The organism is Oxalobacteraceae bacterium OTU3CINTB1 (assembly GCA_024123955.1).
Lineage (GTDB): Bacteria > Pseudomonadota > Gammaproteobacteria > Burkholderiales > Burkholderiaceae_D > Rugamonas.
Genome location: CP099652.1, coordinates 403,700 through 865,072 on the forward strand (window position 1 = coordinate 403,700; position 461,373 = coordinate 865,072).

395 protein-coding genes, 7 tRNA genes, 6 pseudogenes and 2 riboswitches are annotated in these 461,373 nt (G+C 63.1%); of the genes and pseudogenes, 252 read left to right on the forward strand and 156 right to left on the reverse strand.

Annotated features, from left to right (window positions below):
• Window positions 1–28: 28 nt before the first annotated feature.
• Entirely contained in the window at window positions 29–997 is a 969-nt protein-coding gene (locus tag NHH73_01665) for a LysR family transcriptional regulator (GenBank protein USX27035.1), read from the forward strand.
• On the opposite strand, the gene NHH73_01670 is transcribed toward NHH73_01665, so the two are convergent.
• Window positions 994–1,902, reverse strand: a complete 909-nt coding sequence (locus NHH73_01670; protein USX27036.1) for an SDR family oxidoreductase — start codon at window positions 1,900–1,902, stop codon at window positions 994–996. The two genes, NHH73_01665 and NHH73_01670, sit on opposite strands and share 4 nt — an antisense overlap.
• Window positions 1,903–2,001: 99 nt before the next feature.
• Between NHH73_01670 and NHH73_01675 the strand changes: the two genes are divergently transcribed.
• Window positions 2,002–2,928: an AraC family transcriptional regulator gene (locus NHH73_01675; protein USX27037.1), complete on the forward strand. Its 927-nt coding sequence runs from the start codon at window positions 2,002–2,004 to the stop codon at window positions 2,926–2,928.
• A 106-nt stretch (window positions 2,929–3,034) separates the two neighbouring features.
• On the opposite strand, the gene NHH73_01680 is transcribed toward NHH73_01675, so the two are convergent.
• A complete protein-coding gene (locus NHH73_01680) occupies window positions 3,035–4,603 on the reverse strand; it encodes a methyl-accepting chemotaxis protein (GenBank protein USX27038.1) in 1,569 nt (522 codons plus the stop codon).
• Window positions 4,604–4,661: 58 nt separating this feature from the next.
• A complete protein-coding gene (locus NHH73_01685) occupies window positions 4,662–5,117 on the reverse strand; it encodes an Lrp/AsnC ligand binding domain-containing protein (protein ID USX27039.1) in 456 nt (151 codons plus the stop codon).
• Window positions 5,118–5,351: 234 nt separating this feature from the next.
• Here NHH73_01685 and putA point away from each other — a divergent pair, with 234 nt between their 5' ends.
• Entirely contained in the window at window positions 5,352–9,014 is a 3,663-nt protein-coding gene (gene putA, locus NHH73_01690; protein USX27040.1) for a trifunctional transcriptional regulator/proline dehydrogenase/L-glutamate gamma-semialdehyde dehydrogenase, read from the forward strand.
• 185 nt (window positions 9,015–9,199) lie between these two features.
• On the opposite strand, the gene NHH73_01695 is transcribed toward putA, so the two are convergent.
• Window positions 9,200–9,886, reverse strand: a complete 687-nt coding sequence (locus NHH73_01695; GenBank protein ID USX27041.1) for a 5'-methylthioadenosine/adenosylhomocysteine nucleosidase — start codon at window positions 9,884–9,886, stop codon at window positions 9,200–9,202.
• Between the two features lie 933 nt (window positions 9,887–10,819).
• Here NHH73_01695 and NHH73_01700 point away from each other — a divergent pair.
• The 8 genes from NHH73_01700 to NHH73_01735 all read left to right on the forward strand — a co-directional run bounded on the left by NHH73_01700 (window position 10,820) and on the right by NHH73_01735 (window position 20,623).
• The gene (locus NHH73_01700; protein ID USX29762.1) at window positions 10,820–11,857 is read left to right on the forward strand and encodes a nitronate monooxygenase; all 1,038 of its coding nucleotides are present in this window, start codon (window positions 10,820–10,822) and stop codon (window positions 11,855–11,857) included.
• A 66-nt stretch (window positions 11,858–11,923) separates the two neighbouring features.
• Window positions 11,924–13,552 carry a GMC family oxidoreductase N-terminal domain-containing protein gene (locus NHH73_01705; protein USX27042.1) on the forward strand — a complete coding sequence of 543 codons (1,629 nt, stop codon included), beginning with the start codon at window positions 11,924–11,926 and terminating at the stop codon, window positions 13,550–13,552.
• 124 nt (window positions 13,553–13,676) lie between these two features.
• Complete coding sequence (locus NHH73_01710; GenBank protein USX29763.1) at window positions 13,677–14,447, forward strand: ABC transporter ATP-binding protein; 771 nt, start codon at window positions 13,677–13,679, stop codon at window positions 14,445–14,447.
• Entirely contained in the window at window positions 14,447–15,154 is a 708-nt protein-coding gene (locus tag NHH73_01715; protein USX27043.1) for an ABC transporter ATP-binding protein, read from the forward strand. The genes NHH73_01710 and NHH73_01715 overlap by 1 nt, the downstream gene beginning before the upstream one ends.
• A 63-nt stretch (window positions 15,155–15,217) precedes the next feature.
• A complete protein-coding gene (locus NHH73_01720; GenBank protein USX27044.1) occupies window positions 15,218–16,426 on the forward strand; it encodes an ABC transporter substrate-binding protein in 1,209 nt (402 codons plus the stop codon).
• Window positions 16,427–16,566: 140 nt separating this feature from the next.
• Window positions 16,567–17,451, forward strand: coding sequence for a branched-chain amino acid ABC transporter permease (locus NHH73_01725; protein USX27045.1), 885 nt, complete (start codon window positions 16,567–16,569; stop codon window positions 17,449–17,451).
• 9 nt (window positions 17,452–17,460) lie between these two features.
• Window positions 17,461–18,435, forward strand: coding sequence for a branched-chain amino acid ABC transporter permease (locus NHH73_01730; GenBank protein USX27046.1), 975 nt, complete (start codon window positions 17,461–17,463; stop codon window positions 18,433–18,435).
• Window positions 18,436–18,565: 130 nt separating this feature from the next.
• Window positions 18,566–20,623, forward strand: coding sequence for a D-(-)-3-hydroxybutyrate oligomer hydrolase (locus NHH73_01735; GenBank protein ID USX27047.1), 2,058 nt, complete (start codon window positions 18,566–18,568; stop codon window positions 20,621–20,623).
• Between the two features lie 24 nt (window positions 20,624–20,647).
• Here the strand turns inward: NHH73_01735 and NHH73_01740 are convergent, their stop codons facing one another.
• Window positions 20,648–21,814 carry an iron-containing alcohol dehydrogenase gene (locus NHH73_01740; protein USX27048.1) on the reverse strand — a complete coding sequence of 389 codons (1,167 nt, stop codon included), beginning with the start codon at window positions 21,812–21,814 and terminating at the stop codon, window positions 20,648–20,650.
• Between the two features lie 122 nt (window positions 21,815–21,936).
• On the opposite strand from NHH73_01740, the gene NHH73_01745 reads away from it, so the two are divergent.
• The 14 genes from NHH73_01745 to NHH73_01810 all read left to right on the forward strand — a co-directional run bounded on the left by NHH73_01745 (window position 21,937) and on the right by NHH73_01810 (window position 34,605).
• Window positions 21,937–22,701, forward strand: coding sequence for a TSUP family transporter (locus tag NHH73_01745; protein USX27049.1), 765 nt, complete (start codon window positions 21,937–21,939; stop codon window positions 22,699–22,701).
• Window positions 22,702–22,866: 165 nt separating this feature from the next.
• Window positions 22,867–24,810 (forward strand): tRNA uridine-5-carboxymethylaminomethyl(34) synthesis enzyme MnmG, encoded by a 1,944-nt coding sequence (gene mnmG / locus NHH73_01750; GenBank protein USX27050.1) that lies wholly within the window; start codon window positions 22,867–22,869, stop codon window positions 24,808–24,810.
• Window positions 24,807–25,457, forward strand: a complete 651-nt coding sequence (rsmG, locus tag NHH73_01755; GenBank protein USX27051.1) for a 16S rRNA (guanine(527)-N(7))-methyltransferase RsmG — start codon at window positions 24,807–24,809, stop codon at window positions 25,455–25,457. The genes mnmG and rsmG overlap by 4 nt, the downstream gene beginning before the upstream one ends.
• Before the next feature lie 142 nt (window positions 25,458–25,599).
• Window positions 25,600–26,370 carry an AAA family ATPase gene (locus NHH73_01760; GenBank protein USX27052.1) on the forward strand — a complete coding sequence of 257 codons (771 nt, stop codon included), beginning with the start codon at window positions 25,600–25,602 and terminating at the stop codon, window positions 26,368–26,370.
• 18 nt (window positions 26,371–26,388) lie between these two features.
• Window positions 26,389–27,276: a ParB/RepB/Spo0J family partition protein gene (locus NHH73_01765; protein USX27053.1), complete on the forward strand. Its 888-nt coding sequence runs from the start codon at window positions 26,389–26,391 to the stop codon at window positions 27,274–27,276.
• A gap of 270 nt (window positions 27,277–27,546) precedes the next feature.
• Complete coding sequence (locus tag NHH73_01770; GenBank protein USX27054.1) at window positions 27,547–27,912, forward strand: ATP synthase subunit I; 366 nt, start codon at window positions 27,547–27,549, stop codon at window positions 27,910–27,912.
• 20 nt (window positions 27,913–27,932) lie between these two features.
• Complete coding sequence (gene atpB, locus NHH73_01775; protein USX27055.1) at window positions 27,933–28,739, forward strand: F0F1 ATP synthase subunit A; 807 nt, start codon at window positions 27,933–27,935, stop codon at window positions 28,737–28,739.
• 63 nt (window positions 28,740–28,802) lie between these two features.
• Window positions 28,803–29,081 (forward strand): F0F1 ATP synthase subunit C, encoded by a 279-nt coding sequence (gene atpE, locus NHH73_01780; GenBank protein USX27056.1) that lies wholly within the window; start codon window positions 28,803–28,805, stop codon window positions 29,079–29,081.
• 42 nt (window positions 29,082–29,123) lie between these two features.
• The gene (locus NHH73_01785) at window positions 29,124–29,594 is read left to right on the forward strand and encodes a F0F1 ATP synthase subunit B (protein USX27057.1); all 471 of its coding nucleotides are present in this window, start codon (window positions 29,124–29,126) and stop codon (window positions 29,592–29,594) included.
• Between the two features lie 2 nt (window positions 29,595–29,596).
• Entirely contained in the window at window positions 29,597–30,142 is a 546-nt protein-coding gene (locus NHH73_01790; protein ID USX27058.1) for a F0F1 ATP synthase subunit delta, read from the forward strand.
• A 76-nt stretch (window positions 30,143–30,218) separates the two neighbouring features.
• The gene (atpA, locus tag NHH73_01795; protein ID USX27059.1) at window positions 30,219–31,760 is read left to right on the forward strand and encodes a F0F1 ATP synthase subunit alpha; all 1,542 of its coding nucleotides are present in this window, start codon (window positions 30,219–30,221) and stop codon (window positions 31,758–31,760) included.
• 62 nt (window positions 31,761–31,822) lie between these two features.
• Window positions 31,823–32,698 carry a F0F1 ATP synthase subunit gamma gene (gene atpG, locus NHH73_01800; protein ID USX27060.1) on the forward strand — a complete coding sequence of 292 codons (876 nt, stop codon included), beginning with the start codon at window positions 31,823–31,825 and terminating at the stop codon, window positions 32,696–32,698.
• Between the two features lie 29 nt (window positions 32,699–32,727).
• Window positions 32,728–34,128, forward strand: a complete 1,401-nt coding sequence (atpD, locus tag NHH73_01805; protein USX27061.1) for a F0F1 ATP synthase subunit beta — start codon at window positions 32,728–32,730, stop codon at window positions 34,126–34,128.
• A gap of 54 nt (window positions 34,129–34,182) precedes the next feature.
• Window positions 34,183–34,605, forward strand: coding sequence for a F0F1 ATP synthase subunit epsilon (locus tag NHH73_01810; GenBank protein ID USX27062.1), 423 nt, complete (start codon window positions 34,183–34,185; stop codon window positions 34,603–34,605).
• Window positions 34,606–34,666: 61 nt separating this feature from the next.
• Here the strand turns inward: NHH73_01810 and NHH73_01815 are convergent, their stop codons facing one another.
• Window positions 34,667–35,005, reverse strand: coding sequence for a helix-turn-helix domain-containing protein (locus NHH73_01815; GenBank protein ID USX27063.1), 339 nt, complete (start codon window positions 35,003–35,005; stop codon window positions 34,667–34,669).
• A gap of 154 nt (window positions 35,006–35,159) precedes the next feature.
• Between NHH73_01815 and NHH73_01820 the strand changes: the two genes are divergently transcribed.
• Both NHH73_01820 and NHH73_01825 read left to right on the forward strand, forming a co-directional pair.
• Complete coding sequence (locus NHH73_01820; GenBank protein USX27064.1) at window positions 35,160–36,023, forward strand: alpha/beta fold hydrolase; 864 nt, start codon at window positions 35,160–35,162, stop codon at window positions 36,021–36,023.
• Entirely contained in the window at window positions 36,020–36,469 is a 450-nt protein-coding gene (locus NHH73_01825; protein USX27065.1) for a MarR family winged helix-turn-helix transcriptional regulator, read from the forward strand. The genes NHH73_01820 and NHH73_01825 overlap by 4 nt, the downstream gene beginning before the upstream one ends.
• Window positions 36,470–36,499: 30 nt before the next feature.
• Here NHH73_01825 and NHH73_01830 read toward each other — a convergent pair whose 3' ends face one another.
• From NHH73_01830 to NHH73_01840, 3 genes are all read right to left on the reverse strand, one after another.
• Window positions 36,500–37,630 (reverse strand): sensor histidine kinase, encoded by a 1,131-nt coding sequence (locus NHH73_01830; protein ID USX27066.1) that lies wholly within the window; start codon window positions 37,628–37,630, stop codon window positions 36,500–36,502.
• A gap of 171 nt (window positions 37,631–37,801) precedes the next feature.
• Complete coding sequence (gene rsgA / locus NHH73_01835) at window positions 37,802–38,839, reverse strand: ribosome small subunit-dependent GTPase A (protein USX27067.1); 1,038 nt, start codon at window positions 38,837–38,839, stop codon at window positions 37,802–37,804.
• Window positions 38,840–39,121: 282 nt separating this feature from the next.
• Window positions 39,122–39,943 carry a helix-turn-helix domain-containing protein gene (locus NHH73_01840; GenBank protein USX27068.1) on the reverse strand — a complete coding sequence of 274 codons (822 nt, stop codon included), beginning with the start codon at window positions 39,941–39,943 and terminating at the stop codon, window positions 39,122–39,124.
• A gap of 81 nt (window positions 39,944–40,024) precedes the next feature.
• On the opposite strand from NHH73_01840, the gene NHH73_01845 reads away from it, so the two are divergent.
• Both NHH73_01845 and NHH73_01850 read left to right on the forward strand, forming a co-directional pair.
• Complete coding sequence (locus NHH73_01845; protein ID USX27069.1) at window positions 40,025–40,651, forward strand: glutathione S-transferase family protein; 627 nt, start codon at window positions 40,025–40,027, stop codon at window positions 40,649–40,651.
• Between the two features lie 157 nt (window positions 40,652–40,808).
• A complete protein-coding gene (locus NHH73_01850; GenBank protein USX27070.1) occupies window positions 40,809–41,000 on the forward strand; it encodes a hypothetical protein in 192 nt (63 codons plus the stop codon).
• On the opposite strand, the gene speD is transcribed toward NHH73_01850, so the two are convergent.
• Entirely contained in the window at window positions 41,001–41,405 is a 405-nt protein-coding gene (gene speD / locus NHH73_01855) for an adenosylmethionine decarboxylase (protein USX27071.1), read from the reverse strand.
• Window positions 41,406–41,411: 6 nt separating this feature from the next.
• Here speD and NHH73_01860 point away from each other — a divergent pair.
• Window positions 41,412–41,518, forward strand: a pseudogene (locus NHH73_01860) (energy transducer TonB).
• Between the two features lie 53 nt (window positions 41,519–41,571).
• On the opposite strand, the gene NHH73_01865 reads toward NHH73_01860, so the two are convergent.
• Genes NHH73_01865 through NHH73_01875 form a run of 3 tightly spaced genes read right to left on the reverse strand, consistent with a single transcriptional unit; the run spans window position 41,572 to window position 44,523 of the window.
• The gene (locus NHH73_01865; protein ID USX27072.1) at window positions 41,572–43,065 is read right to left on the reverse strand and encodes a DUF4178 domain-containing protein; all 1,494 of its coding nucleotides are present in this window, start codon (window positions 43,063–43,065) and stop codon (window positions 41,572–41,574) included.
• Window positions 43,066–43,074: 9 nt separating this feature from the next.
• The gene (locus tag NHH73_01870; GenBank protein USX27073.1) at window positions 43,075–44,109 is read right to left on the reverse strand and encodes an SPFH domain-containing protein; all 1,035 of its coding nucleotides are present in this window, start codon (window positions 44,107–44,109) and stop codon (window positions 43,075–43,077) included.
• Between the two features lie 27 nt (window positions 44,110–44,136).
• Entirely contained in the window at window positions 44,137–44,523 is a 387-nt protein-coding gene (locus tag NHH73_01875) for a DUF350 domain-containing protein (protein USX27074.1), read from the reverse strand.
• Between the two features lie 79 nt (window positions 44,524–44,602).
• Between NHH73_01875 and NHH73_01880 the strand changes: the two genes are divergently transcribed.
• The 5 genes from NHH73_01880 to NHH73_01900 all read left to right on the forward strand — a co-directional run bounded on the left by NHH73_01880 (window position 44,603) and on the right by NHH73_01900 (window position 50,837).
• Entirely contained in the window at window positions 44,603–46,114 is a 1,512-nt protein-coding gene (locus tag NHH73_01880) for a polyamine aminopropyltransferase (protein ID USX27075.1), read from the forward strand.
• Window positions 46,114–47,748, forward strand: coding sequence for an NAD(P)-binding protein (locus NHH73_01885; protein USX27076.1), 1,635 nt, complete (start codon window positions 46,114–46,116; stop codon window positions 47,746–47,748). The genes NHH73_01880 and NHH73_01885 overlap by 1 nt, the downstream gene beginning before the upstream one ends.
• Before the next feature lie 36 nt (window positions 47,749–47,784).
• Window positions 47,785–48,627 (forward strand): polyphosphate kinase 2 family protein, encoded by an 843-nt coding sequence (locus tag NHH73_01890; protein USX27077.1) that lies wholly within the window; start codon window positions 47,785–47,787, stop codon window positions 48,625–48,627.
• Between the two features lie 55 nt (window positions 48,628–48,682).
• The gene (gene gabD, locus NHH73_01895) at window positions 48,683–50,137 is read left to right on the forward strand and encodes an NADP-dependent succinate-semialdehyde dehydrogenase (GenBank protein ID USX27078.1); all 1,455 of its coding nucleotides are present in this window, start codon (window positions 48,683–48,685) and stop codon (window positions 50,135–50,137) included.
• A gap of 91 nt (window positions 50,138–50,228) precedes the next feature.
• Entirely contained in the window at window positions 50,229–50,837 is a 609-nt protein-coding gene (locus NHH73_01900; GenBank protein USX27079.1) for a glutathione peroxidase, read from the forward strand.
• Here the strand turns inward: NHH73_01900 and NHH73_01905 are convergent, their stop codons facing one another.
• Window positions 50,838–51,263, reverse strand: a complete 426-nt coding sequence (locus tag NHH73_01905) for a rhodanese-like domain-containing protein (GenBank protein USX27080.1) — start codon at window positions 51,261–51,263, stop codon at window positions 50,838–50,840.
• 207 nt (window positions 51,264–51,470) lie between these two features.
• Here NHH73_01905 and ftrA point away from each other — a divergent pair, with 207 nt between their 5' ends.
• On the forward strand, window positions 51,471–52,427 hold the full coding sequence (ftrA, locus tag NHH73_01910; GenBank protein ID USX27081.1) for a transcriptional regulator FtrA: 957 nt from the start codon (window positions 51,471–51,473) through the stop codon (window positions 52,425–52,427).
• 97 nt (window positions 52,428–52,524) lie between these two features.
• Entirely contained in the window at window positions 52,525–52,884 is a 360-nt protein-coding gene (locus NHH73_01915; protein ID USX27082.1) for a DUF1428 domain-containing protein, read from the forward strand.
• Here NHH73_01915 and NHH73_01920 read toward each other — a convergent pair.
• From NHH73_01920 to NHH73_01930, 3 genes are read right to left on the reverse strand one after another with little or no spacing between them, the layout of a single operon-like run.
• Window positions 52,881–54,839 (reverse strand): chorismate-binding protein, encoded by a 1,959-nt coding sequence (locus NHH73_01920; protein ID USX27083.1) that lies wholly within the window; start codon window positions 54,837–54,839, stop codon window positions 52,881–52,883. The two genes, NHH73_01915 and NHH73_01920, sit on opposite strands and share 4 nt — an antisense overlap.
• Window positions 54,840–55,415: a nucleoid occlusion factor SlmA gene (slmA, locus tag NHH73_01925; protein USX27084.1), complete on the reverse strand. Its 576-nt coding sequence runs from the start codon at window positions 55,413–55,415 to the stop codon at window positions 54,840–54,842.
• A 35-nt stretch (window positions 55,416–55,450) separates the two neighbouring features.
• Window positions 55,451–56,203, reverse strand: coding sequence for an HAD-IA family hydrolase (locus tag NHH73_01930; GenBank protein USX27085.1), 753 nt, complete (start codon window positions 56,201–56,203; stop codon window positions 55,451–55,453).
• Here NHH73_01930 and NHH73_01935 point away from each other — a divergent pair.
• Window positions 56,202–57,107, forward strand: coding sequence for a TraB/GumN family protein (locus tag NHH73_01935; protein USX27086.1), 906 nt, complete (start codon window positions 56,202–56,204; stop codon window positions 57,105–57,107). The genes NHH73_01930 and NHH73_01935 overlap by 2 nt on opposite strands.
• A 51-nt stretch (window positions 57,108–57,158) precedes the next feature.
• On the opposite strand, the gene NHH73_01940 is transcribed toward NHH73_01935, so the two are convergent.
• Together NHH73_01940 and argB are read right to left on the reverse strand one after the other, a co-directional pair.
• A tRNA-Thr gene (locus tag NHH73_01940) sits at window positions 57,159–57,233 on the reverse strand.
• 54 nt (window positions 57,234–57,287) lie between these two features.
• Window positions 57,288–58,181, reverse strand: a complete 894-nt coding sequence (gene argB, locus NHH73_01945; GenBank protein USX29764.1) for an acetylglutamate kinase — start codon at window positions 58,179–58,181, stop codon at window positions 57,288–57,290.
• A gap of 174 nt (window positions 58,182–58,355) precedes the next feature.
• Here argB and NHH73_01950 point away from each other — a divergent pair, with 174 nt between their 5' ends.
• Window positions 58,356–58,571 carry a cysteine-rich CWC family protein gene (locus tag NHH73_01950; GenBank protein ID USX27087.1) on the forward strand — a complete coding sequence of 72 codons (216 nt, stop codon included), beginning with the start codon at window positions 58,356–58,358 and terminating at the stop codon, window positions 58,569–58,571.
• A gap of 102 nt (window positions 58,572–58,673) precedes the next feature.
• Here NHH73_01950 and NHH73_01955 read toward each other — a convergent pair whose 3' ends face one another.
• Together NHH73_01955 and NHH73_01960 are read right to left on the reverse strand one after the other, a co-directional pair.
• Window positions 58,674–60,002 (reverse strand): PHB depolymerase family esterase, encoded by a 1,329-nt coding sequence (locus NHH73_01955; protein ID USX27088.1) that lies wholly within the window; start codon window positions 60,000–60,002, stop codon window positions 58,674–58,676.
• 9 nt (window positions 60,003–60,011) lie between these two features.
• Window positions 60,012–60,425 carry a CopG family transcriptional regulator gene (locus NHH73_01960; GenBank protein ID USX27089.1) on the reverse strand — a complete coding sequence of 138 codons (414 nt, stop codon included), beginning with the start codon at window positions 60,423–60,425 and terminating at the stop codon, window positions 60,012–60,014.
• Window positions 60,426–60,511: 86 nt separating this feature from the next.
• On the opposite strand from NHH73_01960, the gene NHH73_01965 reads away from it, so the two are divergent.
• From NHH73_01965 to NHH73_01980, 4 genes are all read left to right on the forward strand, one after another.
• On the forward strand, window positions 60,512–60,754 hold the full coding sequence (locus tag NHH73_01965) for a DUF1289 domain-containing protein (GenBank protein ID USX27090.1): 243 nt from the start codon (window positions 60,512–60,514) through the stop codon (window positions 60,752–60,754).
• Entirely contained in the window at window positions 60,751–61,659 is a 909-nt protein-coding gene (locus NHH73_01970) for an MBL fold metallo-hydrolase (GenBank protein USX27091.1), read from the forward strand. Before NHH73_01965 ends, NHH73_01970 begins: the two co-directional genes overlap by 4 nt.
• A gap of 132 nt (window positions 61,660–61,791) precedes the next feature.
• A complete protein-coding gene (locus tag NHH73_01975; GenBank protein ID USX27092.1) occupies window positions 61,792–62,745 on the forward strand; it encodes a nitronate monooxygenase family protein in 954 nt (317 codons plus the stop codon).
• Between the two features lie 197 nt (window positions 62,746–62,942).
• Window positions 62,943–64,160, forward strand: coding sequence for a tetratricopeptide repeat protein (locus NHH73_01980; protein ID USX27093.1), 1,218 nt, complete (start codon window positions 62,943–62,945; stop codon window positions 64,158–64,160).
• Here NHH73_01980 and NHH73_01985 read toward each other — a convergent pair whose 3' ends face one another.
• The 8 genes from NHH73_01985 to NHH73_02020 all read right to left on the reverse strand — a co-directional run bounded on the left by NHH73_01985 (window position 64,161) and on the right by NHH73_02020 (window position 73,074).
• The gene (locus NHH73_01985) at window positions 64,161–64,733 is read right to left on the reverse strand and encodes a hypoxanthine-guanine phosphoribosyltransferase (GenBank protein USX27094.1); all 573 of its coding nucleotides are present in this window, start codon (window positions 64,731–64,733) and stop codon (window positions 64,161–64,163) included.
• Between the two features lie 102 nt (window positions 64,734–64,835).
• Window positions 64,836–66,089, reverse strand: coding sequence for an AMP-binding protein (locus NHH73_01990; protein ID USX27095.1), 1,254 nt, complete (start codon window positions 66,087–66,089; stop codon window positions 64,836–64,838).
• Window positions 66,090–66,136: 47 nt separating this feature from the next.
• Window positions 66,137–66,940, reverse strand: coding sequence for an ABC transporter ATP-binding protein (locus NHH73_01995; protein ID USX27096.1), 804 nt, complete (start codon window positions 66,938–66,940; stop codon window positions 66,137–66,139).
• Window positions 66,937–68,247, reverse strand: a complete 1,311-nt coding sequence (locus NHH73_02000) for an ABC transporter substrate-binding protein (protein ID USX27097.1) — start codon at window positions 68,245–68,247, stop codon at window positions 66,937–66,939. The genes NHH73_01995 and NHH73_02000 overlap by 4 nt, the downstream gene beginning before the upstream one ends.
• A 51-nt stretch (window positions 68,248–68,298) precedes the next feature.
• On the reverse strand, window positions 68,299–69,357 hold the full coding sequence (locus NHH73_02005; GenBank protein ID USX27098.1) for a branched-chain amino acid ABC transporter permease: 1,059 nt from the start codon (window positions 69,355–69,357) through the stop codon (window positions 68,299–68,301).
• A 23-nt stretch (window positions 69,358–69,380) separates the two neighbouring features.
• The gene (locus tag NHH73_02010; protein ID USX29765.1) at window positions 69,381–70,277 is read right to left on the reverse strand and encodes a branched-chain amino acid ABC transporter permease; all 897 of its coding nucleotides are present in this window, start codon (window positions 70,275–70,277) and stop codon (window positions 69,381–69,383) included.
• A 2-nt stretch (window positions 70,278–70,279) separates the two neighbouring features.
• Entirely contained in the window at window positions 70,280–71,107 is an 828-nt protein-coding gene (locus NHH73_02015) for an ABC transporter ATP-binding protein (GenBank protein USX29766.1), read from the reverse strand.
• Between the two features lie 20 nt (window positions 71,108–71,127).
• The gene (locus tag NHH73_02020; protein USX29767.1) at window positions 71,128–73,074 is read right to left on the reverse strand and encodes an AMP-binding protein; all 1,947 of its coding nucleotides are present in this window, start codon (window positions 73,072–73,074) and stop codon (window positions 71,128–71,130) included.
• A 199-nt stretch (window positions 73,075–73,273) separates the two neighbouring features.
• Between NHH73_02020 and NHH73_02025 the strand changes: the two genes are divergently transcribed.
• The 7 genes from NHH73_02025 (at window position 73,274) to NHH73_02055 (ending at window position 79,399) form a co-directional block, all read left to right on the forward strand.
• On the forward strand, window positions 73,274–73,885 hold the full coding sequence (locus NHH73_02025; GenBank protein ID USX29768.1) for a Crp/Fnr family transcriptional regulator: 612 nt from the start codon (window positions 73,274–73,276) through the stop codon (window positions 73,883–73,885).
• Between the two features lie 597 nt (window positions 73,886–74,482).
• Window positions 74,483–76,297 carry an aminopeptidase P family protein gene (locus NHH73_02030; protein ID USX27099.1) on the forward strand — a complete coding sequence of 605 codons (1,815 nt, stop codon included), beginning with the start codon at window positions 74,483–74,485 and terminating at the stop codon, window positions 76,295–76,297.
• Complete coding sequence (locus NHH73_02035; GenBank protein ID USX27100.1) at window positions 76,294–76,557, forward strand: hypothetical protein; 264 nt, start codon at window positions 76,294–76,296, stop codon at window positions 76,555–76,557. The genes NHH73_02030 and NHH73_02035 overlap by 4 nt, the downstream gene beginning before the upstream one ends.
• Window positions 76,558–76,566: 9 nt before the next feature.
• On the forward strand, window positions 76,567–77,313 hold the full coding sequence (locus NHH73_02040; protein ID USX27101.1) for an MgtC/SapB family protein: 747 nt from the start codon (window positions 76,567–76,569) through the stop codon (window positions 77,311–77,313).
• Window positions 77,314–77,317: 4 nt separating this feature from the next.
• Window positions 77,318–77,929, forward strand: a complete 612-nt coding sequence (locus NHH73_02045) for a DUF924 domain-containing protein (GenBank protein ID USX27102.1) — start codon at window positions 77,318–77,320, stop codon at window positions 77,927–77,929.
• Entirely contained in the window at window positions 77,929–78,762 is an 834-nt protein-coding gene (locus NHH73_02050) for a DUF2520 domain-containing protein (protein USX27103.1), read from the forward strand. The genes NHH73_02045 and NHH73_02050 overlap by 1 nt, the downstream gene beginning before the upstream one ends.
• 274 nt (window positions 78,763–79,036) lie before the next feature.
• Window positions 79,037–79,399, forward strand: coding sequence for a hypothetical protein (locus NHH73_02055; protein ID USX27104.1), 363 nt, complete (start codon window positions 79,037–79,039; stop codon window positions 79,397–79,399).
• Between the two features lie 16 nt (window positions 79,400–79,415).
• Here NHH73_02055 and NHH73_02060 read toward each other — a convergent pair whose 3' ends face one another.
• Entirely contained in the window at window positions 79,416–80,012 is a 597-nt protein-coding gene (locus tag NHH73_02060) for a molybdopterin-dependent oxidoreductase (protein ID USX27105.1), read from the reverse strand.
• 42 nt (window positions 80,013–80,054) lie between these two features.
• Here NHH73_02060 and NHH73_02065 point away from each other — a divergent pair, with 42 nt between their 5' ends.
• The 4 genes and pseudogenes from NHH73_02065 (at window position 80,055) to NHH73_02080 (ending at window position 83,378) form a co-directional block, all read left to right on the forward strand.
• The gene (locus NHH73_02065; protein ID USX27106.1) at window positions 80,055–80,651 is read left to right on the forward strand and encodes an alpha-ketoglutarate-dependent dioxygenase AlkB; all 597 of its coding nucleotides are present in this window, start codon (window positions 80,055–80,057) and stop codon (window positions 80,649–80,651) included.
• 243 nt (window positions 80,652–80,894) lie between these two features.
• A pseudogene (locus tag NHH73_02070) lies at window positions 80,895–81,377 on the forward strand (MCP four helix bundle domain-containing protein).
• Between the two features lie 291 nt (window positions 81,378–81,668).
• Window positions 81,669–82,598 (forward strand): annotated as a pseudogene (locus NHH73_02075) (methyl-accepting chemotaxis protein).
• A 195-nt stretch (window positions 82,599–82,793) separates the two neighbouring features.
• Window positions 82,794–83,378: an outer membrane beta-barrel protein gene (locus NHH73_02080; GenBank protein ID USX27107.1), complete on the forward strand. Its 585-nt coding sequence runs from the start codon at window positions 82,794–82,796 to the stop codon at window positions 83,376–83,378.
• Window positions 83,379–83,455: 77 nt separating this feature from the next.
• On the opposite strand, the gene NHH73_02085 is transcribed toward NHH73_02080, so the two are convergent.
• Entirely contained in the window at window positions 83,456–83,875 is a 420-nt protein-coding gene (locus tag NHH73_02085) for a helix-turn-helix transcriptional regulator (GenBank protein USX27108.1), read from the reverse strand.
• Window positions 83,876–83,998: 123 nt separating this feature from the next.
• Between NHH73_02085 and NHH73_02090 the strand changes: the two genes are divergently transcribed.
• The 4 genes from NHH73_02090 to NHH73_02105 all read left to right on the forward strand — a co-directional run bounded on the left by NHH73_02090 (window position 83,999) and on the right by NHH73_02105 (window position 86,469).
• A complete protein-coding gene (locus tag NHH73_02090) occupies window positions 83,999–84,733 on the forward strand; it encodes an SDR family oxidoreductase (protein USX27109.1) in 735 nt (244 codons plus the stop codon).
• 31 nt (window positions 84,734–84,764) lie between these two features.
• Complete coding sequence (locus NHH73_02095; GenBank protein ID USX27110.1) at window positions 84,765–85,364, forward strand: NAD(P)-binding domain-containing protein; 600 nt, start codon at window positions 84,765–84,767, stop codon at window positions 85,362–85,364.
• An 80-nt stretch (window positions 85,365–85,444) separates the two neighbouring features.
• On the forward strand, window positions 85,445–85,867 hold the full coding sequence (locus tag NHH73_02100) for a nuclear transport factor 2 family protein (protein ID USX27111.1): 423 nt from the start codon (window positions 85,445–85,447) through the stop codon (window positions 85,865–85,867).
• Between the two features lie 2 nt (window positions 85,868–85,869).
• Complete coding sequence (locus NHH73_02105; GenBank protein USX27112.1) at window positions 85,870–86,469, forward strand: NAD(P)/FAD-dependent oxidoreductase; 600 nt, start codon at window positions 85,870–85,872, stop codon at window positions 86,467–86,469.
• On the opposite strand, the gene ettA is transcribed toward NHH73_02105, so the two are convergent.
• A complete protein-coding gene (gene ettA / locus NHH73_02110; protein USX27113.1) occupies window positions 86,459–88,126 on the reverse strand; it encodes an energy-dependent translational throttle protein EttA in 1,668 nt (555 codons plus the stop codon). The two genes, NHH73_02105 and ettA, sit on opposite strands and share 11 nt — an antisense overlap.
• Before the next feature lie 174 nt (window positions 88,127–88,300).
• On the opposite strand from ettA, the gene NHH73_02115 reads away from it, so the two are divergent.
• Window positions 88,301–90,193, forward strand: a complete 1,893-nt coding sequence (locus tag NHH73_02115) for a peptidase M61 (GenBank protein ID USX27114.1) — start codon at window positions 88,301–88,303, stop codon at window positions 90,191–90,193.
• 69 nt (window positions 90,194–90,262) lie between these two features.
• Window positions 90,263–90,862 (forward strand): PEP-CTERM sorting domain-containing protein, encoded by a 600-nt coding sequence (locus NHH73_02120; protein ID USX27115.1) that lies wholly within the window; start codon window positions 90,263–90,265, stop codon window positions 90,860–90,862.
• A gap of 22 nt (window positions 90,863–90,884) precedes the next feature.
• Here the strand turns inward: NHH73_02120 and rarD are convergent, their stop codons facing one another.
• Window positions 90,885–91,766 (reverse strand): EamA family transporter RarD, encoded by an 882-nt coding sequence (rarD, locus tag NHH73_02125; protein USX27116.1) that lies wholly within the window; start codon window positions 91,764–91,766, stop codon window positions 90,885–90,887.
• A gap of 232 nt (window positions 91,767–91,998) precedes the next feature.
• On the opposite strand from rarD, the gene NHH73_02130 reads away from it, so the two are divergent.
• Window positions 91,999–93,879, forward strand: coding sequence for a potassium transporter Kup (locus tag NHH73_02130; GenBank protein USX27117.1), 1,881 nt, complete (start codon window positions 91,999–92,001; stop codon window positions 93,877–93,879).
• A 120-nt stretch (window positions 93,880–93,999) separates the two neighbouring features.
• Window positions 94,000–94,872: an FKBP-type peptidyl-prolyl cis-trans isomerase gene (locus tag NHH73_02135; protein ID USX27118.1), complete on the forward strand. Its 873-nt coding sequence runs from the start codon at window positions 94,000–94,002 to the stop codon at window positions 94,870–94,872.
• 64 nt (window positions 94,873–94,936) lie between these two features.
• Here NHH73_02135 and NHH73_02140 read toward each other — a convergent pair whose 3' ends face one another.
• Genes NHH73_02140 through NHH73_02155 form a run of 4 tightly spaced genes read right to left on the reverse strand, consistent with a single transcriptional unit; the run spans window position 94,937 to window position 101,818 of the window.
• Window positions 94,937–97,375 carry an ABC transporter permease gene (locus NHH73_02140; protein USX27119.1) on the reverse strand — a complete coding sequence of 813 codons (2,439 nt, stop codon included), beginning with the start codon at window positions 97,373–97,375 and terminating at the stop codon, window positions 94,937–94,939.
• A gap of 13 nt (window positions 97,376–97,388) precedes the next feature.
• A complete protein-coding gene (locus NHH73_02145) occupies window positions 97,389–99,782 on the reverse strand; it encodes an ABC transporter permease (protein ID USX27120.1) in 2,394 nt (797 codons plus the stop codon).
• A 17-nt stretch (window positions 99,783–99,799) separates the two neighbouring features.
• Window positions 99,800–100,480 (reverse strand): ABC transporter ATP-binding protein, encoded by a 681-nt coding sequence (locus NHH73_02150; GenBank protein ID USX27121.1) that lies wholly within the window; start codon window positions 100,478–100,480, stop codon window positions 99,800–99,802.
• A gap of 33 nt (window positions 100,481–100,513) precedes the next feature.
• Entirely contained in the window at window positions 100,514–101,818 is a 1,305-nt protein-coding gene (locus NHH73_02155) for an efflux RND transporter periplasmic adaptor subunit (GenBank protein ID USX27122.1), read from the reverse strand.
• Between the two features lie 191 nt (window positions 101,819–102,009).
• Here NHH73_02155 and NHH73_02160 point away from each other — a divergent pair, with 191 nt between their 5' ends.
• Window positions 102,010–103,359 (forward strand): sigma-54 dependent transcriptional regulator, encoded by a 1,350-nt coding sequence (locus NHH73_02160; protein USX27123.1) that lies wholly within the window; start codon window positions 102,010–102,012, stop codon window positions 103,357–103,359.
• Window positions 103,349–104,602: a sensor histidine kinase gene (locus tag NHH73_02165; GenBank protein ID USX27124.1), complete on the forward strand. Its 1,254-nt coding sequence runs from the start codon at window positions 103,349–103,351 to the stop codon at window positions 104,600–104,602. Before NHH73_02160 ends, NHH73_02165 begins: the two co-directional genes overlap by 11 nt.
• 19 nt (window positions 104,603–104,621) lie before the next feature.
• Here the strand turns inward: NHH73_02165 and NHH73_02170 are convergent, their stop codons facing one another.
• Both NHH73_02170 and NHH73_02175 read right to left on the reverse strand, forming a co-directional pair.
• Complete coding sequence (locus NHH73_02170) at window positions 104,622–105,074, reverse strand: GNAT family N-acetyltransferase (protein ID USX27125.1); 453 nt, start codon at window positions 105,072–105,074, stop codon at window positions 104,622–104,624.
• 95 nt (window positions 105,075–105,169) lie between these two features.
• Complete coding sequence (locus NHH73_02175; GenBank protein USX27126.1) at window positions 105,170–105,595, reverse strand: organic hydroperoxide resistance protein; 426 nt, start codon at window positions 105,593–105,595, stop codon at window positions 105,170–105,172.
• Window positions 105,596–105,857: 262 nt separating this feature from the next.
• On the opposite strand from NHH73_02175, the gene NHH73_02180 reads away from it, so the two are divergent.
• The 5 genes from NHH73_02180 (at window position 105,858) to NHH73_02200 (ending at window position 113,545) form a co-directional block, all read left to right on the forward strand.
• Window positions 105,858–106,241: a BlaI/MecI/CopY family transcriptional regulator gene (locus NHH73_02180; GenBank protein ID USX27127.1), complete on the forward strand. Its 384-nt coding sequence runs from the start codon at window positions 105,858–105,860 to the stop codon at window positions 106,239–106,241.
• Window positions 106,238–108,031: a class D beta-lactamase gene (gene blaOXA / locus NHH73_02185; GenBank protein ID USX27128.1), complete on the forward strand. Its 1,794-nt coding sequence runs from the start codon at window positions 106,238–106,240 to the stop codon at window positions 108,029–108,031. Before NHH73_02180 ends, blaOXA begins: the two co-directional genes overlap by 4 nt.
• Window positions 108,032–108,033: 2 nt before the next feature.
• Window positions 108,034–108,915 carry a subclass B3 metallo-beta-lactamase gene (gene bla / locus NHH73_02190; protein ID USX27129.1) on the forward strand — a complete coding sequence of 294 codons (882 nt, stop codon included), beginning with the start codon at window positions 108,034–108,036 and terminating at the stop codon, window positions 108,913–108,915.
• Window positions 108,916–109,001: 86 nt separating this feature from the next.
• A complete protein-coding gene (locus NHH73_02195) occupies window positions 109,002–111,107 on the forward strand; it encodes a TonB-dependent siderophore receptor (protein ID USX27130.1) in 2,106 nt (701 codons plus the stop codon).
• Window positions 111,104–113,545: a sulfite reductase flavoprotein subunit alpha gene (locus NHH73_02200; GenBank protein USX27131.1), complete on the forward strand. Its 2,442-nt coding sequence runs from the start codon at window positions 111,104–111,106 to the stop codon at window positions 113,543–113,545. Before NHH73_02195 ends, NHH73_02200 begins: the two co-directional genes overlap by 4 nt.
• On the opposite strand, the gene NHH73_02205 is transcribed toward NHH73_02200, so the two are convergent.
• The 7 genes from NHH73_02205 to NHH73_02235 form a co-directional block, all read right to left on the reverse strand.
• Window positions 113,546–114,589 (reverse strand): histone deacetylase family protein, encoded by a 1,044-nt coding sequence (locus NHH73_02205; GenBank protein ID USX27132.1) that lies wholly within the window; start codon window positions 114,587–114,589, stop codon window positions 113,546–113,548. It abuts the gene before it with no gap.
• A gap of 21 nt (window positions 114,590–114,610) precedes the next feature.
• Window positions 114,611–116,209, reverse strand: coding sequence for a glutamate--cysteine ligase (gene gshA / locus NHH73_02210; protein ID USX27133.1), 1,599 nt, complete (start codon window positions 116,207–116,209; stop codon window positions 114,611–114,613).
• Window positions 116,210–116,382: 173 nt separating this feature from the next.
• Window positions 116,383–117,222, reverse strand: coding sequence for a peptide chain release factor N(5)-glutamine methyltransferase (gene prmC / locus NHH73_02215; GenBank protein ID USX27134.1), 840 nt, complete (start codon window positions 117,220–117,222; stop codon window positions 116,383–116,385).
• On the reverse strand, window positions 117,219–117,692 hold the full coding sequence (locus NHH73_02220; GenBank protein USX27135.1) for a disulfide bond formation protein B: 474 nt from the start codon (window positions 117,690–117,692) through the stop codon (window positions 117,219–117,221). Before NHH73_02220 ends, prmC begins: the two co-directional genes overlap by 4 nt.
• Before the next feature lie 65 nt (window positions 117,693–117,757).
• Window positions 117,758–118,834: a peptide chain release factor 1 gene (gene prfA, locus NHH73_02225; protein ID USX27136.1), complete on the reverse strand. Its 1,077-nt coding sequence runs from the start codon at window positions 118,832–118,834 to the stop codon at window positions 117,758–117,760.
• A 105-nt stretch (window positions 118,835–118,939) separates the two neighbouring features.
• On the reverse strand, window positions 118,940–120,214 hold the full coding sequence (hemA, locus tag NHH73_02230; protein ID USX27137.1) for a glutamyl-tRNA reductase: 1,275 nt from the start codon (window positions 120,212–120,214) through the stop codon (window positions 118,940–118,942).
• A 129-nt stretch (window positions 120,215–120,343) separates the two neighbouring features.
• On the reverse strand, window positions 120,344–121,036 hold the full coding sequence (locus NHH73_02235; GenBank protein ID USX27138.1) for a response regulator transcription factor: 693 nt from the start codon (window positions 121,034–121,036) through the stop codon (window positions 120,344–120,346).
• Between the two features lie 248 nt (window positions 121,037–121,284).
• Here NHH73_02235 and NHH73_02240 point away from each other — a divergent pair, with 248 nt between their 5' ends.
• A complete protein-coding gene (locus tag NHH73_02240; protein USX27139.1) occupies window positions 121,285–121,815 on the forward strand; it encodes a hypothetical protein in 531 nt (176 codons plus the stop codon).
• A gap of 47 nt (window positions 121,816–121,862) precedes the next feature.
• On the opposite strand, the gene minE is transcribed toward NHH73_02240, so the two are convergent.
• The 4 genes from minE to metE all read right to left on the reverse strand — a co-directional run bounded on the left by minE (window position 121,863) and on the right by metE (window position 126,534).
• Window positions 121,863–122,114, reverse strand: a complete 252-nt coding sequence (gene minE / locus NHH73_02245) for a cell division topological specificity factor MinE (GenBank protein ID USX27140.1) — start codon at window positions 122,112–122,114, stop codon at window positions 121,863–121,865.
• Window positions 122,115–122,116: 2 nt separating this feature from the next.
• Window positions 122,117–122,932: a septum site-determining protein MinD gene (minD, locus tag NHH73_02250; protein USX27141.1), complete on the reverse strand. Its 816-nt coding sequence runs from the start codon at window positions 122,930–122,932 to the stop codon at window positions 122,117–122,119.
• A gap of 36 nt (window positions 122,933–122,968) precedes the next feature.
• Window positions 122,969–123,790 carry a septum site-determining protein MinC gene (minC, locus tag NHH73_02255; GenBank protein ID USX27142.1) on the reverse strand — a complete coding sequence of 274 codons (822 nt, stop codon included), beginning with the start codon at window positions 123,788–123,790 and terminating at the stop codon, window positions 122,969–122,971.
• Window positions 123,791–124,143: 353 nt separating this feature from the next.
• Complete coding sequence (metE, locus tag NHH73_02260; GenBank protein USX27143.1) at window positions 124,144–126,534, reverse strand: 5-methyltetrahydropteroyltriglutamate--homocysteine S-methyltransferase; 2,391 nt, start codon at window positions 126,532–126,534, stop codon at window positions 124,144–124,146.
• Between the two features lie 107 nt (window positions 126,535–126,641).
• On the opposite strand from metE, the gene NHH73_02265 reads away from it, so the two are divergent.
• The 6 genes from NHH73_02265 to NHH73_02290 all read left to right on the forward strand — a co-directional run bounded on the left by NHH73_02265 (window position 126,642) and on the right by NHH73_02290 (window position 131,954).
• On the forward strand, window positions 126,642–127,550 hold the full coding sequence (locus NHH73_02265) for a LysR substrate-binding domain-containing protein (GenBank protein USX27144.1): 909 nt from the start codon (window positions 126,642–126,644) through the stop codon (window positions 127,548–127,550).
• A gap of 277 nt (window positions 127,551–127,827) precedes the next feature.
• Window positions 127,828–129,006 (forward strand): acetyl-CoA C-acetyltransferase, encoded by a 1,179-nt coding sequence (locus NHH73_02270; protein ID USX27145.1) that lies wholly within the window; start codon window positions 127,828–127,830, stop codon window positions 129,004–129,006.
• Between the two features lie 97 nt (window positions 129,007–129,103).
• Complete coding sequence (gene phbB / locus NHH73_02275) at window positions 129,104–129,844, forward strand: acetoacetyl-CoA reductase (protein USX27146.1); 741 nt, start codon at window positions 129,104–129,106, stop codon at window positions 129,842–129,844.
• Between the two features lie 101 nt (window positions 129,845–129,945).
• Entirely contained in the window at window positions 129,946–130,902 is a 957-nt protein-coding gene (gene pip / locus NHH73_02280; protein USX27147.1) for a prolyl aminopeptidase, read from the forward strand.
• Window positions 130,903–131,031: 129 nt separating this feature from the next.
• Window positions 131,032–131,478, forward strand: a complete 447-nt coding sequence (locus NHH73_02285) for a DUF2721 domain-containing protein (protein USX27148.1) — start codon at window positions 131,032–131,034, stop codon at window positions 131,476–131,478.
• Between the two features lie 23 nt (window positions 131,479–131,501).
• Window positions 131,502–131,954, forward strand: a complete 453-nt coding sequence (locus NHH73_02290) for a hypothetical protein (GenBank protein USX27149.1) — start codon at window positions 131,502–131,504, stop codon at window positions 131,952–131,954.
• Window position 131,955: 1 nt separating this feature from the next.
• Here the strand turns inward: NHH73_02290 and NHH73_02295 are convergent, their stop codons facing one another.
• A complete protein-coding gene (locus tag NHH73_02295; GenBank protein ID USX27150.1) occupies window positions 131,956–132,573 on the reverse strand; it encodes an SRPBCC family protein in 618 nt (205 codons plus the stop codon).
• A gap of 206 nt (window positions 132,574–132,779) precedes the next feature.
• Between NHH73_02295 and NHH73_02300 the strand changes: the two genes are divergently transcribed.
• Complete coding sequence (locus tag NHH73_02300) at window positions 132,780–134,825, forward strand: NADPH-dependent 2,4-dienoyl-CoA reductase (protein USX27151.1); 2,046 nt, start codon at window positions 132,780–132,782, stop codon at window positions 134,823–134,825.
• Between the two features lie 170 nt (window positions 134,826–134,995).
• On the opposite strand, the gene NHH73_02305 is transcribed toward NHH73_02300, so the two are convergent.
• From NHH73_02305 to NHH73_02325, 5 genes are all read right to left on the reverse strand, one after another.
• Window positions 134,996–136,720: a Kef family K(+) transporter gene (locus NHH73_02305; protein USX27152.1), complete on the reverse strand. Its 1,725-nt coding sequence runs from the start codon at window positions 136,718–136,720 to the stop codon at window positions 134,996–134,998.
• Window positions 136,721–136,810: 90 nt separating this feature from the next.
• Window positions 136,811–137,263: a carboxymuconolactone decarboxylase family protein gene (locus NHH73_02310; GenBank protein ID USX27153.1), complete on the reverse strand. Its 453-nt coding sequence runs from the start codon at window positions 137,261–137,263 to the stop codon at window positions 136,811–136,813.
• Between the two features lie 73 nt (window positions 137,264–137,336).
• Complete coding sequence (locus NHH73_02315) at window positions 137,337–138,755, reverse strand: PLP-dependent aminotransferase family protein (protein ID USX27154.1); 1,419 nt, start codon at window positions 138,753–138,755, stop codon at window positions 137,337–137,339.
• Between the two features lie 23 nt (window positions 138,756–138,778).
• Window positions 138,779–139,900: a beta-ketoacyl-ACP synthase III gene (locus NHH73_02320; GenBank protein USX27155.1), complete on the reverse strand. Its 1,122-nt coding sequence runs from the start codon at window positions 139,898–139,900 to the stop codon at window positions 138,779–138,781.
• A gap of 187 nt (window positions 139,901–140,087) precedes the next feature.
• A complete protein-coding gene (locus NHH73_02325; protein USX27156.1) occupies window positions 140,088–140,477 on the reverse strand; it encodes a nuclear transport factor 2 family protein in 390 nt (129 codons plus the stop codon).
• Window positions 140,478–140,551: 74 nt separating this feature from the next.
• Here NHH73_02325 and NHH73_02330 point away from each other — a divergent pair, with 74 nt between their 5' ends.
• Window positions 140,552–141,457: a helix-turn-helix transcriptional regulator gene (locus NHH73_02330; protein ID USX27157.1), complete on the forward strand. Its 906-nt coding sequence runs from the start codon at window positions 140,552–140,554 to the stop codon at window positions 141,455–141,457.
• A gap of 6 nt (window positions 141,458–141,463) precedes the next feature.
• Here NHH73_02330 and NHH73_02335 read toward each other — a convergent pair whose 3' ends face one another.
• A complete protein-coding gene (locus NHH73_02335; GenBank protein ID USX27158.1) occupies window positions 141,464–142,888 on the reverse strand; it encodes a S41 family peptidase in 1,425 nt (474 codons plus the stop codon).
• 365 nt (window positions 142,889–143,253) lie between these two features.
• Here NHH73_02335 and NHH73_02340 point away from each other — a divergent pair, with 365 nt between their 5' ends.
• From NHH73_02340 to NHH73_02355, 4 genes are all read left to right on the forward strand, one after another.
• Complete coding sequence (locus tag NHH73_02340; GenBank protein USX27159.1) at window positions 143,254–143,859, forward strand: hypothetical protein; 606 nt, start codon at window positions 143,254–143,256, stop codon at window positions 143,857–143,859.
• 140 nt (window positions 143,860–143,999) lie between these two features.
• On the forward strand, window positions 144,000–146,048 hold the full coding sequence (locus NHH73_02345; GenBank protein USX27160.1) for a M13 family peptidase: 2,049 nt from the start codon (window positions 144,000–144,002) through the stop codon (window positions 146,046–146,048).
• Between the two features lie 134 nt (window positions 146,049–146,182).
• Window positions 146,183–148,147: a M13 family peptidase gene (locus NHH73_02350; protein USX29769.1), complete on the forward strand. Its 1,965-nt coding sequence runs from the start codon at window positions 146,183–146,185 to the stop codon at window positions 148,145–148,147.
• 184 nt (window positions 148,148–148,331) lie between these two features.
• Complete coding sequence (locus NHH73_02355; protein ID USX29770.1) at window positions 148,332–150,290, forward strand: M13 family peptidase; 1,959 nt, start codon at window positions 148,332–148,334, stop codon at window positions 150,288–150,290.
• A 55-nt stretch (window positions 150,291–150,345) separates the two neighbouring features.
• Here NHH73_02355 and NHH73_02360 read toward each other — a convergent pair whose 3' ends face one another.
• Window positions 150,346–151,491: an ABC transporter substrate-binding protein gene (locus tag NHH73_02360; GenBank protein USX27161.1), complete on the reverse strand. Its 1,146-nt coding sequence runs from the start codon at window positions 151,489–151,491 to the stop codon at window positions 150,346–150,348.
• Between the two features lie 200 nt (window positions 151,492–151,691).
• Here NHH73_02360 and NHH73_02365 point away from each other — a divergent pair, with 200 nt between their 5' ends.
• Window positions 151,692–152,249: a hypothetical protein gene (locus tag NHH73_02365; GenBank protein ID USX27162.1), complete on the forward strand. Its 558-nt coding sequence runs from the start codon at window positions 151,692–151,694 to the stop codon at window positions 152,247–152,249.
• A 6-nt stretch (window positions 152,250–152,255) separates the two neighbouring features.
• Here the strand turns inward: NHH73_02365 and NHH73_02370 are convergent, their stop codons facing one another.
• Window positions 152,256–152,645 (reverse strand): transcriptional regulator, encoded by a 390-nt coding sequence (locus NHH73_02370; GenBank protein ID USX27163.1) that lies wholly within the window; start codon window positions 152,643–152,645, stop codon window positions 152,256–152,258.
• A complete protein-coding gene (locus tag NHH73_02375; protein ID USX27164.1) occupies window positions 152,642–153,931 on the reverse strand; it encodes a type II toxin-antitoxin system HipA family toxin in 1,290 nt (429 codons plus the stop codon). Before NHH73_02375 ends, NHH73_02370 begins: the two co-directional genes overlap by 4 nt.
• A 266-nt stretch (window positions 153,932–154,197) precedes the next feature.
• On the opposite strand from NHH73_02375, the gene NHH73_02380 reads away from it, so the two are divergent.
• From NHH73_02380 to NHH73_02400, 5 genes are all read left to right on the forward strand, one after another.
• Window positions 154,198–155,178, forward strand: coding sequence for an ABC transporter substrate-binding protein (locus tag NHH73_02380; protein USX27165.1), 981 nt, complete (start codon window positions 154,198–154,200; stop codon window positions 155,176–155,178).
• Window positions 155,179–155,211: 33 nt separating this feature from the next.
• Entirely contained in the window at window positions 155,212–156,033 is an 822-nt protein-coding gene (locus tag NHH73_02385; GenBank protein USX27166.1) for an ABC transporter permease, read from the forward strand.
• A 1-nt stretch (window position 156,034) separates the two neighbouring features.
• Window positions 156,035–156,832 carry an ABC transporter ATP-binding protein gene (locus tag NHH73_02390; GenBank protein USX27167.1) on the forward strand — a complete coding sequence of 266 codons (798 nt, stop codon included), beginning with the start codon at window positions 156,035–156,037 and terminating at the stop codon, window positions 156,830–156,832.
• A gap of 158 nt (window positions 156,833–156,990) precedes the next feature.
• A complete protein-coding gene (locus NHH73_02395; protein ID USX27168.1) occupies window positions 156,991–158,772 on the forward strand; it encodes an ATP-binding protein in 1,782 nt (593 codons plus the stop codon).
• A 1-nt stretch (window position 158,773) separates the two neighbouring features.
• Entirely contained in the window at window positions 158,774–160,096 is a 1,323-nt protein-coding gene (locus tag NHH73_02400) for a sigma-54 dependent transcriptional regulator (protein USX27169.1), read from the forward strand.
• Between the two features lie 67 nt (window positions 160,097–160,163).
• Here NHH73_02400 and NHH73_02405 read toward each other — a convergent pair whose 3' ends face one another.
• Window positions 160,164–160,730, reverse strand: a complete 567-nt coding sequence (locus NHH73_02405) for a c-type cytochrome (GenBank protein ID USX27170.1) — start codon at window positions 160,728–160,730, stop codon at window positions 160,164–160,166.
• 203 nt (window positions 160,731–160,933) lie between these two features.
• Between NHH73_02405 and NHH73_02410 the strand changes: the two genes are divergently transcribed.
• The 4 genes from NHH73_02410 to NHH73_02425 all read left to right on the forward strand — a co-directional run bounded on the left by NHH73_02410 (window position 160,934) and on the right by NHH73_02425 (window position 164,113).
• Window positions 160,934–161,009 (forward strand) — tRNA-Arg (locus tag NHH73_02410).
• Between the two features lie 513 nt (window positions 161,010–161,522).
• Window positions 161,523–163,052, forward strand: coding sequence for an FAD-dependent monooxygenase (locus NHH73_02415; protein ID USX27171.1), 1,530 nt, complete (start codon window positions 161,523–161,525; stop codon window positions 163,050–163,052).
• A 216-nt stretch (window positions 163,053–163,268) separates the two neighbouring features.
• Complete coding sequence (locus NHH73_02420) at window positions 163,269–163,646, forward strand: putative porin (GenBank protein ID USX27172.1); 378 nt, start codon at window positions 163,269–163,271, stop codon at window positions 163,644–163,646.
• Window positions 163,647–163,741: 95 nt separating this feature from the next.
• The gene (locus NHH73_02425; protein ID USX27173.1) at window positions 163,742–164,113 is read left to right on the forward strand and encodes a DUF4148 domain-containing protein; all 372 of its coding nucleotides are present in this window, start codon (window positions 163,742–163,744) and stop codon (window positions 164,111–164,113) included.
• Between the two features lie 24 nt (window positions 164,114–164,137).
• Here NHH73_02425 and NHH73_02430 read toward each other — a convergent pair whose 3' ends face one another.
• Window positions 164,138–164,872, reverse strand: coding sequence for a transporter substrate-binding domain-containing protein (locus NHH73_02430; protein ID USX27174.1), 735 nt, complete (start codon window positions 164,870–164,872; stop codon window positions 164,138–164,140).
• 175 nt (window positions 164,873–165,047) lie between these two features.
• Between NHH73_02430 and NHH73_02435 the strand changes: the two genes are divergently transcribed.
• From NHH73_02435 to NHH73_02450, 4 genes are all read left to right on the forward strand, one after another.
• Window positions 165,048–167,693 (forward strand): molybdopterin-dependent oxidoreductase, encoded by a 2,646-nt coding sequence (locus NHH73_02435; protein USX27175.1) that lies wholly within the window; start codon window positions 165,048–165,050, stop codon window positions 167,691–167,693.
• On the forward strand, window positions 167,690–168,217 hold the full coding sequence (locus NHH73_02440; GenBank protein ID USX27176.1) for a 2Fe-2S iron-sulfur cluster-binding protein: 528 nt from the start codon (window positions 167,690–167,692) through the stop codon (window positions 168,215–168,217). Before NHH73_02435 ends, NHH73_02440 begins: the two co-directional genes overlap by 4 nt.
• On the forward strand, window positions 168,214–169,233 hold the full coding sequence (locus NHH73_02445; GenBank protein USX27177.1) for a hypothetical protein: 1,020 nt from the start codon (window positions 168,214–168,216) through the stop codon (window positions 169,231–169,233). The genes NHH73_02440 and NHH73_02445 overlap by 4 nt, the downstream gene beginning before the upstream one ends.
• Before the next feature lie 130 nt (window positions 169,234–169,363).
• Window positions 169,364–170,323 (forward strand): thioredoxin fold domain-containing protein, encoded by a 960-nt coding sequence (locus tag NHH73_02450; protein USX27178.1) that lies wholly within the window; start codon window positions 169,364–169,366, stop codon window positions 170,321–170,323.
• Here the strand turns inward: NHH73_02450 and NHH73_02455 are convergent.
• Window positions 170,316–171,227, reverse strand: coding sequence for a LysR family transcriptional regulator (locus NHH73_02455; GenBank protein ID USX27179.1), 912 nt, complete (start codon window positions 171,225–171,227; stop codon window positions 170,316–170,318). The genes NHH73_02450 and NHH73_02455 overlap by 8 nt on opposite strands.
• 105 nt (window positions 171,228–171,332) lie before the next feature.
• Here NHH73_02455 and NHH73_02460 point away from each other — a divergent pair, with 105 nt between their 5' ends.
• Complete coding sequence (locus NHH73_02460) at window positions 171,333–172,118, forward strand: TauD/TfdA family dioxygenase (protein ID USX27180.1); 786 nt, start codon at window positions 171,333–171,335, stop codon at window positions 172,116–172,118.
• 53 nt (window positions 172,119–172,171) lie between these two features.
• Here the strand turns inward: NHH73_02460 and NHH73_02465 are convergent, their stop codons facing one another.
• Complete coding sequence (locus NHH73_02465; protein USX27181.1) at window positions 172,172–173,587, reverse strand: Atrophin-1 multi-domain protein; 1,416 nt, start codon at window positions 173,585–173,587, stop codon at window positions 172,172–172,174.
• 229 nt (window positions 173,588–173,816) lie between these two features.
• On the opposite strand from NHH73_02465, the gene NHH73_02470 reads away from it, so the two are divergent.
• From NHH73_02470 to NHH73_02485, 4 genes are read left to right on the forward strand one after another with little or no spacing between them, the layout of a single operon-like run.
• Window positions 173,817–177,362, forward strand: coding sequence for a response regulator (locus NHH73_02470; GenBank protein USX27182.1), 3,546 nt, complete (start codon window positions 173,817–173,819; stop codon window positions 177,360–177,362).
• Window positions 177,363–177,376: 14 nt separating this feature from the next.
• Entirely contained in the window at window positions 177,377–178,195 is an 819-nt protein-coding gene (locus NHH73_02475; protein USX27183.1) for a protein-glutamate O-methyltransferase CheR, read from the forward strand.
• Window positions 178,196–178,197: 2 nt separating this feature from the next.
• Window positions 178,198–178,839, forward strand: coding sequence for a chemotaxis protein CheB (locus NHH73_02480; GenBank protein USX27184.1), 642 nt, complete (start codon window positions 178,198–178,200; stop codon window positions 178,837–178,839).
• Window positions 178,839–180,038: a hybrid sensor histidine kinase/response regulator gene (locus NHH73_02485; GenBank protein ID USX27185.1), complete on the forward strand. Its 1,200-nt coding sequence runs from the start codon at window positions 178,839–178,841 to the stop codon at window positions 180,036–180,038. The genes NHH73_02480 and NHH73_02485 overlap by 1 nt, the downstream gene beginning before the upstream one ends.
• A 16-nt stretch (window positions 180,039–180,054) precedes the next feature.
• Here the strand turns inward: NHH73_02485 and NHH73_02490 are convergent, their stop codons facing one another.
• From NHH73_02490 to NHH73_02500, 3 genes are all read right to left on the reverse strand, one after another.
• On the reverse strand, window positions 180,055–180,459 hold the full coding sequence (locus NHH73_02490) for an EF-hand domain-containing protein (GenBank protein ID USX27186.1): 405 nt from the start codon (window positions 180,457–180,459) through the stop codon (window positions 180,055–180,057).
• A gap of 253 nt (window positions 180,460–180,712) precedes the next feature.
• Window positions 180,713–181,294, reverse strand: coding sequence for a hypothetical protein (locus NHH73_02495; GenBank protein ID USX27187.1), 582 nt, complete (start codon window positions 181,292–181,294; stop codon window positions 180,713–180,715).
• Window positions 181,295–181,434: 140 nt separating this feature from the next.
• Window positions 181,435–181,914: a nucleoside deaminase gene (locus NHH73_02500; protein ID USX27188.1), complete on the reverse strand. Its 480-nt coding sequence runs from the start codon at window positions 181,912–181,914 to the stop codon at window positions 181,435–181,437.
• A 129-nt stretch (window positions 181,915–182,043) separates the two neighbouring features.
• Here NHH73_02500 and NHH73_02505 point away from each other — a divergent pair, with 129 nt between their 5' ends.
• From NHH73_02505 to NHH73_02530, 6 genes are read left to right on the forward strand one after another with little or no spacing between them, the layout of a single operon-like run.
• On the forward strand, window positions 182,044–182,646 hold the full coding sequence (locus tag NHH73_02505; protein USX27189.1) for a PEP-CTERM sorting domain-containing protein: 603 nt from the start codon (window positions 182,044–182,046) through the stop codon (window positions 182,644–182,646).
• 21 nt (window positions 182,647–182,667) lie between these two features.
• Window positions 182,668–183,180, forward strand: a complete 513-nt coding sequence (locus NHH73_02510; protein ID USX27190.1) for a tail fiber protein — start codon at window positions 182,668–182,670, stop codon at window positions 183,178–183,180.
• Between the two features lie 18 nt (window positions 183,181–183,198).
• A complete protein-coding gene (locus NHH73_02515) occupies window positions 183,199–183,735 on the forward strand; it encodes a tail fiber protein (protein USX27191.1) in 537 nt (178 codons plus the stop codon).
• A gap of 8 nt (window positions 183,736–183,743) precedes the next feature.
• On the forward strand, window positions 183,744–184,265 hold the full coding sequence (locus NHH73_02520) for a tail fiber protein (protein USX27192.1): 522 nt from the start codon (window positions 183,744–183,746) through the stop codon (window positions 184,263–184,265).
• A 4-nt stretch (window positions 184,266–184,269) separates the two neighbouring features.
• Complete coding sequence (locus NHH73_02525) at window positions 184,270–184,752, forward strand: GNAT family N-acetyltransferase (protein USX27193.1); 483 nt, start codon at window positions 184,270–184,272, stop codon at window positions 184,750–184,752.
• A gap of 13 nt (window positions 184,753–184,765) precedes the next feature.
• A complete protein-coding gene (locus tag NHH73_02530) occupies window positions 184,766–185,149 on the forward strand; it encodes a hypothetical protein (protein USX27194.1) in 384 nt (127 codons plus the stop codon).
• Window positions 185,150–185,170: 21 nt separating this feature from the next.
• On the opposite strand, the gene NHH73_02535 is transcribed toward NHH73_02530, so the two are convergent.
• From NHH73_02535 to NHH73_02550, 4 genes are all read right to left on the reverse strand, one after another.
• Window positions 185,171–186,187 carry an aromatic ring-hydroxylating dioxygenase subunit alpha gene (locus NHH73_02535; GenBank protein ID USX27195.1) on the reverse strand — a complete coding sequence of 339 codons (1,017 nt, stop codon included), beginning with the start codon at window positions 186,185–186,187 and terminating at the stop codon, window positions 185,171–185,173.
• Between the two features lie 44 nt (window positions 186,188–186,231).
• A complete protein-coding gene (locus NHH73_02540) occupies window positions 186,232–187,314 on the reverse strand; it encodes a BMP family ABC transporter substrate-binding protein (GenBank protein ID USX27196.1) in 1,083 nt (360 codons plus the stop codon).
• 30 nt (window positions 187,315–187,344) lie between these two features.
• Window positions 187,345–188,202, reverse strand: coding sequence for an outer envelope protein (locus NHH73_02545; protein ID USX29771.1), 858 nt, complete (start codon window positions 188,200–188,202; stop codon window positions 187,345–187,347).
• A 131-nt stretch (window positions 188,203–188,333) separates the two neighbouring features.
• Entirely contained in the window at window positions 188,334–189,107 is a 774-nt protein-coding gene (locus tag NHH73_02550; GenBank protein ID USX27197.1) for a GntR family transcriptional regulator, read from the reverse strand.
• 248 nt (window positions 189,108–189,355) lie between these two features.
• Between NHH73_02550 and NHH73_02555 the strand changes: the two genes are divergently transcribed.
• The 5 genes from NHH73_02555 (at window position 189,356) to NHH73_02575 (ending at window position 195,151) form a co-directional block, all read left to right on the forward strand.
• On the forward strand, window positions 189,356–190,900 hold the full coding sequence (locus NHH73_02555; protein ID USX27198.1) for an ABC transporter ATP-binding protein: 1,545 nt from the start codon (window positions 189,356–189,358) through the stop codon (window positions 190,898–190,900).
• On the forward strand, window positions 190,887–191,975 hold the full coding sequence (locus NHH73_02560) for an ABC transporter permease (protein USX27199.1): 1,089 nt from the start codon (window positions 190,887–190,889) through the stop codon (window positions 191,973–191,975). Before NHH73_02555 ends, NHH73_02560 begins: the two co-directional genes overlap by 14 nt.
• Window positions 191,972–192,898, forward strand: a complete 927-nt coding sequence (locus NHH73_02565; GenBank protein USX27200.1) for an ABC transporter permease — start codon at window positions 191,972–191,974, stop codon at window positions 192,896–192,898. The genes NHH73_02560 and NHH73_02565 overlap by 4 nt, the downstream gene beginning before the upstream one ends.
• A gap of 217 nt (window positions 192,899–193,115) precedes the next feature.
• Window positions 193,116–194,774: a methyl-accepting chemotaxis protein gene (locus NHH73_02570; protein USX27201.1), complete on the forward strand. Its 1,659-nt coding sequence runs from the start codon at window positions 193,116–193,118 to the stop codon at window positions 194,772–194,774.
• A 47-nt stretch (window positions 194,775–194,821) separates the two neighbouring features.
• Window positions 194,822–195,151, forward strand: coding sequence for a 2Fe-2S iron-sulfur cluster-binding protein (locus NHH73_02575; GenBank protein USX27202.1), 330 nt, complete (start codon window positions 194,822–194,824; stop codon window positions 195,149–195,151).
• A 104-nt stretch (window positions 195,152–195,255) separates the two neighbouring features.
• On the opposite strand, the gene NHH73_02580 is transcribed toward NHH73_02575, so the two are convergent.
• The gene (locus NHH73_02580; GenBank protein ID USX27203.1) at window positions 195,256–195,561 is read right to left on the reverse strand and encodes a hypothetical protein; all 306 of its coding nucleotides are present in this window, start codon (window positions 195,559–195,561) and stop codon (window positions 195,256–195,258) included.
• A gap of 99 nt (window positions 195,562–195,660) precedes the next feature.
• Between NHH73_02580 and NHH73_02585 the strand changes: the two genes are divergently transcribed.
• Together NHH73_02585 and NHH73_02590 are read left to right on the forward strand one after the other, a co-directional pair.
• Complete coding sequence (locus tag NHH73_02585) at window positions 195,661–195,930, forward strand: MoaD/ThiS family protein (protein ID USX27204.1); 270 nt, start codon at window positions 195,661–195,663, stop codon at window positions 195,928–195,930.
• A gap of 1 nt (window position 195,931) precedes the next feature.
• Window positions 195,932–197,020 carry an exo-alpha-sialidase gene (locus tag NHH73_02590; protein USX27205.1) on the forward strand — a complete coding sequence of 363 codons (1,089 nt, stop codon included), beginning with the start codon at window positions 195,932–195,934 and terminating at the stop codon, window positions 197,018–197,020.
• Here the strand turns inward: NHH73_02590 and NHH73_02595 are convergent.
• Window positions 197,017–197,643: a TetR/AcrR family transcriptional regulator gene (locus NHH73_02595; GenBank protein ID USX27206.1), complete on the reverse strand. Its 627-nt coding sequence runs from the start codon at window positions 197,641–197,643 to the stop codon at window positions 197,017–197,019. The two genes, NHH73_02590 and NHH73_02595, sit on opposite strands and share 4 nt — an antisense overlap.
• Before the next feature lie 86 nt (window positions 197,644–197,729).
• On the opposite strand from NHH73_02595, the gene NHH73_02600 reads away from it, so the two are divergent.
• Entirely contained in the window at window positions 197,730–198,824 is a 1,095-nt protein-coding gene (locus tag NHH73_02600) for an MBL fold metallo-hydrolase (protein USX27207.1), read from the forward strand.
• Between the two features lie 9 nt (window positions 198,825–198,833).
• Here NHH73_02600 and NHH73_02605 read toward each other — a convergent pair whose 3' ends face one another.
• On the reverse strand, window positions 198,834–199,127 hold the full coding sequence (locus tag NHH73_02605; GenBank protein USX27208.1) for a hypothetical protein: 294 nt from the start codon (window positions 199,125–199,127) through the stop codon (window positions 198,834–198,836).
• Window positions 199,128–199,376: 249 nt separating this feature from the next.
• Here NHH73_02605 and NHH73_02610 point away from each other — a divergent pair, with 249 nt between their 5' ends.
• Window positions 199,377–200,390 (forward strand): substrate-binding domain-containing protein, encoded by a 1,014-nt coding sequence (locus NHH73_02610; protein ID USX27209.1) that lies wholly within the window; start codon window positions 199,377–199,379, stop codon window positions 200,388–200,390.
• A 76-nt stretch (window positions 200,391–200,466) separates the two neighbouring features.
• Here NHH73_02610 and NHH73_02615 read toward each other — a convergent pair whose 3' ends face one another.
• Window positions 200,467–200,892, reverse strand: a complete 426-nt coding sequence (locus NHH73_02615) for a RidA family protein (GenBank protein ID USX27210.1) — start codon at window positions 200,890–200,892, stop codon at window positions 200,467–200,469.
• A gap of 70 nt (window positions 200,893–200,962) precedes the next feature.
• Here NHH73_02615 and soxR point away from each other — a divergent pair, with 70 nt between their 5' ends.
• Window positions 200,963–201,403: a redox-sensitive transcriptional activator SoxR gene (gene soxR, locus NHH73_02620; protein USX27211.1), complete on the forward strand. Its 441-nt coding sequence runs from the start codon at window positions 200,963–200,965 to the stop codon at window positions 201,401–201,403.
• Between the two features lie 45 nt (window positions 201,404–201,448).
• Here the strand turns inward: soxR and NHH73_02625 are convergent, their stop codons facing one another.
• Window positions 201,449–201,973: a hypothetical protein gene (locus tag NHH73_02625; GenBank protein ID USX27212.1), complete on the reverse strand. Its 525-nt coding sequence runs from the start codon at window positions 201,971–201,973 to the stop codon at window positions 201,449–201,451.
• 100 nt (window positions 201,974–202,073) lie between these two features.
• Here NHH73_02625 and NHH73_02630 point away from each other — a divergent pair, with 100 nt between their 5' ends.
• The gene (locus NHH73_02630; GenBank protein ID USX27213.1) at window positions 202,074–202,406 is read left to right on the forward strand and encodes a hypothetical protein; all 333 of its coding nucleotides are present in this window, start codon (window positions 202,074–202,076) and stop codon (window positions 202,404–202,406) included.
• A 42-nt stretch (window positions 202,407–202,448) separates the two neighbouring features.
• On the opposite strand, the gene NHH73_02635 is transcribed toward NHH73_02630, so the two are convergent.
• From NHH73_02635 to NHH73_02650, 4 genes are all read right to left on the reverse strand, one after another.
• Window positions 202,449–202,844: a TraR/DksA family transcriptional regulator gene (locus NHH73_02635; GenBank protein USX27214.1), complete on the reverse strand. Its 396-nt coding sequence runs from the start codon at window positions 202,842–202,844 to the stop codon at window positions 202,449–202,451.
• A 41-nt stretch (window positions 202,845–202,885) separates the two neighbouring features.
• Window positions 202,886–206,173, reverse strand: coding sequence for a methylmalonyl-CoA mutase family protein (locus NHH73_02640; GenBank protein USX27215.1), 3,288 nt, complete (start codon window positions 206,171–206,173; stop codon window positions 202,886–202,888).
• An 89-nt stretch (window positions 206,174–206,262) separates the two neighbouring features.
• On the reverse strand, window positions 206,263–209,835 hold the full coding sequence (locus NHH73_02645) for an indolepyruvate ferredoxin oxidoreductase family protein (protein USX27216.1): 3,573 nt from the start codon (window positions 209,833–209,835) through the stop codon (window positions 206,263–206,265).
• Between the two features lie 296 nt (window positions 209,836–210,131).
• Window positions 210,132–211,064 (reverse strand): LysR substrate-binding domain-containing protein, encoded by a 933-nt coding sequence (locus NHH73_02650; GenBank protein USX27217.1) that lies wholly within the window; start codon window positions 211,062–211,064, stop codon window positions 210,132–210,134.
• Between the two features lie 136 nt (window positions 211,065–211,200).
• Between NHH73_02650 and NHH73_02655 the strand changes: the two genes are divergently transcribed.
• Entirely contained in the window at window positions 211,201–212,421 is a 1,221-nt protein-coding gene (locus tag NHH73_02655) for an HD-GYP domain-containing protein (protein USX27218.1), read from the forward strand.
• Between the two features lie 17 nt (window positions 212,422–212,438).
• Here NHH73_02655 and NHH73_02660 read toward each other — a convergent pair whose 3' ends face one another.
• Window positions 212,439–213,482: a GGDEF domain-containing protein gene (locus tag NHH73_02660; protein ID USX27219.1), complete on the reverse strand. Its 1,044-nt coding sequence runs from the start codon at window positions 213,480–213,482 to the stop codon at window positions 212,439–212,441.
• A gap of 485 nt (window positions 213,483–213,967) precedes the next feature.
• On the opposite strand from NHH73_02660, the gene NHH73_02665 reads away from it, so the two are divergent.
• From NHH73_02665 to NHH73_02715, 11 genes are all read left to right on the forward strand, one after another.
• A complete protein-coding gene (locus NHH73_02665) occupies window positions 213,968–214,153 on the forward strand; it encodes a Flp family type IVb pilin (protein USX27220.1) in 186 nt (61 codons plus the stop codon).
• A gap of 61 nt (window positions 214,154–214,214) precedes the next feature.
• On the forward strand, window positions 214,215–214,745 hold the full coding sequence (locus tag NHH73_02670) for a prepilin peptidase (GenBank protein ID USX27221.1): 531 nt from the start codon (window positions 214,215–214,217) through the stop codon (window positions 214,743–214,745).
• Between the two features lie 100 nt (window positions 214,746–214,845).
• Window positions 214,846–216,219 carry an ATP-binding protein gene (locus NHH73_02675; GenBank protein USX27222.1) on the forward strand — a complete coding sequence of 458 codons (1,374 nt, stop codon included), beginning with the start codon at window positions 214,846–214,848 and terminating at the stop codon, window positions 216,217–216,219.
• On the forward strand, window positions 216,216–217,046 hold the full coding sequence (gene cpaB / locus NHH73_02680; protein ID USX27223.1) for a Flp pilus assembly protein CpaB: 831 nt from the start codon (window positions 216,216–216,218) through the stop codon (window positions 217,044–217,046). The genes NHH73_02675 and cpaB overlap by 4 nt, the downstream gene beginning before the upstream one ends.
• Window positions 217,047–217,053: 7 nt before the next feature.
• Window positions 217,054–218,511, forward strand: a complete 1,458-nt coding sequence (locus NHH73_02685; protein ID USX27224.1) for a type II and III secretion system protein family protein — start codon at window positions 217,054–217,056, stop codon at window positions 218,509–218,511.
• A gap of 19 nt (window positions 218,512–218,530) precedes the next feature.
• The gene (locus NHH73_02690; GenBank protein USX27225.1) at window positions 218,531–218,809 is read left to right on the forward strand and encodes a hypothetical protein; all 279 of its coding nucleotides are present in this window, start codon (window positions 218,531–218,533) and stop codon (window positions 218,807–218,809) included.
• Between the two features lie 9 nt (window positions 218,810–218,818).
• Window positions 218,819–219,991, forward strand: coding sequence for an AAA family ATPase (locus NHH73_02695; GenBank protein ID USX27226.1), 1,173 nt, complete (start codon window positions 218,819–218,821; stop codon window positions 219,989–219,991).
• Window positions 219,992–220,007: 16 nt separating this feature from the next.
• On the forward strand, window positions 220,008–221,354 hold the full coding sequence (locus tag NHH73_02700) for a CpaF family protein (GenBank protein ID USX27227.1): 1,347 nt from the start codon (window positions 220,008–220,010) through the stop codon (window positions 221,352–221,354).
• Window positions 221,355–221,359: 5 nt separating this feature from the next.
• Entirely contained in the window at window positions 221,360–222,337 is a 978-nt protein-coding gene (locus NHH73_02705) for a type II secretion system F family protein (GenBank protein ID USX27228.1), read from the forward strand.
• Window positions 222,338–222,347: 10 nt separating this feature from the next.
• Window positions 222,348–223,283: a type II secretion system F family protein gene (locus tag NHH73_02710; GenBank protein USX27229.1), complete on the forward strand. Its 936-nt coding sequence runs from the start codon at window positions 222,348–222,350 to the stop codon at window positions 223,281–223,283.
• A 13-nt stretch (window positions 223,284–223,296) separates the two neighbouring features.
• Entirely contained in the window at window positions 223,297–224,067 is a 771-nt protein-coding gene (locus NHH73_02715) for a LytR C-terminal domain-containing protein (GenBank protein ID USX27230.1), read from the forward strand.
• A 99-nt stretch (window positions 224,068–224,166) separates the two neighbouring features.
• Here the strand turns inward: NHH73_02715 and NHH73_02720 are convergent, their stop codons facing one another.
• From NHH73_02720 to NHH73_02730, 3 genes are all read right to left on the reverse strand, one after another.
• Entirely contained in the window at window positions 224,167–224,934 is a 768-nt protein-coding gene (locus tag NHH73_02720) for a DUF2807 domain-containing protein (protein ID USX27231.1), read from the reverse strand.
• Between the two features lie 37 nt (window positions 224,935–224,971).
• Window positions 224,972–225,187 (reverse strand): hypothetical protein, encoded by a 216-nt coding sequence (locus NHH73_02725; GenBank protein ID USX27232.1) that lies wholly within the window; start codon window positions 225,185–225,187, stop codon window positions 224,972–224,974.
• A 157-nt stretch (window positions 225,188–225,344) separates the two neighbouring features.
• Window positions 225,345–226,250: a LysR family transcriptional regulator gene (locus NHH73_02730; GenBank protein USX27233.1), complete on the reverse strand. Its 906-nt coding sequence runs from the start codon at window positions 226,248–226,250 to the stop codon at window positions 225,345–225,347.
• Window positions 226,251–226,429: 179 nt separating this feature from the next.
• Here NHH73_02730 and NHH73_02735 point away from each other — a divergent pair, with 179 nt between their 5' ends.
• The 6 genes from NHH73_02735 (at window position 226,430) to NHH73_02760 (ending at window position 233,351) form a co-directional block, all read left to right on the forward strand.
• Complete coding sequence (locus NHH73_02735) at window positions 226,430–227,431, forward strand: alpha/beta hydrolase (protein ID USX27234.1); 1,002 nt, start codon at window positions 226,430–226,432, stop codon at window positions 227,429–227,431.
• 187 nt (window positions 227,432–227,618) lie between these two features.
• Complete coding sequence (locus tag NHH73_02740) at window positions 227,619–228,620, forward strand: alpha/beta hydrolase (GenBank protein USX27235.1); 1,002 nt, start codon at window positions 227,619–227,621, stop codon at window positions 228,618–228,620.
• Window positions 228,621–228,708: 88 nt separating this feature from the next.
• Window positions 228,709–229,389 (forward strand): hypothetical protein, encoded by a 681-nt coding sequence (locus NHH73_02745; protein ID USX27236.1) that lies wholly within the window; start codon window positions 228,709–228,711, stop codon window positions 229,387–229,389.
• A gap of 292 nt (window positions 229,390–229,681) precedes the next feature.
• Window positions 229,682–231,217 carry a nucleotidyltransferase gene (locus NHH73_02750; GenBank protein USX27237.1) on the forward strand — a complete coding sequence of 512 codons (1,536 nt, stop codon included), beginning with the start codon at window positions 229,682–229,684 and terminating at the stop codon, window positions 231,215–231,217.
• 9 nt (window positions 231,218–231,226) lie between these two features.
• Window positions 231,227–232,345: an SAVED domain-containing protein gene (locus NHH73_02755; protein ID USX27238.1), complete on the forward strand. Its 1,119-nt coding sequence runs from the start codon at window positions 231,227–231,229 to the stop codon at window positions 232,343–232,345.
• Window positions 232,332–233,351, forward strand: a complete 1,020-nt coding sequence (locus NHH73_02760; GenBank protein USX27239.1) for a hypothetical protein — start codon at window positions 232,332–232,334, stop codon at window positions 233,349–233,351. Before NHH73_02755 ends, NHH73_02760 begins: the two co-directional genes overlap by 14 nt.
• Window positions 233,352–233,410: 59 nt before the next feature.
• Here NHH73_02760 and NHH73_02765 read toward each other — a convergent pair whose 3' ends face one another.
• Window positions 233,411–234,817 (reverse strand): hypothetical protein, encoded by a 1,407-nt coding sequence (locus tag NHH73_02765; protein USX27240.1) that lies wholly within the window; start codon window positions 234,815–234,817, stop codon window positions 233,411–233,413.
• A gap of 170 nt (window positions 234,818–234,987) precedes the next feature.
• Complete coding sequence (locus NHH73_02770) at window positions 234,988–236,076, reverse strand: hypothetical protein (protein USX27241.1); 1,089 nt, start codon at window positions 236,074–236,076, stop codon at window positions 234,988–234,990.
• Window positions 236,077–236,271: 195 nt separating this feature from the next.
• Here NHH73_02770 and NHH73_02775 point away from each other — a divergent pair, with 195 nt between their 5' ends.
• The 6 genes from NHH73_02775 (at window position 236,272) to NHH73_02800 (ending at window position 245,133) form a co-directional block, all read left to right on the forward strand.
• Window positions 236,272–238,002, forward strand: coding sequence for an AAA family ATPase (locus NHH73_02775; GenBank protein ID USX27242.1), 1,731 nt, complete (start codon window positions 236,272–236,274; stop codon window positions 238,000–238,002).
• Entirely contained in the window at window positions 237,992–238,939 is a 948-nt protein-coding gene (locus NHH73_02780) for a UvrD-helicase domain-containing protein (GenBank protein USX27243.1), read from the forward strand. The genes NHH73_02775 and NHH73_02780 overlap by 11 nt, the downstream gene beginning before the upstream one ends.
• Entirely contained in the window at window positions 238,939–239,406 is a 468-nt protein-coding gene (locus NHH73_02785) for a hypothetical protein (GenBank protein USX27244.1), read from the forward strand. The genes NHH73_02780 and NHH73_02785 overlap by 1 nt, the downstream gene beginning before the upstream one ends.
• 194 nt (window positions 239,407–239,600) lie before the next feature.
• Window positions 239,601–243,368, forward strand: coding sequence for an ATP-dependent RecD-like DNA helicase (locus NHH73_02790; protein ID USX27245.1), 3,768 nt, complete (start codon window positions 239,601–239,603; stop codon window positions 243,366–243,368).
• 56 nt (window positions 243,369–243,424) lie between these two features.
• Complete coding sequence (locus NHH73_02795) at window positions 243,425–243,892, forward strand: hypothetical protein (GenBank protein USX27246.1); 468 nt, start codon at window positions 243,425–243,427, stop codon at window positions 243,890–243,892.
• A 74-nt stretch (window positions 243,893–243,966) separates the two neighbouring features.
• Window positions 243,967–245,133, forward strand: a complete 1,167-nt coding sequence (locus tag NHH73_02800; GenBank protein ID USX27247.1) for an ATP-binding protein — start codon at window positions 243,967–243,969, stop codon at window positions 245,131–245,133.
• A gap of 37 nt (window positions 245,134–245,170) precedes the next feature.
• Here NHH73_02800 and NHH73_02805 read toward each other — a convergent pair whose 3' ends face one another.
• The 5 genes from NHH73_02805 to NHH73_02825 form a co-directional block, all read right to left on the reverse strand.
• Complete coding sequence (locus NHH73_02805; protein USX27248.1) at window positions 245,171–245,908, reverse strand: hypothetical protein; 738 nt, start codon at window positions 245,906–245,908, stop codon at window positions 245,171–245,173.
• A 453-nt stretch (window positions 245,909–246,361) separates the two neighbouring features.
• A complete protein-coding gene (locus NHH73_02810) occupies window positions 246,362–247,894 on the reverse strand; it encodes a TniB family NTP-binding protein (GenBank protein USX27249.1) in 1,533 nt (510 codons plus the stop codon).
• Between the two features lie 109 nt (window positions 247,895–248,003).
• Window positions 248,004–249,494: a Mu transposase C-terminal domain-containing protein gene (locus tag NHH73_02815; protein USX27250.1), complete on the reverse strand. Its 1,491-nt coding sequence runs from the start codon at window positions 249,492–249,494 to the stop codon at window positions 248,004–248,006.
• 98 nt (window positions 249,495–249,592) lie between these two features.
• Window positions 249,593–250,138, reverse strand: a complete 546-nt coding sequence (locus NHH73_02820) for a hypothetical protein (GenBank protein ID USX27251.1) — start codon at window positions 250,136–250,138, stop codon at window positions 249,593–249,595.
• A gap of 136 nt (window positions 250,139–250,274) precedes the next feature.
• Window positions 250,275–250,988, reverse strand: coding sequence for a TnsA endonuclease N-terminal domain-containing protein (locus NHH73_02825; protein ID USX27252.1), 714 nt, complete (start codon window positions 250,986–250,988; stop codon window positions 250,275–250,277).
• Window positions 250,989–251,266: 278 nt separating this feature from the next.
• Between NHH73_02825 and NHH73_02830 the strand changes: the two genes are divergently transcribed.
• Window positions 251,267–251,512 carry a DUF6471 domain-containing protein gene (locus tag NHH73_02830; GenBank protein USX27253.1) on the forward strand — a complete coding sequence of 82 codons (246 nt, stop codon included), beginning with the start codon at window positions 251,267–251,269 and terminating at the stop codon, window positions 251,510–251,512.
• 440 nt (window positions 251,513–251,952) lie between these two features.
• Here NHH73_02830 and NHH73_02835 read toward each other — a convergent pair whose 3' ends face one another.
• On the reverse strand, window positions 251,953–252,780 hold the full coding sequence (locus NHH73_02835; GenBank protein ID USX27254.1) for a WYL domain-containing protein: 828 nt from the start codon (window positions 252,778–252,780) through the stop codon (window positions 251,953–251,955).
• Between the two features lie 187 nt (window positions 252,781–252,967).
• Between NHH73_02835 and NHH73_02840 the strand changes: the two genes are divergently transcribed.
• The 7 genes from NHH73_02840 (at window position 252,968) to NHH73_02870 (ending at window position 265,258) form a co-directional block, all read left to right on the forward strand.
• Complete coding sequence (locus NHH73_02840) at window positions 252,968–254,464, forward strand: hypothetical protein (protein ID USX27255.1); 1,497 nt, start codon at window positions 252,968–252,970, stop codon at window positions 254,462–254,464.
• Window positions 254,457–255,191: a hypothetical protein gene (locus tag NHH73_02845; protein USX27256.1), complete on the forward strand. Its 735-nt coding sequence runs from the start codon at window positions 254,457–254,459 to the stop codon at window positions 255,189–255,191. Before NHH73_02840 ends, NHH73_02845 begins: the two co-directional genes overlap by 8 nt.
• A gap of 1 nt (window position 255,192) precedes the next feature.
• Entirely contained in the window at window positions 255,193–259,509 is a 4,317-nt protein-coding gene (locus NHH73_02850; GenBank protein ID USX27257.1) for a hypothetical protein, read from the forward strand.
• Window positions 259,510–259,559: 50 nt separating this feature from the next.
• The gene (locus NHH73_02855) at window positions 259,560–260,591 is read left to right on the forward strand and encodes a DUF2220 family protein (GenBank protein ID USX27258.1); all 1,032 of its coding nucleotides are present in this window, start codon (window positions 259,560–259,562) and stop codon (window positions 260,589–260,591) included.
• A gap of 176 nt (window positions 260,592–260,767) precedes the next feature.
• Window positions 260,768–261,295: a hypothetical protein gene (locus tag NHH73_02860; protein ID USX27259.1), complete on the forward strand. Its 528-nt coding sequence runs from the start codon at window positions 260,768–260,770 to the stop codon at window positions 261,293–261,295.
• Between the two features lie 25 nt (window positions 261,296–261,320).
• Complete coding sequence (locus tag NHH73_02865; GenBank protein USX27260.1) at window positions 261,321–263,231, forward strand: protein kinase; 1,911 nt, start codon at window positions 261,321–261,323, stop codon at window positions 263,229–263,231.
• Window positions 263,232–264,250: 1,019 nt separating this feature from the next.
• Window positions 264,251–265,258 carry a hypothetical protein gene (locus tag NHH73_02870; protein USX27261.1) on the forward strand — a complete coding sequence of 336 codons (1,008 nt, stop codon included), beginning with the start codon at window positions 264,251–264,253 and terminating at the stop codon, window positions 265,256–265,258.
• Here the strand turns inward: NHH73_02870 and NHH73_02875 are convergent.
• The gene (locus NHH73_02875) at window positions 265,251–265,619 is read right to left on the reverse strand and encodes a hypothetical protein (GenBank protein ID USX27262.1); all 369 of its coding nucleotides are present in this window, start codon (window positions 265,617–265,619) and stop codon (window positions 265,251–265,253) included. The genes NHH73_02870 and NHH73_02875 overlap by 8 nt on opposite strands.
• Before the next feature lie 891 nt (window positions 265,620–266,510).
• Between NHH73_02875 and NHH73_02880 the strand changes: the two genes are divergently transcribed.
• Genes NHH73_02880 through NHH73_02895 form a run of 4 tightly spaced genes read left to right on the forward strand, consistent with a single transcriptional unit; the run spans window position 266,511 to window position 270,820 of the window.
• Entirely contained in the window at window positions 266,511–267,518 is a 1,008-nt protein-coding gene (locus NHH73_02880; protein ID USX27263.1) for a nucleotidyltransferase, read from the forward strand.
• A complete protein-coding gene (locus NHH73_02885) occupies window positions 267,518–269,227 on the forward strand; it encodes a ThiF family adenylyltransferase (protein USX27264.1) in 1,710 nt (569 codons plus the stop codon). The genes NHH73_02880 and NHH73_02885 overlap by 1 nt, the downstream gene beginning before the upstream one ends.
• Complete coding sequence (locus NHH73_02890) at window positions 269,224–269,706, forward strand: Mov34/MPN/PAD-1 family protein (GenBank protein ID USX27265.1); 483 nt, start codon at window positions 269,224–269,226, stop codon at window positions 269,704–269,706. Before NHH73_02885 ends, NHH73_02890 begins: the two co-directional genes overlap by 4 nt.
• Complete coding sequence (locus tag NHH73_02895) at window positions 269,699–270,820, forward strand: SAVED domain-containing protein (GenBank protein ID USX27266.1); 1,122 nt, start codon at window positions 269,699–269,701, stop codon at window positions 270,818–270,820. Before NHH73_02890 ends, NHH73_02895 begins: the two co-directional genes overlap by 8 nt.
• A 158-nt stretch (window positions 270,821–270,978) precedes the next feature.
• On the opposite strand, the gene NHH73_02900 is transcribed toward NHH73_02895, so the two are convergent.
• Complete coding sequence (locus tag NHH73_02900; GenBank protein USX27267.1) at window positions 270,979–271,515, reverse strand: hypothetical protein; 537 nt, start codon at window positions 271,513–271,515, stop codon at window positions 270,979–270,981.
• Between the two features lie 1,612 nt (window positions 271,516–273,127).
• Between NHH73_02900 and NHH73_02905 the strand changes: the two genes are divergently transcribed.
• Complete coding sequence (locus NHH73_02905; protein ID USX27268.1) at window positions 273,128–273,925, forward strand: hypothetical protein; 798 nt, start codon at window positions 273,128–273,130, stop codon at window positions 273,923–273,925.
• Between the two features lie 61 nt (window positions 273,926–273,986).
• Here NHH73_02905 and NHH73_02910 read toward each other — a convergent pair whose 3' ends face one another.
• Window positions 273,987–274,265 carry a hypothetical protein gene (locus tag NHH73_02910; protein USX27269.1) on the reverse strand — a complete coding sequence of 93 codons (279 nt, stop codon included), beginning with the start codon at window positions 274,263–274,265 and terminating at the stop codon, window positions 273,987–273,989.
• Window positions 274,266–274,962: 697 nt separating this feature from the next.
• Here NHH73_02910 and NHH73_02915 point away from each other — a divergent pair.
• The 3 genes from NHH73_02915 (at window position 274,963) to NHH73_02925 (ending at window position 279,394) form a co-directional block, all read left to right on the forward strand.
• Window positions 274,963–275,109, forward strand: a complete 147-nt coding sequence (locus NHH73_02915; GenBank protein USX27270.1) for a hypothetical protein — start codon at window positions 274,963–274,965, stop codon at window positions 275,107–275,109.
• A 129-nt stretch (window positions 275,110–275,238) separates the two neighbouring features.
• The gene (locus tag NHH73_02920) at window positions 275,239–278,295 is read left to right on the forward strand and encodes a histidine kinase (protein USX27271.1); all 3,057 of its coding nucleotides are present in this window, start codon (window positions 275,239–275,241) and stop codon (window positions 278,293–278,295) included.
• Window positions 278,296–278,419: 124 nt separating this feature from the next.
• Complete coding sequence (locus NHH73_02925) at window positions 278,420–279,394, forward strand: alpha/beta hydrolase (GenBank protein USX27272.1); 975 nt, start codon at window positions 278,420–278,422, stop codon at window positions 279,392–279,394.
• A gap of 22 nt (window positions 279,395–279,416) precedes the next feature.
• Here NHH73_02925 and NHH73_02930 read toward each other — a convergent pair whose 3' ends face one another.
• Complete coding sequence (locus tag NHH73_02930; GenBank protein ID USX27273.1) at window positions 279,417–280,061, reverse strand: response regulator transcription factor; 645 nt, start codon at window positions 280,059–280,061, stop codon at window positions 279,417–279,419.
• 144 nt (window positions 280,062–280,205) lie between these two features.
• On the opposite strand from NHH73_02930, the gene NHH73_02935 reads away from it, so the two are divergent.
• The gene (locus NHH73_02935; GenBank protein ID USX27274.1) at window positions 280,206–280,655 is read left to right on the forward strand and encodes a cupin domain-containing protein; all 450 of its coding nucleotides are present in this window, start codon (window positions 280,206–280,208) and stop codon (window positions 280,653–280,655) included.
• 102 nt (window positions 280,656–280,757) lie between these two features.
• Complete coding sequence (locus tag NHH73_02940) at window positions 280,758–283,034, forward strand: ATP-binding protein (GenBank protein USX27275.1); 2,277 nt, start codon at window positions 280,758–280,760, stop codon at window positions 283,032–283,034.
• Window positions 283,035–283,285: 251 nt separating this feature from the next.
• Here the strand turns inward: NHH73_02940 and NHH73_02945 are convergent, their stop codons facing one another.
• On the reverse strand, window positions 283,286–283,552 hold the full coding sequence (locus NHH73_02945; protein ID USX27276.1) for a hypothetical protein: 267 nt from the start codon (window positions 283,550–283,552) through the stop codon (window positions 283,286–283,288).
• A gap of 481 nt (window positions 283,553–284,033) precedes the next feature.
• Here NHH73_02945 and NHH73_02950 point away from each other — a divergent pair, with 481 nt between their 5' ends.
• The 3 genes from NHH73_02950 to NHH73_02960 are packed head-to-tail and all read left to right on the forward strand — an operon-like array spanning window position 284,034 to window position 285,382.
• Window positions 284,034–284,525 carry a type VI secretion system tube protein Hcp gene (locus tag NHH73_02950; GenBank protein USX27277.1) on the forward strand — a complete coding sequence of 164 codons (492 nt, stop codon included), beginning with the start codon at window positions 284,034–284,036 and terminating at the stop codon, window positions 284,523–284,525.
• 8 nt (window positions 284,526–284,533) lie between these two features.
• Complete coding sequence (locus NHH73_02955) at window positions 284,534–285,004, forward strand: penicillin-insensitive murein endopeptidase (GenBank protein ID USX27278.1); 471 nt, start codon at window positions 284,534–284,536, stop codon at window positions 285,002–285,004.
• Between the two features lie 9 nt (window positions 285,005–285,013).
• The gene (locus NHH73_02960; protein ID USX27279.1) at window positions 285,014–285,382 is read left to right on the forward strand and encodes a hypothetical protein; all 369 of its coding nucleotides are present in this window, start codon (window positions 285,014–285,016) and stop codon (window positions 285,380–285,382) included.
• 172 nt (window positions 285,383–285,554) lie between these two features.
• Here the strand turns inward: NHH73_02960 and NHH73_02965 are convergent.
• The 6 genes from NHH73_02965 to petA all read right to left on the reverse strand — a co-directional run bounded on the left by NHH73_02965 (window position 285,555) and on the right by petA (window position 289,786).
• Window positions 285,555–285,630 (reverse strand) — tRNA-Thr (locus NHH73_02965).
• Between the two features lie 26 nt (window positions 285,631–285,656).
• Window positions 285,657–286,139: a ClpXP protease specificity-enhancing factor gene (locus NHH73_02970; protein ID USX27280.1), complete on the reverse strand. Its 483-nt coding sequence runs from the start codon at window positions 286,137–286,139 to the stop codon at window positions 285,657–285,659.
• Window positions 286,140–286,239: 100 nt separating this feature from the next.
• Window positions 286,240–286,851 carry a glutathione S-transferase N-terminal domain-containing protein gene (locus NHH73_02975; protein USX27281.1) on the reverse strand — a complete coding sequence of 204 codons (612 nt, stop codon included), beginning with the start codon at window positions 286,849–286,851 and terminating at the stop codon, window positions 286,240–286,242.
• Between the two features lie 115 nt (window positions 286,852–286,966).
• The gene (locus tag NHH73_02980; protein USX27282.1) at window positions 286,967–287,731 is read right to left on the reverse strand and encodes a cytochrome c1; all 765 of its coding nucleotides are present in this window, start codon (window positions 287,729–287,731) and stop codon (window positions 286,967–286,969) included.
• Window positions 287,732–287,761: 30 nt separating this feature from the next.
• Window positions 287,762–289,174 carry a cytochrome bc complex cytochrome b subunit gene (locus tag NHH73_02985; protein ID USX27283.1) on the reverse strand — a complete coding sequence of 471 codons (1,413 nt, stop codon included), beginning with the start codon at window positions 289,172–289,174 and terminating at the stop codon, window positions 287,762–287,764.
• Window positions 289,175–289,177: 3 nt separating this feature from the next.
• Window positions 289,178–289,786, reverse strand: coding sequence for a ubiquinol-cytochrome c reductase iron-sulfur subunit (gene petA, locus NHH73_02990; protein ID USX27284.1), 609 nt, complete (start codon window positions 289,784–289,786; stop codon window positions 289,178–289,180).
• A 369-nt stretch (window positions 289,787–290,155) separates the two neighbouring features.
• Here petA and mscL point away from each other — a divergent pair, with 369 nt between their 5' ends.
• The 3 genes from mscL to NHH73_03005 are packed head-to-tail and all read left to right on the forward strand — an operon-like array spanning window position 290,156 to window position 292,500.
• On the forward strand, window positions 290,156–290,581 hold the full coding sequence (gene mscL / locus NHH73_02995; GenBank protein ID USX27285.1) for a large conductance mechanosensitive channel protein MscL: 426 nt from the start codon (window positions 290,156–290,158) through the stop codon (window positions 290,579–290,581).
• Window positions 290,582–290,627: 46 nt separating this feature from the next.
• Entirely contained in the window at window positions 290,628–291,797 is a 1,170-nt protein-coding gene (locus NHH73_03000) for a Do family serine endopeptidase (GenBank protein ID USX27286.1), read from the forward strand.
• A 10-nt stretch (window positions 291,798–291,807) separates the two neighbouring features.
• Window positions 291,808–292,500: a DUF2461 domain-containing protein gene (locus tag NHH73_03005; GenBank protein USX27287.1), complete on the forward strand. Its 693-nt coding sequence runs from the start codon at window positions 291,808–291,810 to the stop codon at window positions 292,498–292,500.
• 131 nt (window positions 292,501–292,631) lie between these two features.
• Here NHH73_03005 and NHH73_03010 read toward each other — a convergent pair whose 3' ends face one another.
• The 5 genes from NHH73_03010 to NHH73_03030 all read right to left on the reverse strand — a co-directional run bounded on the left by NHH73_03010 (window position 292,632) and on the right by NHH73_03030 (window position 295,636).
• On the reverse strand, window positions 292,632–293,675 hold the full coding sequence (locus NHH73_03010; GenBank protein ID USX27288.1) for an NAD(P)-dependent glycerol-3-phosphate dehydrogenase: 1,044 nt from the start codon (window positions 293,673–293,675) through the stop codon (window positions 292,632–292,634).
• A 30-nt stretch (window positions 293,676–293,705) separates the two neighbouring features.
• Window positions 293,706–294,149 carry an SH3 domain-containing protein gene (locus NHH73_03015; protein ID USX27289.1) on the reverse strand — a complete coding sequence of 148 codons (444 nt, stop codon included), beginning with the start codon at window positions 294,147–294,149 and terminating at the stop codon, window positions 293,706–293,708.
• 117 nt (window positions 294,150–294,266) lie between these two features.
• Complete coding sequence (gene secB, locus NHH73_03020) at window positions 294,267–294,746, reverse strand: protein-export chaperone SecB (protein USX27290.1); 480 nt, start codon at window positions 294,744–294,746, stop codon at window positions 294,267–294,269.
• Between the two features lie 158 nt (window positions 294,747–294,904).
• Window positions 294,905–295,165, reverse strand: a complete 261-nt coding sequence (grxC, locus tag NHH73_03025) for a glutaredoxin 3 (protein ID USX27291.1) — start codon at window positions 295,163–295,165, stop codon at window positions 294,905–294,907.
• Window positions 295,166–295,180: 15 nt separating this feature from the next.
• Window positions 295,181–295,636 (reverse strand): rhodanese-like domain-containing protein, encoded by a 456-nt coding sequence (locus tag NHH73_03030; GenBank protein USX27292.1) that lies wholly within the window; start codon window positions 295,634–295,636, stop codon window positions 295,181–295,183.
• A gap of 108 nt (window positions 295,637–295,744) precedes the next feature.
• Between NHH73_03030 and gpmA the strand changes: the two genes are divergently transcribed.
• From gpmA to NHH73_03120, 18 genes are all read left to right on the forward strand, one after another.
• A complete protein-coding gene (gene gpmA, locus NHH73_03035) occupies window positions 295,745–296,491 on the forward strand; it encodes a 2,3-diphosphoglycerate-dependent phosphoglycerate mutase (GenBank protein USX27293.1) in 747 nt (248 codons plus the stop codon).
• Between the two features lie 67 nt (window positions 296,492–296,558).
• Window positions 296,559–298,082: a peptidoglycan DD-metalloendopeptidase family protein gene (locus tag NHH73_03040; protein ID USX29772.1), complete on the forward strand. Its 1,524-nt coding sequence runs from the start codon at window positions 296,559–296,561 to the stop codon at window positions 298,080–298,082.
• A 14-nt stretch (window positions 298,083–298,096) separates the two neighbouring features.
• Window positions 298,097–299,731 (forward strand): S41 family peptidase, encoded by a 1,635-nt coding sequence (locus tag NHH73_03045; GenBank protein ID USX27294.1) that lies wholly within the window; start codon window positions 298,097–298,099, stop codon window positions 299,729–299,731.
• A gap of 38 nt (window positions 299,732–299,769) precedes the next feature.
• A complete protein-coding gene (locus NHH73_03050; GenBank protein ID USX27295.1) occupies window positions 299,770–300,543 on the forward strand; it encodes a HesA/MoeB/ThiF family protein in 774 nt (257 codons plus the stop codon).
• Between the two features lie 47 nt (window positions 300,544–300,590).
• Window positions 300,591–302,723, forward strand: a complete 2,133-nt coding sequence (locus tag NHH73_03055; GenBank protein USX27296.1) for an amidohydrolase family protein — start codon at window positions 300,591–300,593, stop codon at window positions 302,721–302,723.
• A gap of 211 nt (window positions 302,724–302,934) precedes the next feature.
• Window positions 302,935–303,378: a type II secretion system major pseudopilin GspG gene (gene gspG, locus NHH73_03060; GenBank protein ID USX27297.1), complete on the forward strand. Its 444-nt coding sequence runs from the start codon at window positions 302,935–302,937 to the stop codon at window positions 303,376–303,378.
• Window positions 303,379–303,398: 20 nt separating this feature from the next.
• Window positions 303,399–303,890: a type II secretion system minor pseudopilin GspH gene (gene gspH / locus NHH73_03065; GenBank protein USX27298.1), complete on the forward strand. Its 492-nt coding sequence runs from the start codon at window positions 303,399–303,401 to the stop codon at window positions 303,888–303,890.
• A gap of 11 nt (window positions 303,891–303,901) precedes the next feature.
• The gene (gene gspI, locus NHH73_03070) at window positions 303,902–304,279 is read left to right on the forward strand and encodes a type II secretion system minor pseudopilin GspI (protein USX27299.1); all 378 of its coding nucleotides are present in this window, start codon (window positions 303,902–303,904) and stop codon (window positions 304,277–304,279) included.
• On the forward strand, window positions 304,276–304,893 hold the full coding sequence (locus NHH73_03075; protein USX27300.1) for a prepilin-type N-terminal cleavage/methylation domain-containing protein: 618 nt from the start codon (window positions 304,276–304,278) through the stop codon (window positions 304,891–304,893). Before gspI ends, NHH73_03075 begins: the two co-directional genes overlap by 4 nt.
• Window positions 304,893–305,969, forward strand: coding sequence for a type II secretion system minor pseudopilin GspK (gene gspK, locus NHH73_03080; GenBank protein USX27301.1), 1,077 nt, complete (start codon window positions 304,893–304,895; stop codon window positions 305,967–305,969). The genes NHH73_03075 and gspK overlap by 1 nt, the downstream gene beginning before the upstream one ends.
• Window positions 305,970–306,006: 37 nt before the next feature.
• Window positions 306,007–307,257: a type II secretion system protein GspL gene (gspL, locus tag NHH73_03085; GenBank protein USX27302.1), complete on the forward strand. Its 1,251-nt coding sequence runs from the start codon at window positions 306,007–306,009 to the stop codon at window positions 307,255–307,257.
• A gap of 58 nt (window positions 307,258–307,315) precedes the next feature.
• On the forward strand, window positions 307,316–307,828 hold the full coding sequence (locus tag NHH73_03090; protein USX27303.1) for a type II secretion system protein M: 513 nt from the start codon (window positions 307,316–307,318) through the stop codon (window positions 307,826–307,828).
• A gap of 28 nt (window positions 307,829–307,856) precedes the next feature.
• The gene (locus tag NHH73_03095) at window positions 307,857–308,630 is read left to right on the forward strand and encodes a type II secretion system protein N (protein USX27304.1); all 774 of its coding nucleotides are present in this window, start codon (window positions 307,857–307,859) and stop codon (window positions 308,628–308,630) included.
• A 112-nt stretch (window positions 308,631–308,742) separates the two neighbouring features.
• Window positions 308,743–311,043 carry a type II secretion system secretin GspD gene (gene gspD / locus NHH73_03100; protein USX27305.1) on the forward strand — a complete coding sequence of 767 codons (2,301 nt, stop codon included), beginning with the start codon at window positions 308,743–308,745 and terminating at the stop codon, window positions 311,041–311,043.
• 14 nt (window positions 311,044–311,057) lie between these two features.
• Entirely contained in the window at window positions 311,058–312,479 is a 1,422-nt protein-coding gene (gene gspE, locus NHH73_03105; GenBank protein ID USX27306.1) for a type II secretion system ATPase GspE, read from the forward strand.
• Between the two features lie 10 nt (window positions 312,480–312,489).
• A complete protein-coding gene (gene gspF, locus NHH73_03110; GenBank protein ID USX27307.1) occupies window positions 312,490–313,710 on the forward strand; it encodes a type II secretion system inner membrane protein GspF in 1,221 nt (406 codons plus the stop codon).
• A gap of 26 nt (window positions 313,711–313,736) precedes the next feature.
• A complete protein-coding gene (locus tag NHH73_03115; protein USX27308.1) occupies window positions 313,737–314,393 on the forward strand; it encodes a hypothetical protein in 657 nt (218 codons plus the stop codon).
• Window positions 314,394–314,402: 9 nt separating this feature from the next.
• Window positions 314,403–316,679, forward strand: coding sequence for a patatin-like phospholipase family protein (locus NHH73_03120; protein ID USX27309.1), 2,277 nt, complete (start codon window positions 314,403–314,405; stop codon window positions 316,677–316,679).
• A gap of 40 nt (window positions 316,680–316,719) precedes the next feature.
• Here NHH73_03120 and NHH73_03125 read toward each other — a convergent pair.
• From NHH73_03125 to NHH73_03185, 13 genes and pseudogenes are all read right to left on the reverse strand, one after another.
• Window positions 316,720–317,685: pseudogene (locus NHH73_03125) on the reverse strand (methyl-accepting chemotaxis protein).
• A 195-nt stretch (window positions 317,686–317,880) separates the two neighbouring features.
• A pseudogene (locus tag NHH73_03130) lies at window positions 317,881–318,324 on the reverse strand (MCP four helix bundle domain-containing protein).
• Window positions 318,325–318,406: 82 nt separating this feature from the next.
• Window positions 318,407–319,168, reverse strand: a complete 762-nt coding sequence (locus NHH73_03135) for a hypothetical protein (GenBank protein USX27310.1) — start codon at window positions 319,166–319,168, stop codon at window positions 318,407–318,409.
• Window positions 319,169–319,409: 241 nt separating this feature from the next.
• The gene (locus tag NHH73_03140; GenBank protein USX27311.1) at window positions 319,410–320,156 is read right to left on the reverse strand and encodes a helix-turn-helix transcriptional regulator; all 747 of its coding nucleotides are present in this window, start codon (window positions 320,154–320,156) and stop codon (window positions 319,410–319,412) included.
• Window positions 320,157–320,349: 193 nt separating this feature from the next.
• Complete coding sequence (locus tag NHH73_03145) at window positions 320,350–320,556, reverse strand: hypothetical protein (GenBank protein ID USX27312.1); 207 nt, start codon at window positions 320,554–320,556, stop codon at window positions 320,350–320,352.
• Between the two features lie 14 nt (window positions 320,557–320,570).
• Entirely contained in the window at window positions 320,571–321,911 is a 1,341-nt protein-coding gene (gene hslU / locus NHH73_03150) for an ATP-dependent protease ATPase subunit HslU (GenBank protein USX27313.1), read from the reverse strand.
• Complete coding sequence (hslV, locus tag NHH73_03155) at window positions 321,908–322,450, reverse strand: ATP-dependent protease subunit HslV (GenBank protein USX27314.1); 543 nt, start codon at window positions 322,448–322,450, stop codon at window positions 321,908–321,910. The genes hslU and hslV overlap by 4 nt, the downstream gene beginning before the upstream one ends.
• 93 nt (window positions 322,451–322,543) lie before the next feature.
• A complete protein-coding gene (locus tag NHH73_03160; GenBank protein USX27315.1) occupies window positions 322,544–323,896 on the reverse strand; it encodes a hypothetical protein in 1,353 nt (450 codons plus the stop codon).
• Between the two features lie 182 nt (window positions 323,897–324,078).
• Complete coding sequence (gene dksA, locus NHH73_03165) at window positions 324,079–324,525, reverse strand: RNA polymerase-binding protein DksA (GenBank protein USX27316.1); 447 nt, start codon at window positions 324,523–324,525, stop codon at window positions 324,079–324,081.
• A gap of 112 nt (window positions 324,526–324,637) precedes the next feature.
• Complete coding sequence (locus NHH73_03170) at window positions 324,638–325,702, reverse strand: GTP-binding protein (protein USX27317.1); 1,065 nt, start codon at window positions 325,700–325,702, stop codon at window positions 324,638–324,640.
• A 152-nt stretch (window positions 325,703–325,854) separates the two neighbouring features.
• Window positions 325,855–326,790, reverse strand: a complete 936-nt coding sequence (locus NHH73_03175) for a tyrosine recombinase XerC (GenBank protein USX27318.1) — start codon at window positions 326,788–326,790, stop codon at window positions 325,855–325,857.
• 11 nt (window positions 326,791–326,801) lie between these two features.
• A complete protein-coding gene (locus tag NHH73_03180; protein ID USX27319.1) occupies window positions 326,802–327,470 on the reverse strand; it encodes a DUF484 family protein in 669 nt (222 codons plus the stop codon).
• A gap of 150 nt (window positions 327,471–327,620) precedes the next feature.
• Window positions 327,621–328,679: a porin gene (locus tag NHH73_03185; GenBank protein USX29773.1), complete on the reverse strand. Its 1,059-nt coding sequence runs from the start codon at window positions 328,677–328,679 to the stop codon at window positions 327,621–327,623.
• 460 nt (window positions 328,680–329,139) lie between these two features.
• On the opposite strand from NHH73_03185, the gene NHH73_03190 reads away from it, so the two are divergent.
• The gene (locus tag NHH73_03190; GenBank protein USX27320.1) at window positions 329,140–330,765 is read left to right on the forward strand and encodes a hypothetical protein; all 1,626 of its coding nucleotides are present in this window, start codon (window positions 329,140–329,142) and stop codon (window positions 330,763–330,765) included.
• On the opposite strand, the gene dapF is transcribed toward NHH73_03190, so the two are convergent.
• From dapF to NHH73_03205, 3 genes are read right to left on the reverse strand one after another with little or no spacing between them, the layout of a single operon-like run.
• The gene (dapF, locus tag NHH73_03195; protein USX27321.1) at window positions 330,766–331,629 is read right to left on the reverse strand and encodes a diaminopimelate epimerase; all 864 of its coding nucleotides are present in this window, start codon (window positions 331,627–331,629) and stop codon (window positions 330,766–330,768) included. It lies immediately after the preceding gene.
• Between the two features lie 10 nt (window positions 331,630–331,639).
• Entirely contained in the window at window positions 331,640–332,518 is an 879-nt protein-coding gene (locus NHH73_03200; protein USX27322.1) for a lipid A biosynthesis acyltransferase, read from the reverse strand.
• Window positions 332,515–333,369, reverse strand: coding sequence for a lysophospholipid acyltransferase family protein (locus NHH73_03205; protein USX27323.1), 855 nt, complete (start codon window positions 333,367–333,369; stop codon window positions 332,515–332,517). Before NHH73_03205 ends, NHH73_03200 begins: the two co-directional genes overlap by 4 nt.
• 199 nt (window positions 333,370–333,568) lie before the next feature.
• Between NHH73_03205 and metK the strand changes: the two genes are divergently transcribed.
• The 4 genes from metK (at window position 333,569) to metF (ending at window position 337,704) form a co-directional block, all read left to right on the forward strand.
• Complete coding sequence (metK, locus tag NHH73_03210; protein ID USX27324.1) at window positions 333,569–334,735, forward strand: methionine adenosyltransferase; 1,167 nt, start codon at window positions 333,569–333,571, stop codon at window positions 334,733–334,735.
• Between the two features lie 200 nt (window positions 334,736–334,935).
• Window positions 334,936–335,003, forward strand: a riboswitch (S-adenosyl-L-homocysteine riboswitch).
• A 26-nt stretch (window positions 335,004–335,029) separates the two neighbouring features.
• Window positions 335,030–336,457, forward strand: a complete 1,428-nt coding sequence (gene ahcY, locus NHH73_03215; protein ID USX27325.1) for an adenosylhomocysteinase — start codon at window positions 335,030–335,032, stop codon at window positions 336,455–336,457.
• A 76-nt stretch (window positions 336,458–336,533) separates the two neighbouring features.
• A complete protein-coding gene (locus NHH73_03220; GenBank protein ID USX27326.1) occupies window positions 336,534–336,884 on the forward strand; it encodes a phage holin family protein in 351 nt (116 codons plus the stop codon).
• Entirely contained in the window at window positions 336,877–337,704 is an 828-nt protein-coding gene (gene metF, locus NHH73_03225; GenBank protein ID USX27327.1) for a methylenetetrahydrofolate reductase [NAD(P)H], read from the forward strand. Before NHH73_03220 ends, metF begins: the two co-directional genes overlap by 8 nt.
• 127 nt (window positions 337,705–337,831) lie before the next feature.
• Here metF and NHH73_03230 read toward each other — a convergent pair whose 3' ends face one another.
• Window positions 337,832–338,449: a 5-formyltetrahydrofolate cyclo-ligase gene (locus NHH73_03230; protein USX27328.1), complete on the reverse strand. Its 618-nt coding sequence runs from the start codon at window positions 338,447–338,449 to the stop codon at window positions 337,832–337,834.
• A 44-nt stretch (window positions 338,450–338,493) separates the two neighbouring features.
• On the opposite strand from NHH73_03230, the gene NHH73_03235 reads away from it, so the two are divergent.
• The 11 genes from NHH73_03235 (at window position 338,494) to dsbD (ending at window position 350,647) form a co-directional block, all read left to right on the forward strand.
• Window positions 338,494–340,485 carry a lytic transglycosylase domain-containing protein gene (locus NHH73_03235; protein USX27329.1) on the forward strand — a complete coding sequence of 664 codons (1,992 nt, stop codon included), beginning with the start codon at window positions 338,494–338,496 and terminating at the stop codon, window positions 340,483–340,485.
• Window positions 340,486–340,520: 35 nt separating this feature from the next.
• Window positions 340,521–341,237: a glutathione S-transferase family protein gene (locus NHH73_03240; protein ID USX27330.1), complete on the forward strand. Its 717-nt coding sequence runs from the start codon at window positions 340,521–340,523 to the stop codon at window positions 341,235–341,237.
• 5 nt (window positions 341,238–341,242) lie between these two features.
• On the forward strand, window positions 341,243–342,541 hold the full coding sequence (locus NHH73_03245) for a multifunctional CCA addition/repair protein (protein USX29774.1): 1,299 nt from the start codon (window positions 341,243–341,245) through the stop codon (window positions 342,539–342,541).
• Between the two features lie 65 nt (window positions 342,542–342,606).
• Complete coding sequence (locus NHH73_03250; GenBank protein ID USX27331.1) at window positions 342,607–343,284, forward strand: GNAT family N-acetyltransferase; 678 nt, start codon at window positions 342,607–342,609, stop codon at window positions 343,282–343,284.
• A 122-nt stretch (window positions 343,285–343,406) separates the two neighbouring features.
• Window positions 343,407–343,772 (forward strand): JDVT-CTERM system glutamic-type intramembrane protease, encoded by a 366-nt coding sequence (gene mrtJ, locus NHH73_03255; protein USX27332.1) that lies wholly within the window; start codon window positions 343,407–343,409, stop codon window positions 343,770–343,772.
• Between the two features lie 43 nt (window positions 343,773–343,815).
• Window positions 343,816–345,954: a choice-of-anchor D domain-containing protein gene (locus NHH73_03260; GenBank protein ID USX27333.1), complete on the forward strand. Its 2,139-nt coding sequence runs from the start codon at window positions 343,816–343,818 to the stop codon at window positions 345,952–345,954.
• Between the two features lie 12 nt (window positions 345,955–345,966).
• Window positions 345,967–346,461 (forward strand): TlpA family protein disulfide reductase, encoded by a 495-nt coding sequence (locus NHH73_03265; protein USX27334.1) that lies wholly within the window; start codon window positions 345,967–345,969, stop codon window positions 346,459–346,461.
• Window positions 346,458–346,673 (forward strand): DUF4266 domain-containing protein, encoded by a 216-nt coding sequence (locus NHH73_03270; protein USX27335.1) that lies wholly within the window; start codon window positions 346,458–346,460, stop codon window positions 346,671–346,673. The genes NHH73_03265 and NHH73_03270 overlap by 4 nt, the downstream gene beginning before the upstream one ends.
• Before the next feature lie 13 nt (window positions 346,674–346,686).
• Entirely contained in the window at window positions 346,687–347,880 is a 1,194-nt protein-coding gene (locus NHH73_03275; GenBank protein USX27336.1) for a DUF3570 domain-containing protein, read from the forward strand.
• Entirely contained in the window at window positions 347,874–348,779 is a 906-nt protein-coding gene (locus NHH73_03280) for an FAD:protein FMN transferase (GenBank protein USX27337.1), read from the forward strand. Before NHH73_03275 ends, NHH73_03280 begins: the two co-directional genes overlap by 7 nt.
• The gene (gene dsbD, locus NHH73_03285; GenBank protein USX27338.1) at window positions 348,776–350,647 is read left to right on the forward strand and encodes a protein-disulfide reductase DsbD; all 1,872 of its coding nucleotides are present in this window, start codon (window positions 348,776–348,778) and stop codon (window positions 350,645–350,647) included. The genes NHH73_03280 and dsbD overlap by 4 nt, the downstream gene beginning before the upstream one ends.
• On the opposite strand, the gene NHH73_03290 is transcribed toward dsbD, so the two are convergent.
• From NHH73_03290 to NHH73_03310, 5 genes are all read right to left on the reverse strand, one after another.
• Entirely contained in the window at window positions 350,637–350,936 is a 300-nt protein-coding gene (locus tag NHH73_03290; GenBank protein USX27339.1) for a hypothetical protein, read from the reverse strand. The genes dsbD and NHH73_03290 overlap by 11 nt on opposite strands.
• 55 nt (window positions 350,937–350,991) lie before the next feature.
• Window positions 350,992–351,225 carry a hypothetical protein gene (locus NHH73_03295; GenBank protein ID USX27340.1) on the reverse strand — a complete coding sequence of 78 codons (234 nt, stop codon included), beginning with the start codon at window positions 351,223–351,225 and terminating at the stop codon, window positions 350,992–350,994.
• Between the two features lie 123 nt (window positions 351,226–351,348).
• A complete protein-coding gene (locus NHH73_03300) occupies window positions 351,349–351,588 on the reverse strand; it encodes a hypothetical protein (protein USX27341.1) in 240 nt (79 codons plus the stop codon).
• On the reverse strand, window positions 351,585–352,040 hold the full coding sequence (locus NHH73_03305; GenBank protein USX27342.1) for a hypothetical protein: 456 nt from the start codon (window positions 352,038–352,040) through the stop codon (window positions 351,585–351,587). Before NHH73_03305 ends, NHH73_03300 begins: the two co-directional genes overlap by 4 nt.
• A gap of 157 nt (window positions 352,041–352,197) precedes the next feature.
• Window positions 352,198–352,719 (reverse strand): Lrp/AsnC family transcriptional regulator, encoded by a 522-nt coding sequence (locus tag NHH73_03310; GenBank protein ID USX27343.1) that lies wholly within the window; start codon window positions 352,717–352,719, stop codon window positions 352,198–352,200.
• Between the two features lie 125 nt (window positions 352,720–352,844).
• Between NHH73_03310 and hppD the strand changes: the two genes are divergently transcribed.
• The 3 genes from hppD to NHH73_03325 all read left to right on the forward strand — a co-directional run bounded on the left by hppD (window position 352,845) and on the right by NHH73_03325 (window position 358,845).
• The gene (gene hppD, locus NHH73_03315) at window positions 352,845–353,963 is read left to right on the forward strand and encodes a 4-hydroxyphenylpyruvate dioxygenase (protein USX27344.1); all 1,119 of its coding nucleotides are present in this window, start codon (window positions 352,845–352,847) and stop codon (window positions 353,961–353,963) included.
• 129 nt (window positions 353,964–354,092) lie between these two features.
• Window positions 354,093–357,668, forward strand: a complete 3,576-nt coding sequence (locus NHH73_03320) for an indolepyruvate ferredoxin oxidoreductase family protein (GenBank protein ID USX27345.1) — start codon at window positions 354,093–354,095, stop codon at window positions 357,666–357,668.
• 211 nt (window positions 357,669–357,879) lie between these two features.
• Window positions 357,880–358,845, forward strand: a complete 966-nt coding sequence (locus NHH73_03325; protein USX27346.1) for a UPF0149 family protein — start codon at window positions 357,880–357,882, stop codon at window positions 358,843–358,845.
• Window positions 358,846–358,894: 49 nt separating this feature from the next.
• On the opposite strand, the gene NHH73_03330 is transcribed toward NHH73_03325, so the two are convergent.
• A complete protein-coding gene (locus tag NHH73_03330; protein USX27347.1) occupies window positions 358,895–361,528 on the reverse strand; it encodes a molybdopterin-dependent oxidoreductase in 2,634 nt (877 codons plus the stop codon).
• A 1-nt stretch (window position 361,529) separates the two neighbouring features.
• On the reverse strand, window positions 361,530–362,261 hold the full coding sequence (locus NHH73_03335) for a 4Fe-4S dicluster domain-containing protein (GenBank protein USX27348.1): 732 nt from the start codon (window positions 362,259–362,261) through the stop codon (window positions 361,530–361,532).
• Window positions 362,262–362,422: 161 nt separating this feature from the next.
• Here NHH73_03335 and NHH73_03340 point away from each other — a divergent pair, with 161 nt between their 5' ends.
• On the forward strand, window positions 362,423–365,116 hold the full coding sequence (locus NHH73_03340; GenBank protein ID USX27349.1) for a TonB-dependent receptor: 2,694 nt from the start codon (window positions 362,423–362,425) through the stop codon (window positions 365,114–365,116).
• A 12-nt stretch (window positions 365,117–365,128) separates the two neighbouring features.
• On the opposite strand, the gene NHH73_03345 is transcribed toward NHH73_03340, so the two are convergent.
• On the reverse strand, window positions 365,129–366,337 hold the full coding sequence (locus NHH73_03345; protein ID USX27350.1) for an MFS transporter: 1,209 nt from the start codon (window positions 366,335–366,337) through the stop codon (window positions 365,129–365,131).
• Window positions 366,338–366,441: 104 nt separating this feature from the next.
• Between NHH73_03345 and NHH73_03350 the strand changes: the two genes are divergently transcribed.
• The 3 genes from NHH73_03350 to NHH73_03360 all read left to right on the forward strand — a co-directional run bounded on the left by NHH73_03350 (window position 366,442) and on the right by NHH73_03360 (window position 370,878).
• Window positions 366,442–367,353, forward strand: a complete 912-nt coding sequence (locus NHH73_03350) for a LysR family transcriptional regulator (protein ID USX27351.1) — start codon at window positions 366,442–366,444, stop codon at window positions 367,351–367,353.
• Window positions 367,354–367,412: 59 nt separating this feature from the next.
• The gene (locus NHH73_03355) at window positions 367,413–369,005 is read left to right on the forward strand and encodes a S41 family peptidase (protein USX27352.1); all 1,593 of its coding nucleotides are present in this window, start codon (window positions 367,413–367,415) and stop codon (window positions 369,003–369,005) included.
• Between the two features lie 82 nt (window positions 369,006–369,087).
• The gene (locus NHH73_03360) at window positions 369,088–370,878 is read left to right on the forward strand and encodes a M14 family metallopeptidase (GenBank protein ID USX27353.1); all 1,791 of its coding nucleotides are present in this window, start codon (window positions 369,088–369,090) and stop codon (window positions 370,876–370,878) included.
• Window positions 370,879–371,189: 311 nt separating this feature from the next.
• Here the strand turns inward: NHH73_03360 and NHH73_03365 are convergent, their stop codons facing one another.
• Genes NHH73_03365 through NHH73_03380 form a run of 4 tightly spaced genes read right to left on the reverse strand, consistent with a single transcriptional unit; the run spans window position 371,190 to window position 373,682 of the window.
• Entirely contained in the window at window positions 371,190–371,429 is a 240-nt protein-coding gene (locus NHH73_03365) for a hypothetical protein (protein ID USX27354.1), read from the reverse strand.
• Window positions 371,430–371,469: 40 nt separating this feature from the next.
• Window positions 371,470–372,429, reverse strand: coding sequence for a tRNA 2-thiocytidine(32) synthetase TtcA (gene ttcA / locus NHH73_03370; protein ID USX27355.1), 960 nt, complete (start codon window positions 372,427–372,429; stop codon window positions 371,470–371,472).
• Between the two features lies 1 nt (window position 372,430).
• On the reverse strand, window positions 372,431–372,829 hold the full coding sequence (locus tag NHH73_03375) for a dihydroneopterin aldolase (protein USX27356.1): 399 nt from the start codon (window positions 372,827–372,829) through the stop codon (window positions 372,431–372,433).
• Window positions 372,830–372,872: 43 nt separating this feature from the next.
• The gene (locus NHH73_03380) at window positions 372,873–373,682 is read right to left on the reverse strand and encodes an SDR family oxidoreductase (GenBank protein ID USX27357.1); all 810 of its coding nucleotides are present in this window, start codon (window positions 373,680–373,682) and stop codon (window positions 372,873–372,875) included.
• A 72-nt stretch (window positions 373,683–373,754) separates the two neighbouring features.
• On the opposite strand from NHH73_03380, the gene NHH73_03385 reads away from it, so the two are divergent.
• Window positions 373,755–374,906, forward strand: a complete 1,152-nt coding sequence (locus NHH73_03385) for an SAM-dependent methyltransferase (GenBank protein USX27358.1) — start codon at window positions 373,755–373,757, stop codon at window positions 374,904–374,906.
• A 160-nt stretch (window positions 374,907–375,066) separates the two neighbouring features.
• Window positions 375,067–376,041: a J domain-containing protein gene (locus NHH73_03390; protein USX27359.1), complete on the forward strand. Its 975-nt coding sequence runs from the start codon at window positions 375,067–375,069 to the stop codon at window positions 376,039–376,041.
• On the opposite strand, the gene NHH73_03395 is transcribed toward NHH73_03390, so the two are convergent.
• Window positions 376,038–376,514, reverse strand: coding sequence for a chemotaxis protein CheW (locus NHH73_03395; protein USX29775.1), 477 nt, complete (start codon window positions 376,512–376,514; stop codon window positions 376,038–376,040). The two genes, NHH73_03390 and NHH73_03395, sit on opposite strands and share 4 nt — an antisense overlap.
• A 289-nt stretch (window positions 376,515–376,803) precedes the next feature.
• Between NHH73_03395 and NHH73_03400 the strand changes: the two genes are divergently transcribed.
• Window positions 376,804–378,387, forward strand: coding sequence for a DUF3369 domain-containing protein (locus tag NHH73_03400; GenBank protein ID USX27360.1), 1,584 nt, complete (start codon window positions 376,804–376,806; stop codon window positions 378,385–378,387).
• A 55-nt stretch (window positions 378,388–378,442) separates the two neighbouring features.
• Here NHH73_03400 and NHH73_03405 read toward each other — a convergent pair whose 3' ends face one another.
• Entirely contained in the window at window positions 378,443–381,751 is a 3,309-nt protein-coding gene (locus NHH73_03405; protein USX27361.1) for an EAL domain-containing protein, read from the reverse strand.
• A 229-nt stretch (window positions 381,752–381,980) separates the two neighbouring features.
• Here NHH73_03405 and NHH73_03410 point away from each other — a divergent pair.
• The 14 genes from NHH73_03410 to NHH73_03475 all read left to right on the forward strand — a co-directional run bounded on the left by NHH73_03410 (window position 381,981) and on the right by NHH73_03475 (window position 397,011).
• Window positions 381,981–382,065 (forward strand) — tRNA-Tyr (locus NHH73_03410).
• Window positions 382,066–382,113: 48 nt separating this feature from the next.
• Window positions 382,114–382,187: transfer RNA gene (locus tag NHH73_03415), tRNA-Gly, on the forward strand.
• Between the two features lie 54 nt (window positions 382,188–382,241).
• Window positions 382,242–382,316: transfer RNA gene (locus tag NHH73_03420), tRNA-Thr, on the forward strand.
• Window positions 382,317–382,451: 135 nt separating this feature from the next.
• Window positions 382,452–383,642, forward strand: a complete 1,191-nt coding sequence (gene tuf / locus NHH73_03425; GenBank protein ID USX27362.1) for an elongation factor Tu — start codon at window positions 382,452–382,454, stop codon at window positions 383,640–383,642.
• A gap of 67 nt (window positions 383,643–383,709) precedes the next feature.
• Window positions 383,710–383,785, forward strand: a tRNA-Trp gene (locus NHH73_03430).
• A 35-nt stretch (window positions 383,786–383,820) separates the two neighbouring features.
• Entirely contained in the window at window positions 383,821–384,204 is a 384-nt protein-coding gene (gene secE, locus NHH73_03435; protein ID USX27363.1) for a preprotein translocase subunit SecE, read from the forward strand.
• A complete protein-coding gene (gene nusG, locus NHH73_03440) occupies window positions 384,204–384,833 on the forward strand; it encodes a transcription termination/antitermination protein NusG (protein USX27364.1) in 630 nt (209 codons plus the stop codon). The genes secE and nusG overlap by 1 nt, the downstream gene beginning before the upstream one ends.
• 121 nt (window positions 384,834–384,954) lie before the next feature.
• Window positions 384,955–385,386 (forward strand): 50S ribosomal protein L11, encoded by a 432-nt coding sequence (gene rplK / locus NHH73_03445; protein USX27365.1) that lies wholly within the window; start codon window positions 384,955–384,957, stop codon window positions 385,384–385,386.
• A gap of 2 nt (window positions 385,387–385,388) precedes the next feature.
• Window positions 385,389–386,084, forward strand: a complete 696-nt coding sequence (gene rplA / locus NHH73_03450; GenBank protein ID USX27366.1) for a 50S ribosomal protein L1 — start codon at window positions 385,389–385,391, stop codon at window positions 386,082–386,084.
• A gap of 259 nt (window positions 386,085–386,343) precedes the next feature.
• Window positions 386,344–386,883: a 50S ribosomal protein L10 gene (gene rplJ / locus NHH73_03455; GenBank protein USX27367.1), complete on the forward strand. Its 540-nt coding sequence runs from the start codon at window positions 386,344–386,346 to the stop codon at window positions 386,881–386,883.
• A 70-nt stretch (window positions 386,884–386,953) separates the two neighbouring features.
• Entirely contained in the window at window positions 386,954–387,331 is a 378-nt protein-coding gene (gene rplL, locus NHH73_03460) for a 50S ribosomal protein L7/L12 (GenBank protein ID USX27368.1), read from the forward strand.
• A gap of 298 nt (window positions 387,332–387,629) precedes the next feature.
• On the forward strand, window positions 387,630–391,736 hold the full coding sequence (gene rpoB, locus NHH73_03465; protein USX27369.1) for a DNA-directed RNA polymerase subunit beta: 4,107 nt from the start codon (window positions 387,630–387,632) through the stop codon (window positions 391,734–391,736).
• A gap of 119 nt (window positions 391,737–391,855) precedes the next feature.
• A complete protein-coding gene (gene rpoC / locus NHH73_03470) occupies window positions 391,856–396,088 on the forward strand; it encodes a DNA-directed RNA polymerase subunit beta' (GenBank protein ID USX27370.1) in 4,233 nt (1,410 codons plus the stop codon).
• Between the two features lie 317 nt (window positions 396,089–396,405).
• Window positions 396,406–397,011, forward strand: a complete 606-nt coding sequence (locus NHH73_03475) for an ArsR family transcriptional regulator (protein ID USX27371.1) — start codon at window positions 396,406–396,408, stop codon at window positions 397,009–397,011.
• A gap of 23 nt (window positions 397,012–397,034) precedes the next feature.
• On the opposite strand, the gene NHH73_03480 is transcribed toward NHH73_03475, so the two are convergent.
• From NHH73_03480 to NHH73_03495, 4 genes are all read right to left on the reverse strand, one after another.
• Entirely contained in the window at window positions 397,035–398,453 is a 1,419-nt protein-coding gene (locus NHH73_03480) for a HAMP domain-containing histidine kinase (protein USX27372.1), read from the reverse strand.
• Between the two features lie 193 nt (window positions 398,454–398,646).
• A complete protein-coding gene (locus tag NHH73_03485; GenBank protein ID USX27373.1) occupies window positions 398,647–400,452 on the reverse strand; it encodes a DUF885 family protein in 1,806 nt (601 codons plus the stop codon).
• Window positions 400,453–400,542: 90 nt separating this feature from the next.
• Window positions 400,543–401,727, reverse strand: a complete 1,185-nt coding sequence (locus tag NHH73_03490; GenBank protein USX27374.1) for an HPP family protein — start codon at window positions 401,725–401,727, stop codon at window positions 400,543–400,545.
• A gap of 67 nt (window positions 401,728–401,794) precedes the next feature.
• Window positions 401,795–402,283: an Lrp/AsnC family transcriptional regulator gene (locus tag NHH73_03495; GenBank protein USX27375.1), complete on the reverse strand. Its 489-nt coding sequence runs from the start codon at window positions 402,281–402,283 to the stop codon at window positions 401,795–401,797.
• A gap of 156 nt (window positions 402,284–402,439) precedes the next feature.
• On the opposite strand from NHH73_03495, the gene NHH73_03500 reads away from it, so the two are divergent.
• On the forward strand, window positions 402,440–404,551 hold the full coding sequence (locus NHH73_03500; GenBank protein ID USX27376.1) for an aminotransferase class V-fold PLP-dependent enzyme: 2,112 nt from the start codon (window positions 402,440–402,442) through the stop codon (window positions 404,549–404,551).
• Between the two features lie 256 nt (window positions 404,552–404,807).
• The gene (locus tag NHH73_03505) at window positions 404,808–413,594 is read left to right on the forward strand and encodes a cyclic beta 1-2 glucan synthetase (protein USX27377.1); all 8,787 of its coding nucleotides are present in this window, start codon (window positions 404,808–404,810) and stop codon (window positions 413,592–413,594) included.
• A 131-nt stretch (window positions 413,595–413,725) separates the two neighbouring features.
• Here the strand turns inward: NHH73_03505 and NHH73_03510 are convergent, their stop codons facing one another.
• Window positions 413,726–414,301: a TMEM165/GDT1 family protein gene (locus tag NHH73_03510; GenBank protein ID USX27378.1), complete on the reverse strand. Its 576-nt coding sequence runs from the start codon at window positions 414,299–414,301 to the stop codon at window positions 413,726–413,728.
• A gap of 11 nt (window positions 414,302–414,312) precedes the next feature.
• Window positions 414,313–414,497, reverse strand: a riboswitch (yybP-ykoY riboswitch).
• Between the two features lie 119 nt (window positions 414,498–414,616).
• Here NHH73_03510 and NHH73_03515 point away from each other — a divergent pair.
• The 3 genes from NHH73_03515 (at window position 414,617) to NHH73_03525 (ending at window position 418,578) form a co-directional block, all read left to right on the forward strand.
• On the forward strand, window positions 414,617–416,464 hold the full coding sequence (locus tag NHH73_03515) for a M1 family metallopeptidase (protein ID USX27379.1): 1,848 nt from the start codon (window positions 414,617–414,619) through the stop codon (window positions 416,462–416,464).
• The gene (locus NHH73_03520; GenBank protein USX27380.1) at window positions 416,464–418,095 is read left to right on the forward strand and encodes a serine hydrolase; all 1,632 of its coding nucleotides are present in this window, start codon (window positions 416,464–416,466) and stop codon (window positions 418,093–418,095) included. The genes NHH73_03515 and NHH73_03520 overlap by 1 nt, the downstream gene beginning before the upstream one ends.
• Window positions 418,096–418,218: 123 nt before the next feature.
• Entirely contained in the window at window positions 418,219–418,578 is a 360-nt protein-coding gene (locus NHH73_03525; protein ID USX27381.1) for an aspartate 1-decarboxylase, read from the forward strand.
• A gap of 75 nt (window positions 418,579–418,653) precedes the next feature.
• Here NHH73_03525 and NHH73_03530 read toward each other — a convergent pair whose 3' ends face one another.
• A complete protein-coding gene (locus tag NHH73_03530; protein USX27382.1) occupies window positions 418,654–419,283 on the reverse strand; it encodes a Crp/Fnr family transcriptional regulator in 630 nt (209 codons plus the stop codon).
• Between the two features lie 191 nt (window positions 419,284–419,474).
• Window positions 419,475–420,197: an aquaporin Z gene (aqpZ, locus tag NHH73_03535; GenBank protein USX27383.1), complete on the reverse strand. Its 723-nt coding sequence runs from the start codon at window positions 420,195–420,197 to the stop codon at window positions 419,475–419,477.
• 805 nt (window positions 420,198–421,002) lie between these two features.
• Between aqpZ and NHH73_03540 the strand changes: the two are divergent.
• From NHH73_03540 to NHH73_03590, 11 genes and pseudogenes are all read left to right on the forward strand, one after another.
• Window positions 421,003–421,665: pseudogene (locus NHH73_03540) on the forward strand (methyl-accepting chemotaxis protein).
• Between the two features lie 29 nt (window positions 421,666–421,694).
• Window positions 421,695–422,063, forward strand: coding sequence for a response regulator (locus NHH73_03545; protein USX27384.1), 369 nt, complete (start codon window positions 421,695–421,697; stop codon window positions 422,061–422,063).
• A complete protein-coding gene (locus tag NHH73_03550) occupies window positions 422,060–422,368 on the forward strand; it encodes an STAS domain-containing protein (GenBank protein ID USX27385.1) in 309 nt (102 codons plus the stop codon). Before NHH73_03545 ends, NHH73_03550 begins: the two co-directional genes overlap by 4 nt.
• A 19-nt stretch (window positions 422,369–422,387) precedes the next feature.
• Window positions 422,388–424,595, forward strand: coding sequence for a chemotaxis protein CheA (locus tag NHH73_03555; GenBank protein USX27386.1), 2,208 nt, complete (start codon window positions 422,388–422,390; stop codon window positions 424,593–424,595).
• Between the two features lie 21 nt (window positions 424,596–424,616).
• The gene (locus NHH73_03560) at window positions 424,617–425,210 is read left to right on the forward strand and encodes a chemotaxis protein CheW (protein USX27387.1); all 594 of its coding nucleotides are present in this window, start codon (window positions 424,617–424,619) and stop codon (window positions 425,208–425,210) included.
• A 32-nt stretch (window positions 425,211–425,242) separates the two neighbouring features.
• Window positions 425,243–426,049 carry a protein-glutamate O-methyltransferase CheR gene (locus NHH73_03565; GenBank protein USX27388.1) on the forward strand — a complete coding sequence of 269 codons (807 nt, stop codon included), beginning with the start codon at window positions 425,243–425,245 and terminating at the stop codon, window positions 426,047–426,049.
• Window positions 426,050–426,056: 7 nt separating this feature from the next.
• Window positions 426,057–426,563 (forward strand): chemotaxis protein CheD, encoded by a 507-nt coding sequence (locus NHH73_03570; GenBank protein ID USX27389.1) that lies wholly within the window; start codon window positions 426,057–426,059, stop codon window positions 426,561–426,563.
• Window positions 426,560–427,633: a chemotaxis response regulator protein-glutamate methylesterase gene (locus NHH73_03575; GenBank protein USX27390.1), complete on the forward strand. Its 1,074-nt coding sequence runs from the start codon at window positions 426,560–426,562 to the stop codon at window positions 427,631–427,633. The genes NHH73_03570 and NHH73_03575 overlap by 4 nt, the downstream gene beginning before the upstream one ends.
• Window positions 427,634–427,669: 36 nt before the next feature.
• Window positions 427,670–429,358: a methyl-accepting chemotaxis protein gene (locus NHH73_03580; GenBank protein ID USX27391.1), complete on the forward strand. Its 1,689-nt coding sequence runs from the start codon at window positions 427,670–427,672 to the stop codon at window positions 429,356–429,358.
• Between the two features lie 13 nt (window positions 429,359–429,371).
• Complete coding sequence (locus NHH73_03585; GenBank protein USX27392.1) at window positions 429,372–429,869, forward strand: chemotaxis protein CheW; 498 nt, start codon at window positions 429,372–429,374, stop codon at window positions 429,867–429,869.
• A gap of 43 nt (window positions 429,870–429,912) precedes the next feature.
• Window positions 429,913–431,388 carry a methyl-accepting chemotaxis protein gene (locus NHH73_03590; protein USX27393.1) on the forward strand — a complete coding sequence of 492 codons (1,476 nt, stop codon included), beginning with the start codon at window positions 429,913–429,915 and terminating at the stop codon, window positions 431,386–431,388.
• 14 nt (window positions 431,389–431,402) lie between these two features.
• Here the strand turns inward: NHH73_03590 and NHH73_03595 are convergent, their stop codons facing one another.
• Window positions 431,403–432,224, reverse strand: coding sequence for a methyltransferase (locus tag NHH73_03595; GenBank protein ID USX27394.1), 822 nt, complete (start codon window positions 432,222–432,224; stop codon window positions 431,403–431,405).
• A 453-nt stretch (window positions 432,225–432,677) separates the two neighbouring features.
• Here NHH73_03595 and NHH73_03600 point away from each other — a divergent pair, with 453 nt between their 5' ends.
• The 10 genes from NHH73_03600 (at window position 432,678) to NHH73_03645 (ending at window position 446,255) form a co-directional block, all read left to right on the forward strand.
• Entirely contained in the window at window positions 432,678–434,315 is a 1,638-nt protein-coding gene (locus NHH73_03600) for a TldD/PmbA family protein (protein ID USX27395.1), read from the forward strand.
• 18 nt (window positions 434,316–434,333) lie between these two features.
• Entirely contained in the window at window positions 434,334–435,671 is a 1,338-nt protein-coding gene (locus NHH73_03605; protein USX27396.1) for a TldD/PmbA family protein, read from the forward strand.
• 171 nt (window positions 435,672–435,842) lie between these two features.
• On the forward strand, window positions 435,843–437,480 hold the full coding sequence (locus NHH73_03610) for a TldD/PmbA family protein (GenBank protein ID USX27397.1): 1,638 nt from the start codon (window positions 435,843–435,845) through the stop codon (window positions 437,478–437,480).
• Between the two features lie 3 nt (window positions 437,481–437,483).
• Entirely contained in the window at window positions 437,484–438,821 is a 1,338-nt protein-coding gene (locus tag NHH73_03615; GenBank protein ID USX27398.1) for a TldD/PmbA family protein, read from the forward strand.
• Window positions 438,822–438,837: 16 nt separating this feature from the next.
• Window positions 438,838–439,458: a DUF4159 domain-containing protein gene (locus NHH73_03620; protein ID USX27399.1), complete on the forward strand. Its 621-nt coding sequence runs from the start codon at window positions 438,838–438,840 to the stop codon at window positions 439,456–439,458.
• 2 nt (window positions 439,459–439,460) lie between these two features.
• Complete coding sequence (locus tag NHH73_03625; GenBank protein USX27400.1) at window positions 439,461–440,456, forward strand: MoxR family ATPase; 996 nt, start codon at window positions 439,461–439,463, stop codon at window positions 440,454–440,456.
• The gene (locus NHH73_03630) at window positions 440,456–441,370 is read left to right on the forward strand and encodes a DUF58 domain-containing protein (GenBank protein USX27401.1); all 915 of its coding nucleotides are present in this window, start codon (window positions 440,456–440,458) and stop codon (window positions 441,368–441,370) included. The genes NHH73_03625 and NHH73_03630 overlap by 1 nt, the downstream gene beginning before the upstream one ends.
• 25 nt (window positions 441,371–441,395) lie before the next feature.
• The gene (locus NHH73_03635) at window positions 441,396–442,457 is read left to right on the forward strand and encodes a hypothetical protein (protein USX27402.1); all 1,062 of its coding nucleotides are present in this window, start codon (window positions 441,396–441,398) and stop codon (window positions 442,455–442,457) included.
• The gene (locus NHH73_03640; protein ID USX27403.1) at window positions 442,441–444,552 is read left to right on the forward strand and encodes a DUF4175 family protein; all 2,112 of its coding nucleotides are present in this window, start codon (window positions 442,441–442,443) and stop codon (window positions 444,550–444,552) included. Before NHH73_03635 ends, NHH73_03640 begins: the two co-directional genes overlap by 17 nt.
• A complete protein-coding gene (locus tag NHH73_03645) occupies window positions 444,549–446,255 on the forward strand; it encodes a hypothetical protein (protein USX27404.1) in 1,707 nt (568 codons plus the stop codon). The genes NHH73_03640 and NHH73_03645 overlap by 4 nt, the downstream gene beginning before the upstream one ends.
• 92 nt (window positions 446,256–446,347) lie before the next feature.
• Here NHH73_03645 and NHH73_03650 read toward each other — a convergent pair whose 3' ends face one another.
• Entirely contained in the window at window positions 446,348–447,040 is a 693-nt protein-coding gene (locus NHH73_03650) for a pyridoxamine 5'-phosphate oxidase family protein (protein ID USX27405.1), read from the reverse strand.
• 92 nt (window positions 447,041–447,132) lie between these two features.
• Between NHH73_03650 and NHH73_03655 the strand changes: the two genes are divergently transcribed.
• A complete protein-coding gene (locus tag NHH73_03655) occupies window positions 447,133–448,620 on the forward strand; it encodes a PLP-dependent aminotransferase family protein (protein ID USX27406.1) in 1,488 nt (495 codons plus the stop codon).
• A 4-nt stretch (window positions 448,621–448,624) separates the two neighbouring features.
• On the opposite strand, the gene NHH73_03660 is transcribed toward NHH73_03655, so the two are convergent.
• From NHH73_03660 to NHH73_03695, 8 genes are all read right to left on the reverse strand, one after another.
• On the reverse strand, window positions 448,625–451,072 hold the full coding sequence (locus NHH73_03660; protein ID USX27407.1) for a TonB-dependent receptor: 2,448 nt from the start codon (window positions 451,070–451,072) through the stop codon (window positions 448,625–448,627).
• Window positions 451,073–451,370: 298 nt separating this feature from the next.
• Window positions 451,371–452,159, reverse strand: coding sequence for a methyltransferase domain-containing protein (locus NHH73_03665; GenBank protein ID USX27408.1), 789 nt, complete (start codon window positions 452,157–452,159; stop codon window positions 451,371–451,373).
• Between the two features lie 33 nt (window positions 452,160–452,192).
• A complete protein-coding gene (locus NHH73_03670) occupies window positions 452,193–453,536 on the reverse strand; it encodes an ATP-binding protein (protein ID USX27409.1) in 1,344 nt (447 codons plus the stop codon).
• 26 nt (window positions 453,537–453,562) lie between these two features.
• Window positions 453,563–454,909, reverse strand: coding sequence for a sigma-54 dependent transcriptional regulator (locus NHH73_03675; GenBank protein ID USX27410.1), 1,347 nt, complete (start codon window positions 454,907–454,909; stop codon window positions 453,563–453,565).
• 61 nt (window positions 454,910–454,970) lie between these two features.
• The gene (locus tag NHH73_03680; protein USX27411.1) at window positions 454,971–456,209 is read right to left on the reverse strand and encodes an FtsX-like permease family protein; all 1,239 of its coding nucleotides are present in this window, start codon (window positions 456,207–456,209) and stop codon (window positions 454,971–454,973) included.
• A 20-nt stretch (window positions 456,210–456,229) separates the two neighbouring features.
• Entirely contained in the window at window positions 456,230–457,546 is a 1,317-nt protein-coding gene (locus NHH73_03685) for an ABC transporter permease (GenBank protein USX27412.1), read from the reverse strand.
• A gap of 10 nt (window positions 457,547–457,556) precedes the next feature.
• Entirely contained in the window at window positions 457,557–458,297 is a 741-nt protein-coding gene (locus NHH73_03690; protein USX27413.1) for an ABC transporter ATP-binding protein, read from the reverse strand.
• A gap of 21 nt (window positions 458,298–458,318) precedes the next feature.
• Window positions 458,319–459,587, reverse strand: a complete 1,269-nt coding sequence (locus NHH73_03695; GenBank protein USX27414.1) for an efflux RND transporter periplasmic adaptor subunit — start codon at window positions 459,585–459,587, stop codon at window positions 458,319–458,321.
• Window positions 459,588–459,878: 291 nt separating this feature from the next.
• Between NHH73_03695 and NHH73_03700 the strand changes: the two genes are divergently transcribed.
• Complete coding sequence (locus NHH73_03700; GenBank protein ID USX27415.1) at window positions 459,879–461,354, forward strand: DNA mismatch repair protein MutS; 1,476 nt, start codon at window positions 459,879–459,881, stop codon at window positions 461,352–461,354.
• Window positions 461,355–461,373 lie beyond the last annotated feature (19 nt).

Below are 461,373 nucleotides of genomic sequence, written 5' to 3' on the forward strand. Positions count from 1 at the left end.
ATCCTATTTTCATACTACCTGAGCCAACATGAGCTTTTTGACGCTGGACTTGAATTTGTTACGCGTCTTCGACGCCGTGATGACAGAACAAAATCTGACACGCGCGGCCGGCCATCTGGCCATGACCCAGCCCGCCGTCTCGAACGCGATCAAGCGTCTGCGCGAGAGCCTGGGCGACGAATTGCTGATACGCACCGCCTACGGCGTCAAGCCGACGCCGCGCGCCGAATCGCTGTGGCCGTCCGTGCGCAGCGCGCTGGCCAGCCTGGAAGCGGCCGTGGCGCCGGAAACCTTCGACGTCTCCGCCGCCCACGCGACGTTCCGCATGGCGATGGCCGACGCCACCGCAGCCTTCTGGCTGCCGTCGCTGATGCGTTCGATCGAAGTGGAAGCGCCCGGCGTAAACGTGCGCATGGTGCCGCTGACCACCCGTGAACCGCGGCCGATGCTGCTGCGGGGCGACATCGACCTGGCGGTTGGCTTCTTCCCTGGCGTGGCGGCGCAGCTGTCGTACGAGACGGGGTCGCCGATCCGCCACGAACGGCTGTATTCCGGCCACTATGTTTGCGTGATGCGGCGCGACCATCCGCTGGCCAAGGTCGAGCTGAACCTGGACAACTATTGCAAGGCCAATCACCTGCTGGTGAGTTTCTCGGGCCGCGCGCATGGGCTAGTCGACGAGGCGCTGGCGCAGATCCAGCGCGAGCGGCGGATTTTGCTGACGGTGAACCAGTTCTTCACGGCAGGGCGGGTGGTGGCGAACTCGGATCTGATCACGGTGTTGCCGCGTCACTTGATCGCCTCGACGGGCATGACGGACGCGCTGATCGCCAAGGAATTGCCGTTCCAGCTGCCGGCGGTCCACCTGGACATGCTGTGGCACGAACGCGATGCGCGCAGCCCGGCGCACAAGTGGCTGCGGATGCATCTGGAAGGCATGAACCAGGTGGCGGCGCGCACCGCGCCCGGCAGCGCCCCAAAGAAAGATACCGCTTAAGGGTTCAATTCCCCGGCGAAGTACGCCTCCCGATCCATGTCTTCGAGCAAACCCGGATGCGTTGGCCGCCAGCCCAGCTGCCGCCGCGTCTGCTCGCTCGACGCGGGGCAATCCATGCCGAAGAAGCGCCCTATAAAGCCGAAGTGCCCGGCGGCCTGATCGCCCGACATTCCCACCACCTGCAGGTTCAAGCGCCGGCCGATCACCCCGGCGATCTCGCGTGTCGCCACGCCTTCCTCCGCCACCGCGTGGTACACCGACCCCGCCACGCCGCTCTCCAGCGCCAGCCTGTACAACCGCGCCGCGTCATGCCGGTGCACCGCCGGCCAGCGAGTCATGCCGTCATCGATGTACGCCGAACTTCCCTGCTTGCGCGCGATTCCGATCAGCGCCGGAACGAAGCCATGGTCGCCGTCGCCATGCACCGACGGCGGCAAACGCACCACCGAAGCGCGCACGCCTTGTCCGCCCAGCGCCAGCGCGGCCAGTTCCGACGGGATACGATACGACCCGGCCGAAGCGGCCATCGGCGCATCGCTTTCCACGGAAATCCGGCCGGGCTGCAATATCCCAATGGCCGACGTCACCACGAACGGCTTGCCCGAACCCGCCAACGCCGCCCCCATCGCCTCGATCGCCGCCAGATCGGTTTTGGCCGATTCGGGCATGTTCGAGAAGTCATGGATGAAGGCGGTGTGGATCACGCCATCGCAAGCCTTCGCGGCCGTCACCAGGCTGTCGATATCCAACAGGCTGCCGCGCTGGACCTCGGCGCCCAGCCCCGTCAACGTCGCGGCGGCCTCGTCGCTGCGAGCCAGTCCCAGCACCCGATGGCCGGCTTGCATCAAATCCTCTACAACTGCGGAGCCGACAAAACCTGTCGCTCCCGTCACGAATACACGCATGGTCATTTCCTTGGCTGATTAAAAAGCCAATGATAAAAGCGGAATGTCATCCGATCCATGCTATAAAGTCTGCATTATCTTCGCGTTCGTCCAAAACTCATGGATCCACTCTCCGATGTCCTGGCGCTGCTCAAGCCGCGCAGCTATGTATCGGCCGGCTTCGACGCCGGCGGTGACTGGGCGGTCCGTTATCCGCCCAACATCGGCATCAAATGCTATTCGATCGTCTCCGGACAATGCTGGCTGGCGGTCGACGGCGTCAGCGAACCGACGTTGTTGAAGGCCGGCGATTGTTTCCTGCTGCCGGGCGGGCGACCGTTTGTGATGGGCAGCGACCTGTCGCTGCCGGCGGCCGACTCGGCCGAAGTATTCGCGGCCCCGCGCGTCGCCGGCGTCATCGTGCATAACGGCGGCGGTGCTTGCCTGATGGTCGGCAGCCGCTTTTTCCTCGGCCACAGCCACGGCGAGATCCTGCTGGCCATGCTGCCGCCAATCGTGCACCTGCGGCAGGAGACGGATCAGGCGGCGCTGCTGTGGTCGGTCAAACGCATGATCCAGGAGCTGCATGAACAGCGGCCCGGCAGCTCGCTGATGGCCGAGCACCTGGCGCACATGATGCTGATACTGGCGCTGCGGTTGCACATGGAGGAGAGCGCCAAAGACAAGGGCGCGGACCCGGGCGTGGGCTGGCTGTTCGCGCTGGCCGATCGTCAGATGGGGTTGGCGCTCAGCGCCATGCATGCGGAGCCGGCGCATCGCTGGACATTGGAAGCGTTGGCGCGCCGCGCGGGGATGTCGCGCTCGGCGTTCGCGCTCAAGTTCAAGACGATGGTGGGGGCGTCGGCGATGGACTATCTGACGCGCTGGCGCATGCTGCTGGCCGGAGACAAGTTGCTCAATTCGAGCGCGCCGATTTCGGTGATCGCGCCGTCGCTGGGCTACGAATCGGAAAGCGCCTTCAGCACGGCCTTCAAGCGCGTGATGGGCTGTTCGCCACGGAATTACGTGACTCGTAGGGCGGATTAGCGCGCAGCGCGTAATCCGCCATGGGCCGCCGACGGCGCGTGCATTGGCGGATTACGGCGTTCCGCCTAATCCGCCCTACGTGGATCCACGTTTATTTTGGTGCAGCTCAATGCTTCGTGCTCGAGCGGTAACCGATGCGGAAACCACCCCAATGCTTGCCGTTGACATAAATCGGCGCCGACAGGTCGTGCATCACTTCGCCCGTATCGCGCTTATACGTCTGCAACAGGAACGGCTTGGTATTCGAGCCGCAACGCTTGCCCGTGCGATCGCTGAAAATCCGCTTGGTGCGGTTGTTGACGATGTCGACGTCGTAGTTCCCCGTCAACGGCTGCGAAAACTTTTTGTTATGGGTGGGGAAATAGCCGTTGTTATCCACAGCACCGGCGTAAGCCAGTTGCGGCATGGCCACCAACAGCGCCTCCTGCAATGAAGGCAGCACGCGATCCGTAAAATCATCGAACCTCGTCTTGTGCTTGGGCGGATCGGTATTCGGAATCGGGCTATAAGTCCGGTCGAACAAAGCGTCGCGCGTGATCTTGCCCGACGACAGCGCCGCCTCGAAAATCCGGCCCACTTCCAGCGCCGCCTGCTGCGCGGCATGCCGGATCGCGTCGTGCGACGTGGCGATCGACGACTCGCCCAGCGCACCGGTGATCACCTCGGCCCGCTCAGCCAACGCCATCGCCGAACTGGCGGCGCGCGGCAATTCCTTCTCTGTGGATAACAAGCTGTCGCGGATGCTGGCGATCGCGGCGGCGATTTCCTCGGTGGTGGCGACATGCTCGCGCGAGGCCCGGGCGATCTGGCCGATCTCGTCTTCCGACACGCCGGAGGAACGCTCGATATTACCCAGCAAACCGTGCACCTTCTCCACATTGCCGGCCGCTTCGCTGACCTGCACCGCCAGCGACGTCATGCCGGTGGCGGCCTGTTCCGCCTGCTGATTGATCTCGCGCACCATGGTGCTGATTTCATCGGTCGCTTCCTTGGTGCGCAAGGCCAACTGGCGCACCTCGCTGGCGACGACGGCGAAGCCACGCCCTTGTTCGCCGGCGCGCGCCGCCTCGATGGCGGCATTCAGCGCCAGCAGGTTGGTGCGGGCGGAAATCTCGCTGATGGCCTCGGTGAAGCCGTAGATTTTGCGGGAATTGGTTTGCAGGCTCGTCATGACGGACGCCGCTGTCTGGGCATCCTGGCGCGCGGTGCGGATGCGTTGCAGGCCGTTATCGGCCTCGGTGCGACCGGCAACCGTTTCGCCACGCACCTGGGCGGCGATCTTGGCGGCGCGCTCGGCATTGGCCGCGATGCGCTCTGTGGTCGCGGCGTTCTGCGCCGAACTGTGGACTATGCCGCCGGCGGTGCCGACGTCTAGCTCGATTTTCTTTTTAACGGAATCGACGAAGTACGACGTTTCGGCCGCGCCGATCATGATGGCATCGATTTCGGCGCCCACGGTCTGGGCGAAGTGGCGCACGCCGCCCTCGTCATTGCCCTGGCGCGCCGCCCACCAGGAGATCAGCGCGCCGGCCAACGCCGCCGGCGCGGCCGTATACATCAACGAGGCCTTGTCGCCGGCCGCCAGATTGAACAAGTACGCCAGGCACGTTCCGCCCGCCGTAGCCCCCAACAACCATAATCCACGTTGCACCAACTTCTGCTGCAAAAGCTTCATTTGTCCCCCGTTGACCCCGGCGCTTTGGCGCGTAGCAGGTAATTTTATTTCCTACATACTACTTTATAGGTAACTTGGTGGTATTCTTGACTTCTTCCATCACGGCATAAGTGTGTGTTTCACGCACACCTTTTTGGAGCAGGGTTTTACCCAGGAATTCGCGGTAGGCGGCCATGTCCTTGACCCGGGCCTTGACCAGGTAGTCGAAACCGCCGGCGACCATGTGGCATTCCAGCACTTCCGGAATGACCTGGACGCTGTGTTTGAAGGCGTCGAAGACTTCGGGCGTCGTGCGATCGAGCACGACTTCGATGAAGACGAGCAGGGAAACGTCGAGCAGCTGGGGATTCAGTTGCGCGGTGTAGCCCATGATGTACCCGGACTCGTGCAACTTGCGCACGCGCTCCAGGCAAGCGGCGGGCGACAGGTTCACCCGCGCCGCCAGCTCCACGTTGCTGATGCGGCCGTCGCTCTGCAACTCCATCAAGATTTTTTTGCTGATCTTGTCTAACATTTCCGGGGACTCCCAAATAAATATTATTTGGTTAAATTGTCTCACTAAAAACAATCTATTGCTAGCCCCCTGTAATACCAGAATTAATCCAGAAGAATTCACTTTACAATCGAATCATCAGCAGTTCACGATTCGAGACCACGATTCAACCTCAATTCACGCTCTCAAGCTACCCGCTTGCAGAGCGTGTTTTTGTAAGTGGACGCTCCTACATTTCTATTCCGAGAGCCATTCATGCAAGCAGCAGATCCGACCATTTTTACCCCCTTCGCAGCGTTACAAGCAGAAATCCTGCGCGACCCGATTCCATTGCGCGCAGCAGTGACGGCGGCCTACCGGCGCGACGAAGTGAGCGCGGTTCAGTGGTTGTTGGATCAGATCAAAAAGAACGACGCCGACAGTCTGCAAAAAGCCCAGCAACTGGCGCATAAACTGGTCAGCTCGGTGCGCGAACAGCGCACCCGCGCCTCCGGTGTCGATGCGCTGATGCACGAGTTTTCGCTGTCGTCGGAAGAAGGCGTGGCGCTGATGTGCCTGGCCGAAGCACTGTTGCGTATTCCCGACAATGCCACCGCCGACCGCCTGATCGCCGACAAAATCAGCAAAGGCGACTGGCGCAAGCACCTGGGCGAGTCGCCCTCGCTGTTCGTCAACGCTGCCACGTGGGGCCTGCTGATCACCGGCAAACTGGTCAGCACCAACAGCGAAACCGGCCTCGGTTCGGCGCTGACCAAGCTCATTTCCAAGGGCGGCGAGCCGCTGATCCGCAAAGGCGTCGATCTGGCGATGCGCATGCTGGGCAATCAATTCGTCACCGGCCAGACCATCGACGAGGCCATCAAGAACGGCCAGGGCAACGAAGCGCGCGGCTACCGTTATTCCTATGACATGCTGGGCGAGGCGGCGCTGACCGAAGCCGACGCCAAGAACTACTATGCCTCGTACGAGACGGCGATCCACGCGATCGGCAAGGCTTCGAACGGCCGCGGCATCAAAAACGGTCCCGGCATTTCGGTCAAACTGTCGGCGCTGCACCCGCGTTACAGCAGAGCGCAGCGCGCCCGCGTGATGGAGGAATTGCTGCCGCGTATGCGTCAACTGGTACTGCTGGCCAAGCACTACAACATCGGCCTGAACATCGATGCGGAAGAGGCCGATCGCCTGGAGTTGTCGCTGGACCTGATGGAGGCGCTGGCTTACGACCCGGAACTGGCCGGATTCGAAGGCATCGGCTTCGTCGTGCAGGCGTATCAGAAGCGCTGCCCGTTCGCGATCGATTTCCTGATCGACCTGGCCAAGCGCAGCGGCCGCAAATTCATGGTTCGCCTGGTCAAGGGCGCTTATTGGGATGCCGAGATCAAGCGCGCCCAGGTGGACGGCATGAGCGGCTACCCGGTCTACACACGCAAGGTCTACACCGACGTTTCCTATCTGGTGTGCGCACAAAAGCTGCTGGCCGCGACCGACGTGATCTATCCACAGTTCGCCACGCACAACGCGCAAACCTTGTCGACCATCTACACCTGGGCCAAGCGCGACGGCGTGACCGACTACGAATTCCAGTGCCTGCACGGCATGGGCGAATCGCTGTACGACCAGGTTGTGGGCAAGGACAATTTGGACAAGCCGTGCCGCATTTATGCGCCGGTCGGCACCCATGAAACCTTGCTGGCTTACCTGGTGCGCCGCCTGCTCGAGAACGGTGCCAACTCGTCGTTCGTCAACCAGATCGTCGACGAGGCGATTCCGATCGAATCGCTGATCAAGGACCCGATCGCCATGGCGCGCGAGCAGGGCGGTCAACCGCACGCCGGTATTCCGCTGCCGCAAGCCATGTTTGGCGCGGAACGCAAGAACTCGGCCGGCTTCGACCTGGCCAACGAGGACGTGTTGCGCAATATTTCAGCAGCCTTGGCTGAGCCTCGGACCTGGTACGCATCGCCGCTGCTGGCGGGCGGCGTCAGCGTCGGCCAGCCGGTGCAGGATGTCAGCAACCCGGCCCAACACAGCGATGTTGTCGGCAAGCTGGTCGAAGCAACCACCACCGACGTCGACAGCGCGCTGATCAGCGCCAGCAATTTCGCGATGGACTGGCAGACCACCGAACCTTCGCAACGCGCCGCAGCGCTGAACCGCGCCGCCGACCTGTTCGAAGCGAATGCCATGGAGCTGATGACCCTGGCCATCCGCGAAGCCGGTAAATCGCTGCCGAACGCCATCGCAGAACTGCGCGAAGCGGTCGATTTCCTGCGTTATTACGCGGCCGAGGTCGCCGGTTCGACGAATACCCTGGCGCTGGGTCCGGTCACGTGCATCAGCCCGTGGAACTTCCCGCTGGCCATTTTCACCGGCCAGGTCGCCGCCTCGCTGGCTGCCGGCAATGTGGTGCTGGCCAAACCGGCCGAGCAAACGCCGCTGATCGCGCACCGCGCGGTCGAGTTATTGCACGAAGCGGGCATTCCGCGCGCCGCGCTGCAATTCCTCCCGGGCCGCGGCGAAGTGGTCGGCGCCGCGCTGACCGCCGATCCGCGTGTCAAAGGCGTGATTTTCACCGGCTCGACGGAAGTTGCCCAGCTGATCAACCGCACCCTGGCCAAACGTGCGGCCGCCGAAAACATCGAGATTCCGCTGATCGCCGAGACCGGTGGCCAGAACGCGATGATCGTCGACTCGTCGGCGTTGCCGGAACAAGTAGTGCAGGATGCGATTTCGTCCGCCTTCGACAGCGCCGGCCAGCGTTGCTCGGCGCTGCGCGTACTGTTCCTGCAGGAAGATATCGCCGACAAGACCATCAAAATGCTCAAAGGCGCGATGCTGGAGTTGAAAGTTGGCTGCCCGGACCGCCTGGTCACCGATATCGGCCCCGTCATCGATGCCGAAGCGCAGCAAAACCTGCTGGCGCACATCAACAAGCTCAAGGGCACGGCGTTGAACTACTTCTCGCTGGATCTGCCATCGAGCGTGATTACCGCCGGCACTTTTGTTCCGCCGACGGTGCTGGAGATCCGTTCGCTGTCGGAATTGACGCAAGAAGTCTTCGGCCCGGTGCTGCACGTGATCCGCTACAAGCGCGCCGATCTGCCGAAACTGGTCCAGCAAATCAACGACAGCGGCTTTGGCCTGACCCTGGGCGTGCACTCGCGCATCGATGAAACGATCGACTACATCAGCTCGAATGCGCATGTCGGCAATATCTACGTGAACCGCAACATCGTCGGCGCGGTTGTCGGTGTGCAGCCCTTCGGTGGCGAAGGCAAATCCGGCACCGGCCCGAAAGCGGGCGGACCTCTATACCTGAAACGCCTGCAGCGCGGCGAAACTGCCACGCCGCAGCACCGCCACGACCGCCAAGCGACGCCGGCACTTGACGCCCTGACCGCCTGGGCGCAAAAGCACGGCCGCGACGGCATCGCCAAGCTGGCCGATCAGTACAGCCGCACGACCATGCTGGGCAGCCTGACCGCCTTGCCAGGTCCGACCGGCGAGCGCAACACGCTGGCGCTGGTGCCGCGTGGCGCGGTGGTGTGCGCCGCAGGCACCCAGGACGGCCTGCTGAACCAGCTGGCCGCAGTCCTCGCCACGGGAAATATCGCCTTGCTCGCCGGCGACACGGCCAAGCTGGTGCCAGCCGATCTGCCGGCCACGGTGAGGGACCGGATCAAGCCAGTTGCCGATTTAAACGGTTTCGAAGGCGATTTCCAGATCGCCCTGGTTGAATCGATGCTGGCCGGCAGCCTGTACAGCCCATTGGCGGCCCGTAGCGGCGCCCTGGTGAGCCTGATCGACACCAACGAGGACGGGGCTATCCCACTGTGGCGTTTGCTTGCTGAGCGCGCTCTGTGCGTCAACACGACCGCTGCGGGCGGCAACGCCAGCCTGATGACGCTCGAAGCGTAAGAAAAACCAGCTGTCAACGCCAAGGGCCGGGATCAAACCCGGCCCTTTTTACATCCGGGGTCATACATCCGGGGTCAGGTCCACCATTTCTACACGAGCTCAGGTTTAAGTGGCCCAAATGGCCGCTCCAGGGCAGCTACGGCTAAGTCCGTGTAGAAATGGTGGACCTGACCCCGGAGTTGCTTTTACTGCTTGCAGAAGTTGTGGATAACCTCGAACGCGTAGCGCGATGCTACCGTTTTGATGAAATGCATGAAGTCGACGGCGGCGTCGTCGTTGGCGTTGTCGGAGATCGTTCGGATCACCGCGAACGGAATGCCAAGCTCGAAACACACTTGCGCGACAGCTGCGCCTTCCATTTCCACTGCCAGTAATTCAGGCAACGCCGCTTTGATGGCTTGGATTTGCGCCAGTTTTCCGATGAACTGGTCGCCACTGGCGATCAATCCGCGATGCACACGCGTGGTTTTGGCCGCTGCGATTGCCAATCTTTCCGTCAATGCGACGTCGGTGGCGAAGTGCGATAGTCCTGTCAGCGGTATTTCAAATTTTGGAAACAGCGGGCTGGCGTCGAAATCATGCTGAACCAGCGCTTCCGCGACGACGATATCGCCCACCTTGACGTTTTTATCCCCGCTTCCGGCGACGCCGGTGAAGACGATGTGGGTAACTCCGAACTTTTCCACAAGGATTGCGGCTGTCATTGCTGCTGCAACCTTGCCTATACGCGACAGAACGCACACAGCGTCGATTTCCCAGAGTGTCCCTGTCGTGTACTCCCTCATACCATGGACGTGCTTGTAGGGGCTCTGAAGGGCTTCTATCAGCCCATGCTGTTCTTCAGCCAACGCACTAATGATGCCTAGACGCATATCTTTTTCCTGTTTTTCGAGGGTGGGCTGTGGACTTCCAGCGAGTTCTCCACAGTGCGAAGCTAAAAACGATCGATTTTAAGGCGTTTTTTGCCGTGTAAACGGGTCTTTGCCCACGAAGAGGGCCTCAGATTTCGTCGGAAATCTGCGGTTTTTTCGGTTTTCGGAGTGTTTTTCGCTTTTCATGGTTTAGTAGTTTACAAAGATATATATAAAAAATAGTAGTAGTAGTAAACGGACATTTAGCTGTGGATAAGTTCTGTATACGTTTACGAATCATTGGTTTACGCGAAAGATAAGCACTTGCATAAGCGCTGTAACATTTACGGAGCAATTCTGTATAAAATGTCGGCCCTTGGATAACTTCGTGCTTACTCACAACTCATCCTGTGGATATCCAGTAAGTTATGCACAGGCAGCACGGTTTTGCAGGGTTTCCTGAGCTTTTCAGCAACATCAACGACGGTCACCGCGCCAAAGGCATCGACGGCGCATCGATGGCGGATTACGACCTTCGGTCTAATCCGCCCTACGTGTCTACAGAGCAATCTTTTGTTTTGCATGTCTTCAGCTACATGCAATCACTTTTCCCATTTTTGCGACTTCTTTTTTGACCCATGGTCTTCAGGCGCTTGCGCCTTGGTTCTTGGGTTTTCTTCGAGCCGCGTGAACTATGGTTTACTCTAAAGATGTATATATAAAAATAGTAGTAGTTGTTAACGTAGACACTTTTCTGTGGATAAGTCCTCATTTTGGATTAGAATCAGGCGTTTACGAACTTCATAAGCAGGCTCGTAAGCCGTGTATGACAAAAGAACTGTTTTGGGATAAGAAAACAGCTCCTCAGAAATTTTTTGTTTACTCACATATCGTGCCTGTGGATATCCATAGACTTATCCACAGGGGTAAGTGGGCCTTTAAGTGAGAAATATGATGAATCTGACATCCGTCTTCCCCCATCCAATCGTTCAGGGGCCGACCGCTGGCGGTCCCAACACCCCGGCCCAAGTCGCCGCTGTCTCCAATGCCGGTGCACTCGGTTCGATGGCGTGCTCCTTACTTTCTCCAGCCGCGATCCGCGAACAAACCGCGCAAATCCGTGCGTTGACGAACAAGCCCTTTTGCCTCAACTTCTTTGTCCTGGAGACTCCACAGCCTGACCCGGCCGAGATCGCCCAAGCCACAGAATGGCTGAAACCACTCTGGTCTTCGCTGGGTTGGACCGAGTTACCCACGCCGAGCAAGTGGTGCGAAGACTTCACGGCCCAGTTTGAGGCGCTGATCGAATTGCGCCCGGCTGTCGCCAGCTTCACTTTCGGCATCTTGAGCGCTGACCAAATCCAGCGTTTGCACGACGCAGGCATTCTCGCGATCGGCACAATCACCCATGCCCAGGAAGCCATCGAATGGCAGAGCAGGGGCGCCGATGCGGTGATCGCTTCCGGCACCGAGTCGGGCGGCCATCGCGGCACCTTCATCGGCGCGCAGGAAGACGCGACATTGAAAACGTTCGAGCTGCTGCCGAAAATAGTGGCAGCGGTGGATATTCCGGTCATCGCCGCCGGCGGCATCATGGACGGCGCCGACATCAAGCGGGCGCTGGACGCGGGCGCGCAGGCGGTACAGATGGGCACCGCGTTCCTGGTAACCGACGAATCGGCAATTAATCCACACTACAAACAACGCCTGTTAACCGCCGGCGACCATCCGACACGCCTGACGCGCACTTTTTCCGGCCGCTACGCGCGCGGATTGGTGAACCGCCTGATGCGTGAGCTGGAGCCCGTGGAAGCCCAATTGCCTGCATATCCCGTACAAAACGCGCTAACCTCGCCGATCCGCGCGGAAGCGGCCAAGCGCGGCGATACTGAATTGATGTCGCTGTGGTGCGGCACCGGTGTCGCCCGCGCCAGGCCGATGCCTGCCGCCAAGCTTGTTGAAACATTGCTATCGGAGATGAACGCAGCGTAGACTAAGGGACCGCCGAGAGAGCGTAAAACGCCCCGGCATACCGAGTCATCCTTGGAGGAGCAGTTTTTGGAATCAGCAGGCGACTACGATTACATCATCATTGGGGCAGGCTCGGCTGGCTGCGTTTTGGCAAACCGTTTAAGCGCGGATAGAAACGTCGATGTCCTGCTGATCGAGGCCGGCGGCAGGGACGATTATGTATGGATACACATCCCGGTTGGCTATCTGCATTGCATCGACAATCCCCGTACCGACTGGATGTTCCGCACCGAGGCCGACGCCGGCCTCAACGGACGCAGCCTGCTTTACCCGCGCGGCAAAGTACTCGGTGGAAGTTCCTCCATCAACGGCATGATTTACATGCGCGGCCAGGCGCAAGACTACGACCGCTGGGCCGAGCTGACCGGCGACACCAGCTGGCGCTGGGACGCGGTGCTGCCGCTATTTAAAAAGAGCGAGGATTATCACGGTGGCGCGTCCGAAGATCACGGCGCCGGCGGTCCGTGGCGCGTGGAAAAGCAGCGCCTGTCCTGGCAGATACTGGACGCATTCCGCGACGCGGCCGAACAAACCGGCATCGCCAAGGTCGACGATTTCAATCGCGGCGACAACGCCGGCTGCGGCTATTTCGACGTCAATCAAAAACGCGGCATCCGCTGGAACACGGCGAAAGCTTTTCTGAAGCCGGTGTCCGGCCGCCCGAATCTGACCGTCATGACCGGCTGCCACGTGGAACGCTTGCAGATCGAAATGACCGACCAGGGACCCGTGTGCAAAGGCGTGATTTTCACCGGCGGCGGCGCCAAATATCAAGCGATGGCCGCGAAAGAAACCATTCTGGCCGCTGGCGCCGTTGGTTCGCCGCAGATTTTGCAGTGCTCCGGAATCGGCTCGGCCGCGAAGCTGCTTCATCACGGTATCGCGCCGCTGGCCGATCTGCCGGGCGTCGGAGAAAACCTGCAGGACCATCTGCAACTGCGCATGATCTACAAGCTCGGCGGCGGCGCCCGCACCTTGAACACGATGGCCTCCAACTGGTTCGGCAAAATGAAAATCGGCCTGGAGTATGCGATGTTCCAGAGTGGGCCGATGTCGATGGCGCCGTCGCAGCTGGGCGCGTTCGCGCGCTCCGATGCCAATCAGCCGACTCCCAATCTTCAGTACCATGTGCAGCCTTTGTCGCTGGAAAAATTCGGCGACCCTTTGCACGCCTTCCCCGCGTTCACCGCCAGCGTGTGCAACCTGCGTCCGACATCGCGCGGCCACGTGCACATCGCCGGCGCCGATTCGTACGCCCCTCCCAAGATTTCGCCGATGTATTTGAGCACCGCCGAGGACCGCAAGGTGGCGGCGGCGGCGCTGACGTTGACGCGCCAGATCGTCGCGTCGCCCGCGCTGAACAAGTTCGCGCCCGAGGAATACAAGCCCGGCATCCACTACCGCACCGAGGAAGAGCTCGCGGAGGCGGCGGGCCATATCGGCACCACCATCTTCCATCCGGTCGGCACCTGCAAGATGGGTCGCGCCGACGATCCCACCGCTGTCGTCGATAGCGAATTGCGTGTCATCGGCGTCGCCGGTCTGCGCGTTGTGGACGCATCCATCATGCCCTTTATCACATCCGGAAATACTAATTCTCCCACCATCATGATCGCCGAAAAAGCTTCAGAAATGATCCGTTCAGCCTGGAAATGATGAGACCGCTAGTTAGCGTTAGATCAAAAGTAAGTAGTAGTTATACTGTATTGTTAGCTAATTTTTTACTCTGTATGATCTAAAAAAAATTTGTACCTTGAACCATAAAAGCAAGGGAGACAGGATGTCCGGTGTTATCTTGGAAACGAAGAACTTGACCAAGCAGTTCAGAGGTTTTACTGCGGTCAACGATGTCAATTTGAAAGTCCAGCGCGGTCATATCCACGCGCTGATCGGCCCCAACGGCGCCGGTAAAACCACATGTTTTAATTTGCTTACCAAATTTCTGGTGCCGACTTCGGGCCAGATTCTGTTCAACGAAAAAGACATTACCTCCGCCAAGCCGGCCCAGATCGCCCGCATGGGTGTGATTCGTTCGTTTCAGATTTCGGCGGTGTTTCCGCATCTGACGGTGCTGCAGAATGTCCGCATCGGATTGCAGCGCCAGCTTGGGACCAGCTTCCATTTCTGGCAAAGTGAACGCGCGTTAAACAAGCTCAACGATCGCGCGATGCAGTTGCTGGCCGAGGTCGATCTGACCGAGTTCGCCGACACCGTCACCGTCGATATGCCTTACGGGCGCAAGCGCGCTTTGGAGATCGCCACCACGTTGGCGATGGAGCCGGAGCTGATGCTGCTCGATGAACCGACGCAGGGCATGGGCCACGAGGACGTGCACCGCGTAACCGACCTCATCAAAAAAGTGTCGGCCGGCCGCACCATTTTGATGGTCGAACACAACATGAAAGTCGTGTCCGGCATCTGCGACAAGATCTCCGTGTTGCAGCGCGGCGCCATGCTGGCCGAGGGCACCTACGCCGAGGTCTCGCGCAACGCGCAAGTAATGGAAGCGTACATGGGCACCGAAGCCGCCGAGCTGGAAGGAGCCCATTGATGACGGCCGCCCTGCAAATCTCCAACCTGCAAACCTGGTACGGCGAATCGCACATCCTGCACGACGTCAACCTGACGGTGCAGCCTGGCGAAGTGGTCACACTGCTGGGCCGCAACGGCGCCGGCCGCACCACCACCTTGCGCGCCGTGATGGGACTGACCGGCGCGCGCAAGGGCTCGATCAAGATCAACGGTGTCGAGGCGATCGGTTTGCCGACGCACAAAATCGCCCACCTTGGCGTTGGTTACTGCCCCGAGGAGCGTGGCATTTTCGCCTCGCTGTCGACCGAGGAAAACCTGCTGCTGCCGCCGCAGTTGTCGACCGGCGAGAAGGGGATGTCGATCAAGGAAATCTACACGATGTTTCCCAACCTGGAAGAGCGCAAGCACAGCCAGGGAACCCGCCTGTCGGGAGGCGAGCAGCAGATGCTGGCGGTGGCGCGCATCCTGCGCACCGGCGCGCGCCTGTTGCTGCTCGATGAAATTTCGGAGGGCCTGGCGCCCGTCATCGTGCAAGGCCTGGCGCGCATGATCACCACCCTGAAATCGAAGGGCTACACCATCGTCATGGTGGAACAGAATTTCCGGTTCGCCGCGCCGCTGGCGGATCGGTTTTATGTGATGGAACACGGGCAGATCGTCGAGACCTTTGTTTCATCGGAACTGAGCGACAAGATGCCGGTGCTGACCGAGCTGCTTGGCGTGTAGATATTTACTTCATCGTTCTGTGACCATACAAATCTAAATCACGACTATTCGAACGGAGACAAAATGAAACTCAAAGCTATCACCATTGCCGCCACTGCCATCTGCGCGCTGGGGCTGTCCTTCGCCGCGCAAGCGCAAGTGTCCGGCGACACCATCAAGATCGGCATGATCACCGACATGTCCGGCCTGTACACGGATATCGACGGCGCCGGCGGCGCCGAGGCGATCAAAATGGCGATCGCGGACGCCGGCGTTGTCATCGCCGGCAAGAAGGTGGAGTTCATCTCCGCCGACCACCAGAACAAGGCCGACATCGCCGCCTCCAAGGCGCGCGAATGGTTCGACCAGCAGGGCGTCGACATGCTGATCGGCGGCACCAACTCCGGCGCCAACCTGGCCATGGCCAAGGTCGCCGCGGAAAAGAAAAAGGTCTTTATCTCGATCGGCGCCGGCTCGGCCCGCCTGACCAACGAGGAGTGCACGCCTTACACCGTGCACTACGCCTACGACACCATCGCGCTGGCGCGCGGCACCGGCGGGGCCATCGTCAAGCAGGGCGGCAAGAGCTGGTACTTCATGACCGCCGACTATGCGTTCGGCCAGTCGCTGGAGAAGGACACGGCCGATGTGGTCAAGGCCGCCGGCGGCAAGGTGATGGGTTCGGTCAAACATCCATTGTCGGCGTCGGACTTCTCGTCCTTCCTGCTGCAGGCGCAGTCGTCGGGCGCGCAGATCCTCGGCCTGGCCAACGCCGGCGGCGACGCGATCAACTCGATCAAGGCCGCCAACGAGTTCGGCATCACCAAGAAGATGAAACTGGCCGGCTTGCTGATCTTCATTAACGACATCCACTCGCTGGGCCTGAACCTGACGCAGGGCATGTACCTGACCGACGGCTGGTACTGGGACCAGAACCAGGAAACGCGCGATTGGTCGAAGCGCTACTTCGCCAAGATGAAGAAGTCGCCGTCGATGCTGCAGGCGGCCGACTACTCGGCCGCCGCCAACTACCTGAAAGCGGTCAAGGCCGTGGGTACCGACGACGCCGACAAAGTCATGGCCCATCTGAAGGCCAACAAGATCAACGACATGTTCACCAAAAACGGCGTGATCCGTCCGGACGGCCGGATGGTCCACGACATGTACCTGATGGAAGTGAAGAAGCCTTCGGAATCGAAATATCCTTGGGATTACTACAAGGTCGTGGCCACCATTCCGGGCGACCAGGCGTACGCCACCAAGGCCGAAACCAAATGCAGCCTGTGGAAATAAGCTGAGTTGTGCACAGGGCCGGCGCGGCGCCACTCCGCGTGGCGTGGCGCCGGTCCGTTCCTTGTGTTTGCCTTTGTTCTTGTCTTTGTCCTCTTATTCCGCCTCGCCGTCCGGCCAGGTGCTCTTTAGACTGTGATCTCATGGAAATTTTCGGCTATCCCTTGAGCGTATGGATGAGCCAGCTGCTGCTGGGGCTGGTGAACGGCTCGTTCTACGCGATGCTGTCACTCGGCCTGGCCGTCATCTTTGGCCTTCTCAACGTGATTAACTTTTCCCACGGCGCCCTGTACATGATGGGCGCGTTCGTGGCTTGGATGGGGATGACTTATTTTGGTCTGAACTACTGGACCATGCTGCTGCTGGCGCCGCTGATCATCGGCGTGTTCGGCATCGTTATCGAAAAAACCATGCTGCGCCATCTGTACAAGCTCGACCATCTGTATGGCTTGCTGCTGACCTTCGGCATCACCTTGCTGGTGGAAGGCGTGTTCCGCTCCTTCTACGGCGTCTCGGGCCAACCGTTCCAGGTGCCCGATGCGCTGGCCGGCGCGACCGATCTCGGTTTTATGGTGATGCCGAATTACCGCGCCTGGGTGGTGGTGGCGTCCGTAGTGGTCTGCCTGGCCACCTGGTACGTCATCGAAAAGACCAAACTTGGCGCCTATTTGCGCGCCGGCACCGAGAATCCGAAGCTGGTGGAGGCGTTCGGCATCAACGTTCCGCTGATGGTCACGCTCACCTATGGCTTCGGCGTCGCTTTGGCGGGCTTTGCAGGGGTGCTGGCGGCCCCGATCATCCAGGTGCAGCCCCTGATGGGTCAGAACCTGATTATCGTCGTATTCGCCGTTGTGGTGATCGGGGGCATGGGGTCGATCATGGGTTCGATCCTCACCGGCCTGGGCCTGGGGGTGATCGAGGGCTTGACCAAGGTTGTGTACGCGCCGTTTTCATCGACGGTGGTGTTTCTCGTGATGGTCGTCGTGCTGCTGATCCGTCCCGCTGGCTTGTTCGGTAAAGAAAAATAGGAGGGGACGATGGACAAGAAAATTGGTTATACGATCGCATTGGCGATCGCCCTCGCGGCGCCGTTTGTCGGCTACCCGGTGTTCCTCGCAAAACTGCTGTGCTTTGTGCTGTTCGCCTGCGCCTTTAACTTGCTGATCGGCTTCACCGGCCTGCTGTCGTTCGGCCATGCGGCCTTCTTCGGCGGCGCCGGCTATGTGGCCGGCAACGCGCTCAAGGTCTGGGGTTTGCCGACCGAGCTCGGCATCCTGGCCGGCGTCGTCGGCGCCGCCTTGCTGGGCTTGGTGATGGGCGGGCTGGCGATCCGCCGCCAGGGCATCTACTTCTCGATGATCACCCTGGCGCTGGCGCAGATGGTGTTCTTCGGCGCCCTCAGCGCCGGCGAGTTCACCGGCGGCGAGGACGGCCTGCAAGGTGTTCCACGTGGAAAGCTGCTCGGCGTGGTCGACCTGTCCAACGACACCGCGCTGTACTTCTTCGTGCTGGCCATCGCCGTGCTGGCGTTCGCGCTGATCGTACGCATCGTCCACTCGCCGTTCGGCCAGGTGCTCAAGGCGATCAAGGAGAACGAACCGCGCGCCGTCTCGCTGGGCTACGACGTCGACAAGTACAAGCTGCTGGCCTTCGTGCTGTCGGCCGCGCTGGCGGGCTTGGCGGGCTCCACCAAGGTGCTGGTGCAGGGCTTCGAGACCCTGACCGACGTCCACTGGACCATGTCGGGCCTGGTGATCCTGATGACCCTGGTGGGCGGCATGGGCACCCTGGCCGGTCCGATCCTCGGCGCGGTGATCATTATCATGCTGGAGAACAAACTGGGCGACTGGGGCATCTACCTGACCCGGGTCACCGGCATCGAATGGTTCAACACCATCGGCGAAGCCGTCACCATGGTGATCGGCCTGATCTTCATCGTTTGCGTGTTGTTATTCCGCCGCGGAATCATCGGCGAAATCGTCGCCAAGCTCGGCAATAAGAAGCCTGCATGATCTAGCACAGACGCCGGGCGTTCTGCCCGGCGTCCTTTTCAAATCGAGAGTAAATTTTTTTATCCGGCCTTGGGCTGGATTGGGGGTAGTCCGTCTGTTGCTTTGAGTCTTACTGGAAGAAGAGGATGACATGCATACCAAGAAAATCACGCTGGCGCTGGCCGGCATCGCACTGACCGCTTGTGGCCATCACCACGATGAGCCCGAAATCATCAATGAACGTCCGAGTTTTCTCGGCACCATCACCGCCAAAACCTACGACGGCGTCAGCGACGATTTGCTGACCGCCGGCCTGGGGGCGACCGGTCTTGCCGGCGCGCTGTCAGCTTACGCCGACCCCTTGAACCCGACCCCGGCGGAATTGCGCCGCAATGCCATCTACGCCAATTACAGGGCCATCCAGGACATCAGCTCGGCCGCCGGTTACGGCAGGCTGTACGGCCCGAATGTCGACGTCAGCGGCAACCCGACGACGGGCGAGGGCAAGATCGCCGGCAGCGAGTTCATCGCCTACGCGGACGACGGCACCGGCAGCAAGAATGTCACGCTGATGGTGCAAATACCGGCCAGCTTCGACGCCAACAATCCCTGCATCATCACGGGCGCGTCGAGCGGCTCGCGCGGCGTCTACGGCGCCATCGGCACGTCCGGCGAGTGGGGCCTGAAGAACAAGTGCGCGGTCGCCTATAGCGACAAGGGGTCCGGCACCGGCCTCTACACCTTCGATGACGACAGCGTGAACCTGCAGAACGGCGCGCGGGCGCCGCGCACGGCCGCCGCCAGGAACTCCAACTTCACGCCGATATTGAGTGACGCGGACCGCGCCGCCTTTGCCGCTTCCAAGCCCGGCCGCATCGCCTTCAAGCACGCCCACTCGCAACAGAATCCGGAAAAGGATTGGGGCAACCACACGTTGCAGGCAGTCGAATTCGCGTTCTACATGCTCAACGAGCAATACGGCCGCTACGCGCGGGACAACACGCACCACGTGGTGCGCTTCACGCCGACCAACACCATTACGATCGGCTCCAGCATCTCCAATGGGGCCGCCTCGGCCTTGCTGGCGGCCGAGCAGGATACGAAGGGCCTGATCGACGGCGTGGCCGCCAACGAGCCGCAAATCCAGCCGCGCACCGCCACCGGGTACTCGATCCGCCAGAACGGCGTGCCGGTGGCGGGGCAGGGCAAGTGGCTGATCGATTACTCCACCTACGCCGCGCTGTACCAGCCGTGCATCGCCTCCACGGCGGCGGCGCCCGGCCGCTGCACGGCGCTGGTGGCCAAGGGCTTGCTGACCGGAGCGGATCTCGCTGCGCAGCAAGAGGATGCGCGCGCGCGGTTGAGGGCATACGGCTGGCTGCCGGATTCCGACGTGCTGCAGGCCTCGCACGCGCTGACCACGGTGCTGGTCGCCGTGACCTACGCCAATGCCTACGGCCGCTTCTCGGTGACCGACCAGCTGTGCGGATTTACGTTTGCCCCGACCGATGCGGCCGGCTCGCCGGTGCCGTTCACGCCGGCGCAGCGCGCCGCCAGCTTCGCCACGCAGAACGGCATCATCGGCACGCCGGTCTACGAGGCGTCGGTGGGCGGACCGAAGGCGTACAACGTCGGCGTCTCGCCAAGCACCAATCTGGCCGACCAGTCGCTTGACGGTTTCCTGTGCCTGCGCGCATTGGCGACCGGCATCGATCCTGTCAACGGCAACGCGCTGACCGGCACCTTGGCCGAGCAGAGCGCGCGCGTGCGCTCAGGCGCCGCCGAGGTGCTGGCGACCGGCAATCTGCATGGCAAGCCGGCGATCATCGCGGCGGGCCGTAGCGACACGCTGATGGTGGTGAACTTCAACTCTCGCGCGTATCTGGGCTTGAATGCGCTGACCGAGGGGCCCGCCAGCAAACTACGCTACATCGAGGTGTTGAACGCCAACCACTTCGACACCTTCACCAGCGTCTTCCCGCAGAACATCGTGCCGTTGCATATCTACCTGTTCCGCGCGCTGGACGCGATGATGGCCCACCTGCGCAACCCGAACGTACCTTTGCCGCCGTCGCAGGTGGTGCGCACGGTGACGCGGCCGGACGCGGCGACGCCGATGACCGTGGCCAATCTGCCGCCCTTCGTGCAAGCGCCCGCGCCGGGCAACCTGATCAACGTGAGCGGCACGACGGTGGATGTCCCGCAGTAAGGTTGATGTTGAAAGCGGCGGCGTTCACAACGCTGCCGCGTAAATCGCCCTCGCGTCGTCGCGCGTGACGGTGCGGGGGTTGTTCCCCAGAAGACGGGTCTGGAGCATGGCGTCATCCGCCAATTGATCCAGATCCGTTTCTTTTATGCCGACCTGCTGCAAGGTCCGCTCTATCCCCGTGATGGTCGCTATTTGTTGCATGGCAACAACCAGGGCTTCCGCGCGCGCCTCGACACCGCCGCTTGCTTCCGGCACGACGATCTCCGCCAACTCCGCATACAGGCCGGCCGCCGCCGGCAGGTTGAAGCGCAGCACGTGCGGTAGCACCAGCGAATTCGACAAGCCATGTGGCACGTGGAACGTGCCGCCGATCGGGTAGGCGAGGGCATGCACCGCCGCCACCGGGGCATTGGAGAAGGCCTGTCCCGCCAGCATCGCGCCGAGCAGCATGGCCTGACGCGCGGCCAGGTTGCGGCCGTTCTCGCACGCGGGGATCAGGTTGGCCGACAGCAGACCCAGCGCCTTGCGCGCCAGGATGTCGGACAGCGGATTCTTTTTTTGGCGGCTGGTGTAGGCCTCGATCGCGTGGACCATGGCGTCGATGCCTGTCGCGGCTGTGACCTGCGGCGGCAAGCCGAGGGTCAGCTCGGCGTCCAGCAACGCCATGTCCGCGTACAGCTGTGGCGCGACCACGCCCATCTTGGTGGTCGCGCCGGTCGTGACGATGGCGATGTTGGTGACCTCGGAACCGGTGCCTGCGGTGGTGGGGATTTGCACCAGCGGCAGCCGATTGCCCTTGACGTTGCCGATTCCGTAGATGGCGCCGATCTGCTGCTCGCTGCTGGCCAGTACGGCGATCAGTTTGGCGACGTCCATCGAGCTGCCACCTCCCAGGCCGATGACGATGTCGCTACGGTGTTGGCGTGCTGCGGCCACCGCTTCCAGCACGATCTGCTCCGGCGGATCGGCGACGACGTTGGAGTAGATGCTGACGTCGATGCCGGCGGTTCGCATGCTGGCGGCCGGTGCGTCGACCAATCCCGTCTTGAGGAAGCCGGGATCGGTGACGAGCAGGGCGCGTCGGACGTTCGGGAAGCGTTGGGCGATGTGCTCGCCCAGTCTGTTTGCGGCGCCCAGTTCGGAGACGATGTGGGCGACGGTGCTGAAGGTGAATGATGGGAAATCGTTCATGGCTGTGGTCCGTGATGTCGTGGATTTCACGTGAAAGCTTACAGGAAGGCGGAAGGGGAGCGTCAGGTGCCCTGCTAATTTCTTCCGTACAATATGGCTTTTGCCAGTCGGGGTAGCGGGTCATGGTCGAGTATGCAGTGTTGGGTGTGGCGGCGTTCAGCGCCGGTTTGGTGGATGCGGTGGTCGGGGGCGGGGGACTGATACAGCTGCCGGCGATGTTTTCGATATTTCCCAACATGGCGCCGGCCACGATCATCGGTACCAACAAGCTGGCCAGCATTGCCGGCACCAGCGTCGCGGCGGTCAGCTACGCGCGCCGTGTCGCCATCGCCTGGACGGTCGCCGCCCCGGCCGCTTTCGCCGCGTTGATCTTCTCCTTCTTCGGCGCCTACACCGTCACCAAGGTTTCGCCCGACTTTTTCCGGACTGTCCTGCCGATCGTGCTGGTCGCTGTGGCCATCTACACCTTCGCCAAAAAGGACTTCGGCAGCGTACACGCCCCACTTCACACCGGTCGAAAGGAGCAGACGCTGGCGCTGCTCATCGGTTCGGGCATCGGCTTCTACGACGGCTTCTTCGGGCCCGGCACGGGCAGCTTCCTGGTGTTCCTGTTCGTGCGGATATTCGGCTTCGACTTCTTGGGCGCGTCGGCCGTAGCCAAGGTTGTCAACGTTGCCTGCAACCTGTCGGCGCTGGTCTGGTTCGGCTACAGCGGCCACCTGATTTGGCAGCTCGGCGCCATGATGGCTGTCTGCCAGATCGCCGGCTCGATCATCGGCACGGCACTGGCGATGAAACATGGCAGTGGCTTTGTACGCAAATTGTTCCTGGTTGTAGTGTCCATATTGATCGTCAAGACGGGATATGACGCCTGGATCCGTTGGTAGATTGTTTCACGTGGAACCAAAAAGGGACGCTTCGGCGTCCTTTTTCCATTGTTTCACGTGGAACAATGAAGCCGACAACACTAAAATATTTTGCCTAAAAAAGTCGCAGCTCGCAAAAGACTTTATAATCGATGCTTAATCCCTTCGCATTTACCCAATTCCATCATGTTATTTCCAACTAATTTCGACGTCATCGTCGTCGGCGGTGGTCACGCCGGTACCGAGGCGGCCCTTGCTTCCGCCCGCATGGGGCAGAAGACTTTGCTCTTGACGCACAACATCGAGACCCTGGGCCAGATGTCGTGCAACCCTTCCATCGGCGGTATCGGCAAAGGCCATCTGGTCAAAGAGGTCGATGCCATGGGCGGCGCGATGGCGATCGCCACCGATGAATCGGGCATCCAGTTCCGCATCCTGAACTCGTCCAAAGGCCCTGCGGTACGCGCCACGCGCGCCCAGGCCGACCGCATTTTGTACAAGGCCGCGATCCGTTCGCGTCTGGAAAACCAACCCAACCTGTGGCTGTTCCAGCAGGCCGTCGACGACCTGATGGTGGAGGGCGACCGTGTCGTCGGTGCCGTCACCCAGATTGGCCTGAAATTCCTGGCGCCGGCCGTCGTGCTGACCGCCGGAACCTTCCTCGACGGGAAGATCCATGTGGGCCTTCAGAACTACTCAGCGGGCCGTGCAGGCGATCCGCCGGCGATCTCGCTGTCTGCCCGCCTGAAGGAATTAAAGCTGCCACAGGGCCGTTTAAAGACCGGCACGCCGCCTCGCATCGACGGCCGCAGCATCGACTTTTCGCTGATGACCGAGCAGCCTGGCGACCTCGATCCGGTGCCGGTGTTCTCGGTGATGGGCAACGCCGCCATGCATCCCGCGCAAATGCCGTGCTGGGTTACGCACACTAACAACAAAACCCACGACATTATCCGTGCCGGTTTGGACCGCAGCCCGATGTACACCGGCGTGATCGAAGGCGTCGGCCCGCGTTATTGCCCGTCGATCGAAGACAAGATCCACCGTTTTTCGGCCAAGGAATCGCACCAGATTTTCCTGGAACCGGAGGGCCTGACGACCAACGAATTCTATCCAAACGGCATCTCGACCAGCCTGCCGTTCGACGTGCAGATCGAGCTGGTACGGTCGATGAAGGGCATGGAAAACGCCCACATCCTGCGTCCGGGCTACGCCATCGAATACGATTATTTCGACCCGCGCGGCCTCAAGGCATCGCTGGAAACCAAGGCCGTCAGCGGCCTGTACTTTGCCGGCCAGATCAACGGCACCACCGGTTACGAGGAAGCGGCGGCGCAAGGCATGCTGGCCGGCCTCAACGCTGCGCTGCAAACCCAAGGCAAGGAAGCCTGGACGCCGGCCCGTTCCGAGGCCTATCTGGGCGTGCTGGTCGACGATCTGGTCACGCAAGGCGTGCTGGAACCGTACCGCATGTTCACCAGCCGCGCCGAGTATCGCCTGAGCCTGCGCGAGGATAACGCCGACATGCGCCTGACCGAAATCGGCCGCAAACTGGGCTGCGTCGGTGACGCGCAGTGGGAAGCGTTCGAGAAAAAACGCGAAGCGGTGGCGCTGGAACTGGAGCGTCTGCGTTCCACGTGGGTGAATCCACGCATCCTGGAAGCGGCTGAATCGGAGCGCGTTATCGGCCAGCCGATCGAGCGCGAGTACTCGCTGGCGGACCTGTTGCGCCGTCCCGGCGTCGAGTACGAGAAGCTGATGAGCCTGTCCGGCATCGACGGCAAGGATCTCGCCGGACCCGGCGTGAGCGACGAAGCGGTGCGCGAACAGGTCGAAATCCAGCTCAAATATTCGGGCTATATCGACCGCCAGACCAAGGAAGTGGAGCGCCACGAGCACTACGAAAACCTGAAATTGCCGGAAGGTTTCAGCTATCTGGACATCACCGCGCTGTCGGTGGAAGTGCGCCAGAAGCTGCATGCGCAGCGTCCCGAGACCCTGGGCCAGGCGTCGCGTATCTCCGGCGTGACGCCGGCGGCGATCTCGCTGCTGCTGGTGCACCTGAAAAAGGCCGGTTTCGGCGGCTTCCTGAATGACAAAAATGCGCAGAAAGACGAGGCAGTTCAATGAAGGTGTTTGACCGTGTAGTTGTCGCGGATGTTTTAAAACAAGGCATCAAGGATCTGAATCTGGACCTGGCCGACGATCAGGTAGAGAAGCTGCTGGACTATCTGGCGCTGCTGAACAAGTGGAATTCGGTCTACAACCTGACGTCGGTGCGCGATCCGATGCAGATGGTGACCTTGCATTTGCTCGATTCGCTGGCCGCCGTACCGGCGTTCGCAGGCGCGAAAAATGTGCTGGACGTGGGCGCGGGCGGTGGCTTGCCGGGCATGGTGCTGGCCATCAGCCGTCCCGACATGATGGTGTCGATGATCGATACGGTGCACAAGAAGACCGCGTTTTTGAACCAGGTGAAGGCGGAGCTGGGCCTGTCCAACGTGACGGTGTACACCAAGCGCGTGGAGCAGCTGGAAGTGAAGACCAAGTTCGATGTCATCACCTCGCGGGCCTTTGCAGACCTGTCGGACTTCGTCAACTGGTCGGGCCATTTGCTGGAAGAGGGCGGACGATTCATCGCCCTGAAAGGCACCGCTCCAGAAGACGAACGGGAGCGGCTTCCGGAGCCATGGAAAGTACAGAAACTGGAGCCTTTGACGGTGCCTGGACTGGAGGCGGAACGCCATCTTGTGTTCATCGAGGCAGAAACCGTATAAACGGTTTATACCGTATAAATTGTTTATACCTTATAAACAGTATAAATCGTTTATATCGTATATATCGTATAAACAGTATAAATAAATAATTTGAAAACGAGACCTCGTCGTCCGAAACCAAAAAGAGATCGATAAGAACTACATGGCAAAAATTTTCTGCGTAGCGAATCAAAAAGGTGGAGTTGGTAAAACAACAACAACCGTCAACCTGGCCGCCGGCCTGGCAAAACTGAACCAGCGCGTGCTGCTGGTGGACCTGGACCCGCAGGGCAACGCCACGATGGGCGCGGGCATCAACAAGGCGGGCCTGCCCGCGTCGACCTATGAGGTCATGCTGGGCGAGTCCGACGTCGCCACCGCGCGCCAGCGTTCGGAGCCGGGCAAGTTCGACGTGCTGCCGTCCAACCGCGAGCTGGCCGGCGCGGAAGTGGAGATGGTCTCGCTGGACAACCGCGAGCGCCGTCTGAAGGATGCGCTGGCCGCCGTCGACAAGGAGTACGACTTCATCCTGATCGACTGCCCGCCGGCGTTGTCGATGCTGACCCTGAACGGCCTGTGCGCCGCGCACGGCGTCATCATCCCGATGCAGTGCGAGTACTACGCGCTGGAAGGCTTGTCCGACCTGGTCAACACCATCAAGAAGGTGCACGCCAACCTGAATCCCGATCTGAAGATCATCGGCCTGCTGCGCGTGATGTTCGATCCGCGCATGACGCTATCGCAGCAGGTGTCGGCACAGCTCGAGCAGCACTTCGGCGACAAGGTCTTCAAAACCATCATCCCGCGCAACGTGCGTCTGGCCGAAGCGCCGTCGTATGGCCTGCCTGGCGTCACGTTCGATCCATCCTCCAAGGGTGCGCAGGCGTATATCGCCTTTGGCGCCGAGATGGTCGCGCGCATTAAAAAAATGTAACGTAGAGATTCCCACATCATGGCAACCAAAAAACTCAAGGGCCTCGGTCGCGGCCTCGAAGCGCTGCTCGGCGGCGACGGCGATCTGACCACCGCGGACGCCAACACCCCGTCCCAACTGAACGTGACGCAGATGCAGGCCGGTAAATATCAACCGCGTACCCGCATGGACGAGGGCGGCCTGCAGGAGCTGGCCGCGTCGATCAAGAGCCAGGGCATCATGCAGCCGATCCTGGTGCGCCCGGTCGGCACCAATAAACTGACCGGCGAGATCACCTACGAGATCATCGCCGGCGAACGCCGTTTCCGCGCCGCGCAAATCGCCGGCCTGGAAGTGCTCCCCGTTTTGGTGCGCGACGTGGACGACCAGGCCGCCGCCGCGATGGCGCTGATCGAGAACATGCAGCGCGAGGATTTGAATCCGCTGGAAGAGGCGCAGGGCATCCATCGCCTGATCACCGATTTCAGTTTCACGCACGAGCAGGCGGCCAGCGCCGTCGGCCGTTCGCGCAGCGCGGTGTCGAACCTGTTGCGCCTGATGAATCTGGCGTCGGCGGTGCAAACCATGCTGATGGCCGGCGATATCGACATGGGCCATGCCCGCGCGCTGCTGGCGGTCGACGCGGCCACGCAGATCAATCTTGCCAATATGGTCATCGCCAAACGGCTGTCGGTGCGCGAGACCGAAAAATTAGTGACCAAGACCTTGGAAGAACAGAAGGCGTCTCCAACTGAGGCGCGGCAGAAGGAAAAGTCCGGCGACATCGTCCGGCTGGAGGAAGAGCTGTCCGACAAGCTGGCCACGCCGGTGGTGTTCAAGATGGGGACGAAGGGACGCGGCCAGATGATCATCGATTTTGCCGACCTTGACATTTTGGATGGCGTGCTAGCGAGATTGCGCGCCTGACGAAGACCCGTCGCGGAACCACGTAGGGTGGATTAGCGAAGCGTAATCCGCCTAGCGCCGCCCGCGCCCAGGATTTTTGCCGCGAACTCAACAAAACGCCAAACATACAACTGGTTCCAAAGTGGTGCAAAGCGTTTGGAAATGTTTATAAAAGCGTCTCATTCGCGCACAAAATGCTCTGCTGCGGTGCAGCAATGTTTGACGTGATACAGTAAAGACACATATAATCACGCGTCTTTGGGTTTTATCGGCTTTTTTTGGAGCTCGGCAGTGAGTAAATCAACGAGTCATTCCAAGCCGATGTTTAAAGTCGTCGCCCTCCAGTTGGCTATCGTCACTGGATTCGCCTTGCTCGCCTGGAACTGGGGTGGAGTACTCAAAGCTTGGTCGGCCGCCTATGGCGGAGCAATCGCAGTCATCGGGAGTCTGATGTACGCGATGATTGTTGCGGGCGGAACAAATGACCCCAAAAAAGTTTTCCGGTCGCATGTATGGGCTGAAGTAACGAAGATATTTATCACGGTAGTGCTGTTTATTGTGGCACTGGCGCTGTTTCAGTCGGCCTCTTGGTTATGGCTGATCTTGGGTTTCGCGGTGGCAACCTTGGCATACTGGTTCTCACTGCTAGCAATTTAATCACCAAAATCTAAACTTTTATGACCACAGAAAACGCTGCAGGGGCGCATACACAAGCTGCGCCGACCTCAATCGAGTATATCCAGCATCACCTGACCCACCTGAAAAGTGCCGATGGCATGTACAACCTGGACACGTTCTGGGTTTCGGCCATTCTGGGACTGATTTTCCTGGGCGTGTTTTACATGGCGTCGCGTAAAGCGACCGCCGGCGTGCCGGGCAAGCTGCAAAACTTCGTCGAAGCCGTCATGGAGCTGGTCAACGAAGTGGTCAATTCGGCCTTCCACGCCAAGAGCAAGGTCATCGCCCCGCTGGCGATCACCATTTTCTGCTGGGTTTGGCTGATGAACGCCATGGACTTCCTGCCGGTCGACCTGCTGCCTAAGCTGCTGGGCTACGCTGGCGTCCACTACCTGCGCGTCGTGCCTACCGCCGACGTCAACCACACTTTCGGCATGTCGTTCGGCGTCATGCTGTGCATTATTGGTTTCTCGATCAAAGCCAAGGGTTTGGGCGGCTGGGGTAAAGAGTTGCTGACCGCCCCGTTCCATGCGCATGGCTTCATGGCCATCGTGCTGGCGCCGGTCAACTTCATCTTCCAGATGATCGAGTTGCTGGCCAAGCCACTGTCGCTGTCGCTGCGACTCTTCGGCAATATGTACGCCGGCGAGCTGCTGTTCATTCTGATCGCTCTGCTGCCATGGTGGGCGCAGTGGCTGCTGGGTGGTCCTTGGGTTATCTTCCACATCCTGGTGGTGACCCTGCAAGCGTTTGTGTTTATGGCGTTGACGGTTGTCTATCTGAGCCTTGCGGTTGAGAAGCACTAACAACAAATCGTTTTATCTTTTTTAGTATCTGTAGTCTTTTTTAAAATCTTAGGAGAAATTTCAATGCAAGCTCTGATCGCACAAGTACAAAGCATGACCGTTCTGGCCGCAGCAATCATCATCGGTCTGGCCGCTATCGGCACCGCACTCGGTTTCGCAATTCTGGGCGGCAAATTCCTGGAAGCGTCGGCCCGTCAACCAGAACTGATGCCACAACTGCAAACCAAGCTGTTCGTTATCGCTGGTCTGCTGGATGCGATCTCGATGATCGGCGTCGGCGTTGCCCTGCTGTACACCTTCAGCAACCCGTTCCTGGCTGCCGTTATCTCCGCTGCTCAGTAATCCGCTCCACCCTAGGAGAAACTTTTAGTTAGGAGCAAAGGTATGGACATCAATATGTCTCTCATCGGCCAGATGATCACCTTCGCGGTGTTGGTCTGGGTATCGATGAAGTTCGTATTTCCATCGCTGAACGCAGCGTTGGATGAGCGTGCCAAGCGTATCGCTGATGGTCTGGCTGCGGCCGACCAGGGCCAGGCTGCGATGGTTGTCGCTGAAAAGCGCGCCGCCGAAGCACTGACCAGTGCACGCGAAGAAGCTTCGCAACGTGTTGCCGACGCCGAAAAGCGCGCGCAACTGGTGGCTGAAGAAATCAAAGCGAATGCACAAGCCGAAGCCGACCGCATCATTGCGCAAGCCAAGGCAGACGCCGATCAGCAACTGGCCAAGGCGCGCGACACGCTGCGCGCTCAGGTGGCTGACCTGGCTGTGAAGGGCGCCGAGCAAATCTTGAAGCGCGAAGTCAACGCCTCGGCTCACGCCGATCTGTTGTCGCGCCTGTCTGTCGAGCTGTAATCATGGCAGAAAACGCAACCGTCGCCCGTCCCTACGCGGAAGCTTTGTTCCGCGTAGCCCAAGCAGGTAAGGAATCGTTCAACCTCGCGGCGTGGTCCGAACTGGTGGCCGAACTGGCCCAGATCGGCGCCCACCCCGAGGTGCAAGCATTCGCCCGCAACCCGAAGACCTCGGCAAGCGACGTGAGCGCCGCCATTACGGCCCTGGTGAAGTCGCCTTTGACCCCGGAAGCGAAAAACTTCCTGGCGATGCTGGTCGACAACGGCCGTATCAGTCTGCTGCCGGAAATCGGCGCGCAATTCCAAGCGTTGAAAAACGCCACGGAAGGCGCCGCGGACGCCGAGATCACCAGCGCCTTCGAGCTGAACGCCGCTCAAGTCGCCGAACTGATCGCGACACTGGAAAAGAAATTCAGCCGCAAGCTGAACCCGGTCGTGACCGTGGATCCGGCGTTGATCGGTGGCGTGCGCGTGGTGGTTGGCGATGAAGTGCTGGACACTTCGGTCCGCGCCAAGCTGTCGCAGATGCGTATGGCACTGGCCGCCTAAGGCGCAAGCCGGCGGACCCGCTTAGAACAGATTCTTCCCCTCGCGCAAGCTGAGAGAAACACTTTTAGGAGTTAGTATGCAACTCAACCCATCTGAAATCAGCGAGCTGATCAAGAGCCGTATCCAAGGCCTTGATGGCGGCGCTGAAGTACGCAACCAAGGCACGGTTATTTCCGTCGCCGACGGTATCGTCCGCATCCACGGCCTGTCGGAAGTGATGCAGGGCGAAATGCTGGAATTCCCAGGTAACACCTTCGGTCTGGCGATGAACCTGGAGCGTGACTCCGTGGGCGCCGTGATTCTGGGTGCTTACGAGCACATCTCCGAAGGCGACACGGTCAAGTGCACCGGCCGCATTCTGGAAGTGCCGGTCGGTCCTGAACTGCGCGGCCGTGTGGTCAACGCGCTGGGCCAGCCGATCGACGGCAAGGGCGCCATCGAAGCCAAGCTGACTTCGCCCATCGAAAAGATCGCACCGGGCGTTATCGCCCGTGAGTCCGTGTCGCAGCCGATGCAGACCGGTCTGAAATCGATCGACGCGATGGTACCGATTGGCCGTGGCCAGCGCGAGCTGATCATTGGCGACCGTCAAACCGGGAAATCGGCCGTGGCCGTTGATGCGATCATCAACCAAAAAGGCCAGGGCGTGACGTGTATCTACGTCGCCATCGGTCAAAAAGCCTCGACCATCAAAAACATCGTTCGCTCGCTGGAAACGCACGGCGCGCTCGAGTACACCATCGTGGTCGCAGCGACCGCGTCGGAATCGGCAGCGATGCAATACATCTCGGCCTACTCGGGCTGCACGATGGGCGAATACTTCCGCGACCGCGGCGAAGACGCACTGATCGTCTACGATGACTTGTCGAAGCAAGCTGTCGCTTATCGTCAAATTTCGCTGCTGCTGCGCCGCCCACCAGGCCGCGAAGCGTACCCAGGCGACGTGTTCTACCTGCACTCGCGTCTGCTGGAACGCGCAGCCCGCGTGAACGCCGACTACGTGTCCGCCTTCACCAACGGCGCCGTCACCGGCAAGACCGGTTCGCTGACCGCATTGCCGATCATCGAAACCCAGGCTGGCGACGTTTCGGCGTTCGTGCCAACCAACGTGATTTCGATCACCGACGGTCAGATCTTCCTGGAAACTTCGCTGTTCAACTCGGGTATCCGCCCTGCGATTAACGCCGGTATTTCGGTGTCGCGCGTCGGTGGCGCCGCTCAGACCAAGGTCATCAAAAACCTGTCCGGCGGTATCCGTACCGACTTGGCGCAGTACCGTGAGCTGGCCGCGTTCGCGCAGTTCGCCTCGGACCTGGACGAATCGACCCGCAAACAGCTGGACCGTGGCGCGCGCGTCACCGAACTGCTGAAGCAAGCCCAGTACTCGCCACTGTCGATCTCGCTGATGGCCGCTTCGCTGTTCGCAGTGAACAAGGGCTACCTGGATGACGTGCCAGTCAAGAAGGTGCTGTCGTTCGAAGCCGGTCTGCACGCCTACCTGAAGACTAAGCAAGCTGATCTGCTGTCGAAGATTGAATCGTCGAAGCAACTGGACAAAGACGGCGAAGCAACGCTGTCGGCCGCTGTTGCCGACTTCAAGAAATCCGGCGCATTTTAAGCGGCACGGGCGGCACGGGATCAAACCCGGTGCCGCCTTCAGCGCAGAAGGAGTAAGGACTCATGGCAGCAGGCAAAGAGATACGAGGCAAGATCAAGAGCGTAGAGAATACGAAGAAGATCACCAAGGCGATGGAAATGGTTGCCGCATCGAAAATGCGCAAAGCGCAGGACCGTATGCGCGCCGCCCGTCCCTACAGTGAGAAGATTCGCAATATCGCCGCTAATCTGGCTACCGCTAATCCGGAATACACGCACCCGTTCCTGGCAACAGAGCAACAGGACACGGCCAAGAAGGTTGGTTTCATCATCGTCACCACGGACAAAGGTCTGTGCGGCGGTATGAACACCAACATCTTGCGCATGGTGACGTCGAAAACCCGTGAGCTGGAAACAGCCGGCAACAAAATTGCCGCGGTGGCCATCGGTAACAAAGGGTTGGGCTTTTTGAATCGCGTAGGCGTTCCTGTCGTTGCGCAAGTAACGCAGATCGGCGATACGCCGCACCTGGAAAAACTGATCGGACCGGTCAAGGTCATGCTCGAGAAATTCCAGAACGGCGAGGTCGACGCAGTCTACCTGTGCTACACCAAGTTTATCAACACGATGAAGCAAGAGCCGGTGGTGGAGCAGTTGCTGCCATTGCCAGCCGCTAAGATGCAAGCCGACGCGGGTAATCACAACTGGGATTACATCTACGAGCCGGACGCAGCAAGCGTGATCGATGAACTTCTGGAGCGCTATATTGAAGCGCTGGTGTACCAGTCGGTGGCGGAAAACCTGGCGTCCGAGCAATCGGCGCGTATGGTGGCGATGAAGTCGGCAAGCGACAACGCCGGCAGTGTGATCGGCGAATTGAAGCTGATCTACAACAAGACCCGCCAAGCTGCGATTACCAAAGAACTCTCCGAAATCGTCGCCGGTGCGGCTGCGGTTTAAACGAATTAAACTATATAGAAGGAACGAACATGGCTGATGGCAAAATCGTTCAGTGTATCGGCGCTGTGGTGGACGTTGAGTTTCCCCGCAACGCGATGCCTAAGGTATTCGATGCCTTGAAAATGGAAGGCTCCGAGCTGACCCTGGAAGTACAACAACAGCTGGGCGACGGCGTGGTCCGTACCATTGCTCTGGGTTCGTCCGACGGCCTGCGCCGCGGCATGATGATCCAGAACACCGGCAAGCCAATCATGGTGCCAGTGGGCAAAGCGACCCTGGGTCGCATCATGGACGTGCTGGGCAACCCGATCGACGAATGCGGTCCGGTCGCTCACGACCAGATCGCCTCGATCCACCGCACGCCTCCTGCATACGACGAACTGTCGCCGTCGCAGGACCTGCTGGAAACCGGTATTAAAGTTATTGACCTGGTCTGCCCGTTCGCCAAAGGCGGTAAGGTCGGTCTGTTCGGTGGCGCCGGCGTCGGCAAGACCGTGAACATGATGGAACTGATCAACAACATCGCTAAAGCGCACTCGGGTCTGTCCGTGTTCGCCGGTGTGGGTGAGCGTACCCGCGAAGGTAACGACTTCTACCACGAGATGGCCGATGCCAAAGTGGTCGATCTGGAAAATCCAGAGAACTCCAAAGTGGCGATGGTTTACGGTCAGATGAACGAACCACCAGGCAACCGTCTGCGCGTCGCGCTGACCGGCCTGACCATGGCCGAAGCGTTCCGTGATGAAGGCAAGGACGTTCTGTTCTTCGTCGACAACATCTACCGCTTCACGCTGGCCGGTACCGAAGTATCCGCACTGCTGGGCCGTATGCCATCGGCGGTGGGTTACCAGCCTACGCTGGCCGAAGAGATGGGCCGTCTGCAAGAGCGCATCACCTCGACCAAGACCGGTTCGATCACCTCGATCCAGGCCGTGTACGTTCCAGCGGATGACTTGACCGACCCGTCGCCAGCGACCACCTTCGGTCACCTGGATTCGACCGTCGTTCTGTCGCGTGACATCGCCTCGCTGGGTATCTACCCTGCGGTCGATCCACTGGACTCGACCTCGCGCCAGCTGGACCCGCTGGTCGTCGGTCAAGAGCACTACGACACCGCGCGCGCTGTTCAGGGCACCCTGCAGCGCTACAAGGAACTGCGTGACATTATCGCGATTCTGGGTATGGACGAACTGGCGCCGGAAGACAAACTGCTGGTCGCCCGCGCCCGTAAGATGCAGCGTTTCCTGTCGCAGCCGTTCCACGTTGCTGAAGTGTTTACCGGCGCGCCTGGTAAATACGTCTCGCTGAAGGACACGATCAAGGGCTTCAAAATGATCGCTTCGGGCGAGCTCGATCACCTGCCGGAACAAGCGTTCTACATGGTCGGCACGATCGAAGAAGCAATCGAAAAAGCCAAGAAACTCAACTAATCGTTGAGCGCGGTCCCGCCCCGGCGGGACCGCAGCTAACCCGACAGGACACACATGGCAAATACTATTCACGTTGACGTGGTTTCCGCCGAGGAGTTGATCTACTCCGGCGAAGCCGAATTCGTCGCGTTGCCGGGCGAACAGGGCGAGCTGGGGATCTATCCCAAGCACACGCCGCTGATCACCCGCATCCGTCCGGGCGCGGTCCGCATCCAGGTACCAGGTCAAGCTGAGGAAGAATTTGTCTTCGTCGCCGGCGGCCTGCTGGAAGTGCAGCCGGGCGCCGTGACGGTGCTGGCTGACACCGCGATCCGCGGCAAGGATCTGGACGAGGCCAAAGCGACGGCCTCCAAGAAACGTGCCGAGGAAGCGCTGGCGAACAACACCTCCGGTATCGACTACGCGAAAGCGCAAGCCGAACTGGCGGCAGCGATCGGCCAGCTGGCGGCGATCGCCAAACTGCGCGCCAAGCACTAAGCAACGCAAACCATCGGCTGCACAGCAGCACAGCAAAAAAGGCAGCCTCGGCTGCCTTTTTTTATGGCACTAGTGTTTCTTGAGTCCGGTTCGCTACGGCGACCAATGCTTCGGGATGGTTGAGGGCGATGGCGATCAGGGTGCGTACGGCGCCGTCCGGTTGTTGACGCTCTTGTTCCAGCTCCGTGAGCTCACCTGGGGTGATTCCCAACAAAGCTGAGAATTGTTCCCGTGTGAGACCGGTATTTTCACGGGCCGCAATCAGCGGTGAGTACACGACCCGTCCCAGACCCGCCTTCATTTCCTTGCCCGCCTGTAGCAGCTCGGCGCCCAAGTTACGGGTCGCTTCGAAGACTTCCAACTCTTCGTCGCTGAGAGGCAATTTTCTATTCGTAGACACGGCGAATTTCCTTAAGTATCGCGGCTATCTTGAAGAAGTATAGTCGTTTTAGGGCGGTATCAAAGATCCACCATCTTTTGCGCGTGATGCATGTGCTTGCGGCAGCATGGCTTGGATGCTATATTCGTTAACACGTTAACTATCTCCAGCCATCGTGGACAGCGAAAATATCATCATTAACGTGCCTGATGCGGGCACCATCTCCGGAACCCACTGGCCGGCTGACAATCCACGCGCACTGGTGCTGCTGCATCCGGCTACCGGCGTGCCGCAGGGCTACTACCAAAGTTTTGCCCGCTATCTGGCTAACCTGGGAATGAGCGTGCTGACCTACGACTATCGCGGCATCGGACGTTCGCGTCCGGCCTCCTTGCGCGGTTATGACGTCAGCATGTCGGACTGGATCGATCACGACGTCCCGGCCGTCACGACGTGGGCGCAGGGGCGGTTTCCGCAGTTGCCTCTGCTGGCCATCGGCCACAGCATCGGTGGCCACGCGATCGCCTTGTCGCCGTCGAGCGGGGCGCTGCGCGCGGCTGTGATGGTGGCGTCTCATGCAGGTGCCTCGCACACCATCAAGGGCTGGGCCGAGCGGCAACGCGTGCGTTTCATCATGCGCGTGCTCGCGCCAATACTGGTCGCCTTGACAGGGTACATGCCCAACAAGCGACTGGGCTTCGGCGAAGACCTGCCCGGGACCGCGATGACGCAATGGCGCCGATGGACCACCTTGCCGCGTTACTTTTTCGACGATCCGGCGATGGCGGCCGAATCGCGCATGGCGCAATTGCGCATACCGCTGCTGGTGGTAAGCTTTGAGGACGACCCATGGGCCAACGCCCGCGCCGTCCAGATGCTGATATCTCCGCTGAAAAACGCGCAAATGGAGCGCTGGCACCTCGATCCGCGCGTAGCAGGCATGCCGCCGGTCGGGCATATGGGCTTCTTCAAAAAACGCTTCGAGCAAGAGTTGTGGGGCAAGGTGGCGAATTGGCTACTGGCGGCGGTGCCCAAATGAGCGCGCCGTCGAAGCCGCCCCGGCTGGTCTTCCTGCTGAACCGCGCCCAGCGCGCGATCCAGAAGTGGATCGAAGGCAGCCCCGATTCCTGGGAGGGCATTTCCTCGGCGCAGGTGGGGCTATTGTTTCTGCTGACGTCGAAGGATGAGGCTTCGGTCGGCGAAATCGCCGAGGCCTTGCGGGTGGCGCCGGCGGCGGTCACCAACCTGTCCAAGCGTATGCAGGGCGCCGGCCTGATCGAGCGCGTCGCAGACGCCGCCGATGGCCGCCTGACGCGTTTGCGGTTGACCTCTGCCGGAAAAGCCGCGAGTACGCAGTCGAGTATGGTCTTACAAGGCCTGAACGGTCAATTGACGAGCGGATTCTCGCAGGAGGAATTGGTCATCGTCGCGCGCTGGCTGGATCACGCCGCGAAATTGTCCGGGGACGACGTGCCGGGGGTTTGAGGACTCAGGCCGCCGGTGCAGCGAGCCTTATCAGCGATCACGGGGAAAGCGCACGGTGAACACCGTGCCGTCGGTCTCGTTCGACGTCACGCTGATCGTGCCGCCGTGCGCGGCGGTGATTTCCTGCGCGATGAACAAGCCCAGACCCAGGCTGGTCTTGGGACGCGCATCGGGGCCGCCGGCCGGCTCGAGCTGCACCAGCGGCTGAAAGATCGTTTGCAGCGACTCGGCCGGGATCACCGGTCCGATGTTGGCCACCTTCAACGTAATGGCGTCGGCGTCGCCGTGCGCGGACAACCTCACCGGCGTGCCCTTGTCGCTATGCTGCGCGGCGTTGATCAACAGGTTGGTGACCAGCTGCAGCAAACGAATATCGTCGAACTCGCCTTGCAGGTCGCCGTCCGCATGGAAGACGATATCGGCGTTCGGGAACATGGCTTGCGCATCGGCCACGGCCGTCTTGCAGACCTCGGCGGTTTGCAGCGGCGTGCGCGTGGTCGGCATGCCGGCGGCCATCTGCAGCCGGGCGAATCCCAGCAAGTCCTTCACCATCGCGCTCATCAACATGGCGCTGCGCTTGGTGCGCTCGGCCAAGGTGGCGATTTGTTCCGGCGAGGCGTCCTGCCGTGCGAGCAGCTCGCCCACCAGTGAAATGGTGGCCAGCGGCGCCCGCAGGTCGTGGCCCAGCACGGCCAGGAACAAGTCCCGCGTGCGGTCGGCCCGCTCCGAATAGGTGACGATGGATTCGGCCAGCGCCTGGTCGATCGCCTCGTTGAAGCGCACCATGTCGTTGATGGTCTGGTCCGACATCTGCGTCACCCGCGGCAACCACAGCCGCAAAACGGTCGCCCGCAACGCCCGGAATTCGGAACTGAGCTGAAGCAGCGAGAAGTTGCTGGCGTGGCGCAGCCGTCCGTGGATGGCGGCCGCACTTTCCTCGGGGCCCAGATCGATGTCCTCGCCCTGGGATTTGTCGTACTGCTGCTGATCGCTCTGATGCGTGTCTATATCGAGCGCGATTGCGGTCAGGATCTGCTGGGCATGGTCGGTGAGCGCCAGCTTGGTCATCTCGCCCTCGGGTGGCGCGGTCTTCTCCGCGAAGGCGGTCCATTCGGCGAGGATCTCCGTCATGTTGGTGCGTATAAAGGCGGAGATGCTCATATCACGATTGCTTTCCAGGGTGGCGCGAGGCGCGTCGTGCAATGCAGCGCCTCGAAATTTGGACGCGGCATGGCCGCGTGGCTGTGATTAACTTTCAGTGTAACTGAATCCAGGCACCCGGTCTGTCCGCATCGGCGGCGCGCCGCGCTGGGCAGGCGCACCGCCGCGTGCTCAACCGCGCCGGGCTTTCGATCTGGCCTGGGCGGCGCGTTGCATGACTTTCCACTTGGCGACATCGGCGATGCGATCGAGCGGCGTCTGCTGGCCGCGCCGCGCCTCGCGCAACAGCTTGTGATAGTTGCGCAGCCGGTCGGCGTCGATCACGCCCTGCACGGCGCAGCCCGGTTCTCCGTTGTGCCGGCAGTCGCGGAACTGGCAATGGGCCGCCAAAGCGTCGATATCCTCGAACGCCGCCGCCAGGCCGGCTTCATCGGTATCGGGTTGCCAGCTGCGCAGCCCGGGCGTGTCGATGATGCAGGCGCCGCCGGCGCACCGGTGCAGCGAGCGCGACGTGGTCGTATGGCGGCCACGTCCGTCGCCCTTGCGCACGCCGCCGGTCGATTGGCCTGCCTGTGCGAGCGTGTTGGTCAACGTGGATTTGCCGGCGCCGGAGGTGCCCAGCATCACCAGCGTCTGTCCCTCACCCAGCCACGGTGCCAGCTGCCGTGCGGCATCGTCGCTGGTGCCGTCGATGGCCAGCAGCGGAATGCCTGTCGGCAGTCGCTGGCGCAATTGCTCCACGCGTTGCGCCACGTCGTCGCCGATGTCGGCCTTGCTCAGCACCACCACCGGCTGCACGCCGGCGGTCTGTACGATCGCCAGGTAGCGTTCCAGCCGGCGCGGATTGAAGTCGTGGTCGAGTCCCATCACCAGCAGCGCCGTGTCGACGTTGCTGACCAGGCGATGATGGCGGCCATCGTTGCCGCGCCGGCCGATGTGGGTGGTGGGCGGCACCAGCGCGCTCAGCCAGCGCTCGTCATGGTCGCGCACCGTGCTGAGCACCCAGTCGCCGACGGCCAGGTGTTCGTCGTGCAGCGCCGGCAGCGCGCGGGCGCGAAATTCCTCCTCTCCGTCATGGACGGTGATCCGGTCGCGCTGGATCTCGGTGATACGCGCAAGGTGCGTGTCGTCGGGATATTGGTGAAGTTGGGCCGCGATGGTTTGCGTCAAGCCGATGCGGCGCAGTAAGGCGAAGTCGATCTCTATCATTGTGTGTGTTTTCCGGTAAGCGAGCAGAATCCTTCGCGCGGGCGCGACAGGAACGGATACGGGAAGTCAGCTGCGCGTTGCCGCGCGGATCAACACATTGACAGGGAAGTCCGGGGAATCAGGCAGCCGACAGGAGGGCAATATCAACGGTGCGCATGAAGTTTCTCCTGTGGCTTGATAGCGGGACTTGATTTTCTCATAACTCCGGGGTCAGGTCCACCATTGCTACACGAGCTCTTGTGTCGTGGGCGTCGCCACGTGGTTTAGAGCATTTTTGCGGTCTCAGGCCGTTGGTGCCTTGCAACTACGGCGGTAGTCGGCTGGCGGTTTGCCGACCAGCTTTTCAAAGTCCGTCGTGAAGTGCGCCTGGTCATAGTAGCCCAGCGACTGCGCCAAGGTGGCGAGGTCGACGTCGGTGCCGTTGGCCAACTGGTCGGCCGCGTCGAGCAGGCGGTTGCGGCGGATGACCCACTTCGGACTGGCCCCGACATATTCCTTGAACAGCAGTTGCAGCCGGCGCACACTGATTCCCAGCTGATCGGCAAGTTGCTGTACCTGCGTGATGTCGGGATGATCTTTGATCGTCTGCAATATCGCGCCGATGCGGTCGATTTGCGGATCGTGAGGCGGCAGGGCGCCGCGCAGGATGGCGCTGGCGGCGGCCACCATGCCCGCATCGTCGGGCGCGTCGAGCACTTTGCGTTCTGCCTCGGCGTCATCGCAGCGGAACACCGACGACAGCGGCAGTTCCTGGTCGGTGATGGATTGCACCGGCCGCCCAAGAAAACCGCGAAACGCCCCCGGCCGGAACCGTGTGCCCAGCACGCGGCCGCTATCGCGCAGCGTGTATTCGAACGCGCCCGTCATCACGCCGAACACGCCGCTCCGGCCCCTGTCAAACACCACATGGATGCACGGCGAGGGCAGGGTGCGCTGTACGTGGACCACGCCTAGCGGCAACTGCCAGGCGACCAGCCAAAAGTACTCGACAAACGGCGCCAGGTCCGGCTCGGGCAGGTAGCGCTCAAGCCGAAAGACCTTGCCCACCGCCGCCGGATGCACCACACCTTTGTAGTGACCATCGGCCATCAGCTTATTGGTCATGATCGGGTTCGCGTTTTTACAAGACCGCCATGATAGCAGCGGCTATCGTGGCATTTTCCTCACCACCGACAGGAGACGTCCATGGCATCGCAAATCACTTTATATCACTGCCCGCATTCCCGCTCCACCGGCGTCATCACATTGCTGGAGGAACTCAAGGCGCCATACCAATTACATGTCATGAACATGAAGAAGGGCGAGAACCGCGAGGCCGCCTATCTTTCGATCAATCCGATGGGCAAGGTGCCGGCCATCCGCCACGGCGACGCCATCGTCACTGAACAGGTGGCGATCTACCCGTATCTGGCGGACCTGTTCCCCGAGGCGAAGCTGGCGCCGCCGATCGGCGATCCACAGCGCGGCCCGTATCTGCGCTGGATGGCGTTCTACGGCAGCTGCTTCGAGCCGGCGCTGGTCGACCGCTGGCTCAAGCGCGAAGTCGAGGACAAGGCGACCACCGGTTACGGCAATTTCGACGACGTCTTCACCACGCTGGTCGGCCAGTTGTCCAAGGGGCCTTATATGCTGGGCGAGCAGTTCACCGCGCTCGATGTGCTGTGGGGCGGGGCGCTGGGATGGATGACCGCCTTCGACCTGCTGCCCACGCGTCAGGAAATCACCGACTACGTCGCCCGCGTGCAGGGCCGGCCTGCCGCCGTCGAGGTGCAGCGCCGGGATGACGAAATGGCCGCCGCGCAAGCAGCCTGACGAAGACCTGCCACCCCGGAATTGGCATTGGTACAACACCGTTGCTAATTTCCAATTTATTTTTCATTTTGAACCGTTTACCAGTGGTTCCCGTCGCGCTTTGAGGTATTGTTACTTCAGTTATGCGAGTAGGCAAAATAGCAAAACGGGGACAAATATGAAAAAGGCATTCTTTTTGGTTGGGGTGGTGGCGCTGGCTGGCTGCGCGTCGAATGTTCGGCATCAATCGCTGACGGCGGAGTCGGTCGCGGGTAACAGGACAGCCGCTGTCACGCCCAAAGACACTATCTTTCGCGACGTTCCGCTCAAACCGATGACGGCCAGCCAAAGCGCGGCCAGGATGAACTGATCAGTCGAAGCCCGGCGGCGCTCGCCGAACTGTATTGATGTGGCTGGACGCAGGCGCCAAGGCCTGTTCGATGATAGTGAGCGCCAACTCAGGCTGCGCGCTGCCGCACATAAAGATGTCGGCGGCCGCAAAACCACACTCCGGCCACGTATGGATCGAGATATGCGACTCGGCCAGCAACACCACCCCGGTCACACCCTGGCCTTCGCCAAATCCGTGAAAATGGCTATGCAGGACATGCGCGTGCGCCGCCTCGGCCGCCGCCCGCAGTAACTTTTCCAGCGCCTCGCAGCTGCTTAATTTTTCAGCATCGATTCCGTTCAGATCGGCCAGCACATGAATGCCGACCGGTTGGTGAACGGCCGGCAAAGCCACGCCGGCCTCCTGTAGCGTTTCGCGTTTCACTTGTGGCCTCCGCCGCCGGAGCCGCCGCCAAAACTGCCGCCGCCGCCGCCCGTGTGCGAACTCCAGGTGCTGCCACGAGAGGCCGCACCGCCACCGCCGACGAGCCGCCCCCAGCTGTTGCAGGAGGTCAGGACGGTAACAACGACCGCATAAATGAAAAATTTCGTCATGATTTGTCGTTGCTATCTAAAAATGTCGCCGGCAGGTAGATCGCCAGGGCGCCGATCGCGCTCATGAACCAGGTGCCGGAAAAATTCGTCAGCAGCGGTATCGCATTGATTACCAGCATGAATCCGATGATGTATTTGGCGGCGTTGCGGTAGCGGTTTTTGACCGTCAGCGTGCCGCCGGCTGCTTTCGCGGGCATCGCGCTGCCATGGAATTGGGCGCCGAACCAGGCCTTCAGCTGGTCGACCGCGACCGGCGCGGAGCGCGACCACGTCATTTCCTGTTCGCTGGTCTCGCATGCCAGCCGGATCTGGCCGGCCTGGAATTCCTCGACCTGCGTATGGTCGCCAACGGCCACGCGCCAGTTGAAGGCGCCGGCGGCGAAGGTGACTTCCGAACCGTAGGCGTACAGCAGCTGGTACTGCGCTTTTTCCACCACCACGTTTTGCTGTCCCGGCGTGTAGACGACCGGCCACTCCGACATCACCGTGGCGCCGGACCAGCCCTCGTCCGTCTCCACCAGCCATGAGAAGCCGGCGCGCGCGCCGTACATCAGGTACTCGGTCCACTCGGTGCCCTCGTCGTCCATGCGCCGCATCATGCCGATGATGGTGAAATCCTGTTTGTTGATGTTGGCCGTGGCGCCCAGATCGAGCGTCGGCCGCGCCGCGGTCACGCGTTCGCCGGCCGCCAGCACCGTCGCCTCGGTGCCCGCCGCGTCGATTTGCGTCTGGCACGCCGGGCACACCAGCGTCGTCGTCACACCAGGCAGATATTTGATGCCGCTGCCGCAGGACGGGCAATCGAGCGCATCGAGCTTGCCGCGATAACGCCCAGCGGAGCGATGGATGGTCTCGTCGTCGCGCAATAGCTGCATGCGCAGGCTGTCGAGCGTGACCGCCATGCCGGTGTAGATGATCGGGCGTGGCGAATCCGAGCAATCGAGGGTGATGAACTCCGTGCCGCGCCGGAAGTCGGCGACCTTGCTCTGATAGCCTTCGCCCACCTTGAACGGCAACTCGCCCTGGCCGCCAATGCAATCGGCCAAGCGGATCTCGGCGGCGATATACGGCGCGCCGTTGATGCCATAGCTGGCGCCGGGGCGCAGCTGTTCGAACGCCGGCACGTTGATCTCGTGCGGCGTGATGCCGTTGCCCTTGTATTCTGCGGTGACGGTGTACATGCCGGACGAATCGCCCAGCCACGAGGTGGCGCCGTCGTCGAACAGCAGATACCACTCGTTCCACATGCCGGCCGAATAGCGCAACTGGATGCGGCCGACGACCGTGAATTGCCGCTTACCGAGCACGCCGGAGGCGCCGATCTGGATCGGCGAATAGTCCTCCAGCACGGAGGACATCTTGCCCAGGTCTTTGACCGAGTCGGCGTCTTTGAGCACGCTGGTGCCGCAATATTCGCAGACGGCCATGACCGAGGCGTGCGAGCGGAATTTGACTTCCGCGCCGCAGCTGGGACAGGAAACGATTTGCATGTGTCCTTATCAGCCGATCAGTTTTTTGAGCAGTTCGGCCTTGGTGCTGTCGTAGTCGGCGGCCGAGATCAGGCCTTTGTCGAGCAGTCCCTTGAGCTTTTCCAGGCGGTTTTCGATCGAGTCCTCGGCCGGCGCGGCCGGTGCGACAGGCGCCGCGGCCGCAGGCGCCGCCGCGCCGGCCATGGCCTGCCCCATCATCTGGCCGACCGTCATGCCGGCGCCTAGGCCGGCGCCGATGCCCGCCAGGCCGCCTTCGTTCGACGCGGCCATCGGGATCGCGCTGGCCACCTGGTAGCGGGTGAAGCCGGCCATTTTGTCGGCGCTCATGCCGCCCTTCATGCCGGCGGAGATGCGCTCGTCCAGCGCGGCCTGCAGTTCCTCCGGCAGGCTGACGCTGGCGACGTTGAATTCATCGAGTCCGATGCCATAGCGGCCGAACGCGGTGGACAGGTCGCCCTTGACCTGCTGCGCCATCAGCGCCTGGTTGGCCGCCATATCGAGGAACGGCACCTGCGCGCTACCCAGGGAGCTGGCCATGGTCGCCATCAGGATGCCGCGCAGCTGCTCCTCCACCTCGTCGCGGGTGTAGACCTCGCGCGTGCCGCTGATCTCCTTGAAGAACAGGCGCGGATCGGCCACACGGTACGAATACATGCCGAAGGCGCGCACGCGCACCATGTCGAAGTCCTTGTCGCGGATCGTGATCGGCTGCGGCGTGCCCCATTTACGGCCGGTCTGCACGCGGGTGCTGAAAAAATAGACATCCGACTTGAACGGCGAGTCGAACAGCTTGTCCCAGTTTTTCAGGTTGGTCAGGATCGGCAGGGTTTGCGTGGTCAGCTTGTGGGTGCCGGGGCCGAAGACGTCGGCGACCTGGCCCTCGTTGACGAACACCGCCATCTGCGACTCGCGCACCACCAGCACGCCGCCGTTCTGGATCTCGAAATCCTGCATCGGATAGCGCCAGGCCAGTACGCCGTCGACTTCCTCGTTCCACTGCAGTACGTCGATAAACTGCTTCTTGATAAAGCTGCCGATGCCCATGATGGTCCTCGCTTTGGTTTGGCTAAATTAGGAAATGCAGGCGCCGTTGATGACGCCGATGGAAATGGAGATCGCGCCCAGCAGGCCGCCGAATGCGGTGTTGTTCGCCTCGATCTGGTCCTTCGACATGTTCAGCACCCGCGTCGTGATCGCATACGCCAGCACCTGCACCAGCATCGCGCCGAAGGCCCAGGCGAAGAACTCCTGGTAATTCGCAGTATGCATCAGCGCCGAACCGACGGTGATTGAAAAACCGATCAACGCGCCGCCCAGCGATAGCGCCGCCGCCTGGTTGCCCTGGCGGATCAGCAGCACCTCGTTGGCCGGCGTCGTGCGCGTGTAGACGACGAAAAAGACGGCCAGCAGCACGGCGGCCAGTAAAAGGTGAATCAGATAGTTTAGGATGGCGGGCACGGCGCGCTCTCAGTGGGGTAAAGTGTTGAACCTGTGGTTAAGTTACTAACGCTGAAGCATATTAGTGCAAAAGAGCCAAATGAACAAAAAGATTCTTATATTGTCGGTGTTTGTGGTCGCTTCCTGCGGCCTGGCGTACGAATTAATCGCTGGCGCGCTGTCCAGCTACCTGCTGGGCGACTCCATCCTGCAGTTCTCCACCGTGATCGGCTGCTACCTGTTCGCGATGGGCGTCGGCGCCCACTTTTCCAAGTATGTGCTTGACGAGGATGTGCTGGCGCGCTTTGTCGATATCGAACTGGCGGTCGGCCTGGTGGGCGGGCTGTCGGCGGCGATCCTGTTCCTGACGTTTTCGTGGATGGCGGCGCCGTTCCGCACCATGCTGTACGTGATGGTGTTCCTGATCGGCGCCTTCGTCGGCATGGAGGTGCCGCTGGTGATGCGCGCGCTGAACGCGCGCCAGACCGGCTTCAGTGAAATCGTCAGCAAGGTGCTGACCTTCGATTACCTGGGCGCGCTGGCGGTGTCGCTCTTGTTCCCGCTGGTGCTGGCGCCGACCCTGGGCCTGGTGCGCACCGGTTTCCTGTTCGGGATGCTCAACGTCGGCGTCGCCCTGTGGACAATTCGCGTGTTCCGCACAGAGCTTAAAAACGTCACCGGCCGCATGCTGCGCGCGTCGGCGGTGATGTTCGTGCTGGTGGCCGGCTTCGCGTCGGCCGACAAGCTCACTTACTGGGGCGAGCATGGCCTGTTCGGCGATGAAATCGTCTTCGCCACCACCACGCCTTATCAGCGACTGGTCGTCACGCGCTGGAAGGACGATCTGCGCCTGTACATCAACGGTAACCTGCAGTTCTCGTCGCGCGACGAGTACCGCTATCACGAGGCGCTGGTGCATCCGGTGCTGCAGCCCTTGCCGTGGGCGAAGCGGGTGCTGGTGCTGGGCGGCGGCGACGGTCTGGCGCTGCGCGAGATCCTGCGCTACAAGAATATCGAGCATGTCACGCTGGTCGACCTGGACCCGGCCATGACCGGCGCCTTCACCAACCGTCCGGAGCTGGTCAAGCTGAATGGCGGCTCGTTCAGCGACAAGCGCGTACGCGTGATCAACGCCGACGCGGCCCTCTGGCTGCGCGAGAACGACGACATGTTCGACGCCATCATCGTCGACTTCCCCGATCCGTCCAGTTTCGCGCTCGGCAAGCTGTACTCGGTGCCCTTCTACGGCATGGTGCGCAAACACCTCGCCGCCAACGGCTTGATGACGGTGCAATCGACGTCGCCGTTCTTCGCCCCGCACGCCTACTGGACCATCGACGCCACCTTGCGCGAAGTCGGCATGAAGACCTATCCTTATCATGCCTATGTGCCGTCGTTCGGCGAATGGGGCTTCATACTCGCCACGCCCCAGGCGCAGTACACGCCGCCCGCCGAATACCGTTTGCCGATGCGCTACCTGAACGCCGACACCACGCGCGAGATGTTCATCTTCCCGCCGGATATGAAGCGGCTGCCGATGGAGCCCAACCGGCTCAATACACAATCGCTGGTGCACGAGTTCGAGCAGGACTGGCGGCGGGTGATACGCTGATGCTGCGCCGATCCTTTCTTGTGTGGGCCGGCGCCACCGGCCTGGCGGCGGCGGGTACCGTCGCGGCGTTCCAGCGCTGGCAGGAGATCACGCCCACGCTGCACTATCCGGGCCGCGACGAGGGCCACTTCCTGCGCGACCTGCGTGGCAAGCCGCTGCCGCTGCCGCCGCCGTCGCAGGTGCTGCAAACCGATATCGCCATCCTCGGTTCCGGCATCGCCGGCCTGACCGCCGCGTGGAAGCTCAAAAAGCTCGGCAAGACCGACATGCTGATGGTGGACGGCCCGCAACCGCACGGCAACGCCGCCGGCGGCGCCTTCGGCGAGTACGAGTATCCGACCGGCGCCCACTATCTGCCGCTGCCGTCGCCGGAATCGGTGCACGTGCGCGAGATCCTGGCCGACCTGGGCATCATCCAGAAAGACCCGATGGGCGAAAAGCCCTACTACGACGAGCTCTTCATCCTGCATGCGCCGGAGGAGCGGCTGCTGTACAACGGCCAGTGGCAGGAAGGTTTCATGCCGACCGAGGGCGTGCCGCAATGGGAGATCGACGAGCACACGCGCTTTTTCGCAGAGGTGGAACGGCTGCGGCAAACCCACGGCGCGGACGGCCGGCGCGTGTTCGTGTTCCCGACCGTGATGTCGTCGGAAGACCCGCAGTGGCAGGCGCTGGACCGCATCACCCTCAAGCAGTGGCTGGAGCAAAGCGGCTACCGCTCGCCTACCCTGCACTGGTATCTGAACTACTGCTGCCGCGACGACTACGGCACCCGCTACGACAAGGTTTCGGCCTGGGCCGGCCTGCACTACTACTGCAGCCGCTGGGGACAGGCCGCCAACGCTGGCAACGGCACCTGGCTGACGTGGCCGGGCGGCCTGCAACCGCTGGCCACCGGCATGGAGCGCGCCTCGGGCATCAAGCGCTTGGCCGGCACGGTGGTGTCGCTGAAAAAAACGGCGGACGGCGTCGAAGCCTTGTGCTTCCAGCTCGAAAACGGCAAACCGGCCACTTATCTGGTGCGCGCGCGCAAAGCCATCTGCGCGATGCCGGTGTATGTGGCCGCGCGGGTTGTGGATAACATCGCCGCCTACGGTTTCGATCCGGCCAAACATATCCCGGAATACGCGCCGTGGATGGTGGCCAATTTCCTGCTCAAGCGTTTTCCGGAGGAGTTGCAGGAGGGCGCGCATTCGCCGCCGCTGTCGTGGGACAACGTCGTCTACAGCGAGCCGGGATTGGGTTATGTCGTCTCCACCCACCAGGATATCCGCGTGCGGCCGCCGGAAAAGACCGTTTTCAGCGCCTATATCGCGCTGTCCGACCGCAAGCCGAGCAGCGCCCGGCACTGGATGGCAGCCGCCAAGCCGGAGGAGTTGCTGGCGCTGGCCAGCGCCGACCTTAAAACCGCTTACGGCGCGCAGTTCGCGTCCTGCGTCGAGCGGGTCGACATCACCCTGCGCGGCCACGCGATGGCAGCCCCATGGCCCAACTTCCGCGCCAACGCCGGCATGAAGGCCTTGCGCGAGGTGGACGGGCCGATTCTGTTCGCGCACGCCGACCTGTCGGGCTTCTCGGTGTTCGAGGAAGCGGCTTGGTGGGGCTACCGGGCAGCCGGACTGGCGGCGAAATGATATTCTAGCTAAACCATATAAATCGAATCGACCGCCATGACCCATAACGCCCGCCAACGCTTCCGCGCCGCCGACAAACAGAAGCTGCGCGACGAGGACGCCGACGACAGCGCCTTCTCCAGCCGCGCCGCCAATCCAGAGCTGAGCAAGTCCAAAGGCAAAGCGCTCGACATCAAGCGCACCGACGCGCTGATCAAACGGATCGCCGCTTTGCAAAGCATGCTGTACGCGCAGCGCAAACAGAAGGTGCTGCTGGTATTGCAGGGGATGGACACCTCCGGCAAGGACGGCACCGTGCGGGCGATGTTCAGCGGCGTCAGTCCGATGGGCGTGAGCGCGGTGGCCTTCAAGGGGCCGACCGACGAGGAACTGGACCACGACTATCTGTGGCGCGTGCACCAGCACGTGCCGCCCAAGGGCAAGATCGCCATCTTCAATCGCAGTCATTACGAGGATGTGCTGATCACCAAGGTGCAGGGCATGATCGACGGCGGCGAGTGCAAGCGCCGTTACGCGCAGATCCGCGATTTTGAGCGCATGCTGGCCGAAACGGGCACCGTGATCGTCAAGGTGTTCCTGCATATCTCGAAGGAAGAGCAGCGCGAGCGCTTGCAGGAACGTCTCGACGATCCGGACAAGCAGTGGAAGTTCGATCCCAACGATATCGAGCAGCGCAAGAAATGGAACGAGTACCAGCGCGCCTATGAGCAGGCCATCCGCGAGACCGATGAACCGCACGCGCCGTGGTACATCGTGCCGGCCAATTCCAAGACCCACCGCAATCTGGTGATCGCCAGCCTGCTGCTGGAGACGCTGGAGGGCATGGACCTGAGCTATCCGCCGCCGCATCCGGACCTGTCCTCGTTCACCGTAGTGTAAATCACGCTGGCGCACGATGTGGCATAGTCATTCTTTGCATGAGGAGGACTGACCGATGCTGCAACTGAAAGACCCCACACTGCTGCGCCAGCAAGCCTACATCAACGGCGTCTGGGCCGACGCCGACAACGGCGAGACCCATCCGGTAACCAATCCGGCCACCGGCGAGCAAATCGGCACCGTGCCGCGCATGGGCGCTGCCGAAACCCGGCGCGCCATCGACGCCGCGAACGCCGCCTGGCCGGCCTGGCGCAAAAAGACCGCCAAGGAGCGCGCCGCCATTCTGCGCAAGTGGAATGACCTGATCCTGGAGAACACCGACGACCTGGCGCTGCTGATGACGGCCGAGCAGGGCAAGCCGCTGACCGAGTCGCGCGGCGAGGTGGCCTACGGCGCCTCGTTCATCGAATGGTTTGGCGAGGAAGCCAAGCGCGTGGCCGGCGAGACGCTGGCGTCGCCCTGGCCGGACCGCCGCCTGCTGGTGACCAAGGAGCCGATCGGCGTGTGCGCGGCGATCACGCCGTGGAACTTCCCGATCGCGATGATCACCCGCAAGGCCGGCCCCGCGCTGGCGGCCGGCTGCCCGATGGTGCTGAAACCTGCCGAGTCCACGCCGTATTGCGCGCTGGCGCTGGCCGAACTGGCCGAACGCGCTGGCGTGCCGCCGGGCGTGTTCAGCGTGCTGACCGGCGCTTCCAAGGATATCGGCGGTGAAATGACGTCCAACCCGATCGTGCGCAAGCTGACCTTCACCGGTTCGACCGCCATCGGCCGGCTGCTGATGGAGCAAAGCGCGCCGACGATTAAAAAGCTGTCGCTGGAATTGGGCGGCAACGCGCCGTTCATCGTGTTCGACGACGCCGACCTCGATGCGGCCGTCGAAGGCGCGATCGCCTCCAAGTACCGCAACGCCGGCCAGACCTGCGTGTGCGCCAACCGCCTGTATGTGCAGGACGGGGTGTACGAACAATTCGCCGAAAAACTGGTGGCCGCCGTCGAAAAACTCAAGGTCGGCAACGGCGTCGAGGAGGGCGTGACGCAAGGCCCGCTGATCGACGAGAAGGCCGTCCAGAAGGTCGAGGAGCACATCGCCGACGCGCTGTCCAAAGGCGGCCGCCTGCTCACCGGCGGCAAGCGCCACCCACTGGGCCACAGCTTCTTCCAGCCGACCGTCATCGCCGATGTCGGCAACGACATGCTGGTCGCCGGCGAGGAGACCTTCGGCCCGCTGGCGCCGCTGTTCCGCTTCAAGACCGACGAGGAAGTCATCGCGCTGGCCAACGATACGGAGTTCGGCCTGGCCAGCTATTTCTACTCGCGCGATATTGGCCGGATCTGGCGCGTGGCCGAGGGACTCGAATGCGGCATCGTCGGCGTCAATACGGGCCTGATCTCCACCGAAGTGGCGCCGTTTGGTGGCGTCAAGCAGTCGGGCCTGGGTCGCGAAGGCTCGCAACACGGCATCGACGAGTATCTGGTGGTGAAGTACATTTGCCTCGGCGGCGTTTAGCGCCTGACGGCGTTTGCGATTTTGCATGCTCGTCAGGCAAGTTCCGGCGGATTGGCATAGAATGATTTTTTTACTCTAAGCGACCTCGACCATGTCCAAGACAATTGCCCAGTTGTGCGTAGTTTCCTCGCTGACCTTCTTGGCGGGCGCCCATGCGTTCGCGCAAGCTCCCGCCGTGGCGGCCGGGACGGCCCCTGCGGCGACGGCCGCGCCGGCCAATTGCCCTGCCATCCTCAAGCAAACGTTCAAGCGTTTGCAGGACGAGGCGCCGCAGGACCTGTGCCAGTACTCCGGCAAGGTGATTCTGGTGGTCAATACCGCGTCATATTGCGGCTTCACCAACCAGTACGAGGGGCTGGAGGCCATGTACGCCAAGTACGGTAGCAAGGGGTTGGTGGTGCTGGGCTTCCCGTCCAACGACTTCGGCCAGCAGGAGCCCGGCAGCAGCAAGGAAATCGCCGATTTCTGCTACAACACCTATGGCGTGAAGTTCCCGATGTTTTCCAAATCGGTGGTGTCGGGCAAGGAGCCGAATCCGCTTTTCGCCAACCTGATCAAGGCGACCGGCAAGGCGCCGGCCTGGAACTTCCACAAATACCTGATCGACCGCAACGGCAAGGTTGTGGATAACTTCGGCAGCAAAGTCAAACCGGACGACAAGCAACTGGTCGGCGCGGTCGAAAAAGCGCTGGCGATGTAATTAATCCTCCTGCGGCGCGCCGGCGGGCGCGGTGGCGAGGGCGAAGCCTTCGTCGAGCCAGCCGGTGATGCCGCCTGGCATCAGTTTGACGGGCCGGCCCAGCTGCGCCAGCCGCACGGCGGCGCGCGCCGCGCCATTGCAGTGCGGGCCGGCGCAATAGACCACGAATAGCGTATCGTCCGGGAATTCGGCGATCTTCGAGCCGATGATCTTGCGGTGCGCCAGATCCAAGGCGCCCGGCACGTGGCCGGCGGCGTACTTCTCCGTGCCGCGCACATCCAGCAACACGAAATCCTGCTTGCCGCCGGCGAGCGCGTCGTGCACGTCCCAGCAGTCGGTTTCGTAGCTGAAGCTGGCTTCGAAGTGGGCCAGGGCGGCGGCGCTGGGGGCGGCCGGGATGGCGGTAACGAGGGATTTGGCGGACATTGCTATCTCCTTGGTGGATGAGCTCCTGGGATCCACGTAGGGCGGATTAGCGCAGCGTAATCCGCCAGGCGCCGTCGGCGGCTCGTGCATGGTGGATTACGGCGTGCCGCCTAATCCCCCCTACGTGTTTGAACAGTAACGCCATTGTCCACGCGCCCCGCCAATGCCATCAGTGGCGCATCGGCCATTCTGCGTTAAGATTACGCCATGAAAAAACATCTCGTTGTCGCGCTGGCCTACGACCGGCTGTGCACCTTCGAGTTCGGCTGCACGGTCGAACTGTTCGCCCTGGAGCGTCCCGAGCTGGACGTCGACTGGTATGACTTCGCCGTCTGCGCCGTCGAGCCGGGGCCGATCCGCGCGGCCGGCGGCATCGTCGTGCAGGCGCCGTACGCGCCCGAGTTGCTGGCGCTGGCCGACACCATCGTCATCCCCGGCTGGCGCGACGCCGATGAAGCCCCTCCACCGGCGCTGCTGGAGCTGATCCGCGCCGCGCACCGGCGCGGCGCGCGCCTGTGCTCGATCTGTTCCGGCGTCTTCGTGCTGGCCGCCGCCGGCGTGCTCGACGGCCAGCGCGCCACCACCCACTGGCGCTACGCCGACAAGCTGGCCAAGCGCTATCCGAAGATCGATGTCCAGCCGGACCACCTGTACGTGGACACCGGCCAGGTCATCACCGCCGCCGGTTCGGCCGCCGGGCTCGACATGCTGCTGCACGTGGTGCGGCGCGATCATGGCGCCCGCATCGGCAATCTGGTGGCGCAGCGGCTGGTTGTGGCGCCGCACCGGGAGGGCGGGCAGGCGCAGTTCCTGCCGCGGCCGATGGCGCAGGGCGAGCAGGGCCGGCTGTCGAAGCTGATGGACTGGCTGCGCAGCCATCCCGAGCTGGCGCACACGGTCGCCAGCATGGCCGAGCGCGCCGCGATGAGTCCGCGCACCTTGCAGCGGCAGTTCCAACAGGCAACGGGACTGGGTGCGGTCGAGTGGCTGATCCGCGAGCGGGTGGCGATCGTCAAGGAGATGCTGGAAGTGCCGGATGTGCCGCTGGCGCAGATCGTCGAGCGGGCCGGCTTCGGTTCCGAAGAATCCCTGCGGCATCATTTTCGCCGGCTGGCCGCGACCACGCCCGGCGCCTACCGGAAACGTTTCGTCGACGCCCGCTGAAATAATGAATCGGGTTGATGTTCATTAAGCTATGTCGCTTGTCATCCGCCGCTTAGTTGACTAATCTGGTTGTTCACCCGATAACCAGGAGACAGTCATGGCATATGTCGATGGATTTGTGATTCCGGTACCCAAAGAGAACATCGAAGCGTACAAAAAAATGTCGTTGGCCTGCGGCGCGGTCTGGAAGGAATACGGCGCGCTGGAGTTCCGTGAAACCATCGGAGACGATGTCCCGCCCGGCAAGGTCACCTCGTTTCCGATGAGTGTGGACCTGAAGGAAAACGAAGTGGTGGCGTTTTCCTGGATCGTCTACGAATCGCGTGCCAAGCGCGACGAAATCAACGAAAAAGTCATGAAAGACCCGCGCCTGGCCGAGTTCATGGACCCCAAGAGCATGCCCTTCGACGGCAAGCGCATGATCTACGGCGGCTTCGAGATGATCGTCGACCTTTAAAGTGTCGCCTTCACCGCGCCGCGCAGGGCATTGCAGACGACGATGTCCTGCGCGCGCTCCAGCATTTCGCGCGTGATCACGGCTTCGCTGGCGTTCCATTCCGGATCGTCGAGCAACACGCCGCGCATCACGCCGGGCAGCACGCCGCAGGGCAGCGCAGGCGTCAGCCAGCGGCCGTCGACGCGCACGAAGACGCTGCTGCGTCCACCCTCGGTCAGTTCCCCGCGCTCGTTGAAGAACAGCGTGTCGAACGCGCCTCGCGTCTCGGCGTCGCGCCAGGCGTCGTCGTAACGGGTGCGGATGCTGGTTTTATGGCGCAGGAATACATCGCCGGAAGCGGTGGCGTCGCCGGCCAGCAGCACGCGCACCGGTTGCGTCAATGGCGCCAGCGGCGCGTGCTGCACCGAGAAAGCTCCCGATGAACCCAGCGCCAATCGCAGGCGGTATGCCGCGCCGGCCGCCGGCGGCTGAAGTATGTCGTCCGCCAGCATGTGGCAGGCGGTGTCCAGGTAGGCGTTGGCCGCCGCCTCGTCCCACGCGTAGCCGAAGTAGGCGGCCGACGCGGCGAGCCGCTTGAGGTGACGTGCGCGGTGGCGCACGCCGCCCTGTGGCGTCGCATACATCGTCTCGAAAATCTCGAAGTCGTTTTTCAGGCCGGTGAGGAAGCGCGCCTTCAACTGGCACTCGGCGTACTCCCCGGCGGCGTCGCTGTCGAAGACGATGCCGGCGCCGACGCCCATTTCGCCCCGGCGCACGCCGTCGATGCCGTCCGGCGCGTCCAGCGCCAGGGTGCGGATCGGCACCGACATGCAGAAGTCGCCGACCTTGCCTTCCTTGTCTGGATCGAACCAGCCGATGGCGCCCGTGTAGATGCCGCGCGGGTCCGGTTCCAGCTCGCCGATGATTTCCATCGTGCGGCGCTTTGGCGCGCCGGTGATCGAGCCGCATGGATAGAGCGCGTCGAAGATGTCGGCCAAGGTGGCGTCATCGCGCAGTTCGGCGGTGACGGTCGACGTCATCTGCAGCACGCTGCTGTAGCGGTGCACCTCGAACAGCGCCGGTACCTTCACGCTGCCGGTGCGGGCGATGCGGCCGATGTCGTTGCGCAGCAGGTCGACGATCATCAGGTTCTCGGCGCGGTTCTTCGGATCGGCCGCCAGCACGGTGGCCCGCAGGATGTTCTCGGCCGCCTGCGCCGGCGGCGCGGCCGGCGCGGTGCCCTTCATCGGCCGCGCCGTCAGCACGCCGTCCTGGTGGCGCACGAACAGCTCCGGCGACAGCGACAGGATAGCCGAGCCGTCTTCCAGCCCGACCAGCGCGCCGTAGGGCACCGGCTGGCGCCCGCGCAGGCGGGCGTACAGCGCGTGAATGCCGCCGAAGGCGTCGAAGCGCAAGCGGTAGGTGTAGTTGACCTGGTAGGTGTCGCCGGCCTCGATGTAGTCGTGGATGCGCGCCAGCGCGGCGTCGAAGGCTTGGCGGTCGACGTTGGGACGGACGTTGGCGATGCCGGCCGGCCGGTCGATCGGGAACGAGCGCGCGGCCAGCCAGTCGCCCACTTCGGCGCTGGTCAGCGACGCGCAATCCTTGAACAGCAGGATTTGGGCCAGCGGCGCGCCGGCGGGCGGGGTGGCGCCGATATCGAGCAGCGCCGCGCCCAGCTCATAGGCGCACAGCGTGATCGCGTACTCGCCGCGCTTCAGCGCCGCGCGCATCTGCTCGAGCACTTGCGGCCATTGGCCGATGTCGTCGCAGCGCAGCGTGCCCAGATGGCCGGTGTAGAGGCGCGAACGCGGACCATCGCCGTGCGCACCCCCTGCGTTTAGCGATGCGCCCGCGTCACCACTTAAGGGTCGTACCCCATGCGGGGTACGACCCTGCTCGGCCGTGCGGGTTTCAAATCCGCTACTCGGACTGGCGTCGTCCAGCAGTGCGAAACATTCAGCGTTCATTTCCATCTACGATAACAGCAGCGCGATTTGCAGGGGGGCGTCCTGCGAGGGGTTGTTCTTGAATCCACTCTTGGCATAACGGTGCCAGCGGCCGATGACAAAACTGGTCAGCATGCCGGCGCGGGCCTGTACCTCGTTCTCGTGCGCCTGCCCCTCCGCCACCGACTGCCGCAACGCCTGTTTGAGCGCCAGGTCGACGCGGTCGTAGAACTGGTTCATGCGCAGCTGCAGGCGTTCGTCCTCGTTGACCAGCGCCTCGCCGATCAGCACCCGCGTCATGCCCGGATTCTGGCTGGCGAATTGCAGCAGCATGCCGACGATGTCGCGCGCCTGCGTCAGGCCGTCGGCCTGGCGTTCGGCGATCTGATTGATCAGGCCGAAAACGGTGGACTCGATGAATTCGATCAGCCCCTCGAACATCTGCGCCTTGCTGGCGAAGTGCCGGTACAGCGCGGCCTCGGAAAACGCGAGCTTGCGCGCCAGCGCGGCCGTGGTGATCTTGTCGCCCTTGGGCTGTTCCAGCATCTCCGCCAGCGCTCGGAGGATTTCAAGGCGGCGCTGGCCCGGCGGTGTGCTTGCCATGTGATCTCGCGGATAGGTGTCGAAAAAGAGGTGAATCAGCGCAGATGATGCAAGCGTGCCGGCAGATTCCTGACAGATTTTACTTTGACATCGACATAAGCGGGGCGAATTAACCTTTTTTGGGGATGCGCCAGGCCGGCGGTGTCGCCAATGGTCAGGTACTGGGTGATCCACGCGGTGCGCATGCCGAGCGCGTGGGCGCTGCGCAGATTGGCCAAGGTGTCCTCGACCAGGATGCAGCGCTCGGGCGTCAGGCGGTGGCGGCGCATCAGGTTACGCAGCATCAGCTTGGACGGCTTGGGGCGCATCTGCCGGTGCACCGTCATCGATTCGACCGAGACGTGATGGCCGAATTCGCGGTGCAGGCCGAGATGCCGCAGCACTTGGGTCGAATAGCGGTGCGGCGCGTTGGTCAGCAGGATTTTGCGCCCGGGCAGGCGGCGCATCAGCTGGCGCAGTCCGCGCTCGGCGCGGATCATCTCCGTCATCTCGGCGATCGTGTGGGTCTCGTGCAGGAAATGGGCCGGAATGACGCCGTGATGCTTGACCAGTCCCAGTATCGTTGCGCCATACCTGCGCCAGTAGCTGGTGCGCGCGGCGTTGACGATATCCTCGCTGGCCGGCGTGACGCCGTCTCCCAGCACGCGGGCGATATAGACGTTCATGTTCGCCATGATCGCGGGGAAGATGGCGTGGGAGGCGTTGTGTAGCGTGTTATCGAGATCGAACAACCACACGGGCGGGTTACGAGTAATATTCACGGGAGACCAATCAACAAAGGAAGCCATGCGACGCCAGATTATAGTGATGTTCTGCAGTTTGTTCTGCTTTGCCCTCGGTCCCACTTGGGCGGCGGACCCTGGACAGGCGCCCAACCGCGGCGCGCTGTTCAAGGTGCGCAGCGGCGAACATGCGCTATACCTGTTCGGCACCATCCACGTCGGCTCCAGGGACTTCTATCCGCTCGAGCCGCGCGTGGCCGGCGCGTTGAAGCAGGCGCCCGTGCTGGCGCTGGAAATCGATCCGCTGGGCGATCCGCAAAAACTGGCGCGGGCGGTGCAGAAGTATGGCCTGGTCGGCCCCGGCGCGGCGGCGCCGTCGTTGTCGCCGGAATGGCGGCGCCGGCTCGACGCGCTGCTCAAGCAGTACAAGATCGAGCCGGAGACCGTGGCGGCGATGAAGCCATGGCTGCTCGCCAGCCTGCTGACGGTGAGCGAATTCGCCAGCCAGGGCTACGACGCCGCGCAGGCGGTCGATGCGCACTTGGCCAAACAGGCACACGACCGTGGCCAGAAAGTCATCGAGCTGGAATCGCCCGAGGGCCAAATGGGCTTGTTCGGCAATCTGTCGCCGGCCGAGCAGCTGCTGTTCCTGCAGGAGACCATCGCCGGCATCGAGGACAAGGAACAGGCCAGGCAGGCGCGCGAGATCGCCGAGGCCTGGCGCAACGCCGACATCAAGGCGCTGGACGCGCTGGCGGCCCAGGCGGAGCGCGACGACACCTTCTCCGGCCGCTTCGTGCAGAAGGTGCTGCTGGACGGACGCAATCCGGCGCTGGCCGACAGCATGGTCAAGCTGATGGCGCGTGAAAACAACAGCGTTGCGGCGATCGGCGTGCTGCATTTGATCGGCAAAGGAAGCGTGCCGGAACTGCTGCGCCAACGCGGCATGACGGTGGAGCGGATTTATTGAAGAGTTAAGGACAAGCGGGGGAGGGTGCTGCGGGAGGGGCAATGCGGGAGATGGTGCCCTTTACGTGGATTGAACACGTGGCCTCTCCCTTACCAAGGGAGTGCTCTACCACTGAGCTAAAAGGGCGTACTGGTATGACGATGCACTCAAAAACGCGGCTAAAAGTGCATCGCCGTTTTTTCAGTGAGACCGGATCATAGTTCCAAATGCCTGTTCGGTCAACACCTCGAGCAATAAAGAGTGTTCAATTCGCCCATCGATGATGTGAACCGTGTTGACGCCGGACTTCGCAGCGTCCAGCGCTGATGAAATTTTAGGCAGCATACCGCCGGAAATCGTCCCGTCGGCGAACATCTCGTCGATCTCGCGCGCCGACAGGTCGGTTACCAGGTTGCCCTGTTTGTCCTGAACGCCGGCGATGTTGGTCATCATGATCAGCTTTTCGGCCTTGAGGATTTCGGCGATTTTGCCGGCGACGACGTCGGCGTTGATGTTGTACGCCTGGCCATCCTGGCCGAAGCCGATCGGCGAAATGATCGGGATGAAGGCGTCGTCCTGCAGCGCCTTGACGACGGCCGGGTTGATCGCGTCGATCTCGCCGACGAAGCCGATGTCGAGGAACTGGCCTGGATTTTCCTTATCCGGCATCGCCATCTTCTTGGCGCGGATCAGGCCACCGTCCTTGCCGGTCAGGCCCACGGCCTGGCCGCCGTAGTGATTAATCAACATCACGATGTCCTGCTGGACTTCGCCGCCGAGCACCCACTCCACCACTTCCATGGTTTCTTCGTCGGTGATGCGCATTCCTTGGACGAACGTGCCCTGCTTGCCGATTTTTTTCAGCGCGTTGTCGATTTGCGGACCGCCGCCGTGCACCACGACCGGATTCATGCCCACCAGTTTGAGCAAAATGACATCACGGGCGAAGCCATGTTTCAGGCGCTCGTCGGTCATCGCATTGCCGCCGTATTTGATGACAATGGTCTTGCCATGGAAATTGCGGATGTAGGGCAGGGCCTCGGCCAGAATCTGTGCCTTGATCTGCGGCGACACCGCGGTCAAGTCGTCATTCATGCCTAAGTTAAGGTTAGTCAGTTGGGTCATGGCGAGTCCGGTTAAAAATTTTGTGCAATTTTACAGCCTGTGGCTGCGATCGCTGCGATCAGTTACGCATTATAGGGCTATCCGGTTGTATTTTCCGAGATCATCCGATACGCTGGACCGCATGACCAGCCAACTTGCCGCCATATGAGTACCTGCTCGCGTTGCGGCGCCGAATTCTCGTGCGCCATGGTGGACGCCGATCCCGCCACGGCGGCCCAGCCCTGCTGGTGTACCTATCTGCCGGCGGCGTTGCCGGTGCCGTCGGCGCCGGGCGCCAGTTGCTGGTGCCCGGCGTGCCTGAAACAGCATATCGCCGACACGGAACCGAACCAGACCCCGGAGGCACGTAGGGCGGATTAGGCGAAGCCGTAATCCGCCATGCATGCGTCGCCGACGGCTCGATGGCGGATTACGCTGCGCTAATCCGCCCTACGTCTCTCCAGACCTCATCCCGGACGAGGCCTAGCTCACCGTGCGGAAAAACCGCACCATCTCACGGCTGGCGTCCGGCCCCTTGGCGTCGGTGTAGGTGCCGTGGGAGCTGCCGCCCGACCATGCGTGGCCGGCGCCATGCACCACCCAATGTTCGCCCAGCGGCGAGCCGTCGGCCTTGGTGTGCGTCGTCTGCGTGTAGCGATAGCCATTCGGCACGCTGCCCGACTGGATCGACGGCGCGCCCTTGTGGCTGTGCAGGCTCTGCTCGATCACCTGCTCGCCGTTGCGCGGATTGACGGTGGTGTCGCTATCGCCGTGGAACACGATGATCGGCTGCGAGCCATTGCCGGCCTTGCGCGAGCTGCTGGCGCCGCGCTTCATGGCGCTCAGCGCCGACGGCAAATCCTGCGCCGAGGCGAACGGCAGACCCGAATGCACGCCCACCGCCGCGAACAGCTCGGGGTACAGGGTGCCGACGATGACGGCCATCGCGCCGCCGGCCGACAGTCCGGCCACATACACCTGGCGCTCGTTGACCGGATATTCGTCGATGATCTGCTGCGCGATGCCGGCGATGATGGATGGCTCGCCCTGGCCATGCTGCTGGTCGATGGCATTGAACCAGTTCCAGCACTTCGAGTGGTTGGCGCCGGACGTTTGCTCCGGATAGGCGACGAAGCAGCCCATTTCCTCGGCCACCTGGTTCATTTGCGTGCCGGCGGCGAAATCGTCGGGGTTCTGCGTGCAGCCGTGCAGCATGACCAGCAGCGGCATGGCCTGGCCGGTGTAGGTCGACGGCACATACAACTTGTAATTGCGGCTGCCGGCGTGGTTGGCGTAGCTGCCGCTGATGAACTTTGCGCCTTCCGGCAGCGGCGCGGCCTGGGTGGGATTCATGAACGAACCCATGTCCATGCCAAAGTTGGACTGCAGATCCATGGACTGCAAATCGATCTTGATGCCCATCCGGTTCAACATGTCCTGCGCGTACTCGGTTGGATTGGTGGCCGGATTGGGCATGCTGGCCGGCGTGGCCTGCTGCGGCGGTTCAGTCGCAGCTTGGGCGGTCGGTTTCGCCGCCGATTCGGTGTGAACGCGCGCGCTGTCGGCGGCCGGTTGCGGCGCCGAACGCGGCGCCACGTATTCCGGCGGCGGATTAATGTCACGCATATGCGGTTGCGACGACGGCTGGGGCGCCGACGGCGATGCCGGTTGTGGCCCGGCGGCGCGTTGTTGCTGCTGCTTTTGCTGCAGTTCGACCATGCTTTCCATGGCTTTTTGCACGGCGGCCGTGGCGCCCTTGTTAATGAGCTTTTGTGCGGCACTGCGCACGCTCGACATAAACGGTAATTTCATAGTTGTCCTTTAGTGGATTCGTTGGGCTAACGCGGTTTTGATCACCGCGCTGGCGTGGAGCGAACCTAATACAAAAATCGAATCGATGGTCGCCAGTGCCAGTTCGACCGAAACGTCGCTGGCGATGCTGGCCAAACCAAGTACCTGTATCTGCAGCCGCTGGCCGGCCGCCTGCACCGCTTCAAGATCCGAGCGGGTGTAATGTTGCATTCCGAGCACCAGGCTTTTGCGCGCCACCGTTTGCTTCACCACGTCGGCGTGCTCGTTTAACTGATTGCGGATCGCCGTCCGGATCAAATCGGTGCGGTTGGAGTAAAACCCCTCCTGCACCAGCAAATCGATCTGCCCCAGGTCGATGGGCCCGAGGTTGATCGTGATCTTTTCCGACTCGGCGGTCTTCAGTTTTAGTTCTTGCTTAGCCATACATCTCCATCTGGTTACCATCTACATGGATGGTAGTATAGGCTTCGCGTTCCCCAAGTCAAGCGCATTCGGTCCATAATGGCGCCATGAGTGATCCAACTAACTTAGCCCTTCCAGGCGCTGCTCCCGAGCTCGCCTCCCCAGTCCCGTCGCCCTGCGTCAGCCTGTGCAAGATGGATGCCGAGCGCCGTTATTGCATGGGATGCCTGCGCACCATCGAGGAAATCGTTAACTGGTCCAAGGCGGACGACGACTACAAGCGGGGCGTCTGGGCCGAAATCCGCCGGCGCGAGCTGACGGTGAATTTCGACGACGATTTCGCGGAATGATCGCGCTGCCGGCCTCGATCCAGGTGTTCGAGCGGGGCTGGCTGTCCTCCAACAACGTGCTGTTGTTGGGACGCGACGACACGGCCTTGATCGACACCGGCTACCTGACCCACGCGCCGCAAACGCTGGCGTTGGTGCGGCACGCCTTGCAAGGCCGGCATCTCGACCTGGTGCTCAACACCCACCTGCATTCCGACCATTGCGGCGGCAACGCCGCGCTGCAGGCGCATTACGGCAGCCGGATCGCGATTCCGGTCGCCGAGGCGGACAAGGTGCGGGACTGGGATGTCGACGCGCTCAGTTTCAAGGCCACGGGCCAGCGCTGCGAGCGATTCACCTTCGACACGACCATCGCGCCGGGCGACGTGCTGGCCTTTGGCGGAATGGAGTGGCAGGCGCTGGGCGCGCCGGGGCACGATCCGCATTCGCTGATTTTTTACTGTCCGCAGGAGCGCGTGCTGGTGTCGGCGGACGCGCTGTGGGAAAACGGCTTCGGCGTGATTTTCCCGGAGCTCGAAGGCGAATCCGGTTTCGCGGAGGAGCGGGCCACGCTCGATGTCATCGCGGGGCTGGATGTGCGGCTGGTGATTCCGGGGCATGGCCGGCCGTTCGGCGATGTGGAGGGCGCGCTGGCGCGGGCCAGATCCCGCCTGGCATATCTGGAGGCGGACCCCGTGCGCAACGCGCAGAACGCCATCAAGGTTCTGCTGAAGTTCTTGCTGCTGGAGCGGCAGCGGATAGCGTTGAGCGAAGTGCCGGCGCTGCTGCTGGCGATGCCGGTATTCGAAGCGGCCAATGCGCGCTTTTTGAAGGAGACGCCGGAAGCGCTGGGAACATGGGCGATAAAACAGCTAGTAAGGAGCCTGGCGGCCCGCATCGAAGGTGAGCACTTACTTAACCAGTGAGCTGCTACCGGGCCGCCACTATCCGGTGCAAACTCTAGAGCAATCCACCTATTTTTGGCACGATCGTACTATTTCCGGCTTATAATCTTCCGAGACCTTACACTCCGATCAACTTACGTCAGCGAGTTCGCCATGGCCCTGCCTGCAGCGTTGCAAAATCTTTCACTCCCAGTAATCGCCTCCCCGATGTTCATCGCCAGCGGTCCCGCGCTGGTGGCGGCGCAGTGCAAGGCCGGCATCGTCGGCTCTTTCCCGGCGCTGAACGCCCGTCCGGCGGAAATGCTCGACGTCTGGCTGACCGACCTGCAAAAGGAACTGGCCGATTACCAGATCGCCAATCCGGACAAGCGCGTGGGTCCGATCGCCGTCAACCAGATCGTCCACCAGTCGAACGACCGACTGGCGCATGACGTCGAAGTCTGCGTCAAGCACCAGGTTCCGATCATCATCTCGTCGCTGCGCGCGCCGCCGAAGGAAATGCTGGACGCGATCCACAGCTACGGCGGCATCGTCATGCACGACATCGTATCGATCCGCCACGCCGAAAAAGCGCTGGAAGCCGGCGTCGATGGCCTGATCTTGGTCGCCAGCGGCGCCGGTGGCCACGCCGGCACCTTGTCGCCGTTCGCGCTGGTGGGCGAAGTGCGCAAATTCTTCAAAGGCCCGATCGCCCTGTCCGGCGCGATCGCCACCGGCGACGCTATTTTGGCGGCGCAGGCGATGGGCGCCGACTTCGCGTACATCGGTTCGCGCTGGCTCGCGACGAAGGAATCGAACGTCAGCGACGACTACCGCGACGCCATCGTCGAATCGTCGGCCGCCGACATCGTTTATTCGAGCCTGTTCACGGGCGTGCATGGCAACTACCTGAAGAAATCCATCATCAACGCCGGCCTCGATCCGGACGCGCTGCCGCAGGCCGACAAGAGCTCGATGAACTTCGGCTCCAGCAGTGCCAAGGCATGGCGCGACATCTGGGGCGCCGGCCAGGGCGTGGGCCTGATGGACGACGTACCGACCACCGCGGAAATGGTCGCGCGCCTGAAAGCCGAATACGACGCGGCCCGCGCACGCCTCGCGCTCTAAACCCCGGGGTCAGGTCCGACATTCGGACAAATGGCGATAATGGGGAACTTTTTCAACGCTTAAAAGTTCCTGAATGTCCGAATGTCGGACCTGACCCCCGTTTTGCCGTGACCCCCGTTTTGCCGGCGCAGCAGCGTAGGGCATGGTCTAGCGAAAGCACTTATAATAAATTCAACCTTGCGAAAAAAATGGATTGAATGATGAATAAAGTGCGCGCGCTGTCGCTGTCCCTCTCCATGTCTTTTTCGTTGCTGTGCTTCGCGCCCACGGCCACCGCGCAAATACCCATCAACGACGCTGCCGCCGCGCTGGTCAAGCAAGGCGACATGCAGCTGTCCCAGCGCAAGCCCGGGGAGGCATTGCGCAGCTTTGAAGCGGCCGTGAAGGCGGATGCGACATCCTCCGTGCCCTTGTCGCGGCTGGCAAACGCAATCTACGTTTTATCGATAGTGCAACCCGACGCCGAGAAAAAAAACCAATGGCGCGCGCAGTCGGAGGCCGTCGCGCGGCAGGCGTTGAAGCTTGAACCGCGCGATCCGATTGCGCAGGAGGTGCTGCGCATGCTCTCCGAGGAAAAGCCGGCGCCGTTGCACGTGCCGACCGAGCAGGCGTCAAACCTGAAGCGTGAAGCCGAACAGCTGTTCATCGCCGGAAAACTGGACGAGGCGCGCGAAAAATACCTGCAGGCGGCGCAGGCCGACCCGTTGTATTCCACCGCCTGGATTTACGCCGGCGATTGCTACTTCGCGCAGAAAAAATATGCCGAGGCCGAGGAGCTTTTCCGCAAGGGCGTGACGATCGAGCCGTTGAATAGCCAGGGCTGGCGCTTCCTGTTCGACGCGCTGGCGTACCAGGGCAAGCGCGCGGCCGCCGAGGAGGCGCTGTTCAACGGGATCGCCGCGCAACCGAGCCAGATGCCCAACTGGGGCAAGCTGGCACACATGCGCGCGGCGGCCGGCACGCCGCTGAAGCCCTTGGGTTTGGTGCGCAAGGTCGGCGTGACGCTTGAACCGGCAACCGGCAAGCCGTCCGTCCAACTCGATTCCACTTTCAGCGGCGGGCCGGGCGAGCAGAAAACGGCCGATGGCGGGGCGTGGCTGATGCTGGGCATGAGAGAGGCGGCCATCCGCGTTAAAAATCGCGAGGACAATATCGCCAGCACGCCGTTCGCCATCGAGCTGGCGTCATGGGAGGGGGCGATGAAAGCGGCCAGCGAAATCGAGGCCAAGGGCGGCGAAGCGCTCACCGATCCAGGCTTGATCGCCATGCAGACATTGGCCAAGGCCGATCAGCTGGAGGCGGGCCTTCTGATCTTGCGGTACAAGGAATCCTACCGCCCCGAGTTCGAGGCGTGGAAGAAGGCGCATCCCAACGGTATTCGCAAATTCGTCGATACGTGGGGGCTGCAGCCCTAGTTACTGCTTCTCGGTCTGGATCGCCCACAGGCCGGGCAAATTGCGCCAGTAGCCGTATGCGTCCATGCCGAATCCGACCACGAAGCGGTTCGGGATCGTGATGCCGACGATGTCCGCCTTGACCGGCTTGGGCTTGCCGATCGCCTTGTCGGCGAAGACGGCCAGCACCACTTCGGCCGCGCCCATGTCCAGCAGGCGCTGTTTGACGTGGGCCAGCGTTTCGCCTTCGTCCAGGATATCGTCCAACACGATGACGACGCGGCCGGCCACGTTCGAACGCGGCACCACTTTCCACACCACTTGTCCGCCCTGGTCGTCGTCGCCGTAGCGGCTGACGTGGATGTAGTCGAATTCGAGCGGGAACGTCAGCTGCGGCAGCAGGTTGCCGGTGAAGACCACCGCGCCGCCCATCACCCCCAGCACCAGCGGGAATTCCTCGCTGTCGGCCTGGTTGAAGCGGGCGTTGAGGGTGTCCGCCATCGCGGTGACGGCGCCGTCGACGGTCTCTTTATTGAACAGTTCTTCCGCGTTCTCCAGCAGGGCGCGGGCGCGGTTGTGGTGGAAGTCTTGCATGGTCTTCTTCGGCTTTTAAAAACATGTTGAAGAACGATATTATCCGCCATATCACCGCGCACCGCTCACCGTTGCTATCCCGCCACAGGATTTGCCTTGGCCCTACGTGTAATCCCTTACGTCGTCGATCACCTTGCCGTCGCCGGGCAGGCTGCCGATGGCGGTGAAGCGCACCTCGCCGCGCAATTTGGTGAGCTCGCGGATCGATTCGACGATGGCCGCGTCGCTGGCGGTGGCGGGATCGGCCACCTCGCAGTGCAAGGTCATCACGTCCTGCGCCATGCGGCCGGAGACCACCAGCCGCGCCTTGACGATTTCGGGATGGCGGCGTGTCACCTCGTGCAACTGCGACGGATGGACGAACATCGCGCGCACCTTGGTGGTCTGGTCGGCGCGGCCCATCCAGCCCTTGATGCGGGTGTTGGTGCGGCCGCACGGCGAATCGGGCACGCCGGTCAACACCGCCGACAGGTCGCCGGTGGCGAAGCGGATCAGCGGATAGTCCGGATTGAAAACGGTGACCACCACCTCGCCGATTTCGCCGGCGGCCACCGGATCGCCGCTGCCGGGACGGACGATTTCCAGGATCACGTCTTCATCGAGCACCATGCCGGGGTGGCGCACGTCGCCGCTGCGCGTTTCGAAGGCGATGCTGCCGATATCGGCGGAGGCGTAGGTTTGCAGCACATGCGGCACGCCGTTGTCGGCGAACCACTCGCGCAGCGATTCGGGCAGCGCCTCGGCGCCCATCAGCGCTTTGGTCATGCTGCTGATGTCGGCCCCCATTTCCTGCGCCTTCTCGATGATGATCTTCAGGAAGGAAGGCGTGCCGACGTAGGTGTCAGGCCGCAGTTCGCTGATCGCTTGCACCTGCATCTCGGTCTGGCCGCTGCCCGCCGGGATGACGGTGCAGCCGATGCGCGCGGCGCCGCCTTCGACCATGAAAGCCGCCGGCGTGAAATGATAGGAGAAGCAGTTTTGCAGCAAACCTCCGGGACGCACGCCGGCCGCGTACATGGGACGGGCAAAGCGCCACCAGTCCTTGCCTTTGCCTTCGGGGTCGAAGATCGGCCCGGGTGACATGTACAGGCGCGCCAACTGCCCCACCGGCGTGGTATTCAGGCCGCCGAACGGAGGCTGGAGTTTTTGCAGCGCGTGCAGTTCGGATTTGCGCGTCACCGGCAAAGTCGCCAGCGCGGCGCGGCTGGTGATGTCGGCCGCGTTCACGTCCCGCAGGATGCGCGACCAGCCGGCGGCAGCCTTTGCGCGCGCAACCAGTTGCGGCAGGCGCGCCATCAGTTCGCGCTCGCGTTGTTCGGGGGGGCGTACTTCCAGGCTGTCCAGGGTATCCGTCATGATTGCCGTCCTCCGATCTCTTGATTGATATTCATGCGCGAGGGTCCTCAGGCCAGCCAGCGTTTGCGGCGGCGGTAAAATTTCATGTCGCGGAAGCTCTTGCGGCCCGCGCCGGACACGCCGAGGTAGAACTCCTTGACGTCCTCGTTGCTGGCCAGGTCGGCGGCCGCACCTTCCATCACCACTCGGCCGTTTTCCAGGATGTAACCGAAATCGGCGTAGCGCAGCGCGATGCTGGTGTTCTGCTCGGCCAGCAGGAAGGATACGTTCTCCTTGCCGTTCAAGTCCTTCACGATGCCGAAAATCTCGTCGACGATTTGCGGCGCGATGCCCATCGACGGCTCGTCCAGCAAAATCATTGACGGCTTGGCCATCAGCGCCCGGCCGATCGCGCACATCTGCTGCTCGCCGCCGGAGGTGTAGCCGGCCTGGCTGGTGCGGCGCTCCTTCAATCGCGGGAAGTAGTGGTATACCTTGTCCAGCGATTCCTTGAGCTCCGCGCGCGACAGGCTGCGCGTGTAGGCGCCGGTCAGCAGGTTTTCCTCGATGGTCAGGTGGCCGAAGCAGTGGCGGCCCTCCATCACCTGCGACAGGCCGCGCTTGACCAGTTCATTGGGCGTGAGCTGGTCGACGCGTTCGCCCTTGAACTGCACGTCGCCTTTGGTGACGTCGCCGCGCTCTCCGCGCAGCAAGGTGGAAATGGTCTTCAAGGTGGTCGATTTGCCGGCGCCGTTGGCCCCCAGCAGCGCGACGATTTTCCCTTGCGGGACCTGCAGCGACACGCCCTTCAGCACCAGGATCACATGGTCGTAGATCACTTCCACGTTGTTGACGGACAGGTAGGGCGTCATTTTGCGCAGGCCGGGGTGATTTTTTTCTCGGCCGCGTAGGCTGCGGAGCTTTCTTCCAACAGCTTGCGGGTCAGCGCCTTGTCGCCCACCACCCAGTTGGGCGTGATGGCATTCCATTTTTTGCCGTCCCATTGCTGGACCTTCACCGCGCCGGAGCCCTCATGATCGTCGCAGCTGGTCTTCACCACCGGTAGCATGCCGAGCGCGCCGATAGCCTTCTGACGCGCTTCGTCGACGTTGAGGTTTTCCAGGCCCCAGCGCATTTGTTCGCCGGTGACCGCTTTGCCTTTGCCGAACTTCTCCTGCGCGGTGCGCATCGCCTCCACCCACAGGATGGCCGCGCTGACGCCGCGCATGTGGTACACGGAGCCGATGCGGTTGCGGTCCGCCAGATTACCCTTGCCGGCTTCGTAGAGTTTTTTTCTGATGTCGTCCATCACCGGGTAGTTGCCAGGGGTGTTGAAGGTCATCGCGCTGTAGCCCTTGGCGGCGTCGCCGGCCGGCACGGTGTCTTCTTCCGACCCCGCCCACCACACCCCGAGCATTTTCTCGCGCGGGAAGCCGTTGCGCTGCGCGGTCTTGATCGCCACCGCGTTCATCGAACCCCAGCCCCACAGGATCACGTGGTCCGGCTTGGCCTGGCGGATTTGCAGCCATTGCGACTGCTGCTCGCTGCCCGGCGGCGTGACGGGGATTTTGATCAGTTCAAAGCCATACTGCTTGGACAGCGCCTCCAGCACCGGCAACGGCTCCTTGCCGAAGGCCGAGTCGTGGTACAGGTGGACGATCTTTTTGCCTTTGAGTTTGTCCATGCCGCCGTTTTTGTCGCCCAGGTACTTGATCATGCCGGCGGCCTGGTTCCAGTAGCTGGTGATGAGCGGGAAGACGTAGGGGAAGACCTTGCCGTTGGCGGCGTCGGAACGGCCGTAGCCGATCATCGTCATCGGGATTTTATCGGTCGGCAGGCGGTCGAGCACACCGTAGGCGACGCCGGTGGACAGCGGTTCGACCAGAGTCGCACCGCCGTTCTTGGTCTTCAGCCGCTCGTAGCATTCGACGCCGCGCGACGGGTTGTATTCGGTTTCGCATTCCTCCCAGCCGATCTTGACGCCATTGATGCCGCCCGCCAGGTTGACCAGGTTGAAGTAGTCGATGATGCCTCCGTAAAAACCGGAACCGCCCGCCGCGTAAGGGCCGACGCGGTAGGAGGGAAGGGCGACGTACTGTCCGGCGGCCTGCTGCGCCAGCGCGGGCGCGATGGTTGCGACAAGTGCGGCGCCAATTACAAACGATGCCATGATTTTCATTGTTGTCTCCTCTTGGGTATTACGCTGCAAGGTTGCATCCAATTGCTGCGTTCAGTGCGGGAAGGGCCACAGACGCAGTTTCTCTTTACCGATTTGCCACAAACGCGCCAGGCCGTGCGGCTCGACGATCAGGAAAAATATGATCAAGGCGCCGAACACCATCAACTCCAGGTTGGACGCCACGCTGTTCGGCAGCGACAGGCTGTGTGCCAAAATATTGAGCAGCACCGGCAGCAGCACGATGAAGGCAGCGCCCAGGAAGGAGCCGAGTATCGAGCCGACGCCGCCAATGATGATCATGAACAGGATGCGGAACGACAGATCGAGGTTGTAAGCCTCCGGCTCCACGGTGCCGAGATAGGCGAAGGCGTACAACGCGCCGGCCACGCCGCAGTAGAAGGAGCTGACCGCGAACGCCAGCAGCTTGGTGCGCATCAGCCGGAAGCCGATGACCTCCGCCGCCACGTCCATGTCGCGCACCGCCATCCAGGAGCGGCCGACGTTGGAGCGCACCATGTTCTTGGCCAGCAGCGCCATGACCGCCACCACGCCCAGCACCAGCAGGTATTTGCGGTCCGGCGTGTCGAACTGGTAGCCGAGGATGACTATTTTCTGCGCGGTGATGACGCCGGACGCGCTGTAATTGGTCAGGTAGGGGATCTTGGTCAGGCACCAGATCACGAAGAACTGCGTGGCCAGCGTCGACGCGGCCAGGTAGAAACCGCGTATGCGCAGCGACGGCAGGCCGAAGGCGATTCCCACCGCCGCAGCGCTTAAGCCCCCGAGCACGAACGCCACCAGCACCGGAATGCCTGGAATGCGGGCGACGAAGTTATACGAGGCGAAGGCGCCCACCGCCATGAAAGCAGCGGTGCCGAGCGAGAGCTGGCCCGCGTAGCCGGTCAGGATGTTGAGTCCAAGCGCGGCGAGCGAGAAGATTAAAAACGGGATCAGGATCGCCGACAGTGCGTACGGCGACGCCACCAGCGGCACCACCACGATGGCGACGATCAGCAGCGCGAGCATCGCTACGCGGTCCTGCAGAATAGGGAAGATCTGGCTGTCGGCCTGATAGCTGGTCTTGAATTGTCCTGCTTCGCGGTAGAGCATGTTCGCCTCTTAAAATTCGCCTCTTAAATTCTGCGGATGATTTTTTCGCCGAACAGCCCTTCCGGCCGCACCAGCAGGAACATCAGCGCCAGCACGTACGGGAACCAGCCTTCGATACCCCCGCCGACCAGCGGGCCGATATACACCTCGGCCAGTTTTTCCGACGCGCCGATAATCAGGCCGCCGACGATTGCGCCTGGCATCGACGTGAAGCCGCCGAGGATCAGCACCGGCAGCGCCTTCAGCGCCACGAAGGTCAGCGCGAACTGCACGCCATTGCGCGCGCCCCACAGCAGGCCGGCCACCAGCGCGACCACGCCGGCCACCGCCCACAGTACCGCCCAGATGCGTTGCAATGGAATGCCCACCGCCAGCGCGGCCTGGTGATCGTCTGCGACGGCGCGCAGCGCGCGGCCCACCTTGGTCTTGGAGAACAGCAGCGCCAGGGAGGTGACCAGGATGCCGCACACCGCCGCCGCCATGATGTCGAACTGCGACACCAGCAGGTTGAAGTTCTCCATCAGGTACTCCGACGGCACGTCCTCGATCGGCAGTTCCAGCTTGTGCACCTGATTGCCCCACATTAGCTGCGCCAGCCCTTCGATGAAGAAGGCCAGTCCGATGGTGGCCATGAACAGCGTGATCTCGGGCTGGTTCACCAGCGGCCGCAAAACCACCCGCTCGATCGCTATCCCGAGCAGTATCATCACCACGATCGTCAGCGGGATCGCCACCCACAGCGACACGCCGAATTTATCCATGATGCCGACGCAAGTCAGCGCGGCGAAAAATACCATCGCCCCCTGCGCGAAGTTGAACACGCCGGACGCTTTGTAGATCAGCACAAAGCCGATCGCCACCAGCGCGTACATGACGCCGGACAGCAGGCCGCCGATCAGCACCTCGAAGAAGAAATTGATGTTCATGCGTGCGCGACTCCGAGGTAGGCGTTGATCACATCCTGATTGCCTCGCACCTCGTCCGGCGTGCCGTCGCCGATCTTGCGGCCGTAGTCGAGGACCACTACGCGGTCCGAGATATCCATCACCACGCCCATATCGTGTTCGATCAAGACGATGGTGGTGCCGAATTGGTCGTTGACGTCGAGGATGAAGCGGCACATATCCTGTTTCTCCTCGACGTTCATGCCGGCCATCGGCTCGTCCAGCAGCAGGATCTCCGGTTCGGCGGCCAGCGCGCGGCCCAGTTCCACGCGCTTTTGCAGGCCGTACGGCAGGCGTCCAACGGGCGTTTTGCGAATCGCCTGGATCTCCAGGAAGTCGATGATCTCCTCGGCCTTGACGCGGTGCGCGATCTCCTCGCGGCGTGCCGGCCCCCAGTACAGCGCCTGCATCAGGAAGTTGGACTTCATCTTCAGGTTACGGCCGGTCATGATGTTGTCGAGGACCGTCATCCCCTTGAACAACGCGATATTCTGGAAGGTGCGCGCGATGCCCGCCTTGGCGGCGCTGTGGCAGTCCATATTCCTGCGGTGCTGGCCGCGAAAAACGATCTCCCCCTGCTGCGGGCGATAGACGCCGTTGATCACGTTCAGCATCGAGCTTTTGCCGGCGCCATTGGGGCCGATGATGGCGCGGATCTCGTGCTTTTTCACGTCGAAGGAGATATCCGTCAGCGCCTTCACGCCGCCGAACGACAGCGAGATGTTTTTCAGGTCGAGTATCACGTCGCCGATGACGCGGCGCCCGCTACTGATGTCTGCGCCGAAGTGGACGTCTGGTTCGTTCATCTGCATGGTCGCTCTCTCCGTCATGCCGCTGCTTGGACCGCAGGGAAGGTCTTGCAGCGCTTTATCGTCAGATCCGCCGCCACCAGGCCCGTTCGGCCATCTTCAAACTTCACCTGCGTCTCGATGTATTGAGACGTTTTGCCGCCGTAGAGGGCATCGATCAGCACCGCGTACTTCTCGGCGATGAATTTTCGCCGCACCTTGCGTGTCCGGGTCAACTCGTCGTCGTCCGGATCGAGCTCCTTGTGCAGCACCAGATAGCGGTGGATTTGCGTGTCGCCCATCATCGGTTCGGCGGCCAGGTCGGCGTTGACCTGCTCGATGCAGTCGCGGATCAGGCCATAGACTTGCGGATGCGCCGCCAGGTCCGTGTAGCCGGAATAGGCGATGCCGCGCCGCTCGGCCCAGTTACCCACCGCCTCGATATCGATATTGATGAAGGCGCAGACCTCGTCGCGCTCATGGCCGAACGCCACCGCCTCTTTAATGAACGGGAAGAATTTGAGTTTGTTCTCGATGTAGTTCGGCGCGAAGATGGCGCCGCCATTCATCCTGCCGACATCTGCCGCCCGGTCGATGATTTTCAGATGGCCTTCGGGATCGAACAAGCCAGCGTCGCCGGTGTGGAAGTAGCCCTGCGCGTCGATCGCGTCGCGGGTGGCGTCGGGACGCTTGTAATAGCAATCCATCAGTGTTGGCGATTTCACCAGCACCTCGCCGTTGTCGGCCAGTTTGACCTCCACGCCGGGCGCCGGCAGGCCGACGCTGTCGAATTTGATCTGGCCGTCCGGTTGCAGGCAAATATAGGCGCAGGTTTCGGTCGAGCCGTAAAACTGCTTCAGATTGACGCCGATGGAGCGATAGAACCGGAACAGATCGGGTCCTATCGCGGCGCCGGCGGTGTAGGCGACCCTCACACGCGACAATCCGAGCACGTTTTTCAGCGGCCCGTAGACCAGCACCCGGCCCAGCGCGTACGACAGGCGGTCGGTCAGCGGCACTGCTTTGCCATCCAAAATCGCGGCGCCGCTGCGGCGCGCCACCGCCATGAAGTAATGGAACATTATGCGTTTGATGGCGCCCGCGTCCTCCATCCGTATCATCACGGTAGTGAGCATGTTTTCGAACACGCGCGGCGGGGCGAAGTAATAAGTAGGACCGATTTCGCGCATGTCGGTCATGACGGTGTCGCCGGATTCGGGGCAGTTGACGGTGAAACCGGCCGTCATCGCCTGCGCAAAGGAGAACAGGCAGTCGCCCACCCACGCCATCGGCAAGTAGGACAGGATGTCTTCGGCGTCGGTGAGGTTCTCGAAACCGACGCCGCCGGTGCCGGCCGCGATCAGCGCGGCGTGGGTCTGGCACACGCCTTTCGGCTTGCCGGTGGTGCCGGAGGTGTAGAGGATGATGGCGTTGTCGCCGCCCTGTCCGGCATCGACGGCGGCGTCGAACATGCCGGGATGGGCTTTGTCCCAGTCGCGCCCCAGCTCCTGCAGGCGGGAGAAGGACAGCAAACCTGGCTGGCGGTAGTGGCGCATGCCGCGTTCGTCGTCGTAGGCGATATGGCGAACGTGCGGATACAACGTTTGCAATTCCATCAATTTGTCGACCTGTTCCTGGTCTTCGACGATGGCATAGTGGATCTCGGCGTTTTCCAGCACGTAGGCCATGTCGGCCGCCGGCGCGTCCTGGTACAGCGGCACCGGCACGCCGCCCAGGCATTGCGCGGCCAGCATCGCCCAATAAAGGCGCGGGCGATTGTCGCCGATGATGGCCAGGTTCATACCGCGTTCGAACCCCAGCGCCGCCAGTCCGCAGGCCAGCGCGCGCACTTCGTCGTTCACCTGCGCCCAGTTCCAGCTTTGCCAGATGCCCAGGTGTTTTTCGCGGAACGCGGGCTTGCCGGGTCTGACCTGGCCGTGCGCGAGCAGGCGGCGAGGAAAAGTCTCTTGATTGTTTTGCACCAGTTGTCTCCGGTTGCTTTTCTTGTACTTGTGTACAGCTTCTTGTGTGATGATATTAGCCTGCCGCAAAGACCTGTGTTGTCGTTTCGATGACAATTGACCGACTTTTCTATGGTGCGACGCAATAATGTCTCAACATCAAATCTCCCTCAAAGACGCTTTGCGATCTGCAATTTGGGCGCAAAGCCTGACGCCCGAGCAAATGGCGCGCGTCGAAGCCGATACCTTTGAAACCTTCGTCCCCAAAGGCGGTTACGTTTGCCGCAAAGGGGATATGGTCGAGAATTGGCTCGGTATTATCGACGGCATGGTCAAGATGAATAACTTTTCGCGTTCCGGTAAAAGCGTGACTTTTACCGGCGTGCCCGCCGGCGGATGGTTTGGCGAAGGTTCGATATTAAAGAACGAGATACTTAAATATGATGCGATGGCGTTGCGCGACGCGCGCATCGCGCGCATGCCGGCTTCCACATTTATGTGGCTGCTGGATTCCAGTTTGCCGTTTACCAGGTTCCTGTTAATGCAATTGAATGAACGTCTCGGTCAATTTATTGGCATGGTGGAAAATGATCGGCTGCTAAATCCAGATACCCGCGTGGCCCGATGCCTGGCGTCGATGTTCAATTCCCACCTTTATCCGGGTCTGGAAAAATTGATTCAAATATCGCAGGAAGAATTGGGCCTCCTTTCGGGCGCATCGCGCCAGCGCGCGCATCAGGCTTTGCACCTGCTGGAGAAACAAGGCCTGCTGCGCGTCGACTATGGCGGCATCCGCATACTCGATCTGGAAGGTCTGCGTCGCTACGAAGCCTGAGTCCGCGTGCTGAAAATTGGCGAATACACGCCAATACTTGGCACGAATAGCCCGGCAATACGCTCCCGAGTCTCCTTTACGCGCTGGTCGGTACGGTTCCGCCATCGGCACGGATTTTCCGACGAAATAAAATCATTAAAACTTTCTATTAGACATTTCGTAGGGCGGATTAGGCGGAACGCCGTAATCCGCCATGAGCCGCCGACGGAGCCTGGCGGATTACGCTACGCTAATCCGCCCTACGTGATTTAAATAGGCGCTTAATTAGTTGCATCAGGCGATGACAAGGCTCCAGGATCCCCTTCTTATCAATACGTAGCAGACTGGCGCTGCTTCCACAAGGCCGGCAGTTTGGTGGAAGTATTACCCCGTTTAATTCGGGCGGCACCGAGGAGATTCAAGCGATCTTCCGCAACCGGCGCCACATGCCGCAGCGTGCGGGTGTTTATCGGCTATCTGGTCGAGAAAATGGGCAGTGCCGTTTTCGGTGCGGCGCCCCGCATGCTTCAACGGTGATGGCAAACCAGGCGTAGGGCAATCGCGGTATCATAGCGACTAGCTATGCCGCATCGGCGGCGCACCGGATTCAAGCTACCCATGGATATTTCAGATACCACCCACGTCACCGAGCGCCTGGCGCTATTGCGGGCGGCGATGCGTCGGCGCGGCATCGACTCGCTGATGGTGCCGTCGGCCGATCCCCACCTGTCCGAATACCTGCCGGCCCGCTGGAAGGGCCGCGAATGGCTGTCCGGTTTCACCGGCTCGGTCGGCACCTTCATCATTACCACCGATTTCGCCGGCGTCTGGACCGACGCCCGCTATTGGACCCAGGCCGAGCAAGAGCTGGCCGGCACCTCGATCCGGTTGATGAAGCTGACCTCCGGCGCCAGCGTGCAGTATGTCGACTGGCTGGCCGCCAATCTGCAAGCCGGCCAGACCCTGGCCGTGGACGGCGCGGTACTGGGCCTGGCGATCGCGCGCCTGCTGCGGCAGGCGCTGGAAGCCAAGGACGTCACCCTGCGCACCGATCTCGATCCGCTCGACGAGATCTGGCCCGATCGTCCCGCGCTGCCGGCCGCGCCGGTCTACGAACACCAGCCGCCGTACGCCTCGAAAAGCCGCAGCGAAAAACTGGCCGAGCTGCGCGACGCGATGCAGCGGCTGGGCGCCGACCGGCACCTGATCTCGACCCTGGACGATATCGCCTATCTATTCAACCTGCGCGGCGCCGACGTCAATTTCAATCCGGTGTTCCTGGCGCACGCGCTGATCACGCCGACCCGCGCGACCTTGTATGTCGCCGACGGCAAAATCGCCGCAGAACTCATCAAGCAACTGGCGGAGCAGGATATCTACGTCGCCCCATACGGCGCCATCGCCGGGGCGCTGGCCGACTTGCCGCACGACGCCACCTTGTTGATCGATCCGCGCCGCGTCACCTTCGGCACCCGCCAGTGCGTGCCGGTGGAAGTGCGCGTGATCGAGGCGGTCAACCCCACCACCTTCGCCAAATCGCAAAAGAGCGCGCAGGATGCAAGCCACATCCGCGCGACGATGGAGCAGGACGGCGCCGCGCTGTGCGAGTTCTTCACGTGGCTGGAGCAGACGCTGGCCGATCCGCAGCGCGCGCCGCTCACCGAAGTGGCGATCGACCACCACATCACCGCTGCCCGCGCGCGCCGGCCGGGATTTATCAGTCCGAGTTTCGCCACCATCGCCGGCTTCCGCGCCAACGGCGCGATCATGCACTACCGCGCCAGCGAGGCGCACCAAGCGGTGATCGAGGGCGACGGCCTGCTGCTGATCGACTCCGGCGGCCAGTATTTGGGCGGCACCACCGACATCACGCGCGTGGTCGCCGTCGGCGCCATCACCGCCGAACATAAACGCGACTTCACCCTGGTGCTCAAGGGCTTAATCGCTCTGTCGTCCGCGCGCTTCCCGCGCGGAACCAAATCCCCGATGCTCGACGCCATCGCCCGCGCGCCGCTATGGGCCGAAGGGCTCGATTTCGGCCACGGCACCGGCCATGGCGTCGGCTATTTCCTCAACGTGCACGAAGGCCCGCAGTCGATTTCGCAATCGGCGATGCCGGAGCCGCACACCGCTATGGAACCAGGCATGATTACATCGATAGAACCGGGCCTTTACCGCCCGGGCAAATGGGGCATCCGGATTGAAAACCTGGTGCTCAACCGGCCCGCCGGCCAGACCGATTTCGGCGATTTCCTGCAGTTCGAGACGTTGACGCTGTGCCCGATCGACACCCGCTGCATCGAGCCCTCGCTGCTGCGCGACGACGAAAAGCGCTGGCTCAACGACTACCACGCCACGGTGCGCGGCCGTTTGCTGCCGCTGTTGTCCGGCGACGCGCTGGCCTGGCTGGAAAACCGCACGGTGGCGCTATGAGCGGCCGCGCAACCCGGGCCACGTCGGCCGTCGACCGCCTCAAGGTCCGCAGCGGCAATGCCAAGTATTCGATGTCGCGCACCGGCAGCGGCCACTTCTTCCTGACCGAGGGCCCCGGCGAGCCGCCGCTGTGCGCGCCGTTGGAGCTCGACGATTTCGTCGCCTTCGTCAACGGCATTTCGCCCGGCCCGCCAAGGCGCGTGAGCAAGCTCGATGTGGCGTTTGAAAAGCAGCTCGTCAAAAAAGCACCCAAAGAATAAAGGCTCGACATGCCCGCCATCGATTTCCTGAGCGCCTACTGGTCGCACGACGAGCTAGCGACCAACGCCGTCATCCTGCTCAATCTAATGGGTGCGCTGGCCCTGGGGCTGATGGTCGGCTACGAACGCTCGTACCACGGGCGCGCGGCGGGCATGCGCACCTATGGCCTGGTGTGCATGGCGTCGGCCGCGCTCACCGTCATCGGCGGCTATCCGGGGCACTGGTTCGGCGGCCACGTGTCGCAATATCTGATCAACTCCGACCCGACCCGCATCGTGCAGGGCATCGTCACCGGCATCGGCTTCCTCGGCGCCGGCGTGATCATGCGCGAGGGCTTCAATATCAGCGGCCTGACGACGGCCGCATCGATCTGGGCCTCGTCGGTGATCGGCGTGATGGTGGGGGTGGGCTTCTATCTGGGCGCGATCGGCCTGGCGATATTGTGCGCCGGCTCGATGATCTTCCTGACCCGCGTGGAGAGGTGGTTGCCGTCGCGGCATGCGATCGCCATCACCATGCGTTTCAAGGCGGGGTATATGCCGCAAGAGCCGGCGCTGCGGGCGATGGCGCTGCAGCGCGGCTACGAGATCGCCGGCGGCTCGCTGATGATCGGCAGCGACGGCGGCCAGCAGGAGTGGCGCTTCGTCGCCATCGCATTGAGCAAGCGCAGTGGCGCGCCGATGGCGGTGCTGTCGGCCGAACTGGCCGCGTTTGACGGCATCCACAGCTTCCAGCTATCGCACGCGAGGAACTAAGACGATGAATGAACAAGCCCAAGCCGTATTCGATTTCTGGTTTCAGCCCGGTCCCGGCCAGCCTGCCGACGCCCCGCGCCGCGAGTGGTTCCAGAAGGACGACGCCTTCGACCGCGAAATCGGCAACCGTTTCGGCGCGCTGATCGCGCTGGCGCTGGCCGGCGGCCTGCTGGAATGGGATGCGGAAGGTCCGCCATCGCGACTGGCGCGCATCCTGCTGCTCGACCAGTTCACCCGCAACGTCCATCGCGGCACGCCGCAGGCCTTCGCCGGCGACGCGCTGGCGCTGCAAGCGGCGCAGGCAATGGTCGACGCCGGCCACGATGAGGCGCTGCCGCCGCTGCAGCGCGCATTTGTCTACCTGCCTTTCGAGCACGCCGAGGACATGGCGATGCAGGAGCTGGCCGTGGCGCTGTTCACGTTGATGGAAAACGAAGAACGCGATGTCGTATCCGCGGCCACCCTCAAGGGCATCGGGGGTTCGCTCGACTACGCGCAGCGCCACCGCGAGGTGATACGCCGCTTCGGCCGCTTCCCGCACCGGAACGCGATCCTGGGCAGGCCATCGACCGCTGAAGAACAGGCCTATCTCCAGCAGCCCGGATCGGGATTCTGATGACGCCGGGTTTGAATGTGATCGGCGCCGGCCATGTGGGCCGCGTGCTGGGGCGTCTGTTCGCGCTACAAGGCTGCTTCACCATCCAGCAGGTGCTCACGCGCTCCGTGGCTTCCGCCCGCGACGGCGTGGCCTTCATCGGCGCCGGCGACGCGGTCGAGCGCTACGATCAGTTGCAACCGGCGGCGGTGCACGTGCTGGCCGTCGGCGACGACCAGATCGCCGGCGCCTGCGCGGCCTTGGCCCAAGCCGTGCCGCTGGCCGGCAGCGTGGTCTTCCATTGCAGCGGCGCGCTCGCATCCGGCCAGTTGCAGGCCGCGCGGGAAGCCGGCGCGCTGGTCGCCAGCGTGCATCCGATCCGCAGTTTCGCCGACCCGGCGGCGGTGGCCGCGCAATTCGCCGGCACGTTTTGCGGCATCGAGGGCGATGCCGGCGCGCTGGCCGTGCTCACGCCGGCCCTGACGGCGATCGGCGCGCAACCGGTGCCGATCGATGCCGCCGCCAAAACCGTGTACCACGCGGCCGCCGTCTTCGCCAGCAATTACCTGGTCACGGTGCTGGACGCCGCGCTGCGCGCCTACCAGGCAGCCGGCATACCGGAGCCGGTGGCGCGCCAAATGGCGCAGCCGCTGGCGGCCGAATCGATGGCCAATGTATTCCGGCTGGGCGCCGCCGCCGCGCTCAGCGGGCCGGTCGCGCGTGGCGACATGGCGACGGTCGAGCGCCAGCAGCGCGCCGTGGCCGGCTGGGACGCCGCTACCGGCGAGCTGTACCAGGCACTGGTGGCGCCGACGACCCTGCTGGCGCGCAGAAAACATCAAAAAATGCCCTGAGGCGTCCCCCGTACACGCTTTGGCACTTATCTCCTTGCAAATTACTACATAACAACTATATTTTAGACAGGGTTGCCTGTGGTCTGGCGCCGTGTATGGTCATGCGTTGCAGTTTTATTGGTACGAATTCACAAATAAGTGGCGGGATTTGTCGACAAACGCGGCGATTCACAATAAGCTTGTTTCTCAGAATGTTTTCTTTGAGAATCAAGAAGTACACGATACAACACGTCAGCAAGACTGCAGCCGGCGCCAATTGGATAGGGGTAAGAACATGTTATTTTTGAAAAGTACGACCGTCACTAAGGCGCCAGGCATTTACGACGTCGACATCGCCGCCAAGCCGCCAGGCAAAACCTTCGGCGTCTTCATGGCCACCGATCCGGACAATCCGCCGGCCGAAGTGCTGGCAGCGCTGGCCGCGATGGGCTTCAAGAACACCTACAGCGGCGGCTACACCCACAAGGACCGCGGAAAGGTGCTGGACCTGCACTTCCAGAAGGACGGCACCGACCTGTTCCAGGGTTGGAAGGCCGAGGAAATGGAAGCCAACATGGCCGCCATCACCGCGCTGTTCAGCGGCATCGGCATCACCATCACGCCGCGCGTGATGACCTTGGCCGAAGCGTACGCTTAAAACCTTCCGCGCGGCGTCACGCCGCCACCTCGATGTGATACAAGGCCCACGGGCAGGAGCCAAACCGCTCAGGCAGCGGTTTGCCTGCCATGTCGGGCACTTTGTCGGCATCGTAGATCGCCCATAGCGGACCAAGCCCGCCCAGCGCCATCGCCGTCCCGTCCAGATGGGTGGCGACGATGTAGCGCTGCGCGCGCGCCTGCGCCACCGTAATCGAGGCCGCGTAGCCATCCACCGCCCGCAGCACCAGCCTGACGTTGTCGCCGAGCGCGCCGCCGGCCGCCTTGACCACGTCCAGCAGCAGCGGGCCACTCAGCGTGTGCGCCTTGGCGTCGTATTCCAGGGTCGGCTTGATGGTGACGGCGGGCAGCGCGGCCAGCGCCGCGAACGTGAACGCGTGCGCCTTGTCGAAACCCAGCTTTTGCTTGAACATCATCTGGTCGCGCACCGGGTCGAACCTGTCCCGGTTGGGCTTGCCGATAGCGCCGGTGACGGTCAGCAAGGCCGGGCCGGCGGTGGCGACGGCCGGGGCGGCGGCGCCGGCCCGGCCAGCGGGCAGGGCGGCGGCCAGGCCGCCGGCGACGGCGCTGCCCAGGAACTGGCGTTTTTTCATGCGGTTTCTCCTCGATCGCGTAGTGCCGGTATCATACCGCGCATGGACTTATTCGCCGACGACACCGCCCTGACGCCGATCCCCATCGACGATGGCGAACTGTGGTTTCAGCAACGGCTGGCGCTGGACTGCCCGCCGGCCGAGGTCATGCAACGCCTGCTCGACGAGACCGATTGGCGCCACGAACAGGTGCAGGTCTGGGGCAAACTGCACATGCAGCCGCGCCTGACGGCCTGGCATGGCGAGGCGAGCTATCGCTATTCCGGCAAGACCTTCCATCCGCTGCCGTTCACGCCGCTGCAACTGCACATCAAAGAGGCCGTCGAGCGCGCCACGGGACGCCGCTTCAACAGCGTGCTGCTGAACTACTACCGCGACGAGCGCGACAGCATGGGCTTCCACGCCGACCACGAGCGCGAACTGGGGCCGGACCCGGCCGTCGCCTCGGTCAGCTTCGGCGCGCCGCGCACCTTCATCCTCAAGCACCGGCGCCTGCCGAAGACCGTCAAGCTGGCGCTGGGCGACGGCTGCCTGCTGTTGATGGCGGGCACCCTGCAGCAGCACTGGCTACACGGCATCAACAAAGAACGCACGCCGCGCGGTCCGCGCATCAACCTGACCTTCCGCATGATCCGCTGAACCGTTGGTCAACGGCAACAGCTTGCAAGGTGCAAGACCAAATAAGCGGGTCACGACCGCCGGCCCGATGTGTTGAACAAACCCGCGCCTGCCGCCGTTTTTTGATGCAGTGCGCCTCGATGTTCTGGACAACTTCCCAAGGCGCCGCGCCGCCGTCGTTTGACGCGGTTTTTCGAGGAATACAGCCGCCGTTTCCGCTGCTATCTTTGCCTTCTCAAAACGGGAGGCGTTATGTTTAGAAGCATGAAAGTGGGTACCAAGCTGATCGCGGGATTTGTGTTCGTCTCGATACTGGGCGCGATCGTCGCCTGCATCGGCATCTTCAGCATGGGCGATATCAACGACCAGGCCGACAGCATGTACTCGGAGGACCTGATGGGCCTTTCGTACATCAAGGAAGCCAATATCAACCTGATCTACGCGGGCAGGTCGCGCAACAGCTTCCTGCTGGCCACCACCACCCAGGAGCGTGCCGGGCATCGCCGCGACATCGACAAATACCTGTCCACGGTCGACGACTATTTGCAGAAGGCGCGCCCCTTGTTCATCAGCCAGGAGGGGAAAAAACTGCTCGACGACTACACCAGCTCTTCGCGCGAGTACAAGCAATTGCTGTCGCGCGCGCTCGCCCGGGCGGAGGCCGAGCCGCTGGCGCAGCGCAGCGATGAACTGACCGGGATGCTGGTGGCCGCGCGCAAGCAGGCCGACGTGCTGGACGACATGCTGACCGCGATGACCAGGATCAAGGAGGCACGCGCCAAGCAGAAATCTGACGAGACTACCGAGCTGTTCGAATCGAGCCAGGAACTGATGATCGGCCTGGTGCTGGGTAGTTTGTGCCTCGGCCTCGGTCTGGGTGCGCTGATCGCCCGCGCGCTCACGCGCCAGCTGGGCGGCGAACCCGCCTATGCCGCCGACGTGGCCGGAAAAATCGCCGGCGGCGACCTCACCGTCGACGTCGCGCTGCGCCACAACGACCACGACAGCGTGCTGTTCGCCATGAAAACCATGCGCGACAGCCTCGGCGGCATCGTCGGCGAGGTGCGCGCCGGTACCGACATGATCGCCACCGCCTCGTCGCAGATCGCCAGCGGCACCCAGGACCTGTCGGCGCGCACCGAGCAGCAGGCCGGCGCGCTGGAGGAGACCGCCTCCTCGATGGAGGAGCTGACCTCCACCGTCAAGCAGAACGCCGACCACGCGCGCCAGGCCAACCATCTGGCGCTGTCGGCCTCGGAGGTGGCGCAAAAGGGCGGCGCGGTGGTGGACGAGGTGATCGGCACGATGGGTGCGATCAACGAATCGTCCGGCAAGATCGCCGACATCATCGGCGTCATCGACGGCATCGCCTTCCAGACCAATATCCTGGCGCTGAACGCGGCGGTTGAGGCGGCGCGCGCGGGCGAGCAGGGCCGAGGTTTCGCCGTGGTGGCCACGGAGGTGCGCAACCTGGCGCAGCGCTCGGCGGCGGCGGCCAAGGAAATCAAACAGTTGATCGACGATTCGGTGAGCAAGGTCGACGCCGGCGCCAAACAGGTCGACCAGGCCGGCGTGACGATGCGCGAGATCGTTGCCAGCATCCAGCGGGTGACCGACATCATGGCCGACATCCAGGCGGCCAGCAGCGAGCAAACCACGGGTATCGAGCAGATCAACGAGGCGATCGTCCAGATGGACCAGGTGACGCAGCAGAACGCGGCGCTGGTGGAGCAGTCGGCGGCGGCGTCGGAATCGATGCAGGACCAGGCCAGGAGGTTGTCGCAGGTGGTCAGCGTGTTCCGGCTGGAGCAGCGGCACGTGGCGCTGGCCGCGCCCGCCGCGCCGGTGTCCCGTCCGGCACTTGCCAAGCCGCCCGCCCGACCGGCCAAGGCGCCGCTACGTGTGACCGATGCCGGCAAAACCAAGGCTGCGGCAAGCACCGCAACCTCCGATTGGGAGGAATTCTAAGACTTCTTAAGCTTGGCTTAAGTTTGGTGAAGCGGCTATTATACCATGAAACATATGGCTTACACTTGGTCACACTTATTACTAATTCGGTCGTGACGGACGATGGTCGGAGTGCTATCTTGAACACATCGCAATTCAAAGAACTGCGATCCCAAGCAAGTCCCACTTCAATCATTTTGCTGAAAGATCGATATCATGAAAAAAATTCTGTTCGCATTAGTCGCTTCCGCTGCCGCCCTGAGCGCCACTTCCGCCTTCGCCGATGACGCAGGCACCGGTTACATCGGCGCCGGCGTGGTGGGCAGCCGTTACGAGTTCAACGCGCCAAACGCGCTGAGCGGCGACAACCACAGCGGCTACAAGGCCGGCGGCAAGGTCTACGGTGGTTACAACATCGACCAGACCTGGGCTGTGGAAGCGGGCTATACCGACTTCGGTAAAAAGTCGTACAACTACACCTCCAACGGCCTGCCTGGCGGCGTGCGCACCGATGCGCACTCCTACTACCTGGCCGGCAAGGGCACCTGGCCTGTGAACCAGCAGATCGCGCTGTTCGGCAAGCTGGGCGTGGCGCGCAACACCAACGAAGTGACCACCACCGGTTTCTCGACGGTGAGCGGCGACAAGGACAAGACCGCGCTGTACGCGTCGGTCGGTGCTGAATATGCCGTCAACAAAAACGTCAAAGTCTCGCTGGAATATGAAAACTACGGCAAGAACGACATCGATACCGGTCGCAAGAGCGGCGCTGTGACGGCGGGCCTGCGTTACGCGTTCTAAGTTTCAAGCGTTCAAGCAATAGCAGCAAGAAAGCCACCGCGAGGTGGCTTTTTTCGTTCCGCGCCGCGTGCGCGATGTCAGCGTAGCTTGTTGATCAGCCGGCGCGGCGCCTGTTCCACATCCTCCTCGGGCAAACTGGCGCGGCGGGCGAAGATGGCCGCCATTTCGGCCATGTGCTCGCTTCCCCACGTGCACAGCGGGACGATGGCCTCGGCCAAGCTGCCCCCCAGCGGCGTCAGCGAGTAATCCACGCGCGGCGGCACCTCCCGGTAGTCGTTCCGTGCAATCACGTGGTCGGCCTCCAAATCCTTCAATTGCTGGATCAGCACCTTGTCGCTGACGCCTTGGGTCAGCCGTTTGAGCTCTCCGTAGCGCTTGGGGCCGTCGCGCAGGAAAAACAGGATCAGCGGTTTCCACTTGCCCGAGATGATGCGCAAGGTGGCGTCGAGCCCGCAGGAAAAACCACCGGTGCCGCAGGTTTCATAGGTCGTCATCATTTTTCCAAAAAAGGGGTACTTACCAAAAAGTGCATACTTGTCCTTAGGTTAGCAGCTCGTTATATTGGCCGTCAAGGAAGCAATCCCTGCTTCCTTCACCCTGCAACGAAAAGGACACCTGTCATGACCAGACTGAATGGAAAAACCGCCGTCATCACCGGCGGCGCCACCGGCATCGGCCGCGCCGCCGCCAAACGCTTCATCGAGGAGGGCGCCTTCGTCTTCCTCTACGGCCGCCGCCAGGACGCGCTCGACGCCGCCGTCGCCGAGCTTGGCCCCAACGCCCGCGCGGTGAAGGGCTCGGTCTCGGACGAGGCCGACCTCGACCGGCTGTACGCGGCGGTCAAGGCCGAGCGCGGCACCCTGGACATCGTCTTCGCCAATGCCGGCGCGGGCAGCCAGGGCCGGCTTGGCGAAATCACCGCCGCCCACATCGACGAAACCTTCGACACTAATGTCAAGGGCACGATCTTCACAGTCCAGAAGGCGTTGCCGCTGATGGGCCAGGGCGGGTCGATCATCCTGACCGGCTCGAGCGCCGGCACCACGGGCGCCCCGACCATGAGCGCCTACAGCGCCAGCAAGGCGGCGGTGCGCAACCTGGCCCGCACCTGGGCGGAAGATCTGAAGGGCACCGGCATCCGCGTCAACGTGCTGTCGCCCGGGGCGACGGCGACCGAGCTGGCGAAGGCGGCGTTGGGCGAGGAGGGGCAAAAGGTCTACGCCGCGATGACGCCGCTCCAGCGCATGGCCGATCCGGCCGAGATCGGCGCGGCCGCCGCCTTCCTGGCGTCGCCGGACAGCAGCTTCATGACCGCCAGCGAGCTCGCCGTCGACGGCGGCCTGGCTCAACTGTGATGCGCCAGGCAGGCGCACGAAAGGAGCATCTATGACTTACGCAATTATCGGCTTCGGCAGCGTCGGCAAGGCGCTGGCCAAGGCATTCGCCCGCAGCGGCATCGAGGTAGCCGTCGCCACCACGCGCGACCCGGCCAGCTTTGCCGCCGACGCAGCCGCGATCGGTCCCGGGATCAAGCCGGCCACACTGGCGCACGCCGTCGAGGCCGACGTCATCTTTTTGGCGGTCCGGTTCGAGTCGCATTCGGATGTCGCCAGGGCGCTGTCGAGCTGGAAGGGCAAGACCATCGTCGACGTCACCAACGCGTATGGCGTGCCGCCCGAGCAACTGGGCGGTCAGCCCTCCGCCAAGGTGGTCGCACAGGCGTTCACCGGTGCAAAACTGGTCAAAGGCTTCAACCATCTGGTCGCCGGCGTGCTTGAGCAAGATCCGGCCGTCCACGGCGGCAAGCGCGTGGTCTTCCTGGCCAGCGACGACGACGGCGCGGCGACGGAAGTCGCCACGCTGGCGCAAAAGTTCGGCTTCGCGCCGGTCAAACTGGGCGGTCTCGCGGAAGGGGGATTGCTGGTGCACGCGCGCGGCAATAGCTGGGGCCAGCTGATCTTCAAGGACCTGGTCAAGTTCGACTGACGCTGAAGTCCCGGCGTATTGCGATCGTGTCCGCGCTGTTCGCGGACACGGTTTCTGGTAACGAATAGGGAGGAATTTCGATGGGCACCGAAGAGAATATCCAGCTTGTGAAAGATGCGTTTGACGCGCTCCGAAGCGGTGACCTGCAAGCTTTGCTGGCGTCCACCGCCAGCGATGTCGAGTGGATCGTTCCGGGCGAGTGGGCGCTGGCCGGCACGCATTGCGGGCACGCGGGATTGACCGCATTGTTTAAGAAGGCTGGCGACGTGGTGGACATCTCCTACCCAGAGCCGCTCGAATTCATCGCGCAGGCGGACCGCGTTGTCGTCGTCGGCTTTGCCAGGGGAACGGTCAAAGCGACGAATAAGGCATTCGATGACCGTTTTGTCTTCGCCATCACCGTTCGAAACGGCAAGGTGGCGAAGATCCGCGAATATATCGATACGCTGGCGTTGGCGCTGGCCTCCGGGACGGCAGAGAACCCGCGTCCCGGCGGAGCCTGACAATGGCGCTCGAACAATGGCAAGAGCGCCAGCGCGTCGACTGCCTCGTCATCGGCGGCGGCCCCGGTGGACTGACGGCCGCGCTCTATCTCGCGCGCTTCCGGCTGACCGTCCAGGTCGTTGACCGGGGCGCGGGCCGGGCGGCGTCGATCCCGCTGACGAGAAACTACCCGGGTTTCCCCGACGGCATTAGCGGCCGCGACTTTGTCCGCCGCATCGGCGAGCAGGCCGTGCGCTACGGCGCGCGCATCGCCGCTGCCGAAGTCGAGGCGGTGGAGCGGTCCGGCGACGGCTTTCTCTGTCACACGGGTAAGGGGCTGATCGAGGCGTCGACGGTGATCCTCGCCACCGGCATACGCGACGTCCGCCCGCCCATCGATGACGCGCTACACGACGCCGCGCTAGCGGCCGGGATGATCCGTTACTGTCCCATCTGCGACGGCTTCGAGGTGGTCGGCCGCGTCGGCGACGTCGTCGCCGGCCTGAACCAGATCAGCCGCGCGACCGCACAGGCCGCGACAGCCGCCACGGCGTTGCGCAACGATCTGGCCGCGAGACCGGCAGGAAAACGGCCGGCCGCGCTAATACCGCTTATACCGTAAGCGGTTTGTAACGGATACGTTTCGGCTTGGCGCCTTCTTCACCCAGGCGTTTCTTCTTGTCGGCTTCGTATTCCTGATAGTTACCGTCGAAGAAGGTGACCTGCGAGTTGCCTTCGAACGCCAGGATATGCGTGGCGATACGGTCCAGGAACCAGCGATCGTGGGAGATCACCAGCACGGAACCGGCGAACTCGAGCAGCGCGTCTTCCAGCGCGCGCAAGGTTTCGATGTCCAGATCGTTCGACGGTTCATCGAGCAGCAGCACGTTGCCGCCCTTGAGCAGGGTCTTGGCCAGGTGCAAACGGCCGCGTTCGCCGCCGGACAGGTTGCCGACGATCTTCTGCTGGTCGGAACCCTTGAAGTTGAAGCGGCCCAGGTAGGCGCGCGACGGCATGTCGAAGCGGCCGACGGTGAGCATGTCGGCGCCGCCGGAGACGTCCTCGAACACGCTCTTGCTGTCGCTCAGGGTGTCGCGGTTCTGGTCCACCAGCGAGACGCGGGCGGTCTGGCCGATGACCACTTCGCCGCTGTCCGGCTGGTCCAGGCCGGCCACCATCTTGAACAGCGTCGATTTACCGGCGCCGTTCGGGCCGATGATGCCGACGATGGCGCCAGGCGGGATGGTGAACGAGATGTTGTCCATCAGCAGGCGGTCGCCGAACGCTTTCGAGACGTTCTTGAATTCGATGACTTCGTTGCCCAGACGCTCGGCCACCGGGATGAAGATCTCCTGGGTCTCGTTGCGCTTCTGGTATTCGTATTCGCTCAGCTCGTTGAAGCGGGCCAGGCGGGCCTTCGACTTGGCCTGGCGCGCCTTTGGATTCTGGCGCGACCATTCCAATTCCTTGGCCAGCGCTTTTTGACGCGCCGATTCGGTCGATTCTTCCTGCTTCAGGCGGTTGGCCTTCTGATCCAGCCACGACGAATAGTTGCCCTTCCATGGAATGCCATGGCCGCGGTCCAGTTCCAGGATCCATTCGGCGGCGTTGTCGAGGAAGTAGCGATCGTGGGTGATGCCGACCACGGTGCCGGGGAAGCGCAGCAGGAACTGCTCCAGCCATTCGACGGACTCGGCGTCCAGGTGGTTGGTCGGTTCGTCGAGCAGCAGCATGTCGGGCTTCGACAGCAGCAGCTTGCACAGCGCCACGCGGCGCTTCTCGCCGCCCGACAGCACGCCGATCTTGGCGTCCCATGGCGGCAGGCGCAGCGCGTCGGCGGCCATTTCCAGTTGCAGGTTCAGGTTGCCGCCGTCGGAGGTCGAGATGATCGCTTCCAGACGGGCCTGCTCGGTGGCCAGCGCGTCGAAATCGGCGTCCTCTTCGGCGTAGGCGGCGTACACGGCCTCCAGCTTGGCTTGCGCCTCGAACACTTCGCCCAGACCCGATTCGACTTCTTGGCGCACGGTTTTTTCCGGATCGAGCTGCGGTTCCTGCGGCAGGTAGCCGATGTTCAGGCCCGGCATTGGCACGGCTTCGCCCTGGATGTCGGTGTCGATGCCTGCCATAATTTTCAGCAAGGTCGACTTACCCGAGCCGTTCAGACCCAGCACGCCGATTTTTGCGCCTGGGAAGAAGGACAGCGAAATATCTTTCAGAATCTGGCGCTTGGGCGGGACGATTTTGCCCACGCGGTTCATGGTGTAGACGTAATTTGCCATTCAGGGGGAGCTTTCAAGAGAGTAAGGGATAATCCGTATCCAGCATTATAGGCGCAGCGGACAGCGCCGGACACATTGCGCGCGCATCCGGACACCCGGTTTCAGCAAATTCAAGGACTTAGCGATGGCACGGATCGTGCTCATCACGACTGTTCTTTATTCACATCAACATCCATGAAAAATACGATTTGCGCAGTCCTGTTTTGCATCGCCGCGGCAGCGGCCACGGCGGGCACCGCCGCCTTGCCGGCGCCGCGCGACATCCCCTTCAAGGGCGAGATCAAGGTGAGCGTCGATGCCACCGACCAGGTTCATAAAATCCTGCGCGTGCGCCAAACCATCCCCGTCCAAGGCCGGGGGAAGATGGTGCTGATGTATCCTCAGTGGGAAACCGACAGCCACTCGGCCACCCAGGAGCTGACCGGGCTGGCCGGCCTGATCGTCAAGGCCGGCGGGCGGCGCATCGAATGGCTGCGCGATGGCGGCGATCCCTACGCCTTCCATATCGACGTTCCCGCCGGCGCGCGCGAACTGGAGGTGGAATTCCAGTTCCTGTCGCCCACCGCCGGCAACGTGCTGATGAGCCGCGACATGCTGACCTTGCCGTGGCAAAAAGTCGCGCTGTATCCGGCCGGCTGGTTCATCCGCAACATCGCCGTGCGGGCGGAACTGAAACTGCCGGCGGAATTCCAGTACGCCACCTCGCTGGAGACGGCCGCCGTCCACGACCAGCTGGTGTCGTTCAAACCCACCACGTTCGAGGACCTGGTCGATGCGCCGGTGCATGCGGGGCGCTACTTCAAGCGCATCGAACTCACGCCCGGCGCCGCCCGTCCGGTGCGTCTGAACATGATCGCCGACAATGAAGCCGCGCTGGCCATCCCGCCGGCCCTGCTGGACAAATACCGCGCGCTGGCCACCGCGCTGCCCGGCTTGTTCCGCTCGCAGCACTACCGCCATTACGATTTCCTGCTGACCTTGTCCGACATCCTGCCGTCTGCCGGAGGGCGCGAACATCAGGAGTCGAGCGAGAACAACCTCGCGCTCGACTTTTTCACCCGGCCGGACGCGCATCTGCCGATGGCCGACCTGATCGTGCATGAGTACGCGCACTCGTGGAACGGCCGCTTCCGCCAGCCGGCCGACCTGTGGTCGCCGACGATGAACCAGCCGGTGCGCGGCAGTCTGCTCTGGGTGTACGAGGGGCAGACCGAATTCTGGGGCCGCGTGGTGGCCGCGCAACTGGGTTTCCGCACCCGCCAGCAAACGCTGGACGCGCTGGCCGTCGATGCCGCCAACGCCGTCGCCCGCAGCGGGCGCGAGTGGAAGTCGCTGGCGGACAGCACCAACGACCCGCTGTACATGCCCGGACGCCAGATGCAATGGCGCGACTGGCAGCGGCGCGAAGATTACTACGGCGAGGGCGTGCTGCTGTGGCTGGACGTCGACATGCTGCTGCGGGAGCGCACCGGCGGCAAGAAAAGCCTGGCCGATTTCGCCGGCGCCTTCTTCGGGGTGGGTGGCAACGCGCTGGCCACCAGCACCTACAGCTTCGCCGACGTCTGCAAGGGACTCAACGCCATCGCGCCCCACGACTGGGCCGGGTATTTCAACACGCGCCTGCGCGCCCACGATGACAGCCACCTGCTCGACGGCCTGGGGCGCGCCGGCTACCGCCTGGTCTACACCGACGAGCCGACCGAATATTTCGTTCAAAACGAGGGCTTCAACGTCCGCGGTATGGATTTGAGCGCGTCGCTCGGGCTCACCGTGGGCAAGAAAGGCGTGGTCAGGACGGTGGCGTGGGAGGGACCGGCGTTCCGCGCCGGCGTCGGCATCGGCGCCAAACTGACCACGGTCGGCGGACAGCCGTACAGCGACGACGCGCTCAAGCAGGCGATCAAGACGGCGGCCGCGACCAACCAGCCGATTTCGCTCGGCTTCGAGGCCGACGGCCAGCAGCAAACCGTGCTGATTCCCTATTACGGCTCATTGCGCTACCCGCGTCTGGAACGCGTCCCCGGCAAACCCGATCAGCTGGAACACCTGCTGACGCCCATTCGTTAAATTAATATAATGATAATTAACTTTTAGATATGTTACATTGTAATTTCCATAACCAATACGGGGATTACAATGTTTATTCGCACACTGGCCCTTGCGGCCGCTCTGCTTGGCGCGCAGGCGGCGCAAGCCGGCACCATCTTTTACGACGATTTCAACAACGATTACGCGGCAGGCAACAAGACCGATTTCCTGCATGGCTGGAAAGTGCCGGTCGGCACGGTGGATGTGGAAACCCCAGGCTGGTATCCACAGGTATCGAACAGCGGCAATTTCGTCGATCTCGACGGCACGAGCTATGTCGGCGGCCTGTTCGTGAACTCGGTGTACGTGACCGCCGGGACCACCTACGAATTGCGCTTCGACCTGGCCGGCAATCAGCGCTCGTGGGGCGTGGACACGGTGGTGGTGGCCTTCGGCAGCACGTCGCAGATTTTCAACGTGCAGGACAATCAACCGCTGACCACGCTGTCCTTGTGGTACACCCCGCTGATCGACGGCGTGGCGTCGTTCAGTTTCCATAACCTGGGCGGCGACCTGCGCGGCGCTTTGCTCGACAACGTGTCGGTCTCGGACGGCGTATCGGCCGTGCCGGAACCGTCCACCTACGCGATGCTGCTGGCCGGCCTCGCAGGCGTGGGCGCCATGGCGCGCCGCCGCCGCGAAGGCTGATCGCCAGCCGACAACTTGGCAACTAGGCAGCCGGCGCCCGCCGGCTGCTCCACAGTCCCTCTGCCACGTACAGCGCCAGCGCGGCCCAGATGATGACGAAGCCGAGCAGGCGCGCCGGCGGAAACGCTTCGTGGAACACCCACACGCCCAGCAGCGCCTGCATGGTCGGCGACAGGTATTGCAGCAGTCCCAGCGCGGCCATTGGAATCTTGCGCGCGCCGGCGGCGAACAGCAGCAGCGGAATGGCCGTGATCGGCCCGGCCGCCGCCAGCAGCCAGCGGGTGCTGTCGAACTCGCTGTTGACGAAGGTGTTATGGCCGTTCATCGTCAGCCAGACCACATAGATCAGCGCCAGCGGAAACAGGATCATCGTTTCCAGCGACAGGCCCTCGAGCGCGGCGAGCGCAGCCGTTTTGCGCAGCAGGCCATAGGAGCCGAAAGTGATGCCCAAAATCAAGGCAATCCACGGCACTTGGCCGGCCGTCCACGTCAGCCACAGCACGCCGCAGGCCGCCACGCCGATCGCCACCCATTGTGCGCGCCGCAGTTTTTCCTTCAGCACCACCACGCCCAGCAGCACATTGACCAGCGGATTGATAAAGTAACCGAGGCTGGCGTCGATGACGTGGCCGTTGTTGACCGACCAGATATAGACGAACCAGTTGGCCGACAGCAGCACGGCGCTGGCGACGAAGCTGGCCAGCACGCGCGGCCGGCCTAGGGTTTGCGGCAGCCACTTCCACTGGCGCCGCGCGGTCAGCACGATGGCCAGGAACAGCAGCGACCACAGCATGCGGTGCGCCAGCATTTCCAGCGCCGGCACCTCGGCCAGCGCGTGGAAATACAGCGGGAACAGTCCCCAGCAAAAGAACGCAAAGGCGGCGTAGGCAATACCTGGATTCATGGTGCGCAGCGGCGTAAAGGGGCGGGCCGACATTATCGCCCAATTAACCCGGGCTTGCTGGCCGCAGGGCAACAACGACGTCCCGGCAGCGCGCCATGCTCGCGCTCGCGGCCACAGCAGCGTACACTGACGCTATTGACTAATTGGAATGCCTGCGTATGCCAAAATCTCCTTGCCTTTTGCAAATAGTTATCCTATTGTGCAACGCACCAAAACAACAACAGGTGCAATCTTGACCGAGCAACACAAGAAAAGCAGTGTCGCCGCCCTTACCCTGGCGGCGGTCGGCATCGTCTACGGCGACATCGGTACCAGCCCCCTTTACACCCTCAAGACCATCTTCGACCCCGATCACGGCCTGGTGTTGAACGAATTCAACCTGCAGGGCATCATTTCGCTGATTTTCTGGGGCCTGACGATGATCGTCTCGCTCAAGTACGTCACCCTGGTGCTGCGCGCGGACAACCGCGGCGAGGGCGGCATCATGGCGCTGATGGCGCTGGCGCTCAATTCCGTCACCAAGGCCGCGCCGCGCTGGCATTTTCCGCTGATGCTGGTGGGCGTGTTCGGCGCCACCATGTTCTACGGCGACAGCGTCATCACGCCGGCCATCTCGGTGCTGGGCGCGATCGAGGGCCTGGAAGTGGCCGCGCCGGGCCTGGAGCAGTACATCGTGCCGCTGTCGATCATCGTTCTGGTGTCGCTGTACGCGCTGCAAAGCCAGGGCACGGCCGGCATCGGCCGCTGGTTCGGGCCGATCATGGTGATCTGGTTCGTGGCGCTGGCCGTCATGGGCGTGATCAACATCGTCGCCGCGCCGCAAATCCTGTACGCGCTCAACCCGCTGCACGCCTTCCACTTCATGCTGGCGAACCGCATGATCGCCTTCGTCGCGCTGGGCGCGGTGGTGCTGGCCTTCACCGGCGCCGAGGCGCTGTACGCCGACATGGGCCACTTCGGCAAAAAACCGATCCGCGCGGCCTGGTTTTTGATCGTGTTCCCGGCGCTGGCGCTGAACTACCTGGGCCAGGGCGCGCTGCTGCTGACGCACCCGGAGGCGGTGTCCAACCCGTTCTTCAACCAGTTGGGTTCATGGAGCGTCTACCCCCTGGTGGTGCTGTCGACGATGGCGGCGGTGATCGCCTCGCAGGCGACCATCTCCGGCACCTTCTCGATGACCAAGCAGGCCATCGCCCTGGGCCTGTTGCCGCGCATGCGCATCCTGCACACCTCCGCCACCGAGATCGGCCAGGTCTACATCCCGGCGGTCAACTGGCTGCAGCTGGTGGTGGTGCTGATGGCGGTGATCGGCTTCGGCTCGTCGGACAAGCTGGCCGGCGCCTACGGCATCGCGGTCACGGCCACCATGCTGTGCACCACCGTGCTGACGTTCTTCGTGATCCGCTACCGCTGGCACCTGCCGCTGTGGCTGTGCTTTGGCGCCACCGGCTTCTTCGTCGTCATCGACATCCTGCTGTTCTCGGCCAGCACGCTCAAGCTGTTCCACGGCGGCTGGTTCCCGCTGCTGCTGGCGATCATCCTGTTCACCATCATGCTGACCTGGAAGCGCGGGCGCGAACTGGTGTTCAAGAATCTGCAAAAGCACGCGATTCCGCTCGAGGAGTTCCTGTCGTCGCTGTTCGTGGCGCCGCCCACGCGCGTCTACGGCACCGCGATCTTCCTGCGCGGCGAAAGCGACGGCGTGCCGCACGCGCTGCTGCACAACCTGTCGCACAACAAGGTGCTGCACGAGCGGGTGGTGTTCTTCACCGTGCATATCGTCGAGGAGCCGTGGGTGTCGGAGGCCGAGCAGGTCAAGGTGATCGACCTCGGACACCAGTGCTACCAGGTCAATGTGTTCTACGGCTTCAAGGACGAACCGGATATTCCGAAGGTGCTGGCGCAGTGCGAGTGTCTGGGCCTGCCGTTCGAGATGATGGAAACGTCGTTCTTCATCGCCCGCCAGACGGTCATCTCGACCCCCGGCCACGGCATGGCGCCATGGCGCGAGCATCTGTTCGTGACGATGTCGCGCAACGCCCGCGGCGCGGCCGACTACTACCAGATTCCGCCCAACCGCGTCATCGAACTTGGCACGCAAGTGGAAATATAAGCACACAATCGGCGCTAAAAGATGTAACCGAATGTAGTGCTTGGGGCGGCGGTGCCGGCGTCTGCTAAACTTCTGCTCCTAAAAGCTTGCACGAATATGAACTGTTCATCAAAGGTCATCATGAAATCGAAGTTTCACATTATTGTTGCTGTTGCCTGCCTGGCGATCTTGACGGCCTGCGGTGGCGGTTCGAAAAAATCCGATCCGGTCGTGGTGCCGCAGCCGGCCTACGCGGTCAAGGATGTCACGGTCGGTCCGGCCAGCGCTCCTGTGGCGGAGAAGGGCGACCTGGTCGCCGTCGCCTACACCGGCTACCTGTACAACGCCGCCAAGCCGGACGGCATCGGCGACAAGGTGGAAAGCTCGATCGACAGCGGCACCACGGCGCCGCCGTTCACGCTGGGCGTGGGCGGCATCGTGCCGAATGGCTGGGACCTGGCCGTCGCCGGCATGCGTGTCGGTGGTGTGCGTCTGGCCACCCTGCCGGCCAATCTGGCCTACGGCGCCACGGTGCGCGCGGCGCAAACGGTCTTGGGCGTCCCCTACGCCGCGCTACCGGCCAATTCGCCGCTGGTCTACGAACTGCGCTTGATCAGCGTCATCAAGCCTAACCAGTTGCCTAATCAGCCGGGTGGCACGACGTTGGCCATCACCGAAGTTTTGGCGGGTACGGGCACCGCCGCGACGGCCGGCAAAACGGTTTCTGTCGTCTATACCGGCTATCTGTATGATGGCACGGCCACTGGCGGCAAGGGCAAACAGTTTGATACCAACCGCGATACCACACCCGCGAAGCCCGCTTTGCAGTTCGTGATCGACGCGTCGCCGCTGCAAGTTATCCCCGGCTTCAACCTGGGTGTGAAGGACATGAAGGTCGGCGGAAAACGTACGGTCTACATTCCCGCGACCCTGGGCTACGGCTCTGCGGCGCAGACTGGCATCCCGGCCAACTCGAATTTGATCTTTGACATCGAACTGACGTTGGTCAACTGATAGAGCTAGATAGAACAACGATGGCAGCCAATCAAATGGCTGCCATTTTTTTCGTCTATACGGCTTAGTCGCGCAGCGCCAGGGCCGGCGCGATGCGCATTGCCGCCAGCGTGTGGCGCGCGGTGGCCAGCGCCACGATCAGCAGCGCGACGGCCAATGCCGCCGCCGGCGCCCAGGCGCCCAGCGGCGTGCGCTCGACAAATGGCGCCAGATAGTGCTGGATCGCCAGCGCGGCCGGCGGCAGCCCGACCAGCGCGGCGACGCCCGTCAGCAGCAGGAATTCACGCCCCACCAGCGCGCCGATGGCCGCGCGGCCGGCGCCATGCAGCTTGCGCAGCACGATCTCGCGCGCGCGCCGCTGCACGCTGTTCGCCGCCAGCACGTAGATGCCGAACGCCGCCAGCGCGAACACCACGGCGGTGGCGCAGGCCAGCATGCTGGCCACGCGCAGGTCGTCGGCATAGGCCTCGGCGTGGTAGCTGCCGGCGTGCCGTATGATCGGCGGGGATGTCGGGAAGTAGCGCAGCGCGGTCGCGACGATTGCCCGCTCCAGCGCCTCGGCCGCGCCGCGTGCCGATGGCGCGGCGCGCATCCGCACCGTCAGCAGGCGGCTGCTCTCGGCCGGCAGGTACAGCGTTGGGCCGACCGGTTCGCGCAAGGTGTACCAGCGGATGTCCGGCGCCACGCCGACGATGCGCCAGTTCGAGTCGGGCAGGCGCTGGCCCAGCGCCTGTTGCATCGACTTCCAGCCCAGCGCCGTTACCGCCGCCCGGTTGATGACGATATTGCGTTCCGCATTCTTGCCGGCGCCGGCGTTGTTGTCGATGCGCGGGTCGAGCAGCCGCCCGGCGATGGCGGACAGGCCGTAGACATCGAAGAACTCCGGGCTGACGAATTGCGCCGCCATGCCGGCGGTACTGCCGTCGGTACGCCGCAGCGAAACGCTACCGCGGGTGCCGGTGTGGTCGTCGCGGCCGGGCACAAAGTGGCTGTCCGCCACGCCGGCGACCTCCGGCAAGCGCGCGACGGCGTCGCGGAACGCCCGCGCTTGCGCATCGCCCAGCCCTTTGCTCATTTCCACCACCAGCAACGGCGCCGGATCGAAGCCCGGCGGCGCCCGGCCGGCGAACTGGGTCTGCCACAGGATCGCCAGCGCCATGCTGCCGGTCGCCATCGCCGTGGCGAACTGCAAGGCCGTCAGCACGCGCCGCAGCCATGCGCCGCCGGCCGTCTCGCCGCTGCGGTGGGCCAGCGCAGCGCCCATGTCGATGCCCCGCGCCAGCCAGCCGGGATACAGACCCGCCAGCGCGCCCACTACCACACCGGACAGCAGGCCGCCCGCCAGCGACATCGGCGTGAAGACGCCGTCCAATCGGCGGTCCAGCAGTTCGGACAATAGGGGCAGCAGCAGCCATGCGATCAGCATGCCCAGCGCGGCGGCGGCCAGTGACAGCAGCAGCGATTCGGCCATGAACTGCGTCAGCAGCCGGCGCGTGCTGGCGCCCAGCACGCGCCGCACGGCGATCTCGCGCTGGCGGCGCAGCGTGCGCACCGTCGCCAGGTTGACGTAGTTGACCACGGACAAGCCAAGGATCAGCAGTCCTGCCGCGCCCATGGCCAGCACCAGGCGCATGTCGCCGCGCGGGCCGCTGCCCATGGTGTTGGCGACGCTGCGGTCGAAATAGGCGTCTGCCAGCGGCCCGAGACCGATATCGACCATTTTGCGGCCGTTCAGCATGGTCGTCATTTCCGGCGTGGCCATGCTCTGCCACGGCGCGCGGTCGACGACATCCTGCAGGACCTTTTGCAGCGCCGCCGCGCTGACGCCGGCGCCGGTCTTGATGTAGATGCGGCCCTCGATCCCCATCCAGTTGGACAGCGCCCGCTGGCGCTCCGCGTCCGGCCACAGCGCGCTGCCGATGCCGACCATCGCGCCGAACTGCAAGGTGCTGTTGCCCGGCCTGTCGTCCAGCACGGCGCGCACCTGCAAGGTTTGACCATCGATGTCCACGGTCTTTCCAAGGGCATCGGTGGTGCCGAACAACGCCAGCGCGGTCCGCCGCGTCACCGCCAGGCCGTCCGGCAAGGTCAGCGCCTGTTGCAGGCTGCCTTCCCGCGCCCGCAGGCCGGCAATGCGTTCAAAGGCCGGATCGACCGCCATGACCTCTAGTTCGCGCGCGCGGCCTTTCAGCGACGCCGTTGTCTTGTGCGGCCACCACACGCTGGCTTCCAGCGGCAAGCCGCTGCGCAGTGCCACTTCGCGTATCGCGAACGGCGTGTATTCCATCCACTGCGGCTGCGGAATGAAGTTGAGCCGGTGTTTGATCACGTAGACGCGCTCGCGCTGCGGCACGTCGCGGTCGTAGCTGAACGAGTAAGCCATAAACCCGAGCAGCAGGAAGCAGACCGCGAAGCCGGTCGCCAGCCCCAGCAGCTCGACGGCCGATTGGAACGGCTGGCGCACCAGCAGGCGCCAGCCGATGCGAAAGTCCCTTAGTCTCATTTGCATCTCCTTGTTAGTCGCGCAGCGCCATCGCCGGCGACATGCGCAGCGCCGTTACCGTATGACGCGTAGTTGCCAGCAGGGCTACCAGCGCCGCCATCGCCAGCGCCGCCGCCAGTGTCCACATGCCGATCGGCGCGCGGTCGGTGTAGCTGGCGAGATAGCGTTCGATTGCCAGCGCCGCCAGCGGAAGTCCGATCAACGCCCCGGCGCCGATCAGCGACAGGAACTCGCGGCCCATCATCAGCGCGATATCGAGACGCCGCGCGCCATGCAGCTTGCGCATGACGATCTCGCGCCGGCTGCGTTGCACGCTGTAGGCCGACAACACGTAGATGCCAAAGGCCGCGAGCGCGATCGCCACCACGCTGGTGGTGACCAGGATGCGCACCAGGCGCGCATCGTCGGTATAGGGTTCGGCCAACACAGCCTCCTGCGACGAGATCTCCAGGATGTCGTTGGGGAAGTGGCGACGCCATACCGGCTCGATGGCGCCATAGGCATCGGCCAGGCGGCCGTCGGTGCGGACCGACAGCACGCCGGCCGCACGAATGCCGTAGATGATGGCCTTGGCCGGTTGTCGCAGTCCCTGGAAGCGGATGTCCGGCGCGATGCCGTTGATTCGCAGTCCGCTGGGTGTCGCCTGGCCTACCGCATCCTGTGGCGAGGCATATCCGAGCGCTAGCGCGCCGGCCTGGTTCAGGACCACGCCGCCGAGGTTTTTGGTGTCGTTGGGATCGTGGGCGGGGTTGAACAGCTGGCCGTGCAGCGGCCGTATCCGGTGCACCTCGAACCAGTTCGGCGAGACGTACTTGGCCTCCATGGGGATCTCCCTCCCGTCCTTGGCGACGACTGTGTTGACCAATTTGAGGCCGTCGCGGCCCACCGCTTCCGAAATCGCAGCCACCGCCTCCACCCCCTGCACACGCCGCAATTGTTCGATAAAGGCGATGGCGGCCGGCTTGCCCTCGGCGCCGTCGGGCAGCGACAGCATGAGCAAGTTGGCCGTGTCGAAGCCCGGCGACGCGTGGCTGGCGAACCAGGTTTGCCAGCCCACCGCCAGCGCCGTGGCGCCGAGCGTCATCGCGCTGGCGAATTGCAGCACGGTGAGCACGCGGCGCACCCACAGCCCGGCCGCCGTCTCGCTATTGCCGCGTCCCGCCAGCGACGCCCCGGGCAGCGCATGCAGGGCGATCCACGCGGGATAGGCGCCGGCGCAAACGCCGATGAAAACGCCGAACGCCAGCGCGATCGCGCAGCGCAGCGGCGTGAACATGCCGTCCAGCGTGCGGTTGACCATGTCGGAGAACACCGGCAGCAGCAGCCACGCGAGCATGAGCCCCGCGACGGTCGCGATCAACGCGGTCAGCACCGCCTCGCTGAGGAATTGTTGAACCAGCCGCGCCGCGCTGGCGCCGAGCAGTTTGCGCAGGCCGATCTCGCGTTGGCGGTGCAAGGTGCGCACAGTGGCCAGGTTCACGTAGTTGGTCGCCGCCAGCAGCAGGATCAGCAAGCCGCCGCCGGCCATGCCGAACACGGTGCTTTTCTCGCCGTGCCGCTGCGCCGCGCGGCTGTTGAGCAGCTCTTCGTCGAAGTAGGCTTCGCGCAGCGGCAGCAGCTTGATGTCCGAGACGTTGCGGCCATTGAGCGCGGCGCCCATCGGGCCCGCCTTGACGCGCTGGTTCATCGGCGATTTCTCGGTGGCGTCCTGCAGCAGCGTGGCCAGCGCCGCCATCGACGCGCCGGGTTTGAGTTTTATGTAGACCGTGCCGCGCGACCAGTTGGTGAAGGCGGTCGCGCGCTCCGGCCAGGCGCTGCTGGCGCTGCCGATCAGCGCCTCGTAACGTTGGCTGGAGTTGGCCGGCGCATCGGGCAGCAACGCGCGCACTTGCAGCACGTTGTCGCCGACATTGACGCTGCGTCCCAGCGCCGGCGCATCGCCGAACAGCTTGCGGGCCGCCGTCTTGGTCAGCGCCAGACCATCCGGCTGCATCAGCGCCGCCCGCAAGTCGCCGGCCGACGCGGAGATGCCGAACAACGAGCCGAAGGCCGGATCGACCACGCTCAGGTCCATCGCATGCAGCCTGCCGTCGGCGCGCAGCGGCTTGTCGATTCGCCCGACGATGGTGGCCTGCTCCACCAGGCCGCTGGCGAGGGCGATGTCGCGCAGCGGCAGATAGCCGATGGTTTGCCATTCCGGACGCGGAAAGACATTGATGCGCTGCTTGACGGTCACGAGGCGCTCGTTGTCCGGCACGCTGCTGTCGTAGTTCAGGCAAAAGGCGACAAAACCGAACAGCAGGAAGCAGGCCGCGAAGCCGATCGCCAGCCCGCCGGTGACGACGATGGAGTAGGCCGGCTGTTGCAGCAGCAGGCGCCAGCCGATGCGAAAATCGCGCAGGTTCATGGCGGTGATCCTGACGCTTAAGCGGCTTGCAGGGCGTCGACCATGATGCGGCCGTCCAGCAGGTTGATGGTGCGCGAAGCCTGCGCGGCGTGGTCCGGCGAGTGCGTCACCATCACCACGGTCGTGCCTTCGGCGTTGATCTCGCGCAGCAGGCGCATGACTTCGTCGCCGTGGGCGGTATCGAGGTTACCGGTCGGTTCATCGGCCAGCAATACGGCGGGACCGGCCACCAGCGCGCGCGCGATCGCCACCCGCTGCTGCTGGCCGCCCGACAGCTGCGACGGGCGGTGGGCGGCGCGGTGGCCAACACCCAGTTTGTCGAGCATGGCGGTGACGCGTTCGCGCCGCTCGCGCGCCGGCGTGCCGTTGTATTCGAGCGCCAGTTCGACGTTTTCGAACACGGTCAACTCTTCGATCAGGTTGAAGCTCTGGAAAATGAAGCCGATGCGGCCGCGCCGCAGCTGGTTCAGCTTCGATTCGCTCCAGCCGGCCACGTTTTGGCCCTCGAACCAGTATTCGCCGTGGTTGGGCGTGTCGAGCAGCCCCAGGATGCCCAGCATGGTCGATTTGCCGCAGCCGGACGGTCCGGTGATGGCGACGTATTCGCCCGCCTCGATCTCCAGGTCGATGCGGTCCAGGGCCGTGGTCTGGATTTCCCCTGCCTGGTGGATTTTGCTGATGCCGACGAGTTTGAGCATGTGGGTTTGCCTTTTGGTAGTGTGGATGTGAATTTACTGCGTAATCTGCAACCTGGGTGAATTTCCGTAGGCGGCGTAACTGGACAAGATCACCTTGTCGCCGGCCGCCAGGCCTTCGAGCACCTCGATCTGGCTGTTGTTGCGGCGCCCGATGCGCACCGCGCGCCGCTGCGCGCCACGGCCGCCGGCGTCCACCACGTAGACCCAGGCGCCGCCGCTGTCGTTGATGAAGGCGCCGTTGGGCAGCAGCAGCGCCGGCGCCGGCTCGCCCAGCGTGATGCGGGCGTCCAGGCTTTGGCCGGGGTTGAGCACCGGCGGCTGGCCGTCCCTGAACACCATTTCGACGGTGAAGCGGCCTTCCTTGATCTGCGGGTAGATGGTGCTGATGTCGGCGGCGTAACTCTTCTCGTCCTGTTTGACGCTGCCCTTGCGGCCGACCGCCATGCGATTGAGGTAGTACTCGTCGACGCTGGCCGAGAGCTTGAAGCGCACCGGATCGTCGATGCGGCCGATGTTTTTGCCGGTGGCGATCGATTCGCCCACCTGCAGCCGGAAATTGGTGAGCCGGCCTTCGACCGGCGCGCGCACCGCCAAGGCGTCGACCGTGCCGGAGACCAGTTTCAGGCCGGAGTTCAAGCCGTCGATCGCGCTTTCGAGTTGCTGCGCGGCGGCGCTGCGAACCTTGTCCTCGGTGCTCGACGCCCGCTGCTCGTTGGCCAGCTGGCGTTGTTGCTGATCCAGCTTGTCGGCCGACTCCTCGAGCGCGACGCTGGAGATGAAGCCCTGCGCGGCCAGCCGCGTGTTGCGCTGGTGCTGTTTGCGCGCCTGGTCCACCTCGAATTGCAGCTCGTCGAGCCGACGCCGGTGGTCGCTGGCGCTGGACTCCTGCGCCACGCGCAGGTTGGACAGGTTGAAGATGCTGACCGCGTGTTCCGATTGCCGCGCCAGCAGTTCCAGGTTGCGCTGCGGGTTGGAGATGCGGAACAGCAGCTGGCCTTTTTTGACCAGCGCGCCGTCGCTTGCCAGTACCTCCTCGACGCGGCCCGATTCCACCGAATCGAGGATCACGGAATTAAGCGGCTCGGCGTTGGCGCGCACGACGATTTCATCGACGAAGACGCCGCGCGCGGCCTGGCCGATGCGCAGGTCGGCACCTTCGATCTGCAGGCCGCGCGGCATCCACGACCACAGCGCGTAGCCGGCGGCAGCCACCGCCAGCACCGAGACGACCGCGATGGCGATGGTTTTCCCGCGCCGGCGCGGCACCACGGTGTCCATCGCGGCGCCGCTGGCCGGCAGGCCCGGATTGGGCTGGTCGATATTTTTTTTGATCTGCATACCGGTCTCAGAGCAAACGCTGTGCCACGCACAAAAAACGGCGATTCAGGGGTATTTGTGACGCATGTGGTCCGCAGGTGTTCAATATCGAACACCAAGCGATGTTCGGAACTGGACATCCGCATCCACTATGGTTTGCCGGGCCTGTTTTGCCTTGTCCGCAGCCCCTCCCGCGCTGCTAGAATGCCTGCATGTCCGCCTACGTACTGATACTCGACGACGACCCCGATGTCGCCACCGCCGCCCAGCTGCTGCTGCGGCGGCGCCACGGCCAGGTCGCCACGCTTTGCGATCCCGCCGGCTTGCCCGCGCTGCTGGCGCAGGGTGTGCCCGACGTGGTGCTGCTCGACCTGAATTTCACGCCCGGCTGCATCGACGGCGCCGAGGGCCTGGCGCTGCTCGACGTGCTGCGCGCCCAAGGGCGTCCGCCGGCGGTGATCGCGATGACGGCGTATGCCGACGTCCCGCTGGCGGTCGAGGCGCTCAAGCGCGGCGCCGGCGATTTCATCACCAAGCCGTGGGATAACGCGCGGCTGGTGGCGGCGGTCGACCAGGCGCTGGCGCGGCGCGCGGCCCTGCGCGGATCGTCGGCCGCCGCGCCCGAGTTGATGGGCGGGTCGGCCGCGATGCGCGAGCTCAAGGCGCTGATCGGCAGCGTGGCGCCGACCGAGGCCAATGTGATGGTCCTCGGCGAGAACGGCGTCGGCAAGGAGCTGGTGGCGCGCGCCATCCACGCGCTGTCGCGCCGCGCGGCTGGCACGCTGCTGGCGGTGGACATGGGCGCGTTGCCGGAATCGACTTTCGAGAGCGAGTTGTTCGGCCATCGCAAAGGCTCGTTCACGGACGCCAGGTCCGACCGCGCCGGGCGCTTCCAGGCGGCGCGCGGCGGCTCGCTGTTCCTCGACGAAATCGGCAACATGCCGCTGGCCGCGCAAGCCAAGCTGCTGACGGCGCTGGAACGGCGCGAGGTGACGCCGATCGGCGCCGACAAGCCGGAGGCGATCGACGTGCGCATCATCAGCGCCACCAATCTGGACGAGGCGCGCCTGTTCGATCCCTCCGTCTTCCGGCCGGATTTGCTGTTTCGGCTGAATACCATCGTCATCCGCGTGCCGCCGCTGCGCGAGCGGCGCGAGGACATTCCCTTGCTGCTGGCGCATTATCTGAAACTGTATGAGCTGCAGTACCAGCGGCCGGTGCGCGAGGTGGCCGGCATGGCGCTCGACAGCCTGCGGCGGCACGAGTGGCCGGGCAACGTGCGCGCGCTGCGCCACGCGTGCGAGCGCGCCGTCATCCTCGGACAGGGGACGGAATATGGCTTGAACGATTTCGGCCTTGGTGCCGCGCCGGCCGCCATCAACGTCGCAGCCAACGAGGGCGCCGCGCCCGCCGTCCCTGGCGACATGACGCTCGACGCCCTGGAACGCGAAGCCATCGCCAGCACGCTGGCGCAGTTCAACGGCAATATCAGCCACGCCGCCAAAACGCTTGGCATCAGCCGCGCCGCCTTGTACCGCAAGCTGGGCAAGCATGGCATCTGAGCGCGCGCTCAAGATCGGCGTCGCCGCCAGCGTGCTCGCCCTGGTGGCGCTGGCCATCATGGCCGACGCCTTGTCGCCCGCGCCGCAGCCGCGCCGCATCGTACTGTGCGCGATGCTGGCGCTGGCGCCGATCTGCGCGCTGTGGCAATGCCTGCGTAAACTGGGCCCGCGCGTGCCGCGCATGGAGCCGCAAGGCGCCGGCGCCGACATGGCCCCCGGTCCCCGTCGCAACGAACTGGCCGCCAGCGTGCTGGCGCTGGAGGCGCGGCTGGAACACGCGCCCATCGCGCTGTTCCGCATCATGCACGCCAGCGGCGCGGGGCAGGTCGCGCCGCTCAACGCCAGCGCCCGCAGGCTGCTGGCGCCGGGCCGCGCCAGCGCGCCGCAGGATCTGCACGATCTGCTGGCGGCGCAGCCGGTCGGCCAGCGCAGGTTGGTCACCTTCGACACCGAACGCGGTGGCGAGCGTGCGCTGGTCGCCATCTCCGCGCTCTCGGTGCAGGGCTCGGCGCAGCGTCTGGCCGCGTTGATGCCGGTGGAAAGCGAACTGGAAGCGGAGGCGCTGAACGCCTGGCGCGAGCTGGTGCAAGTGCTGACGCACGAAATCATGAATTCCCTGACGCCGGTGGCCTCGCTGTCGCGCACCGCCTGCGGCCTGCTGGACGAAGCCAGCGCCGGACTGCCCGCCGACATCCACGCCGACCTGGGCATCGCGCTGGACGCCATCGCCCGCCGCGCCGCCAGCCTGGTCGATTTTGTCGGCAGCTACCGCAGCCTGTCGACGGTGCCGCAGGCGCAGCCGCAGCGCGTGCGGTTGGAGGATTTGTTCGACCGCTTGTCCGCGCTGCTGGCGCCGCAGTGGCAGGCGCTGAGCGGGCAGGTGGAGTTTTCGGTGGAGCCGGCGTCGCTGGAGGTGATGATCGATCCGGGGCAGTTGGAGCAGGCGCTGATCAACCTTCTCAAGAACGCCGCCGAAGCGATGGCCGGTGGCGCGCGGCCGCCGCGCGCGCTGGTGAGCGCGCGCCTGAGCCGCGGCAGCCGCTTGCGCATCGAGGTGGCCGACAACGGCCCCGGCGTGCCGGAAGCGCTGGCCGCGCACATCTTCACGCCGTTCTTCTCGACGAAAAAACAGGGCAGGGGAATCGGGCTGGCGATGGTGCGCCATCTGGTGCACGCCAACGGCGGCACGGTGCGTTACGCGCGCCCGGTGGGCGAGGGCGCGCGCTTCATGCTGACATTTTGAAGCCCCAGGTTAAAAAACCTTAGCGCACCATATCGATGTGCATGATCCCGTCTTCGTCATACGGTTCGGTGACGGTCTGGAAGCCAAAGCCGGCGTAGAATTTTTCCAGGTGCGCCTGCGCGCCGATACGGAACCGGTGGCCGGGATGCAGCGCCTGCGCCAGCGGAATGGCCTTGGCCAGCAGCTCGCGGCCGATGCCGCTGCCGCGCGCGGCGCGCGTGGTCAGCACGCGGCCCAGCGACATCTCGTCGTACTTCAAGCCGGGAGGCAGGCAGCGCAGATAGGCGACCAGGGTGCGCTTGCCATCGATCTCGCGCCACGCCATCAGGTGGTGGCTGTCCAAATCGTAGCCGTCGATATCGGGATACAAACAGGTTTGCTCGAGGATGAACACGTCCTGGCGCTGGCGCAGCACCTCGTACCAGTCGTTGCGCGGGATGTCGTCAAAGCCCAGCCAATGCCATTCAATCATTGCGTATCTCTGTAGGGGATGAGCGACGATTGTAATGCAGAAGGCCGGCGCTGGTGGGCGCCGGCCTCGGGACCGTCAATCGCTGAACGCGGCGATTACAGGATGGTCAGGGTGACGTCGATGTTGCCACGGGTGGCGTTCGAGTAAGGGCACACGATGTGGGCGGCGTCGACCAGCTTCTGCGCGCTTTCGCGGTCCAGGCCCGGCAGCGAGATTTTCAGTTCCACTTCGATGCCGAAGCCGGTAGGGATGGCGCCGATGCCGACCGTGCCTTCGATCGAAACGTCCGCCGGCAGGGCGATCTTGTCACGGCCGCTGACGAATTTCATCGCGCCCAGGAAGCATGCCGAGTAGCCCGCCGCGAACAGTTGTTCAGGGTTGGTGCCGACGGCGCCGGCGCCGCCCAGTTCTTTCGGGGTGGTCAGCTTGACGTCCAGCACGCCGTCGGAGGAGACGGCTTTGCCTTCACGGCCGCCGGTGGCTTTTGCGGTGGCGCGGTACAGTACTTTTTCGATCGACATGATGAATTCCTTTTCAGTTAAGTTGAAGTGCAAATAGTGGACTACAAATATAACAAACTATCTAATCGCTAGCTATCTATCACCCATCGCGACAGCTTGCTAATCTACTACGCTTCGCTGCTGTTTGCAGCGCCGATGTGAGAACTATACATAGTACGCAATCTAATAGCAAGCGATTTTAATAAAAAATTTTATATTTCTGCGTATTGACCGGTATGTGACGAATGTCGCACAATGAGTGCAATCGTCACAAAGGGCCGCCATGACCATTCCATCCATCACCGAACTGACCGTGCTCAAAGCGCTGTGGAAGCAGCAGCCGCTGAGCGCGCGCGAAATCCACCAGCACATAGAAGGCGAGCTCGGCTGGTCCTTCTCGTCGACCCGCAAGACGCTCGAGCGCATGCTCGACAAGGGTTCGGTGGGCCAGCACACCGTGCACGGGGTGCAAGTCTATACGGCGGTGCTGGAGAAGGTCGGCACGTTGGCCGCGTTCGCCCGCGATTTCGGCCAGCGGGTGATGGAGATGGACGGTCCCTTGCCCGTCAATATGTTCACCGGCAGCAAGCTGGTCGACGATGACGAATTGGCGCAGCTCGAACAACTGTTGAAGGACTGGCCCGACGAGCCGGACGCGGCGCCATGAGCTTCGACGATCTGCTGATTTACCGGTTTCTTCTGGCGTGCGCCGGCTGTCTGGCCGCCGGGCTGGGCGTGTGGGCGCTGCTGTCGGGGTTGAGCCGGCGCCTGCCGGCGCTGGCGTCGCAACGGTCGGTCTGGCTGCTGGGCCAGGTCACCATCGCCGCCGCGTTCCTGGTGGTGCTGCTGCCGCACAGCGAGCGGCTGAGCGTGGTGCCGCAGATCGAATTGCCGAATCCGGCCGTTGCCGCCGCGCCCGCGCCGGACAAAACCGCGTCGCCGCTGGCCGCGGCCGGGGCCGAGTGGAGCGCGGATACGCGGCCGGCGGGACGCTCTTGGCTGGCCCTCGGCGCCATCGCCTGGCTGGCGGTGTATTTGTCGGGACTGGTCCATGCGGCGTGGCGGCTACTGAACGCCGGACGGTTCCTGCGCGGCCTGTCGGTGTCGGGCAGCCAGGTGCCCGGCACCTTGGCGGGCGGCGCCGAAGTGATCGAGGTGGATGCGCCGATCTCGCCGATGTTGTACGGATTTTTCCGCGCCCGCCTGCTGCTGCCCCGGCATCTGCGCGGCTTCGACCCCTTGCAGCGGCAGATGATGATCGAGCACGAGGTGACGCATTTGCGCCGGCGCGACCTGCAATGGATGGGCGCGGGCCTGCTGCTGCAAACGCTGTTCTGGTTCAATCCCTTCATGCGCTTGCTGCGCGCGCGGCTGTCGTGGGCGCAGGAGCTGGGCTGCGACCGCGAGGTGCTGCGCGGCCGTCCGCCGGCCCAGCGCAAGGCTTACGCGGCGGCGCTGCTGGCGCAGCTGAAGATGCAAGGGGCCGGCGTCGAGACGGCGCTGGCGTTCGGCGGCGCCGGCGCGCGGCTGCTGGCCGCCCGCATCGGTTTGATACGCGCGCCGTCCGGCGCCGGGCGCTCGCTGTGGTTGCGGCTTGGGGCGCTGGCCGGGCTGGCCGGCATCTTCGCCGGCACCCTGGCGTTCCAGCCGGCGCTGGCGTGGCGCATCGAGCCACTGTCGGCGGCGTCGGCCGCCTCGCGCCAGCCGTTCAGCTGCCTGACGATGGCCGATGCGGCCAGCGGCGCCACGCTGGCGAAGGAAGGCCATTGCGACGAACGCGTGACGCCGGCGTCGACGTTCAATATCGTGGTCAGCCTGATGGGCTACGACAGCGGCATCCTGACCGACACCCACACGCCGATGATGCCGTTCAAGGCCGGTTACACCGACTACAACGAATCGTGGCGGCAGGACACCGACCCCACGCTCTGGTTCAAGAATTCGGTGCTGTGGTTCGCGCAGCAGGTGACGGCGGCGCTGGGCATGGAGCGCTTCCGGCGCTACATCGACGGCTTCAATTACGGCAACCGCGATGTCTCCGGCGACGCCGGCAAGGACAACGGCCTGTCGCTGTCCTGGGTCGGCTCGAGCCTGAAGATCTCGCCGGTCGAACAGGTGGCCTTCCTGCGCAAGATGGTGCGGCGCGAGCTGCCGCTGTCGCCACGGGCCTATGAGATGACGTCGCGGATCATGGCGCCGGTGACGCTGTCGAACGGCTGGACCGTCCAGGGCAAGACCGGGACCGCCGGGCCGGTGCGGGTCGACGATGGCGGCCCCATCGAGCAGCAGTACGGCTGGTATGTCGGCTGGGCCAGCAAGGGCGACCGCACCGTGGTGTTCGCGCATCTGGTGCTGGACCACACGCAGGACGGCGCCGGCGGCGGTCCCCGCGCCCGCGCCGCCGTGCTGCGCGAGCTTCCCGCGCGCCTGGACAAGCTTTATCCAACCAAGGAATGACAATGCAAGGTATGAAACGTTTGATGCTGTCGGCGGGGTTGCCCGCCGCCTTGGCTGCGGGTTTGTTCGCAGCGCCGGCCATGGCCGAGGATTGGAACGATCCGCAGGAGCCGTTCGCCATGTTCGGCGACACTTATTACGTCGGCACGCGCGGCCTGAGCGCCGTGTTGATCACGTCGCCGCAGGGACACATCCTGATTGACGGCGGCAGCCCCGAATCGGCGCCGATGATCGCCCAGCATATCCGCCAGTTGGGATTCAAACTGGAGGACATCAAGTTCATCCTCAACTCGCACGATCACTTCGACCACGCAGGCGGCATCAGCGCATTGCAAAAATTGTCCGGCGCGACCGTGCTGGCCAGCGTGCAGGGAGAAAAGGTGCTGCGCAGCGGCCAGCCGAGCAAGGGCGATCCGCAGTACGGCGACCTGACGTCGATGCAGCCGGTCGCCAACACGCGCGCCGTGGCCGATGGCGAAGTGGTCAAGCTCGGACCGTTGGCGGTGACGGCGCGCTACACGCCGGGCCACACGCAGGGTGGCGTCAGCTGGACCTGGCGCTCGACCGAAAACGGCAAGAGCGCGGCCATGGTTTATGCGGACAGCCTGAACGCGTTCGCCGCCAAGCCGTTCCGCTACAGCGATTCCAAGACGTATCCGACCGCGCTGGCCGATATCAAAAAATCGATCGCCACGGTCGCGGGGCTGGACTGCGACATCCTGGTGTCGGCGCATCCAGGGGTATCCGGCCTGTTCGAGCGTCAGGCCAAACAGGCCACACTGGGCAACGCGGCCTTTATCGACCGCCAGGCATGCCGCGATTATGCGCAGGCGGGCACCGAGCGGCTGAATAAAACGCTGGCGGCGGAGGCTGCGGGGAAATAGGGCAGCGGATAACGGGAATTGATAATCATTCTCATTATCTAGTAAAATGACGGCATCCTTTCAATTTGATGCCTTCTTGTCCACTCATGTCCCAGCTTCGTCACGTTCCGGTCTACCTCGCGCTGTGCGCCGCTTTTCCATCCGTCGCGCTGGCGCAGGAGACCGATGAAAAAATCCTGCAGACCGTCAAAGTGACGGCCGCGCGGGCCGACGGCTTCGTGCCGACGACGGTCGAAGCGGGCAGCTTCCGGGGCGCCGACATCATGGAAGTGCCGTCGACCGTCAACGTCGTCACGCGCGAAGTGCTGGAGCTGCAGGCGGCCGGCGGCTTGTACGACGCGCTGCGCAACACGGCCGGCGTCACGCGCCAGCAAAACGGCGGCGAGACCTGGGATCAATTGGTCATACGCGGCATCGCGGTGGAAAACCGCACCAACTATCGCCTCAACGGTTCGCTGCCGATCATGAATTTCGGCCAGGTGCCGATGGAGGACAAGGAGCGTGTCGAAGTATTGAAGGGCGCCACCGCCTTGTACTACGGCTTCACGTCGCCGGCCGGCGTGGTCAACTTCGTCACCAAGCGCGCCGGCGCCTCGCCGGTGACCACGGTGGGCATGACGGTCGACCAGAACGGCACGGCGGTGGCCACCGCCGACGTCGCGCGCCGCTTCGGCGAGCAGCAGCAGGTCGGCGTGCGCATCAACGCCGCCGGCGGCACCCTGGCCAGTTATCTGGACGATGTCGGCAACGGCAACCGCCGCTTCGTCTCGGCGGCGCTGGACTGGCGCGTCAACTCCCGCCTGCGCCTGGCGGCCGACCTGGAATACGACAAGCGCCGCGTCACCGAGCAGGTGGGCATCACCTTGCCGACCGCCGTCAACGGTGTCATCACCTTGCCGCGCACCGTCGATCCGAAGCGCCTGGTCGGCCCGGACTGGGCCAAATTCGAGACCGAGACCAGGAACGCGCTGCTGCGCGCCGATTATGCGCTGAGCGACAACTGGGCGCTGACCGTCGAAGGCGGCCACTCGGAAACGGCGCGCGACCGCGCGCTGCCGATCTTCCGCTTCACGAACAACGCCGCCATCGCCACGGGCGCCGGCCGCATCACCGGCAACCTGCAACACAGCGTGCTCGATTCGACCATGCTGCGCGCCGAACTGGCTGGCACCGTCGCCACCGGCCCGGTCAAGCATGACGTCACCTTGGGCGTGAACCGCACCGACAAGGGACAGGACCCGATCTATCAAGCCACCTTCACGATCCCGTCGCAGAATTTGTACAATCCGACGCCGGTCACCAGCTACACCGTCAGCGCCTATTCGACCACGCCGACCACCGCAGGCCTGGAGACGCGCGACTCGGGCGCCTACGCGATCGACCGCATGACCTTCTCGCCGAACTGGCAGGCCGTCGCCGGCGTGCGCAGCGTGAAGTACAAGAGCGACCAGGGCACCAACCACTACGACGTGAGCAAAACCACGCCGATGGCGGCGCTGATCTACAAATATACCGACGACCTGTCGTTCTATGTCTCCGGTTCGCAGGGCCTGGAGGAGGGCGAGACCGCGCCGACCGGCACCGCCAACGCCAACGAGCGCCTGGCGCCCGGCGTGAGTCGCCAGAAGGAGCTGGGCGCGCGCTGGCGCATGCCCGGCGCCGGAGGCACCCTGGTGCAGGCGTCGCTGTTCGAGATCAACCGTCCGGGCTACTACACCAACACCGCCAACATCTACAGCGCCGACGGCGAGCAGCATTTCCGTGGCCTGGAGCTGTCGACCCAGGGCAAGCTGACGCCGCGTCTTTCGTGGCAAACCTCGGCCCAGTTCATCGATCCGGAATTCCGCGACATCGGCGCCGCCTACAACGGGAAGCTGCCGGAGAACGCCGCCAAGCGCACTGCCAGCGCCTTCCTGTCGTATGAACTCGACGCCGTGCCCGGCCTGTCGTTCAACGGCGGCGCGTACTACACCGGCAGCCGTCCGGTCAACGATTTGAATCAGGCTTTCCTCGGCGGCGCCACCTTGTTCAGCGTCGGCAGCCGTTATGTGACGACGGTCATGGGCAAGCGCACCAGCGTGCAGCTCAATGTGGAAAACGCGGGCGGCAAGGAGTACTGGGCCGGCGCCGGCACGCGCCTGAGTTCCGGCGCGCCGCGCCTGATTAAACTGGGCGTGAAGGTCGACTTGTGAAAAAGCTCTGGTTCCAGCTGCACTGGTTTGTCGGCATCACGGCCGGCACGATCCTGATACTGATCGGGCTGACCGGCGCCATCCTCGCCTTCCGCGACGAGATACTGGACCTGTTGAATCCGGGCGTGATGCACGTTGCGGTGGATCCGGTGGCGCCGGTGCTGGCGCCGCCGCACATCGCGCAGGCGGCCAGGCTGCTGCATCCGGACGCGCGCATCACCGGCATCATCGTCTACACCGAACCGGGTACCACCGCGCGCGTGACGATTGCGCCGGCGCCCGGCGCCGAGCATGGCGAAACGATTTATCTCAATCCGTACACCGGCGCGCTGCTGCCGCCGCTGCATTACGACGAGGCTTTCGAATGGGTGGAGTCGCTGCATCGCCACCTGCTGCTGCCGCGCGACGTCGGCCGCATCGTGCTGGGCATCCTGGCGATCTGCCTGCTGGGACTTTCGCTGAGCGGACTGTATCTGCGCTGGCCGCGCCGCGCGCTCGACTGGCGCACCTGGCTGACCTTCGACACGCGCCTGAAAGGCCGCTCCTTCCTGTGGGGGTTGCATTCGGTGGTTGGCACCTGGGCGCTGGCGGCGTACGTGGTCTTCACGCTGACAGGTCTGTACTGGAGTTTCGACGTGGTGCGCGATACCGTCGACGGCTGGCTGGGCACCACCCGTCCGCCGCGCATGGCGACCGCGCCGAAGCCGAAAGGCGTCAAGCCGCCGAAGGCCGCCGCCGCGCAGGCCGACCTGACCGCCAGCTGGGCGACCTTCCAGCAGGCCGCGCCGGACTGGAAGATGGCCTTCCTGCGGCCGCCGGAGCGCGCCACGCAGCCGATCCAGATCCTGTGGGTGGCCAATGACGCGCCGCACGTGCGCGCGCGTGGCCGCATGTCGGTCAACCAGCAGACCGGCGCCATGATCAAGAACGAGCCGTATCGCGACATGGCGATCGGCACGCGCGCGCAGTCGACGATTTATCCGCTGCATTTGGGGACGTATTTCGGCTTGCCCGGTCGTCTGTTCATGTTCCTTACCAGTCTGGCGCTGCCCGGCTTCGCGATCACCGGCTGGATGCTGTACCTGAACCGCCGCCGCCAGAAGCGCATCGCGCAGGCCGAGCGCGCGCAGTTCGCGGCCACGGCCGGCGCCAATGTCGCCGATACGTCGCTGGAGCCGGTCCTGATGGCCTACGCCAGCCAAACCGGCCAGGCCGAACGCCTTGCGCTGCAAAGCGCGGCCGCCTTGCAGAAGGCCGGCGTTCCGGTCCACGTGCACTCGCTGGAAAAACTGACGCCGCCGCAGCTGGTCAAGTACCGGCGCGCGCTGTTCGTCGCCAGCAGCTTCGGCGAAGGCGAACCGCCGGACGGCGCGCGCCGCTTCAGCCGACTGCTGCAAACGGCGGCCGAGGAGCTGGCGCACATGCAGTACGCGGTGCTGGCGCTGGGCGACCGCAACTACGTGCAGTTCTGCGGCTTCGGCCAGACCCTGGACCAGCGCCTGCGCGTGATGGGCGCGCGGCCGCTGCATCCGATGATTGAAGTCGACAACGGCGACGCCGGCGCCCTGGCGCGCTGGTCGCACACCTTGCGTGAATTGATCGGCGGCGATTCGGCCGAGGTGTCGCTGTCGGCGGCGGTGGCGGAATCGGACTATACCCACTGGACGCTGATGGAGCGCCAACTGCTCAACCCCGGCAGCGTCGGCGATGGGCTGTACGAAATCACGCTGTGCGGCGGCGATGCCGAAGCGGCCGCCAACTGGCAACCGGGCGCGCTGGTCGACATTTGGCCGGGCCATTACACGCCGGCCGGCGCCACCGACGCGCAACGCCAGGCCATCGCGCCGCGCCGCTACTCGCTGGCGTCGCTGCCGTCGGACGGCGGCATGCAGCTGCTGGTGCGCCAGGTGCGCCACGACCAAGGCATGGGCCTGGCCTCCGGCTGGCTGACGGCGCACGCGGCGCCTGGCGCCACGGTGCGCGTGCGCCTGGTGGCCAATCCGTCGTTCGACGCGCATCCACAGCCGCTGCCGAGCATTTACATCGGCAACGGTTCCGGCATGGCCGGTTTGCGTTCGCATTTGCGCGCGCGCGTGCGCGGCGGCTTGCGCCGCAACTGGCTGATTTTCGGCGAGCGCCAGCGCGAGTTCGACAGCATCTGCGCCGACGAGGTGCGCGATTACCGCGAGCGCGGTTTCCTGCCGGAGCTGGACCTGGTGTTCTCGCGCGACGTCTCCGGCGGCGAATATGTGCAGGACCGCATGCGCACCAAAGCCGACACCTTGCGCGCCTGGATCGCCGAGGGCGCCGTGCTGTATGTCTGCGGCAGTTTGCAAGGCATGGCCGGCGGCGTCGAAGCCGCGCTGGAGGAAATCATCGGCCGCGCCGCGCTCGACGATCTGATCGAGACAGGCCGCTATCGCCGCGATGTCTATTGATTAGAGTGCGGTCTCGTAGCCTTCAAGGACGTTGACGACGTTGGTGCCCAGCTCCTTGACCGCATAGCCGCCTTCGAAGATGAAGGCGGTCGGCAGGCCCAAATAGGCCAGGCGCTCGCCCACTTTCAGGTAATCCGCGCTTTGCAGCGCGAAGCGCGACAGCGGATCGCCGGCGAACGTGTCCACGCCCAGCGACACCACCAGCGCGTCCGGCGCGTAGCCGCCGATGCGGATGCAGGCCGTCTCCAGCGCCGTGAACCAGGCCTTGACCGAGCTGCCCGCCGCCAGCGACAGATTCATATTGAAGCCCTGGCCCGCGCCTTCGCCCCGTTCGTCCGCATGCCCCAGATAAAACGGATATTCGCTGCGTGGATCGGCGTGGATGGACACGAACAGCACGTCGTCGCGCCCGTAGAAAATGCTCTGCGTGCCGTTGCCGTGGTGGTAGTCGATGTCGATGATGGCGACCTTCTTCGCGCCGTCGTCGAGCATGTGCTGGGCGGCCAGCGCGGCGTTGTTCAGGAAGCAGTAGCCGCCGAAGAAATCGGCGCCGGCGTGGTGGCCCGGCGGGCGGCTCAGCACAAAGGCGCCGCGCTCGCCCAGCCGCAGCGCGTGCGCGGCGTTGACCGCGCAGTCCGCGCCGGTCTTGGCGGCGGTCCAGGTGCCGGCCGTCAGCGGCGTGCCGCTGTCCATCGAGTACAAACCGAGTTTGGCGCAGAAGTTATCCGGCTCGATGTCGGCGCGCAGCGTGCGCACCGGCCAGACGGCGGGGAAGGCGTCCTTCTGCGCGTTGGCCGGGTCGAGCGCCAGCCATTCGCTCCACGCGGTGCGCAGGAAGTGCAGGTAGCGCGGCGTGTGGATGCGCTCGAGCGACATCAACGGCACGCCGTGCGGCGTGACGATGCGGCCAAGGCCGCGCCGGCCCAGCTCCGCCAGCACCGAGTCGGCCCGCTCCGGCTTTTCGAAGCACGGCACCATCTCGCCGCGAAACATCTCGTAGCGTCCCCGGTGCTGGGCATGCAGCTCGTTGTAGAAGGTGAGCACGGGCGCCCCGAAGGTGTGTGGTTAGTCGCAGTCGACGGTGGAGTGGCACAAATTGCTGGCCCGGTAGGCGGCCACGTAATCGTCGAAATTGTTCTGCGGGGCGGCTTCCATCTCGGCCTGCTCGGCCAGGGAGGCGGCGGCCAGGCCGTCGAAATACGCCGCTTGGTCGGCGCTCGGCGGATGGCTGCGGAAGTAGGCGGCGTGCTTTTCGCTCTGCGCCAGCCCGAATGCGGCGAACGACTTGCCGTTGGCTTGCAACGTGGCCAGCACCTTGGCCGACGGCGTCAGGCTGGCGTCGGCCAGCTTGGCCGCTTGCGATGCGATCGCGTTGGCATGCGCGCTGTCGCCGCGCAGCGAGTCGAGCAGCTCGGCCGCCGGACGGATACGTTCGAGCAGGTCGGCGCCCCAGCTTTGCAGGCCGATGTCGCCGTCGTCGTTGGTCAGGGTCAGCCCCGGACGGCGGCCTTCCTTGACGGTGCGGGCGAAGTTGCGCGTGTGGCGCAGGCTTTCCTCGGGCGTGATCTTCGGGCTTTCCTCCAGTGCGCAGAACAGCAGGAAGGCGTCGAGGAAGCGGCCCGCTTCGACGCTGATGCCGACCGGCTCGAACGGGTCGACGTCCATGCAGCGCACTTCAATGTACTGCACGCCGCGCGCGCACAGCGCCTGGATCGGCCGTTCGCCGGTCTGGATCACGCGCTTGGGACGGATGGTGGAGTAGTACTCGTTTTCGATCTGCAGCACGTTGGTGCTGAGCTGTATCCATTCGTCACCGCGCTTGGTGCCCAGTTCCGCGTAAGGCGCGTACGGCTGGTTGACGGCCTTGGTCAGCGCGGCGACGTAACTGTCCAAACAGTTCTCGTGCGGGCTCAGACCCGATTGCGCGTCGTTCTGGTAACCGAGGTCGCTCATGCGCAGACTGGTGGCGTAGGGCAGGTAAAGCGTGTCCTCGGACAGCGTTTCGAGCTTGTGCGGACGCCCGCGCAGGAAGCCGGTCGACAGCACCGGCGAGGCGCCGAACAGGTACATCAGCAGCCAGCTGTAGCGGCGGAAGTTGCGGATGGTGGCCAGGTAGGCTTCCGACTGATAGCCCTTTTTCGACAGGCGCTTTTCAGCTGGTTCGTTCTCCGCCAGCACGCGCCACAGGCGTTCGTCCAGCGAGTAGTTATAGTGGATGCCGGCGATGCACTGCATCGCTTTCCCGTAGCGCAGCGCCAGGCCGCGGCGGTACACATGTTTGAGCGTGCCCAGATTGGAGCTGCCGTACCAGGCGATCTCGATGTCTTCCTCGCCCGGCAGTTGGCATGGCATCGACTGGCTCCACAAAAGCTCGTCGCCCAATTTGCTGTACGCGTAGCGGTGGATGCCGTCGAGCTTTTCGATGGTGGTGGCGATGTCCTTTTCGGCCGGCGTGATGAACTCCAGCAGCGCCTCGGCATAATCGGTGGTGATTTGCGGATGCGTCAGGGCCGAGCCCACGGCCACTGGATGCGGCGTGGTGGCCAGATGGCCGCTCCGGTCAACCCGCAAGGTTTCGCGCTCGATGCCACGCAAGCCGCCGAGCACCGCGCGGTGCTCTGGCTTGGCCAGCAGTGCCAGGCGGCGAGTCAGTAGATTGGACAATTGGATCTTCCTTTCGTGTTGCATCAAACAAACTGTGAGGTGCGAGATTAACCGAAAACGGGCAAACGCGTCGGCAAGGCCAAAAGTTGGCCATCACCAAAGATCGCTTGCTAGTTTATCAAATAGTGGGGGAGGTGGCGCAAAGCCAGCATATCCCGGGGGAGGGGCGCCTGTCAGTGCGCCCGCGCACCGGTCACGCGCTCGATGCCGGCCAGGTCGGTCCAGCTTTGCACATCGGTGTAACCTTGTTCGGATAATAACTGTCGCACCGCCGCCGACTGGTCGTAGCCGTGCTCCATCAGCAGCCACCCTTGTGGCTTCAAATGTGCCCTGGCCCCGGCGACGATGATGCGCAGCGCCGACAGGCCGTCGGCGTGGTCGGTCAGCGCGCCCACCGGTTCGTAGCGTAGATCGCCCTCGGACAGATGGCGGTCGCCGCTGGCGATGTACGGCGGGTTGGAGGCGATGACGTCGAACGGCGGCCTTGCCTCCAGCGCCGCGTACCAGTCGCTTTGCAGGAAGGCGACGCGGGCGCCGTTGGCGGCGGCGTTGCGGCGCGCCACGGCCAGCGCCTCGCCGCTGACATCGAGGGCGGTGACGTCGGCGTCGCGCCGCGTATGGGCCAGGGCGACGGCGATGGCGCCGCTGCCGGTGCCCATGTCGAGCACACGGCCCGACTGCGGCAGCCGCTCCAGGGTCAGCTCGACCAGCAGTTCGGTGTCGGGACGCGGTATCAGCACGGCGCCGCCGACTTCAAACGGCAGGCCGAAAAACTCCCGCTGGCCGACGATGTAGGCGATCGGTTCGCCGTCCAGGCGGCGCTGCACCAGCGCGGCGAAGCGCTGCGCCTCGTCGGCGTCCAGCGCCCGTTCGGACTGGGTGATCAGGCCGACGCGGCTCAGTCCCAGCGCGTGGCACAGCAGGATGCGGTTGTCCAGCGCGTCGAGCAGCGACTGGATTTGCAGCGCGCCGACGGTGAGGCCGGCCTCGATGGCGCCGAGTCGGTCGATCATGCGCGCGGACGTCGCAACAGTGCCCACGCCAGCGCCAGGGCGAAGAAGGCGAACCAGATGAAGGACCACTGCGGAATCGACAGGCCGAACCACGGCGCCAGCGCGTCCTCGCACAGGCCGTCGGCCCTGAACAGGAAGGGCAGGTAGGTGGCGGTGGGGATCTTGTTGAGGAAGGTCTCCATCGGGTCGATGCCGCACGACAGGCCGGGGTTGGCCAGCACGTACAGGTGGTCGCCGGCGTAATACAGCCCGCCCAGCGCGGCCAGCAGGCCAACGCCGGCGCCGATTTTCGGCTTGCTGATATACGCGCCGACCAGCGACGCGATGCCGATCGCCAGGAACAGGTAGCGCTGGATCACGCACAGCGGACACGGAAGCATGTCGAGGCCATGCTGCAGGTACAGGGCGACGGCGACCACGCCGAAGCTGGCGAAGGCGATAAACAGCAGCAGGGAGCGGGACTGGTTCATGTTGTTATCCGTTTTGTAGGTCGCGTGATTTTCGCACATTGGCGACAGCGGAGCTTAGGCGGCCCTTAATCGCCCAGCGCCGCCAGCAACTCGGCCTGGTGTTCGGCCGCCAGCGCGTTGGTCAGCTCCGTCAGGTCGCCGTCCATGATGAAATCGAGCTTGTACAAGGTCAGGTTGATGCGGTGGTCCGTCATGCGGCCCTGCGGGAAGTTGTAAGTGCGAATCCGCTCGCTGCGGTCGCCCGAGCCGATCAGGCTCTTACGGGTGGCCGCTTCCTTCGATTGCTGCTCGCGCAGCTGCACGTCCTTGATGCGCGCCGCCAGCACCTTCATCGCCTGCGCCTTGTTCTTGTGCTGCGAGCGGTCGTCCTGGCATTCGACCACGATCCCGGTCGGTAAGTGGGTCAGGCGCACGGCGGAATCGGTCTTGTTGATGTGCTGACCGCCGGCGCCGGACGCGCGGAAGGTGTCGATGCGCAGGTCGGCCGGGTTGATGTTGACGTCTTCGACTTCGTCCGCCTCCGGCATCACCGCCACGGTGCAGGCGGAGGTGTGGATGCGGCCCTGCGTTTCGGTGGCCGGCACGCGCTGCACGCGGTGGCCGCCGGATTCGAACTTCAGCTTGGCGTAGACGCCGTTGCCGACCAGGCGCACGATCACCTCGCGGTAGCCGCCCAGGTCCGACGCCGATTCCGACACCACTTCCACCTGCCAGCGATTGCGCTCGGCGAAGCGGGTGTACATGCGCAGCAGGTCGCCGGCGAACAAGGCCGATTCGTCGCCGCCGGTGCCGGCGCGGATTTCGAGGAAGATGTTGCGCTCGTCGTTGGCGTCCTTCGGCAGCAGCATTTTCTGCAGCTCGATTTCCAGTTCCGCCATGCGGGCCTTGGACGCTTCGATTTCGTCCTGCGCGAATTCCTTCATCTCCGGATCGGACAGCATCTCCTGCGCGGCGACACCGTCGCCGATCGCCTCCTGATACGAGTTGTAGAGCGCGACCAGCGGACCGAGTTCGGCGTGCTCGCGGGTCATTTTCCGGTAGGCGTCCATATTGCTGGTCGCGCCTTCGGACATCAGCAGTTCATCGAGTTCGACCAGGCGGTTGGCCAATTGATCGAGCTTGGACAGCATGGATGGTTTCATAGCGTATTCGGTATTCCGTGAGGGGTGAAGCGGATGCCGCGAGGACGCGGCGCGAGGTGCGACCGACGGCAAGCACCGTCGGCGGTGTGGTGCGTGGCGGGGGCGCTAACGGCGGCCGCGGAACAGCTGCGGCAGCAGCTCGGCCAGGTGGGCGCGCTCGTCGCCCTGGGCACGGTGCAGCGCCTGCTGCGGACCGTGCATGAACTTCGCGGTCAGGCCCTTGGACAGGGCTTCGAGGACGGCGTCGATGTCCTCGCCCTTGGCCAGCATCTTGCGGGCGCGTTCCAGTTCGACCTGGCGCAGCGCCTCGCCGTTTTCCTGCAAACTTTGGATGACCGGCACCACGGCGCGGTCGTCGATCCAGTGCATGAACGACTGCACCCGCGTCTCGATGATCGCCTCGGCCTGCGCGACGGCGGCCAGGCGGTTTTCCATCCCGGTCTGCACGACTTTACCAAGATCGTCGACGGTGTACAGGAAGGCGTCGTTCAGGCGCGACACCTCCGGCTCGATATCGCGCGGGACGGCCAGATCGACCATGAACATCGGCTTGTGGCGGCGCGCCTTGATCGCGCGCTCCACCATGCCAAGGCCGATCAGCGGCAGCGACGAGGCGGTGCAGGAGATGACGATGTCGTACTGGTGCAGCTTGTCCTGCAAATCGGCCAGCCGGATCGCGCGGCCGCCGTAGCGGTGCGCCAGCAGCTCGCCGCGTTCCAGGGTGCGGTTGGCGATGGTGATGGTCTTTGGATTCTGCGCCGCGAAGTGGGTGGCGCACAATTCGATCATCTCGCCGGCGCCGATGAACAGCACGTTCTGCTCGGAGATCTTGTCGAAGATGCGCTGCGACAGGCGCACGGCGGCGGCGGCCATCGACACGCTGTGCGCGCCGATCTCGGTGGTGCTGCGTACTTCCTTGGCGACCGAGAAGCTGCGCTGGAACAGCTGGTGCAGATAGGTGCCCAGCCCGCCCGCTTCGTCGGCGGTGCGGATGGCGTCCTTGATCTGGCCGAGGATCTGCGTCTCGCCCAGCACCATCGAATCGAGCCCGGAGGCGACGCGGAAGGTGTGGCGCACGGCGTCGTGCTGCGGCAACAAATACAGGTGCGGACGCAGTTCGGCGTAGTTCAGCTTGTGGAAATCGGCAAGAAAATGGGCGCCGGCGTCGAGCGGCTCGGGCACCTGGCTGGCCGCGTAGAGCTCGGTGCGGTTGCAGGTCGACAGGATCGCCGCCTCGTCGCTGCCGCGATGGTCGATGCGCTCGAACCACGAACGCGCCGCCACCACCGCCTGGCCGAGCTGGTCAGGGGCGAACGCCAGCTGCTCGCGTAGCGAGACCGGTGCGGTGTTGTGGTTGAGGCCGACGGCAAGCAGCTGCATTTCGGGTCCGGACGATGGATTAGCGGACATTATACCGTGATGTACCTGTATCTTGCCCCGGAGCTTGCCCCGAAGCTGCCTAAAGCCATAGCAGCCGCCCTTGCCTTCGGAGCAGTCCGGCCGGGAGGATCAGGCCGCGCCGAGTTTTTCCAGACGGTAACCGTAGCTGTAGACCGGCACCAGGCGGAAGCCGTTTTCCGGCTTCAGCTGTAATTTGTTGCGCACGCGCGAAACGTGGGTGTCCATGGTGCGGGACGGCACGGCGGTCTCGCGGATCCACACGGCTTCATGAATATAGGCGCGCGACAGCGGCCGCCCGATGTTGCGGAAAAATAACAGTGCGAGGTAGAACTCTTTGTGGGTGACGTCCAAGACCACGCCATCCATCAGCAAACGGCCGGGCCGGGTCTCGAAAACGTATTGACCGAATTGCAATTGTTCAGCGCCGTTCTGGGCCGGATAGGCGCGTCGCAGCAGCGCTTGCACGCGCGCGACCATCTCGCTGCGGCGCAGCGGCTTGATCATGTAATCGTCGGCGCCGGCGGCCAGGCCGGCGACGATATCGTCCTCGCCGGAGCTGGTGGTGAGGAACAGCACGGGGGCGCTGTCGGGCAGCTTTTCACGAGCGCGGCGCATCACTTCGGCGCCGGTCAGATCGACCACCTGCCAGTCGAGTATGAGCATGTCGTAACTGTCTTTACGCAGCTGTGCCAGCACGTCTTTCGCGGTCTGAAAGCTGTGGCAAATGTGGCCGGCGGAGGTCAATACCTGGCAGATCAAGTCTGCCTGGCTGCGGTCGTTGTCGAGTACGGCGATTCTCATACTGCTGCCTGTAGGAAATATATGTTAAAGAGATGTCACGTCAAATATAACAGAGATTCACAAATTAATTGGCAGAATGATTAAATATTTTTTTTGGGACATTAACGTTTGTCGTTTGACAACGCATTTTTGTTGCATATTTTCATCGTGCGCGCCCGTTCGGTTATTACACGGTACACTGGAAAAAGCCCGAATTCAATGAAGAAGTTGAAATTTGGAAAGAATCCTCAGTTCATCCGGGAGCCGCTATGGGACTCAAAACAAACACAAACTGGACCCTGGTTCCGGGCACCGCGCGCGATATTGATGCGGTGCGGGAACGCTGCCGGAAACTGGTGCGGCGCCGCGCGATGGTGTCGGCCGGCGTGGCGGCGGTGCCGATTCCGGGCCTCGACGTGGTGTCGGACATGCGCCTGTTCGCGCAGCTGATCGACGACATCAACCACGAGTTCGGTTTGTCCGACGAGCAGATCGAGAAGCTGCAGCCCAGGTTCAGGCTGATCGCCTATGAAGCGGCGATCGGCGTCGGCGGCATGCTGATCGGTAAGGTGGTCACGCGCGAGGTGGTCACGCAGTTGTTGCGCCGGAGCGGCATGAAAGTGGTCGCGCGCCAGGCCGGCAAGATGGTGCCGCTGGCCGGCCAGCTGGCGGCGGCCGGTATAGGATTTTTCGCGTTCCGGCAGATCGGCTACCAGCACGTGGAAGCGTGCGCCAAGGTGGCGGCGAAGCTGGTGACGGCCGGTGTCGGGCACGACGGCGCGGTGGCCCATCCGGCTTAATTGTGTCGCGGACGACACGTTGGCGGGCCGTCGGGCCCGCCATTTTTTTACGCGTCCGGCAGCACCACGTTGACGTCGAGTACTTCCAGGTTGCCCTGGCGATCGAGCGAAATCTTGATGTCGTCCGCGTTGACCTTGGTGTACTTCGAAATCACCTCAATCAATTCCTTGTGCAGCGCCGGCAGAAAATCCGGACCGCTGCGGCCATTGCGCTCGCGCGCGATGATGATCTGCAACCGCTCCTTGGCCGCCGTCGCGGTCTTCTGTTTTTGCGGGAACAGGAAAGAAAGCAGGGCCATGGTCACTTGCTCCCAAAAATACGCTGCAGAAGGCCTGGCTTTTCATAAGTGACGAAGCGCAACGGCAATTCCTGGCCGAGGAAGCGCGACACCACGTCTTCGTAGGCTTCCGCGACATCGGTGCCCTTGAAGTGAATGGCCGGGTTACCCTGGTTTGAAGCGTGCAGCACCGATTCCGATTCCGGGATGATGCCGATCAAAGGAATGCGCAGAATTTCCTGCACGTCTTGGTACGACAGCATTTCGTCCGCTTCCACGCGTTTTGGCGAGTAGCGGGTGATCAGCAGATGTTCCTTGACCGGCTCGCCGCCGGTCTGGGCGCGGCGCGACTTGGCCTGGATGATGCCGAGGATGCGGTCCGAATCGCGCACCGACGACACTTCCGGATTGGTGACGATGATCGCTTCGTCGGCGAACGTCAGCGCCATCAAGGCGCCGTGCTCGATGCCGGCCGGCGAATCGCAGATGATGAACTCGAAGCCCATGTTGATCAGCTCGTGCAGCACGACTTCCACGCCGTCTTCCGACAGCGCATCCTTGTCGCGCGTCTGCGAGGCCGGCAGGATGAACAGGTTGTCGCAATGCTTGTCCTTGATCAGCGCCTGGGTCAGCGACGCTTCCTTGTTGATCACGTTGATCAGGTCGTACACCACGCGGCGTTCGCAGCCCATGATCAGGTCCAGGTTGCGCAGGCCGACGTCGAAGTCGATGACGGCGGTCTTATGGCCGCGCATGGCCAGGCCGGTGGAGAAGCTCGCGCTGGAAGTCGTCTTACCGACACCGCCCTTGCCGGACGTCACTACAATGATTCTCGCCACAAATAATCCTTTTCAGAGAGATGAACAGCAGGCCATTCAGGCGCGGTTCGCGGAATTGACAGATAGTATATCGATTCGGTCGCCGACCAAGCGAATTTGCGCAGGGGAACGCGCGAACTCGGCGGGAAAACCGTCTTCAAAAGTACGGTAAACGCCGGCAATTGACACCAATTCCGGCGACATGGTCATCGCGAAGATGCGCGCGTCGGGGTTGCCGGAGGCGCCCGCCAGCGCGCGGCCGTGCAGCGTGTTGTAGACGTGGATGCTGCCGTCGGCGATGACTTCGGCGCCGTTGTTGACGACCGCCGTGATGATCAGGTCGCAGCCGCGCGCGTAAATGCGCTGGCCGGCGCGCACCGGGGTGTCGATGATCATGACGCCGGCGTTGCCGGGCAGGCTGTCGGTGGCAGCGGCGGCGGTGGCCGCCGCGACCGGCGCTTTGCTGGCGGCCGGGGCCGGGGCAGGGGCCGGTGCCGCCGTTGCTGCCTTGGCGGCGCCTTTGGCTGCGGCTGCGTCGGCCTCGTCGGCGCGCGGCTTGGTCGCGGTTTCCAGGCTCAGTCCGTGGGCCGCGATCTCGGCGGCCATGGATGGCGGCGCGTTGCGCACGGCGACCGGATTCAAGCGGTATTTTTTCAGCAGGGCGATGATGCCGGCCCAGTCGATCGGATCGCAGCCGGCCGGCAGCGCGGCGACATCGATCACGGCCAGGTCGTCTTCAAAAAAGTCGGTGGTGCCGCCCGTCATTTCGGCCAGCGCGGCGTCGAGAGCGATGCTGTCGGCGGTCGCCAGGATCGCGGAAACGGCGACAACGGTGGAAATCTTGATTTCGATAGGCTTTTGAAACAGGCTCTTGGACATGGGCGACAGTATTAGAGGTATATGAGGTAAACAACCTCGCGCGCATGCGCAGGCACGAGCATTCTACTGTGGAAACCGGAGGATGGGGAGGGCGCACGGCGTACTGCGCCAGTAAAAATGCGGGATCAGGCTGGCGCGGCGAGGCCGTGCGCTGGTCATCGGCGGATGCCGTGCCGTTACGCCTTCTTGTGAATTGGCTCGGGACGTCACCAAATTCTGAACCACGTAGGGCGGATTAGCGTAGCGTAATCCGCCAATGCGTGCGCCGTCGGCGGCGCATAGATGGCGGATTACGGCGTGCCGCCTAATCCGCCCTACGTGTCTCTGAGGTAATGCCGATGTCCGTGGACCCCTTAATAAATCGCGTGCTCGGCGCGCAGCTGGTGCGCCGCCGCCACCATATTGCGCAGCGCCGTCTCCGTCTCCGCCCACCCGCGCGTCTTCAGGCCGCAATCCGGATTCACCCAGAGATTGCCAGCAGGAATCACCGCGCTGGCTTTGCGCAGCAGCCTCACCATTTCCGCCTGCCCCGGCACGCGTGGCGAGTGGATGTCGTACACGCCCGGTCCGATCTCGTTCGGATAGCGGAATTGTCCAAACCCGTTGAGCAATTCCATATCCGAGCGGCTGGTCTCGATCGTGATCACATCCGCATCCATCGCGGCGATCTGCGGCAGGATATCGTTGAACTCGGCATAGCACATGTGGGTATGGATCTGCGTGCCGTCCGCCGCCGCGCCGGCCGAGACGCGGAACGCGCGCGTGGCCCAGTCCAGATACTCGTCCCAGCGGCCCCGGCGCAGCGGCAAGCCTTCGCGCACGGCGGGCTCGTCGATCTGGATGATGCCGATGCCGGCCCGCTGCAGATCGTCCACCTCGTCGCGGATCGCCAGCGCGATATGCAGCGCGGTGCGCGAGCGCGGCTGGTCGTCGCGCACGAACGACCATTGCAGAATCGTGATCGGTCCGGTCAGCATGCCTTTCATCGGCTTGCCGGTCAGGCTTTGCGCATGCACGGTCCAGTCCACCGTCATCGCCTTCGGGCGGCCGACGTCGCCGTAGATGATGGGCGGCTTGACGCAGCGCGAGCCGTACGACTGCACCCAGCCCAGTTGCGTGAAGACGAAGCCGTCCAGCTGCTCGCCGAAATATTCGACCATGTCGTTGCGCTCGGCTTCGCCGTGCACCAGCACGTCGAGTCCCAGCGCCTCCTGACGGCGCACCGCGTAGGCGATCTCGTCGCGCATCCTGGATTCGTAGTCGGCGGCGTTCAGTTCGCCGCGCTTGAAGCCGGCGCGGGCGGCGCGGATGGCCGGCGTTTGCGGGAACGAGCCGATGGTGGTGGTCGGAAAGTCCGGCAGTTGCAGGCGCGCGCGCTGCACGGCCTGGCGCTGCGCGAAACTCGATTGCCTGCGGTCGGCGTCGTCGCCCAGCGCGGCCTGGCGCTCGCGCACGGCTGGTTGGTGCACGCGTTCGCTTGCGCGGCGACCGGCCAGCGCCGCGCGCGAGACCTCCAGCGCATCGGTGACCGAAGCTTCGTGGATGCCTTGCAGCGCTTGCTTCAGCACGTACAGCTCGTCGAGCTTTTCGGTGGCGAAGGCCAGCCACGATTTGATGTCGGCGTCGAGCGCGTGTTCGGCGGCCAGCGTGAACGGCACGTGCAGCAGCGAGCACGACGATGAAAGCCACAGCTTGCCGCCGCGCTTGTCGACGATGGGCGCCAGGGTGGCCAGCGCCGCGTCCAAGTCGGTGCGCCAGATGTTGCGGCCGTCGACGATGCCGACCGACAGCACCTTGTGCACCGGCAGCCAGTCGGCGATGCTGGTCAGCTCATGGGCGGCGCGCACGCCGTCCACATGCAAACCGGCCACCGGCAAGCGGCAAGCCAGGCTCAGGTTTTCCTCCAGTGGCGAGAAATAGGTCGCCAGCAGCAGCGGCACGCCGACCTGGTTCAACTGCCAGTAAGCGTTTTCAAAAGCGCTGCGCCATGCCGCAGGCAGGTCGAGGCCAAGGATGGGTTCGTCAACCTGCACCCATTGCACGCCTTGCGCCTTCAGGCGGTCCAGCACCGCGCCGTAGACCGGCAGCAGCTTGTCGAGCAGGTCCAGGCGGTCGAATCCGGTCTCCACGGCCGCGCCGCTTTTCTCCTTGCCGAGCCACAGGAAGCTCAACGGTCCGAGCAGCACGGCCTTGACCGCGTGGCCGAGGGCCTGCGCTTCCGCGACTTCGTCGAACAGCCGGTCGCAAGCCAGCGAGAATGCGGTTTCCGGCGTGAATTCCGGGACGAGGTAGTGGTAGTTGGTGTCGAACCACTTGGTCATTTCCAGCGCTGCCGACGCGTGCACATCGCCATCGTGGGAATGGTCGTGGCCGCAGCCGGGACCGCATTCCTGGGGCTCTTTGCCGCCATCGCCGCGCGCCATGGCGAAATAGCGGCTCAGCTGCGATTGGCGGGGATCGAAGCCGTAGCGCGCCGGTTCGCAGCCCAATAGCTGAACATGATTGGCGGCCTGGTCGTAGAAGGCGAAATCGCCGACAGTGACGAAGTCCAGCCCGGCCCGCTCTTGCAGGGCCCAGTGGCGGGCGCGCAGTGTGCGGCCGACCGCTTCCAGTCCGGCCTCGTCCAGTTCGCCACGCCAGTGCGCTTCCAGCGCGAATTTCAGTTCCCGTGCCGCGCCGATGCGTGGAAAACCGGGAACGTGGGTGTGGATGTGGCTTGAGGCCGCTTTATTTGATGGTGTCATGATCGGTGTCATCCGCATTTAATATTGATGCGATAAAGTTTGCGGCATTCCGGTCTATAATCAAAACGAAAGATTTTGTAGTTTCACATGAAAATTTTTAATAGACCATGCTAGAGATACGCCACCTTCGCACCCTGAGCGCGCTTCGTTCGGCCGGCAGCCTGGTGCGCGCCGCCCAACTGCTCAACCTGACCCAATCGGCGTTGTCACATCAGATCAAGTTACTGGAAGATCGTTACGGCGGACCGCTTTTTGAGCGAAAATCCGTGCCGATCGGCTTTACCGCCACCGGCGCGCGATTGCTCAAACTGGCCGATATGCTGCTGCCCGAAATTGAGGAGGCCGAGCGCGAAGTGGCCCGGCTGACCCAGGGCGACACCGGCCAGCTGCGTGTCGCGCTGGAATGCCACACCTGCTTCGATTGGCTGATGCCGGTCATGGACGAGTTCCGCAAACGCTGGCCGGACGTGGAAATCGACCTGGTGTCCGGTTTCCACAGCGAGCCGGCCGAGCTGCTGCGCAGCGGCGCCGCCGACCTTGTCATCGGTTCGCCGTACGGCCCGGATTTCGTCACGTTCCCGCTGTTCCGTTATGAAATTTTGGTCGTGATGGCGCAAAAACACCGGCTGGCGATGCAACGCCGCCTGCACGCGGCCGACTTCGAGGGCGAGACCCTGATCACCTATCCGGTGCCGGAAACCCGCATCGACCTGATCCGTGAAGTGCTGCAGCCGGCCGGCATTCAGGTCCAGCGCCGCACCGCCGAGCTGACCGTCGCCGTGTTGCAATTGGTCGCCAGCCGCCGCGGCATCGCCGCCTTGCCCAACTGGGCCATCAAAAACTATGTCGACTACGACTACGTCATCGCCAAGCCGGTGGGCGACCACGGCCTGTGGAGCGACCTATTCGTGTCGGTGCCGGAGTCGCAAAAGCAAAAAGCCTACGTCCTCGATTTCGTCAAAGTGATACGCGAGCAGTGCGCCGCCACGCTCGACGGTATCAGATTATTGTCGTGACAAATTTACATTGTTTCTTCAAAATGTCTTGAGGCACGTCGAGGGAAAGATTGACAAAAATCAATGTGTCGCCAAATCCGGGCGCTTACGATGGCTCCGCGACTTGGGACAATCGTTGGCATGGATGCTGCTAGAGAAATAACCGGCATTCCTCGCGGCGACGCACAATCGAAACCCCCCACGACCTCGCCGTCGTAGGCGTATTATCGACGTTCACGTAGTTGCTCAATGTTGTTGCTAAACTAAGCCGGCCTTGGCCGGCGTATTGGAGAGTCATATGGATGATGTAGTTATCGTGGCCGCTGGCCGTACCGGTGTCGGCAAATTCGGCGGCAGCCTCGCCAAGATCGCGGCCTCGGACCTGGGCGCGCACGTGATCAAGGGCCTGCTGGCCAAGACCGGCATCGATCCAAGCCAGATCAGCGAAGCGATCCTGGGCCAGGTGCTCACCGCCGGCGTCGGCCAGAATCCTGCCCGCCAGGCGGTCATCAAGTCCGGCCTGCCAGATTCCATTCCCGGTTTCACCATCAACCACGTGTGCGGCAGCGGTTTGAAAGCCACGCACCTGGCGGCCCAGGCGATTAAATGTGGCGATGCACAAATCGTCATCGCCGGCGGCCAGGAAAACATGAGCGCCTCGCCGCACGCGATGCCGGGTTCGCGCGACGGCTTCCGCATGGGCGAGATCAAGATGGTCGACACCATGATCGTTGACGGCCTGTGGGATGCGTTCAACAATTACCACATGGGCATCACCGCCGAGAACGTCGCGAAAAAACACGACATCTCGCGCACCGAGCAGGACGAGTTCGCGCTGCAATCGCAGCTGAAGGCTGAAGCCGCTCAAAAAGAAGGCAAATTCAAGGACGAGATCCTGCCGCTGGAAATCGCCAATAAAAAAGGCACCATCGTCTTCGACAGCGACGAATACATCAAGCCCGGCTCGACCATCGAAGGGTTGGCCGGCCTGCGTCCGGCGTTCAACAAGGAAGGCAGCGTCACCGCCGGCAACGCGTCCGGCCTGAACGACGGCGCCGCCGCCGTCATCATGATGTCCGCCGCCAAGGCCAAGGAACTGGGCCTGCCGGTGCTGGCCAAGGTCAAGGCCTACGCCTCGTCCGGCCTGGACCCGGCCCTGATGGGCATGGGCCCGGTCTCGGCCAGCCGCCTGTGCCTGAAAAAGGCCGGCTGGACGCCTGACGATCTGGACCTGATGGAAATCAACGAAGCCTTCGCCGCGCAGGCCGTCGCCGTCAACAAGGAAATGGGCTGGGACACCAGCAAGATCAACGTCAACGGCGGCGCCATCGCCATCGGCCACCCGATCGGCGCGTCCGGCGCCCGCATCCTGGTCACCCTGATCCACGAGATGATCCGCCGCGACGCCAAGAAAGGCCTGGCCTCGCTGTGCATCGGCGGCGGCATGGGCGTGGCGCTGGCGATCGAGCGTCCATAAGATAACGATAAAACCTGCCGCCTCCGCGGTCGCGGGGCGGCGCGCGAACTTTGGTGTCAGCGAAGTTTGGTATCAACTACGATGAGGGGACAATAAAATGGCAAGAGTTGCATTGGTAACTGGCGGTATGGGCGGTCTGGGCGAAGCGGTGTGTTTCAAACTGTCGGCGCTCGGCTATAACGTGGTCACGACGTATTCCCCTGGCAATCCCAAGGTCGAGCAGTGGCTCGCCACGACGCGCGACCAGGGGTTCAACTTCCGCGCCTATCCTTGCGACGTGGCGGACTACGACTCGGCGCAAGCCTGCGTGGCCGCCATCGAAAAGGACATCGGCCCGATCGATGTGCTGGTCAACAACGCCGGCATCACCCGCGACATGACGTTCAAGAAGATGGACAAGCCGAACTGGGACGCCGTCATGGCCACCAACCTGGATTCCGTGTTCAACATGACCAAACCGGTCTGCGACGGCATGGTCGAGCGAGGCTGGGGTCGCATCATCAACATTTCGTCGGTCAACGGCCAGAAGGGCGCCTTCGGCCAGACCAACTATTCGGCGGCCAAGGCCGGCATGCACGGCTTCACCAAGGCGCTGGCGCTGGAAGTGGCGCGCAAGGGCGTGACCGTCAACACCATCTCGCCGGGCTACATCGGCACCAAAATGGTCATGGAGATCCCGCAGGAAGTGCTTGATACCAAGATCATTCCGCAAATTCCGATGGCACGCCTGGGCAAGCCTGAGGAAGTGGCCGGCCTGGTCGCGTATCTGTCGTCGGACGAGGCGGCCTTCGTCACCGGCGCCAACATCGCCATCAACGGCGGCCAGCACATGTCTTAAACCCCAGGCAGAAACTGGGGTCGTACCCTCTGGGTACGACCCCGCCTGGCGGTACGGGTTGGCGGTACAATTCGCTATCGAAGCGAAAAGGACCGCCCCCAATGTTCGACCCATCCACCCCTCTTTTTCCGCCCATCCTGCCGACCCGGCACGGCATGCTGGCGGTCGACGACCTGCACACCATCTACTGGGAGGAGGTCGGCAATCCGAACGGCATTCCGGTGATCTTCCTGCACGGCGGCCCCGGCGCCGGCCTGTCGCCGCAGCACCGCCGCTTCTTCGACCCGGAACAATACCGTGTGATCCTGTTCGACCAGCGCGGCGCCGGCAAATCGCTGCCGCTGGGCGAGTGCCGCAACAACACCACGCAGCTGCTGATCGCGGACATCGAACGCCTGCGCGCGCTGTTCGGCGTCGAGCAGTGGCTGGTGTTCGGCGGCTCGTGGGGCTCGACCCTGGCGCTGGCCTACGGCCAGGCGCATCCCGAGCGCTGCCTGGGCTTCGTGCTGCGCGGGATCTTCCTGTGCACGCAGGCGGAAATCGACTGGTTCCTGTATGGCGCGCAGTGGTTCCACCCCGAGGTGTACGCAGAGTTCATCGCGCCAATTCCGGAGGCGGAGCGCGGCAACCTGCTCAAAGCCTATGTGGACCGCATCATGAGCGACGACCCGGAAGTCCACTGGCCGGCGGTGCGCGCGTGGAGCCGCTTCGAGGGCCGCCGCGTGTTCCTGCTGCCGCAGCCGGAGGACCCGCCGTCGGACAGCCTCGATCTGGGCGTCGGCCGGCTGGAATCGCACTACATGGCCAACCTGGGCTTCTTCGACGGCGATCAACTGATCCGCGACATTGGCCGCATCGCCCATCTGCCGGCGGTGATCGTGCAGGGCCGCTACGACGTGATCTGCCCGCCGTCGTCGGCCTGGCGCCTACGCGAGGCCTGGCCCGGCGCGGTGCTGCACATGATCCCCGACGCCGGCCACGGCGCGATGGAGAAAGGGATCGCGCGCGCGCTGGTCGGCGCGACCGAACAGTTCAAGCGTAGCCGCGCATTTGCATAAACCCCGCACATTCGCGTACGCGGCGCCGGGAATCGGCCCGCGCACGCCCCGGGCTGCTACACTATGGCTTGACTAGCAATATCGACGGCCCAGAGAGGCAAGCATAAAAACCCAGCACTTATGGCAATCATGAATCTTCAGATCGGCGACATCGGCCACATTATCCAACTGGCCATCGCGCCGGTGTTCCTGCTGACGGGCGTGTGCACCAACTTGATGGTGCTGACCAACCGGCTGGCACGCATCATCGACCGTTCGCGGGTGCTGGAGGACCGGCTCGACATCGGTTACAGCGACGTCTATCTCAACGAACTCGATGTGCTCTACCGACGATCGCACCTGATCAACGCCTCGATCACCCTGTCGACCGCCTGCGGCCTGCTGATTTGCCTGGTCATCGCGATGCTGTTTTTGGGCGACATCACCAACACCCCGCTGGACAAATACATCGCCGGCATGTTCGTGGTGGCGATGCTGGCGCTGATCGGCAGCTTCTGCTACCTGCTGCGCGAAATCTTCATCGCCTCGGCGGCGATGCGCTCGCACCGCCACGTGCGCCGCGCCCCGGTCAAATAACCTGTAAAGAATAGAGTACCAACATGCACGACTACCAACGCCCTCCAACCCTGCACCGCTACGGCGTGCGCGAAGACCTGGAACTGGCGCTGACCCAGGGCCAGTTCATCCTCGTCCCGGCCTCGAACTGCCTGACCCTGAGCTTTTCGCAGGCGTGGGACCGCAAGCTGTTCGAGCTGTTCTCGGCCGACGCCTGCCTGATCATCCACAACACCGAGGAATTCGGCGAGCGCCTGCACCGCGCGGTGCAACGCACGCTCCCCAGCTGGGCGGGCATCGACGGCGCCGTCGAATATGGCACGCGCGCCGCGCTCGGCGCCGCCTTCACCAAGACGGCGGCCGAAGCGCAGGAGCAGGAGTGGCAGTTCGCCTGGCGCTCGATGCAGAGCAAATTGAGTTTGAATCCGGTGCTGGTGAAGATCGGCAGCCTGGAAAACTTCGCCGAGCTGCGCTCGCGCGATACTTACCTGGCCTGAGCTACCTGGCCTGATTGGGCTGCGCCGGCGCCGGTGCTTGCTGCGCCGGCGGCGTGACGGGGACCGCCGGCGTGGCCTGCACGCCGCCGCGTTTGGGCGCGTCGTCGCGGCGCTCGATGCGCGCCACCACGGCGCTCATCATATGTTCGATGTCGCTGCGGATCATGTTCGACCCCAGGATGCCCGGTACGTAAAAATTCGGCAGCAGCCTGCCGCTGTAGACAATCCTGGTGCCGCCGGTTTCGGGCACCGGCACCAATTCCCATTTCGATTCGTAGTGCTTCATGTCGCCGGAGATCAGCGAGATCTCGATCGACGACATCGGCTGCTCGGTCGCCCGCACGATCAGATGGATGGCCTTGGACATGAACAAAAAGCGCGCCACGCCGAATTGTTCGATGATCACTTCGTTACCGTTGCGTGACAGGACCTTGCACGATTCCAGGTCCGGCACGAACTCCGACATGCGCTCGTAGCCCGTCAGCACGCGCCATACCTTCGGCAGTGGCGCCGCCACCGTCGCTGTGGCGTCCACTTCATACATGTGCCGCGCTTCGGCGTCCACGCGATTGACCGAGACCTCCAGCTTGGGTAGTTCAAGCTTAGGTGCTTGTGCCATCGCCACCGGGGCAGCCACACCTAACAACAAATACACAAGGAATCGCTTCATCGTTCCAGCGTAAGGGAAAGGGTGGCAGAATACAAGCGAAGCGCCGTCACGTTACAAAATACACGCGGCGCGGGGCCTTTAGAAGCCCGGGTCTAGAGAATTCGGTTTTAATTCGGCCTCCGGCCTGACGCATACATCTGGACCATATAACTATAATGACAAACACACCATACCCCCATCTGCTGGCGCCCCTCGACCTGGGTTTCACGACGCTGCGCAACCGCGTCGTCATGGGATCGATGCACACCGGGCTTGAAGACCGCTTCTACAACTACGGCAAGCTCGCGGCCTTTTACCGCGAGCGCGCGCGCGGCGGCGTGGGGTTGATCGTCACCGGCGGTATTTCCCCCAACCGCTCCGGATGGTTGCTGCCCTTCGGCGGAACGCTCAACTTCAAGGGCGACGTCCACAATCACCGCCGCGTCACCAGCGCGGTGCACGAGGAGGGCGGCAAGATCCTGATGCAGATCCTGCACGCGGGGCGCTATGGGTATCAGCCGTTCGTGGTGTCGGCGTCGGACAAGAAATCGCCGATCTCGCCGTTCAAACCGCGCGCGCTGACGGAGGCCGGCATCGAGCAGACGATACGCGACTACGCCCGCTGCGCCAAGCTGGCACGCGCGGCGGGCTACGACGGCATCGAGGTGATGGGCAGCGAAGGCTATCTGCTTAACCAGTTCCTGTGCGCGCGCACCAACCTGCGCACCGACCGCTGGGGCGGCAGCATCGAGAACCGCATGCGGCTGCCGGTGGAAATCGTCAAGCGCATCCGCGCCGAAGTCGGTGATGACTTCATCATCATGTACCGCCATTCGCTGCTCGACCTGGTCGACGGCGGCAACACCTGGGAGGACGTGGTGGCGGTGGCCAAGGCGCTGCAGCACGCCGGCGTCACGATACTCAATAGCGGCTACGGCTGGCACGAGGCGCGCGTGCCGACCATCGTCACGTCGGTGCCGCGCGCGGCCTTCGCCGGCATTGCCGGCCGCCTGCGGCTGGAGGTGACGATACCGGTGGTGGCGTCGAACCGCATCAACATGCCGGCCGAGGCGGAAGGTATCCTGCAGCGCGGCGACGCCGACATGATTTCGATGGCGCGTCCCTTCCTGGCCGACTCGCACTTTGTCGTTAAGGCGGCGCAGGGCAAGGCCGACGAGATCAACACCTGCATCGGCTGCAACCAGGCCTGCCTCGATCACACCTTCTCCAACAAGCGCGCCAGCTGCCTGGTCAACCCGCGCGCCTGCCACGAGACGGAACTGGTATACGCGAAGACGGCCAGGCCGCGCCGCGTGGCGGTGGTCGGCGCCGGGCCGGCCGGATTGTCGGCGGCCACGGTGGCGGCCGAATGCGGCCACGATGTTACGCTGTTCGATTCCAGCGACAGTGTCGGCGGCCAGTTCAAGATCGCCATGCAGATTCCGGGCAAGGAGGAATTCGCCGAGACCATCCGCTACTTCCGCCGCCAGATCGATTTGACGGGCGTGAAGCTCAGCCTGGGCAGGCGCGTCACGCGCGAGCAGCTCATCGCCGAGGGCTACGACGAGGTGGTGGTCGCAACCGGCATCAAGGTGCGCCGTCCGCCGATCGAGGGCATCGATCATCCGAAGGTGCTGTCGTATATCGACGTGTTGCAGAACAAGGCGCCGGTCGGCAGGCGGGTGGCCATCATCGGCGCGGGCGGCATCGGCTTCGATGTCGGCGAATATCTGCTGCACGATCCGAAGCATCCGCTGCCGCTGGCGCTGGATGTCTGGGCCAGGGAATGGGGCGTTGGTTTGAAGGGCGATACGCCCGGTGGCTTGGTGGCGCCGGAAACGCCGGCGCCGGTGCGGCAGTTGTATCTGCTGCAGCGCAAGACGTCCAAGCTGGGGGCGGGGCTGGGCAAGACCTCGGGCTGGGTGCATCGCGCCGTCCTGGCGCGCAATGGCGTGGTGATGATCGCCGGCGTGCAGTACGACCGGATCGACGACCAGGGCCTGCACATCACGGTCGGCGGCGAGCAGCGCTTGCTGTCGGTCGATAACGTGGTGGTGTGCGCGGGTCAGGACAGCCTGACCGAGTTGATGCCGACGGAGGAGGAAGTGAAAGCGAATCCGTCGTGGCCGCGCTTCCGCAAGATCGGCGGCGCCGCGCTGGCGGCGGAGCTGGACGCCAAGCGCGCCATCAAGGAAGGAGCGGAGCTGGCGGCAGGCCTCTAGTCTGTTTGTGTCGCTGGCGGAGCTTGGCGGATTACGCTGTGCTAATCCGCCCTACGTGGATCACAGGCGGATCGCCTGCCTCGGCTTCCATCACTGACGTCGAGTAACCACGGAGACACGTAGGGCGGATTAGCCGGAACGGCGTAATCCGCCACCGAGCCGCCGATGGCTTAATGCCCGCCGCTTTTACGCTCGAAATTGGTGACGACGAAATCGGTCATGCCGTTGGCCAGTTCCTCCTCGCCGATGAAGATTTTGCCGGCCAATTCGCTGCGCAGCAGCTCCGCTTCCTCTTCGTTGTGCGTGCGCACCACGGTCTTGATATTCGGGTTGAGCAAACGCGCCGTTTCCACCATCGCCCGCACGTGGAAGGTGTCCGGCGTGGCGATCACCAGCATGCCGGCGCGCGCGATGTGCGCCTGGATCAGCACCGCAGGCTCGCCCGCGTTGCCGGCCACCGCGTGGATGCCATCCTTGCGCAGCTGGTCGACGATCTCGCGGTTCTGCTCCGCCACCACGAACGGGATGCTGTGCTTGAGCAGCACCTCGGCGATGCGCCGGCCCACGCGGCCATACCCGACCAGCACGACCTGTCCGTCCAGATGCTCGTGCGGCACCGACATCGGCAGCTCCGCCAGCGGATCGGCAGTGCGCTCGAACTTCGACATGATCGAACCATCCTTGCCCATCCACCGCTCCAGCGGTTTGGAGAGGCGGAACACCACCGGGTTCAACGCGATCGAGATGATGGCGCCGGCCAGGATCAGGCTCTGGCCCTCGATCGGCATCAGCTTGAGCGATAATCCCAGCGCCGCCAGGATGAAGGAGAATTCGCCGATCTGCGCCAGGCTGGCTGACACCATCAGCGCCGTCTTGGCCGGATAGCGCAGCAGCACTACCAGCACGAAGGCGGCCAGCGATTTTCCGAACACGATGATGGCCACCACCGCCAGCAGTTTGAGCGGCTGCCCGGTCACGATGGTCGGCTCGAACAGCATGCCCACCGATACGAAGAACAGCACCGCGAACGCGTCGCGCAGCGGCAGCGACTCCTGCGCCGCGCGGTGCGCCAGTTCGGACTCGCGCAGCACCATGCCGGCGAAGAAGGCCCCCAGCGCGAACGAGACGCCGAAGTAGTGCGTCGAGCCGTAGGCGATGCCGACGGCGGCAGCGATCACGCACAAGGTGAACAGCTCGCGCGAACCGGTGCGCGCCACCTGCCACAGGATCCACGGGAACAGCTTGCGGCCGACCACCAGCATCAGCGCGATGAATGCGCCGACCTTGCCGAGCGTGAGCGCCAGTGTGCCCCACAGATCGACTTCGCCGGCGGGGATGGCGACGCCGTGTTCATCGAGCGAGACGCCGCCGAGCGAGCCGGCCAGCGCCGGCAGCAGCACCAGCACCATGACGGTGACCAGGTCTTCCACGACGAGCCAGCCGACCGCGATGCGGCCGTTGAAGGTATCGAGGATGCCGCGTTCCTCCAAGGCGCGCAGCAGCACCACGGTGCTGGCCACCGACAGCGCCAGGCCGAATACCAGGCCGCCGCCGATGCTCCAGCCCCAGAAGTGGGCCAGCGCCATGCCGAGCGCCGTGGCGACGGCGATTTGCAGCACCGCGCCGGGCAGCGCGACCTTGCGCACCGCCCACAGGTCGTCGAGCGAGAAGTGCAGGCCGACGCCGAACATCATCAGCATCACGCCGATTTCGGCCAGCTGCGACGCCAGCGCGGCGTCGGCGACGAAGCCCGGCGTCGCAGGTCCCAACATGATACCCGCAGCCAGATAACCCACCAGCGCCGGTAGCTTGAGGCGCGTTGCAAGGTAGCCGAACACCAGGCCGAAGCCCAGCGCCGCTGCGATTGTGGTGATCAGACTGATATTGTGGGGCATGCGCGGGGGGCTCCTCTGGGGTTGGGGACAGCCCAAAGGGTAGCACACGCCGGCAAGCCGACAACACCCCTGCACGCGATGGCGGCGCGCCTATTTGCTCAGCGCGGCCGGCACCAGGCGCATGCCGACGCCGATGCGGTTGAATGCGCTCATCAGCGCAATCGACATGGTCAGATCGGCGAGTTCCTTTTCACCCAGCACGGCGGCTGCCTTCTGGAAGTCGGCGTCCGGGGCGTTGGTCTCGGCCACGCGGGTAAGCGTCTCGGCCCAGGCCAGCGCGGCGCGTTCCTGCTCGGAGAACAGGGCCTCGGCTTCCCGCCATACCGGCACCAGCACGACCTTGTCGATGCCGACGCCGTGTGCCAGCAGGTCGCGCGTGTGCATATCGATGCAATAGGCGCAGCCGTTGATCTGCGAGACGCGCAGATCGACCAGCTCCAGCAACTCGCGCGGCAGGCTCGATTCCTGCAAGGCGGTTTTTACGGCGCCGAAGCCCTTGTAGGCTTGCGGGGAAAGCTTGAAGATGTCGAGTCGGGCGGTCATGGCGTTTCCTTGGTTGATTGCGGATAGCCGTATTGTGCGATTTCATGGCTTAGCCGGGAAGTGCCAAGATCGGTCAACTTAACTGGGCCATGATGCCCAATGCCAGCTCGCGCGCCCGTCGTGGGGTCTCGATATTGGTAAAGCTCAGCAGCAGTGCCGACGACGCCTGCGGCAGCGCGCTGCATTCGGACAGTGGCAGCGCGAACATGCCTTCCTGCCGCAGGCGCGCCGCCAGCGCGCGGTCGGCGTGCCTGCCCGGCAGGCGCAGCACCAGGTGCATGCCGCCGGGTTGCGGATCGATGCGCAGGTGCTTGCCCAGCACTTTGGTCAGCTCGGCGGCCACCATCTCGCGACGTTCGCCGTACAGCCGCCGCATGCGCTGGATGTGGCGGGCGAAGTGGCCTTCGTTCATGAAGCTGGCGACGATGTCCTGGGTCAGCGCCGGACCACCGGCGGCAAAGGTCTCGCACACCGCCTCGAAGCGCCTCACCTGCGCCGGCGGCACCACCAGATACGCCAGCCGGACCGCCGGGAACAGCACCTTGCTGAAGGTGCCGGCGTACAGCACGCGCCCCACGCGGTCCAGGCTTTTCAGTGCCGGCAGCGGGCGGCTCACATAACGGTATTCGCCATCGTAGTCGTCCTCGATGATCCAGGCGTCGCTGTGCGCGGCCCAGTCCAGCAGCGCCAGGCGGCGCGGCAGCGACAGCGACACGCACAGCGGGCTTTGATGGGCGGGTGTGACCACGGTCGCCCGCGCATCGGGCGCGCTGGCGACACCATGCGCCACCTGCAGTCCTTCGTCGTCGACCCGTACCGGCACCGGGCGCATGCCCGCTTGCGTCAGCAGTTCGCCGGTGGGCGGGTAGCCGGGATCTTCGATCCATACGCGATCGCCGGGATGCAGCAGCGCGCGCGCGGCCAGCTCCAGCGAGTTGCGGTAGCCCGAGGTGACGAACACCTGCGCCGGGGCGCAGTCGATGCCGCGCGAGAGTTGCAGGTAGGTGGCGATGGCGGTGCGCAGCGCTTGCGTGCCGCAATACGGCGGGTAAACCATGTCGGCGGCCTGCGTGGCGCGGATCGCGCGCGCCGCCAGCGCGGCCCACACCTTGCGCGGAAACGCGTCCAGCGCGGGCAGGCCCATTTGAAACGGCCTGCCAAGCGGCGCCGGCGAGCCGGCCAGGTCGGTGGAACGATCTTGCGCCCGGGCCGATGGCGCCACCGGCGCGTGCCGCGTCAACGCCGGCGAGACGACGGTGCCGGCCTGGCCGCGGGTCTCCAGGTAGCCCTCGGCGCCAAGCAGCGAGTAGGCCGCTTCCACCGTGCCGCGCGCAAGGCCCAGGTCCAGCGCCAGCGCGCGAGCCGACGGCACGCGCGCCCCCGGCTGCAGCATGCCGTCAGCGATGGCGGAGCGGTAGCGGGTGTAGATCTGGCGGTACAGCGGTTCGGCCGCACCTTGGTCGAGCATGAGGAAGTCCGGGGCGGCTGTCATCGCGCGCTACCGCCTGCGCGCCGTTAGACTTTGCGCACCACCACGCAGCCGATCGAGTAGCCGGCGCCGAACGAGCAGATCACGCCCAGCTGGCCCGGGGCCATGTCGTCGGAGTGCTTGTGGAAGGCGATGATCGAGCCGGCCGACGAGGTGTTGGCGTATTCGTCGAGGATCACCGGCGCCTCGCCCGGCTCGGCGTCGCGGCCCAGCACCAGGCGGCTGATCAGCAGGTTCATGTTCAGGTTGGCCTGGTGCAGCCAGTAGCGGCTCACCTGCGGCACTTCCAGGCCGGCGCCGGCGATCGTGGTCTTGATCATCTCGGCGGCCATCGGGCACACATCTTTAAAGACTTTCCTGCCCTGCTGGCGGAACAGCTTGTCCGGCTGGCCGATGCCGGCCTCGTCGAAGCGGTTGAGGAAGCCGAAGTTGTTGCGGATGTTGTTCGAGAAGCTCGTCTTGAGCTTGGTGTCGAGGATTTCCCAGCGCTGCGAACCCTTGGCCGTGTCGGCCGCCTCGATGACCATCGCCGTGCAGGCGTCGCCGAAGATGAAGTGGCTGTCGCGGTCGCGCCAGTTCAGGTGGCCGCTGGTGATTTCCGGATTGAGCACCAGCACCGCGCGCGCCTGGCCGCTTTGCACCGCCGCCACCGCCTGCTGGATGCCGAAGGTGGCCGACGAGCAGGCCACGTTCATGTCGAAGCCGTAGCCGTCGATGCCGAGCGCGCCCTGCACCTCGACCGCCATCGCCGGGTAGCCGCGCTGCATGTTCGAGCAGGCGACCAGCACCATGTCGATGTCGGCCGGCACGCGGCCGGCGCGGTCCAGCGCCTGGTGGGCGGCGGCCACGCAGATTTCTGCTTGCAGCGACAGTTCCTCGTCGGCGCGCTCGGGAATGCGCGAGACCATGCGCTTCGGGTCCAGGATGCCGGATTTTTCCATCACATAGCGCGACTTGATGCCGGACGCTTTTTCGATGAAGGCCACGCTCGACAGCTCCAGCGGCGTGACGGTGCCTTCCGCGATGGCGCCGGCGTTGTCGGCGTTGAATTGCCCGGCGTAGGCGTTGAAGCACTCGACCAGCTCTTCATTGGAGATCGATTGCGCTGGCGTAAAAAGGCCGGTACCGCTGATGACGGCTTGTTTCATGATTAAACTTTCGAATTTGGCAATGGCTTGCGCCAATAATGAGCCAAATTCTACACAATGACCGCATGATCCGCGTAATAAAGGGACGAAATAAAAATGGCGCCCCGATGACGCCGCCGGTTACCGCCCGGTTCGTGTAGCAATGGCGGACCTGACCCCGGATGTGATCCGGATGTGATCCTGAATGTTAATTGCCCCAGAATAGATCTTCCTGCGCCTGGTCGCTGGAGAACAGCCGCACTGCGACGATTTTGCCCGCCTCGATGCGGACCAGGTCCACGCCGCGTTGCCGGAGCTTGATGCCGTTGGCCTCGCCGGCAAATTCGATCGTGATGGCGACCAGCTCGCCGTTTGCCATGTAGTCGTCGGCGCGGGTGATCGCGAAAGTGCCGTTGGATACTTCCATCATCTTGCCCAGCATCGGGCCGACGGCGGCCATGCCCTGGTGCGTGCCGGAGAACTGGTTGTTGCCTGGCTGGTGCCAAATCACGTCGGGCGAGATGATGGCGCCCAGGGTGGCCTGGTCGCCAGCTTGTATCGCCTTGATGTAGGTTTTTGCGATGTCAATGTTGGTCATGGTGGTTCCGTTAGGTTGGTCGATAGGGTTATTATTGGACATCTCCAGCTAAATGAAACGGTCTAAACGGGACAATGACTGATACATTCAAGACATTCGGCGACGAGATCCGGCCGCTGCGTTATCAGCCGAAGGCGCCTTATCTGCTCGACCTGGAGATCTTCGCCATGGCCGACCTGCGGCGCCGGGGCAGCAAGGAAAACGTGCGGGCGACGCACCGGTACGAGTTCCACACCCTGGTCTGTGTAACGCGCGGCGTTTGTACGCAAGTGGTTGATTTCAAGGCGATCGCCTGTGCGCCGGGTTCCGTGCTGGTGTTGCGGCCGGGGCAGGCGCACAGCTTCGGACCGGACGAGGATTGGGAGGGTTGGAACGTGCTGTTTCGTCCGGAATTCGTTTTGCCGATGTCGAGCACGCCGCGCGACCTCAAGCTGGCCGTCGATCTGATGCGGTTGGGGGAGCGCTTGCAGCTTGGCGTCGAGGCGCTACGCCAGGTCACGGACGCGATCCAGCAGATGCGCGAGGACTCGCGGCTGGACGCGCCGCCGGAGGACGTGCATGCGTTGCTACGCCATCAGCTGCATGCGCTGCTGACGCGGTTGAGCATGCTGCAAGGCCTGCGGCCGGCGCCGGAGTCGCCGGTGTCGCCCGCGTCGCAACGCTTCAGGCGGTTCCAGCAGTTGGTGGACGAGCGCTTCGCGCAGTGGCACCAGGTGGCCGACTATGCCGATCAACTCGGCTACACGGAAAAGAGTCTGGCGCGGGCGGTGACGGCGGTGCGGGGCACGACCGCCAAAGCCTTCATCGCGGCGCGCATCAACCTGGAGGCGAAGCGGCTGTTGGTGCATACCGATCTGGCGGTCGCCGGCATCGCGGAGAAGCTGGGCTTCGACGAGGCCACCAATTTCAGTAAGTTCTTCAAGCGGGAAGTGGGCTGCGCGCCGGCGGAGTTCCGCCGGCGGCAGAGGGATACGATCTGACCCCGGTTACTTTTTGACGTCGGCCTGCACGACCTTGGTTTCCTGCTTGGCCAGCTGCACCGGCAGGCCCTTGAGGTGGTTGAGCGCCTGCGCCAGCTGGAAGTCGTCGCCGCTGCCGTATTCGAGCGGCTTGCGGGTCTTTTCCATCGCGACGATGCGCAGCTGCTCTTCCAGCTCGTCGCGCTTGGTCTTGGCGACTTCCTTCTCTTTGTCGTTGCTCAGGTGCTTGTCCAGATCGGCCTCGCGCGTGCGCAGCGCGTTCAGGCCGTCGCCGTCGGCGTTCTCGTCCACCGCCAGGTCGGGCGTGATGCCCTTGGCCTGGATCGAGCGGCCGTGCGGCGTGTAGTAGCGCGCCGTGGTCAGTTTGACGGCGGTGTCGGCGGTGAGCTGGCGTATCGTTTGCACCGAACCCTTGCCGAAGGTTTGCGTGCCGATGATGTCGGCCCGCTTGTAATCCTGCAGCGCGCCGGCGACGATTTCCGACGCCGATGCCGAGCCGGTGTTGACCAGCACCACCATCGGCACTTGCTTGATGGCGGCCGGCAGCTTGGCCAGCGCGTCGCTTTCACTGCGCAAGGCGTAGTACTCGGGACGGCCGTAGAAGATCTGCTTTTGGTCCGGCAACTGGCCGTTGGTCGAGACGATCGCCGCGTCCTTGGGCAGGAAGGCGGCGGCCACGCCGATGGCGCCTTGCAGCACGCCACCGGGGTCGTTGCGCAGGTCCAGCACCAGGCCTTTGATGTTCGGGTCTTGCTTGTACAGTTCGACAATCTTGGCGGCCATGTCGTCGATGGTCGGCTCCTGGAACTGCGAAATGCGCAGCCACGCGTAGCCCGGTTCGACGATCTTGCCCTTGACGCTCTTTTGATGGATCTCTTCGCGCGTGATGTTGAACACCAGCGGGTCGGTCTCGCCCTTGCGCAGGATCGTCAGGCTGACCTTGGAGTGCGGCTCGCCGCGCATCTTCTTGACCGACTCGTCCAGGCTCAGGCCCTTGACGGCGGTGCTGTCGAGCCGGCTGATCAGGTCGCCCGGCTTGATGCCGGCGCGCCAGGCCGGCGAATCCTCGATCGGCGCGACGATCTTGATGTAGCCGTCCTCGCTTTGGCCGATCTCGATGCCGAGGCCGACGAACTTGCCCTGCGAACCTTCGCGCAGCTCGGCGTAGGCTTTCTTGTCCAGGTAGGCGGAATGGGGATCGAGCGAGGCGACCATGCCGGAGATGGCCTCGGTCAGCAGCTTCTTGTCCTCGACCGGTTCGACGTAATCGGACTTGATCAGTCCGAACACGTCGGCCAGCTGGCGCAACTCTTCAAGCGGCAGCGTCGGCTCGACGGGCTTCTGGGCCATGGCGGAAAATTGAAGGGAGACGGCGATGCCGGCGACGACGCCAAGGCCGACCAAACCGGAATTCTTGAGTTTCTTGCCCATGTTTCACCTGTTGGAACAATGTACAGAGAGCCATCACCAGCGAGCGATTGCGAGCGCGGTGTGCATGAGCTGAGTATAAACCTGATTTCGGGCAATCGTAGTAGCCCTCACGAAATGATTTATACCTTTACGGAATTTTACAACGGTTGGCGTTGACATTGAAACTACACCAGCACCCGCTTGGCGTTAGATCAAGTTTGCATAAATTTACGCAGTGTTTCCCTTACGTTCACGTCGGTAAGCATTTGTAAGAAGTGCCGCCACGGCCGGGGGCGCGGCCTACACTGAACTCGTATTTCTCTCTACCCTGAAGTGGTTTTCGCCTGCGCCCCAAGCGCAGGCTTTTTTTTACCTACGGAGTTCCCATGCGTTCATCGTTCTTCCCCTTCACCGCCGCGCGCGCCGTGGCTTTGGCTGGCGCGCTGTTGCTTGCCGCGTCTTTGCCGACGCCGGCGCTTGCGGTTCCCGTCTTCGACATGCATGCCGAGGATTTCCTGCCGATGGCGGACGATTTGAGGAAGGCGCTGAATCTCAATTCAAACCAGCAGATACTTTGGCAACACACCGAGACTAAAACGCGCAACCTGTTGCGCGAGCGTAAAGCCCGTCGCGACCGCCTGCAAGCGGCGACGCAGGCCGGCACGCAGGGCGCCAATGTCGAACTGCGCGATCTGACCAAGGCGATCGACGAGGAAACCAACGCCGCCGCCGCCGAGGAGAAGTTGCTGCGCGAATGGTGGCTGACCGTCAACGATGCGTTAAATGAAAGCCAGCGCCGGATCGTCGCGCAGCAGGTCAGCGAGCATTTGCTGCGGGTGCAGGACAGCGGCGGCGGCCCGCGCGCCGGCGGCGAGCGTAAAGAGGAGGGCGGCGGCGAGCGTCGTGGCGGCCGCAGGGGCGGTGGCGCGGGCGGCGTGGGCGTCGGCGTCGGCGCGGGCGGTGCCAGCATCAACCTGCCGGGCGGCGGTTAAGGCCTCTATCCGCGTGCGTGTATCGTAAAGTAAAAAAGCGGAATGGTGGCATTTAGATACGAGCTCAAGCGGTAGAATATTTGCGCGGCCGTCACAAGCGGCCGACAATGATGACTTGAAGTTCTAATTAAAGGACCGCCGTGAACCGCTTTCTGCTGAGTACCCTGACCCTGAGCCTTGCCGCCGCCTTCGCCACGGCCGCCGACACCCCCGCCGCCGCCAACGCGCCGCTGACTTCCGGTATCGAAGTCAAGAACATCGATAACAGCGTCCGCGTGCAGGACGACTTTTATACCCACCTCAACGGCCAGTGGCTGAAGACCACCGAGATCCCGGCCGACAAATCGAGCTGGGGCACCTTCGCCAAGCTGCGCGACGACACGTTGACCGAACTGCGCGGCATCGTCGAGAAGACCGAGGCGCAAAAAGGCAAAAAGGCCGGCAGCGAGGCGCAGAAAATCGGTGACCTCTACGCCAGCTTCATGGACGAGAAAAAGCTCGACGCGCTGGGCATCCGTCCGCTCACGGGCGAACTCAACCGCATTCGCGCGATCAAGGACAAGAAAGCCTTCCCGATGCTGATCGCGCATCTGGACAAGCTTGGCGTCGCCACGCCGTATGGCCTGGGCGTGCGCCAGGACGCGCGCGAATCGACCAAATACGCGGTGAGCATTTCGCAAAGCGGCCTGGGCCTGCCGGACCGCGACTATTACCTGAAAAAGGATGACGCCAAACTGGCCGCCATCCTGGTCAAGTACGAGGCGCATATCGCCAAGACCCTGAAGCTGGGCGGCGACAAGAATCCGGAAGCCAACGCCAAGGCCATCGTCGCGCTGGAAACCGCGCTGGCCGAGGCGCAGTGGACCAAGGTGCAAAACCGCGATCCCGTCAAACGCTACAACAAAACGCCGATCAGCAAGCTGCCGGAACTGGCGCCCGCCTACGACTGGGGCCACGCGCTGGCGTCGGCCGGGGTCGCCAACAAGGTCGACTACGTGATCGTTAGCCAGCCGAGCTACCTGGCCGGCTTCAACGCGGCGCTGGAGAAGACCGACCTGGCGACGTGGAAGGCCTACTTCGAATGGCAACTGCTGCGCAGCGCCTCGCCCTACCTGTCGAAGGACTTTGCCGACGCCAGCTTCGACTTCTACAGCACCGTGTTGACCGGCGTGGCCGTGCAGGAGCCGCGCTGGAAACGCGGCGTGGCGCTGGTCGAGCGCTCGATCGGCGAGGGACTGGGCCAGCTGTACGTGGCCGAGTATTTCCCGCCGGAGCGCAAGGCGCGCATGGACCAGCTGGTGAAGAACCTGCTGGCCTCGTACCAGACCAGCATCGACGCGCTCGACTGGATGGGCCCGGAGACCAAGAAGGAGGCGCAGGCCAAGCTGGCCAAGTTCACGCCCAAGATCGGCTATCCAAGCAAGTGGCGCGACTACTCGTCGCTGGCGATCGTCAAGTCCGACCTGATCGGCAACGTGCTGCGCGCGGCCAACTTCGCCAACCAGCGCATGATCAACAAGCTGGGCAAGCCGATCGACCGCGAGGAGTGGGGCATGACGCCGCAGACCGTCAACGCCTACTACAGCTCGACGATGAACGAGATCGTGTTCCCGGCCGCCATCCTGCAACCGCCGTTCTTCGACGTCAAGGCCGACGACGCGGTCAACTACGGCGCCATCGGCGCGGTCATCGGCCATGAGATCAGCCACGGCTTCGACGACGGCGGCAGCCAGGCCGACGGCGACGGCAACCTGCGCGACTGGTGGACCAAGGAAGACCGCGCCAACTTCAAGGCCAAGACCGACGCGCTGGTCAAGCAGTACGGTTCCTACAGCCCGATCAAGGGCTACAACGTCAACGGCGAGCTGACCCTGGGCGAAAACATCGCCGACAACAGCGGCGTGGCGATCGCCTACAAGGCCTACAAGCTGTCGCTGGGCGACAAGCCGGCGCCGGTCATCGACGGTTTGAGCGGCGACCAGCGCTTCTTCATGGGCTTCGGCCAGGTGTGGCGCGTGCGCATGCGCGACGAGCAGCAGATTTTGCAGGTGAAAACCGATCCGCACTCGCCGGGCCAGTTCCGCGCCAACGGCACCATGGTCAACCAGCCGGGCTTCTACGACGCCTTTGGCGTCAAGCCCGGCGACAAGATGTATGTGGCGCCCGAACAGCGTGTCATTATCTGGTGAGCGATTACAATGAGTTGTTGAAGAGGCCACATCGTGTGGCCTCTTCGCCGTCATCCCCTTACCGGAGAGCCGATTTGAAAGCACATCTGTTGTTAAGCGCGCTGACTTTGGCGCTGCTGGCCCCGGCCGGCGTCCTGGCCCAGCAAAAGAGCTCGGGCGTGGATCTGGCCAGTATCGACGCGTCGGTGCGTCCGCAGGACGATTTTTTCATCAACCTCAACGGCAAGTGGCTGGCCAAGACCGAGATCCCGTCGGACAAGTCGAGCTGGGGCTCGTTCGACATGCTGGCCGACGACACCCGGCCGCAACTGCGCGCCATCATCGAGGCGGCCGCCGCCGGCGGGCAGGCGGGCGGCGACGCCCGCCGCATCGGCGACTTCTACGCCAGCTACATGGACGAGGCCAGGCTGGAGGCGCTACGCCTGAAGCCGCTACAGGCCGAGCTCGACCGCGTTGCCGCGCTGCGCGACAAACGTGACATCGCGGCGCTGATCGCCGACTTCAACCGCCACGGCGTGACCGCGCCGTACGGCTTCGGCATCCACCAGGACAACAAGGATTCGACCAAATACGTCGCCGACCTCGGACAGGACGGCCTGGGCCTGCCGGACCGCGACTACTACCTGAAAAAGAGCGACCGCAAGATGGCCGACACGTTGGCCAAATACCAGCGCCACGTCGCCGCCATGCTGACCTTGGCCGGCAACGCCAACGCGGCGGCCGACGCCCGCGCCATCGTCGCGCTGGAAACCGAGATCGCCAAGCTGCAGTGGACCAAGGTGGCGCTGCGCGATCCGGTCAAGGCCTACAACAAGGTGCCGCTGGACAAACTGCCGGCGCTGGCGCCTGGTGTCGACTGGTCGACCTGGCTGCGCGACACCGGCATCGCCGGCAAGGCCGACTACGTGATCGTCGGCCAGCCGAGCTACATCAAGGGCTTCAACGGCTTGCTGGCCAAGACGCCGCTGGCGACCTGGAAGGCCTACTTCCAGTGGCAGGTGATCCACGCCTACGCGCCCTACCTGGCCAAGGACTTTGCGCAGGAAAACTTCGCCTTCTACGGCACGGTGCTGAGCGACATCAAGGAGCAGGAGCCGCGCTGGAAGCGGGCGGTCAACGCCGCCGACGGCGCGCTGGGCGAGAGCCTGGGCAAGCTGTATGTCGAGCAGCATTTCCCGGCCGAGCGCAAGGCGCGCATGGAGGCGCTGGTCAAGAACCTGCTGGCGGCCTTCCGCCAAAGCATCGATACGCTCGACTGGATGAGCCCGGAAACCAAGCTGCAGGCGCAAGCCAAGCTGGCCAAGTTCACCACCAAGATCGGCTACCCGAACAAGTGGCGCGACTATTCGAAGCTTGAAGTGGCCAAGGACGACCTGGTCGGCAACGTGCGCCGCTCGCGCGCCTTCGACTACGACAAGGAATTGAACAAGCTGGGCAAACCGATCGACCGCGACGAGTGGGGCATGACGCCGCAAACCGTCAACGCCTACTACAACCCGGAGATGAACGAGATCGTGTTCCCGGCCGCCATCCTGCAGCCGCCGTTCTTCGACGCCGACGCCGACGACGCGGTCAACTACGGCGCCATCGGCGCCGTCATCGGCCACGAGATCAGCCACGGCTTCGACGACCAGGGCGCCCAGTACGACGGCGACGGCAACCTGCGCGACTGGTGGACCAAGGCCGACCACAAGAACTTCGCGGCCAAGACCAAGATGCTGATCAAGCAGTACGGCGAATTCAGCCCGCTGCCCGGCTACCGCGTCAACGGCGAGCTGACCCTGGGCGAGAACATCGCCGACAACAGCGGCGCGGCCATCGCCTACAAGGCTTACCTGATCTCGCTGGGCGGCAAGCCGGCGCCGGTGATCGACGGCCTGACCGGCGAGCAGCGCTTCTACATGGGCTTCGGCCAGGTGTGGCGCTCCAAAACGCGCGACGCCCAGCAAGTTGTTTATCTGAAGACCGATCCGCATTCGCCCGACCAGTTCCGCGCCAACGGCACGGTGCGCAACCAGCCGGGTTTTTACGACGCCTTCGGCGTCAAGCCGGGCGACAAGCTGTACCTGGCCCCCAAAGACCGCGTCATCATGTGGTGATGTGATATAAATCGCTGCACGGCCCGTTGAGCACGGGCCTTTTATGGTTTTACTCAATAAGGAAAATCTCGTGAAACGTCATTTATTAAGTGCATTGACCCTGAGCCTGATCGCGGGCTTTGCCGGCGCCGCCGCCGACACCAAAAGTGCCGCGCCGGCCAACGCCAAGGTCGCCCCTGGAACCATGAGTTCCGGCATCGCCACCGAATACATCGACCCGGCCGTGCGCGTGCAGGACGACCTGTTCACCCATATGAATGGCAAATGGTTGGCCACGACGGAAATTCCGGCCGACAAGGCCAGCTGGGGCAGCTTCGCCAAACTGCGCGACGATATCCAGCCGCAACTGCGCGCCATCATCGAAGGCGCCGCCAACCAGCCGAACAAGGCCGCCGGTTCCGACGCCCAGCGCATCGGCGACTTCTACGCCAGCTTCATGGACGAGGCCAAGCTCGAGCAACTGGGCGTGAAACCGCTCAAGACCGAGCTCGACGGCATCGCCGCCGTCAGCGACAAAAAGCAGTTACCGGCGCTGATCGCACACCTGAACCAGATCGGCGTGAGCGCGCCCTACACCTTCGGCATCCACCAAGACAACAAGGATTCGACCAAGTACGTGGCCGACCTGTACCAGAGCGGCCTGGGCCTGCCGGACCGCGACTACTACCTGAAAGCCGACGACGCCAAGCTGGCGGACGTGCTGGCCAAGTACGAGCTGCACGTCGGCAAGATGCTGACCCTGGCGGGCGACCCGCACGGCGCCGTCACCGCGCACGGCATCGTCGAGTTCGAAAAAGAACTGGCCAAGCTGCAATGGACCAAGGTCGAGCTGCGCGATCCGATCAAGGCCTACAACAAGGTCGACGTCGCCAAGCTGGGCGCGACCGCGCCGGGCTACGACTGGAACGCCTACCTCAGCGGCGCCGGCATCGCCGGCAAGGCCAGCTACGTGATCGTCAGCCAGCCGAGCTATCTGAAAGGCATGACGGCGCTGCTGGAGAAGACCCCGCTGGACACCTTGAAAGCCTACTTCCACTGGCAGACGGTGCGCGCCTTCGCGCCGTACCTGAGCAAGGCCTATGTGGACGAGAACTTCTCCTTCTACGGCACCGTGCTGAGCGGCGTGACCGAGCAGCGTCCGCGCTGGAAGCGTGGCGTCTCGGTGGCCGAGGGCGCGCTGGGCGAGGCGGTCGGCAAGCTGTACGTCGAAGAACACTTCCCGGCCGACCGCAAGGCGCGCATGGAAGCGCTGGTCAAGAACCTGCTGGCGTCGTACAAGACCAGCATCGACAAGCTGGACTGGATGAGCCCGGTCACCAAGAAGCAGGCGCAAATCAAGCTGGCCAAGTTCACCACCAAGATCGGCTACCCGAACAAGTGGCGCGATTACTCGAAGCTGGAAGTGGCCAAGGACGACCTGGTGGGCAACGTGATCCGCTCGACCCAGTTCGAGTACAACAAGGAATTGAACAAGCTGGGCAAGCCGATCGACCGCGACGAGTGGGGCATGACGCCGCAAACCGTCAACGCCTACTACAACCCGGAGATGAACGAGATCGTGTTCCCGGCGGCCATCCTGCAGGCGCCGTTCTTTAACGCCGACGCCGACGACGCGGTCAACTACGGCGCCATCGGCGGCGTGATCGGCCACGAAATCAGCCACGGCTTCGACGACCAGGGCGCCCAGTACGACGGCGACGGCAACCTGCGCGACTGGTGGACCAAGGCCGACCACAAGAACTTCGCGGCCAAGACCAAGATGCTGGTCAAGCAGTACAGCGAGTTCAGCCCGCTGCCGGGCTACAACGTCAACGGCGAGCTGACCCTGGGCGAGAACATCGCCGACAACAGCGGCGTGGCGATCGCCTACAAGGCCTACAAGTTGTCGTTGAACGGCAAGCCGGCGCCGGTGATCGACGGGCTGACCGGCGACCAGCGCTTCTACATGGGCTTTGCGCAGGTGTGGCGCATGAAGATGCGCGAAGCGGCGCAGATCCAGCAGATCAAGACCGATCCGCACTCGCCGGGCCAGTTCCGCGCCAACGGCACGATGCGCAACCAGCCGGGCTTCTATGATGCGTTCGGCGTCAAGCCGGGCGACAAGATGTACCTGCCGCCTAAAGACCGCGTCATCATGTGGTAAAAAGCAGGTGAAAAAAACCCTCGCCACGGCGAGGGTTTTTTTTTCGTCTGTTGAATTACAGCTTGCCGACCGAGACCGGCTTGCCCTTTTGCACCTTCGTCAGATAGACCGTGCTCAAGCCCTGGTGGTCGGTGGGGCTGAAGGCGATGTCGAGTCCGCCCAGGTTGACGTTGAGTTTTTCCAGCGCCGCCATGAAGCTGGCGCGCGTCAGGTCCGGGCCGGTTTTCTTGAGCGCCTCGACCAGCGCCACGGCGTTGATGTAGCCCTCCAGCGATGTGTAGTCGCCATCGCTGACGCCGGCCGCCTTCATGTCGGCGCGGTATTGCTTGACGATGGGAATCGATTCGTCGAACGGCGACGGCACCACCTGCGTGATGTACACGCCTTCGGCCGCGTCGCCGGCAGCCTTGATGAAGTTGGCGGTGCCGACGAACGACAGGTTGAAGAACTTCGGCTTGAAGCCGGCTGCCGCCGCCTTCTGCACAAACGCCGCGCAGGCCTTGTAGGTGCCGACCATTAGCACCGCCTCCGGCTTGGCGGCGATCAGCGCGGCCAGGCCGGCGTCGACGTCCTCGGTGTTGCGCTGGTAAAAGCCTTCGCCGGCCATGCTCATTTTGCGTTTTTGCAGCGAGACCTGCAGGCCTTCCTTGCCGACCTTGCCGTAGGTGTCTTCCTGATAGAACAGGCCGATCTTGGTGACGCCGGCATCGGTAACCAGGCGCTCGACCTGCAATTCGATTTCATTGAAGTACGAGGAGCGGATGTTGAACACATGTTTGTTCAACGGCGTGCGCAGGAACTCGGCGCCGGTGAACGGCGCGAAGAACGGGATATTGGCCTCGTTGACCAGCGACATCGCCGCCTTGCTGGTGGGCGTGCCGACATAACCGAACAGTGCGAACACGCCGTCCTTCTTGATCAGTTTGTCGGTGGCGGTGGCGGTGCGCGGCGGATCGTAGCCGTCGTCCTCGCTGATCAGTGTGATCTTGCGGCCGTTGACGCCGCCGGCGGCGTTGACCTTCTTGAAGTAGGCTTCGCTGCCGGCCTTGATGCCCAATCCCAGGCCCGCGGTCGGGCCCGATTGGGCGTTGGCCATGCCGATCTTGATTTCGGTGGCGGTGACGCCGGTCTCGGCCGAGGCGGTCGACACCAGCGATGACAACAGCAATCCCAGCGCAGCGGTAAACAATTTGTTTTTCATATTATTGCTTCCATAGTATGCCGGCCCGCCGGCGTTCAGAAATCAAATAATTGCCCAACAAAAACTGGTGGTTCACATTAATCCTTTGTGTGTCGCGTGACAAGGCCGGTTTTGCAACGCATCGCCAGCCACATGCGAGTCGCCCGGGAGGGCCGCGTGCTGGTAAACTGGGGGCTCTATTCCACAGGAAAGCCGTCTTCATGCGTCTGCGTTATCTGGCACCGATATTTTTTACGCTGTTGCTCAGCGGCTGCGGCGACTCCTACACGCCCGGCAATCTTTACATGGCGACCACGCCCGAGTGCAAGACGTGGCAGGAGGGCTCGCGCTTCGAACTGCCGCGCGGCATGAGCGTGGCCACCACGCCGCCTGTGACATTGCAGGAGGGCGGCGCCGAGTTCACGTTCGTGTACATCCTGCCGCGCGGCGAGCGCGCGCGTTTCCTTACGCGCGATTACAACGTCACCGCGCCGAAGGGGCCGGTGCTGCACAAGGCCGAGCTGGTCACGTTGTACCAGCGCACCACCAACTCGCGGCCGGAGATCGTCGACTCGATTCCCAAGGTGCCGGATATGTTTGTCGCCAGCGCGTCCGGCGAAGAGACGTTGTGGCGCGTGCGGGTAAGGGTCAAGGAGAAGCTGCCGGAGCGTTTCGACATTGTCTCGCCGGCGTTCGAGATCGGGTTGAAGGAATATCCGGTGCGCACGTTCACGTACCGCTACTTCCCGGAGCGCAAAGCGTTTGGCCTGTGCAGCTAGGCCGGCTTACCCCTCGTTCGCATCGTACGACGCCAACAATTTTTTGATTTCTTCCATCACCTGGCGGGCATCGCGTGCGTCCGCGCCCTGCGGCTTGGGCTCGCCGTCGGTGCGCAGGGTTTCGGTACGCACGAAGGCCACCTCCAGGCCGAAAAAGGCGCCAATGCGGTTCAGGGTGCCAACGGTCGGATTGCCGGTTCCGCCTTCAATCGCCTTGATCACCTTCGTGCTGACCCCGCGATGCGCTGCGAATCCGGCCTGGGTCAAGCGGGAAACGGCACGCATCTCCTTGACCGAGTCCTGCAGGTTGATCTCGCCGCGTGCGATGGCCTCGTACAGTTGAGCGCGCCGCTGTCGGAGTTGCTCTTTGCCGGCCTTTCTTCTGGTTGGCGTCATGATGCTTTCAAGGTTTGTAGTTGCTGAATTTGCGTCGCGATGTGAGGTTGGAGGAACGCCACGATATCGTCGTCGACGCCGGCCGCTTTCATGTGCCGCTCCAACGCGCTCAATTGAACGCTAAAGCCATGCAGTGCCAATCCAATCACGTCGCGCTCCGCATCGTCGATCTCGAGCGCGTCCAGGATCGGGCGCCACTCGTGCAATTCCTGCCTGGTTCCGGGTTGGTACCAGCGTGCGGCGCGGGCAATACCGGCCGGGTCCAGGTACATCGGCGCAAAGTCGAACAGCGGAGTCAGGCGCACCGTGTCGCCGAGCACTTGCACAGCGGTGTTGCGCGCGTGATTGTCGGTGTTGCGCATGGCCAGATTCAAAACGTCGCGTTTGAGAAACTCGATGGTTTCGCCGGTCGGGTCGGTGACGACGGCCCGGATCGCCGACAAAAGCTCGAACTGGCTTGGTGTGTTGTCGAAGCCGACGATGCCGGCCAGCGAGGCGGCGCTTTCCTGATGCAGGCGCTGCACTTTGCCATGGCGGACAAGCCGGTCGAATCTCGGGATGAACAGGGTGTCATCGAGGTAGCGCGGCGTACCGATGGTGCGCAGACCCATGGCTGCGGCGACCTTCATATAGGCCGCTTCGTTCCTGAGCACCTTGTGGTCCGCGTCGGCTTTGCCGCGCGCGCGTTTGACAATGAAGTGCTCGGCCGCCTGGCTGTCCGGCAGGGCCGCATCGGCGTGCCACAAGCCTTGCTGGTCGGTAGTGAGCAGATATTTTGGCGCCGCGCCCTGAACCCCGAGGCTGCCGGTGGTGAGCATGGCGTGGATGAGCATGTCTTCGCTGAACGCTTCGCCACGGCCGATAATGTCTTCCATTGAAAACCCCTTGAGTGGGGCTCCGGTGTCATGTCTGATGACGTGGTTCTTGTAGTAGGCCGCCGCCTCGGCCACGCGTACCCGGCCGATGGGATTGAACGCTCCCGCGCACATCAATGGAAAGTCGGCGGCGGCATTGTCGGCAAGCTGTAGTTCGCCCAGCAAGTACTGTCGGCCACCGCCTTGGGGAATCAGATCGAAAAGGAACGCGGGCCATTGCTTGAGCATGTGCATTTCCGCGCTGACAGGAAAGCACAGCGAGACCGGTTCGACCCCGGTCTGGAACGCGTAGTTGAGATCGTATTCAAAGATCGCGGGCCTGCGCGGATTGCCGCCGGCGGCCTCGATTAGCGTCACTTCGGCGCAGTCAACCCAGTCATCGTCTCGAAAAATTTGGAAATGACAATTCATTTCAGTTTCCTTGCAACCTTTAGGGGCTGATTATAGGATTAAGTATGTCATATTAGTCCTTATAGGTGCCATATCCGATGTATTGCCTGCGCAAATTAGCGCGTGCGGTAATCCGCATTGTTTTTGGGGGGAAGTGCGGTTTTCCGCGCTGGATGCGGACCAGATAATTCGCTGACGCCTTAAAAATCAAGGGCTTATCTTCAGCGTGGCGCTTGGCACGGAAGCTGCAATGTCTCCAACCACAACAAACATATTGGAGACACGCAATGCCTAAACCCCTGCCCAAATTCCGTCTGCTGGCCCTGACCGCCGCCATCGCCTTCGCATCCACCGCGCAAGCGCAGGAAGTCGTCCGCCTCGGCAACCTTAAATTCGCCCACTACGGCGCCGTCTCGTACATTAAGGAAATCGCGCCCAAGTGCGGCCTCAAGGTCGAGGAGCACATCTTCGCCAAAGGCCCGGACGTCATGCAAGCCATCCTGGCGGGCGAGCTCGACGTTGGCGCCACCGCTTCAGAAGCGGCTATCTCCGGCCGCGCCAACGGCGCGCCGATCTACGTGGTGGCCGGTTTCGCCAAGGGTGGCGCCCGCCTGGTTGCCCGTCCCAACGAGGGCATCAAATCCATCAAGGATTTGAAGGGCAAGAAAGTCGGCGTCACGCGCGGCGGCATCCACGAGGTGTTGCTGATCGCCGAACTGGCGCAAGCCGGCCTGACCTCGTCCGACAAGCCGGGCAAGGATGTGCAGCTGGTGTTCCTTGCTTTCGCCGACCTGAACCAGGCGCTGATGGGTAAGAACCTCGACGCCATCATGCAGAGTGAGCCGCAATCGTCGCAGGCCATCAACAAGGGCTACGGCGTCGAGGTGATGAAGCCGTACGACACCGCCATCGGCGAGCCGGTGCGCACGATGGTGATGAGCGAGAAGTTCTACAACGAGAAGCGACCGCTGGCGCAGAAGTTCATGAACTGCTTCGTCCAGGCGACCAAGACGTTTATCGACAACCAGGCCGTCGCCGAGAAATACGTGCGCGAGTCGATGTTCAAGAACCAGATCACCAAGGACGACTTCGAGGACGCGATCAGCAATTCGCCTTACAGCTACGACGTCACCGCCGAGCACATCCAGATCACCACCGACATCATGCTCAAGACCGGCGTTGGCCGCATGAGCAAGCCGCCGGTGGCCAGGGATTGGGTCAAGACCGATCTGCTGGACGCTTCGAAGAAAAGCCTGGGCATCAAATAAACCCACCAATAGCAAGAATAAGCAGGAGACACCATGAACAAACAAGACTGGCGCCAGAGCGCCACCGGGGCCGTCGTCCCGATTCTGATCGTCGTGCTGTGGCAGGCCAGCGCCATGCTCGGCTGGGTCAATCCACAAGTGCTGCCGTCGCCGGTGGCCGTGGTCAGCAAATGGATCGAGTATCTGTTGCCGCTGACCGTCTACGACCCGGCCGCCAGCTCGTGGATCAGCTGGGCGTTCTCCGGCGAGCTGCTGGGCGACACCTTGAGCAGTCTGTACCGCGTGGTGGTCGGCTTCGCCGTCGGCGCCGGGCTGGCCTTGCCGCTGGGCCTGATGATGGGTGCGAGCCAGCGCATGTATGCCTGGCTCAATCCGCTGATGCAGGTGCTGCGGCCGATTCCGCCGATCGCGTACATCCCGCTGGCGATCCTGTGGTTCGGCCTGGGCAACGCGCCGGCCGTGTTCCTGATTGCGCTCGGCGCCTTCTTCCCGGTGCTGGTCAACACCATCGCCGGCGTGCGCCAGGTCGACGGCATCTATATCCGTGCCGCCCGCAACCTGGGCGTCAACCAGCGCACGATGTTTATCCGCGTGATGCTGCCGGCGGCCGTGCCGTACATCCTGTCGGGCGTGCGGATCGGCATCGGTACCGCGTTCATCGTCGTGATCGTCTCGGAGATGATCGCCGTGAACAACGGCCTCGGCTTCCGCATCCTCGAAGCGCGCGAGTACTTCTGGTCGGACAAGATTATCGCCGGCATGATCAGCATCGGCCTGCTGGGCCTGATCATCGACGTCGGCATGAACAAACTGAACAATCATTTGCTGCGGTGGCACCGTGGTCTGGAGAATTGAGATGAACCCTACCCATATTCAAGTCAGCGGTGTCAACAAAGTCTTCAAGACCGACAGCCGCGATGTGGTCGCGCTGAAGGACATCAACCTCGACATTCCACAAGGCCAGTTCGTTTGCCTGCTGGGACCTTCGGGTTGCGGCAAGTCGACCTTGCTGAACGCGGTCGCCGGCTTCTCGTTGCCGTCGTCCGGCACCATCACCGCCGACGGCAAGCTGGTTACCGGTCCCGGACCGGAGCGCGGCATGGTGTTCCAGGAATACGCGTTGTTCCCGTGGATGACGGTGGAAAAGAACATCGCCTTCGGCCTGGAGATCAAGGGCATGGACCAGTCCGCGATCACGGCCAAGGTCGACGAGTTGCTGGCGATGCTGTCGCTGAGCGATTTCCGCCACCGTTTCCCGAAAGACCTGTCCGGCGGCATGCGCCAGCGCGTCGCCATCGCCCGCGTGCTGGCGCTGGATTCGCCGATCATGCTGATGGACGAGCCGTTCGGCGCGCTCGACGCGCTGACGCGCCGCAACCTGCAAGACGAACTGTTGCGCATCTGGGCCGAGCTGAAGAAGACCATCATCTTCGTCACGCACAGCATCGAGGAGGCGATCTACCTGGCCGACCGTATCGTAGTGATGACCTACCGTCCCGGCACCGTCAAGCGCGACATGCTGGTTGACCTGCCGCGCTTGCGCGACCCGGCAGCCGCCGAGTTCAACGCGTTGAAGCGCGAACTCGGACAGCTGGTGATGGAAGAGCAGCAGCGCCACCACAACGACGAGATGCGGATGGCCGCGGTAGATTAAGGCGATGTGGTCACTCGCCACTGTTCCACGTAGGGCGGATTAGGCGGAACGCCGTAATCCGCCAATCCATGAGCCGTCGAAACGCACGCATGGCGGATTACGCTACGCTAATCCGCCCTACGTGTTTCAGAAGAGCTCGCGTGAAGTAGAATCCCTTGATGCGCGCCAAAAAACCCCTGCTCCTTCTGTTCGCGTTGCTCTGCGCGGTGGGCGTCATCGCCGCTTCGTATCTGGCCGGCACCTCGCGCGCCCGCGCCGACCTGCGCTTGCAAGGCCAGCGGCAATTGCAGCTGATGGCGCCGGACCTGCAATCGCTGCTGCAAAAATATGAGACGCTGCCGTTCGTGCTCGGCTTCCAGCCGGACCTGATCGAAGCGCTGGCGAACCCGTCCGACACGCGCGCGATCAGCCGCCTCAACAGCACCTTGAAAACCATCCAGCAACAGGCCAACGTCGGCGCCATCTACGTGATGGACCGCGACGGCCTGACCATCGGCGCCAGCAACTGGGACCAGCCGCTGGGCTTTGTCGGCAAAAACTTTTCCTACCGCCCTTACTTCGACGCCGCGCTCAAGGGCAGGGCGGGGCGCTTCTACGGCATCGGCACCAGCACCACCGAGGCCGGCTACTTCATCGCCCAGCCGGTCTACGGCAACGGCAGCGCCGGCGGGCCGGTCACCGGCGTGGTCGCCGTCAAGATCAGCCTGGCGGACTTCGAACGCACCTGGCGCAGCAGCGACGACGCCATCGTGCTGGCCGACCGCAGCGGCGTCATTTTCCTCAGCAACCGGCCCGACTGGATCTACCGCAGCCTGACGCCGCTGGACGCGGCCACCGAGCGACAACTGGCGCATACCCAGCAATACATGGGCAAGACCGTGACGCCGCTGGGCGGCCAGCCCGACCTGTTCGTCACGCAATCGGTGGGCCAGCTGGGCTGGCAGCTGATGCTATTCCCCGGACAGTCGCGGGTGCTGCGCGCCGGCCTGCAATGGGCGCTGGCGGCGGTCTTGCTGCTAGCGTGCGTCGCGTTGGCGGGCTGGGCTTCGCACCAGCGCCGGCGCCGGCTGGAGGAGCGGCTGGCCTCGCGCGCGGCGCTGCAAAAGGCCGAGCTGGAGCTGAACGACAAGATTGTCGAACGCACGCGGCAGCTGCGCACCACCAACCAGCATCTGGAAAGCAAGTACGCCAAGCTGCAGGAAACCGAACACCTGCTGCGTTCGACGCAAAACGAACTGGTGCAGGCGGGCAAGCTGGCGATGCTGGGACAGATGGCGACAGGCATCACCCATGAACTGAACCAGCCGCTTGCCGCAATTCGCGCCTTTGCCGACAACGCCCGCGTCTTTCTCGAACGCGGGCAGGGCGAGCAGGTCGCCGGCAACCTCGGGCATATCAGCGAGGCCAGCGCGCGCATGGGCGCCATCATCGGCCAGCTCAAGGGCTTCGCGCGCAAGGACGAGACCCTTGGCACGGTCGAGCTGGCCGCGTCGGTGCGGGCGTCCGCCTTCCTGCTCGACAGCGAATTCCGGCGCAACGCCGTCACCCTCGAGATCGACATCGGCGTCGAGAACCTGAAAGTGACTGGCGACAGCGTACGCATCGAGCAAGTGCTGATCAATCTGCTGCGCAACGCGCTGGACGCGGTCGAGAGCGCCGAGCGCCGCTTGGTCGCCATTCGCCTGGCGCGCGACGGCGACAGCGCGCTGGTCAGCATCAGCGACAGCGGCGAAGGCATCCCGGAGCAAGTCGTGGCGCACCTGTTCGAACCGTTTTTCACCACCAAGCCTTCCGGCAAGGGCCTCGGTCTGGGGCTGGCGATCTCATCGTCGATCGTGCAGGCGATGAACGGCCAACTGACGGCGCATAATCAGACCGACGGCGGCGCGCGCTTTGAGCTGCGCCTGCCACGCTTACAACAAACGCAGCAAGGAGCATGACGTGCAGGCCATCCTGATCGAAGACGAAGCGGCGCTGCGCCTGGCCACCAGCCAGACGCTGGAACTGGGCGGCTTCAGCGTGCAAGCGTGCGCCAGCGCGGAGGAAGCGCAAGCGCTGCTGCGTGCCGACTACGCCGGCGTCATCGTCACCGACGTGCGCCTGCCGGGCCGCTCCGGCCTGGACTTGCTGGCGCAGATCGCCGCGCTCGACGCCGAGCTGCCGGTGATCGTTGTCACCGGCCACGGCGACGTCGAGATGGCGGTGGCCGCGATGCGCGGCGGCGCCTACGACTTCATCGAAAAGCCCTTCGCCAGCGGCCGCCTGCTGGACGCCGTGCGGCGCGCGCAGGAGCGGCGCCGTCTGGTGCTGGAAAACCGCCAGCTGCGCACCGACCGCGCCCAGCATCCGGACTTGCCCGACCTGATCGGGCGCTCGGCCGCCATCGAACAACTGAAGGTCCTGGTGCGCAACGTCGCCCCGGCCGGCGTGGATGTGCTGATCAACGGCCAGACCGGCACCGGCAAGGAAGTGGTCGCGCGCCTGCTGCACGCCGCCAGCGGACGCAAGGGTAACTTCGTCGCCATCAACTGCGGCGCGTTGCCCGAGTCGGTGTTTGAAAGCGAAATTTTCGGCCACGAGGCGGGCGCCTTCACCGGCGCGCAAAAGCGCCGCGTCGGCAAGCTTGAGTTCGCGCAGGGCGGCACCGTCTTTCTCGACGAAATCGAAAGCATGCCGATGGCGTTGCAGGTCAAGCTGCTGCGTGTGCTGCAGGAGCGCAAGCTCGAACGCCTGGGCGGCAACGACTCGGTCGCGCTCGAATGCTCGATCGTCGCCGCCACCAAGGTCGACCTGCTGCAGCTGAGCGCGCAGGGCCACTTCCGCGAAGACTTGTACTACCGCATCGGCGTTGTCAGCATCGACCTGCCGCGCCTGCGCGACCGGCGCGAGGACATTCCACTGCTGCTGGCCCACTTCGCCGCCGATGCCGCCGCGCGCTACCGGCGCCCGGTGCCGGCCTGGACAGCGCAGCAGATGGCGCAATGGCAGGCCGGGGACTGGCCGGGCAACGTCCGCGAATTGCGCAACTTCGCTGAGCGGCTGGTGCTGGGTATCGTCACCGCGCCGGCGAATGCGCCGTCCGCCGTGGTCGGCGACGCCATGTCGCTGCCGCAGCAGGTTGACCATCACGAGCGCGAATTGATCGTCCAGGCGCTAGCGGCCGTCGATGGCAACGTCGGCTTGGCGGCCGACAACCTGCTGGTGCCGCGCAAGACGCTGTACGACAAGCTCAAGAAGTACCAGATCGGCACCGGCCGCAAATAAGTTCGCGAATGTTTGGACGAAAAAAAACCGGTCATGCAGACCGGTTTTGTTCATTGCCGCTTGCCGATTACTTAGGATTGGCGGGATCGACGGTTTTTTCCGGTCCTGGCGCCGCAGCCGGAGCGGCCGGCACTTCAGGCTCCTTGAACTTGGCGCCCGCCTGGTTCGCCATGAAGACCACTGCGCGTGCCACTTCCACATCGTCCAGGTCCGGGTTGCCGCCTTTAGCGGGCATTGCGCGCAAACCTTCGATCGCGTGTTTGACGATGGTGTCGTAGCCTTGCGCGATGCGGGCCGCCCAACCGCCGGCGTCGCCGACTTTCGGTGCACCGGCGACGCCCGCGCCGTGGCAGGCCGCGCAGGTGGAGGTGTAGACGGCTTCGCCCGATTGCAGCACCTTCGGCGCGTTCACGTCCTTGAAGGTGAAGCCCGCGTCGGCGACGGGGGAGAGGCGGGCGGCGATTTGCTCCGGGGCCTGGCTGTTGGAGCCGGCGCCGGTCAATTTATCTTCCGTGACGTACTTGACCAGCAGGACAATGCCTAAGACGGTGACTAAGAAAAAGCCGATCACAGCAGCTGCAAGCTGTTTGGGTGTTCTGATTGCGGATTCGTGTTCGTTATGTGCGTCGCTCATGATTTCCTTAACAGACTAATGTCGAGCCGGGGTGGCGTGCGAAAAACTGATCAAGCAGCTGCCTTGCAAAACCTTCACCAAACGGGCGATTATAGACTCAAAAATCCCGGTATGGAAACGCAAAGGTGCTCAAAACGACACTTTCCGTGGACGGGAAGCGATAAAAACGGTATCCTACGGCTCACTTCAAGAAATCCCCCTACGCGGCTGTAGCTCAGTGGATAGAGTATTGGCCTCCGAAGCCAAGGGTCGTGGGTTCGATCCCCGCCAGCCGCACCAAAAAAATCAACAATATCATAGAGTTGCGCTCAAACAGCGCGGGTTCCTGCTGGCCGAACCTTTTATAGTCCGGGTAGGGCCGGTGTAGGATTCGATGGCGGGAAATAGGCTAACAATTTTCCCTCTCGCCATATTGAGTTGGAGTTTTTCGAAAAAACTTCAATTTTCTGGAAGAAAGTCATAATTTTCGATAGAAGATAGATCTGGCGGCGCACATTATCCCTCATAAGCTCACAACGCCGGGATGGCCGCCTAAAGGATGAATGGCCTGCGCGAGCGTGCTACACTTCCACGGTCGAAAAAGGTGGGCCGGCGTGGTGAGCCCCGGCCAACTCCAACCATTGGAGCAAAATTTTCCCAGCCACCGAGGCCGGGGACCACGACGAGAGCGGACGTGCGCCGATTTCTCGTGGACTTTTTTGACTTGGCAACGCTGGTTCCCAGCCGCGTCAGCGTTCCCGCGCGATCGACACACGTCCTTTGATGAGCCATTTGGCAAAAAAGGACGTTTCTATGCATACTCCCATTCTCATCGTCGGTGGGTCCCTCGTTGGACTTTCCACGTCGCTGTTCCTCGGCTGGCGCGGCGTACCGCACATCCTCATCGATAAACATCCGGGCAGTTCGCCGCATCCGCGGGCCATGGGCTTCACGGAAACAACGTTGGAGCATTACCGGGCGGTCGGCATCGCCGATCAAATTCCCCAGGTGCCTGTTGGCACGCGCTTGCGACGCGTGACGGTCGACAGCCTGGTCGGTGACTGGCGCAGCGAGCAGGCCTGGACGCCGGGCGAGGCGCCGCCGTGCCCGCTCGAGCAATCGCCGTGCACCGGCGCGGCGATCCCGCAAGACACGTTGGAGCCGATATTGCGGGCGGCGGCGATCGCGCGCGGCGCGGAGCTGCGCGCCAGCACCGAGCTCACCGGTTTCCAGCAAAACGATGGCGGCGTGTTGGCTCAGGTCCTCGACCGCACCAGCGGACACCGCTACGAGATCAGCGCGGACTACATGATCGCCGCCGATGGCGCCAACAGCCCGGTCAGGGAGGCGCTGGGCATCACGCGCCGCGGCATCGGGCATCTCGGCGTCCTTCGCAGCGTGCTGTTCCATTGCCCCGAAGCGGATGCCTTCCTGCAGCGCGGCGCGCAGCAATTCTCCATCGAGCAGGAGGGCTTCCGCGGCTTCCTGACCACGTACGGGGACAGCCGCTGGGTGCTGATGCTGGACGGCGACGAGGAGCGCACCGAAGCCGCGCTGCGGGCGGCGATCCGCCGCGCGCTTGGCGCCGACATGGCTTTCGACATCATTACGACGGGGCGCTGGGAGTTGGCGGGCCGCATCGCCGATAGCTACCGCAAGGGCCGCGTGTTCCTGGCCGGCGACGCGGCGCATCAGCTGCCGCCCACCCGGGGCGGCTTCGGCGCCAACACCGGTATCCACGATGCATGGAATCTCGCCTGGAAATTGCAGCGTGTGATCCAGGGCGACGCGGCGCCGGCCTTGCTCGACACCTACGACGCGGAACGGCGTCCCATCGGCTGGCTGCGGCACCAGCAGACCTTTTCACGTCCCGATTATGCCGAGCGCGCCGGCGCCGCTTTCGTGCCGGAGGCGCTGTTCAGCAACGATGCCATGGAGTTTGGACAGCTGGTCCGGTCGCGGGCGGTGGCCGGCGCCGGGTCCGAGTTGCCGGCCGCCGCCACGCCCCAGCAATGGGCGGGGCAACCCGGTACGCGCGCGCCGCACGTGTGGGTGGACCAGGCGGGCCGGCGGATGTCGTCGCTGGACTTGTTCGGCAGGGAGTATGTGCTGCTAACGGCAAATCCGGACTGGCGGGCAGCGGCAGGGCGCCTGCGGCTGCGGTCGATCGATGTCGGCGACGATGTCATTTTCCCGCCGTCGCAACCGTTCGCTGAAGTGTTCGGTGTTCCTGCTTTGGGCGCGGTATTGGTGCGGCCGGACGGCGTCATCGGCTGGCGCGGCCTCGTTGGACCCAAAGAAGACAGCGTTGAGACCCTCTCGGCCTCTCTCCTGCTCGCCTAAGACGGACGCAATTTGATATAGCAAAGGCCCGATAGGTTTCTCCTATCGGGCCGATAGATTTAAATCGATTGCTATTAGATCGTACACTATGTAAAGTACACACATCGGCGCGCTGCAAACGAAACAAGCCGCAGAAAAATAGCAAGCGATTGAATCGCAAGTTATCTGAACGGCACGCAGTGAACCACCATCCAAACACTTTAAAGGAGATTTACCATGAAAAACGCCACCATCGCCCTGACCATCGCCCTGCTGTCCTCTTCGGCCGTGTACGCCCAGGAAGCTCCCCAACTGACTCGTGCCCAGGTTGTCGCCGAGTACAAAGCCGCTGTCGCAGCAGGCTTGGCACCGAACTCGGGTGAACTGTATGCAGGTTCCAGCCCAGAGGCTGTCTCGACCAAAACGCGCGACGAAGTGCGCGCCGAATTGCGCCTGGCCCAGCAACGCGGCGAGGTTGTCAGCGGCGAACAATATCCGCAGTTCGAGACCGAGGCCGCCGTGTCGATGATCACCCGTGCGCAAGTCCGCGCCGAGCTGGCCGCTTACCTCAAGGCCAACCCGCATCCGGTCGGCGAAGTCAGCCTGTATCTGTGATCACGGGATAAACAAGTCCATAAATATAGTTCACTATCTAATCGCTAATTATCTACAGCCGCAGTCAGCCAACTCAACCTTTAAGGAGTCACACCATGAAAAACGTCGCCATCGCCCTCTCCATCGCCCTGCTGGCATCCACCGTCGTGTACGCCCAGGAAGCGCCTCGAGTTACCCGCGCCCAGGTTGTCGCCGAATACAAAGCCGCCGTCGCGGCGGGCCAGGCGCCGAATTCCGGCGAACTGTACGCCGGTTCCAACCCAGAGGCTGTCTCGACTAAAACCCGTGACGAAGTGCGCGCCGAACTGCGCCTTGCCCAGCAACGCGGCGAGATCGTCAGCGGCGAACAATATCCGCAGTTCCAGACGGAAGCCGCCGTGCCGGCAGTGACCCGCGCGCAAGTTCGTGCCGAGCTGGCCGCTTACCGCCAGGCCAACCCGTATCTGGTCGGCGAAGCGAGCCTGTGACCGGCCCGTCCAACCGCAGGCGGTTCAGTGCCGCGAAGGCAGCGCATACCGGGCCAGTATGCGCGAATAAGTCTGGTCCTTGCGCATCTCGATCAGCGCGCGGTTGAAGGCGTCGCGCAGGTCGCGCTCGCGGAAGCCGACCTTGAAGCCGGTGGTGGCGTCGAAAATGGCATGGTAGTCCAGCGCCACTTGCGTGTTGAACTCGGCGCTGAACTGCTTGCGATACCACTCGAAGACTTGCTTGTCGACGACGATGACGTCGACCCGGCCGAACCAGAACATCTTGTTTTGGGCTTGCTGGTTGGAGGGCTGAAAATAATTACCGGGGAAGCGGCCGTCGGCGCCCGGCCGATACCGCGCTTCGAAGGCGGGACCCAGGTCGCGCCAGCCGTTTTGCCAGATGGCGAAGGTGTAGCGGTCCAGGTCGGCGATGGTCTTGAGCACGATGTGCCGGTCGCGCCGCGAGATGGCGACGTTGTGGAACGTGACGAACTCGTCCGAGAAATACACGCCGCGGCCATCGCTGCCGCGCACGCTCACGGCCAGGTCGACGCCATCGCCCTCCCTGAACGGCAGCAGCCGCACGTTGGGCGTCTCCCGGAACGTCACGCGACGTCCCGCCCGCCGCAGCGCCTCGGTGACCACGTCCGCCTCGATGCCCCCGGCTTTGCCTTGCGCATCGCGGAACGAGAACGGCGGCCGGCTGCCTTGATAAACCGCCACGAGCTCGTCCGACCGCGCCAGGGCGGTCAAGCTCACGAAGGCGAGAATGCACATTACTACCAGTCTTTTCATAGTCCGCTTGGTGTTGCAATTTTGCATTGTGACAATGTGAGATTTTTCATGCCCAGTCGCAATGGTACGATAATTCCTACTGGAAATTCCGATATCGTCGCAGTTCGCGCCCGGAAATAAGTTAGTAGGAACCGGAATCATGGGTATTACTCCAGAAGTCAGCCGTCGTACCTTTTTAAAAGTATTGGCCAGCGGCGCAACCGTCGGCTTGTCGGTGACCAGCCTGCCCGGCATGGCGATGAACGCGTCGAGGCCGCGCTTGACGGAGGTACCCGCCTGGGCGCCCGAGCCGGGCCGGGCCCGATGGCGCATCGACGGCCTGCCGAAGGTGCTGGGACAAAAAATCTACGCGCGCGATTTCAAGGCGCGCGACTTCAAGGACTGGCCGCAGAACGAGCAGTTCCTGTACGCGGTGCGTTGCGACCGCTACGACCAGGTGGTGACCGGATACCACCTGGACATGCTGCCGGCCGGCTTGCGTCCGGTGGCGGTGATCGACGCGCAGGCCCTGGTCGACAAAAAGCTCAAACTGGCCGACGGCATGAACAGCCCGTTCCTGGCCAGCATCGGCAAGCCGGCGGACTTTTTCGGACAGCCGGTGGCGATGCTGATTTTCGCAAATTTCGATGCCTACCGCCGCGCCGTCAAAATCCTCCAATTCAATCCGGACGTGATCCAGTACGGCGCGCCGGCCGCCACCGCGACCGGCACGTATCAGCCGGTCACCAGCTATGTCCGCGACGACGCGAAAAATTTCAACTACGTCTATACCCCCAACTACGCAGCGAACAAGCAGGCGGTGGCCGCCGGCATCTCGGCGGCGATCGACGGCAAGACCTGGCCCACCTTCACGCGCAAGTTTTACACGCAGACCATCGATCCGATGTTCATGGAGCCGGAGTCGGGCATGGCGTGGTACGACCCCGCCACCCAGCAACTGAACCTGGTGCTGGGCACGCAGTCGCCCAGCGGCGACCTGCGCAACGCGGCCGACATCTTCGACGGCAGCGCCTACCCGGTGAAAGACATCGATTTGTTGTCGTGCTACCCCGGCGGCGGTTTCGGCGGGCGCGATTCGTCGCTGTTTTCGATGTACCTGGCGCTGGCGGCGCCGTTCTCCAGCGGGCCGCTGCGCTGGGCGCAAAGCCGTTTCGAGCAGTTTCAGGTCGGCCTGAAGCGCTGCGAGACGGATTTCAGCGAGACGCTGGCGGTGGACGCCAACGGCAAGATCCAGGCGTTGCGTTGCGACTTCACGCTCAACGGCGGCGACCAGATGAACCTGACCCCGTTTGTCGCCCAACTGGCCGCGCTCAGTTCGATGAGCTGCTACAACATTCCGCGCGCGATCGCCAACGCCAGGTCGATGCAAACGCCGCAGTTGATGGGCGGTTCGCAGCGCGGCTTCGGCGGGCCGCAGGCCTTCATGGCGATCGAGACCCTGCTCGACGAAGCGTCGCAGGCGCTCAACATCGATCCGTTCGAGCTGCGCCGCCGCAACCTGCTGGGCAAGGGCCGTGGCGCCACCGTGACGGGCGCGCCGATCCTGCAGGACCTGCAACTGGAAGAGATGCTGCAGCGCCTGGAGCGGCATCCGCTGTGGCAAAACCGCAAGCTGACGCAACAGGCCAGGCAGCGCCAGGGGCTGCTGTACGGCGTCGGCTTCGCGTTGTCGAACGAGGCCTACGGCACCTCCGGCGACGGCATGTTCGGCGCCGTGCAAATCGAGCCGACCGGCACCATCACCATCTACACCCCCTATATCGACATGGGCAATGGCGCCGCCACCGCGCTCGGCCTGGCGCCGGCATCCTACCTCGGCCGCAACGCCAACAGCATCAACATGGGCGAGGCACAGCTGTTCGATTCGCTGAACCTGACCACCAGCTTGCCCAAGCCGCCCGCGCCGGTGCCGCCGAACTACGTGCTCAAGGCGTCCGGCTCGGCCAGCGCCTGCCTGGGCGCCTTCTTCCAGTACCACGTGGTGGAGCAGGCGGGGCTGGCGCTGGTGTTGCAGACCTTGCTGCCGGCGGCCAACGCCATCTGGGGCCGGGAGGTGCCGGCCGCCGCGTTGCGCTGGAAGGACAACCGGCTGCACGCCGAGGGCGTCAAGTCGCTGCCGTGGTCGGCGTTGGTCAAGCAGGCAACGCGCATGCGCCTGCCGATGGTGGCGGTGGTGCACGCCAGCTATGTCGGCGGTTTTGCCACGGCGCCGTTCACCTTCCGCAGCGGCGCCACGACCTTGCCGCTCGACTATGTCGCCATGGGCCTGACGGTCGATACCTTGCAGCCGATTGCGCGCGGCCAGGTGGTCAACCCGCCGTTGATCAACTTCCGGTTCGGACGCACCACTTACGCGCCTTGCGGTTCGCTGGTGGCGGCCACGATCGAGCCGCGCACCGGCGTGATCGCGGTCGAGTCGGTGGTGTCGGTGCTCAGCGCCGGCGTCCAGCATTGCCCGCAGATGGTATCCGGCCAGTCGCAGGGGGCGATCGCGATGGCGCTGGGGAACGTGTTGCTCGAGCATTGTCCGAACGACCGCAGCGGGCCGGGCAACGGAACCTGGAACCTGCACCGCTACGCCATCGCGCGCTCGACCGATATTCCGCGACAGGAATTGATCGTGCTGCCGCCGGCGCCGGGCGAGACCACCGCGCGCGGCATCGCCGAGGCGGTGATGTGCCCGATCGGTCCTTCCATCCTCAACGCGCTGGCGATGGCCACCGGCGGCAAACGCTATACGACGACCCCGGTCACCGCCCGCGCCGTCCTGGAGTCCCTGAAATGACACAGCCCATCCGTTTTCACATCAACGACAAACCCGTGCAGGCCGACGCCGGCGACGCCGACATGGCCCTGATCGATTTCCTGCATGAGCGACAGGACCTGACCGGCACCAAATTCTGTTGCGGCATCGGCGTTTGCCGCGCCTGCACCGTCGCCACCCGTGAAGGTGGCGACGATGTCCTGGAGAAGACGCTGTCCTGCTCGACGCCGGTCAGCGCGGTCGAGAACATGTCGATCTACACCGTCGAAAGCCTGGGTTCGGAACAGGCGCTGGCGCCGTTGCAGCAAGCCTTCCTGGAGAATTTCTCGTTCCAGTGCGGCTACTGCGCGCCCGGATTTTTGATGGCGGCCACCGCCATGCTGTCGCATCTGAAGCGGGCGCCGGTGCCGGCCTCGCAGCTCGACGAGGTCATGGAGACCTGGGTCGGCGGCAATCTGTGCCGTTGCACCGGCTACGTGCGCTATATGGAGGCGATCCGCAAGGTGGCCTTGCCCTATGCGCTGGGTGGCGGGGTGCAATTATGAGCCTGCCTTCGCTGCTGTCCTTGATCCCGGCGCTGTTGCTCGCCGCCACGATGGGCATGGCGCAAGCCGCGCCCAAGGCCGCCGCCGTCAGCAAATACAGCAAGCAAAGCGCCGTCGAGTACGGCCAGGTGTGCGCCGACATGATCGGCCAGATCCCCGCCTTCGATTGCCTGGACGGCAGCATCGTGCCGATCACCGTCGATGGCAAGACGCCGACCGAGTACAAGCCCGGCATGACGTGCGACCGGCCGGCGCTGCTGCCGTATCCCGGCGAGTCGTTCGGCCAGTGCACGCCGTATTCCCGCTTGCTCAATCTGTCCTACGGCAAGACGCAAATCTCGGCCATGTGTCGGCGCGAACAGTTGCGCGATCCGAACAGCAAGTTCTTCGACGAGGTCGACATTGTCGCCCACAATGTCGATACCGGCGACACCTGCTGGTTCCACGCCGAGGGCAAGCCGGGCCAGAAGACCGGCTTCGACGCCTCGCGCGTGCCGCCGCCCAACGAAAAGGCGCCGCCGCCGCAGCGCATTGCCGCCGGCCAGTTCTGGTGGGCGCCGGCCGCCACCGCGTCGAAAAACTGCCTGAGCTGCCACGACGCCGATCCCTTCATGTACAGCCCGTGGATCGGCCAGCTCAAGTATCTGTTGCCGGCCGATCCGCTGGGCCGCTACAGCAACATCGGCAAGGAGTTCGCGCAGTGGCATTCGAACAGCATCAGCACGCGCGACAACACTTGTATCGGTTGCCACCGCATCGGCGACCAGGCAAGCTGCTCGCAATTCGTGCCGATGGCGGCCGGCAGGATCCCGGCCAAGGGCGGCAACGCGCTGGCCAACAGCTATCCGTTGAGCCACTGGATGCCGGTCAATAACGAGCAGAGCAAGGAGTTCTGGGAGCAGGCCAACCTGGAATCGCTGAACCAGCTGTTGACGTGCTGCGCCGATCCGAAGAATCCGATCTGCACGATCAAGCCCATCGTCGCGCCGCCCAAGGCGGGCAAGTCCGGACGCTGACGTCACAGCGCCGCTGTCGAACGGCCCAATCTGGTTAAATATGCAATAATTTATTATTGCCATGTTTCGCGTTGACGTTTCGATTCCTCGAAGCGTGCGCGCCGGCAAATTTCAATCAAAAGGGGAAGTTATGGGCGGGTCGGCGATCAAGCGGTCACTATCGACGTTATCGGGTTATGGACGCGCCGTCGGGCGCGCGGCATGCGTAACGGCCATCATCGCGGCGTTGCCGGCGACGGCGCTGGCCGACGGACGCTCCGCCGTGCAGAATTTGTTTGCCAACGCCGCAACCGCCAGGCTGGCTCCAAGTTTCGACCAGAAGACCACGCAGGCGACGCCGTCGCTGGTGCGCGGCATGTATGTGCTGACCACTTCCAAGGGCGAGTTCGCCGGCTTCGTCAACGAAGCAGGCACGCTGTGGGGCGACGTTAATGAGATGCGGGTGTATTCGCCCAGCGGCGCGCAGCCGCGTCCGATCACCCCGCAGGAGCGCGACGCGCTACGCGCCGAGATGATGTCGGCGATCGAATACGACAAGCTGATCAAGGTCACCTATGGCGACGGCGGCGGCCGCAAGATGCTGATGTTTTCCGCGCTCGACTGCGGGTATTGCAAGATGTTCGAACAGCAGTTCAGCAAAGTGGGTCCCAACAATAACCTCGCGTTCTATGTAGTGCCGTCGTCGTTGCGGCCCATCAAGGCCGGCGGGCAGGAGGCATGGCAAGGCGTGTCACAGATCTGGTGCGCACCGGACAATGGGCAGGCGTGGAAACACTATTGGGCCACCGACGAGTTGCCGGCGCCACGCCAGTGCGGCATCGATGCCGCGAAGGCAGAGCGCGACGTGCACTACTTGTCGTCGCTGATGAAGGTGGCTGGCGTTAAAGTCACGGGGACGCCGCAATTGGTGCGCGAAGACGGCGTGATGATTCACCCCGGGGACTTCAAGGCATATCTGAAGTTGCGGTCACCAGTGCAGTCGGAGCCCAAGCTGGTATGGCTGGCGGCGGCGGATCCAACCGTCCAGGCGGCTACGCCGTCCAACAACAAAATCAACGTCGGCGAGAAGCTGAAAAAGCTGTTCAACTAAGATCCTCGCGCGCCAACGCCGCCGCCAACATGTCGGTGAAGACACGGATCTTTGTCGAGCCCCGGCGGCTGGCCGGATACACCGCGTGGATCACCACATCCATGTCGCCGGGGTTGGCGTCGTACTCCGGCAGCACGGGCAGCAAGGCGCCGGCGGCCAGATCGTCGCGGATCAGCCAGTCGGCCAGCAGCGCCAATCCCACCCCTCCCAGCGCCGCCTGGCGCAGCATTTCCGAGTTATTCACGTTCAGGCTGCCTTGCACGTCGATGTCGGCCTGCTCGCCGTCGCGCCGCAACCGCCAACTGTGCCGATTGGCGCCGTAGGAAAACTGCAGGCAGTTGTGTTGCGCCAGCTCGGCCGGCGTTTGCGGCGCACCATGCCTTGCGAGATAAGCGGGACTGGCGCAAATATGCCGCCGATGCGCCGCCAGTTCGCGCGCGATCAGGTTCGGCTGCTGTTGCGGACTGCCGATGCGGATGGCGACGTCGACCGCCTCCTCGACCAAATTAATGTAGTTGTCGCTCAGCCGCACGTCCAGCGTGACCTTGGGATGGCGGCGCGCGAACTCGGGCAGCAGCGGGGCGATATAGCGCACCGCCAGCGTGACCGGGGCGGCGATGCGCAGCACGCCGCTGGGCTCGGCGTCGCGGCCGGCGGCGGCGTCGTCGGCCTCATCCAGCGCGGCGAGGATTTGCGTGGCGTGCTCGACGTAGGCGCGGCCGCTGTCGGTCAAGGTGATGCTGCGCGTCGAGCGGTTCAGCAGCGGCGCGCCGAGGCGCTGCTCCAGCGAATCTACCAGCCGCGTCACCGACGAGGTGGCCACGCCCAGCTGGCGCGCGGCCGCCGAAAAGCCGCCATTGCTGGCGACCAGGCAAAAGGCTTTCAGTTCGGCGAATCTGTCCATGGTGGCGTTGCGTCCAGCGCAAAGGTGTATGCGAATCCATTCATATTATCACCTGCGCGTGGCGTCTATATATTGATTTCATACATCTCAGGCTTAGGAGGCCATATGAATATCACCCCGCTCCCCGTCGGCTTTGGCGCCATCATCGAAGGCTTGGACCTGCGCGACGCCGGTCCCGGCACGGCCAAGCTGCTGCGTTCGGCATTGCTCGAGCACGGCCTGCTGGTCATCCGCGGCCAGACCTTGACGCCGCAGCAACAAATCGCCGCGACCGGCTTGTTCGGCACCTTGGAGACTTTTCCCACCATGCGCGGCCAGTTGGACGGCTTCGAGGAAATCTTCCGCGTCGCCAGCCGGCCGGAGGACGGCCACGTCGAAGTCGGCCGCTACTGGCATTCGGACGGCTCCTTCCGCGCCGATCCGACGCCGATCAGCTTGTGGTATTCGGTGGCGCAGGCCAGCGAGGGCGGCGATACGCTGTTCACCGACCTGCAACGCGCCTATGCCGAGCTGGACGACGATATCCGCCAGGAGTTCGATGGTCTTAATACTGCGCATCGTAACGGCGTGGTCCATCCCCTGGTGCTCAAGCATCCGAAAACCGGAATTCCCGCGCTGTATCTGAACCTGGGATTGACCGGCGGCGTGCTGGGATACGGTCCTGACCGCTCGCAGGCGCTGATGCAGGCCGTCGACCGGCATTACTCCCGCGACGGCGCGACCTACCGCCACCATTGGCTGCCGGGCGACGTGGTGGTGGCCGACAACCTGCACGTGGCGCACAAGGCGACGCCGATCAGCCCGCAGTCGCGCCGCATCCTGAACCGCACCACGGTGCGCGCCGACGGCGTGATCTGGCATGAACCGGCATCCGCACCAGCGACGGCATAGCAAAAAAAGCGGCATGCGCATTGCGCACGCCGCTTTCTCATTTCGCCTACCAATTATTGCTTGATCATCGTGGCGCGGATGCTGCCGGCCTGGCCTGGCGAGTTCTGCGTGGTAATAATGCTCCAGCCGCCCGAGCTTGGCCAAGTGAGCTGCGCGGTCTGGCCGTTGGTCAGGAAGCCGGTTTCGGAGGCCACGGTGCCGCCTTTCATGAGCGCTATTTTCACGCTCGCGCCACCGGTGCCGATTGCCGTCACCGTATAAGTCGCCCCGGCCACCGGGCGGCCCCAGCTCAGGCCGACAGCGTTAACGGGAGTGGGATCTCCGCCGGAGATGCCGGTGCTGTTACCGTTCGATTGTTTCACCAGACCCGGGTTGCTTGGGAACTCGACGCTTTGGGTGAAGGTGTTGAACTTCGCGGGCGTCCCGCCGACAGGCCACTCTATTTTCCACGGGCCGCGCATCGACAAGATGTTGAAGTTACCCTCCACGTTGGTGGTGGTTGGATTGCCATTGCCGTCGACGTAGCTGCTGGCGGAGATGACTTGGCGCAAGGCACCGCGAATCTGCTCCATATTCTGGTAGACGGGCGTGAGGTTGCCGGTGTACAGCGGCCAGCCCCCGCCGTTTTCCACGTAGATCGAAAACGGCGTGTCGGTGTTGCGATCGACCACGCGGGCACCGTAGGTTTTAAGCGTATTGACCACTTTTTGCAGGGTCGGATTGGCGTTTTTCAGGACGAATTCCGGCGGCAGCATTACCAGCGCGCCTTCCGGGATCTGGCCCTTGTTTTCGTACACGGCGTTATAGTCGGCCGCAGTGGCAGGGTAGACGTACGCGGGATTTGCTGCCAAGCCTTTCAGCGATAGCGCCATTGCCAGCGCGTGTTGATAGGAGCTTTGGCCGTCGTTGATCTCGTGGGCGCGGATCAGGCCGCCGATAGTCGATACGCCGGCGGCGCGCGCGCCTTGTTTGAGGTGGGACGGATCGCCCCAGCCCCGGCCGTTGACCGCCGACCAGGCGTGCATTGCCGCAGTCCATTTGCCGTTCACCAATCTCAGTTGCCAGAAGCTGTGGATCTTGCCGGTGACCGGGTCAAAGATTTCGGCATGGCCGTCGCTGCCGCTGGCCGGCGCGGTGGCCGCAGGCCAGCGCGGAATCGTCACCGACGTTGGATTTTCGCGCGCGTCCGGATCGGTGTCGCCGCCGGATTTCACCAACGCCACGATCATCGGCGGGTCGTCCGCCTTGGCCTCGAACGCGGTGGTGGAGTACTTTCCGCCGTCGACCGCACCGTAAAACCCGCTGGCTTCCGTCGGTATGACGAAGGCGCCGAACACCGGGCCGATGGGGCGGATGTTCCATGGCGAGTCGGCCGAGAACGGGCGCTTGAAGCTGCCGAACGGTTCGGTTTGAGCAAAAGCGCTGGCTGCGAGCATGGTGGCGGCTGCGGCAATCAAATATTTTTTCAAGGGGGGTCTCCAGTGTGTTGGAAGTTCAGCAGGGTAGAACTAGCATGACTGTAGTTGAAAATGTTTCGTATAAACTATCCAATTGTCACAATCATGACTTCTTTAAAATATTTCATATTAACCATTCCACTTGCGGCGCCAGCGTTTCCCCCACGCACGATTGGAATGGATCTGGTCAAGCATGTGTTTGAGATAAAATCTTGCTTCTCCAGTTATCTTGGTCCGTGCCATGCCCACTAAAACGCTCGACGACGCAGCTTTCCGTCGTATTCTTGCCCGTAACATCACTTTGCCGCTGGCCGCCGGCGTGGTCAGCGCCGGGGTGTTCGTCATGCTGCTGGTATATCTGGTCACGACCATGAATTGGGTCGAGCATAGCGAGCGCGTGATCGGCAACGCCAGCGAGATCAGCAAGGAAATGGTCGACATGGAGACCGGCCTGCGCGGCTATATGCTGGCCGGCGACGAATCCTTCCTGCAGCCCTATGTGCTGGCCAAGCCGAAGGTGGCCTCCAGCTTGGCCAGCCTGGCGAAACTGGTGGAAGACAACCATGCCCAGGTCGACCGGCTGCGCCTGATCGAGGCCCAGCACCGGCAATGGGACTTATACGCGCAGGAAATGATACGGCTGCGCGCCGCCAACGGCGATGTGACCGGCCCGGTCAAGACCGGGCGCGGCAAGAACCAGTTCGACGAGATCCGCCGCCAGCTCGACGCTTTTCTCGAGGTCGAGATGCGCATGCGCCAGGACCGCAACGCCTCGGCGCGCAGCGTCACCATCAGCGTGGCGGTGGTGTACCTGCTGCTGACCCTGGGCGTGGGCGGCGCGCTGGCCTGGTTCGGGCGGCGCGAGCTGCTCGGACTGTCGAAAACCTATAACGCCGTGCTGCTGCAGCACACAGAACACGCCGATCTGTTGCAGCAGCAAGCCTGGCTGCGCACCGGCCAGAGCGAGCTGGCGCAGCAGGGCATCGGCCAGCTGGCCTTGCCGCAATTGTCGGCGGTGCTGCTGCAATTCCTGGCGCGCTACATGAACGCGGTGGTTGGCGCGCTGTATCTGCGCAACCCGGACGGCAGCCTGCGCCGCGTGGCGTCGTACGGCTTCAGCGCCGAGTGGGAACGGCGCGACCAGCAGCTCAAGTCCGGCGAGAGCCTGGTGGCGCAAGCCGCGCTGGAACGCCGCCTGATCCGCCTCGACCGGGTGCCGGCCGATTACATCCAGGTCGCTTCCGGCCTGGGCGCCGGGACGCCGGCCAGCGTGCTGCTGGCGCCGCTCGACAATGACGGCCAGATCAACGGCGTGGTTGAAATCGGCCTGCTGCGTCCGATCGCGGTGCGCGACATGGATTTCCTCACCCTGGTCAAGGGCAACATCGGCAACGCCATCGAGGCCAGCCAGTCGCGCCAGCGCTTGCAGGAAGTGCTGGAGGAAACCCAGCAGCTCAACGAGGAATTGCAGGTGCAGCAGGAGGAATTGCGCACCGCCAACGAGGAACTGGAAGAGCAGTCGCGCGTGCTGGAGGAATCGCAGGCCAGCCTGGAGAACCAGAAGGCCGAGCTGGAACAGACCAACGAGCAACTGGCCGAGCAGGGCACCGCGCTGGACCAGAAAAACGCCGCACTGGTCAAGGCGCAGTCGGACCTGGAGGAGCGCGCCCGCGAGCTCGAGCGCGCCAGCCAGTACAAGTCGCAGTTCCTGGCGAACATGTCGCACGAGCTGCGCACGCCGTTGAACAGTTCGCTGATCCTGGCCAAGCTGCTGTCGGAAAACTCCGCCGGCAACCTGAACGACGAGCAGGTGCGCTTCGCCAACACGATTTACTCGGCCGGCAACGATTTGCTGAACCTGATCAACGACATCCTCGACATCTCCAAGGTCGAGGCGGGCAAGCTGGAGCTGGTGCCGGAGCAGCTGTCGCTGCGCCACGTGGTCGAAGGCATGGCGATGGTGTTCGAGCCGCTGGCCCAGCAAAAGAAACTGGGCTTCCACGTGCAGGTGGCCGACGATTTGGCCACGCACATGGTCACCGACCGCCAGCGCCTGGAACAGATACTGAAAAACCTGCTGTCGAACGCGCTCAAGTTCACCAGCAACGGCCAGATCACCCTGGCCGTGCATGCCGCCGGCGACGGCGCGGTCGGCTTCTCGGTGCAGGACACCGGCATCGGCATCCGCCAGGAAGACCAGCAAGGCATTTTCAACGCCTTCCAGCAGGCCGACGGCACCACCAGCCGCAAGTACGGCGGCACCGGCCTGGGCCTGTCGATCTCGCGCGACCTGGCGCACCTGCTGGGCGGCGCGATCAGCCTGGTCAGCGAACCGGGCAAGGGCAGCTGCTTCACCCTGACCATGCCGTTGCGCTGGACCGCGCCGGAGCCTGGACCGCGCGTCGGCAGCGCCAGCGCGCCGGCCAGCATGGATGACAATGGTGGCGGCGGCGTCGGCGCCTACGCGGCCACGTCGCTGGGCCTGGCCATCGCGGCGACGTCGCCGCCGGCCCGCGGCGACGACGGTACCGAAGAGGCGCCGCCGCGCGTGCGCGCCTTCGACGACGACCGCGAACAGCTGCCGCCCGGCGCCGACAACGCCCGCTCGGTGCTGGTGATCGAGGACGACCCCACCTTCGCCCGCATCCTGTACGACCTGGCGCACGAAAAGCAATACCGCTGCCTGGTCGCGTTCGACGCCGACGAGGGCCTGGAGCTGGCGCGCCTACACCGTCCGAACGCGATCCTGCTCGATATCCGCCTGCCGGACCGCTCCGGCCTGTCGGTGCTGCAAATGCTCAAGGACGACGCCCAGACCCGCCACATCCCGGTGCACGTGGTGTCCGGCTCGGACGCCGGCGAGGCCGCGTTGCACCTGGGCGCGATCGGTTTCGCGCTCAAGCCGACCACGCGCGATCAGTTGATGGAAGTGTTCCGCCGCATCGAGACCAAGCTGACGCAAAAGATCAAGCGCGTGCTGCTGGTCGAGGACGACGACCGCCAGCGCGACAGCGTGGTGCAGCTGATCTCCGACGACGATGTCGACATCGTCGACGTCGGCAGCGGCGAAGAGGCGCTGGCGCTGCTGCGCACCACCGTGTTCGATTGCATGATCATCGACCTGAAGCTGCCCGACATGCAGGGCAACGAGCTGTTGCAGCGCATGTCCGGCGAGCAGCTGGCGGCGTTCCCGCCGGTGATCGTGTACACCGGCCGCAACCTGTCGCGCGCCGAGGAGGCCGACCTGCACAAGTATTCGCGCTCGATCATCATCAAGGGCGCCCGCTCGCCGGAGCGCCTGCTCGACGAGGTGACCTTGTTCCTGCACAAGGTCGAGGCCGACCTGTCGTCCGAGCGCCAGACCATGCTGCGCACGGTGCGCTCGCGCGACCGCGTGTTCGAAGGCCGCCGCATCTTGCTGGTCGACGACGACGTGCGCAACATCTTCGCGCTGACCAGCGCGCTGGAGCAGAAGGGCGTGCTGGTCGAGGTCGGCCGCAACGGCTTCGAGGCGATCGAAAAGCTGGACCAGAATCCGGACATCGACCTGGTGCTGATGGATGTGATGATGCCCGGCATGGACGGCCTGGAGGCGACGCGCCATATCCGCGCCGACGCCCGCTTCGCCCGCCTGCCGATCATCGCCATCACCGCCAAGGCGATGAAGGACGACCAGGAGCAATGCCTGGCCGCCGGCGCCAGCGATTACCTGGCCAAGCCGATCGACCTGTCGCGCCTGTATTCCTTGCTGCGGGTGTGGATGCCCAACGGCGAGCGCGGCGCATGATGGGGAGCTAGCGTATGCAACATAGCGACACCGACATCGAGCTCAAAGTGTTGATGGAAGCCATCTACATGAAGTACAGCTACGATTTCCGCGACTACACCGGCGCCTCTCAGAAGCGCCGCGTGCTGCATGCGCTCAAGGAAATGGAATGCGCCAGCATCTCGGCGCTGCAGGCGCGCATCATGCACGAGCCGGCCGCGTTCAGCCAGCTGCTGCAATACCTGACGATCCCGGTGACGTCGATGTTCCGCGATCCCAGCTATTTCAAGGCGCTGCGCGAGCAGGTGGTGCCGGTGCTGCGCACCTATCCGTCGCTGAAGATCTGGATCGCCGGCTGCAGCACCGGCGAGGAGGTGGTGTCGATGGCCATCCTGCTCCGGGAGGAAGGCTTGCTCGAGCGCAGCATGATCTACGCCACCGACATCAATCCGCAGTCGCTGGAGAAGGCGCGCAAGGGCGTGTTCCCGCTCGACGCCATGCAAGAATATACGGCCAACTACCAGGCCGCCGGCGGCACGCGCAGCTTTTCCGACTACTACACGGCGGCCTATAATGCCGCGCTGTTCGACAGTTCGCTATGCGAGAACGTCACCTATGCCGACCACAGCCTGGCGACCGACGCCGTGTTCGCCGAGACCCATTTGATCAGCTGCCGCAACGTGATGATCTATTTCAAGAAGCGGTTGCAGGAGCGCGCGTTCGGACTGTTCCACGAATCGCTGTGCCATCGCGGTTTTCTCGGCCTCGGCAGCAAGGAAAGCATCGATTTTTCCGCCTACGCACCCAATTTCGAACCGGTGCAAAAGCGCGAGCGGCTGTTCAGGAAGCGTTAGAAATGAAGCCGACGACGGGACCATCGAGTGCGCCGGCCAAGGCGGCGACGGCGGCGATCGCCGCCGTGCTGGCCGGCCGCACCATCGAGGCGGTGGTGATCGGCGCCTCGGCCGGCGGCGTGGCCGCGCTGCTCAAGCTGCTGCCCGGCCTGCCCGCCGGCTACGGCCGGCCGCTGGTGGCGCTGCTGCACCTGCCGGAGAACCGCCAAAGCCAGCTGGCCGAGGTGTTCCGCCAGCGCATGGTGTTGCCGGTGCGCGAGGCGGCCGACAAGGAGCCGCTGGCATCCGGGACGCTATACTTTGGCGGTTCCGGCTACCATTTGTCGGTTGAGTCGGACCGCAGCTTTTCGCTCAGCTGCGAGGCGCCGCTGCACTTCGCCCGTCCCGCGATCGATTTCCTCATGGAGTCGGCGGCGGACGCCTACGGCCCGGCTTTGCTGGGCATTTTATTGACCGGCGCCAATCAGGACGGCGCCGCCGGCCTGGCCGCCATCGGCCGCGCCGGCGGCCTGACCGTGGTGCAGGACCCGGACGAGGCCGAGGTGGCCACGATGCCGAAAGAAGCAATCCGTCTGCGGACGCCGGACCTGGTCCTGCCGCTGGACGCGATACACACAATGCTGTTGATGCTGGAGAATAATTGATGCAAGCCGAGCACCCGACCAAACTGCTGATCGTCGACGATCTGCCGGAAAACCTGCAAGCGCTCAACGCCGTCATCCGTGGCGCCGGGCGCGAGATCTTCCAGGCCGGCTCCGGCGAGGAGGCGCTGGCCTTGCTGCTGCAGCACGACTTCGCGATGGCCTTCCTCGACGTGCAGATGCCCGGCATGGACGGCTTCGAACTGGCCGAGCTGATGCGCGGCACCGAGCGCACCCGGCAAATCCCGATCGTCTTCGTCACCGCCGCCGGCAAGGAACTCAATTATTCCTTCAAGGGGTACGAGGCCGGCGCCGTCGACGTGCTCTACAAGCCGCTCGACTCGCGCGCCGTGCGCAGCAAGGTCGAGGTCTTTGTCCAGTTGTACGAGCAGCGCGAGGCCACCCGGCGCCAGGTGCAGGCGCTGGAGCTGGCGCGGCAAAAGCAGGAGGCCACCCTGGCCGAGCTGAACGCGGCGCAGACGCAGTTGCAGCGGGCGCTGTCGATGCGCGACGAGTTCATGTCGATGGTGTCGCACGAGATGCGCACGCCGCTCAACACCTTGTACCTGGAAACGCAGCTGCGCAAGATGCAGCTCGAGCGCGGCAACATGGCCGCCTTCGGCGCAGAGCAGTTGCAGCGCATGGTGGCGCGCGACGACCGCCAGATCCAGAGCATCATCCGCCTGATCGACGACATGCTCGACGTCTCGCGCATCCGCAGCGGCAAGCTGTCGCTGCGGCCGGGCTGGGTGGAGCTGTCGGGCCTGCTGCGGCGCGTGGTGCACGACCTCACGCCGCAGGCCACCACGGCCGGCTGCAGCATCAGCCTGGACGCCGACACGCCGGTCAGCGGCTGGTGGGACGAGTTCCGCATCGAGCAGATCGTCGTCAACCTGCTGACCAACGCGCTGCGCTACGGCGCGCAGCAGCCGGTGGCGGTGTCGCTGGTGGTCGTGCAGGATGCGGTGCGGGTCGACGTACGCGACCACGGCCCGGGCATCGCGCCCGATCAGCAGGCCAAAATCTTCGAACCGTATGAGCGCGGCGTCGGCAACGAGGTGCCGTCGGGGCTGGGATTGGGTTTGTATATTTCGCGCGAGCTGGCCGAGGTGCACGAGGGCACGTTGACCGTCGCCAGCATCCCGGGCGAGGGCGCGGTGTTCAGCCTGACCTTGCCGCGCAGGGACGCGCCGCCGGCCTGAGGACTTGTCGGCGTGTTCAGCGCGAGCCGGATTCTTCGCGGCGCTGGATCAGGTAGGCGTTCAGGTCGTCGAAGCTGACGTTGCCGCGCTGCGCGGTGTCGATGCTGTCGAAATTCTTGTCGACCACGCCCAGGCCGGCCTGGCGCGCCTCTTCGCGGTTCAACGTACCGCTGTGGTCGGCGTCGGCGTCCTCAAAACGTTTCTTCAGCTTTTGCACCGTGGTGAAGCGCAGCAGCACCGGTCCCGGCGCGATGTCGCGCTGCGGCTGGCGCATCGAGCGCGGCACCGAATACGGCGTCGCCACGCCTGCGGCGGACGCCGCGCGGACGGCGGGTGTGGGCGTTTCCACTTGCGGGGTTTGGGCGCCGGCGCCGGCGGTGGCCAGCAGCGCTGTCAGTAAGATCGGATGTGAAAGGTTCATGGTTGTCTCCCCGTCATCGGTGGATGCACGGCTCAGGTTGACACTTTGATCCCAATGTCCGAATTAATCAAACACCTTCTATTGTGCGATGCGATTTTGTCGCCAGGAAACATCGTTTTGGCGAGTTAAGTGTTTGTTTTTGCTGGTAATTTTGTTGAAACGGTAAGTGTGCAATGTATGCCAGATGGCATTAATTGAATAGTTGGAAGAGGGCGGCCGCGCGACGATGCGGCGCGCCCCCGAGGCTGATGCATCAGCTGCAATTGCGCAGTTGCAGCGATCCGATCGCTAAGCCAGGCAGGGCCGGCAGCAGGGCGGGCGTCATGTCGACCTCGATCCAATAGGTGTTGGCCGTGAAGTTCAAATTCATGGCGCCGGCGCAGGCCGCAGGGAAGCGGTAGCGCGTGAAGCCGGTGGCCGCGATCGGCGTGCCGGCCAGCATATCGCTGTCGATCGTCGCCATCAGGTTGCCGGCCGGCGTGCCGCCGCCGTTGGGATACTCGTAAAGACGCACCACCACTTTGCCGGCGGTAACGCTGTTGTCACGGATGTGCGCAAACATCGCCAGCGTGGCGGTGGACAAGCTGCCGAACGAGTCGGTGACCTGATAGCGTATCTTGCACGGCAACAGCAGGCCGGGGGCAAGCCTTGCCTCGGAATTGTCCATCTGAACGGCGAGGTAGCACGACTCGTCGATCGCGCCCATCGAGCCGCTGCCGGTCCAGGGGCTGCTGGCGAGCGCGGCGCCCGGGGCCGACAGCGCGGCCACGGCCAGCAGGGCCAGGGGGCGCATGAGGCGCGACGAGAAGAGCTGGGATAGTTGAAGTGAGAACATGGCGACTCCTTGAAATGGCAGACCGGACCGGCCTGCATGACTTCAAGACTAGACCGTCGCGCAAGCGCAGCTTTACGACGGATCAACCAAGTCACTACGTTGAAAATAGGCAGCCCGAGGGTATCGTTCCCCTCGGGTTTTTATTTTTGCCAGAAGCCGGCGTGGGCGGCGCGCGCCTCGTCTTCGCGCAGCGGACCGATGACCTCGGTCGGCCGCTGGCCGCGCGCGAAAACATCGCGGCACGGCAGCGACAGGGTCGGATTTTCGGGATCGCTGCCGGTCAGTTGCAGCAGGCTCGCTTCCGACATCGCGTAGACAACCCGGCCGACGCCGCTCCAGTAGGTGCCGCCGGCGCACATCGCGCACGGTTCGGCGTTGGCGTACAAGGTGGCGCCGGCCAGTTGCGCGGGGCTGTGGCGTTGCGACGCCATGCGCAGCGCGTTCATCTCCGCGTGCGCGGTGCGGTCGCTGCTGGAGGCGTTCATCGCCTCGGCGATGACCTCGCCGTCGGCGGCGACCACCATGGCGGCGAACGGATGGTGGCCTTCGTCGCGCGAGCGTTGCGCTAGCGCCAGCACGCGGCTGAGGAATTCGTGGTCTTGCGGCGTGGCTGTGGTCATCGGCTAAGTCATATAAAAATGCTATCAGATAGCATAATGTCATCAAATAATATTATGTCATTTTGATAATTCTTCGCCGGTATGATGTGCCTCAGCGTTCATCCCTGATGTTAAACAAAAAGGCGCACAATGTCCAAAATTCTCACCGCGTTAATCTGCGTGGCGTCGCTGTGCGCGGCGCCGGTCCAGGCCGCCGTCAATCTGGTCCATAACGGCGATTTTGAAACCGCCACCCTGCTGGGCTGGACCTCGAGCGGCGACCCCAGCGGTCAATTCGTCGGCCCCGACTACAGCGCCGCCGTGCCGACGCTGAACCAGGTCTTCAGCGAATCGGCCTACGACAACCTCGGCTACATCAGCCAGCAGGTCGCCACGGCGGTGAACGGCATTTATACGCTGGAATTCGATTTGCAAGTGCAAGCCGATCCGGTCGAGGCGGCCGACACCGAGGCCCTGGTCCTGTTCAACGGCGCGCAGGTGTTCGGCGAGACCGACGTCAGCCACGACTGGCAGCATTTCACCATCACCGGCCTGCTGGGCAACGGCACTTTCGGCTTGCTCAGCTTTGGCAACCGCAACTACTTCGCCTATAACCAGCTGGACAATATTTCACTGGTGCAGACCGGGGTCGGGGTCGGCACCGTGCCGGAACCGGCGTCGGTGTCGATGCTGGTGCTGGGCCTGGGCCTGATCGGCCTCGCCCTCAAGCAACGCCAACAGCGGTCTTTCTAAGTCCACCACGCCGGAGTCGCCATGTCCGAAGCCTTCCTCGGAGAAATCCGCATGTTTTCGTTTAATTTCGTGCCGAAAGGCTGGGCCGCCTGCAACGGCCAGCTGTTGCCGATCAATAGCAACCAGGCGCTGTTTTCGCTGCTTGGCACCTACTATGGCGGCAACGGACAAAACAGCTTCGCCTTGCCCGACCTGCGCGGGCGCGCGCCGATGCATACGGCGGACGGCACCCCCGGCCAGCGCGGCGGCGCGGTCAGCCACACGCTGACGCTGGCGGAGATGCCGGCCCACCGGCACGCGCTGCTGGCCGAGGCGCCGGGCAATCCGGGCCATACGCCGGCGCCGGGCGGCGCGGTGCTGTCGTCGGTGCCGGCCGGCGCCATCAACATGTTCAGTCCGGCCGATGGCAGCGCCGCGCTCGACGCGCTGGCCGTGGCGCCGGCCGGCGGCGGCGCGCCGCACAACAATATGCAGCCGTATGCCACCAGCACGTTCGGCATCTGCCTGTCGGGCATTTACCCTTCCCACTTCTGACCGCGGCCGGAGTCCTCCATGTCCCAACCTTATATTGGCGAAATCCGCATCTTCGCCGGCAATTTCCCTCCCTACGGGTGGCGGTTCTGCGACGGCGCGGTGCTACCGATCAACGAGAACGACGCGCTGTTCGCGCTGATCGGCACCACCTACGGCGGCGATGGCCAGCAAACCTTTGCGCTGCCCGACCTGCGCGGCCGGGTGCCGGTCCACGCCGGCGCGAACGCCGGGTACGACTACCTGCCGGGCGACCACGGCGGCGCGGAAACGGTGACGCTGACGGCCGCCCAGATGCCGGACCACACCCACGCGGTCGGCGCCAGCACGGCGGCCCCGGCCAAGGCCGGCGCCGCGCTCGACATCACCACCGGCGCCTACGTGCCCGGCACGCCGCTGCCCAAGCCCAAGCTGTACGGCGCGCCCACCGCGCTCGCGCCGATGTACGCGGGTGCCGTGCGGCCGGAGGGCGGCGGCCAGCCGCACGACAACATGGCGCCTTTCCTGGCGATCAATTTCATCATTGCGCTGTTTGGCGAGTTTCCGTCACCTTACTAGGACCGACCATGTCAGATCCATTCATCGCCGAAATCCGCATGTTCAGCGGCAACTTCGCCCCGTCCGGGTGGGCCTTGTGCAACGGCCAGTTCTTGCCGATCTCGCAAAACACGGCGCTGTTCGCGCTGCTGGGCACTGCTTATGGCGGCGACGGCAAGAACAACTTCGCCCTGCCGGACCTGCGCCAGCGCCTGCCGCTTGGCACCGGCGACGGTCCCGGGCTGACGCCGCGCGACCTGGGCGAGCGCAGCGGCAGCGCCAGCGTCAGCCTGCAGACGCCGCAGCTGCCGTCCCACGGCCACCAGCTGCGCGCCACTTCGCAGGCGGCCACCAGCACCTCGCCGGCCGGCAACCTGCCGGCCGGCGTGTCGTCGCCGACGCCCCCCTACCGCGCGCCCAGCAACCTGGCGCCGATGGCCGCCAATCCGCTCTCGGTGGCGGGCGGCGGCCAGCCGCACAACAACCTGCAGCCTTACCTCGAGGTCAATTTCATCATCGCCACGCAGGGCATTTTTCCGGCGCGCTGGTGAGCCGATGAGCGCCATCACGCTACGCCCGGCCACGCCGCAGGATGCGGAATTCATGCTGCGGCTTTACCGCGGCACGCGCCAGGACCTGGCCGCGCTGGCCGACGAGGTGCTGCGCGAGCGCATCGTCGCGATGCAGTTCGCGGCCCAGCAGCAGCAATACCTGGCGCGCTTTCCGCATGCGGAGGTGAGCGTGGTGGTCGACGGCGACCGGCCGGTGGGACGGCTGTATGTCGATTGCGACGAAACCGGCGTGCGGCTGGTCGATATCAGCCTGCTGCCGGAGGTGCGCAACCGCGGCATCGGCGCCGGCCTGCTGCGCGCCTTGATGACGCGCGCCGGCGCCCACGCGCTGCCGTTGCGCCTGAGCGTATTGCCCACCAACCGCGCGCGGTCGCTGTATGCGCGGCTGGGCTTCGAGGCCGCCGGCGATGGCGGCCTGTATCAATCGATGGAATGGCGCGCCGCCGGCGCGCCAGCGGCAACCTGACTGGGGAATCTTCATGGAACGCAGGAACTTCATTTTCGCCGGTGGCGCCTTGCTGGGCGGCGCCGGCCTGCACGCGGCAAGCGCGTTCGCGGCCACGCCGCGGCAGCCGGGCGGCGCCACCTACCAGACGCTCACGGGGCAGAGTTTCAACCTGTATGCCAGCACCAGCGGCACCAGCGTGACGCTGTTGAAGGTCAAGCGCCGCGACCAGGCCAGGGAGTTCGACCAGTTTTCGCTGTTGTTCGCCGGTGCCGGCGCGGCGCTGCCGGCGGCGGTCTACGAGATCGAACACCCGGTGACCGGCAAGCTGGCGCTCTACCTGGAACCGGCCGGCAAAGGGCCTGAGGGGAACTACTACCGTGCCGATTTTACATTGCTGGCGTCCGCCGCCCGCTGAGGGCGGGCCGATGCCGGGGCGTCAATCGTCGCGCAGCACGCCGTAGCGCAGTTTCTGCCGCTTGAGGTAATTGCGATAGGCCAGCGACATGCGGTCGCATGCCACCGACACTTCGGCGCCGGGGACCAGCGGCAGCCGCGCGGGGCTCTGGCTTTCCAAAATCGGCAGGTCCTGCAGGAAGATGGTGTCCTGGAAGGCGCGCAGGGCGTTGTCGTCGGAGGTGAAATCGTTGAGCGCCATGATGATCCACACGCGGGTGGTGGTCTCGGTCAGCGGCTGCGGCAGCAGCGCGATCGCTTCGACGATGCCGCCCGGCGGATGCTTGGTGAGGATCGCCGTCAGCGGCCGTACCACGCGGTAGGTGTAATCGATGTCGCTGCCGCCGGTGGCGGCCTTGCTGGCCTGCGGCTGCCACGCGCGGCATTGTTTGGCCCAGACGCCGCTGCCGTAGTCGGCGTCGTCGAACGTCTCGACCGTGTAGTCGGCGATCGCTGCCTGTTCCGGCACGCCCAGTATGCCGTCGTGCACAAAGGCGAAGTGCGCCATGTCGAGGAAGTTCTCGACGACGCGCGGCGCGCTGCTTTGCACGTCGTACGGGCCGCACCAGACCTTGCGCAGGCGTTCGTCCTCGAACTCTGGAAAGCGCGGCGGCCCAGAGCTGGCAGGCGATCCGGCAGGCGACCCGATGCAAACCCATACCATCCCGTATTTTTCCTGCGTGTGGAAGGCGCCGACCCGCGCTTTGAGCTGGTCGGGTTGGAGCGACGGCAGCGCGGGGATGTGCCGGCAGCGTCCCTCGCCGTCGAAGCGCCAGCCGTGGTAGGCGCAGCGCAGCGTGTCATTGTCGATTGTGCCCATCGACAGGCGCGTGCCGCGATGCGGACAGCGGTCCTCCCATGCGTGGACGTTGCCGGCGCTGTCGCGCCACAAGGCGATGCGCGTGTCCAGCAGGTCGCTGGCGGTGACGGCGCCGGCCACGATCCGCGTGGACAGCGCCACCGGATGCCAGTCGTCGAATAAAACGGGATCGGTTGTCATGTGTGTCGCGGTGGGCGGGACCGTAAAGCGTCCCGCCGTTGCCCCTATTTTGGAATCGCGCCGTCCACGCCCTGCACGTAGAAGTTCATCGACAGCAGGTCCTTCAGCGGCACGGCGACGCCGGCCGCGTACTTGACCGCGCCCGATTGGTCCTTGATCGGACCGGAGAACGGGTTGAAGGTGCCTGCCGTCATCGCCGCCTTTTTCTCCTCGAAGATTTTGGCCGCGTCGGCGGGAACCACGGCGTTCAGCTTCGACATCTTGACCATGCCTTCCTTCAGGCCGCCGCGATAGTCGCCGGTTTTCCAGGTGCCGGCGAGGACCGCTTTGGCGGTATCGGTGTAGTAGCCCGACCAGTCGTTGGTGGCGGCGGTCAGGTGGGCCTTCGGCGCGAAGCGCGACATGTCCGAGTCCCAGCCGAAGGCGTACACGCCTTTTTCCTGCGCGACCTGCAAGGTGGCCGGCGAGTCGGTGTTCTGCGCCATGACGTCGGCGCCTTGCGCCACGAGGGTTTCCGCCGCCTGGCGTTCCTTGGCCGGGTCGTACCACGAGTTCACCCAGATCACTTTGGTCTTGATGCCCGGATTGACGCTTTGCGCGCCCAGTGTGAAGGCGTTGATGTTGCGGATCACTTCGGGCACGGGGAAGGAGGCGATGAAGCCCAGCGTCTTGGACTTGGTCATTTTGCCGGCCAGGATGCCGTCCAGGTACGCGCCCTCGTACAGGCGCGATTCGTAGGTGCCCAGGTTCTTGGCGGTCTTGAAGCCGGTGGCGTGCAGGAACACCACGCCGGGCGATGACTTGGCCACTTTCTCGGTCGGGTTCATGTAGCCGAACGAGGTGGTGAAAATCAGCTTGTTCCCTTCGGCGACCAGCTTGCGGATCACGCGCTCGGCGTCGGCGCCTTCCGGCACATTCTCCACGTAGGTGGTTTTGACTTTGCCGGCCAGCGCCTTTTCCATCGCCAGGCGGCCCTGGTCGTGGGCGTAGGTCCAGCCGGCGTCGCCGACCGGGCCGACGTAGACGAAACCGATCTTCAGCGGTTCTGCTGCCAGCGCGGGCAGGGCAGTGGCGCCAAGGGCGGCGGTCAGCGCGGCGAGCGCGATCAGGGTGCGACGATTCATCATGCGATTTCCTTTAGCGTTGAAGAGGGTGGATTAGAAGTGGTATTCGGCGCGGACCATCGGCGTTCTGGCCGTGGCGCCGGGATTGTTCTTGTCCGAGTTGCCGAATTTGTTTTTCCAGTACTGGTATTCGACGCCGATCTTGAAGGTGTTCTTCGGCGCGCTGACGACGGCGCTGGCGTCATACATGATCTGCAGGTCGATGTTGGTTTCGCGCGCCGTGTCGCCGCCGAATTCGTCCTTGCCTTTCTTGTCGATGAAGTTGGCGTAGCCTTCGAACGACAGCGGAATGCCGATGTTGAACGGGATGCCCCACGCGGCGGTGAGCATCGCGTGCGTGTCGTAGCGGTAGCGCGGCGTGGCGACGTTGGTGAACGTGTTGAACGGCGCGTTGCTCTCCCATAGCGCGAGCAGGCTGATGTCGAGGAAACCCGGCACGTCCATCATCAGGGTCGGGCCGGCGACGACCATGCGCTTTTTGGAGTTGTAGCCGGCGTCGGTCTTGCTGTTGTAGTCGAAGCCGGCGGTCAGGCCGACGCCGCGCACCGGGCCGAAGGCCAGCGTGCTGCCGCTGATTTTGCCCAGGTCGAGCGTGTGGCGGTAGACGGCGTACGCTTCGTGCGCGCCGCTGGCCGCGCCGGCCGACGACGGGTCGTCGTGCGACGACATCAGGAAGTCGACGTTGAAGAAGTTCTTGCCGTATTTGTAGCCCGAGACGTGGCTGAAGTTGACGATGTTCTTGGTGATGTCGGTGTCGTTGAACGGCTCGGCGAAGCGGGTGCCGTAGCGGTAGCCGACGTAGGTGTCGCTCCAGTCGGCAGCTTGGGCGGCGCAGGCGCAGCCGGCGAGAAGTATTAGTGCTGCCGCGTTGCGGGTTACGAGTTGAGACATCATGCGAACTCCAGTCAGTGGGTGAAGGTGCGGTATGAACGAACTATTTTTGTATCCAATTTCGTGTGGCGATTGGATTCAATCTCGTTGTCTTTTCTAGCAAGTTGCGGGCCACATGCCTGCCTTCCCGTTCAAAAATCCGACAGCGCTTCGGCGAGGTTCACTTTTTTGTGCGGGGTGTCCAGGTGCAGGCGCGCTTCGATTTCCAGCAAGTGGTGCTCGATCAGGTGCGTCGCTTCGGCGACGTTTCCCTGCTCGATCAAGGTCGCCAGGTCCTGGTGTTCGTGGTTGCCGCACATCGGCGCGCCGGGCTTTTCATAGAGCGCGATGATCAGCGAACAGCGCGACACCAGTTCGCCCATGAAGCGTTGCAGCACGTGGTTGCCGGCCAGTTCGGCCAGCAGGATGTGGAACTCGCCGCCCAGACGTATCCAGCCGGCGCGGTCGCCGGTGCGGCGCGCCCGGTCCTCATCTTCAAGGGCTGCGCGTATCTGCCGCAGCGAAGCCGGTGTGGCATTGCGTATCACCAGCGGCATGATCTCGCGTTCGATGGCGCGGCGCGCGGCGAAGATGTCGCGCGCCTGCTCCGGCGTGGGCGAGGCGATGACGGCGCCGCGGTTGGGCCGCAGTTCTATGATGTGGTCGTGCGCCAGCCGTTGCAGCGCCTTGCGCACGGTGGTGCGGCTGACCTGATACAGCTCGCAGAAATCGGCTTCGCCCAGATGGGTGCCGGGCGGCAGGCGGTGGCTCATGACGGCGTTGACCACGGCGCGGTAGATGCGCATGTCGACGCCGGTGGTGCCGCGCTTGAGCGGCGCACCTTTGCCCGCGGCCGGGGCGGCCGGTTGGGCCTTGCCTGCGTTGGTGCGTTTGCCTTGTGGGCGTGCGGAACTGGCGGATGACATCTGTTGGATCTCCGGTGGATACATGCGCTTATATAAGCAGGAATTGTGCTCAACCCTGTGCTCAACCCCTGTGCTCAACCGCACGCGCTTTTTGTGTACAACCGAAGGGAGACCGCGCACGTTTTTGGTGACGTTTATGTCATATTCAGTGCGCTGTGCTGTTTTAAAGGGCGCGCAACCCGGCGCTTCGCGTGGCATGTTAATTGCGTCTGTCGACGTAACTACTTTGTATACGATGAGGACAGCGGATGAAGCATGCACCCCGCCTGCAGATGCTCGGCATCTCGAAGATATACCCGTCCGTGGTGGCCAACGCCGACGTTAACCTCACCGTGATGCCTGGCGAGATCCATGCGGTGCTGGGCGAGAACGGCGCCGGCAAAAGCACGCTGATGAAGATCATCTACGGCGTGACCAAGCCCGATGACGGCCAGGTGATCTGGGAGGGGCGCCAGGTCCATATCAATTCGCCGCACGACGCGCGCAAGCTGGGCATCGGCATGGTATTCCAGCACTTTGCGGTGTTCGAGACCTTGACGGTGGCCGAAAACATCGCGCTGGCGCTGGACGAGAAGGTGACGCCGGCCGAACTGGCGCCGCGCATCCGCGCCGTCTCGGAACAATACGGCCTGCCGCTCGATCCGCTCCGCCTGGTGCACAGCATGTCGGTGGGCGAGCGGCAGCGGGTGGAGATCGTGCGCTGCCTGTTGCAATCGCCACGGCTGTTGATCATGGACGAGCCGACCTCCGTGCTGACGCCGGACGCGGTGCTCAAATTGTTCGAATCGCTGCGACGCCTTGCCTCCGAAGGGGTCAGCATCCTGTATATCAGCCACAAGCTCGACGAAATCCAGTCGCTGTGCGACAAGGCGACGGTGCTGCGCGGCGGGCGCGTGTCCGGCACCGCCAACCCGAAACAGGAAAGCGCGCGCTCGCTGGCCGAGTTGATGATCGGGCGCGAGCTGCCGGTGTGCGTCAACACGCCGCGCGCGCCGGGCGAGGTGATGCTCTCCATCGATGGCCTGACCGTGGACAGCGAAGACCCTTTCGGCACGCGGCTCAAGGACATCAACCTGGACCTGCGCGGCGGCGAGATCGTCGGCATCGCCGGCATCTCCGGCAACGGCCAGCAGGAGCTGTTGAAGGCCATCTCCGGCGAGCGTCCGCTGCGGACAGGCGCCGGCAGCATCCGCCTCGGCACGCTGGACGTCGGCGCGCTGGACGCCGCGCGCCGCCGCCAGCTCGGGCTGGGCTTCGTGCCGGAGGAGCGCCTTGGACGCGGCGCGGCGCCGGAGCTGTCGCTGGCCGATAACGCGCTGCTGACCGGCTATCTGCCGGCCGCCAACACCGGCATGGTGAAAAACGGCCTGATACAGCGCGGCGCGGTGCGCGGCTTCGCGCGCAAGGTGATCGCCCGCTTCAACGTCAAGTGCGGCGGCGATGGATCGGCCGCCTCCAGCCTTTCGGGCGGCAATCTGCAAAAGTTCATCGTCGGCCGCGAGATCGCGCTGGCGCCCAGGGTGATGGTGTTCGCGCAGCCGACATGGGGCGTGGACGTCGGCGCCGCCATGCTGATACGCCAGGCCATCCTCGACATGCGCGACCAGGGCGTGGCGGTACTGGTTCTGTCCGAGGAGCTCGACGAATTATTCATGCTGAGCGACCGCATCGCGGTGCTGGCCGACGGCCGCCTGTCGCGCGCCGTGCCGGCCGCCGACACCGGCATCAACCAGATCGGCGTGTGGATGAGCGGCGACTTCGACTACCAGGGAGCTGACCATGTCCAGGCTTGAAAAACGTCCGGAACCTTCGCGCCGCATGATGCTGGCGTCGCCGCTGATCGCCGCGGCGGCCATGCTGTTGACCGGCTCCGTATTGTTCTTCTTCCTCGGGCAGGAGCCGCTGCGCGCCTTCCACGTGTATTTCATCAAGCCGTGGACCACGTTGTACGGCGTGGGCGAGCTGCTGCTGAAGGCCACGCCGCTGATCCTGTGCGGCGTGGGGCTGGCGATCGGCTTTCGCGCCAGCGTCGCTAACATCGGCGCCGATGGCCAGCTGACCATCGGCGCGATCGCCGCCGGCGCCGTGGCGCTGTACTTCGACCAGGTCGAGGCCTGGTGGGTGCTGCCGCTGATGCTGGCCGCCGGAGCGCTGGGCGGCATGCTGTGGGCGGCCATACCGGCGCTGCTGCGCACCCGCTTCAACACCAGCGAAATCCTGGTCAGCCTGATGCTGGTGTACGTGGCTTATCATCTACTGAGTTATCTGGTGCACGGGCCGATGCGCGATCCGGACGGCTTCAATTTCCCGCAGTCGAAGATGTTCAGCGAGTCCGCCACCTTGCCGCTGCTGGTGGAGGGGCTGCGGGTCAACGCCGCCTTCATCCTGTCGCTGCTCGCGGCGGCGGCGGCCTGGTTCTTCTGCAAGCACACCTTTGCCGGCTACCGCATGCAGGTCAGCGGCATGGCGCCGGCCGCCGCGCTGTACGCGGGCTTCAGCGAACCGCGCAATGTGTGGCTGGCGTTCATGGTCAGCGGCGCGCTGGCCGGCGTGGCCGGCGTGGGCGAGGTGGCCGGTCCGCTGGGGCAGATGCAGCCGTCGGTGTCGGCCGGTTACGGCTTCGCGGCGATCATCGTCGCCTATGTCGGCCGCCTGCATCCGCTGGGCGTGGTGCTGTCGGCGTTGTTGATGTCGCTGCTGTACATCGGCGGCGAGACCGCACAGATCGAGCTGCAGGTGCCGTCGGCGATCACCGGCATGTTCCAGGGATTGCTGCTGTTTTACCTGCTGGCGGCCGACCTGTTTATCCACTACCGGTTCAAACCGCGCAAGCGTCATCTGCCTGCTGTCGTTGGAGAAGCCGCATGATCGATACCGCGCTGTTAATCGCCTTCCTCGCCAGCACGGCGGGCGCCGCCACCCCGCTGGTGGTGGCCTCGATGGGCGAGCTGGTGACCGAACGTTCCGGCGTGCTCAATCTGGGCATGGAGGGCATGATGCTGGTCGGCGCCGTAACGGGCTTCGGCGTCACGCTGGCCACCGGCCAGATGTGGCTCGGGCTTCTCGCGGCGATGGCCGCGGGGATGGCGATGTCGTTGATCTTCGGCTTCCTGGTGCTGACGTTGCAGACCAATCAGGTGGCCACCGGCCTGGCGCTGACGTTGTTCGGCATCGGCGTCTCCGCGTTCATGGGACGCGGCTTCGTCGGGCAGACGGTGGAGCGCATGCCGCAACTGACCTTCCCGCTGCTGTCGGAGATGCCGTTTGTCGGTCCGCTGCTGTTCCGCTTCGACGGCATGGTGTACGCGTCGGTGGCGCTGGTGGTGCTGATCGGCTGGATGCTGGCGCGCACCCGTCTGGGATTGGTGATACGCGCCGTCGGCGAGTCGCCGCACAGCGCCCACGCGATCGGTTTTCCGGTGATCGCGCTGCGCTACGGCACGGTGCTGTTCGGCGGCGCCATGGCCGGTTTGGGCGGCGCCTATCTGTCGCTGGCGCTGACGCCGATGTGGGTGGAGGGCATGACGGCGGGGCGCGGCTGGATCGCGCTGGCGCAGGTAGTGTTTGCGACGTGGAAGCCGCGCGGCGTGCTGGTGGGCGCCTACCTGTTCGGCGGCGTGACGGTGCTGCAGTTCCACGGCCAGGGGCTGGGATTGGCGATTCCGTCGGAGTTCCTGTCGATGCTGCCTTATCTCGCCACCATTGTTGTGCTGGTGATTATCTGCCGTAATCCGCAGACAATCTTGCTCAACAAACCAATGTCGCTGGGGCAGAATTTTAAGGCGGACTGATCTGTTGTAGACAATCCACGGAAGGTTGGCGGATCAGCCAGTAACCGTGGTGATTTCGTTGGAGTAAGCGCTGGTTGTAACAATTGGTGATATTTGCCTTGCGAGGTGCGTGTATGGTGGGGCCTGTAACGGCTGAGGTCGCTACTAGCGACGGCCCCCCGACCCCGGTTCGTTCATGTCCAAAAGTTTTTAACAATAAAACATAAAGGAATGGGCCATGCGCACCAATACTCCAGTCACCCAAAACGAATACATCATGGAAGATGGCAAGACCATCGTCTCCAGCACGGATTTGCAAGGCAATATCAACTACGCCAATCCCTATTTCATCGACGTCAGCGGCTTCACCGAGGAAGAACTGATGGGCGCGCCGCAGAACATCGTGCGCCATCCGGACATGCCGGTCGAAGCCTTTGCCGACCTGTGGGCGACCATCAAGGACGGCATGCCGTGGACCGGCCTGGTGAAGAACCGCTGCAAGAACGGCGACTACTATTGGGTGCTGGCCAACGTCACGCCGGTGATCGAGCAGGGCAAGCCGGTCGGCTACCTGTCGGTGCGCACCAAGCCGACGCGCGAGCAGGTGCGCGCGGCCGACGAGCTGTACCGGCAGTTCAAGGCCGGCAATCCGCGCCGCATGCGCATCGTCAACGGCAAGGGCGTGTCGACCGGCATCGCGGCGCGCCTGTCGGGGTTGATGACGATGTCGCTGGCGGCGCAGATCGGCCTCACGTGCGCGCTGGTGTGCGGGACGCTGGCCTTGCTGGCCGCCTGCCTGCTGGGCCTGGGCGGCGCGACCCTGGCCGGCGCCAGCGGTTGGCTGGGCGGGCTGGCCTTGCTGTCGATGGCGGCCATGGGGCTGTTCGGCCGCAGCCTGTATGCGAATGTGGCGCTGCCGCTGGGACATGCGACCAAGGCGGCGCGCATGATGGCCGGCGGCGATCTGACGGCCAACATCGAGGTGCGCCGCGACGACGAGGTGGGCCGCCTGCTGGCGGCGCTGCGCCAGACCAATATCAACCTGCACAGCATCATCGGCGACGTGCGCGCCAACTTCGAGGAGATTTCGCAGGCCACCGGGGAAATCGCCAACGGCAACCTGGACTTGTCGGGCCGTACCGAGTCGCAGGCGTCGAGCCTGCAGCAGACCGCCGCCAGCATGGAGCAGCTGACGTCGACCGTGCAGCAGAGCGCCACCAATGTGGCCAGCGCCAACGACCTGGCCGACCACGCCAAACAGGTGGCGGCGCAGGGCGGCAGCATCGTCTCGCAGGTAGTCTCGACGATGGGCGACATCAGCGCCTCGTCGAACAAGATCCTCGACATCATCGGCCTGATCGACGGCATCGCCTTCCAGACCAACATCCTGGCGCTCAACGCCGCCGTGGAAGCGGCGCGCGCCGGCGAGCAGGGACGCGGTTTTGCCGTCGTCGCCAGCGAGGTGCGCGGGCTGGCGCAGCGCTCGGCCACGGCCGCCAAGGAAATCAAGACCTTGATCGATATGTCGATCTCCAAGGTGCAGGCGGGCACGGTGCTGACCAACAGCGCCGGCGTGACCATGGGCGAGGTGATCGAGTCGGTCAGCAAGGTGTCGGCGGTGATGGGTGAGATCTCCAATTCCACGCGCGAGCAAAGCACCGGCATCGGCCAGGTCAACCAGGCTGTGATCCAGATCGACGACATCACGCAGCAGAACGCGGCGCTGGTGGAGGAGGCGGCAGCGGCGGCGGGCAACCTGGCGCAGCAGACGCGTTGCGTGTCGCAGGCGATGGCGGTGTTCAAGCTGCAGAACGCCAAGCGCGTGGCGCGCGCGCCGTTGCCGGTGGCGCCCAAACCGCCGGCCAGGGCCAAGCCCAAACTTGTCGCGGTCGGGTGACGGCCGGCTCTAGTATCATGCCGTTTTGACGATCTGGAAGCGACGGCATGGGCGGCACGGTGACATTGGCGGGGCAGGGCTGGCGGTTCGGCGCGGAGGCGCCGGCGACCGTGCTGGAAGCGGCCGAGCGGGCCGGCGTGCGCTTGCCCAGTTCGTGCCGCAACGGCACCTGCCGCACCTGCATCTGCCTGAGCAAAAGCGGCACGGTGCGCTACAAGATCGAGTGGCCCGGACTGAGCCTGGACGAGAAGCGCGAAGGATATATCTTGCCGTGCGTTGCCGTGGCGGAGGGCGATCTGGTGATCGTGGCGCCGGCGGCAAAGCGCCTCGACGACCAGGGACCTGACCAAACCACGGAGACACGTAGGGCGGATTAGGCGAAGCCGTAATCCGCCATCTGTAAGCCGCCGATGGCGCATGCATGGCGGATTACGCTGCGCTAATCCGCCCTACGTGTCTCCGTGGTGTATTGTCTCGTTGCTCATTTGGATTTGCGCAGGCGGCTCAGCAGCGCGTCGGCCGATTCGCTGAGCGGCACGCCATGGCGCCGCAACAGCTGGATATTGAGCACCATGTTCTCCAGCACCAGCTTGGCCGCGACGGCCAGCAACGTCAAATGCTTGTCCTCGTCGCTGAAGTTCTCCATGGCGTCGGCCATCTCGCACAAATGGTTCGAAATCAGCCCGCGCAGATCGTGCTCGTCGAACGGCAGGTCGGCGAAATCGATCGGATCCTCCTTCTCCACCTCTTGCATCAGCAGTTCCAGCTCTTGCGGCGTAATCGTCATGCGGTGCTCCGGTAGTTGACGCGTTTTCATTTTAGCGAAACCGGCGCCAATCCGCGTTAGAATCTGTGGTGAATCCAGTCGACCAATGAGAAAGTAAACATGGCGCAACTGATTTTTACCCAGCAACTGGGTCGATTCATGACCGTGCCGCAGGTGGAGACCGACGCGGCCGATCTACGCGGCGCCCTCGACCAGGCCTTCGACGCCCATCCGAGGCTGCGCGGCTACGTGCTCGACGAGCAGGGCTGCCTGCGCGAGAACGTGGTCATCTTCATTGACGGCCAGCGCGCCCGTGAACGCGAGCGCTTGAACGACGCGCTCGCGCCCCTGTCCAAAGTCTATATCTTGCAAGCACTATCAGGAGGCTGATATGTCCGACCGCGCCTATCTGGCGACCCGCAAGGGGCTGTTCGAACTCTACCGCACGCACGAGGCGTGGCATGTGGACCGGCAGCATTTTCTTGGCGATCCGGTGTCGATGGTGCTGCCGGACCGGCGCGACGGCACCCTGTACGCGGCGCTGAGCCTGGGCCATTTCGGCAGCAAGCTGCACCGGCTCGATCCGGGCGCGACCGACTGGACCGAGATCGCGGCGCCGGCGTTTCCGCCCAAGCCGGCAGACAGCGACGACAAGGTCGAGTGGGCCGTCAAGCAAATCTGGTCGCTGGCGGCCGGCGGGCCGGACCAGCCTGGCGTGCTATGGGCGGGGACTTTGCCGGGCGGCCTGTTCCGCTCCGACGACCGCGGCGACAGCTGGCGTCTGGTCGAGCCGCTTTGGAACATTCCCGAGCGCAGCCAGTGGATGGGCGGCGGCTACGACGTGCCGGGCATCCATAGCATTTGCGTCGATCCGCGCGACAGCCGCTCGGTGCTGGTGGGCGTGTCGTGCGGCGGCGCCTGGCTGACCAGCGACGGCGGCGAGAGTTGGGCGCCGCGCGCCAGGGGCATGGTGGCGAGCTATATGCCGCCCGAGCTGGCCGAGGTGGAGGCGGTGCAGGACCCGCACCGCATCGTGCGCTGCGCGGGCGAGCCGGACAAGCTGTGGTGCCAGCATCACAACGGCATCTGGCGCAGCGTCGACAACGGCGCCAACTGGACCGAGGTGCGCGCGGCGCCGCTGTCGAATTTCGGTTTCGCCACGGCGGTCCATCCGACGGACGGCGAGACGGCGTGGTTCGTGCCCGCCGAGGCCGACAGCAAGCGCGTGCCGCCGCGCGCGGCGCTGGCCGTCACCCGCACCATCGACGGCGGCCAGAGCTTCACCGCGTGGCGCGGCGGCCTGCCGCAGCAGCATTGCTACGACCTGGTCTACCGGCACGGGCTGGCGGTCAGCGACGACGGCCAGTTGTTGCTGATGGGGTCGACGACCGGCGGCGCCTGGCTGTCGGAGGACGGCGGCGGCCAGTGGCAGACCGTGTCCACCACGTTGCCGCCGATTTACGCGGTCAGCTTCGCCTAGGCTTTTACTTCGGTCCCGGGGCCGTAGTAGGCCAGGAACATGTCGACGGCGGTCTCGATCACCTTTTGCTGCGTGGCCGCGTCCAGTTGCGGCTGGTTTAGCGTAACTTGCGGCCAGAAGGCGAAGGTTTTGAGCTGTCCTTGCAGCATCTGCGAGGCCATGGCCGGGTCGGCCTCGCGCAGCTTGCCGTCGGCCTGCGCCGCGCGCAGCCATTGCGTGACGGCTTCCTCCTTGGCGCTGAGCCGCGCCACCATCTCGTGGGCGCGCGCCGGCGAGTGGATCGTTTCGGCGATCGCCACCCGCGCCAGGTCCAGGAAGTAGGCGTCCTGCAGCATCGCCATCTTTTTGCCAAGAATCTCCATTAGCTGTTGTCGCAGCGGCAACTCCGGCACATACGGCGTTTCCATCAACGCGGTCGTGCTGGTCCATAACTCATGCAATATTTGCGCGAACAGTTCGTCTTTACTGGGGAAGTGGTTGTAGACGGTGCGTTTCGACACGCCGGCCGTGGCGGCGATCTTGTCCATGCTGGTGGCTTCGAAACCGCTGGCGCGGAACTCCGCAATGGCGGCGTCGACGACGGCCTGGCGCTTACGGTCGGTGAGCTTGAGGGGAAGGTTCATGGCATTTATTTTACACCGTCTGGTTTACTTTCTCAAAAAATGTAACTACACTGTGTAGTGTACATTATCTGCCCTGGAGCGTTCCGATGCCTTATCAAACCGCTATCGCCAAATCCCCCGCCGATCTCGACGGCCTTGACGGCCTGTCCGTGCCCACCGCCCCGCGCACGCGCACCGGCAAGTTCCGCAATCCGGTCAAGATGCATGCGATGGGCCTGATGCAGGGCCTGGGCCTGATGTTGCGGGTGCTGTTCGATAAGCCGGCCGACACCGTGCCGCGCCAGGCCATTCCCGTTCACGCGATCACGCAGCGCCAGTTATTGGATGCTCCGGATCGCACCCTGTTCCGCCTCGGCCATTCGACCGTGTTGCTCAAGCTCGACGGCAACTTCTGGCTGACCGATCCGGTGTTCTCCGAGCGCGCCTCGCCGGTGCAGTGGGCCGGTCCGAAGCGCTTCCACAAGCCGCCGATCAGCATCGACGAACTGCCGCCGATCAAGGGCATCATCCTGTCGCACGACCATTACGACCATCTGGACAAGGCGGCGGTGCTCAAGCTGGCGGCCAAGACCGAACACTTCATCACGCCGCTGGGCGTGGGCGACCGCCTGATCGCCTGGGGCATCCCGCGCGCCAAGGTGCGCCAGTTGAGCTGGTGGCAGAGCACGCAGGTGGCCGGCCTGAAGCTGGTGGCGACGCCGGCCCAGCATTTCTCGGGCCGCGGCTTGAACGACCGCAACAAGACGCTGTGGGCCTCGTTCGTCATCGAGGACCGTGGCCTGAAGGTGTTTTTCAGCGGCGATAGCGGTTACTTCGATGGCTTCAAGGAGATCGGGCGCAAATTCGGCCCATTCGACCTGACCATGGTGGAGACCGGCGCCTACGATCCGCAATGGCCGGACGTCCATATGCAGCCGGAGGAGTCGTTGCAGGCGCATATCGACTTGCAGGGCAAGGTCATGATGCCGATCCATAACGGCACCTTCGATTTGTCGATGCACGCGTGGCACGACCCGTTCAACCGGATTTCGGAGTTGGCGGCCGAGCGCAGGCTGCCGCTGGCGACGCCGGAGATCGGCCTTGCGCTCGACATCACGCAGCCGGCGCTGGACGGCAAATGGTGGGTGCCGCTGGTGGAGCGGGAAACGGCCGCCGCCGAAGCCGCCGCAGCGAGCGCCTAGGCCTGGTGTCTAGGCGGTAACGTCGATCAGCTTGCCGATGGTTTGTCCCTGCGCGTTCAGCTGAGGCCGGACAGCGGCCGGATTGGCCGTCAGTAGCTGTTCGGCGCGGCTGGGGCGTTCGATCGCACTGCCGAGCGCGGCGCCCAGTTGGATCGCCGACGATTGCGCCGGGGCCTGCTGTTGCTGGGCCTGGGTGCTTTGCCGCTGGGTATCGGCCAGGGTTTGCCGGTCCTTCGTCAGCTGGCTGCGGCTCTGTTCCAGGCGGCCGGCGTCCTGGCTCACCCTCGACTGACCCTGTTGCACTTGCCGTTCAGCTTGTGCGACCGAAGCTTGCAATGCATTGGCAGAAATTACGGTGGCCACGATATTCCCCTGGTAACAAAACGCTGGACGCGATGATGCAGAATTGACATCGATCCCTTAAGATTAGGTGATGGCGGACAAAAAGGCAAGGTCCGCCGAGTGTTGTATTTCTCATTAGAAAAAGCGATCGCTATGGCGGCAAGCTCATCAGCGCCGCTATAATCAATGATCAACATTGAGCGTTTTTCTATGAATCTTCAGCTCCTGGCAAAGTTCCTCGGCATGTCGAAGACCACTGTGAGCCGGGCGTTAAACGGTTACCCTGAGGTCAATGTCCGGACGCGCGAGCGGGTTTTGAAGGCCGCCCAGGAGGCCGGCTACCAGCCCAATCCGCTCGCGCGCAGCCTCGCGCTGGGCCGCACCAATGTGTTCGGCATCATTTATCCGCTGCTGCCGTCCGACCTGGGCGATCCGATGTTCCTGGATGTGGTGTCCGGCATGTCGGCCGCGCTCGAGGACGTGGGCAAGAACCTGATCATCGCGCCGGTGTCGCCGAACGCCGAGCAACGCTCCTATCAGCAGACCGTTTTGGGCCGCCGTGTCGACGGTTTGGTGGTGGCCCGCACCTTGGTGCGCGACGAGCGCGTCGCCTTCCTCAGCAAATCCAAATTCCCGTTCATCGCCTACGGCCGCACCGAGCTCGACGCCCCGTACGCCTGGTTCGACTATGACAACGCCTCCGGCACCAGCATGGCCATAGAGCGGCTGCTGGCGTGGGGGCACAAGCGCGTGGCCCTGATCAGCGCACCGCTGGAAATGAACTTCGCGCGCCAGCGCCGGGACAGTTTCGTCGCCTCGATGGCGGCGGCGGGCCTGGCTGTCGATCCGCGCTACCTGATCGACAGCAAGCTGGACCGGCGCAGCGGTTACCAGGCGATGCAGCAGTTGCTGGCGTGCTCGCCGCGCCCGAGCGCCGTCATTGTCGACAACAACATCGCCGGCATCGGCGCAGTGCGCGCCTTGCGCGACGCCGGCGTGGAAATGGGCAAGGAAATGTCCATCATCGTCTGGGGCAGCATGGCCGACACCCTGGCCGGCGCCAACGTCACCACCATCGACCAGCCGGAGCCGACCAAGGCCGGCGCGCGCATGATCCAGATGCTGCTGGCGCTGATCGACGGCACGCCGGCGAGCGAATTGCACGAGTTGTGGCAGCCGGTGTTTTTGGCCGGGACGACGGTTGGGCCCTGTTTGCCGCTTTAAACCCCGGGGTCAAGTCTGACATTCGGACACGAACTCGGCCGCCATAGGTTGATACGGCTGATCTCGTGTCCGATTGTCAGACTTGACCCCGATCTGATGTTTGTTTGATCGCGGTCGCTTCGATCTCGAACAGCATGCCGTCCAGCGCCAGGCGCGGGACCGGGATCAATGTGCAGGCCGGGGCGGGATTGTCGCCCCACGCTTCGCCCAGCGCGCTGCCGAAGATGCGCAGGCGTTCTTCACTATGGTCGACGATCAACACCGTAAGCTTGGCGACGTTGGCGAATCCGGCGCCGGCCGCGCTCAATGCCGTTTGCAGGTTTGCCAGCGCCTGCTTCACTTGCGTTCCGAAATCTTCCGACAGCACGCCATCGGCGTTTTCCCCGCCCTGGCCGGCGATGTAGATCAGCCGTGCCGGCGCTTCCGCGACGACGACATGGCTGTAGCCGTTGGGACGCGGGTCGTACAAACCGGGTGGGTTGATGAATTTAAGCTGGGTCATGGCGGCCTTTCGTGTGATGAGTGTGCGAACACTATAAAATCTCAACTTAACTTGAGGTCAAGGATTTTATATGGCATCTCCTCCGAAGGAGCTGGGCGTCGGCGAGCTGGCCGGGCGCGCCGGCGTGGCGGTATCGGCACTGCATTTTTATGAGGCCAAGGGCTTGATTCACTCCTTGCGCTCCGGCGGCAACCAGCGGCGGTACGCGCGCTCGGTGTTGCGCCGGCTGGCGGTGATCAAGGTGGCACAGCGGGTGGGCATGCCGCTGGCGGCCATCGCCGAGGCGTTGAATGCGCTGCCGTCCGGGCGCACGCCGACGGTGGCGGACTGGCGCCGCCTCTCGGCCGCGTGGAAAGCGGAACTCGATGAGCGCATCCGTACGTTGACGCAGTTGCGCGATCAACTGGATGGCTGCATCGGTTGCGGGTGCCTGTCGTTGAAGGCCTGCCCGCTACGCAATGCACAGGATGCATTGGCGCAGGAGGGCGCGGGGCCGCACTTCAAGCCTTAGCCCCAACCAACGCATAGCGCGCGCGGCGCTACACTCGGTGCGGGGCTAGGCGCTGGATGCGCCGCCCCTGTTGTCCACCGACGGCGTCGAGCCGCTGCTGGGGTCGCCGCCGGTCAGCGGTGTGGCGTGACCCGACGACGTTCCCGTGCCGGTGCGTGTGTCGTCGGCGGAGGCGGCTTCTCCAAGTCCGGTCCGTCCGGCCACGGCCGCTCCCGCCGCGTTGTCGCCGCCGCCGGCCAGCGAGCCGCCGGGCGCGCCGGGCGCGCCAACGCCATCGATCCCATCGGCCTGATGGCGCGGTCCTTCGCCGCCGGGACCGCCAGCGCCGCCCGACTGGCGCGCGCCGGCGGCCGCATCGCTGCCGGTGGCGGCCACCTGCGCCGCAGTGGTGGGCGCGCCAGTGAAGTCCGGCCCGGCGGTCGCGGTTACCGGCTGGGTTCCCGCCGAGGGTACATCGCTGCGCGTTGGCTCCGCCTTTTGTGCGTTTCCTGGAGGCTGCCGCTCAGCAGTGCTTTGTTGATCGCGTTGCTCGTTGCTCATGATGGTCTCCGGTGTTTCATGCGTTGACAAATTCTGCCAAAATTTATCGTGAATCGGCGTCCTTTTCCGGCGCGCACGATTCAGGCATGGACCCCATGGTTACGAGGACACAGCAAACGAGGAGGACAGCATGAACCAGCACAACAGTGATGAGAAGCTCGACCCGCAAGATCCGGAACGCATGCGTATGCAACCGCCGATTCCCACCCATCCGCCCGATCCGATCCAGAACGACGATGTCGATAAGGTGGTGGCGTCCAATACGCCCGGGCAGGATCTGAACGACCCCGCGCTGGTCAGCACCGGCATCGGCGCCGGTGCGCCGATTGACGAAGTCGGCGGTGCCGGTTTGGGCCGGCCGCCGGGCGGGGGCAATGATAACGGTGGGGAAGAGACGCCAGCGACCGAGCGCGATCGCGACGTGCGCGCGGTGGATCAGCAGGATCGGACCGGCCAGACGTAAGGCGCGCGGCATCACGCCGGCCGCGCTGGCCGGCGGCCTGGCCTACATTGTTGTCGGGGACGGTGTCTGGCCACCGGCCTCGGCACGCTCCTGGCAGCGAATGCAGGTTTGCGCGGTCGGCAGCGCCAGCAGGCGCGCTTCGGGAATCTCTTCGCCGCAGACGGCGCAAACGTTTGCGACGCCTTCGTCAAGGCGGCCCCTGGCAACATCAATAGCGTGCAGCAATTCGCGCTCCTGTCCCAGCAACGCCATCTGGTCGTCGCGCTGATACGCGGCCTGCGAGACGTCGTCCGGCTGTCCCTGATGGGCCAGCAAGGACACCGCCGCCGGCTCGTCCGAGCTGTCAGAACGGGTGCGGATTTGCGCGAGCACGTCGTCACGCGCGCTGTCGAGCCGCTTGTGCAGCTCGGCCGATGTTTCGGCAGAAAGTGTAGTCATGGTCTTCCTCCTGCGGGTTGGTTAGTCGGTGTTTGGTTCGTCTACATATTGCGCCGGTACTGGCCGCCGACCTCGAACAGCGCAGTGGTGATCTGCCCCAGCGAGCAGACACGCACCGCCTCCATCAGCTTTTCGAACACGTTATCGTTGTCGATCGCCGCCTGTTGCAAGGCGGCCAGCGCGGCCGGGGCCTGCGCCGCGTGGCGGCTGTGGAATTCCTCCAGCCGCTTGAGCTGCGATTGCTTCTCGTCGTCGGTGGAGCGGGCCAGTTCGATCTTTTGCGGCTCGCCCGTCGCCTTCGGATTGCGGAAGGTGTTGACGCCGACGATGGGCAAGGTGCCGTCGTGCTTCTGGTGCTCGTACAGCATCGACTCTTCCTGGATCTTGCCACGCTGGTAGCCGGTTTCCATCGCGCCCAGCACGCCGCCACGCTCTGCAATGCGCTCGAACTCCTGCAGCACCGCTTCCTCAACGAGGTCGGTCAGCTCGTCCATAATGAACGAACCCTGGTTCGGATTCTCGTTCTTCGCCAGGCCCCATTCGCGATTAATAATAAGCTGGATTGCCAGGGCGCGTCGCACGGATTCGTCGGTCGGCGTGGTGATGGCCTCGTCGTAGGCGTTGGTGTGCAGCGAGTTGCAGTTGTCGTAGATGGCGATCAGCGCCTGCAGCGTTGTGCGGATGTCGTTGAAGTCGATCTCCTGCGCGTGCAGCGAGCGTCCCGACGTCTGCACGTGGTACTTGAGCTTTTGGGAGCGGTCGTTGGCGCCGTACTTGTCGCGCATCGCCACCGCCCACAGGCGGCGGGCGACGCGGCCGAGCACCGTGTATTCCGGGTCCATGCCGTTGGAGAAAAAGAACGACAGGTTGGGCGCGAAATCGTCGATGTGCATGCCGCGCGCCAGATAGGCTTCGACGAAGGTGAAGCCGTTCGACAAGGTGAACGCCAGCTGGGAGATCGGGTTCGCTCCTGCTTCGGCGATGTGGTAGCCGGAGATCGACACCGAGTAGAAATTGCGCACTTGGTGCTCGACGAAGTACTGCTGGATGTCGCCCATCACCTTGAGCGAGAATTCGGTCGAGAAGATGCAGGTGTTCTGGCCCTGGTCTTCCTTCAGGATGTCGGCCTGCACGGTGCCCCGTACGTTTTGCAGCACCCATTCGCGCAGCTTGGCCGCTTCCCCGGCGTCCGGCTGGCGCTTGTGTTCTTCGACGAAGCGGTCGATTTGCTGGTCGACGGCGGTGTTCATGAACATCGCCAGGATGGTCGGCGCCGGGCCGTTGATGGTCATTGAGACCGAGGTGCTCGGGCTGCACAGGTTGAAGCCGTCGTACAGCACCTTCATGTCGTCCAGCGTGGCGATCGAGACGCCGGAGTTCCCGACCTTGCCGTAGATGTCCGGGCGCGGCGCCGGATCGGCACCGTACAAGGTGACCGAGTCGAACGCGGTCGACAGGCGCTTGGCGTCCATGCCGGTGGAGACCAGCTTGAAACGGCGGTTGGTGCGGAAGGCGTCGCCTTCGCCGGCGAACATGCGGGTCGGGTCTTCGCCTTCGCGCTTGAACGGGAACACGCCGGCGGTGAACGGGAACGACCCGGGGACGTTTTCCAGCATCAGGAAGCGCAGGATCTCGCCGTGGTCTTCATAACGGGGCAGGGCCACCTTGCGGATCTTGGTGCCGGACAGCGTGTGCTGCACCAGGCGTGTGCGGATTTCCTTGTCGCGGATTTTGACGACGTAATCGTCGCCTGCATACGCGGCCTGCATCTCCGGCCAGCCGGCCAGCAGCTTCTTGGCGCCGGCGTCCATTGCGGCGTCGCGGTCGGCGATCAAATCGTCAAAGTCGGCGCTCTTGTGCGCCAGGGCCAGCATGCGTTTGGATTCGGTCAGTTGCTGGCGTTCGCGCGCCAGGGTCACCTGCTTACGGGTGAAGCGGTGGTAGCCACGTACGGTGTCGGCGATCTCCGCCAGGTAGCGGGCGCGCGCCGGCGGCACGATCACGTTCTTGCCGCTGGAGTGGCGCAGCGCGACCGCCGGCAGCTTGCCCGGCCTGGTCGGCAGGCCGAATTGCGCCAGCTTCGGCAACAGGCCCTGATACAGCGCGGTGACGCCATCGTCGTTGAAGCGCGACGCCTGCGTTCCGTAGACCGGCATCTCCTCCGGGCGTTGACTCCACAGCTCGCGGTTGCGCTGGTACTGCTTGGCGACGTCGCGCAGCGCATCCTGCGACCCCTTGCGATCGAACTTGTTGATGGCGATGAATTCGGCGAAATCGAGCATGTCGATTTTTTCCAGCTGCGAGGCGGCGCCGAATTCCGGCGTCATCACGTACATCGACACGTCCACGTGCGGCACGATGGCGGCGTCGCCCTGACCGATGCCGGAGGTTTCGACGATGACCAGGTCGAAGCCGGCCACCTTGCAGGCGGCGATGACGTCGGGCAGCGCCTCGGAAATCTCGGAGCCCGCCTCGCGCGTGGCCAGCGACCGCATGAACACGCGGCTTTGGCCGGCCCACGGATTGATCGCGTTCATGCGGATACGGTCGCCCAGCAGCGCGCCGCCGGATTTGCGGCGCGACGGGTCGATCGAGATGATGGCGATGTTGAGCGCGTCGGCCTGGTCGAGGCGGATGCGGCGTATCAGTTCATCGGTCAGCGACGATTTGCCGGCGCCGCCGGTGCCGGTGATGCCCAGGGTCGGCACGGGCAAGCCTTCGGCGGCGGCCAGGATTTCCGAGCGCAGCGCCGGCGCGGCCTTGTCGTTTTCCAGCGCGGTGATCAGCTGCGCCAGCGGGCGATGGCGCGAGGCCACATCGCCTTCGCGCAGCGGCGCCAGCGAGGTCGGGGAGTACTGCGACAGGTCGATGTCGCACTGCTGCACCATCCATTGGATCATGCCGACAAGGCCCATGCGCTGGCCATCCTCCGGACTGAAAATCCGGGTGACGCCATACGCATGCAGGTCGGCGATTTCGTCGGGGACGATGACGCCGCCGCCGCCGCCGAACACTTTGATGTGGGCGCCGCCGCGCTGGCGCAGCAGGTCGAGCATGTACTTGAAGTATTCGACATGGCCGCCCTGGTAGCTGGAGATGGCGATGCCCTGCACGTCCTCCGCCAGGGCTGCGGTGACCACCTCGTCGACCGAGCGGTTGTGGCCCAGGTGGACCACCTCCACGCCGTTCGATTGCAGGATGCGGCGCATGATGTTGATCGAGGCGTCGTGGCCGTCGAACAGCGAGGCGGCGGTGACGAAGCGGATTTTGTTGTTCAGGCGCGGCTGGTCCGGCACTGCTGCGATGGTCGGAGCGGAGAGGTCGTTCATGGTGTCCCTTCTATTCTGTGCGGCGATCTATGTCGTGCGTTTTTGTGTGGCTATTATATGACGTTTACGTAAACGTAAGCTTTTGAGGCTTAGGCTGCGCGCTGCTGGCCGAATTGCGCCATCAAGCGCGCCTTCTCGGCGTGGAAGACCGCCACCGCCTTCTCCTTCACGTGACCATAACCGCGCACTTTTTCCGGCAACCCCGCCAGTTCGACCGCCAGCGCGTGGTTTTCCACGGTAAGCCCCCCGATCAAAGCGGTGACCATCTCACGATATTCGACGATCAGCGCGCGCTCCATCTTGCGCTCGTCGCTGCGGCCGAAGACATCGAACGCTCCGCCGCGCAGGCCTTTGAACTTGGCCAGCAGCTTGAACGCGCTCCACATCCACGAGCCGAATTCCGCCTTGACCAGATGGCCCTTGGCGTCCTTCTTCGCGAACAGCGGCGGCGCCAGATTGAACTTGATCGAGAAGTCGCCCTCGAACTGCTGTTTGAGCTGCTCGACAAAGCGTCCGTCGGTGTACAGGCGCGCCACTTCGTATTCGTCCTTGTACGCCATCAGCTTGAAATAGTACTTGGCCACGGCGGTCGACAGCTTGTTCCCCAGTCCCAGCGCGGTCTCCTTGGCGCGCACCTGCGACACCAGCTGCTCGTAGACGCCGGCATAGGCGGCATTCTGATAATCGGTCAGGAACTGCACGCGCTTGGCGACGATGTTCTCCAGGCTTTGCGGCATTTGCACGACGATTGCCTGCGTCGGCGTGGCCACGCGCTCGACGCGCTTCAGGTCCACGGCCGCACGGCGGCCCCACAGGAAGCTCTTTTTGTTGGACGCGATGCCGACGCCATTGAGTTCGATCGCGCGCAGCAGCGACGCCTCGGTTAGCGGAATCCGGCCCCGCTGCCACGCGTAACCGAGCATGAACAGATTGGCGGCGATGGAGTCGCCCATCAGCGCCGTGGCCAGCTTGGTGGCGTCGATGAAATCGGCGGCGCCGGGACCGCCGACCGATTCCTCGATCAGCGCGCGCACTTCCGCGACCGGATACTGCCAGTCGGCGTTTTGCGCGAAGGTGCCGGGCGGCTGTTCGTGCAGGTTGATGACGGCCAGAGTGCGGCCGGGACGCATCTTCGACACCGCATCCGCGGCGCCGGCGGTCAGCATGTCGCAGCCGAGGATGACGTCCGCCTCACCGGTGGCGATGCGCTGCGCGCGCAGGTGCGCGGGGGTCTTGGCTACCTTCACGTGCGAGGTGACGGAACCGTTTTTCTGCGACATGCCGGTCATATCCAGCACCGACGCGCCTTTGCCTTCCAGGTGCGCGGCCATGCCCATCAAGGCGCCGACGGTGATCACGCCGGTGCCGCCGATGCCGTTGATCAGGATGTTGTAGGGCTGCTCGCAGGATGGCAGTTCGGGTTCCGGCAGCGCGCCGAAACCGTCGTCGCCGTCGTCACTATTGGATTTACTCACCCCGGTTTTGGTCTTCTTCAGTGTTCCGCCTTCGACGGTGACAAAGCTCGGGCAGAAGCCTTTCACGCACGAGTAGTCCTTGTTGCAGGACGATTGGTCGATGGTGCGCTTGCGGCCGAACTCCGTCTCCTTCGGCAGGATGGAGGTGCAGTTCGACTGCACGCCGCAATCGCCGCAGCCTTCGCACACGGCTTCGTTGATGACCATGCGCTTGGCGGGGTCGGGAAACTCGCCTTTCTTCCGGCGGCGACGCTTCTCGGCCGCGCAGGTCTGGTCGTAGATCAGCACCGATACGCCTTGGACCTCGCGCAGTTCGCGCTGGACCGCGTCCATGTCCTTGCGGTCGTGCAGGCTGACCAGCGATGGCAGGGCGGCCCGGTCGGTGTAGCGCCCTAAGTCCTCGGTCACCAGCGCGATGCGTTTGACGCCTTCGGCCGCCATCTGCTGCGCGATCATCGGTACCGATGTGATGCCGTCGACCGGCTGGCCGCCCGTCATCGCCACCGCGTCGTTGTAGAGGATCTTGTAGGTCATGTTGACCTTGGCCGCCACCGCCGCGCGGATCGCCAGATAGCCGGAGTGGAAGTAGGTACCGTCGCCGAGATTTTGGAACACGTGCGGAATCTTCGAGAACGCGGCTTGGCCGATCCACGGCGCGCCCTCACCGCCCATGTGCGTGGTCAGCTTGTTGAACTCCGGGTAGATCGACGTCGCCATCACGTGGCAGCCGATGCCGGCCAGCGCCAGGCTGCCCTCGGGAACCTTGGTCGAGGTATTGTGCGGGCATCCGGAGCAGTAAAACGCGGGGCGGAACGGCGTGCTGATGGCCTTCTTCAGCACCGCGTCCTTGGCGTCGAGGAAGGTCAGGCGCGCCTTGATATGATCGCAGGTGACCGGGTCGGAAATCAGGCGCTTGACGCGCGAGGCGATCACGCGCGCCACCTGCGAGACCGAAAAATCGGCCTTGGAGGTCAGCAGCCATTCTCCGCGCGGCGCCACCCACTCGCCTTTTTCGTCGAACTTGCCGATCACGCGCGGGCGCACATCGTCGCGCCAGTTGTACAGCTGTTCCTTCAATTGGTACTCGACGATCTGGCGCTTTTCCTCGACCACCAGGATCTCGTCGAGGCCTTGCGCGAATTCGCGCACGCTGTCCGGCTCCAGCGGCCATGGCATCGCCACCTTGAACAGGCGCAGGCCGACATCGGCCGCCATCTTCTCGTCGATGCCCAGTTCCTCCAGCGCCTCGAGCACGTCCAGGTACGATTTGCCGGAGGCGATGATGCCCAGTTTCGCGTTTGGGCTGGTGATAGTGGTGTGATTGAGTTTGTTCTCACGCGCATAGGCCAGCGCCGCGTAGATTTTATAATCCTGCATCAGCGCTTCCTGATTGCGCGCCTGCTGGCCGAGCGGAATGCTCGACAGGCGGGCATTCAGGCCGCCTTCCGGCATGACGAAATCGAGCGGGATTTTGACATCGACGCGGAACGGATCGGCGTCGACGGAGGCCGACGATTCGACCGTGTCGGCCAGCGCCTTGAACGCCACCGTGCAACCGGAAAAACGCGACATCGCCCAGCCGTGGATGCCGAGGTCCAGGTACTCCTGCACGTTACAGGGATAGAGCACTGGGATCATCGACGCCGAGAACAGATGGTCCGACTGGTGCGGCAATGTCGACGAATAGGCGCCGTGGTCGTCGCCCGCCACCAGCAGCACGCCGCCGTGCTTCGAGGTGCCGGCGTGGTTCATGTGTTTGAAGACGTCGCCGCAGCGGTCCACGCCCGGGCCTTTGCCGTACCACATGGCGAACACGCCGTCGTATTTGGCCTCGCCGATCAAATCGACCTGCTGCGAGCCCCAGACGGCGGTCGCCGCCAGGTCCTCGTTCACGCCCGGCACGAACTGCACGTGATGCGCTTCCAGGTGCGGCTTGGCCTTCCACAGGTTCTCGTCGAGTCCGCCCAGCGGCGAGCCGCGGTAGCCGGAGATGAAGCCGGCCGTGTTCAAGCCGGCCGCCTGGTCGCGCACCCGCTGCATCATGGGCAGGCGCACCAGCGCCTGGATGCCCGACAGGAAGATATCGCCGTGGGTGGCGGTGTATTTGTCGTCGAGGCTGACGGTCGTCAGTCGGGCGCTGCCGTCTCTTGCGGACGTTGCAGGGCCGGTTGCCTTGGTATCGGGCATGGGAGGTCTCCGTTTTTGGTATCAGATCGCACCTGAACTTGGTCACGCCGGGTAGGCGCGCCAGGATCGGGCCAGGGCCGCATGGTGAGCGGAATTGGGGCTAGTATGGGCGCGAGTTGACGTGTACGGAAATAGTGTTTGCCAATCGGGGCATAAGAAAAAGTGATACCCCTCAAAGCAACTCCGGGGTCAGGTCCACCAATGCTACACAAGCTCTACCTTACCGCCGCAAAAGGGACGCTAATGTCGGGGCCGTGTAGAAATGGTGGACCTGACCCCGGATCGGAAGCAATTGTTTAGGGGATGGGGGTGGCGCCGGGCCAAGTGCCGGACTGGCACAGCTGCATGCTGACTTGCTGCACTAGCCGGCTGATGGCGCTGGCCGCGTTGGTCAGGGGGATGTTTTTCGAGGCGCATAGCACCACTGTGCGGGAAATCGCCGGTTGGCGGATCGGATGCGCGCGCAGGGTGCCGCGCTGCAGCTCGTCGAGCACCGGCGCCGACGGCAGCAGGGTCGCGCCCATGTCGGCCAGCAGCGCCGACTTGAGGATGGCGATGGAGTTGATTTCGATGACGTTCGAGAGCTTGAGCCCGGCCGCGCGCACCATGCTTTCAATGCGCGGACGCACGCCGTGCTGCAGCCCCGGCAGGATTAGCGTAGTGCCCAGGGTTTGCTCAAGGGTGAGCGTCTCCTGGTCGAGCGCGAAGGCGGCGTCGGCGCGGCAGATGAAGCGCAACTCTTCCTCCACCAGCGGCGTTGTCGCGAATTGCGCCAGTTGGCCGTCGTCAAACAGCACGGCCAGATTGACCCTGCCGGATTTGAGCTGCTCGCTCAGGTTGCCGGTCAGTTCCTCGGTCAGCTGCAGCGTGATTTCCGGATACGTGGCGCGCGCGGCCGTCAGCAACGGCAACGCCAGCGCGCCCGAGATGCTGTGCGGCAGCCCGAGCGTGACGCCGCCGCTGGGCCGCTCGGCCGATTGCGTGACGGCCGAACGGGCGTCGGCCACCTGCTTGAGGATGGCTTGCGCGTGTTCGTAGAAGATCTTGCCGGCGTCGGTGCTGAGCACGCCCTGCGCCGAACGGTGCAGCAGTTGCACGCCCAGCTCCTCCTCGAGCTGGCGCAGCTGCTGCGTCAGCGCCGGTTGCGCCACGTGCAACACCAGCGCCGCCCGCGACAGCGAGCCGTGGTCGACGATGGCGACAAAATAACGAAGTTGGCGGAGTTCCATAGTGTGGCGCGGTGCTTGACCCGGAATAGTCATGGACAAACACATGGTAACACTAGCAAATATGATCCTGACAGGAAACTATTTGTTATACTGAATTCATATTGTGGTCCCCTCCAGACTTTTCGCGGGTGCATGTATGTTAAAGAAAGTCGACTCATCCCAGCTCAAAGTGGGCATGTATATACATGACCTGAGTTGCGACTGGATGACGCACCCGTTTGTCCGCAACCGGTTTTTGCTGACCAGCGAGGATGAAATCCGCAAGATCCTCAACGCCGGCATCCATGACGTGGTCATCGACAGCGGCAGGGGCCTGGACGTGCAGGACGCGCCGTCGCTGGCCGAGGCGCAAGCGGCGACCGAGCGCGAAATCGTTGACATCGCCGCCAAGACGCCCATTGTCACGCGCGTCTCGCTGGGCGACGAGATGCGGCGCGCGGTGCAGATCCGCCACCAGGCCTCGACCCTGGTGCGCACCGTAATGCAGGACGCGCGCCTGGGCAAGGCGATCGAACTCGACCAGGTCGAGCCCGTGGTGCAGAGCATCACCGAGTCCATCCTGCGCAATCCGGGCGCGCTGGTGGGCCTGCTGCGCATCAAAACCAAGGACGATTACACGTTTTTGCACTCCGTTAGCGTCTGTACGCTGCTGGTGGCGTTTTGCCGATCGCGCAACATCGACGCCGCTATCACCCATCAGGCCGGCCTGGGCGGCCTGTTGCACGACACCGGCAAGGCGCTGGTGCCCGATGCCATCCTCAACAAGCCGGGACCGCTGACGGACGAGGAGTTCGCCATCGTCAAGCGCCACCCGCGCGACGGCTACGACATCCTGCGCAGGACGCCAGAGGTGGGGCCGATACCGCTCGACATCACCTTGCACCACCACGAGCGGCGCGACGGCAGCGGCTATCCCGGCAAGCAAGCGAACGAACAGATCAGCGAACTGGCGCAAATGGCGGCCATCGTCGATGTGTATGACGCCATCACCGCCGATCGCTGTTATCACAAAGGCATGTCGGCGGCGGCGGCGCTGCGCAAGATCTATGAATGGAGCAAGTTCCATTTCAATCCGCAGTACGCGCAGGAATTCATGCGCTGCGTCGGCATTTATCCGGTCGGGACGTTGGTGATGCTGGAGTCGGGCCGGCTCGGTGTGGTGATCGAGCCACACGAAACCAATCTGCTGGCGCCCAAGGTGAACGTCTTCTTCAACACCAAGCAGAATCTGTACATCAAGCCGGAAACGGTCGATTTGTCGCGCGGGCTGGGCTTTGGGGGGGGCGACAAGATCGTCGGCCACGAGTCGGCGGCCAAGTGGAATGTCGATCCGATGCGGTTTTTAACCCTGGCGTAAAGCCGTCCAGCCGCCGGTCAGAAGAATTCGGCCGTGTCGTTCGAGGCGGTGGTCTGCAGCAGGCCGCCGCTGAGCAGCTCATCGTAGTGGCACACCAGATTGCGGCCGTGGCTTTTCGCGTAGTACAGCGCCTGATCTGCGTGTCCCAGGATGATCACCGGCGCCTCCAGCGCGCTGATGCTGACAAAGCCGACGCTCACCGTCACCTTGCCCACTTGCGGGAAATCATGCGACGCCACGTTCATGCGGAAGCGTTCGATGATCTTCTTGGCGTTGTCGAGCGTAGTCGAGCGCAGCAGCACGACGAATTCCTCGCCGCCGAAACGGAACACGCGGTCTTGCGCGCGGAACGACGAGGTGAGCAGGTTGGCAATCAGGATCAGCACCTCATCGCCGTATAAATGGCCGAAACGGTCGTTAACGTGCTTGAAATGGTCGACATCAACCACCGCCAGCCATTGCTTTTCCTCGTCGCCATGCTGGCGCCGCTCCGGCTCGCCCGGCAAGGTGACCGAATCCTGCTCGATACTGGCGGCCAGCATCTTGGAGAGCTGGTCGTCGAAGGTCTTGCGGTTGAGCAGGCCGGTGAGCGAATCGCGTTCGCTGTAGTCGAGCAGGTTCTGGAAGTTGCGGTAGACGCTGACGATGCCGCCGATGATATGGATGGTGTCGCTGGTGTACGGCGTCGGGTTGACGATCTCGAGGCAGGTGTCGGCCTTGTCGCCCAGCCAGATCGGCAGCCACAGCGTGTGCTCGCCGGCCTCGTTCGCAACGTCGGCGCCGGACTCGTGGTGGGCGATGCAGTGCGCCAGCGCCGGGAAATTCTCGATCGGCTCGCCGGGATTGTGCAGGTCGGTGTTGTCGACCATGCAAGCCGGCTCGCCGGCAACGACGATGGCGCGCGCCCGCACGAACACCTTGCCGCGCACGGTGGCCAGGGTCAGCACGCGGGCCTGACTCGCGCGGGCAAGCTCCTGCACCGCCGAAATCACGGAGATGTCGAGCATCGTGTGATCTCGGTGGCCGGTCATGTCCACCATGTGTTTCAGTAGGGAATCCATTTTCTTCTCTGGAAAATTAACACACAACCTTGCGGTCAGCCACGCTTTGTTCACGCCTATCAAGCACGATTTCTCTGATAGTCAGGCGCACGGTAAAGAAGCAATACGGGGCCTTTCCAAAGAACAGCTAAGCAGGATAATAGCTTTTTGCAATCAAGGCAATTCTTGTGTGCGAAAAAAAATGTCCTTGACGCTTATTGCAACCATTCTTGCAACCATTTTCCTACAGCAAAGCCGAGTCCCGGGCCGCCTTCAGCGTACTCGCGGGCAACAACGAGTGGTTTGACCTACGCCAGTGCCCAAGCGCGTCACCTGCGCTTGTTTGAGCAAAACGACCAAAATAGTTCCTTGAAGAAAACTTGCGTCAAGTCAATTCCTATAAAGCTGCTAGTCCTATAGTGACCTCAATGGCGCGGAAACGGCGGTCTGCAGGCCGGCCGTCCGTATCAGAGGTTTTTTTAATCGACTCAACTAGGGAGTACATCATGAACTCACTTATCGCAGCAGCAAAGGCGTTTGCGTCGGACGAGGACGGGATCACGGCCATCGAATACGGCCTGATCGCGGCGACCATGGTCGCCGCAGTCGTCGCCGCGTTCGCCTTCCTGACGCCGGTGCTGGAGTCTGCGTTCCAGACCATCGGTTCCAAGATCACCGACGCAACGACTTAAACCGCTTGGCTTTCCAGTCGTCCCCCGGCTGGAAAGCCATTTTTTCGTCCGAAAGCCACCCATGCTGAACGCCATCGAAGTCATTCTGATCTGTCTGGTCGCGCAGGCGGCGGTGACCGATCTGGCCATGCGCAAGATTCCCAATGTCCTCATTTTAAGCGGTCTGCTGTTGGCGATGATACTGCATCTGCTCGGCGGGCAGCAGTGGGCACCCGTATCGCAATGGCTGGCCGGCACCTTCGCCGGCTTTTTTTTATTCCTTCCCCTCTATCTATTGCGTGGCATGGCCGCCGGCGACGTCAAGCTGATGGCCATGGTCGGCGCCTTTGTCGGGCCGCAGGCGGCCCTGCACATCGGCGTGCTGGCTTACCTGATCGGCGGCGTCATGGCCGTCCTGATGCTGGTATGTAGCGGCCGTTGGCGCGAGAGCTGGCGCAATGTCGTGCTGATATGCAAACCGTTGATGTGGCGCCTGCTCGGGCTGCCGCTGGCGCCCGTGCCGCTGGCCTCGATCGGCAGCGTCGGCGGCATCCCCTATGGCGTGGCCATCGCGCTGGGCACCGGCGGCTTTGTGGCGTGGGCGCATCGCTGACCGGCACGCTTGGTCCGACTTTGCTGCGCATCAATGCCCGCCGGGCACCGCCCGATAGACTTGATTCCTCAATGAAACAATTCAGTCCGCGGAGACCGCCATGCTCAGCCTCGATCCCTCACCCTATGCATCCACTGCGGAGACCGAGCCGGGCCACGCGTTGCCGCCGCAGCCCAAAACCCTGCGCGACACCGGCTTGCCGCAGCAGCTCATTGTCGAGCTCATCGCCAAGGCCATCTACGTCGGCGGCCGCACCCATCTGCCGGTGCTCACCACCAAGCTGCACCTGTCGATCAACGTGCTGCGCGAGGCGCTCGACTTCCTGGTGGCCGAGCATGTGGCCGAGGTGGCGTGGCGCGGCGAATCCGACATCGACGTCCAGTACCAGTTGACGGCGGCCGGCAAGCAGCGCGCCAGCGGGTGGATGGAACGCTGCCGCTATGTCGGCCCGGCGCCGGTCACCCTGGAGGCCTACCGCGCCATGGTCGAACGCCAGGCCGGCCACACGCCGCAGCTGTGCGCGGACGATCTGGCCGCCGAATTCTCCGACGATTTCCTGCCGCCGTCGGTGCAGCAGATGCTCGGCGCGGCCATGTACTCGGGCCGCACCATGCTGCTCTACGGCCCGTCGGGCGGCGGCAAGTCGACCCTGGCGCGCCGCCTCGGCGCCATGCAACAGGGCCTGGTCGCCGTGCCGTATGCGCTGATGGTGGGGCAGGACATCATCCAGGTCTACGATCCGGCGCTGCACCGCGCGCCGTTGTCGCGCCAGGTGCGCCAGGCGCCCGAGCGGCGCAGCAGCGATCCGCGCTGGGTGCTGTGCCAGCGGCCCGTGGTGGCGCTCGACGGCGACTTGAGCGAGGACATGCTCGACCCGCAGCCGGACACGCCCAACGGCTGCTACCGCGCGCCGCCCCAGCTGATGGCCAACAACGGCCTGCTGATCGTCGACGACCTGGGTCGCCAGCGCATGTCGTCCACCGATTTGTTCAACCGCTTCTCGCAGGCGCAGGAGCTGCAGCGCAGCCAGTTGTCGCTGGCGGGCGGCTACCATTTCAGCGCGCCGTGCCGGATGCGGCTCCTGTTCGCCACCAGCCAGGCGCCGGACGCGCTGCTCGACGCCTCGGCGCTGCGCCGCGTCGGCTACAAGATCGCGGTCGGCGCGCTGAGCGCGGCCAACTACCGCACGCTGTTCCGCCAGCGTTGCCTGAGCGCCGGCGTGGCGTACGACGAGCCTTCGCTGCGCTATCTGGTCGACGAACTGCACGCGGGCAGCGCCTTGCCGTTGCTGGCCAGCGGCCCGCAGGAGATCATCGGCCGCATCGTCGATTTCGCCGGCTTCAACGGCGAGTCGCCGCGCCTGACCGTCGCCACCATCGACCAGGCCTGGAGCAGCATGTTCGCCTGCGGCGAACGGCCGGCCGCCATCGACCGCGGCGACTCCATTGACCAACTGGCCCAACACATCCTATGAAAAACCGGCGCGCACTGTGGATGATGGCGCTGGCCGTCATATTCGGACTGGGGGCGGTGCTGATGGCGTCGCGCTGGCTGCTGCGGCAGACGCCGACGACGGCCAACCGCATCGTGGTGGCCGCCGCCGATGTCAGCCTCGGTCAGCGGCTGACGCCGGAGATGATGAAGTCGCTCGACTGGCCGGCCGACAACCTGCCGCGCGGCGCGCTGACCGACGCGTCCAAGCTGGTGGGGCGCGTGCTCAAAACCAGCGTGCTGCGCGACGAACCATTGAGCGAAATGAAGCTGGCGCCAACCGGCACGGTGGGCGGGCTGTCGGCGCTGATCACCGAGGGCAAGCGTGCCATCACCGTGCGGGTCAACGACGTGGTGGGCGTGGCCGGCTTCGCGTTGCCGGGCAATTTCGTCGACATCCTCGTCAACACGCAGTCGTCGGGAAACGGCAACGAGAACGCCATCTCGAAGATCGTACTGGAACGGATACTGGTGCTGGCCGTCGCCCAGGAGGTGGGGCGCGACGAGACCAAGCCGCGCGTGGTCAACGCCGTCACGCTGGAAGTGACGCCTTCGCAGGCGGAGAACCTGGACCTGGCGCGCAGTGTCGGCACCTTGTCGCTGGTGCTGCGCAACCAGGTCGATCCGCGTCCGGGCATCACGGACGGCGCCACCAAGTCCTCGCTGCTCGGCATCGTCGCCAAGCCCGCCGAGCCGGCGCCCGAACCGGCGGTGGCGGCCAGGCCGCGCCCCCAGGTGGCGGCAGCCCCGCGCGCGCGCGCTTGTGTCGGCGTTATCGTCGGCACCCAGCGCACGCAGGAATGTCTATGAGGATGCCATGAAAAATCCACTCCGCACCGCGACGCTGCTGGTACTGGCGGCGGCAACGCTCCGGCTGCAGGCGGCCACCCCGGCCGCCGATTCTCCTGCCGAAGGCCGGGGCTTGCGCTGTAGCGGTCAGGCCGCCGCGCCGGGCAGCATGACGCTGCAGTTGGGGAAGTCGACCTTGATGCGCATGCCCGAGCCGGTGCAGGCGCGCAGCGTCGGCAATCCGGCCGTGCTGCAGGCGATGCTGGTGGCGCCGGATACCCTGTACGTGGTCGGCGTCGATATCGGCACCAGCAACATGATCGTGCAGGGCCGCAGCGGCATGTGCAACGTGGTCGAAGTAGTGGTCGGCATCGATCCGTCGGCGCTGCAAGCGTCGATCGCCGCGCTGATGCCGGAGCAGAAAAACATCCACATCAGCGCCGCTGGCGACACGCTGGTCATCAGCGGCATGGTCGACGACGCGCAGACCGCCGCGCGCGTGCTGGATCTGGCGGCGGCGTTCCTGCGCCGGCCGGCGCAGCACTTGTCGGCCGCCGTCGCGGAAAAAGGCGCGCCGGCGCCGCCCGCCGAAGCCAAGGGCGGCGCCACGGCGGGCGGCACGCGCATCGTCAATTTCCTCAACGTCAGCGCGCCGCAGCAGGTCATGCTGGAGGTGAAGATCGCCGAAGTGTCCAAGACGCTGCTCGACAAGCTGGAGGCCGGGCTGCTGGTGAGCGTCGGCGGCGGCGGCTGGCAAACCACGCTGGCGGCGAACTTCTTCAGCGGCACGCTGAAAGGGATGCTGGGCATGGGCCGCCCGGACGGCAACCGTGTGGGCGTCGACGCGGACCGGAAGGAAGGCCTGGTACGCATCCTGGCCGAGCCGACGGTGATGGCGATCAGCGGCCAGGAAGGCAGCTTTCTGGCCGGCGGCAAAATCTTCGTCCCGGTCGCGCAGGACAACAACAAAGTGACCCTGGAAGAGAAGGAGTTCGGCGTCGGCCTGCGCTTCACGCCGACCGTGCTGGCCGGCGGCCGCATCAACCTGCGGGTGGCGCCGGAAGTGTCGGAGATATCGCGCGAAGGCGTCGGCATCACGGCGGCCGGCTTCTCCGGCGGCGCCGTCCTGCCGTTGATCACGACGCGGCGCGCCTCCACCACGGTGGAGCTGTTCGACGGCCAGAGCTTCGCCATCGGTGGCCTGATCAAGAACAACCGCACCACCAATATCCACGGCCTGCCGATACTGGGCGAGATACCGGTGCTCGGTGCGCTGTTCCGCAGCACCGATTTCCAGCAGGACCGCACCGAATTGCTGTTTGTGGTCACGCCGCATCTGGTCAAGCCGCTGCCGGCCGATTACAAGCTGCCGACCGACGGCGCCACCGCGCCAAGCCGCGCGCGACTCTTCCTCGGCGGGAAAATGGAAGGCGAGCCGCCGCCCGTGACTGCGCCGGCGCCTTCGCCGACCATCGACAAACGTTAATCACCTCTTAGGAATCACTATGCGTATTTTATTCAGCATGCTGGCGACATGCACCTTGGCCGCCTGCGTCAACACGCCGCTGGGCAAGACCACCCCGCAGTGGGACAGCCAGTTCGGCAGCAGCACCCGCAACGCGATGGCGCAGCAGATCATCGATCCCAACGCGCGGCGCAACGCCGACCCGGTGGCCGGCATGAACGGCAAGGCGGCGCACGGCGCCTACGAACGGTATCAGCGCACCTTCAGCGGCACCGCCCCGCAGGCGCCGACGTTCATGATCAGCAGCGACGCTAAATAAGGCCCGACCATGAAAGCACTGATGATCAGCAGGGACGCCCTGCTACACGCGGAAATCGCCGCACAGGGTTCGGCGCGCATGCCGGCGGTGCAGCTGGTGGCGTCGCGCAACGGCCTGCGCGACGCCGTCGAACGGCAGTTGCCGGAGTCGCCGGAGCTGGTGATCTTCGACGCCAGCGACGTCGAACCCGGCGAGGCCGACCTGGTCGAACGTCTCGGCAAGACCTATCCTTCGGCCTCGTTCATGCTGCTGACGCGCGAGCCGCAGCAGGATTTGCTGATCCGCGCGATGCGGGCCGGCATGCGCGAAGTGCTGCAGCTGCCGCTGGTGCACAAGGCCTTCCACGAGTCGATGGACCGCATCGAGGTGGCGGCCGGCGTGAGCCAGATGCGCGACGGGAAGGTGCTGGCCTTCATCTCCTGCAAGGGCGGCAGCGGCGCCACGTTCTTGTCGACCAATTTCGGTTACGCGCTGGCCGCGCTGGCCGACAAGAAGGTGCTGCTGATCGACCTGCATGGCCAGTTCGGCGACGCCACCTTGTACGTGTCGGACCAGAAGCCGGCGATGACCTTGTCCGACATCTGCGGCCAGATCAGCCGTATGGACGGTTCCTTCCTCGATTCCTGCCTGGTGCACGTGGCGTCGAACTTCGGCGTGCTGGCGGCCGCCGACGATCCCAACCACCTGGTCGACATGAAGCCGGAGCACATGGACACCATCCTGCGCGTGGCGCGCCAGCACTACGACTACATCGTGCTCGATGTCGGCCGCCAGATCGACGCCATTTCGCTGCGCGCGCTCGACCAGGCCGACGCCATCTACCCGGTGCTGCAACTGGCGCTGCCGGACATCCGCGACGGGCGCCGCCTGCTCGACATCTTCCGTTCGCTGGGCTATCCGAGCGAGCGCACCCGCCTGATCGTCAACCGCTACGAAAAAGGCGGCAAGTTGCGGCTGATGGACCTGGAACAGGCGCTGGGCGCGGAAGTGATGCACACGGTGCCCAACGATTACATGTCGGCCACGGACTCGGTCAACCAGGGCATACCGGTGCTGCAGCTGTCGCGCAGCAGCGCCGTGGCGCGCAGCCTGGCCGACCTGGTGGAACTGGTGACGGCGCGCCGCGTTTCCGAAAGCAAGGGCCTGTTCGACCGCCTGTTCGGGCGCACCGACAACGATTGATTTGCTGGAGCAAAAAATGAGCTTACGCGAGCGTTTGGCCAGCGGCGAGGACGGCCGGCAAGGCAGCAACGGTCCGCCCGGCCTGGCGGCGGCGGCCTACCAGGAACTGAAGAAGAGCATGCACCAGACGATCATGGACCGGATCGACCTGGAACGGTTGCAGCGGCTCACGCCGGAGCAGTTCAAGCACGAGCTGGCGCTGCTGGTCCAGCGCATCATCGAGGAGGAGCGCATCGTGCTGAACCAGCACGAGCGGCACAACCTGGTGCTCGACATACAGCACGAGATGCTCGGTTTCGGCCCGCTCGAGCCGCTGCTGGCCGATCCCGGCGTGTCGGACATCCTGGTCAACACCCACGCCAAGGTGTATGTCGAGCGTTCCGGCCGGCTGGAGCTCACCAGCGTCACCTTCAACGACAACGCCCACCTGATGAAGATCATCGAGAAGATCGTCTCGCGGGTGGGCCGGCGGGTGGACGAATCGAGTCCGATGGTCGACGCCCGCCTGCCGGACGGCTCGCGCGTGAACGCCATCATCCCGCCGCTGGCGATCGATGGTCCCATCCTGTCGATCCGGCGTTTTTCGGTCAACCCGCTGACGATCGAAAACCTGCTCGACAACCGCAGCCTGACGCCGCCCATGGTGCAGGTGCTCAAGGCGCTGGGCCACGCCAAGATCAACATCCTGATCTCCGGCGGCACCGGCAGCGGCAAGACCACCATGCTCAATGTGCTGTCCGGGTTCATCCCGGCGTCCGAGCGGATCGTCACCATCGAAGACGCGGCCGAACTGCAAATGCGCCAGCCGCACGTGGTCCGGCTGGAGACGCGCCCGCCCAACATCGAGGGCAAGGGCGAGGTCAATCAGCGTTCGCTGGTGCGCAACGCGCTGCGGATGCGGCCCGACCGCATCATCCTCGGCGAGGTGCGCGGCGCCGAGGCGCTCGACATGCTGCAGGCGATGAACACCGGCCACGAAGGCTCGCTGGCCACGGTCCACTCGAACACACCGCGCGACGCGCTGGCGCGGCTGGAGAACATGGTCAGCATGGCCGGCGTGAACCTGACCTCGCGCGCCACGCGCCAGCAGATCTGCGCCGCCGTGACGGTGGTGATGCAGGTCTCGCGGCTGACCGACGGCACGCGCAAGCTGGTCAGCCTGCAGGAGGTGACCGGCATGGAAGGGGAGGTGATCGCGATGCACGAAATATTCCGCTACGAGCAAAAAGGCGTGGACGCCAACGGCAAGGTGCAGGGCGCCTTTTCCGCCACCGGCGTGCGGCCGCGCTTTGCCGAGCGGCTGCGCATGTTCGGCGTGCCGGTGCCCGATTCCGTCTTCGATCCCGACCGGATCTACGAGTAAGCGCCATGGACGCCATCTTCTCCACCTTCGTGGTGCTGCTGTTCGCGGCCGTGATCTTGCTGGTCGAGGGCGCGTGGCTGTGGTGGTCCGGCGCCCACGGCAGCGGCGCGCGGCGCATCGCCAAACGCCTGCGGCTGATGGCCGAGCGGGGCGAGGGCGGCGTCGAACGGGTCGATATCCTCAAACGGCGCACCTACAGCCGCTGGCCGGCGCTGGAGAAGCAGCTGCGCCGCATCGCCCGTCTGGGGGCGCTCGACAACCTGCTGCTGCAGGCCGGCGTTCAATGGTCGGTGGCGCAATTTCTCGGCTGCTCGCTGGTGATGCTGGTGGCCGGCCTGGTGGCCGTGAGGGTGCTGGATATGCCGGTATTGGCGGCGTGGGGCGGGGTGGCGCTGTCGATGGCGGTGCCGTGGATACTGCTGATGCGCACGCGGCGCGAGCGCCTGTCCAAGCTGGAGGAGCAATTGCCGGAGGCGGCGGACTTTCTCGGCCGCGCGCTGCGCGCCGGCCACTCGTTCGCAAACGTGATGCAGATGGTGGGCGAGGAAATGCCGGAACCGATCGCCGGCGAGTTCAAATTCGCCTACGAGGAGATCAACTACGGCGTGCCGATGAACGAGGCGCTGCACAACCTGGCGGTGCGCGTGCCGCTGACCGACCTGCGCTACCTGGTCATCGCGGTGCTGATACAGCGCGAATCCGGCGGCAACCTGGCCGAGGTGCTGGGCAATATCAGCCGCCTGATACGCGCCCGCCTGAAACTGCTGGGGCAAGTGCGCGTGATGTCGGCCGAGGGCCGGATGTCGGCCTGGATACTGGGCATCCTGCCGCTGGCGGTGCTGTTGTTGATGTCGGTGTTGAATCCGGCCTACATCAGGGTTCTCTGGACCGATCCGATCGGCGTTCGACTGATGTGGTATTCGGGCGCCGTCGCGGTGGGCGGTATTTTATGGATGCGCAAACTGATACGCATCCGCATATAAGGAGCACGGCATGGACGGACAGCACATACTCTTCCTGGCGATCGTGTTCATCGTCGTCGTCGGCATCGCCATGCTGGCGTTGAAAATCTTTTCGCCGGTGCAGGTGCGCGAGCGGTTGACCGAGGTGGTCGAGCCGGAGCTCGCGATGCCGGAGGTGACCGGCGGCTGGGTCGAGAAGATGGCGCACGTGGCGGAGCCGTTTTCGCGCCTGTCGTTGCCGGAGGAGGGGTGGGAGCGCTCGCCATTGCGCACCCGCTTCATGAACGCCGGCTGGCGCAGCCCGTCGGCGCCGTCGCTGTACTTCGCCGCCAAGAGCCTACTGGCGCTCGGGCTACCCGGCGTGACCGCGCTGCTGGCGATGACGATGCTGAGCGCCGTCCCGCAAAAGGGATTCCTGTTCCTGCTGCTGCTGGCGGCCAGCATCGGCTACTACCTGCCGAACTTCGTGTTGTCGCGCAGGGCCGCCGGCCGTTGCCGCGAGATCTTCGAGACCTTTCCCGACGCCCTGGACCTGCTGACCGTCTGCGTGGAGGCCGGCCTGAGTCTGGAGCGCGCGCTGGCCAAGGTGGCCGGCGAGATCCACATCAAGAGCGTGGCGCTGGCGCAGGAGCTGCAGCTGGTGCTGATGGAAATGCGGGCCGGCTTCAGCAAGGAGCGGGCGTTGCGCAACCTGGCCCTGCGCAGCGGCGTCGAGGATGTGGACACCCTGGTGGCGATGCTGATCCAGTCGGAGCGCTTCGGCACCAGCATGGGCGATTCGCTGCGCGTGCATTCGGATAATCTGCGCGGCAAGCGCAGCGTGCAGGCCGAGGAGGCGGCGGCGAAGATCGCGTTGAAGTTGTTGTTCCCGCTGATCTTCTGCATCTTCCCGACGTTGATGCTGGTGTTGATCGGCCCTGCGGGGATACAGATTTATCGCTCGGTGTTGCCAGGCATGGCGCGTTGACGGGAGGTTCGAAATGAAAAAATCACTACTGGCGACAGCCGCCGGCTTGTTGCTGATCGCATGCGGCGGCACGCGGACGCAGGCGCCGCCGCTCCAGCCGCCACCGACCGTGGCGCCGGCTGGCCGGGTCATCACGGCATTGGAGCGGGACTGCCTGTCCGATCCCATGGACGCGGCCAAATGGGAAGCGCTGGCGGCGGCGCTGGACGCGGACGGTCAGCGCGAGCGGGCGCGCACCATGTATGAGCAGGCGGCCACCCTGCGCGCGCACGATGTGCGGCGCGACTATGCGCTGCTGTGGGAAAAAGCCATGGAACCGGCCGCGCCCGAGCCTGACCCTTTTGCGGCGATGCCGCGCACCCAGGTGCGGCAGCTCGGCGCCGCGTTGGTCGAGGTGCTGCGCGTCGCGCCAACGATCAGAGCGACGGCGATGCCGGCACCGGCGCCAATTCCGGGCAAGCCGGCCAGTCCCACGGCGGCGATGCCGGCCTTGCCGGCGCCGGTGCGTCTTGAAATCAGCAACGGCAATGGCGTCAACGGCGCCGCCGCGCGGCTGGCGCGCTCGTTGAACGTGGACGGATTGAAGACCGTACGGCTGACGAATGTGAAGAACTTCGATGTGCCGGTCAGCCGCATCGAATACCAGCGCGAGCAGCAAGTGGTTGCGGAATCGCTGTCGGAGCGGCTGGGCCTGCCCCTGAAAGCGAAAAACGAAAAGTCGCCACGCGCCGACATGCGCATCGTCATCGGACACGACGCCACAGCGGGCGGCCTCTTCAAATAAAAAAACCGTCCGGGTGGAGATCATCCTCCCGGACGGAAAAAAACACACCCATGTGTTTCCTGTTGCCGCTGGCGCTACACAAGCGCTTCAGCGCATTCCTTACTGCCAGCTCACGCTGCCCAAGCCGTTGGCGACGGACTTGCGATTGGTCGGGTTGCCATACACGGTGGCGGAACCGAGACCGCTTAATTTGAGATTGGCGGTGTTCCTCGCGTAGACCGACGCGCTGCCCAGGCCGGACATGTTGACGTCCACCGTTTCGGCGCGCAGCTGCTGCGCATCGAGGCTGCCGACGCCACCGAGGCTGGCGTTCAATTGCCTGGTCTGGCCGATCATCTCTATGCGGCCAGCACCGTTAAGATGCAGTTCGACGTTATCGCTGCTGCCGGTGTTGACGGTCATGCCGCCCACCCCGCCCAGCTTGACGTCGACATTGCGGTATTGCGCGTTGACCTTCACCGCGCCGGCGCCTTCCAATGCCAGGCGCAGGTTATCGCCGCTGAATCCCGTCACTTCGGTGGCGCCCACGCCACCCGATACCAGCGCGCGCAGATTCGGCAAGGTCAGCTCGGCGCGTAAATCCTTTTTGCCGCCGATGTTGATGGTGTTGTTTTTGACGGTGCCGATGCGCAGCGTGTCGCCGGTCTGCTGCACCGTCACTTTTTTCAGCGCCTCCGGTTCACCGTACAAGGTCAGGGATGCCACCGCGCCCTGTTTGATCTTCAGGCTGATGACGCCATCGAGATCGACGTTGACTGCGCGCGCATCGACACTGCGGCTCTCGCTGATGACGTCCGCGGCCAGCGCGGCGCTGGCGCCGCTGCACAACACCGTGGCCAGCATCGCGGCCTTCAGATATTTTTTCATGATGCGCTCCATCTTCGTCTGTGGGATTGCGGTGGTATTACAGTGCGGCTTTTTCGGCGGCGGTCAGGCGCTTGGCGGTGACCGTCACCACTTGCATGGCGCTGCTGTCGGCCTTGGCGATGAGCGCCGCCGTCGGCGCGGTGGCTGGCGCGGCGGCGCGCGTTGCCGGCACGGCGGCGGTGGCGAAGGAGGTGGCGCCGGCGACGACGATGGCGGCGAGGAAGATGGCTTCCATGTTTTTTGCGATGTTCATTTTGAGCTCCTTGGGTTGAATAGTTCGTTGCGTTGAGTGAACTATAGACAAGGGCCATCCGGCCAGCCACCGGGATGTGACGAACTGCAAAAAGGAGGGGCCAGACTGCGATTTGGCGGCTAATTCGGCATTGGCGCGCCGCGATCGGGCGGCGGGATCAGCCGTTGTCGAGGCCCGCGCCGCACAGCAGGTCCTGGTGGCTGGCGTAGAGCTGCGTCAGCCAGGCGGAGACGGCCTTGAAGCGGGCGATCGATCCGGCGTCGCGATGGCTCAGCAGCCAGATGTCGCGCCGCACCTCGACCCCGGCGCCGATGCGGCGCAAGCCTTCGGGCTCGCCCATGATGCACGGCAGCAGCGCCATGCCGACCCCGGCGCGGCAGGCGCGCACCATCGTGCTCAGGCTGTTGACCTTGAGCACGCGGCGCGGCTGCGGCGCCATCGCCGCCAGCCATTGCATCTCGCCGGTGCCGGCCAGGGCGTCGTCGTAGGCGATCCACGGTTGCGTGCCCCAGCAGGCGCGCGGCGTGTCGGCGTAGCGGGGGTGGCCATAGACGGCGAAGCCCAGATCGCCCAGTTTGCGCATCACCAGCGCGGCGTCCTCGCCCGGCTTGCCCATGCGCAGGGCGAAGTCGGCCTCGCGCCGCGTGAACGACAGGTTCTGGTTCTCCGCCTGCAAGGTCAGCTGCAGATGCGGATGTTGCGCGTGCAATTCGGGCACGTGCTCCAGCAGCCAGTAGTCGAACAGGAAATCGATCGAGGTGATGTTGACCGGGCCGGCGGTGGCGTCCGCCTCCTGCGACGACGCTTGCAGCATGCTTTCCACATTGCCGTAGACGGTCTCGCCGTGCGCGACGAAGACCCGGCCGGCGTCGGTCAATTGGTAGCCGGTGTTGTCGCGGATGAACAGGCGCAGTTTCAGGGCTTTTTCGGCGGCGGCGATGCGGCGGCTGATGGTCGACGCGTCCACGCCCAGCTGGCGCCCGGTTGCGCTCATGCTGCCGCTGCGGGCCAGCGCCAGGATCAGCGGAATGTCGTTCCAGTCGAAATCGTTACTGCTTGGCATCTGTGTCGGCGTAGGGGGTGAAAGTGGGGGATTGTGCATTTCTGCAAAGCGGGCTTGCAAGGCTGTCTGTTCCACAAACGCGGCGTCGGGCCTAAGATTCATCCCATCGCAAGGCCAAACTTGCAAAGAATCGTAGCACAGACATTTATATCCTCATATTAACTAAAAGGAAGACCATCATGAACAATGCCGCTGAAACCACCACTGTCAACCTGTCCCGCCGCACCGCTTTGTTCAGCAGCGCCGGCGCCGCGGCGGCCGCTGTCGCCGCCGTCGCCGTGCCGCTGGCAACGATGACCGGCGCAGCCGAAGCCGCTCCCGTCGTCAAAGGCGGCCCGGTGGCGCAGTCGGTGAGCACCATCACCACCCGCGACGGCGTCGAGATCTATTACAAGGATTGGGGTCCGCGCACCGGCCAACCGGTCGTGCTCAGCCACGGCTGGCCACTGAACGCCGACAGCTGGGAATCGGCCGCCTTCCACCTTGCCAACAACGGCTTCCGCGTCATCACCCACGACCGCCGCGGCCACGGCCGTTCGAGCCAGCCATGGGACGGCAACGACATGGACCACTACGCCGACGACCTGGCGCAGCTGATCGAAAAGCTGGACCTGAAGAACATCATCCTGGCCGGCTTTTCGACCGGCGGGGGCGAGGTGGCGCGTTACGTCGGCCGCCACGGCACCAAGCGCATCGCCAAGCTGGGCCTGATCTCGGCGGTGCCGCCGCTGATGCTCAAGACCGCCACCAACCCGGGCGGCCTGCCGATCGAAGTGTTCGACGGCATCCGCGCCGGCTCGGTCGCCAACCGCGCCCAGTTGTATATCGACATCGCCTCGGGTCCGTTCTTCGGCTTCAACCGTCCGGGCGCCAAGGTCTCGCAAGGGTTGATCAATTCGTGGACGGCGCAGGGCATGCAGGCCGGCCACAAGAACACCTACGATTCGATCAAGGCGTTCTCGGAGACCGATTTCCGTGAAGACCTGAAAAAGTTCGACAAGCCGACCCTGGTGATCCACGGCGACGACGACCAGATCGTGCCGATCGACGCCGCCGGCAAAGCCTCGGCCGCCATCGTCAAGCATGCCAAGCTGATCGTCTACCCGGGCGCGCCGCACGGGCTGACCGACACGCATAAAGAGAAGTTCAACGCCGACTTCCTGGCGTTTGCCAAGTCCTGATCGTGGCAAGGGGAGGGCCGCCGGTAGCGGTCCTCCAATACGGTACAAAAAATATTTATAGAAATCGCTTGCTATCGAATAGCGTGCGATATATAGTTCTCACATCGGCGGCGCAACAGCGAAACAAGCAAGACAAGCATAGCGCCCTACTAAATCGTCAGTTATCTAAATAAACCAGGAGCCCATCATGAGCAAAGACACCCAAAACCAAGCAGTCAGCCTTTCCCGTCGTACCGCCCTGTTCAGCAGCGCCGGCGCCGCCGCAGCAGCCGTCGCGGCCGTTGCGGTGCCACTGGCGACGATGACCGGCGCAGCCGAAGCCGCCCCCGTCGTCAAAGGCGGCCCGGTGGCGCACTCGGTGAGCACCATCACCACCCGCGACGGCGTCGAGATCTACTACAAGGATTGGGGTCCGCGCACCGGCCAACCGGTCGTGCTCAGCCACGGGTGGCCGCTGAACGCCGACAGCTGGGAATCGGCCGCCTTCCACCTTGCCAACAACGGCTTCCGCGTCATCACCCACGACCGTCGCGGCCACGGCCGCTCGAGCCAGCCATGGGATGGCAACGACATGGACCACTACGCCGACGACCTGGCGCAGCTGATCGAAAAGCTGGACCTGAAGAACATCATCCTGGCCGGCTTCTCGACCGGCGGCGGCGAGGTGGCGCGTTACGTCGGCCGCCACGGCACCAAGCGCATCGCCAAGCTGGGCTTGATCTCGGCGGTGCCGCCGCTGATGCTCAAGACCGCCACCAACCCGGGCGGCCTGCCGATCGAAGTGTTCGACGGCATCCGCGCCGGCTCGGTCGCCAACCGCGCCCAGTTGTATATCGACATCGCCTCGGGTCCGTTCTTCGGCTTCAACCGTCCGGGCGCCAAGGTCTCGCAAGGGTTGATCAATTCGTGGACGGCGCAGGGCATGCAGGCCGGCCACAAGAACACCTACGATTCGATCAAGGCGTTCTCGGAGACCGATTTCCGCGACGACCTGAAAAAGTTCGACAAGCCGACCCTGGTGATCCACGGCGACGACGACCAGATCGTGCCGATCGACGCCGCCGGCAAAGCCTCGGCCGCCATCGTCAAGCACGCCAAGCTGATCGTCTATCCCGGCGCGCCGCACGGCCTGACCGACACGCATAAAGAGAAGTTCAACGCCGACTTCCTGGCGTTCGCCAAGTCCTGATCTGTTGCAAATCTGAGCACGGCGGGCTTCGAGTGATCGAAGTCCGCCGTTGTGACGTTATACTCCGGCTAGACCACCGGAGTTTCGCATGAATGTCATGGCGTTTGCCGCAGGCTTGCTGCTGATTTGCGGACAGTCTTCCGCGCGCGAGTGCGTGATCCGGGTGGCCTATCCCGACCGCGAGCGGCCGCCCTATTACTTCGGCAACGGCTCGGTGGTGCCGGCGCCGGCGGGAGCGGGCGTCGATCTGCTCCGAATGGCCGTCCGCAGCGTCGGCTGCAGGCCCGAAATGCTCCGTTTGCCGAACGCGCGCATCAAGCTGGCGCTGCTCAATGGCAGCGCCGATCTGGCCCCGGTCGATCTGCGCGACGGCGAGCAGCCGTACTCCGCCCTGCCCATGAGGGAGGGCCGGCTGGACGCGCGGCGCGGCCTGCGCATGACGGCCGTCGTGTACGTGCGCACGGCCGACGGCTTGCCGCCCAACATCGATCCCCGCCACTATTTCAAGGGCCGCACCCTGGTCACCAACCAGGGTTCGCCGCTGGGCGAGCAGCTCAGGGCCGAAGGCTTCAAAGTCGACGACGGCTCGCTCGACACCTACAGCAATATGGACAAAGTGGCATTGCGGCGCGCCGACGGCTTCGCCTTCTCGATCGCCAACATCGCGGCGATGGACGCCGTCATCGCCGCCCGCTACGGCGCCAGCCTGACGCGGCTGCCGATACCGGTGTGTGCGTACATTAAAGTCGGTAACTGCCTCCCCCTATGAGGGCGCGATTTTGAGGCCGGTTCATTTACATTTAAGTCGGTGACTCGCGTGCTCAGATATTCGAATGCTTCCACATTCAGCTCGGTAACTGGCCCTAGTATCTGGCCACACGCCTCGCAGGCTATGGCAGTTTGCTAGCCGGACACGTGGTACCTCGCGCGTTGATACCCCGGTGGGCAAGTCTGACGCAGGTATGGCGTACCGACAGCTGCATGTAAAAATGAAAAGATTCGTTGCTGAAGTGAACATGTTCGTGCATAGTTGTATTTTGGTTACAGCATGAAGGCGACGTATGGTTTTTCGCGTGACGGCCGCGGCCGCAGATTTTTTAGAACGGTTGGCCGAGGCGCTTGAAGTACCCGCAAGTCGATACGAAGAAGCTGAGAATCGCTACCACTCCGTCGGCGATTGGCTCGACCGCGAGGAGTCGAGTTTGAAGGAGCACTCGCCAAACGTTTATGTGCAAGGCTCTTTCCGTTTAGGGACTCCCATTCGTCCGGTGAACGATGATGAGCACTACGATATCGACCTGGTGTGCGAGCTATCCCTCGGGAAACACGAAGTTTCGCAGGAGGACTTGAAGGCAAAGTTAGGCGTCGAGATGCAGCTGTACGCAAAGCGTTATGGAATGGCGCCTGCCTCAGAGAGCCGACGCTGCTGGACCCTCGACTATGCAGAAGGCGCACAATTCCACCTGGACGCCTTGCCAGCAATCCCAGACGGCGAAGGTCGTAGGCTCGTGCTCGAGTCTATGCATCTGTCCGCCGAATGGGCAAAGAGTGCGATTGCTATCACCGACACCGAGTGTGAAACTTTCAAGCAACGTACGTCACAATGGCCGCACAGTAATCCCAGGGGATTCACGGAGTGGTTCCGCTCGAGGATGAAAATCGCTTTCAACGAGCGGCGTCAGCGTATGGCGTTTGAGGTGCAAGCAAATGTGGAGGATGTGCCCTCGTACCGTGTCAAAACCCCCCTCCAGCAAGTGGTTCAAATTTTAAAACGTCATCGCGACATTCGCTTTGCTGACAATCTTGAAGTAAAGCCGATTTCAGTCATCATCACAACCTTGGCTGCAAAGGCGTACGGAAACCAGGCCGACCTTCCCGAGGCACTGGCGGCAATCCTTGAGAACATGCATCTCCATATTCAGCAGCGCAACGGCGTGTACTGGATTGAGAATCCGACCGACCCGGCCGAGAATTTCGCGGACCGTTGGGCGACCCATCCGGAAAGAAAAGACGCGTTCTTCCAATGGCTAAGATTCGCGCACGAGGATTTCAAAAATATTGCAGGCAACGACGACCCTCAGCTAATAATGGAGTCCGCCAGTGCCGCCGTGGGGGACTCGCTGGCAAGGAAGGTCCGGGCCAGCGCTAGCCAATCCAAGCCTACAGGTACTACGCAAAGCATCTTTAAACGTGCGGTCAGCGTATTCACCGCTCCCCATCGCCAAGCTCCGCCCTGGGCTACTCATGCCAAGGGCAAAGTTAGCATTGCAAAAACCCGAGTCTTTCAAAATGGGTTCCGCCCGATTGTCTTGCTGCACGACTCAGCACCATTGACGAAAGGGGTTTCGCTGGAGTTTGCCGCTACAACTAATGTGCCCAAGCCTTACAGTGTTTTTTGGCAGATTGTGAATACGGGTGATGAAGCGAAATCTCGAAACGACCTGCGGGGCGATTTCAATCTCGACTTGATGGTTCAGGGCGGCATCGTGCGAAAAGAGGACGCGGTGTACTCCGGGACGCACTCTGTAGAGTGCTTCATCGTCAAGGACGGAAATTTGGCCGCACGAAGTGGTGCCTTTATCGTAAACGTGAAATGAGATTAAATAGTGAAAAATTTGCTCTATGAGTTCTGCAGCCGGGCTATCGACTGGATTTTCAGAGTACGTACGACGGGTGCCTTGTTGCTCAAAGGAGGACTGCTTCTCCTCATTGGAATTGCGGCAGTCGATTTCGCCTTTCAGGTCAACTATCGCGACAAGGAAAGCAGTCTGAACCTTCAGTTTGGAACCGGCGGGGCGCTGCCAGATTCAATCGTATATATCGTCGTTGGGATAGCGGCACTGTTACTGATTTCAGGGATATACGTGATGTGGCGCGATGACCGGAGAGAGCGGCGCCAGCTGTTGATAGTCGTAGAGGTTCGGGGTCTTCATGGAACCGTAGACACACCTTCCGTGAAGGCCGTCAAAACTAAGTTTCGAGGGAATCGGCACCCCGTGGTGGTTGACTTCAGGCCCAGCGGCAACGGAGAACTCGTAAATCCTGAGCTGATGCTGTCAAAAATCGAAGGCATGAAGTTGACCGTCGACACTTTGTCGCAAGGGCGGGACAAGAGCGACGTTTTCGTTGCGGTAGGCGGTATTGCGGCTGTGCCGGCGATGTTCCTAGTCGGTAAAATGTTCGAGGACGAGTCCCACAGTGATTTATATGATTGGGATAGAGACTTAAAATGCTGGAAGATGATAGACCGGCCAGACGATGGCAAGCGGGTGCTGCAGCTGGTAGTACCTACATTGTCGCCAGCAGATACCGAGATTGTTCTCGCAGTTTCGGCCTCTTATCCAGTGGATGACGTATCAGTTGGAGCGGCATTTCCTGGGCTGAGTGTGGCGCGATTGTCGGTTGATGCACCGCGGGTGAATAGTTACTGGTCCGAAGTGGCGCAGCAGGCATTTGCTGCGGCGTTTCGCGACTCTATACAGCAGTTGATGGGTCTAGGCATACGGCGGATCCATCTGGTACTTGCGGGGCCGGTAAGCTTAGTAGTTCGAATGGGGTCAATGTATGACGACCGTCTTCATCCTGAGCTCATCGTCTACCAATATGAAAAGTCGTCAACGCCGCCGTATCCTTGGGGAGTAGTAATGCCCACGCACGGGTCTCCGAGGCCAACTATCCATAAGCTTACAGTCCCAGCCGCTGGTGCACGCCATGTCGGTACCTAAGCTTCTCGGTACTGCGGTCGTTAGCCTGGTTCTCCTGGCGCTTGCCGAAAGACGCTCCAAACCGAACCGCAACCTTCAAGTTATGTTCGAGCGCTTCCACGCCGCGATAAAGCTCGACGACAATGATGAGCGTCTCAAGCTGCGCACGAAGCGGGAAATTCTACTCAGTGCGCTTAAGAAGAAGCTGGCGGTGCATTCGCTGGAATTCGAATCGTTCGACCAAGGTAGCTACGCAATGCGGACGGGGGTAGTCCCCAAGGACGGGAATTACGACATCGACGTAGGGCTCATTTTCGATTGTTCGCTTGAACGATTTCCAAATCCCGTTTCTCTTAAGACCTTGGTCCACGACGCGCTCGCTGGAAGTAAAAGAACTGTCGCCATACGACGAGCTTGTGTCACGGTCACTTACTTTCGGGATGGAGTGCCGGATTATCACGTAGACCTGGCCGTCTATTTGAGGAAGCCGGACGGTCATCTCGTGCTGGGAAAAGGCCGGAAATATTCCGAGGCGGAAAAGTGCGAATGGGTGCCCTCGGCACCGAGGGAGCTTACCCAGTTTATTCTGTCGAAATTCGGCGGCGAGGAGCAAGCTCAGTATCGGCGCTGCATTCGCTACCTCAAGCGTTGGAGAGACGTAAACTTTAGTGTCGGCGCGCCGCTCAGCATCGCTCTCACTGTCGCAGCGGCACTGTGGTTTGAACCCAAGCGCGCAACAGACGAGACCTTTGCGGACTTGGATGCCGTCCTCGCACTCGTCAAAACGATGCAGCGCAAGTTTGGAAATAACTTCGACTTGGGCAGGCTGTCCGTGCCTCTACCTGGCGTTCGGAAGATAGACTTGATGTCAGGCCTGACATCCGTTCAGATGAGCGTCTTTAAAGAGCGCCTAGATTGCCTGAAGGATGCTCTGTCGAACTGCTATGACGTCGATTCCACTGCTGAAGCTGCCCGAATTCTTCGTTCGCAGTTTGGGTCCGAGTTTCCACTTGGCGATGTGATGTAGCGCTGCTTACTGCAAGAGGCGGACAAGGCCAAATTGCCCGAACGAGCGATTGCTAACGGTCAGATGCCGTCTTCAATTTGATTTCGCGTCGGCCCGACGTCTGTGTATTTGCGCTGAACTGCGGCATTGTCTTCGTCGTGTTCCTCGCTGGTTGTCGCTCTTTGAATCGCAACCACCGCAGCACTGTCACCATCGACGATTGACTCAATCAGCGTACGGAGGTCATCTGTAGTCCCAACATGTGTGCCGATATATCCTGATTGAATCAGACTGAATAGAGCCTCCTGCCGCATGTAGTGGCCCTTAAGCGACCGGTAGCTAATTTTAAGATTTCCGTTTTTGTTCTCAAATTCGGGCTGTCCTATCAATTCCTCCATATGGTCGAGAGGAATAAGAAGGTTCGAGTCCGAGGATGAGAGGACGTTTCGTACGAACTTGAAATAAAACCCGCCTGCGTTCAGGCGGTATCCCTTCTTATCCGAGTGTTGCGAAAAATGTCGCATCTTGGCTATCTGGCCCGGAAAATGCCGTTCCTTTGTATACTGCCAGTCCGAGTTTGCTTCATCAGAGCCGCCAGTCTTCTTCAGCATTTTGTACTGGATGAGAATCGCATTGTTGTGGTGGCGATTAAGATAGATTAGGTCAACGCCCAGGACATCCTCTAGCGGCTTTCGGTTTGCAGTAAACACGTCGAGAGTCTCATTACCGTTGCGAAATGATGCCCTTCCCGTAGTGTCCAAGTGGGTGAACTCGTAGCCAGGGAAAGTGACTGCATCGCTCGCAATGACGTCGTCTTCCCGCACGCGGACTTCCTTCAAGGTGGTCTCGTCCTGCGAAATCTCGAGGCGGGTGGCTATAGCGTCCGCTTTTAGACCAAAGGCCTTCAACGCGGTTTGAACCGCGTCTAGCTGCGTGCGTTGATTTTGTCCGCGCTTCTTGCCAGGTAAGCCGTTCGCCACTGCCTCGATGCTGCGATGATTCCAGGTAGATTCGTTAAGACCCCTAAGGAGAGCTTGACTCACCTTCGGCGATAGCTTGACCAAGTCGGTTTGGCCTGCAAGGGCCCGCTTTAAGTCGCTGTGTTGGCGCTTTTCGCTCACCATTGCGAGCAACGCCGCCTCGGTAGCGGGTTGGATGGGAGACGCGCGTCGTACCCGAACTCGGGTTTCCAAACTAGCTACCGCATCGCGCCTGCCGAGAATACACAGAAAGGCGGCCGGCGTAGTTGGGACGGCGCCGAACCGAGGATTTAACTCCCCTAAGATTATGCAGACGCTGTTCTGCACGATGTCGCGGAAATGGTCATGTGGGCGAATCAGCGTGAAGTCCGTGATGCCGCTTTTTGTGTCTTGCAACTGGTCCAATGTGGAACCCAACCGGAAGACGACAATAGGATGCTTTGCGACCACAGCAAGCAGCTCCGACAGCCACAACGGCTCAGATATCGGTGCGGTTGAACCGGTCATAGGTAACAGTCAAATGATAATCCATGGAAGAAGGCGCCACATAGCTGGCGCTCACGTTTGGCATAGGCCGCCAAACAATATAGCGCTTTGATGTCAATGATTCAAGACTGAATCCCAGTTACCTCCTTTCGGCCTCGCTGGTGATTTCGGCGGCAGTACGTCGCAGTACCTTAGACAGCACCATAGCGACTTACGTTTTGCGGATTTCCGCCGCAAGCCTGACCCGGAGATGGACTCCTGCTTGCATTTAAAAATTTCATGACCTCGTCCATTGCTCCTGACTTTCGAAGCGCTTGATGAGTGTGCGAGGCGTTCATCCAATTTCCAACCTTGTACTTCATTTTCTTCCATGCCCGAGCGGACGCCATTTTTGCAAGGACGCCGTCCAGTAGCATTCGGGGACAGTGCTGGTAGCGACTGGCACTATTGCGGACGACGATTGGACGCAAGATAATCCATTCGTCGTCTGTCAGGTCCAGCGACCCATCTGGGTGCGTGGGTACAGGTGCCGAACTTACTAGCTGCCGGCCAGGATGTTCTTTAGCTAGAAACCGAGGCTTGTGATGCGCGACAATCAGTGGCATCGGCGCCATGTTAGCGATGGGTGATTCTTGCGGCACTATCGTAATGAGCATGCACTTAGTGACGAAGAAATCATCGCCGTTGCGAACGCCATCAACCGTGGCCGAGATTGTTGCTCGTGGCATCGACAGACCGATTACACCGCGGGCAGCAAACTCGTGAACGCTTCCTGCCATGTGGTAGGCACTCTGGTGCGACTGCATCCACTTAAGGCGCGGCTCCCATGGTGCGAATCGGCGAGAATTCGCTTCCGTTGCCCATGTTGCTAGCATTGTCAGCGCTGGTTCCGGGGCACCAAACTCAATAAAACATGTCTGGTCAAGCGCATGCGGGCGGAACATGGTGTCGAGGAGGTACCTACACGGGGTGAAGAGCGTACGCATTAAGACTAAAGCGGGAATGACGTATCGAACCGAGTTCACAGTTGTTTCGAATACGAGGTGCTGTCCTCGGCTATGAGGGCTCGCCTGCAGCCCGAATGCTTCTAAATAGTCATTCTCTGCTTGGGCGCTGTGACGCAAGCACGCTAGCGCCATTGTGATGCGCATTCGCGTCGAGGCGGCTGATGGCGTGCCCCGATTAAATGCTTTGAAGCTTGGCAGCTGTTGGGCCCGCAGCGAAGCGTCCACTACGTTTATCGCACCTGTGGCCAAATTTATACCCGTTACCCATTCCATAATTTGCCTCGTAAGAATCTCGTCTCGACGTATAGGTCGACGATTTATTCTTCGCCGGTGAGTTGCAACGACCTGAAACTCACCAACGGTAACGAAAGCGTCATTTTTTGAAAACTCAAGCTGTTTTTCGTTCTTTGTACCCTTTCTTCCATGAAAGTAGGGCAAGATTCTGCAGTAGATTAAACAGGAGATAAGATGGCCCGCATTCGCACTGTCGAAATTTCGAACTTTCGTTCGATTCAATCGCTGAGCTGGCTGCTGTCACCGGGCTTAAATTGTCTAATCGGCCCCGGTGATGCCGGGAAGTCCACCGTGCTAGATGCAATCGACTTCGCCGTGGGTGCCAGGCGAAATCTGACCTTTGCGGATACTGACTTTCATGGGCTGCAGGTTGCGAACCCCATCGTGATTTCCGTCACCCTTGGAGAATTGCCCAACTCGCTCATGAACGTTGACGCATACGGTGATTTTCTGCGCGGGTACGATTTAGGCAGCGGCAAACTAGAGGACGAGCCTCGAAAGAGTCTGGAAACGGTACTGACAGTACGGCTTACGGTCACCAGCGACCTTGAGCCCGCGTGGACGCTGTTCTCGGAACGCGCATCAGCTCAAGGACTTGAACGCGGGCTTGCCTGGAAGGACCGGGTCGCGATTGCGCCCGCGCGCATAGGCAACAACGCAAGCATCAATTTATCCTGGGCTAAGGGCTCGGTGTTGAACAAGCTGTCTGAGGAGCGGCCAGAGATGGCATTGGAATTGGCAAATGCCGCGAGAGAAGCGCGAGCGCACGTCGGCGATAAAGCGTCAGTCCAGTTGGCTGGAACGCTCGCAACCGTGACGACCACTGCTAGGAATTTAGGTGTGCCGGTTGGGGACGGTGCTCTGGCCATGCTTGATGCGCATGCCGTGTCCATTAACGACGGCGCAATCGCCCTGCATAACCAGGCAGGCATCCCATTGCGTTCGCTGGGTACGGGTTCAACCCGACTGCTCATTGCGGGGCTGCAGCGTGAGGCTGCCGAGTCGGCAACCACAGTCTTGATGGATGAAATCGAATATGGTTTAGAACCTCACCGATTGATGCGGTTGCTCGATTCGCTCGGCGCGAAGTCCGAGCCACCTCCGCTGCAGGTCGTAATGTCAACCCATTCGCCGGTGGCACTTCGGGAACTAAGTGGTCATCAAATTTTCGTCACGCGAAAGGGGCCAGTCGCCCATCAGATTTGTGTGGCCGGGATAGGTGATGACATTCAAAGTCTGCTTCGTAAGGACCCTGAAATTTTCCTCGCGAAGTCTATCTTGGTCTGTGAAGGCGCCAGCGAAGTCGGCCTTGTTCGAGGATACGACCAATATTGGACTGAGCTTGAGGCGGCTTCTATGCTCGCCAACGGTTGGGCTTACGCCGATGTTGGTGGTGGAGACCCGGAACGATGTTATCGCCGTGCTAAGGCGCTTCTTGACCTCGGCTACAAGGTAGTAGTTTTCATTGACGCTGACAAAGCACCCGTGAAAGAGCTGGTCGATGGTTTTCACGCGGCAGGTGGTTCAACTTTCACGTGGCGCGCTAGCCGAGCCTTGGAGGACGAGATTTTCTTGAGCTGCGATGATGCCACGATAAACGACTTGCTAAATTTAGCACTGGAACTGGAGCCAGACCGCGTCGACGTAAACATCATGTCGGAATCAGGCGGCAAAAAAGACCTAGGCTTAGTACAAGCCGAGTATGCTTTTGGAGGACAGAAGTATTCGCCTGAAACCCGTGCAATACTCGGTCGAGCTGCGCGAAAACGAAAAAAAGGGTGGTTCAAGTCCGTCACGGCATATCAGCATATTGCCAAAGTCCTGCTCGGACCAAACCATACCAGGTCGGAAGCTGGCTTCCAGCTGAAAGTCAACGAGCTGTATGCCTTAACACATGCCGCCTGAAATCGACTTGTCCTCGATTCGGCGTGGAGCCGTGACCGCGCCTGCTGGCTGCGGAAAGACACAGCTTATTGCTGACACGCTTGCTGGGCACAAGGGCGACAAGCCTATCCTCATTCTTACCCACACGAACTCTGGAGTCGGTGCCTTGAAGGCACGACTGCAGAAGGCCCGTGTCCACGCTTCATCGTTCAAGGTCTCAACAATTGATGCGTTCTGCATCAGACTTATTGGCCGCTTTCCATCGCGCAGTGGTCATGACCCGAAAATCCTCGAACTAGCGGCGCCTAAAACAGACTATCCCGCGATTCGTGCGGCGGCGGGCAAATTGATTCAAGCGGGGCACCTTGACGGTATTCTTGCTGCGTCGTATGCAAGCCTAATCGTCGACGAGTATCAAGATTGCGATTTGCAACAGCATGCAATTGTCGACGCGTTGGCAGCGACCCTGCATACTTGTGTCCTCGGTGACCCTATGCAAGCTATTTTCAACTTCGCGGGCCCCGTCGTTCATTGGGAAGGGGATGTTCTCTCTCGCTTTCCATCAGCTGGTCATCTTGCAACTCCCTGGCGTTGGCGCAACGCTGGAACAGAACCGCTTGGGCTGTGGCTCCTCGAGGCACGCCAAGCCCTAGCGCGCGGTATGCCAATCGACTTAAAAACCGCTCCAAGGGAAGTCGAGTGGGTTCCGGTCAGCGTTGCGGATGCAATTCAAAGGCGCATGAGCGCCGCGTTAACGCGTCCCGTGTCCAAGGACGGCGATGTTCTGATAATTGGTAAGAGCGCGAATCGAAGCCAGCGACACGATATCGCCAGCAAGACACCTGGTGCGACCGTCGTGGAGGCTGTCGACATCGACACATTGACTCAATTCGGAGCACGCTTCAGTCCGTCAATGGGTGACGCCGTCGGCAACCTACTTGCGTTGCCGGTGAGCTGATGACTGGTGTCGGCGCGTCGGTTTTGCTGAAACGTCTCGAAACGCTCAAGGCGGGACGAGCGCGAACGCCGCCTACGAGTGCCGAGCAAGCAGCATTGAACCTCGAACTTGTGCCGAACTGGACGACAGCGGAGGCTCTGCTCTTAGCGCTTACCGTGCAGGAAGGCGCTCGGGTGTATCGGCCGGAAATTTACAATTGCTGCCTATCGGCTATGCAGTCTGCCGCCACAGGAAGCTGCACCTTTGATGAAGCGACGAAGCAAATTCGCGAACGAAATCGGCATTTAGGTAGACGGATTGCGCGACGCGCGGTGGGAAGCACACTCCTATTGAAGGGGCTTGAATCCGAGGTCTGCGTCATCTTGCATCCCGAGGAAATGAATGCTTGCAACCTCTACGTTGCCCTAACCCGTGGCGCAAAAAAGATTGTCGTTTGCTCGGCTTCACACATTTTGAATACTAAGTGAGCAGCCGGACTTCCGTTTGCAGAGGCGCTCGTCTTCGACGTCGTTTTATGCGTCACGCATATCTCAAAAATTTATCGCTTTTTCGCATTGCCTTAGCGCACGTTGTCGTGCAAAGTGGCTACGCGCCAGCGTGGACCTGCATCGTTCAGGAATCTCCACACCCGTGGTACAAAAACTAGAAAAAGGGAAAAGCTATGGCATTTATGAATCATTTGTCCGTCCGAGTTCCCTGGCACGACGACCAGTGGCAGGGGACGGTGTGCAAGAAGCCTCGAGAAAATGCGGCGTGCATAGCTCTTCCCGAAATCGCAGCCAAGAAAATGGACGACGCCGAGGAATGCGTTGCCGGGCGCCGCTTCGATGAATTAACGGAGGCAGAATTGCCACCCTGCGTCCGGGAGCGTGTCTCGTTCATGGCGCCATTCGCGTTGCGCAGAGATTTCGTTCATCCCTATAAAAGAAGCGCAACACCGGAGCATCGCGACCTGAAGACGATGACACAGCAACAGCCTGCCTTCTCAGCTACATGCATCCCGTTTAAATGGATGCGCCGCGAGCATGCAGATTCATTCGCTGCGTCACGGCATCTCGACTTTGACCCAGGGCGGGAACCCACGGAGCCTGATTGGCTGGTCCATAGCGGTTGGATTCAAAACGGGCGCAATCAAAAGGCCATGCTTGACGGCTTTTTCTCTGGAATCAAACCAGAAGATTCCTTGTGCTTTTTTTATGCTAAACAAACTCCTTTTTCAGAGGATGCGCGCCGGGTTATCGTAGGTGTTGGTCGCGTCAAACGGGTTGGGAAACCACTGCAGTACGAGCGCGAGGGACGTACCGCTGATGCCGATACATCGTACGTCTGGGACGTGACCATTGAACATTCGATTCGGCCGACCGATGGAGACGGCTTCCTGCTCCCCTATGCGGAGTTGGTGGCAGCGCAGAACCTTGGTGCGGTCATCGACTGGGACAAGTGCCTTGCATTCTCACCTGAAGGATTAACTTCAGAATTCTCGTACGCCGCCGAGCATGTGAGCCACGATGGAGCTATCTCCGCATTACTGGAATGTAAGCATGCGTTGGAAGCGGCTCGAGCTGTTCTTGTCGAAGGGGATGGCATTCCGAAGGCACTCCGATGGATTGATTCTCGCATATCTGAACTGTGGAATTTGCGGGGCGCTTACCCTGGGCTTGGCGCTGCGTTGACTGCTTTAGGTGTGCTACACGGGAACTTCCTGGCTTTGTACCTCGCTGAGCAGCTGGGCGATAACGAAGACCCATGGCCGCTCGTAGACAAGGTGATGCGTAATCCAACTTCTATGCCTCCGACACTTCAAGCGATAGTGACGAGTGACCTCACAGCGGTGTGGAAGAGTTTGAAGCCGAAGCGGCTGGAGCTGCTCAAGCTTCTGGCGCGCTTTGCACTGACCAACGAGCAAGCCGAACGTTTCTTCCATTCGGCAGTTCGGAGCGCGTCGGGTCTTGATTATGTCGATGAGCAGTTGCTAGAAAACCCGTACGTCATCTATGAAGGCGACAGGTTTTCTTCCCCGGCGTCCGATGAGCACACACTTGAGCGAGTAACGCTAGCGACAATCGACAGGGGAGCGTTTCCTGCAGAAGCGGTGGCCTTGAAGCACCCCCTGCCGGAACCTTCGCGCATGACTGGTGCATTGGACAAACGCCGAATCCGGGCGCAGGTCATCGGTCAGCTCGAGCATGCGGCAGAGTCTGGCGGCCATACGATGCTACCAGAGGAGATGGTAATTCTAGGCATACGAAGCGCGAAACTTGAACCGCCTTGTCCCGCCTCGGAGGACGTGATACAGGCCGTCGCTGAATACTTTCCATACGAAGTCTTTCCCGTAACTTTGAAGGGCGGAAAGCCCGCGTTACAGCTTCAGCGTTACGTAGCCTCGAAGAAAATGCTGTCGAAGGAGATTCACAACCGGGCTCTTGTTGGTAAACGATTCGACATTCAGAACGATTGGAGAGCACGGCTCGATAACCTGCTGCCGCCACTCGATGGAGACGACAAAGATGAGGTGCGCGCACGGGAGGAGAAAGCCGCAGCGCTCGCAGAGCTGGCGGCCTCTCGCTTCTCAATTTTGATTGGTCCGGCCGGCGCCGGGAAGACCACGGTGCTAAAAGCACTCTGCGAGCATGAGGCTATTGCGAAACAAGGGGTGCTTTTATTGGCGCCGACAGGTAAAGCCCGAGTTCAGCTTAGTCAGAAATCTGGGCAGGATGCCTCGACCCTCGCGCAATTCCTGTTGGGATGCGGCGGGCGGTTTGACAGTAAAACAGGCACCTACAAGCCCGTCGCGGGCTCTCCCTACGATGGCTGCAAGACAGTCATCGTTGATGAAGCTTCGATGCTGACAGAAGATATGCTGCATGCACTTTTCGACGCCATCAAAGGAACCGTTGAAAGAATTATCCTGGTAGGCGACCCAAGGCAATTGCCGCCAATTGGCGCCGGAAAGCCGTTCTTCGACGCCGTCACCCATCTCACCCCAAAGGAAGGCATCCGGTTTCCGCGGGTGGGGAGAGGGTACGCAGAGTTGACCATCCAGCGTCGCCACAAGGCCACTGGCGAGACGGACAGCTTCCCCCTCGACCTGCAATTGGCGAACTGGTTCAGTGGGCGGCCGTTGGCGCCGGGTGAAGACGAAGTCTGGTCGATACTTGGGGGCGCTGGTGACTCGACCGGGCGGGTGATGACCTATCGGTGGGACTCGGTTGAAGAACTGCGCACGACGATGTTGAATTGCTTGTGCAAGGAACTGAACCTAAAGGGAGTAGACGACCAGAAAGGGTTTGCCCTCAGCTATGGAGGTGCCGCGAAAAACGATTACGTTCGCTTCGATGTGGGCGCTGCGGCACGTGTCGACGACTGGCAGGTGTTGACTCCACTGCGCAATGATGTATTTGGCGCAAAGGACATCAACCGCCTGCTGCACCGTACTTTTCGCAGGGATGCGATTGCTTGGGCAAACAATGGCAAGCGTGGCGGCGCCAGGACGACTGCGCCCAGAGGGATGGAAGAGATTGTCTACGGAGACAAGGTCATCAACGTTCGAAATCACAAGCGCAAGTATGTAAATCCGATTGATAGGGCACTTCAGTACATCGCCAATGGCGAAATTGGCGTCGTTGAAGGTGAGATAGCTGCGAGTGGTTCGTCCAACGAGCCGCAGCGAACAAAGGTTGAATTCACTTCGCAGCAAGGATTCGTTTACAACTATTGGAAGTCAGATTTCGATGCTGATAGGGGCGCGTCTCTTGAACTTGCTTTTGCCGTTACTGTTCACAAGGCGCAGGGAAGCGAGTTTGAGACCACCATCCTCGTGCTGCCTAAGAAGAGCCGGCTGATTAGCCGCGAAATGCTCTACACAGCCCTAACGCGCCAGAAACGACGTGTAGTCATTTTGCACCAGGGCGAGTTGGCTGACCTGCAGCAGTTAGCAACTGACGACAATGCGGTCATTCCTGCACGCTTTACTAACCTGTTCGAGAAGGAAGCTCCTGACCTGCTTCCCGCACCGATACAGGTTGGTGGCAAGTGGCTAGATGAGAAGTTAATTCACCGGTCCAGGCGAGGGACGTTGCTGCGGTCTAAGTCGGAAGTCATTATCGACGATGCCCTCGCTGCGCACGACATTGATGCTGCCTACGAGGTTCGATTTTATGGAATCGACGGGAAAGGGTACCGCCTTCCGGACTTTACAATCGAGGACCGTTCACTTGGGACGACCATTCTCTGGGAGCACTGCGGAATGCTTGCAGATGCGGGGTACGCCGAGCGATGGGAAAAAAAGCTGGAATGGTATCGACAAAATGGCGTCAAATTACTTTCTGAAGGTGGCGGTGAAAGAGCGTCTTTGGTGGTGACGATGGATGACGAACGCGGGGGAATCGACGGAAAAGCAATCGACGAGCTCATTGAGCAAATATTTTGATTTGCTGTTCGCGCGGCAGAGCTTGGCCTCTGTCGCTTTACTGACGAGAGAGCAAGATGAATCGCGACCAATTAACCGCCGAAGTCGAACATTTGGCATTTGAATTTTTCTTTCGCTTCTCACGCTTCGAATTTGCGTTGAAGGAAAACTGCTACCTCGAAGACGAAAGAGAAGGTCGCCAGGCGAAGCCAGGCTGGTCAAAGTTCGAAAAAAGATTTGAGGAACACTACGTGCTATCGGATGCTGGCAAACATATTATTGAGCTATCGCCACAGCGCCAGGTCGTCGCCGCACACAGGGCTCTGAAGTTTGTTCCTGAGTCGTTCAATGACAATCCATCGGACCTAAGCAAAGTGACCAGGCTGCTGAAAAACGTCAGGAATAACCTTTTCCACGGAGGGAAGCAAACACCTGTCGGCTGGGATAACCCCGCGCGGATTTCCCTACTACTCGCGGTGGGCATCGAACTGCTGGAAGAATTGGCGAAACTCGATTTCGAAGCCGACTATACGGGACGATACTAGATTAGTCGGCTGGCAACACATGGCCAACTCGGCTAATGTCGCCTCTTTCAACATCAAATTCTATCGGGTACAGGATGACTCTTCCACGAGACTTGTCGGCAACTAATGAAGCACACTTCACAGCTCTTGTTGATGCCCAGGTGAGTGAGGGAACGTATCTTGATTTCAAGCGCGACTTGCCTTCGCGTGACGCACGAGGGACCAACGACTTAATTGCGGACGTATCCGCCTTTGCGAATAGTTCAGGCGGTGACCTCCTTTACGGTATTGACGAAAACGGCGAAGGCCAAGCAGCCGCTGTCGTGCCGCAGCCTGGCAATATGGACGAGGAAGCACGGCGAATTCAGGATGTCTTAATGAATAACATCGAGCCACGCGTTCCGGGCATCCAGGTTCAGGCGGTAACTGTTGGGGGCGGATTTGTTTTGGTTATCCGCGTGCCTCAGAGTTGGGCCGGGCCACACCGAGTGAAGTCAAACCTGCACTTCTACATCCGAGAAAATGGACGCAAGCGTCCGCTGGACGTGCCGGAAGTAAGAGGGCTGTTCTTGCGTTCCGACCAACAGGCACAGCGTGTCCGAGACTTCCGCACTGAGCGACTCGGAAAGATTTTATCGGGTGACGCTCCTCACCGCTTAGTACCTGGCGCCGCTCTTGTTGGCCATCTGGTGCCGACTCAGGCGGCGCTTGGAACTGTGGATGTTGACCCGATTGCCTACATGAGACAACGAAGGCTACCCGTGCTGGGAGCAACGATTCCCGGTTCGCGCATAAATGCTGACGGCGCCCTGGCGGTGCGAAATCCTAACATGGCCGGCACCTACGGATACTCTCAACTTTTCCGGAATGGGTATTTTGAAACGGTGAAGGTTTTTGAATTTACGGCGGAAGGGAAACCTCCACTGGGAAGCATCGCGTACGAAGAACAGTTCATCGCATTGCTTCGGCAACTCCGCGAAGAATATGCACAACTGGGTATTGGCACGGAAATGACTTGTATGGTTTCGATATTGGATGCTGACAGGGTAGAGTTGGGGCTTAACCGCTGGAATTACAACTTGGATGACCACCAAGGACATTTTGACCGCAGAACCTTGGTGCTGCCTGATGTCCTGCTGCCAGCAGAGCTTGCACCGGAGCAGGCACTACGACCCATCTTCGATTTGGTGTGGCAGTCTGCAGGATTGGAGCGTTCTTTCAATTACAATGATGCCGGCGAATGGGCGCCCGAGCGGCGTTAGGGCATAGCTGCCTTTTCGGGCTAGAACTAAGCTACGCCTATGCTTGCGGAGTGCCATAGCGGGCGGGGTGCCGTGCGCGCCAGAATGAGCGGCCGCCAACCTGGCGCTCGGAAGACTCACTTTGCTTGAATTCGCTGAAGAACTGCTGCGTGAGTGGGAATTCTTGCCGGTGATGACGAAACCTTTCGAACATTCCACTTCGGCGAAGTAGTTCCGTCACGGTCAATCTCTCGTCGTCGATTTGCGCACCGATGACCAGCTCGCACAGTTGCTCTACCAGAGTTCTATCAAGCTGTTGGAAGTCTGGAAGACTTGGGCCTGGTGGCCGGTATGCGGCAGTCGCGTCGGACCTGCAAGGGACTCGCGCCTTCAGAAAAGTTCGCAACAGAATATGCTTTGGCGTCGCAAATTGCACATCGACTCGAGGCCGGAGCATCAAAGCGGGCCAATAATTTGAAGGTTTCCCATTGAGCGAACAGCCAGCTTGCAACAAATAATCTTCGCCGAAAAAATCCCTGAAGGCATCCGTAAAGGCAAGTGCAGCGACATTCCTGGAGCTTAGTTCGTACCCGCCCGCAAGCGCAGCCTGCCTGTATCTGCTCGCCGGATACTGAGGTGGCCTTCGAGTCTGGCCGAGAGTTTGCGAAGATAGTTTCGCAACAAAGTGCATCGCCCCATATTTCTCGAGTGCAACGACCGGCGTGCCGGCTACCTCGTCTGGAAGCTGAGCTTTACCGGTTTGTCCTTGTCCTCGAAGCGGGATGTCTGCCGCCATGAGCATGCGATTATGTATCGGACATACCAAAACGCCAGGCAGATTGTGCACTCTATGCCAATATGCTTCACCGAGAGTCTTCAGGTCGACTCGAACGCAGTCTGGGCACAACCGCCGTTTCGGGACTCCGTGCGTTACGACCTTCGAAACAGAGCCAATGCACTCGTGTCTTGAAGCTCGCAGTGCCTTCCTGAAAAGCGAAAACCGCATCGTACTTGGCATAAAGGCTGTCGCGTAGGGAAAGATAGTGTGGTCTAGGAGAAGCGTACTGGCTTTCATACCCATTTCTATTGCTAGCAGTTCGAGTTCGGCCCCCATGACGAAAGAATAGGTCGAGCGGCGCGAGCCCACCAGCTTGCTAAGCAGCGACTTGACCGATAGCCCGTAGTGTCGGCAGCCTCGTGCCAGAGCACTCCCGATGAGCTCGTCATGAAAGGGCCGGGGAAGCAGCATTTATCCAAGCTCCACCAAATCGCAAAGTGGTTCGAGCATGCCCAAATCCTGCATTTTTTGAAGCACAGATGTACCTGCTTGTCTCGCTAGAACGCCTGCTCGTCGGTAGTCCTCCGGCCTCTCTGCGTAGTCGTCCTGAGCTTGAACAGGGGCGACCTTCTTCAAGGAGGACTTGGCTCGTGTGCGCTTAACAGGTGCCATCAGTGAAATTGCGGCCTGCACTCCGTCGGCCAGACTGATTTGGTCACTTCCGCTGGCTGTTACCTCCGCAGCAGCACGGGCCTCTTCTTCATCGAATCCAGCTGCAACCAACGATGTTGTCACGCGCGCTTCAAAGTTTGCGCTGTCTGACTTCACTGTGTACGCTGCGCTGCCTTTGACTTTCGCCTTTCGCGCAAATCCGTGCATCATTTCTTGCAGGCTTACTGGCGCGATATCGCTGAAGTGAATGAGTTCTTGCACGTCGTTCTTGCGCATGGCGTCGACCATCGGATGCAGGAGCTTAAACTCTTGTTCATAAACGTTCGCCACCAAGCGCGCGGTCACCGTCTCGGTCCCGTCGAGGATGGCTCTGGCTTGTGCCGAAGCGAACAGTTTGATGGCAAGGTCAATCACACCCTGGCAGCAGTGGTACATGGTTGACGCCAATTGAGCATCGAGCTGAACGGGTTTCCTGGTCCATTGAAATGACCAAAGTACACTGAGAAAACCTCGCCATTCACTCATCGTGCCATCTTCTGTATCTTCTGGCAGACGTGCCCATTCAGTCATTCCATGGCCCGAAGCGCGGCGCGACTGCCTAAAGTCCAGCGAGAAGATTTGAGCTGCCTTGTTAGTGCCGATGTAGAGCAGTGGAACGCCGAGGTCGTTGCAGGCCGAAACCAGTTCTGTCATGACAGTCTGAGCGGACTTGCGCGAGTTCGTCAGGTTTTGAATCTCATCAGCGACCAGGAAACCAACGCAGTGCATATTCATAACGCGGGCGACGCTACGCATGAGGGAATCGGCGCCGGTCCGACCCTTTTGCGCGTATGTTTCAAAATAGCGGGCGCCAGGGATAAGCTGGTCGAGTTGATGCAAAATTCCGTGCGCCAGGCCCTTGATACTTGAACCGTCGCTAGGCATCTCGACGTGCAAGCGAGTGACTTGGTACAGATTGAATTCAGGGTGGTAGATGACCTGCGGGAAATTCGAAAAGAATCGCTTCACGGCGGTGGTTTTTCCCATCCCAGAGTTGCCCATCAGGAGGGCGGATACCTGCGCGCCAAGCGCTGACACGCCTCCCAGGTATGGGGTATCCGTTCCAACCAACGGGTAGTCAGCACGGAAACGCTTCGCATGTTCGGGAGTCCGCGGCGCGCGGCCAACATAGCCACTACGAAGCATCGAGTCCAGTGACCTGCCCAACTCGATGTGACGAGCCATGGGGACCATGAATGTATGTAGTGTTCCGAGCATCTGCAGACGTTCGTGCGCCTCCCATTGGCGCTGTTCTGCAGCGAACTCGGGGCGCACGCTAAGCGCTTCATACAAGTCGTCCTCGCTCAGGGAGGGCGGGAGTGCCTCAATTAGCGGATTACCCCGAAACTGGGGGAGCCGCTGCTGCGAGTACTGCGCTTGTCGGATTACTCCGTGCGCTGATTCACCATTGACCATTCATCATCCTTTCCCGCGCCAAACGCGCTTTTTCCGAAGTACTTGTGGCTGGGGCAGCCTCAGTCCTTGAACCTACTTTTGAATCAACCCCCACCAGTCCAAGAAAGGGTGCCGGCCGCAAGGGAACCACTTGAGCAAGCGGTGGAACGTCAAGAGTCTCTCGTGTAAGCAAACCTCTACGTTCAATCGTCAGTTCCTTTGCTCGGGCGTCTTTAACGTCAGCTTTGCGAGAGCTTCTTGTTCTCTTGACGGCGGCTGCCTGCAGGCGGCCGTTTGCCTGCTGCTGAATCTTTTCCACCGCCGTTCGGTATTCGACCTTGGCTTGCTCGCGCGCCTGTTCGATGTCGGGCTCCATGCGGTTCGCAATCTTCATCAACGTCATTACTTCGGGCAACGAAAGTCCACGATACTGGGCGCTCGGGCCAGTGAGCTGGCACTCGAAAACAATCCCGTCTTTATCCGGATGGTGCACGTATATCGTATCGACCAGGCGTGAGTCGAAGGAGACGGTTAGAGGAAACCGTGCCTTTCCTGCCTTTACAAACCAGCCTTGTGACAACGCCTCTTGGCAAGAGTAGTAGCATCCTTCAAACATAATCCCGAATCGTGTAACCGTTGCCGGCGCCCTGGGTAGCAGAGCGAGCCGCACAAATTGCTCCTCGTACCTGCATGCCTGTCCACTACGATTTGCGATGTCGAATTCCCAAACCTGAATTGGTGACGGATTGATTCGCGCCGTCAGTTCAGGAATCGAATATTGGTAGTTCTTCATTGGACTACGGTTGTGCATGATGATGAGGTTCAAAAATATTGCGGTGAACTGCTTGAGCGTAAGGCAGGCCTCACGTTCGGCGTTGCCCGTTTTATTTCGTCTCAGCTTCGCGTCCTCTGGCACGACAAAGCCGTAGGTGCCGCCTTGAAGGGTCTGCCGGACGTACTTGAAGCGTGACTCAACGATTGGTTTCCAGTCGGGGCGAAGCGCTGGCGCGTTCGCAACTGTCACAGCCATGTTTTCTGCAAGGCGGTTGCTGGCAAAGGTGTAGCCCTCGCCTCGGTCAAACAGCATCTGCTGGGGGAACGTTTGATGCGCGGGCCAGTCGTGCTCGTTGTACTCAACACCGTATTGTTCGCAAAGGGCTTTTTTGTCCTGAGAGATGCTCACGACCGCTTGCATCGCGCACGTCCAACTCGCGTTTTCAAATCCTACATAGAAGCCTACAATCAGGCGAGACTTTCTGTCGGCGATGAGGTAAATCGTCGGTTTGCCGACGATTAAGTTCGGGTCCGACTCCGATACAAGCAAAACATCACCGACGGTGGCATCAGCTTCGTAGTAATGGGCGACACCAATGCAATCGTCAAGCACCGAGCCCAAGACAGCGCGGTCCTCCCGATTGAAGTTCTTCTCGCCCTTTCGATTCCGCAGTCGCGTTTCGAGCGAATATTCCTTACGCAAGAAATGCTCGAATTGACGCACGCTTGGACGTTCGCCGGACAAGCGTAGCAGTGGCTTCCCGTTCTCGTCGAGCTGACAATAGTTTGTCTTAAGCATCTCGGTGTAGACGTTACGAACGCTTAGTCGGATATCGTCAAGGTATTGCTTGATTGCGCGCCGAAATACCTGGAGGTCGTTTTCCGATAGCTGATAAGTGGGGTGCCGTCCCGCCGGTCCACGGCATTTGTTAGCTTGGTTGTTGCGCCGGATTTTCTGAAATGAGGCAGCAGTGCACTCGCGGTCTGACCGCCAACCCAATAGCGCCGCAAATTTTTATATATAGCTTTTCGCGAGTAGCCAGTTTTTTCGGAGTGTGTACGGATTATCGCGCTTCTCGCTTTCGGTTCGAAGATGAACGGAACTTGCTCCGGCAGGTTACCCACAATGACCATCGCTCGCTGCTGCGAGGCGAGCATGGCTCGCGAGGGGGCGCTTAACAAGTTGAGGTCGACGGCCGGCTGAGTGCTTGGCATTAGTTCAGCGACCAAATGCATCGGAAGTCGTATCGGCATCGTCTCGGCGTCGCTGTCAATCGAGATGGCCCACGCTTGGCAGGAATTATTGTCGACATGAAGAAGGCGACAGCGAGTATTTTCCAGCTCGAAGATATCGTTTCGAAATAGCATCACGCACCTCCGCCAACCGCGCGCAGGCGGGTCGAGTGGGCAAACAATTTGAACGTTTTCAATTTGGCGTCTGGAAGAGAATGAGCGTTAAGGTCAGGTTCAAGTATCCTGGCGAACATCAGCCGGCGGCTAACGGTCAGTCCAGTCCCGGCGGCCAGCCCCGAATTGGTATCAAGGCGCTGGCAAAATTCGGTGAGCGAAAGGCCTGAAGGAGCGACAGAAAATGCCTGCGTGAATAGGGATTCCATTCGTTCCAGTAGTCGGGATACGGCACAGACTCACTTTTGCTCATGCATGGCCGCCTTATCCATTCAAGCTTTGAAATCAACTCGCGCGACATCATTGTGTCGAGGACCAGCTTGTGGGGAATCTTCATTTCCCATAGGGCCGCCCTTTGAATCTCAAGCTTTGCAACCGACCTTGCGTCCTCAATTTCGGAGGCCGGTTTAACATTGAATGCCATTAGTTGCCTTTCGCGATTCACCAACTTGGTTACCATGAAGTCGACCGTCATCACGGTCGGGGTATTTGTTCGGGGGTACATGGGATGCGCAATGCCTAACGAGCGTGCTACGTCCTGCGTGACGTCGCGGTCGAGGGGAAACTGCTCCCTGATGTCCGTTACTGAGCGGTCCCGCTCCAAACATAGGAAAAAGTCGTACTCTGCATCTGAGAAGAGTTCGTGAACTCGACCGGTTTTTGGGCTGACCCCGGTACTGCGGCACCGGCCGTGGCTACTGAACGAGAGACGGTGCAACCAGGGCAAATAGTCCGCGCCGGTACCGAAGCCATAGCCTTCGGCCCGCATTGCTTCGATTTTTTCCTCCGTCCACTTGATAGTCCCGACCATGATTTTTCCTTTATCACCCAGCCACCGCTCTTGCGCCCTTGTTGAACGACTACATCAGTCGTTAAAAAGCTGCCCCTGTTCGGTAAACCACCTGTTTTTATTCTTTTCAGTAAATTGCGGGCTGCCTACCGGGGTGGACATCGAGTTCATCAGTGCTTAGGCTCACAGATACAGTGTGAAAATGTCTTTAGCGCGATAAATATATCGTTTACGATATAGACGCGCTTTTAGCGGGGAAGTTCGGCAAGAATGGCGTACCACCACAGAAAGTTCCACTAATGCTGAGCACTTGGGAAACGGACGCGAAGCGCATTTTGAAAGCCGAACTCGTGCTTAACGATGTTTCATATAAGCAATTAGCGATTCGGCTGAAAGAACTTGGCGTCGAGGATTCGCATACCGCAATAGCGAATCGAATCTCTCGCGGGAAATTCACATTCGCTTTCTTCTTGATGTGTATGCGCGCGTTGGGCGTAAAGGAAGTGAAAATACAGGTCGAAACAGGAAGTTCTTCCGCCGGCTGAGGTTACTCGGGTAGAGCTGCAAGCGACGCCTCCATGACGCTAACGAAAGCCTGGACTTTTGCGGAGTGCCGCCGGATGCTTGGATACAGCGCGAAGATAGCACCCCATCCAAGGTGGCGCAGTAGTCTGGAAGAAGGACGACTAGACGGCCTTCCTCCATCTCGCGCGACCAGCCAAGTTGGCATAAGCAGTATGCCTAGCCCCGCCAATGCCGCCTCTAGCAATAGCTCCAAGTTACTCGCGAAGGAGGCCTCTGACTGCAACTTGCTCGTTTTCTCCATGTTCACTTCTGAAATGCCACATCGTGCTGCCGACATGGTAAGAAAACAGAACGCATTGATGCTTTACCAAGTCTTGGGGAACGGTAGGTGTGCCGCACCTAAGCCGGGTCTAGTAGGACCTCGACCGAATTAGTGTCGAACCATTCTTTAGTAATCTCGTCACGATTGTCCATGTGTCCCTTGAGATTCGCGCGGATGATTTTCGTTACCGGCCTTTAGCGAAGGTAATTTCTTTTTTAGAAGGGGCAGGACGTCCTCTGCGTTTATTAGAATTATCTGTTGTGCCTCAGGCACGTTACTCTCATCGCGAGGTATCAAATTCATTTGACGTAGTAGATAAAACAGCAAAGCCTCCCGGCATTCAAGCTTGGCCTCGCCTTGCTGCATTCCGTAGTCGTCCTCGACTATTCGTCGTGCAGCTGAGGTTAGCCCTGGGTGCGGCGCCAGCCGAAGCTGAACTACGTTATGCCATGCAGTGTCGAGTTCCAGGTCCATCGAACCAACCCTGGCATCAACAACGCTTACTGTCCTGGCGATGAGGAAGTCTCGGAACTCGTTCCTCAGATGGCAGTACGCTCGAACGTGCCAACGATATCCGTCGTGTGCTAGCGCATGCGGCGAGAGCCATCTTCCAGATTCGACGCTACTCGTTATCGACTGATAGTGGACGAATATATCTTCCTTATTCCGAATGGCCGCAACCACTCTAGCGAGCACCTCTTCGCTTACTCTTCGTCCTGGTATTGGCACTGTTGCCGTCGGCGGGTGCCAGCCAAGGAAACCCAACGAGTCGGGCTCATCTCGGGCGTTCGCTAGCATTCGGTCCAGAAACAAGTCGGGCTGACTTGTTGGAAAAGCTCGGCTAAAGCCCGACTTGGCCAGATACATCCTAGTCGTTCTATCGTAGTGGAGGTTCTCAGGGGCCAACTCGATGTACTTTGCTAGGTCAAGCGAGGCCTGCGGCGTCGAGATGCCGAAAAATTGCATTAACGCACTGCGGTTGATGCGTCCTTCCCATCGCAAGCGGAAGTCAATGAACTCTAGCCGCCTCTGTTGGCCCCACTTTATTGGAGGCTCCGCCGGAGCGGGGTGTTTTTGTGCAAGATTCATAGCCACAATTTTACCCCATGAATATTTATTGTATTAGTCTAATTTTTAGGCGTATAATTTTTATATGCGCACATACAACGCCGAAGAGAACCTTGCCGACCAACAGCAGCCCGCTGTAGCCGAAAATGGAGCGGCGACAGTTTGCCTCCTGGACTTGTCAAAACAGCAGCGAAACCTACTGCTGCTTCGGCCTGTGTTCGCTCTAGAGCTGGCGAAGAATTCGTATGGTGCTGACGCGACCGGTACTTCCAATTTGATGGATGGCGTCGACACTCACTACCTCGTCCTTTCTGCACTTGACTTCATGATGGAGGGCACCACGATGAATATGGGGTGCACCGAAGATGAAGTTGTCACCCATTTAGCGAACGTGGCCGCCCGGATGAAGCCGTCGCTGACGTTTCCGCTCGCTCGCAAAGTTGCGGAAATCGTTATTGATACGTTGGACAACAAGGTTAAGGGGTACAAGGAGTTTGAGTTCGAGTACTTCGACGCGAACGAGGGGCAAATGCGGTCAATTCGGTTCCGGCTTGTGTCATATGAACCGGATTTGGAGGACGTGTACCGCTATCGCCCGACGTCTGAGGGCTATTTGGTTTATCTAGGAATGCTCGACATGGCGCCGGAAGACGCTCAAGTGGTCATGGAGAAGATGCTTGACGTCCTACTGAAGCGCGGCGCGTTTGATGCGGCACTGGAGGTCGCAAAACGAGCACGAAAGCTATCGCTCGAATACCGACAGCTGATTGGTGACAGATTGAACCAAGCTATCCGTGCGCCAGGGTCGGTGAAGTGGGTAACCGACGTCGCGGTAAAACTCGCCGGCGCTCGGTCCCATGTGCAAGAGCGTCAGGCTGAAGACCAGCGAATGGAAGAAGCGGTTCGGGACGCTGTAATCAAGGCGGAGGAGCCGAAGGCAAGGAGGGACCTTTCTCAGTTGCTGAAGACCTTGCAGGGAGCTGGGTTGATTCGTGCCTATCTGGTCAACGACATTTTGGTCGCCCCACAACGCTTCCTCGATGCTCAAAAGGCGGTCTTTCGCGCAAAAAGGGCTGGCAGCCTACCAGACTTGGAATCTCGCCTGTTCCCGCAGCTTCTCGGCCTGAGCAGCGATATTTTGGCGGCAAATGGGGAGTTCGTCGTGAGCGCGTTTCACCCGCCCTCGTGGCCAAAGGTCTATGACCTGAACTCTGTCTTCTCGCTTTTGCTTGAGCGGCGTGCTGAAGATGGTCCTCCTGAGGATGATACCGGGGAGATTACTCCCCACGTGCCTTACCCGGAGAGGTTCCCCAAAGAGCTGATTTTGAAGGTGGAGGCGTGGATAACCCATCAGTTCGAAAGGTCCGGCACGTATCAACTCGACGAGCTCTTGCTTAAAGGGTCGGAAGCTGGCTTCGACTTGGACATGCTGCATTTTGCGGTTATCAGGCTGTTCCGATGCTACGCGCCCACCGAGTCTACTTTCCCATACGTTTCCGTCGAGGCGAACGGACGCTTCGTTCTAGACGTGGCCAGCGGTACAAACTTGCAGTTCGTCTCTAAGAAAGACTTCAATGAATGACCTCCAAACGAGCGTGCGGAACGCGTCGCGGTTAGTGTACAAATCGCTGAACGCTGCGCTGACACCGGTGAACGACTTGAGCTACCGCGAGCTCTTGGCAAGTTACAGGGCAGAGCCGGCATTTGCCGACCAAGTCCATGCGGTGGCAGAAGGAATGGAACTCCTCGTCCTCGACGTAAGCGAGCGTGGCCTAGTTGTGGCGCCAACGACAAAGGACAGCAAGTTCGCACTGAAGATGAGCGACATACGCAGTGTGCTAAATGCCGACCAAAAAGCCGCGATGGTCTTAGCGCATATCGCGATTGCAGCAACCTTCTTCCCAACCATGGATGGGCTTGAGGACGATGGGACCGCTCCTCCGCCAGCATCGCTCGCCAATTTTCGGGACGTTCTGGTCACGCTGGCTCGGCGCTTGAAAGAAGTGGGAGAGTCGGAAGTTGATTTGCCCTTCGCGCTTGAGCCTGGATGGGAGCTAATTTGCTCGCTGCCGTTGACGACTCCGTCCGTCAAGCGCGCTGGTGTCAATACGATTGTGGGGCTTATCGCGATTTCACTTACTCAGATGGTGACAGGCGGACTGGTACGTGTGGTCCGTGCTTCCGACGATGAGTCCCTCGTTACTTACACTCCGACCAATCGCTTTCGGGTGCAGCTGCGCGAATTGACTCTGCGGCGCCTGTTCGAATTAGCCCAAGCCGATACCGGTTTCACTCCACCCGAGGCATAGCATGCAAAAAATTACGCGAATCTACGTTGGAAACTATGGAGTGAACGCGGCTTGGTATGACGGGCTGATTTTCGACTTGACAGATGCTATGACCAAGGAAGCTACGGACGCGTTAATCAATCTTGAAAACGGCGGCGGGAAGACAACGTTTTTGAGCTTTGTATTTTCGTGCTTCGAGACGCCACAGGACAAGTTCCTGAAGCATCTCCAAAATGCTAATCACCGGTTTGGGCAATACTTTTCGAGTGACGGCCGGCCAGGATTCATCCTTATCGAGTGGGAGATGCCTCCGAAGGTCGTTGGCGGTAGTCCCTATCGTTTGGTGGTCGGCCAGGTGGTATCGGTCAAGTCGCGCTCCGACAAGACTGACATCGACCGCGTTTTCTTCAGCTTTGAGGTGACCGAACAATTGCGCCTCGAAAGCGTTCCAGCCCCAAAACTGGACCATGCGCCGGCCGAAACCCTTACTCACGTGTCCAAATGGTTCCACGACACTCAGCGATTCAACAATGATTTTTTCTATACACGCGGGCAGTCGGACTGGCAGAAGCATCTGCGCGACGAACGGTTGATTGATGTCGAGATGCTTCAGTTGCAAGTTTTCTTCTCAGCTCAGGAAGGCGGCATCGACACCAGCTTCCTCACCTTCAAGTCGGAGCCTGAGTTCATTCATAAGTTTTTCGACTTAACTGTCGACGCTACCCGGGCGAGCGCGGTTCGCGAGACGGTCGTGAATACGTGCGATAAGCTCTCAAAAAAGCCGGATACCCAGTTGCGACTTAACGAGCTGACGAAACTAGAAAGCTCGTTGGGCCGCTTTCAGGAGGGTGCCAATCAATACTCAGCTGCGATGGCAACTCGAGATGCTGCGCACAATGGCGGTGAAGGACTGGTGGTTAGTTTAGAACACCGTGTTCAAACGCTTCGCCAGCGCGTAGACGACGAGATTCGTCAAGCCGGCGTACATCGTCAAACGTTAGCGCTCAAGGCAGCGACAAAGAAAACGCTGACCGAGAAAGTTGACGCGATTTCGCACGTGCAACACCATCGCGCGCTCGAGCGCGCTGCAGTTCAGAGAGCAGAAACAGAGGCGGCGCACGCTGGGTCGAAGAAGAAGCTCGTCCACCTGGAGGCTGCGCGAGCAAAAACTGAAGCCAGCCAGGCGCTGTCCGTTCGTAAGGAACTGGAAGCGCGCGCAGCTCTGGCGGAAGCATCGCTGCAGCCCTGGCGCGACTCGGTCGAAAAACAAGGCGCCTTGCTACGTCACGCCTTGCAGGCCAGCATGGCAAAAGCAAAATTGCAGCAGCAGTCGGCAGAAAGTTTGGTAGCAGAGGCAAAAAAAGAGGACGCGCGACTGAATCAGGAGCGCGCGAGAAATGCCGAAAACGATTCAAACCTGCGAAGCGAAGCCACGAAGCTCGAGACGCTGGAGGCAGCGTGCACTTCGGCTCGAATATCGCTGGAAGCAGACGGGACAATGCAAAGCGCTGAGATTCCTGGAAAGGCAATTAAGCGATGGGTGAGCGAAGCCGCCCAGCATACCGAATCTGCAAAACAGTCTAGGGCTCGAATTGAGGAACATGTTCGCACCAGCGAAGGGTATCGAACCGATGCCGGCAGGTTGCGCACTGATGCCGCGAAGCTTTCCGCAATAAGCGCAGATGCACAAAGGTTCGTCGCCGAGGGCGAAATCGAACGGGAGCGCCTATCCCAATTGCCCATAGCACGTTTGGCGGCCGATGCCGATATGGCGGACCCTGAGTCTCCAGCGCTACTGACGGCATTACTTCGACTCGCCCAGGGAAGCGCAAACGAGGTCGCGCTGTCGAGCGTGCGTCTTTCTCAGCTCAACGCGAGTAGCTCTTCCATTCTGGAGACGGGCGTTACTGGTCAGTCATCTGACGTAAATGCAGTCGTTGCGCGGCTTAAGGAAATCGGCGTAAAGTCTGCGACTGCGTTTAACACCTACATCGCGAAGGCCGTTAGTGATTCTGATGCCGCGCGAGCGCTGATACGCAGTAACCCCGCGAGGTTTTTAGGAGTATGTATCGCTTCGAGTGAAATGAAAAAGGCCAGGACCCTTGCAGTCGAAGGGCTCGCTCTAGTCGCTCCTGTAATGATTTCTGCCGCCACGCTCGAACCGGAGGTGACTGCAGCCGACAACATCGTTATACCCGCGGCCGACGATGCCGCATTTAATTTCGCTGCCGCTCAAGTACTTCTTGAATCGTTACATGCACGAGTGGCGGCAGAGGCGTCGAGCCGCGATTTCTATGCCACTCAGCAAAGTGACGCAATGCTGGCCAAGGAACGTTTTGAGCGATTCGTCAAACGATTCGGTGAGGGAAAGCTGCAGCGACGGATTGAAGAGATTCAACGGCTGGATTTTGAAGCAGAGACGCTCACTCAACGAGCGGACATGCTCGACGGCCAAGCAGTCGAGGCATTGGGCATGGCTGACAGTTGCCGGGCAAAGGCAGCTCAGGCAGACGTAGCTGCTGCGCTCTGTCAGCGTCACCTCCGCGATATCGAAAAGTTTGTCGAGACTCACGAATCCGGGCGGCGGACTCGCCTCACTCGACTGGACGAAATTGTCAAATTGCGTTCTGGTCTTCATAGCCGCGCAAATGAAATTGCATGTCGGCTGGAAGAGCTTGCGAATGTAAGAGAAACGCAGCTTGAGGAAGTTCAACTGTATAAGACTCAGCATCTGAAGCGTTCGGAGGAATTTTCCGCGGTGAAGTACTACGGCGAAGTTGTCGTAGACGGAGACGACGGCGATGGCCCGTCCAGCATTGACTCGCTGGCAAATCTGTATGCCAGCGCCGCGATTCAATATGAGTCCGAAGAGCATGAGCGCATTGGTATTGTAAAGATTCACCTGGACATAGCGCGAGAGGAACACCTGCAAAAAGAGAAAATGTACTCGAGCCGGTTTGGGGACGTGTCGGAGGACGCAATGGCCCCCTTTCTGACCAAGCCGTACGAAGACTGGCTACCTGTGATTTCGCGAGAAATCGAGGTGCACGAGTCAGCTAAGATTGCGGCTGGACAGACACATGCTGTTGCCGTCGCTGCGATGAATCGACTAAAGCACCCCAACGAACTTAGCGTCGTCGCCGTTGAAGCCGCAGGCAGAGCCTCGGACGACGAGCTTGCGGCCGAAAGTGAGCAGGCGGCTGATGAAATCGAGAAGACGGACGCGGCGGTTGAGCAGATGGTCGAGTTTTTGCAACTGCTGCAGAAGTCTATCGAGGCTTCACAATCTCAAGAGCATCGAGCAAAAGTTGCGGCGCAGACGCTCCGCACTTCACTCTCTATGCCCGAGATTCTAGGCGCTGAGCCCTCTACCATCGAAGATGATTTTGAGTCGCAGGTGTCCGGTATCATCCAGCAGTTTCGCGAGCGCGAGCGGACGGTAAATCATGCCCGGACGCAGGCGATGAAGTTGTTCGATGATGTCAAATCGCTCGCACGTAGCGAGGCGCTTTCGAGAGTTGAGCCCGATATTTCTGCGCAACTTCAACGAAATGATTTCGATGCCGCCTGTTCGGATGGCGAGCGAATCTTGGCCGGCATCGCGGACCGCATTGGCACGACGAATTCCATGTTGGAGGGCATGCAGGCCGACTTCAATGCATGTGTAGGGGAATTATCCAATCTGGCGAACACGGCGATTTCGCTGCTGGTGTCGGCGACGAATAAAAGGGTTCCAGCTAACGCACCTTGGGTCGGCGGGATGCCTATGTTTAAAATGCAGGCCAAGTTCAACGAGGTGCAGCAGGAAGCGCGCAAGCTCGCTCTTAGGAACTATCTGGATTCCCTTATCGACACCAAGGTCGTGCCGGCTAAAGGAGCGGCTATGGTCGCTGAGGCGGTTTCGCGCATCTACGGTCGCAGCCTGGGCGTCAAACTGCTGAAAATGAGTCCCGATGTCGACTTGCAATACGTTGCGGTCGACAAAATCCAAAACTCGGGAGGCGAAGCCGTTGTGATGGCAATGTTCCTATATTTGCTCATTAACCAAATTCGCTCGGAAACTCAGGCCAAAGTACGGCGCAACGGTGGTGGACCGCTTATTTTGGACAATCCCTTCGCTAAGGCAACCAATCCGGCAATGTGGAAAGCGCAGCGCCTGTTGGCTGCCGCGATGGACGTGCAGTTGATTTTTGCTACAGCGCTTCCCGACTACAACGCCGTGGCGGATTTTCCACGCTTCATTCACCTGCGGAAAGCAGGAAAGAATACGAAATCGAATCGGTGGCATCTCGAGATTGTTGACTTCACCCTGCGTGACAATGAAACGGAGACAGCGTGACGGTTGACCTACTATCCCTCTTGCGAACTGGACGACGTAAGCGAAAGACCTTGGACGAAGTTCGTGCTGCGTTTTTCTCGCTACGGCCTGAGCAGGCAGCTAATCCGGAGCGAAATACTTGCCTACTTGCGGAACTGGACGAAATGGCTGCTGCGAACAGAATTCTCATGCCTGCCAGGGCCGGAGAGAACTGGGAAGTGCGCGGCTCGCCGCGGCTTCCATTATGGATACAAGTTGTCGACGAAGCTGCCGCGCCTGGTCACGAGAACTATTCTGAAGTCGCATGGGTACCCGAGCTTGGATGTTGGCCTGAACTCAAGCCCACGTCTCTACCAGCGGCAAAGGCAATCAATGACTTTCTACTGAAGCGCAGGGGTTCGCTTACATTAGTCCCGGTGAAGGAACGTTCGCTTGAAATCTTCGGTGACGAAAAGCGGCTCGACGTACTTCGAATCGGCAACTACCTTTTTGGGGGACGATTAGACTTGGCCACGATTGGTGCGTTTGCCGTGCCATTCCCTCTCGCATATCGAAGTCCTAAAGTTGCGGGCCTACCCATTTTGGTCGTTGAAAATCACAATACCTATTGGAGTTTTGGGGAGTGGAACGAGACGATGAAACGATATTCGGCTGTCGTTTACGGTGTCGGGGAAGCGTTCCGGAATACGGAGGATGCGCTGCTCCAAGTGCTGCGCGACGTTGGAGGCGTCGGGGTGGAATATTTCGGCGACCTGGACCCAACAGGTGTCGAAATACCTTTGCTGTTTAATCGTTCCGTTCGCGACCGAACTGCAACGGTAGCTCCCGCAATGAACCTTTACCGATGGATGCTGAAGTTCGGGTGCCGGCGCCCACTCGACGGCGACGCGCCCCAAACTTCTCGCGAATCGAAGAGCTGGTTTGGCGCCGAGGTTGGCGCACAGGTGGAAACGCTTTGGTCCGAAGGTTCATGGATGCCCCAGGAGGCCTTAGGAATCGAAAAGCTCCGAAGCCCTATGTTCACACGTGTTGTTTCAGGCGCGCTTGATGACGAAACGGTCGACGACGATTACTGGGCCATAGGCCATTTGGACAAGGATTGAATCATCTTCGAAAAATCGCGCAAGTCAGCAACTAGAAATTAGAACGGCGGTCTGGACGAAACAGACGCGTTGTTCCTATACATGCTAGGTCCACAACAGGAAACCAGCATGAAATTTATAGGGTTTAAACAAGAGAACATACGTAACGCCGTCGTCACCGCTCAGGACGACGATGTGTGGCAGCAAACCGTTCAGTTATGCACGTGCCGCATGTAGTTGGAGGGATGACCGACTACGGGCCCGAGGACGTCAAGGCTGCTATTCATGCAATTCTGGCGGAAGCGGAAGAGGACGCCGAAATATACCTCTTAGCCGCGACGTATGCTGAGCTGGAAAAGTACCAAGGCATACGTGATAAGCGACTGATGTGCACTACGTACCACCAGAGCAAAGGGCTCGAAGCTGACTACGTAATTTTGGTTGGCTCGCCCCGTTACTTCGGAGCGAACGACTTGAAGAATACTCTTCACCGTCTCGCCGGGTTTCCGCAGACATTCGATGCTGCTCAAAAGGACGAAGCATTTCGAGTCGCGTATGTGGCTGTGACCGGGGCGAAGAAGTTTTGCATCTGGTCTGCGGAATCGGCCCAAGGCAATGTCATCGAGGCGGTCCCCGCCGATGGGGTACATAGGTTAGAGTTGGAGAAGGGACTCGGTGCCGACTACGCTAGGCGGTGTGTGGGGTGTAATTTTAGAACGCCGTGAATGCGTTACAACTTGGGAGCAGTATATGGCCTTGATATCAAAGACAAGAGCGGAACTAGCGAAGGTTTCAGTGGGAGTCGAATTAGGCGAACAGCTAGGAGTCGGTGGAAACGGGGTGGTATACGCCGGCGTACATCCCACCCTTGGCGAGGTCGCCGTCAAATTTCTGCTTAACGATAACAAGAAGCGGTATGGACGATTTTGCGACGAAGTCAAGGTGGTAACGGAACGGTTGAAAAATTCTCCTCGCGTCTTGCCAATTTTAGAGTTCGTTTTAACTAATCCTTCGTTTGAAGTGCCGTATTACGTGATGCCAACCGCTCGACCGGTGTCAAAGGTTCTTGCGGGGGCATCGCTCGACGCTAAGCTGCTAGCATTTGCCGAGCTCGCCGAGGCTCTCACCGAGATACACAGGCAGGAAGTTGCGCATCGGGATATCAAACCTGAGAACTTATTTTTCTTCGAGGGCACGTATAGATTTGGCGATTTTGGAATTGCATCGTTTCCGGAAAAACTAGCCTTGACGGAAAAAAATGAGCCCATGGGACCTTGGGCTTTCATGGCGAATGAAATGCTGACCTCGCCGAAAACGGCGGACCCGTTCAAGGCCGACGTCTATAGTTTGGCCAAAACCGTGTGGTCGCTCATTACAGAGGAAAAGATTCCGTTTTCTGGACAATACAGTGCGGTCGGGCGCGAGGGACTAACCTCCGTCGGAAGCGTGCAAGGTGCTGTTGTTGAGCCGCTTGAAAGCCTGCTTAGCGACTGCACGAATTCGAAACCATCCCTTAGACCAACGGCCGCGGAGTTTTCGGCGCGAATCCGTGATGTGATTAAGCTCCAGTCTGATTTTCGCAGTGGGAATACCGCTCAGTGGGCAGCTGCTGAACTGGATGCCGTATCCGGTCCAGGGCTCGTGCGTGCAACTTGGGAGACAGTTGAACATATCGCTAGCGCCTTGGGGGTACTCTCGCGCCGGGACGGCTTAAATCACTTCTTTTTTCCGGAGGGCGGGGGGCAACAAATATCTGGCGTCAACGTCTGCGAGAACGGTTCTATGCTTGCTCTCACAATACCCTACAGTGGCAAGCTCATCTTGAAGCCGAAAAGACTAACATTGGAACGATTTATCGGAAAGCCCGAACTCGGCTACGCTGTCTTAGAAACGGAAGAGATTGCACCTCTCGGCGCCTCAAAGAAATATGCAACGAAGACGTCGGAGGAGCTACGGCAAATTGGAGACTGCGACTATTTGACGGACGACCGAGAAGATGATGAACCGGTCAATGGTTCCTTCGGAATAGGATGTGAAAGACGCTTTGCCAAAGGTGTTTTCGTTTTCGCTCCAACCGGTGGTGTCTACAACACGATAGACGACTATCAAGGAAATATGCAGGCGCTCGGCCTGGAAGGTTTGCGACGCCTATTTCAAGGCTACTTCGAAGAGTTGACCGCAGAAGATGCGGTGACCTCGATGCAATTGATACCTATAGTCCGCCTGCTCAATGACTCAACTTTCGCTCGCGCGGAACTCGTACTTGAATATTTGGACATCGCGACACTTCAGCAGCTCATAGAGCTGGATGATGAGATTGCGGCTGAACATAAGAACGCGAACGTGAACGGCCGTGAAAATATTCTTGATTTGATACTCGAGGGGGCGACCGTCGCTGAACGTAAAGGGCAGCAGTTGCTCGCTTCTTTGACAATAGAGCGGGTCGCCGAATGCCTGTCACTGGTGAACATCGGACGAAAGGTGCGTTCGCCCGCAGATATGGCGGAGAGCACAGCGGAAAACATCAAGGCAAAGCACAGCGTAGATTACGTTTTGGAAAAGTTCGGCTACTCTTTCTTGCGAAAAGCAATTGCTCGATTTGGGCTCTCGGTTGTGATGCCGACGCCGACGAGCACAAACGAGCTGGAGACAAGGAAGTGACGAAGACGAGTTGGGAGGCTCTAAATGAGACGCTCGAAGCTCGGAATCGAATCCTACGGACGGCATACGGATTATCGTTGAGCGAGTTTTCGCGGGTGATACTGCCTGCTTTACTCAAGTTTCCATTTGTTCCTAAGCGAGAAATGCAAACCTCAGATGTAGTCCAACGTTTTTGGCTCGCATCCATTCCAATTGCAAGCACAACTGATTGGCAAGTTCGCCAGGCTTCTATTGATGCCCAGGACGCCTTGTGTGGACATTTTCACCCATCGGTTTTAGGGACATGCCGCTCACTCCGGCGTAATTTCGAGTACCTGCAGCAAGCAAAGGCAGCCGGGTATCTTGACGTAAAATTGGTAACCAGACCGCAGTGCAGCTGTTTTTCTCGGCACCAGGATAGCTCCTTCAGTGTTGATGAGGCTTTGCTAGCCTTCGAAGAGACCGAAGGGAGTTGGGTTGCCCTATTCTCGCAGTGCGGATGTGCTCAAAGTGAAGACCCTCGATTGTGCGAAGTTTCAATGCTCGTCATTGAACCGACCCCGCCCGGTGATTGCCCTGACTTCACCCCATGGCTTAACGAAGCGCTCAAGGTTCAAAAATCCTAGATATGCGCGTCTGTACTGAGGCGCATTATCGTCAAGAAGGTTAAAGGCAGGATGCGCGCGGCTGACTTTCCAAAGTCGCGAAGTCGACGGTAGTCCTGCGGTCGTTCTGATAGCCACTATGCTTGAATGCTTTTATCGAATGTGCGGGTTGAAATGACCGGAACAGAAATTCTTTACGGTTTGAGAGATTCTCAACTCGTGCACATTGACGATGTAGCCAGTGGGCTAGCATGTTCTTGCTATTGTGCGGAGTGTAAAAGGCCGTTGATAGCAAAAAAGGGCTCCGTTCTTCGGCATCATTTCGCTCACGGCACCGACGACCCCAATTGTAATCCGGCACCTGAGTCCCTCATTCACCGTTACGCTAAACAGCAATTATCGACATTGGCCACCCTTGTACTGCCTGGCTTCACAGTGAACGCCAAGCATGAGTCTAACGATGGCCAGGTACATCAGCTGTCACGCCGCCATCACCCGTCTTTTCGGTTGGAGGTGGTCAGCGCGCAGGTTGAAGCTGAAGTCGCTGGATACGACGAAACCAAGGTTGTGCCCGATGTTCTTCTTGAGACCAATGTGGGGCGCGTCGCGCTTGAGGTCTTCTTCAGGCACCAGGTACCAGCTGAGAAGATATGGAAGTACGCTAAAAAGCTGCATATGTCTGCTGTTGAGATATGCCTCACTGATGTCGCGGTCGATGCCTCCAGCGCTGCTATTGAAATGGCCATGGCAGATTTAAGTCGATGGCGTTGGCTACACAATCAACATTCGAGGGGCCTCGAAGTGCAGATGGTCCGTCTACTTTCGATGTCGACCCGAATTTTTGTCCCACAGCCGGCCATCGCAACCCCGAAGCTCCGGATGAGCACGGTGCCCTCGACAAAGCTCAAGCAGGCGGCGAACTTGCGGGGCAAGCTACAAGCGCTGATTGTCAGGATGGCGGCGGTGACCCCAGCGAAAAAGATTGAACTCGTTCGCGGCCTTGATACAACCATGCGTATCGCACTTCATTGTCATTATCTTGGCGTGAGCCCGTTACAGCTCCCTCTTAATTTGATGCAGAGTGTCGAAAAGGGAGGCGCCTTGGGCTCCCATCCAGTAATTTGGCAGACAGGAATATTTGCGAAGTTTTGCATGAGCGGCGGCGAGTTCGCCGCACAAGACGTTGAGGTGTGGGTTCGTAATTGTATTGACGACAAGGCCTTATTGACCCCGGAAAGTGTCACCCAATCCACGAACGGATTTAGCCCTGTTGCCGAAGGTGCGTATCATTTTCTGAGGAACCTGGCAGCGCAAGGTCTGCTGCGAGGGATTCGTGGTCTACACCCGTGGAGTTCGCGTTTCGCGCCTGTTGCGCCCACCAAAGAACAGGTGCGCCTGTTGCTAAAGGCACAGCCTCCTGCAGTAAATCGGCTGCTTATTTGACCTCCGGTGTTGCGGTATTCGGCGAAGGCCATTTCAACACCTTTGCGGCCTCGCGAATCACCCACTCGGCTTCGTCGTCGCTGACCCATCTGGCCTCGATTAGGCGCACGAGATACTGGTCGAGAATGCCGGCCTCCGGCATGTCCCTGCGCTTTCCAGCTTTAGTTTGAATGCAGGCGGTCGCGAATTGGTCGACCAGTCCCACGCAATACCTCCATCGTTCATAAAGTTCAGGAGGCGTGCAGCCTGGTTGGTAGTAGCGGCCATCAAATTCGACCGCCAGGTATTTCTTCTGAGCGCCTGGAACAGCACCCAGATACTTTGGCCGCGGAAAATTGTCGGGAATTTCCAAGTTGTCCATTTTCCGCTCTCAGCATCGGATGGTCAGTTAATTCGATAGGGTGAACTTGAATTTGAATTGTCAGCGCGATGCATTTCGTCTGGAAGAGCCTTCTTCCGATTTGACAGTTGCTTGTTCAGTTAGTTCAAAGTCCGGAAGTCAACACGCGACGCCTCTAGGGAGCTCGAATGCTCGCGGTAGGCGAAACCCAGAAACAGGAAGAGCCGGTTTTTAAAGCCGGCACTGTTAATAGGAAACACTTATTCGTCGGTCGCAGTTACCAGTAATTTCCATGTGTGCGGCTTCTTGTCGCAATTGGAGCAGGGTGGGAGGTGACCGCATTCTCTGTTGATTACGTCTTCGTAGCCGCACGATTGGCATTTGTAAATCCCGGGACTTGACGGCTTCTCCCCGGGCTTTCGGGCTAAGCGGTATTTCTCATTCGTTTTCGACTCTCTAACTTTTTCTGCGTCATTGTAAAAGGCCATTTTTGCTTTCTATGCAACAAAAGTTGATGCTAGGAACGATTTCCTGGCGGACTCTACATTGGGACAGATATCAAAATTTCAAGTGATGGAGGGCAATCGTTGGACGTGCACCTGAGGTCCTGCGACGCGAACATTTCCTGGTTTGTGAGTGTGGCGGGCCGTGAAGACCACTCACCAAGTTTTCATAGGAATGCTGTTATCCTGATAATTTTGTACGAATTCTCTCGCGCGCGAGTGATTTGTGAGCTGTACAAAAACCCAGCTTATTTTGGCGGCCGGGTGGTATTCGTTTAAAACCGGAGTATGATACTGATGAGTTAGCACTCTGCAGTTGAGAGTGCCAATTTATTGTAAAAATGCAACCTTGCGCCAGGCTGTGCAACATCGCAGCGGCGAGTTTCGGCTCTTAATTAAGGATTTTCAAATGCCCGCGGTCCAAAAACACTTCGACGATTTTCATTCCAAAATCAAACTCGACGACGATGACGAAAAAGCAAAATTGCGCGACAAGCGTGATACTATTTTGAGAGCTCTCGACGCGAATTTGCCCGAAGACGTTCCGAAGTACGATAACTTCCATCAAGGCAGCTATTCCATGCACACCGGCGTGGTCCCCTTGGATGGGAACTACGATATTGACGTTGGTCTCATCTTTGATTGCAAAAAAGACAAATATCCTGACCCCGTCGCTCTCAAAAAAATAATTCGCGATGCCCTGGATACTCATGGCCGTAATGTAAACATCCGCCGTCCATGTGTGACGGTGAACTACATGCGGGGCGACGTGATTTCGTATCACGTTGACCTGGCGGTCTATACGAAGCGTGACGACGAGTTTCTCGACCTTGCCAAAGGCAAAGAAAATTCAGAGACAAACAAGCGTGTCTGGGAAACGTCAGACCCCAAGCAACTCACGAAGATAATCTGCACCGCATTTTCGGAAACTAACGAACTCGCCCAATACCGTCGCTGCATCCGGTACCTCAAGCGGTGGCGTCAAGTGCAGTTTGCGTCTGGCGCTCCGCTGAGCATTGCGCTCACCGTTGCAGCGCAAAAGTGGTTCAAACCCCACTTTGAGACGTCAGGGAAGGCTGGCGACCTTCAAGCGATGCTCAACTGGGTGAATGCAATTCTTGCCCAGTTTCAGTGGACTAGCACCGACGGCAGTTTTTATCAGCGGCTTGCAGTCACGCTCCCGGTCACCCCTTACTGTGACTTGATGGAATGGATGACTGAGGGGCAGATGAGTACGGTTAAATCCAAGTTCGAGGTACTTCGCGACGCTCTCAAGGATGCCTACGACGAGGAATTGCCAGAGGACGCATGTAAAGTGCTGAAGAAGCAGTTTGGGGACGACTTCGTTGTCCCAGAAAAGGCGGCCACTGCCCGCAAGGTAGGGGCGCCGGTCATTGGCACGGGTAACTCCGCCTGATGAGCGCTGGTAACGCCAGCGAGGATGTGGTGAATGCCTGCCTCGAGGCGGTCCGTCAGGCCGGTGTCGACCGTGGCCTCCAGCTTGAAGTCCTGGAGACCACGGCGGAACATCGCATTAACGTAGTCGTTCAGGGCGCGTCCCAGCGCTGGAACCTAGTAATCGAATGCCTTAGCGCTTCGCTTACGCGACTGCCTTATGTGAGATTGAAGCCCACCGGTCGGCTCCACCCGCACGTGGGCTACTACGGAAGTGTCTGCGTTAGCGACCACCAGGGCCTGTCCCTCGACCCGGACCGCAACGTGGAAATCGTCGCTTATACATTTCTTGCCGCCTTCGACTTGCTCGAAAAGTGGGATGCAGACAAGGCAGAGGGCGCAGCGGAGTTCTTCAATGAAGTGGAGGGCTACTGGAATGCTATGCCAGGTTCGATTCGCGCATCGAGCGCCTTCGATGCAGATGGACGTGACCGCCTTGTCACGACGTATCTTAAATTCAAGGACAAGGCGCCCCAGCGGTTTTTCACCGAGCGCGATGTCCCGCCACATAAAACGTTCGATGTAAAGGGGGCGGCTTCCCAGAACGCGCTGTACATCCATTTGGATACGTTGCCTGCGCCTCCGGTGTTTCCCGAAACGCTTACCGCTGACTACGTAGCGTCAATTCGCGACAGTATGTCGGAAAGCCAGCTTGTGCTCTGGGGGCGGTTGGTTCGACCATCCTTGAACAAGAATCATCCGAAGCAAGCGGTGCTTCTCGTGTCCATTCCGCGCCAGGCCGGCGGTGTATCTGTGGTCGGCTTCGAATTTCGGACACGAAACGGCGACATCGACCTCAAGGAGCCCGTGACGCCACTAACGACGCGACGCCTTACCCCAGCGTATATGCGGGAACGGGGCGGCGCATCCGCGGCTATGTACTCAAAACATGTTGTCGTCATCGGGTGCGGCGCCATTGGCGCGGTGGTCGCTGACGCACTCGCAGCGACCGGGGTGGGTCGGCTCACACTTGTCGATAGCGATGATTTCTCTGAGGACAACGTGTTTCGCTACATCCTGGACCCGTTTTGGATTGATTCGTCGAAGGTCTTCGGCCTGAAGTATCAGCTCGAGACACATTACCCTGGAATCAAAGTCATTGCGCGAGCCACCAGCGGACAGGAGTGGCTTCGTAGGGCAAATCTGGATGAAGTTGATGCAGTCGTTTTTGCGCTCGGGTTGCCGACGCTTGAGCAGAGCTTTGCACGCGCACTGCGTATGTCAAAAAGGCAGTTACCGATGCTCTTTACGTGGTTGGAACCCCTTGACCTCGGCGGGCACTCTGTGCTGACCTGGACGCAAGGTGAAGGCTGCCTCGACTGCCTCTATCGAGACGACGAAGGTGAATCGAGCCTGCAGTCCCGCATCGCATTTCTCGCCCCCAATCAGTCGGTGTCGAAGACGATTACGGGGTGCGGAGGCAACTTCGTACCGTACGGCGCACTGCAGTCCCGGCGTACGGCGCTGATGGCCGCAGAACATATCCTGTCGGCGCTGTCGGGAAAAACCGGGCCGTCGTACCACTACTGGGCTGGCGAAGGAAACGCGGCAGCCGAACACAATTTAAAAACGACACCGTGGTGGAATGAGGCGCGGTCGAAGATGCCGAGCGAAGAACAATCGAAGCGTGCATTCGGTCGCCCCTGTAAGAAGTGCAAGACGGACAAATGAAATTGGTCTACCGTGTTTCGAGCAATCGGCGCCTTATCATCGTGGAAGCAGCCGTCCAGCAGATGCTGGCGTTTCGCCAGCGCTCTTGGTGGCAGACAGAGGCCGGCGGCGTCCTTCTTGGACGGCACCTGCTCGATACTGACGATGTGGTCGTTGATGAAGTCACGACGCCGCAGAACGCGGATAGGCGCGGCCGGTTTAGCTTTTTTCGCTCGAAGAAGCACAGCGCAATCGCCCAGAGTCGCTGGTCCGAAGAAGAAAGCACGCTCGCTTATCTGGGCCTCTGGCACACCCATCCAGAGGCAGTCCCAAATCCGAGTGGGGTTGACCGCCAAGACTGGAAGAAGGCTTTGTCGTCGGACACCTTCCACGGTGACCAACTGTTTTTCCCTATAGTTGGCATTGAACGAATCCGCGTTTGGTCGATGACCTGTGACGGGGCATTTTACGAATTGACCGAGGAGAAAAAGAATGACTAGGACCCAAGCACGGGCTACTATCCCAACAGAAACCAAGAACACGTTGTGGATTGCCGCAGCGGGGCGCTGCCAATTCCGCGGCTGTAATAAGCCAGTCTCGCGGGATTTCCTTACCAAAAAAAGACTAAAAGTGGGCGAGAATGCACACATCATTGCCGACAGCCCCGATGGCGCTCGTGGCCTTTCAGGTCTTTCGGAAAAGCTGGCTGCCGACGGCAGTAATTTGATGCTTGCGTGTTTTGACTGCCATGCCCGTATCGACGAGCATGGCAAGAGCAGTGAGTACACGGCGGAACAGCTATACGCAATGAAGCGTGAGCATGAAGAGCGCATCGAGCGAATCTATAGCGCGACCGGAATGATGGAGAGTTTGCCTATTTTGATGGCGTTCCCCATTGGTTCTCACGTGCCCATTGTGGACATCGCTCAAATCAATTATGCGATGCTGGAAAACAGTCGTTACACGCGCTCGCCAAAGGCACCGCACATTCACATCGACAAAGCCGATTTTGACGTGTTAGACAACGTCGAGGATTTTTGGCAGCGTGCGGAAGCCGCGCTGCAAAACATTTACGAACAACGTATCCGCCCACAACTAGTTGATAGAAATGGGCCCACACACCTGACGCTTGCGGGATTTGCGCCGATACCGATGCTCATGAAGTTGGGCGCTCTTTTGGGCGACAAGACCGAGGCATCGGTCCTCGATTTGCCTAGTGAGCGATGGCTCTGGGATGTTAGGCCGGAGTGCGCGGCCCCGAAATATAAGTTCGATGTTCCCAACCAGCTACCGCGAGAGGTTGCGGTCGTGGTCAATATTTCTGGCCTCGCGTCGACGCCTAACCAGCAGATGCCGGTCGTCGAATTTCGTGCCGAGGAACCCAATCGCGGCATCATTCGAACCGAAGCGCACGTGCTTGAGTTCCGCCGGCAGTTCAACGCGTTTTTAAATGCTCTCAACGCCGCTGGGGTGCGAGTGCTGCACATCTTCCCGGCCACTCCGTTGAGCGCCAGTGTCGAGATTGGACGCATGCTGCTACCAAAGATTTTTGAGGAGGTGCATGCGTGGGAGTGGCAGGCGCCAAATTGGAAGAAAGCGTTGCGATTGAAGTAAGTGCAGAAGTAAATTTTTTGGTCAGAAACTTCACGGTACTTCATTCAAGGCACTCATTCGAGCGATTAGATTCCTCTGGCGAGAAGAAGCCCAACAGGGAAAGTCACGGTGCGGAGCGGGGCGGGATGCACGCGATTAAAGCATCGACAGAGTCCACCTTAAATGTGGCGGGAATTTACTTTTCTGGGGGCGTCCTCAGCAAAGCCAATCGCTGTGCGCATCACCTCTCCTACACGACCGGCTCGCAACGCATCCACAGGTGTAGTGCCTAGCGGTGTCCAAGCTTGGTAGAAAAACGTGAACTGAGAAACTGGTCCAATTTCGGAAAGGACGTTGACAACGCGCTCAATATCCGCACGGTCAAGGCCTGGTTCTGCGTAGAAGGCCGGATAGTAAGATTCGCCGTTTGGCGCCATTAGTGCAAACACGCGACCGTGATGAAGTGCGCCGTTTAGCCAATCAACATCTACGCCAACAGCGTGGCAAAATTCGTCGGCAGTGAGCAACTCCTTGCTCTCAAGTCGGCGTTGGAACCGCGCCGACGCCTCACGGTAGGTATCCGCGAGTGAAGCATCGCCAGCTTCGATGGACTCTGGCGTTATCGCTACTGGCCTGGCAAGGTGTGTTTGCGCAAGTACGCGCTCGACAGCCAAGTCCTCCATCGCCGCGCGAGCAATTTCCTCGTCAGTTAGCATGTCACGTTCCCGTCCCGTCAGCCCAGCCGTCTGATTGAGCGTGTAGATGTTGTCACATTTGGAGCGCCGGCAATACCTTGGCAGCACCAGTCATGCTCCGGCCTTAACAAGCCTTAGCGCTTAGGTGCTTGTTCCATAGCTCGCTGCTGACATTGACGAAGTCGCGTATGTCGTTGATGGCACGCCACCTGTTCCACGTATACTCGGCATCGCTGTTGTGACCAGGGCGGCCTCGGAGATTGTAGACACGTCCGCTCGATGTCATGGCTCGCATTGTTTTGATATCAAAATTCTCTACGCACGAACTTACCCGGCCTTCACTATTTTCGATTGCCCGGCCTACGAGATGACGCTCGCCCCCAGGAAGCTCAAATATCGACCACGATTCTAGTGTCAGTTCTGGTTGTTCAGTAATGGCGGCCGTTGTCCAAATAGGCATCTAGTCCTCCTGTGTAGTAAGTGTCCTGAAATGCGCGGTTCGCGAACGCCTGGGCCAACGGGAGCCGTAAACGTCCAATTCGCTCGCCGTCTTGCAAAGAATTCGTTGCGATTTTGCCCTCCTGTCGAAGCCGTTGGCCAGTGTTTCTTATGTTGAACTCGGTTGCAGTCGGCTCACAAATTCGTCGTGAAAGATTGTGTTCAGGTCAGATTGCGTGTCCTCAGCAGAACACATATATCGGACTGTTTTCTGCACACGAAGTTCGGAGGAGGCGAGGAACCAAGCGAGCTTTTTTACTCGCGAAAAGCCGTATAGCTCGTGGGGTTGATTGCGCTCATCTTCCCGATGCCCTCGCTATTGGCAAGTCATACTTCGGCATTCGCTGCTACCGGAAATTCTGCGCGGTCTGACTACCCCTGCGTTTCGGTTCGACTTTGGTTTCGACCGAAGCACGTTTGCGAAGTAGACAGCAAGCGTACTAGTGTGTCGCTACACGCTAAATCGCAAACATCTGCTCGGCAACCACAATGAAAATCGAATCTCAGCAATCTCGCGTGTCCATGCTACAAGCCGAGCTCGCCGGGCTAACAGCACACATACGCCTCCCGCGGCTGGCTGCAAAGCTCGTGGAGGAACGTCGAAAGAGCCACTGGTTCGACGCCGAGGAAAAAATTGGTGACCTCCAACGGAATATGCGCACGCTGAGAGCTGCTCTCGTCGGTCTTCTCGCGGCTCTCTTCGTCTTCTGGGCCGGCGTTTTGTTGTCTGTGTTCGAATCTCCGTGTGCGTCTCAATCCTTGGAGTATGCCCTGGTTCTTGTGGCAGCTTGTGGCATCGCCATCGTCTGCTATCGGCTGCGGTGTATACGGTTTGACGTTTGGCTCAGGACGAACGCGGCACATTCCGGCGTGGCGTGCGAGTTGCTCGGTCTGGCACACTCAACTCCAGTCGTTAGACGTTATATTCAAATTGCTGCAGAGCTTTTTCACGAGCCTCGAGGATTGGATGTGCTCGTGGCCCGGCGGCTTCAGGAGCATGAGCGAAATTGTGGGGAAGTCCGTGCATGCAATGAGCGGGCTGCTGTGCTTGAATTTCAACGCTTAGGTTGGGGTGAAGACTAGTGAGCAGCTAATACGGGGTAGAATTCCAGACCGAAAAGATTGGAGTTTTGTTATGCCCGCGATAGGACAAGAAACAGGTTCAACGTTTCTGGAAGCAGATATCTTGAACCCTGTGATTTTTGCAAAAATGCGCGGCGAACAACTTCATGATGATGTTGATGCCAACGCATTGGTTGTCCCAGTGCGTAATAAGCTAAAGCCGCATTTCCGTGTTCTCGCAAAGTATCCGGAACGCAGCAGGACGGGGAAGGGCGAAAGCAACGAGACCCATACAAAAGCCATCGATTTTCTTCTGAGACGGCTGAAATCAAACACTAGGGTGGCCTTAACTACATACGTTTTTGGAGAGTCTATCGAAGTTCAGACTATCTACAAAACCCCCAAACCGACTGAAGAGGTACCCGGCTACCATTGGTGGAGCGAGGCTCGGATTCCTGTAGACAGTACGCATTACATCCAACCAGATATTTGCGGTCGTGGGAATGCAGACTTTATGCCTAACCGACGAGCTCCTGGAATAATCATCGAGGTTATACAGACTCACTATCCCGACGAGGCCACGTTCATTCATCTCCTGGCCCTGTCAAGGCGTAACTTTTTTGTGCTGTTCTACTTCGTGAGAATCGACGCTCGCGGAAGCAAGTTCAGCGGAGTCGACAGCGCTATTCCAGGGCTGCTACAAATTCGGAGCGCGTACTGGCTTGATAATGGCGTCTTCTTCAAGAATGGGGAGGCAATGCCAGGTAACGGAAAGCCCGAAGCTCAGTGGTACCGCGAAATTTGTGCGCTGTATTTTGACAAAGCGATGGCGAGCAAGAACCAAATCCCGCCCAAAGCTACGTCAAGCTGAACGCAGTGGGTTAAATGGACTTTTTCTATTTCGCATCCCCACTATCTCGCGGACCCAGTTCTCATACATCAATCGTATGTGTCCAATTTGGGAGCCCGCTGTTAGCCAAGTGGTCTACCAGATGCCTGTCACCAAAAAAACGAATCCGTCCGTTCTCGCTGTAGGCTAAGGCGCTCTGGTCCACTTTGAGCCCAGATGCCTGAGCCTTTGCCGTCAGCTGGGATAAGAGCTGCCTGTTAGCAGAGTCGCCTCGACTGTTGGACTTGGCGTCAAACAAGGCGAAATCTATGTGGCCTCCCGATGCCGCGCGCGCCCTGATGTGAGCAAGATTGATTTTCATGTTAGCTCCATTTCGTAAATGCGAACGAAAAGCCAGGCATGCCGCCTGGCTGGCGATTAACGCTTGGCTTTGTCTTTTGCTTGAGTTAGCGCCGATGCTGCGACGCTCCTTTGGGCAGGTGTGGACTTGGGGTTTGAAAGAATCTTGCTGGCCTTGCTAGCGACAGCGGATGAGGTGTTTTCATTACTCTTCTTCATTGTCATAAAACCTCCAAACGATTTCAAGGGTTGGCCCACATTTAGGAGAAAAATTCAAATTGCGACTAGATGTAGTGGTTTCATTCTACTCGGCTTTTGCGGTAACGCAAGAACATACTGGGTTTTCGTACAGTTTTTTCGGGGCGCTTCAATGCCACTCTCGCGAGCAGGGACCAGTTACCGACATCTTGTTGACACGCGAATCTGATTACCGACGTATTGTTGAAAACACGTGCTTTCGTGCAAAGTAGTTAATCGAACGATATTAATGTGAAATATGTGTGTCGCGTTTTCGGCCGGGGCGTTCAAGGGATTGGGGTTGTTTATATGCGCACGGTTTCTACACCGAGCGAAAAACTCGTATGGTTTCAGCGAGTTATATGTCAGTTACCGACGTGTGTGTGCGTGTCTGCAGAAGCCCAGTTACCGGCCAATTGCCAAAAAAAGCCCAGTTACCGACTTTGTGTTGGAGTTACCGACTTAAATGTCGAGTCACACCGGTGCGCACCTCGACCTTGTGGCTGTCCGCCAGCACCGCCTACTTCGCGCGCAACAGCGATCAAATGGAGGCGTTGTGGAACTGGTGGGGCGAGAACTCGACGCGCAAGCTGGTCGAGTTGCTCAAGAATTACCCGCCGCCGAAGTGAACCCGCCCGCCGGCGGACGGCGGCTTTAATCCTGCCGCCAATCAACTATAATAATCGCAACACTGCGCAGGCGCCACGCTCACGACGGTGTCCCATCCCCTTGAATAACCTGATGAAAACGGCCCTTCGTTGAAGATCGCGATCGATTTCGCGCGTCGCATAGCGACCTTTGCCCCGACCTGGCCGCGCCGCGTGCTGGTGTCGGGTGCGCTCGTGCTGTCGCAGGCGGCCGTCGCCGCTGTGCCGGCGCTGGTCAATTACGCCCATACCGCCTGGAATGGACATCGCGGCGCGCCCGCCGACGTGCTGCAGTTCACGCAAACCCTGGACGGCTGGCTGTGGATCAGTTCGCCCAACGGGCTGTTCCGCTTCGACGGGGTCGATTTCGAGCGCATGGACCGCGTGCAAGGCCACCCCGTACACACCAACAACACGCTCGGATTGCTGACCACGCGCGACGGCCGACTGTGGGTGGGCGGGCGCTTCGGCGGCATCAGCGTGTTCGGGGCCAATGGCGCGCGCCTGTACACCGAGGCGGACGGCTTGCCGCCGGGCGCGATCTTCACCATGACGGAAGGGCCCGACGGCAGCGTGTGGGCCGCGACCAGGACCGGCCTGGCGCATCTGGCGCCCGGCGCGACGCGTTTTCGCCGGATCGGCGCACCGGAGGGACTGCCGGAAAAACACGCCCGGCAAGTCTTGTATGGCCGCGACGGCCGCCAGTGGGTCTCGGTCGAGGGCGGGATTTACTACCGCGATCCGGGCCAGACGCGCTACCGGCGCGCCTGGCCGCATATCGACCTGATGGCGATGGCCGAGGCGCCGGACGGCACCTTGTGGGGCTCGGACGGCGTCGACAAGCACTACCGCGTGTTGTCCGCGCCGCCGCCGGGCAAGCCGGCGCCGCGCGCGGAACTGGGCGGCAACGGCGCGCTGTTCGACCGCGACGGCAATATGTGGATACTGAAGGTGAACGCGCTCGAACGCCGCCAGGCCCCTTACGTTGGCAAGGGCGCCGACGCGCGCCAGATGACCCGGGCCAACGGCATGAGCGGCCCGCTGCCGCAAACGGCGTTCGAGGACCGCGAGGGCAATCTGTGGATCGGCACCTCCGCCGGGCTGGACCGCTTGCGGCGCACCCGCTTGCGCGCCGTGCCGGTGGCCACCGCGTTCGACCGCCCCGGCGTGATCGCCGACAAGGGGGGCAGTGTCATCATCGGCGACTGGCGCCATCCGCCGCGCCGCTACGACGCCGCCGGTCCCCGCGAGCAGGTGGGGCGGTTCTGGCTCAGCGGCGCCTATCGCGCCCCCGACGGTGGCCTGTGGCTGGCCAACGACGTCGAACGCTGGCACCGCGACGCCTCCGGGGTGCTCACGCGGCTGCCGTATCCGGCGCATCTGGCCGGCCACGACGCCCAGGCGATGACGATCGACGCCCGGGGCCGCATGTGGATCTCGCTGTCGCGCCAGGGCTTGTTCAGCATCGACGGCGGGACCTGGCGCAAGGACGACGGCCTGTCCGGCCTGCCGGGCGAGCTGGCGCTGGCGCTGGCGACCGACGGTGGCGGACGCGTATGGGCAAGCTACCTGCAGAACCGGATCGCGGTGATCGACGGCCAACGGACGCGGGTGTTCGGCGCGGCGGACGGCCTCCGGCTGGGCAATGTTCAATCGCTGCTGGTGGACGGCGCGCGCGTCTGGGCCGGCGGCCAGAACGGGCTGGCGTGGTACGACGGCCAGCGCTGGCATGGCGCGACGCCGGCCGGCGGGCGCCAATTGCGCGGCATCTCAGGCATGGTGCGCACCGCCGACGGCGAGCTGTGGCTGTACGGTTCCGAGGGCATCAGCCGCGTCGCCGCCGGCGATGTCGCGCGCCTGCTGCGCGAGCCGGACTGGCCGCTGCCTTACGAGCGCTTCGACGCGCTCGACGGCCTGGTCGGCGGCGCCGAGCAGTTGCGCCCCTTGCCGTCGATGGCGCAAGGCAGCGACGGCCGGCTGTGGTTCGCCACCGCCAGCGAGGTGGCCAGCCTCGATCCCGCCGCCATCGCGCGCAATCCGCTGGCGCCGCCGGTGCAGGTGCTGTCGTTGCGCTCGGGCGACCTGAGTTATCCCGTCACCCCGTCCCTGCATGATGTGCGGCTGCCGACCGGACGGCGCGACCTGCGCATCGCCTACACGGCGCTGGCGCTGGCGCTGCCCGAGCGGGTGCGCTTCCGCTACAAGCTTGAAGGCTACGATACGGACTGGCAGGAAGCCGGCATGCGCCGCGAAGCGGTCTACACCAACCTCGGCCCGGGCGGCTACCGCTTCCGCGTGATCGCCGCCAACGAGGATGGCGTGTGGAACGAGACCGGCGCGACGCTGGCGCTGACGTTGCCGCCGCGCTTCGTCGAGACCGACTGGTTCAAGGTGCTGATGGTGCTGCTGGCGGCGCTGTTGCTGGGCGGCTTGTACCGGCTGCGCGTGCGGCATCTGACCGCGCGAATGCGCGACCGCATGCAGCAGCGCCTGGCCGAGCGCGAGCGCATCGCGCGCGGCCTGCACGACACCGTGCTGCAAAGCGTGCAGGGCTTGATCATGCTGTTCCACCAGCAGGCGCGCAGCCTGCCGATCAGCGCCGAGGAGCGCGGCAAGCTCGAACAAACCCTGGACCTGGCCGACGCATTAATGGCCGAAGGGCGCGACTGTATCGCCGACCTGCGCACCGCCGGCGAACGCGGCGAGCTGGGCCAGGTGCTGGCGCAATATGGCCACGTGCTGCTGCAGCAGCGTTTCAGCGCGACCATCCACGGCACGCCGCGCGCGCTCTGTCCACGGCTGCGCGACGAGGTGCAGGCGATTGCGCGCGAAGCCTTGTTCAACGCGTCGCGCCACGCCCAGGCCAACAAGGTGCAGCTGGTCGTCGACTACCGTGCCGACGGCCTGTCGGTGCTGGTGCGCGACGATGGTTGCGGCATGTCGGAGGCCATGTCGTGCGGAACGGGCCGGCCCCAACACTACGGCATCGTCGGCATGGGCGAGCGCGCCAGGAGTGTCGGCGCGCGCTACAAGCTGGTCTCGGCGCCGGGCGAGGGCACCGTCATGCACCTGGACATCCCGGCCGAATACGCTTACGCCGGCGGCCGCTCGGCGGCCCTGTTCGCCCGCTTGCGGCAGCGCCGCCGCCCCCAGGCGAAGGCCGCTTAGCGGGGGCTAGCTCGAAAGAGCTAGCGCCTTCGCGCTCTTCGTGGCGATGGCGGCGGCGACGCGCCACGGTACGCTATGGCTTGCATGTTCATCGTGCCCCCATTGATACCGAAGAGAGGAAAGCATGACCAACCACACCAATCCCGACCAGCGCCGCCGCAATGTGCTGATGAGCGCAGCCACCGCCGCCGCCGCCGCCGGCACCGCCGCCGCCGGCGTCTCGCTCAACGCCTCGGCCGCCACGCCATCGACACCGCAGACCCGCAAAGTCTCGACGCTGACCACCCGCGATGGCGTCGAGCTGTACTACAAGGATTGGGGGCCGAAGAATGGCCAGCCGGTCGTCTTCAGCCACGGTTGGCCGCTCAATTCGGACAGCTGGGAATCGCAAATGATCTTCCTGGCCGACCGCGGCTACCGCTGCATCGCGCACGACCGCCGTGGCCACGGCCGCTCGAGCCAGCCTTGGGACGGCAACGACATGGACCACTACGCCGACGACCTGGCCCAGGTGATCGAGGCGCTGGACCTGAAGAACGCGGTGCTGGTGGGCTTTTCCACCGGCGGCGGCGAGGTGGCGCGCTACGTCGGCCGCCACGGCACCAAACGCGTCGCCGGCCTGGCGCTGGTGTCGGCGGTGCCGCCGCTGATGCTCAAGAAGGCCGATTATCCGGGCGGCCTGCCGATCGAAGTGTTCGACGGCATCCGCGCCGGCTCGACCGCCAACCGCGCCCAGCTGTATATCGACATCGCCTCGGGCCCGTTCTTCGGCTTCAACCGTCCGGGCGCCAAGGTATCGCAAGGGTTGATCAATTCGTGGACGGCGCAGGGCATGCAGGCCGGCCACAAGAACACCTACGACTCGATCAAGGCGTTCTCGGAGACCGACTTCCGTGACGACCTGAAAAAGTTCGACAAGCCGACCCTGATCATCCACGGCGACGACGACCAGATCGTGCCGATCGACGCCTCCGGCAAAGCCGCCGCCGCGATCGTCAAGCACGCCAAGCTGCTGGTGTATCCGGGCGCGCCGCACGGCCTGACCGATACCCACAAGGACCGCGTCAACAACGACCTGCTGGCCTTCATCAAGGGCTAAGCCGGCGGGCCGGCGCGCGCCGTTAGAGGGAGATGATGCCGCGCTTGACCGCGATGGCGACCGCGTGGGTGCGGTCGTGCGCGTCGAGCTTGGCGAGGATGGTGCGGATATGGGCTTTGACGGTGTCCTCGGCGATGCCGAGGTGCACGCCGATTTGCTTGTTGCCGTTGCCGGCCGCCGCGCTCGACAGCACCGCCATCTCCCGCTCGCTCAGGTTCGGCTGGCCCAGCCGTTCGACCAGGGTGCGCGCCACGTCGGCCGGGATCCAGCGGTGGCCGGCATGCACCGCGCGGATCGCGTCGATCAAGTCCTTGCGCAGGCTGTGTTTCATCAGGAAGCCGGCCGCGCCCAGTTCGAGCGCGCGGCGCATCTGGTGGTCGCCGCTCAGCGTGGTCAGCATGATCACGCGGGCGTGGCCGTTGCGCTGCCGCAGCGCTTCAAGCGCCTGCAGGCCGTCCAGCCCGGGCATGGCGATGTCCATGATGGTCAGGTCCGGCCGCAAGGCTTCGAACGTCTCCACCACGCGGGCGCCGTCGTCGAGTTCGCCCACCACCTGCAAATCGGGCTGGTTGGCGATGGTGTCGGCCAGTCCCGCCAGGATCATCGGATGGTCGTCGACGAGGAGGATGCGGACTGGCTTGCTGCTTGGTTCGGTACTGCTCGACACGTGTACTCCGTGGGTTGGCGGATGGGCTGCGCGCAGTGTAATACAAGTACAAGCACAGCGGCAATCGACAACCAGTCGTTGCTCCGCCCAATATAACCAGAAGTAACTCTCGGCATCACGCCGTTCACTCACCAAGGAAACATGATGAAATCAATCGCTAAAATCGCTGTTGCGGCCGCCTCGTTGGCGGTGTTCTGCCTGCAAGCCCAGGCGCAATCGCCGGCCGCCGCCCACGACCACGTGTCGGCCGCGCCGCTGGGCGCTCCCAAGTTCGACGCCAAGGGCATCGCCCGCACCGAAACCGTGCGCAGCCAGTTCGACAGCACGCGCGAGGCGATCCAGGTGCGCGTCGATTTCGCCAAGGGCGCGTCGTTCCCGAAACACTCCCACCCGGGTGTGGAGATCGCCTACGTGCTGACCGGCGCCATCGAATATGAACTGGAAGGCAAGGTCGTTCGCCTCAAGGCCGGCGAGTCGATCTACATCCCTGCCGGCGCGGTGCACTCGGCGAAGAACATCGACACCGGCACCACGTCGGAATTGGCCACCTATCTGGTGGAAAAGAACAAGCCGATCGTCATTCTCGACAAGTAAGATCGTTGGGGCTGGAGTGCCGGCGGAACTTTCATGGTGAAATGCTAAGAAGTGGCGGAAAGTAGTAGAATCGCGCCAATTTCCACTGACCGCGAGAGCCCCTTGATCGACAGCCCACCGGTGCGCGCCCTGCGCGCCGCCTTGTACCGCAGCATGGAACGCCCCGAGCATGGCGACCAGGACCTGCAAGGCTGGCGCAATCGGCTGCTGAACGGCTTGTGCGCCGCCGCCTTCTGGCTTGGCCTGCTGGCCCTGGTGCCCAGCATGTGGGCGGCGGCGCAGCAAGGCCGCTTGCCGCTGGTGGCGACCGACATCGTCGCGCTCACCGGCGTCGGTTGGCTGAATTATCGGCGGGATATCGCCTATCAGGTGCGGGCCGGCGCACTGCTGGGCATCGTTTATCTGATCGCCGTGGTGCTGCTGTTTTCCCTCGGACCGCTGTCGCAGATCTATTTGATGGCGGTGCCGGTGCTGTGCACGGTTCTGGTGGGCAGCAGGGCCGCCCTGCTGGCGCTCGCGTGGTGCGGCGCCACCCTTTTTCTGGCCGGCTACTGCGGCGGGATAGAACCAGGCTTGGCCGTCGTGAAGGTCGGCCCGCTGGCGCACTGGCTCATCCTGAGCATCAATTTCCTGCTGGTCGCCTCCGTGCTGACGGTATCGTGCACCTATTTGCTGCACGGGCTGGACGGCGCCCTGGCGCGCCAGCGCGTCATCCATACCCGCAGCCACGACAACGAAATCCGCTACCGGCAAGTGTTGGAGGCGCAGATCGCCACCCTGCACGCGCGCGAGGCCGACCTGCGCGCCTCGCAGGCGAGCCAGGCCGAATCGCTGGCGGCGCAGCGGGCGGCCGAAGTGTCGAACCAGCTCAAGAGCGATTTCCTGGCGATGATCAGCCACGAGGTGCGCACGCCGCTGGGCGGCGTCATCGGCATGCTGCGGTCCGCCATGAAGGACGCGGGCGTGGCGCCCAACACCCGCGACAAGCTGCGCCTGAGCCTGAGCAACGCCGAGGTGCTGCTGCAAATCATCAACGACATCCTCGACTTCTCGCGCCTGGAGGCCGGCAAGATGCCGCTGGAGGTGCTGGACTTCGACCTCGCCGGCCTGCTCCACGACGTGGTGGGCCTGCTGGCCGAGCGCGCCGAGGCCAAGGGCGTGTCGCTCATCGCCGAGTTCGCTCCCGGAATGCCCGCCTGGTGGCGTGGCGATCCGACGCGGCTGCGGCAGGTGGTGGTGAACCTGGTCGGCAACGGCGTCAAGTTCACCGAGCGCGGCGAAGTGCGCGTGAGCGTGGCGGAGGACGGCGATCAAGGCATCGTCCTGACCGTGCGCGACACCGGCATCGGTATCGAAGCCGAAGCGCTCGGCCGGCTGTTCCAGAAGTTCGAGCAGGCCGACGCCGCCACGTCGCGCAAATACGGCGGCGCCGGATTGGGCCTGGCCATCTGCAAGAACATCGTCGGCTCCATGGGCGGACGCATCGACGCGAGCAGCGAACCCGGCGTCGGCAGTGTGTTCCGCGTACATCTGCCGCTGGAGCGCGGCGTGCCGGTGGCCGCGCTCGTGGAGGAGGCGCGCCGCCCGCACGCCGCCCGCCTGGCCGTGCTGTGCGCCGAGGACGGCAGCACCAATCAGGTGATCTTGACGGAACTGGTGAGCAACATGGGCCACACCCTCACCATCGTCGAGGACGGTTTGGCGGCGCTGGAGGAATTGGCCGCGCGCGACTACGACCTGGTGATCATGGACGGCCGCATGCCGCGCATGGACGGCAGGGCCGCCTTGCAGCGCCTGCGCGCCGGACTGGACGGCGTGCGCGACGCCGCCGTGCCGGTGATCGCGCTAACGGCCAACGCGACGGCGGAGGAGCGGCAACGCTTCCTGGCGGCCGGCGCCAGCGGCTTCCTCGCCAAGCCGATCGATGAAATCGCTTTGCACACGGAGATCGCCCGCCAGCTGGAAAAGTTGCTGGCGAACGGCAGGCCTTTGATCGGCGAGCAGCGCGCCATGGCGGCGGGCGCGCCGGCGTTGAGTGAGTTGGACGATATGTTTGGCGTGGCGGAGTTGCCGGCCGCCGGGGCGCGTTCGGCGGAGGTGGATGCCAAGTTGCAGCGCGCCATGCGCTCGGCGTTTATGATCGAAGGGCCGCGGCTGTTGACGGCTGCGTGGCAGGGGTTGGACGAGGGCGATGGTGCCGCGGTTGCGCTGGCCGTGCACAGCCTGATGGGCGGGGCCGCGTTTCTCGGCGCGGATGAGTTGCGTGCGCGCTGCGCCCGTATCGAGCAACTGGCCGATGCCGGCGAACTGGACGCGGTGAGGCCGCAGCTGGCGACGCTTACGCTGGAGCTGGCCGAGACGTTGGCGGAAATTGACTGACCTTCCTGTTGACGAAAGGCCCGCCGGCGACGTGTCGCCGGCGGGCCTTTTTAATTGCTACCTGTTAGAAGCAGCAGGCGAGCATCTTCACGCAGCAGTCCAGACTGACGCAGCAGTCCATGGCGGTTGCCGCATAGGCGCCAGCCGAAGCCAGAAGGATGGCCGTCACGGCGCTTGCTTTGACGATGATTGATTTCATGGTGTTTCCTATTAGCTGGAAGTTGAGTTGGTCGTGACATCACTTCGGTGTGCTAATCAGGCGGACACCAGACATCTTTCGCTGGTGCCGGAGACATGGTCGGGGCAGGGCAGTAGGCTGGCAGACGCGTCAGCGTTGGCGCGGGCAGCGCGATACCTGCGGCGATGGCGGGCATCGCCGCAGGCAGACAATCCATCGCCACGCATTGCGTCACTGGGCAATCGGCGCTCTTGCAGCACATGCGAGCGGGCGCCGCCGCCAGCACGGAGCTGTGCAGCACGAAGACCAGCGCGATGATCATGGCAAGAAATTGTCGCATCTGTCGATTGTAGCAAGAATGTTGGGCGCGGGGCCGGAGTTGAGCCGGATAAAGCGCACAGGCATCCAGCACAGCAGTGTAGCGATGCTGGCGGGTCATCAGTAGCCCAGCCCAAGCTCCTGCGCTTGATCTACCAATTGCTGAGCAATTGATGATGGCAGCCGTTTTCCCCTGGTGTCGGAACGTCAGTGCTTAACCGAGAGTCTAGTCCTAAACGAAATAGATGCAACCAGCCTCGCCCGGCGGGGCTTGCAAGAGCAAAAAGGGGCACAAGCTCGACGCTTGCGACGCTCCGATATGCCTGCTAATTCTGATGCCGCCCGTCAGTTTCTAACTAGCCACCTATGGCAGGAACGAAACGTGTGTCCCCTTTGATCCGACGCAAGCGTGGTTTGTCACCCAGCATGGTATTTGACATGCGCCAATCGGTCGGTCGGTCGAGCGGGCAGAATCATTCAGCGCCACTCTACGGGAGGAAACCATGGCAATCGACGTGTATCTTCATATTGACGGGATCAAGGGTGAGTCGACCGACTCGATGCACACTGGCTGGATCGAATGCACGACGGTCCAATGGGGCATGTCGCAACCGAAGAGCGCGACATCATCAACGGGCGGCGGCCACACCGCCGAACGTGCTGAGCTGGACGACATCACCATTCATAAACTGGCCGACCTCTCGTCGCCTATCTTGATGCAAACCTGCGTAATGGGCAAAACCCTTGCTCGTGCGAAGCTTGAATTCCTGCGCGCGGACGGCCAAGGCGAACGCGTCAGGTATTTCGAAATCGAGTTGGAGAACGTGCTGATCGGCGCTGTCACTCCGGTGGTCCACGAGGGGAACATTCTCAGCGAAACGGTCGGCCTGAAGTTTTCGAAGGTGAAGTGGAAGTACACCCAACAGAAGGTCGGCGGCGGGGCAGGTGGTAATACGGCCGGCGGATGGGACTTATCTGCTAACCGAGTCGTGTGAGAGCAATCATGAATGAGCCGCCTGTCAAGGACGCACGAGGCTTTTTTAAGCTGCCGCAGGGCCCGGAGCACGGTGGCCATGGATACTACACGTACGGCACCCCAGCGCGTGGGGCCGGCCAGTTTGCTCATCCCAAGCTACTTTCGATGCTTAACTTGGTTGAGCATCGTTGGCAGGGCATGGACAACCGTAAAATCGGGATCGGAAACATTAGCCTTGCTGACGGAGTCAAGTTCCGCCCGCACGAGGGCCACGTCAGCGGCTTGGATGTGGACATTCGACTGATTCGCAAGGACGGCCTGCAGTTGCCAATTAGCTGGAATGAGCGCCAGTACGACCGCGAAGCTACCGAAATGCTTATCTGTCTTTTCTTCGAGTCAAATCTGGTGAAGGTTATTTACTTCAACGATCCCAAGATACCTCGGGTACAGCCACGCATCTACCATGACAACCACTTCCATGTGACGATCTTAGAATAGGAGTGTGACGTGAAGACCTTAGCGCTCGTAGCAACGCTGATTGTCACCGCCGCCGCACTTGCGCACGGTGTACAACCATGGGAATGGATCACTCGGCCGGCCGAGGTCCAGTATGTGATCTACGGCGGCGGTCTTGGGGACACATACGCACCGGCTCCCAAAGATGTTCACGTCGCCTTCTATGTGCGTGGCCGCGCTGCGAAGGAGATGTTTGATGTGATGGGCCCCGACAAAAAGAGCGAGTGCGGTATCGAAAGAGGCGGTAGGGTGCGTGAAAAAGAAAACGTGGCCTGTCGATATCGCCCTTCGGACGCATACGAGTGCGACTTTGGCTTCGATCTTACCTCCGGCAAGAGCATTGGTGGTTCAATTTGCTGACCTCGACGCACACACTTTCGTGAGCGCAGCATACGAATTTCAGATAACGTCAATTTATCTGAAATTCAGATAATCCGTTTTTATCCGAATGACGGATAAATATTGGTCGCACACCCGACGCAGAAAACAAAAAGCCCAGCCGGTAAGGGCTGGGCTAAGTGCTTGATATTTCTGGTGCCGACTGCCGGTTTCGAACTGGCCACCTGATGATTACAAATCAACTGCTCTACCAAATGAGCTAAGTCGGCGAAACTTGTACGGGGCAAATTATACGCTATTTAATCCGCGTCAGGGTGGGGCGCCCGCCCTTTTTGGGTGGGTCGTTGTCGTCCTGCGGGGCGCTTGCCGCCTCGTTTTTGCCCTCCGGCGCGGGCGTCGGCACGGCTGCCAGCGACGGTCCCGGCACGCTGGTTTGCTCGGCCTGCGGCGGCGCATCGGTCCCGCCGGCTTGCGGCTCGAACGCCATGCCCTGGCCGTTTTCGTTGGCGTAGATGGCCATGACGTTGTTGACCGGGACGTAGATTTCGCGCGAGACGCCGCCGAAGCGGGCGTGGAAGCGGATGCTGTCGTTGTCCATCTTCAGCCCCGAGGTGGCGCCGAAACTGATGTTGAGGACGATTTCGCCTTTTTTGACGTATTCCATCGGTACGGTGGTCGAGGCGTCGACCTTGACGGCCAGGTAGGGCGTGTAGCCGCTGTCGGTGCACCACTCATAAATGGCGCGCAGCATGTAGGGCTTGGTAGAAATTTCGGACATGGTATTCCAGACTACGGTAAAACACGGCACGCCCCCGGTTCAACACGGTGGGCGCGCCGATAATTTCAACTAAACATCGGCGTTTCCGCGATCGAACCGATCAGCGGCGCATGACCTTTTCCGACGGCGTCAGCGCTTCGATGTAGGCCGGACGCGAGAAGATGCGCTCGGCGTACTTCATCAGCGGGGCGGCGGTCTTCGACAGTTCGATGCCGTAGTGGTCCAGACGCCACAGCAGCGGCGCGACGGCCACGTCAAGCATCGAGAATTCGTCGCCGAGCATGTACTTGTTCTTCAGGAACAGCGGCGCCAGGGTGGTCAGGCGGTCGCGGATTTCCGCGCGCGCCTTGTCGTGGCTCTTGTCGTTGCCCTTGGCGCGTTCGCTTTCGAGCACGTGCACGTGGACGAACAGTTCCTTTTCGAAATTGAACAGCATCAGGCGCGCGCGCGCGCGCATCAGCGGGTCGGCCGGCATCAGCTGCGGATGCGGGAAGCGCTCGTCGATGTATTCGTTGATGATATTCGATTCGTACAGAATCAATTCACGCTCGACCAGAATCGGCACCTGACCATACGGATTCATGGTCGAGATATCTTCCGGCTTGTTGAACAAGTCGACGTCGCGCACTTCAAAGTCCATGCCTTTTTCGAACAGGACCAGACGGCAGCGCTGCGAAAATGGGCAGGTTGTACCCGAGTAGAGAACCATCATTTTTTGTAGTTCCTTAAAAACTAAGGGGGTGAACCCGCGAACGGATCACCCCGGATCGATCGCCCGCCAACGGCGGACATCGCAAAACAAGCGCCGGGCCAGCCGGCGCTCTCGATTATTTAACTTCTTTCCAGAACGACGCGTTCAGGCGCCATGCCAGCAAGACGAACAGGGACATGAACAATACCACCGCCACGCCCAATTTTTTGCGGGTCTGCGCCGCAGGCTCCGCCATCCACTCCATGTAACCGACCAGGTCGGCCACGGCGGTGTCGAATTCTAACTTGTTCATGCTGCCGGCCTTGACCTGCTCGAAGCCGGCGAACTGCTGCACCATCTTGCCGTGCTCGTGCGGATCTTCCACCTCGACCGTCTTGATCTTCTGGATGCCCTGCAACTCCCACAGCACGTGCGGCATGGCCACGTTTTCCAGCACCCGGTTGTTCCAGCCGGTCGGACGGGTGTCGTCCTTGTAGAAATTACGCAGGTAAGTATACAGATAGTCGCCGCCGGTGCCGGCGCCGGACGATTTCGCCCGCGAAATGACCGACAGGTCCGGCGGCACCACGCCGAACCAGACCTTGGCATCCTTCGGACGCATATTGGTGGTCATCATCTCGCCGACCTTTTCGCCGGTGAACAGCAGGTTCGATTTGATCTGCTCTTCGCTCAGGCCCAGGTCCTTGAGGCGGTTGTAGCGCATAGCCGAGGCGTTGTGGCAGTTCAGGCAATAGTTGACGAACAGTTTGGCGCCATGTTGCAAGGCGGCCATGTTGTTCGACCGGTCCGGCGCCTTGTCGAGCGCGACGCCGCCTTCGTTGGCGAACGCCAGGGCCGGCAGCAGGGCCAGCGCGGCGAGCAGTTTCTTTGCAAAATTCATGTCATGTCCTTTATCGACTTTAGCCAAGGGTCAGTGCGCGTGGAAGACGACGCGGTCGGGCACTTTTTTGAACGTGCCCATCGCGCTCCACCATGGCATGAACAGGAAGAAGCTAAAGTACAGCAGGGTGCACACTTGCGACACCAGGGTGCGGGCGTCGGTCGGCGCCAGGGTACCGAGGTAGCCCAGGGTCAGGAACGACAGGAAGAACACGGCGTACACATACTTGTGCCAGGTCGGACGGTAGCGGATCGATTTGACCGGCGACTTGTCCAGCCACGGCATGAAGGCCAGGATCACGACCGAGCCGCCGAAGAACACCACGCCCCAGAACTTGGCGTCGAGGATCTGCGGCAGCATGCCGATGATGGCGACCAGCGCGATGACGGCGATGGCGATTTTCACCAGGCGCGGCAGCTGGGACTTGAGCCAGACGAACACCACGTAGGCGGCCACGAAGAACATCAGCACCCACATGAAGTCGGCGGTGGTGGCGCGCAACACCGAGTAGAACGCGGTGAAGTACCAGGTCGGGGCGATGTGCAGCGGGGTCTTGAGCGAGTCGCCCGGCAGGAAGTTGTTGTACTCGAGGAAGTAGCCGCCCATTTCCGGCGCGAAGAACACGACGGTGCTGAAGATCAGCAGGAAGATCGAGACGCCGAACAGGTCGTGCACCGTGTAGTAAGGGTGCGACGGGATCGAGTCGACCGGGTGGCCGTCCGGGCCCAGGTTCTCTTTGACTTCGATGCCGTCCGGGTTGCTCGAGCCGACTTCGTGCAGCGCGATCAAGTGCGCGGCCACCAGGCCCAGCAGCACCAGCGGAATGGCGATCACGTGGAAGGCGAAGAAGCGGTTCAGGGTGGCGTCGGAGACGACGTAGTCGCCGCGGATCCACAGCGACAGGTCCGGTCCGATCAGCGGGATGGCGCCGAACAGGTTGACGATCACCTGGGCGCCCCAGTACGACATCTGGCCCCAAGGCAGCAGGTAGCCGAAGAAGGCCTCGGCCATCAGGCACAGGAAGATGGCGAAGCCGAACAGCCAGATCAGTTCACGTGGCTTGCGGTACGAGCCGTACAGCAGGCCGCGCGTCATGTGCAGGTAGATGATGATGAAGAAGGCGGAGGCGCCGGTCGAGTGCATGTAGCGCACCAGCCAGCCCCACGGCACTTCGCGCATGATGTATTCGACCGAGCCGAAGGCCAGGTTGGCGTCCGGCTTGTAGTGCATGGTCAGGAAGATGCCGGTGACGATCTGCAGCACCAGCACCAGCATGGCCAGCGAGCCGAAGATATACCAGAAGTTGAAGTTTTTCGGGGCGTAGTATTTGCCCCATTGGTCGTTCCACAGCTTGGTCAGGGGGAAGCGGTCGTCGACCCAGCCTAGTGCTTTTTGTGCCACCGGCGCGTTCGCCGGCAGTTTTGTCTCTTTGAAAGCCGCCATGATTTACGCCTCGCCTTTCTCGTCTTTGCCAATGACCAGCTTGTTGTCGCTCAAGAACATGTAGCGCGGAACCTGCAGATTGTCCGGCGCCGGCTTGTTTTTAAAGACGCGGCCGGCCATGTCGAAGGTCGAGCCGTGGCATGGGCACAGGAAGCCGCCCTCCCAGTCGTCCGGCAGCGATGGCTGCGGACCGGGGGCGAACTTGGACGAGGGCGAACAGCCGAGGTGGGTACAGATGCCGACGGCGACGAGGATGTCGGGCTTGCGCGAGCGCCATTCGTTGCGGGCGTACTCGGGCGTGAATTCTTCGGGATTGCGTTTGGACTCGGCGTCGGCGACCTTGCCGTCGGTCTTTTTCAGCGACGCCACCATTTCCGGCGTGCGCTTGATGATCCAGACCGGCTTGCCGCGCCATTCGACCGTTGTCATTTCACCGGGATTGAGCGCCGAGATGTCCACCTCGACCGGCGCGCCGGCGGCTTTCGCCCGTTCCGACGGCTGGAAGGTGCTCACCAGCGCCCCCGCGGTTGCCAGACCCACTACACCACCCGCCGCGCCTGTTGCGACGAGCAAACCGCGACGGCCGGAATCGACCTGCTTTTCGTTACTCATACAAACCCCAATCAGTCAAAGTGCGAACAAAATCTGGAAACCGCGAACAATCCTGAAAACGAAAACTTGATGAAGCACGAATGTAGCTTCTAGCAACCTTAAATTATAAGGTAACCGTGTAGCGAATTAAAGCAAAAACGTTGCCTCAATCCCAATTTGGGCGATTTCCGCACCGTTTTGAGCTTGATTTTTGGCGGACTCTGCCCTATGAGGGCGACCGGACGTTTCGCTAATTGATATAGGTCAAACTTATAACGTAAATCGCTGTCCAAATGCGTGAACCGCAAGCGTGTTTGGAATCTAATTGAAAAAATAGTATGATCCACACGCAGTTTTGTTCACAAAAGACCACATGTCGAGGATATAAAAATGGCAATGATGCAAGAATTTAAAGAATTCGCGATGAAGGGCAATGTGGTCGACCTCGCCGTCGGGGTGATCATCGGCGGCGCGTTCGGCAAGATCGTCGATTCGCTGGTGACCGACATCATCATGCCGCCGATCAGCAAGCTGTTCGGTGGGCTGGACTTCGCCAACTATTACATCGGCCTGAACGGCCAAGCGGCCGGCCTGAGCCTGGCCGAAGCCAAGAAGCTGGGCGCCGTGTTCGCCTACGGTAACTTCGCCACGATCCTGCTCAACTTCATCATCCTGGCCTTCGTCATCTTCCAGATGGTGCGCTTGATGAACCGCGCGCGCAGCCTGCGCGAGCATCCGGTGGTGACGCCGCCGCCGGCGCCGCCCGCCGAGGACATCGTGTTGCTGCGCGAAATCCGCGACGCGCTGAAGAAATAATCTGGAACAACCAAGGACGCCGTCCGCCGGGCGGCAGATGCAAGTTATGCGACGACTCTGGTTATTGTTTGCGCAAACGGTGACCGTCGTTTTGGCGCTGTACTTTGTCTATGTGGCCGTGGCGCCGCAGGGCGCCGCGCCGGTGCGCCTGCAGCAGATGGGCAGCCCGGAGCGGCCGGCCGTGATGCTGGAGGCCGGACCGGGCAAGGCGCCGGCGTCTGCCGTCGGCTCCTACCGGGCGGCCGCCGGGCGCGCGATGCCGGCCGTGGTCAACATCATCACCAGCAAAAAGCCCAAGCACCGCAAGCATCCGCTGCTGCGCGACCCCTTCTTTAAAAAATTCTTCGGCGACCGGGATGGCGAGGGCGACGACGACGAGGCCAGCCTCGGCTCGGGCGTCATCGTCTCGGCTGAAGGTTATATCCTGACCAACAACCACGTGGTCGAGGCCGCCGACGAGATCGAGGTCGTGCTGGCCGACGGCCGCAAGGCCGCCGCCAAGGTGGTCGGCACCGATCCGGAGACCGATCTGGCGGTCATCAAGATCGCGCTCGACAAGCTGCCGGTGATCGTGCTGGGGCAGCCCGAGCAGTCGCAGGTCGGGGATGTGGTGCTGGCCATCGGCAATCCGTTCGGCGTCGGCCAGACGGTGACGATGGGCATCATCTCCGCGCTGGGGCGCAACAACCTGCACATCAACCACTTCGAGAACTTCATCCAGACCGACGCCGCGATCAACTTCGGCAACTCGGGCGGGGCGCTGGTCGACGTCACCGGCAACCTGCTGGGCATCAACTCGGCGATCTATTCGCAAAGCGGCGGCTCGGTCGGCATCGGCTTCGCCATTCCGGTCTCGACCGCCAAGACGGTGATGGAGGCGATCATCAAGTCCGGCCACGTGGTGCGCGGCTGGATCGGCGTGGAAACGCAGGAAATCACGCCGGAGATGGCCAGCAGCTTCGGCCTCAAGCGCCAGAGCGGCGCCATCATCGCCGGCGTGGTGCGCCACGGTCCGGCCGACAAGGGCGGCATCAAGCCCGGCGACATCCTGTTGACGGTCGACGGCAAGCCGGTCACCGACACCAACGGCATGCTCAATCTCATCGCGCAACTGATTCCGGGCGAAAAAGCTAAAATGACGATCTTGCGCAAGAGTCGCGAAACGACGGTCGACGTCACCGTCGGCAAACGTCCGGCCAGCGCCAAAATAAAGTAAACCCGAACCCATGCATTTACGCGACCTGACGCAATTCCTCAAAGAACTGGCTGACAACAACAACCGTCCGTGGTTCATCATGAACAAGCCGCGCTACGACATTCTGCGCGAAGAATTCCTGCAAGTGGTCACGGAGATGATCGCCGGGGTCGGCAAGTTCGATCCGGCGGTCAAGTTCAGCAATCCGAAGAAGGCGATGTTCCGCATCAACCGCGACGTGCGCTTCGCGCATGACAAGAGCCCGTACAAGACGCGCTTCTCGGCGGCGGTGGCGCCGAACGACATGCGCCGTCCGAGCCAGACCGGCGGGCCGACGTACTACATGCAGATCGACGGGCACGGCAGGTTGCTGTTCGGCGCCGGCGAGTACATGCCGCCGGCGGGCCGCTTGAAGGCCTTGCGCCAGCATATGGTCGATGACGCGGCCGGCTTCAAGAAAGTACTGAAGAACAAAAAGCTGCGCCTGACGTTTGGGGATATCCGCGACGAGGGCAAATTGATGCGGCCGCCGAAGGGCTTCGACGCCGATCACGAGCACATCGAGTACATCAAGCTCAAGAGTTTCTTCGTGTGGACCGAGATCGATGTGCCGATGAACAAGCCGGAACTGCTGGTGCCGTTGATCGTCAACGGCCTGAAGGATGCGTTCCCGCTGGTGCAGTGGATGCGCGAAGCAAAAGAAGAAGAGCTACCCGAGGAATAAGCACTCCGGGGTCAGGTCCACCATTTCTACACGATCTGAACCGTGCGACCGTCGCCAAGCCCCCAAGCGCCGAGGCCGTGTAGAAATGGTGGACCTGACCCCGGAGTTGCTTTTGGTCAGCGTTTGACTTTTCAGCGTTTGACTTTTTCATCGCGCGGATCGCGCGACAGCAATTTCGTGACCATCGCTTGCGGCTGGTCGCCGTCGAACAGCACGCCGGCCACCGCGTTGGTGATCGGCATGTCGACGCCCATCCTGGCCGCCAACTCGCGCACCGCCTTCGAGCACGGCACGCCTTCGGCTACGTGCCCCAGCTCCTGCACGATGGTTTCCAGCGCCTTGCCCTGCGCCAGCCCCAGTCCGACGCGCCGGTTGCGCGACAGATCGCCGGTGCAGGTCAGTATCAAATCGCCCATGCCGGTGAGGCCCATGAACGTTTCGATCTGCCCGCCCAGGGCGGTGCCCAGGCGCGTGATTTCAGCCAGCCCGCGCGTGATCAGCGCCGCGCGCGCATTCAACCCCAGTCCCAACCCGTCGGCCACGCCGGTGGCGATCGCCAGCACGTTCTTGACCGCGCCGCCGACTTCCACGCCGACCAGATCTTCGCTGGAATACACGCGGATATTGCCGCCGTGGACAGCCGTCACCACGCATTCGCGCAGCGCCGCCGAGCTCGACGCGATCGTCAGCGCGCACGGCAATCCGCGCGCCACTTCCTGCGCGAACGACGGCCCCGACAAAGCACCGCCGGCCACGCCGTCGCCCAGCACTTCACGCACGATTTGATGCGGCAGCAGGCCGGTTTCATATTCGAAGCCCTTGCACAGCCACACCACATGCGACACCCCGTGCGGCTTGAGCTGCTCCAGCAGCGGACGCAAGCCCGCCACCGGGCAGGCGGCGATCAACAGGCCGTCGCTGCCGGCAGCGTGCGCCAGCGCCGCGTCGAAGCCGGTTTCAACCTGCAAACGCTCGGGGAAGGGATGGCCGGGTAGGTAGTCGGTATTGTCGCGGGCCTCGCCCATGGCGTGCAGCGAGGCGCTGTTGCGGCCCCACAGCAGCACGTCGTGGCGCTGGGCCAGCGCGATGGCGACGGCGGTGCCCCAGGCGCCCGCGCCGAGCACGGTCACCTTGCGCACGCCCGGCGTCGCTTGTTTGTTTTGATTATCTGGCATGGGACCCGCGCTGTTGTTCAGATACGGGAATTATATGCCCCAGATCTCGGCATTCTTGACGTAACCGATCAGGCCGTCGCGATGACGCACCTTGATCCAGCCGCCAGCGGCCACTTCGGTCACTTCCAGCAACACGCCCTTGTCGGCGGTGAAGACGGGGGCGGCGGCGTCATCCGGCGTGGCGCGCACCTTCAAATTGGCGGTACGGGTAATGACGTTGCGCTTGGCGGTCAGCCCCTTGGCCTCGGTCCAGGCCATTTCGCCGTTGACGTCGCGCACCTTGAGCCATTCGCCATAGGCCAGCACCACTTCAAGCGGGGCGCCGCGCGGCACGACAAACAGTTTGCCGCCCTTGGTCGACGGCGCGTCGTACAGCACCACGGGCGCTGCGCCTACCGTTTTGAAGTCGAACGCGTGGCTGCTCGCGGCGGCCAGCATCAGGCCCAAACCTGCGATCAAACGGGGAAATGTCATGGCTTACCTTGCTGATGGAGGACAGCGCGCGGGGCGCGGCTAGTCGGGCGAAACAGCCGCCGGACGAGCGCCCGGCGACGTTGCTACAGTATAACTCTAAGCGGAGTGCTGCGCTTATTAGTGCGTGGTGGTGCTGTCGACGGCTGGCGCTGCGGCGGCGGCATCGGCCACGGCTTGCAGGCGCTGCTGGTAGAACACTTCGAAGTTGATCTCTGCCAGGTGCACTGGTGGGAAACCGGCACGGGTGATCACGTCGGCGATGTTGGCGCGCAGGTAAGGGTAGACGATGTTCGGGCAACCGATGCCCAGCAGCGGATCGAGTTGATCGGCAGGGATGTTACGGGCTTCGAAGATGCCGGCTTGCTTGCCTTCAACCAGGAAAGCGACTTTGTCTTTGACTTTGGCGGTCACGGTGATGGTGACGGTCGATTCGAAGATGCCGTCGGCCAGTGGCTCGGCGCCCACGTCCAGCGCGACTTCGATGGTCGGGGCTTCCTGTTCCAGGAAGATAGCTGGGGAATTCGGTTGCTCCAGCGACATGTCTTTCAGGTAGACGCGTTGGATTTGGAATACTGGTTGCAGGTTTTCTTCAGACATGGAACGCTTTCGTTATAGTGAAAACGAGCGGCACGCGCCGCTCAGATGATGTTGGCTTGGGATGGCCGAATAAAAGCTCAAATCAAACGCGAGGGCAATTGTATCAAAACCACTATCGATGCAAAGGATTTCCGCCCGCTCGTTGTATTTGGCGTCAGTTAGCCATTTAACAAGGGCGTCAGACCGCCGGCTTGATCGAGCGCATATAAATCGTCGAAACCGCCGACATGCTTGTCGCCGATGTAGATTTGCGGCACGGTGCGGCGGCCGGTCTTTTGCATCATCAGCATCCGCTGCTCCGGGTCGAGGTCGACGCGGATTTTCTTAAGCTCGGTCACGCCCTTCGATTCGAGCAGGCGCTCGGCGCGGGTGCAGTACGGGCATACGGCGGTGGTGTACATGATCACTTCGGTCGTCATGATGCTTCCTTCCAATTATTTTGCCTGCGGCTTGGCCAGGGTTACCGATGGCTTCGACGGCGACGCGGATGGCTTGGCCAGCGGCAGGCCGGCTTTTTGCCATGCGGAAATGCCGCCTTCCAGGTTCACCACGTCGGTGAAGCCCGCTTTGGACAGTTTAGCCGCAGCGGACGAGGCACGGGCGCCGGATTGGCAAACCACCACCACGCTCTTGCTCTTGAACTTGTCCAGTTCGCCGATCCGCTGGTCCAGTTCGGCCAGCGGAATATTCTTCGCGTCCGGCAGGGAACCGTTGGCGAATTCTTTCGCGTCGCGTACGTCTACAATGGTGGCTTTGCTACGATTAATCAACATCGTCACGTCTTGCGGGGTCGCCCGTTTGCCGCGCTGGGTCAGCAAGGGCCACAGCAGCGCGCCGCCGGACAGAACGACGACGGCGATGATGAAAATATTGTCAATGAAGAATTTCACGGGGTTCCAATGGTTTAACTTAATCCGCGCATTATAAAATAGAAGCTGGAAGAGTTCTTAAAGCACTGGTAATCCCTCCGATTCACTCCTTTTTTGAAGATAGTCCACATGTACAAAATCGTATTCATGCGCCATGGCGAATCCACCTGGAACCTGTCGAACCGCTTCACCGGCTGGACCGATGTCGACCTGACCGAAAAAGGCGTGGCCGAAGCCAAGGCCGCCGGCAAGGTGCTCAAGGAATCGGGCTTCACCTTCGACCTGGCGTACACCTCGGTGCTCAAGCGCGCGATCCGCACGCTGTGGCTGTCGCTCGACGAGATGGATATGATGTACCTGCCGATCAAGAACGATTGGCGCCTGAACGAGCGCCACTACGGCGCGCTGCAGGGCCTGGACAAGGGCGAGACCGCCGCCAAATACGGCGACGAGCAAGTGCTGGTATGGCGCCGCAGCTACGACACGCCGCCGCCACCGCTGGAAGAAGGCGACGACCGCGCCTCGTTCAACGACCCGCGCTACGCCGGCCTGGACAAGTCGCAGATCCCGCTGACCGAATGCCTGAAAGACACCGTGGCGCGCGTGATGCCGGCCTGGGACGAGGAAATCGCCCCGGCCATCCGCGCCGGCAAGAAGATCATCATCTCGGCCCACGGCAACAGCCTGCGCGCGCTGATTAAGATGCTCGACGGCATCAGCGACAACGACATCGTCGGCCTCAACATCCCCAACGGCCAGCCGCTGGTGTATGAACTGGATGCCGATCTGAAGCCGATCCGCCACTACTACCTCGGCGACGCCGATGCCATCGCAGCGGCCCAGGCCGCCGTCGCCAACCAAGGCAAGGCCAAGTAATTTGTCTTATTCTTCATTGAGAGGTTGGCGCAAGGCCGCCGCCGTCACAGGCGCGGCCCTGCTGTTGATAACGTCCCTGGGCGTGCAAATCCAAGCCCACGCCCAGACCGCCCGCTCGGGCAAACCGACCGAGCGCAGCAAGCAGAAGGCGCTGGCCGAGGCCGAGCGCGCCGGCTTGCAGCAAAAGCTGTCGGCGCTCAAAAAGGACATCAGCAAGACCGAAAGCGCCAAGGACGACGCGGCCGATACGCTGGCCGAGTCGGAGCAGGCGATTTCGGATGCCAACCGCGCGCTGCGCGACCTGCAGCAGGAGCAGGGCGATACCCATAGCAAGCTGCAACAGCTGACCGCCGAGCGCGAACGGCTGACGGCCACGGTCGCGCTGCAAAAGCAGCAGCTGGCCAAGCTGCTGCGCGAGCACTATGTCGCCGGCAATGAAGACCGCATCAAGTTACTGCTGTCCGGGGACAACCCCAACCGCATCAACCGCGATTTGCAGATGATGGCCTATGTGTCGCAGGCGCAGGCCAAGTTGCTGGACGCGCTGCGCGCCAACCTCAAGGCCGTCGAGGATAACCAGGCCGAGGCGCAAAACGCCAACGATGAGCTGGCCGAGATCGCCCAAGAGCAATTGCAGCAGAAAGCCAAGCTGGAACAGGAAAAGACGCGCCGCGCCGCTTTGCTGTCGACCTTGTCGCAAAAGTTGGTGGCTCAACGCAAGGAAGCGGGCAACGTCGAGCGCGACGAGCAGCGCATCAGCGGCCTGGTCGACAAGCTGAACAAGCTGATCGAGGAGCAGGCGATCGCCGCCGCCGCCGAGAAAAAGCGCCAGGAACAGCTGGCGGCCGCCCGCGCCGCCGCCAAGGCCAAGGCCGACGCCGAGAAAAAGGCGCTGTTGCTGGCCCAGGCCCAGGCGCGCGCGAAAGCGGCCGCGGCAGCGCAGGCCGAGCGCGAGCGTTTGGCCAAGGCCAACGCCAACAAATCCGGCACCATCAAACCCGCGCAGCCGTCCCAGCCGACCAAGCCGCCGGCGCCGGCCAGGCCCGATCCGATCGACGCCGATGAACCAAAAGTCGCGGTCAAGCCCGATCCGGTGCCGACGCCTGCACCGACACCTGCACCGGCGCCGGTCGCGGAACCGGTCCGCCCGCCGGCCCGTCCGGCCGACATCGCGCTGGCGCCCGCCGCGCCGGCCGGCGCCTTCGCCAGCCTCAAAGGCAAAATGGGCTCGCCGGTCAGCGGCCAGGTCGCGGCCAAGTTCGGCAGCAAGCGCGGCCAGGGACCTGCCTGGAAGGGCGTCTTCATCCGCGCCGCCGAAGGCACCGACGTGCGCGCCGTCGCCGGCGGCCGGGTGGTGTTTGCCGAATGGCTGCGCGGCTTCGGCAACCTGATCATCGTCGACCACGGCGGCCAGTACATGAGTATTTACGGTAATAACCAGTCGTTGCTGAAAAGGGCAGGCGATATCGTCAAGTCGGGCGACCCGATAGCGAGCGCGGGCAATAGCGGCGGCAACGAGGAATCAGGGCTATACTTCGAGCTTCGCCATCAGGGCACGGCATTCGATCCGGCTGGCTGGGTCAAGTTTTAAGGTTCGCGGAGAAAATGGGCAACAAGTTTAAGAGCATCGCTTTGATCGGACTCGGCGCCATCGCCGGCGTCACCGCCTCGTTGCAGTTTCCCGCCATCGCGCAGAAAGCCGGCGGCACCCCGTTGCCGCTGGAAGAGTTGCGCCAGCTGTCGGACGTGTTCGGCCTGATCAAGACCGACTACGTCGAAAACGTCGACGACAAGAAACTCGTCACCGACGCCATTTCCGGCATGGTGTCCTCGCTGGACCCGCATTCGGTCTATCTGGACAAAAAAGCCTTCCGCGAGATGAAGGAGACCGTCGCCGGCAAATTCGTCGGCATCGGCGTCGAAGTCGGCATGGAGGACGGCTATATCAAGGTCGTCTCGCCGATCGAGGACACGCCCGCCTTCAAGGCCGGCATCAAGACGGGCGACCTGATCACCCGTATCGACGGCACGCCGATCAAGAACATGTCGCTCGACGAAAGCGTCAAGAAGATGCGCGGCGAGCCCGGTTCCAAGGTGGCCGTCACCATCAGCCGCAAGGATGAGGACAAGCCGCTCGTCATGACCATCACGCGCGAGGAAATCCGCGTGCAAAGCGTCAAGACCAAGATCGTCGAGCCGGGTTACGCCTGGGTGCGCATTTCGCAGTTCCAGGAACCGACCCTGGACGACATGGCCAAGCAAATCACCGCCCTGTACGCGCAAGACCCGAAGATCAAGGGCCTGGTGCTGGACCTGCGCAACGATCCGGGCGGCCTGGTGCCGGGCGCGATCGGCGTTTCGGCCGCCTTCCTGCCCAAGGATTCGGTGATCGTCTCGACCAACGGGCAGCTGGCGTCGTCCAAGGAAACCTTCTACGGCCGGCCGGAGTTCTACGCGCCGCGCGCCAAGTCCGATCCGCTGGCCAAGCTGCCGGCCGGCCTGAAGGACGTGCCGATGGTGGTGCTGGTTAACGCGGGCTCGGCCTCGGCGTCGGAAATCGTCGCCGGCGCGTTGCAGGATTACAAGCGCGCCACCATCATGGGCACGCAAACCTTCGGCAAGGGCTCGGTGCAGACGCTGCGCCAGTTGACCGCCGACACCGCCGTCAAGCTGACCACGGCGCGTTACTACACACCGCAAAACCGCTCGATCCAGGCGCGCGGCATCGTGCCCGACCTGATGGTCGACGAAACCGCCGACGGCGACGGCTTGAACAGCCTGCGCATGCGCGAAGCCGATCTGCAAAAGCACTTGGGCAACGACAAGGACCCGGAGGCCGAAAGCATCGCGCAGAAGGCCCTGAACGCCCAGCGCGACGGCCTGGAGGACGCGCAGCGCATGGCTTCGCTGGCGAAGAAATCCAAACCGGTCGAATTCGGCTCCAAGGACGACTTCCAGCTGGCGCAGGCGCTGAACCACTTCAAGGGCTTGCCGGTCAAACTGTCGAAGGTGGAGGCGGGTGCGGCGGCCGGTGGCGACGGCGTCGGCGAGATCAAGTCCGATAGCGGCCCGGACATCAAGTCGGACGTTAAGTCCGACGTGAAGCCGGATGTCAAGCCAGATGGCAAGCCAAGCTCCAAGCCGGATGGCAAGCCAAACGCCAAGCCTGCCGCCAAGCCCGAAGCCAAATCCAAGGCTGGTGACGGCAAGCCGGCGGCGAAACAGCCAGTCACCGAATAACAAGAAACAATAGCGCGGCCCGGCCGCCGGTTGAGACCATGGACGATTCGCAACTACTGCGCTACTCGCGCCACATCCTGCTCGACGAAATCGGCATCGAAGGCCAGCAAAAACTGCTGGCCGCGCACGCGCTGGTGATCGGCGCCGGCGGCCTCGGCTCGCCGGCGGCGCTGTACCTGGCCTCGGCCGGCGTCGGCCACATCACCCTGGTCGACGACGACACCGTCGACCTGACCAACCTGCAACGCCAGATCGCCCACACCACGGCGCGCGTCGGCCAGCCGAAGGCCGCCTCGGCGCGCATCACCCTGCAAGAGATTAATCCCGGCATCGCCGTCAGCGCGCTCACCGAACGGGCCGACGACGCCCGCCTGGCCGAACTGGTGGCCGAAGCCGATGTCGTGCTCGACTGCACCGACAACTTCGCCACCCGCCACGCCGTCAACCGCGCTTGCGTGGCGCTGGGCAAGCCGCTGGTGTCCGGCGCGGTGATCCGCTTCGACGGCCAGATCAGCGTGTTCGACCTGCGCAAGGCAGGCAACCCCTGTTATTCATGCCTGTTCCCGCAAGATCAACAGTTCGAGGACGTGGCTTGTTCGACCATGGGCGTGTTTGCGCCGCTGGTGGGCGTGGTCGGCGCCATGCAGGCGGCCGAGGCGCTCAAGCTGCTGATGGGCGTAGGCAACTCGCTGGCTGGGCGGCTGCTGATGCTCGACGGCCTGAACATGGAATGGACCAGCATCGGCGTCGGTAGAAATGATGCCTGCCCGGTGTGCGGCGCAGGTAGAATGATAACGAAAAATACAACGTAGAATTTTCCAAAACCATCCGCCGACACCATCACCTCCAGGAGAAGACCTTGCTGACGAAACGACTCGCCTTACTTCCGCTGGCATTGGCCGCCGCCTTCAGCGCGCAGGCCGCCAGCACCACCAAGTATCTGATCTACACCGAAAGCGGCAAGCAGATGGGCGAGCAGGTGGTCGAGCAGCAGGACGACGGCCTGACCAAGGTGCGTTTCATCTATAAGAACAACGGCCGCGGCCCCGAGCTGACCGAGCAATTCCGCATCGGCCCGGACGGCACCATGACCGAGTATGCCGTCAAGGGCAATTCCACCTTCGGCGCCGTGGTCGACGAGCGCTTCGAGCGCAAGGGCGACCAGGCCGAGTGGAAATCGACGTCGGAACAAGGCAAGAAAACCGTCGCCGGTCCGGCCGCCTATGTGCCGCTGAACAGTTCCTTCGAGGTCATCTCCGCCGCCATCACCGCGCTGGCCGCCGCGCCGGACAACAAGCTGCCGCTGCTGCCGTCGGGCACCTTGTCGCAGACCAAGCTGGACGCGCTGGAGATCACCAACGCCACCGGCCAGAAGCAAACCGTGCAATTGCTGGCGCAAACCGGCATCGGCCTGTCGCCATCGTTCATGTGGGCCACAAACGGCGCCAAGCCGCGCTTGTTTGCCGTCATCATTCCGGGCTTCATGAACGCGATGGAACAGGGCTGGGAAGCGGCCATTCCGGAGATGGCCAAACGCCAGAAAGCCGCCGAGAGCAAGATGCTGGCCGATGTCGCGCAGAAGTTGCAGCATCCGCTGCCGGGCCTGACCCTTGTCAAGAACGCCCGCGTCTTTGACAGCGAGAAGGCCACCGTCGGCGCGCCGTCGGACATCTACATCCTGCGCGGCCGCATCACCTCGGTGCAGCCGGCCGGCTCGCCGACGCGCGACGCCGCCAACATTATCGACGCCGGCGGTCGCATCGTGCTGCCGGGCCTGTTCGATATGCACGGCCACGTCGACCGCTGGTCGGGCGCGCTCAACATCTCGACCGGCGTCACCAGCGTGCGCGACATGGGCAACGACAACGCCCAGATGCAGGCGATGCTGGACGAAACCACCGACGGCAAGCTGCTCGGTCCGCAAGTGGTGCCGGCCGGCTTCCTGGAAGGCGAGAGCCAGTACAGCGCCAGCGGCGGCTTCACCGTCAAGGACTTGCAGGGCGCCAAGGACGCGATCGACTGGTACGCGCAGCGCGGCTATCCGCAATTGAAGATCTACAACTCCTTCCCGAAAGACATCCTGAAGGACACGGTCGCCTACGCCCACACGCGCGGCATGCGCGTTTCCGGCCACGTGCCGGCCGGCCTGCGCGCGCAGCAGGCGCTCGACGCCGGTTACGACGAAATCCAGCACATCAACCAGGTGCTGCTGAACTTCTTCGTCAAACCCGACACCGAAACGCGCAACCTGAACCGCTTCGTGTTGCCGGCCGAGAAGGTGGCCGATCTCGATTTCAACTCCAAGCCGGTCAAGGACTTTGTCGCCCAATTGGCCAAGAAGCAAATCGCCATCGATCCGACCATGTCGGCGTTCGCCTTCCTCAAGCAGCGCGACGGCGACGTCAACGAGCCGTACGCCGATTTCGCGGCCAACATGCCGCCGGACGTGGCGCGCGGCTTTTCCGTCGGCACCATGAAGATCGACGGCGCCGAGCAGCTCAAGCGCTACGAGAAGTCCTACGGCAAGATGGTCGACTTCGTCGGCATCATGTACCGCGCCGGCGTGCCCATCGTGGCCGGCACCGACGACATCGCCGGTTTTACCTTGCACTCGGAACTGGCGCTGCTGGTCAAGGCCGGCTTGACCCCGGCCCAGGCGCTGCAAGTGGCCACGCGCAACGGCGCCCGCTACACCCGCACCAGCAACGATCGCGGCAGCATCACGCCGGGCAAGCTGGCCGACCTGGTGCTGGTGGACGGCGACCCGACCAAGGATATCAAGGACGTGCGCAAGGTGTCGGCGGTGATCACGCGCGGCTACGTGATCTACCCGAGCGAGATCGACGCGGCGCTTGGCATCGCCCCGTTCGTCAAGCAAGCGCCGACGGTGGCCAAGACCGCCGCCGCCGTGGCCGAAGTCGATCACGCGCACGGCGGCGGCAACGACGGCGCCCGCAACCGCATCGAGGCGACCGCCCGCAAACACGATTAAAGCGCAGGGCCGCCGGGTCCGTGAAAAGGCCCGGCATGACAATGGTGTGACAATGCCATGACCTAACGATGACAAGCTGGTAAAAGCTGGTTAAAACCGTCGATTATTAAGCCGTGTTTAAGCTCCAGGGCGCAAAAATCACGCCTCTGCCTGCTCTGATTCCGCTGTTTCGGCCTTATACTCTGCACTCACTTTAATTTGGTAGTAAATTATGAAAAAAGCAACGCCTCAACGTCGCGCCGCGCGCGGTTTCACGCTGATCGAAATCATGGTGGTGGTGGTCATCATGGGTGTGCTGGCGGCGCTGGTCGTGCCCAAGCTGCTGAGCCGCACCGGTGAATCGAAAGTGGCCGCCGCCAAGGTCGATATCGCCACCGTCATGCAGGCGCTCAAACTGTACAAGCTGGACAACCAGCGCTATCCGACCACGGAGCAGGGCCTGCAGGCGCTGCTGACCAAGCCGACCAGCGGCCCGGCCGCCAACGGCTGGAAAACCGGCGGCTATCTGGAAAAGATGCCGAAAGACCCGTGGGGCGCGCCGTACCAGTTCCTGTCGCCTGGCATCAAAGGCGAGATCGATGTGTATTCGCTGGGCGCCGACGGCGCCCCGGGCGGCACCGGCGACGACGCCGACATCGGTTCCTGGGAAAACTAAGCACACGGAGAGAGCCGATCATGCGCGCCGCGCGCCGGCCGAGCCCAGGCTTTACGCCGAGAGGCTTCACGCTGATTGAGTTGCTGGTGGTGATGGTCATCCTGGGCATCACGCTGGGCATCGTCTCGCTCAGCGCGATGCCCGGCCAGAAGCAGGCGCTGCAGCAGGACGCGCAACGCATCGCGCTGCTGCTGCAACTGGCGCGCGACGAGGCGATCGTGCGCAACCGCCAGATCGCCTTCGAGGCCGGGCCGGACGGCTACCGCTTCCTGATCCGCAACGACAAGCAATGGGATCTGGCGGTGCAGGACGACCTGCTGCGCGAGCGCGAGTTCAAACAGGGCCCGGTGACGTTGCTGCTCGATCCGCCACCCAACGCCCAGAACGACAACAACCTGCGCATCATCTTCGGCCGCGAACCGGTCGACAAGCCGTTCGTGCTGACCATGACCGGCGGCGGCAGCAGCGTGGCCATCCGCGCCGACGGCATCGGCCATTTCACGGTGGACTGACCATAAACAAGATGCGCCGACCCTCTCGCAAAAACAAAGGCTTCACCCTGCTCGAAGTGCTGGTGGCGCTGGTCATCGTCGGCACCGCGCTGGGCGCCTCGCTGCGCGCGGTCGGCAGCCTGACCCAGAACAGCAACGGCCTGCGCGGCGCCATGATGGCGACCTGGTCGGCCGAGAACCGGCTGGTGCAGCTGCGCCTGTCCAAGACGTTTCCGGCGGTCGGCAAGCAGACCTTCGAATGTCCGCAGGGCGACATGAAGCTGATGTGCCAGGAAGAAGTCATTGCCAGCCCGAATCCGCGCTTCCGCCGGGTCGAGGTCAGCGTCTACGACCAGGCCAACCCGGAACGCCGCATCATCAAGCTGGTCCAACTGGTGCTGAATTCATGACGCGCCGTCATGTCAAGCGACGCGGCGGTTTCACCTTGATCGAATTGCTGGTGGCCATTTCGATCCTGGCCATCGTCGCCGTGCTGGGCTGGCGCGGCCTGGACGGCATCATCCGCTCGCGCGAGTCGCTGACGGCCAAGATGGAGCAGACACGCGGCCTGCAACTGGCGTTCGCGCAGTTGCAGAGCGATTGCGCCAGCCTGGCCACGGCAACCCTGGTGAACAACCGCCCCTACATGCTGGCCGATAACGACCGCCTGACCTTCGTGCGGGTGGTGATGACGGAAAACGAGCCGACCCGCTTGCAGGTGGTGGCCTACCGCGTACGCGACGGCGTGCTGACGCGGCGCGAATCGAACGCCACGCGCGACCTGCTGCAACTGGACGCGCTGTGGCAGGCCGCGCTTAACGACACCGACACCGCCGCCAGCGTGGCGCTGCAGTCCGACGTGCTGTCGATGGGCGCGCGCTACTGGATCAACACCGAATGGCGGCCGGCGGCCGGCATGACGACGGGCGGCTCGGGCAACGCGCCGACCGGGCTGGAAGTGTCGCTGGCCTTGCAGGGCCAGGAAGTGCCGATGGTCAAATCCTTCCTGCTGGGGGCGCTGTGATGCGGGCGCGTCGGAACCCACGGCGCCAGCGTGGCGTCGCCGTCATCACGGCGCTGCTGCTGACGACCCTGGCCGTCACCATCGTCACCAGCCTGTTCTGGCAGCAGCAGGTGCAGGTGCGCTCGATGGAAAACCAGCGGCTGCAACTGCAAACCCGCTGGATCGTGCGCGGCGCGCTGGACTTGAGCCGGCTGATCCTGTTCCAGGACTTCCTCGATTCGGGGAGCTTTACGCGCCTGAACGGCATCTGGTCGACGCCGCTGGAAGAGACCCGGCTGGACGACTACGTCGAGCGCGAGCGCCAGGAAGGCGAGGATTTCAACGCCACCTTGTCGGGCAAAATTGTCGATGCGCAGTCGCGTTACAATCTCGCCAACCTGGCCACCGCCCGGGTGCCGGACAAGGCGCAGATCGGCGTGCTCCAACGCCTCTTGACAAATCTGCAATTAGACCCGAATCTGGCGCAACAGGTAGCGATGCAGGTGGCGATGACGCAGCCGGTCCAGACCGCGTCAGGGGGCGGCGCACCCGGCACCGGCACCGGCACCGGCGGCACCGGAACCACGGGCACCGGAGCCACCGGCACCGGAGGCACCGGCGGCAGTGGCACGACCGGGACCGGCGCACCGCCGGGTACGGTGCCGGTATCGGGTAGCGTCGAGCCGATGGGCTTCGTCCGGTTGGAGGATTTGCTGTCGGTGAGCGGTTTCACGCCGCAGGCGATCGAGCGGCTGCGCGAGTTTGTCATCGTTCTGCCGCAGCCGACCAAGGTCAACGTGAACACCGCGCCGCCGGAGCTGATCGCGGCGCTGGTGCCGGGGCTGTCCCTAGGCGACGCGGCGGCCATGGTCAATACCCGCAAGGGCGCTTATTATCGGGATATGACCAATTTCACGTCGCAACCGCAGATGGGCGCGGCGCAGCGCCAGACGGCGGTTGAGGTGGCCATCAAAAGCGACTATTTCCTGGCCTTCAGCCAGGTCAAGCTGGACCGCGCGGCGCTGGACACGGTGTCGCTGCTGTCGCGGGCGCAGGGGACGGGCCTCACCACGGTCGTATGGATACGGGAAAACTAGAGCAGCGAATGAGAGCGATCAACGAAAGCGAGACCCTTTGAGTACATTATTTATCCGCTATCCGGCCAAGGCCAGCGTCGACAGCGGCGCCGCCCAGACCTGCCCGTTCGCGCTGGTCGGCGACGGCGGCCACCTGGAGCGGCAGGGCACGTCGCCGCTGGGCAACCTGGGGGACCTGATCGCCGCCTCGCGCCGTGTGGTGCTGATGCTGGCCGCCTCGGACGCGACCTTGCTGCGCGTGAAGGCGCCGCCGCTGTCGGCCTCGCGCCTGAAGGCGGCGCTGCCGGCGCTGGTCGAGGAACAAGTGCTGGGCGACACGGCCGATTGCGTGCTGGCCGCCGGCGCGGCCGACGCCGACGGCGTGCGCACCGTCGCCGTGGTCCAGCGCGCCTGGCTGGAGGTGCTGGTCAAGGCGCTGCTGGCGCAGGGCGCGCACAGCGTCTCGGTGCTGCCGATGCAGCTGTGCCTGCCGTTCCAGCCTGGATCGGTCTCGGCCGCGCTGAGCCTGGGCGAGGCCGGCTACGAGCTGATCCTGCGCCGCTCGCAATACGACGGCATGGGCCTGGCGTTGCCGGCCGAGCCGGTGGCGGCGCTGCACACCTTGCGCGCGATGGCCGGCGACGAGCCGGTCACGTTGTACCTGTCGCAGGAGCAAATGAAGCAGTTCGAGCCGCTGATGGCCGATACGGCCACGGCGCCGCACGGCATCAGCCTGGCCGAGGATCACTGGCAGCATTGGGTGGCGGCGTCGCGCTCGGCCGGGCTGGACCTGGCGCCGGCGCTGGGCGCGGCCGGCGCCTCGGCGCGCGAATGGCAACGCTGGCGCTGGCCGCTGCGCATCGCCGCGCTGGCGCTGCTGGTCAACGTGGTGGGGCTGAACGTCGAATGGATGCGCCTCAAGCGCGAAGCCAACGAAGTGCGCCTGGCCATGATGCAAACCTTCAAGGCGGCCTATCCGAAGGAAACCGTGATCCTCGACCCGGTCGCGCAAATGCGCAAGAACATTTCGCTGGCCAAGGCCGACGACGGCCAGGCCGCGCCCGACGGCTTCATCGCCATGAGCGCCAACCTGGCCGAGGCGCTGAGCGTGTTGCCCAAGCGCGATGTGATCGCTACGTTGGATTATAGGGAACGCGCTCTGCAGGCCAAGGTCAAACCTAATACCGTCGACGCCGCCGCGATGACGCAAATTCGCGCCGCGTTGCAGGCCCGCAAGCTGGAATTGACGGAAGCCAATCCCGGCACCTGGCAAATCCGCGTCGCCAGCACCGGCGGGGCCAAACCATGAGCAGCGCCATGAGCATCACGATGAATGGAACCATGAACAGAACCATGAGCACAACGGCATGAGCAAACTCGATCAAACGATACAGGACTACCGCGCCCGCGCGTCGGCCTTCTGGCTGGCGCGCACCGAGCAGGAGCGTCGCCTGCTGGCCATCGGCGGCGTCGTGGTCGTGCTGGGGTTGTTCTACGGCGTGCTGCTGTCGCCGGCGCTCGAGGGCCGCGAGAAGCTGAGCAAGGAGTTGCCGGTGCTGCGCCAGCAGGCCGCCGAGTTGCAGGCGATGGCGCTGGAGGCGGCCGCCTTGCGCGGCCAGAACACCATCGAGCCGACGCCGATGACGCGCGAGAGCCTGACGGCCGGCCTGGCCGCGCGCGGCCTGACGGCGCAGTCGGTCAACATCACCGGCGAATACGCCAAGGTGCAGCTCAACAACGTGGCCTTCGCCGGCATCGTCGTCTGGCTGGACGCGGTGCGCAACGAAAGCCGCATCGCCGTCCAGGACGCCAATTTCACGGCCCAGGACACGGCCGGCATGGTCAACGCCACCCTGACTTTGCGCCAGGGCGCGCGATGAGCGTGCGGCTTGCGCAAAAAGGCCATGCATGAAGCGCGCCGTGCTATGGTTGCTGACCATCGCGCTCAGCGTGCTGATCACCCTGGCGGTGTTCTTTCCTGCCACGTGGCTCGGTGCCATCGTCGAGCAGCGCACCGGTGGCCGTTTGACCTTGGGCGACGCGCAGGGTACGCTGTGGCGCGGCTCGGCCTTCATCGGCGGCGCGGCCGGCGGCAATCGGCCGGTCACGCCGTTGCTGCCGGGACGTTTCAGCTGGAAGATCTCGCCGCTGGCGCTGGTCGGCATGGTCGACCTGCGGCTCGACAACGGCGAGGCGCTGGCGCAGCCGGTGACGTTCCGCGGCAGCTGGTCGCAGTGGCAACTCAGTCCGTCGGCGCTGCTGTTGCCGGCGCAGGGCCTGGCCGGCCTGGGCGCGCCGCTCAACACGCTGGCGCCGAGCGGCATCATGCGCCTGTCGTGGACCGCGCTGGAGCTGGCGCTGCAAGACCGCCAGATCGCCGTCAACGGCCGCACCACGCTGGAGATGACGGACATGTCGTCGCGGCTGGCGCCGGTCAGCCCGCTGGGCAGCTACACGCTGGCGCTCGACTGGCGCGGCCAGCAGGCCGCCTTGACGCTCGATTCCGTCAAGGGGCCGCTGTTGCTGAGCGGACGCGGCAACCTGAATAATGGCCGCCTGCAGTTTTCCGGGCAGGCGGAGGCGGCAAAGGGATACGAAGACACGCTGGCCAATCTGTTGAATTTGCTCGGCCAGCGCCGTCCCGGCAGCGACCGCAACGTCATCGCTTTAGAGGTCCGCTAAGCTTTCCCGTAGGGCGGATTAGCGCGTAGCGCGTAATCCGCCATAAGCCGCCGCCGACATGGTTATATTTAGTTTCAATCGTGGTTACAACACTAGATACAAAGTTCAGACAATGAAAAAACAGTCCGTGAGCAAATCCAATCTTCCCGCGCTGCGCCGCCTGAGCGCGGGTGCGATGCTGTGCTGCGCGCTCGGCGCCGTGCCGACCACCGGGCTGCTGTGGCCGGCCCTGGCCCACGCCGCCGCCGATGACGCCGCGCTGAACTTTGTCGGCGCCGACATCGAGTCGGTGATCAAGGCCGTCGGCCACTACACCAACATCACCTTCGTCATCGACCCGCGCGTCAAGGGCACGATTACCCTGGTGTCGGAAAAGTCGATCAGCAAGTCTCAGGCGTTCAGCCTGCTGACCTCGGCGCTGCGCCTGCAAGGCTACGCCGTCGTCAGCGGCGACGGCTACGCCAAGGTGGTGCCGGAGGCGGACGCCAAGCTGCAGTCGGGCCCGACCCAGATCGGCTCGGCGCCGACGCAGATCAAGGGCGACCAGATCGTCAGCCAGATCTTCCACCTGAACTACGAATCGGCCGGCAACGTCGTCACCGTGCTGCGGCCGCTCATTTCGCCCAACAACACCATCAACGCCAACCCGGGCAACAACACGGTGGTGATCACCGACTACGCGGACAACCTCAAGCGCCTGGCCAAGATCATCTCCGCGCTGGACGCGCCGGCCACGGCCGACCTCGACGTGATCCCGGTGCGTTACGCCATCGCCAGCGACCTGGCCTCGATGGTCAACAAGCTGATGGATGCGGGCGGCGGCGGTGGCGCGCCGGGCGCCGGCGGCGGTGATGCCGGCCGGGTCAACGTGCTGGCCGATCCGCGCACCAACTCGCTGATCCTGCGGGCGCCGTCGGCGGCCCGCTCCAACCTGGCCAAGTCGCTGATCGCCAAGCTCGACCAGCCGACCCAGGAACTGGGCAACGTCCACGTGGTCTACCTGAAGAACGCCGAGGCGACCAAGCTGGCGCAGACCCTGCGCGCGCTGGTGTCGGGCGACACCTCGTCGACCAACCAGCAGGGCGGCACGGGCACCGGCACCGGCCAGGGCAACCAGGGCGGCCAGAGCAGCAACACCGGCGGCTTCGGCGGCCAGAGCAGCGGCAGCTCGGCCAGCGGCGGCAGCACGGGGCCGACCAATCCTCTGCTGACCGGCAACAACAATTCGCAGCAACAGCCGGGCGGCGGCGGCCAGGCCGGCTATATCCAGGCCGACGCCACCACCAACACCTTGATCATCACGGCGCCGGAATCGGTCTACCGCAACCTGCGCGCCGTCATCGACCAGCTCGACGTGCGCCGCGCCCAGGTCTATATCGAATCGCTGATCGTCGAAGTGACGTCCGACAAGGCCTCCGAGTTCGGCGTGCAATGGCTCGGCGCCACCGGCAATGGCGACTCCAAGTACCGCGTCGGCGGCCTGCAGCAATCGTCGATCGGCGGCACCAACATCAGCAACCTGGCCGGCGCGCTGCTCAACAACAGCAGCGGGACGACGACGCAAATCCCGTCGCTGGGCGGTGGCCTGACGGTGGGCCTGTTCAAGCAGGTCGCCGGCGGCCTCGGCCTGGGCCTGCTGGCGCGCTCGCTGGAGTCCGACGGCAACGCCAACGTGTTGTCGACGCCAAACATGATTACGCTCGACAACGAGCTGGCGACGATCTCGGTCGGCCAGAACGTGCCGATCCTGACCGGTCAGTTCACCACCACGTCCGGCACCAACAGCAATCCGTTCCAGACCATCGACCGCAAGGAAGTGGGCCTGACGTTGAAAGTGCGCCCGCAGATTTCCGAAGGCGGTACCATCAAGCTGGCGATCTATCATGAGACGTCGAGCGTCGACAAATCGACGTTGACGAACACCGCCGGCATTACCATCAACAAGCGGGTGATCGAGAACAATGTGATCGCCGACGACGGCCAGATCATCGTGCTCGGCGGCCTGATCGAGGACACCGAGGGCGACAGCACCGACAAGACGCGCGGCCTGGGCGACATCCCGATCATCGGCAACCTGTTCAAGTACCAGACGCGCAGCCGCAAGAAGACCAACCTGATGGTGTTCCTGCGCCCGGTCGTGATCCGCAACCAGGAGCAGAGCACCAGCCTGGCCACCGACCGCTACGACTACATGCGCTCGTCGCAGGAGGCGATCAAGCCGCCGCAGAGCGTGCTGGTCGAGGATCTGGGCCAGCCGGTGCTGCCGGCGCTGCAAAACGGCGTGCTCAGTGGCGGCGGCGTGGTCGCCAAGCCGATTCCGCAGGCGCCGATTCCACGCGTGCCGGGCCGCGCCGACAATGTGCAGCCGCAACCGCAACCGCAGCAGCAACCCCAGCAGCAACCCCAGCAGTGAGATGAGCCGACGAGATGAGTAATCTTCTACCTTACGCCTTCGCCCGCGACTTCGTCGTGCTGGCGCAGCAGAGCGACGCCGCCGAGCACACGGTGGACGTCATGGTGTGCGGCGCCACGGCGCCGGCCGCCATCGCCGAGGTGTCGCGCCGTTTCGGCCGCATCCAGCTCAAGAGCATGACCCGGGCCGACCTCGAGACCGCCATCGCCACCGCCTATGCCAGCGCAGGCGGCAATGCCTCGATGGTGGCAGACGAGTTCGACGCGGAGCTCGACCTGACCAAGCTCCTGCAGGACGTGCCGGCGATCGAGGACTTGCTCGAATCGTCCGACGACGCGCCGGTGATCCGCATGATCAACGCGCTGCTGACGCAGGCGCTGCGCGACAGCGCCTCCGACATCCACATCGAGCCGTTCGAGCAAACCTCGGTGGTGCGCTTCCGGGTCGACGGGTCGCTGCGCGACATCGTGCGCCCGCGCAAGGCGATCCACGGCTCGCTGATCTCGCGTATCAAGATCATGGCGCAGCTCGACATCGCCGAGAAGCGCCTGCCGCAGGACGGCCGCATCACCTTGCGCATCGGCGGCAAGCCGGTCGACGTGCGCGTCTCGACCCTGCCGACCGGGCATGGCGAGCGCGCCGTGCTGCGTCTGCTGGACAAGGAGGCCGGCCGCCTCGACCTGAACCACCTGGGCATGAGCGAAACCATGCTGCCCAAGTTCGATGCCCTGATCAACCAGCCGCACGGCATCGTGCTGGTGACCGGGCCGACCGGCTCGGGCAAGACCACGACGTTATATGCGGCGCTGTCGCTGCTCAACGCGGCCACCACCAACATCATGACGGTGGAAGACCCGATCGAGTACGACCTGAACGGCGTTGGCCAGACCCAGGTCAACCCGCGCATCGACATGACCTTCGCCAAGGCGCTGCGCGCGATTTTGCGCCAGGACCCGGACGTGATCATGATCGGCGAGATCCGCGACCTGGAAACGGCGCAGATCGCCGTGCAGGCCTCGCTGACCGGTCACCTGGTGCTGGCGACCCTGCACACCAACGACGCCGCCGCCGCCGTCACACGCCTGCTCGACATGGGGATCGAACCGTTCCTGCTGTCGTCGTCGCTGCTGGGGGTGCTGGCGCAGCGGCTGGTGCGCAAGCTGTGCGGCCACTGCAAGAGTTTCGACGGCCAGTTGTGGCACGCGGTCGGCTGCGAGCACTGCGGCCACACCGGCTACCAGGGCCGGGTCGGCGTCTACGAATTCCTGGAGACGACGGAGCAGATCCGCGCCCAGATCCACAACCGCGCCTCGGAGGCCGAAGTCAAAGCGGCCGCCATCGGCAGCGGCATGCAAACCATGCGCGACGACGGCGAGCGTTGGCTGGCCGCCGGCATCACCACGCAGGCCGAGTTGCTGCGCGTGACCAAAGACTAGGCCGACAACGATGCCCGCATTCCGCTATGAAGCCGTCGACGCCGGCGGCGCCACCAAAAAAGGCGTGCTCAACTCCGACAGCGCGCGTTCGGCGCGCTCCGAGCTGCGCACGCTGGGGCTGGTGCCGCTGAAGGTCGACGCCATCGCCGCGCAGATCGACGCCGCCGGCGTGGCCAAGAGCCGCGGCTTCGGCGAACGGCTGTCGACCACCGAGCTGGCGCTGTTCACGCGTCAGCTGGCCAGTTTGCTCGAAGCCGGCCTGCCGCTGGAGCAAGCCTTCACCGCGCTGCTGGAACAGGCCGAGCGTCCTTACATGCGCGACCTGATCGCCTCGATCCGCTCGGAGGTGATCGGCGGCGCCGCGCTGTCGGACGTGCTGGGACGCCATCCGCGCGACTTCGCCGAGATCTACCGCGCGCTGGTCGCCTCGGGCGAACAGATCGGCCAACTGTCGCGCGTGCTCTCGCGCCTGGCCGACTACATCGAGCGCCGCAACGCGCTGGTGCAAAAGGTGCGGCTGGCGTTCACCTACCCGGCCATCGTCACCGTGGTGGCGTTCTCGATCGTGATCTTCCTGCTGACCTATGTGGTGCCGCAGATCGTTTCCGTGTTCGCCAACACCAAGCAGAAGCTGCCGGTGCTGACCATCGTCATGCTGGCCGTGTCCGACTTCGTGCGCAACTACGGCATCGTGGTCGCGATCCTGCTGGTGGGAGCGTGGTTCATGTGGCGCCGGGCGCTGCAGAACCCGGTGCTGAAGCGCCGCTGGCACACCTGGCTGCTGACGGCGCCGCTGTACGGCAAGTTCGAGCGCAGCCTGAACACGGCGCGCTTCGCCAGCACCTTGGCGATCACCACCGGCTCCGGCGTGCCGATTTTGCGCGCGCTGGAAACCAGCCGCGACACCTTGTCCAATGTCGCCATGAAGGAGCTGGTCGAGGAGGCCAGCGACGCCGTGCGCGAGGGCGTGAGCCTGGCGCGCTCGCTGTCGGCGCAAAAGCATTTTCCGCCGATGCTGATCCACATGATCCGCGCCGGCGAGATCACCGGCGAGCTGCCGGCCATGCTGGACCGCGCGGCCTCCGCGCAGGAGGCCGATCTGGAGCGGCGCACCCTGACCATCGCCGGCCTGCTGGAGCCGGCGCTGATCCTGGCGATGGGCGTGGTGGTGCTGCTGATCGTGCTGGCGGTGCTGATGCCTATCATCGAAATCAATCAGCTGGTACGCTGACAAGGGAAGTTATGAAGCATGAATCTATGAAGCGTTTGCCACTGGTCGGCAGCGTGCTGGCCGTGGTGCTGCTGTCGGTGTCGCTGGCGTACTGGGGCTTGCAGTTGTTCAAGCCGCCGCAGCGCGCGATCGCCGCGCCGCCGCCGCCGCCACCGATGGCGCTCAACCTGGACGCCGCCAAGGGCCTGTTCGGCGGCCAGATCTCGGTCGCCGCCGCCAGCAACTATCAGCTCAAGGGCGTGGTCGCTTCGAGCGGTGTCGGCAGCGCCGCCATCCTGGCGGTCGACAACAAGCCGGCGCTGGCGCTGGGAATCGGCAAGGAAGTGGTGCCGGGCGTGACCGTCAAGGAGGTGCATCCGAAGTATGTGCTGCTGTCCGAGGGCGGCGCCATCAAGCGCATCGATTTGCCGAGCGACGCCGGCGCCACCAGTTCGGCGGGGCCGGCCGGCGGCCAGCCGTACCAGTCGATGCAGCCGATGCAGCAGGGATCGCCACCGCCGGCGCCCGTGCCGCCGCCATCGCCCGCGATGCAACCGGCTCCCGCGATGCAACCGGCGCCGGCGATGCAGCCAACGCCGCAGCAGCAACAGCAGCAACAGCAGCAACAGCAGCAGAATCCGCCGCGCTCCAGCAGCTCATCGACCACCATCGCGCCCGTTCCCGGCTTCGACCGTCAACAATAAGAGAGGCTTATGGTTATCGCCCGCTCCCTGGCCGCAGCTGTTTGCTGCGGCTTTTTCTTGTCCATCGCGATGGTCGGCGCCTCGGCGCAGTCGCCCGTCCACCCGAACGCCGCCTCGGTGGCGCCGGCCGCCGCCCCGCCGCCGCCCGCCGATGCCGCGGCCAAGTCGCGTCCCAAGGTCGCGCTGGTGCTGTCCGGCGGCGGCGCGCGCGGCTTCGCCCACATCGGCGTGCTGCGCGCGCTGCAGGAGTTGCGCATCCCGGTCGATTTCGTCGTCGGCACCAGCATGGGCAGCGTGGTCGGCGGCGCCTTCGCCGCCGGCAGCTCGGTCGAGCAGCTCGAGCAACTGGTTCGCCGCACCGACTGGAACGCGGTGGTGGCGGACCGCCCGCCGCGCGACCAGCTGGTGTACCGCCGTCGCGAGGAGGATTTGCTGCTGCCGTCGCGCATCGAGCTGGGCGCCCGCATGGACGGGGTCACCTTGCCGCCGGCCGCCGCCGGCAACGAGGCGCTGGAGCTGGCGTTGACGCAGGTGCTGCCGCACGGCGCGCGCGACAAGCCGGTCGATCTGCTGCAACTGCCGTTCCGCTCGGTCGCCTCGGACCTGGTCACCGGCGAGCTGGTGGAGCTGCGCGACACGCCGCTGTTCCTGGCCATGCGCGCCTCGCTGGCCGTGCCGGGCGTGTTCGCCCCGGTGCGCGTCGGCCAGCGCTTGCTGGTAGACGGCGGCCTGGTGCGCAACCTGCCGGTCGACGTGGCGCGCGAGATGGGCGCCGACATCATCATCGCCGTCAACGTCGGCACCCCGCTGGCGCAGGAGAAGGAACTGGTCAGCGCGGTCAGCGTGGCGCAGCAGATGCTGCAGATCCTGACCGAGCAGAACGTCCAGCGCTCGCTCAAGGAGCTGCGCCCCGGCGACATTTTGCTGGCGCCGGACCTGGGCGGCATCGGCTTCCTCGATTTCGGCAGCCACGACCGCGCGATGAAGGAGGGCGAGGCGGCGGTGCGGTCGATGAGCGACAGGCTGGTGCAATTGGCGCTGCCGGAGGCGCAGTACGCCGCCTATGAAACCAGCCGCCTGTCGGCGCCGGTGCCGATCGACCAGCCGGTGCGGCTGGCCAAGCTGGAGGTGGCGCCGAGCGGACGTATCAACCCTCAGGCGCTGGCCGTGCAATCGGGGCTCAAGGTCGGCCAAATGATCACCAGCGAACAGGCGCAGCGCGCCGGCAACCAGCTGTTCGGACGCGGCGACCTGGCGCGCGTGGAAACCGAGATCCGCGACGACCAGGACGGCCGCAGCGTGTTGATCAAGCCGACCGAGGCCGACTGGGCGCGCAGCCGCCTGCGCATCGGCTTGGAATTGAACAGCGACTTCACCGACAACAACGCTTATCAGCTCAAGGTCATGCATGTGCTGTCGTCGCTCAACGACTGGGGCGCGGAGTTGCGCACGGTTGCCCGGGTCGGCACCGAGCGCGTCATTGGCACGCAGTGGTGGCAGCCGCTGGGGGCGGGGTCCCAGTGGTATGCGGCGCCGGAGTTGCAGTACGGTTCGTCGGCGCTCGACGTCTTCGATGCCTCCGGCTTCCGCCAGGCGCGCCTTGGCTACAACGCCAAGACCGTGTCGATGGCGCTGGGCCGCCAGTTGGGCAACTGGGGCGACTTGCGCTACACCGCGTCGCGGCAGACGGTCACGTCCCAGCGCACCATCCCGCACGACCCGCGCGAGGTGCGCGAGGCGCAAAACGTTAGCGCGCTGTCGTTCAATATCGACAGCCTGGACACGGTGGCGTTCCCCACGCGCGGCACCTTGTTCAATGTCGAATTGCAGCGGCTGATGACGCGCGGACGCGACGGTCCGGTGCCGGCGCGGCAAAGCGTGCAGGCGTTGAAGGCGTTCAGCTTCGGCAGCTGGGCCGGCCATGTGTATGGCGAGTGGGCACGCAACCAGGGCGGCGCCTCGCAATCGACCCTGGGCGGCTTCCTGCGGCTGTCGGGCACGACCACCGATTCGGTCATGGGCAGCCGCACGGTGCTGGGCCGCGTGGTGATGGCCAAGCGGATCGGCGTGATGCCGACCGCGCTGGGCGGCGACGTGCGGCTGGGCTTTTCGCTGGAGACCGGCGCCGCCTATGGACCAGACAACCCGCTCAAGGTGGGATCGCTGAAGCACGCCGCCAGCGGCTTCGTGTCGGTGGACACACGCTTCGGGCCGCTGTACTTCGGCTCCGGCGCCACCAAGTCGGGGGATAGCAGCATGTATCTGTTCCTAGGGCCGATCTGGTGACGGCCTGGGCCGGCTGAGGCGGCCCAGGCCAAGGCGAAACTTACGACAGCAGCGCCCGCTGTGGGGAGGCGGTCAACGTCGGCGACGGCCGCCGGGGGGCCTTGCTTTGGACCGTCGCGCCCGCGTGCAGTTTAAAGACGCCGACCACCTCGGACAGGGTGTTGGCCTGCTCCTGCAGCGAACCGGCCGCCGCCGCCGCCTCCTCCACCAGCGCCGCGTTGGCCTGGGTTACGCCGTCCATCTCGGAAATCGCGGTGTTGATCTGTTCGATGCCCGCCGTCTGCTCGACGCTGGCCGAGGCGATTTCGGAGACGATGCCGCTCACCCGGGCGATCGAGTCGACGATGTCTGCCATCGTCGCGCCGGCCTGGTCGACCAGCCTGGCGCCGGCGTCGACCTGCTCGACCGAATCGTCGATCAGGGTCTTGATTTCCTTGGCCGCCGCCGCCGAGCGCTGCGCCAGGTTGCGCACCTCCGACGCCACCACCGCGAAGCCGCGCCCCTGCTCGCCGGCGCGCGCGGCCTCGACCGCCGCGTTCAGCGCCAGGATGTTGGTCTGGAAGGCGATGCCGTCGATGACGCCGATGATATCGACGATTTTTTTCGATGACGCGTTGATCGACGCCATCGTATTGACCACCTGGGCCACCACCGAGCCGCCTTGGGCCGCGACGCCCGACGCCGAGATCGCCAACTGGTTGGCCTGGCGCGCGCTGTCGGCGTTTTGCTTGACGGTGCTGGTCAGCTCTTCCATCGACGACGCCGTTTCCTCCAGCGCGCTGGCCTGCTGTTCGGTGCGCGACGACAGGTCGAGGTTGCCGGTGGCGATCTCGGTCGCGCCGGCGTTGATGGAATCGGTGCAATCGCGCACCTGGCCGACCACTTGCACCAGGCTGTCGCGCATGGTCTTCATCGCATGCATGACGCTGCCGCCGTCGCCGGCCTTGACGCGCACATCGACCATCAGGTCGCAGTTGGCGATGCGCCCGGCGATATCGCTGACCTCGCCGGGCTCGCCGCCGAGTTGTTTGAGCAGGCCGCGCGTGATCCATACGGTGAGCCCGCCGGCCAGGGTGAGGGCGACGAGCAGCAGCGCCGTAATCGCCCGCACGCTGCCGACGTGGCGCGCTTGCGCGATTCCGTGCACGTCTTTGACCGCGCCATTGTTATAGGTGGCCAGCGCGTCGATCTTTTTGCCCAATTCATCGAAGGACTTGCCGGACACCTCGCGCGCCTGCGTCGCCAGCTCGGCGTTGGCCTGGCCGAGGCTGGCGCGGGCGCTGGTCAGGGTTTTCGCGTGTTCGGCATAATACAGCTCGATTTGCCGGGTCAGATCGGCAAACGCTGCGCGCTCCGCATCGTTGTCGATACGGCGGGCGTAGTCCTGCACGTTCTCCTGCACTTCCGCACGGTACTCCTGTGCGGCTTTTTCCTCGTCCTGGAGCTGTTTTTCATTTTGCGCAAGTGTATAGTTGAGTTCGCTTTCGCGGACATTATTCATGTCGTCATTAATATCGTTGATGATATTCATGCTCGGCAGCGCATCCTCCACCAGGCTGGTTTCAACATCGCTCATATTGTTCAGCTGATAAATCGCGAAAATGCCGATGATCACGCTTATGACGAGCCCGCTTCCAGCGATCATCCCGATACGCTTGCCGACCGATACACTGGTAATTGAAATCACAATAATCCTTTCCGCTTGATACGAATGAATGAGTATGCTTTTAAAAAGCAAGTTTTAAACCGATGGTCGCCTGCCGGCTATGGACGCCGTTGAATTGCGCGCCGATGGAAGTATCGAAAACCAGGCGATCCGGAACAACGGTCCAGCGAGCGGCGAGCTGCGCCCATGGCGCCGCCCTGTCGTCACCGAAGATTTCGCCCATCAGGTCGACCGGGCCGGCGGCGTTGCGCCGCTCCAGCGCCAGCGCCCAGATCGTTTTGCCGCCATGGGAAGACGGCGTGCGGACCCAGCCGGCATTGGCGTGGGCCAGCCAGTGCTCGTGCGGCACGCTGAGCACCGCCTTGATTTCCGTCGCTTCGTGGCGCATGTGGTCGACGTGGTTGCCGCCAAGCACCGAATAGGCGATGGCGATGCCGGCCTGCTGATCCGTCAGCGCGCGCAGCGCGGTTTTCCCGCTGAGCGCCGCGATCGTCACATGGCCGGGATAGGTTTTTTCCCTGCCGGCGCCGGCATTGATTTGCGTATCAAAACCGGTGCCACAGCCTAATTGCCCCCATTGCAGGTTGAGTCTGGGCCGGCCAAGACGTGCGATATAGCTTTCCAGTTCACACGCGCCCGCGTCCAAGACCGCGGCATCTTCCGTTACCAGCGGACGCCCGGCCCAAGCCGCCGGCGTGTGTAACGAGAACGCTGCGAGCGCGGCCGCGCACGAAGCGATACGCGCCGATTTCAAGAATATAAATAATATCGGACTGTTATTCTTGAACATATAAAAAATTGAAATTTTATGCAAGATGGCCATGCCGTTAATTACCGACTTAATGCCATCCAATCTGCAAGTTAATGATGTGGCGATGCGCCTTCGAATAAAGCGAAGGTACAGGATCAGTTGCAGGTTTTAAATAAATTTCTTGCGGAATTTATTTAATCGACATTGGAATGGCGATATTTTGTAGGGGAGGAGCAACATCTGGGATGCAGGGTGGGTCAGCCGGCAGTCGAGCCCGCTGAGCGCGTGAAGCGCGGTAAAGGGACGGATGGGGTCAGCCCTTGGCGGGCGCCCGCCGCAGCGCCGTGAAGGCGGCGAATTCCCATGAGCGGAAGCCGACCAGCAGGGTAAAGCCGTCGCGCTCCTGCGGCGCCAGCTTGCGGTCGCCCTGGTGCAGCCGCGCCAGTTCGCCGGCCAGCTGCTGGATGCGGCCGACCAGCTCCTGCGCGCTCGGCAGCGACAGCCGCGCGGGCAGGCACAGCAAGGTCTCGCCGGCGCCGTCGAAGCTGCCGCCGAAATAGTCGTTGACCGCGTGCTCGCGGAAAAATTGCTGCACCGGGCCGTCCGGCAGCCATCTAAAGGCGTTCGACACGCGCAGGCGGTAGCGGTTCATCGGTTTGAGTTCGATCACGCCCAGGCGGTCCAGCTCGGCCAGCAGCATGATGCATTCGGGTTCGGTCAGGTCGTAGGTTTCCAGCACCTGCTCCAGGGTCCAGTGGCCGAGGCAGCAGATCGCCATCAGCAGCAGATGCGGCTGCGCCAGCAGCGACTTTTCCTGGGTCAGGGTCAGCGCGTCGGCCTGCGGCGTGGCGTCAGCGGCGCCGCGCAGCACGTCCTCCATCGCCACCCCGGCCGCCTTGCAGATCTGCGCCAGCCGCGACAGCGACATGTCCTGCTGGCCGAACATGCGCTTGACGCTCGATTCGCTCATCGCGATGCGCTCGGCAAGCATTTTGTAGGTGACGCCGGCGGCCCGCATCTGGGTCCGCAGTACCTGCAACAGCAATTCTGGTGAACTCATGGATACCTTGACAAATCGGCTAGACAGCACGCGAAAGGTATCGTAGCACGGTACTTGCCGTGCTGAAAAGCAGTTCTTGGAACAATCAATTAGTACAACGGGAGGATGTGGAGGACGATGGCGTCATTCCCCGAGAGCGGGCGCCACCACAGGCGCCCGTCGACGGTTTCACAGATCTGCCCACAGCGCTATTTCACAGATCTTCCGGGTCCGGCTTGAGCTTGGCCTTCGCCAACAGCCGCTTGGCGGCCTGGCGCTCGGACGCCACCGGTTTGGCGTGCGGACCGGCGCCCCCGGCGCGCGCCTTGGCCGCCAGCGCCACCGGATTGCGCGGCGGCTTTTGCGACGGTTCGACGCGGATCGTCATCTTCTGCCGCGTCGACAAGGCCTTGTTCGCCATCGCCGCCTCCCTCTTTACAGCACGTAGCGCGACAGGTCTTCGTTGACCGCCAGCGCGTCGAGTCGCTCGTTGACGTAGGCCGCGTCGATGGTGATGACCTTGCCGCCGTCCTCGCTGGCGGTGTACGACAGTTCCTCCAACAGCTTTTCCATCACCGTGTACAGGCGACGCGCGCCGATGTTCTCGGTGCGCTCGTTAACCGAGTAGGCGATCTCCGCCAGGCGCGTGATGCCTTCCGGCGCGAACTCGATCTTGACGTTCTCGGTCGCCAGCAGCGCCTCGTACTGCTTGGTCAGGCAGGCGTCGGTGCTGGTGAGGATGCGCTCGAAATCGGCGATCGACAGCGACTCCAGTTCGACCCGGATCGGGAAGCGGCCCTGCAGCTCCGGGATCAGGTCGGACGGCTTGGCCAGGTGGAAGGCGCCCGACGCGATGAACAGGATGTGGTCGGTGCGGATCATGCCGTACTTGGTGTTGACGGTGGTGCCCTCGACCAGCGGCAGCAGGTCGCGCTGCACGCCGGCGCGCGAGACGTCGGCGCCGCCCACTTCCGAGCGCGAGGCGATCTTGTCGATCTCGTCGAGGAAGACGATGCCGTTCTGCTCGACGTTCTGGATGGCCTTCTGCTTCATCTCGTCGTCGTTGACCAGCTTGGCGGCTTCCTCGTCGATGAGGAACTTCATCGCCTCCTTGATCTTGACCTTGCGCGCCTTTTTGCGGGCGCCGCCGATGCCCGAGAACATCGACTTGATCTGCTCGGTCATTTCCTCCATGCCGGGCGGGGCCATGATTTCCATTTGCGGGCCGGCCTCGGCCAGTTCCAGCTCGATCTCTTTATCGTCGAGCTCGCCCTGGCGCAGGCGCTTGCGGAAGGTCTGGCGCGTGGCGTCGCCGGCCTGCGGCGCGTCCGACGGCGTCGATTGGTGGAAGCCGAAATCGCGCGCCGGCGGCAGCAGGATGTCGATCACGCGGTCCTCGGCGGCGTCCTCGGCGCGGGCGCGCACCTTGGCCATCTCGGCCGAACGGGTTTGCTTGACGCCGATGTCGATCAGGTCGCGGATGATGGTGTCGACGTCGCGGCCCACATAGCCGACCTCGGTGAACTTGGTGGCCTCGATCTTGATGAACGGCGCGTCGGCCAGCTTGGCCAGGCGGCGCGCGATCTCGGTCTTGCCGACGCCGGTCGGGCCGATCATCAGGATGTTCTTGGGCGTGATCTCGTGGCGCAGCGGCTCCTCGACCTGCTGGCGGCGCCAGCGGTTGCGCAGCGCGATCGCGACCGCCTTCTTGGCCTTGCCCTGGCCGACCACGTGCTTGTCGAGTTCGCCGACGATTTCATGGGGAGTCATGTTCATGCTGGTTCCAGTGTTTCAACGATGTGATTCAAGTTGGTGTAGATGCACAGCTGCCCCGCGATCGTCAGTGACTTTTTGACAATCTCGGCAGGCGACAGTTCAGTGTTTTCCACCAAAGCCTTGGCGGCGGACTGGGCGTAGGTGCCGCCCGAACCGATGGCGCCGACGCCGTCCTCGGGCTCGAGCACGTCGCCGTTGCCGGTGATCACCAGGGTCGACTCGTGGTCGGCCACCAGCAGCATCGCCTCCAGGCGGCGCAGCACGCGGTCGGTGCGCCAGTCCTTGGCCAGTTCGACCGAGGCGCGCAACAGATTGCCCTGGTGTTTTTCCAGCTTGCCTTCAAAGCGGTCGAGCAGGGTGAAGGCGTCGGCGGTGCCGCCGGCGAAGCCGACCAGGACCTTGCCCTGGTAGACCTTGCGCACCTTGCGGGCCGTGCCCTTCATGACGATGTTGCCCAACGTGACCTGGCCGTCGCCGCCGAGGGCGACGTCTTTGCCGCGGCGCACGCACAGGATGGTGGTACCGTGAAATTGTTCCATATTGACCTCAAAGTAATGACGCGAACTGCTTCAAGACTGAAAAGTGGGGCTGGAAAGCGGAATTGCAAGTTAGTACAAAACCAGTACTTATGCCTAGTACTTATGCGGATAGAGCCGGGCGATGTCGCCGTAGCCGAGTAATCTTAACAGGGCCGTGACCAGATGGTTCACGTCGCGGAATTCGATTTTGCGGCCCCCGGCGGCGAGCGGCTGCAGGCAGGCGTGCAGGCCGATGGCGGCCGGGTAGTCGATGCGCAGCAGCCGCGAGCAATCGAACACGATGGCCTGGTATTGCCCGGCGTACTGCGCGATGGCCGGCAGCAGCGGGCCGAGCTGGCTTTCCATGATTGGCGGCAACATGAAACGGTCGGGCGACGCCGGCGCCCGCTGGGCCGGCGCCATCGCCACCTGGTGCGGGGCGGCGAACGACGGCGGCGACACCTCGAAGGTGACGCAATAATCCATGGCGGTTTCCTCGAATTCCTTTTCGCGGTTGAGCAGTTGCAGCAGCTCGAGCAGCAGCAGCCACGGCCCTTCGGTGTCGTCGGGGCGGCCGATGGCGATGCCGGCGCGGATCTGCGCGGCCAGTTCGGCCGCGCCCACCAGGATCAGTTCGCGCCGGCGGTCCTGCAGGCGGCGCAGCGTGTCGAGCAGCAGCCAGCAGGCCGTGGCTTCGATGTCGGTGACGCGGTGGAATTCCAGCCGCAGCACCGGATGCGCGTCGGCCAGCCGCAGCAGGTCTTCGAGCCGGCCGGCGATGTGCTCGCCGAGCACGCCGCTGAAGGTGGTGGTGGGCGTCACGCCGGCCCAGCCGGGCGAGGCGGCCGCCAGCCCGGCCGCCGCGCTCCACGACGGCGGCGAGGTTTCGAAGGTGGTGACGTAATCGATGGCCAGGTTGTCGAAGCGCTCGCGCCGGCCGTCGGCCTGGTACAGGTCGAACAGCATCCACCAGACGGTACGGTCCTGGCTGGCGCCGACGCTGTCGGTCAGCATCTGCTCGGCGGCCGCGCTTTGGCCGTTGGCGTAGAGGATGGCGATTTCCTCGACCACCGGCGCGGTCTGCGCCGCCACCGCCGCCTCCGGCAAGTCGTCGTCGCCCAGCAGCAGGGTGGTGGGGAGGTCGGCCGGCGCCTCGGTGTCGGGGCCGCCGTCGTTGCGGGTGCTGGCGGGTTTGGCGGGTTCGGCTGAGGGGGCGGATTTGGGCGCGCGCGGGCCGCTGCCCCAGGCCGGTTCCGGCTGGTTGAAGATGTCGAACGCCATCGCCGATTCGATGGCGTCGATTTTCATGGCGGTGGCGCGGGCGATCTCGCGCTGGCGCGCCTGCTGGTGCTGGCGCGCGGTTTCGCTTTTGGCGGCCAGCCGCGCGGCGTCGTCGTCGCCAAGCGGATCCGGCGCCTGGTCCGGGCGCGGCGGATCGGGTTTTTTGAATAGCGAAAACAGTCCCACGCTTTCCTCGTTGTCGTCGGCGCTGGCCGTGTCAGCTTAGTGTAGCGGAAGGGAAAGGGGTTTTCGTGTTACGGATGGGAAGGGTGCGTAGAAAGCAGGCAAAAAAAGCACGTAAAAAAGCACGCGGCGAGCGCGTGCTTTCTGGCTTGGCGGCGGCCGGCCGCAGGGGCCGGCCGGCGGGATCAGTCGCCGTACAGTTTTTGTTTCAGTTCGCGGCGCTGTTGCGCTTCCAGCGACAGGGTGGCGGTCGGACGGGCGATCAGGCGCGGGATGCCGATCGGCTCGCCGGTTTCCTCGCACCAGCCATAGTCGCCGCCGTCGATGGCGACGATCGACTGCTGGACTTTTTTCAGCAGCTTGCGCTCGCGGTCGCGGGTGCGCAGTTCCAGCGCGTGTTCCTCTTCGATCGTGGCGCGGTCGGCCGGGTCCGGTACGAGCACGGTTTCGCGCAGGTGTTCGGTGGTTTCGCCGGCGTTTTTCAGCAGCTCTTTTTCAAGGGCTTGCAGCTTTGCTTTGAAAAATGCCATTTGCGCCGGATTCATGTAATCCTTTTCATCCATCTTCAGAATTTCTTCTTCGGTCAGGACGCGGTCGGCGGCGGCGGGGGTCGATTTATTAGTTTTGGTCATAACTTCGCTTACCTTCGATACGACAGAGTTTTCAAATTAATCAGCCCGGATTTCGTGGCGCTTGCTGTGACAGTTTAGTGACAAATTGCCATCCCCACAAAACCCGGATAGTTTATACCAGACATTGTTCCAAACCGCTAATAAAGATGTCTTTTGGCAGATTTTTACCAATAAACACCATTTTGCTGCCGCGAACGTCGTTTTCTCCCCATTTCGCGCCCAGATCGCTGCCCATGATCTGGTGCACGCCCTGGAACACCACCTTGCGGTCGGCGCCCTGCATCAACAATACGCCTTTGTAGCGCAGCATGCGAGGACCATAGACATTTACCAGCCCGCCAAGGAATTCGTCCAGCTTGGCGGTGTCGAACGGGCGTGTACTTTTGAACACAAACGCGGCGATGTCATCGCTGTGGTGGCCGTGATGGTGGTTGTGGTCGTGGCCTTCATGGCCATGATCGTGGCCATGATCGTGGCCGCAGTGCTCGTCGTGCACATGGTCGTCGTCGTGGGCCTGGTCGGTCGCCAGGAAATCGGGGTCCAGCTCCAGCTTGTCGTTCAGGTTGAAGCCTTTGAGGTCCAGCACGTCGCTCAGCGGGGCGCGGCCGAAATCGGCCTTGCCGATCGGCGCGCGCGGATTGATGCGCTTGAGGCGGGCGGTCAGGGTCGCCAGCTCGTCCTCGGTGACCAGGTCGGTCTTGGAGAGCAGCATCTTGTCGGCGAACCCGACCTGGCGCTGCGCTTCCTCGTGCTGGTCCAGCTGGTCCATGGCGTGGCGGGCATCGACCACGGTGACCACCGCATCGAGCATATAGTGAGTGCCCACTTCCTCGTCGACGAAGAAGGTTTGCGCCACCGGTCCCGGATTGGCCAGGCCGGTGGTTTCGATGACCACGCGGTCGAAGTGAAGTTCACCCGCGGCGCGCTTTTGCGCCAGCCCGGTCAGCGCCACGATCAGGTCGCCGCGCACCGTACAGCAGATGCAGCCGTTGTTCATTTCGACGATCTGTTCGCCGCTATCCTGAACCAGGATTTCGTTGTCGATGTTTTCCTGCCCGAACTCGTTCTCGATGACGGCGATGCGCATGCCGTGCTGTTCTTGCAAGATGCGATTGAGCAACGTGGTCTTGCCGGCGCCAAGGAAGCCGGTCAGGATGGTGGTGGGGATCAATTCCATGTTCAAGCAGCCTGAGTCTGGTGGTCGGGAACCCTATATGGGGCTCTACAGCAAAAATGCAATCGGCCGATTATGCCGGAATTTCAATTGTGCCAGCAATTGGTCCGATTGAGCGGCGTCAGTACGGACTGGATTTAGACGCTGTTGCGCCGCTATTTCACTTTGGCGCGCGGGTGGGCCTTGTCGTAGACCTCGGCCAGATGCTGGAAATCGAGCGCCGTATAGACCTGCGTCGAGCTGATGCTCGAATGGCCCAGCATTTCCTGCACCGCCCGCAGGTCGCCCGACGATTGCAGCACGTGCGAGGCGAAGGAATGGCGCAGCATGTGCGGATGCACGTGCACCGGGGCGCCGCCGGCCACGCCGTGGGCCTGCAGACGCTGCTGGATCACGCGCGGCGAGACCCGGGTGCCTCGGGTGCTGACAAACAGCGCGTTGCCGCCGTCGACCGGCGCCGGGCGCGCGGCGATCCACGCCGCCAGCGCCTCGAGCGCGGCGGCGCCCACCGGCACCACGCGGCGCTTGTCGCCCTTGCCGGTGACGATCACTTCGCGGTTGTCGAGATCGACCCAGCCTAGCGCCGCCTTGCCGGCGGTCAGGTCGAGGCCGGCCAGTTCGGACACGCGCAGGCCGCTGGAATACAACAGTTCGAACATCGCGCGGTTGCACAGGTCGGCCGGTTCCGAGCCGGCGCCGGCGCGCGGCGTGGGCGGCGCCACCAGCCGCACCGCGTCGTCGACCGACAGCGCGCGCGGCAATGTCTTGGCGCGTTTGGGCGCGCGCACCCCTTGGACCGGGTTGGCGGACAGCGCGATCCGGTCGCCGAGCCAGCCGAAAAATCCGCGCCAACTGGACAGTTTGCGCGCGATAGAGCGCGGATCGAGGTCTTTTGCGTGCAGTTTGGCGGTCAGCCGGCGGATCAGGAAATGATCGATCGCCTGCCAGTCGTGGCCGTCCGACAGCGCGGCCAGTTCCTGCAAGTCGCGCGCGTAGGCGGCGGTGGTGTGCCCCGAGAGCTTGCGCTCGGTGCACAAATAGCCGAGGTAGGCATCGATCCAGGCCAGCTTGCTGTCCGGTTCGGCGCCCATGGTGTCGCCCCTCAGGCCAGCAGCCAGGCCAGCGCGGTGCTGGAGGTTTCGCCGATGTGGACCAGGAAGTCGGTCGCCATCAGCGAGGTGAAGCGCGCCGGGTCGGCCGAGCCCAGGATCAGCAGGCCGAAGGCGTTCTTGTTGCCCGGCTTGCGCAGCGGGATGATCACGGTGGAGGTGATGCCGGTGGCGTCGTCGAGCCAGCGCACCGCCTCGAAATCCTTGTTGGTGCCGCAGTAGGGCGCCATCAGGCTGTTGGCGAACAGGCGCGCGTCCTCGGTCACGCCTTTGACGAACCATTCGCCGTCGTACTCGCGCTCGGTGTCCCAGATGCGCAACGTTACCTGCGGCACGTCGAACGCCGACTTCAGGCCGCTAACCACCGAGTGTGGCATGGAGCCCACATCTTCGGCCTCCAGCAGCACCTTGGTCCAGCGGTGGAATTTGTTGGCGATGGCTTCGTTTTCGGAAGCCAGGCGCATCAGGTTGCTCATGCGCAGTTCCAGCGCCTTGTACTTATCGCGCATCACTTCCATCTGCCGCTCCTGCAGCGAGACGGCGCGGCCGGTGATGGGGCTGGCCAGTTTGATTTCACCGAGCAAGTCAGCGTGTTCTTCGAAGAAGTGCGGGTGGTCTGTCAGGTACTGCGCGACAAGTGTGGAATCCAGTGGGACGGTCATGGGTACTCTATCTGCAAAGTTGGGGCTAGTCACACATTTTAACCGACGCGCGGCGTTGTACTAAACGAAAAGCACGCGAAAAAAAACGGACAAGGTTGCCCTTGTCCGTATCCCCAACGTCACACCAGCGGTTCTTGCCGACCGCGAGGTTTAGAAGTTGTGATGTATGCCGAGACTGTAGAAATTAAACGTCGCGGCAGGGGTGATTTTTTTGCGGGCCGCATCGACGTACAGATAGGTGCGGGCCGACAGGTTGTAGTCGTAACCGATCGAGACCTGTTTGGTCTTGGCGATGTTCGGATTGTTGGCCTGGTTGTCCGGTTTTTTCTGGCCGTAACCGGCGCGTATCATGCCGGCGCCGATGGTGTAGTTGGCACCGACCAGCCATGCCTTGGTTTCAGGATTGATCAGGACGCTTTCTTCCTGGTCCTGCTTTTGGTAGGAGCCCATCAGCTTCAAGTCCGGGATCGGCTTGAACGATGCGCCGACCGACCACAGCTTGGTGTCGACGGCGTTGCGCTCGTAGGCGCCGTAGGCGGCGAACGGGCCGCTGGTGGCGGTCGCGCTCAGCGAGTACGGCACTGCGGCGGCCTTGCTATTGGCCGGGAACTGCGGCGCCAGCGTGGTGCCGCGGCCAATGATGACCGGGTTGTTGTTGGCTTCCTTGGAGGCCACCGTGGCGTTCAGCTGGAAGATGCCGGCGATCACGGGCGTGTTGTAGAACACGGCGTTGGAGAAGCGGTTGGCCGAGTTGCCAGCCGCGCTCAGCGGATCGCTGGTGTAACCGGCCACTTGCAGGTCGGTCTGGTAGCCGGCCGTGGCCGGCATGCCTGCCCACGGCTCGAAGGCGGTGCTGGTTTCCTGGAACGCGGTCAGGCCGCGGCCGATGCGCACGGTGCCGAAGCCGCCCTGCAGGCCGACCCGGCTCTGGCCCTGGAACAGGGGGCGGGTGGTGTTTTCGATCACGCCGGTGTCCGGCTCGTAGCGGATCTCCAGCTGGAACAGGGCCTTGAGGCCGTTGCCCAGGTCCTCGACGCCGCGGAAACCCAGTTTGTTGTTGTCGCGTTTGCCAACCATGGTGGAGGTGTTGCCGGAGTTGGTGCGCTTGGAAAGGCCTGCATCCAGAGTGCCATAAATGGCGACGGACGATTGCGCGGATGCAGCGCCGAACGCGCCCATGAGTGCCACGGTCACTAAAGATTTTTTGATCATTTGAGTTATTCCTTTTCAGAGAAAATCGTACAAAGGTCTAATGCTTTCCGGCCGCTTCATGTTCCCCGGTTGGATCGAACCTTAAAGGCTGACCGCTACAAACGCGCTGGAATGGTCGGCTATGGCGGCTTGTTTGTGTCAAAAGCAGGTGAATCGCGGCTTCCTGTTGTATTTTCGAAACGCTCGACCGGTGCTCCGTCAGCCGCCCGCTTGGCCCTTGTCGTTACAGGGTCTAACCTGCTGTTTGTGCATTATTTCTTTTCATGAAAGCATCAAAACAGTTCCAGCGTACAGGGGCGGCAGTGGGTTCGAGCTTGTGGCAGATCAAGCGCCCGCGCATTATGTCTAGGGTGTGGCGTCGATGGCACGCTACACTTGAAGGCTCATGGTGACCCGGCCGCCTGGCAACGGCGCCGCTGCACCGCCCGCTTCGATAAATCACATTCATAGTGAGACGATGGCAAATCGAGAAGAGTTAGGGATCATACGGGGCGCCCGCGCCGGAGACGCGGTCTGCCAGTTAGCGTTGGGGAAGCTGTATCTGTTTGGTGGCGCCAGTCTTCCGTTGAGCTTGCCGACGGCGCTGCACTGGCTCAACCGCGCCGCGCTGCAGGACCAGGATGAAGCCTGGATGCTGATCGGCAGCTACGTCCCCTTCGAACACGCACAACATTGCCTTCCAGCCGTGCTGTCCTGGTACGACCGCGCGTATGACGCCGGTGTCCAGCAAGCCGGTGTGGTGCTCGCGCAACTGGTGCTGAACCAGTCGGCGCCGCCCGACGCCGCCCAGCTTCCCCATCACGCCCAGCTGCGCGACAAGGCGCTGCAGGCGCTCGACACGGCCGCCCGCTCCGGCTCGGTGGAGGCGCAGTGGCTGCTGGCCCAGCAGGGTGGCGCGCCGGCGGCCAACGCGGCGCAGGCGTCGGCGCCGCCGTCCGCGCGCGCCGGCCGTGGCCCGCGCCCGCCTGCCAACCGGACCGGTGCGCGTCCGCCGTGGGCGCACACGGCCGACTACGGCATGGCGGCCCACTATGCGATGCTCGACGAGGCCTGGCATGGCGACCGCGACGTGTTTTTACAACGCGCGATGCCGTCGCTGCGCAAGTTGCTGGCCGAGGCACCGTGCGACGCCGAGGCGGCGCGGGCGGCCGACTGGCCGCTCGGCGCGCAACAACTGACGTTGCTTTCGCGCTGCGCCAGCCTGCTCGACAGCGCGCCGGGGGGCGAGGCCGGGTATGAGGCTGGGTACGCGGCCCGATACCAGGCCGAACTGCGGCAATGCCGCGAGCTGGCCGCACACGGTGGCGAGCGCTGCGCTCAGCTGGCGCTGGGGCTGTGGTTCGCGCGCATGGACAGCGAGGGCAAGCGGCAAACCAGGGGCATCGCCGCCGTCAACTTCAAGCGGGCGATACGCTGGCTGACCCTGGCCGGCGAGCAGGGCCTGGCCGACGCCTGGTTCGCGTTGTCGCGCATTTATCTGAAGCCGGAATTCTCGCAGCGTTGCGTGGCCGAAGCGCAAGCCTATCTGGAGCGGGCGGCGGAGATGGGGCATTGCGGCGCCCAGCTCGAATGCGGCATGTATGCCTGGCGCAACCGCCGCAACGACGAGAACAGCGACGTGCGCGCGGTCTACTGGCTGCAAAAGGCGGCGGCGCAGGGCTGCGACGAGGCCGACGCGGCATTGGAGCGGATCGCGCAATCGCCCAAGGAGTCGGGCTGGACGGAAAGCATCGCCGGCTGCGTCACGCGCGAGCTGACGGTCAGCCAGCCATTGCTGGCGGCGCGGCTGGAGCTGGCCGAGTTGTTTGGATTGAGCCGGGCCGAGGCGCTGCTGCTCGATGTCAAGGCGGCCGACCAGGGGCATTGCCTGGTGGTCGATATCCGCGCCAGCTACGGGCGCAGCAAGCGGCGGTTGATTTTGCTGCGCACGGCCCGCGAGCGCCAGGCGCTGGACCGCATCAGCCGCCTGTTCGACGCGGTCGATGGCGGGCCGGATGGCCCGGAAGGCAATTACCGCCAGCGCTTGTACCGACTCAAGACGTGGCTGCCGGCGGCCGATGGCGACGATTTATTGGCCGCGTAATTAAATTTCCATCTCGCCTTCGAACACCGTCACGGCCGGGCCTGTCAACAGCACCGGCTGGCCTTCGCCCGCCCAGCTGATCGACAACTGGCCGCCGCGCGCGTCGACCCGCACCGGGCTGTCGAGCAGGCCGCGCGCAATGCCGGCCACCGCCGCCGCGCAGGCGCCGGTGCCGCAGGCCAGCGTCTCGCCGACGCCGCGCTCGAACACGCGCAGCTTGATGTGGCCGCGATCGACGATCTGCATGAAGCCGGCATTGACCCGGTTCGGGAAGCGCGGGTTGTGCTCGATCAGCGGACCGGTCAGCTCCACCGGCGCCGCGTCGACGTCGTCGACCACCTGCACCGCGTGCGGATTGCCCATCGACACGGCGGAGATCAGCACGCTTTCCTTGGCGCCCGCCAGCTCCAGCACCAGCGGCCACACGGTGGCGCCGCCGTGGCGTTCACCCTGCAAGCCTTCGGCGTCGAACGGCACGCGCGGCGCGTCCAGCACCGGCGGGCCCATGTCCACGGTGATGCTGCCGTCGGCCTCGAGCCGCGGCGCGATCACGCCGGACCTGGTTTCCACCTTGATGCTCTGCTTGTCGGTCAGCCCTTTTTCCGAGACGAACTTGACGAAGGCGCGCGAGCCGTTGCCGCACTGTTCCACTTCGCCGCCGTCGGCGTTGAAGATGCGGTAGCGGAAATCGACGTCCGGCTGGACGGATTTTTCCACCAGCAGGATCTGGTCGGCGCCGACGCCGAAGCGGCGGTCGCCCAGCAGCTTCCATTGCGCCGCCGTCAGGTCGATCTTCTGGTTGATGCCGTCGATGACCACGAAGTCATTGCCGGCGCCGTGCATTTTGGTGAATTTGAGTTTCATCGTCGGTCTTCTACTTGGAAGTTTGATAGAGCGAGGGCTCGCCGTTGGGCCGCGTCTTGAAGCGCTTATGCGTCCAGAAATACTCCGACGGCGCTTCGCGCACCCTTTCCTCGATGAACTCGTTCATGCGGCGGGTGGCGGCGACCATGTCGGGACCGGGGTAATTGTCCCACACCGGATAGAACTTCACACAATAACCTTGATAGTTTGGCAGGAAGGTGGCGATCACCGGCATCACCTGGGCGCCGGTGGTGGCGGCGATGCGCGCGGTGGCGGTCAACGTGGCCGCCTGGATGCCGAAGAACGGCACGAACTCGGCATCTTTTTCGCCGAAGTCCATGTCCGGCAGCATGAAGTAGGGCAGCTTGTCGCGCAAGGCCCGCAGGATGGGCTTGATGCCGTCCTGGCGGGTGAACAGCTTGACCGGCTTGAAGCGGGCGCGGCCGGCGCGCAGCACCTTGTCGAAGGCGGTGTTCTTTTGCTGCACATACATCGACGAGGCGCTCGCCACCATCGCGATCGAGGCGCCGGCCACGTCCAGGCAGACGAAGTGCGGGCACAGCAGGATGGTCGGCCGGGCCGTCATCTCTTCCACCGGCACCGGGCCGGGCTCGACCCGGATCAGGCGCCGCAGCCGGGCCTCCGAGGCCCACCACAGGATGCCGCGCTCCCACACGCTGCGCGAGTACGCCTGGAAATGGCCGCGCGCGATGTCGATCCGTTCGGCCTCGCTCAGCTCCGGCATGCACAGGCGCAGATTGGTCAGCGCGATGTGGCGGCGCGAACGCAGGGTCATGAACAACAGGCTGCCGGTGAGCTTGCCGACACGGCCCAGCAGCGGCAGCGGCAGCCAATGCAGCAGCCACATCAATCCCAACAGCAGCTTCATGCCTGTTCTCCCGCCGCGACCGGCGCGTCGATACCGGCCGGCACCTTGTAGCGGTTGTAGCTCCAATAATATTGCTCGGGATTGCGGGCGATCAGCCGCTCCATGGCGGCGTTGATGGCGCGCGCCTGCTCGGCCGTGCTACCGGCCAGCGAGCCGTCGAACGGCACGAAGCGCACGATAAATCCTTTGCCGCCGGGCAGGCGCTCGGCGTAGGTGACGATGATGGTGGCGTCGCCCATCTGTGCCAGCTTGGCCGGCAGGGTCATGGTGTAGGCGCTGCGGCCGAAGAAATCGGCCCACACGCCTTCGCCCTCCTGCGGCACCTGGTCGGGCAGCACGCCGATCGGCTTGCCTTTCTTAAGGAACTTGGCCAGCATGCGCACGCCGGACATATTGGCCGGCGCCAGCAGCAGGTTCTTGCGCGCGCGCGCGCCCTCGACCAGCGGCTTGAGCGCCGCCTGTTTGGGCGGGCGGTACATCACCATCAGCTCGGTGCGCAGCGCGATTTCCTGCGCGACGATCTCGAAACAGCCCAAGTGTGGCGTCAGGAACACGATCCCGCGTCCCGCGTCGAGCTCCGTTTGCACCAACTCCCAGTTCTCGGCCTGCGCCAGGCGCGACACCCGCGCGGGCGACGCGCACCAGACAAATGGTAGCTCGACGATACTTTTTCCGGCCTCGGCGATGGCAGCCGACAGGTGGCCCGAATAGCCCGCAAGGGCCATGTTCTCGCGCATACGCCGACGATGCGAGGGAGAACACAGATAAACCAGCCAGCCCAACCCGGCGCCCACCGCGTGCAGCAGCGGCAGCGGAAAGATCGATAAAAAGCGGAATAGATAAACAAGCATGAAGTTAAATCGTCAATATGGAGGAGTGTTCGGCTGCTATTGCTCTAGCCAAAATTTTTTTAAGAAGCGTAAAATACCACGTATGCACTACCCGCTGAGTTAATAGACAACTTGCGAAGCGGAATATAAATATCGCTAAAGCGTCGCAAGCCGTATTGGGTGAGCGACAACCATTCTCAACCAGTAGCAGGAGCTTGCGATGTCAAACGATTATCTTTTCACTTCCGAATCCGTCTCGGAAGGCCATCCCGACAAGGTCGCCGACCAAATCTCGGACGCCATTCTGGACGCCATCCTCGAGCAGGACCCGAAGGCGCGCGTCGCCGCCGAAACGCTGTGCAACACCGGCCTGGTCGTGCTGGCCGGCGAAATCACCACGCACGCCAACGTTGATTATATTCAAGTTGCGCGCGAAACCATCAAGCGCATCGGCTACGACAACACCGACTACGGCATCGACTACCGCGGTTGCGCGGTGCTGGTGGCCTACGACAAGCAGTCGCCGGACATCGCCCAGGGCGTGGACGAAGGCGCCGGTATCGACCTCGACCAGGGCGCCGGCGACCAGGGCCTGATGTTCGGCTACGCCTGCGACGAGACGGCCGAGCTGATGCCGGCCGCCATCCACTACGCGCACCGCCTGGTCGAGCGCCAGTCGCAGCTGCGCAAGGACGGCCGCCTGCCATGGCTGCGCCCGGATGCCAAATCGCAAGTCACGCTGCGCTACGTCAACGGCCGTCCGGTCGCGGTCGACACCGTCGTGCTGTCGACCCAGCACGCGCCGGAAATGCAGCACAAGCAGATCGAAGAGGCGGTGATCGAAGAGATCATCAAGCAGGTGCTGCCGCGCGAATGGCTCGCCGAAACCAAATACCTGGTCAACCCGACCGGCCGCTTCGTCATCGGCGGCCCGCAGGGCGACTGCGGCCTGACCGGCCGCAAGATCATCGTCGACACCTACGGCGGCGCCAGCCCGCACGGCGGCGGCGCCTTCTCCGGTAAAGATCCTACGAAAGTGGACCGTTCGGCCGCCTACGCCGCGCGCTACGTCGCCAAAAATGTCGTCGCCGCCGGCCTGGCGCGCCAATGCCAGGTGCAGGTCAGCTACGCCATCGGCGTGGCCCGTCCGATCAACATCACGGTCTACACCGAAGGCACCGGCGTCATCCCCGACGACAAGATCGCCGCGCTGGTGATGGAGCACTTCGACCTGCGTCCAAAAGGCATCGTGCAGATGCTCGACCTGCTGCGTCCGATCTACGCCAAGACCGCCGCCTACGGCCACTTCGGCCGCGAAGAGCCGGAATTCACGTGGGAGCGCACCGACAAGGCCGCGATCCTGCGCGACGCCGCCGGCCTGAAATAAAGCCATCGGGGTCAAGTCTGACATTCGGACACTAGCTCGACCGTGGAAGGTTCTCTACGCTGGAGGCCGTGTCCGAATGACAGACTTGACCCCGGATCGATGGGGGTTACTCCCCGGATTGTAGTGTTGCTTGAACCTCGCTTGACCCACCTTATTTGGCGCGGCGTCTGTGCTGCGCGCCAAGGTGGTGCTAAAATGCACCTTCCGAGGAGCGCTGCGACGAATTCATTTTTGCCAGGCTCGGAATCTGCAACCGCGCTCACGTTACTTTTTTCTAACTGAAAGGAGGGCGTGATGAACGCCGTACTCAAATCCGCACAAGACTACCTGGTCGCCGATATTTCCCTGGCTTCCTGGGGTGACAAAGAAATCCGCATCGCCGAAACCGAAATGCCAGGCTTGATGGCGATCCGCGAGGAATTCGCCGCCGCCCAGCCGCTCAAGGGCGCGCGCATCACCGGTTCGCTGCACATGACCATCCAGACCGCCGTGCTGATCCAGACGCTCGAAGCGCTGGGCGCCCAAGTGCGTTGGGCTTCGTGCAACATCTACTCGACCCAGGACCACGCCGCCGCCGCCATCGCCGCCGCCGGCACGCCGGTGTTCGCCATCAAGGGCGAAACGCTGGACGAATACTGGGACTACACCCACCGCATCTTCGAGTGGCCCGCCGACGCCGCCGGCAACGCCGTCTACTCCAACATGATTCTCGACGACGGCGGCGACGCCACGTTGCTGCTGCACTTGGGCGCGCGCGCCGAAAAAGACATCTCGGTGCTGGCTTCGCCAAGCTCGGAAGAAGAAATCTGCCTGTTCAACGCCATCAAGGCGCACTTGGCGATCGACCCGAGCTGGTACTCCAAGCGTTTGCCGCAGATCATGGGCGTGACCGAGGAAACCACCACCGGCGTGCACCGCCTGTACCAGATGCACAAAGAGGGCAAGCTGGCCTTCCCGGCGATCAACGTCAACGATTCCGTCACCAAGTCGAAGTTCGACAACCTGTACGGCTGCCGCGAGTCGCTGGTCGACGGCATCAAGCGCGCCACCGACGTCATGATCGCCGGCAAGGTCGCCGTCATCGCCGGTTACGGTGACGTCGGCAAGGGCTCGGCCCAGGCCATGCGCGCGCTGTCGGCGCAGGTGTGGGTCACCGAAATCGATCCGATCTGCGCGCTGCAGGCGGCGATGGAAGGCTACCGCGTCGTGACCATGGACTATGCCGCCGAACACGGCGACATCTTCGTCACCTGCACCGGCAACTATCACATCCTGACCGAGAAGCACATGCTGGCCATGAAGGACCAGGCCATCGTCTGCAACATCGGCCACTTCGACAACGAGATCGACGTCGCCGCCCTGAAGAAGTACACCTGGGAAAATATCAAGCCGCAAGTCGACCATGTGATCTTCCCGTCGGGCAAGCGCATCATCCTGCTGGCCGAAGGCCGCCTGGTGAACCTGGGTTGCGGCACCGGCCATCCGTCGTACGTGATGAGCTCGTCGTTCGCGAACCAGACCATCGCCCAGATCGAGCTGTTCGCCAACACCGACAAGTACCCGGTAGGCGTCTACGTGCTGCCGAAGCACCTGGACGAAAAAGTGGCGCGCCTGCAGTTGAAGAAACTGAACGCCCAGCTGACCGTGCTGACCGAAGAGCAAGCGGCCTACATCGGCGTGACGCAGGAAGGTCCGTACAAGCCGGACCACTACCGTTATTAATCTGACGGTGTGATGCGGGGCCGGCGCGTGCCGGCCCTGTTTTATTGAGCTAATTTTTTTGCAGCGAGACTTAGTTATGCGTCTGGTCCTTACCTGGTTAATCAATGCGGTTGCCCTGCTGGCAATTCCGTACCTCATGCATTCCGTCGATGTCACAAGCATAGGCGCAGCCCTCGTCGCGGCTTTCGTGTTGGCCCTTGTAAACACGCTGATCCGCCCCGTGCTGTTGCTGTTGACCTTGCCCGTGACCATGCTGTCGCTGGGACTGTTTATCTTTGTCATCAACGGCTTCATGTTCTGGCTGGTGGCGCAATTTGTCGACGGTTTCCACGTCGACAGCTTCCTGTCGGCGATCGGTGGCGCACTGTTGTACAGCGTGATTTCCTGGGCTCTGTCTACCTTACTTTTGAAGAACGCAGATGACTAGTCATAATTTCAGTATCGAATTCTTTCCGCCGAAAACAGCGGAAGGCGCGGAAAAGCTGCGCGCCACGCGCGCCAAGCTGTCCGAACTGAAACCCAAATATTTTTCCGTGACCTTCGGCGCCGGCGGCAGCACGCAACGCGGAACCTTGGACACGGTGGTCGAGATCCTGGCCGCCGGCGAGGACGCCGCGCCGCACCTGTCGTGCGTGGGCGGCACGCGCGAGTCGATCCGCGCCATCCTTGCCGAATTCAAGTCGCACAACATCAAGCGCATCGTGGCGCTGCGCGGCGACCTGCCGAGCGGCTACGGCGCGTCCGGCGAATTCCGCTACGCCAACGAGCTGGTGGAGTTCATCCGCCAGGAGACCGGCGAGTGGTTCCACATCGAAGTGGCGGCCTATCCGGAGGTGCACCCGCAGGCCAAGTCGCCGCAGGACGACCTGCTGGCGTTCGAGCGCAAGGTCAAGGCCGGCGCCAACGCCGCCATCACGCAGTATTTCTACAACGCCGACGCCTACTTCCAGTTCGTCGACCAGACCCGCAAGATGGGCATCGACGTGCCGATCGTGGCCGGCATCATGCCGATCACGAACTACACGCAGCTGATGCGCTTTTCCGACATGTGCGGCGCCGAGATACCGCGCTGGGTGCGATTGAAGCTGGCCAGCTACGGCGACGACACCGCGTCGATCAAGGCCTTCGGCCTCGATGTCGTGTCGCAGCTGTGCGAGCGCCTGCTGGCCGGCGGCGCGCCGGGCCTGCACTTCTACAGCATGAACCAGGCCGCGGCGACGACCGCACTGTGGCAACGCTTGGTCTAAGCGTCATCGGATATACGTAGGGCGGATTAGGCGGAACGCCGTAATCCGCCAATGCACGCGCCGTCGAAACGCAAGCATTGGCGGATTACGCTGCGCTAATCCGCCCTACGTGGTTACCGTGATCATTTCAGCTACCGGCTTCGGTGATTATCCTGTCCAGCGCCACATCGTGCGCGTCGGCGTCGAACCTCACCTCCAGGCAGCTGTACGCGATGCCCACCGTCTCCGGACGCGGCGCCCGGGCCAGCGTGCGGTCGTAAAAGCCCCCGCCATAACCCAATCGATAACCATCCGGGTTGTATCCCAGGCAAGGCACCAGCAATGCCGGCGGGTACGCCGCCGCGAGCCGCAACTCCGCCGGCACCGCCACCCCCATCGTATCCTTGACCATCGCCTCGCCGATGCGCCAGTCGGCGAATTCCAGCGCCGCGTGTTTTTCCACCACCACCGGCAGCAGCAGCCGCGCACCGAGGCGCTCCAGCGCCACGTAGGCGGCCTGCAGATCCGGCTCGTCGCGCAACGGCCAGTACACCCCCAATGCCGCCGGCCGCGCCGCGCGCCACCAGGCGATCACCCGCGCGCCGATGGCATGGTCCCACGCCGCCCGCGCGGCCGGATCGAGCGCGCGCCGCGCGGTCAGCAACTGCTTGCGCAAATCGGCCTTTTGTGTGGCGGCCGGGGCTATTCGTTCGCTCTCGGCACGTGGTATTCTAGGGTCGCTGGTCATGGATTCATCGCCGGTCATGGATTCGGTTGTCGCTTCGTACACTGCTTAAAGAGAGTTTTACATTGATTTCCGCTTCGAAATGGATTGCCGGCGTTGTCGTCGTGGCCTGGGTTGCGTTCAACCCGTCGTATATCTCGCTGGCCCACGCCGAGGATATCGGCGCCGAGACCAAGCGGCAGGACGATGCCTTCCTGCTGATGCGCGACGCGGTGCGGCAGGACGACGCGGCCAAGGTGGATTTCTACGCGGCCCGTCTCGCCAATTATTCGATTCCTTCGTATGTCGATTATTATCGGCTCAAATCGCGCCTGAAGGACGCCTCCTACGCGGAAATCCGTGATTTCATGAAGCGCTACGAAGGCCAGGCCATCGTCGACCGCCTGCGCAACGACTGGCTGCTGGACCTGGGCCGCAAACGCGACTGGGCCACCTTCGACGAGCAGCTGCCGCTGTTTGTGCTCAACGACGACACCCAGGTCAAATGCTACGCGCTGCAATCGCGCGCGCTCAAGGGCCAGAAGGTGGCCGACGAGGCGCGCGCGCTGCTGACATCACCGGCGGTCTACGGCGAGCCTTGCGCGGGCCTGATCGCCACCCTGTTCCAGACCGGCCAGTTCGACGCCAACGACCTGTATGAACAACTGCGCCTGGCCGGCGAATTCAACGCCACCGGGCAGGCGCGCCGCATCGTCGCCTTGCTGGGCGGCCCGGAGAAAAAGGCGGTGCAGGCGGTCGACACGCCGGCCCTGGCGCTGGCCAAGGGGCCGGGCGCCGGCCGCACCGAACATGAGATCTTCGTGGTGGCCGTCGGCCGCATGGCCAAGACCAGCGTCAAGCTGGCGGCGCTGGCGCTGGAGAAGGCCTCGTCCCTGACGCCGCTGGAGCGGCAGGAAGGCTGGGCGGCGATCGCGCTGCAATCGTCCTATTCGCTGGACACCGACACCGCCGAATACTGGCGCCGCTCGAACGGCGCCAGGCTGTCCATCGACCAGATCCAGTGGAAAACCCGCATCGCGCTGCGCGCCGGCGATTGGCGCCAGGTCAAGGCCAATATCCAGGCGATGCCCGCCTCGCTGCGCGACGATCCGGCTTGGACCTATTGGATGGGCCGCGCGCTGATGGCCGAAGCCGGCGTGACCAGCCATCCGGCCGGCGAGGCAGAGCGGCTGTTCCGCAGCATCTCGGACCAGCCGAACTTCTACGGCCAGCTGGCGCTGGAGGAAACCGGCAAACTGATTACCATCCCGCTGCCTGGGCTGCCGATCACCCCCGCCGAAATCGCGGCGATCGCCGCCAATCCCAACTTCCAGCGTTCGCTCAAGTTCTTCGGCATGCGCCTGCGCTTCGAGGGCACGCGCGAATGGAACTGGGGCTTGCGCGGCCTGGACGAACGCGGCTACCTGGCCGCCGCCGAATTCGCGCGCCAGAACGAGATCCTCGACCGCATGGTCAACACCTCGGACCGCACCCGCATCCAGGTCGACTACACGCAGCGCTTCCCGTCGCCGCACCACGACGTCATGCACCCCGCCACGCAAACGCTGGGCCTCGACAAGGCCTGGGTGTATGGCCTGATGCGGCAGGAGTCGCGCTTCATCCTCGGCGCGCAATCGCACGTGGGGGCCTCGGGCCTGATGCAGGTGATGCCGTCGACCGCGCGCTGGGTGGCCAAAAAACTCGGCCTGACCGACTTCGCGCAGGACATGCTGACCGACGTGCGCACCAATATCATGCTGGGCACGAACTACCTGAACATGGTGCTCGGGAACATGGACGGTTCCGAGGTGCTGGCCACGGCCGCCTACAACGCCGGGCCGGGGCGCTCGCGCCGCTGGCGCGCCACATTGACCAAGCCGATCGACAGCGCCATCTTCATCGAGACCATTCCGTTCTACGAGACGCGCACCTACGTCAAGAACGTGATGTCGAACGCCACCTACTACGCGGCCTTGTTCGAGGGCCGCCCGCAATCGCTGAAGGCGCGCATCGGCACCGTCGCGCCGCGCTCCTACACCCCCGAGGAAGAGCAGGAATCGAGCTACGGCTCGCGTTGACCACGCATAGACCACACCATCATTACGGACGCATCATGCAGACCACCAAACTTGATCCAAGCTTGTCGACTTCCCTGGCCGCCGCGCGCGAGCCGGGCCTGACGCTCATCATCGGCAACAAGAATTATTCGTCATGGTCGATGCGGCCGTGGGTGGCGATGACCGCGTTCGGCATCCCGTTCCAGGAGGTGCGCGTGCTGCTCGACCAGCCCGACACCGCCAACCGCATCTGCGGCTACTCGGCCAGCGGCCGGGTGCCGGTGCTGCTGGCCGGCGAGATGACCATCTGGGACAGCCTGGCGATCTGCGAATATCTGGCCGAGCAGTTCCAGGAGCTGCACCTGTGGCCCCAGGACGTGGCCGCGCGGGCGATGGCGCGCTCGGTCTGCGCCGAGATGCACGCCGGCTTCGCCGACCTGCGCACGGCGATGTCGATGAACATCCGCGCCAGCTTCCCCGGCAAGGGCCGCACCAACGGCTCGCAGGCCGACATCGGCCGCATCAGCGAGATCTGGGAGGAGTGCCTGTCGCGCTTCGGTCACCACCAGTTCCTGTTCGGCGACTTCTCGATCGCCGACGCCTACTACGCGCCGGTGGTGATGCGCTTCCGCACCTACGGCGTGTCGCTGGCGCCGGCGCTGGACGCCTATTGCCAGCGCGTGCTGGCGCATCCGGCCGTCGCGCGCTGGGTGGCCGAGGCGCTGGCCGAAACCGAAACGGTGCCCAAGCACGACGCCGAACTGCCGGACTGACGATGATGCGGATTTATGTCGTCGGCGGCGCCGTGCGCGACGCGCTGCTTGGCCTGCCGGTCAAGGACCACGACCACGTGGTGGTCGGCGCCACGCCGGACGACATGCTGGCGCAGGGCTTCCGCCCGGTCGGCAAGGACTTCCCGGTGTTCCTGCATCCGACGACGCAGGACGAGTACGCGCTGGCCCGCACCGAGCGCAAGACCGCGCCCGGCTACAAGGGCTTCGTGTTCCATACTTCCCCCGACGTCACGCTGGAGGAGGATTTGATCCGGCGCGACCTGACCATCAACGCCATCGCCCGCGCCGACGACGGCACGCTGACCGATCCCTTCGGCGGCCGCCGCGATATCGAGCAGCGCGTGTTCCGCCACGTCTCCGACGCCTTTGCCGAGGACCCGGTGCGCATCCTGCGCGTGGCCCGCTTTGCCGCCCGCTACAGCGACTTCCGCGTGGCGCCGGAAACCAATGCGCTGATGCGGCAGATGACGGAGCAGGGCGAGGTCGACGCACTGGTGCCGGAACGCGTGTGGCAGGAACTGTCGCGCGGGCTGATGGAAGACAAGCCGTCGCGCATGCTGGAGGTGCTGCGCGATTGCGGCGCGCTGGCGCGCATCCTGCCGGAGCTCGACGCGCTGTGGGGCGTGCCGCAGCCGGAGAAATGGCACCCGGAGATCGACACCGGCATCCACATCCTGCAGGTGATCGATTGCGCCGCGCGCGCGAAGCTGGAACTGCCGACGCGCTTCGCCTGCCTGATGCACGACCTGGGCAAGGGCGTGACGCCGTCGGCCACCTGGCCGGCGCACCACGGCCACGAGGAGCTGGGCGTCAAACTGGTCGAGCAGGTGTGCAAGCGCCTCAAGGTGCCGACCGAATGCCGCGACCTGGCCGTGATGACCGCGCGCGAACATGGCAACGTGGGACGCGCGTTGCAGCTGCGGCCCAACACCATCGTCAAGCTGCTGGAGCGTTGCGACGCCTTCCGCAAGCCGGCGCGCTTTTCGCAGATGCTGCTGGCCACCGAGTGCGATTCGCGCGGCCGCATCGGCCGCACCGCCAGCTATCTCGACGCGCCGTTCCCGCAGTTGGCGCACCTGGAGGCGGCGATGGCGGCCGCGCGCGGCGTCAACGCCGGCGAGATCGCCCAGGCCAGCGCGGCCAACCCGCAGCGGATACCCGAATTCGTGCACCGCGCGCGGGTGACGGCGGTCAAAGTGGCGCTGCGGGCGGCCGACATCGATGGCGAGGACGATGCCGGCATGCCGCTGCCGCCGGCCGCCCCGGACGGCGGCCCCGCATAAACAGGAGTACAATGGGGCCGATGGTGCGCTGCACCATGCCGCTGCATGATGTTACTTTCGCCACTATGAACTCCATCGATCTGTTCCAAAATCCGCTGCGCCGCTGGGGCAAGCACAAAGACGGCAAACACCGTCCGACGGTGCTCGTCAAGGAGCTGCAGGAGCGCGACCGCCGGCGCATGGTCAAGCACTTCCTCGAACTGGAAAGCAGCGACCGGCTGCTGCGCTTCGGCACCATGCTGCCCGACGAGCAGGTGGAGAAGTACGTCAACAACATCGATTTTTCACGCGACATGGTGTTTGGCGTGTACAACCGCCTGTTCAAGCTGGTGGCCGTCGGCCACCTGGCCTTCGCGCCGCGCGACGAGTCGAAGAGCGCCGTCACCAAGAAGGAGCGGGTGGCCGAATTCGGCGTCTCGGTCAGCAAGAGCGCGCGCGGCATGGGCGTCGGCTCCAAGCTGTTCGAGCGCGCCGCCATCCACTGCCGCAACAACGACGTCGACACCTTATATATGCACTGCCTGTCGTCGAACAAGACGATGATGCACATCGCGAAAAAAGCCGGCATGGAGATCCATCGCGACTACGGCGAGGCGGACGCCTACCTCAAACTGCCACCGGCCAATCCGGCCAGCGTGCTGCAGGAAGCGTTGGACGAGCAATTCGCCACGCTGGACTACACCCTCAAGGCGAACAAGCGCTTCGCCACCAAATGGCTCGGCCGCCTGACCGGCCGAAAATAAATCGCATTTTCTCTCACTATAGTTAGAACCTTTACCGGCTGGCCTGGAATGAACGGTCAGACAAGATACGCAAACCGGTAACCAGGCTTCCCAACGTGCCGCTGATTTCCTCACTTCTGCCCATGCCATGGGCGGCGGACGCCTTGTGCGGCGCCCAGTTGCGGGCGCCCGACCTGGGTGTTTGCCTGCGGCTGCTGGTGCTTTCGCCGCTGCTGGAGGAGTGCGTGGTCCGCGCCGGCCTGCAGGAGTGGCTGATACGGCGCTCGCCGCCGGGGCTGCGCCAGGGCCCTGGGTGGACTTGGCCCGTGCTGGTGTCGACGGCCGCTTTCGGGCTGCTGCACCTGGGGTCCGGCTGGCAGGCCGCCGCCGCGGTGCTGCTACCGGGGCTGGCGCTGGCGCTGCTCTATCAGCGCACCCGCAACTGGTGGTGGTGCGCGTTGATGCACAGCGCGTTCAATGCCTTTGCTATCTCTGTCTGCGGTTCATAGATCTATTTTAGATCGACTTCAAGATCAACTTCAGGAGAGTGGCATGACAGGTTTAACGTGGGAATTCCGGCTGCAATACCGGGCGGCGGCGGCAGCGGCGCTGCTATTGGGACTGGCTTCGCAATCGGCGCACGCGCAAAACGCATTGAACGGCCGCACCCTGTACCAGAGCGGTCCTGTCGGCGGCGGCGGCACCTGCGTCGCGTGTCATGGCCCCTCACCGGCCAACAACGTCAGTAACATCCAGCGTGCCGCCAATCAGCCGTCGGTCATCGCCGCCGCCATCGCCCGCAACGCTGGTGGCGGCATGGGCCAGTTCGCCGGCCGCTTCAGCGCCGCCGAACTGGCGGACATCGCCGCCTACATCGGCAATCCCAACGTGACGGCGTCGCCGGCCGCCTCGCTGGCGCCGGCCAGCCTGGCCTTCAGCGGCACCAGCATCGGCCAGACCAGCGCGCCGTTGAGCACCACCCTGAGCAGCACCGGCAACGCCGCGCTCAATATCGGCAACATCTCCCTGGGCGGCGCGGCTGCCGGCGACTACAGCCTGGCCGGCGGCAGTTGCGCCAACGGCGCGGCCATCGCGGCGGGCGCCAACTGCACCGTGCAGGTCAGCTTCCGTCCGACCGTGGCCGGCGCGCGCGCCGCCACCCTGACCATCACCCACGACGCCACCGGCGGCGGCAGCACCGTGGCCCTGAGCGGCACCGGCAACGCCACGCCGCAGGCGACCATCGCCTTGTCGGCGCCGAGCGTCAACTTCGGCCCGCAACTGACGGGCGCCGCGTCGGCCGTCTCCACCATCAACGTCACCAACAGCGGCCAGGCGCCGCTGACGTTCAGCGCCATCGCCCTGAGTGGCGCCAACGCAAACATCTTCACGCTGGGCGGCAACTGCGCGGTGGCCACGCCATTGGCGGCCGGCGCCAGCTGCGCCGTCACGGTACAGGCCACGCCAACGGCCGCCGGCGCCTTCGCCGCCAGCCTGACGCTGGCCTCCAACGCCGCCAACGGCAACGCCACCGTGGGCCTGTCCGGCACCGCCTCGGCCGCCGCCCCGGCGCTGACCGCCACGCCGTCCGCGCTGGCTTTCGGCCTGCGTACGATCAGCTCCCCGGCCACATCGCAGTCGGTGGTGCTGGCCAATACCGGCAACGTCGCCGTCGCCTTCACGCGCATCGCGCTGACCGGATCGAGCACCTTCACCATCGCCGGCGGCGACTGCGGCGCCACGCTGGCCGTCGGCGCCAGCTGCTCGGTGCCGGTGCGCTTCGCACCGGCCGCCGACGGCGCGGTGACCTCGACCTTGGGCGTGACCTCCAACGCGGCGGCGGTGCAGGTGGCCATCACCGGCAGCGGCACCACGCAATCGGTCGGCGTCCCGGTGCTGTCCGAGACCGGTCCGATCGCCTTCGCCGACACGCAAGTCGGCGCCAGCGCGGCCGTGCACACCACGACCTTGAACAACGCCGGCAGCGCGGCGGTGCGCATCTCGACCCTGACCCTGGGCGGCGCCCAGCCGGGCGACTTCGTCACCGGCGGCACCTGCGCGGCCAATGGCGCCGTCAGCGCCGGCGCCAGCTGCACCATCACCACCGCCTTCCGCCCGACGGCGGCCGGCACCCGCAGCGCGAACCTGCAACTGGTGACCGACGCCGGCGCCCAGTTCACCTTGCCACTGAGCGGCAACGGCGTGGCGGTCGCGGTCAGCGCCCCTTCGCTGGGACTGAGCCCGCAAAGCTTCGACTTCGGCGCCGTCGCCATCGGCGCCGCCGCACCGACCCGCCGCTTCACGCTGACCAACAGCGGTTCGGCGCCACTGACGCTGGCCAGCGCCGCCTTCAGCGGCCCGTTCGCCGCCGTCGCCGACAGCACCGGCTGCGCCGCCTTCCCGTTCACGCTGCAACCCGGCGCCACCTGCGACTTGGTGGTGCGTTACACGCCGGTCAACGCCGGCGGCAACAGCGGCAATGTCGTGATCCAGTCGAATGTGGCCGGCAGCAGCTGGACCATCGCGTTGAACGGCCAGGCCAATGCCGCCCCGTCCAACGCCACGCCGCAAAACCGCGGTGGCGGCGGCTGCTCGGCCTCGCAGAGCGTCAAAGATCCGATGCTGGCATTGCTGGTCATGCTGTCGCTGGGCGTGATCGTGTGGCGCCGCCGTCGTAACGATCAAAACTAACCTGGAGCCCTTATGAAAATCAAAGCCATATCGATCTTGCTGGCCGCCGCGCTGGGCGCATCGTCCGCGTTCGCGCTGGAGAAGGGCGCACCCGCGCCGCAGTTCGACCTGCAGGGCATGGACGGCCCCGTCCAGCTGGCGAAATTGACCGGCAAGGTGGTGTACGTCGACTTTTGGGCCTCGTGGTGCGGCCCGTGCCGCCAGTCCTTCCCGTGGATGAACGAGATGCAGGCCAAGTACGGCCCGCGCGGCCTGCAGATCATCGGCGTCAACGTCGACGCCAAAAGCGAGGACGCCAAGACCTTCCTGGCGGCGACGCCGGCCAAGTTCACCATCGCCTTCGATCCGAAGGGCGCGACGCCGCGCCAGTACGGCATCAAGGGCATGCCGAGCAGCGTGTTGATCGGGCCTGACGGCAAGGTGCTGCTGGAGCATTCGGGCTTCCGCGACGCCGACCGCGCCGAGCTGGAAGCGAAGATTCAATCCGCACTGGGAGCCGTTAAATGAAAACCCTGATCGTTCTGGCGCTGGCTGTCAGCCTGTCCGGCTGCGCCTCGCTCGGCAATGTCCAGCCGTGGGAAAAAGGCACGCTGGCCAAGCCCGAGATGACCTTTAACGACGGCGGTTTGTTCAGCCGTTACGACGACCATATCTACACCAGCCGCGAGTCCTCGTCGGGCGGCGCCGGTGTCGGTGGTGGCGGCTGCGGTTGCAACTGACATGGAATCCCTTATGACGAGCAAAAACATCACCATGCATGACGACGGCCAGCCGTCGATGTCCTCATCTTCGGCGCCATCCCCGGCAACGTCGCTGGCCGGTTCGATCCTGGCGGCGGCGCTGATGCTGCCGGGCGTGCAGGCCCACGCCGAGGCGCCGCCGACCAACGGCGTGATCAGCATCGGCTACCTTGACTATCGCGAAAGCCAGTCCGACATGGACCGCATCCGCGTGCACGCGCCGTCGGTGTCCATCATGGCGCCGGTGGCCGGCGTCTGGAGCATCAGCGCCTCGGCCGTGACCGACGACGTGTCGGGCGCCTCGCCGCGCTACCACACGGCCGTCTCCGGCGCCTCGCGCATGAACGACGACCGCAAGGCCGGCGACGTCTCGCTCAAGCGCTACCTCGATCGCGGCAGCGTGTCGGTCGGCGCCAGCTATTCGACCGAGCATGACTACGTGTCGCGCGCGCTGTCGCTGCAGGGAACCTTCGAGAGCGAAGACCGCAACACCACGTGGTCGGCGGGCTTCGGCCGTTCCAACGACGAGATCAATTCCACCGGCGGCGCCGTCGTCGGCGCGAAGAAGAACACCACCAACCTGCTGGTCGGCGTGACCCAGGTGCTGACCAAGAACGACGTGGTGCAACTGACGTTGGCGCACGACCGTGGCCGTGGCTTCTTCTCCGATCCGTACAAGGCCTTCGACAACCGCCCGCGCAGCCGCAACGAGAACACGGTGCTGCTGCGCTGGAACCACCATATCGAATCGACCGGTGGCATCAGCCGCAGCTCCTACCGCTACTACCGCGACAGCTTCGGCGTGCGCGGGCATACGCTGTCGCAGGAATATGTGCAGCCGCTGTCGCAGGGCTGGACGGTGACGCCGGAAGTGCGCCTCTACACGCAGAGCGCGGCGGACTTCTACTACGACCCGGTCTACGATCCGGTGTTCGGTACGCCGTTCCCGCCGGGCTTCAACGCCGCCAATCCGGGCCTGTCGTCGGCCGACCAGCGCCTGTCCGGCTTTGGCGCGGTGACCGTGGGGCTCAAGGTCAGCAAGCAGATCGACAAGCTGTGGTCGGTGGACGTCAAGGCCTCGGCCTACCAGCAGCGCGGCAGCTGGCGCGCGTTCCACTCCGGCAGCCCGGGACTCGAGCCGTTGCGCGCGCAGACCTTCCAGATCGCGGTCAACCGGCAATGGTAGACGCGATCCACCGCACCGCGTTCGACGCGATGGCCAGCCGTTGCGAGATCCGGCTGGCCGCGTCCGACGCCCACACGGCCGAGCTGCTGTCGCGGCAGGCCGTGGCGGAGGTGCGGAGGATAGAAGAGAAGTACTCGCGCTACCGGCCCGAAAGCATCGTCTCGCGGATTAACGCCGGCGCTGGGGCGGACAGGGGGCCGGTGGTCTGCGACAAGGAGACCATGGCGCTGATGTCCTACGCCGCCGCGCTGTACGGCGCCAGCGAGGGGCTGTTCGACATCACTTCCGGCGTGCTGCGCAAGGCCTGGGATTTCCGCCGGCCGAGCGTGCCGAAGCCGGAGGTGCTGGAACCGTTGCTGGCGCTGGTCGGCTGGGACAAGGTGGCGTGCGAGGGCGAGGCGGTCCATCTTCGCGAAGCCGGCATGGAGATCGACTTCGGCGGCTTCGGCAAGGAGTACGCGGCCGACCGCGCGGCGGCCTTGTTGATGGAGGCCGGCGTGCGGCACGGGTATGTGAACCTGGGCGGCGACATGCGCTTCATCGGCCCCCGCCTGGACGGGCGCCCCTGGAGCATCGGCATACAGGACCCGCGCGATCCCGACGCAGTGGTCGCCAGTATTCCGATCAGCCAGGGCGCGCTGGCCACCAGCGGCGACTACGAACGTTATTTTGAACTGGATGGGCAGCGTTACTGCCACATCCTCGATCCGCGCACCGGCATGCCGGTGCGGCACTGGCGCTCGGTGAGCGTGATGGCGCCGATGGCGATAGCGGCAGGTAGTTGTTCGACGATCGCCATGCTGAAACAGCAGGGCGGACTCAATTTTCTGAACGCCTCTGACATGGGTTATTTGACCATCGATGATCAGGGGCAGATGTTGTATAGGGATATCTCATGAAACGACAAAAATGGATGGTGCGTTTGCAGATGCTGGCGACGATGCTGGTGGCGCTCATCGCGCTGTTTGCGGGTAGCCAGGTGCGGGCCGGCGATTTTCTCGAGCCTGACCAGGCTTTCAAACTGAGCGCCGAGGCGCTGGACGCCAAGACCGTACGGCTGACGTGGAAGATCGCCAAGGATTACCACTTGTACCGCGATCGTCTGAGCTTCAACGCCGCCGACGGCGCGCAGGTGACGGCGCCGGTGCTGCCGAACGGCATACGCAAGTTCGACACCAATTTCAACAAGGAGATGGAGACCTACCAGGACACGCTGGTGGTCGATCTCCCGGTGGCTGCCAAGGAGCCGTACACGCTGCTGGTCGGCTACCAGGGCTGCGCGGACGCCGGCTTGTGTTATTCGCCGGCGGAGCAGAGCTACCGTGTCGACCCGAGGAAGCCCGGCAAGCTGACGGCGATCGAGCCGGTCGCCGTTGACGCGGCGACCGCCGCCGCTCCCGGCCCAGCCGCCGCTGCGGCATCCACGACGGCATCCGCTTCGGCCGCCGCGCCGGAAGATGACAGCTCCCTTGCCCAGCGCACGCTGCAAAGCGGCAGCGCGTGGCGCATCGGCCTCGCCTTCCTGATTTTCGGCCTGCTGCTGTCGTTCACGCCGTGCGTGCTGCCGATGGTGCCGATCCTGTCGTCGATCATCGTCGGCGAAGGCAATGTCTCGCGTGGCCGCGGCTTCATGCTGGCGTTGGCGTACAGCCTTGGCATGGCGCTGGTCTACACGTCGCTCGGCGTCGGCGCCGGCCTGGCAGGCGAAGGCCTGGCCGCCGCGCTGCAAAAACCGTGGGTGCTGCTGACCTTCGGTGCCTTGCTGTTCACGCTGTCGCTGTCGATGTTCGACGTCTATCAGTTGCAGCTGCCAAGCAGCCTGCAAAGCCGCTTGAGCTCCACCAGCGGCAATATGGGCGGCGGCAAATTCGCCGGTGTGTTCATCATGGGTGCCCTGTCGGCGCTGATCGTCGGTCCGTGCGTGGCCGGTCCGCTGGCCGGCGCGCTGCTCTACATCAGCCAGACGCGCAACGTCTGGACCGGTGGCTGGGCGCTGTTCTCGATGGCGGTCGGCATGAGCGTGCCGCTGCTGTTGACTGGCCTGTCGGCCGGCAGCCTGCTGCCGCGCGCCGGTGCGTGGATGAACGGCGTCAAGAAGGTCTTCGGCCTGCTGCTGATCGCGGTCGCCATCTGGATGGTCACGCCGGTGTTCTCGGTGACGACGATGATGATCATGTGGGGCGTGTTCGCGCTGTTGTGCGCCATGTTCCTGCACGTGTTCGACGGCATTCCGAAGGGCGCTGGGTTGGGCGCCTATGTCGGCAAGACGCTGGGACTGGCCTTCCTGCTGGTCGGGCTGTTCGAGTTGACCGGCGCCGCCAGCGCCGGCCGCGACGTGTTGCAGCCGCTGGGGCATTTGACGATCGCCCGCGCCGAGGGTGGCGCCGGTGGTGGCGCAGCGGCCGGCGGTGAGGCGCACTTCACGCGCATCAAGACGGTGGCCGAACTGGATCAGATCCTGGCCACCAGCACCAAGCCGGTGATGCTGGACTTCTACGCCGACTGGTGCGTGGCCTGCAAGGAGATGGAGCGGTTCACCTTCTCCAAGCCGGCCGTCAGCGGCAAGATGAAGGAGGTGATGCTGCTGCAAGTGGACGTCACCGCCAACAACGCCGACGACAAGGCGCTGATGAAGCGTTTCGGCCTGTTCGGTCCACCGGGCCTGATCTTCTTCAACGGCGGCAAGGAGATTCCGAACAGCCGCGTGATCGGCTTCATGGCGGCAGAGCCGTTCCTGCAGCACTTGAACCGCCATTTCACTTCTTGAGCGGGCCGGGGTTTTTCTGCTGACGTTCGATATCAATGCCCACCGCTTGCTCGGCGGTGGCGTTGATCGCTGCAAAGTGCAGGTAGCCGTTAAACAAGAGGCCAATAACTAGTATGATGCCGAGGCCGGCAATCAGGGCGGTCGCCATCTCTCTGCCCCAAGCCCGAAGCGATTTTTTCTCGTTGAATTTTTGGTCGATTCGCTCGAATCCTACAGCCACGACTCGCTCAAGACTCAGTATTTGTCGCATCAGCTCGGATTGAGCGACCTGCTCGACGATTTCATTCATTTTTGCTTCCAGAGATTTTCTTGCAAAATCCCTGGCGAGATTTGCACCGCGCTGCTTAAAACTCTCTAAATTCTCCGGGAGCATGCAGATCGAAACGAACTCCATCCGTCACACGCTCTTTTGCCAGCGCCGCCACTATCTTCTTAAGGTCGGCAGGCGAATACTCCACAGATTTCAGGATGGATTTGCTCCGATCCGAGAGAATTGGATTCTCGTCTATGCTGACGTATAAGTTCTTGCAAATGTCTCGGATAGTTTCGTCCGAAAGATAGGTTGTGAGGTAGAACATGATTGCCTCCAGCAAAGGAAGCCGGACATCGGCCGGCCACTCTTCTTTATACCAGCGACAGGGCGGTCGTGTCCTTGATGCGTTGCAGGGCGAAGATCGATTTCACGGGGCGCCGTCCACGACTTAGTCGAGTTTCTCGATATCGACAAGCTGGCCCTTGAACGGTTCCTGCGTGCCGGCTTCACCTGCTTCCTGGGCGCAGGCGGCGGCAAGCGCCTGCATTGCGTCGCGGGCGGCCTGTTGTTGATTCTTTGCGGCGATCTGCAACCAAAAGTCATCGGGATGCAGTGCCGCGCGTGTGGTGGTGGCAGCCGCAAATTCGCGGAGCACACGAGCATGGTTCCTGAGAAATTCGATGCTCATATTCTCAACTCCACAAAGCCCTTCGGCGTCTTGCCGTCGTGCTGGAAACCAAACAAACCCTTGAAATATGCGTGCCGGCGCAACGTTTCGCCGGGGCTTGGCGCTTCCATATAAAAATCTACATGGAAGCGCCTGCCAACCGTATTGCGGTCGGTCAACGCGCGAACTTCAAGCTTTTGATCATCTGTTAGATCGATCCCGGCGCTTGGGTTCCACATGATGCAATCAATATCATCCGGGCCAATTTTGGCCGTTAAAAACGAGCCGTCGATCCAAAGTATAGCGTGTACTTCAAAGGACTGAAGTTTTTGAATCCACTGTTTAAACGAAGCAAATAGTATCGCCCGGCGCGCATCCGCCAAGAAAGGCGTGACGGCGACAGCTTGCAGTTCGTCCAGTGTCACGGGGTGAATCCCTGGCGGCCAGAGAGGAGGGAAGTCTGCCTTTTTCATTGCGATGACCGTCCGCGTGGGTACTCGTTGCTGACTTACAGCGTGCCGAGCGCACGGATTGTTTGGGTCATCGTGCCGCCCGATGGCATGAAAGATCGGGCGGGCGGAATAGATTCGGAATCAATCCGAATATATTCGTTTGTTGCCGCTGTTAAGACTATACGAGCGGCAGGGCGGTCGTGTCCTTGATGCGCTGCAGGGCGAAGCTCGATTTCACGTCCAGCACCGCCGGATGGCGCAGCAACGTCGCCATCATGAAGCGCGAGAAGTGGTCCATGTCCTCGACGTGCACGCGCAGCAGGTAATCCATCTCCCCCGTCATCGCGTAGCAGGCCACCACCTCCGGCCACTGCTCGACGGACACCGCGAAATCGGCGCGCGGCGAGGCCGGCGCGTTTTGCGCGCCCAGCGCGCGCGCGTTGCTGTGCGCGGCCGCGTCGCTGTGCTTCTCCAGCCGTACATTCACGTATGCCAGCAACCCCAGGCCAATTTTGTCCGGGTCCAGCAGCGCCACGTACTGGCGGATCACGCCCGCCTCCTCCAGCCGCTTGATGCGGCGCAGGCACGGCGACGGCGACAGCGCGACCAGCTCGGCCACGTCCTGGTTCGACAGCCGGCCGTCGGCCTGCAAGATGGACAGAATCTTACGGTCGGTTTTATCCAGCGCAATTTTGGTCATAAATCCCTCGATAATTCAGTGTTGAGGCAATATTATTGCTCAAAATGGCCGTGGGCGCGAATTGTTTGCAATTTAATGCCCGGTGGCCGGGACTATACTGGCGCTATTCTAACGAGGAGACACGCATGCAATTCCAGCCTTGGGACAACCCGATGGGAACCGACGGTTTCGAGTTTGTCGAATACGCCGCCCCCGACCCGAAAGCGCTCGGCGCGCTGTTCGAGCGCATGGGCTTCACCGCCATCGCCCGCCACCGTCACAAGGACGTGACGCTGTACCGCCAGGGCGGCATCAACTTCATCATCAACGCCGAACAGGATTCGTTCGCGCAACGCTTTGCGCGCCACCACGGCCCGTCCGTGTGTGCGATCGCGATCCGCGTGCAGGACGCGGCGGCCGCCTACAAGCGCGCGCTGGACCTCGGCGCCTGGGGCTTCGACAACAAGACCGGCCCGATGGAGCTGAACATCCCCGCCATCAAGGGCGTGGGCGACTCGCTGATCTATCTGGTCGACCGCTGGCGCGGTAAAAACAACGGCGAGCAGGGATCGATCGGCGACATCAGCATCTACGACGTCGACTTCGTCGCCATCCCCGGCGCGGACGCCAACCCGGTCGGCAATGGCCTGACCTATATCGACCACCTGACCAACAACGTCCATCGCGGCCGCATGAAGGAGTGGGCGGACTTCTACGAGAAGATGTTCAACTTCCGCGAGGTGCGCTACTTCGACATCGAGGGCAAACTGACCGGCTTGAAGTCGAAAGCGATGACTTCCCCGTGCGGCAAGGTGCGGATTCCGATCAACGAATCGTCGGACGATAAATCGCAGATCGCCGAGTACCTCGACGAGTACCACGGCGAGGGCATCCAGCACATCGCGCTGGGCACCGACGACATCTACACGTCGATCGAGAAGATGAAGACGACCGGCATCGCCTTCCAGGACACCATCGAGACTTACTATGAGCTGGTCAACCGCCGCCTTCCGGGCCACGGCGAGCGCCTGGAAGACCTGCGCCGCCTGCGCATCCTGATCGATGGCCATAGCAACGAGAACGAGCGTGAACTGCTGCTGCAGATCTTCACGCAGAACGTGATCGGCCCGATCTTCTTCGAGATCATCCAGCGCAAGGGCGACCAAGGCTTCGGCGAGGGCAACTTCCGGGCGTTGTTCGAATCGATCGAATTGGATCAGATCAAGCGCGGCGTGCTGCAAGATCCGGCTAAAGCGCCCGCATAAGGCTTATAGTAGTAGAAATCGCAGGAAAAACCGCCGGTAGCACCGCATAGAACGGAGCACCGGCAATCGCGCGGCAGGGCCTATCCGGTCCTGCCGCGTTCAGTATTTCAGAGAATATTGGAGACATTAATGAACGCACCTCACAAGGGTACGCTGCTGGACCCGGGCACCCACTCGGACGACATTTCGCTCGACGACAAATGGACGCTGGAGCGCGGCCGCGCCTTCATGACCGGCACCCAGGCGCTGATACGCCTGCCGATGATGCAGCGCGAACGCGATCTCAAGGCTGGCCTCAACACCGCCGGCTACATCACCGGCTATCGCGGTTCGCCCGTCACCAGCGTCGACATGACGGCGATGAAGGCCAAGAAGTACCTCGATGCCCACCACGTCAAATTCCATCCCGGGATGAACGAAGACCTGGCCGCCACGGCGGTGTGGGGCACGCAGCAGACCAACCTTTTCAAGGACGCCAAATACGACGGCGTCTTCTCCATGTGGTACGGCAAAGGCCCCGGCGTCGACCGCTGCGGCGACGTCTTCAAGCACGCCAACAACGCCGGCTCGGCGAAGCACGGCGGCGTGCTGGTACTGGCCGGCGACGACCACGCGGCCAAATCGTCGTCCACCGCGCACCAGTCTGACCACATCCTCAACGCCTGCGGCATTCCGGTGTTGTATCCGTCGTCGGTGCAGGAGTACATCGACTACGGCCTGCACGCCTGGGCCATGAGTCGCTATACCGGCCTGTGGGTGTCGATGAAGTGCGTGACCGACATCATCGAGTCCGGCGCCGTGGTGGACTTCGATCCGGACCGCGTGCAGATCCAGCTACCGACCGACTTCGAACTACCGGCCGGCGGCCTGAATATCCGCTGGCCCGACACCGTGCTCGATATGGAAGTGCGGATGAACAGCTACAAGTGGTACGCCGCGCTGGCGTATGCGCGCGCCAACAAGCTGAATAAAATCATCTGGGACAGCCCGAAGCCGAAGATCGGCATCATCACCGCCGGCAAATCCTACCTGGACACGCGCCAGGCGCTGGCCGATCTGGGCATCGACGAGCAGGCCGCCGCCGACATCGGCATCCGCCTGTACAAGATCGGCATGACCTGGCCGCTGGAGGCGGACGGCGTGCACGAATTCGCCAAGGGCCTCGACGAGATCCTGGTGGTGGAAGAGAAGCGCCAGATCCTCGAGTACGCGCTCAAGGAGGAACTGTACAACCTGCCGGACGGCCAGCGTCCGCGCGTGGTCGGCAAGTTCGACGACACCGGCGAATGGAGCAACAAGGGCAAGACGGGCCACGGCGACTGGCTGCTGCCGGCCACCTATGAACTGAACCCGGCGCAGATCGCGCGCGCCATCGCCTCGCGCATCGCCCACTACTGCGACGGCCATCCGGTGGCGGAGCGCGTCAAACAGCGCGTCGCCTTCCTCGAAGCCAAGGAGCTGGCGCTCAAGACGCTGCCGACCAAGGCCAATCCGGACACCGACCGCACGCCGTACTTCTGCTCCGGTTGCCCGCACAATTCGTCGACCAAGGTGCCGGAAGGCTCGCGCGCGCTGGCCGGCATCGGCTGCCACTACATGGTGCTGTGGATGGACCGCGAAACGTCGACCTTCACCCACATGGGCGCCGAGGGCGTGACCTGGGTCGGCCAGGCGCCGTTCACCAACGAGAAGCACGTCTTCACCAACCTGGGCGACGGCACCTACTTCCACTCCGGGATCCTGGCGATCCGCGCGGCGGTGTCGGCCAAGGTCAACATCACCTACAAGATCCTGTTCAACGACGCCGTCGCCATGACCGGCGGCCAGCAGTTCGACGGGCCGCTCGATCCAGGCATGATCTCGCGCCAGATCGCGGCCGAAGGCGTGACGCCGATCATCGTCGTCACCGACGAGCCGGAGAAGTACCCGTCCGATTACAAATGGGCGGAAGGCGTCACCGTGCGCCATCGCAGCGAATTGATGGACGTGCAGCGCGAACTGCGCGACAAGCCTGGCGTGTCGGCGATGATCTACGACCAGACCTGCGCCTCCGAGAAGCGCCGCCGCCGGAAGCGCAACGAGTATCCGGATCCGGCCAAGCGCGCCGTCATCAACGAAGCCGTGTGCGAAGGCTGCGGCGACTGTTCGGTGCAATCGAACTGCCTGTCGGTGGAGCCGCTGGAGACGGAACTGGGCCGCAAGCGCCAGATCAACCAGTCGTCGTGCAACAAGGACTTCTCGTGCACCACCGGCTTCTGTCCGAGTTTCGTGACGGTCGAAGGCGGGGCGCTGAAAAAGCCTAAAAAAGCGGCGACGGGCGACGCGCCCGCTGCCGTCTTGCCGATGCCGGCATTGCCGTCGACGGACACGCCGTACGGCATCCTGATCACCGGCATCGGCGGCACCGGCGTTGTCACCGTCGGCCAGATCCTGGCCGTGGCGGCGCACGTCGAAGGCAAGGGCGCCATCGTGCTGGACATGAGCGGACTGGCGCAAAAGGGCGGTCCGGTCATGTCGCACGTGCGCCTGGCCGACAACCAGGCCGATTTGCACTCGACCCGCGTCGGCACCGGCAGCGCCGATCTGGTGATCGGCTGCGATTTGATCGTCACCGCCAGCCGCGACGCCCTGTCGCGCATGGGCGAGGGCCGCACCCACGCGATGATCAACTCGACCGGCTCGTCGACCGCCGCTTTCGTCAAGAATCCGGACTGGCAGTTCCCGGACGCCGGCTCGCGCAGCGAGATCGTGCGCGCCTGCGGCAACGACCATGTGGACTTCGTCGACGCCGGCCAGATCGCCACCGCGTTGATGGGCGATTCGATCGCCACCAACATGTTCATGCTGGGCTACGCGTTCCAGAAGGGCCATGTGCCGCTGAGCGAAGCGTCCATCATCAAGGCGATCGAATTGAACGCGATCTCGGTCAACTTCAACAAGGCCGCCTTCCACTGGGGCCGCACCGCCGCGCATGATCTGGGTTCGGTCACCAAACTGACCACGCCGGCGAAGGTGATCGAATTTAAACGCATCCAGACGCTCGACGATATCGTCAACCGCCGCGTCGAACTGCTGACCGCGTACCAGAACGCCGACTATGCGCAGCAGTACAAGGCGTTCGTCGAGCAGGTGCGCGCCGAGGAGGCCAAGCTGGGCAAGTCGACCCGCCTGAGCGAGGCCGTGGCGCGCTACTACTACAAGCTGATGGCGTACAAGGACGAGTATGAAGTCGCGCGCCTGTACACCGACGGCGCGTTCCAGCAGAAGATCGCCGGCATGTTCGAGGGCGACATCAAGCTCAAGTTCCACCTGGCGCCGCCGCTGATGGCCAAGCATGATGCGCAGGGACGCTTGATCAAGCAGGAATTCGGCCCGTGGATGATGAAGGCGTTCGGCCTGCTGGCCAAATTCAAGGGCTTGCGCGGCACGGCGCTGGACGTCTTCGGCTACACGGCCGAGCGCAAGATGGAGCGCGCGCTGATCGGCGAGTATCGCCAGACGGTGGCCTCGTTGCTGCCCAAGCTGACGGCGGAGAACCTGGCGCAGGCGGTGGCCATCGCCAGCATCCCCGAGGATATTCGCGGGTATGGGCATGTGAAGGAGCGGCACCTGAAGTCGGCCAAGCAGAAGGAGGCGACGTTGTTGGCCGCTTTCGGCAAGCCGGTCGCGCCGGTGCCGGTCGATAGCCATACGCACGCGGCCTGATACCGGCCGCACCGCATTGCATCGCATGAATGGGCGGACTCTATGTCCGCCCATTTTGCGTTGCAATTGGGCACTCGCTTCCTGCAGCGTACTGGACTTCCCAGCGGAGGTGCGCCGAGCAAGCCTGAAAATCCTTAGCGTACAATTCCCCTGTTTCCCTGCTCTCCCCTTTTAGAAGCACCAACTAGCACGATAAGGAGGATTGAAAAAAGTGACCGATATCGACGACGACTTGCCCCTCATCTATTCCCCTCTGAATGGGACAGTAAGCCGTGACGGCAGGAATGTTGAGGTGGAAATCTATCGCGCGGAAAATGAAGATTGGATACTCGAGGTGGTCGACGAGCATGGTAACTCGACCGTTTGGAATGATCCCTTCCCGACCGACCAGTCGGCGCTGGACGAGGTCATGCGCACCATCGATGAACAGGGCATCGACGCGGTGATCGGCCCGCCGGCGGGCCAGGACGAGCGCAATCCACGCATGCACGGCCTGTCCGATGCCGAACTGCGCGAGCTTGATGATTTTCTTGCCGACGAATCGATCGAATCGACGTCGATGAATCTCGCGATGCTCGACGGCTATCTTGCCGCGATCGCCATCGGTCCCGGGCTGATTCCTCCGTCCGCGTGGTTGCCTTGGGTATGGGACCATGCCGAAGGCCTCAACGAGCCCGGTTTCGACAACAACGCCCAGGCCAATCGTGTCCTTTCGCTGCTGATGCGGCATTACAACGCGGTCGTCGAGGCTTTCAATACCGATCCTGCCGGTTTCGAGCCCGTGTTCATGCGCGGCACGGGCTACGGCGCCGCCGAATGGTCGGATGGATTCCTCTCGGGGCTCCATTTTAATGAGCGCGCGTGGAACCTGCTTGCCGCCGAACGGCCGGCCTGGTTCGAGCCATTCATGCGCTTGGGGACCGGAGACGGCATGGCGAACACCGACAAGCAAGGCGATGCCGACCGGTGGATCGATGTCATCGTGCCGTCCTTGGTGGAGATCGCAGCCTATTGGACAGCGCGGCGAGCGATGCCCGGCGACGCACCCATGCCGGCAATGCCTATCGTCCGGGCGGCACCAAAGGTCGGGCGCAACGATCCTTGTCCTTGTGGCAGCGGGAAGAAATTCAAAAAATGCTGTGGCGATACGCCGACGGCGCCATCAACACTGCACTGAGGAGGAGGCCGCATGTGCCCATCCGCCCCGACCGGACCACGGTTCTTGCTTACACCTTACGTAGCGAGCACACGGTATCGAACCACGCCTGCATGCCCACCAGCGGCTGCGGGTTGATCGGCAGCAGCGCGTTGATGTTGACGCCATTGCCCTTGCCACCGTTCTTTTCGTCCCACCATACCCCCGCATTCAAATCGTCCAGTGCCGGCGCCGGGCCGAAGCCTTTGGCCGCGTCTGGCGCGATGCCGCGCGCGGCCACCTCGACCCGGCGTCCGCTGCGTCCCTCGCTGGCCCGCCCGCCGCTGATCCAGCCCACCGAATTCGACACCGCCACCACGCGCGGGTGCATGCCGCGCGTGACGAACACCCGCATCCGCGCCGAGCCGATCTTCTCGCCGGTGCCGCGATAGGCATGCTGCTCGGCCTTGTCCGCCGGCCCTGAACTCGGCCGGTAAGTGGTCAGCTCCACCATGTCGCCGCTCTTGAGCCCCATCTTTTTGGCCACGCCGGCGTTGATCCACATCGGATTGTCGTGCACGATCTCCGTCAGGTATTTTTGCGACGCGGTGCGCGCCTGCGTGTGCACGTTCCACTTGAACGTGGTCAGGATGAAGCGGTCCGCCGGCAGGTTGCGGTGCGAAGGGATCTGCGCGAAGGTCGGCAGCCCGTCATCGACGATGCCCAGCGTCTTGGCCACCTGCGTGATCTCCGGCGCGTGCACCTCGAACTTGCGCGACGGCGTGGTGAAGCCACGCACCGCCGCGTCGCCCACCCGCACGCCCACGGCGACCTCCTTGCCTTTATCGTTGGCGCGGTAGATCACGCCGGTGCCGGCATCGGTGCGGCTGCCCTCCAGCTGCTTGTCGTTCAGCGGCTTTTGATAGACCTGGTAAGGCTTGGGCTGCGAACGGTCGGCAAACACGCCGTAATGCTTCATATATTCGAAGCCATCCTTGAATTGCCGGCCGTCCGGCCCCGTCGTCGGCAGCTTGGCGCACTGCGCGCGCACGAAGTCCTCGTGGCTGCCGAACTGGAAATACTTGGCCTGTTCGGGCGCGAGCCTGCGGCCGATGTCGAACAGCACGTCGGCGAAGCTGCGCGCCTCGCCCGGCGGTGGTGTCAGCGGCTGGCGCAGCGCGACGTAGTGGGTCAGCTCGAGGTTGTTGCGTATGTCCATGCCCCAGCGTTCCAGGTAGGTGGCGTCGGGCAGGATCAGGTCCGCATAGTGCGCCATCTCGGAATAGACCACGTCCGAGCAGGCGTGGAACGGAATCAGTTTTTCGTCCAGCAGCACTTCGACCGTGGTGCTGCGGCCCTCGGGCCAGGTCATCGGCGATCCCAGCGTGTAGCTGATGTAGACGTCCAGCTTTGCGCGGCCCTGGCGCAGGTAGTCGTAGACGATCTGGCCGACCTTCATCTTCTGCCAGCGGTTCGCCAGCGGCCATTCGGGCGGATCTTCCAGGTCGGTGCGGATTTTCGGGCTCGGCGGAACGGGTTGCGGTTGCGGGTAGCGGCTGGCGGACAGCTTTTCATCGAGCCCGTAGCAATAGCCGCCCGGCTTGGCGATCGATCCGACCAGCGCGTTGAGCATCACCACCGCGCGTTCGGCATTGAAGCCGTTGTAGTGGGCGCCGGTACCACGGTTGGTGAAGGCGGCGACGGCCGGCCGCAGGCGCGCGAACTCCAGCGCCAGGCGTTCGATGTCGCGCGCGGCGATGCCGGACAGCTTGGCCGCCCATGCCGGCGTGCAGGTGGCCAGCCAGGCCCGCATTGTCTCCAACCCCGGCTGGACGAATTTGGCGACGAAGTCGTGGTCGATTTCGTTTTCGCGGATGATCACGTGCGCCATCGCCAGCGCGACGGCGCCCTCGGTGCCGGGGAAGGGCTGGTGCCATTCGTCGCTGCGGCCGGCGGTATTGGACAGGCGCACGTCGAAGGTGACCAGTTTTGCGCCGTGGTCGAAGCGCGCCTTGACCACGCGGCTGACCAGGTGCAGGCCGCCCTGGTGCGCCTCGTAGAAGTTGGCGCCGAAGTTGAGGAAGTATTTGCAGCGCTCGGCGTCGATCGACTCCCAGTCGGTCTCGCCGAGCGAGACGTAATTGGCGGCGCGCTTGTTGGAGGAGCACAGCGCGCGGTGGTTCAGCTGCACCGGCGTGCCGATCGCGCTCAGGAAGCGGTTGATCTCGGCGTCGATGCGCGAGCGGCCCTGGTGCAGCGCGACCCGCTCAGGGTGGCCGCTGGCAATGCTGGCCTTGATCCGTTCGGCCACTTCCGTGTAGGCCTGCTCCCAGCTGATGCGCTGCCATTTGCCCTCGCCGCGCGCGCCCACCCGTTTTAGCGGGTAGAGCAGGCGCTCCGGATAGTCGTTGATCGTCGGTCCGGACTGGCCCTTGGCGCAGGTCATGTAGCTGCCCATGTTCGGGTCGAGCGGATTGCCGCGAATTTTGATCACCTTTTCGTCCTGGACGAAGGCCTCGATGCCGCATACCGTCGAACAGTTCAGGCACACGCTGGTGACGCGCTTGGCGCTGCGGTAATCGTTTTTGACCTTGCGCTGGCGGCCGTCGGCGGCCGGCCGGTAGTTCATGGCGCCGGCGGCGTTTGGCGTGAGCAGGATGGTCTCGCCCAAACCCAGGGTGGCCATCGAGCCGATGCCGTTTTTGATGAATCCACGACGGTCCATGTCAGCCTCCCCGCGGTTTGTTGGCGCGCGGCGCGGCCGGCGGGAACTCGGACTTGAGCTGGTCCCAGGTCTCGACCTCGTACGAGAACGGGTCGTGGCTGCGGCCCTTGGGGATCTTGCGCTCCATCGCGCGCGGCACCACGCCGCCCAGACCCCGGTACTGCACCAGCGGACGGGTTTTTTCCTCCGGCTTGAGGGGCGCCGTCTGCGCGCGGTGTTTGGCATGGAACAGACTGACCTTGCTGGCCGGGTCGTTCAAGTCGCCGAAGGCGAAAACCTCGGCGGGGCAGACCTCCACGCAGGCCGGCTCCATGTCGGCGTCCAGCCGGTGCGAGCAGAAATCGCATTTGTCGGCCACTTCTGCCACCGGATCGATGTGGATAGCGCCGTAGGGACAGGCCTTGATGCAATCGCGGCTACGGTCGCAGACCGCGTCGTCGATGCGCACGATGCCGTCGGCGCCACGCGTGATCGCATCGGTGGGACAGGCGTCCAGGCAGGGCGCGTCCTCGCACTGCATGCACAGCGTTGGCAGGAAGGCACGCTTGGTCGTCGGCTGCTGGTTGTACGGATTGAGGGCGGCGAAATCGTAGTAATACACCTTGGTGCGGAAGTGGCCGAGCGAGACGGAGTTCTCGACTTTGCAGGCGACCGAACAGGCGTGGCAGCCGATGCAGCGTTCGAGATCGATGGCCATGCCCCATTTGGGGCCGGCGCTGGCGGTTGTGGTCATGAATGTCCCCGGTGAGATGCGCGAACTGCGATTGTAGAGCAGCGGCGCGGCGCTTCCGGCGCATGCACCAAAATAACGCATAAGCTTGTGCGGATTCGTTCGTTCATTCCCAACCCGGCGGTTGATAAAATGGCATCCCTATCTTTCATCGGACCACTTCAGTGCAAACACAATTTAAATTGAATCCGCTGGCGGCAGGCGCTATCGCGCTGCTGTGCGGCGCTGCCGGCTCGTCGAGCGCGCAGGTGGCGGGCTCGGAAACCCTGAACCCGCCCGCAGTCGTCGTCACCGGCTCGCGCATTCCGCGCGCCACGCTCGAGGGGCCGTCCGCCGTCACCATCATCACCGGCGAGGACATCACCAAGCAGGGCTACCGCAACGTCTTCGACGCCTTGAACAACCAGGCGCAGAACAGCGGCTTCACGCAGGGCGCCGACTACGGCAACACCTTCACGCCGTCGGCCAACACCATCAGCCTGCGCGGCCTGGGGCCGAACCACACGCTGGTGCTGCTCAACGGCCGTCGCATGGCCGACTTCCCGATCGCCTATGAAGGCACGGTCAACTTCACCAACCTGGCCAACATCCCCTCGAGCGTGGTCGAGCGCATCGAGATCCTCAGCGGCGGCGCGTCGGCCGTCTACGGCTCGGACGCGATCGCGGGGGTGGTCAATATCATCCTGAAAAAACAAGCGGAAGGTTACGATATCAACCTGAAAGCCGGCGGTACTTCGCGCGGCGGCGGCGGCGACAAGCGCCTGCAGGTCACCGGCGGCCACGCTTTCGACAAATTCAATACCCTGTTCAGCATCGAATTGCTGGAGCGCGATCCGCTGTGGAGCCGCGACCGCGATTTCATGAGCACCCGCACCGGCGTGGCGCCGACCTCGATCCTGGGCCGGCGCAATGTCACCAGCGGGCGCTATGTCGATCTGGGCGACGCCTGCGCGGGCCTGGGCGACGTCTTCAACGGCAGCGCCGTCAAATACACCGCCAGGACCGGCAGCTACTGCGCCAGCCCGAACGTCGGTCCCACCTACTGGACCACGCAAACCAAAAACAGCAGCCAGAACGTGTTCGGCAGCGCCAACTACGAGCTGTCGCCTTCCACCACCCTGTTCGTCGAGGGGTTATACGGCCAGAATCGCAGCGCGAACAACACGCGCGGCCCGTCGTGGACCTCGCGCTCGCTCACCGACGCCTATTTCGTCAACCAGAACACCGGCAACTACGAAGCGTGGAACAAATACATCTCGCCGGAGGAGATGGGCGGCGTTGATCGCTACAATCGCACCTGGGACGATCAAGCCAGTTCGCTGTCGTTCGGCGCCAAGGGGCAGCTCGCCGGCAGCTGGCAGTACGAGGCGGCCTACACGGCGTCGCTTTACAAAAGCCAGGCCAAGGCGCCGCGCGCGCTGGCCAATATCGACAGCTTCTTCCTTGGCCCGCAACTGGGCGTGGACGCCGACGGCGTGGCAATCTTCGCGCCCGACCAGTCGCGCCTGACGCGCCGTTTGACGCCGACGGAATTCGACAGCATCACCGGCTTCACCCACAGCGACGACAAGTCGTGGACCAATACTCTCAGCTTGTCCGCCAACGGCGAGGCGTTCGCGCTGCCGGCCGGTCCGGTCAGGCTGGCGACGGTGGCGGAGGTGGGCAAGCAGGGGTTCTCGAACCGTCCCGATGAACGCATCAACCAGGGCTACTTCAACCTGGCGCCGCCGGCCGACGTCACCGCCGGCACCCGCAAGCGTTACGCGCTGGGCGTGGAGGCGAACGTGCCGCTGCTGCAGCAGCTCTCGGCCACGCTGGCCGGCCGCTACGACCATTACAGCTACGCCGGCCGCGGCGAGGGCAAGGCCACCTACAACGGCGGCCTGGAATGGCGTCCCGTCAAGCAGGTGCTGGTGCGCGGTAACTACGCTACCAGCTTCCGGGCGCCGGACATGAACTATATCTTCAAGGCGCGCGGCACCGGCTACTATTCGTCGACCACCGACTACTACCGCTGCGCGAAGGCCGGCCAGCCGGTGGCCGATTGCGAGTTCGCCAACGTCTCGCCGGGATCGGACTATGTGCAGAACGGCAGCAAGGACCTGCGCGCGGAGCGGGGCCGTTCGACGGGCCTCGGCCTGGTGTGGTCCCCGAGCGCCGACTTCGACGTCTCGCTCGACTACTGGAACATCAAGATCGACGATCTGGTGACCAACCTGAGCGCCGACAAGCTGCTGCGCGACGAATCGGATTGCCGCATGGCCGGCGACCTGACGTCGCCGACATGCGCCGACGCCATCGCCCGCATCGAGCGCAACCCGCTCACCGCGCTCAACAAGCCGGGCGAGATCCGCCAGATCACGGTCAATCCGATCAACGCCGCGTCCACCAGCGTGAACGGCATCGATGTCAGCGTCAAGCATGTGCTGCGCACGGCCGGCTGGGGTCAGCTCGTCTCGAAGCTGAATTATTCGAAGACGCTGGAGAAGAAGTCGCGCCAGTTCTCGGGCGATCCGTTGAACGACGACCTCAAGGACCTGACCAATCCGGATTGGCGCGACAAGCTCAATGCGAGTGTGACGTGGAATCTGGAGAAGTGGTCGAACACGCTGTTCGTGCAGCGCTACAGCAAGGTGCCCAACGGCGCCGGCGAGGCGTATCTGACGCCGACGACGCTGGTCAATGCGAGCGTGGTGTATCGTTTGAATCCGAGCACCACGATCTCCGTGGCGGTCAACAACCTGTTCAACAAGGTCAAGAGCGACACCAGCGGCGGTTGGCCGTATTACCCGGTCGGGAGCTACAGCCCGGTCGGACGTCAAGGCTGGGTGGAACTGAACTACCATTTCGGTTCCTGACGCATTGGCGGATTACGCGCTGCGCGCCAATCCGCCATGCCCCGCATATTCCGTCACCCAATACGCCAGCGCCAGGGCCGGGAAGGCCATGCCGGTCAGCAGCGCCGCATGCCAGCCGTGCGTGGCGAACATCCAGCCGCCCAGCGCCGAACCGAGCGCGCCGCCGGCGAAGAACAGCGCGAAATACACCCCGTTCAAGCGGCTGCGCACCTCCGCGCCCAGGGTGAAGATGGCGCGCTGGCCGAGCACCAGGTTGGCCGCCACGCCCATATCGAGCACGATCGAGGCGATCACCAGTATCGCCAGGCCGACGTTGCGCGATTCCGGCGCGATCATCGGCAGGGCGAAGCCGACCACGCCCAGCGCCAGCGCGGCGGCCGTCGCCATCAGGGTGTGGCCCGCATCGGCCAGGCGCCCGGCGATCGGCGAGGCCACCGCGCCGGCCATGCCGACCAGCGCGAAGATGGCGATGCCGGTCTGCGACAGGTGGAACTGCGGACCGGCCAGCATCAGCGGCGTGACGGTCCAGAATAAACTGAACGATCCAAACAGGCCGGCGTGGTAGGCGGCGCGGCGGCGCAGCAGCGGCGTGCGCAGGAACAGGTGCCACAGGGACGCCATCAGCGCCGGGTAGGTGATGTTCGACGTCGGCACCCGCAGCGGCAGTTTGGCGCGCAGCACCAGCGCCACGGCCAGCACGATGATCGCGGCGCCGCCGAAGACGACGTGCCAGTTGCTGGCGTCGGCCACCAGGCTGGCGACCGGGCGCGCCAGCATGATCCCCAACAGCAGGCCGCTGACCACCTTGCCCACGGTATGGCCGCGCGTCGATTCCTTCGACAGGTGCGCGGCGAACGGCACGATGATCTGCGCCGCCACCGAGCCGAGGCCGATGCCCAGCGCCGCCGTCAAGAACACCCAGGCGCTGGTGCTGAACGCGGCCAGCACCAGCATCGCCGATGTGAACAGCAGGCCGCTGACGATCAGGCGGCGGTTTTCCAGCAGGTCGCCCAGCGGGACGACGAACAGCAGGCCGATGGTGTAGCCGATCTGCGTCAACGTGACGATCAGGCCCGCCGCCTGCGCCGACAGGCCGGTGGCGGCGCTGATCGGGCCGACCAGCGTTTGCGCGTAATACAGGTTGGCGACGATCAGGCCCGTCGCGGCGGCCAGCAACAGCACCATGCCGGGGCTGATGTCGGTTTCCGAAGATTTGTTCATGATGGCTCCAGGAATGGAATTTCGATGAGCCCAGTGTAGGCGAAACGGCGATGAAGATAATTAGGGCATAATGCTCCCATACTTTTCACTTTATATGAACAATCATGGATCGTTTGAAGGCCATGCAGGTGTTTGTGCGCATCGTCGAGGCCAATAGCTACACCAAGGCGGCCGAAACGCTGGACCTGCCGCGCGCCGCGTTGACGGCGACGATCAAGAAGCTGGAGGCGTTTCTGGGCACCCAACTGCTGCAGCGGACCACGCGCCGCCTGTCGCTGACGCCCGACGGCGCCGACTACTTCAGGAAATGCCTCGATATCCTGCAGGCGGTGGACGACGCCGAGGGCACTTTCCGCGGCCAGCGCGCCGCCACGCCCAAAGGCCGGCTGCGGGTCGAGCTGCCCGGCGCGGTCGGCCGCAACCTGGTCATGCCGCACATCGGCGCCTTTTGCCGCGACTATCCGGAGATCGATCTGGTCGTGTCCCTGAGCGAACAGGTGAAGGATTTGACGCGCGAAGGGCTGGACTGCTCGCTGCGCGTGGGCGACCTGCAGGATTCATCGATGATCGGCCGGCGCCTGGGCAGCATGGGCTTCCTGACCTGCGCCTCGCCGGCCTACCTGGCCGCCCACGGCGTGCCGCGCACGCTGGAGGACCTGCACGCGCATCGCGGCGTGACGCATTTTTCCGGCCGCACCGGCCGTCCGTTCGACTGGGATTTCGTCGCCGACGGCCGCGTGGTGACGGTGGCCGTGCGCGGCGCCATCGCGGTCAACGATCCGGACGCCTACATCATCTGCGCGCTGCAGGACATGGGCCTGATCCAGGCGGCGCGCTACCAGGTGCGCCATCACCTGGCCAGCGGCGCGCTGGTCGAGGTGCTGCACGCCATGCCGCCGACGCCGATGCCGATTTCGCTGCTGTATCCACAAGGCCGCATGGCGTCGCCGCGCCTGAACGTGTTCGCCGCCTGGCTGGCCGGGCTGTTCCGCGACGATGCCGACCTGCAAGCCTGAATTGTAAAAAGCGTTGTTTTACTGGCATCCCGGACGCCGTGCCGGTCTATAATATTCCCATGAAAAAACATTCGATACGTTTGGCGGCAGCAGCCGCAACGTCGCTGGCGCTGCTGTCGGCGTGCGGCGGCGGCGGCGGTGGCGACGCGCCCGCGGCCACCCCCGCGCCGCCGGTCGGCGTCACGCCGACGCCGACGCCACCGGTGGTGCCGACGCCGTCGCCCGCTCCCGATCCGACTCCGTCCACGCCGGTGGGCCCGCCCGTGATCGATCCCAACAATCCACCCGACTGGCTGGCGCTGGCCAACCGCTGCGAGCATCCGCTTCCGGGCAGCTCGGACCGGCAAGGTTCGCTGATGGACGAATTGAAGTGGCTGCGCTCCTTCTATAGCGAGACCTATCTGTGGTACCGCGAGCTGCCCGCCAACCCGCGGCTGGAGAACTACACGCGCGCGGTGGACTTCTTCGCCGACTACAAGACGTTTGCCACCACCGCCTCCGGCCGGGCCAAGGACCGCTTCCACTTCACCTATCCGACCGAAGTGTGGGAAGGGCTGTCGAGTTCCGGCACGGAGGTCGGTTACGGCGTGACCTGGGCGCGCAACGCCGACCCGGCGGCGCCGCGCGTATGGGCGGTGGCGATGGTGTCGCCGGCGTCGCCCGGCGCGCTGGCCGGCTTGCAGCGCGGCGACGGCCTGCTCTCCGTCGACGGCGTCGCGTTGACCGACACGACCAGCGACGGCGTCGCGCGGCTCAACGCCGGCCTGTTCCCCGCCACCGCCGGCGAGACGCACAGCCTGGTGCTGACGCGCGCCGGCGTGCCGCTGACGGTCAACCTGGCCTCCAGGCAGGTGAGCAATCCGCCGGTGCAGAACGTCAAAACCATCGACACGCCGACCGGCAAGGTCGGCTACCTGCAGTTCGACGACCACAATCAGCTGTCCGAGAGCGAGCTGGCGAAGGCGATCGGCACGTTCAAGGCGGCCAACATCGTCGATCTGGTGCTCGACATGCGCTATAACGGCGGCGGCTACCTGGCCGTGGCCAACGAGCTGGCCTACATGATCGCCGGACCCGCGGCCACCAGCGGCAAGATCTTCGAGCAGCTGCAATACAACGACAAGACCACGCCGCAGCCGCCGGACATGTTCCGCACCAAGGCTTACGGCTTCAAGTCGTCGCAGCTGGCCGCCGGCGCCGCGCTGCCCTATCTGGGGCTCAAGCGCGTCACCATCCTGACCACGCCGGGCACCTGCTCGGCCAGTGAATCGGTGATCAACGGCTTGCGCGGCATCGACGTCGAAGTCAATTTGATCGGCGGCGAAACCTGCGGCAAGCCATACGGCTTTGTGCCGGCGAATAACTGCGGCACCACCTACTTCGCGATCCAGCTGCAGGGCGCCAACCACAAGGGCTTCGGCGACTACGCCGATGGTTTCCAGCCGACCTGCCGCGCCGACGACGACTTCGATCACGTGTTGGGCGACAGCGCCGAGCGGCTGCTATCGACGGCGCTCAGCTACCGCGCGAGCGGCGCCTGCCCGGCGCAGCCGGCCATGAACCGCGCGCGCTCCGCCACCGCCACCATCGGTTCCGGCGCCATGACGCTGGTGCGCCCACAGGCCAGGGAAATCGCGATCCGCAATCGCTAGCGCGCAAAGCCGACTATAATTTCCAGCGTACCCGGTGCCGGCGCAGGCACCGGTCGATCAACCCCACGCTGGAAGTTCGTCCATGATCCGTTCCGCCATACTGCTTGCCTTTGCCTCCGCCACCACTGCCATCACCGCCACCACCGCCGGCGCCGCGCCGGCCACCGCCGCCGCTTCCCTGAGCACCATCGCCGAGCGATCCGGCTTCCAGAACACCGGCCGTTACGACGAGGTGGTCGCGCTGTGCGCGCGCTTCCAGAAGGCCTATCCGAAGCAGGTGCGATGCTTCGAATTCGGCCGCACGCCGGAAGGCCGTCCGATGCTGGCGCTGGCCGTCTCGCGCACCGGCGCGCTGACCGCCGAGCAGGCGAAAAAGCGCGGTCTGCCGGTGCTGCTGGTCCAGGGCGGCATCCACGCCGGCGAGATCGACGGCAAGGACGCCGGCTTCCTGGCGCTGCGCGAGGCGCTGGAGGACAAGGCCGCCCCCGGCGCGCTGGACAAGCAGGTGCTGTTGTTCGTCCCGGTGTTCAACGTCGACGGCCATGAGCGCTTCGGCAAATGGAACCGGCCGAACCAGCGCGGCCCGGTCGAAATGGGCTGGCGCACGACGGCGCAGAACTACAACCTCAATCGCGACTACGTCAAGGCCGACGCCCCGGAGATGCAGTCCATGCTGGCGCTGGTGAACGCCTGGGACCCGCTGGCCTACATCGACCTGCACGTGACCGACGGCGCCAAGTTCCAGCCGGACGTCTCGATCCAGGTCGAGCCGGTGCACGGCGGCGACGAGGACCTGAAGCAGGCCGGCCTGGCGCTGCGCACCGCCGTGATGGCGGACCTCGCGGCGCAGGGCTCGGATCCCAAGCCGTACTACATCTCGTTCGCGCTCAACGACGATCCGACCTCCGGCTTTGTCGACAGCATGCCGGCGCCGCGTTTTTCGACCGGCTACTTCCCGATGCGTAACCGCTTCGCGATGCTGGTCGAGACCCACTCGTGGAAGGATTATCCGACCCGCGTGCGCATCACGCGCAACACCATCGTCTCGCTGCTGTCGCAGGTCGGCGCGCACGGACAGCAGTGGCTGAAGGCGGCGCGCGAGGCGGACGCGCGCGCGGCGGCGCTGGCCGGTGCCGAGGTGCCGCTGAGCTATCGCACCACCTACAACACCAAGACCATCCAGTTCCCCGGCTACGAATACACGCGCGCGCATTCGGAAGTGTCGGGCGGTTTGATGACGCACTACGACGAAAGCAAGCCGCAGATGTGGACCGTGCCCCTGCGCGACGAGATCGTGCCCGATTTGCGGGTGGCCGCGCCAAGGGGCGGCTATCTGGTGCCGCTGGCCGACGCGCCCCGGGTGGCGGCCAAGCTGAAACAGCACGGCATCACGTTCAAGGTGCTGGGCGCGGACCAGATGGCGGCGGAGGTGGAGACTTTCCGCGCCAGCAAAGCCACATTCGGCGCGCAGTCGTTCGAAGGGCGGCAGTCGCTGGCGGTCGAAGGCGATTGGGGCCGCGAACGCCGCAGCGTGGCCAAGGGTTCGCTGTTTGTGCCGATCGCGCAGCCCAAGGCGCGCCTGGTGATGACGATGCTCGAGCCGCGCGGCGCCGATTCGCTGCTGGCGTGGGGCGAGTTCAATAATGCCTTCGAGCGCAAGGAGTACATGGAGGAGTATGTGGCCGAGGACGTCGCGCGCGAGCAGCTCGAAGCCGATCCGGCGCTGCGCGCCGAGTTCCAGAAAAAGCTCGACACCGACGCCGAGTTCAACAAGAGCCAGCAGGCGCGCCTGGAGTTCTTCGCCCGCCGCCATGCGTCGTGGGACGAGCGCTTCAACCTCTACCCGGTGATGCGCACGGCGCAGAAGTTTTAAGCGGGGAGGGGGGCGGTGGGCTGAATAGCCCGTGCGGGAAACGGTCTCTTTTGGCTGTCTCTTTTTGTCGCTTTTGGTCTCTTTCGGTCTCCCGCCTGTTTTAAAGCAGGCAGGAGTAGAAAAGAGACAAAAAGAGACCGAAAGAGACCAGCGAAAGAGACTCGTTCCCGCACGGTGTGGTTTGGGCTTGCATCTCGCTGGTCCCGAGCAAGGTGGTGGAGCTATCGCTTTCGCGCAGTGTGCCAAATCTGAAGTATCTCAATCCGGCCGGCTTTGATGCGATAAGTAATCAAGACCAGTGGGTTTGCAGGTCAGGCGCCATGACGAGCGAACCACTCGTCGACCTCGTCCTTCGAGGCGAAATCGCCGTCGTCTGCCGCAGCGACGGCTTCCTGCAGATCGAGCAACTGCGGCACCCGCCAAGTGACGTAGTGCCTCAGCGCATCTTGCGCAATTGATTCAGCCGGTTGGCCGGACAAGGTTTCGATTTTGTCCATGGCCTGCTTCAATTCAGGCGACATCGCGACTTCGATGTTGAGGTTGTCACTCATGACGCACTCCCGTTAAGAACCGGCTTTGATTATATGCCTGTTACGGCGCGCGCTTGAGCACTTCGCTCTGGATCGCGAACGCGCCGTTGACGCCATCGAGCGTGATGCTCTCGTCCTTGTCGAACAGGATGTCGCCGGTGAAGGCGCCTTCGGCTTCGCGCATTTCGTTTTTGCTGAAGTCGAACAGGCCGCGGTCCATCATGTGCGACGGCTTGATGTTGCCCATCGCGGTGAACATGCTCTTGATCCACAGCGGATTTTTCTGCTGCCAGGTCGCCAGCATCTCCTTCATCGCCTGCCGCTGCAAATTCGGCTGCGAGCCGCACAGGTTGCACGGGATGATGGGGAAGCCCATCTTGCCGGCGTATTTTTCGATGTCCTGCTCGCGGCAGTAGGCCAGCGGGCGGATCACCACGTTCTCGCCGTCGTCGGCCGTCAGCTTGGCCGGCATGGTCTTGATGGTCCCGCCGTAGAACATATTGAGCAGGAAGGTCTCGAGGATGTCGCCCTGGTGGTGGCCCAGCGCGATCTTGGTCGCGCCCAGCTCCTTGGCGGTGCGGTACAGGATGCCCCGGCGCAGGCGCGAGCACAGCGAGCAGGTGGTCTTGCCCGGCTCGATCTTCTCGGTGACGATGCTGTAGGTGTCCTGCTCGACGATCTTGTACGGCACGCCGATCTTTTCAAAATACTCCGGCAGCACGTGCTCCGGGAAGCCCGGCTGCTTTTGATCGAGGTTGACCGCGATCAGGTCGAACTTGACCGGCGCGATTTTCCGCAGGTGCATCAGGATGTCGAGCATCGCGTAGCTGTCCTTGCCGCCGGACATGCAGACCATCACCAGGTCGCCCTCGGTGATCATGTCGAAATCGACGATCGCCTTGCCGGTTTGCGTGCGCAGCTTCTTTTGCAGCAGCTCGAAGCGGCGCGAATCGGTCGGGTCGCGCTCCGGCGCGGCGGCTGCGGCGTGGTGTTCTTGCGGGAGGTGCAGTGGGGCGTTCATATCAGACGTTGTCCTTGATCTTGAAGACTTCGACGCCGACGCCTTCGCAGTCCGGGTACACGTCCGGCTTCATCGTCGACACGCGGGCGGCGCGCACGCGCGGGTGGTCCAGCATCGCGCGCACGATGTCGTCGCACAGGCTTTCCTGCAGCTGCACGTGGCCGCGCGCCATCAGCTTGGCGATGGTGTCGCGGATGAAGTCATAGTCGACCACCTCGTCCAGCTGGTCGTGGGTCGGCGTCGACACCGCCAGCGGGATGTACAGGTCGACGTTGATCAGCAGCCGCTGCTCGCCCTTTTTCTCGAATTCGTACACGCCGATGTTGATCAGCACTTCGTAATTGCGCAGGAACAGGCGGCGGCAGTCGGTCAGACTCGGGTGGGACAGGGCGGACAACATGGGATTACCTTCTTTCGATTTAAATTCTACTTATTCAGCGAGCTTATTTAGCCAAAAACATCACGTCGCGCGGCAGCGGCATCAGGTGCTGGCCGCCGTCGACCAGCAGGGTGGTGCCGGTCATGGCGCGCGCCGAGGCGGCGTAGACGACGCTGTCGGCGATGTCTTCGGGGGTGCTGGAACGGCCCAGCGGGGTTTGCTGGTGCGCGTTGGCGAAACCGGCTTCGGTCTGGTCGCCGGACACCATCGTGATGCCGGGCGCGATGCCGACCACCCGCACCGCCGGCGCCAGCTGCTGCGCCAGCATCGTGGTGGCGGTGTGCAGCGCGGCCTTGGACAGGGTGTACGACAAAAAATCAGGATTGAGATTGTACAGTTTCTGGTCGAGCAGATTGATGACGGCGGCCGGCTCGCCGCCGCTGCCAACGGTCGCCGCGTGCAGCGCCTGCGACAGCAAAATCGGCGCGGCGACGTTGGCGCGCATGTGGGCGTCGAGGCGGGCGGCGGTGAAATCGGCGGCGCTGTCGTAGTCGAACAGCGAGGCGTTGTTGACCACGCAGCGCACCGGCCCGAGGGCGGCGATGGCGCGCGGCAGCAGTTCGCGCACCGCCGCTTCGTCCGACAGGTCGCATTGCAGCGCGACGGCGCGCCGGCCCAGCGCGACGATGTCGGCCGCCACCTGGCGCGCCTCGTCCGCCGAGGCGCGGTAGTGCACCGCCACGTCCCAGCCGGCGCGCGCCAGCCCGAGCGCGATGGCGCGGCCGATGCGGCGCCCGGCGCCGGTCACCAGGGCGACGCGGACGGGCGCCGGCGCTGCCGGGGTGGGGGAGGTGGAGTGCTGCGTTGTGGTCATAGTCGCTGTTCAAAAAATGTTGTGGGTGTCACGTAATATCACGCACCTGCGCCGATTCGCTACAATGCCGGTATGTCCCTACCCGTACCTTCTAGCGACGCGCTGGCCGCGTCCCACGCCCTGCAGAACCTGATCGCCGCCGACATCGAACGCCATGACGGCGCGATTTCCTTCGCCCGCTTCATGGAGCTGGCCCTGTACGCGCCCGATCTGGGCTACTACAGCGGCGGCTCCGCCAAGCTTGGCAAAGATGGCGATTTTACAACCGCGCCGGAACTGACGCCGCTGTTCGGCGCCGCGCTGGCGCGTGTCGCAGCCGCTATTATCGCCCAAAGCGCGTCGCGCATCCTCGAATTCGGCGCCGGCACCGGCAAGCTGGCGTTCGACATCCTGAGCGCGCTGGCGGCCGACGGCGTCGCCGTCGAGCGCTATTTCATCGTCGAACTGTCCGGCGAACTGCGCGCGCGCCAGCGCGAGCGGTTGCGCGACTTCCCGCAGGTGGAATGGCTCGACGCGCTGCCGGACGCCTTCGACGGCGTCGTTTTCGGCAACGAGGTGCTCGACGCCATGCCGGTGCACCTGGTCACCAGGCACCCGCAAGGCTGGCAGGAGCTGCGCGTGACGGTGCGCGACGGCCGCTTCGACTGGCTCGAGGCGCCGGCCGACGCGGCGCTGCTGGCGCAGATCGAGCGCCAGGTCGCCGGCCACGCCGAACTGCCGGTCGGTTACGTCACCGAGGTGCACGGCGTCGCCTGCGGCTTCATGGCCACCCTGGGGCGCATGCTGCGCGACGGCGGCGCCAACGCCGCCTTCCTGTTCGACTACGGCTTCCCGGCGCACGAATACTATCTGGACCTGCGCGCCACCGGCACCCTGATGTGCCACTACCGCCACCACGCCCATCCGGACCCGTTCTATTACCCCGGCCTGCAGGACATCACCGCCCACGTCGATTTCACGGCGATGGCGCTGGCGGCGCAGGACGCCGGCGCCGGCGTGCTGGCGTACCTGAACCAGGCCGCCTTCCTGATCGGCGCCGGCATCGGCGAGCTGCTGATGCGCACCGACCCTGCCGACACCAAGCATTACCTGCCGCGGGCGGGCGCCGTGCAAAAACTGCTGTCGCCGGCCGAGATGGGCGAATTGTTTAAAGTCTTGGTTATAGGAAAGAACGTCACATTGCCCGACGCCATCACAATGCATGACCGCAGTCATCGTTTGTAGACAAAATGACACAATGGCGGGAAAGGCAAAGGCCGCCGCCGCCTGAACGGCGGGATGGGCGGGCCAAGATCGGCTATGATGCAGGATCGAGCGCCGATTTAACGCCATGGGACCAATGGGAAAGATACACACTCACTATGACAACCTGAAAGTGTCGCGCATGGCGCCTCAGGAAGTCATACGTGCCGCCTACAAGGCCCTCAGCCAGAAATACCATCCGGACAAAAATCCGGGGGATGAAAAGGCTGCGCGCATCATGGCCATTCTCAACAGCGCCTACGACACCTTGTCCGACACCCAGCGCCGCCGCGAGCACGACGAATGGATCGCCGCCGAGGAGTGGGAGATCGAGTGGCTGGAAAGCACCCGCAACGAGGACGGCCGGGGCGCCGACAAGTACCGCCACGACGCCGACCGCTGGAATCCCGAGCCGGTCGACGAGCCGCAACCGTTGGCGGCGCCGCTGCGCAAATGGAAGTGGTGGGCCGGGCTGGCCGGCTGCCTGGTGGCCGGCTGGCTGGGCGGCACGATGGCGTCCCAGTCGGCCTTGCTGGACGCGGCGCTCGGCGGCAAGGTGCGCGGCGGCGCCAAGGCCGAGCCGGTGCGCGCGGCCAAGGCCGAACCGCGCGAGCGCGAACGCGACGACTGGGCCGGGCCGCAATCGTTCTATCCGGAAGCCGACACCTCGCCGGCGCCCAAGGGGGCCCCGGTCAAGGTGGTGGCGATGTCGCAGATCGTGCTGCCCGGCGTGACGCCCGATTGCGACCATGACAGCCAGACCCTGGTCTCGCCCAACGGCGAGCCGTGGCCGGCCAACTCCGGCTATATCGAGGGCTTCAGCGTCGGCAACCGCGGCGACGACATCCAGCTGATGGTCGACAACGCCAACAACGCCTCGGCCGTGTTCATCAAGGTCTACGACGTCGAGCGGCGCGCCAATGTGCGCTACGCCTATGTGCGCGCGCACGACAAGCTGATGGTCGACAAACTATCGAATGGCAAGTACGAGATCCGCTACCAGAACCTCGACCCCGCCGCCAACCGCGGCGGCTGCTCCGGCGCCGGTCCCGGCGGCGGCGCGGCCCCCAGCCGCACCGCCGCCGCCGAGGCCGACACGCTGCCGGTCAGCAATTAGCTCGCCACCGTCTCCATCAGGCCCATTTCCTCGCTCGACATCAGCTTGTCGATATTGACCAGGATGAGCATGCGCTCGTCGATGGTGCCCAGGCCGATCAGGTAGTCGGAGCTGAAGGCGGTGCCCATCTCCGGCGCCGGCTTGACCTGCTCGGGCGTCAACGTGGTCACGTCGGACACCGAATCGACCACCATGCCCACCACGCGGCCGTTGATGTTGAGGATGATGACGACCGTGAACTGGTCGTACACCGGCGCGCCCAGGTTGAACTTGATGCGCATGTCCACCACCGGGATGATGATGCCGCGCAGGTTGATCACGCCCTTGATGAACTCCGGCGCGTTGGCGATGCGGGTGACGGCCTCGTAGCCGCGGATCTCCTGCACCTTGAGGATGTCGATGCCGTATTCCTCGGCGCCGAGCGTAAAGGCGAGGAACTCCCGGCCGGCGATATCGGCGGCGTTTTCTTGCATGGCGATGGTCCTTGTCGTGTCGTTGTTTTTGTCGTATTTGTGTCCCTGGGCGGCCCGTCGCGGCACCTTGTTGTGGTCCTTGAAAGGTTGATCCACGGTGGCAGCCGCCTTCTAAGAGTAGCAGAGTCGGGGCGCCGTGACGAGCGTTGGGAAGGCGCCGTTTGGTAAAAAGCGGCGCGCTGTTGCTATCGCTTCCATGGAGCTTGTCACAGGGGGGGAATCTGATTATGCTAGCCTCAGCTCAGGCACACGGCGCGGCCGGACGCCGGACCCTCCAGGAGATTTGTGTATGACAGATGCAACCGCCTCAGACGACGACTGGCTGATCGAGGAAGACGAGGAAGACCAGCCGGCCGATGGGGCGGGCGCTCCCGACCAGCGCCAATGGCGCGTGCTGATCGTCGACGACGACGCCGACGTCCACGCCGTCACGCGCCTGGCGCTGCGCAACGTCAGCTTCAAGGGCCGCGAGCTCGAACTGTTCTCCGCCTACAGCGGGCGCGAAGCGTTCGACATCCTGCGCGACACGCCCGACATCGCGCTGGTGCTGCTCGACGTGGTGATGGAGACCGACGACGCCGGCCTGATACTGGCGCGCCGCATCCGCGAGGAGCTGCACAACGCCATCGTGCGCGTGGTGCTGCGCACCGGCCAGCCGGGCCAGGCGCCCGAGCAGCGCGTCATCATCGAATACGACATCAACGACTACAAGGCCAAGACCGAGCTGACCACGCAGAAGCTGTTCACCACCGTGATCTCGGCGCTGCGCGCGTACGAGAGCCTCAACATGCTCGAACGCAGCCGCATCGGCCTGGGCAAGATCCTGGCCGGCGCCACCAATCTGTACCAGATCCATTCGCTGCGCGAATTCGCCTCCGGCGTGCTCAATCAGGTCAGCGCGATCCTCGACGTCGGCTCCGACGGCGTGCTATGCCTGATGCAGGGCGACACCGGCGTCACCAGCGTGGTGGCGGCCACCGGCGGCTACGCGCAACTGAGCGAGTCCGAGCTGATGCCGACCGGCCATCCGTTGTGGCCGACCATCGCCAAAGCCTTCGCCGAAAAGAAAAGCCAGTTCGACCACCCGGCCAACGTGCTGTTCATCCACACCCAGGAAAACCGCGAGGTGGCCATCTCGGTCACGCCGCCGTGGCCCCTGGCGCAGATCCAGCGCGACCTGCTGGAGGTGTTCTGCCAGCGCATCGCGGCCGCCTTCGACAACCTGTACATGTTCGGGCAATTGCGCAAGGCGCAGGAGGCCACCGTGGTGGCGCTGGCCGACCTGGCCGAGTTCCGCGACAGCGGCACCGGCGGCCATGTGCGGCGCGTGCAGCAGCTGTCGTCGTCGCTGGCCGCGCGGCTGGCCGAACGCGGCTCCTATCCCGACGAGATCACGCCGCAGCTGCTCGAGATGATCGGGCTGGCGAGCATCCTGCACGATGTCGGCAAGGTGGCCACGCCGGACCACATCCTGCTCAAGCCGGGCGCGCACACGCCCGAGGAGCGGGCGCAGATGCAGACCCACGCGGCGGTGGGGCGCGCGATCCTCGAGCGCGCCGCCGGCATGGTCGACGGCGTGAGTTATCTGACGTATGGCGCGGCGATCGCCGGCGGCCACCACGAGCATTTCGACGGCAACGGCTATCCGAACCAGCTCAAAGGGACCGACATCCCGGTTGCCGCGCGCATCGTCGCCGTGGTCGACGTGTTCGACTCGCTGCTGCACGAGCGGCCGTACAAGGAACCGTGGCCGCACACCGAGGTGATGACCTACATCACCGAGCGCGCCGGCAAGCAGTTCGACCCGGAGGTGGTGGCGTCGCTGCTGGAGTTGATCGAGCGCGATCCGACGATAGGCCGCACGCCGGATTAGGCGGAACGCCGTAATCCGCCATTGCGTGCGCCGCCGGCGGCTCATAAATGGCGGATTACGCTGCGCTAATCCGCCCTACGTGTTTGCGTGGTTCCTCATCTTCAGCATCCTCGTTTTGCGCCATCGCCTCGAATTGCGCCGCCGGCATCGGCCGCGCAAACAAATACCCCTGCGCCTCGTCGCACTGCTTGGCGCGCAGGAAGTCGCGCTGCGCCTCGGTTTCCACCCCTTCCGCCACCACGCCCAGCCCCAGCGAATGGGCCAGCGCGATGGTGGCCGCGACGATCACAGCGTCGTCCGGATCGGTCTCGATATCCTTGACGAAGCCGCGGTCGATCTTGATGCGGTCGATCTCGAACAACTTCAAATAACTGAGCGACGAATAGCCGGTGCCGAAATCGTCGATCGCCACCTTGATGCCGCGCGAGCGCAGTTCGACCAGCAGCGCGCGGCTGCGCTCCGGATCCTGCATCGCCGCCGACTCGGTGATCTCCAGTTCCAGCAGCGCCGGATCGATGCCCTGGCTCGATAGCAGGTGGTCCAGGTGCGGCAGCAGGCCGGCGCCGTGGCACTGGCGCGCCGACAGGTTGACCGCCAGCCGCAGATGCGCCAGCGGCGTGCCGCGCCACGCCGCCAGCAGGCCGGTGGCGCGCTTGAGCACCCAGTCGCCCAGCGGCAGGATCAGCCCCGACTCCTCGGCGATCGGGATGAAGCGGTCCGGCCCCACCATGCCCAGCTCCGGATGGTGCCAGCGCAGCAGCGCCTCGGCGCCGATGATGCGCTGCGTGGCCAGCTCCACCTGCGGCTGCAGATACAGCTCGAACTCGTCCTGCTCGAGCGCCTGCCACAATCGGTTCTCCAGCATCAGCCGCTCGTGGGTGGCGACGTTCATCGCCGCCGAGAAGAACTGGAAGTTGCCGCGTCCCTGGCTCTTGGCGGCATACATCGCGGTGTCGGCGTGGCGCATCAGGGTGCTGCCGTCGTCGCCGTCGGACGGGAACATCGCCACGCCCACGCTGGCGCCGCTGTGGATGGTCTTGCCCTCGAGCGGATAAGGCTCGGTGAGCGACTCGACGATGCGCACGGCGATGTGGGTGACGTCGTCCGGCGTGACGCCACCGGAGGTGACGACGATGAATTCGTCGCCGCCCAGGCGGGCGATGATGTCGACCTCGCGCAGCAGCTCGCGCAGGCGCTGGGCCACGGCGACCAGCAGCAGGTCGCCGGTCTGGTGGCCGTGGGTGTCGTTGATCTTCTTGAAGTGATCGAGGTCGATGAACAGCACCGCCGCGGCGCCGTGGGTGCGGCGCGTCTGCGCCAGCAATTGCTCCAGCCGCAGGTTCAGCGACAGGCGGTTGTCGAGCCCCGTCAGGGTGTCGTGGTGGGCCAGGCGGTGGATGCGCTCCTGCGCCATGCGCTGCTCGGTGAGGTCGTGCAGGATGGCGACGAACAGGTGCTCGTCGGGCAGCTCGACTTCGCTCACCGAGATCGCCAGCGGGAATTCGCTGCCGTCGCTGCGCCAGCCGGTCAGGGTGTAGTCGTGCGTGACGCCGCAGGCGATCATGCGCAGCAGGCCGGCCGCGTCGAGGCCGTCGGCCTCGCCGACGCCGACCGGGATCAGGCGCTCGAGCCGCAGGCGCGTCATCTGCTCCGGCGTGTAGCCGAACAGGCGCCCGGCGGCGGCGTTGGCCGACATCAGCAGGCCGTCGCCGTCGATGGTGAGGATTGCGTCGGCCGCCTTGTTCAGGATCGCTTGCAGCCTGGCTTCGCGTTCGCGCAGGCGCGCGGTGCTGTCCTTGACCTGCGCCTGGATGCGCGCGCGCTCGCCGCTGATGAGCAGCATCAGCGCGCCCAGCAGGCCTGTCAGCAGCAGGCCGCAGGTCAGCACCGTCCAGCTTTGCCAGCCGCGCTGCTGCTGCAGGTAGGCCGGCGTCGGCGCCAAGGTCAGCTCGTAGATGCGGCCGCCGAAATGCAGCTGGTGCTGGAAGTCGCCGGTGGCCGGCGCGCGCAGCAGCGTGTCGCGCAGGCTGCGGCCCGGGGTGTCGTCGTCCATGTCCTCGAAGCGCACCAGGAAGTGCTCGAACTCGGAGCGCTTGAGCGCCTGGTCGAGGTAGGCGTCGAACTGCAGCGCGATCAGCAGCGCGCCGGCCGGCTGGTGCTGGGCGTTGTTCGGATAGACCGTTTGCAGCAGCACCACGCCATGGCCGGGCAGGGTGCGCGCGAATTGCAGCGGCGACGTCGCCGTCGGCTGGCCCGACTGGATCGCCCGCTCCAGCGCGGCGCGGCGCTGGTCCTCGGACAGGAAATCGAGACCGATATAGTCGCGCGCCTCGCCCGGTTCGACGAAGGTGACCGGGAAGTAGCGTGCACGCCTGGGTGCCACGCGCCAGGTGCCCGCCAGCGAGCGTTCGCGGATCTCGAACGCCGGCGCGACGTGCTGGCGCGCCCACGACTCGAACGTGGCGCGGTCGGCGCCGGCCACCGGCACCAGCCAGCCCATCGACAGCAGCTCGGGGCGCTGGTCGAGGTAGCCGTGCGCCAGGTTGCTGAAGTCGTCCGCGCCGAGGATGCGGCTGGGATCGTTGAGCGCCTTGGCCATGGCGTAGATGAAGCGTTCGTGCTCGCTAAATTGCGCCTGCAGCAGGTCGCCCGTCTGCTGCGCCTTGAGGCGGAAGGTTTGCAACTGCTGGTTGCTTTCCCATTTGTCGGCCTGCACATAGATGGCGATGAAGGCGGCCGCCGACAGCACCAGCGGCAGGCCCACCAGCAGGCGGCGCCGTTCCCACAGCGCGCGCGGGCGGCCGATGGCGATCCACGTCAGCGGCGCGGCCAGCAGCACGCCGATGGTGTCGCCCATCCACCAGGCCAGCCAGTCGCCCACCAGGCCGTCCCAGCGCAGCGCGCCGGCCAGCAGCATGCCCGACAGCGAGACGGTGCAGCTGATGACGGTGACGCTGACCGCCAGCAAGATGAAGCGCGCCACGTCGCGCCCCGAGCCGAGGGCCGGGTCGATGTGGCGGCGGAACAGGCTGGCGCCCACCCAGGCTTGCAAGGTGGCGCCGGCGGCGGCCGACAGCGCGCCGAGCAGGGCGGGCGCGCCGATGCCGCCCAAACCCTGCCACGACGGCATCAGGTTGACGCATAGCGCGCCGAGGGCGACGGCCGGCAACAGCCGCATGCCGCCCATGGCACAGGCGGCCAGGGCTAGGCCGGCGGGCAGGAAGATCGGGGAAGCGTAGCCGGGCGGCAGCGCCAGCAGCAGGCCGAGGCGGCCGGCGATCAGATAGGCGGCCAGCAGGGCCAGGTTGGCCAGCGCCAGATGACGTCGGCCTGAGCCGGGGGAATACAGCTGCGTGGTGTTCAACTGCGGTGCTCCCGGGTCGCGTGGTGGGTCGAAAAGCGGGTCCAGCTGTGACTGATTGTATAGGAAATCATTCAACGTAAAAACAACACTTGCACTTTTGCACGCGGTCCAGTTAAAATCTCGCCCCGAAGCAGACGGTTCATCCTCAGGGACGCAAAATATCGCAGTCCAAATGAAATTGGAGGGTTGACAGGTCAAAGTAATTGCTTCATACTCTGCGGTTCCTCGCGGAGGGGTGGCCGAGTGGTTAAAGGCGACAGACTGTAAATCTGTTCTCTATGAGTACGCTGGTTCGAATCCAGCCCCCTCCACCAAGTTGTTGCGGTGAGACTGAGTAGCAAAAGTGAAATGAACGATACCTCGCGGGTGTAGCTCAATGGTAGAGCAGAAGCCTTCCAAGCTTACGACGAGGGTTCGATTCCCTTCACCCGCTCCAGTGTTGTTGCAATGCAGATGCGCAGGCAGGGCATCAAATAGTAGTACCCCATCAGCCCTTTTAGCTCAGTGGTAGAGCACTCCCTTGGTAAGGGAGAGGCCACGTGTTCAATCCACGTAAAGGGCACCAGAATTCGCAGTGCATCAGTAATACGCAGCACGTCGGCACAGAGCAGCAAAAAATTCGGTAGCAACAAATTCAGCAGTATTCACAGACAGTCGGGCGCGAGCCCGGGCAATCACACCAAATCGTTAGGAGTCTAAAATGGCAAAAGGTAAATTCGAACGGACCAAGCCGCACGTCAACGTCGGCACCATCGGCCACGTCGACCACGGCAAGACCACCCTGACCGCTGCGATCGCAACCGTTCTGTCGAAGAAATTCGGCGGCGAAGCTAAAGCATACGACCAGATCGATGCGGCTCCGGAAGAAAAAGCACGCGGCATCACCATCAACACCGCGCACGTCGAGTACGAAACCGCTGCCCGTCACTACGCACACGTTGACTGCCCAGGCCACGCCGACTACATCAAAAACATGATCACCGGCGCGGCACAGATGGACGGCGCGATCCTGGTGTGCTCCGCAGCTGACGGCCCAATGCCACAGACCCGCGAGCACATCCTGCTGGCCCGCCAGGTTGGCGTTCCATACATCATCGTGTTCCTGAACAAGTGCGACCTGGTCGACGACGCGGAGCTGCTGGAACTGGTCGAAATGGAAGTTCGCGAGTTGTTGTCGAAGTACGAATTCCCAGGCGACGACGTGCCAATCATCAAAGGTTCGGCCCGTATGGCGCTGGAAGGCAAAGAAGGCGAAATGGGCGTTGACGCGATCATGCGTCTGGCCGACGCACTGGACAGCTACATCCCTACGCCAGAGCGCGCAGTCGATGGCGCCTTCCTGATGCCAGTGGAAGACGTGTTCTCGATCTCGGGTCGCGGTACCGTTGTGACCGGTCGTATCGAGCGCGGCATCATCAAGGTCGGCGAAGAGATCGAAATCGTTGGTATCACCGACACCGTCAAGACCACTTGCACCGGCGTGGAAATGTTCCGCAAGCTGCTGGACCAGGGTCAAGCCGGCGACAACGTCGGTCTGCTGCTGCGCGGCACCAAGCGTGAAGACGTACAGCGTGGCCAGGTTCTGGCCAAGCCGGGTTCGATCAAGCCGCACAACCACTTCACCGGCGAGATCTATGTCCTGTCGAAAGATGAAGGCGGCCGTCACACCCCGTTTTTCAACAACTATCGTCCACAGTTCTACTTCCGTACGACTGACGTGACCGGTTCGATCGAACTGCCAGCGGACAAAGAAATGGTTATGCCAGGCGACAACGTGTCGATCACCGTCAAGCTGATCAACCCGATCGCGATGGAAGAAGGTCTGCGCTTCGCAATCCGCGAAGGTGGCCGTACCGTTGGTGCAGGTGTTGTTGCGAAGATCATCGCTTAAGGAATATCCTGATCTACCACCAGGGGCGTCTCTGGTGGTATAATCGATATCCTTTGTAGTTTTACGTAGGGACGTAGCTCAATTGGCAGAGCGTCGGTCTCCAAAACCGAAGGTTGGGGGTTCGATGCCCTCCGTCCCTGCCACCGTTTTCAGGTGCAGGGCACCGAAAGTAAATTAAATGTCAAATCAATCCGTGCAGACCGTCAGCACGTCGAATGACAAGATTAAGGTTGCACTGGCAATAGCCGTTGCAATCGCAGGCGTGGTGGGGTTCTATTACCTGTCAGACAAACCAGCTCTCGTACGCGCAGGCGCACTTGTAGCTGGTTTGGCTTTTGCCGTTCTGCTCTTGTGGACTTCGTCGACTGGCCGTGATTTCCTGAATTTCGCCAAAGAAGCCGTACGCGAGACGAAAAAGGTCGTTTGGCCTACCCGTCGCGAAGCAACCCAGATCACCGGCATTGTCTTTGCCTTCGTGCTGGTGATGGCGCTGTTCCTGTGGGGCACGGATAAGACGTTGGAATTCCTGTTGTACGATCTCATTCTGGGCATACGAAAATAATGAACGAAAACGTGCAAGATGACGCGGCAGGCGAAGAAGTCACCGGCGAAGCACCGGCGGCTGAAGCTGTATCCGCGCCGGTAAGCGTTCCAGTGAGCAATAAACGCTGGTACGTTGTTCATGCGTATTCCGGTATGGAAAAAAGCGTGCAGCGCGCGCTGACCGAGCGCGTCGAACGCGCCGGCATGCAAGACCAGTTCGGCCAGATCCTGGTGCCGACCGAAGAAGTGGTGGAAGTCAAGAACGGTCAAAAGTCCGTCACCGAGCGTCGTTTTTTCCCGGGCTACGTCCTGGTTGAGATGGAAATGACCGACGAGACGTGGCACCTGGTGAAAAACACCAACAAGGTGACCGGCTTCATCGGCGGCAAATCGAACAAGCCGACCCCGATTCCAGCGCGCGAGATCGACAAGATCATGCAGCAGATGCAAGAGGGTGTCGAGAAGCCACGGCCAAAAGTGCTGTACGAAGTGGGCGAGCAAGTCCGCATCAAGGATGGCCCGTTCACCGACTTCAACGGCAACGTCGAGGAAGTCAACTACGAGAAATCGAAAGTGCGCGTCTCGGTCACCATCTTCGGCCGCGCCACACCAGTCGAGCTCGAATTCGGCCAGGTCGAAAAAGTATAAATACCGTTCGCCAGAACGGGCGACGGTGTAAAAACCCCGACAATCTGGCACCAGAGGAGCCCCGCCATGCAATCGATCGCATGGCGGGGCGCTACTACTCATACCCAAGATAGGAGCCATCATGGCAAAGAAAATCATTGGTTTTATCAAGCTGCAAGTGCCAGCTGGTAAAGCAAACCCATCCCCACCGATCGGTCCAGCGCTGGGTCAGCGCGGTCTGAACATCATGGAATTCTGCAAAGCGTTCAACGCGCAGACCCAGGGTATGGAACCAGGCATGCCGATTCCGGTCGTCATCACCGCCTTCGCCGACAAGTCGTTCACCTTCGTGATGAAGACGCCGCCAGCGACCTACCTGATCAAGAAGCACTCGGGTATCACCAAAGGTTCGCCGAAGCCACATACCGACAAAGTCGGTAAGCTGACCCGCGCGCAAGCTGAAGAAATCGCTAAATTGAAAACCCCAGATCTGACCGCTGCCGACATGGATGCTGCTGTACGCACCATCGCTGGTTCCGCACGTTCGATGGGCATCACGGTGGAAGGTCTGTAATCATGGCAAAACTGTCCAAACGCGCTAAAGTTATCAAATCCAAAGTTGATAGCACCAAGACCTATGCCTTCGACAACGCTGTTGCGCTGATCAAAGAGCTGGCCACCGCCAAGTTCAACGAATCGATCGACGTGTCGGTACAGCTGGGCGTGGATCCTAAGAAGTCGGACCAGGTCGTTCGCGGTTCCGTCGTGCTGCCAGCCGGCACCGGCAAGACCGTTCGCGTCGCCGTGTTCGCTTCGGGCGAAAAAGCCGAGCAGGCTAAAGCCGCCGGCGCCGACGTTGTTGGTATGGAAGACCTGGCCGAGCGCGTCAAAGCCGGCGACATGCCTTTCGATATCGTCATCGCTTCGCCAGACACCATGCGTATCGTCGGTACCCTGGGTCAGATCCTGGGCCCACGCGGCCTGATGCCTAACCCGAAGGTCGGCACTGTTACCCCTGACGTCGCTACCGCCGTGAAAAACGCGAAAGCCGGCCAGGTTCAGTACCGTACCGACAAAGCCGGTATCATCCACGCTACGATCGGCCGCAAGTCGTTCGCCGACGCCGATCTGAAGAGCAACCTGGTTGCCCTGATCGACGCGCTGAACAAAGCCAAGCCAGCATCGAGCAAGGGTATCTACCTGCGCAAGGTTTCGCTGTCGTCGACCATGGGCGCTGGCGTCCGTGTTGACCACGCTACCCTGGCTGCTTAAGTTTTACTTTTAAGTCCTCTTGCGGTTCATCCGCAGGGGGCAGTTCTTTGGGCTGGTCGGTGTTGCTTGCAATGCCGGCCAGACAATCAAAGACCGTTGGGCTCAGCGCAGCAGGCAGGCGCCGGGTTAATTGGATTTTCCGCCCAACGCAGATGGTGTACCCGATCAAGTTTCGTAGTCCATTGGACTCCTAAACCTCGGACGCCGTTGTTCGAACCGATGGCAGGCAGTCGCCCGTCATCATTTAAGGAGGTTGACCGTGGGTCTCAATCTGAATGACAAAAAGGCCGTCGTCGCCGAAGTTTCCGCAAAAGTAGCAACTGCGCAAACTATCGTCGTGGCCGAATATCGTGGCATCCAGGTTGCTCACTTGACGCAACTTCGTGCCAAAGCGCGCGCTCAAGGCGTGTACCTGCGTGTGTTGAAAAATACGCTCGCTCGTCGCTCCGTCGAAGGCACGCAGTTCGCCAACCTGGCAGACAGCATGACCGGTCCGTTGATCTACTCGATCTCGGACGATGCCGTTGCAGCAGCTAAAGTCATCGCTGACTTCGCTAAAACCAACGACAAACTGGTCATCACCGCAGGTAACTACGCAGGCAAGCAGCTGGATAAAGCAGCTGTTACCGCGTTGGCGAGCATTCCTAGCCGTGAAGTCCTCATTTCGCAGTTGTTGGGCGTTATGCTGGCTCCGGTGTCGGGCTTTGCACGTGGTCTGGCTGCTCTGGCAGCGAAAAAATCCGAAGGCGCTCCTGCCGCAGCTGAAGAAGTTGCAGCAGAAGAAGCCCCAGCCGCTTAATTGCGATCGGGTTTTTTTCTCAAGTACCAATCTGATGTACTAACGAATCAATAAATTATTGGAGTTTCAAATGGCAATTAGCAAAGACGACATCCTGGCAGCAGTTAGCGAAATGTCCGTAATGGACCTGAACGAACTGGTCAAAGCTTTCGAAGAAAAATTCGGCGTTTCGGCCGCTGCAATGGCTGCTCCAGCAGCTGGCGGCGCAGCCGGCGGCGCAGCTGCCGCTGAAGAGCAAACCGAGTTCAACGTTGTTCTGACCGAAATCGGCGCGAACAAAGTTGGCGTGATTAAAGCTGTTCGCGAAATCACCGGTCTGGGCCTGAAAGAAGCCAAAGACGTGGTTGATGGCGCTCCTAAGACCGTCAAAGAAGCCCTGTCGAAAGCTGACGCTGAAGCCGCTAAGAAGAAGCTGGAAGAAGCTGGCGCCAAGGCTGAACTGAAGTAATCAAGTTGTACGGCGGCTAGTTAGCGCCTCGAGCCAAAGCTGCGGATTTCCTTTCGAAAGGGAGGAAATCCGGCTTTGGCTCCTTTGTCGTCCTCGTCGTATTTGTAGCGTATTGTCCGACGCTGCAGTGGTTAGTAGTTTATTCAAATCAGCTGGAAATGGTAGAGATTTCAGGTTTCGTCTGTGTGACATGCAGCCGAGATTGTTGCTGAAGTGGCTGTGGAACGGTTGAAGTCGACCGGTTCGCGCACTGGCAAAACCTGAATTTTTTATCCTTTCTGTCACTCACGGAGTGTCCATGCACTACTCATTTACTGAGAAGAAACGCATTCGCAAATCATTCGCGAAGCGCGCCAACGTTCACCACGTTCCGTTCCTGCTGGCTACCCAGCTCGAGTCCTACCATAGTTTCCTGCAGGAAGACGTCGCACCGTCGACCCGCAAGAACGACGGCCTGCAGTCGGCCTTTACCTCGATATTCCCTATCGTTTCGCACAATGGCTTTGCGCGTCTCGAATTCCTGTCGTATGTCCTGGGCGATCCCGCCTTCGACGTCAAGGAATGCCAACTGCGTGGCCTGACGTTCGCGTCGCCGCTGCGCGCCAAGGTGCGTCTGGTGATCCTGGACAAGGAATCGCCGACCAAGCCGGTCGTCAAAGAGATGAAGGAACAGGAAGTCTACATGGGCGAACTGCCTTTGATGACGACCACCGGTTCGTTCGTCATCAACGGTACCGAGCGCGTTATCGTTTCGCAGCTGCATCGCTCCCCTGGTGTGTTCTTCGAACACGACCGCGGCAAGACCCACTCGTCGGGCAAACTGCTGTTCTCCGCGCGTATCATTCCCTACCGCGGTTCGTGGCTGGACTTCGAGTTCGACCCGAAAGACATCCTGTTCTTCCGCGTCGACCGCCGCCGCAAAATGCCGGTGACGATCCTGCTGAAGGCGATCGGCATGTCGCACGAGCAAATCCTGGCGAACTTCTTCGTCTTCGACAATTTCAACCTGCGCTCGGAAGGCGCGGAGATGGAATTCGTTGCCGAGCGTCTGCGTGGCGAAGTCGCCCGCTTCGACATCGTCAACAAGGAAGGCAAGACCTTGGTGCTGAAGGACAAGCGCATCAACGCCAAGCACGTGCGCGACATCGAATCGAACGGCATCAAGCATATTTCCGTGCCGGAAGACTACCTGCTGGGCCGCGTGCTGGCCAAGAACATCGTTGATCCGGAGACCGGCGAAGTCGTCGCGTCCGCCAACGATGAGCTGACCGAAGACGTCCTCGGCCGCCTGCGCGAAGCCAACATCAGCGAAATCCAGACCTTGTACACCAACGATCTGGACCAGGGCGCGTACATTTCGCAAACCCTGCGCATCGACGACACCGCCGACCAGATGGCCGCGCGCGTCGCGATCTACCGCATGATGCGTCCTGGCGAACCGCCAACGGAAGACTCGGTCGAAGCGCTGTTCAACGGCCTGTTCTACAGCGCCGACCGCTACGACCTGTCCGCCGTCGGCCGCATGAAGTTCAACCGCCGCATCGGCCGTGACGAACTGACCGGCGCCATGACCTTGTCGAACGAAGACGTGCTGGCCGTGATCAAGATCCTGGTGGAACTGCGCAATGGCCGCGGCGAAGTCGACGATATCGATCACCTGGGTAACCGCCGCGTACGTTGCGTCGGCGAACTGGCCGAAAACCAGTTCCGCGCCGGCCTGGTGCGCGTCGAGCGCGCCGTCAAGGAACGCCTCGGCCAAGCCGAAGCGGACAACCTGATGCCGCACGACCTGATCAACAGCAAGCCGATCTCGGCCGCGATCCGTGAATTCTTCGGTTCGTCGCAGCTGTCGCAGTTTATGGACCAGACCAACCCGCTGTCGGAAATCACGCACAAACGTCGTGTATCCGCCCTGGGACCTGGCGGTCTGACCCGCGAACGTGCTGGTTTCGAGGTGCGCGACGTGCACCCGACCCACTACGGCCGCGTGTGCCCGATCGAAACGCCTGAAGGCCCGAACATCGGTCTGATCAACTCGCTGGCGCTGTACGCCCGCCTGAACGAATACGGCTTCCTGGAAACCCCGTACCGCAAGGTCGAAGGTTCCAAGATCACCGACCAGATCGATTACCTTTCGGCAATCGAAGAAGGCCGCTACATCATCGCTCAGGCGAACGCGACCATCAGCAGCGAAGGCACGCTCAGCGATGAGCTGGTCTCGGCCCGTGAAGCCGGCGAAACCATTCTGGTGTCGCCAGAGCGCATCCAGTACATGGACGTGGCGCCTGGCCAGATCGTTTCGGTCGCCGCGTCGCTGATTCCGTTCCTGGAACACGATGATGCGAACCGCGCATTGATGGGTGCCAACATGCAGCGCCAGGCCGTTCCTTGCCTGCGCCCTGAAAAAGCACTGGTCGGTACCGGTATCGAACGCACCGTGGCAGTCGACTCGGGCACCACCGTGCAAGCATTGCGCGGCGGTATCGTCGACTACATCGATGCGGGCCGTGTCGTGATTCGCGTGAACGATGACGAAGCAACCGCCGGCGAAGTCGGTGTCGACATCTACAACCTGATCAAGTACACCCGTTCGAACCAGAACACCAACATCAACCAGCGTCCTATCGTCAAGGTGGGCGACCGTGTTGCCAAGCGCGACGTGATCGCCGACGGCGCATCGACCGATCTGGGTGAATTGGCTCTGGGCCAGAACATGACCGTGGCCTTCATGCCATGGAATGGTCTGAACTTCGAGGATTCGATCCTGATCTCGGAAAACGTCGTCAAAGACGACCGTTACACGTCGATCCACATCGAAGAACTGAGCGTCGTTGCTCGCGATACCAAACTGGGCGCGGAAGAAATCACCCGCGACATCTCGAACCTGGCTGAGAACCAGCTGGCTCGTCTGGATGAGTCCGGTATCGTCTACATCGGCGCCGAAGTGCAAGCCGGCGACACCCTGGTCGGTAAAGTGACGCCGAAGGGCGAAACCCAGCTGACCCCGGAAGAAAAGCTGCTGCGCGCGATCTTCGGCGAGAAGGCTTCGGACGTCAAAGACACCTCGCTGCGCGTGCCTTCGGGCATGATCGGCACCGTCATCGACGTGCAAGTGTTCACCCGTGAAGGCATCGTTCGCGACAAGCGCGCGCAACAGATCATCGACGATGAACTGAAGCGTTTCCGCCTGGACCTGAACGACCAGATGCGCATCGTGGAGGGCGACGCCTTCCAGCGTCTGGAAAAAATGCTGATCAACCAGGTCGTCAACGGCGGTCCTAAGAAGCTGGCCAAGGGCGCCAAGATCACCAAGGAATACCTGGACGATCTGGACAAGTACCACTGGTTCGACATCCGTCCAGCGGACGACGCCGCCGCCACCGCCCTCGAAGCGATCAAGGAATCGATCAACGAGAAGCGTCACCAGTTCGATCTGGCCTTCGAAGAGAAGCGCAAGAAGCTGACGCAAGGCGACGAGCTGCAACCTGGCGTGCAGAAGATGGTCAAAGTGTATCTGGCCGTTAAGCGCCGCCTGCAGTCGGGCGACAAGATGGCGGGTCGCCACGGTAACAAGGGTGTGGTTTCCCGTATCGTGCCGGTCGAAGACATGCCATACATGGCCGACGGTACGCCGGCGGACGTGGTGCTGAACCCGCTGGGTGTTCCTTCGCGTATGAACGTGGGTCAGATTCTCGAGACCCACCTTGGTTGGGCGGCAAAAGGCCTGGGTATCCGTATCGGCGAGATGCTGCAACAGCAGATCAAAGTCGAAGAGATGCGCAAGTTCCTGACCACCGTCTACAACGAGAACGGCCGTCCGGAAGATCTGGACCAGTTCGACGACGAAGAGATCATGAAGCTGGCGAACAACCTGAAGAAGGGTGTTCCGTTCGCTACGCCGGTGTTCGACGGCGCGCACGAGTCGGAAATCCGCCGCATGCTGGATTTGGCGTACCCTGACGACATCGCCCAGAAATTGGGTATGACGCCTTCGAAGAACCAGGTCACGATGTACGACGGCCGCACCGGCGAAGCGTTCGAGCGCAAGGTCACCGTTGGCGTGATGCACATGCTGAAACTGCACCACTTGGTCGACGACAAGATGCACGCGCGTTCGACCGGTCCGTACTCGCTCGTGACGCAGCAGCCACTGGGCGGTAAAGCCCAGTTCGGCGGCCAGCGCTTCGGTGAGATGGAGGTGTGGGCACTGGAAGCGTACGGCGCATCGTACGTGCTGCAAGAGATGTTGACCGTGAAGTCCGATGACGTCAACGGCCGTACCAAAGTGTACGAAAACCTGGTCAAAGGCGACCACGTGATCGACGCCGGTATGCCTGAATCGTTCAACGTGCTGGTCAAGGAAATCCGTTCGCTGGGTATCGATATCGACCTCGAACGAAACTAAAAGACAGCTCGGTTACATAAGACTGTCGTTTGGTTTGAGAAACACAAAGCCCGGCTGGGTAACCAGTCCGGGCGATGTAGTCTCAGGAATTAGAAGTTTAATCACCTCTGGAGTGATACATGAAAGCACTGCTCGATCTATTCAAGCAAGTACAGACGAACGAGACCTTTGACGCGATCAAGATCGGTCTCGCTTCGCCTGAAAAAATCCGTTCGTGGTCCTACGGCGAAGTTAAAAAGCCGGAAACCATCAACTATCGTACCTTCAAGCCTGAGCGCGACGGCCTGTTCTGCGCCAAGATCTTTGGTCCTATCAAGGACTACGAATGCCTGTGCGGCAAATACAAGCGCCTCAAGCACCGCGGTGTGATCTGCGAAAAGTGCGGCGTTGAAGTCACCCTGGCCAAAGTGCGCCGCGAGCGCATGGGCCACATCGAGCTGGCCTCGCCGACCGCGCACATCTGGTTCCTGAAGTCCTTGCCGTCGCGTCTGGGTATGGTCCTGGACATGACCCTGCGGGACATCGAACGCGTGCTGTACTTCGAAGCATACGTCGTGACCGATCCAGGCATGACCCCGCTGAAGAAGTGCCAGATCATGTCGGAAGACGACTACGCCGCCAAGTACGAAGAGTACGGCGACGACTTCACCGCCTTCATGGGCGCCGAGGGTATCCGTGAACTGCTGCGCTCGATCGACATCCACCGCGATGCCGAGACCCTGCGCGTGGAACTGAAGGAATCGAAGTCCGAAGCGAAGATCAAGAAATACGCCAAGCGTCTGAAAGTGCTGGAAGCGTTCCAGCGTTCGGGCATCAAGCCTGAGTGGATGATCATGGAAGTGCTGCCGGTGCTGCCGCCGGAACTGCGTCCACTGGTCCCGCTGGACGGCGGCCGTTTCGCGACCTCGGATCTGAACGATCTGTATCGCCGCGTGATCAACCGTAACAACCGTCTGAAGCGTTTGATGGAGCTGCGTGCTCCAGAGATCATCACGCGCAACGAAAAGCGCATGCTGCAAGAAGCGGTCGACTCGCTGCTGGACAACGGCCGTCGCGGCAAAGCGATGACCGGCGCCAACAAGCGTCCGCTGAAATCGCTGGCCGAGATGATCAAAGGTAAGGGCGGTCGTTTCCGTCAGAACTTGCTGGGTAAGCGCGTCGACTATTCGGGTCGTTCGGTCATCGTGGTGGGTCCACAGCTGAAACTGCACCAGTGCGGTCTGCCGAAGCTGATGGCCTTGGAACTGTTCAAGCCATTCATCTTCAACAAGCTGGAATTGATGGGTCTGGCTACGACCATCAAGGCGGCGAAGAAACTGGTTGAAATTCAAGAACCGGTCGTCTGGGACATCCTGGAAGACGTGATCCGCGAACATCCGATCATGCTGAACCGTGCGCCTACGCTGCACCGTCTGGGCATCCAGGCTTTCGAGCCGGTCCTGATTGAAGGCAAGGCCATCCAACTGCACCCACTCGTCTGCGCGGCATTCAACGCCGACTTCGACGGTGACCAGATGGCTGTGCACGTTCCGCTGTCGATCGAAGCGCAGATGGAAGCGCGTACCCTGATGCTGGCGTCGAACAACATCCTGTTCCCGTCGAACGGCGAACCGTCGATCGTTCCTTCGCAGGATATCGTGCTGGGTCTGTACTACGCGACCCGCGAAGCGATCAACGCGAAAAACGAAGGCATGCTGTTCCAGGACGTGTCGGAAGTCATTCGTGCCTACGACAACAAGGAAGTGGAACTGACGACTCGCATCACCGTACGTATCGTCGAGAATCCAAAAGATCCAGTGACCGGCGAATTCGTCCGCACCGTGACTCGCTACGAGACCACGATCGGCCGCGCCATCCTGTCGGAAATCCTGCCGAAAGGCCTGCCTTTCTCGGTGCTGAACCGCGCGCTGAAAAAGAAAGAAATTTCCAAGCTGATCAACACCTCGTTCCGTAAGTGCGGCCTGCGCGCGACGGTCGTGTTTGCTGACCAACTGATGCAGTCGGGCTTCCGCCTGGCGACCCGCGCCGGTATTTCGATCTGCGTGGACGACATGCTGGTACCGCCACAAAAAGTCACCCTGATTTCGGCTGCGGAATCCGAAGTCAAGCAGATCGAGCAGCAGTACGCCTCGGGTCTGGTGACCTCCGGCGAGCGTTACAACAAGGTCGTCGACATCTGGGGCAAGACCTCGGACGAAGTCGGCAAGGCCATGATGGACCAGCTGAAAGTGGAAGACGTCATCAAGCGTGACGGCACCAAGTCGACCCAGGAATCGTTCAACGCGATTTACATGATGGCCGACTCGGGCGCCCGCGGTTCGGCTGCGCAGATTCGCCAGCTGGCCGGTATGCGTGGTCTGATGGCGAAACCGGACGGTTCGATTATCGAAACGCCGATTACCGCGAACTTCCGCGAAGGTCTGAACGTTTTGCAGTACTTCATTTCGACCCACGGCGCTCGTAAAGGTCTGGCCGATACGGCGCTGAAAACCGCGAACTCGGGTTACCTGACCCGTCGTCTGGTCGACGTGACCCAGGATCTGGTCGTCATTGAAGATGATTGCGGCACCTCGAACGGCACGCTGATGAAGGCGATGGTCGAAGGTGGTGAAGTCATCGAAGCGCTGCGCGACCGTATCCTTGGCCGCGTGGTGGTCAACGACGTCGTCAATCCGGAAACCCAGGCGACCTTGTACGAAGCCGGCACCCTGATGGACGAGGACATGGTTGAAGAGATCGAGCGTTTGTCGATCGATGAAGTCAAGGTCCGCACCCCGCTGACTTGCGACACGCGCTTCGGCCTGTGCGCCAAGTGCTATGGCCGCGATCTGGGCCGTGGCATGCTGGTCAACGCCGGCGAAGCTGTCGGTGTGGTTGCCGCGCAGTCGATCGGTGAACCAGGTACCCAGCTGACCATGCGTACGTTCCACATCGGTGGTGCGGCATCGCGTGCGGCGGTTGCCTCGTCGGTGGAAGCGAAGTCGAACGGTACCATCCGTTTCACCTCGACCATGCGTTACGTTACCAACGGCAAGGGCGCGCAAATCGTCATTTCCCGTTCGGGCGAAGTGCTGATCACCGACGACCACGGCCGTGAGCGCGAGCGTCACAAGGTGCCGTACGGCGCGACCCTGATCGTCAAGGACGGCATGGTCATCAAGGCCGGTACGGCCCTGGCGACGTGGGATCCGCTGACCCGTCCGATCATCACCGAATACGCCGGTGTGGTGCGTTTCGAGAACGTCGAAGAAGGCGTGACCGTTGCCCGTCAGGTGGACGAAGTGACCGGTCTGTCGACTTTGGTCGTGATCGATGCGAAGCGTCGCGGTTCGTTGACCAAAACGCTGCGTCCGCAGGTCAAACTGCTCAACGACTCGAACGAAGAAGTCAAGATCGCAGGCACCGAACACTCGGTGGCGATCGGCTTCCAGGTCGGCGCGCTGATCATGGTGAAAGACGGCCAAGCGGTATCGGTCGGCGAAGTGCTGGCACGTATCCCGACCGAATCGCAGAAGACCCGCGATATTACCGGTGGTCTGCCGCGCGTTGCCGAGCTGTTCGAAGCACGTTCGCCGAAAGACGCGGGTATGCTGGCCGAAGTGACCGGTACGGTTGCATTCGGTAAGGAAACCAAAGGTAAGCAGCGTCTGGAAATCACGGACATGGACGGCAACAAGCACGAGTTCTTGATCACCAAGGACAAGCAAGTGCTGGTCCACGACGGCCAGGTGGTGAACAAGGGCGAGATGATTGTCGACGGCCCAGCCGATCCACAAGACATTCTGCGTCTGCTGGGTATCGAAGCGCTGGCCCGTTATATCGTTGACGAAGTGCAGGACGTTTATCGTCTGCAGGGCGTTAAGATTAACGACAAGCACATTGAAGTCATTGTGCGTCAGATGCTGCGTCGCGTTCAGATCGTTAATGCCGGCGACACCAACTACATCGTTGGCGAGCAGGTTGAGCGTTCGGAACTGCTGGATGAAAACGACCGTATGAATGTAGAGAATAAGATTCCTGCAACCTACGAAAACGTTCTGCTGGGTATTACCAAGGCATCGCTGTCGACCGATTCGTTTATCTCGGCCGCATCGTTCCAGGAAACCACCCGCGTTCTGACGGAAGCCGCGATTATGGGCAAGCGCGATGGTCTGCGCGGTCTGAAAGAAAACGTCATCGTTGGTCGTCTGATTCCAGGCGGCACCGGCTTGGCATTCCACCGCGCTCGCAAAGAGAAAGAGCAGTGGGAAGTGGAAGAGCGTCAAGCTCTGCTGCTGGCCGAAAAAGCCTCGATGTCGGGCGGCGATGTGGAAGCGGTGGAAACCGTTACTCCGCACGACGGCGAAGCGTAATAGAAATGTAGCGCAATATAAAACGGCACCTTCGGGTGCCGTTTTTTTATGCCCACGATTTAATAAAAGTCGGGAATTCACATCGTACGCCCGAAGGAAATTAATTCTGTGATTCGGTTAAATCCGTGCCGGGACCGCCGCGACACCACAGATCCACGTAGGGCGGATTAGGCGGCACGCCGTAATCCGCCAAGCGCCGCCTGACAGCCAACCGCGCGCACGCGCCCAGCCCCCTACGCTATAGTCCGTGTAGAAATGGAGGACCTGACCCCGGAGTTTGCGCCAGCATTTAGTTCGTTCATGCTAATATCTGGCTCATGATCGCTCAAGCCCTCTTCACTCCCGCCCAGCAAAAACTGCTGGGCTTGCTGTTTGTACGTGTCAATCAAGGTTTCCACCTGAACGAGATTATGCGCCTGACCGGCCTGGGAAGCGCCTCGGCCCAACGCGAGCTCAAACGCCTGCACGAGTCCGGCGTCATCACGTCCGAACGCATCGGCAATGTGCGCCGCTTCAAGCCCAACAAGGAATGCATCGTGTTCGGGGAATTAAGCAGCCTGGTCAAGAAAACCTTCGGACTGGTCAGCGTATTGAATTCGGCTTTGGCGCCGCTGCAGCATGTATTGAACGTGGCCTTTGTTTATGGCGCGACGGCCAAGGAACACGAGGGCATGGATACGCCGGTGGAGTTGCTGCTGATCGGCGATAACACCAGCTACGGTGAGTTGTTATCCAGGCTGCCAGTCGCCGAGCGCTTATTGCGCCGAAAGATCAATCCCAACCTGTATTCGATTCCCGATTTTAAGCGGCGCCTGCGCGAACAACAGCCATTCATTCTGCAGGTATTACGCGAACAGAAAATCTATGTGCTGGGTGAGGAATCCGATCTGGAGAAAGTCATCAACGAGGACGCGGCGGTTTAATTTTCGCGCTTTAATATTCCCGCCTAATATTCCATCGTCCGCTCATTCGCCCAAGCGGCAGATACCTGTCTTTGGGGGAACGATAAAGAAAACCGTGTATAACGCCCGGCCTGGGATTCGCAATGAATCTTCCCGCCAAACGCGGTAATCACCTGCTCGCAAAACGCCAACCCCATTCCCGTGCCGCCCCCATTATGCCGGGTGCTGTAAAACGGTTCGAAAACGTGGGGCAGCACGTCGGCCGGTATGCCGCTGCCGGTATCGGTTACCAACAGCTTTTTATCGGCGCCGTCGATAAAGAAAGCGATCTCCAATTCTCCCCGTCCCGCCGATTTGATCGCGTACAGCGCGTTCTTGAACAGGTTGTATAAAACATAGACCAGCAGCACGTCCGAGCCGAAGAACGTGAAATCGTGCCCGCCCTTGACCACCACCTTGTCCCGCATCGAGCTTTCGAACGGATAGCAGGCCAGCGCCTCCTCCACGCATTTCTGGATCGAATGGTTGGCAAAATCACTACGGCTGAGCATCCCCGCGCGGGCCGAGGCCAGCATCATGTCGACCACGAAGTTGGAGCGGCTGATCTCCGCGTCGATGTGCTGGGTCAGCTTGCCGAGGTAGTTCAGTTGCGCAGGTTGCAAGGTTGGCTCGATCAACTTGTGTTCGACCGCCAAGTGGTAGCCGGCCAGTAACTCCGGCAGCGACTTGGCCAACACCCGCGACTGGCTGCGGATGGTGGCCAGCGGCGTACGCATTTCGTGCGCGATCGAGGCGGCGACTTCCATCGGGTCGGCCAGCAAGTTGTGCCGGACCATGGCCTGGGCGATCAGGCCGAGGCTGGCCGCGACGAACAGCATGCCGGGCGGATAGAACTGCACGCCGTAGTTGCACAGATAATCGACCGATGCGAAGAAGTAAATCAGCATGCTGACCAGGCAATAGCGCAAGCGCGTTTTTTCGGTCGATACGGCCAACTGCTGGCGGCGGTACAGCAGCCACAGACTGCGGCCGACGACCACCATCGTGTGCAGCAAGTGCAGCACATGCAGCGGGCCCGCCTTGGGATAAAAGCCGAAGAAGTAAGTGTAGAGCCCGGCGATGAGCCAGTTGCTGCTCAGCAGGATCACACCCAGGAAGCCGGCGAACAGATAGGACAGTTCGACCCAGCGGCGCTCGCTGCGCTGCGCGGTGAGTTCGGCGACGAAATGGTACAAGGTGGTGGGCAGGAACAGGATCAGCAGATAGCCGAGCTTGGCCGCCGCCAGCGCCTCGTCCGGGTCGCGGATCTGGAACAGGACCGCCCAGGAGAATTGCCAGCAAAAGGTGGTGGTGCAGAGCAGGAATAACGTGAGGCTGACCCGGCTGACCCCGCGCGAATGCAGCACATATGCCCCGTAGCTCAGGAAGAGTAGCGAGACAATGGCGGGCAGGAGAGAGTGCATGAGCGCATTCAGCAGGCTTAATGATAGTCGCAGTATTGCGCGAGCCGGAAGAGGGCGCTTGTATTTCAGGAGGGTTCTTGCGATAGATCAAGGTGGCGCAGGACTGTGTCAACGCCGGAAGGAGACGTAACATATGGGCGGGGCACGGCAAGCTGGGCCGCCGCGATGTCGCCATCGTCGCGGCCCATTGCGGTTATCGCTGCGACGCGATCCAGCGGTCCACTTTTTCTTCCAGCAGCGCCAGCGGCACGGTGCCGTCGCTGAGCACCACCTCGTGGAATTTAGGCAGGCTGAAGCGATCGCCTAGCGCCTCTTCCGCGCGGTGGCGCAGTTCGACGATCTTGAGCGAGCCGATCTTGTAGCCCAGCGCCTGGCCCGGCCACGCCATATAGCGTTCGGTTTCGGTCTTGGCGTAGTCGTCGTAGCCCAGGGTGTCGCGCATGTAATGGATGCTTTGCTCGCGCGTCCAGCCCTGCGCGTGCATGCCGGTGTCGACCACCAGGCGGGTGGCGCGCAGCAGCTCGTCGTTCAGGTGGCCGAAGTATTGCGCCGGATCATCGAACAAGCCCATTTCCTTGCCCAAGGTTTCGGAATACAGCGCCCAGCCTTCGGTGAAGGCGTTGTTGCCTCCATATTTGCGGAAGTCGGGCAGGTTCAATTCCTGCATCAGCGCGATGTGGAAGTGGTGGCCCGGCTTGCCCTCGTGCAGGAACAGCGTGGTCATGCCGGTGCTGCCGTACTTGGCCGGATCGTTGACCACCGACCAGAACACGCCTGGACGCGAGCCGTCGCCGGCCGGCGCCGTGTAGTGGTCGGACGCCGTGGCCCGGCTCAGTTCAGGTTCCAGGCGCAGGTCCAGTTTGGCCTTCGGCATCAAGGTGAACATCTGCGGCAATTTGGTGTCGAGCACGTCGTTCAGCTTGTGGAACACGGCCTGCACTTCTTCCTCCGTCTTGAACGGGCGGAACTTGTCCTGCGCGGCAACCCATACCGGCAAGCCCTTGGCTGGGCCGTTGTAGCCGAGCTTGGGACCGAGCTCGGCGAACTGCTGCTGGATGCGCGCCACTTCGCGCAGGCCGATCGCATGGATCGCGTCCGGCTTGAGCGTGGTGGTGGTGGCGTTGGCCACGCGCGCCTGATACCAGGCGGCGCCGTCCGGCAGCGCGCCCAGGCCGGTCGAGGTGCGGCAGGCCGGCAGGTAATCTTTTTCCAGGAAGGTGGCCAGGCGGGCCAGCGCCGGCATGATGTCGTCGCCGACGGTCTTGCGGTAGGCGGCCGTCAGGCGCTGCTTGTCGGCGTCGCTGAAGCCGGCCGGCAATTTCTTGATCGGGGTGTAGAAGATATTCGCTTCCGCCGTGTCGCTGACCAGCTTCTTGAACTGCGGCAGCGCCGAGATCATGATGGCCTTCGGCTGCGTGACGCCTTTTTTCATTCCTTCGCGCATGTTGGCGATGGCTTGGTCGATCCAGGCCGGCATCTGCGAAATGCGGCTCAGATAGGCGTCGTATTCCTTGACGGTGGCGATCGGCTGCGACGCCTCGCCGCCGGCGTAGTTGGCCAGCACGACCGGCACGCTGTCCATCTGCGTGACCGGCAACAGGTGCTCGGGGAAGCGCTCCATGGCCAGCAGGCCGCGCAGTTCATAGGTGAGGATGTCCAGGTTGAGGCGGTCTTCGGCGTTCAGGTGGGCGCGCTTGATGGCCTTGAGGCGCTTGCTGAAATCGCGGTACATCTTGAACTGCAGCGCGCGCTTGCCCGGCGAGATGCTCAGGCCCAGCTGGTCGTCGTAGCGGTTGTCGCCGTTCTCGGTCGCGCCGATCGGCTCGTAGCGGGCGACGGCGTCGTAGTATTGGTCGGCGATGGCCAGCAGCGCCTGGTGCGCCGGGGTGGCGCTGACCCGTGGCACGGCGGCTGCCGGGGCCGCCATGCTGTTGCTGATTGGAACGAACACCAGCGCGAGCGCGGCCGCGACGCTGGCAAGACGGGATGCATGCTTCATGTTTTGTTTCCTGGTCAATGAGAACTCTGGCGGGTGACTAGCATAAGGCATAGCGTCGGCCGCCCAAGAAACAAATTGTATCAAGCCACGTCAGGCGGCCGCTTCGGCGAAGCGGCTCTCATATAACGCCGCCACCAGGTCCGATTGCGTGATGATGCCGGCGAAGCGCTGCTCGTCGTCGACCACCGGAATATGGTGGAAGCCGGAGTCGGCCATCAGCGGCACCAGGTCGACGATGGGCGTGTCGAGCCGCGCCGTGGTCGGGTGGTGGGTCATGATCTGGCCGACCACCTCGGCTTTTTCGGTGTGGGTGACGCCGCTCTTGCGCAGGAAACGCCGCAGTTGCCGGCGGATGTCGCCGTAATTATCCAGGCCGCCATGGTCGAGGAAGTCGGTTTGCGTGACGATGCCGATCACCCTGCGCGCGCGGTTGAGCACGGGCAAGGCCGCCACCTGGTGGCGCCGCATCAACTGCCACGCCTGCTCCAGGTCGGTGCCGAATTCGGCGCTGACGATGTCGCGCGACATGATGTCCGCGCAATTGATGATGCCGAAGCGGCGCTGGTAGGCGCGCTGCTCGGTCTGCATGAACAGCGATTCCAGATCGTCGCGGCTGATGTCGAGCACCTGGTCGTGTTGCTTGAGCACGGCGTCCAGGTCCTCGGGCTTGAAGCCCAGCCGCACGGTCGGCACCGCGTCCCTGGTGCCGTGCGGATTCGGATGGGCGGCCTGCTGCGTGTGCGGATAGCGGCGCCCGGTCAGGTTGTTGTAGATGATGGCCATGCCGGTCAGCAGCGCGGTGTTGACCAGCACCGTCAGCAGCGCGAATTCGAAACCGGCCGCGTGCACGGCGGGGCCGCCGATGACGGTCGTCAACGCCACCGCGCCGCCGGGCGGATGCAGGCAGCGCAGCGCGAACATGGCGGCGATCGCCGCGCCGACGGCGACGCCGCACAGCATCGGCATCGGCAACGATATGGCCGAACCCGCGCCCAGCCAGCGCACGCAGGCCGCGCCCACCAGTCCGCTGACGACGTTGCCGCCGATGGCCGACCAGGGTTGGGCCAGCGGACTGGCGGGCAGCGCGAACAGCAGCACGGCCGAAGCGCCCACCGGCGCGACCATGAAGATGGTGGCGCTGCTGGGTTCGAGCAGGAAGTGGCTGAGGACGGCGGTGATGAGCAGGCCGCACAGGGCGCCGATGGCGGCGCGCAGCTGTTCGGCGCCGCTGGCGGTGGTGGGGCTGGGGAGCCAGCGGTCCAGGAAAGCGCGCATGGGCTTAATGAGTATTTGAAATAAGCATTATCCCATGTCGGGCCGGCTCATGCACGCACGTTGCACCTTATTGGTGCGAATCCTGATGGGATACCAGTTCCAGCGGCAAGGCGGTGGTGTATTTGATCTGTTCCATCGAGAACGCCGACGACACGCCGGTCAGTTGACCGACCTTGATCAGGCGCTTGTAAAACGCGTCGTAGCCGTCGATGTCGGTGGTGACCACCTTGAGCAGGTAGTCGACGTCGCCGCTCATGCGGTGGAATTCCTGCACCTCCGGCAAGGCCATGACGGCGGCGGCGAAGCGGTCGAGCCACTTGGCGTCGTGCTGGCCGGTGCGTACGCTGACATACACCGTCACCGGCAGGCCGACCTTGCGCCGGTTGACGATGGCGACGCGGCTTTCGATATAGCCTTCCTCCTCCAGGCGCTTGACCCGCTTCCAGCACGGCGTGCTGGACAGGCCGACCTTCTCGCTGAGCGCGGCGATCGAGAGCGTGCCGTCCACCTGCAGCGCGGCCAGGATGGCACAGTCGAATTTATCGAGTGAATTCATATGAAATAGGCTAAGAAAACGATTTTAACCGGATTGCGGAGTAATGAAGCATGCTCATGCTAACTTACCCGCTAAAGAGAGACTATTTTGGCATATTTTCTCCTTAGTGCCTGGTTAAACTGTTCAGCTGACTTGTATATCCTTGCGGCGAACACCATGACCACTGAAATCTACCTCGACGGCAACGCCACCACTGCCGTTCTGCCCGCCGCCATCAGCGCCGCCATCGACGCCATGGGCCAACGCTTCGGCAATCCCAGCAGCACCCACGCCACCGGGCTCAAGGCCAGGGCCATGCTGGACCAGGCGCGTGCCTGCGCGGTGCGCTTGCTGGGTGTCGGCGACGGCCGGCTGATGTTCAACAGCGGCGCCACCGAAGGCATCCAAACCTCGGTGCTGTCGGCGCTGGTGGCCTTGCGCGAGCGCCAGGCGCGCGGCGAGGCCATCGGCAGCCTGCTGGTCTACGGCGCCACCGAACACAAGGCCGTGCCGGAAAGCCTGGCGCACTGGAACCGTCTGCTGGGTTTGAATCTGACCCTGCACAAATTGCCGGTCAACACGGACGGCGCCCATGACCTGGCGCTGCTGCGGCAAGTGGCCGGCTCGGCCGCGTTGATCTGCACCATGGCCGCCAATAATGAGACCGGCGTCGTCAGCGATCTGGACGGCATCGAAGCGGTCATCAAGGAAACCGGCACGGCCGCCTACTGGATGGTCGATTGCGTGCAGGCGCTGGGCAAGCTGACGTTGGACCTGGCCGCCACCCGCGTCGATTACGCCCCATTTTCCGGCCATAAACTTTACGCGCCCAAAGGCGTGGGCATGTTGTACGTGCGCGCCGGCGCGCCGTTCACGCCGCTGATCATGGGCGGCGGCCAGGAGTCGGGGCAGCGTTCCGGCACCGAGAACATGGCCGGCATCGCCGCGCTGGGCGTGGTGCTGGCCGCGCTCGAACGCGGCGACACCTTCCGCAGCCACGACGCGCTGTGGAATTTCCGGGCGCGCCTGGCCGACAGCCTGCGCGCCGCCTTGCCCGGCGTGGTGTTCAACAATCCGTTCGGCAAGGCCTTGCCGACCACGCTCAACTTCTCCGTGCCCGGCCTGTCGAGCCGCGAGTTGATGGACGTGTTCGACGCGGCCGAAGTGCGCGTCAGCGCCGGCAGCGCCTGCTCGTCGGCCAAGGCGGCGCCCAGCTACGTGCTCGACGCGATGGGCGTGCCGCTGTGGCGCAGCGCCGGCGCCATCCGCATGTCCTTCGGTCCGCTGGCCGACGAGGAAATGATCGCCGCCGCCTGTGCCCGCATCGAGCGCTGCGGCGCCGCGCTGAGAGCCAGTTGCCTGATCGCATCCGAGAGTGCCGCCGTGCCGCACGACGGCCTGCTGCAACTGGGTGTCGAAGGCGCGTGCAGCTGGCTGGCGCTGGACGCGGCAAGCGGCAGTTGCGTGGTCATCGATCCGTTGCCGGAAATGACGTCGCGCATCGCCTCGTATGTGCGCTGCCAGAACTATCGCGTGCTGGCGGTGGTCGGCACCTCGGCGGACACGGGACGCCAGTCGCTGGTGGACGCGTTGGGCGATCACTACGTTGCCGGTTCGGTGGACGAGTTTGGCTGGCCGGCCGCCGCGCCGGTGGAGGTGGCGTTGGAGGGCGGTGCGACCGCGCGCGCGATCGCGCTCGGCGCGCAAGTGCTGGCCAGCGTGGCCGCCGGTGGTGCCGCCGCTGTTTCCGACAATGGATCGCGCGCGTATCTGCTGGGAACTGCCGACGCCGGCCGCTTGCCCGCCTCGTCCGTTCGCTTCGTATTCAGCGCCGATTCGCTGGACGAGGCGTTGCGGGCCGTCGGCGGGCCGCACACCTTGCTGTGCCCAACCCGCGACGAGCAGAATCAGTTCTGTGCCAGCATGACGAAGCACTCGCAGGCAACGTTGACTGCCTCCGCGCAACTGCCGACACAGCGCGACATGCAACTCGACAGCGACGAGCTCGAAGCGTTTTTGACCGCGCATCCGGACGCCGTCTTGATCGACGTGCGGGAGGCGTATGAATTCGCCGCCACCGTCGTGCCCGGTCCGGGAGGCCGCGTGGCGCATAGCGTGCCGCTGAGCCGGCTGGCCGGCCAGGCCAGCGTATGGTTGCGCGGCGAGCAGCGGCCGCTGGTATTTTTCTGTCGCAGCGGCAATCGCAGCATGAAAGCCACGCAGTGCCTGCGCCGCCTTGGCCATCAGCAATCGTATAGCCTCAGCGGCGGCTTGGCGCTCGCCGCATAAACTTGCCGCCACAACCGGCACGGCAAAATGCTAGTCACCAAAAGGGCCTGAATGGCCCTTTTTATTTGCCCGGACTCCGTCACTCACGGCTGTATGTTCGTCACCGTACAGTGCCATCTCGCGCGCCCCAGTACGATGCCTTAGCACATAATTTCCCATTCGCAGATTCGTCGCGCCCGTAGCTGGAGCGCGGCCGCGTCTCGCATGCAATATAGCGAGGTATAAGTTGAAAAAGTCCAATCCCCTAATGCCCGAGATGACGCTCGGATTCCGCGAATCGACAACGGCCTCCCTGGTCTCGGACGAAGACGACGAAGACCTGCCCTTACGCGCCGAGCTCTTCAGCGCCGCGCAAATGGGCGCGCACGGCAGGACCCTGGCGGCCCACCACGAACTGAGCACGCGCGGCGGTCCCGACCAGCTGCTGTCGCGCCTGTCGGAAAACGCCGACTTCATCAACACCACCTGCGACGAACTGACCGAGGCCGTCAAGGCCGGCCGGCAGATCACGCCCGCCTCCGAATGGCTGCTCGATAACTTCTATCTGATCGAAGAGCAGATCCGCATCGCCCGGCGTCACCTGCCCAAGGGGTACAGCAAGGAGCTGCCGCGCCTGAGCCGTGGCGCGCCGGAAGGCTGCCCGCGCGTCTACAAGCTGGCGCTGGAAATCATCTCGCACGGCGATGGCCGCGTCGATTTCGAATCGCTGTGCCGCTTCGTCGCCGCCTATCAGGAAATCGCGCCGCTCAAGCTGGGCGAATTGTGGGCGATCCCGATCATGCTGCGTCTCGCGCTGATCGAGAACCTGCGCCGCGTGGCCGTGCGCGTGGCCGATAACCGCGCCGACCGCGATCTGGCCAACAGCTGGGCCGACCAGATGACCGAGGTGGTGGAAAAAAATCCGAGCGGTTTGATTTTGATGGTGGCCGACATGGCCCGCTCCAATCCACCAATCACCAGCGCCTTCGTCGCCGAACTGGCGCGCCGCCTGCAGGGACAAAGTTCGGCGCTGACCCTGGCGCTGTCGTGGATCACGCACCGCCTGGCCGAATCGGGCCACACCATCGAACAACAGATCCAGGCCGAGATCCAGCAGCAGGCGGCCGAACAGGTGTCGATCGCCAACAGCATCGGCAGCCTGCGCTTCCTCGGCACCATGGACTGGCAGGAGTTCGTCGAGACCATGAGCGTGGTCGAACAGACCTTGCGCCAGGACCCGGCCGGCGTCTACGGCCGCATGGAATTCGCCACGCGCGACCATTACCGCCATTCGGTCGAAAAGATCTCCAAGCATTCGCGCCTGTCGGAAGTGGAAGTCGCGCAGCAGGCCTTGCAACTGGCCGTGGCGCACTCTAACAGCGGCGATGAGCGCCACAGCCACGTCGGTTTCTATCTGATTGGCGGCGGACTGCCGGCGCTGGAAAAAGTGACCGGCATGCGCCGTCCGTGGCGCGAGGTGTTCCGCCATACGTCGGGCGCCTCGCCGCTGACATCCTATCTGGGCGCGATCGCCGCCATCACCTTCGTCGCCACCGCGCTGCTGCTCGAACGCGCTGCCTTCCACGGCGTGAACGGCATCGTGCTGGTGGCGCTGGGCGTGCTGGCGCTGCTGGGCAGCAGCCAGCTGGCGCTGAGCCTCGTCAACTGGGTGACCACCCAGATCACCCGTCCCAATCCGCTGCCGCGCATGGACCTCGACGACGGCATTCCCGCCGAGGGCAGGGCGCTGGTGGTGGTGCCGACGCTGGCCTACAGCAAGGACAACATCGAGGAATTGTGCGAACAGCTGGAAGTGCGCTTCCTCGCCAATCGCGATCCGAACCTGGTGTTTTGCCTGCTGACCGATTTCGCCGACGCACCCGCCGAGACCCTGCCGGGCGACGCCGCGCTGCTCGAGCAAATGCAGCACCGGATCGAACAACTCAATCGCAAGTACGCCGTCCATCCGAGCGGCGACCCGGCCACGCCGTTCCTGCTGCTGCACCGCCCGCGCCTGTGGAATCCACAGGAAGGCGCCTGGATGGGCTACGAGCGCAAGCGCGGCAAGCTGCAGGACCTGAACCGCTTCCTGCGTGGCGGCGCGCGCGACAAATTCTCGGTCGTCGTCGGCGATATCAGCCAGCTCGAAAGCATCAAGTACGTCATCACGCTCGATACCGATACCCAGCTGCCGCGAGACGCGGCGGCGCAGTTCATCGCCACCATGATGCATCCGCTGAACCGCCCGCGTGTCGACGCGGCGCGCGGCTGCGTGGTCGAAGGTTACGGCATCCTGCAACCGCGCGTGGCCGTCAGCCTGCCGAGCGAAAATGCATCGCACTACGAAAAGCTGTGCGGCGGCGAGCCGGGTATCGACCCGTACACCCGCACCGTCTCCGACGTCTACCAGGACGTGTTCCTGGAAGGCTCCTTCATCGGCAAGGGCATCTACGATGTCGACGTCTTCGAGCAGGTGCTGGGACACCGCCTGCCCGACAACCAGGTGCTCAGCCACGATCTGCTGGAAGGCTGCTATCTGCGCGCCGGCTTGCTCAGCGACGCCCAACTTTACGAAGAATATCCGAGCCGCTACAGCGACGACGTGAGCCGCCGCCAGCGCTGGATACGCGGCGACTGGCAGCTGATCTCGTGGCTGTTCGGCCGCGTGCCGGGCCCCGGCCGCAAGCGCGAGAAAAATCCGCTGTCGCTGCTGTCGCGCTGGAAGCTGTTCGACAATCTGCGCCGCAGCCTGACCGCGCCGGCGCTGGTGCTCTCGCTGATCGTCGCGTGGCGCTGGCTGCCCGACCCGTGGCTGTGGACCGGCGCCGTGCTGACCGTGATCTTCCTGCCGCCGTTTGTCAGCGCGCTGCACGACCTGCTGCACCGGCCCAAGGATACTTTATGGAGCCAGCATCTGCGCGCCACAATGCGCCGCACCGGCCTGCACTTCTCGCACGCGATATTGATGCTGGTTTTCCTGCCATACGAGGCCTATTTCAGCCTTGACGCGATCGTCCGTAGCGTCTACCGCATGACGGTATCGCATAAGCACATGCTCGAGTGGCGTGCCTCGGCGCTGTCGCGCACCGGCGCCAACGCCAGCACTTGGGTCAGGATGTGGCCCGCGCCCGTGCTGGCGCTGTTCATCGGCGGCATGCTGCTTGGTTGGCGTCCCGCCAGCCTGGCGCCGGCCGCGCTGTTCCTGCTGGCGTGGCTGGTGGCGCCGGCGGTCGCGGACTGGATCAGCCGTCCGATCAAGCGCAAGGATGCGCAGCTGTCGCCGGAGCAGAATGTGTTCCTGCATAAGCTGGCGCGCCGCACCTGGGCCTATTTCGATCGTTTCGTCGGCCCGGACGACAACTGGCTGCCGCCCGATAACATGCAGGAGCATCCGGCGCAGGTCATCGCGCACCGCACTTCGCCGACCAATATCGGCATGGCGCTGCTGGCCAACCTGAGCGCCTGCGACTTCGGCTACATCACGGTGTCGCAGCTGATCGCGCGCACCGGCGCCACGCTGGATGCGATGGATCAGCTGGAGCGCCACCAGGGCCACTTCTATAACTGGTACGACACGCAGACCCTCAAGCCGCTCCACCCGATCTATATTTCGACGGTCGATAGCGGCAACCTGGCGGGCCACCTGCTGACGTTGCAGCCCGGCCTGACCGGCATGTTCGACCAGCCGGTGCTCGGTCCTCAAATCATCGACGGCATGCTGTCCACCCTGCGCGTGCTGGAAGAGACGCTCAACGACGCCGCCACCGCCAGTGCACCGGCTGCAAGCGCCAGCGTGGCGACCGTTGCCAACGCCGACGGCGACGCCGACAAGGCCGCGCCATCCAGCGCAACCCAGAGCGCCGAATCCATCGCCACGCCGCCGGACCTGGCGCCGCTGCTGGCGCTTATGGCCGCGAAGCCCGATCCCACACACCTGCAGCAGTTGAATGGCTGGCTGGTGCTGGCCGCGCAAGCCGCCGAAGCGCTGCACGCGCAGGTCGATCCACAAAGCGACGCCGCGATGTGGAGTGCCTCGCTGGTTCAGCAAAGCCACGCCGCGCTCGACGAACTGGCGGTGTTGACGCCATGGGTCAACCTGTCTTCCGATACCGTATTCGACACCAGCATGACGCGCGTGCCGACCTTGCGCGAGCTGGCCAGCCTATCCCACGCCACCGCCGCCATTCCGGTGACCGACCTGGCCCCGGCCGAGCGCGAACGCCAGCAACAACTGGCGCAGCTGCTCGAGCAGGGCAGCGCCGCCGCGCATGAACGCATGCGCGCGCTGGCCGAACTGGCGCAGCGCAGCTGCGGGTTCGCCCAGATGGAATACGGCTTCCTGTACAACGAGACGACCAATCTGCTGGCGATCGGCTACAACGTCAGCGAGCGCCGCCTCGACGCCAGCTATTACGATTTGCTGGCGTCCGAAGTGCGCCTGGCCAGCTTCATCGCCATCGCCCAGGGCCAGCTACCGCAGGACCACTGGTTCGCGCTGGGCCGCCAGTTGTGCATCGTCGCCGGCAAGCCGGTGCTGCTGTCCTGGAGCGGCTCGATGTTCGAGTACCTGATGCCGCTGCTGGTGATGCCGAACTACCCGAGCACCTTGCTCGACCAGACCTACAACGCCGTCATCGATGCGCAAATCGACTACGCCAAGCGCCGTGGCGTGCCGTGGGGGATTTCCGAGTCCGGCTACAACACCGTCGACACCAGCCTCAATTACCAGTACCGCGCCTTCGGCGTTCCCGGCCTCGGCCTCAAGCGCGGCCTGGCCGACGATCTGGTGATCGCGCCGTACGCCACCATGATGGGACTGATGGTGCAGCCGGAAGCGTCCTGCCTCAACTTGCAGAAGATGGCGGGCCTGGGCTTCATGGGACGCTACGGCTTCTACGAGGCGATCGACTACACCGCCTCTCGCCTGCCGCGCGGCCAGAGCTGCGCCGTGGTGCGCTCGTTCATGGTCCACCACCAGGGCATGGGCCTGCTGTCGCTCAGCTACCTGCTGCACGACCGGCCGATGCAGCGCCGCTTCGAATCCGATCCGCTGCTGCAATCGACCTTGCTGGTGCTGCAGGAACGCAGCCCGCAAGCCGGCGCCTTCTATTCCAACACCACCGAGCTGGCGGCGCTGCGTTCGACCGTGCCCGATCAGCAGGCGGCGCCGATGCGCGTGCTCACCCAGCACAGCACACCGGTACCGGAAACCCAGTTGCTGTCGAACGGACGCTATCACGTCATGGTCACCAACGCCGGCGGCAGCTACAGCCGCTGGCGCGACCTGGCCGTGACGCGCTGGCGCGAAGACAGCACCCGCGACAACTGGGGTAACTTCTGCTACGTGCGCGACCTGGATGATGGCCAGTTCTGGTCCACGACGTATCAACCAACCCTGGTCGATCCGCGCAAGTACGAAGTGATCTTCTCGGAAGGACGCGCCGAATTCCGCCGCTCCGACCGCGGCATGGAGCTGTACACGGAAATCGTGGTCTCGCCGGAAGACGACATCGAACTGCGCCGCACCCGCATCACCAACAAGAGCGACAGCGTGCGCACCATCGAGGTGACCAGCTACGCCGAGGTGGTGATGGCGCCGGCGGCCGCCGATGCCGCCCACCCGGCCTTCAGCAAGCTGTTCGTGCAAACCGAGATCCTGCGCGACCAGCAGGCGATCCTGTGCACGCGCCGCCCGCGCGGCGGCAACGAGGCCATGCCGTACATGCTGCACTCGATGACGGTGCACGACGCCAAGGTGGTCGAGGTGTCGTTCGAGACCGATCGTTCGCGCTTCCTCGGCCGAGGCAACACCGCCGCCGCGCCGCGCGCGCTGCTGGAAAGCGGCCCGCTGGACGGCGCCGAAGGCTCGGTGCTCGATCCGGTCGTGGCGATCCGCTACACCATCACGCTCAAGCCGGACCAGACGGCCACCGTCGATATCGTCACCGGCATGACCGAGCAGCGCGACGCCGCGCTGCACCTGATCGACAAATACCAGGACCGCCACCTGGCCGACCGCACCTTCGAACTGGCGTGGACCCACAGCCAGGTCGTGCTGCGCCAGCTCAACGCCAGCGAGGCGGACGCGCAGCTGTACGGCCGCCTGGCCAACTCGGTCATCTATCCGAACGCCGCACTGCGCGCCGATGTCGGCACGCTGGTCAAGAACCATCGCGGCCAGTCCGGCCTGTGGGCGTACGCGATCTCCGGCGACCTGCCGATCGTGCTGCTGCAGATCCGCGACCCGGCCAACATCGATCTGGTGCGCCAGATGGTGCAGGCGCACGCCTACTGGCGCCTCAAAGGCCTGGTGGTCGACCTGGTCATCTGGTACGAAGACCAGTCGGGGTACCGCCAGCTGCTGCACGAACAAATCATGGGATTGATCGCCTCGGGCATCGACGCCCAGGCGGTCGACCGTCCTGGCGGCATCTTCGTGCGCCTGGCCGACCAGATCTCCAACGAGGACCGCATCCTGCTGCAATCGGTGGCGCGCGCCATCCTCAGCGACACCCGTGGTCCGCTGGCCGAGCAGATCAAGCGCCCGGGCCCGCAGTCGATGCGCATGCCGCCGTTGCTGGCGGACGGTCGCGGCGAATATGGCGACGCGGTGCCGCCGGCCCGTCCCGCGCGTCCGTTGATGCTGGAAAACGGCATCGGCGGCTTCACGCCGGACGGCCGCGAATACGTGATCACCACCCGCGAAGGCCAGCGCACGCCCGCGCCGTGGTCCAACGTGCTGGCCAATCCGCAGTTCGGCACCGTGATCTCGGAAAGCGGCCAGGCCTACACCTGGCACGAGAACGCGCATGAATACCGCCTGACGCCATGGCACAACGATCCGGTCAGCGACGCCAGCGGCGAAGCCTTCTATCTGCGCGACGAGCAGACCGGCGAGTTCTGGTCGCCGGCCGCGCTGCCCGCGCGCGGCGCCGGCGACTACGTCACGCGCCACGGCTTCGGCTACAGCGTGTTCGAACACAGCGAGAATGGCATCGCCACCGAAATGACGACTTTCGTCTCGACCGACGCGCCGATCAAGTACACGGTGCTCAAGGTGCGCAACGATACGCTGGTGGCGCGCAAGCTGTCCGTCACCGGCTACGTCGAATGGGTGCTGGGCGATATGCGTTCCAAGTCCGGCATGCATATCCTCACCGAGGTCGATCCGGTCAGCGGCGCGATGTTCGCCCGCAATCCGTACAACACCGAGTTCACCGGCCGCGTCGCCTTCTTCAATTGCGACGCCAGCCTGCGCTCGATCACCGGCGACCGTGGCGAGTTCCTGGGCCGTAACGGCTCGCTCGCCGCGCCGGCCGCGCTGCGCCGTTCGCGCCTGTCCGGCAAGGTCGGCGCGGGGCTCGACGCCTGCGCCGCCATCCAGGCGCCGTTCGACCTGCTGCCGGGCCAGGAGCGCGAGATCGTCTTCGTGCTCGGTGTGGCCGGCCGCCGCAACGCCGACGCCAGCAGCCTGGTACAAAAGCACCGCAGCGCCGGCGCAGCGCAGGAGGCGCTGGCCGCCGTCCACGCGCACTGGGAACAGACCCTGGGCGCGGTGCGCATCGAAACGCCGGAACCGGAGCTCGACGTCATCGCCAACGGTTGGCTGATGTACCAGACCATCGCCTGCCGCATCTGGGCGCGCAGCGGCTACTACCAGTCCGGTGGCGCGTTCGGTTTCCGCGACCAGCTGCAGGACGCGATGGCGACCATCCACACGCAGCCGCACCTGCTGCGCGACCAGCTGCTGCTGTGCGCCGCCCACCAGTTCCTCGAGGGCGACGTCCAGCACTGGTGGCATCCGCCGTCGGACCGTGGCGTGCGCACGCACTGCTCGGACGATTATCTGTGGCTGCCGCTTGGCGCCTGGCGCTACGTCGCCAGCACCGGCGACATGAGCGTGCTGGAGGAAAACCTGCCATACCTGGAAGGGCGCGCCGTCAAGCCGGAAGAGGATTCCTACTACGACCTGCCTAGCCGCTCGGGCCAGAGCGGCACCCTGTACGAGCATTGCGTGCAGGCGATCCGCCACGGCCTGAGCTTCGGCGAACACGGTCTGCCGCTGATCGGCTCCTGCGACTGGAACGACGGCATGGACAAAGTGGGCGAGCATGGCAAGGGCGAGAGCGTGTGGCTGGCCTTCTTCCTGTGCGAAGTGCTGCAACGCTTCGCCGACGTCGCCGACATGAAGGACGACACGGTGTTCGCCGCCGAGTGCCGCGAGGAGGCCAGGAAGCTGGCCGCCAACGTCGAGCAGAATGCCTGGGACGGCGAGTGGTATCGCCGCGCCTATTTCGACGACGGCACGCCGCTCGGCTCCCACACCAACGAGGAATGCCAGATCGATTCGATTTCGCAGAGCTGGGGCGTGCTGTCCGGCGCCGCCGATCCGGCGCGCGTGCGCGGCGCCATGGAGCAGGTCAACCAGCGCCTGGTGCGGCGCGACTCGGGCATTATCCAGTTGCTCGATCCACCGTTCGACAAGGCCGGCCCGAACCCCGGCTACATCCGGGGCTATGTGCCGGGTGTGCGCGAAAACGGCGGCCAGTACACCCACGCCGCGATCTGGACCGCGATGGCGTTCGCCCGCCTGGGCGACACCGAGCGGGCCTGGGAACTGGCGCGCATGATCAATCCGGTCATGCACGGCAGGACGGCGGAAGGCACGGCCAATTACAAGGTCGAGCCTTATGTGGTGACGGCCGACGTCTACGCGGTGGCGCCGCACGTCGGGCGCGGTGGCTGGAGCTGGTACACCGGGTCCTCGGGCTGGATGTACCGCCTGATCATCGAATCCCTGCTTGGCCTCACGCGCAGCGCGCAGCAATTGACGCTGACGCCGCGCATGCCGGCCGGCTGGAACACGTTCACGCTGACCTACCGTTACGAGACATCGTCGTACGTGATCCGCGTGCTGCATGACGATGGCGCCGGGGCCAGCGCGGTGCCGGTGCTGACGGTCGACGGCGTGCCGCAACAGGAGCAGGCGATCGCGCTGGTCGACACGGGCATGACCCACCAGGTCGAACTGCGTCTGCCGGCGCGGCCCAGCCAGCCAACCTGATCGTCAGGGTTACACCCCGAGACTTGACCCCGCAACCAGCGGGGTCAGTGCCGACATTCAGACACGGCCTCATGCGAAATGGCGCCGCCATGGCTGAGCTCCTGTCCGAATGTCGGCACTGACCCCGGGGGTTAGACGCCGAAGCTGGCGCCGGCGCCCAGCAGCGTCGCCACACCGAGCACCGCGAAGACGGCGGCGGCGATGCCGTGCACCAGCTTGAGCGAGACGCGGTTGGCGATCCTGTCGCCGAGGTAGACCGCCGGCACGTTGGCGATCATCATGCCGAGGGTGGTGCCGCAGACGACGGCGATCAGCGCATCGTAGCGCGCCGCCAGCGCCACCGTGGCCACCTGCGTCTTGTCGCCCATCTCGGCGACGAAGAAGGCGATCAGGGTGGTCATGAACACGCCGTAGCCGGCCAGGCGCGTGTCCTCGTCATCGAGCTTGTCGGGCACCAGGGTCCATGCGGCCATCGCCAGGAACGAGGCGCCCAGCACCCAGCGCAGGGTGTCGGGCCCCAGCAGGCCTGTGATCCAGGTGCCGATGGCCGCCGCGAACGCGTGGTTGGCGATGGTGGCGATGAAGATCGCGGCGATGATGGGCAGGGGACGACGGAATTTGGCGGCCAGGACGAAAGCGAGCAGCTGGGTTTTGTCGCCGATTTCTGCGAGAGCGACAATGCCTGTGGAGACGACGAATGCTTCCATTGGATGAAGTGAGTAGTACGCGGGCCGGAAACGATTAACCAATGATCCAGGCGCGACTCCGGCCCATCATGGCCGCACCTCGATCATGGTCTCGTCAAGTTTTTCAACCACCTGCACCACGGTCTGCGGACCGATTATGTTGATGCAGGTTCCTGCGCCGGGAGGCGCAAGCCGACTACTCCCCAATTACGGCGCGTATTTTAACACAGCCGTTCGCCGGGACACTTCGCCGCTCCGGTTGGCCGCTGTACACATCCCCGATACATGCCTGTGATATTCTGCATCGCGCTTCAGACCAACATTGAAAAGATCACCATGCCTATCAAGAAGACACTGTCCGCGTTGGTGCTTACCGCACTGATGTCGCTTGCCGCCCACGCCGATCCGCTGAGCTATGCGCGCTACGACCAGGTCCGCACCAGCGACCTGTATCTGGACCTGAAGGCCGATTTCGGCCGCAAGACGCTGGGCGGTTACGCCGAGCTGACACTGAACTGGATCGACAAGTCGGCCCGCACCCTGGTGCTGGACACGAACGAACTCAGTATCGCCAAGGTGCAGGTGCTCAATCCGGGCGGCCGCTGGACCTCGGCCTCCTTCATGCTCGACAAGCTCGATGTGCAGAAGGGCCGGGCGCTGCGCATCGCGTTGCCATTCCAGCCGCAGAAGGTGCGCGTCTACTACCGCACCGCGCCGTCGGCCGCCGCGCTGCAATGGATGTCGCCGGCGCAGACCATGTCCGGCAAGCGTCCGTTCATGTTCAGCCAGTCGCAGGACATCAACGCCCGCTCGTGGGCGCCGGTGCAGGATACGCCCGCCGTGCGCTTCACCTACAGCGCCCGCATCGACGCGCCGGCCGGCCTGCGCGTGTTGATGAGCGCCGACAACGACCCCGCCGCCACCGGCGACGGCGGCTGGAAGTTCAAGATGGCGCAGCCGATTCCTTCCTACCTGCTGGCCATCGCCATCGGCGAGATCGAGGTGCGCAAGCTCGGTCCGCGCTCGGCGGTCTACGCCGAACCGGCCCGCATCGAGGCCGCCGCCAGCGAGCTGGCCGACACCGAGAAGATGATCACGGCGGCAGAGAGCCTTTACGGCCCTTACCGGTGGGAGCGTTACGACATGATCGTGCTGCCGCCGTCGTTCCCGTACGGCGGCATGGAAAATCCGCGCCTGACCTTCCTCACGCCGACCATGATCGCCGGCGACCGCAGCCTGGTCGACCTGATAGCGCACGAACTGGCGCACTCGTGGTCGGGCAACCTGGTGACCAACGCCTCGTGGAAGCACATGTGGCTCAACGAGGGCTTCACCACCTACGTCACCACCCGCATCGTCGAAAAAATCTATGGCCCCGAGATCGCCGAGATGAACCTGCAGGTCGAGCAGGAGGAGGCGCTGGTCTCGCTGCTGACCGTGCCGGCCTCCAAGCAGGCGCTGTCCACGCGCGGCCCGGACACCGACCCCTCGACCTACGCCGACGGCGGCCTGATTTATCCGAAGGGCGCGTGGTTCCTGCGCACTATCGAACAGCGCGCCGGACGCGAGGTGTTCGATCCCTTCCTGCGCGGCTGGTTCGACCAGCACGCGTTCAAGTCCGCCACCACCGACGAATTCGTCGAGTACCTGAAAAAGAACCTGCTCGACGCGCACCCCGAGTACATGCCGCAGGCGGAGCTGGATGAATGGCTGTACGCCCCCGGCATTCCCGCCACCGCCGTGCGCGCGGCCTCGCCGCGCCTGGCCGCGCTCGACGCCCAGCGCGCCGCGTGGCTCAAGGGCGAACTGCCGACCGCCGATTTGGGCGGCAAGGGCTGGATCGCGCTCGAGTGGATGCACTTCCTGAACGCCATCGAGGGCAAGGCCACTGCCGCGCAGATGCAGGAGCTGGACCAGGCGTTCGGCCTGGCCAAGACCGGCAACAACGAGATCGCGTATCGCTTCTACCTCGGTTCCGTCAAGGCGGGCTACAACGTGCGCGATCCGCTCAACAAATTCCTCATGAGCGTGGGCCGGCAGAAGTTCGTCGTGCCGCTGTATAGCGCGCTGCTGAAGAACCCGGGCGACAAAGACTGGGCGCGCGCCGTCTACGCCAAGGCGCGCGACCACTATCATCCGGTGACGCAGGCCTCGGTCGACAAACAATTCAAACTGTATAAATAATGAAGTTCTCCCGTACTTTTGTAGCGGCCGCGTTGATGGCGGCACTCGGCGCGGCAACCTGCACGGCGCTCGCCGCGCCGGACGCCGCCGCCACCGCAACCGCAAGCGCGGCGTCCAGCACGGCGTCCAGCACCGCGGCGGTCCCCGCGTTCGACCTTGACGCCGACGTCAATCGCGCCCTCAAGACCTTCGGCGTGCCGGGCATGGCGATCGCCATCGTCAAGGACGGCAAAGTCGTTGCGGCCAAGGGGTACGGCGTGCGCAAGCTGGGCGAGTCCAAGCCTGTGGACGCCAAAACGCTGTTCGAGGTGGCGTCCAACTCCAAGGCCTTCACCGCCGCGGCGCTGGCGATGCTGGTCGACGAGGGCAAGATCGCCTGGGACGATCCGGTCACCAAACACCTGCCGGGCTTCCAGATGTACGACGCCTACGTCACCGGCGCGATGACGGTGCGCGACCTGCTCACGCACCGCAGCGGCCTGGGTCTGGGCGCCGGCGACCTGCTGTGGTGGCCCACCACCAGTTTCAGCACCGACGAAATCATTTCGCGGCTGCGCTACATCAAGCCGGCCACCAGCTTCCGCAACAGCTACGCCTACGACAACCTGCTCTACATCGTTGCCGGAAAAATCATCGCCGAGAAGGATGGCAAGCCGTGGGGCGACGCCATCCGCGACCGCATCCTCACGCCGCTGGGCATGGACGACACCACCACCAGCGTGGCCGCGATGCTGGCCAGCGCCGACTACGCGGCGCCGCACAGCAAGGTCAATGACAAGCCGGTGGTGGTCAAGCCGATACCGGTGCCGAACGCGGTCGGCGCGGTGGGGCTGAACACCAGCGCCGGGGACGTGGCGCGCTGGATGAATTTACTGCTCAACGACGGCAAGACGCCGGACGGCAAGCAGCTGATCGGCGCCAAACAACTGGCCGAGATGTGGACCCAGCAAACGCCGATGCGCATCCGCGAGCCGAAACCGGCGCTGGCGGCGACCAAGGCCAACTTCGCCGCCTACGGCCTGGGCTTCAGCCTGCGCGACTACAAGGGCCGCAAGATCGCCATGCACGGCGGCGCGCTGGTGGGATTCTATTCGACGGTGCTGATGGTGCCCGAGGAAAAACTGGGCATCGCGATCCTGACCAACGCCGAAAACGGCCCGGCGATGGCGGCCCTGTATTGGCGCATCCTCGACCAGTACCTCAAGGTGCCGGCCACCGACTGGATCAAGCTGTACGCCGAGCAGGAGGCGGCGGCCCACAAGGAGGAGCTGGAGCGCCTGGGCAAGGAGCACACGGCGCGTGCGGCCAGGTCGTCGCCGTCGCTGCCGCTGGCGTCCTACGATGGCGCGTATGAAGACCCGTGGTACGGCAAGGTCACCATCGCCGCCGAAGGTGGCAAGCGCGTGATGCGCTTCGCCCGCACGCCGGACCTGACGGGGGAGCTGGAGCACTTCCAGCACGATACCTTCATCGTCCGCTGGAAGGAGCGCAGCTTCAACGCCGACGCCTACGTCACGTTCGCGCTGAACCCGAACGGCAGCATCGAGCGCATGAAGATGGAGCCCATTTCGACCGAGACGGACTTCAGCTACGACTTCCGCGATTTGAACTTCACGCCGTCGCCTAAATAAATGGCAGAAGTAGCCGCATGAGTCCGGCTAGTGATATGATATCGCCCTCGCATTGCATCGGGTCCCGCAAAGGCACTTTGGCAAGCTTGAATGATTACTAATCGAGGGATGAAGAAGATGTCTATGCAACGAGTTATGCTGCGTGCCAAGCTGCACCGGGTTACGGTCACGCAGGCGGATCTGAACTACGAGGGTTCCTGCGGGATCGACATGGATCTGCTGGAGGCGGCCGATATTCTGCCGAACGAGCATATCGATCTGTATAACGTGAACAACGGCGAGCGTTTCGCGACCTACGCGATTCCGGGCCTGCGCGGCACCGGCGAGATCTCGCTGAACGGCGCGGCGGCCCGCAAGGCGCACCTGGGCGACCTGCTGATCATCTGCACCTACGCGCCGATGACCGAAGAGCAGATCGCCGACTACAAACCGAAGATCGTGTTCGTCGACGCGCAGAACAAGATCACCGGCATGAAGAAATAAGACCGCTGCGTTGGTCAGAAAAAAGCGTCCCGCGGGACGCTTTTTTTTCGCCTCGCGGTTTGGTCGTTCAGCCGGTTAGTTTCGCTTGTTCTCGGCCGCGTCCTGGCGCAGCAGCTGCGACATGTACTGCGGCGTGACGCCGAGGAAGGACGCCACCACCTTTTGCGAGATGCGGTGCTCCAGGCCCGGATAGTCGCGCCGGAACGCCGCCAGCCGTCCCAGCGCCGGGCACACGCTCAGGTAAAGCCGCTTGCCCTGGTCGATGATGCCGTGCTCGGAGGCCTTCAGATAATAGTCGCGCAACACGCCGTGGCGCTCGGCCAGACCGGTCAGCGCGACCCAGTCGATGTGGTAGCCGTGGATCGCCGTTTCGGCGATGACGAAATTGTGCGACAGCTCGTTGCGGTTGGCGCGCAGCAGATCGTCGTGGGAGGCTGCGGCCTGGCCGTCGGTGCGGAAGTACAAAGTCACCTCGTTGCCGGCGTCGGTGAGGAAGCCGGTGCGGGCGACGCCGCTGTGCAGCCAGTAGACGCTTTGCGCCAGCACGCCGATGCGCTGCAGGTACTCGCCCTTGCGCATGCTGATTGGCGCGGCGATCGGCGCCAGCAGGCGCGATACCTCGTCGTACATTTCCGGGGTCACGCGGTAGCGCTGTGTGACGACGTCGCGGTACTTTGCCCTGTGCTCTAAGAATGCCTGGTTCATGTTTCGATGGCGCGGCTGCAGCAACCGGCGATGGTGTAATGGATGCCGGTATGTGAATAGCCGACCACGCGAGGACGAAGTGTAAACCTTTTCACGCCGGAGGGTACGGCGGTGCGCAAAAGCGCCTGCGCGGGGCAGGTCCGGGCGCTGGGCACGGACCTGCGGGAGAGGATGGGAGGATGACTTCGGTGTTACGCCGCTTTACGTTGACTGGTCAACGCGATGACTTCCTCCGGCTTGCCGATGAAGCGGTAGATGGCGGCGCCCAGCAGCGCGCCGATGATCGGCGCGACCCAGAACGCCCACAGCTGCGCGGTGGCCCAGTCGCCGACGTACAGCGCCACGCCGGTGCTGCGCGCGGGGTTGACGGAGGTGTTGGTGACCGGGATGCTGATCAAGTGGATCAAGGTCAGCGCGAAGCCGATCGGCAGCGGCGCAAAACCCTTCGGCGCGCGCTCGTCGGTCGCGCCCAGTATGATCAGCAGGAACATCATCGTCATCACGACCTCGGTCACCAGCGCCGCCGTCAGCGAGTAGCCGCCCGGCGAGTGCTCGCCGTAGCCGTTGGAGGCGAAGCCGCCAGCCACGTCGAAGCCGGCCTTGCCGGTGGCGATCACATACAGCACGCCGCCGGCGACGATCGCGCCCAGCACCTGCGCCACGATATACGGCAGCAGCTTATTGGCCGGGAAGCGGCCGCCGGCCCACAGGCCGATCGACACCGCCGGGTTGAGGTGGCAGCCGGAGATGTGGCCGATGGCGTATGCCATCGTCAGCACCGTCAGGCCGAACGCCAGCGACACGCCGAGCAGGCCGATGCCGACGCCAGGGAAGGCCGCCGCCAGCACCGCGCTGCCGCAGCCGCCGAGCACCAGCCAAAACGTTCCAAAAAATTCCGCGCCATATTGTTTCATGTTTCTTCCTTTATCAAGTAGGGGGTGCGACGCTGTCATTAACAGCTATGCAACCTTGCTAATCTACATTGAAAGTAAGAAATTGTCGAGAGTCGACGGCCCGCTGCGGGGTCCCCGAAAGTACCGTTTTGCTAGTCTCTATAAGGCTCCGTTCGTGGTTGCGCGGGTGCAACAAGATGTTGCAATCGACGTATCGGATTTAAAGTTTATGAGAACAAACGCGGTTCAAGTGCGATAGAGTTGGGCCTTCAGGCGCGCCCATCGGCGGCGTTTTTGAGACCTCAACGGGTGGTGGTTAGTGAAGACAAAATCATTTGTAGTAGACAAAAGCGTCGCGGTGCCGTTTGCGCTCGCAGGCGCCGGCGCGTTGGGAACGATGGCCGCCGGTTGGGGTGCGTGGGGCTGGTATACCGTGCTGTGGGCCGCGCTGCTGCTGGGCGCCGCCGCGTGGTGCGCGTACGGCCAGAGCGCCGCCGTTGCTGGTGGTGGGTCGTCGATGGTCGACGATTACCTCGACGGGCGCGAACGCTTCGGCGACGCCGTGCTGCCGATCTGGTGCCGCCATATCGAAAACTCCCGCACGCAAATGGAGGAAGCCGTCGCCGACCTGGCCGGACGCTTTTCTAATATCGTCGATAAGTTGGACAACGCGCTGCACGTCTCGAGTATGGACGGCGGTGGCGGCAAGGGCGCGCCCTCGATGACCGAGGTGTTCACGCGCAGCGAGTCCCAGCTCGGTTCCGTGGTGACGTCGATGAAATCGGCGATGTCATCCAAGCATGCGATGCTCGCGCAGATCAAGGACCTGGAACGCTTCACGCGCGAGCTGCGCGACATGGCCGAAGGCGTGGCCAGCATCGCCGCGCAAACCAATCTGCTGGCGCTCAACGCCGCGATCGAGGCGGCGCGCGCGGGACCGGCGGGGCGCGGCTTCGCGGTGGTGGCGCAGGAAGTGCGCAACCTGTCGAGCCGCTCGGCCGAGACGGGCCGCAACATCTCCAACCGGGTCGGCTTGATCAGCAGCGCCATCCTCGCCGCCAGCCAGGCGGCCGAGCAATCGAGCGAGCAGGAAGACCGCTCGATGCAGTCGGCCGAGGGCATGATCGACACCGTGCTGGCCGACTTCCGCAGCATGACCGACGCGCTGGTGCAGTCGTCCGACCTGCTCAAGCAGGAAAGCATCGGCATCCAGAGCGAGGTGGGACAGGCGCTGGTGCAGCTGCAATTCCAGGACCGCGTCAGCCAGGTGATGGCGCACGTGCGCGAGAACATGGAGCTGCTGCCGTCGCTGCTGCGCGAGAACCGCGTGCGCTACGAGGCGCACCACGTGCTCGAGCCGCTCGATCCGGCGCCGCTGTTGCACGAGCTGCAGAAGACCTACGCGATGGCCGAGGAGCACGCGGTGCACAGCGGCTCCAAGCACGCCGCGCCGGTTGCCGCCGCCGCCGACGAGATCACTTTTTTCTGAAACCACAAGGTAGATAGGGTACATAAGCCATGGCAAAAACGATTATGGTGGTCGACGATTCCGCGTCTCTGCGCCAGGTGGTGGGCATCGCGCTCAAGGGCGCGGGCTACGATGTCATCGAAGGGCGCGACGGTGTGGACGCGCTGTCCAAATGCACCGGCCAGAAAATCCATCTGGTGGTGTGCGACGTGAACATGCCCAATATGGACGGCATCACCTTCGTCAAGGAGTTCAAGCAGTTGCCGAACTACCGCTTCACGCCGGTCATCATGCTCACCACCGAATCGCAGGAGGGCAAGAAGGAGGAGGGCAAGGCCGCCGGCGCCAAGGCGTGGGTGGTCAAGCCGTTCAAGCCTGAGGTGCTGCTCGGCGCCGTGGCCAAGCTGGTGCTGCCGTGAGTTCCGACGATGCCACCGGGGTGACCCATCTCGCCATCGACGGCGAGCTGACGATCTACCGCGCCGCCGATCTGAAGGTGACGGTGCTGGAGGCGCTGCGCAAGTCGCCCGTGCTGGAAGTGGACCTGTCTGGCGTCACCGAGCTCGATACGGCCGGCCTGCAGGTGCTGATGCTGGCCAAGAACACGGCCGCCGCCGACAAGCGCGAACTGCGCCTGCTGAACCACAGCCCCGCCGTGGTCGAGATTGTCGAGATGCTCAACCTGGGCGCCTTCTTCGGCGACGCCCTGCTGATCCACAGCTAAATTCATCGGAAGGCCAGTCATGAACCTGGACGAAGCGCTACAGACCTTCATCACCGAAAGCCGCGAACTCCTGGAGGACATGGAGAACGCGCTGCTCAACATCGACATCGCCGGCGACCAGGGCGAGGCGATCAACGCCATCTTCCGCGCCGCCCACACCATCAAGGGTTCGGCGGGCCTGTTCAGCCTCGATCACATCGTCGCCTTCACCCACGTGGTGGAAAGCCTGCTCGACGAGGTGCGCGACGGCCGCGTAGTGATCAACGATGAAATGATCGTGCTGCTGCTGTCGTGCTGCGATTATTTGTCCGGCATGACCGAGGCGCTGGCCGCCGGCCAGCTGGAGGCCGATCCCGATACCGCGCCCGAGGGCGAGATGCTGCTGCACCAGCTGCGCCGGCACATGTCGGGCGGCCATGGCGGGGCCGATCCGGCCCACGGCGCGTCCGCCCCGGCGTCGGCGCAGTCGTTGACCGTGCAGTCGGAACCGGGCGTCGAGCGCATCGACAAGGTGGCCGGCGACAGCGACTACTGGCACATCTCGCTGCGCTTCGGCCGTGGCGTTTTGCAGAACGGGATGGATCCGATCGCGTTCCTGCGCTATCTGGCCAAACTGGGCAAGATCGTCGGCATCGCCACCGTGCCCGACGCCATGCCGGCGGCCGAGGAGATGGACGCGGAGCTGTGCTACCTCGGTTTTGAAATCGCCTTCGACAGCAACGCCGACCGCGAGGCCATCGTCGGCGTGTTCGAGTTCGTGCAGGACGACTGCGAGATCCGCATCATCCCGCCGCACAGCAAGGTGTCGCAGTACGTCGATCTGATCCGCGCCTTGCCGGAGCAGCCCACGCGCCTGGGCGAGATCCTGGTCCTGTGCGGCAGCGTGACCGCGTCCGAACTTGCCGGCGCGCTGCAACAGCAATCGAGCGGCGAGGCCAGGACCAAAGGTGATGATGATGAACCGCCGCCGCGCCTCGGCAGCATCCTGGTCGCCGCCGGCAACGTGCCGCCGGTGGTGGTGGAGGCGGCGCTGGCGAAGCAAAAGCAGGTGGTCGAGCAGAAGGCGCAGGAGAGCCGCTCGGTCCGGGTCGACTCCGACAAGCTCGATCGCCTGATCGACCTGGTGGGGGAGTTGATCATCGCCGGCGCACGCGCCAGCATGATCGGCCAGCAGATCCACAACACCGACCTGCAGGAATGCACGTCGACCTTATCGGGCCTGGTCGAGGAGGTGCGCGACGCCGCGCTCGAGCTGCGCATGGTGAAGATCGGCGCCACCTTCAACCGCTTCCAGCGCGTGGTGCACGATGTCGCGCGCGAGTTGGGCAAGGACATCGGCCTGATGGTCGACGGCGAGGATTCGGAGCTGGACAAGACCGTGGTGGAGAAGATCGGCGACCCGCTGATGCACCTGGTGCGCAACGCCATGGACCACGGCATCGAGCCGGCCGATGTGCGCATCGCCAGCGGCAAGCCGGCCAAGGGCATGATCAAGTTGAACGCCTTCCACGAATCGGGCAGCATCGTCATCGAGGTGAGCGACGATGGCGGCGGTCTGCGCAAGGAGAAGATCCTGGCCAAGGCGGTCGAGCGCGGGCTGGTCGATCCGGAGCGAAAACTGAGCGATAGCGAAATCTACAACCTGATCTTCGAGGCCGGGTTCTCGACGGCGGAGAAGGTCACCAACCTGTCCGGGCGCGGGGTCGGCATGGATGTCGTCAAGCGCAATATCACCGCGCTGCGCGGCAGCGTGGACGTCAGCAGCAGGGAGGGCGCCGGCACCACCGTCACCGTGCGCTTGCCGCTCACATTGGCCATCATCGACGGCTTCCTGGTGCAGGTGGGCGGCTCGGTGTTCGTCATCCCGCTCGACATGATCGAAGAGTGCATCGAGTTCGCCACCGAACCGGGGCAGGACTACTGCAACCTGCGCGGACAGGTGCTGCCGTTCATCCGTCTGCGCTCGCTGTTCCGCATCGACGGCGCGGCCACGCGGCGCGAGAGCATCGTGGTGCTCAAGCTGGGCACCACCCGCGCCGGCCTGGTGGTCGACACCTTGCTGGGCGAATTCCAGACCGTCATCAAGCCGCTCAGCCCCATGTTCAGCGAAGTCAAATGCATCAGCGGCTCGACCATCCTGGGCAGCGGCGAGGTGGCGCTGATCCTGGACGTGGCCTCGCTGATGCAGGCCGTCGGCGGCAAAGGCACGGTGGCCCTGGCCGCCTAGTGAAACGAGGAGACTACGCATATGGTTAACCAGCCGGCCAACGCCGCCGCCAGCAACATCGTCACCTACGGCAGCAGTGCGATCGCCGCGCTGCAAAGCGGGGCGGCGCTGCCGAGCCAGTTCCTGACCTTCATGCTGGGCGAGGAGCAGTTCGCGGTCGGCATCCTGCACATCAAGGAGATCATCGAGTACGGCAGCCTGGCCACGGTGCCGATGATGCCGGCCTGCGTGCGCGGCGTGATCAACCTGCGGGGCGCGGTGGTGCCCGTGATGGACCTGTCGGCGCGCTTCGGCCGCAGTCCCAGCGCCATCACCAAGCGCAGTTGCATCGTCATCGTCGAAGTCGCGGGCGCCGGCGGCGACGGCAAGCAGGTGCTGGGCATGCTGGTCGACGCCGTCAACGCGGTGGTGGAAATCGCCGCCGGCGACATCGAGCCGGCGCCGTCGTTCGGCACGCGCATCCGTCCCGACTTCATCGCCGGCATCGGCAAGTTCAATAGCAAGTTCGTCATCCTGCTGGCGATCGACCGCGTGCTGTCGACCGAGGAGGTGGTGGAGATGGCCCGTTCCGCCGCCGGCGGCGCGGCAGCCGCCGCTCCCCCGCTGCTTTCCTGATTTTTCTCCAGATTTTTTGAATGTGACGCGTCATGCCCTTGGTAGCCATCTCCGATCGTGAGTTCATGCAGTTCCAGCGCTTCATCTACGACGCCGCCGGCATCACTATGTCCAATGGCAAGCAGGCGCTGGTCAGCGGCCGCCTGGCCAAGCGCCTGGCGCATTACCAGCTCGATAGCTACAGCGACTATCTGCGCCTGCTCGAAAGCCGCTCGGACCCCGCCGAGCTGCAGATGGCGGTCGATCTGCTGACCACCAACGAAACCTATTTTTTCCGCGAACCCAAACACTTCCAGCTGCTGCGCGAGCTGGCCCTCGACGCGCGCGACAAACGCCAGACGATGCGCGTGTGGAGCGCCGCCAGCTCGAGCGGCGAGGAAGTCTACAGCATCGCCATGGTGCTGGCCGACGTGCTGGGCGACGCCGCCTGGGAAGTGCTGGGCACCGACATCAGCACGCGGGTGCTGCAGCGCGCCCGCAGCGGCCACTATCCGATGGAGCGCGCCAGCCAGATGCCGCAGGATTACCTGAAGCGCTTTTGCCTCAAGGGCCAGGGCACCGAGGCCGGCACCATGCTGATCGAGCGCGCGTTGCGCCAGCGGGTCCAGTTCCAGCAGGTGAACCTGAACGCGCCGCTGCCCAAGATCGGCTGCTTCGACGTGATCTTCCTGCGCAACGTCATGATCTACTTTAACCTGGAGACCAAGCGCCAGGTGGTGGCACGGTTGCTCGCCCAGCTGCGTCCCGGCGGCTATTTCCTGATCGGCCACTCCGAGACCCTGAACGACATCAACGACACCATGTCGGTCGTCGCGCCATCGATCTACAGGAAGGCATAGCGGCGCCATGCCCGATTCGAAACTGATCGATGTCTTTCTGATGCCCGGTGATTATTTCGTCGGCGACGAGCGCTATCGCGTGCGCACGCTGCTGGGGTCCTGCGTGTCCGTCACGCTGTGGCACCCGGCGCGCCGCATCGGCGCCATGTCGCACTTTCTGCTGCCGGGCACGGGACATCGAAAAGCCCACGACAAGCCGGGCATGTACGGCGACGACGCCATGCACCTGCTGCTCGACGGCCTGGCGCGCCACGACGTGGCGCCCGGCCAGTGCCAGGCCAAGATTTTCGGCGGCGGCGCCATGTTCCCCCGTAATCCCAACGTGCGCGACATCGGCCTGCAAAACGGCGACTTCGCGCGCGAAATGCTGCACAAGTACGGCATCCACGTCGTCTCCGAGAGCCTGTTCGGCGAAGGGCACCGGCAATTGATCTTCACCATCCGCAGCGGCGATGTACTCAGCCGCCAGGTTCCTCCGGAGCCGAAAGCTGCCCGCACCAGGGAAAACGCATGAGTACAATCAACGTCATGATCGTCGACGATTCGGCTGTGGTGCGGCAGGTCCTCAGCGGCTTGCTCAACGCCTCGCCGGGCATCACCGTCACTTATGCTGTGGCCAATCCGTTGCTGGCGATGGAGCGCATGAAGGTGCAGTGGCCGGACGTGATCGTGCTCGATGTCGAGATGCCCAAGATGGACGGCATCACCTTCCTGCGCAAAATCATGGCCGAGCGTCCGACGCCGGTGGTGATCTGTTCGACGTTGACGGAGAAGGGCGCGCAGACCTCGGTCGAGGCGCTGGGCGCCGGCGCGGTGGCCATCATCACCAAGCCGCGCCTGGACCTCAAGCAGTTCCTGCACGATAGCGCCGACGAACTGGTGTCGGCGGTGCGGGCGGCGTCCGGCGCGCGCGTGGGCAAGCTGGCGGGAAGGGCGCCGCCGCCGCCGGTCGCGGCCAAGCTCAATGCGGACGCGGTGCTGCCGCCGGCCGATGCCAGGCCGATGACCGCCACCACCGAGCGGGTGGTGGCGATCGGCACCTCCACCGGCGGCACGCAGGCGCTGGAAGAGGTGCTCACATCGCTGCCGCGCGTGTGCCCCGGCATCGTGGTGGTGCAGCACATGCCGGAAAAATTTACCGCCGCCTTCGCGGCACGCCTCGACAGCGTGTGCGCGGTGCGCGTCAAGGAGGCGGCCAACAACGACCGCGTGCTCCAAGGCCAGGTGCTGATCGCGCCCGGCGGCAAGCATATGCTGTTGCGCCGCACCGGCGCCCAGTACTTTGTCGAAGTGGTCGACGGCCCGCTGGTCAACCGCCATCGGCCGTCGGTCGATGTGCTGTTCCGCTCCGCCGCTCGGGCGGCCGGCGCCAACGCGCTGGGCGTGATCATGACCGGCATGGGCGACGACGGCGCCGCCGGCATGCTGGAGATGCTCAAAGCCGGCGCGCGCACCGTCGCGCAGGACGAGGCGAGTTGCGTGGTCTACGGCATGCCCAAGGAGGCCGTCAAGCGCGGCGGCGTCGAAAAAACAGTAGCACTCAATGCGATCTATCGCGAAATCCTGCAGCAACTATCTTTATAAATCGCTTTTTATCCGCATCACACGGAAGGAACCATCATGCTATCAACCCTGACCGTCAGGACCAAGATCCTGGCATTGCTCGCCGTAGCGATATTGGCGCTTGTGGTGGTGGTCTTCATTGCCTTCTCCGGCTTGAAGGGGCAAGGGGAGATGCTCAATGAACTGGGCAAGAACCGCATGCCCTCGATACGGGCTTTGATGGTCATCAACGAAGCGCAGACCGCGCTGCGCTCGTCGAGCCGCTTCATCGACGCGATGGGCATGTTCCCCGAAGACGCCAACGATATCGCCGCCGAGGTAAAACGCAAGCAGGACACCTGGAGCGCTGTCGACGCGGCCTGGAAAACCTATGACGCCTTGCCGCAGGAGCCTGAGGAGGCCGACGTGTGGAAGACCTTCGCTAAGCAGTGGGATACCTGGAAGACGCGCGACATGGCCATCACCGACATCGCGGCGCAGATAGCGCGCGCGGAGCCAGGCAAGCGCAGGGAATTGTTCGCGCTCCTGCATAAGACGCTGCAGGAAAACCGTCCGTCCTTCGCCGCCGCCGAGGAGAGCCTCAACAAACTGGTGGCGCTGAACGTCCAATACGGTGAGAACGACGTCAAACACGCCGATGTCGCTTCCGCCAGCGCGATGAACAGCATGTACGTCAGCGGCGGTGTCGCGCTGGCGTTGCTGGCGGCGATAGGGTTGATCATCCTGAACGGCATCATGCGCCAGCTGGGCGGCGACCCGGGCTACGCGGCGGAGATCGTGCGCAAGGTGGCCGACGGTGATTTGAGCGCCGACGTGCAGGTCAAAGCGGGCGACACCACCAGCCTGCTGGCGGCGATGAAGGGCATGATCGACAAGCTCTCGCAGGTGGTGCAGGACGTGAACAACGGTGCCGAGTCGCTGGCCAGCGCCTCCGAGGAAGTCAGCGCGACGGCGCAGTCGCTGTCGCAGGCCGCCAGCGAGCAGGCCGCCGGCACCGAGGAGACCAGCGCCTCGGTCGAGCAGATGACGGCGTCGATTTCGCAGAACACCGAGAACGCCAAGGTCACCGACGGTATCGCCAGCAAGGCCGCTGTTGAAGCGGTCGAAGGCGGCGACGCGGTCAAGTCGACGGTGGCGGCGATGCAGCAGATCGCCAAGAAGATCAGCATCATCGACGATATCGCCTATCAGACCAACCTGCTGGCGCTGAACGCGGCAATCGAGGCCGCGCGCGCCGGCGAGCATGGCAAGGGCTTCGCGGTGGTGGCGGCCGAGGTGCGCAAGCTGGCCGAGCGCAGCCAGATCGCGGCGCAGGAAATCGAGCAGGTGGCCAGCAGCAGTGTGCAGCTGGCCGAGAAGGCCGGCCATCTGCTCGATGAAATGGTGCCCAACATCCGCCGCACCTCCAACCTGGTGCAGGAGATCACGGCGGCGTCGGAGGAGCAATCGGCCGGCGTGGGCCAGATCAATTCCGCCATCACGCAATTGAGCCAGACCACGCAGCAGAACGCGTCCGCCTCCGAGCAGCTGGCCGCCACCGCCGAGGAGATGAGCGGCCAGGCCGAGCAACTGCAGGAGACCATGTCCTTCTTCAAGCTGTCGGGCGCCTCGCGGCCGCTGCGCACCACCCGGGCGTCGGCCAGGCCGGCCAAGCCAGGCAACGGGCGTGGCCGTCCGGGCCACGGCAGCAGCAAGCAGATGATGGACATGGCCGATCCGGACGAATCGCATTTCGTTAAATTCTAAACCGGGACCGATGATGAGCAACGTACAAGGCGCTGAGCCGCAATATCTCAGCTTCATGCTGGGACAGGACATGTTCGCGATGGGTATCCTGGCCGTGCGCGAGATACTGGAGTATGCGGGCGTGACGCCCGTGCCGCAAATGCCGCCCTGTATCAGCGGCGTGATCAACCTGCGCGGCACGGCGGTGCCGGTGCTCGACCTGGCGTGCCGGCTGGAGCGCGAGCCGGTACCGGTCAGCAAACGCACCTGCATCATCGTCGTCGAAGTCGACGGCCACGCCGGCGCCGGCGCCTTCGTGATCGGCATCCTGGTCGACGCGGTCAACGCGGTGCTCGACATCCCACCGTCCGAGGTGGAGCCGGCGCCCAGCCTTGGCGCGCAGGTGCGGGCCGAGATGCTGCAGGGGATAGGCAAGGTCAATGACCGCTTCGTGCTGCTGCTCGACGTGCGGCGGGTGGCGTCGGTCGGCGACCTGGCCGCCATCGCTCCCGCCGCCCTGGATCACGTGTAGGCGCGCGCCGCGTCCGCACCAACGCACCAACTGGAGAACCGTCATGTTCAAGAAAATGAAAATGGAGACCCGGCTGCACGCCGGATTTGGACTTATCGTGCTGCTGGTCGTTGTGCTGGGGATTATCGCCTTCGCCAAGCTGACGGCCTTGCACGAGCAATGGAACGACTTCGAGAACGTCACGCTGGAGCGCAAGAACGCGGTGCTCGAAGGCGTCATCTCGCATGGCCACGCGGTGCGTTATTTCAAGAATTACGTCCTGCGCGGCGGCGACAACAATACCCAATTCCGCGCCGAATTGGCCAACATCGACAAGGAGATGGTCCGCTACAAGGCGGGCGGGAATCTGAGCAACGACGAACAGGTGCTGCTCGACGAGGTGTCGGCCGGCGTGAAGAGCTACGCGGACAGCATGACGCAGTTGGAGGCGATGCAGGCGAAAGGCATGACGCCGATGGAGATGGATAAGGCCATCAAAGGCGCCGACGCGGCCATCGCCGGCGCCTTCCGCAAGCTGCTCAAAGTGAACGAGGCGGAGACCAAACGCGAATCGGCGTCGATGACCGAGGTGACCGATTCGGCCAAGCGCTTGATCCTGTCGGTCGACATCGTGATCGCCATCCTGGGATGCGTGCTGGCGGTATGGCTGGCGCGCAGCCTGTCGGGCATCGTGCGCGAAGTGCAGATGGTGGTCGCCGGCCTGGCGGGGGCATCGCAGGAAGTCAGTTCGACGGCGCAGTCGCTGTCGCAGGCGGCCAGCGAGCAAGCCGCCGGGGTCGAGGAAACCAGCGCCTCGATCGAGCAGATGACGGCGTCGATCGCGCAGAATACGGAAAACGCCAAGGTCACCGACGGCATCGCCACCCAGGCCGCCGTGGATGCAACGCGGGGCGGCGAAGTGGTGAAGGCGACGGCGGCGGCGATGCGCCAGATCGCCAGCAAGATTAGCATCATCGACGATATCGCCTATCAAACCAATCTGCTGGCGCTGAACGCGGCCATCGAGGCGGCGCGCGCGCATGAACACGGCAAGGGCTTCGCGGTGGTGGCGGCGGAGGTGCGCAAGCTGGCGGAGCGCAGCCAGGTGGCGGCGCAGGAGATCAGCAAAGTGGCGGCCGACAGCGTCGATCTGGCCGAGCAGGCCGGCGTGATGTTCGATGCGCTGGTGCCCAATATCCGCAAGACGTCGGACCTGGTGCAGGAAATATCGGCGGCGTCGGAAGAACAGAGTTCCGGCGTGCGCCAGATTAACAGCGCGGTCAATCAGCTTAGCCAGACCACGCAGGTGAACGCGGCCAGCTCGGAGGAACTGGCGGCGACGTCGGAGGAGATGAGCGCCCAGGCCGAGCAGTTGGGGCAGTTGATGGCGGTATTCAAACGCTACGCTGTCGAGGAGCGGGTGCCGGCGCGGCGCGCCGCTTCCATCAAGGGAGCGGCGGCGCCGATGGCGCGTTCGGCACGGGTTGTCTCGGCGGCCGCCCAGGGATCGCCGGACGAGAACAAGTTCACCCGGTTCTGATCCCCGTCACATGATTACGGTTTGACGAACTTCAGCGTCATGCGGTCGCTTTCGCCGATCGCCTGGTACTTCGCGCGGTCCTCGTCCTTGTTGCCGTAGGTCGGCGGCAGCGCCCAGACGCCGCCTTTGTGGTCGGCGGTGTCTTTCGGGTTGGCGTTGATTTCCGACTTGGCCGCCAGCTTGAAGCCCGCCGCCTCGGCCAGGCCGATCACATACTTCTCGTGCATGTAGCCGCTGCTGGCCGTTTCGTCCTGGGTTTTGTTGGCCGGCAGGCGATGCTCGACCACGCCGAACACGCCGCCCGGCTTCAACGCCGTGTACACGCTGGCGAACAGCGCTTTCATATTCTCCGGACCGGCCGGTATCCAGTTGTGGATGTTGCGGAAGGTGAGCACCATGTCGACGCTGCCGGCCGGCGCGTATTCATATTTGCGCGGCGGCGAGAACACGCCCAGCGCCACCTTGTTGTACACCGGATTGGCGTTCAGGCGCGCCATGACGCGCTGCGCCGAGTTGCGTTCACGCTCGTCCGGCGCGGCCAGGTCGGCGCCGCCGAGGATCAATTTGCCGTTATCGCGCAGGTAGGGCGCCAGGATCTCGGTGTACCAGCCGGCGCCCGGCGCCAGTTCGACCACGGTCATGTCCGGGCGGATGCCGAAGAACGACAGCGTCTCGTAAGGGTGGCGGTAGGCGTCGCGCTGCACGTTGGCCGGGGTGCGGGTGCTGGCGGCGACGGCGGCCTTCAGTTTGGCGTCGGCCGCTTCGGTGGCGGCGATCGCGCCGCTTGCAGCGAACAGCGTGGTGGTGGCCAGGGCGGCCACGAGATATCTCTTCATGCAAAGTCTCCTGAGGGTTCGGTTGGCGGCGCGCAGTCGCCCGCCCTGCGCGATCATCGGCCATGCATGCAAAAAGATCAAGCGAATTGCGATGGCCGCACCACCGAAGTGCGGCGCGCGCGTCATCGGACCTCGCCCCTCCCTGCCCGGACACTCGCGGACACCGGCCGGACACTTCGCGGACACTTTCGCGGACACTTTTCCCACCTTCGACGCCCCGTCCGGGGACTCTTGTAACACAGTGTTTCGTTGTGGTGGATGGCATACATTTTGCCTATCCCGATTCCTGATCCGGCGCTAATATTGGCAATCGTGCGGAAACGGCGACGGATATTCAGGTGTCACGTAAAGAAGCAAGCGCTATCAGAGTAGGACGCGCTAGAAGAGCAAATAAAAGCAAAGCAGAACCTTGGGCGGCTGGCCCACAATCATTGCCTTACGTTTGGAGATACGATGGAACGACGTGCTTTCCTCAATATTAGTAGTCTGGCCCTGGGTACGATGCTGCTGCCCGCCTTCGGTCGCGCGATCGCCGCCGAGGAGCTGCTCGCGCCGGTCGCCCTGCAGTTCAAGAAGATGCTGGCCGATACCGCGATGACGGCGGCAACCCAGGCCGGCGCCTCGTACTGCGACGTGCGCGTCGGCCGCTATCTGAACCAGTTCATCACCACCCGCGACCTGAATGTCGAAAACGTCGTCAACACGGAATCGGCCGGCGTCGGCGTGCGCGTGATCGCCGGCGGCGCCTACGGCTTCGCCGCCACCAACGACATGACCCCGGACGGCGTGGCCGCTGCGGCGCGCCAGGCGGTCGCCATCGCCAAGGCCAACGCCAGGCTGCAAACCGAACCCGTTCAACTGGCCCCCGTCAAGGGCGTGGGCGAAGTGTCGTGGGCCACGCCGATCGTCAAGGACTGGCGCACGGTGCCGATCAAGGAGAAGGCCGACCTGCTGATCGCGGCCAACAAGGCCGGCATGGACGGCGGCGCGAGCTTCATGCAATCGTTGCTGTTCCAGGTGAACCAGCAGAAGTACTTCGCATCGACCGACGGCTCCTACATCGACCAGGACCTACACCGTCTGTGGATGCCGGTGTTCGCCACCGCCGTCGACAAGAAGACCAACAAGTTCCGCTCGCGCCAGGGTTTGTCGGCGCCGGTCGGCATGGGCTACGAATACCTGGACGCGCGCCCCGAGCACAAGATCAAGGCCGCCGGCGGCGTGACCACGCTGTACACCGGTTCCTACGATTTGATCGAGGACGCGCGCGCGGCGGGCAAACAGGCCAAGCAAAAGCTGACCGCCAAGTCGGTCGAACCGGGCAAGTACGACCTGGTGCTGTCGCCCGAGCACCTGTGGCTGACCATCCACGAGTCGGTGGGCCATCCGACCGAACTCGATCGCGTGCTGGGCTACGAGGCCAACTTTGCCGGCACCAGCTTCGCCACGCTCGATAAGTGGCAGAGCAAGAAGTTCAAGTACGGCGCGGACATCGTCAACATCGTCGCCGACAAGACCACGCCAGGCTCGCTGGCCAACGTTGGCTACGACGACGAAGGCGTCAAGTGCAAGCGCTGGGACATCATCAAGGACGGCATCCTGGTCAACTACCAGGCCACGCGCGACCAGGCCCACATCATCGGCGAAAAAGAGTCGCACGGCTGCTCGTACGCCGACAACTGGAGCAGCGTGCAGTTCCAGCGCATGCCCAACGTCTCCCTCCAGGCGGGCAAGAAGAAGATGACGCCTGACGAAATGATCAAGGACGTCAAGAAGGGTATCTACATCGTCGGTGACGGCTCCTTCTCGATCGACCAGCAGCGCTACAACTTCCAGTTCGGCGGACAGCTGTTCTACGAAATCAAGAACGGCAAGATCGGCCAGATGCTCGAGGACGTCGCCTACCAATCCAACACGCAGGAATTCTGGAACGCCTGCGCCGGTATCTGCGACGAGCGCGATTGGCGCATGGGTGGCTCCTTCTTCGACGGTAAAGGCCAGCCTTCGCAGTCGTCGGTGGTGTCGCACGGCGCCAGCACCACGCGCTTCAACGGCATCAACGTCATCAACACCGCACGCAAAATCGGCTAAGCCTGGAGAACAGAGAATATGAAGAATTTGAGTCAAGAAGAGACCAAGCGTATCTGCGACAAGGTGCTGTCGCTGACCAAGGCCGACCAGTGCGAAGTGAACCTGAGCGGCAGCCGCACCGGCAACATCCGCTACGCGCGCAACGCCGTGTCGACCGCCGGTTTGATCGAGGATACGCAGCTGGTGGTGTCGGTCGCTTTCGGCAAGAAGCAGGGTATCGCCACCATCAATGAGCTGGACGACAAGTCGCTGGAGAAGGCCGTGCGCCGCGCCGAGGACCTGGCGCGCCTGGCGCCGGAAAACCCGGAGTTCATGCCGACGCCGGGTAAGCAGCAGTACAAGGCCAGCGAGACCTTCTTCCAGAAGACCGCCGACATCGATCCTGAATTCCGCGCCCAGGTGGCGGCGTACAGCATCGAGAACAGCAAAAAGAACAAGCTGGTGGCGGCGGGCTTCTTCACCGACACGTCGAAGTTCACCGCCATCGCCAATTCCAACGGCGTGTTCGGCTTCCAGCGCGACACCGGTCTCGATTTCAGCGTGACCGTGCGCACCGAGGATGGCCGCGGTTCCGGCTGGGCCAAGCGCAGCGTGGGCGACGCCAGCAAATTCGACGCGCGCGAAGCGTCCAACGTGGCGATCGAAAAGGCGTTGCGGTCGGTCGAGGCCAAGGCGCTGGAACCGGGCCGCTATACGGTGATCCTGGAGCCAGCCGCCACGTCCGACCTGCTGGCCTATATGTTCAGCGGTTTCGACGCGCGCCAGGCCGACGAGGGCCGCAGCTTCCTGTCGAAAAAGGGCGGCGGCAACCGCATGGGCGAGAAGCTGTTCGACGAGCAGGTCAATGTGTGGGCCGACCCGTGGGACAAGAATGTGGCGGTGCTCCCGTGGGACAACGGCAGCATGCTGGCGCGCGAGCACCAGGAGTTGATCAAGAACGGCAAGATCAACGCCTTGAACTACTCGACGTACTGGGCGAAGAAGCAGGGCAAGCGCGCCATCGGCGCACCCGGCAACATCATCATGGCCGGTACCGACAAGTCGACCGAGGAGCTGATCGCCAACACCAAGAAGGGCGTGCTGGTGACCCGTACCTGGTACATCCGCATGGTCGATCCGCAGTCGGTGCTGTTGACCGGTTTGACGCGCGACGGCACCTTCTACATCGAGAACGGCAAGATCAAGCACCCGATCAAGAACTTCCGCTTCAATGAAAGCCCGGTGTCGATGTTGAACAATATCGATGAATTGGGCAAGCCGGAGATCCTGTCGGGCGACGAGTCGGATTACCAGTTGCTGATTCCGGCGATGCGGGTGCGCGACTTCAACTTCACGTCGCTGTCGGACGCGGTGTAAAGACGCGGGCCGCGCGGGCATTGGCGGATTACGGCGTTCCGCCTAATCCGCCCTACGTATCTCTTCGACTGCGGCGCGTGCGTCGCGCGGAACCACGTAGGGCGGATTAGCGCAGCGTAATCCGCCATGCATGCGCCGCCACTTACTCGATCATATTTTTCAGGAGTTCATGTGGAACGTCGTTCATTTCTAAAAGTCGGCGCGGCCGCCGGCGGCAGTTTGCTGATCCCGGTTTTCGGCAACGCCATCGCGGCCGAGGAGCTGCTCAATCCCATGGCCGTGCAATTCAAAAAATCGCTGGCCGACGCCGCGATGAACGCCGCCACCAAGGCCGGCGCCAGTTATTGCGACGTGCGCATCGGCCGCTACCTGAACCAGTTCATCACCACGCGCGACCTGAACGTGGAAAACATCGTCAATACAGAATCCTCCGGCGTCGGTGTGCGCGTGATCGCCGGCGGCGCCTACGGCTTCTGCTCGACCAACGTCATGACGTTGGACTCGGTGGCGGAAGCGGCGCGCCAGGCGGTCGCCATCGCCCGCGCCAACGCCAAGCTGCAAAGCGAGCCGGTTCAACTGGCCCCCGTCAAGGGCGTCGGCGATGTCGCCTGGGCCACGCCGTTCAAGAAGGACTGGCGCACGGTGCCCATCAAGGAAAAGGCCGAGATGCTGATCGCGGCCAACAAGGCCGGCATGGACGCCGGCGCCAACTTCATGCAATCGATGCTGTTCCAGGTGAACCAGCAGAAGTACTTCGCCTCCACCGACGGCTCCTACATCGACCAGGACATGCACCGTCTGTGGTCGCCGCTGACCGCGACCGCCGTCGACAAGGCCACCAACCGCTTCCGCACCCGCGACGGCCTGTCGTCGCCGGTCAGCATGGGTTACGAGTTCTTCGACGCGAAGCCGGAAAACAAATTCAAGGCCGCCGGTGGCGTCACCACCCTGTACAAGGGCGCCTACGATCTGATCGAGGACGCGCGCGCCGCCGGACGCCAGGCGCGCGAGAAGCTGACCGCCAAATCGGTCGAACCGGGCAAGTACGATCTGGTGCTGTCGCCGGAACACCTGTTCCTGACCATCCACGAGTCGGTCGGCCATGCCACCGAACTGGATCGCGTGCTGGGTTACGAGGCCAATTACGCGGGCACCAGCTTCGCCACCCTGGATAAATGGCAAAGCAAAAAATTCAAGTACGGTTCGGAACGCGTCAATTTCGTGGCCGACCGCACCACGTCAGGTTCGCTGGCCTGCGTCGGCTACGACGACGAAGGCGTGCCGGCCAAGCGCTGGGACATCATCAAGGACGGCATCCTGGTCAACTACCAGGCCACGCGCGACCAGGCACACGTCATCGGCGAGAAGGAATCGCAAGGCTGCTCGTACGCGGACAGCTGGAGCAGCGTGCAGTTCCAGCGCATGCCCAATGTCTCCCTGCAGGCCGGTAAAAAGCCGCTGACGCCGGACGACATGATCAAGGACGTCAAGAAGGGCATTTATATCCTCGGCCGGGGATCGTTCTCTATCGACCAGCAGCGCTACAACTTCCAGTTCGGCGGGCAGCTGTATTTCGAGATCAAGAACGGCAAGATCACCAATCCGCTGGAGGATGTGGCCTACCAGTCCAACACCCAGGAGTTCTGGAACGCCTGCTCGGCGCTGTGCGACGAGCGCGATTGGCGCATGGGCGGCTCGTTCTTCGACGGCAAAGGCCAACCCAGCCAGGTCAGCTGCGTTTCGCACGGCTCGCCGACCACGCGCTTCAACGGCATCAATGTGATCAACACCGCCCGCAAGATAGGATAAACCATGAAGATGCTGAACCAGGAAGAAGCAAAGCGTGTTTGCGACAAGGTGATGGCGCTGTCCAAGGCCGACGAGTGCCGCGTGCAAATCAGCGGCAACCGTCGCGGCAATATCCGCTACGCGCGCAACAGCGTGTCGACGGCGGGGCTGGTGGAGAACACGCAGTTGACCGTGAGCGTCGCTTTCGGCAAGCGCCAGGGCACCGCCTCGGTCAACGAGTTCGATGACAAGTCGCTGGAAAAAGCCGTGCGCCGCGCCGAGGAAGTGGCGCGGCTGGCGCCGGAGAATCCGGAGTTCGTGCCGGCGATTAAAACGCAGCTGTACAAAGGGTCCAACACTTACAGCGCCGCCACCGCTGCAATCGATCCGGAGTACCGCGCCGAAGTGGCCGCGCAGAGCATCAACTCGGCGCGCAAGAAGGGGCTGGTGGCAGCGGGCTTCTTCAGCGACAGCACCGGCTTCGAAACCGTGGCCAATTCGAACGGTGTGTTCGGCTACCAGACCCTGACCAATCTTGGCTTCACCGTGACCACCCGCACCGAAGACGGTCGCGGTTCGGGATGGGTGACCCGTTCGGCCAACGACGCCGCCAAATTCGACGCGCGCGAAGCATCCGATGTGGCGATCGAAAAAGCGCTGAAGTCGGTCGACGCCAAGGCCCTCGAGCCGGGCCGCTACACGGTGATCCTGGAGCCGGCGGCGACGTCGGAGATCATCGGCCGCATGTTCGGCGCCTTCGATGCGCGCCAGGCCGACGAGGGCCGCAGCTTCCTGTCGAAAAAGGGCGGCGGCAACCGCCTTGGCGAGAAGCTGTTCGACGAGCAGGTCAACCTGTGGGCCGATCCGTGGAATACCGATGTGCCGGTGCTGGCGTGGGACAACGCTTCGATGCTGGCGCGCGAACGCACGGACGTCATCAAGGGCGGCAAGATCGAATCGCTGGACTACACCCAGTACTGGGCGCAAAAGCAGGACAAGCGCGCCTTCGGCCGTCACGGCAACATGATCATGTCCGGCGGGGGCAAGTCGACCGAGGAGCTGATCGCCTCGACCAAGAAGGGTGTGCTGGTCACACGCACCTGGTACATCCGCATGGTCGATCCGCAATCGCTGCTGCTCACCGGCCTGACGCGGGACGGCACCTTCTACATCGAGAACGGCAAGATCAAGCATCCGATCAAGAACTTCCGCTTCAACGAGAGCCCGGTGACGATGCTGAACAATATCGACGAACTGGGTAAGCCGGTCGTCATCGGCGGCGACGAAGTGCGCTTCCAGATGATGATCCCGCCGATGAAGGTTCGCGATTTCAACTTCACCTCGTTGTCGGACGCGGTGTAAAGGACAAGGACAGCGCGTGGCCAACTACGATTTCTACTTCACCCGCCTGACTTACGAGTCGGGCGACTGGGATGTGGACGTCCGCATGCCGAGCAACGTGCTCAATTCGCTGGTCGAGTATACGACCCTGCGGGTCGATCCCGTCGAGCGCATCGTCGCGCTGTCCGATCCCAAGATGCTGGAGGCGCCGTTCTGCTATTTCGCCGGCCATAAGCTGGTGCAGTTCACGGCGGCCGAACGCAAGAACCTGGAACGCTACATCAAGGGTGGCGGGTTTCTGTTTGTCGACGACTGCAATCACGACATCGACGGCCTGTTCGCCAAGTCCTTCGAGGGCGAGATCGCCAGTATCTTCGGCAAGAGGGCCTTGCAGAAGATCCCGAACAACCATCCGGTGTATTCGAGTTTCTTCAAGTTCGACGGCCCGCCCAACACCAGCGTGGAGCTGAACGGCTGGGGCGACGATCTGGTGCACGACTATCTGAAGGCGGTGGAAGCCGGCGGCCGCGTGCGGCTTTTGTACAGCAACAAGGACTACGGGTGCGAGTGGGATTACGACTTCCGCAACAAGCGTTTTCTCGCCATCGACAACACCCGCTTTGCGGTCAATATCATTCAATACGCGTTGGGAGCTTAAAGATGGGCGCAATCGCCTGGAGTGAAAGTGAGATCGGCGCGTTGAGCGCCAAGGTGGCGGCGCTGAAGGCGAGCATGTCGAAGGTGATCATCGGCCAGGAGAACGTGATCGATTCGCTGATCATTTGCCTGCTGGCCGGCGGCCACGCGCTGGTCGAGGGTGTGCCGGGACTGGGCAAGACGCTGCTGGTCAAGTCGCTGTCGCAGGCGACCGAGATGGAGTTCCACCGCGTGCAGTTCACGCCGGACCTGATGCCGTCCGATATCGTCGGCACCGAGATACTGGAAGAGGATCACGCCACGCGCAAGCGCGAGTTCCGTTTCCAGCAAGGCCCGGTGTTCACGCAGGTGCTGCTGGCCGACGAGATCAACCGCGCGCCGCCGAAGACGCAATCTGCCTTGCTGGAGGCCATGCAGGAGCGCAGCGTGACCTTCGCCGGCCAGACGCACGTGCTGCCAAAGCCCTTCTTCGTGCTCGCGACGCAAAATCCGATCGAGCAAGCCGGCACCTATCCGCTGCCGGAAGCGCAACTGGACCGCTTCCTGCTGCGCATCGACGTGGTCTATCCGACCGAGGCGGAAGAGATCATGATGGTGTCGGCCACCACCAACGCCGGCCTCAAAGACGCCGAGCCGGTGATGGACGTGGCGACCTTGCTGCGCCTCCAGCAGCTGGTGCGCGACATCGAGATCGGCGACCATCTGCTGGCGTATGCGACGCGGCTGGTGCGCGCCACCCGGCCCGCGCTGACCACGGTGCCGGCGGTGAAGAAGCATGTCGGCTGGGGCGCCGGGCCGCGCGCCGGGCAGGCGCTGGTGCTGGCGTCGAAAGCGCGCGCGCTGATGCACAACCGGTTGGCTGTCACGCGCGAGGATATCGGCGAGATGCTGCTGCCGGTGCTGGCCCACCGTGTGATCCGCAACTTCGAGGCGGAAGCCGATGGCGTGGCGATCGCCGACATCCTGCTGGCCCTGCGCGAGCATATTCGTCCGGACTGATGCAAGCGAACCCAAAGCCGGCCGACGCCGCCATGACCACGATGATGGTGCGGACCAAGGATCTTGAACTGGTCATTCGTCACGTGCTGGCGGGTCTCGGTCACGGCCTGCACGCCGGCCGCGAACGCGGCGCCGGTGTCGAGTTTTCCGAGTACCGCGCCTATGCGCCGGGCGACGAGTGGCGCCGGGTCGACTGGAAGCTGCTGGCGCGCGCGGACCGTTACTATGTGCGCGAGGCGGAGCGCGACAGCCATGTCGCCACTTGGCTGTGGCTCGATGCCACCGCCTCGATGGCGGAGCCGAGCCGCGAGATCGACGGCGTCGATAAGCTGTGGTTCGCCCGCACCGTGCTGGCTTGCGTGGCGGCGATCGCACAGCGGCAGGGCGACGCCTTCGGGCTGGTGGTCTGCAGCGGTGGAAAGATCGAGTTCACGCAGGCTACGCGTGGTCCGCGCCAGTTGCAGCGCGTGCTGGCGCAACTGTCGAAGGCTCGTCCCGAGGGCGGCTTGCCCAGCGCCGAGGTGCTGAAGGCGAACCTGCATTTCGCGCGGTCGCCGAGTCTTATTTTCGCCGCCAGCGATTTCCTCGATTGGCCGTCCCCATTGAGCGAGGCGCTGCTGCGGTTGCGCAAACTGCGGCATGACGTGCGTTTGCTCACCCTGCGCACGCGGGCGGAAGTCGATGCCGGTTTCAAGTCCGGCGCCGGCTACCGCGATCCTGAACAGAGCGACGGCCTGCACCGCATGAGCAATCGGGACCGCGATAGCTACAAGCGGCAAAGCCGCGCGCACTTCGACGGCGTGGCGGGCAGCTGCCGGCAAAACAATATCGTCCATTTCGAGGCGTGCATCGAGCAGGAATTGGTCGCGGTGTTGCGTAGCTGGCTGCGGCTGGCGGGAGCGCGCGCGAAATGAAGATTGGAACCTTGGTGGATAGCCGATGCTGAGTTCTTATGCGTTCTGGTGGTTCGCGCTGCCGGTATTGCTGTTGCCGATATGGTGGCATCGCCAGAAGCGGCAGCGTTTAAAGGCCGAACCACTGGCGACCGCGCGCTTTCTGCCTGTCGCCGCGCCGGAGCAGCTACGGGTCTGGCAATGGCGCGACCGCATCCTGCTGCTGGTGCGTTGTCTGTTGTTGCTGGCGCTGATCGCCTGGCTGGCCGCCACCATCATTCCATGGCGTGGCAACACGGTGCTGCTCGACGCTGGCGCGGACAAGGCATGGGCGGAGCGCGCAATCGGCAGCGCCGGTTTCACGGGTGCGCCACGCGTCGATCTGCCGCCGGATGCGTTGCAGTGGCTGCGCCGGCATGAGCGGGACTGGCGACCGGATGCCAAACTGTTGATCGTCGCGCGCGCCGGGCAGATCGCCATGCCTGCGCGGATGCCGCAATTCGGCCATGAGGTGGAAGTGCGCACGATGCCTGCCGCGACCCGAGCCGCCCTGCCGGCGGTTGTGCGTCACCCAGTGGTGTTGTCCGTCGCCTCGGGCGCCGGTGCCGCCTGGCGCTCGCTGTTCGCGGCATTCGATAAGGCGGGAGACGGCAGCAACCGTTATGTCATATCCGCCGCGCCGGATGCCGGCGCCGGGCTTGTTGTCTGGGACCGGCCGGGTGAGGCGCCGCCACCTGCCTGGCGCGCACCACATTGGTGGATTTCCACCGCATCCGCGCAAGCTGCGGCTTTTCCCGAGCTGAAAAATTCGGCAGCGATCACCATCAATAGCCTGACGTTGAAGTATGCGGACAGTCCGCGCGGCCGCCTTTGGACATCGGAAGCTTTTCCGCCGCGCGACGCCGATACCGCGCGCACCCTTTACGAAACCTGGCAGTCGCTGGGTGCCGCTGCTGCGCCGGCGTATCCGATGCCGTCGCAAGCCATGGTGACGACGCGTAGCCCGTCTTCCGCGGTCATCGATGCCAGGCCCGCGACCTGGCTGGCCTACGTTTTACTCGCGTTGTTTTTACTGGAACGGATACTTGCCCATGCACGGCGAAACTGAATTCCTGCGCCGCCGCCTGTGGGCCGCCGTCCTGCGCCGTCGTTTGCCGCAATGGCTGGCCGCGCTGGCGCCACTGGCGCTTGTCGCCATCTTGCTGCCCGCCGCCGGGGCAATCGCGCTGGCGGCCATCGCCATATGGGTGATTTGGCTCGCTGCCGACATCTACCGCTTGCACCGGCGGATCGCGGACCAATGGACCTCGTGGCTGAACGCCGCCATCCCCGCGCTGGAAGACAGCAGCACGCTATTGGCCGCCGAGGCCAAGACACCGATCGCGCGTTTGCAGCAGCAACGCCTGCAATCCCGTTTGGCCCAGGTGCTGACGGGCGACGACTATCGCCGCATTGCCCGCACCCGCGTGCGATTCGGCTTCGTGCCGCTGGTCGCGAGCTTGATCGCCGCCGGCGCGGCATGGGGCTTTCAAGCGAAGCCCGTTAGAGCCGGAATGCCGGCGGCCGCCGCCAGTGCCAACAAGCCCATTGCCGATGGCGAGGTGTATTTGCGTGTTGCGCCGCCGGCCTACACGGGCGTCGCCGGATTCGAAACCGCCGCCCGCGACATCCAGATTCCCCAATATTCCGAGGTGCGCTGGTGCGTGCGAAAACCCGTCGGCGCGCAACCGGTGGTGGAGTTGGGGGATGGGCAAGCGCTGTCGATCACGGCCGATTGCGCGACCAGGCGCATCGAGGACTCGTTATTCTGGCGTACGCGCGGTGCGGCCGGCACCCGCTACAACATTCGCGTCACGCCTGACCAGCCACCGCAAGTGACGATCATCGAACCGACGGAGTTGATACATCTGCTGCCGAAGAATGTGAAAGCCGTGCAGCTATCCGTTCTGGCGACAGACGACTACGCGATATCGCGTGCCAGCTTGCATATGACGCTGGCGCGCGGCAGCGGCGAGAACGTCCGCTTCACGGACCGCGAAGTACCGCTGCCGAAATCGGCCGACCCCAAGTCGCGCGGCTGGAAAAAGCAATGGACGCTGGCGGAACTGGGGATGGAGCCGGGCGACGAGCTGTATTTCTTCGTTCGCGCCACCGATAACGCGCCGGACACGCCACACACCATGCAATCGCCGACCTACACGCTGCGCCTGCCCGGTCCCGACGCAGAGAGCTTGGATTCGACCGCGTTGCCTTCCATGGTCAAGCCGGAGAATCTGCGCAGCCAGCGCCAGATCATCATCGATACCGAACAGCTGGTCGCCGATATGCAGGCCAATCCGAAGATGCCGGCCGCCACGCTGCGCTCCCGCAGCGAAGGCATCGCCGCCGACCAGGCCGCGCTGCGGCTGCGCTACGGTCAATTCCTCGGCGAGGAATCGAGCTTGTTCGGCGACGAGCACGGACATGGCGGCGCAGGGCATAAGGAAGATACGCACGAGGAGGATGATCATAAAGAGGATGAACATAAAGAAGGCGGCCATTCCGCGCCTGAGCACCACGGCGGCTCCGCCGGGATGGGCAGCGAGGTAGCGGCGATGCATCAATTCGGGCACGTCCACGATCAGGAGGACAACGCCACCATCTTCGACCCGCAGACCAAGGCGGTGCTCAAGCGCGCGTTGTCGGCGATGTGGGATGCCGAAAAATCGCTGCGCGCGATCTCGCCCAAGCCCGCGCTTGCGCCCGAGTACAAGGCGCTGGAAGCGATCAAGGAGCTGCAGGCGGCGGAGCGGGTGTATCTGCACCGCACCGCCTTCGTGCCGCCTGCATTGAAGGAAGAGAAGCGCATGAGCGGAGATATCGTCGGCGCGATGAGCTACAAGCGCGCGCAGGGGGCCGCCAGCGACAGCGTGCCAGCCGAGGTGCGGGAACTGGTGCAGGCGTTGTCGGCGGATGGCGCGTTGCCGGCGCTGTGGAGCAAGTCCGCCCGCGACACCATCGCGGCCCGCATTGCCGATCAAGAGCAGAAGCTAAGCGCGCAGCGCGCCGTGCAGGACGTGAGGGACGGCTGCGTGCCGTGCCGCGCCGAACTGCGCGCCTGGCTGCGCGGCACGTTGACCGACGCGCCCGTGCTGCTGCAGGCGCGCCCCACGGTCGATAGCCCGTTCGCGCAGGCGTGGCGTGGCAAGGAGCAGGCGCGATGAGCGGCGCGGTGGTCTCCATCATGAATCTCGCCACGGTCGATGCCGGCACGTTGGCTGTTTCCGGGTTGGCGCTGGCCGCCGGTGTCGTTAGCGCCGTTCTTTTCGCACGCGGACGGCGCTGGATCAATGCGCTGTTGGTGGCGGTTGGTGCGGCGGCGTTGGCGATCGCGCTGGCGGACATTCGCCTGCCGTCCAAAGGACGAGACGCATTGGCGGTGGTCACGGATGCCAGCGGGCGCATCGACGACGCGACGTCGCGCGCCATGCGCGATGCCGCCGTCATCGCCCTGAGCGGCGATGGATTGCGCGAAGCCGAGTGGCGTGATTTGCCCGCGCGGCCGCTCCAGTGGAAACCGGTTCAGGCGGATCTGCTGTCGATCGACTTCCCGCGCGCGATGCCGTTGGGGCGCATTTTCACGCTGACCGTCCGCCGGCCGCATGCGCCGGCCGGGTGGCGCTTGCAGCTGTTGGCTGAGAATAAACAGGTGCTGGCCGATTCCGGCGCCATTGCGGCGGGCACCGCACCCGCCTCGCAGTTGACCGTTCAATGGTTGCCGCCAGTGGCCGAGGCGATGGTGCTGCGTGCGCGCCTGCTGGATGGCAAAGGTAAAACGATTGCCGAGGGACCGGTGCCGCTTCAGGTGACCGAGGCCGTGCCGTTGCAGATTCAGGGGCGTTTCGATGCGGCGTCGTTCGACGCGCGCGCGTTGAACCGGCTGTTGTCCGACAGCGGCGCGATCGTCGATTGGAGCGTCACGCTGGGTAAGGCTATCGCCCGCAGTGAGACTGCGCGGGAGCCGCTCACCGCGCCGAACGCCGTTTTTGTGGATGCCGCGTATGTGGAAAGGCTGGCGCCATCCGCCCGCGCCGCGCTGCTGGCCGCCACGGGGCAGGGCGTACCGCTGGTGGTCCTGGGGGCGAATGCGGCCGATGCCGGATTCTGGCAACGGGAGCTGGGCTTGCGCCTTCAGCCGCAATCGCCGACGACGGAAAAGGAAGACCAGCGCCAGTTCAGTGTCGCGGGTGTTTCGTTGGCCATGCCGCCAGCGACGTTGAATCCTGACGATCGCGGTGGCGGGCAGTGGTCGGTGCTGGCATGGGACAGTGGCAAGCGGCCGTGGCTCTGGCAGCGCGAATTGCGTCAGGGACGGGTGATCTGGGTTGGCGTCTCGGAGTGGCATCGTTACGCGATCAGCGCGCCGCAGGCGTTGACGCTGTGGTGGCAGGACGCCATGGACCGCATGGTGTTGGCGGGTGTGCGAAAGACAGAGTGGCGGTTGTCCGACGCGATGCCGGTGACGGGTTTGCGCAGCGAGGTATGCGTCCAGGGCGCGGATGCGGGGGCTTCGCTGCGGGTCGAGGGTGGGCCCGAGTTGTCGTTGCAGGCGCGTGGCGACAAGGCCGATGGAAGGTGTGCGGCGTGGTGGCCGCAGCGCGCGGGTTGGACGCGTTTCAGCGCCGCCGGCATGCCGGCACCGGGGATGGCGTACGTGTATGCTGCAGACGATTGGCCGCTGTGGCAGCGTTCATTGCGGCGTGAGGCGACCGCGCTGTATGCGGCGCGTGCGCAGGCCGCAGGCGTGACTGAAACGGCGGAGCGCCCGCTGTCGCCCACGCCGTTCGCGCTGCTGTTCGCCTTCTGCATGCTGATGCTGTGGTACCGGGACCCCAAAGCTGACGCGGAACCACGTAGGGCGGATTAGCGTAGCGTAATCCGCCAAGCTCCGTCGGCGGCGCATAGATGGCGGATTACGGCGTTCCGCCTAATCCGCCCTACGTGTCTCCCCGTGAAATTTTAAACTGTCGTACCAGCTTCCCACTTCAGGACATAATCCGGCGCCTCGATAGTGCAGTCGGCATGGCGTTGCGGCGCCATCGGGGTGCGCGCCCACGGCAGCACGCCGGCCCAAACCGGCCATGCCATGTCTTCCTCGTCGTCACTCGGACCGCCGCTACGCACCTTGCACGCCGCCTCGTCCAGCGGGATGCGCATGATCGTCGTGGCAGCGTACTCCTTGTCGTTGCCCGGGCGGACCTGCGCCTGTCGCCCCGGCGCCAGCTTTTCCATGAACGCTTCCAGCGTGCGATGGCGCTCGCCTTCGTCGGTCACCACTTCGAAGCGCCCATAGATCATCGCCGAGCGGTAGTTCATCGTATGGCTGAACGCCGATCGCGCCAGCACCAGGCCGTCCAGATGCGTGATCGTCACGCAGGTCTCGCTTTCCACCAGGCGCTTGAGCATGCGGCTGCCATTGGAGCCGTGGATGTACAAATGCCCGTCCTCGCGCCAGCAGGCGGTGGGAATGCAGTGCGAGCCTTTGGCGTCGCTAAAGGCGATGTGGCACAGGTAGGCGTCGTCGATGATGGCGTGCAGGGTGGCTGCGTCGTACTGCGCCTTCTCGGCGCTACGGCGCACGCGGGTGCGGTCGCTCGGCGCGGTGGCGGCGGCTTGCTGCGCGGGGTTGGCTGCTGCGGTCATGATCTCCATCCAAAATGAGTGAAATATCAATATAATGGTTTGCTGGCCCTGAAAACAGGTCCAGAAATATTAGATTTAATGGAGCCACGAATGGATCAAAAATGGATATGTCCCTGCTGATCACCGGCTACGCGGCGCAGCACAGCCACCGGGGCTGGCCGCGCCAGCGCATGCTGCACGAGTGCCTGCGCGCGGCGATCCGCAACGGCACACTGGCCGCCGGCACGCGCCTTGCCGCTTCCCGCGCGCTGGCCGAGGAACTCGGACTGGCACGCAACACGGTGCTGTACGCGTACGAGCAATTGGCCAGCGAAGGCTTCGTCACCACCGACCGGCGCGGCACCGTGGTGGCGGCGATCGCGGCGGACCGCAAGCCGTCGCCGTCGCCGCAAGCGTTGGCGCAAGCGGGGCTGTCGCAACGCGCGCGGGGACTGCGGCATTTGCCTGGACCGCCCGAGAGGATGGGCGCCTTCGTTCCGGGCGTGCCGGCGCTCGACCATTTTCCGTTGACCTTGTGGCGCCGCATGCTGGAACGCGCATGGCGCTCGCTGACGGTGCCGCAGCTGAACTACGGCGACCCGGCCGGCGAGCCGCTGCTGCGCGAGGCCATCGCCGACCATCTGCGCGCGTCGCGCGGGGTGGTCTGCGATGCCGGCCAGGTGTTCATCACCGATGGCACGCAGAGTAGCCTGGAGCTGTGCATGCGCGCGCTGGCCGACGCGGGCGACACGATCTGGATCGAGAGTCCGGGCTATGGCGGCGCGCTGGCGGCGTCGCGCGGCGCCGGCTTGAATGTGGCGGGGATCGAGGTGGACGACGACGGCATCGCGCCGACGCCGGAGGACTCGTTGCTGCGGCCTCCACGCCTGATCTATACGACGCCGTCGCACCAGTACCCGGTGGGCAGCGTTCTCAGTTTGCGCCGCCGTTTGGCGCTGATCGAGGCGGCGCGCGGCGCCGGGGCGTTGATCATCGAGGACGACTACGATAGCGAGTTCCGGCACGACGGCGCGCCGTTGTCCGCCATGCAGGGCCTGGCGCCGGATGCGCCGGTGGTGTATCTGGGGACGTTCAGCAAGACCATGTTCCCATCGCTGCGGATCGCCTTTGTGGTGGTGCCGCCGGCGCTGGAGGCGGCGTTCGCGCTGATGCGGGCGCAATCGCATGCGAGTGGACGGGTGGCGGAGCAGTTGGCGTTGGCGGAGTTTCTACGCAGCGGGCAGTTCGCGCTGCATGTGCGGCGCATGCGCAGGCTGTATCGTCAGCGGCGCGACGCGCTGGTGGCGTCGCTGGAGCGGCATATGGGGGCCGTGGCGACGGTGCACGGCGGATCGGCAGGCATGCATCTGGCGCTGCGTTTCAGGGACGAATCGATGGACGATGTGGCGGTGAGTGCGCAGGCATTGGAGCACGGGATCGTGGTCAACGCATTGAGCCGGCATGATATGTACGATGCGCAGGGGACGTCGGGATGGCGGGGTTTGATGCTCGGCTACGCGCAGGTGCCGGCCGAGCAGATGGATGACTTGGTGAAGCGGTTGGCGGCGATCGTGCACCTTGCGGCGTTTGCCGCCAACCGTTCACGCTAACAGATTAAAACGCGGTATCCATGCGGATGTACATCGAGCGGCCGTTCACGCCGATCGGGCAGGTTTCCCAGCAGCGGGTGAAGCCCAGTTTCGGGAAGTCGCCGCCGTTGGTCCATTCCGACGGCAGCTCGTTGAACATGTTGTTCACGCCGACGCTGAGGAAGGTGCGCTTGGTGAAGCCATAGCGCACCGATGCGTCGACCAGCCATTTCGCGTCCCACGTGTGCAGGGGGCTGAAGCTTTGCGCCTGCACTTCGCCATAGTAGTTGGCGCGGGTGTTGACGTTCCACGCGCCGGCCGTGTAGTCGGCCGCCACCACGTGGTGCTTGCGCGGCTGGCCGCGTTCGATCAGGGTCACCTGCGCCTGGTCGAACAGCTGTTCGCCGGTCAGCACCGTCGATGTCGAATGGCGCTTGCTCACCTCCGTCTTGTTGAAGCCCAGTTGGCCCGACAGCACCAGCGACGACGCCGCGAAGCGGGTGGTGTGCTCGGCGACGATATCCAGGCCACGGGTGCGGGTGTCGACCGCGTTGGTGAAGAACTGCGCCTGGCCCACGCCCAGCGGACGCAGGATGTTGGTGATCGGGCCGCCGCCGGCCTCCGGCGCGATTTCGCTGGAGAAGACGATGCGGTCCTTGATCTTGATCTGGTACGCATCGACCGTCAGCGACATGTTCTTGGCCGGGCGCAGCACCATGCCGACGCTGCCGCTGGTCGAGGTTTCCTCTTTCAGCGGGGCGATGCCGAAGGCCTGCGTGACCGAGCTGCCTTCGCGCGCGGTCAGCGTTTCGGTCAGCACGCCGTTATTCAGGTTGGTCGACACGGAGCTGTAGAAGCGCTGCTGCACGCTGGGCGCGCGGAAGCCGCTCGAAACGCTGCCGCGGAAGCCGACCGTCTTGGACGGGTCGTAGCGGGCGCTGAGCTTACCGGTGGTGGTGTTGCCGAAGTCCGAGTACTTTTCAAAGCGCACGGCGCCGGCCAGGGTCAGGTTTTCCAGCGGCTTGTGCTCGGCGTCGAGGAACAGCGCGATGTTGTGGCGGCCCGAATCGACGGCGGTGGCCGGCGTGTAGCCGGGGAAGCCTTGGATGCCCGCCGCCGCCGTCGCGCCGCTCGGCGTGGTGATGCCGATGGCCGGGTTGTTGGTGCGGCCGTACTGGTAGGAGACCGGATCGCCGGCGACGATCTGGTAGTTGTCGCGGCGGTATTCGAAGCCGGTGGCGAGGAACACGCTGGCGCCGCCAATTGTGACCGGGCCCTTGATGTCGGCGTTGATCGTGGTCTGGTCGAATTTCAAGGTGCCGGTGTCGGCCTCGCGCGGCGATTCGGCGTAGATGCCGCCGCCCGGTTTCGGCTCGTACCAGTAGCTGGTGTTCAGGCTATCGGATTCGTGGAACGCCAGTTCGCTGGCGCCGTGGTTGATGCTGATGTCGGCCTTCCAGTCGTTGGACAGGTCGCGGCGATAACCGAAGGCGAACGAGGCGTCCTTGATGTCGGTGTGGATCGCCGGCAGGAAGCCGTTCGGATAGACAGCTTGCACGGTGCGGTCGTCGCCGGCCGAGCGGAAGAAGCCGAACGAGTCGCTCTTGCGCTTGGACAGGCCGCCGAAGGCATAGAACTCGCTGCCCTTGTCGATCGGGATGGCGCCGTTCCACCAGAAGTAGGTGTCGCGGGTGTTACTGTCGCCCAGGTGCTGGGTCACGCGCGGCGGGTTCGCGCGCAGCGAGTCGGGGCCGGCGCGGTTGGTTTCGCCGCGCTTGCGCGCCTCGACGGTCAGGTTCAGGAAGCCGCCGTCCTGGCCCAGCGCGAAGCCGGTGTTGGCGCTGCCGGAGTACAGGTCGCCGTCGCCTTCGGAGGTGGTGCCGACGGTGCCGCTCAGCGAGGTCTCGTTGGTCTGCGTCTTGAGCACGATGTTGATCACGCCGGCGATGGCGTCCGAGCCGTATTGGGCGGCGGCGCCGTCGCGCAGCACCTCGATGCGCTGGATCGCCGCCAGCGGAATGGCGTTGATGTCGGTGCCGGCCGAGCCGCGTCCGACGGTTTGCTGGACGTTGACCAGCGCCTGCTGGTGGCGCCGCTTGCCGTTAATGAGCACCAGCACCTGGTCGGGGCCGAGCGAGCGCAGGGTGGCCGGACGGATGCTGTCGGTGCCGTCGCTCACAAAAGTGCTCGAGAAGTTGAACGACGGGTCCAGCGTTTGCAGCAGTTTGCCCAGTTCCAGCGGACCGGCCGTCTGGATGTCCTTCAGGCCGATCAGGCCGACCGGCGACGAGGTGTCGAGCGCCGTCTTGGCGACCGTGCGCGAACCGAGGACGACGACTTGCTGCTCCTTAGCCAGCTGCTCGTCGGCGGCGGCCTGGGTTTGCGCCAGGCCCGGACCGGCCACCAGCAGCAGGATGGCGCTGGCGAGCAGCGTGCGCTTGAACCGGGGTGCTACTGTCAGTGCTCTTGTCATGTATTTCTCTCTTTTTTTTGTGGGGACGCCGCTGGTAGCGGTCGTTGAGAAAATACTATCTTGAGCTGTCGCAGAGCCGCAACGCGGCATGCACCAACTTGTTGCAGAATGTGTACGATTGCTAATATTGCTCGCGTTGTCAAGGGATGTGGCGTAATCTGGCCGACGGCCCGCAACTTACGTGCCGCAAAACAGTGCGAAACTGTGGCGCGCCTGCATCGGTATAAGGCGCTTGCATATCGATAGGCGAAAAATGCGCTAAGCCGGTGCGTCCTTCAACACCGCTTTTATCGGCCCGTTACTGCTGGTCCAGCATCCATCCTTTGAGACCGTTGACCCACGATTTGGCCGGCAGGTTCAGCGTTTTTTTGATGGCGCCGGCGCGCTCGTACAGCACCGCGAAATCGATCACCGGCGATTCCTTGAACGCGATCACCACGATGTTGGCGTCATGGACCTCTGGCAGCCAGACCACGGCGTCGAACACCTGCTCCATCGTCTGCAAATTCTTGTCGTAGTTGGAAAAGTCGCCGAAGACGTTGGTGGTCATGATGCCGCCGTCACGCAGGCAGTCATGGCAGGCCTGGTAGAACTCGGGCGAGTCGAGCACCGGGCCGCGCGCCTCCTCGTCGTACAGGTCCACCTGCAGCACGTCGACCGTGCCATGGTTGGCCGGGTCGAGCACGAAATCCATCGCGTTCATTTCGATCACGTTCAGGCGCTCGTCGTTCGACGGCAGGCCGAATTGCGCGTTGCAGATGGCGATGACGTTGGGATTGAGTTCGACGGCCGTCACGCGCGCCTGCGGCAGGCGGCGGTGGCAGAATTTCGTCAGCGCCGCGCTGCCCAATCCCAGTTGGACGATGTGGCGCGGGTTGTCGTTGAACAGTAGCCACATCATCATCATTTGTACGTATTCGAGCTCGATGTTGTCCGGCTTGGACAGGCGCATCGCGCCCTGCACCCACGAAGTGCCCAGGTGCAGGCTGCGCACGCCTTCGAATTCGGTGATGGTGGCCGGCGGATGGCCGGGCTGGTCGAAGCGGATCGCGCCGGGGGCGGATTTTGGGGCGGACTTGGAAGACATCCCGCCAGTTTAACAGCTCGACCTACCGAGAGGCTAACAGGCCAGCGGCAGGATGATGGTCACCGCCAGCCCGCCGCCGTCGCGGTTGGCCAGCGTGATGCGCCCGCCGTGGGCCTCGGCGATCTCGCGCGCCAGCGCCAGGCCAAGGCCGGTGCCGCTACGCTTGGTGGAGTAGAACGGCACCAGCGCGTTGGTCAGCACGGTGTCGCTCATGCCGGGCCCCCGATCCAGCACGTCGATGCGCACCGCCTCGTGCAGGCGCCGCACCTCCAGGCTGACCTGGCCGGAAGGCGAGCCCGATTCGTGGGCGTTCTTCAAAAGATTGAGCAACGCCTGCTCCAGTTGCGCCGCGTCGAAGGCGCAGGCTTCGGCCAGCGGCTCGCCGGCCAGCGTGAACTCCACCTGCTGCGACAGCCGCGCCAGGAACGCCGGCCAATGCTGCGGTTCGAGCCGGGGCGCCGGCAGTTTGGCAAAGCGCGCGTAGCCGAGGATGAAGCTCTCCAGGTGGCGGGTGCGCTCCTCGATGGTTTCCAGGATTTGCGGCAGACGCTCGGTCTGGCCGCGCCGCACCAGCTCCGCGCCCGAATGGGCCAGCGAGGTCAGAGGCGCAAGCGAATTGTTTAATTCGTGGCTGATCACGCGGATGACCTTTTTCCATGTCTGCACTTCCTGCCGGCGCAGCTCCATCGTCAGTTGGCGCAGCAGCAGCAGTTCGTGGCGCCGTCCATTCAGGTTGAAGCTGCGGCGCGCCAGGTGATACACCTCTTCGCCGTCGATATCGTCCACCTTGCCGCCGTCCTTGGTGGTGAACAGGCCGTCGCCGCCGCGCGCCATCGCCTCCACCAGCGCCGGCGAGGCCTTCGCCAGCACGTCGCCGAGGCGGTGGCCTTCGAGCTTGCGGCCCTCGTTGAGCAGCTGGCGCGCGGCGATGTTGGCATACACCACCGGGCCGGATTCGCTCACCAACAGCATCGCCACCGGCGTGTTCTGCACCATGGTGTCGAGCAGCAGTTCGCGTTGGACCAGGTCGAGCCGCTGTTGGCGCAGCACGTCGCCAAGCGCGTTGTGGGCGGCCACCAGGTCGCTCAGTTCATCGTTCTGCGGCCAGTGCAGGCTGAAGGAAAAGTCGCCGTCGCGGTAGCTGGCGACGGTGCCGGTCAGCGCGCGGAACAGCGAGAGCATGGATTCGAGCTGCGAGCGGATGGTGATGATGGAGATCGGCAGCACGCATAGCAGGCACACCGCCAGCACCACGCCTGGATTGTCGGGGAAGAAGCGGGTCAGGGCCAGCGCGATCAGGATGCCGACGGTGAGCAGGGTGCCGATCAGCGCCGTCCAGCGCGTGAGCAAAGAAAGGCGCAGGCCTTTGTGGGGCATGTTCTTCGAAGGGGGCGTGGGCGCCATCAGGAGCGGGCGATGCCCAGCCGTTCCATGCGGCGGTACAGCGCCTGGCGCGACAGGCCCAGTTCCGCCGCCGCCTGCGCCACCACGCCGCCGGCGCGGCTCAGGGCCAGGCCGATGGCGTCGCGGTCCGGCTCCCGCACGCCTTCCTCCATCGCCGTCGCGGCGGCCGCCGGCAGACCGAGGTCGCCGACCTTGATGGTGTCGCCCTGGGCCAGCAGGCCGGCGCGCGCCATGACGTTTTTCAGTTCGCGCACATTGCCCGGCCACGGGTGGGCCAGCAGCGCCGCCTGCGCGGAGGGATGCAATTGCAGGTTCTGGTGCGCGCCGAGGAAATGGCGCGCCAGCGGCAGGATGTCGGCCGGACGTCCGGACAGCGGCGGCAGCCGCAGCTCGATCACGTTGAGGCGGTAGAACAGGTCCTCGCGGAAGCTGCCGGCCTTGATCATCGCCTGCAGGTCGGCGTTGGTGGCGCTGACCACGCGCACCTTGACCTGGCGTTCGCGGTTGGAGCCGAGGCGCTCGAAGCGGCCCGTCTCCAGCACCCGCAGCAGCTTCATTTGTCCGGCCAGCGGCAGGTTGCCGATTTCGTCGAGGAACAGGGTGCCGCCGTCGGCCGCCTCGAACTTGCCCTCGCGCGCCTTGGAGGCGCCGGTGTAGGCGCCCGCTTCGGCGCCGAACAACTCGGCCTCGATCAATTCGGCCGGCAGCGCGCCGCAGTTGAGCACCACGAACGGGCCGTCGCGCACCGAGGAATTGGCCTGGATGATGTTGGCGATGCATTCCTTGCCGGTGCCGTTCGGGCCGGAGATCAGCACCGGCACGTCCGCGCGCGCGACTTGGCAGGCCAGGTGCACCACGCGCTCGGTGGCCGGGTCCTGCCACACCATGCCGCACAAGTCGTAGCCGCGTTCGAGCTCGCGCCGCTGGCGCAGCTCCGTTTGCAGCCGCTGGTGCAGCGCGCGCTTGGTCACACCGAGTTCGATCAGGTTGTTGACGGTGGCGATCAGGCGGTTGTCGTCCCACGGCTTGGCCAGGTAGTCGGCGGCGCCGGCCTTGACCAGGTCGACCGCCGCGTCCAGATGGGTCCAGGCGGTCAGCAGGATCACCGGCAGGTCGGGGTGGCGCTCGCGGATGGCGCGGAACAGCGCCGTGCCTTCCTCGCCGGAGGTGGTGTCGGCGCTGAAGTTCATGTCCTGGATCACCAGGTCGACCGGCTGGCGCGCCAGCAGCGCCAGGCCGGCTTCGGGCGAGGCGGCGCGCACCGCGTCGATGTCGTGCAGCGAGAACAGCACTTCGAGGGCGATGGCGACGGCGGCGTTGTCGTCGATGATTAGAACGGTAGGCATGGCGTTAGCATAACATTGTCGCGCCGTGCCGGGTGCCGCGATCTCCATCTTCCGGCCGCCGTCACGCGCTGCGGGTCGCCGTCGCCGGCGAGATGGTGGCGGCGCGCCACGCCGGCCCGTACACCGCCGCCACGCCCAGCGCCAGGAACACGCCGGCGCCGGCCAGCAGGTAGCCGGCCGGCAGGCGCGCCATTTCCAGTTTGCTCACCAATAGCTGGTTCAGGCTCAGGGCCAGCAGCACGCCGGCGGCCACGCCGGCGCTGGTGATCATGACGTTCTCCGTGACGAAGTAGCGCAGGATGTCGATACGGCGGGCGCCAAGGGCGCGCCGCACGCCGATCTGCTTGCGCCGCTGCGTCACCCACAGGCTGGCCATGCCGACGATGCCGCTGGCGGTGATCAACAGCAGCAGCACGCTGACGGCCACCAGCATCCACGCCAGCGCGTTATCGGCGCGGTAGCGGGCGGTGCGCATTTCGGTCATGGTTTTGACGCGCACGATGACCGGGGTCGCCGAGGCGGCCCGCACGGCCGCCTCGGCCTCCTTGACGACGCGATCGATCTGTCCCGGTTCGGCGCGCAGCGTGAAGTTGTTGGCATCGCTGCCGCCGGTGCGGCGCAGCGGCAGCAGCGTCGAGAATTCCCCGCCCTCCTTGATCTCCGCGTTCGGCGTTTGCAGCCGCTCGACGACGCCGAGAACTTGCAGCCCGCGCGAGTCGTTGCCAACGCCGTAATAAAGGGTCTTGCCGACAAAGCGGCTCTGGCCCGGCCACAGTTTTTCGGCCAGCGCGCGGGTGACAATGGCGGTTTTGGGGAACTCGTTGCTGATGGTCTCGTCGATCTCCAGCACGTCGCCGGGTACGAAGTCGCGTCCCTCGACCAGTTTCAGTCCCCAGGTCTTGATCAGCGAATCGGGGGTGAAGTAGTTGGTGGTCGACGCCGTGCTCTTGGTCTGTTTGCGGTCTGTCGACAGGCTGCTGTAATTGCCTGAACGGGACAGCGGCACCTGGTTGGCGCCAGCCACCGACATTACGCCGGGGACGGCGCGCAAGGTGGCCGCCTCGGCGCGCTGCACGGCAAGTTGGTCCTCGTGGCCTCCGACTTTCAGGTGGCGGACCTGCAGGGCAAACACGTCCGGTTCGTTGGCGACGCCGCTGGGGCGCGCCGACACGGCTTGGCGCACCTGCACGATGTGCAGCGCGTTGGCCAGGATGGCGAGGCTGAGCGCGACCTGCACGGCCACCAGGATCGGGCCGGTCTTGTTGCGCAACAGCGCGGAGAGGATGGGGCGGATTTCCATGGCTCGATTCTCTTATTCTCTTATTGGGATTTGAGTTGCAGCGCCGGCGTAACCTGGCAGGCGCGCCAGGTCGGCAGCAAGCCGGCCAGCACGGCCGACAGCACCGCCAGCGCGAAGGTTGTCAGCAGCATGACCCAGTCCATGTGGGCGACCAGTGTCAGCGCCTTCGACTGCATGGCGATCAGCGCCAGCGCGCCGAACGCCAGCAGCAGGCCAAGCGCGCCGCCGGCCAGGCCGACCACGGTGGTCTCGATGAGGAATTGGTGGAAGATCTCGCGGCGCGAGGCGCCCAGCGCGCGGCGGATGCCTACTTCGGCGGCGCGCACCGAGAACTTCGCCAGCAGCAGGCCGATGGTATTGACCAGGCAGAGCACCAGGAAGCCGAACGCCAGCCAGGCCGACAGCTTGTTGTCGTTGCCGACCACCTTCAGGTAATCGAGCCATTCGCGCACGTCGTACAGCATATTGGGGGCGTTGCGCTTGAGCCGTCCCAGCTTGCGCTGTTCGATGGCGTAGCTGTCCAGGAAGCTTTGCAGCTCGGCGCGGTCGCCGGCGGTGCGCGTCTCGAACCAGAACTGGATCCACGTGCATTCGGAGCCGAGGAAGGCCTGGAAGCCGGGGCCGAAGTCGGTGCTGCAGCTGGTGTTGCCGTTTTGTTGCATCTCGTGGCGCACCGCCGTGGCGATCGGGATGTACAGCTCCTCCTCCTCGCTGAAAGCGCCGTCGTTGCCGCCGATGACGCGGTGGAAGCGCGGGATGACGTCCCAGGTATTGAGCACGCCGACGATCTGGTATTGGAAACCGGAGATGGTCATGCGCTGGCCGACCGGATCGGCGTCGCCGTACAGTTTTTCGGACAGCTTGCGGCTCAACACGACGACATCGGCGCCGGCCTTGTCGTCTGCCGGGCTCCAGCCCTGGCCGTGCAGGAAGGGCGCCTCGAACATGTTGAAGAAATCGGCGGTGGGGGCGATGCCGCGCGCGGTGAAGACGCCGATGTCCTTGCGCGCCGGCTCGATCGCGGCGGCGATGCCGTAGATCGCCGTGCGGCGCTCACCGGCTTTGCTGCCCAGCAGGTTCATGGCGTCGCGGTAGCTGATTTGCTTGTCGTTGGGCTCATCGCCGGGCGACCAGCCTTCCAGCTGGCCGTTGTCGATCAGCGGCACGAACAGGCGGTCGCTCTTGCTGGGGATAGGATCGCCCGACATCACGTGCAGGATGGTCAGGGTGGCGATGCTGGCGGCCACGCCGACGGCCAAAGTGAGCACCATCAGCGCGGTCAGCGCCGGATTGCGGCGCAGGCTGCGTAGGCCGAGCATGAAGTAGTATTGGAACATGCTGGTCCCCTTAGGCGACATGCGATTTGCCGTCGGCGCTGGCCTTGGCATTGGAGTTGGCATCAAACAAAGACGGCGCCTTGCGCACCAGGTCCGACACCTGGCCGTCGATGATGTGGACATTGCGCTGCGAGCGCACCGCCAGCTCCGGATCGTGGGTGACCATCAGGATGGTGGTGCCCTGGGCGTTGATCTCCTCCAGCAGTTCCATCACGCCGCGCGCCATCTGCGTATCGAGGTTGCCGGTCGGTTCATCGGCCAGCAGCAGCTTGGGCGAGCCGGCCAGCGCGCGCGCGATCGCCACGCGCTGTTGCTGGCCGCCGGACAGTTCGGCCGGATAGTGCTTCATGCGCGAGGCCAGGCCGACCTTGGCCAGCGCGTCCTCGATACGTTCCTTGCGTTCGGCCGCGTTGAAGCCCCGATAGCGCAGCGGCACGTCGACGTTGTCGAACAACGACAGGTCCGGTATCAGGTTGAAGCCCTGGAAGATGAAGCCCAGTTTCTCGTTGCGCAGGCGAGAGCGGGCGTTGTCGTCCATGCCCTTGACGTTGATGCCGTCGAGGATGTACTCGCCGTCGGTGAATTCCTCCAGCAGGCCGGCGATGTTGAGGAAGCTGGTTTTGCCGGAACCGGACGGACCGGTGACGGTGACGAATTCACCCTGCTTGACGTTGATCTCGAAGCCGCGCAGCGCGTGGGTTTCGATCATGTGGGTGCGATAGACTTTGCTCAGGTTTTGCATGCGCAGCATGGGATGATCCTTCGAGTGGGGTTAGTTGTTGATCGAGACGCGGGCGGCGTTCTCGAACGTTTCGCTGCCGGCGATGACGATCTTATCGCCTTGTTTCAGGCCATCGAGGATCTCCACTGCGGAGACGCTGGTGGCGCCCATCTTGATCGGGGTGCGGATGGCGATGCCGTCGCGGACCACATAGGCGAAGCGGCCGCCCTCGGATTCGACGAAGGGCCCGCGCTGCACCATCAGCGTGTTGGGTTTTTCGTCGATCAGCAGGCGCGCGGTGATGCGCTGGTTCTGGCGCAGGCCGGCCGGCTGGGCGCCGTTGAAGCGCACCCGCGCCAGCACCTGGTTCTTGACCACCTCCGGCGATAGCGCCGACAGCTTGCCGCTGGCCGTGCCGGTGCCGACGTTGATCTCGGCGCTCATGCCCAGGCCGATGTCGGCGACGTAGGTCTCGGGCACCTCCAGCTCGACCTCCAGCTTGGATAAATCGACCAGGGTCATGAGGGGGGTGTTGAGCGGCACCACGCTGCGGTTGGCCACCGACAGCGTGCCGATGAAACCGTCGACCGGCGCGCGCACCGTCAATTCGTCGACGCGGCGCTGCGCGTTCGACAGCACCATGCGCTGTTGCTCGAGCTGTTTGACTTTCGACGTCAATTCCAGCGCCACGTTGTCGCTTTCCAGTTCGGCCGCCTGGCCCGCGTGGCGGGCGCGGATCTGGGCCGAGTTCAACGCGTCCTTGGCCTTCTGGTAGTCGATCTTGGCGACGATGCCGTCGTTGGCCACCGCGTCGTAGCGCTCCAGCGTGCGCTGGGCGGACAGGCGGTCGATTTCGGCGGTGTCGGCGTCGCGCCGGGCCAGCAGCTTTTGTTTGCGGGCCAGGATCTTCTGGCGCTCGACGTCGGCCTCGATCTGCGCATAGGCCGATTGTTCGCGTTTGAGCGCGTCCGACAGGTCGGGCGATTCGAGCACCGCCAGCACGTCGCCTTTTTTGACGGTGTCGCCGGCGGCCGCTTTCAAGGTGACGGTGGCGGCGGACGTCGAGTACAAGGTGGGGCTGATGGCGGCGACGATGCGGCCGTTGACGGCGGCGTCGCGGATCAGGGTGCCGCGCGTGACTTCGGCGATGCGCAGGCGCGAGATGTTGACCGAGTGGTCGCTCCCGCCCCAGGTGTGGAACAGGTAGTAGCCCGCCGCCAGCACGGCGAGCGAGGCGGCGGCGATGACGAGGCGGCGCTTGGCCGTTTGGCCCTTGGGGGCGGCGATGACGGCGTCTTGGCTGGAGGTGTCGCGGATCATGGTGGTCGTCGAGAAAAAGATATGGAGCTCTTTGCAGGATTCGTGCCACTTCGTAAGTGCTTGAATTTACTGGGGAGTGGCTGGTCTGTCCGCTGTCCGGGTGTCCGGTTTTTGTCCGCGCGGTTGTCCATTGCCGCGTCCGCGTCACTTGATAACTTGCTAATTGGCACGATATGGGCCGCTGTCACCACTTGAATCCTTTTCCAATGACGTTGATCGACAGGCTTACCCGGTTTCTACTTCCCGCCATGCCGGCGGACGATATCGCCGACTTTCCCTATGTCGCCAGCGATGTGTCGCTTTACCAGCGCACGCTGGACGGGGACGGCGGCGCGATCGACGCGCAGACTTGGGACGATATGCTGCTGCCCCAATACAGCGCGCAACTGGCGCGCGGCACCAGCATCCTCGCAGGAGCTGCACCGCCGTCTGCACGCGCCGGACGATGGCGGCGCGCAGCTGGCGGGGTCCGCCGACCGGGTGCGGACGCTGGCGGCGGACGGCGCACAGCGGGCGTGCCTGCTGACGGCTTGCGAGGGCCTGCGCCGCGCCGACCGTGAAGTCAGCGAGACCTTGTTCGGCGCGGCGCTGGCGCCAACGCCGCGCTGGGCGCCGTATCTGCCATGGCTGCCGGTGGCGTTTCTGCTGTCGGCGGCGTTGGCGCTGTCCAGCGGCTTTCTGCCGTTGTGGGGCGTGAGCCTGGGACTGTGGTTGTCGCTGTCGCTGGTGCAGATACGTTTCAGCGAGGCGGCGTCGGAATGGGGGCGCATCCTCAAGACGCTGCAGCAGATGCTGCGCGCGCACACACTGCTGTCCAAAGTCGATGGCGAGTTGACGGCGGACCTGCGCGACGACGCCGCCCGCGCCGGCAAGGTCAATCGCGGTATCGGCCGTTCGCCGATCGCCCACATCCCCGGCGTGAGCGATTACGCCGACTGGCTCTGGCTGATGAACATCCGCCACTACTTCAAGAGCCGCGACGTGGTGCGCGCCAACCTCGATCTGCTGCGCGCGAGCTTCCAGCGGGTCGCGGCGCTGGAGGCCGACCTGGCGCTGGCGCGGCATCTGGCGCAGACGCCACGCTATTGCTGGGCCGAGCGCGGGGCTGGCGTGGCGCTGGAAAACGCCGTCCATCCGCTGCTGGCCGAGCCGGCGCCGCTGTCGTTTGCGCTGGAACGGCAGGGCGCCTTCATCTCCGGCCAGAACGGCATCGGCAAGAGCACCTTGCTGCGCACCGTCGGCTTGAATCTGATCGTGGCCCGCGCCTTCGGCTTCGCCTACGCCGACGCCGCCGTCACACCGTCGCTGCCGGTCTACTCCAGCATGCAGAACGAGGACGCCCTAGAAGGCGGCGAGAGCCTGTATATCGCCGAGTTGCGCCGCGCGCGAGAGCTGCTGGCGCTGGCCGATCGGGCGCCGGCGATCTTCATCATCGACGAGATTTTTAGGGGCACGAACCATCTGGAATCGATATCGGCCGCCGCCGCCGTGCTGCATACCTTGTCGGCGTCGGGCCGGGTGATCGTCTCGTCGCACAACCTGGTGCTGGCGCCGTTGCTGGGCGAGGCGTTGGCGCCGTGGTGCGTCGGCCGCCTGGACGGGCAACTGCGGCTAACGCCGGGAGTGTTGAAAGAAACCAACGGTATTGCCCTGCTGGCCGCGCGCGGCTTCGACGCGGCGATCTCGGCCAAGGCCAACCGGGTCCACGATTGGCTCAGCGATTACATGTCGCATCCGGCCGACTGCGAGGCGGTGCTGGGCGAGTAAAACGCTTTTTTCATCGCTT

What these genes read in the sequence shown, in the direction of transcription:
- NHH73_01665 (USX27035.1), top strand. Translation starts at nt 29, where the DNA reads ATGAGCTTTTTGACGCTGGACTTGAATTTGTTACGCGTCTTCGACGCC.
- NHH73_01670 (USX27036.1), bottom strand. Translation starts at nt 1,902, where the DNA reads ATGCGTGTATTCGTGACGGGAGCGACAGGTTTTGTCGGCTCCGCAGTT.
- NHH73_01675 (USX27037.1), top strand. Translation starts at nt 2,002, where the DNA reads ATGGATCCACTCTCCGATGTCCTGGCGCTGCTCAAGCCGCGCAGCTAT.
- NHH73_01680 (USX27038.1), bottom strand. Translation starts at nt 4,603, where the DNA reads ATGAAGCTTTTGCAGCAGAAGTTGGTGCAACGTGGATTATGGTTGTTG.
- NHH73_01685 (USX27039.1), bottom strand. Translation starts at nt 5,117, where the DNA reads ATGTTAGACAAGATCAGCAAAAAAATCTTGATGGAGTTGCAGAGCGAC.
- putA (USX27040.1), top strand. Translation starts at nt 5,352, where the DNA reads ATGCAAGCAGCAGATCCGACCATTTTTACCCCCTTCGCAGCGTTACAA.
- NHH73_01695 (USX27041.1), bottom strand. Translation starts at nt 9,886, where the DNA reads ATGCGTCTAGGCATCATTAGTGCGTTGGCTGAAGAACAGCATGGGCTG.
- NHH73_01700 (USX29762.1), top strand. Translation starts at nt 10,820, where the DNA reads ATGAATCTGACATCCGTCTTCCCCCATCCAATCGTTCAGGGGCCGACC.
- NHH73_01710 (USX29763.1), top strand. Translation starts at nt 13,677, where the DNA reads ATGTCCGGTGTTATCTTGGAAACGAAGAACTTGACCAAGCAGTTCAGA.
- NHH73_01715 (USX27043.1), top strand. Translation starts at nt 14,447, where the DNA reads ATGACGGCCGCCCTGCAAATCTCCAACCTGCAAACCTGGTACGGCGAA.
- NHH73_01720 (USX27044.1), top strand. Translation starts at nt 15,218, where the DNA reads ATGAAACTCAAAGCTATCACCATTGCCGCCACTGCCATCTGCGCGCTG.
- NHH73_01725 (USX27045.1), top strand. Translation starts at nt 16,567, where the DNA reads ATGGAAATTTTCGGCTATCCCTTGAGCGTATGGATGAGCCAGCTGCTG.
- NHH73_01730 (USX27046.1), top strand. Translation starts at nt 17,461, where the DNA reads ATGGACAAGAAAATTGGTTATACGATCGCATTGGCGATCGCCCTCGCG.
- NHH73_01735 (USX27047.1), top strand. Translation starts at nt 18,566, where the DNA reads ATGCATACCAAGAAAATCACGCTGGCGCTGGCCGGCATCGCACTGACC.
- NHH73_01740 (USX27048.1), bottom strand. Translation starts at nt 21,814, where the DNA reads ATGAACGATTTCCCATCATTCACCTTCAGCACCGTCGCCCACATCGTC.
- NHH73_01745 (USX27049.1), top strand. Translation starts at nt 21,937, where the DNA reads ATGGTCGAGTATGCAGTGTTGGGTGTGGCGGCGTTCAGCGCCGGTTTG.
- mnmG (USX27050.1), top strand. Translation starts at nt 22,867, where the DNA reads ATGTTATTTCCAACTAATTTCGACGTCATCGTCGTCGGCGGTGGTCAC.
- rsmG (USX27051.1), top strand. Translation starts at nt 24,807, where the DNA reads ATGAAGGTGTTTGACCGTGTAGTTGTCGCGGATGTTTTAAAACAAGGC.
- NHH73_01760 (USX27052.1), top strand. Translation starts at nt 25,600, where the DNA reads ATGGCAAAAATTTTCTGCGTAGCGAATCAAAAAGGTGGAGTTGGTAAA.
- NHH73_01765 (USX27053.1), top strand. Translation starts at nt 26,389, where the DNA reads ATGGCAACCAAAAAACTCAAGGGCCTCGGTCGCGGCCTCGAAGCGCTG.
- atpB (USX27055.1), top strand. Translation starts at nt 27,933, where the DNA reads ATGACCACAGAAAACGCTGCAGGGGCGCATACACAAGCTGCGCCGACC.
- atpE (USX27056.1), top strand. Translation starts at nt 28,803, where the DNA reads ATGCAAGCTCTGATCGCACAAGTACAAAGCATGACCGTTCTGGCCGCA.
- NHH73_01785 (USX27057.1), top strand. Translation starts at nt 29,124, where the DNA reads ATGGACATCAATATGTCTCTCATCGGCCAGATGATCACCTTCGCGGTG.
- NHH73_01790 (USX27058.1), top strand. Translation starts at nt 29,597, where the DNA reads ATGGCAGAAAACGCAACCGTCGCCCGTCCCTACGCGGAAGCTTTGTTC.
- atpA (USX27059.1), top strand. Translation starts at nt 30,219, where the DNA reads ATGCAACTCAACCCATCTGAAATCAGCGAGCTGATCAAGAGCCGTATC.
- atpG (USX27060.1), top strand. Translation starts at nt 31,823, where the DNA reads ATGGCAGCAGGCAAAGAGATACGAGGCAAGATCAAGAGCGTAGAGAAT.
- atpD (USX27061.1), top strand. Translation starts at nt 32,728, where the DNA reads ATGGCTGATGGCAAAATCGTTCAGTGTATCGGCGCTGTGGTGGACGTT.
- NHH73_01810 (USX27062.1), top strand. Translation starts at nt 34,183, where the DNA reads ATGGCAAATACTATTCACGTTGACGTGGTTTCCGCCGAGGAGTTGATC.
- NHH73_01825 (USX27065.1), top strand. Translation starts at nt 36,020, where the DNA reads ATGAGCGCGCCGTCGAAGCCGCCCCGGCTGGTCTTCCTGCTGAACCGC.
- NHH73_01830 (USX27066.1), bottom strand. Translation starts at nt 37,630, where the DNA reads ATGAGCATCTCCGCCTTTATACGCACCAACATGACGGAGATCCTCGCC.
- rsgA (USX27067.1), bottom strand. Translation starts at nt 38,839, where the DNA reads ATGATAGAGATCGACTTCGCCTTACTGCGCCGCATCGGCTTGACGCAA.
- NHH73_01840 (USX27068.1), bottom strand. Translation starts at nt 39,943, where the DNA reads ATGACCAATAAGCTGATGGCCGATGGTCACTACAAAGGTGTGGTGCAT.
- NHH73_01845 (USX27069.1), top strand. Translation starts at nt 40,025, where the DNA reads ATGGCATCGCAAATCACTTTATATCACTGCCCGCATTCCCGCTCCACC.
- NHH73_01850 (USX27070.1), top strand. Translation starts at nt 40,809, where the DNA reads ATGAAAAAGGCATTCTTTTTGGTTGGGGTGGTGGCGCTGGCTGGCTGC.
- NHH73_01865 (USX27072.1), bottom strand. Translation starts at nt 43,065, where the DNA reads ATGCAAATCGTTTCCTGTCCCAGCTGCGGCGCGGAAGTCAAATTCCGC.
- NHH73_01870 (USX27073.1), bottom strand. Translation starts at nt 44,109, where the DNA reads ATGGGCATCGGCAGCTTTATCAAGAAGCAGTTTATCGACGTACTGCAG.
- NHH73_01880 (USX27075.1), top strand. Translation starts at nt 44,603, where the DNA reads ATGAACAAAAAGATTCTTATATTGTCGGTGTTTGTGGTCGCTTCCTGC.
- NHH73_01885 (USX27076.1), top strand. Translation starts at nt 46,114, where the DNA reads ATGCTGCGCCGATCCTTTCTTGTGTGGGCCGGCGCCACCGGCCTGGCG.
- NHH73_01890 (USX27077.1), top strand. Translation starts at nt 47,785, where the DNA reads ATGACCCATAACGCCCGCCAACGCTTCCGCGCCGCCGACAAACAGAAG.
- gabD (USX27078.1), top strand. Translation starts at nt 48,683, where the DNA reads ATGCTGCAACTGAAAGACCCCACACTGCTGCGCCAGCAAGCCTACATC.
- NHH73_01900 (USX27079.1), top strand. Translation starts at nt 50,229, where the DNA reads ATGTCCAAGACAATTGCCCAGTTGTGCGTAGTTTCCTCGCTGACCTTC.
- NHH73_01905 (USX27080.1), bottom strand. Translation starts at nt 51,263, where the DNA reads ATGTCCGCCAAATCCCTCGTTACCGCCATCCCGGCCGCCCCCAGCGCC.
- ftrA (USX27081.1), top strand. Translation starts at nt 51,471, where the DNA reads ATGAAAAAACATCTCGTTGTCGCGCTGGCCTACGACCGGCTGTGCACC.
- NHH73_01915 (USX27082.1), top strand. Translation starts at nt 52,525, where the DNA reads ATGGCATATGTCGATGGATTTGTGATTCCGGTACCCAAAGAGAACATC.
- NHH73_01920 (USX27083.1), bottom strand. Translation starts at nt 54,839, where the DNA reads ATGGAAATGAACGCTGAATGTTTCGCACTGCTGGACGACGCCAGTCCG.
- slmA (USX27084.1), bottom strand. Translation starts at nt 55,415, where the DNA reads ATGGCAAGCACACCGCCGGGCCAGCGCCGCCTTGAAATCCTCCGAGCG.
- NHH73_01935 (USX27086.1), top strand. Translation starts at nt 56,202, where the DNA reads ATGCGACGCCAGATTATAGTGATGTTCTGCAGTTTGTTCTGCTTTGCC.
- NHH73_01930 (USX27085.1), bottom strand. Translation starts at nt 56,203, where the DNA reads ATGGCTTCCTTTGTTGATTGGTCTCCCGTGAATATTACTCGTAACCCG.
- argB (USX29764.1), bottom strand. Translation starts at nt 58,181, where the DNA reads ATGAATGACGACTTGACCGCGGTGTCGCCGCAGATCAAGGCACAGATT.
- NHH73_01950 (USX27087.1), top strand. Translation starts at nt 58,356, where the DNA reads ATGAGTACCTGCTCGCGTTGCGGCGCCGAATTCTCGTGCGCCATGGTG.
- NHH73_01955 (USX27088.1), bottom strand. Translation starts at nt 60,002, where the DNA reads ATGAAATTACCGTTTATGTCGAGCGTGCGCAGTGCCGCACAAAAGCTC.
- NHH73_01960 (USX27089.1), bottom strand. Translation starts at nt 60,425, where the DNA reads ATGGCTAAGCAAGAACTAAAACTGAAGACCGCCGAGTCGGAAAAGATC.
- NHH73_01965 (USX27090.1), top strand. Translation starts at nt 60,512, where the DNA reads ATGAGTGATCCAACTAACTTAGCCCTTCCAGGCGCTGCTCCCGAGCTC.
- NHH73_01970 (USX27091.1), top strand. Translation starts at nt 60,751, where the DNA reads ATGATCGCGCTGCCGGCCTCGATCCAGGTGTTCGAGCGGGGCTGGCTG.
- NHH73_01975 (USX27092.1), top strand. Translation starts at nt 61,792, where the DNA reads ATGGCCCTGCCTGCAGCGTTGCAAAATCTTTCACTCCCAGTAATCGCC.
- NHH73_01980 (USX27093.1), top strand. Translation starts at nt 62,943, where the DNA reads ATGATGAATAAAGTGCGCGCGCTGTCGCTGTCCCTCTCCATGTCTTTT.
- NHH73_01985 (USX27094.1), bottom strand. Translation starts at nt 64,733, where the DNA reads ATGCAAGACTTCCACCACAACCGCGCCCGCGCCCTGCTGGAGAACGCG.
- NHH73_01990 (USX27095.1), bottom strand. Translation starts at nt 66,089, where the DNA reads ATGACGGATACCCTGGACAGCCTGGAAGTACGCCCCCCCGAACAACGC.
- NHH73_01995 (USX27096.1), bottom strand. Translation starts at nt 66,940, where the DNA reads ATGACGCCCTACCTGTCCGTCAACAACGTGGAAGTGATCTACGACCAT.
- NHH73_02000 (USX27097.1), bottom strand. Translation starts at nt 68,247, where the DNA reads ATGAAAATCATGGCATCGTTTGTAATTGGCGCCGCACTTGTCGCAACC.
- NHH73_02005 (USX27098.1), bottom strand. Translation starts at nt 69,357, where the DNA reads ATGCTCTACCGCGAAGCAGGACAATTCAAGACCAGCTATCAGGCCGAC.
- NHH73_02015 (USX29766.1), bottom strand. Translation starts at nt 71,107, where the DNA reads ATGAACGAACCAGACGTCCACTTCGGCGCAGACATCAGTAGCGGGCGC.
- NHH73_02025 (USX29768.1), top strand. Translation starts at nt 73,274, where the DNA reads ATGGCGCGCGTCGAAGCCGATACCTTTGAAACCTTCGTCCCCAAAGGC.
- NHH73_02030 (USX27099.1), top strand. Translation starts at nt 74,483, where the DNA reads ATGGATATTTCAGATACCACCCACGTCACCGAGCGCCTGGCGCTATTG.
- NHH73_02035 (USX27100.1), top strand. Translation starts at nt 76,294, where the DNA reads ATGAGCGGCCGCGCAACCCGGGCCACGTCGGCCGTCGACCGCCTCAAG.
- NHH73_02040 (USX27101.1), top strand. Translation starts at nt 76,567, where the DNA reads ATGCCCGCCATCGATTTCCTGAGCGCCTACTGGTCGCACGACGAGCTA.
- NHH73_02045 (USX27102.1), top strand. Translation starts at nt 77,318, where the DNA reads ATGAATGAACAAGCCCAAGCCGTATTCGATTTCTGGTTTCAGCCCGGT.
- NHH73_02050 (USX27103.1), top strand. Translation starts at nt 77,929, where the DNA reads ATGACGCCGGGTTTGAATGTGATCGGCGCCGGCCATGTGGGCCGCGTG.
- NHH73_02055 (USX27104.1), top strand. Translation starts at nt 79,037, where the DNA reads ATGTTATTTTTGAAAAGTACGACCGTCACTAAGGCGCCAGGCATTTAC.
- NHH73_02060 (USX27105.1), bottom strand. Translation starts at nt 80,012, where the DNA reads ATGAAAAAACGCCAGTTCCTGGGCAGCGCCGTCGCCGGCGGCCTGGCC.
- NHH73_02065 (USX27106.1), top strand. Translation starts at nt 80,055, where the DNA reads ATGGACTTATTCGCCGACGACACCGCCCTGACGCCGATCCCCATCGAC.
- NHH73_02080 (USX27107.1), top strand. Translation starts at nt 82,794, where the DNA reads ATGAAAAAAATTCTGTTCGCATTAGTCGCTTCCGCTGCCGCCCTGAGC.
- NHH73_02085 (USX27108.1), bottom strand. Translation starts at nt 83,875, where the DNA reads ATGATGACGACCTATGAAACCTGCGGCACCGGTGGTTTTTCCTGCGGG.
- NHH73_02090 (USX27109.1), top strand. Translation starts at nt 83,999, where the DNA reads ATGACCAGACTGAATGGAAAAACCGCCGTCATCACCGGCGGCGCCACC.
- NHH73_02095 (USX27110.1), top strand. Translation starts at nt 84,765, where the DNA reads ATGACTTACGCAATTATCGGCTTCGGCAGCGTCGGCAAGGCGCTGGCC.
- NHH73_02100 (USX27111.1), top strand. Translation starts at nt 85,445, where the DNA reads ATGGGCACCGAAGAGAATATCCAGCTTGTGAAAGATGCGTTTGACGCG.
- NHH73_02105 (USX27112.1), top strand. Translation starts at nt 85,870, where the DNA reads ATGGCGCTCGAACAATGGCAAGAGCGCCAGCGCGTCGACTGCCTCGTC.
- ettA (USX27113.1), bottom strand. Translation starts at nt 88,126, where the DNA reads ATGGCAAATTACGTCTACACCATGAACCGCGTGGGCAAAATCGTCCCG.
- NHH73_02115 (USX27114.1), top strand. Translation starts at nt 88,301, where the DNA reads ATGAAAAATACGATTTGCGCAGTCCTGTTTTGCATCGCCGCGGCAGCG.
- NHH73_02120 (USX27115.1), top strand. Translation starts at nt 90,263, where the DNA reads ATGTTTATTCGCACACTGGCCCTTGCGGCCGCTCTGCTTGGCGCGCAG.
- rarD (USX27116.1), bottom strand. Translation starts at nt 91,766, where the DNA reads ATGAATCCAGGTATTGCCTACGCCGCCTTTGCGTTCTTTTGCTGGGGA.
- NHH73_02135 (USX27118.1), top strand. Translation starts at nt 94,000, where the DNA reads ATGAAATCGAAGTTTCACATTATTGTTGCTGTTGCCTGCCTGGCGATC.
- NHH73_02140 (USX27119.1), bottom strand. Translation starts at nt 97,375, where the DNA reads ATGAGACTAAGGGACTTTCGCATCGGCTGGCGCCTGCTGGTGCGCCAG.
- NHH73_02145 (USX27120.1), bottom strand. Translation starts at nt 99,782, where the DNA reads ATGAACCTGCGCGATTTTCGCATCGGCTGGCGCCTGCTGCTGCAACAG.
- NHH73_02150 (USX27121.1), bottom strand. Translation starts at nt 100,480, where the DNA reads ATGCTCAAACTCGTCGGCATCAGCAAAATCCACCAGGCAGGGGAAATC.
- NHH73_02155 (USX27122.1), bottom strand. Translation starts at nt 101,818, where the DNA reads ATGCAGATCAAAAAAAATATCGACCAGCCCAATCCGGGCCTGCCGGCC.
- NHH73_02160 (USX27123.1), top strand. Translation starts at nt 102,010, where the DNA reads ATGTCCGCCTACGTACTGATACTCGACGACGACCCCGATGTCGCCACC.
- NHH73_02165 (USX27124.1), top strand. Translation starts at nt 103,349, where the DNA reads ATGGCATCTGAGCGCGCGCTCAAGATCGGCGTCGCCGCCAGCGTGCTC.
- NHH73_02170 (USX27125.1), bottom strand. Translation starts at nt 105,074, where the DNA reads ATGATTGAATGGCATTGGCTGGGCTTTGACGACATCCCGCGCAACGAC.
- NHH73_02175 (USX27126.1), bottom strand. Translation starts at nt 105,595, where the DNA reads ATGTCGATCGAAAAAGTACTGTACCGCGCCACCGCAAAAGCCACCGGC.
- NHH73_02180 (USX27127.1), top strand. Translation starts at nt 105,858, where the DNA reads ATGACCATTCCATCCATCACCGAACTGACCGTGCTCAAAGCGCTGTGG.
- blaOXA (USX27128.1), top strand. Translation starts at nt 106,238, where the DNA reads ATGAGCTTCGACGATCTGCTGATTTACCGGTTTCTTCTGGCGTGCGCC.
- bla (USX27129.1), top strand. Translation starts at nt 108,034, where the DNA reads ATGCAAGGTATGAAACGTTTGATGCTGTCGGCGGGGTTGCCCGCCGCC.
- NHH73_02195 (USX27130.1), top strand. Translation starts at nt 109,002, where the DNA reads ATGTCCCAGCTTCGTCACGTTCCGGTCTACCTCGCGCTGTGCGCCGCT.
- prmC (USX27134.1), bottom strand. Translation starts at nt 117,222, where the DNA reads ATGATCGACCGACTCGGCGCCATCGAGGCCGGCCTCACCGTCGGCGCG.
- NHH73_02220 (USX27135.1), bottom strand. Translation starts at nt 117,692, where the DNA reads ATGAACCAGTCCCGCTCCCTGCTGCTGTTTATCGCCTTCGCCAGCTTC.
- prfA (USX27136.1), bottom strand. Translation starts at nt 118,834, where the DNA reads ATGAAACCATCCATGCTGTCCAAGCTCGATCAATTGGCCAACCGCCTG.
- hemA (USX27137.1), bottom strand. Translation starts at nt 120,214, where the DNA reads ATGCAGCTGCTTGCCGTCGGCCTCAACCACAACACCGCACCGGTCTCG.
- NHH73_02235 (USX27138.1), bottom strand. Translation starts at nt 121,036, where the DNA reads ATGAGAATCGCCGTACTCGACAACGACCGCAGCCAGGCAGACTTGATC.
- NHH73_02240 (USX27139.1), top strand. Translation starts at nt 121,285, where the DNA reads ATGGGACTCAAAACAAACACAAACTGGACCCTGGTTCCGGGCACCGCG.
- minE (USX27140.1), bottom strand. Translation starts at nt 122,114, where the DNA reads ATGGCCCTGCTTTCTTTCCTGTTCCCGCAAAAACAGAAGACCGCGACG.
- minC (USX27142.1), bottom strand. Translation starts at nt 123,790, where the DNA reads ATGTCCAAGAGCCTGTTTCAAAAGCCTATCGAAATCAAGATTTCCACC.
- metE (USX27143.1), bottom strand. Translation starts at nt 126,534, where the DNA reads ATGACACCATCAAATAAAGCGGCCTCAAGCCACATCCACACCCACGTT.
- NHH73_02265 (USX27144.1), top strand. Translation starts at nt 126,642, where the DNA reads ATGCTAGAGATACGCCACCTTCGCACCCTGAGCGCGCTTCGTTCGGCC.
- NHH73_02270 (USX27145.1), top strand. Translation starts at nt 127,828, where the DNA reads ATGGATGATGTAGTTATCGTGGCCGCTGGCCGTACCGGTGTCGGCAAA.
- phbB (USX27146.1), top strand. Translation starts at nt 129,104, where the DNA reads ATGGCAAGAGTTGCATTGGTAACTGGCGGTATGGGCGGTCTGGGCGAA.
- pip (USX27147.1), top strand. Translation starts at nt 129,946, where the DNA reads ATGTTCGACCCATCCACCCCTCTTTTTCCGCCCATCCTGCCGACCCGG.
- NHH73_02285 (USX27148.1), top strand. Translation starts at nt 131,032, where the DNA reads ATGAATCTTCAGATCGGCGACATCGGCCACATTATCCAACTGGCCATC.
- NHH73_02290 (USX27149.1), top strand. Translation starts at nt 131,502, where the DNA reads ATGCACGACTACCAACGCCCTCCAACCCTGCACCGCTACGGCGTGCGC.
- NHH73_02295 (USX27150.1), bottom strand. Translation starts at nt 132,573, where the DNA reads ATGGCACAAGCACCTAAGCTTGAACTACCCAAGCTGGAGGTCTCGGTC.
- NHH73_02300 (USX27151.1), top strand. Translation starts at nt 132,780, where the DNA reads ATGACAAACACACCATACCCCCATCTGCTGGCGCCCCTCGACCTGGGT.
- NHH73_02305 (USX27152.1), bottom strand. Translation starts at nt 136,720, where the DNA reads ATGCCCCACAATATCAGTCTGATCACCACAATCGCAGCGGCGCTGGGC.
- NHH73_02310 (USX27153.1), bottom strand. Translation starts at nt 137,263, where the DNA reads ATGACCGCCCGACTCGACATCTTCAAGCTTTCCCCGCAAGCCTACAAG.
- NHH73_02315 (USX27154.1), bottom strand. Translation starts at nt 138,755, where the DNA reads ATGACAGCCGCCCCGGACTTCCTCATGCTCGACCAAGGTGCGGCCGAA.
- NHH73_02320 (USX27155.1), bottom strand. Translation starts at nt 139,900, where the DNA reads ATGAAACAAGCCGTCATCAGCGGTACCGGCCTTTTTACGCCAGCGCAA.
- NHH73_02325 (USX27156.1), bottom strand. Translation starts at nt 140,477, where the DNA reads ATGACCAACATTGACATCGCAAAAACCTACATCAAGGCGATACAAGCT.
- NHH73_02330 (USX27157.1), top strand. Translation starts at nt 140,552, where the DNA reads ATGACTGATACATTCAAGACATTCGGCGACGAGATCCGGCCGCTGCGT.
- NHH73_02335 (USX27158.1), bottom strand. Translation starts at nt 142,888, where the DNA reads ATGGGCAAGAAACTCAAGAATTCCGGTTTGGTCGGCCTTGGCGTCGTC.
- NHH73_02340 (USX27159.1), top strand. Translation starts at nt 143,254, where the DNA reads ATGCGTTCATCGTTCTTCCCCTTCACCGCCGCGCGCGCCGTGGCTTTG.
- NHH73_02355 (USX29770.1), top strand. Translation starts at nt 148,332, where the DNA reads ATGAGTTCCGGCATCGCCACCGAATACATCGACCCGGCCGTGCGCGTG.
- NHH73_02360 (USX27161.1), bottom strand. Translation starts at nt 151,491, where the DNA reads ATGAAAAACAAATTGTTTACCGCTGCGCTGGGATTGCTGTTGTCATCG.
- NHH73_02365 (USX27162.1), top strand. Translation starts at nt 151,692, where the DNA reads ATGCGTCTGCGTTATCTGGCACCGATATTTTTTACGCTGTTGCTCAGC.
- NHH73_02370 (USX27163.1), bottom strand. Translation starts at nt 152,645, where the DNA reads ATGACGCCAACCAGAAGAAAGGCCGGCAAAGAGCAACTCCGACAGCGG.
- NHH73_02375 (USX27164.1), bottom strand. Translation starts at nt 153,931, where the DNA reads ATGAATTGTCATTTCCAAATTTTTCGAGACGATGACTGGGTTGACTGC.
- NHH73_02380 (USX27165.1), top strand. Translation starts at nt 154,198, where the DNA reads ATGCCTAAACCCCTGCCCAAATTCCGTCTGCTGGCCCTGACCGCCGCC.
- NHH73_02385 (USX27166.1), top strand. Translation starts at nt 155,212, where the DNA reads ATGAACAAACAAGACTGGCGCCAGAGCGCCACCGGGGCCGTCGTCCCG.
- NHH73_02390 (USX27167.1), top strand. Translation starts at nt 156,035, where the DNA reads ATGAACCCTACCCATATTCAAGTCAGCGGTGTCAACAAAGTCTTCAAG.
- NHH73_02395 (USX27168.1), top strand. Translation starts at nt 156,991, where the DNA reads ATGCGCGCCAAAAAACCCCTGCTCCTTCTGTTCGCGTTGCTCTGCGCG.
- NHH73_02405 (USX27170.1), bottom strand. Translation starts at nt 160,730, where the DNA reads ATGAGCGACGCACATAACGAACACGAATCCGCAATCAGAACACCCAAA.
- NHH73_02415 (USX27171.1), top strand. Translation starts at nt 161,523, where the DNA reads ATGCATACTCCCATTCTCATCGTCGGTGGGTCCCTCGTTGGACTTTCC.
- NHH73_02420 (USX27172.1), top strand. Translation starts at nt 163,269, where the DNA reads ATGAAAAACGCCACCATCGCCCTGACCATCGCCCTGCTGTCCTCTTCG.
- NHH73_02425 (USX27173.1), top strand. Translation starts at nt 163,742, where the DNA reads ATGAAAAACGTCGCCATCGCCCTCTCCATCGCCCTGCTGGCATCCACC.
- NHH73_02435 (USX27175.1), top strand. Translation starts at nt 165,048, where the DNA reads ATGGGTATTACTCCAGAAGTCAGCCGTCGTACCTTTTTAAAAGTATTG.
- NHH73_02440 (USX27176.1), top strand. Translation starts at nt 167,690, where the DNA reads ATGACACAGCCCATCCGTTTTCACATCAACGACAAACCCGTGCAGGCC.
- NHH73_02445 (USX27177.1), top strand. Translation starts at nt 168,214, where the DNA reads ATGAGCCTGCCTTCGCTGCTGTCCTTGATCCCGGCGCTGTTGCTCGCC.
- NHH73_02450 (USX27178.1), top strand. Translation starts at nt 169,364, where the DNA reads ATGGGCGGGTCGGCGATCAAGCGGTCACTATCGACGTTATCGGGTTAT.
- NHH73_02455 (USX27179.1), bottom strand. Translation starts at nt 171,227, where the DNA reads ATGGACAGATTCGCCGAACTGAAAGCCTTTTGCCTGGTCGCCAGCAAT.
- NHH73_02460 (USX27180.1), top strand. Translation starts at nt 171,333, where the DNA reads ATGAATATCACCCCGCTCCCCGTCGGCTTTGGCGCCATCATCGAAGGC.
- NHH73_02470 (USX27182.1), top strand. Translation starts at nt 173,817, where the DNA reads ATGCCCACTAAAACGCTCGACGACGCAGCTTTCCGTCGTATTCTTGCC.
- NHH73_02475 (USX27183.1), top strand. Translation starts at nt 177,377, where the DNA reads ATGCAACATAGCGACACCGACATCGAGCTCAAAGTGTTGATGGAAGCC.
- NHH73_02480 (USX27184.1), top strand. Translation starts at nt 178,198, where the DNA reads ATGAAGCCGACGACGGGACCATCGAGTGCGCCGGCCAAGGCGGCGACG.
- NHH73_02485 (USX27185.1), top strand. Translation starts at nt 178,839, where the DNA reads ATGCAAGCCGAGCACCCGACCAAACTGCTGATCGTCGACGATCTGCCG.
- NHH73_02490 (USX27186.1), bottom strand. Translation starts at nt 180,459, where the DNA reads ATGAACCTTTCACATCCGATCTTACTGACAGCGCTGCTGGCCACCGCC.
- NHH73_02495 (USX27187.1), bottom strand. Translation starts at nt 181,294, where the DNA reads ATGTTCTCACTTCAACTATCCCAGCTCTTCTCGTCGCGCCTCATGCGC.
- NHH73_02500 (USX27188.1), bottom strand. Translation starts at nt 181,914, where the DNA reads ATGACCACAGCCACGCCGCAAGACCACGAATTCCTCAGCCGCGTGCTG.
- NHH73_02505 (USX27189.1), top strand. Translation starts at nt 182,044, where the DNA reads ATGTCCAAAATTCTCACCGCGTTAATCTGCGTGGCGTCGCTGTGCGCG.
- NHH73_02510 (USX27190.1), top strand. Translation starts at nt 182,668, where the DNA reads ATGTCCGAAGCCTTCCTCGGAGAAATCCGCATGTTTTCGTTTAATTTC.
- NHH73_02515 (USX27191.1), top strand. Translation starts at nt 183,199, where the DNA reads ATGTCCCAACCTTATATTGGCGAAATCCGCATCTTCGCCGGCAATTTC.
- NHH73_02520 (USX27192.1), top strand. Translation starts at nt 183,744, where the DNA reads ATGTCAGATCCATTCATCGCCGAAATCCGCATGTTCAGCGGCAACTTC.
- NHH73_02525 (USX27193.1), top strand. Translation starts at nt 184,270, where the DNA reads ATGAGCGCCATCACGCTACGCCCGGCCACGCCGCAGGATGCGGAATTC.
- NHH73_02530 (USX27194.1), top strand. Translation starts at nt 184,766, where the DNA reads ATGGAACGCAGGAACTTCATTTTCGCCGGTGGCGCCTTGCTGGGCGGC.
- NHH73_02535 (USX27195.1), bottom strand. Translation starts at nt 186,187, where the DNA reads ATGACAACCGATCCCGTTTTATTCGACGACTGGCATCCGGTGGCGCTG.
- NHH73_02540 (USX27196.1), bottom strand. Translation starts at nt 187,314, where the DNA reads ATGATGAATCGTCGCACCCTGATCGCGCTCGCCGCGCTGACCGCCGCC.
- NHH73_02545 (USX29771.1), bottom strand. Translation starts at nt 188,202, where the DNA reads ATGTCTCAACTCGTAACCCGCAACGCGGCAGCACTAATACTTCTCGCC.
- NHH73_02550 (USX27197.1), bottom strand. Translation starts at nt 189,107, where the DNA reads ATGTCATCCGCCAGTTCCGCACGCCCACAAGGCAAACGCACCAACGCA.
- NHH73_02555 (USX27198.1), top strand. Translation starts at nt 189,356, where the DNA reads ATGAAGCATGCACCCCGCCTGCAGATGCTCGGCATCTCGAAGATATAC.
- NHH73_02560 (USX27199.1), top strand. Translation starts at nt 190,887, where the DNA reads ATGTCCAGGCTTGAAAAACGTCCGGAACCTTCGCGCCGCATGATGCTG.
- NHH73_02565 (USX27200.1), top strand. Translation starts at nt 191,972, where the DNA reads ATGATCGATACCGCGCTGTTAATCGCCTTCCTCGCCAGCACGGCGGGC.
- NHH73_02570 (USX27201.1), top strand. Translation starts at nt 193,116, where the DNA reads ATGCGCACCAATACTCCAGTCACCCAAAACGAATACATCATGGAAGAT.
- NHH73_02575 (USX27202.1), top strand. Translation starts at nt 194,822, where the DNA reads ATGGGCGGCACGGTGACATTGGCGGGGCAGGGCTGGCGGTTCGGCGCG.
- NHH73_02580 (USX27203.1), bottom strand. Translation starts at nt 195,561, where the DNA reads ATGACGATTACGCCGCAAGAGCTGGAACTGCTGATGCAAGAGGTGGAG.
- NHH73_02585 (USX27204.1), top strand. Translation starts at nt 195,661, where the DNA reads ATGGCGCAACTGATTTTTACCCAGCAACTGGGTCGATTCATGACCGTG.
- NHH73_02590 (USX27205.1), top strand. Translation starts at nt 195,932, where the DNA reads ATGTCCGACCGCGCCTATCTGGCGACCCGCAAGGGGCTGTTCGAACTC.
- NHH73_02595 (USX27206.1), bottom strand. Translation starts at nt 197,643, where the DNA reads ATGAACCTTCCCCTCAAGCTCACCGACCGTAAGCGCCAGGCCGTCGTC.
- NHH73_02600 (USX27207.1), top strand. Translation starts at nt 197,730, where the DNA reads ATGCCTTATCAAACCGCTATCGCCAAATCCCCCGCCGATCTCGACGGC.
- NHH73_02610 (USX27209.1), top strand. Translation starts at nt 199,377, where the DNA reads ATGAATCTTCAGCTCCTGGCAAAGTTCCTCGGCATGTCGAAGACCACT.
- NHH73_02615 (USX27210.1), bottom strand. Translation starts at nt 200,892, where the DNA reads ATGACCCAGCTTAAATTCATCAACCCACCCGGTTTGTACGACCCGCGT.
- soxR (USX27211.1), top strand. Translation starts at nt 200,963, where the DNA reads ATGGCATCTCCTCCGAAGGAGCTGGGCGTCGGCGAGCTGGCCGGGCGC.
- NHH73_02630 (USX27213.1), top strand. Translation starts at nt 202,074, where the DNA reads ATGAACCAGCACAACAGTGATGAGAAGCTCGACCCGCAAGATCCGGAA.
- NHH73_02635 (USX27214.1), bottom strand. Translation starts at nt 202,844, where the DNA reads ATGACTACACTTTCTGCCGAAACATCGGCCGAGCTGCACAAGCGGCTC.
- NHH73_02640 (USX27215.1), bottom strand. Translation starts at nt 206,173, where the DNA reads ATGAACGACCTCTCCGCTCCGACCATCGCAGCAGTGCCGGACCAGCCG.
- NHH73_02645 (USX27216.1), bottom strand. Translation starts at nt 209,835, where the DNA reads ATGCCCGATACCAAGGCAACCGGCCCTGCAACGTCCGCAAGAGACGGC.
- NHH73_02650 (USX27217.1), bottom strand. Translation starts at nt 211,064, where the DNA reads ATGGAACTCCGCCAACTTCGTTATTTTGTCGCCATCGTCGACCACGGC.
- NHH73_02655 (USX27218.1), top strand. Translation starts at nt 211,201, where the DNA reads ATGTTAAAGAAAGTCGACTCATCCCAGCTCAAAGTGGGCATGTATATA.
- NHH73_02660 (USX27219.1), bottom strand. Translation starts at nt 213,482, where the DNA reads ATGGATTCCCTACTGAAACACATGGTGGACATGACCGGCCACCGAGAT.
- NHH73_02665 (USX27220.1), top strand. Translation starts at nt 213,968, where the DNA reads ATGAACTCACTTATCGCAGCAGCAAAGGCGTTTGCGTCGGACGAGGAC.
- NHH73_02670 (USX27221.1), top strand. Translation starts at nt 214,215, where the DNA reads ATGCTGAACGCCATCGAAGTCATTCTGATCTGTCTGGTCGCGCAGGCG.
- NHH73_02675 (USX27222.1), top strand. Translation starts at nt 214,846, where the DNA reads ATGCTCAGCCTCGATCCCTCACCCTATGCATCCACTGCGGAGACCGAG.
- cpaB (USX27223.1), top strand. Translation starts at nt 216,216, where the DNA reads ATGAAAAACCGGCGCGCACTGTGGATGATGGCGCTGGCCGTCATATTC.
- NHH73_02685 (USX27224.1), top strand. Translation starts at nt 217,054, where the DNA reads ATGAAAAATCCACTCCGCACCGCGACGCTGCTGGTACTGGCGGCGGCA.
- NHH73_02690 (USX27225.1), top strand. Translation starts at nt 218,531, where the DNA reads ATGCGTATTTTATTCAGCATGCTGGCGACATGCACCTTGGCCGCCTGC.
- NHH73_02695 (USX27226.1), top strand. Translation starts at nt 218,819, where the DNA reads ATGAAAGCACTGATGATCAGCAGGGACGCCCTGCTACACGCGGAAATC.
- NHH73_02700 (USX27227.1), top strand. Translation starts at nt 220,008, where the DNA reads ATGAGCTTACGCGAGCGTTTGGCCAGCGGCGAGGACGGCCGGCAAGGC.
- NHH73_02705 (USX27228.1), top strand. Translation starts at nt 221,360, where the DNA reads ATGGACGCCATCTTCTCCACCTTCGTGGTGCTGCTGTTCGCGGCCGTG.
- NHH73_02710 (USX27229.1), top strand. Translation starts at nt 222,348, where the DNA reads ATGGACGGACAGCACATACTCTTCCTGGCGATCGTGTTCATCGTCGTC.
- NHH73_02715 (USX27230.1), top strand. Translation starts at nt 223,297, where the DNA reads ATGAAAAAATCACTACTGGCGACAGCCGCCGGCTTGTTGCTGATCGCA.
- NHH73_02720 (USX27231.1), bottom strand. Translation starts at nt 224,934, where the DNA reads ATGAAAAAATATCTGAAGGCCGCGATGCTGGCCACGGTGTTGTGCAGC.
- NHH73_02725 (USX27232.1), bottom strand. Translation starts at nt 225,187, where the DNA reads ATGAACATCGCAAAAAACATGGAAGCCATCTTCCTCGCCGCCATCGTC.
- NHH73_02730 (USX27233.1), bottom strand. Translation starts at nt 226,250, where the DNA reads ATGCCAAGCAGTAACGATTTCGACTGGAACGACATTCCGCTGATCCTG.
- NHH73_02735 (USX27234.1), top strand. Translation starts at nt 226,430, where the DNA reads ATGAACAATGCCGCTGAAACCACCACTGTCAACCTGTCCCGCCGCACC.
- NHH73_02740 (USX27235.1), top strand. Translation starts at nt 227,619, where the DNA reads ATGAGCAAAGACACCCAAAACCAAGCAGTCAGCCTTTCCCGTCGTACC.
- NHH73_02745 (USX27236.1), top strand. Translation starts at nt 228,709, where the DNA reads ATGAATGTCATGGCGTTTGCCGCAGGCTTGCTGCTGATTTGCGGACAG.
- NHH73_02750 (USX27237.1), top strand. Translation starts at nt 229,682, where the DNA reads ATGGTTTTTCGCGTGACGGCCGCGGCCGCAGATTTTTTAGAACGGTTG.
- NHH73_02760 (USX27239.1), top strand. Translation starts at nt 232,332, where the DNA reads ATGTCGGTACCTAAGCTTCTCGGTACTGCGGTCGTTAGCCTGGTTCTC.
- NHH73_02765 (USX27240.1), bottom strand. Translation starts at nt 234,817, where the DNA reads ATGACCGGTTCAACCGCACCGATATCTGAGCCGTTGTGGCTGTCGGAG.
- NHH73_02770 (USX27241.1), bottom strand. Translation starts at nt 236,076, where the DNA reads ATGGAATGGGTAACGGGTATAAATTTGGCCACAGGTGCGATAAACGTA.
- NHH73_02775 (USX27242.1), top strand. Translation starts at nt 236,272, where the DNA reads ATGGCCCGCATTCGCACTGTCGAAATTTCGAACTTTCGTTCGATTCAA.
- NHH73_02780 (USX27243.1), top strand. Translation starts at nt 237,992, where the DNA reads ATGCCGCCTGAAATCGACTTGTCCTCGATTCGGCGTGGAGCCGTGACC.
- NHH73_02785 (USX27244.1), top strand. Translation starts at nt 238,939, where the DNA reads ATGACTGGTGTCGGCGCGTCGGTTTTGCTGAAACGTCTCGAAACGCTC.
- NHH73_02790 (USX27245.1), top strand. Translation starts at nt 239,601, where the DNA reads ATGGCATTTATGAATCATTTGTCCGTCCGAGTTCCCTGGCACGACGAC.
- NHH73_02795 (USX27246.1), top strand. Translation starts at nt 243,425, where the DNA reads ATGAATCGCGACCAATTAACCGCCGAAGTCGAACATTTGGCATTTGAA.
- NHH73_02800 (USX27247.1), top strand. Translation starts at nt 243,967, where the DNA reads ATGACTCTTCCACGAGACTTGTCGGCAACTAATGAAGCACACTTCACA.
- NHH73_02805 (USX27248.1), bottom strand. Translation starts at nt 245,908, where the DNA reads ATGGCGGCAGACATCCCGCTTCGAGGACAAGGACAAACCGGTAAAGCT.
- NHH73_02820 (USX27251.1), bottom strand. Translation starts at nt 250,138, where the DNA reads ATGCTATTTCGAAACGATATCTTCGAGCTGGAAAATACTCGCTGTCGC.
- NHH73_02825 (USX27252.1), bottom strand. Translation starts at nt 250,988, where the DNA reads ATGGTCGGGACTATCAAGTGGACGGAGGAAAAAATCGAAGCAATGCGG.
- NHH73_02830 (USX27253.1), top strand. Translation starts at nt 251,267, where the DNA reads ATGCTGAGCACTTGGGAAACGGACGCGAAGCGCATTTTGAAAGCCGAA.
- NHH73_02835 (USX27254.1), bottom strand. Translation starts at nt 252,780, where the DNA reads ATGCAATTTTTCGGCATCTCGACGCCGCAGGCCTCGCTTGACCTAGCA.
- NHH73_02840 (USX27255.1), top strand. Translation starts at nt 252,968, where the DNA reads ATGCGCACATACAACGCCGAAGAGAACCTTGCCGACCAACAGCAGCCC.
- NHH73_02845 (USX27256.1), top strand. Translation starts at nt 254,457, where the DNA reads ATGAATGACCTCCAAACGAGCGTGCGGAACGCGTCGCGGTTAGTGTAC.
- NHH73_02850 (USX27257.1), top strand. Translation starts at nt 255,193, where the DNA reads ATGCAAAAAATTACGCGAATCTACGTTGGAAACTATGGAGTGAACGCG.
- NHH73_02865 (USX27260.1), top strand. Translation starts at nt 261,321, where the DNA reads ATGGCCTTGATATCAAAGACAAGAGCGGAACTAGCGAAGGTTTCAGTG.
- NHH73_02875 (USX27262.1), bottom strand. Translation starts at nt 265,619, where the DNA reads ATGGACAACTTGGAAATTCCCGACAATTTTCCGCGGCCAAAGTATCTG.
- NHH73_02880 (USX27263.1), top strand. Translation starts at nt 266,511, where the DNA reads ATGCCCGCGGTCCAAAAACACTTCGACGATTTTCATTCCAAAATCAAA.
- NHH73_02885 (USX27264.1), top strand. Translation starts at nt 267,518, where the DNA reads ATGAGCGCTGGTAACGCCAGCGAGGATGTGGTGAATGCCTGCCTCGAG.
- NHH73_02890 (USX27265.1), top strand. Translation starts at nt 269,224, where the DNA reads ATGAAATTGGTCTACCGTGTTTCGAGCAATCGGCGCCTTATCATCGTG.
- NHH73_02895 (USX27266.1), top strand. Translation starts at nt 269,699, where the DNA reads ATGACTAGGACCCAAGCACGGGCTACTATCCCAACAGAAACCAAGAAC.
- NHH73_02900 (USX27267.1), bottom strand. Translation starts at nt 271,515, where the DNA reads ATGCTAACTGACGAGGAAATTGCTCGCGCGGCGATGGAGGACTTGGCT.
- NHH73_02905 (USX27268.1), top strand. Translation starts at nt 273,128, where the DNA reads ATGCCCGCGATAGGACAAGAAACAGGTTCAACGTTTCTGGAAGCAGAT.
- NHH73_02910 (USX27269.1), bottom strand. Translation starts at nt 274,265, where the DNA reads ATGAAAATCAATCTTGCTCACATCAGGGCGCGCGCGGCATCGGGAGGC.
- NHH73_02925 (USX27272.1), top strand. Translation starts at nt 278,420, where the DNA reads ATGACCAACCACACCAATCCCGACCAGCGCCGCCGCAATGTGCTGATG.
- NHH73_02935 (USX27274.1), top strand. Translation starts at nt 280,206, where the DNA reads ATGAAATCAATCGCTAAAATCGCTGTTGCGGCCGCCTCGTTGGCGGTG.
- NHH73_02945 (USX27276.1), bottom strand. Translation starts at nt 283,552, where the DNA reads ATGCGACAATTTCTTGCCATGATCATCGCGCTGGTCTTCGTGCTGCAC.
- NHH73_02950 (USX27277.1), top strand. Translation starts at nt 284,034, where the DNA reads ATGGCAATCGACGTGTATCTTCATATTGACGGGATCAAGGGTGAGTCG.
- NHH73_02955 (USX27278.1), top strand. Translation starts at nt 284,534, where the DNA reads ATGAATGAGCCGCCTGTCAAGGACGCACGAGGCTTTTTTAAGCTGCCG.
- NHH73_02970 (USX27280.1), bottom strand. Translation starts at nt 286,139, where the DNA reads ATGTCCGAAATTTCTACCAAGCCCTACATGCTGCGCGCCATTTATGAG.
- NHH73_02975 (USX27281.1), bottom strand. Translation starts at nt 286,851, where the DNA reads ATGATGGTTCTCTACTCGGGTACAACCTGCCCATTTTCGCAGCGCTGC.
- NHH73_02980 (USX27282.1), bottom strand. Translation starts at nt 287,731, where the DNA reads ATGAATTTTGCAAAGAAACTGCTCGCCGCGCTGGCCCTGCTGCCGGCC.
- NHH73_02985 (USX27283.1), bottom strand. Translation starts at nt 289,174, where the DNA reads ATGGCGGCTTTCAAAGAGACAAAACTGCCGGCGAACGCGCCGGTGGCA.
- petA (USX27284.1), bottom strand. Translation starts at nt 289,786, where the DNA reads ATGAGTAACGAAAAGCAGGTCGATTCCGGCCGTCGCGGTTTGCTCGTC.
- mscL (USX27285.1), top strand. Translation starts at nt 290,156, where the DNA reads ATGGCAATGATGCAAGAATTTAAAGAATTCGCGATGAAGGGCAATGTG.
- NHH73_03000 (USX27286.1), top strand. Translation starts at nt 290,628, where the DNA reads ATGCGACGACTCTGGTTATTGTTTGCGCAAACGGTGACCGTCGTTTTG.
- NHH73_03005 (USX27287.1), top strand. Translation starts at nt 291,808, where the DNA reads ATGCATTTACGCGACCTGACGCAATTCCTCAAAGAACTGGCTGACAAC.
- NHH73_03010 (USX27288.1), bottom strand. Translation starts at nt 293,675, where the DNA reads ATGCCAGATAATCAAAACAAACAAGCGACGCCGGGCGTGCGCAAGGTG.
- NHH73_03015 (USX27289.1), bottom strand. Translation starts at nt 294,149, where the DNA reads ATGACATTTCCCCGTTTGATCGCAGGTTTGGGCCTGATGCTGGCCGCC.
- secB (USX27290.1), bottom strand. Translation starts at nt 294,746, where the DNA reads ATGTCTGAAGAAAACCTGCAACCAGTATTCCAAATCCAACGCGTCTAC.
- grxC (USX27291.1), bottom strand. Translation starts at nt 295,165, where the DNA reads ATGACGACCGAAGTGATCATGTACACCACCGCCGTATGCCCGTACTGC.
- gpmA (USX27293.1), top strand. Translation starts at nt 295,745, where the DNA reads ATGTACAAAATCGTATTCATGCGCCATGGCGAATCCACCTGGAACCTG.
- NHH73_03045 (USX27294.1), top strand. Translation starts at nt 298,097, where the DNA reads ATGGGCAACAAGTTTAAGAGCATCGCTTTGATCGGACTCGGCGCCATC.
- NHH73_03050 (USX27295.1), top strand. Translation starts at nt 299,770, where the DNA reads ATGGACGATTCGCAACTACTGCGCTACTCGCGCCACATCCTGCTCGAC.
- gspG (USX27297.1), top strand. Translation starts at nt 302,935, where the DNA reads ATGAAAAAAGCAACGCCTCAACGTCGCGCCGCGCGCGGTTTCACGCTG.
- gspH (USX27298.1), top strand. Translation starts at nt 303,399, where the DNA reads ATGCGCGCCGCGCGCCGGCCGAGCCCAGGCTTTACGCCGAGAGGCTTC.
- gspI (USX27299.1), top strand. Translation starts at nt 303,902, where the DNA reads ATGCGCCGACCCTCTCGCAAAAACAAAGGCTTCACCCTGCTCGAAGTG.
- NHH73_03075 (USX27300.1), top strand. Translation starts at nt 304,276, where the DNA reads ATGACGCGCCGTCATGTCAAGCGACGCGGCGGTTTCACCTTGATCGAA.
- gspK (USX27301.1), top strand. Translation starts at nt 304,893, where the DNA reads ATGCGGGCGCGTCGGAACCCACGGCGCCAGCGTGGCGTCGCCGTCATC.
- NHH73_03090 (USX27303.1), top strand. Translation starts at nt 307,316, where the DNA reads ATGAGCAAACTCGATCAAACGATACAGGACTACCGCGCCCGCGCGTCG.
- NHH73_03095 (USX27304.1), top strand. Translation starts at nt 307,857, where the DNA reads ATGAAGCGCGCCGTGCTATGGTTGCTGACCATCGCGCTCAGCGTGCTG.
- gspD (USX27305.1), top strand. Translation starts at nt 308,743, where the DNA reads ATGAAAAAACAGTCCGTGAGCAAATCCAATCTTCCCGCGCTGCGCCGC.
- gspE (USX27306.1), top strand. Translation starts at nt 311,058, where the DNA reads ATGAGTAATCTTCTACCTTACGCCTTCGCCCGCGACTTCGTCGTGCTG.
- gspF (USX27307.1), top strand. Translation starts at nt 312,490, where the DNA reads ATGCCCGCATTCCGCTATGAAGCCGTCGACGCCGGCGGCGCCACCAAA.
- NHH73_03115 (USX27308.1), top strand. Translation starts at nt 313,737, where the DNA reads ATGAAGCGTTTGCCACTGGTCGGCAGCGTGCTGGCCGTGGTGCTGCTG.
- NHH73_03120 (USX27309.1), top strand. Translation starts at nt 314,403, where the DNA reads ATGGTTATCGCCCGCTCCCTGGCCGCAGCTGTTTGCTGCGGCTTTTTC.
- NHH73_03135 (USX27310.1), bottom strand. Translation starts at nt 319,168, where the DNA reads ATGGCCATCTTGCATAAAATTTCAATTTTTTATATGTTCAAGAATAAC.
- NHH73_03140 (USX27311.1), bottom strand. Translation starts at nt 320,156, where the DNA reads ATGAGTTCACCAGAATTGCTGTTGCAGGTACTGCGGACCCAGATGCGG.
- NHH73_03145 (USX27312.1), bottom strand. Translation starts at nt 320,556, where the DNA reads ATGGCGAACAAGGCCTTGTCGACGCGGCAGAAGATGACGATCCGCGTC.
- hslU (USX27313.1), bottom strand. Translation starts at nt 321,911, where the DNA reads ATGAACATGACTCCCCATGAAATCGTCGGCGAACTCGACAAGCACGTG.
- hslV (USX27314.1), bottom strand. Translation starts at nt 322,450, where the DNA reads ATGGAACAATTTCACGGTACCACCATCCTGTGCGTGCGCCGCGGCAAA.
- dksA (USX27316.1), bottom strand. Translation starts at nt 324,525, where the DNA reads ATGACCAAAACTAATAAATCGACCCCCGCCGCCGCCGACCGCGTCCTG.
- NHH73_03170 (USX27317.1), bottom strand. Translation starts at nt 325,702, where the DNA reads ATGGAATTGATCCCCACCACCATCCTGACCGGCTTCCTTGGCGCCGGC.
- NHH73_03175 (USX27318.1), bottom strand. Translation starts at nt 326,790, where the DNA reads ATGGGCGCCGAACCGGACAGCAAGCTGGCCTGGATCGATGCCTACCTC.
- NHH73_03180 (USX27319.1), bottom strand. Translation starts at nt 327,470, where the DNA reads ATGACCGTCCCACTGGATTCCACACTTGTCGCGCAGTACCTGACAGAC.
- NHH73_03190 (USX27320.1), top strand. Translation starts at nt 329,140, where the DNA reads ATGGCAAATCGAGAAGAGTTAGGGATCATACGGGGCGCCCGCGCCGGA.
- dapF (USX27321.1), bottom strand. Translation starts at nt 331,629, where the DNA reads ATGAAACTCAAATTCACCAAAATGCACGGCGCCGGCAATGACTTCGTG.
- NHH73_03200 (USX27322.1), bottom strand. Translation starts at nt 332,518, where the DNA reads ATGAAGCTGCTGTTGGGATTGATGTGGCTGCTGCATTGGCTGCCGCTG.
- NHH73_03205 (USX27323.1), bottom strand. Translation starts at nt 333,369, where the DNA reads ATGCTTGTTTATCTATTCCGCTTTTTATCGATCTTTCCGCTGCCGCTG.
- metK (USX27324.1), top strand. Translation starts at nt 333,569, where the DNA reads ATGTCAAACGATTATCTTTTCACTTCCGAATCCGTCTCGGAAGGCCAT.
- ahcY (USX27325.1), top strand. Translation starts at nt 335,030, where the DNA reads ATGAACGCCGTACTCAAATCCGCACAAGACTACCTGGTCGCCGATATT.
- NHH73_03220 (USX27326.1), top strand. Translation starts at nt 336,534, where the DNA reads ATGCGTCTGGTCCTTACCTGGTTAATCAATGCGGTTGCCCTGCTGGCA.
- metF (USX27327.1), top strand. Translation starts at nt 336,877, where the DNA reads ATGACTAGTCATAATTTCAGTATCGAATTCTTTCCGCCGAAAACAGCG.
- NHH73_03230 (USX27328.1), bottom strand. Translation starts at nt 338,449, where the DNA reads ATGACCGGCGATGAATCCATGACCAGCGACCCTAGAATACCACGTGCC.
- NHH73_03240 (USX27330.1), top strand. Translation starts at nt 340,521, where the DNA reads ATGCAGACCACCAAACTTGATCCAAGCTTGTCGACTTCCCTGGCCGCC.
- NHH73_03245 (USX29774.1), top strand. Translation starts at nt 341,243, where the DNA reads ATGCGGATTTATGTCGTCGGCGGCGCCGTGCGCGACGCGCTGCTTGGC.
- NHH73_03250 (USX27331.1), top strand. Translation starts at nt 342,607, where the DNA reads ATGAACTCCATCGATCTGTTCCAAAATCCGCTGCGCCGCTGGGGCAAG.
- mrtJ (USX27332.1), top strand. Translation starts at nt 343,407, where the DNA reads ATGCCATGGGCGGCGGACGCCTTGTGCGGCGCCCAGTTGCGGGCGCCC.
- NHH73_03260 (USX27333.1), top strand. Translation starts at nt 343,816, where the DNA reads ATGACAGGTTTAACGTGGGAATTCCGGCTGCAATACCGGGCGGCGGCG.
- NHH73_03265 (USX27334.1), top strand. Translation starts at nt 345,967, where the DNA reads ATGAAAATCAAAGCCATATCGATCTTGCTGGCCGCCGCGCTGGGCGCA.
- NHH73_03270 (USX27335.1), top strand. Translation starts at nt 346,458, where the DNA reads ATGAAAACCCTGATCGTTCTGGCGCTGGCTGTCAGCCTGTCCGGCTGC.
- NHH73_03275 (USX27336.1), top strand. Translation starts at nt 346,687, where the DNA reads ATGACGAGCAAAAACATCACCATGCATGACGACGGCCAGCCGTCGATG.
- NHH73_03280 (USX27337.1), top strand. Translation starts at nt 347,874, where the DNA reads ATGGTAGACGCGATCCACCGCACCGCGTTCGACGCGATGGCCAGCCGT.
- dsbD (USX27338.1), top strand. Translation starts at nt 348,776, where the DNA reads ATGAAACGACAAAAATGGATGGTGCGTTTGCAGATGCTGGCGACGATG.
- NHH73_03290 (USX27339.1), bottom strand. Translation starts at nt 350,936, where the DNA reads ATGAATGAAATCGTCGAGCAGGTCGCTCAATCCGAGCTGATGCGACAA.
- NHH73_03295 (USX27340.1), bottom strand. Translation starts at nt 351,225, where the DNA reads ATGTTCTACCTCACAACCTATCTTTCGGACGAAACTATCCGAGACATT.
- NHH73_03300 (USX27341.1), bottom strand. Translation starts at nt 351,588, where the DNA reads ATGAGCATCGAATTTCTCAGGAACCATGCTCGTGTGCTCCGCGAATTT.
- NHH73_03305 (USX27342.1), bottom strand. Translation starts at nt 352,040, where the DNA reads ATGAAAAAGGCAGACTTCCCTCCTCTCTGGCCGCCAGGGATTCACCCC.
- NHH73_03310 (USX27343.1), bottom strand. Translation starts at nt 352,719, where the DNA reads ATGACCAAAATTGCGCTGGATAAAACCGACCGTAAGATTCTGTCCATC.
- hppD (USX27344.1), top strand. Translation starts at nt 352,845, where the DNA reads ATGCAATTCCAGCCTTGGGACAACCCGATGGGAACCGACGGTTTCGAG.
- NHH73_03320 (USX27345.1), top strand. Translation starts at nt 354,093, where the DNA reads ATGAACGCACCTCACAAGGGTACGCTGCTGGACCCGGGCACCCACTCG.
- NHH73_03330 (USX27347.1), bottom strand. Translation starts at nt 361,528, where the DNA reads ATGGACCGTCGTGGATTCATCAAAAACGGCATCGGCTCGATGGCCACC.
- NHH73_03335 (USX27348.1), bottom strand. Translation starts at nt 362,261, where the DNA reads ATGACCACAACCGCCAGCGCCGGCCCCAAATGGGGCATGGCCATCGAT.
- NHH73_03345 (USX27350.1), bottom strand. Translation starts at nt 366,337, where the DNA reads ATGAACAAATCTTCGGAAACCGACATCAGCCCCGGCATGGTGCTGTTG.
- NHH73_03350 (USX27351.1), top strand. Translation starts at nt 366,442, where the DNA reads ATGGATCGTTTGAAGGCCATGCAGGTGTTTGTGCGCATCGTCGAGGCC.
- NHH73_03355 (USX27352.1), top strand. Translation starts at nt 367,413, where the DNA reads ATGAAAAAACATTCGATACGTTTGGCGGCAGCAGCCGCAACGTCGCTG.
- NHH73_03360 (USX27353.1), top strand. Translation starts at nt 369,088, where the DNA reads ATGATCCGTTCCGCCATACTGCTTGCCTTTGCCTCCGCCACCACTGCC.
- NHH73_03365 (USX27354.1), bottom strand. Translation starts at nt 371,429, where the DNA reads ATGAGTGACAACCTCAACATCGAAGTCGCGATGTCGCCTGAATTGAAG.
- ttcA (USX27355.1), bottom strand. Translation starts at nt 372,429, where the DNA reads ATGAACGCCCCACTGCACCTCCCGCAAGAACACCACGCCGCAGCCGCC.
- NHH73_03375 (USX27356.1), bottom strand. Translation starts at nt 372,829, where the DNA reads ATGTTGTCCGCCCTGTCCCACCCGAGTCTGACCGACTGCCGCCGCCTG.
- NHH73_03380 (USX27357.1), bottom strand. Translation starts at nt 373,682, where the DNA reads ATGACCACAACGCAGCACTCCACCTCCCCCACCCCGGCAGCGCCGGCG.
- NHH73_03385 (USX27358.1), top strand. Translation starts at nt 373,755, where the DNA reads ATGTCCCTACCCGTACCTTCTAGCGACGCGCTGGCCGCGTCCCACGCC.
- NHH73_03390 (USX27359.1), top strand. Translation starts at nt 375,067, where the DNA reads ATGGCGCCTCAGGAAGTCATACGTGCCGCCTACAAGGCCCTCAGCCAG.
- NHH73_03395 (USX29775.1), bottom strand. Translation starts at nt 376,514, where the DNA reads ATGCAAGAAAACGCCGCCGATATCGCCGGCCGGGAGTTCCTCGCCTTT.
- NHH73_03400 (USX27360.1), top strand. Translation starts at nt 376,804, where the DNA reads ATGACAGATGCAACCGCCTCAGACGACGACTGGCTGATCGAGGAAGAC.
- tuf (USX27362.1), top strand. Translation starts at nt 382,452, where the DNA reads ATGGCAAAAGGTAAATTCGAACGGACCAAGCCGCACGTCAACGTCGGC.
- secE (USX27363.1), top strand. Translation starts at nt 383,821, where the DNA reads ATGTCAAATCAATCCGTGCAGACCGTCAGCACGTCGAATGACAAGATT.
- nusG (USX27364.1), top strand. Translation starts at nt 384,204, where the DNA reads ATGAACGAAAACGTGCAAGATGACGCGGCAGGCGAAGAAGTCACCGGC.
- rplK (USX27365.1), top strand. Translation starts at nt 384,955, where the DNA reads ATGGCAAAGAAAATCATTGGTTTTATCAAGCTGCAAGTGCCAGCTGGT.
- rplA (USX27366.1), top strand. Translation starts at nt 385,389, where the DNA reads ATGGCAAAACTGTCCAAACGCGCTAAAGTTATCAAATCCAAAGTTGAT.
- rplL (USX27368.1), top strand. Translation starts at nt 386,954, where the DNA reads ATGGCAATTAGCAAAGACGACATCCTGGCAGCAGTTAGCGAAATGTCC.
- rpoB (USX27369.1), top strand. Translation starts at nt 387,630, where the DNA reads ATGCACTACTCATTTACTGAGAAGAAACGCATTCGCAAATCATTCGCG.
- rpoC (USX27370.1), top strand. Translation starts at nt 391,856, where the DNA reads ATGAAAGCACTGCTCGATCTATTCAAGCAAGTACAGACGAACGAGACC.
- NHH73_03475 (USX27371.1), top strand. Translation starts at nt 396,406, where the DNA reads ATGATCGCTCAAGCCCTCTTCACTCCCGCCCAGCAAAAACTGCTGGGC.
- NHH73_03480 (USX27372.1), bottom strand. Translation starts at nt 398,453, where the DNA reads ATGCACTCTCTCCTGCCCGCCATTGTCTCGCTACTCTTCCTGAGCTAC.
- NHH73_03485 (USX27373.1), bottom strand. Translation starts at nt 400,452, where the DNA reads ATGAAGCATGCATCCCGTCTTGCCAGCGTCGCGGCCGCGCTCGCGCTG.
- NHH73_03490 (USX27374.1), bottom strand. Translation starts at nt 401,727, where the DNA reads ATGCGCGCTTTCCTGGACCGCTGGCTCCCCAGCCCCACCACCGCCAGC.
- NHH73_03495 (USX27375.1), bottom strand. Translation starts at nt 402,283, where the DNA reads ATGAATTCACTCGATAAATTCGACTGTGCCATCCTGGCCGCGCTGCAG.
- NHH73_03500 (USX27376.1), top strand. Translation starts at nt 402,440, where the DNA reads ATGACCACTGAAATCTACCTCGACGGCAACGCCACCACTGCCGTTCTG.
- NHH73_03505 (USX27377.1), top strand. Translation starts at nt 404,808, where the DNA reads ATGACGCTCGGATTCCGCGAATCGACAACGGCCTCCCTGGTCTCGGAC.
- NHH73_03510 (USX27378.1), bottom strand. Translation starts at nt 414,301, where the DNA reads ATGGAAGCATTCGTCGTCTCCACAGGCATTGTCGCTCTCGCAGAAATC.
- NHH73_03515 (USX27379.1), top strand. Translation starts at nt 414,617, where the DNA reads ATGCCTATCAAGAAGACACTGTCCGCGTTGGTGCTTACCGCACTGATG.
- NHH73_03520 (USX27380.1), top strand. Translation starts at nt 416,464, where the DNA reads ATGAAGTTCTCCCGTACTTTTGTAGCGGCCGCGTTGATGGCGGCACTC.
- NHH73_03525 (USX27381.1), top strand. Translation starts at nt 418,219, where the DNA reads ATGCAACGAGTTATGCTGCGTGCCAAGCTGCACCGGGTTACGGTCACG.
- NHH73_03530 (USX27382.1), bottom strand. Translation starts at nt 419,283, where the DNA reads ATGAACCAGGCATTCTTAGAGCACAGGGCAAAGTACCGCGACGTCGTC.
- aqpZ (USX27383.1), bottom strand. Translation starts at nt 420,197, where the DNA reads ATGAAACAATATGGCGCGGAATTTTTTGGAACGTTTTGGCTGGTGCTC.
- NHH73_03545 (USX27384.1), top strand. Translation starts at nt 421,695, where the DNA reads ATGGCAAAAACGATTATGGTGGTCGACGATTCCGCGTCTCTGCGCCAG.
- NHH73_03555 (USX27386.1), top strand. Translation starts at nt 422,388, where the DNA reads ATGAACCTGGACGAAGCGCTACAGACCTTCATCACCGAAAGCCGCGAA.
- NHH73_03560 (USX27387.1), top strand. Translation starts at nt 424,617, where the DNA reads ATGGTTAACCAGCCGGCCAACGCCGCCGCCAGCAACATCGTCACCTAC.
- NHH73_03565 (USX27388.1), top strand. Translation starts at nt 425,243, where the DNA reads ATGCCCTTGGTAGCCATCTCCGATCGTGAGTTCATGCAGTTCCAGCGC.
- NHH73_03570 (USX27389.1), top strand. Translation starts at nt 426,057, where the DNA reads ATGCCCGATTCGAAACTGATCGATGTCTTTCTGATGCCCGGTGATTAT.
- NHH73_03575 (USX27390.1), top strand. Translation starts at nt 426,560, where the DNA reads ATGAGTACAATCAACGTCATGATCGTCGACGATTCGGCTGTGGTGCGG.
- NHH73_03580 (USX27391.1), top strand. Translation starts at nt 427,670, where the DNA reads ATGCTATCAACCCTGACCGTCAGGACCAAGATCCTGGCATTGCTCGCC.
- NHH73_03585 (USX27392.1), top strand. Translation starts at nt 429,372, where the DNA reads ATGAGCAACGTACAAGGCGCTGAGCCGCAATATCTCAGCTTCATGCTG.
- NHH73_03590 (USX27393.1), top strand. Translation starts at nt 429,913, where the DNA reads ATGTTCAAGAAAATGAAAATGGAGACCCGGCTGCACGCCGGATTTGGA.
- NHH73_03595 (USX27394.1), bottom strand. Translation starts at nt 432,224, where the DNA reads ATGAAGAGATATCTCGTGGCCGCCCTGGCCACCACCACGCTGTTCGCT.
- NHH73_03600 (USX27395.1), top strand. Translation starts at nt 432,678, where the DNA reads ATGGAACGACGTGCTTTCCTCAATATTAGTAGTCTGGCCCTGGGTACG.
- NHH73_03605 (USX27396.1), top strand. Translation starts at nt 434,334, where the DNA reads ATGAAGAATTTGAGTCAAGAAGAGACCAAGCGTATCTGCGACAAGGTG.
- NHH73_03615 (USX27398.1), top strand. Translation starts at nt 437,484, where the DNA reads ATGAAGATGCTGAACCAGGAAGAAGCAAAGCGTGTTTGCGACAAGGTG.
- NHH73_03625 (USX27400.1), top strand. Translation starts at nt 439,461, where the DNA reads ATGGGCGCAATCGCCTGGAGTGAAAGTGAGATCGGCGCGTTGAGCGCC.
- NHH73_03630 (USX27401.1), top strand. Translation starts at nt 440,456, where the DNA reads ATGCAAGCGAACCCAAAGCCGGCCGACGCCGCCATGACCACGATGATG.
- NHH73_03635 (USX27402.1), top strand. Translation starts at nt 441,396, where the DNA reads ATGCTGAGTTCTTATGCGTTCTGGTGGTTCGCGCTGCCGGTATTGCTG.
- NHH73_03640 (USX27403.1), top strand. Translation starts at nt 442,441, where the DNA reads ATGCACGGCGAAACTGAATTCCTGCGCCGCCGCCTGTGGGCCGCCGTC.
- NHH73_03645 (USX27404.1), top strand. Translation starts at nt 444,549, where the DNA reads ATGAGCGGCGCGGTGGTCTCCATCATGAATCTCGCCACGGTCGATGCC.
- NHH73_03650 (USX27405.1), bottom strand. Translation starts at nt 447,040, where the DNA reads ATGGAGATCATGACCGCAGCAGCCAACCCCGCGCAGCAAGCCGCCGCC.
- NHH73_03655 (USX27406.1), top strand. Translation starts at nt 447,133, where the DNA reads ATGGATATGTCCCTGCTGATCACCGGCTACGCGGCGCAGCACAGCCAC.
- NHH73_03660 (USX27407.1), bottom strand. Translation starts at nt 451,072, where the DNA reads ATGACAAGAGCACTGACAGTAGCACCCCGGTTCAAGCGCACGCTGCTC.
- NHH73_03665 (USX27408.1), bottom strand. Translation starts at nt 452,159, where the DNA reads ATGTCTTCCAAGTCCGCCCCAAAATCCGCCCCCGGCGCGATCCGCTTC.
- NHH73_03670 (USX27409.1), bottom strand. Translation starts at nt 453,536, where the DNA reads ATGCCCCACAAAGGCCTGCGCCTTTCTTTGCTCACGCGCTGGACGGCG.
- NHH73_03675 (USX27410.1), bottom strand. Translation starts at nt 454,909, where the DNA reads ATGCCTACCGTTCTAATCATCGACGACAACGCCGCCGTCGCCATCGCC.
- NHH73_03680 (USX27411.1), bottom strand. Translation starts at nt 456,209, where the DNA reads ATGGAAATCCGCCCCATCCTCTCCGCGCTGTTGCGCAACAAGACCGGC.
- NHH73_03685 (USX27412.1), bottom strand. Translation starts at nt 457,546, where the DNA reads ATGTTCCAATACTACTTCATGCTCGGCCTACGCAGCCTGCGCCGCAAT.
- NHH73_03690 (USX27413.1), bottom strand. Translation starts at nt 458,297, where the DNA reads ATGCTGCGCATGCAAAACCTGAGCAAAGTCTATCGCACCCACATGATC.
- NHH73_03695 (USX27414.1), bottom strand. Translation starts at nt 459,587, where the DNA reads ATGATCCGCGACACCTCCAGCCAAGACGCCGTCATCGCCGCCCCCAAG.
- NHH73_03700 (USX27415.1), top strand. Translation starts at nt 459,879, where the DNA reads ATGTGTCGCTTTACCAGCGCACGCTGGACGGGGACGGCGGCGCGATCG.